This is a genomic window from Microbacterium sp. LWH13-1.2, assembly GCF_038397735.1.
In the GTDB taxonomy this organism is placed as follows: domain Bacteria; phylum Actinomycetota; class Actinomycetes; order Actinomycetales; family Microbacteriaceae; genus Microbacterium.
On sequence record NZ_CP151635.1, the window covers coordinates 1,074,814 to 1,530,512 of the forward strand.

At 67.5% G+C, this 455,699-nt stretch carries 429 protein-coding genes, 13 tRNA genes and 1 other RNA gene (2 of these 443 only partly in view); 229 read left to right on the forward strand and 214 right to left on the reverse strand.

What is annotated here, in order from left to right; genetic code table 11:
- Positions 1-1,847 carry the 3' portion of a DEAD/DEAH box helicase gene (locus tag MRBLWH13_RS04890; protein WP_341957170.1) on the forward strand. It extends 298 nt beyond the left edge of the window, so 1,847 of the gene's 2,145 nt are visible here — the last part of the coding sequence; its start codon lies off the left edge, out of view; the stop codon is at positions 1,845-1,847.
- A gap of 221 nt (positions 1,848-2,068) precedes the next feature.
- Entirely contained in the window at positions 2,069-3,097 is a 1,029-nt protein-coding gene (locus MRBLWH13_RS04895; RefSeq protein ID WP_056308186.1) for an ATP-dependent 6-phosphofructokinase, read from the forward strand.
- A gap of 73 nt (positions 3,098-3,170) precedes the next feature.
- Here MRBLWH13_RS04895 and MRBLWH13_RS04900 read toward each other — a convergent pair whose 3' ends face one another.
- Complete coding sequence (locus tag MRBLWH13_RS04900; protein ID WP_341957171.1) at positions 3,171-5,270, reverse strand: S9 family peptidase; 2,100 nt, start codon at positions 5,268-5,270, stop codon at positions 3,171-3,173.
- 156 nt (positions 5,271-5,426) lie between these two features.
- On the opposite strand from MRBLWH13_RS04900, the gene MRBLWH13_RS04905 reads away from it, so the two are divergent.
- Positions 5,427-6,812, forward strand: a complete 1,386-nt coding sequence (locus tag MRBLWH13_RS04905) for an inorganic phosphate transporter (protein WP_341957172.1) — start codon at positions 5,427-5,429, stop codon at positions 6,810-6,812.
- The gene (locus MRBLWH13_RS04910; RefSeq protein ID WP_341957173.1) at positions 6,809-7,144 is read left to right on the forward strand and encodes a peptidase; all 336 of its coding nucleotides are present in this window, start codon (positions 6,809-6,811) and stop codon (positions 7,142-7,144) included. The genes MRBLWH13_RS04905 and MRBLWH13_RS04910 overlap by 4 nt, the downstream gene beginning before the upstream one ends.
- Before the next feature lie 24 nt (positions 7,145-7,168).
- On the opposite strand, the gene MRBLWH13_RS04915 is transcribed toward MRBLWH13_RS04910, so the two are convergent.
- Positions 7,169-7,735, reverse strand: coding sequence for a TetR/AcrR family transcriptional regulator (locus tag MRBLWH13_RS04915; RefSeq protein ID WP_341957174.1), 567 nt, complete (start codon positions 7,733-7,735; stop codon positions 7,169-7,171).
- A gap of 81 nt (positions 7,736-7,816) precedes the next feature.
- On the opposite strand from MRBLWH13_RS04915, the gene MRBLWH13_RS04920 reads away from it, so the two are divergent.
- Both MRBLWH13_RS04920 and MRBLWH13_RS04925 read left to right on the forward strand, forming a co-directional pair.
- Positions 7,817-8,731 (forward strand): metallophosphoesterase, encoded by a 915-nt coding sequence (locus MRBLWH13_RS04920; protein ID WP_341957175.1) that lies wholly within the window; start codon positions 7,817-7,819, stop codon positions 8,729-8,731.
- A gap of 93 nt (positions 8,732-8,824) precedes the next feature.
- On the forward strand, positions 8,825-10,285 hold the full coding sequence (locus MRBLWH13_RS04925) for an aspartate ammonia-lyase (protein ID WP_341957176.1): 1,461 nt from the start codon (positions 8,825-8,827) through the stop codon (positions 10,283-10,285).
- Positions 10,286-10,352: 67 nt separating this feature from the next.
- Here the strand turns inward: MRBLWH13_RS04925 and MRBLWH13_RS04930 are convergent, their stop codons facing one another.
- Positions 10,353-11,222, reverse strand: coding sequence for a fumarylacetoacetate hydrolase family protein (locus tag MRBLWH13_RS04930; RefSeq protein WP_341957177.1), 870 nt, complete (start codon positions 11,220-11,222; stop codon positions 10,353-10,355).
- An 89-nt stretch (positions 11,223-11,311) separates the two neighbouring features.
- Between MRBLWH13_RS04930 and MRBLWH13_RS04935 the strand changes: the two genes are divergently transcribed.
- The 7 genes from MRBLWH13_RS04935 to MRBLWH13_RS04965 all read left to right on the forward strand — a co-directional run bounded on the left by MRBLWH13_RS04935 (position 11,312) and on the right by MRBLWH13_RS04965 (position 16,291).
- Entirely contained in the window at positions 11,312-12,727 is a 1,416-nt protein-coding gene (locus tag MRBLWH13_RS04935; RefSeq protein WP_341957178.1) for a PrsW family intramembrane metalloprotease, read from the forward strand.
- A gap of 235 nt (positions 12,728-12,962) precedes the next feature.
- Entirely contained in the window at positions 12,963-13,124 is a 162-nt protein-coding gene (locus MRBLWH13_RS04940) for a hypothetical protein (RefSeq protein WP_341957179.1), read from the forward strand.
- Positions 13,125-13,357: 233 nt separating this feature from the next.
- Entirely contained in the window at positions 13,358-13,726 is a 369-nt protein-coding gene (locus tag MRBLWH13_RS04945) for an FKBP-type peptidyl-prolyl cis-trans isomerase (protein WP_341957180.1), read from the forward strand.
- Between the two features lie 182 nt (positions 13,727-13,908).
- Positions 13,909-14,463 (forward strand): YceI family protein, encoded by a 555-nt coding sequence (locus MRBLWH13_RS04950; RefSeq protein WP_341957181.1) that lies wholly within the window; start codon positions 13,909-13,911, stop codon positions 14,461-14,463.
- Positions 14,464-14,684: 221 nt separating this feature from the next.
- A complete protein-coding gene (gene rpsO / locus MRBLWH13_RS04955) occupies positions 14,685-14,954 on the forward strand; it encodes a 30S ribosomal protein S15 (protein ID WP_017203073.1) in 270 nt (89 codons plus the stop codon).
- 154 nt (positions 14,955-15,108) lie between these two features.
- Positions 15,109-15,969 (forward strand): hypothetical protein, encoded by an 861-nt coding sequence (locus MRBLWH13_RS04960; RefSeq protein ID WP_341957182.1) that lies wholly within the window; start codon positions 15,109-15,111, stop codon positions 15,967-15,969.
- Positions 15,962-16,291 carry a transcriptional regulator gene (locus MRBLWH13_RS04965; protein WP_341957183.1) on the forward strand — a complete coding sequence of 110 codons (330 nt, stop codon included), beginning with the start codon at positions 15,962-15,964 and terminating at the stop codon, positions 16,289-16,291. The genes MRBLWH13_RS04960 and MRBLWH13_RS04965 overlap by 8 nt, the downstream gene beginning before the upstream one ends.
- Before the next feature lie 25 nt (positions 16,292-16,316).
- On the opposite strand, the gene MRBLWH13_RS04970 is transcribed toward MRBLWH13_RS04965, so the two are convergent.
- The gene (locus tag MRBLWH13_RS04970; protein ID WP_341957184.1) at positions 16,317-17,321 is read right to left on the reverse strand and encodes a 2-oxoglutarate and iron-dependent oxygenase domain-containing protein; all 1,005 of its coding nucleotides are present in this window, start codon (positions 17,319-17,321) and stop codon (positions 16,317-16,319) included.
- 155 nt (positions 17,322-17,476) lie between these two features.
- On the opposite strand from MRBLWH13_RS04970, the gene efeU reads away from it, so the two are divergent.
- The 3 genes from efeU to efeB are packed head-to-tail and all read left to right on the forward strand — an operon-like array spanning position 17,477 to position 20,992.
- Positions 17,477-18,427, forward strand: coding sequence for an iron uptake transporter permease EfeU (efeU, locus tag MRBLWH13_RS04975; protein ID WP_341957185.1), 951 nt, complete (start codon positions 17,477-17,479; stop codon positions 18,425-18,427).
- A complete protein-coding gene (gene efeO, locus MRBLWH13_RS04980) occupies positions 18,424-19,656 on the forward strand; it encodes an iron uptake system protein EfeO (RefSeq protein WP_341957186.1) in 1,233 nt (410 codons plus the stop codon). The genes efeU and efeO overlap by 4 nt, the downstream gene beginning before the upstream one ends.
- Positions 19,657-19,702: 46 nt before the next feature.
- Positions 19,703-20,992 carry an iron uptake transporter deferrochelatase/peroxidase subunit gene (gene efeB / locus MRBLWH13_RS04985; protein WP_341958221.1) on the forward strand — a complete coding sequence of 430 codons (1,290 nt, stop codon included), beginning with the start codon at positions 19,703-19,705 and terminating at the stop codon, positions 20,990-20,992.
- 13 nt (positions 20,993-21,005) lie between these two features.
- Here the strand turns inward: efeB and MRBLWH13_RS04990 are convergent, their stop codons facing one another.
- Positions 21,006-21,869 (reverse strand): serine hydrolase, encoded by an 864-nt coding sequence (locus MRBLWH13_RS04990; RefSeq protein ID WP_341957187.1) that lies wholly within the window; start codon positions 21,867-21,869, stop codon positions 21,006-21,008.
- Positions 21,866-23,023 carry an acyltransferase family protein gene (locus tag MRBLWH13_RS04995; RefSeq protein ID WP_341957188.1) on the reverse strand — a complete coding sequence of 386 codons (1,158 nt, stop codon included), beginning with the start codon at positions 23,021-23,023 and terminating at the stop codon, positions 21,866-21,868. The genes MRBLWH13_RS04990 and MRBLWH13_RS04995 overlap by 4 nt, the downstream gene beginning before the upstream one ends.
- A gap of 108 nt (positions 23,024-23,131) precedes the next feature.
- Here MRBLWH13_RS04995 and MRBLWH13_RS05000 point away from each other — a divergent pair, with 108 nt between their 5' ends.
- Both MRBLWH13_RS05000 and MRBLWH13_RS05005 read left to right on the forward strand, forming a co-directional pair.
- On the forward strand, positions 23,132-24,355 hold the full coding sequence (locus tag MRBLWH13_RS05000; RefSeq protein ID WP_341957189.1) for an LLM class flavin-dependent oxidoreductase: 1,224 nt from the start codon (positions 23,132-23,134) through the stop codon (positions 24,353-24,355).
- A gap of 1 nt (position 24,356) precedes the next feature.
- Positions 24,357-25,001 (forward strand): FMN reductase, encoded by a 645-nt coding sequence (locus tag MRBLWH13_RS05005; protein WP_341957190.1) that lies wholly within the window; start codon positions 24,357-24,359, stop codon positions 24,999-25,001.
- 284 nt (positions 25,002-25,285) lie between these two features.
- Here MRBLWH13_RS05005 and MRBLWH13_RS05010 read toward each other — a convergent pair whose 3' ends face one another.
- The gene (locus MRBLWH13_RS05010; protein WP_341957192.1) at positions 25,286-25,972 is read right to left on the reverse strand and encodes a response regulator; all 687 of its coding nucleotides are present in this window, start codon (positions 25,970-25,972) and stop codon (positions 25,286-25,288) included.
- On the reverse strand, positions 25,969-27,249 hold the full coding sequence (locus MRBLWH13_RS05015; RefSeq protein ID WP_341957193.1) for an ATP-binding protein: 1,281 nt from the start codon (positions 27,247-27,249) through the stop codon (positions 25,969-25,971). Before MRBLWH13_RS05015 ends, MRBLWH13_RS05010 begins: the two co-directional genes overlap by 4 nt.
- Positions 27,250-27,410: 161 nt before the next feature.
- Between MRBLWH13_RS05015 and MRBLWH13_RS05020 the strand changes: the two genes are divergently transcribed.
- Positions 27,411-28,850, forward strand: a complete 1,440-nt coding sequence (locus MRBLWH13_RS05020) for a cation:dicarboxylase symporter family transporter (protein WP_056311738.1) — start codon at positions 27,411-27,413, stop codon at positions 28,848-28,850.
- Positions 28,851-28,913: 63 nt separating this feature from the next.
- On the opposite strand, the gene MRBLWH13_RS05025 is transcribed toward MRBLWH13_RS05020, so the two are convergent.
- Complete coding sequence (locus MRBLWH13_RS05025; protein WP_091232420.1) at positions 28,914-29,090, reverse strand: DUF5302 domain-containing protein; 177 nt, start codon at positions 29,088-29,090, stop codon at positions 28,914-28,916.
- A 40-nt stretch (positions 29,091-29,130) separates the two neighbouring features.
- Positions 29,131-29,700: a VTT domain-containing protein gene (locus MRBLWH13_RS05030; RefSeq protein ID WP_341957194.1), complete on the reverse strand. Its 570-nt coding sequence runs from the start codon at positions 29,698-29,700 to the stop codon at positions 29,131-29,133.
- Between the two features lie 154 nt (positions 29,701-29,854).
- On the opposite strand from MRBLWH13_RS05030, the gene MRBLWH13_RS05035 reads away from it, so the two are divergent.
- A complete protein-coding gene (locus tag MRBLWH13_RS05035) occupies positions 29,855-31,780 on the forward strand; it encodes a GDSL-type esterase/lipase family protein (RefSeq protein ID WP_341957195.1) in 1,926 nt (641 codons plus the stop codon).
- Positions 31,781-31,849: 69 nt separating this feature from the next.
- Here the strand turns inward: MRBLWH13_RS05035 and MRBLWH13_RS05040 are convergent, their stop codons facing one another.
- Positions 31,850-33,160, reverse strand: coding sequence for a UDP-glucose/GDP-mannose dehydrogenase family protein (locus tag MRBLWH13_RS05040; RefSeq protein WP_341957196.1), 1,311 nt, complete (start codon positions 33,158-33,160; stop codon positions 31,850-31,852).
- Between the two features lie 363 nt (positions 33,161-33,523).
- Between MRBLWH13_RS05040 and MRBLWH13_RS05045 the strand changes: the two genes are divergently transcribed.
- The 5 genes from MRBLWH13_RS05045 (at position 33,524) to MRBLWH13_RS05065 (ending at position 38,964) form a co-directional block, all read left to right on the forward strand.
- On the forward strand, positions 33,524-35,800 hold the full coding sequence (locus tag MRBLWH13_RS05045; protein WP_056308135.1) for a polyribonucleotide nucleotidyltransferase: 2,277 nt from the start codon (positions 33,524-33,526) through the stop codon (positions 35,798-35,800).
- Between the two features lie 218 nt (positions 35,801-36,018).
- A complete protein-coding gene (locus tag MRBLWH13_RS05050; RefSeq protein WP_056509433.1) occupies positions 36,019-37,047 on the forward strand; it encodes an aldo/keto reductase in 1,029 nt (342 codons plus the stop codon).
- 80 nt (positions 37,048-37,127) lie between these two features.
- Complete coding sequence (locus MRBLWH13_RS05055) at positions 37,128-37,730, forward strand: histidine phosphatase family protein (protein WP_341957197.1); 603 nt, start codon at positions 37,128-37,130, stop codon at positions 37,728-37,730.
- 59 nt (positions 37,731-37,789) lie between these two features.
- The gene (dapB, locus tag MRBLWH13_RS05060; protein ID WP_341957198.1) at positions 37,790-38,530 is read left to right on the forward strand and encodes a 4-hydroxy-tetrahydrodipicolinate reductase; all 741 of its coding nucleotides are present in this window, start codon (positions 37,790-37,792) and stop codon (positions 38,528-38,530) included.
- Positions 38,530-38,964, forward strand: a complete 435-nt coding sequence (locus MRBLWH13_RS05065) for a hypothetical protein (protein ID WP_341958223.1) — start codon at positions 38,530-38,532, stop codon at positions 38,962-38,964. Before dapB ends, MRBLWH13_RS05065 begins: the two co-directional genes overlap by 1 nt.
- A gap of 6 nt (positions 38,965-38,970) precedes the next feature.
- On the opposite strand, the gene MRBLWH13_RS05070 is transcribed toward MRBLWH13_RS05065, so the two are convergent.
- From MRBLWH13_RS05070 to MRBLWH13_RS05080, 3 genes are all read right to left on the reverse strand, one after another.
- Positions 38,971-39,396, reverse strand: a complete 426-nt coding sequence (locus MRBLWH13_RS05070) for an OsmC family peroxiredoxin (protein ID WP_341957199.1) — start codon at positions 39,394-39,396, stop codon at positions 38,971-38,973.
- 83 nt (positions 39,397-39,479) lie between these two features.
- The gene (locus MRBLWH13_RS05075) at positions 39,480-40,046 is read right to left on the reverse strand and encodes a DUF4395 domain-containing protein (protein WP_341957200.1); all 567 of its coding nucleotides are present in this window, start codon (positions 40,044-40,046) and stop codon (positions 39,480-39,482) included.
- A gap of 22 nt (positions 40,047-40,068) precedes the next feature.
- Positions 40,069-40,482, reverse strand: coding sequence for a thioredoxin family protein (locus MRBLWH13_RS05080; RefSeq protein ID WP_341957201.1), 414 nt, complete (start codon positions 40,480-40,482; stop codon positions 40,069-40,071).
- Between the two features lie 96 nt (positions 40,483-40,578).
- On the opposite strand from MRBLWH13_RS05080, the gene MRBLWH13_RS05085 reads away from it, so the two are divergent.
- The 3 genes from MRBLWH13_RS05085 to MRBLWH13_RS05095 are packed head-to-tail and all read left to right on the forward strand — an operon-like array spanning position 40,579 to position 42,622.
- Positions 40,579-41,388, forward strand: coding sequence for a thymidylate synthase (locus MRBLWH13_RS05085; RefSeq protein WP_341957202.1), 810 nt, complete (start codon positions 40,579-40,581; stop codon positions 41,386-41,388).
- Entirely contained in the window at positions 41,385-41,861 is a 477-nt protein-coding gene (locus tag MRBLWH13_RS05090) for a dihydrofolate reductase (RefSeq protein WP_341957203.1), read from the forward strand. Before MRBLWH13_RS05085 ends, MRBLWH13_RS05090 begins: the two co-directional genes overlap by 4 nt.
- Positions 41,861-42,622 (forward strand): SDR family NAD(P)-dependent oxidoreductase, encoded by a 762-nt coding sequence (locus MRBLWH13_RS05095; RefSeq protein WP_341957204.1) that lies wholly within the window; start codon positions 41,861-41,863, stop codon positions 42,620-42,622. The genes MRBLWH13_RS05090 and MRBLWH13_RS05095 overlap by 1 nt, the downstream gene beginning before the upstream one ends.
- Positions 42,623-42,679: 57 nt before the next feature.
- Here MRBLWH13_RS05095 and MRBLWH13_RS05100 read toward each other — a convergent pair whose 3' ends face one another.
- Positions 42,680-43,219, reverse strand: a complete 540-nt coding sequence (locus tag MRBLWH13_RS05100; RefSeq protein ID WP_341957205.1) for an NUDIX hydrolase — start codon at positions 43,217-43,219, stop codon at positions 42,680-42,682.
- 36 nt (positions 43,220-43,255) lie between these two features.
- On the opposite strand from MRBLWH13_RS05100, the gene MRBLWH13_RS05105 reads away from it, so the two are divergent.
- From MRBLWH13_RS05105 to MRBLWH13_RS05185, 17 genes are all read left to right on the forward strand, one after another.
- Positions 43,256-43,696, forward strand: coding sequence for an EF-Tu/IF-2/RF-3 family GTPase (locus MRBLWH13_RS05105; RefSeq protein WP_341957206.1), 441 nt, complete (start codon positions 43,256-43,258; stop codon positions 43,694-43,696).
- Positions 43,697-43,724: 28 nt separating this feature from the next.
- A complete protein-coding gene (gene dapA, locus MRBLWH13_RS05110) occupies positions 43,725-44,702 on the forward strand; it encodes a 4-hydroxy-tetrahydrodipicolinate synthase (RefSeq protein ID WP_056308113.1) in 978 nt (325 codons plus the stop codon).
- A gap of 68 nt (positions 44,703-44,770) precedes the next feature.
- Positions 44,771-46,447 (forward strand): ribonuclease J, encoded by a 1,677-nt coding sequence (locus tag MRBLWH13_RS05115; RefSeq protein ID WP_341957207.1) that lies wholly within the window; start codon positions 44,771-44,773, stop codon positions 46,445-46,447.
- 67 nt (positions 46,448-46,514) lie between these two features.
- Positions 46,515-47,009, forward strand: coding sequence for a GNAT family N-acetyltransferase (locus tag MRBLWH13_RS05120; protein ID WP_341957208.1), 495 nt, complete (start codon positions 46,515-46,517; stop codon positions 47,007-47,009).
- 80 nt (positions 47,010-47,089) lie between these two features.
- Positions 47,090-49,834: a DNA translocase FtsK gene (locus tag MRBLWH13_RS05125; RefSeq protein ID WP_341957209.1), complete on the forward strand. Its 2,745-nt coding sequence runs from the start codon at positions 47,090-47,092 to the stop codon at positions 49,832-49,834.
- Positions 49,834-50,409, forward strand: coding sequence for a CDP-diacylglycerol--glycerol-3-phosphate 3-phosphatidyltransferase (gene pgsA / locus MRBLWH13_RS05130; protein WP_341957210.1), 576 nt, complete (start codon positions 49,834-49,836; stop codon positions 50,407-50,409). The genes MRBLWH13_RS05125 and pgsA overlap by 1 nt, the downstream gene beginning before the upstream one ends.
- The gene (locus MRBLWH13_RS05135; RefSeq protein WP_341957211.1) at positions 50,406-50,888 is read left to right on the forward strand and encodes a CinA family protein; all 483 of its coding nucleotides are present in this window, start codon (positions 50,406-50,408) and stop codon (positions 50,886-50,888) included. Before pgsA ends, MRBLWH13_RS05135 begins: the two co-directional genes overlap by 4 nt.
- Positions 50,889-51,029: 141 nt before the next feature.
- Positions 51,030-51,338 carry a helix-turn-helix transcriptional regulator gene (locus MRBLWH13_RS05140; RefSeq protein WP_042541772.1) on the forward strand — a complete coding sequence of 103 codons (309 nt, stop codon included), beginning with the start codon at positions 51,030-51,032 and terminating at the stop codon, positions 51,336-51,338.
- Positions 51,339-51,360: 22 nt separating this feature from the next.
- Positions 51,361-51,585: a DUF3046 domain-containing protein gene (locus MRBLWH13_RS05145; RefSeq protein WP_341957212.1), complete on the forward strand. Its 225-nt coding sequence runs from the start codon at positions 51,361-51,363 to the stop codon at positions 51,583-51,585.
- Between the two features lie 263 nt (positions 51,586-51,848).
- Entirely contained in the window at positions 51,849-52,892 is a 1,044-nt protein-coding gene (gene recA, locus MRBLWH13_RS05150; RefSeq protein ID WP_056509487.1) for a recombinase RecA, read from the forward strand.
- Between the two features lie 39 nt (positions 52,893-52,931).
- Positions 52,932-53,867, forward strand: coding sequence for a RecX family transcriptional regulator (locus MRBLWH13_RS05155; protein ID WP_341957213.1), 936 nt, complete (start codon positions 52,932-52,934; stop codon positions 53,865-53,867).
- Between the two features lie 85 nt (positions 53,868-53,952).
- Positions 53,953-55,500, forward strand: coding sequence for a tRNA (N6-isopentenyl adenosine(37)-C2)-methylthiotransferase MiaB (miaB, locus tag MRBLWH13_RS05160; RefSeq protein ID WP_341957214.1), 1,548 nt, complete (start codon positions 53,953-53,955; stop codon positions 55,498-55,500).
- Between the two features lie 14 nt (positions 55,501-55,514).
- On the forward strand, positions 55,515-56,453 hold the full coding sequence (miaA, locus tag MRBLWH13_RS05165) for a tRNA (adenosine(37)-N6)-dimethylallyltransferase MiaA (RefSeq protein ID WP_341957216.1): 939 nt from the start codon (positions 55,515-55,517) through the stop codon (positions 56,451-56,453).
- Between the two features lie 51 nt (positions 56,454-56,504).
- Complete coding sequence (locus MRBLWH13_RS05170; protein WP_341957217.1) at positions 56,505-57,032, forward strand: dihydrofolate reductase family protein; 528 nt, start codon at positions 56,505-56,507, stop codon at positions 57,030-57,032.
- Positions 57,033-57,059: 27 nt separating this feature from the next.
- Positions 57,060-57,503, forward strand: coding sequence for a GNAT family acetyltransferase (locus tag MRBLWH13_RS05175; protein WP_341957218.1), 444 nt, complete (start codon positions 57,060-57,062; stop codon positions 57,501-57,503).
- Positions 57,504-57,525: 22 nt separating this feature from the next.
- Positions 57,526-58,398 (forward strand): diaminopimelate epimerase, encoded by an 873-nt coding sequence (gene dapF, locus MRBLWH13_RS05180; RefSeq protein WP_341957219.1) that lies wholly within the window; start codon positions 57,526-57,528, stop codon positions 58,396-58,398.
- Positions 58,398-59,051, forward strand: a complete 654-nt coding sequence (locus MRBLWH13_RS05185; RefSeq protein WP_341957220.1) for an HAD family hydrolase — start codon at positions 58,398-58,400, stop codon at positions 59,049-59,051. The genes dapF and MRBLWH13_RS05185 overlap by 1 nt, the downstream gene beginning before the upstream one ends.
- Positions 59,052-59,069: 18 nt before the next feature.
- Here MRBLWH13_RS05185 and MRBLWH13_RS05190 read toward each other — a convergent pair whose 3' ends face one another.
- Complete coding sequence (locus MRBLWH13_RS05190) at positions 59,070-59,711, reverse strand: methyltransferase (protein WP_341957221.1); 642 nt, start codon at positions 59,709-59,711, stop codon at positions 59,070-59,072.
- A 68-nt stretch (positions 59,712-59,779) separates the two neighbouring features.
- On the opposite strand from MRBLWH13_RS05190, the gene hflX reads away from it, so the two are divergent.
- Positions 59,780-61,291, forward strand: coding sequence for a GTPase HflX (hflX, locus tag MRBLWH13_RS05195; protein WP_341957222.1), 1,512 nt, complete (start codon positions 59,780-59,782; stop codon positions 61,289-61,291).
- A gap of 6 nt (positions 61,292-61,297) precedes the next feature.
- Here the strand turns inward: hflX and MRBLWH13_RS05200 are convergent, their stop codons facing one another.
- Positions 61,298-61,966, reverse strand: coding sequence for an SIMPL domain-containing protein (locus MRBLWH13_RS05200; protein ID WP_341957223.1), 669 nt, complete (start codon positions 61,964-61,966; stop codon positions 61,298-61,300).
- Between the two features lie 142 nt (positions 61,967-62,108).
- On the opposite strand from MRBLWH13_RS05200, the gene ssrA reads away from it, so the two are divergent.
- Positions 62,109-62,478: a transfer-messenger RNA gene (ssrA, locus tag MRBLWH13_RS05205) on the forward strand.
- Between the two features lie 90 nt (positions 62,479-62,568).
- Here the strand turns inward: ssrA and MRBLWH13_RS05210 are convergent.
- Positions 62,569-63,423, reverse strand: a complete 855-nt coding sequence (locus MRBLWH13_RS05210) for a transposase (protein ID WP_341957224.1) — start codon at positions 63,421-63,423, stop codon at positions 62,569-62,571.
- 86 nt (positions 63,424-63,509) lie between these two features.
- On the opposite strand from MRBLWH13_RS05210, the gene MRBLWH13_RS05215 reads away from it, so the two are divergent.
- The gene (locus MRBLWH13_RS05215) at positions 63,510-63,824 is read left to right on the forward strand and encodes a hypothetical protein (protein WP_056308076.1); all 315 of its coding nucleotides are present in this window, start codon (positions 63,510-63,512) and stop codon (positions 63,822-63,824) included.
- Positions 63,825-63,874: 50 nt separating this feature from the next.
- Here MRBLWH13_RS05215 and MRBLWH13_RS05220 read toward each other — a convergent pair whose 3' ends face one another.
- Together MRBLWH13_RS05220 and hisN are read right to left on the reverse strand one after the other, a co-directional pair.
- Positions 63,875-64,441 (reverse strand): hypothetical protein, encoded by a 567-nt coding sequence (locus MRBLWH13_RS05220; protein WP_341957226.1) that lies wholly within the window; start codon positions 64,439-64,441, stop codon positions 63,875-63,877.
- 13 nt (positions 64,442-64,454) lie between these two features.
- Positions 64,455-65,252 (reverse strand): histidinol-phosphatase, encoded by a 798-nt coding sequence (gene hisN / locus MRBLWH13_RS05225; RefSeq protein WP_341957227.1) that lies wholly within the window; start codon positions 65,250-65,252, stop codon positions 64,455-64,457.
- Between the two features lie 148 nt (positions 65,253-65,400).
- Between hisN and MRBLWH13_RS05230 the strand changes: the two genes are divergently transcribed.
- Positions 65,401-65,473, forward strand: a tRNA-Lys gene (locus MRBLWH13_RS05230).
- 379 nt (positions 65,474-65,852) lie between these two features.
- Positions 65,853-66,269 (forward strand): hypothetical protein, encoded by a 417-nt coding sequence (locus tag MRBLWH13_RS05235; RefSeq protein WP_341957228.1) that lies wholly within the window; start codon positions 65,853-65,855, stop codon positions 66,267-66,269.
- A 5-nt stretch (positions 66,270-66,274) separates the two neighbouring features.
- On the opposite strand, the gene MRBLWH13_RS05240 is transcribed toward MRBLWH13_RS05235, so the two are convergent.
- From MRBLWH13_RS05240 to MRBLWH13_RS05255, 4 genes are read right to left on the reverse strand one after another with little or no spacing between them, the layout of a single operon-like run.
- Positions 66,275-66,748, reverse strand: coding sequence for a YbaK/EbsC family protein (locus tag MRBLWH13_RS05240; protein ID WP_341957229.1), 474 nt, complete (start codon positions 66,746-66,748; stop codon positions 66,275-66,277).
- Between the two features lie 34 nt (positions 66,749-66,782).
- A complete protein-coding gene (locus tag MRBLWH13_RS05245; RefSeq protein WP_341957230.1) occupies positions 66,783-68,009 on the reverse strand; it encodes an MFS transporter in 1,227 nt (408 codons plus the stop codon).
- Positions 68,006-68,443, reverse strand: coding sequence for a MarR family transcriptional regulator (locus tag MRBLWH13_RS05250; RefSeq protein WP_341957231.1), 438 nt, complete (start codon positions 68,441-68,443; stop codon positions 68,006-68,008). The genes MRBLWH13_RS05245 and MRBLWH13_RS05250 overlap by 4 nt, the downstream gene beginning before the upstream one ends.
- A 43-nt stretch (positions 68,444-68,486) precedes the next feature.
- Positions 68,487-69,275 (reverse strand): IclR family transcriptional regulator, encoded by a 789-nt coding sequence (locus tag MRBLWH13_RS05255; RefSeq protein WP_341957232.1) that lies wholly within the window; start codon positions 69,273-69,275, stop codon positions 68,487-68,489.
- A 105-nt stretch (positions 69,276-69,380) separates the two neighbouring features.
- Here MRBLWH13_RS05255 and MRBLWH13_RS05260 point away from each other — a divergent pair, with 105 nt between their 5' ends.
- From MRBLWH13_RS05260 to MRBLWH13_RS05270, 3 genes are read left to right on the forward strand one after another with little or no spacing between them, the layout of a single operon-like run.
- Complete coding sequence (locus MRBLWH13_RS05260) at positions 69,381-70,148, forward strand: CoA transferase subunit A (protein ID WP_341957233.1); 768 nt, start codon at positions 69,381-69,383, stop codon at positions 70,146-70,148.
- 1 nt (position 70,149) lies between these two features.
- Complete coding sequence (locus MRBLWH13_RS05265) at positions 70,150-70,800, forward strand: CoA transferase subunit B (protein WP_341957234.1); 651 nt, start codon at positions 70,150-70,152, stop codon at positions 70,798-70,800.
- A 56-nt stretch (positions 70,801-70,856) separates the two neighbouring features.
- Entirely contained in the window at positions 70,857-72,041 is a 1,185-nt protein-coding gene (locus MRBLWH13_RS05270) for an acetyl-CoA C-acetyltransferase (RefSeq protein WP_341958224.1), read from the forward strand.
- 14 nt (positions 72,042-72,055) lie between these two features.
- Here MRBLWH13_RS05270 and MRBLWH13_RS05275 read toward each other — a convergent pair whose 3' ends face one another.
- On the reverse strand, positions 72,056-72,334 hold the full coding sequence (locus MRBLWH13_RS05275) for a hypothetical protein (RefSeq protein WP_341957235.1): 279 nt from the start codon (positions 72,332-72,334) through the stop codon (positions 72,056-72,058).
- 276 nt (positions 72,335-72,610) lie between these two features.
- Here MRBLWH13_RS05275 and MRBLWH13_RS05280 point away from each other — a divergent pair, with 276 nt between their 5' ends.
- The 7 genes from MRBLWH13_RS05280 to ilvC are packed head-to-tail and all read left to right on the forward strand — an operon-like array spanning position 72,611 to position 81,368.
- Positions 72,611-73,885: an MFS transporter gene (locus MRBLWH13_RS05280; RefSeq protein ID WP_341957236.1), complete on the forward strand. Its 1,275-nt coding sequence runs from the start codon at positions 72,611-72,613 to the stop codon at positions 73,883-73,885.
- A 51-nt stretch (positions 73,886-73,936) separates the two neighbouring features.
- Positions 73,937-75,346, forward strand: a complete 1,410-nt coding sequence (locus MRBLWH13_RS05285) for a trehalose-6-phosphate synthase (protein ID WP_341957237.1) — start codon at positions 73,937-73,939, stop codon at positions 75,344-75,346.
- A 46-nt stretch (positions 75,347-75,392) separates the two neighbouring features.
- Positions 75,393-76,190 carry a trehalose-phosphatase gene (otsB, locus tag MRBLWH13_RS05290; protein WP_341957238.1) on the forward strand — a complete coding sequence of 266 codons (798 nt, stop codon included), beginning with the start codon at positions 75,393-75,395 and terminating at the stop codon, positions 76,188-76,190.
- A 9-nt stretch (positions 76,191-76,199) separates the two neighbouring features.
- Positions 76,200-77,918, forward strand: coding sequence for a dihydroxy-acid dehydratase (ilvD, locus tag MRBLWH13_RS05295; protein ID WP_053095858.1), 1,719 nt, complete (start codon positions 76,200-76,202; stop codon positions 77,916-77,918).
- 59 nt (positions 77,919-77,977) lie between these two features.
- Positions 77,978-79,780 (forward strand): acetolactate synthase large subunit, encoded by a 1,803-nt coding sequence (locus tag MRBLWH13_RS05300; RefSeq protein WP_056308051.1) that lies wholly within the window; start codon positions 77,978-77,980, stop codon positions 79,778-79,780.
- A 2-nt stretch (positions 79,781-79,782) separates the two neighbouring features.
- The gene (ilvN, locus tag MRBLWH13_RS05305) at positions 79,783-80,292 is read left to right on the forward strand and encodes an acetolactate synthase small subunit (protein WP_210097756.1); all 510 of its coding nucleotides are present in this window, start codon (positions 79,783-79,785) and stop codon (positions 80,290-80,292) included.
- A 47-nt stretch (positions 80,293-80,339) separates the two neighbouring features.
- Positions 80,340-81,368, forward strand: a complete 1,029-nt coding sequence (ilvC, locus tag MRBLWH13_RS05310; RefSeq protein ID WP_056308049.1) for a ketol-acid reductoisomerase — start codon at positions 80,340-80,342, stop codon at positions 81,366-81,368.
- Positions 81,369-81,435: 67 nt separating this feature from the next.
- On the opposite strand, the gene MRBLWH13_RS05315 is transcribed toward ilvC, so the two are convergent.
- Complete coding sequence (locus MRBLWH13_RS05315) at positions 81,436-82,371, reverse strand: hypothetical protein (protein ID WP_341957240.1); 936 nt, start codon at positions 82,369-82,371, stop codon at positions 81,436-81,438.
- Between the two features lie 78 nt (positions 82,372-82,449).
- Between MRBLWH13_RS05315 and MRBLWH13_RS05320 the strand changes: the two genes are divergently transcribed.
- The 3 genes from MRBLWH13_RS05320 to serA all read left to right on the forward strand — a co-directional run bounded on the left by MRBLWH13_RS05320 (position 82,450) and on the right by serA (position 85,034).
- On the forward strand, positions 82,450-82,971 hold the full coding sequence (locus MRBLWH13_RS05320) for a hypothetical protein (protein ID WP_341957242.1): 522 nt from the start codon (positions 82,450-82,452) through the stop codon (positions 82,969-82,971).
- Positions 82,968-83,303 carry a hypothetical protein gene (locus MRBLWH13_RS05325; RefSeq protein ID WP_341957243.1) on the forward strand — a complete coding sequence of 112 codons (336 nt, stop codon included), beginning with the start codon at positions 82,968-82,970 and terminating at the stop codon, positions 83,301-83,303. Before MRBLWH13_RS05320 ends, MRBLWH13_RS05325 begins: the two co-directional genes overlap by 4 nt.
- A 126-nt stretch (positions 83,304-83,429) precedes the next feature.
- A complete protein-coding gene (gene serA / locus MRBLWH13_RS05330) occupies positions 83,430-85,034 on the forward strand; it encodes a phosphoglycerate dehydrogenase (RefSeq protein ID WP_341957244.1) in 1,605 nt (534 codons plus the stop codon).
- A gap of 79 nt (positions 85,035-85,113) precedes the next feature.
- Here the strand turns inward: serA and MRBLWH13_RS05335 are convergent, their stop codons facing one another.
- Complete coding sequence (locus MRBLWH13_RS05335) at positions 85,114-85,659, reverse strand: TetR/AcrR family transcriptional regulator (RefSeq protein ID WP_056308042.1); 546 nt, start codon at positions 85,657-85,659, stop codon at positions 85,114-85,116.
- Between the two features lie 111 nt (positions 85,660-85,770).
- On the opposite strand from MRBLWH13_RS05335, the gene MRBLWH13_RS05340 reads away from it, so the two are divergent.
- The 6 genes from MRBLWH13_RS05340 to MRBLWH13_RS05365 all read left to right on the forward strand — a co-directional run bounded on the left by MRBLWH13_RS05340 (position 85,771) and on the right by MRBLWH13_RS05365 (position 92,460).
- Positions 85,771-87,306 carry an MFS transporter gene (locus MRBLWH13_RS05340; RefSeq protein ID WP_341957245.1) on the forward strand — a complete coding sequence of 512 codons (1,536 nt, stop codon included), beginning with the start codon at positions 85,771-85,773 and terminating at the stop codon, positions 87,304-87,306.
- Between the two features lie 75 nt (positions 87,307-87,381).
- Positions 87,382-88,425, forward strand: a complete 1,044-nt coding sequence (locus tag MRBLWH13_RS05345) for a 3-isopropylmalate dehydrogenase (RefSeq protein ID WP_341957246.1) — start codon at positions 87,382-87,384, stop codon at positions 88,423-88,425.
- Positions 88,426-88,485: 60 nt separating this feature from the next.
- On the forward strand, positions 88,486-89,586 hold the full coding sequence (locus MRBLWH13_RS05350) for a branched-chain amino acid aminotransferase (protein WP_341957247.1): 1,101 nt from the start codon (positions 88,486-88,488) through the stop codon (positions 89,584-89,586).
- Between the two features lie 83 nt (positions 89,587-89,669).
- Positions 89,670-90,443 (forward strand): fumarylacetoacetate hydrolase family protein, encoded by a 774-nt coding sequence (locus tag MRBLWH13_RS05355; RefSeq protein WP_341957248.1) that lies wholly within the window; start codon positions 89,670-89,672, stop codon positions 90,441-90,443.
- Complete coding sequence (locus MRBLWH13_RS05360; RefSeq protein WP_341957249.1) at positions 90,440-91,699, forward strand: MFS transporter; 1,260 nt, start codon at positions 90,440-90,442, stop codon at positions 91,697-91,699. The genes MRBLWH13_RS05355 and MRBLWH13_RS05360 overlap by 4 nt, the downstream gene beginning before the upstream one ends.
- 71 nt (positions 91,700-91,770) lie before the next feature.
- Positions 91,771-92,460 carry a class I SAM-dependent methyltransferase gene (locus MRBLWH13_RS05365; protein ID WP_341957250.1) on the forward strand — a complete coding sequence of 230 codons (690 nt, stop codon included), beginning with the start codon at positions 91,771-91,773 and terminating at the stop codon, positions 92,458-92,460.
- 120 nt (positions 92,461-92,580) lie between these two features.
- Here MRBLWH13_RS05365 and MRBLWH13_RS05370 read toward each other — a convergent pair whose 3' ends face one another.
- Entirely contained in the window at positions 92,581-93,840 is a 1,260-nt protein-coding gene (locus tag MRBLWH13_RS05370; protein WP_341957251.1) for an acyl-CoA dehydrogenase family protein, read from the reverse strand.
- A gap of 196 nt (positions 93,841-94,036) precedes the next feature.
- Here MRBLWH13_RS05370 and gltX point away from each other — a divergent pair, with 196 nt between their 5' ends.
- Together gltX and MRBLWH13_RS05380 are read left to right on the forward strand one after the other, a co-directional pair.
- Complete coding sequence (gltX, locus tag MRBLWH13_RS05375) at positions 94,037-95,542, forward strand: glutamate--tRNA ligase (protein WP_341957252.1); 1,506 nt, start codon at positions 94,037-94,039, stop codon at positions 95,540-95,542.
- 183 nt (positions 95,543-95,725) lie between these two features.
- Positions 95,726-95,797: transfer RNA gene (locus tag MRBLWH13_RS05380), tRNA-Gln, on the forward strand.
- 52 nt (positions 95,798-95,849) lie between these two features.
- Here the strand turns inward: MRBLWH13_RS05380 and MRBLWH13_RS05385 are convergent.
- On the reverse strand, positions 95,850-96,746 hold the full coding sequence (locus tag MRBLWH13_RS05385; protein ID WP_341957253.1) for a hypothetical protein: 897 nt from the start codon (positions 96,744-96,746) through the stop codon (positions 95,850-95,852).
- A gap of 160 nt (positions 96,747-96,906) precedes the next feature.
- On the opposite strand from MRBLWH13_RS05385, the gene MRBLWH13_RS05390 reads away from it, so the two are divergent.
- Complete coding sequence (locus MRBLWH13_RS05390) at positions 96,907-97,866, forward strand: DNA topoisomerase IB (RefSeq protein WP_341957254.1); 960 nt, start codon at positions 96,907-96,909, stop codon at positions 97,864-97,866.
- Between the two features lie 7 nt (positions 97,867-97,873).
- On the opposite strand, the gene MRBLWH13_RS05395 is transcribed toward MRBLWH13_RS05390, so the two are convergent.
- Positions 97,874-98,731: a 3-hydroxyacyl-CoA dehydrogenase gene (locus MRBLWH13_RS05395; RefSeq protein WP_341957255.1), complete on the reverse strand. Its 858-nt coding sequence runs from the start codon at positions 98,729-98,731 to the stop codon at positions 97,874-97,876.
- Positions 98,732-98,766: 35 nt separating this feature from the next.
- The gene (locus MRBLWH13_RS05400; protein ID WP_341957256.1) at positions 98,767-99,213 is read right to left on the reverse strand and encodes a MarR family transcriptional regulator; all 447 of its coding nucleotides are present in this window, start codon (positions 99,211-99,213) and stop codon (positions 98,767-98,769) included.
- Positions 99,214-99,300: 87 nt separating this feature from the next.
- On the opposite strand from MRBLWH13_RS05400, the gene pepN (MRBLWH13_RS05405) reads away from it, so the two are divergent.
- A complete protein-coding gene (pepN, locus tag MRBLWH13_RS05405) occupies positions 99,301-101,814 on the forward strand; it encodes an aminopeptidase N (protein ID WP_341957257.1) in 2,514 nt (837 codons plus the stop codon).
- Here the strand turns inward: pepN (MRBLWH13_RS05405) and MRBLWH13_RS05410 are convergent.
- Both MRBLWH13_RS05410 and MRBLWH13_RS05415 read right to left on the reverse strand, forming a co-directional pair.
- Positions 101,781-102,659 carry an aminoglycoside phosphotransferase family protein gene (locus MRBLWH13_RS05410; RefSeq protein ID WP_341957259.1) on the reverse strand — a complete coding sequence of 293 codons (879 nt, stop codon included), beginning with the start codon at positions 102,657-102,659 and terminating at the stop codon, positions 101,781-101,783. The genes pepN (MRBLWH13_RS05405) and MRBLWH13_RS05410 overlap by 34 nt on opposite strands.
- Before the next feature lie 2 nt (positions 102,660-102,661).
- Positions 102,662-103,300, reverse strand: coding sequence for an MBL fold metallo-hydrolase (locus MRBLWH13_RS05415; RefSeq protein ID WP_341957260.1), 639 nt, complete (start codon positions 103,298-103,300; stop codon positions 102,662-102,664).
- Between the two features lie 153 nt (positions 103,301-103,453).
- On the opposite strand from MRBLWH13_RS05415, the gene MRBLWH13_RS05420 reads away from it, so the two are divergent.
- A tRNA-Glu gene (locus MRBLWH13_RS05420) sits at positions 103,454-103,526 on the forward strand.
- Positions 103,527-103,607: 81 nt separating this feature from the next.
- Here MRBLWH13_RS05420 and MRBLWH13_RS05425 read toward each other — a convergent pair.
- The 5 genes from MRBLWH13_RS05425 to MRBLWH13_RS05445 all read right to left on the reverse strand — a co-directional run bounded on the left by MRBLWH13_RS05425 (position 103,608) and on the right by MRBLWH13_RS05445 (position 108,533).
- Positions 103,608-104,927, reverse strand: coding sequence for an acyltransferase (locus tag MRBLWH13_RS05425; protein ID WP_341957261.1), 1,320 nt, complete (start codon positions 104,925-104,927; stop codon positions 103,608-103,610).
- Positions 104,928-104,984: 57 nt separating this feature from the next.
- Complete coding sequence (locus tag MRBLWH13_RS05430; RefSeq protein WP_341957262.1) at positions 104,985-106,226, reverse strand: MFS transporter; 1,242 nt, start codon at positions 106,224-106,226, stop codon at positions 104,985-104,987.
- Positions 106,223-106,771, reverse strand: a complete 549-nt coding sequence (locus tag MRBLWH13_RS05435) for a helix-turn-helix domain-containing protein (protein ID WP_341957263.1) — start codon at positions 106,769-106,771, stop codon at positions 106,223-106,225. The genes MRBLWH13_RS05430 and MRBLWH13_RS05435 overlap by 4 nt, the downstream gene beginning before the upstream one ends.
- Positions 106,772-106,884: 113 nt before the next feature.
- A complete protein-coding gene (locus MRBLWH13_RS05440) occupies positions 106,885-107,979 on the reverse strand; it encodes a DUF4349 domain-containing protein (RefSeq protein ID WP_341957264.1) in 1,095 nt (364 codons plus the stop codon).
- The gene (locus MRBLWH13_RS05445; RefSeq protein ID WP_341957265.1) at positions 107,976-108,533 is read right to left on the reverse strand and encodes an RNA polymerase sigma factor; all 558 of its coding nucleotides are present in this window, start codon (positions 108,531-108,533) and stop codon (positions 107,976-107,978) included. Before MRBLWH13_RS05445 ends, MRBLWH13_RS05440 begins: the two co-directional genes overlap by 4 nt.
- 259 nt (positions 108,534-108,792) lie before the next feature.
- Between MRBLWH13_RS05445 and MRBLWH13_RS05450 the strand changes: the two genes are divergently transcribed.
- Complete coding sequence (locus MRBLWH13_RS05450; RefSeq protein WP_341957266.1) at positions 108,793-109,797, forward strand: TerC/Alx family metal homeostasis membrane protein; 1,005 nt, start codon at positions 108,793-108,795, stop codon at positions 109,795-109,797.
- A 12-nt stretch (positions 109,798-109,809) separates the two neighbouring features.
- On the opposite strand, the gene MRBLWH13_RS05455 is transcribed toward MRBLWH13_RS05450, so the two are convergent.
- Positions 109,810-110,403: an LON peptidase substrate-binding domain-containing protein gene (locus tag MRBLWH13_RS05455; protein WP_341957267.1), complete on the reverse strand. Its 594-nt coding sequence runs from the start codon at positions 110,401-110,403 to the stop codon at positions 109,810-109,812.
- Between the two features lie 85 nt (positions 110,404-110,488).
- On the opposite strand from MRBLWH13_RS05455, the gene MRBLWH13_RS05460 reads away from it, so the two are divergent.
- Complete coding sequence (locus tag MRBLWH13_RS05460; protein WP_341957268.1) at positions 110,489-110,986, forward strand: DUF427 domain-containing protein; 498 nt, start codon at positions 110,489-110,491, stop codon at positions 110,984-110,986.
- A 37-nt stretch (positions 110,987-111,023) separates the two neighbouring features.
- Here MRBLWH13_RS05460 and MRBLWH13_RS05465 read toward each other — a convergent pair whose 3' ends face one another.
- Together MRBLWH13_RS05465 and MRBLWH13_RS05470 are read right to left on the reverse strand one after the other, a co-directional pair.
- Positions 111,024-112,337 carry an LLM class flavin-dependent oxidoreductase gene (locus MRBLWH13_RS05465; protein WP_341957269.1) on the reverse strand — a complete coding sequence of 438 codons (1,314 nt, stop codon included), beginning with the start codon at positions 112,335-112,337 and terminating at the stop codon, positions 111,024-111,026.
- Complete coding sequence (locus tag MRBLWH13_RS05470; RefSeq protein WP_341957270.1) at positions 112,334-113,629, reverse strand: PLP-dependent transferase; 1,296 nt, start codon at positions 113,627-113,629, stop codon at positions 112,334-112,336. Before MRBLWH13_RS05470 ends, MRBLWH13_RS05465 begins: the two co-directional genes overlap by 4 nt.
- 188 nt (positions 113,630-113,817) lie before the next feature.
- Between MRBLWH13_RS05470 and leuC the strand changes: the two genes are divergently transcribed.
- From leuC to MRBLWH13_RS05500, 6 genes are all read left to right on the forward strand, one after another.
- The gene (gene leuC, locus MRBLWH13_RS05475; RefSeq protein ID WP_341957271.1) at positions 113,818-115,269 is read left to right on the forward strand and encodes a 3-isopropylmalate dehydratase large subunit; all 1,452 of its coding nucleotides are present in this window, start codon (positions 113,818-113,820) and stop codon (positions 115,267-115,269) included.
- 2 nt (positions 115,270-115,271) lie between these two features.
- Positions 115,272-115,871: a 3-isopropylmalate dehydratase small subunit gene (leuD, locus tag MRBLWH13_RS05480; RefSeq protein WP_341957272.1), complete on the forward strand. Its 600-nt coding sequence runs from the start codon at positions 115,272-115,274 to the stop codon at positions 115,869-115,871.
- A gap of 65 nt (positions 115,872-115,936) precedes the next feature.
- Entirely contained in the window at positions 115,937-117,304 is a 1,368-nt protein-coding gene (gene murA, locus MRBLWH13_RS05485) for a UDP-N-acetylglucosamine 1-carboxyvinyltransferase (RefSeq protein ID WP_341957273.1), read from the forward strand.
- Between the two features lie 5 nt (positions 117,305-117,309).
- Entirely contained in the window at positions 117,310-118,065 is a 756-nt protein-coding gene (locus MRBLWH13_RS05490; protein ID WP_341957274.1) for a lysophospholipid acyltransferase family protein, read from the forward strand.
- On the forward strand, positions 118,055-119,188 hold the full coding sequence (locus tag MRBLWH13_RS05495) for an NAD(P)H-dependent glycerol-3-phosphate dehydrogenase (protein ID WP_341957275.1): 1,134 nt from the start codon (positions 118,055-118,057) through the stop codon (positions 119,186-119,188). The genes MRBLWH13_RS05490 and MRBLWH13_RS05495 overlap by 11 nt, the downstream gene beginning before the upstream one ends.
- Positions 119,094-120,176, forward strand: coding sequence for a D-alanine--D-alanine ligase family protein (locus MRBLWH13_RS05500; RefSeq protein WP_341957276.1), 1,083 nt, complete (start codon positions 119,094-119,096; stop codon positions 120,174-120,176). Before MRBLWH13_RS05495 ends, MRBLWH13_RS05500 begins: the two co-directional genes overlap by 95 nt.
- Positions 120,177-120,243: 67 nt before the next feature.
- On the opposite strand, the gene MRBLWH13_RS05505 is transcribed toward MRBLWH13_RS05500, so the two are convergent.
- Together MRBLWH13_RS05505 and MRBLWH13_RS05510 are read right to left on the reverse strand one after the other, a co-directional pair.
- On the reverse strand, positions 120,244-120,882 hold the full coding sequence (locus MRBLWH13_RS05505) for a hypothetical protein (protein WP_341957277.1): 639 nt from the start codon (positions 120,880-120,882) through the stop codon (positions 120,244-120,246).
- A gap of 77 nt (positions 120,883-120,959) precedes the next feature.
- A complete protein-coding gene (locus tag MRBLWH13_RS05510; protein WP_341957278.1) occupies positions 120,960-121,454 on the reverse strand; it encodes a DUF3515 family protein in 495 nt (164 codons plus the stop codon).
- Positions 121,455-121,477: 23 nt separating this feature from the next.
- Here MRBLWH13_RS05510 and thiL point away from each other — a divergent pair, with 23 nt between their 5' ends.
- Positions 121,478-122,473: a thiamine-phosphate kinase gene (gene thiL, locus MRBLWH13_RS05515; RefSeq protein WP_341957279.1), complete on the forward strand. Its 996-nt coding sequence runs from the start codon at positions 121,478-121,480 to the stop codon at positions 122,471-122,473.
- Here thiL and rsmD read toward each other — a convergent pair.
- Positions 122,443-123,045, reverse strand: coding sequence for a 16S rRNA (guanine(966)-N(2))-methyltransferase RsmD (gene rsmD / locus MRBLWH13_RS05520; protein ID WP_341957280.1), 603 nt, complete (start codon positions 123,043-123,045; stop codon positions 122,443-122,445). The genes thiL and rsmD overlap by 31 nt on opposite strands.
- Positions 123,046-123,106: 61 nt before the next feature.
- Here rsmD and MRBLWH13_RS05525 point away from each other — a divergent pair, with 61 nt between their 5' ends.
- From MRBLWH13_RS05525 to mutM, 6 genes are all read left to right on the forward strand, one after another.
- On the forward strand, positions 123,107-125,281 hold the full coding sequence (locus tag MRBLWH13_RS05525; RefSeq protein WP_341957281.1) for an ATP-dependent DNA helicase RecG: 2,175 nt from the start codon (positions 123,107-123,109) through the stop codon (positions 125,279-125,281).
- A gap of 30 nt (positions 125,282-125,311) precedes the next feature.
- Positions 125,312-125,809 carry a pantetheine-phosphate adenylyltransferase gene (gene coaD / locus MRBLWH13_RS05530; protein ID WP_259159297.1) on the forward strand — a complete coding sequence of 166 codons (498 nt, stop codon included), beginning with the start codon at positions 125,312-125,314 and terminating at the stop codon, positions 125,807-125,809.
- A gap of 83 nt (positions 125,810-125,892) precedes the next feature.
- A complete protein-coding gene (locus MRBLWH13_RS05535; RefSeq protein ID WP_341958226.1) occupies positions 125,893-126,441 on the forward strand; it encodes a DUF177 domain-containing protein in 549 nt (182 codons plus the stop codon).
- Positions 126,442-126,443: 2 nt separating this feature from the next.
- Positions 126,444-126,653: a 50S ribosomal protein L32 gene (gene rpmF / locus MRBLWH13_RS05540; protein WP_017830754.1), complete on the forward strand. Its 210-nt coding sequence runs from the start codon at positions 126,444-126,446 to the stop codon at positions 126,651-126,653.
- 17 nt (positions 126,654-126,670) lie between these two features.
- A complete protein-coding gene (gene rnc, locus MRBLWH13_RS05545; RefSeq protein WP_341957282.1) occupies positions 126,671-127,363 on the forward strand; it encodes a ribonuclease III in 693 nt (230 codons plus the stop codon).
- Positions 127,356-128,219, forward strand: coding sequence for a bifunctional DNA-formamidopyrimidine glycosylase/DNA-(apurinic or apyrimidinic site) lyase (mutM, locus tag MRBLWH13_RS05550; RefSeq protein ID WP_341957283.1), 864 nt, complete (start codon positions 127,356-127,358; stop codon positions 128,217-128,219). Before rnc ends, mutM begins: the two co-directional genes overlap by 8 nt.
- Positions 128,220-128,231: 12 nt before the next feature.
- On the opposite strand, the gene MRBLWH13_RS05555 is transcribed toward mutM, so the two are convergent.
- The 5 genes from MRBLWH13_RS05555 to MRBLWH13_RS05575 form a co-directional block, all read right to left on the reverse strand.
- A complete protein-coding gene (locus MRBLWH13_RS05555; RefSeq protein WP_341957284.1) occupies positions 128,232-129,557 on the reverse strand; it encodes a permease in 1,326 nt (441 codons plus the stop codon).
- Positions 129,554-130,249 (reverse strand): ABC transporter ATP-binding protein, encoded by a 696-nt coding sequence (locus MRBLWH13_RS05560; protein WP_341957285.1) that lies wholly within the window; start codon positions 130,247-130,249, stop codon positions 129,554-129,556. The genes MRBLWH13_RS05555 and MRBLWH13_RS05560 overlap by 4 nt, the downstream gene beginning before the upstream one ends.
- 88 nt (positions 130,250-130,337) lie before the next feature.
- A complete protein-coding gene (locus MRBLWH13_RS05565; RefSeq protein WP_341957286.1) occupies positions 130,338-131,417 on the reverse strand; it encodes a GNAT family N-acetyltransferase in 1,080 nt (359 codons plus the stop codon).
- Complete coding sequence (locus MRBLWH13_RS05570; RefSeq protein ID WP_341957287.1) at positions 131,414-132,502, reverse strand: GNAT family N-acetyltransferase; 1,089 nt, start codon at positions 132,500-132,502, stop codon at positions 131,414-131,416. The genes MRBLWH13_RS05565 and MRBLWH13_RS05570 overlap by 4 nt, the downstream gene beginning before the upstream one ends.
- A gap of 13 nt (positions 132,503-132,515) precedes the next feature.
- A complete protein-coding gene (locus tag MRBLWH13_RS05575) occupies positions 132,516-132,797 on the reverse strand; it encodes a hypothetical protein (protein WP_341957288.1) in 282 nt (93 codons plus the stop codon).
- A gap of 541 nt (positions 132,798-133,338) precedes the next feature.
- Between MRBLWH13_RS05575 and smc the strand changes: the two genes are divergently transcribed.
- The 3 genes from smc (at position 133,339) to MRBLWH13_RS05590 (ending at position 138,398) form a co-directional block, all read left to right on the forward strand.
- Entirely contained in the window at positions 133,339-136,884 is a 3,546-nt protein-coding gene (gene smc, locus MRBLWH13_RS05580; RefSeq protein WP_341957290.1) for a chromosome segregation protein SMC, read from the forward strand.
- A 96-nt stretch (positions 136,885-136,980) separates the two neighbouring features.
- The gene (gene ftsY, locus MRBLWH13_RS05585) at positions 136,981-137,853 is read left to right on the forward strand and encodes a signal recognition particle-docking protein FtsY (RefSeq protein ID WP_056509708.1); all 873 of its coding nucleotides are present in this window, start codon (positions 136,981-136,983) and stop codon (positions 137,851-137,853) included.
- 44 nt (positions 137,854-137,897) lie between these two features.
- Positions 137,898-138,398, forward strand: a complete 501-nt coding sequence (locus MRBLWH13_RS05590; RefSeq protein WP_056307950.1) for a DUF2004 domain-containing protein — start codon at positions 137,898-137,900, stop codon at positions 138,396-138,398.
- 22 nt (positions 138,399-138,420) lie between these two features.
- Here MRBLWH13_RS05590 and lipA read toward each other — a convergent pair whose 3' ends face one another.
- Both lipA and lipB read right to left on the reverse strand, forming a co-directional pair.
- On the reverse strand, positions 138,421-139,410 hold the full coding sequence (gene lipA / locus MRBLWH13_RS05595; RefSeq protein WP_056509711.1) for a lipoyl synthase: 990 nt from the start codon (positions 139,408-139,410) through the stop codon (positions 138,421-138,423).
- The gene (gene lipB, locus MRBLWH13_RS05600) at positions 139,407-140,060 is read right to left on the reverse strand and encodes a lipoyl(octanoyl) transferase LipB (protein ID WP_341957291.1); all 654 of its coding nucleotides are present in this window, start codon (positions 140,058-140,060) and stop codon (positions 139,407-139,409) included. Before lipB ends, lipA begins: the two co-directional genes overlap by 4 nt.
- A gap of 96 nt (positions 140,061-140,156) precedes the next feature.
- Here lipB and MRBLWH13_RS05605 point away from each other — a divergent pair, with 96 nt between their 5' ends.
- A complete protein-coding gene (locus MRBLWH13_RS05605; RefSeq protein ID WP_341957292.1) occupies positions 140,157-140,753 on the forward strand; it encodes a TetR/AcrR family transcriptional regulator in 597 nt (198 codons plus the stop codon).
- Positions 140,754-140,832: 79 nt separating this feature from the next.
- On the forward strand, positions 140,833-142,386 hold the full coding sequence (gene ffh, locus MRBLWH13_RS05610; protein ID WP_341957293.1) for a signal recognition particle protein: 1,554 nt from the start codon (positions 140,833-140,835) through the stop codon (positions 142,384-142,386).
- A 12-nt stretch (positions 142,387-142,398) separates the two neighbouring features.
- Here the strand turns inward: ffh and MRBLWH13_RS05615 are convergent, their stop codons facing one another.
- Positions 142,399-143,310 carry an EamA family transporter gene (locus MRBLWH13_RS05615; RefSeq protein ID WP_341957294.1) on the reverse strand — a complete coding sequence of 304 codons (912 nt, stop codon included), beginning with the start codon at positions 143,308-143,310 and terminating at the stop codon, positions 142,399-142,401.
- 78 nt (positions 143,311-143,388) lie between these two features.
- Here MRBLWH13_RS05615 and MRBLWH13_RS05620 point away from each other — a divergent pair, with 78 nt between their 5' ends.
- A complete protein-coding gene (locus tag MRBLWH13_RS05620; RefSeq protein WP_341957295.1) occupies positions 143,389-144,324 on the forward strand; it encodes a LysR substrate-binding domain-containing protein in 936 nt (311 codons plus the stop codon).
- Positions 144,325-144,326: 2 nt separating this feature from the next.
- Here MRBLWH13_RS05620 and glpK read toward each other — a convergent pair whose 3' ends face one another.
- The 3 genes from glpK to MRBLWH13_RS05635 all read right to left on the reverse strand — a co-directional run bounded on the left by glpK (position 144,327) and on the right by MRBLWH13_RS05635 (position 148,428).
- Positions 144,327-145,841 (reverse strand): glycerol kinase GlpK, encoded by a 1,515-nt coding sequence (gene glpK, locus MRBLWH13_RS05625; protein WP_341957296.1) that lies wholly within the window; start codon positions 145,839-145,841, stop codon positions 144,327-144,329.
- A 29-nt stretch (positions 145,842-145,870) separates the two neighbouring features.
- Entirely contained in the window at positions 145,871-146,623 is a 753-nt protein-coding gene (locus tag MRBLWH13_RS05630; protein ID WP_341957298.1) for an MIP/aquaporin family protein, read from the reverse strand.
- A gap of 92 nt (positions 146,624-146,715) precedes the next feature.
- Positions 146,716-148,428: a glycerol-3-phosphate dehydrogenase/oxidase gene (locus MRBLWH13_RS05635; RefSeq protein ID WP_341957299.1), complete on the reverse strand. Its 1,713-nt coding sequence runs from the start codon at positions 148,426-148,428 to the stop codon at positions 146,716-146,718.
- A gap of 172 nt (positions 148,429-148,600) precedes the next feature.
- Here MRBLWH13_RS05635 and MRBLWH13_RS05640 point away from each other — a divergent pair, with 172 nt between their 5' ends.
- Positions 148,601-149,500, forward strand: a complete 900-nt coding sequence (locus MRBLWH13_RS05640) for a sugar-binding domain-containing protein (RefSeq protein WP_235560697.1) — start codon at positions 148,601-148,603, stop codon at positions 149,498-149,500.
- 2 nt (positions 149,501-149,502) lie between these two features.
- Here MRBLWH13_RS05640 and MRBLWH13_RS05645 read toward each other — a convergent pair whose 3' ends face one another.
- Positions 149,503-150,654, reverse strand: a complete 1,152-nt coding sequence (locus tag MRBLWH13_RS05645; protein ID WP_341957300.1) for a glutamate--cysteine ligase — start codon at positions 150,652-150,654, stop codon at positions 149,503-149,505.
- Positions 150,655-150,863: 209 nt separating this feature from the next.
- On the opposite strand from MRBLWH13_RS05645, the gene rpsP reads away from it, so the two are divergent.
- From rpsP to trmD, 4 genes are read left to right on the forward strand one after another with little or no spacing between them, the layout of a single operon-like run.
- On the forward strand, positions 150,864-151,298 hold the full coding sequence (gene rpsP / locus MRBLWH13_RS05650) for a 30S ribosomal protein S16 (protein WP_056307932.1): 435 nt from the start codon (positions 150,864-150,866) through the stop codon (positions 151,296-151,298).
- A 6-nt stretch (positions 151,299-151,304) separates the two neighbouring features.
- The gene (locus MRBLWH13_RS05655; protein ID WP_056307930.1) at positions 151,305-151,535 is read left to right on the forward strand and encodes an RNA-binding protein; all 231 of its coding nucleotides are present in this window, start codon (positions 151,305-151,307) and stop codon (positions 151,533-151,535) included.
- Between the two features lies 1 nt (position 151,536).
- On the forward strand, positions 151,537-152,139 hold the full coding sequence (gene rimM / locus MRBLWH13_RS05660; RefSeq protein WP_341957301.1) for a ribosome maturation factor RimM: 603 nt from the start codon (positions 151,537-151,539) through the stop codon (positions 152,137-152,139).
- A gap of 19 nt (positions 152,140-152,158) precedes the next feature.
- A complete protein-coding gene (trmD, locus tag MRBLWH13_RS05665; protein WP_341957302.1) occupies positions 152,159-152,884 on the forward strand; it encodes a tRNA (guanosine(37)-N1)-methyltransferase TrmD in 726 nt (241 codons plus the stop codon).
- Here the strand turns inward: trmD and MRBLWH13_RS05670 are convergent.
- Positions 152,881-153,474: a histidine phosphatase family protein gene (locus MRBLWH13_RS05670; protein ID WP_341957303.1), complete on the reverse strand. Its 594-nt coding sequence runs from the start codon at positions 153,472-153,474 to the stop codon at positions 152,881-152,883. The two genes, trmD and MRBLWH13_RS05670, sit on opposite strands and share 4 nt — an antisense overlap.
- A 69-nt stretch (positions 153,475-153,543) precedes the next feature.
- Here MRBLWH13_RS05670 and MRBLWH13_RS05675 point away from each other — a divergent pair, with 69 nt between their 5' ends.
- A complete protein-coding gene (locus MRBLWH13_RS05675) occupies positions 153,544-154,281 on the forward strand; it encodes a class I SAM-dependent methyltransferase (RefSeq protein WP_341957304.1) in 738 nt (245 codons plus the stop codon).
- Positions 154,282-154,296: 15 nt separating this feature from the next.
- Here the strand turns inward: MRBLWH13_RS05675 and map are convergent, their stop codons facing one another.
- Complete coding sequence (map, locus tag MRBLWH13_RS05680) at positions 154,297-155,079, reverse strand: type I methionyl aminopeptidase (protein WP_341957305.1); 783 nt, start codon at positions 155,077-155,079, stop codon at positions 154,297-154,299.
- Positions 155,080-155,189: 110 nt separating this feature from the next.
- On the opposite strand from map, the gene MRBLWH13_RS05685 reads away from it, so the two are divergent.
- The 9 genes from MRBLWH13_RS05685 (at position 155,190) to MRBLWH13_RS05725 (ending at position 162,193) form a co-directional block, all read left to right on the forward strand.
- Complete coding sequence (locus MRBLWH13_RS05685; RefSeq protein ID WP_341957307.1) at positions 155,190-155,678, forward strand: MFS transporter permease; 489 nt, start codon at positions 155,190-155,192, stop codon at positions 155,676-155,678.
- 177 nt (positions 155,679-155,855) lie between these two features.
- Positions 155,856-156,203 (forward strand): 50S ribosomal protein L19, encoded by a 348-nt coding sequence (gene rplS / locus MRBLWH13_RS05690; RefSeq protein WP_341957309.1) that lies wholly within the window; start codon positions 155,856-155,858, stop codon positions 156,201-156,203.
- 118 nt (positions 156,204-156,321) lie between these two features.
- A complete protein-coding gene (lepB, locus tag MRBLWH13_RS05695; protein ID WP_341957310.1) occupies positions 156,322-157,056 on the forward strand; it encodes a signal peptidase I in 735 nt (244 codons plus the stop codon).
- Positions 157,053-157,712 carry a ribonuclease HII gene (locus tag MRBLWH13_RS05700; RefSeq protein WP_341957311.1) on the forward strand — a complete coding sequence of 220 codons (660 nt, stop codon included), beginning with the start codon at positions 157,053-157,055 and terminating at the stop codon, positions 157,710-157,712. Before lepB ends, MRBLWH13_RS05700 begins: the two co-directional genes overlap by 4 nt.
- Positions 157,713-157,759: 47 nt before the next feature.
- Positions 157,760-158,086, forward strand: coding sequence for a DUF2469 family protein (locus tag MRBLWH13_RS05705; protein ID WP_017830719.1), 327 nt, complete (start codon positions 157,760-157,762; stop codon positions 158,084-158,086).
- Positions 158,087-158,188: 102 nt separating this feature from the next.
- Positions 158,189-158,551, forward strand: coding sequence for a YraN family protein (locus tag MRBLWH13_RS05710; protein WP_341957313.1), 363 nt, complete (start codon positions 158,189-158,191; stop codon positions 158,549-158,551).
- The gene (locus tag MRBLWH13_RS05715) at positions 158,548-160,077 is read left to right on the forward strand and encodes a YifB family Mg chelatase-like AAA ATPase (RefSeq protein WP_341957314.1); all 1,530 of its coding nucleotides are present in this window, start codon (positions 158,548-158,550) and stop codon (positions 160,075-160,077) included. The genes MRBLWH13_RS05710 and MRBLWH13_RS05715 overlap by 4 nt, the downstream gene beginning before the upstream one ends.
- Positions 160,074-161,255 (forward strand): DNA-processing protein DprA, encoded by a 1,182-nt coding sequence (gene dprA, locus MRBLWH13_RS05720; RefSeq protein WP_341957315.1) that lies wholly within the window; start codon positions 160,074-160,076, stop codon positions 161,253-161,255. Before MRBLWH13_RS05715 ends, dprA begins: the two co-directional genes overlap by 4 nt.
- A gap of 35 nt (positions 161,256-161,290) precedes the next feature.
- Entirely contained in the window at positions 161,291-162,193 is a 903-nt protein-coding gene (locus MRBLWH13_RS05725; RefSeq protein WP_341957316.1) for a tyrosine-type recombinase/integrase, read from the forward strand.
- A gap of 67 nt (positions 162,194-162,260) precedes the next feature.
- On the opposite strand, the gene MRBLWH13_RS05730 is transcribed toward MRBLWH13_RS05725, so the two are convergent.
- Positions 162,261-162,791, reverse strand: a complete 531-nt coding sequence (locus tag MRBLWH13_RS05730) for a M23 family metallopeptidase (RefSeq protein WP_341957317.1) — start codon at positions 162,789-162,791, stop codon at positions 162,261-162,263.
- A gap of 307 nt (positions 162,792-163,098) precedes the next feature.
- Between MRBLWH13_RS05730 and rpsB the strand changes: the two genes are divergently transcribed.
- The 9 genes from rpsB to MRBLWH13_RS05775 all read left to right on the forward strand — a co-directional run bounded on the left by rpsB (position 163,099) and on the right by MRBLWH13_RS05775 (position 169,812).
- Positions 163,099-164,043 carry a 30S ribosomal protein S2 gene (gene rpsB / locus MRBLWH13_RS05735; protein WP_056307906.1) on the forward strand — a complete coding sequence of 315 codons (945 nt, stop codon included), beginning with the start codon at positions 163,099-163,101 and terminating at the stop codon, positions 164,041-164,043.
- Positions 164,044-164,087: 44 nt separating this feature from the next.
- Entirely contained in the window at positions 164,088-164,915 is an 828-nt protein-coding gene (gene tsf, locus MRBLWH13_RS05740) for a translation elongation factor Ts (protein WP_341957318.1), read from the forward strand.
- A 91-nt stretch (positions 164,916-165,006) separates the two neighbouring features.
- On the forward strand, positions 165,007-165,723 hold the full coding sequence (pyrH, locus tag MRBLWH13_RS05745) for a UMP kinase (RefSeq protein ID WP_056307902.1): 717 nt from the start codon (positions 165,007-165,009) through the stop codon (positions 165,721-165,723).
- Positions 165,724-165,789: 66 nt separating this feature from the next.
- A complete protein-coding gene (gene frr, locus MRBLWH13_RS05750) occupies positions 165,790-166,344 on the forward strand; it encodes a ribosome recycling factor (RefSeq protein ID WP_056307900.1) in 555 nt (184 codons plus the stop codon).
- A gap of 5 nt (positions 166,345-166,349) precedes the next feature.
- Positions 166,350-167,489: a phosphatidate cytidylyltransferase gene (locus MRBLWH13_RS05755; RefSeq protein WP_341957319.1), complete on the forward strand. Its 1,140-nt coding sequence runs from the start codon at positions 166,350-166,352 to the stop codon at positions 167,487-167,489.
- 35 nt (positions 167,490-167,524) lie between these two features.
- A complete protein-coding gene (locus MRBLWH13_RS05760; RefSeq protein ID WP_341957321.1) occupies positions 167,525-168,073 on the forward strand; it encodes a DivIVA domain-containing protein in 549 nt (182 codons plus the stop codon).
- A 66-nt stretch (positions 168,074-168,139) separates the two neighbouring features.
- Positions 168,140-168,799 carry a transglycosylase SLT domain-containing protein gene (locus MRBLWH13_RS05765; RefSeq protein WP_341957322.1) on the forward strand — a complete coding sequence of 220 codons (660 nt, stop codon included), beginning with the start codon at positions 168,140-168,142 and terminating at the stop codon, positions 168,797-168,799.
- Positions 168,800-168,808: 9 nt separating this feature from the next.
- The gene (locus tag MRBLWH13_RS05770; protein WP_341957323.1) at positions 168,809-169,096 is read left to right on the forward strand and encodes a hypothetical protein; all 288 of its coding nucleotides are present in this window, start codon (positions 168,809-168,811) and stop codon (positions 169,094-169,096) included.
- Between the two features lie 2 nt (positions 169,097-169,098).
- Positions 169,099-169,812, forward strand: a complete 714-nt coding sequence (locus MRBLWH13_RS05775; protein ID WP_341958227.1) for an alpha/beta hydrolase — start codon at positions 169,099-169,101, stop codon at positions 169,810-169,812.
- Here the strand turns inward: MRBLWH13_RS05775 and MRBLWH13_RS05780 are convergent.
- Positions 169,809-170,870, reverse strand: a complete 1,062-nt coding sequence (locus MRBLWH13_RS05780; RefSeq protein ID WP_341957324.1) for an AI-2E family transporter — start codon at positions 170,868-170,870, stop codon at positions 169,809-169,811. The two genes, MRBLWH13_RS05775 and MRBLWH13_RS05780, sit on opposite strands and share 4 nt — an antisense overlap.
- A 177-nt stretch (positions 170,871-171,047) precedes the next feature.
- On the opposite strand from MRBLWH13_RS05780, the gene MRBLWH13_RS05785 reads away from it, so the two are divergent.
- Together MRBLWH13_RS05785 and MRBLWH13_RS05790 are read left to right on the forward strand one after the other, a co-directional pair.
- Positions 171,048-173,033, forward strand: a complete 1,986-nt coding sequence (locus MRBLWH13_RS05785) for a glycosyl transferase (RefSeq protein WP_341957325.1) — start codon at positions 171,048-171,050, stop codon at positions 173,031-173,033.
- A complete protein-coding gene (locus tag MRBLWH13_RS05790) occupies positions 173,030-173,962 on the forward strand; it encodes a tetratricopeptide repeat protein (RefSeq protein WP_341957326.1) in 933 nt (310 codons plus the stop codon). The genes MRBLWH13_RS05785 and MRBLWH13_RS05790 overlap by 4 nt, the downstream gene beginning before the upstream one ends.
- A 20-nt stretch (positions 173,963-173,982) precedes the next feature.
- Here the strand turns inward: MRBLWH13_RS05790 and glgB are convergent, their stop codons facing one another.
- The 3 genes from glgB to glgX all read right to left on the reverse strand — a co-directional run bounded on the left by glgB (position 173,983) and on the right by glgX (position 180,396).
- Complete coding sequence (gene glgB / locus MRBLWH13_RS05795) at positions 173,983-176,187, reverse strand: 1,4-alpha-glucan branching protein GlgB (protein WP_341957327.1); 2,205 nt, start codon at positions 176,185-176,187, stop codon at positions 173,983-173,985.
- Complete coding sequence (locus MRBLWH13_RS05800) at positions 176,187-178,247, reverse strand: maltotransferase domain-containing protein (protein WP_341957328.1); 2,061 nt, start codon at positions 178,245-178,247, stop codon at positions 176,187-176,189. The genes glgB and MRBLWH13_RS05800 overlap by 1 nt, the downstream gene beginning before the upstream one ends.
- Positions 178,248-178,323: 76 nt before the next feature.
- Positions 178,324-180,396, reverse strand: a complete 2,073-nt coding sequence (gene glgX, locus MRBLWH13_RS05805; protein ID WP_341957330.1) for a glycogen debranching protein GlgX — start codon at positions 180,394-180,396, stop codon at positions 178,324-178,326.
- 94 nt (positions 180,397-180,490) lie between these two features.
- On the opposite strand from glgX, the gene MRBLWH13_RS05810 reads away from it, so the two are divergent.
- Genes MRBLWH13_RS05810 through ligA form a run of 3 tightly spaced genes read left to right on the forward strand, consistent with a single transcriptional unit; the run spans position 180,491 to position 185,131 of the window.
- Complete coding sequence (locus MRBLWH13_RS05810) at positions 180,491-181,666, forward strand: cysteine desulfurase family protein (protein ID WP_341957331.1); 1,176 nt, start codon at positions 180,491-180,493, stop codon at positions 181,664-181,666.
- A 9-nt stretch (positions 181,667-181,675) separates the two neighbouring features.
- Positions 181,676-182,773: a tRNA 2-thiouridine(34) synthase MnmA gene (gene mnmA, locus MRBLWH13_RS05815; protein ID WP_341957333.1), complete on the forward strand. Its 1,098-nt coding sequence runs from the start codon at positions 181,676-181,678 to the stop codon at positions 182,771-182,773.
- A 42-nt stretch (positions 182,774-182,815) separates the two neighbouring features.
- Positions 182,816-185,131 (forward strand): NAD-dependent DNA ligase LigA, encoded by a 2,316-nt coding sequence (gene ligA, locus MRBLWH13_RS05820; protein ID WP_341957334.1) that lies wholly within the window; start codon positions 182,816-182,818, stop codon positions 185,129-185,131.
- Between the two features lie 73 nt (positions 185,132-185,204).
- Here the strand turns inward: ligA and MRBLWH13_RS05825 are convergent, their stop codons facing one another.
- The 3 genes from MRBLWH13_RS05825 to MRBLWH13_RS05835 are packed head-to-tail and all read right to left on the reverse strand — an operon-like array spanning position 185,205 to position 189,264.
- Positions 185,205-185,660 (reverse strand): GNAT family N-acetyltransferase, encoded by a 456-nt coding sequence (locus tag MRBLWH13_RS05825; RefSeq protein WP_341957335.1) that lies wholly within the window; start codon positions 185,658-185,660, stop codon positions 185,205-185,207.
- 11 nt (positions 185,661-185,671) lie between these two features.
- Positions 185,672-187,516 (reverse strand): DEAD/DEAH box helicase, encoded by a 1,845-nt coding sequence (locus tag MRBLWH13_RS05830; protein WP_341957336.1) that lies wholly within the window; start codon positions 187,514-187,516, stop codon positions 185,672-185,674.
- A gap of 47 nt (positions 187,517-187,563) precedes the next feature.
- On the reverse strand, positions 187,564-189,264 hold the full coding sequence (locus MRBLWH13_RS05835) for a long-chain-fatty-acid--CoA ligase (protein WP_341957337.1): 1,701 nt from the start codon (positions 189,262-189,264) through the stop codon (positions 187,564-187,566).
- A 68-nt stretch (positions 189,265-189,332) separates the two neighbouring features.
- On the opposite strand from MRBLWH13_RS05835, the gene gatC reads away from it, so the two are divergent.
- Genes gatC through MRBLWH13_RS05865 form a run of 6 tightly spaced genes read left to right on the forward strand, consistent with a single transcriptional unit; the run spans position 189,333 to position 194,884 of the window.
- Positions 189,333-189,632, forward strand: a complete 300-nt coding sequence (gene gatC / locus MRBLWH13_RS05840; protein WP_042536743.1) for an Asp-tRNA(Asn)/Glu-tRNA(Gln) amidotransferase subunit GatC — start codon at positions 189,333-189,335, stop codon at positions 189,630-189,632.
- Entirely contained in the window at positions 189,629-191,146 is a 1,518-nt protein-coding gene (gatA, locus tag MRBLWH13_RS05845; protein ID WP_341957339.1) for an Asp-tRNA(Asn)/Glu-tRNA(Gln) amidotransferase subunit GatA, read from the forward strand. Before gatC ends, gatA begins: the two co-directional genes overlap by 4 nt.
- Positions 191,146-192,660, forward strand: coding sequence for an Asp-tRNA(Asn)/Glu-tRNA(Gln) amidotransferase subunit GatB (gene gatB, locus MRBLWH13_RS05850; RefSeq protein ID WP_341957340.1), 1,515 nt, complete (start codon positions 191,146-191,148; stop codon positions 192,658-192,660). The genes gatA and gatB overlap by 1 nt, the downstream gene beginning before the upstream one ends.
- 47 nt (positions 192,661-192,707) lie before the next feature.
- Positions 192,708-193,964, forward strand: a complete 1,257-nt coding sequence (gene dinB / locus MRBLWH13_RS05855; protein WP_341957341.1) for a DNA polymerase IV — start codon at positions 192,708-192,710, stop codon at positions 193,962-193,964.
- Positions 193,965-194,001: 37 nt separating this feature from the next.
- Entirely contained in the window at positions 194,002-194,319 is a 318-nt protein-coding gene (locus tag MRBLWH13_RS05860; RefSeq protein WP_341957342.1) for a hypothetical protein, read from the forward strand.
- On the forward strand, positions 194,303-194,884 hold the full coding sequence (locus MRBLWH13_RS05865) for a hypothetical protein (RefSeq protein ID WP_341957343.1): 582 nt from the start codon (positions 194,303-194,305) through the stop codon (positions 194,882-194,884). Before MRBLWH13_RS05860 ends, MRBLWH13_RS05865 begins: the two co-directional genes overlap by 17 nt.
- A 4-nt stretch (positions 194,885-194,888) precedes the next feature.
- Here MRBLWH13_RS05865 and MRBLWH13_RS05870 read toward each other — a convergent pair whose 3' ends face one another.
- From MRBLWH13_RS05870 to orn, 7 genes are all read right to left on the reverse strand, one after another.
- Positions 194,889-195,380, reverse strand: coding sequence for a DUF2017 family protein (locus tag MRBLWH13_RS05870; protein ID WP_341957345.1), 492 nt, complete (start codon positions 195,378-195,380; stop codon positions 194,889-194,891).
- Positions 195,377-195,670: an ATP-dependent Clp protease adapter ClpS gene (gene clpS / locus MRBLWH13_RS05875; RefSeq protein WP_341957347.1), complete on the reverse strand. Its 294-nt coding sequence runs from the start codon at positions 195,668-195,670 to the stop codon at positions 195,377-195,379. The genes MRBLWH13_RS05870 and clpS overlap by 4 nt, the downstream gene beginning before the upstream one ends.
- The gene (locus MRBLWH13_RS05880) at positions 195,667-196,014 is read right to left on the reverse strand and encodes a metallopeptidase family protein (protein ID WP_056509790.1); all 348 of its coding nucleotides are present in this window, start codon (positions 196,012-196,014) and stop codon (positions 195,667-195,669) included. The genes clpS and MRBLWH13_RS05880 overlap by 4 nt, the downstream gene beginning before the upstream one ends.
- A gap of 36 nt (positions 196,015-196,050) precedes the next feature.
- Positions 196,051-196,680 carry a LysE family transporter gene (locus MRBLWH13_RS05885; protein WP_341957348.1) on the reverse strand — a complete coding sequence of 210 codons (630 nt, stop codon included), beginning with the start codon at positions 196,678-196,680 and terminating at the stop codon, positions 196,051-196,053.
- A gap of 35 nt (positions 196,681-196,715) precedes the next feature.
- A complete protein-coding gene (locus MRBLWH13_RS05890; protein ID WP_341957349.1) occupies positions 196,716-198,806 on the reverse strand; it encodes a heavy metal translocating P-type ATPase in 2,091 nt (696 codons plus the stop codon).
- Between the two features lie 117 nt (positions 198,807-198,923).
- A tRNA-His gene (locus tag MRBLWH13_RS05895) sits at positions 198,924-198,999 on the reverse strand.
- Between the two features lie 36 nt (positions 199,000-199,035).
- Positions 199,036-199,662, reverse strand: a complete 627-nt coding sequence (orn, locus tag MRBLWH13_RS05900) for an oligoribonuclease (protein ID WP_341957350.1) — start codon at positions 199,660-199,662, stop codon at positions 199,036-199,038.
- Between the two features lie 59 nt (positions 199,663-199,721).
- Between orn and MRBLWH13_RS05905 the strand changes: the two genes are divergently transcribed.
- Positions 199,722-199,794 (forward strand) — tRNA-Arg (locus MRBLWH13_RS05905).
- Positions 199,795-199,817: 23 nt separating this feature from the next.
- On the opposite strand, the gene MRBLWH13_RS05910 is transcribed toward MRBLWH13_RS05905, so the two are convergent.
- A complete protein-coding gene (locus tag MRBLWH13_RS05910; RefSeq protein WP_341957351.1) occupies positions 199,818-200,087 on the reverse strand; it encodes a hypothetical protein in 270 nt (89 codons plus the stop codon).
- A gap of 207 nt (positions 200,088-200,294) precedes the next feature.
- On the opposite strand from MRBLWH13_RS05910, the gene ssb reads away from it, so the two are divergent.
- The 4 genes from ssb (at position 200,295) to MRBLWH13_RS05930 (ending at position 203,711) form a co-directional block, all read left to right on the forward strand.
- A complete protein-coding gene (ssb, locus tag MRBLWH13_RS05915) occupies positions 200,295-200,831 on the forward strand; it encodes a single-stranded DNA-binding protein (RefSeq protein ID WP_341957352.1) in 537 nt (178 codons plus the stop codon).
- A gap of 83 nt (positions 200,832-200,914) precedes the next feature.
- Entirely contained in the window at positions 200,915-201,412 is a 498-nt protein-coding gene (locus MRBLWH13_RS05920) for a hypothetical protein (RefSeq protein WP_341957353.1), read from the forward strand.
- A gap of 123 nt (positions 201,413-201,535) precedes the next feature.
- Positions 201,536-203,215 carry an energy-dependent translational throttle protein EttA gene (gene ettA / locus MRBLWH13_RS05925; RefSeq protein WP_341957354.1) on the forward strand — a complete coding sequence of 560 codons (1,680 nt, stop codon included), beginning with the start codon at positions 201,536-201,538 and terminating at the stop codon, positions 203,213-203,215.
- A gap of 7 nt (positions 203,216-203,222) precedes the next feature.
- On the forward strand, positions 203,223-203,711 hold the full coding sequence (locus tag MRBLWH13_RS05930; protein WP_341957355.1) for a thioesterase family protein: 489 nt from the start codon (positions 203,223-203,225) through the stop codon (positions 203,709-203,711).
- 114 nt (positions 203,712-203,825) lie between these two features.
- Here MRBLWH13_RS05930 and MRBLWH13_RS05935 read toward each other — a convergent pair whose 3' ends face one another.
- Positions 203,826-204,713 (reverse strand): acyl-CoA thioesterase II, encoded by an 888-nt coding sequence (locus MRBLWH13_RS05935; protein WP_341957356.1) that lies wholly within the window; start codon positions 204,711-204,713, stop codon positions 203,826-203,828.
- Positions 204,714-204,764: 51 nt separating this feature from the next.
- Here MRBLWH13_RS05935 and MRBLWH13_RS05940 point away from each other — a divergent pair, with 51 nt between their 5' ends.
- On the forward strand, positions 204,765-205,430 hold the full coding sequence (locus tag MRBLWH13_RS05940) for a hypothetical protein (RefSeq protein WP_341957357.1): 666 nt from the start codon (positions 204,765-204,767) through the stop codon (positions 205,428-205,430).
- A gap of 27 nt (positions 205,431-205,457) precedes the next feature.
- Here the strand turns inward: MRBLWH13_RS05940 and MRBLWH13_RS05945 are convergent, their stop codons facing one another.
- From MRBLWH13_RS05945 to pepN (MRBLWH13_RS05960), 4 genes are all read right to left on the reverse strand, one after another.
- A complete protein-coding gene (locus MRBLWH13_RS05945; RefSeq protein WP_341957358.1) occupies positions 205,458-207,116 on the reverse strand; it encodes an FAD-binding dehydrogenase in 1,659 nt (552 codons plus the stop codon).
- Positions 207,113-207,562, reverse strand: coding sequence for a globin (locus MRBLWH13_RS05950; RefSeq protein WP_341957359.1), 450 nt, complete (start codon positions 207,560-207,562; stop codon positions 207,113-207,115). The genes MRBLWH13_RS05945 and MRBLWH13_RS05950 overlap by 4 nt, the downstream gene beginning before the upstream one ends.
- Positions 207,559-208,632, reverse strand: coding sequence for a mechanosensitive ion channel domain-containing protein (locus tag MRBLWH13_RS05955; protein WP_341957360.1), 1,074 nt, complete (start codon positions 208,630-208,632; stop codon positions 207,559-207,561). The genes MRBLWH13_RS05950 and MRBLWH13_RS05955 overlap by 4 nt, the downstream gene beginning before the upstream one ends.
- Before the next feature lie 73 nt (positions 208,633-208,705).
- Positions 208,706-211,258, reverse strand: a complete 2,553-nt coding sequence (gene pepN, locus MRBLWH13_RS05960) for an aminopeptidase N (protein ID WP_341957361.1) — start codon at positions 211,256-211,258, stop codon at positions 208,706-208,708.
- Between the two features lie 124 nt (positions 211,259-211,382).
- Here pepN (MRBLWH13_RS05960) and MRBLWH13_RS05965 point away from each other — a divergent pair, with 124 nt between their 5' ends.
- From MRBLWH13_RS05965 to MRBLWH13_RS05985, 5 genes are read left to right on the forward strand one after another with little or no spacing between them, the layout of a single operon-like run.
- The gene (locus tag MRBLWH13_RS05965) at positions 211,383-212,567 is read left to right on the forward strand and encodes a ferrochelatase (protein WP_341957362.1); all 1,185 of its coding nucleotides are present in this window, start codon (positions 211,383-211,385) and stop codon (positions 212,565-212,567) included.
- 37 nt (positions 212,568-212,604) lie between these two features.
- Positions 212,605-213,090 carry a ribose-5-phosphate isomerase gene (locus tag MRBLWH13_RS05970; protein WP_341957363.1) on the forward strand — a complete coding sequence of 162 codons (486 nt, stop codon included), beginning with the start codon at positions 212,605-212,607 and terminating at the stop codon, positions 213,088-213,090.
- A 1-nt stretch (position 213,091) separates the two neighbouring features.
- The gene (locus MRBLWH13_RS05975) at positions 213,092-214,090 is read left to right on the forward strand and encodes a DNA-formamidopyrimidine glycosylase family protein (RefSeq protein WP_341957364.1); all 999 of its coding nucleotides are present in this window, start codon (positions 213,092-213,094) and stop codon (positions 214,088-214,090) included.
- Positions 214,091-214,113: 23 nt separating this feature from the next.
- On the forward strand, positions 214,114-214,755 hold the full coding sequence (locus MRBLWH13_RS05980) for an FMN-binding negative transcriptional regulator (protein WP_341957365.1): 642 nt from the start codon (positions 214,114-214,116) through the stop codon (positions 214,753-214,755).
- A 35-nt stretch (positions 214,756-214,790) separates the two neighbouring features.
- The gene (locus MRBLWH13_RS05985; protein ID WP_341958228.1) at positions 214,791-216,248 is read left to right on the forward strand and encodes an amidohydrolase family protein; all 1,458 of its coding nucleotides are present in this window, start codon (positions 214,791-214,793) and stop codon (positions 216,246-216,248) included.
- Positions 216,249-216,310: 62 nt separating this feature from the next.
- Here MRBLWH13_RS05985 and MRBLWH13_RS05990 read toward each other — a convergent pair whose 3' ends face one another.
- On the reverse strand, positions 216,311-216,796 hold the full coding sequence (locus MRBLWH13_RS05990; RefSeq protein ID WP_341957366.1) for a DNA starvation/stationary phase protection protein: 486 nt from the start codon (positions 216,794-216,796) through the stop codon (positions 216,311-216,313).
- Between the two features lie 141 nt (positions 216,797-216,937).
- Here MRBLWH13_RS05990 and MRBLWH13_RS05995 point away from each other — a divergent pair, with 141 nt between their 5' ends.
- Both MRBLWH13_RS05995 and MRBLWH13_RS06000 read left to right on the forward strand, forming a co-directional pair.
- Positions 216,938-217,474, forward strand: coding sequence for a gamma carbonic anhydrase family protein (locus MRBLWH13_RS05995; protein ID WP_341957367.1), 537 nt, complete (start codon positions 216,938-216,940; stop codon positions 217,472-217,474).
- A gap of 29 nt (positions 217,475-217,503) precedes the next feature.
- Positions 217,504-217,577: transfer RNA gene (locus MRBLWH13_RS06000), tRNA-Ile, on the forward strand.
- Positions 217,578-217,631: 54 nt separating this feature from the next.
- Here MRBLWH13_RS06000 and MRBLWH13_RS06005 read toward each other — a convergent pair.
- The 3 genes from MRBLWH13_RS06005 to MRBLWH13_RS06015 all read right to left on the reverse strand — a co-directional run bounded on the left by MRBLWH13_RS06005 (position 217,632) and on the right by MRBLWH13_RS06015 (position 219,725).
- Positions 217,632-217,964, reverse strand: a complete 333-nt coding sequence (locus MRBLWH13_RS06005; RefSeq protein ID WP_341957368.1) for a hypothetical protein — start codon at positions 217,962-217,964, stop codon at positions 217,632-217,634.
- An 86-nt stretch (positions 217,965-218,050) separates the two neighbouring features.
- A complete protein-coding gene (locus tag MRBLWH13_RS06010; protein ID WP_341957369.1) occupies positions 218,051-218,992 on the reverse strand; it encodes an AraC family transcriptional regulator in 942 nt (313 codons plus the stop codon).
- On the reverse strand, positions 218,973-219,725 hold the full coding sequence (locus tag MRBLWH13_RS06015) for an exonuclease domain-containing protein (RefSeq protein WP_341957370.1): 753 nt from the start codon (positions 219,723-219,725) through the stop codon (positions 218,973-218,975). The genes MRBLWH13_RS06010 and MRBLWH13_RS06015 overlap by 20 nt, the downstream gene beginning before the upstream one ends.
- Before the next feature lie 80 nt (positions 219,726-219,805).
- Here MRBLWH13_RS06015 and MRBLWH13_RS06020 point away from each other — a divergent pair, with 80 nt between their 5' ends.
- Entirely contained in the window at positions 219,806-220,705 is a 900-nt protein-coding gene (locus tag MRBLWH13_RS06020; protein ID WP_341957371.1) for an alpha/beta hydrolase, read from the forward strand.
- Here MRBLWH13_RS06020 and MRBLWH13_RS06025 read toward each other — a convergent pair.
- Entirely contained in the window at positions 220,677-221,150 is a 474-nt protein-coding gene (locus tag MRBLWH13_RS06025) for an Lrp/AsnC family transcriptional regulator (protein WP_056307813.1), read from the reverse strand. The genes MRBLWH13_RS06020 and MRBLWH13_RS06025 overlap by 29 nt on opposite strands.
- Positions 221,151-221,318: 168 nt before the next feature.
- On the opposite strand from MRBLWH13_RS06025, the gene pdhA reads away from it, so the two are divergent.
- The 3 genes from pdhA to MRBLWH13_RS06040 are packed head-to-tail and all read left to right on the forward strand — an operon-like array spanning position 221,319 to position 224,796.
- Positions 221,319-222,434, forward strand: coding sequence for a pyruvate dehydrogenase (acetyl-transferring) E1 component subunit alpha (pdhA, locus tag MRBLWH13_RS06030; RefSeq protein ID WP_341958229.1), 1,116 nt, complete (start codon positions 221,319-221,321; stop codon positions 222,432-222,434).
- Positions 222,435-222,436: 2 nt separating this feature from the next.
- The gene (locus MRBLWH13_RS06035) at positions 222,437-223,447 is read left to right on the forward strand and encodes an alpha-ketoacid dehydrogenase subunit beta (protein WP_341957372.1); all 1,011 of its coding nucleotides are present in this window, start codon (positions 222,437-222,439) and stop codon (positions 223,445-223,447) included.
- Positions 223,444-224,796 carry a dihydrolipoamide acetyltransferase family protein gene (locus MRBLWH13_RS06040; RefSeq protein ID WP_341957373.1) on the forward strand — a complete coding sequence of 451 codons (1,353 nt, stop codon included), beginning with the start codon at positions 223,444-223,446 and terminating at the stop codon, positions 224,794-224,796. Before MRBLWH13_RS06035 ends, MRBLWH13_RS06040 begins: the two co-directional genes overlap by 4 nt.
- On the opposite strand, the gene MRBLWH13_RS06045 is transcribed toward MRBLWH13_RS06040, so the two are convergent.
- On the reverse strand, positions 224,789-225,382 hold the full coding sequence (locus MRBLWH13_RS06045; protein WP_056509836.1) for a TetR/AcrR family transcriptional regulator: 594 nt from the start codon (positions 225,380-225,382) through the stop codon (positions 224,789-224,791). The two genes, MRBLWH13_RS06040 and MRBLWH13_RS06045, sit on opposite strands and share 8 nt — an antisense overlap.
- 113 nt (positions 225,383-225,495) lie before the next feature.
- Between MRBLWH13_RS06045 and MRBLWH13_RS06050 the strand changes: the two genes are divergently transcribed.
- From MRBLWH13_RS06050 to MRBLWH13_RS06070, 5 genes are read left to right on the forward strand one after another with little or no spacing between them, the layout of a single operon-like run.
- Positions 225,496-227,049 (forward strand): carboxyl transferase domain-containing protein, encoded by a 1,554-nt coding sequence (locus MRBLWH13_RS06050; protein ID WP_341957374.1) that lies wholly within the window; start codon positions 225,496-225,498, stop codon positions 227,047-227,049.
- Between the two features lie 5 nt (positions 227,050-227,054).
- Positions 227,055-228,977, forward strand: a complete 1,923-nt coding sequence (locus MRBLWH13_RS06055) for a biotin carboxylase N-terminal domain-containing protein (RefSeq protein ID WP_341957375.1) — start codon at positions 227,055-227,057, stop codon at positions 228,975-228,977.
- Positions 228,974-230,125: an acyl-CoA dehydrogenase family protein gene (locus MRBLWH13_RS06060; RefSeq protein WP_341957376.1), complete on the forward strand. Its 1,152-nt coding sequence runs from the start codon at positions 228,974-228,976 to the stop codon at positions 230,123-230,125. Before MRBLWH13_RS06055 ends, MRBLWH13_RS06060 begins: the two co-directional genes overlap by 4 nt.
- A gap of 9 nt (positions 230,126-230,134) precedes the next feature.
- The gene (locus MRBLWH13_RS06065) at positions 230,135-230,623 is read left to right on the forward strand and encodes a MaoC family dehydratase (protein ID WP_341957377.1); all 489 of its coding nucleotides are present in this window, start codon (positions 230,135-230,137) and stop codon (positions 230,621-230,623) included.
- Entirely contained in the window at positions 230,620-231,426 is an 807-nt protein-coding gene (locus tag MRBLWH13_RS06070; protein WP_341957378.1) for a CoA ester lyase, read from the forward strand. The genes MRBLWH13_RS06065 and MRBLWH13_RS06070 overlap by 4 nt, the downstream gene beginning before the upstream one ends.
- 38 nt (positions 231,427-231,464) lie before the next feature.
- On the opposite strand, the gene MRBLWH13_RS06075 is transcribed toward MRBLWH13_RS06070, so the two are convergent.
- Both MRBLWH13_RS06075 and MRBLWH13_RS06080 read right to left on the reverse strand, forming a co-directional pair.
- A complete protein-coding gene (locus MRBLWH13_RS06075) occupies positions 231,465-232,052 on the reverse strand; it encodes a histidine phosphatase family protein (RefSeq protein ID WP_341957379.1) in 588 nt (195 codons plus the stop codon).
- Complete coding sequence (locus MRBLWH13_RS06080; protein WP_341957380.1) at positions 232,049-232,888, reverse strand: Sir2 family NAD-dependent protein deacetylase; 840 nt, start codon at positions 232,886-232,888, stop codon at positions 232,049-232,051. Before MRBLWH13_RS06080 ends, MRBLWH13_RS06075 begins: the two co-directional genes overlap by 4 nt.
- A gap of 95 nt (positions 232,889-232,983) precedes the next feature.
- Between MRBLWH13_RS06080 and MRBLWH13_RS06085 the strand changes: the two genes are divergently transcribed.
- Entirely contained in the window at positions 232,984-233,787 is an 804-nt protein-coding gene (locus MRBLWH13_RS06085) for an RNA methyltransferase (RefSeq protein WP_341957381.1), read from the forward strand.
- Between the two features lie 16 nt (positions 233,788-233,803).
- Here the strand turns inward: MRBLWH13_RS06085 and MRBLWH13_RS06090 are convergent, their stop codons facing one another.
- Positions 233,804-234,631, reverse strand: a complete 828-nt coding sequence (locus MRBLWH13_RS06090; RefSeq protein WP_056510246.1) for an SGNH/GDSL hydrolase family protein — start codon at positions 234,629-234,631, stop codon at positions 233,804-233,806.
- Between the two features lie 148 nt (positions 234,632-234,779).
- On the opposite strand from MRBLWH13_RS06090, the gene MRBLWH13_RS06095 reads away from it, so the two are divergent.
- A complete protein-coding gene (locus MRBLWH13_RS06095; protein WP_341957382.1) occupies positions 234,780-236,522 on the forward strand; it encodes a DEAD/DEAH box helicase in 1,743 nt (580 codons plus the stop codon).
- Positions 236,523-236,667: 145 nt separating this feature from the next.
- The gene (locus MRBLWH13_RS06100) at positions 236,668-237,780 is read left to right on the forward strand and encodes a VIT1/CCC1 family protein (protein ID WP_341957383.1); all 1,113 of its coding nucleotides are present in this window, start codon (positions 236,668-236,670) and stop codon (positions 237,778-237,780) included.
- 134 nt (positions 237,781-237,914) lie between these two features.
- Here the strand turns inward: MRBLWH13_RS06100 and MRBLWH13_RS06105 are convergent.
- Positions 237,915-237,997 (reverse strand) — tRNA-Leu (locus tag MRBLWH13_RS06105).
- A gap of 112 nt (positions 237,998-238,109) precedes the next feature.
- Here MRBLWH13_RS06105 and MRBLWH13_RS06110 point away from each other — a divergent pair.
- A complete protein-coding gene (locus MRBLWH13_RS06110; RefSeq protein WP_341957384.1) occupies positions 238,110-239,405 on the forward strand; it encodes a M20/M25/M40 family metallo-hydrolase in 1,296 nt (431 codons plus the stop codon).
- Positions 239,406-239,450: 45 nt separating this feature from the next.
- Positions 239,451-240,275, forward strand: a complete 825-nt coding sequence (locus MRBLWH13_RS06115; RefSeq protein ID WP_341957385.1) for an undecaprenyl-diphosphate phosphatase — start codon at positions 239,451-239,453, stop codon at positions 240,273-240,275.
- Between the two features lie 32 nt (positions 240,276-240,307).
- Here MRBLWH13_RS06115 and MRBLWH13_RS06120 read toward each other — a convergent pair whose 3' ends face one another.
- Positions 240,308-241,156: a PAC2 family protein gene (locus tag MRBLWH13_RS06120; RefSeq protein WP_120493361.1), complete on the reverse strand. Its 849-nt coding sequence runs from the start codon at positions 241,154-241,156 to the stop codon at positions 240,308-240,310.
- A gap of 124 nt (positions 241,157-241,280) precedes the next feature.
- Here MRBLWH13_RS06120 and MRBLWH13_RS06125 point away from each other — a divergent pair, with 124 nt between their 5' ends.
- From MRBLWH13_RS06125 to lnt, 9 genes are read left to right on the forward strand one after another with little or no spacing between them, the layout of a single operon-like run.
- A complete protein-coding gene (locus MRBLWH13_RS06125; protein WP_341958230.1) occupies positions 241,281-241,931 on the forward strand; it encodes an HAD family phosphatase in 651 nt (216 codons plus the stop codon).
- Positions 241,928-242,947 carry a tRNA (adenine-N1)-methyltransferase gene (locus tag MRBLWH13_RS06130; protein WP_341957386.1) on the forward strand — a complete coding sequence of 340 codons (1,020 nt, stop codon included), beginning with the start codon at positions 241,928-241,930 and terminating at the stop codon, positions 242,945-242,947. The genes MRBLWH13_RS06125 and MRBLWH13_RS06130 overlap by 4 nt, the downstream gene beginning before the upstream one ends.
- Positions 242,948-242,957: 10 nt before the next feature.
- Positions 242,958-243,872: a hypothetical protein gene (locus tag MRBLWH13_RS06135; RefSeq protein ID WP_341957387.1), complete on the forward strand. Its 915-nt coding sequence runs from the start codon at positions 242,958-242,960 to the stop codon at positions 243,870-243,872.
- On the forward strand, positions 243,872-244,867 hold the full coding sequence (locus MRBLWH13_RS06140) for a WYL domain-containing protein (protein ID WP_341957388.1): 996 nt from the start codon (positions 243,872-243,874) through the stop codon (positions 244,865-244,867). The genes MRBLWH13_RS06135 and MRBLWH13_RS06140 overlap by 1 nt, the downstream gene beginning before the upstream one ends.
- Entirely contained in the window at positions 244,864-245,853 is a 990-nt protein-coding gene (locus tag MRBLWH13_RS06145) for a WYL domain-containing protein (RefSeq protein WP_341957389.1), read from the forward strand. The genes MRBLWH13_RS06140 and MRBLWH13_RS06145 overlap by 4 nt, the downstream gene beginning before the upstream one ends.
- Before the next feature lie 26 nt (positions 245,854-245,879).
- Positions 245,880-246,137 carry a Sec-independent protein translocase subunit TatA gene (gene tatA, locus MRBLWH13_RS06150; protein ID WP_210097900.1) on the forward strand — a complete coding sequence of 86 codons (258 nt, stop codon included), beginning with the start codon at positions 245,880-245,882 and terminating at the stop codon, positions 246,135-246,137.
- A 54-nt stretch (positions 246,138-246,191) separates the two neighbouring features.
- The gene (tatC, locus tag MRBLWH13_RS06155; RefSeq protein WP_341958231.1) at positions 246,192-246,950 is read left to right on the forward strand and encodes a twin-arginine translocase subunit TatC; all 759 of its coding nucleotides are present in this window, start codon (positions 246,192-246,194) and stop codon (positions 246,948-246,950) included.
- A complete protein-coding gene (locus tag MRBLWH13_RS06160; protein ID WP_341957390.1) occupies positions 246,947-249,424 on the forward strand; it encodes a DEAD/DEAH box helicase in 2,478 nt (825 codons plus the stop codon). Before tatC ends, MRBLWH13_RS06160 begins: the two co-directional genes overlap by 4 nt.
- 11 nt (positions 249,425-249,435) lie before the next feature.
- A complete protein-coding gene (lnt, locus tag MRBLWH13_RS06165; protein WP_341957391.1) occupies positions 249,436-250,959 on the forward strand; it encodes an apolipoprotein N-acyltransferase in 1,524 nt (507 codons plus the stop codon).
- On the opposite strand, the gene MRBLWH13_RS06170 is transcribed toward lnt, so the two are convergent.
- The 4 genes from MRBLWH13_RS06170 to MRBLWH13_RS06185 all read right to left on the reverse strand — a co-directional run bounded on the left by MRBLWH13_RS06170 (position 250,956) and on the right by MRBLWH13_RS06185 (position 253,648).
- Positions 250,956-251,339: an RNA polymerase-binding protein RbpA gene (locus tag MRBLWH13_RS06170; protein ID WP_056307766.1), complete on the reverse strand. Its 384-nt coding sequence runs from the start codon at positions 251,337-251,339 to the stop codon at positions 250,956-250,958. The genes lnt and MRBLWH13_RS06170 overlap by 4 nt on opposite strands.
- A 125-nt stretch (positions 251,340-251,464) precedes the next feature.
- Complete coding sequence (locus MRBLWH13_RS06175; protein ID WP_341957393.1) at positions 251,465-252,238, reverse strand: glycerophosphodiester phosphodiesterase family protein; 774 nt, start codon at positions 252,236-252,238, stop codon at positions 251,465-251,467.
- Complete coding sequence (locus tag MRBLWH13_RS06180) at positions 252,235-253,161, reverse strand: SPFH domain-containing protein (RefSeq protein ID WP_341957394.1); 927 nt, start codon at positions 253,159-253,161, stop codon at positions 252,235-252,237. Before MRBLWH13_RS06180 ends, MRBLWH13_RS06175 begins: the two co-directional genes overlap by 4 nt.
- 13 nt (positions 253,162-253,174) lie before the next feature.
- The gene (locus MRBLWH13_RS06185) at positions 253,175-253,648 is read right to left on the reverse strand and encodes an NfeD family protein (protein ID WP_341957395.1); all 474 of its coding nucleotides are present in this window, start codon (positions 253,646-253,648) and stop codon (positions 253,175-253,177) included.
- Positions 253,649-253,768: 120 nt separating this feature from the next.
- On the opposite strand from MRBLWH13_RS06185, the gene MRBLWH13_RS06190 reads away from it, so the two are divergent.
- On the forward strand, positions 253,769-254,533 hold the full coding sequence (locus tag MRBLWH13_RS06190; RefSeq protein WP_341957396.1) for an SDR family oxidoreductase: 765 nt from the start codon (positions 253,769-253,771) through the stop codon (positions 254,531-254,533).
- A gap of 84 nt (positions 254,534-254,617) precedes the next feature.
- Here the strand turns inward: MRBLWH13_RS06190 and MRBLWH13_RS06195 are convergent, their stop codons facing one another.
- Positions 254,618-255,217, reverse strand: coding sequence for a DUF308 domain-containing protein (locus MRBLWH13_RS06195; protein WP_341957397.1), 600 nt, complete (start codon positions 255,215-255,217; stop codon positions 254,618-254,620).
- Positions 255,218-255,398: 181 nt separating this feature from the next.
- Here MRBLWH13_RS06195 and MRBLWH13_RS06200 point away from each other — a divergent pair, with 181 nt between their 5' ends.
- Genes MRBLWH13_RS06200 through MRBLWH13_RS06210 form a run of 3 tightly spaced genes read left to right on the forward strand, consistent with a single transcriptional unit; the run spans position 255,399 to position 258,587 of the window.
- Positions 255,399-255,797 carry a helix-turn-helix transcriptional regulator gene (locus tag MRBLWH13_RS06200; protein WP_341958233.1) on the forward strand — a complete coding sequence of 133 codons (399 nt, stop codon included), beginning with the start codon at positions 255,399-255,401 and terminating at the stop codon, positions 255,795-255,797.
- A gap of 4 nt (positions 255,798-255,801) precedes the next feature.
- Positions 255,802-256,212 (forward strand): VOC family protein, encoded by a 411-nt coding sequence (locus MRBLWH13_RS06205; RefSeq protein ID WP_341957398.1) that lies wholly within the window; start codon positions 255,802-255,804, stop codon positions 256,210-256,212.
- 26 nt (positions 256,213-256,238) lie between these two features.
- Positions 256,239-258,587 carry an excinuclease ABC subunit UvrA gene (locus MRBLWH13_RS06210; RefSeq protein WP_341957399.1) on the forward strand — a complete coding sequence of 783 codons (2,349 nt, stop codon included), beginning with the start codon at positions 256,239-256,241 and terminating at the stop codon, positions 258,585-258,587.
- A 12-nt stretch (positions 258,588-258,599) separates the two neighbouring features.
- Here the strand turns inward: MRBLWH13_RS06210 and MRBLWH13_RS06215 are convergent, their stop codons facing one another.
- From MRBLWH13_RS06215 to MRBLWH13_RS06245, 7 genes are all read right to left on the reverse strand, one after another.
- Entirely contained in the window at positions 258,600-260,021 is a 1,422-nt protein-coding gene (locus tag MRBLWH13_RS06215; RefSeq protein WP_341957400.1) for a serine hydrolase domain-containing protein, read from the reverse strand.
- A 47-nt stretch (positions 260,022-260,068) separates the two neighbouring features.
- Positions 260,069-260,914 carry a class I SAM-dependent methyltransferase gene (locus tag MRBLWH13_RS06220; RefSeq protein WP_341957401.1) on the reverse strand — a complete coding sequence of 282 codons (846 nt, stop codon included), beginning with the start codon at positions 260,912-260,914 and terminating at the stop codon, positions 260,069-260,071.
- Between the two features lie 123 nt (positions 260,915-261,037).
- Positions 261,038-262,222 carry a GNAT family N-acetyltransferase gene (locus tag MRBLWH13_RS06225; RefSeq protein WP_341957402.1) on the reverse strand — a complete coding sequence of 395 codons (1,185 nt, stop codon included), beginning with the start codon at positions 262,220-262,222 and terminating at the stop codon, positions 261,038-261,040.
- On the reverse strand, positions 262,165-262,656 hold the full coding sequence (locus tag MRBLWH13_RS06230; protein ID WP_341957403.1) for an SRPBCC domain-containing protein: 492 nt from the start codon (positions 262,654-262,656) through the stop codon (positions 262,165-262,167). The genes MRBLWH13_RS06225 and MRBLWH13_RS06230 overlap by 58 nt, the downstream gene beginning before the upstream one ends.
- Entirely contained in the window at positions 262,653-262,985 is a 333-nt protein-coding gene (locus tag MRBLWH13_RS06235; protein ID WP_341957404.1) for a metalloregulator ArsR/SmtB family transcription factor, read from the reverse strand. Before MRBLWH13_RS06235 ends, MRBLWH13_RS06230 begins: the two co-directional genes overlap by 4 nt.
- 27 nt (positions 262,986-263,012) lie before the next feature.
- Complete coding sequence (locus MRBLWH13_RS06240; RefSeq protein ID WP_341957405.1) at positions 263,013-263,558, reverse strand: GNAT family N-acetyltransferase; 546 nt, start codon at positions 263,556-263,558, stop codon at positions 263,013-263,015.
- Between the two features lie 15 nt (positions 263,559-263,573).
- Positions 263,574-263,942, reverse strand: a complete 369-nt coding sequence (locus MRBLWH13_RS06245; RefSeq protein WP_341957406.1) for a VOC family protein — start codon at positions 263,940-263,942, stop codon at positions 263,574-263,576.
- Between the two features lie 95 nt (positions 263,943-264,037).
- Between MRBLWH13_RS06245 and MRBLWH13_RS06250 the strand changes: the two genes are divergently transcribed.
- Together MRBLWH13_RS06250 and MRBLWH13_RS06255 are read left to right on the forward strand one after the other, a co-directional pair.
- Positions 264,038-265,363: an MFS transporter gene (locus tag MRBLWH13_RS06250; protein WP_341957407.1), complete on the forward strand. Its 1,326-nt coding sequence runs from the start codon at positions 264,038-264,040 to the stop codon at positions 265,361-265,363.
- Positions 265,364-265,383: 20 nt separating this feature from the next.
- On the forward strand, positions 265,384-265,809 hold the full coding sequence (locus MRBLWH13_RS06255; protein ID WP_341957408.1) for a GNAT family N-acetyltransferase: 426 nt from the start codon (positions 265,384-265,386) through the stop codon (positions 265,807-265,809).
- A gap of 12 nt (positions 265,810-265,821) precedes the next feature.
- On the opposite strand, the gene MRBLWH13_RS06260 is transcribed toward MRBLWH13_RS06255, so the two are convergent.
- The 7 genes from MRBLWH13_RS06260 to polA all read right to left on the reverse strand — a co-directional run bounded on the left by MRBLWH13_RS06260 (position 265,822) and on the right by polA (position 275,134).
- On the reverse strand, positions 265,822-266,634 hold the full coding sequence (locus MRBLWH13_RS06260) for an arginase family protein (protein WP_341957409.1): 813 nt from the start codon (positions 266,632-266,634) through the stop codon (positions 265,822-265,824).
- A 91-nt stretch (positions 266,635-266,725) separates the two neighbouring features.
- Positions 266,726-267,481, reverse strand: coding sequence for an SUMF1/EgtB/PvdO family nonheme iron enzyme (locus MRBLWH13_RS06265; RefSeq protein WP_341957410.1), 756 nt, complete (start codon positions 267,479-267,481; stop codon positions 266,726-266,728).
- Positions 267,478-268,227 (reverse strand): SGNH/GDSL hydrolase family protein, encoded by a 750-nt coding sequence (locus MRBLWH13_RS06270; protein WP_341958235.1) that lies wholly within the window; start codon positions 268,225-268,227, stop codon positions 267,478-267,480. The genes MRBLWH13_RS06265 and MRBLWH13_RS06270 overlap by 4 nt, the downstream gene beginning before the upstream one ends.
- Before the next feature lie 47 nt (positions 268,228-268,274).
- Positions 268,275-269,627 (reverse strand): MFS transporter, encoded by a 1,353-nt coding sequence (locus tag MRBLWH13_RS06275; RefSeq protein WP_341957411.1) that lies wholly within the window; start codon positions 269,625-269,627, stop codon positions 268,275-268,277.
- Between the two features lie 47 nt (positions 269,628-269,674).
- Positions 269,675-270,709, reverse strand: a complete 1,035-nt coding sequence (locus MRBLWH13_RS06280) for an LLM class flavin-dependent oxidoreductase (RefSeq protein WP_341957412.1) — start codon at positions 270,707-270,709, stop codon at positions 269,675-269,677.
- A gap of 53 nt (positions 270,710-270,762) precedes the next feature.
- Positions 270,763-272,439: a DUF885 domain-containing protein gene (locus MRBLWH13_RS06285; protein WP_341957413.1), complete on the reverse strand. Its 1,677-nt coding sequence runs from the start codon at positions 272,437-272,439 to the stop codon at positions 270,763-270,765.
- 61 nt (positions 272,440-272,500) lie between these two features.
- The gene (gene polA / locus MRBLWH13_RS06290; RefSeq protein WP_341957414.1) at positions 272,501-275,134 is read right to left on the reverse strand and encodes a DNA polymerase I; all 2,634 of its coding nucleotides are present in this window, start codon (positions 275,132-275,134) and stop codon (positions 272,501-272,503) included.
- A 45-nt stretch (positions 275,135-275,179) separates the two neighbouring features.
- Between polA and MRBLWH13_RS06295 the strand changes: the two genes are divergently transcribed.
- A complete protein-coding gene (locus MRBLWH13_RS06295) occupies positions 275,180-275,608 on the forward strand; it encodes a hotdog fold thioesterase (RefSeq protein WP_341957415.1) in 429 nt (142 codons plus the stop codon).
- Here MRBLWH13_RS06295 and MRBLWH13_RS06300 read toward each other — a convergent pair.
- Positions 275,583-276,146, reverse strand: coding sequence for a GNAT family N-acetyltransferase (locus MRBLWH13_RS06300; protein ID WP_341957416.1), 564 nt, complete (start codon positions 276,144-276,146; stop codon positions 275,583-275,585). The genes MRBLWH13_RS06295 and MRBLWH13_RS06300 overlap by 26 nt on opposite strands.
- A 3-nt stretch (positions 276,147-276,149) precedes the next feature.
- The gene (locus MRBLWH13_RS06305) at positions 276,150-276,770 is read right to left on the reverse strand and encodes a response regulator (protein ID WP_042536652.1); all 621 of its coding nucleotides are present in this window, start codon (positions 276,768-276,770) and stop codon (positions 276,150-276,152) included.
- 100 nt (positions 276,771-276,870) lie between these two features.
- On the opposite strand from MRBLWH13_RS06305, the gene MRBLWH13_RS06310 reads away from it, so the two are divergent.
- Positions 276,871-276,953: transfer RNA gene (locus tag MRBLWH13_RS06310), tRNA-Leu, on the forward strand.
- A gap of 64 nt (positions 276,954-277,017) precedes the next feature.
- Here MRBLWH13_RS06310 and MRBLWH13_RS06315 read toward each other — a convergent pair.
- Complete coding sequence (locus MRBLWH13_RS06315) at positions 277,018-277,503, reverse strand: hypothetical protein (RefSeq protein ID WP_341957417.1); 486 nt, start codon at positions 277,501-277,503, stop codon at positions 277,018-277,020.
- A gap of 116 nt (positions 277,504-277,619) precedes the next feature.
- On the opposite strand from MRBLWH13_RS06315, the gene MRBLWH13_RS06320 reads away from it, so the two are divergent.
- Positions 277,620-278,873: an alpha/beta fold hydrolase gene (locus MRBLWH13_RS06320; RefSeq protein WP_341957418.1), complete on the forward strand. Its 1,254-nt coding sequence runs from the start codon at positions 277,620-277,622 to the stop codon at positions 278,871-278,873.
- 6 nt (positions 278,874-278,879) lie between these two features.
- On the opposite strand, the gene MRBLWH13_RS06325 is transcribed toward MRBLWH13_RS06320, so the two are convergent.
- The 44 genes from MRBLWH13_RS06325 to MRBLWH13_RS06540 all read right to left on the reverse strand — a co-directional run bounded on the left by MRBLWH13_RS06325 (position 278,880) and on the right by MRBLWH13_RS06540 (position 328,823).
- On the reverse strand, positions 278,880-279,539 hold the full coding sequence (locus MRBLWH13_RS06325) for an alpha/beta hydrolase (RefSeq protein ID WP_341957419.1): 660 nt from the start codon (positions 279,537-279,539) through the stop codon (positions 278,880-278,882).
- Positions 279,540-279,687: 148 nt separating this feature from the next.
- Positions 279,688-281,139, reverse strand: a complete 1,452-nt coding sequence (gene pyk / locus MRBLWH13_RS06330; RefSeq protein WP_056509930.1) for a pyruvate kinase — start codon at positions 281,137-281,139, stop codon at positions 279,688-279,690.
- A gap of 55 nt (positions 281,140-281,194) precedes the next feature.
- The gene (locus tag MRBLWH13_RS06335) at positions 281,195-282,661 is read right to left on the reverse strand and encodes a glutamate synthase subunit beta (RefSeq protein WP_341957420.1); all 1,467 of its coding nucleotides are present in this window, start codon (positions 282,659-282,661) and stop codon (positions 281,195-281,197) included.
- Entirely contained in the window at positions 282,654-287,177 is a 4,524-nt protein-coding gene (gene gltB / locus MRBLWH13_RS06340) for a glutamate synthase large subunit (RefSeq protein ID WP_341958236.1), read from the reverse strand. Before gltB ends, MRBLWH13_RS06335 begins: the two co-directional genes overlap by 8 nt.
- 135 nt (positions 287,178-287,312) lie before the next feature.
- A complete protein-coding gene (gene lgt / locus MRBLWH13_RS06345; RefSeq protein WP_341957421.1) occupies positions 287,313-288,341 on the reverse strand; it encodes a prolipoprotein diacylglyceryl transferase in 1,029 nt (342 codons plus the stop codon).
- Between the two features lie 10 nt (positions 288,342-288,351).
- Positions 288,352-289,155, reverse strand: coding sequence for a tryptophan synthase subunit alpha (trpA, locus tag MRBLWH13_RS06350; protein ID WP_341957422.1), 804 nt, complete (start codon positions 289,153-289,155; stop codon positions 288,352-288,354).
- Positions 289,152-290,420, reverse strand: a complete 1,269-nt coding sequence (gene trpB / locus MRBLWH13_RS06355) for a tryptophan synthase subunit beta (RefSeq protein ID WP_341957423.1) — start codon at positions 290,418-290,420, stop codon at positions 289,152-289,154. The genes trpA and trpB overlap by 4 nt, the downstream gene beginning before the upstream one ends.
- Entirely contained in the window at positions 290,420-291,193 is a 774-nt protein-coding gene (gene trpC, locus MRBLWH13_RS06360; protein WP_341957424.1) for an indole-3-glycerol phosphate synthase TrpC, read from the reverse strand. Before trpC ends, trpB begins: the two co-directional genes overlap by 1 nt.
- On the reverse strand, positions 291,193-291,438 hold the full coding sequence (locus tag MRBLWH13_RS06365; protein ID WP_056307697.1) for an HGxxPAAW family protein: 246 nt from the start codon (positions 291,436-291,438) through the stop codon (positions 291,193-291,195). The genes trpC and MRBLWH13_RS06365 overlap by 1 nt, the downstream gene beginning before the upstream one ends.
- A gap of 48 nt (positions 291,439-291,486) precedes the next feature.
- Positions 291,487-292,077, reverse strand: a complete 591-nt coding sequence (locus MRBLWH13_RS06370; protein ID WP_341957425.1) for a Trp biosynthesis-associated membrane protein — start codon at positions 292,075-292,077, stop codon at positions 291,487-291,489.
- Positions 292,074-292,433 carry a phosphoribosyl-AMP cyclohydrolase gene (gene hisI / locus MRBLWH13_RS06375; protein ID WP_341957426.1) on the reverse strand — a complete coding sequence of 120 codons (360 nt, stop codon included), beginning with the start codon at positions 292,431-292,433 and terminating at the stop codon, positions 292,074-292,076. The genes MRBLWH13_RS06370 and hisI overlap by 4 nt, the downstream gene beginning before the upstream one ends.
- Positions 292,430-293,191, reverse strand: a complete 762-nt coding sequence (hisF, locus tag MRBLWH13_RS06380; protein ID WP_341957427.1) for an imidazole glycerol phosphate synthase subunit HisF — start codon at positions 293,189-293,191, stop codon at positions 292,430-292,432. The genes hisI and hisF overlap by 4 nt, the downstream gene beginning before the upstream one ends.
- Positions 293,191-294,033, reverse strand: coding sequence for an ATP phosphoribosyltransferase (hisG, locus tag MRBLWH13_RS06385; protein ID WP_056509944.1), 843 nt, complete (start codon positions 294,031-294,033; stop codon positions 293,191-293,193). Before hisG ends, hisF begins: the two co-directional genes overlap by 1 nt.
- Positions 294,034-294,071: 38 nt before the next feature.
- Entirely contained in the window at positions 294,072-294,335 is a 264-nt protein-coding gene (locus MRBLWH13_RS06390; RefSeq protein WP_341957428.1) for a phosphoribosyl-ATP diphosphatase, read from the reverse strand.
- On the reverse strand, positions 294,332-294,952 hold the full coding sequence (gene rpe, locus MRBLWH13_RS06395) for a ribulose-phosphate 3-epimerase (protein ID WP_341958238.1): 621 nt from the start codon (positions 294,950-294,952) through the stop codon (positions 294,332-294,334). The genes MRBLWH13_RS06390 and rpe overlap by 4 nt, the downstream gene beginning before the upstream one ends.
- A 64-nt stretch (positions 294,953-295,016) precedes the next feature.
- Positions 295,017-296,579, reverse strand: coding sequence for a transcription antitermination factor NusB (locus MRBLWH13_RS06400; protein ID WP_341957429.1), 1,563 nt, complete (start codon positions 296,577-296,579; stop codon positions 295,017-295,019).
- Positions 296,576-297,496, reverse strand: a complete 921-nt coding sequence (gene fmt, locus MRBLWH13_RS06405) for a methionyl-tRNA formyltransferase (RefSeq protein WP_341957430.1) — start codon at positions 297,494-297,496, stop codon at positions 296,576-296,578. Before fmt ends, MRBLWH13_RS06400 begins: the two co-directional genes overlap by 4 nt.
- Positions 297,497-297,555: 59 nt before the next feature.
- Complete coding sequence (locus tag MRBLWH13_RS06410; protein WP_341957431.1) at positions 297,556-299,514, reverse strand: primosomal protein N'; 1,959 nt, start codon at positions 299,512-299,514, stop codon at positions 297,556-297,558.
- A gap of 176 nt (positions 299,515-299,690) precedes the next feature.
- Positions 299,691-300,884, reverse strand: coding sequence for a methionine adenosyltransferase (metK, locus tag MRBLWH13_RS06415; RefSeq protein ID WP_341957432.1), 1,194 nt, complete (start codon positions 300,882-300,884; stop codon positions 299,691-299,693).
- Between the two features lie 93 nt (positions 300,885-300,977).
- Positions 300,978-301,235 (reverse strand): DNA-directed RNA polymerase subunit omega, encoded by a 258-nt coding sequence (gene rpoZ / locus MRBLWH13_RS06420; protein ID WP_042536631.1) that lies wholly within the window; start codon positions 301,233-301,235, stop codon positions 300,978-300,980.
- Between the two features lie 65 nt (positions 301,236-301,300).
- Positions 301,301-302,209 (reverse strand): guanylate kinase, encoded by a 909-nt coding sequence (gene gmk, locus MRBLWH13_RS06425; protein ID WP_341957433.1) that lies wholly within the window; start codon positions 302,207-302,209, stop codon positions 301,301-301,303.
- Positions 302,202-303,047, reverse strand: a complete 846-nt coding sequence (gene pyrF / locus MRBLWH13_RS06430; protein WP_341957434.1) for an orotidine-5'-phosphate decarboxylase — start codon at positions 303,045-303,047, stop codon at positions 302,202-302,204. Before pyrF ends, gmk begins: the two co-directional genes overlap by 8 nt.
- Complete coding sequence (gene carB / locus MRBLWH13_RS06435; protein WP_341957435.1) at positions 303,044-306,331, reverse strand: carbamoyl-phosphate synthase large subunit; 3,288 nt, start codon at positions 306,329-306,331, stop codon at positions 303,044-303,046. The genes pyrF and carB overlap by 4 nt, the downstream gene beginning before the upstream one ends.
- Positions 306,331-307,476 carry a glutamine-hydrolyzing carbamoyl-phosphate synthase small subunit gene (gene carA / locus MRBLWH13_RS06440; protein ID WP_341957436.1) on the reverse strand — a complete coding sequence of 382 codons (1,146 nt, stop codon included), beginning with the start codon at positions 307,474-307,476 and terminating at the stop codon, positions 306,331-306,333. The genes carB and carA overlap by 1 nt, the downstream gene beginning before the upstream one ends.
- Positions 307,473-308,009: a hypothetical protein gene (locus MRBLWH13_RS06445; RefSeq protein WP_341957437.1), complete on the reverse strand. Its 537-nt coding sequence runs from the start codon at positions 308,007-308,009 to the stop codon at positions 307,473-307,475. The genes carA and MRBLWH13_RS06445 overlap by 4 nt, the downstream gene beginning before the upstream one ends.
- Positions 308,006-309,310, reverse strand: coding sequence for a dihydroorotase (locus MRBLWH13_RS06450; RefSeq protein ID WP_341957438.1), 1,305 nt, complete (start codon positions 309,308-309,310; stop codon positions 308,006-308,008). The genes MRBLWH13_RS06445 and MRBLWH13_RS06450 overlap by 4 nt, the downstream gene beginning before the upstream one ends.
- The gene (locus MRBLWH13_RS06455; RefSeq protein ID WP_341957439.1) at positions 309,307-310,272 is read right to left on the reverse strand and encodes an aspartate carbamoyltransferase catalytic subunit; all 966 of its coding nucleotides are present in this window, start codon (positions 310,270-310,272) and stop codon (positions 309,307-309,309) included. The genes MRBLWH13_RS06450 and MRBLWH13_RS06455 overlap by 4 nt, the downstream gene beginning before the upstream one ends.
- Positions 310,269-310,799, reverse strand: a complete 531-nt coding sequence (gene pyrR, locus MRBLWH13_RS06460) for a bifunctional pyr operon transcriptional regulator/uracil phosphoribosyltransferase PyrR (protein ID WP_056307666.1) — start codon at positions 310,797-310,799, stop codon at positions 310,269-310,271. Before pyrR ends, MRBLWH13_RS06455 begins: the two co-directional genes overlap by 4 nt.
- 69 nt (positions 310,800-310,868) lie before the next feature.
- Entirely contained in the window at positions 310,869-311,453 is a 585-nt protein-coding gene (locus tag MRBLWH13_RS06465) for a hypothetical protein (protein WP_341957440.1), read from the reverse strand.
- A 1-nt stretch (position 311,454) separates the two neighbouring features.
- Positions 311,455-313,032, reverse strand: a complete 1,578-nt coding sequence (locus MRBLWH13_RS06470) for a Rieske 2Fe-2S domain-containing protein (RefSeq protein WP_341957441.1) — start codon at positions 313,030-313,032, stop codon at positions 311,455-311,457.
- A 75-nt stretch (positions 313,033-313,107) separates the two neighbouring features.
- Positions 313,108-316,407: an SNF2-related protein gene (locus MRBLWH13_RS06475; RefSeq protein WP_341957442.1), complete on the reverse strand. Its 3,300-nt coding sequence runs from the start codon at positions 316,405-316,407 to the stop codon at positions 313,108-313,110.
- A gap of 56 nt (positions 316,408-316,463) precedes the next feature.
- A complete protein-coding gene (gene nusB / locus MRBLWH13_RS06480) occupies positions 316,464-316,874 on the reverse strand; it encodes a transcription antitermination factor NusB (RefSeq protein ID WP_311245143.1) in 411 nt (136 codons plus the stop codon).
- A gap of 3 nt (positions 316,875-316,877) precedes the next feature.
- Positions 316,878-317,438 (reverse strand): elongation factor P, encoded by a 561-nt coding sequence (efp, locus tag MRBLWH13_RS06485; protein WP_311245144.1) that lies wholly within the window; start codon positions 317,436-317,438, stop codon positions 316,878-316,880.
- Positions 317,439-317,511: 73 nt separating this feature from the next.
- Complete coding sequence (locus tag MRBLWH13_RS06490) at positions 317,512-317,949, reverse strand: type II 3-dehydroquinate dehydratase (protein ID WP_341957443.1); 438 nt, start codon at positions 317,947-317,949, stop codon at positions 317,512-317,514.
- Complete coding sequence (gene aroB, locus MRBLWH13_RS06495) at positions 317,946-319,034, reverse strand: 3-dehydroquinate synthase (protein ID WP_341957444.1); 1,089 nt, start codon at positions 319,032-319,034, stop codon at positions 317,946-317,948. The genes MRBLWH13_RS06490 and aroB overlap by 4 nt, the downstream gene beginning before the upstream one ends.
- Entirely contained in the window at positions 319,031-319,549 is a 519-nt protein-coding gene (locus MRBLWH13_RS06500; RefSeq protein WP_341957445.1) for a shikimate kinase, read from the reverse strand. The genes aroB and MRBLWH13_RS06500 overlap by 4 nt, the downstream gene beginning before the upstream one ends.
- Positions 319,533-320,762 carry a chorismate synthase gene (gene aroC / locus MRBLWH13_RS06505; RefSeq protein ID WP_341957446.1) on the reverse strand — a complete coding sequence of 410 codons (1,230 nt, stop codon included), beginning with the start codon at positions 320,760-320,762 and terminating at the stop codon, positions 319,533-319,535. The genes MRBLWH13_RS06500 and aroC overlap by 17 nt, the downstream gene beginning before the upstream one ends.
- A gap of 53 nt (positions 320,763-320,815) precedes the next feature.
- Positions 320,816-321,628, reverse strand: coding sequence for a shikimate dehydrogenase (locus MRBLWH13_RS06510; protein ID WP_341957447.1), 813 nt, complete (start codon positions 321,626-321,628; stop codon positions 320,816-320,818).
- Positions 321,625-323,199 (reverse strand): endolytic transglycosylase MltG, encoded by a 1,575-nt coding sequence (gene mltG / locus MRBLWH13_RS06515; RefSeq protein WP_341957448.1) that lies wholly within the window; start codon positions 323,197-323,199, stop codon positions 321,625-321,627. The genes MRBLWH13_RS06510 and mltG overlap by 4 nt, the downstream gene beginning before the upstream one ends.
- A complete protein-coding gene (ruvX, locus tag MRBLWH13_RS06520; RefSeq protein ID WP_056509984.1) occupies positions 323,199-323,675 on the reverse strand; it encodes a Holliday junction resolvase RuvX in 477 nt (158 codons plus the stop codon). Before ruvX ends, mltG begins: the two co-directional genes overlap by 1 nt.
- Entirely contained in the window at positions 323,672-326,332 is a 2,661-nt protein-coding gene (alaS, locus tag MRBLWH13_RS06525) for an alanine--tRNA ligase (protein ID WP_341957449.1), read from the reverse strand. Before alaS ends, ruvX begins: the two co-directional genes overlap by 4 nt.
- A gap of 72 nt (positions 326,333-326,404) precedes the next feature.
- A complete protein-coding gene (locus MRBLWH13_RS06530; RefSeq protein ID WP_341957450.1) occupies positions 326,405-326,593 on the reverse strand; it encodes a hypothetical protein in 189 nt (62 codons plus the stop codon).
- A 106-nt stretch (positions 326,594-326,699) separates the two neighbouring features.
- A complete protein-coding gene (rpsD, locus tag MRBLWH13_RS06535; RefSeq protein WP_052677824.1) occupies positions 326,700-327,329 on the reverse strand; it encodes a 30S ribosomal protein S4 in 630 nt (209 codons plus the stop codon).
- A gap of 162 nt (positions 327,330-327,491) precedes the next feature.
- Positions 327,492-328,823, reverse strand: coding sequence for a replication-associated recombination protein A (locus MRBLWH13_RS06540; protein WP_341957451.1), 1,332 nt, complete (start codon positions 328,821-328,823; stop codon positions 327,492-327,494).
- A gap of 110 nt (positions 328,824-328,933) precedes the next feature.
- Here MRBLWH13_RS06540 and MRBLWH13_RS06545 point away from each other — a divergent pair, with 110 nt between their 5' ends.
- Positions 328,934-329,248: a hypothetical protein gene (locus MRBLWH13_RS06545; protein WP_341957452.1), complete on the forward strand. Its 315-nt coding sequence runs from the start codon at positions 328,934-328,936 to the stop codon at positions 329,246-329,248.
- A gap of 65 nt (positions 329,249-329,313) precedes the next feature.
- Here MRBLWH13_RS06545 and MRBLWH13_RS06550 read toward each other — a convergent pair whose 3' ends face one another.
- Both MRBLWH13_RS06550 and MRBLWH13_RS06555 read right to left on the reverse strand, forming a co-directional pair.
- Positions 329,314-329,994 (reverse strand): winged helix-turn-helix domain-containing protein, encoded by a 681-nt coding sequence (locus tag MRBLWH13_RS06550; RefSeq protein WP_341957453.1) that lies wholly within the window; start codon positions 329,992-329,994, stop codon positions 329,314-329,316.
- An 85-nt stretch (positions 329,995-330,079) separates the two neighbouring features.
- Positions 330,080-331,231, reverse strand: coding sequence for an FAD-dependent oxidoreductase (locus MRBLWH13_RS06555; RefSeq protein ID WP_341957454.1), 1,152 nt, complete (start codon positions 331,229-331,231; stop codon positions 330,080-330,082).
- Positions 331,232-331,446: 215 nt separating this feature from the next.
- Between MRBLWH13_RS06555 and MRBLWH13_RS06560 the strand changes: the two genes are divergently transcribed.
- Positions 331,447-332,811, forward strand: coding sequence for a DUF349 domain-containing protein (locus tag MRBLWH13_RS06560; protein WP_341957455.1), 1,365 nt, complete (start codon positions 331,447-331,449; stop codon positions 332,809-332,811).
- Between the two features lie 61 nt (positions 332,812-332,872).
- Positions 332,873-333,424, forward strand: a complete 552-nt coding sequence (locus MRBLWH13_RS06565; protein WP_341957456.1) for a type IV toxin-antitoxin system AbiEi family antitoxin — start codon at positions 332,873-332,875, stop codon at positions 333,422-333,424.
- Here the strand turns inward: MRBLWH13_RS06565 and MRBLWH13_RS06570 are convergent.
- From MRBLWH13_RS06570 to MRBLWH13_RS06605, 8 genes are all read right to left on the reverse strand, one after another.
- On the reverse strand, positions 333,411-335,660 hold the full coding sequence (locus tag MRBLWH13_RS06570) for a bifunctional (p)ppGpp synthetase/guanosine-3',5'-bis(diphosphate) 3'-pyrophosphohydrolase (RefSeq protein WP_056509999.1): 2,250 nt from the start codon (positions 335,658-335,660) through the stop codon (positions 333,411-333,413). The two genes, MRBLWH13_RS06565 and MRBLWH13_RS06570, sit on opposite strands and share 14 nt — an antisense overlap.
- Positions 335,661-335,728: 68 nt before the next feature.
- On the reverse strand, positions 335,729-336,718 hold the full coding sequence (gene secF, locus MRBLWH13_RS06575; RefSeq protein ID WP_341957457.1) for a protein translocase subunit SecF: 990 nt from the start codon (positions 336,716-336,718) through the stop codon (positions 335,729-335,731).
- Positions 336,718-338,448, reverse strand: a complete 1,731-nt coding sequence (gene secD / locus MRBLWH13_RS06580; RefSeq protein ID WP_341957458.1) for a protein translocase subunit SecD — start codon at positions 338,446-338,448, stop codon at positions 336,718-336,720. The genes secF and secD overlap by 1 nt, the downstream gene beginning before the upstream one ends.
- 53 nt (positions 338,449-338,501) lie before the next feature.
- Positions 338,502-338,906: a preprotein translocase subunit YajC gene (locus tag MRBLWH13_RS06585; protein ID WP_341957459.1), complete on the reverse strand. Its 405-nt coding sequence runs from the start codon at positions 338,904-338,906 to the stop codon at positions 338,502-338,504.
- A 74-nt stretch (positions 338,907-338,980) separates the two neighbouring features.
- Positions 338,981-340,006, reverse strand: a complete 1,026-nt coding sequence (ruvB, locus tag MRBLWH13_RS06590) for a Holliday junction branch migration DNA helicase RuvB (protein WP_341957460.1) — start codon at positions 340,004-340,006, stop codon at positions 338,981-338,983.
- Positions 339,999-340,604 (reverse strand): Holliday junction branch migration protein RuvA, encoded by a 606-nt coding sequence (gene ruvA, locus MRBLWH13_RS06595; protein ID WP_341957461.1) that lies wholly within the window; start codon positions 340,602-340,604, stop codon positions 339,999-340,001. Before ruvA ends, ruvB begins: the two co-directional genes overlap by 8 nt.
- 9 nt (positions 340,605-340,613) lie before the next feature.
- Positions 340,614-341,195, reverse strand: coding sequence for a crossover junction endodeoxyribonuclease RuvC (ruvC, locus tag MRBLWH13_RS06600; protein WP_341957462.1), 582 nt, complete (start codon positions 341,193-341,195; stop codon positions 340,614-340,616).
- A gap of 45 nt (positions 341,196-341,240) precedes the next feature.
- On the reverse strand, positions 341,241-342,002 hold the full coding sequence (locus MRBLWH13_RS06605) for a YebC/PmpR family DNA-binding transcriptional regulator (RefSeq protein ID WP_056510015.1): 762 nt from the start codon (positions 342,000-342,002) through the stop codon (positions 341,241-341,243).
- Between the two features lie 159 nt (positions 342,003-342,161).
- On the opposite strand from MRBLWH13_RS06605, the gene MRBLWH13_RS06610 reads away from it, so the two are divergent.
- On the forward strand, positions 342,162-343,091 hold the full coding sequence (locus tag MRBLWH13_RS06610) for an aminoglycoside phosphotransferase family protein (protein ID WP_341957463.1): 930 nt from the start codon (positions 342,162-342,164) through the stop codon (positions 343,089-343,091).
- 50 nt (positions 343,092-343,141) lie between these two features.
- Entirely contained in the window at positions 343,142-344,521 is a 1,380-nt protein-coding gene (locus MRBLWH13_RS06615) for an aminotransferase class V-fold PLP-dependent enzyme (RefSeq protein ID WP_341957464.1), read from the forward strand.
- Between the two features lie 16 nt (positions 344,522-344,537).
- Here MRBLWH13_RS06615 and MRBLWH13_RS06620 read toward each other — a convergent pair whose 3' ends face one another.
- The 5 genes from MRBLWH13_RS06620 to pdxS form a co-directional block, all read right to left on the reverse strand.
- The gene (locus tag MRBLWH13_RS06620; RefSeq protein ID WP_341958240.1) at positions 344,538-347,897 is read right to left on the reverse strand and encodes an SbcC/MukB-like Walker B domain-containing protein; all 3,360 of its coding nucleotides are present in this window, start codon (positions 347,895-347,897) and stop codon (positions 344,538-344,540) included.
- Positions 347,894-348,553: a DUF4194 domain-containing protein gene (locus MRBLWH13_RS06625; protein WP_056510267.1), complete on the reverse strand. Its 660-nt coding sequence runs from the start codon at positions 348,551-348,553 to the stop codon at positions 347,894-347,896. Before MRBLWH13_RS06625 ends, MRBLWH13_RS06620 begins: the two co-directional genes overlap by 4 nt.
- Positions 348,546-350,009: a DUF3375 domain-containing protein gene (locus MRBLWH13_RS06630; RefSeq protein WP_341957465.1), complete on the reverse strand. Its 1,464-nt coding sequence runs from the start codon at positions 350,007-350,009 to the stop codon at positions 348,546-348,548. The genes MRBLWH13_RS06625 and MRBLWH13_RS06630 overlap by 8 nt, the downstream gene beginning before the upstream one ends.
- A gap of 72 nt (positions 350,010-350,081) precedes the next feature.
- Positions 350,082-350,687: a pyridoxal 5'-phosphate synthase glutaminase subunit PdxT gene (pdxT, locus tag MRBLWH13_RS06635; protein ID WP_341957466.1), complete on the reverse strand. Its 606-nt coding sequence runs from the start codon at positions 350,685-350,687 to the stop codon at positions 350,082-350,084.
- Complete coding sequence (pdxS, locus tag MRBLWH13_RS06640; RefSeq protein ID WP_341957467.1) at positions 350,677-351,570, reverse strand: pyridoxal 5'-phosphate synthase lyase subunit PdxS; 894 nt, start codon at positions 351,568-351,570, stop codon at positions 350,677-350,679. Before pdxS ends, pdxT begins: the two co-directional genes overlap by 11 nt.
- A gap of 114 nt (positions 351,571-351,684) precedes the next feature.
- On the opposite strand from pdxS, the gene MRBLWH13_RS06645 reads away from it, so the two are divergent.
- Together MRBLWH13_RS06645 and pdxY are read left to right on the forward strand one after the other, a co-directional pair.
- A complete protein-coding gene (locus tag MRBLWH13_RS06645; protein WP_341957468.1) occupies positions 351,685-352,992 on the forward strand; it encodes an aminotransferase class I/II-fold pyridoxal phosphate-dependent enzyme in 1,308 nt (435 codons plus the stop codon).
- 46 nt (positions 352,993-353,038) lie between these two features.
- Complete coding sequence (gene pdxY, locus MRBLWH13_RS06650; protein WP_341957469.1) at positions 353,039-353,890, forward strand: pyridoxal kinase PdxY; 852 nt, start codon at positions 353,039-353,041, stop codon at positions 353,888-353,890.
- A gap of 6 nt (positions 353,891-353,896) precedes the next feature.
- Here pdxY and MRBLWH13_RS06655 read toward each other — a convergent pair whose 3' ends face one another.
- From MRBLWH13_RS06655 to MRBLWH13_RS06675, 5 genes are all read right to left on the reverse strand, one after another.
- Positions 353,897-354,445 carry an HIT domain-containing protein gene (locus MRBLWH13_RS06655; RefSeq protein WP_341957470.1) on the reverse strand — a complete coding sequence of 183 codons (549 nt, stop codon included), beginning with the start codon at positions 354,443-354,445 and terminating at the stop codon, positions 353,897-353,899.
- The gene (gene thrS, locus MRBLWH13_RS06660) at positions 354,442-356,367 is read right to left on the reverse strand and encodes a threonine--tRNA ligase (RefSeq protein ID WP_341958241.1); all 1,926 of its coding nucleotides are present in this window, start codon (positions 356,365-356,367) and stop codon (positions 354,442-354,444) included. Before thrS ends, MRBLWH13_RS06655 begins: the two co-directional genes overlap by 4 nt.
- Before the next feature lie 121 nt (positions 356,368-356,488).
- On the reverse strand, positions 356,489-356,848 hold the full coding sequence (locus MRBLWH13_RS06665; RefSeq protein ID WP_341957471.1) for a YnfA family protein: 360 nt from the start codon (positions 356,846-356,848) through the stop codon (positions 356,489-356,491).
- A 33-nt stretch (positions 356,849-356,881) separates the two neighbouring features.
- Positions 356,882-357,571, reverse strand: coding sequence for a response regulator transcription factor (locus MRBLWH13_RS06670; protein ID WP_341957472.1), 690 nt, complete (start codon positions 357,569-357,571; stop codon positions 356,882-356,884).
- Positions 357,568-358,731, reverse strand: a complete 1,164-nt coding sequence (locus tag MRBLWH13_RS06675) for a histidine kinase (protein WP_341957473.1) — start codon at positions 358,729-358,731, stop codon at positions 357,568-357,570. The genes MRBLWH13_RS06670 and MRBLWH13_RS06675 overlap by 4 nt, the downstream gene beginning before the upstream one ends.
- A 180-nt stretch (positions 358,732-358,911) precedes the next feature.
- On the opposite strand from MRBLWH13_RS06675, the gene MRBLWH13_RS06680 reads away from it, so the two are divergent.
- From MRBLWH13_RS06680 to MRBLWH13_RS06690, 3 genes are all read left to right on the forward strand, one after another.
- Entirely contained in the window at positions 358,912-359,862 is a 951-nt protein-coding gene (locus MRBLWH13_RS06680; RefSeq protein ID WP_341957474.1) for an alpha/beta hydrolase, read from the forward strand.
- 62 nt (positions 359,863-359,924) lie between these two features.
- Complete coding sequence (locus MRBLWH13_RS06685; protein ID WP_341957475.1) at positions 359,925-360,344, forward strand: hypothetical protein; 420 nt, start codon at positions 359,925-359,927, stop codon at positions 360,342-360,344.
- 57 nt (positions 360,345-360,401) lie between these two features.
- The gene (locus MRBLWH13_RS06690; protein WP_341957476.1) at positions 360,402-361,751 is read left to right on the forward strand and encodes a deoxyribodipyrimidine photo-lyase; all 1,350 of its coding nucleotides are present in this window, start codon (positions 360,402-360,404) and stop codon (positions 361,749-361,751) included.
- 16 nt (positions 361,752-361,767) lie between these two features.
- On the opposite strand, the gene MRBLWH13_RS06695 is transcribed toward MRBLWH13_RS06690, so the two are convergent.
- Both MRBLWH13_RS06695 and MRBLWH13_RS06700 read right to left on the reverse strand, forming a co-directional pair.
- Positions 361,768-362,250 carry a hypothetical protein gene (locus tag MRBLWH13_RS06695; protein WP_341957477.1) on the reverse strand — a complete coding sequence of 161 codons (483 nt, stop codon included), beginning with the start codon at positions 362,248-362,250 and terminating at the stop codon, positions 361,768-361,770.
- Positions 362,251-362,274: 24 nt separating this feature from the next.
- Positions 362,275-380,397 carry an AraC family transcriptional regulator gene (locus tag MRBLWH13_RS06700; protein WP_341957478.1) on the reverse strand — a complete coding sequence of 6,041 codons (18,123 nt, stop codon included), beginning with the start codon at positions 380,395-380,397 and terminating at the stop codon, positions 362,275-362,277.
- 202 nt (positions 380,398-380,599) lie between these two features.
- On the opposite strand from MRBLWH13_RS06700, the gene MRBLWH13_RS06705 reads away from it, so the two are divergent.
- The 10 genes from MRBLWH13_RS06705 (at position 380,600) to MRBLWH13_RS06750 (ending at position 389,029) form a co-directional block, all read left to right on the forward strand.
- A complete protein-coding gene (locus tag MRBLWH13_RS06705; RefSeq protein ID WP_341957479.1) occupies positions 380,600-381,151 on the forward strand; it encodes a hypothetical protein in 552 nt (183 codons plus the stop codon).
- 28 nt (positions 381,152-381,179) lie between these two features.
- Complete coding sequence (locus MRBLWH13_RS06710; RefSeq protein ID WP_341957480.1) at positions 381,180-382,229, forward strand: 2,3-butanediol dehydrogenase; 1,050 nt, start codon at positions 381,180-381,182, stop codon at positions 382,227-382,229.
- Between the two features lie 482 nt (positions 382,230-382,711).
- Entirely contained in the window at positions 382,712-383,872 is a 1,161-nt protein-coding gene (locus MRBLWH13_RS06715) for a site-specific integrase (RefSeq protein ID WP_341957481.1), read from the forward strand.
- A gap of 91 nt (positions 383,873-383,963) precedes the next feature.
- Entirely contained in the window at positions 383,964-384,341 is a 378-nt protein-coding gene (locus MRBLWH13_RS06720; RefSeq protein WP_341957482.1) for a hypothetical protein, read from the forward strand.
- 384 nt (positions 384,342-384,725) lie between these two features.
- Positions 384,726-385,250 carry a helix-turn-helix transcriptional regulator gene (locus MRBLWH13_RS06725; protein ID WP_341957483.1) on the forward strand — a complete coding sequence of 175 codons (525 nt, stop codon included), beginning with the start codon at positions 384,726-384,728 and terminating at the stop codon, positions 385,248-385,250.
- Positions 385,251-385,288: 38 nt separating this feature from the next.
- Positions 385,289-385,361: transfer RNA gene (locus tag MRBLWH13_RS06730), tRNA-Arg, on the forward strand.
- An 882-nt stretch (positions 385,362-386,243) separates the two neighbouring features.
- Positions 386,244-386,666, forward strand: coding sequence for a hypothetical protein (locus tag MRBLWH13_RS06735; RefSeq protein WP_341957484.1), 423 nt, complete (start codon positions 386,244-386,246; stop codon positions 386,664-386,666).
- Positions 386,663-387,802, forward strand: a complete 1,140-nt coding sequence (locus tag MRBLWH13_RS06740; protein ID WP_341957485.1) for an AAA family ATPase — start codon at positions 386,663-386,665, stop codon at positions 387,800-387,802. Before MRBLWH13_RS06735 ends, MRBLWH13_RS06740 begins: the two co-directional genes overlap by 4 nt.
- A 453-nt stretch (positions 387,803-388,255) precedes the next feature.
- Positions 388,256-388,444, forward strand: a complete 189-nt coding sequence (locus MRBLWH13_RS06745; RefSeq protein WP_341957486.1) for a hypothetical protein — start codon at positions 388,256-388,258, stop codon at positions 388,442-388,444.
- Between the two features lie 18 nt (positions 388,445-388,462).
- On the forward strand, positions 388,463-389,029 hold the full coding sequence (locus tag MRBLWH13_RS06750; RefSeq protein ID WP_341957487.1) for a hypothetical protein: 567 nt from the start codon (positions 388,463-388,465) through the stop codon (positions 389,027-389,029).
- Positions 389,030-389,094: 65 nt separating this feature from the next.
- On the opposite strand, the gene MRBLWH13_RS06755 is transcribed toward MRBLWH13_RS06750, so the two are convergent.
- Positions 389,095-389,316, reverse strand: a complete 222-nt coding sequence (locus MRBLWH13_RS06755) for a hypothetical protein (protein ID WP_341957488.1) — start codon at positions 389,314-389,316, stop codon at positions 389,095-389,097.
- 190 nt (positions 389,317-389,506) lie between these two features.
- Between MRBLWH13_RS06755 and MRBLWH13_RS06760 the strand changes: the two genes are divergently transcribed.
- The 5 genes from MRBLWH13_RS06760 to MRBLWH13_RS06780 all read left to right on the forward strand — a co-directional run bounded on the left by MRBLWH13_RS06760 (position 389,507) and on the right by MRBLWH13_RS06780 (position 393,114).
- Positions 389,507-389,845 carry a terminase gene (locus tag MRBLWH13_RS06760; protein ID WP_341957489.1) on the forward strand — a complete coding sequence of 113 codons (339 nt, stop codon included), beginning with the start codon at positions 389,507-389,509 and terminating at the stop codon, positions 389,843-389,845.
- 138 nt (positions 389,846-389,983) lie between these two features.
- Positions 389,984-390,277: a hypothetical protein gene (locus MRBLWH13_RS06765; protein ID WP_341957490.1), complete on the forward strand. Its 294-nt coding sequence runs from the start codon at positions 389,984-389,986 to the stop codon at positions 390,275-390,277.
- A gap of 95 nt (positions 390,278-390,372) precedes the next feature.
- A complete protein-coding gene (locus MRBLWH13_RS06770) occupies positions 390,373-390,540 on the forward strand; it encodes a hypothetical protein (RefSeq protein WP_341957491.1) in 168 nt (55 codons plus the stop codon).
- Positions 390,533-390,763, forward strand: coding sequence for a hypothetical protein (locus tag MRBLWH13_RS06775; protein ID WP_341957492.1), 231 nt, complete (start codon positions 390,533-390,535; stop codon positions 390,761-390,763). The genes MRBLWH13_RS06770 and MRBLWH13_RS06775 overlap by 8 nt, the downstream gene beginning before the upstream one ends.
- A 125-nt stretch (positions 390,764-390,888) precedes the next feature.
- Entirely contained in the window at positions 390,889-393,114 is a 2,226-nt protein-coding gene (locus MRBLWH13_RS06780) for a tape measure protein (protein WP_341957493.1), read from the forward strand.
- A gap of 47 nt (positions 393,115-393,161) precedes the next feature.
- Here MRBLWH13_RS06780 and MRBLWH13_RS06785 read toward each other — a convergent pair whose 3' ends face one another.
- Entirely contained in the window at positions 393,162-393,638 is a 477-nt protein-coding gene (locus tag MRBLWH13_RS06785; protein WP_341957494.1) for a hypothetical protein, read from the reverse strand.
- Between the two features lie 83 nt (positions 393,639-393,721).
- Positions 393,722-394,972 carry a hypothetical protein gene (locus MRBLWH13_RS06790; RefSeq protein ID WP_341957495.1) on the reverse strand — a complete coding sequence of 417 codons (1,251 nt, stop codon included), beginning with the start codon at positions 394,970-394,972 and terminating at the stop codon, positions 393,722-393,724.
- Positions 394,973-395,406: 434 nt separating this feature from the next.
- Here MRBLWH13_RS06790 and MRBLWH13_RS06795 point away from each other — a divergent pair, with 434 nt between their 5' ends.
- Positions 395,407-395,667 carry a hypothetical protein gene (locus MRBLWH13_RS06795; protein WP_341957496.1) on the forward strand — a complete coding sequence of 87 codons (261 nt, stop codon included), beginning with the start codon at positions 395,407-395,409 and terminating at the stop codon, positions 395,665-395,667.
- A gap of 16 nt (positions 395,668-395,683) precedes the next feature.
- Complete coding sequence (locus MRBLWH13_RS06800) at positions 395,684-396,166, forward strand: hypothetical protein (RefSeq protein WP_341957497.1); 483 nt, start codon at positions 395,684-395,686, stop codon at positions 396,164-396,166.
- Here MRBLWH13_RS06800 and MRBLWH13_RS06805 read toward each other — a convergent pair.
- The 6 genes from MRBLWH13_RS06805 to MRBLWH13_RS06830 all read right to left on the reverse strand — a co-directional run bounded on the left by MRBLWH13_RS06805 (position 396,163) and on the right by MRBLWH13_RS06830 (position 398,833).
- On the reverse strand, positions 396,163-396,483 hold the full coding sequence (locus MRBLWH13_RS06805; RefSeq protein WP_341957498.1) for a hypothetical protein: 321 nt from the start codon (positions 396,481-396,483) through the stop codon (positions 396,163-396,165). The genes MRBLWH13_RS06800 and MRBLWH13_RS06805 overlap by 4 nt on opposite strands.
- Positions 396,484-396,823: 340 nt before the next feature.
- A complete protein-coding gene (locus MRBLWH13_RS06810) occupies positions 396,824-397,264 on the reverse strand; it encodes a hypothetical protein (protein ID WP_341957499.1) in 441 nt (146 codons plus the stop codon).
- Between the two features lie 241 nt (positions 397,265-397,505).
- Positions 397,506-398,282, reverse strand: a complete 777-nt coding sequence (locus MRBLWH13_RS06815) for a hypothetical protein (protein ID WP_341957500.1) — start codon at positions 398,280-398,282, stop codon at positions 397,506-397,508.
- Positions 398,283-398,539: 257 nt separating this feature from the next.
- A tRNA-Val gene (locus MRBLWH13_RS06820) sits at positions 398,540-398,611 on the reverse strand.
- A 25-nt stretch (positions 398,612-398,636) separates the two neighbouring features.
- A tRNA-Cys gene (locus MRBLWH13_RS06825) sits at positions 398,637-398,707 on the reverse strand.
- 53 nt (positions 398,708-398,760) lie between these two features.
- Positions 398,761-398,833, reverse strand: a tRNA-Gly gene (locus MRBLWH13_RS06830).
- Positions 398,834-398,985: 152 nt separating this feature from the next.
- Between MRBLWH13_RS06830 and MRBLWH13_RS06835 the strand changes: the two genes are divergently transcribed.
- From MRBLWH13_RS06835 to MRBLWH13_RS06870, 8 genes are all read left to right on the forward strand, one after another.
- Positions 398,986-399,058: transfer RNA gene (locus MRBLWH13_RS06835), tRNA-Val, on the forward strand.
- 114 nt (positions 399,059-399,172) lie between these two features.
- Complete coding sequence (locus MRBLWH13_RS06840) at positions 399,173-400,174, forward strand: hypothetical protein (protein WP_341957501.1); 1,002 nt, start codon at positions 399,173-399,175, stop codon at positions 400,172-400,174.
- 68 nt (positions 400,175-400,242) lie between these two features.
- Positions 400,243-401,031 (forward strand): AraC family transcriptional regulator, encoded by a 789-nt coding sequence (locus tag MRBLWH13_RS06845; RefSeq protein WP_341957502.1) that lies wholly within the window; start codon positions 400,243-400,245, stop codon positions 401,029-401,031.
- A gap of 110 nt (positions 401,032-401,141) precedes the next feature.
- Positions 401,142-402,107 carry an ABC transporter substrate-binding protein gene (locus MRBLWH13_RS06850; protein ID WP_341957503.1) on the forward strand — a complete coding sequence of 322 codons (966 nt, stop codon included), beginning with the start codon at positions 401,142-401,144 and terminating at the stop codon, positions 402,105-402,107.
- On the forward strand, positions 402,104-402,994 hold the full coding sequence (locus MRBLWH13_RS06855) for a siderophore-interacting protein (RefSeq protein WP_341957504.1): 891 nt from the start codon (positions 402,104-402,106) through the stop codon (positions 402,992-402,994). Before MRBLWH13_RS06850 ends, MRBLWH13_RS06855 begins: the two co-directional genes overlap by 4 nt.
- A 10-nt stretch (positions 402,995-403,004) precedes the next feature.
- The gene (locus MRBLWH13_RS06860) at positions 403,005-404,033 is read left to right on the forward strand and encodes an iron chelate uptake ABC transporter family permease subunit (RefSeq protein WP_341957505.1); all 1,029 of its coding nucleotides are present in this window, start codon (positions 403,005-403,007) and stop codon (positions 404,031-404,033) included.
- Positions 404,030-405,097 (forward strand): iron chelate uptake ABC transporter family permease subunit, encoded by a 1,068-nt coding sequence (locus MRBLWH13_RS06865; RefSeq protein WP_341957506.1) that lies wholly within the window; start codon positions 404,030-404,032, stop codon positions 405,095-405,097. The genes MRBLWH13_RS06860 and MRBLWH13_RS06865 overlap by 4 nt, the downstream gene beginning before the upstream one ends.
- Positions 405,094-405,885: an ABC transporter ATP-binding protein gene (locus MRBLWH13_RS06870; protein WP_341957507.1), complete on the forward strand. Its 792-nt coding sequence runs from the start codon at positions 405,094-405,096 to the stop codon at positions 405,883-405,885. Before MRBLWH13_RS06865 ends, MRBLWH13_RS06870 begins: the two co-directional genes overlap by 4 nt.
- 51 nt (positions 405,886-405,936) lie before the next feature.
- Here the strand turns inward: MRBLWH13_RS06870 and MRBLWH13_RS06875 are convergent, their stop codons facing one another.
- A complete protein-coding gene (locus MRBLWH13_RS06875; protein WP_341957508.1) occupies positions 405,937-406,320 on the reverse strand; it encodes a nuclear transport factor 2 family protein in 384 nt (127 codons plus the stop codon).
- Between the two features lie 88 nt (positions 406,321-406,408).
- On the reverse strand, positions 406,409-406,909 hold the full coding sequence (locus MRBLWH13_RS06880; RefSeq protein ID WP_341957509.1) for a sigma-70 family RNA polymerase sigma factor: 501 nt from the start codon (positions 406,907-406,909) through the stop codon (positions 406,409-406,411).
- 122 nt (positions 406,910-407,031) lie between these two features.
- Between MRBLWH13_RS06880 and MRBLWH13_RS06885 the strand changes: the two genes are divergently transcribed.
- Complete coding sequence (locus MRBLWH13_RS06885; RefSeq protein ID WP_341957510.1) at positions 407,032-407,457, forward strand: GIY-YIG nuclease family protein; 426 nt, start codon at positions 407,032-407,034, stop codon at positions 407,455-407,457.
- 50 nt (positions 407,458-407,507) lie between these two features.
- On the opposite strand, the gene MRBLWH13_RS06890 is transcribed toward MRBLWH13_RS06885, so the two are convergent.
- Complete coding sequence (locus tag MRBLWH13_RS06890; RefSeq protein ID WP_341957511.1) at positions 407,508-407,888, reverse strand: SPW repeat protein; 381 nt, start codon at positions 407,886-407,888, stop codon at positions 407,508-407,510.
- Between MRBLWH13_RS06890 and MRBLWH13_RS06895 the strand changes: the two genes are divergently transcribed.
- Positions 407,887-408,306: a Pr6Pr family membrane protein gene (locus tag MRBLWH13_RS06895; protein ID WP_341957512.1), complete on the forward strand. Its 420-nt coding sequence runs from the start codon at positions 407,887-407,889 to the stop codon at positions 408,304-408,306. The genes MRBLWH13_RS06890 and MRBLWH13_RS06895 overlap by 2 nt on opposite strands.
- Here the strand turns inward: MRBLWH13_RS06895 and MRBLWH13_RS06900 are convergent.
- The 3 genes from MRBLWH13_RS06900 to zapE form a co-directional block, all read right to left on the reverse strand.
- Entirely contained in the window at positions 408,275-408,856 is a 582-nt protein-coding gene (locus tag MRBLWH13_RS06900) for a type II toxin-antitoxin system PemK/MazF family toxin (RefSeq protein WP_341957513.1), read from the reverse strand. The genes MRBLWH13_RS06895 and MRBLWH13_RS06900 overlap by 32 nt on opposite strands.
- Before the next feature lie 20 nt (positions 408,857-408,876).
- On the reverse strand, positions 408,877-410,115 hold the full coding sequence (locus MRBLWH13_RS06905) for an ammonium transporter (RefSeq protein WP_341957514.1): 1,239 nt from the start codon (positions 410,113-410,115) through the stop codon (positions 408,877-408,879).
- Between the two features lie 115 nt (positions 410,116-410,230).
- Positions 410,231-411,280 (reverse strand): cell division protein ZapE, encoded by a 1,050-nt coding sequence (gene zapE / locus MRBLWH13_RS06910; protein ID WP_341957515.1) that lies wholly within the window; start codon positions 411,278-411,280, stop codon positions 410,231-410,233.
- A gap of 147 nt (positions 411,281-411,427) precedes the next feature.
- Here zapE and MRBLWH13_RS06915 point away from each other — a divergent pair, with 147 nt between their 5' ends.
- Entirely contained in the window at positions 411,428-412,321 is an 894-nt protein-coding gene (locus MRBLWH13_RS06915; protein ID WP_341957516.1) for a sulfurtransferase, read from the forward strand.
- Between the two features lie 19 nt (positions 412,322-412,340).
- A complete protein-coding gene (locus tag MRBLWH13_RS06920) occupies positions 412,341-412,772 on the forward strand; it encodes a SufE family protein (RefSeq protein ID WP_341957517.1) in 432 nt (143 codons plus the stop codon).
- Here the strand turns inward: MRBLWH13_RS06920 and MRBLWH13_RS06925 are convergent.
- On the reverse strand, positions 412,756-413,910 hold the full coding sequence (locus tag MRBLWH13_RS06925; protein ID WP_341957518.1) for an alpha/beta fold hydrolase: 1,155 nt from the start codon (positions 413,908-413,910) through the stop codon (positions 412,756-412,758). The two genes, MRBLWH13_RS06920 and MRBLWH13_RS06925, sit on opposite strands and share 17 nt — an antisense overlap.
- Before the next feature lie 25 nt (positions 413,911-413,935).
- Between MRBLWH13_RS06925 and MRBLWH13_RS06930 the strand changes: the two genes are divergently transcribed.
- The 4 genes from MRBLWH13_RS06930 (at position 413,936) to MRBLWH13_RS06945 (ending at position 419,148) form a co-directional block, all read left to right on the forward strand.
- Entirely contained in the window at positions 413,936-414,517 is a 582-nt protein-coding gene (locus MRBLWH13_RS06930; RefSeq protein ID WP_056307547.1) for a DUF3000 domain-containing protein, read from the forward strand.
- Positions 414,510-415,703, forward strand: a complete 1,194-nt coding sequence (locus MRBLWH13_RS06935; RefSeq protein ID WP_056517235.1) for a ribonuclease D — start codon at positions 414,510-414,512, stop codon at positions 415,701-415,703. The genes MRBLWH13_RS06930 and MRBLWH13_RS06935 overlap by 8 nt, the downstream gene beginning before the upstream one ends.
- Before the next feature lie 73 nt (positions 415,704-415,776).
- Complete coding sequence (locus MRBLWH13_RS06940; RefSeq protein WP_341957519.1) at positions 415,777-416,982, forward strand: thiolase family protein; 1,206 nt, start codon at positions 415,777-415,779, stop codon at positions 416,980-416,982.
- Positions 416,983-416,988: 6 nt separating this feature from the next.
- Positions 416,989-419,148 (forward strand): 3-hydroxyacyl-CoA dehydrogenase NAD-binding domain-containing protein, encoded by a 2,160-nt coding sequence (locus MRBLWH13_RS06945; RefSeq protein WP_341957520.1) that lies wholly within the window; start codon positions 416,989-416,991, stop codon positions 419,146-419,148.
- A 43-nt stretch (positions 419,149-419,191) separates the two neighbouring features.
- Here the strand turns inward: MRBLWH13_RS06945 and MRBLWH13_RS06950 are convergent, their stop codons facing one another.
- From MRBLWH13_RS06950 to MRBLWH13_RS06960, 3 genes are read right to left on the reverse strand one after another with little or no spacing between them, the layout of a single operon-like run.
- Positions 419,192-420,850: a GMC family oxidoreductase gene (locus MRBLWH13_RS06950; protein ID WP_341957521.1), complete on the reverse strand. Its 1,659-nt coding sequence runs from the start codon at positions 420,848-420,850 to the stop codon at positions 419,192-419,194.
- Positions 420,843-421,757, reverse strand: a complete 915-nt coding sequence (locus MRBLWH13_RS06955) for a YegS/Rv2252/BmrU family lipid kinase (protein ID WP_341957522.1) — start codon at positions 421,755-421,757, stop codon at positions 420,843-420,845. The genes MRBLWH13_RS06950 and MRBLWH13_RS06955 overlap by 8 nt, the downstream gene beginning before the upstream one ends.
- Position 421,758: 1 nt before the next feature.
- Positions 421,759-423,381 (reverse strand): FAD-binding oxidoreductase, encoded by a 1,623-nt coding sequence (locus MRBLWH13_RS06960; protein ID WP_341957523.1) that lies wholly within the window; start codon positions 423,379-423,381, stop codon positions 421,759-421,761.
- Between the two features lie 35 nt (positions 423,382-423,416).
- Here MRBLWH13_RS06960 and MRBLWH13_RS06965 point away from each other — a divergent pair, with 35 nt between their 5' ends.
- From MRBLWH13_RS06965 to MRBLWH13_RS06975, 3 genes are all read left to right on the forward strand, one after another.
- Positions 423,417-424,010 carry a helix-turn-helix domain-containing protein gene (locus MRBLWH13_RS06965; protein ID WP_341957524.1) on the forward strand — a complete coding sequence of 198 codons (594 nt, stop codon included), beginning with the start codon at positions 423,417-423,419 and terminating at the stop codon, positions 424,008-424,010.
- Complete coding sequence (locus tag MRBLWH13_RS06970; RefSeq protein WP_341957527.1) at positions 424,007-425,458, forward strand: glycerol-3-phosphate dehydrogenase/oxidase; 1,452 nt, start codon at positions 424,007-424,009, stop codon at positions 425,456-425,458. Before MRBLWH13_RS06965 ends, MRBLWH13_RS06970 begins: the two co-directional genes overlap by 4 nt.
- 154 nt (positions 425,459-425,612) lie before the next feature.
- On the forward strand, positions 425,613-426,308 hold the full coding sequence (locus tag MRBLWH13_RS06975) for an SPFH domain-containing protein (RefSeq protein WP_341957529.1): 696 nt from the start codon (positions 425,613-425,615) through the stop codon (positions 426,306-426,308).
- A gap of 20 nt (positions 426,309-426,328) precedes the next feature.
- Here MRBLWH13_RS06975 and dxs read toward each other — a convergent pair whose 3' ends face one another.
- From dxs to dut, 5 genes are all read right to left on the reverse strand, one after another.
- On the reverse strand, positions 426,329-428,269 hold the full coding sequence (gene dxs, locus MRBLWH13_RS06980) for a 1-deoxy-D-xylulose-5-phosphate synthase (RefSeq protein ID WP_341957531.1): 1,941 nt from the start codon (positions 428,267-428,269) through the stop codon (positions 426,329-426,331).
- 169 nt (positions 428,270-428,438) lie between these two features.
- Complete coding sequence (locus MRBLWH13_RS06985; protein ID WP_341957534.1) at positions 428,439-431,276, reverse strand: aconitate hydratase; 2,838 nt, start codon at positions 431,274-431,276, stop codon at positions 428,439-428,441.
- Between the two features lie 153 nt (positions 431,277-431,429).
- Positions 431,430-432,164, reverse strand: coding sequence for a DUF3159 domain-containing protein (locus MRBLWH13_RS06990; RefSeq protein ID WP_341957536.1), 735 nt, complete (start codon positions 432,162-432,164; stop codon positions 431,430-431,432).
- Complete coding sequence (locus MRBLWH13_RS06995; protein WP_056307521.1) at positions 432,161-432,748, reverse strand: DUF3710 domain-containing protein; 588 nt, start codon at positions 432,746-432,748, stop codon at positions 432,161-432,163. Before MRBLWH13_RS06995 ends, MRBLWH13_RS06990 begins: the two co-directional genes overlap by 4 nt.
- A complete protein-coding gene (gene dut, locus MRBLWH13_RS07000; RefSeq protein ID WP_341957539.1) occupies positions 432,741-433,214 on the reverse strand; it encodes a dUTP diphosphatase in 474 nt (157 codons plus the stop codon). Before dut ends, MRBLWH13_RS06995 begins: the two co-directional genes overlap by 8 nt.
- Before the next feature lie 12 nt (positions 433,215-433,226).
- Here dut and MRBLWH13_RS07005 point away from each other — a divergent pair, with 12 nt between their 5' ends.
- Positions 433,227-433,691 (forward strand): DUF3093 domain-containing protein, encoded by a 465-nt coding sequence (locus tag MRBLWH13_RS07005; protein ID WP_341957541.1) that lies wholly within the window; start codon positions 433,227-433,229, stop codon positions 433,689-433,691.
- A gap of 78 nt (positions 433,692-433,769) precedes the next feature.
- Here MRBLWH13_RS07005 and MRBLWH13_RS07010 read toward each other — a convergent pair whose 3' ends face one another.
- Positions 433,770-434,063 carry a DUF4193 domain-containing protein gene (locus MRBLWH13_RS07010; RefSeq protein ID WP_056307515.1) on the reverse strand — a complete coding sequence of 98 codons (294 nt, stop codon included), beginning with the start codon at positions 434,061-434,063 and terminating at the stop codon, positions 433,770-433,772.
- Positions 434,064-434,259: 196 nt separating this feature from the next.
- Between MRBLWH13_RS07010 and sepH the strand changes: the two genes are divergently transcribed.
- On the forward strand, positions 434,260-435,297 hold the full coding sequence (gene sepH / locus MRBLWH13_RS07015) for a septation protein SepH (protein ID WP_341957544.1): 1,038 nt from the start codon (positions 434,260-434,262) through the stop codon (positions 435,295-435,297).
- Between the two features lie 42 nt (positions 435,298-435,339).
- Here sepH and MRBLWH13_RS07020 read toward each other — a convergent pair whose 3' ends face one another.
- Complete coding sequence (locus MRBLWH13_RS07020) at positions 435,340-436,461, reverse strand: nucleotide pyrophosphatase/phosphodiesterase family protein (protein ID WP_341957547.1); 1,122 nt, start codon at positions 436,459-436,461, stop codon at positions 435,340-435,342.
- 60 nt (positions 436,462-436,521) lie between these two features.
- Between MRBLWH13_RS07020 and MRBLWH13_RS07025 the strand changes: the two genes are divergently transcribed.
- Positions 436,522-438,963: a DNA topoisomerase IV subunit A gene (locus MRBLWH13_RS07025; protein ID WP_341957549.1), complete on the forward strand. Its 2,442-nt coding sequence runs from the start codon at positions 436,522-436,524 to the stop codon at positions 438,961-438,963.
- Positions 438,964-439,004: 41 nt separating this feature from the next.
- Here MRBLWH13_RS07025 and MRBLWH13_RS07030 read toward each other — a convergent pair whose 3' ends face one another.
- From MRBLWH13_RS07030 to MRBLWH13_RS07045, 4 genes are read right to left on the reverse strand one after another with little or no spacing between them, the layout of a single operon-like run.
- On the reverse strand, positions 439,005-439,940 hold the full coding sequence (locus tag MRBLWH13_RS07030) for a 3-oxoacyl-[acyl-carrier-protein] synthase III C-terminal domain-containing protein (protein ID WP_341957550.1): 936 nt from the start codon (positions 439,938-439,940) through the stop codon (positions 439,005-439,007).
- On the reverse strand, positions 439,934-441,226 hold the full coding sequence (locus MRBLWH13_RS07035; protein WP_341957551.1) for a F390 synthetase-related protein: 1,293 nt from the start codon (positions 441,224-441,226) through the stop codon (positions 439,934-439,936). The genes MRBLWH13_RS07030 and MRBLWH13_RS07035 overlap by 7 nt, the downstream gene beginning before the upstream one ends.
- Entirely contained in the window at positions 441,226-442,023 is a 798-nt protein-coding gene (locus tag MRBLWH13_RS07040) for an MBL fold metallo-hydrolase (protein WP_341957553.1), read from the reverse strand. Before MRBLWH13_RS07040 ends, MRBLWH13_RS07035 begins: the two co-directional genes overlap by 1 nt.
- Positions 442,020-443,009, reverse strand: a complete 990-nt coding sequence (locus MRBLWH13_RS07045) for an NAD(P)-dependent oxidoreductase (protein WP_341957555.1) — start codon at positions 443,007-443,009, stop codon at positions 442,020-442,022. The genes MRBLWH13_RS07040 and MRBLWH13_RS07045 overlap by 4 nt, the downstream gene beginning before the upstream one ends.
- Positions 443,010-443,041: 32 nt before the next feature.
- Between MRBLWH13_RS07045 and MRBLWH13_RS07050 the strand changes: the two genes are divergently transcribed.
- Positions 443,042-444,259, forward strand: coding sequence for a glycosyltransferase (locus tag MRBLWH13_RS07050; RefSeq protein ID WP_341957556.1), 1,218 nt, complete (start codon positions 443,042-443,044; stop codon positions 444,257-444,259).
- Between the two features lie 3 nt (positions 444,260-444,262).
- Here the strand turns inward: MRBLWH13_RS07050 and MRBLWH13_RS07055 are convergent, their stop codons facing one another.
- On the reverse strand, positions 444,263-446,368 hold the full coding sequence (locus tag MRBLWH13_RS07055; protein ID WP_341958243.1) for a DNA topoisomerase IV subunit B: 2,106 nt from the start codon (positions 446,366-446,368) through the stop codon (positions 444,263-444,265).
- A gap of 181 nt (positions 446,369-446,549) precedes the next feature.
- Here MRBLWH13_RS07055 and MRBLWH13_RS07060 point away from each other — a divergent pair, with 181 nt between their 5' ends.
- Entirely contained in the window at positions 446,550-446,762 is a 213-nt protein-coding gene (locus tag MRBLWH13_RS07060; protein ID WP_341957557.1) for a hypothetical protein, read from the forward strand.
- Between the two features lie 70 nt (positions 446,763-446,832).
- On the opposite strand, the gene MRBLWH13_RS07065 is transcribed toward MRBLWH13_RS07060, so the two are convergent.
- Together MRBLWH13_RS07065 and MRBLWH13_RS07070 are read right to left on the reverse strand one after the other, a co-directional pair.
- Positions 446,833-447,873 (reverse strand): alanine racemase, encoded by a 1,041-nt coding sequence (locus MRBLWH13_RS07065; protein WP_341957558.1) that lies wholly within the window; start codon positions 447,871-447,873, stop codon positions 446,833-446,835.
- Positions 447,870-448,577 carry an alanine racemase C-terminal domain-containing protein gene (locus MRBLWH13_RS07070; protein WP_341957560.1) on the reverse strand — a complete coding sequence of 236 codons (708 nt, stop codon included), beginning with the start codon at positions 448,575-448,577 and terminating at the stop codon, positions 447,870-447,872. The genes MRBLWH13_RS07065 and MRBLWH13_RS07070 overlap by 4 nt, the downstream gene beginning before the upstream one ends.
- A gap of 79 nt (positions 448,578-448,656) precedes the next feature.
- On the opposite strand from MRBLWH13_RS07070, the gene MRBLWH13_RS07075 reads away from it, so the two are divergent.
- On the forward strand, positions 448,657-449,673 hold the full coding sequence (locus tag MRBLWH13_RS07075; RefSeq protein ID WP_341957562.1) for a sugar-transfer associated ATP-grasp domain-containing protein: 1,017 nt from the start codon (positions 448,657-448,659) through the stop codon (positions 449,671-449,673).
- 89 nt (positions 449,674-449,762) lie between these two features.
- On the opposite strand, the gene MRBLWH13_RS07080 is transcribed toward MRBLWH13_RS07075, so the two are convergent.
- The 3 genes from MRBLWH13_RS07080 to MRBLWH13_RS07090 all read right to left on the reverse strand — a co-directional run bounded on the left by MRBLWH13_RS07080 (position 449,763) and on the right by MRBLWH13_RS07090 (position 452,811).
- Positions 449,763-450,455: a coenzyme F420-0:L-glutamate ligase gene (locus MRBLWH13_RS07080; protein WP_341957564.1), complete on the reverse strand. Its 693-nt coding sequence runs from the start codon at positions 450,453-450,455 to the stop codon at positions 449,763-449,765.
- Positions 450,455-451,690 (reverse strand): RNA polymerase sigma factor, encoded by a 1,236-nt coding sequence (locus MRBLWH13_RS07085; RefSeq protein ID WP_056307492.1) that lies wholly within the window; start codon positions 451,688-451,690, stop codon positions 450,455-450,457. The genes MRBLWH13_RS07080 and MRBLWH13_RS07085 overlap by 1 nt, the downstream gene beginning before the upstream one ends.
- 179 nt (positions 451,691-451,869) lie before the next feature.
- Positions 451,870-452,811, reverse strand: coding sequence for a PAC2 family protein (locus MRBLWH13_RS07090; protein WP_056307490.1), 942 nt, complete (start codon positions 452,809-452,811; stop codon positions 451,870-451,872).
- Between the two features lie 104 nt (positions 452,812-452,915).
- Between MRBLWH13_RS07090 and MRBLWH13_RS07095 the strand changes: the two genes are divergently transcribed.
- Both MRBLWH13_RS07095 and lpdA read left to right on the forward strand, forming a co-directional pair.
- Positions 452,916-454,388 (forward strand): leucyl aminopeptidase, encoded by a 1,473-nt coding sequence (locus MRBLWH13_RS07095; RefSeq protein ID WP_341957567.1) that lies wholly within the window; start codon positions 452,916-452,918, stop codon positions 454,386-454,388.
- A gap of 2 nt (positions 454,389-454,390) precedes the next feature.
- On the forward strand, positions 454,391-455,699 hold the 5' portion of the coding sequence (lpdA, locus tag MRBLWH13_RS07100; RefSeq protein WP_341957569.1) for a dihydrolipoyl dehydrogenase. It continues 65 nt past the right edge of the window; 1,309 of the gene's 1,374 nt are visible here — the first part of the coding sequence; the start codon lies at positions 454,391-454,393; its stop codon lies beyond the right edge, outside the window.

The window sequence follows — 455,699 nt, forward strand, 5'->3', positions numbered from 1 at the left end:
TGATCCAGCTGCTCGAAGCCGATCAGGCGACGTCTCCGGTGGCGAAACGCATGCGTCGGGACTGGCTGCTCGAGTCGGGCGCGGAACTCGCGCCCGAAGAGCTCATCATCGCCGACATCGCGCCCGTGCAGACGTCCGTCGTGTCTGCCGCGATCGCCGAACGTCAGGTGACGCCCCCGTCGGTCGAATCGCGCCAGCTCGCGAACCCGTTCCTCGCTCCGGATCTCACTCCGCGAGCACGCACCACTCCCCGTCGTCGCCTCGACGGCTGGGAGCTCATGGGGCCCCTCTACAAGGCGTTCGAGACGGGCGCCGGGGGCGGCGCGGCGAGCATGGATCTCCCGCCCGCACCAGAGTACGATCACCTCTCGCCGAAGGGGCTCGAGGTGATGGTGCACCAGTCGCGCTTCCTCGAATCCGTGCGCGAGGGGCACAGGAGCTTCCTCCTCGCCGACGAGCCCGGCCTCGGCAAGACGGCTCAGTCCGTGCTCGCCGCGTCCGTCGCCGGCGCGTACCCGCTTCTCGTGGTGGTGCCCAACGTCGTGAAGATGAACTGGGCGCGCGAGGTCGAGCGCTGGACGCCGCAGCGCCGAGCGACGGTCATCCAGGGCGATGGTGCCGACATCGACGCGTTCGCCGACATCTTCATCGTGAACTACGAGATCCTCGATCGTCACATGTCGTGGCTCGCGTCGATCGGACTTCGGGGAATGGTCGTCGACGAGGCGCACTTCATCAAGAACCTCAGCTCCCAGCGATCGCAGAACGTGCTCTCGCTCGCCAACCGGGTACGCGAGCGCACACCGGGGGGCAACCCGCTGATGCTCGCACTCACGGGAACGCCTCTGATCAACGATGTCGAGGACTTCGACGCGATCTGGCGCTTCCTCGGCTGGACGACGGGCGAGAAGCCCGGCCCTGAACTGATGGAGAAGCTCGACGCGACGGGGTTCACACCCGCAGACAAGGCTTTCTATCCCGAGGCCCGTGAAGCGGTGATCTCGATGGGCATCGTCCGCCGCAAGAAGAAGGACGTCGCCGCCGACCTCCCAGACAAGCTCATCGCCGATCTGCCCGTCCAGCTCGACGACGACTTCGGGCGCAGCATCCGTCAGGCGGAGCGCGAGCTCGGGGAGCGTCTCGCCGCTCGCTACCGCCGCATCATCGAGGCACGCGGGGATCGCGGACTCGCACCGGGCGAGATCGACGAGGACATCGTGCGCCTTGTCGCTCAGAACGAGCTCGAGGAGTCGAAGGCTGCAGGAACCGGTGGCGACAACGTCTTCACCATGGTGCGTCGCATCGGGCAGGCGAAGGCGCAGCTCGCAGCCGACTACGCGGCGCAGCTGCAGCGATCGGTGGGCAAGGTCGTGTTCTTCGCGAAGCACATCGACGTGATGGATCAGGCCGAGGCGCATTTCGCATCAGTCGGCATCCGTTCGGTGTCCATCCGTGGCGACCAGACCTCGACCGCGCGTCAGCAGGCGATCGACGACTTCAACAGCGATCCGGATGTCGGCATCGCGGTGTGCTCGCTGACCGCAGCCGGCGTGGGCCTCAACCTGCAGGCGGCATCGAACGTCGTCCTCGCAGAGCTCTCGTGGACTGCTGCGGAGCAGACGCAGGCGATCGACCGTGTGCACCGCATCGGTCAGGACGAGCCGGTCACGGCGTGGCGGATCATCGCGGCGCACACCGTCGACGCGAAGATCGCCGAGCTCATCGACCAGAAGCAGGGTCTCGCGGCGCGCGCGCTCGACGGTGAGGCCGTCGATGACGCGGCCGCGGAGCCCGTGCAGCTCGGGGCGCTCATGCACCTTCTGCGGGAGGCCCTCGGGGCGGCCTGACGAGAGGGACTCTCGAGAGATCGGTGTTAAGAATCACGATTCTTGGCGCCGATTTCTCGTTCTCATCGCTGAGTCGAGGCATTTCTTACGAATCGTCCCGAGGTGAGCGCAAGATCCCCGGTTTTCGACGCCTCGAATGGCGCGTGCGCGCATCGGGGCACTAGTGTCGATCGCAGGCAACGTCGCCTTTTCCCCCTTCCCTGAACCCGTCTGAGGCAAGCATGAAGATCGGCATTCTGACGAGCGGTGGCGACTGCCCCGGACTCAACGCGGTGATCCGCGGAATCGTGCTCAAGGGCACCACGACCTACGACCTCGAGTTCGTCGGCATCCGCGACGGCTGGCGAGGCGTCGTCGACGGAGACTTCTTCCCCCTCACTCGGCACGAGGTGAAGGGCCTGTCGAAGGTCGGTGGAACGATCCTCGGCACCAGCCGCACGAACCCCTATGAGGGTGAGCGCGGCGGTGCGGAGAACATCGCCAAGACGCTCTACGGCCACAAGATCGACGGCATCATCGCGATCGGCGGCGAGGGTACCCTTGCAGCGGCCGACCGCCTCGCGAAGGACGGCATCAACGTCATCGGTGTGCCGAAGACCATCGACAACGACCTCCGCGCCACCGACTACTCGTTCGGCTTCGACACGGCCGTCAACATCGCCACCGACGCGATGGACCGTCTGCGCACCACCGGAGACTCGCACCAGCGCTGCATGGTGGCCGAGGTCATGGGTCGCCACGTCGGTTGGATCGCGCTCCACGCCGGGATGGCGGCGGGCGCGCACGCCATCTGCATCCCCGAGGTACCGATGTCGATCGACGACATCACCGAGCTCGTCTCGAGCGCCCACGATCGCGGACGCGCGCCGCTCGTCGTGGTCTCCGAAGGATTCAAGCTGCTCGGCATGGATGAGGCCTACAGCGACAAGGGGCTGGACGCATTCAACCGCCCCCGTCTGGGCGGCATCGGTGACCAGCTCGCGCCGGCGATCGAGCGGATCACCGGAATCGAGACTCGCGCCACGATCCTCGGTCACATCCAGCGCGGCGGATCGCCCTCGGCGTTCGACCGCGTGCTCGCCACGCGACTCGGCCTGCACGCGGCCGACGCCCTGGTCGACGGCGCGTGGGGCCAGATGGTCGCCATGCAGGGGACCGACATCGTGCGTGTGCCGTTCGCCGAGGCCCTGGGCGAGCTGAACACGGTTCCCCGCAGCCGCTACGACGAGGCCGCCGCACTGTTCGGCTGAGCCGTCAGCCGGACACCCCGAACGCGAACGGGCCGATCCTCACCGGATCGGCCCGTTCTCTGCGTAGGCGCGGTCAGCGCGAGGCGAGCCCGACCGTGTCGAGGATCCACGCCAGTTCGAAGGCGCGTTCCTTCCATGAGTTGTACCGTCCGCTGACCCCACCATGACCGGCGACCATCTCGCACTTGAGCAGTGCGTCCGATGCTCCTGCGACTCGCAGCGCCGCGATCCACTTGGCCGGTTCCACATAGAGCACTCTGGTGTCGTTGAGCGAGGTGACCGCCAGGATGCGCGGGTACTCGACGCCCTCACGCACGTTCTCGTATGGTGAGTACGACTTCATGTACTCGTAGACGTCAGCGCCGTGCAGCGGGTCTCCCCACTCGTCCCATTCGATCACCGTCAGAGGGAGCGAGGGGTCGAGGATCGTCGTCAGCGCGTCGACGAACGGCACGGCGGCCAGAACTCCGGCGAAGAGCTCGGGGGCGAGGTTCGTGACGGCACCCATGAGCAGTCCTCCGGCGCTGCCGCCCTCTGCGACGAGAGTCTCGGGCGTCGTGATGCCCTGCTCGATGAGGTGCTCGGCGCACGCGACGAAGTCGGTGAACGTGTTGCGCTTGCTCAGCAGCTTGCCGTCCTCGTACCACTGTCGCCCCATCTCGCCGCCGCCACGCACGTGTGCGACGGCGAAGACGATTCCTCGGTCGAGCTCGGACAGCCGGGCGACCGAGAAACCGGGATCGATCGAGTGCTCGTACGACCCGTAGCCGTAGAGATGCACGGGACGGGTCTCGGAACCCGGATCTCCGAACGAGCGCTTCCAGACGAGCGAGATCGGCACCCTGGTACCGTCGGTTGCCGTGGCCCAGGCGCGCTGCTGGCCGTAATCGAGAGGGTCGTAGCCGCCGAGGACCGCGACCTGCTTGCGGAGTTCGAGCTCGCGCGTCGCGAGGTCGAGCTCGTACACCGTGCCGGGAGTGACGAACGAGGTGTAGCCGAGGCGCAGATACGGCGAGTGCCATTCCGGGTTGCCGCTGACACCCGCCGAGTACAGCGGCTCGTCGAAGACGATGTCCTCCACGGCATCCGTCGAGTAGTCGAGGAGCCCGACGCGCTCGAGACCCTCACGGCGGTACTCGACCGTGGCGAAATCGCGGAAGGCGTCCATGCCGAGCAGTCGACGGCCCGGTTCGTGCGCCAGGACGACCCGACGCTCGCCCTGCGGGGCGGATGCGGCGACCGAGACGAGCTCGAAGTCCAGCGCGCCGTCGTTGTGGAGGATGTACAGGCGATCCTCCCCGTCGACCACCGCGTGCTCGAGCGAGTACTCGACGCCCTCGCGTCGAGGCCAGACGATCTCGGGCGGCGCAGTCAGATCTCCCGAGAGATCGACGAGGTACTCCTCGCTCGTGATGCTGGATCCGACGGCGATCACCAGGTATCTGCGACTGCGGGTGATGCCGGCGCCCAGCCAGTACTTCTCATCGGGTTCGTGGAAGAGCTGCACGTCTTCGGCCACCGGCGTGCCGAGGCGGTGCAGCCAGAGGGTGTCGGGGCGCCAGGCGTCGTCCCTCGTCGTGTACAGGATCCCGGTGCCGTCAGGGGTGAAGAATGCGCCTCCCGTGTCGGGGATCACGTCGGCGAGGGTCTCGCCGGTGACGAGGTCGCGGACATGCACGGTGTAGAGCTCATCACCCTCGAAATCCGTCGCCCAGAGCAGCTTGGTCGCGTCGTCAGAGGTGTCGAAGGCGCCGAGTGAGAAGAACTCGTGGCCCTCGGCCTCGACGTTGCCGTCGAGCAGGACGATCTCGCCCGGCACGGGCACGCCCGGTTCGAGCACCGGGGGAGTCCAGTCGCCCTCGGCTGCGGCGGTGCGGCAGTGGATGCCGTATTGGGATCCCTCCTCGGTGCGGCTGTAGTACCACCAGTCTCCACGTCGAGTCGGCACGGAGAGATCCGTCTCCTGCACTCGACCTTTGATCTCCTGGAAGAGTGTCTCGCGCAGTTCGGCGAGATGCGCGAGCTCGGACTCCGTGTGCGCGTTCTCCGCTTCGAGATGCGCGATCACTTCGGGGGAGTCCTTCTCGCGCAGCCATTCGTACGGGTCGTCGAAAGTGTCTCCGTGATGAGTGCGGAGTGTCGAGCGGCGGTCTGCGATCGGGGCATCAGTCACGCCTCCCACGCTAGCTCAGGTCGAGTTGACCGGCACTCGACAGGGTGGGAGGATTGCCCGGGGCCGGTTAACGGAAGTCAAACCCACGGTGAACTCTTCGTTCGTCACGTCGATCTCGTCGACACCTCCCTCTTCCTCAACGACCGAAAGCGAACGGTGGAAACCGCAGCCCTCATCGTCGTGCTGGTTATCCTGCTGGCACTCTTCTTCGACTTCACCAACGGGTTTCACGACACTGCGAATGCGATGGCCACGCCGATCGCGACGGGTGCGCTCAAGCCCAAGACCGCGGTGCTTCTCGCAGCAGTCCTGAACCTGGTCGGTGCGTTCCTCTCGACAGAGGTCTCCAAGACCGTGTCGCACGGGATCATCCGCGAGGACACCATCCAAGGCGATGTGTTCCTGCCGATGATATTCGCGGGTCTCATCGGCGCGATCACATGGAACATGCTCACCTGGCTGCTCGGCCTGCCCTCGAGCTCTTCTCACGCGCTGTTCGGCGGACTCATCGGGGCCACGCTGGTCGGAGTCGGTGTAGGCGGAATCGACTTCGGGATGGTGCTGTCGAAGATCATCCTCCCGGCGCTCATCGCCCCGCTGACCGCGGGCATCATCGCCTTCGCGGCGACCAAGCTCGCGTACTCGATCACGCGGCGGTACGACGGCAAGCCCGACGGGCGCGACGGCTTCCGTTGGGGGCAGATCTTCACCTCCTCGCTGGTCGCGCTCGCGCACGGCACGAACGACGCCCAGAAGACAATGGGCGTCATCACCCTGGCGCTGATCACGGTCGGGTGGCAGAACAGCGAACAGGCCGATCCGTACCTGTGGGTGATCATCGCGTGTGCGGTCACGATCGCGCTCGGCACCTATCTGGGCGGCTGGCGCATCATCCGTACCCTCGGCAAGGGGCTCACCGACGTCAAGCCCGCTCAGGGCTTCTCGGCGGAGAGCTCGACGGCTGCGACGATCCTCGCATCCAGCGCCTTCGGTTTCGCGCTCTCGACCACGCAGGTCGCATCGGGATCCGTCATCGGCTCCGGTCTCGGCCGTCGCGGTTCGACCGTGCGCTGGCGCACTGCCGGACGCATCGCGATCGGCTGGCTGCTGACCCTTCCGGCCGCCGGCGCCGTAGGAGCTCTCGCGGCGCTCCTGATCACGTGGCTCGGCAACTGGGGCATCGCGATCGACACGGTGCTCGCTCTCGCGGTCATCATCGGCCTCTTCCTGCGTTCGCGCAAGGATGCGGTGACGCACGCCAACGCGATGAGCGATGTGGCGGAATCTGGTCTCGCGATCGAGCAGCCCGACACGACGCCGCTCACCCGCCGTCAGCAGCGAATCGCCGATGCGAAGGCGGAGGCGAAGGCTCGCGCGGAGGCGCGGGAGCAGGTCAAGGTCCAGGCGAAGGCCGAGGCCAAGGCCAAAGCTGAGGCGAAGGCCGACGCGAAGGCGAAGGCCGCCAAGAAGGCAGCGAAGAGCGGGGAGCCCGCGAAGACGATCGAGGATGCCGACACGGCGAGCAGGGAGGAGTCGAAGTGAACGTCGACATCGACTGGATCGCATTCGTCCAGGTGTTCCTCGCAGCGCTCGTCGGCGCCTGCGCCGTGGTGACGTTCTACGCTTTCGGGCTCCGTCTGCTGGTCCGCAGCGGTCGTGCGCCTGTCGTGAGTCCTGCCGAGTTCACCGATGCGATCACCGTGATCACCGAGAAGGAGCTCAAGCGCGCCGCGAAGCAGGCTGCGAAGGCTGCGAAGAAGAGTCCTCTGACAGACGGGCAGCGGCGCATTGCGCTCTTGGGCGCCTACGGATGCTTCGCCCTGTGCGCGGTGGCAGTCGTGGCCGGCATCCTCATCATCGTCGTCGGCCACTGACTCGGAGCCGAGAGCCGGGCGTTCTCAGCTCAGGAGCCCTGCCACGAGGTCGTCGACGATGTCGTCCGTCGAGGTGTCAGGATCGATCGGCGTCGTCAGCCGGTCGAGCAGCAGGCCGTCGATCGCGTAGTGGAACAGTGCGATCTCACGTCGACCGCCCGGCAGGCCCGCAGACGAGTTGAACTCGACGTCTCCGGCGAAACCGGCTCGCTGCCACGCTCCCAGCAGCGCAGCGACCTCGGGGCGCCGACTGCTCTCGAGACGCAACTCGAAGAGTGCGAGCGTGACGTCGCGATCGTCGGTCAGGCGTCGGACGATGTCGCGGATGTAGTCGGCGAACAGTTCTCTGCTCGGAGGCTCCGACGACCGCCGAGCAAGATCTTCCTCACTCGGAGCCAGACGCTCGCCGATGCGCTCGACGAGTCCTTCCACCAGGGCATCGCGGCTCCGGAAGTAGTTCGACGTCGTGCCTACGGGGACGCCGGCGACGAGGTCGACGGCCCGATGCGTGAGTCCGCGTGAACCGTCCGTCGCGAGGACCGTGAGCCCGGCATCCGCGATCAGTCGTCGTCTGGTCTCGTTCTTCGCCATGCAGGAACCCTATCTCGACTACTACACCTGATGTGGTGCCGCTCCTCGTGCTGGTGTCGTCGCCGCGCTTAGGCTGAGATCATGTCAGCGCACTCCGACTCCGAGTTCGTCTTCGGCCGTCACCAGCCCGCGTCCCACGTGATCATCCATGTGAGTGACCCGCACTTCCTCGCCGGCGGTGCGAAGCTCGGTGATCGATACGACGTGGAGTCGAATTTCGCTCGCACGCTCGACGCGATCAGGGCTGTGCATCCGCATCCCGCGGCGATCGTCATCACGGGCGACCTGGCGGATCTCGGGGAGCCCGACGCCTATCGGCGCCTGCGCGATGCCGTCGAGCCGGTGGCCCGGGGACTCGGTGCACCCGTGGTCTGGGTCGCGGGGAACCACGACGAACGTCCGGCGATGCGCGAAGGACTACTCGACCAGGAGCCGACGCAGGAGCCGATCACCGGTGTCTGGGATCTCGACGGACTCCGGCTGGTCGCTCTCGATACCAGCGTGCCCGGCTGGCATCACGGAGACCTCGACGACGGGCAGCTCGCGTGGCTCGCCGACATCCTCCGCGAACCCGCACCGCACGGCACGCTGCTCGCGATGCATCACCCACCCCTCCCGAGCCACGTCCCGCTGTTCGACATCCTGGAGCTGCAGCATCAGGACGAACTCGCCGAGGTCATCCGGGGGAGCGATGTGCGCGGCATCCTCGCCGGACACCTGCACTACTCGGCTCATGGAACCTTCGCCGGGGTTCCGGTGAGCGTCTCGTCGGCGACGTGTTACACGATGAACGTCGCCCGTCCGGCAGCCGACGTGAACGGGATGGACGCGGCTCAGGCGTTCCAGATCGTTCATGTGCGGCCGGGCTCGATCACGCACACCGTGGTTCCGGTGACCGACGCCCCGACGGGCGACCATTTCTCACCCGCATGGCTGGAGCGGATGTCGAGGCTCAGCCCGCAAGAGCGCCTCGAGGCCTTCTCGCGCAAACGCTGACGCGCCGTCGTATCCCTGGCGGCGCATGCGGGCGGGCGTAGAATGGGTGCATCCCCCGCATCACACACTCGCCACTACCCACAAGGATGTGACATGGCTTCTGCCGCGCCTGCCCTCACCCGTACCGAGACCGATTCGCTCGGGAGCATGGAGATTCCCGCCGACGCGTACTGGGGGATCCACACCGCTCGCGCCGACGCGAACTTCCCGATCACCAAGCGTCCGATCTCGGTCTATCCTGACCTGATCGTCGCCCTCGCGATGGTCAAGCAGGCCAGCGCTCGCGCCAATCGCGAGATCGGAGTCCTGGATGCCGAGCGGGCCGACCTGATCGACCGCGCAGCTCAGCGCGTGATCGACGGGGAGTTCCACGACCAGTTCACCGTGGGTGTCATCCAGGGCGGTGCCGGCACCTCGACGAACATGAACGCCAACGAGGTCATCACCAACATCGCCCTCGAGCTCGCCGGGCGTGAGAAGGGCGACTACGGGTTCCTCTCGCCGATCGATCACACGAACCGCAGCCAGTCGACCAACGACGTCTACCCGACTGCCGTGAAGATCGGCCTGTCGCTGACGCTGCGCTCGCTGCTCGAGGAACTCGATCTGCTGCGCGTGTCGTTCCTCAACAAGTCGCATGAGTTCCACGACGTGCTCAAGGTCGGCCGCACGCAGCTGCAGGATGCAGTGCCGATGACGCTCGGCCAGGAGTTCCATGGCTTCGCGTCGACGCTCGGCTTCGACCACACGCGTCTCACGGAGAACGCCTCGCTCATGTTCGAGATCAACATGGGCGCAACGGCGATCGGCACCGGCATCACGACCCACGTCGACTACGCGCCAGCCGTGCTGAAGCACCTGCGCGAGATCACGTCGCTCGACCTTGTCACCTCCGCCGACCTCGTCGAGGCCACCAGCGACACAGGCTCGTTCATGTCGTTCTCGTCGACGCTGAAGCGCAACGCGATGAAGCTCTCGAAGATCTGCAACGACCTGCGTCTGCTGTCGTCGGGGCCGCAGGCCGGTTTCGGCGAGATCAACCTGCCCGCGATGCAGGCCGGCTCGAGCATCATGCCCGGCAAGGTCAACCCGGTGATCCCCGAGGTCGTCAACCAGGTCGCTTTCGCCGTCGCCGGTGCGGACATGACCGTCACGATGGCGGCCGAGGCCGGTCAGCTGCAGCTCAACGCCTTCGAGCCGGTCATCGCGCACTCGATCTTCCAGTCGATCACCTGGATGCGCCAGGCGATGTGGACGCTGCGCGTGAACTGCGTCGACGGCATCACCGCGAATCGCGACCGGCTCGGGGCGATGGTCGGAGCATCGGTCGGCGTCATCACCGCCCTCACCCCGTTCATCGGTTACGCGGCGGCGGCTGCGCTGGCCAAGACCGCGCTTCTCACCAACCGCAACGTGGCCGACCTGGTCGTCGAGGCCGGTCTGATGTCGCGTGACGAGGTCATCAAGCAGCTGTCACCCGCGCGCCTCTCCGGCCTCGAGGCGATCACGGCGGCGATCCCGGTGATCGCCTCCGAGGATCTCATCGAGATCTGACCAGACACACAGAAGGGGCCCCGGCGGATGTCCGCCGGGGCCCCTTCGCTCTGTCTGCGTGCGAGGTTCAGTCCAGGACGCGGCAGTGGGTGGTCAGCTCCCCGATGCCGTCGATGCCGACGGTGACCGTCGACCGATCGCGGAGGAAGATCTGCGGATCACGGGAGTAGCCGGCACCGCCGGGGCTTCCGGTCGAGATCAGCGTGCCCGGCAGCAGCGTCAGCGACTGCGAGAGGTGCGCGATGAGCTTCGCGACCGATCGCACCATCTGATCCGTGCTCGCGTCCTGCACGGTCTGGCCGTCGACGACGGCCCAGATGTGCAGATCCTGCGGGTCGGAGATCTCGTCGGCCGTGACGGCGAAGGGCCCCGTCGGTGTGAATCCGTCGAAGGACTTGCAGCGAGACCACTGCGCTTCGGAGAACTGGACGTTTCTTGCGGTGATGTCGTTGACGACCGTGTAGCCCCAGACATGCGAGAGGGCCTCAGCTTCGGTGACGTCCTTGGCCGGCGTGCCGATCAGGACCCCGAGCTCGGCCTCGTAGTCCACCGCTTCACTCAGCGCGCGCGGCCACGAGGTGGTCTGCTCGTGGCCTGCGAGCGAGTTGGGCCACAGGGTGAAGACGGTCGGCGCCGCGTCGGTCTTCAGACCGAGCTCGCTCGAGTGGGCCGCGTAGTTGAGCCCGACCGCGAGGACTGCGGGGGGAGCGATGACCGCGGAGGCGAATTCCCAGCCGTCGAGCGGATGCCGAGGGGCGTCGCTGCCCGCGACGGCCGACCGCAGCGCGGCGAGCATCTGCTCTCCGCCCTCGATCAGCTGTTGCAGGGAAGCAGGGGGGTCGGGAAGGAGATCGGAGACGAGGATGGCTTCGGCACCCTCCACCACTGCGAGATGCGCAGTAGGGGAGTCGGCACGACGCAGATGAGCGAACCGCATGCTCCTACGGTATCCGGTGGTGCGGGGGATTTGCTGGAGGAAGTCACCAGACCGTGGGGAAGTTGGTTGTTCCCCATATGCTTTTGCCTATGAGTTCCGGAGGACCGTCCCAGCCATCGCCCTACACGCCGCCGCCTGCGCCGCAACAGCCTCCGGCTCAGCACGCGCCGACGCCGGGGCAGCCTCCTGCCGCGCCGCAGCCGCAGGCGTATCCCCCGCAGCAGACGTACCCGCAGCAGCCGGGATACCCGCAGCAGCCGGGATATCAGCCGCCGGCCCCGCAGCAGTATTCCACCCAGCAGTACGCGCAGTCGAACTACATGCCCGCGCAGTTCGCGCAGCGTCCCGCGTATGCGTCGGTACTCGCACAGCCGACTCCGTACTCGCCGCCCGCGCCCTCGGCCCCTTCCCCGGCGCAGGGGCTGCCCGCGCTGCCGTCCGCACGTCGCGGTGGCCGCATAGCCCTTTACTCGCTCTTCGGCTTCCTCGGACTCCTGCTGCTGGCTCTGATCGCCTACTTCGGACTCTTCCTCGGCCCGCTCGCATCGATCATCGGCCTGGTTCTCGCCCTCGTCCCGCTCGCGATCGTCTTCTTCGTCGTCCGGATGATCGACCGGTGGGAACCAGAGCCGAAATCCCTGGTGTTCTTCGCGATCGCATGGGGTGCGATCGCCGCCGTGGGACTCACGCTCCTCGTCGATCTCGGACTGACCGCGGTCTTCGGCTTCCGGGGCGAGGTCGCGGGAGCCGTCGTCCAGGCGCCCATCGTCGAGGAGTTCTGGAAGGGCTTCGGCCTCTTCCTGATCTTCCTCATCGCCCGTCGAGCTTTCGACGGTCCGGTCGACGGGGTCGTATACGGCGCGCTCGTGGGTGCAGGCTTCGCATTCACCGAGAACATCCAGTACTTCGCGATCAGTCTCATCGAGGGCGGCGGGGAGCAGCTGACAGTGACCTTCATCCTGCGCGCGATCATGTCGCCGTTCGCCCATGCCATGTTCACCTCGCTGACGGGCCTCGCGATCGGTCTGGCGGCCCGACGTCACGCGTCCACCGGCGCCGTGCTCGGCTTCGGACTGCTCGGGATGCTGGGGGCGATGTTCCTGCACGGTCTCTGGAACGGCTCCTCGTTCGCCAACTTCTTCCTTCTGTACTTCGTGCTCCAGGTGCCGTTGTTCGTCGGATTCATCCTCGGGATCATCGCTCTCCGGCGCGAGGAGTCTCGCCTCACCAAGGCGCGCCTGGGGGACTACGCCGCCGCCGGGTGGTTCACCCCTGAAGAGGTCACCATGCTGGCGACGCCGGCCGGTCGCAAGACCGGGCTCGGCTGGGCCTCGCAGCTGCGCGGAGATCGGCGCCCGCTCATGCGGGAGTTCATCAAGGATGCGACGACTCTCGCATCCGTCCGCCAGCGCGCCATCACGGGACGCGACCCGATGGCTCCGGCAGACGAGCAGGCTCTCCTCGCCCGCACGCGTGCCACGAGAGCTGCGCTGCTGGCCTACTGAGGCGGTAGATCCGGTTCACGGCACCGATAGTCGCCGACAGGCTGTCGGCTGACGCCCTCGTGGTGCTCGCGGCGATGATCCCGGCGCCGGGGGAGTCGCCCGACGAGTGGTGGGAGAACACCGGATACGGCGCGGCCGCCGAAGAGCAGGCCGCTCGTGACGCGGGCTCACCGGAAACAGTGATCCGTTCGTGGGGTGCCATCACGATGTTGCCCGCGTTCTTGCGGAGGAGGCGATGCGGCGGGAGCGTGCGCATCCGTCCGCAGCGGCGCGGACGCGCCTCGGCATCGTCGCGGATGAGATCAGAGGGAGCCACTGCGTCGCGCTGAGCCGGCCGGAGGCACTCGCGTCGATCCTCATCGGGTATGCGAACGAGGTCGGTCCCACCGGAGTCTGACGAGGCCAGGAGCACCGCCTCGTGACAGACTCAGCGCCCGGTGCTGCGGCGATGCCTGCATGTCTACCGGGCGCTGAGTTGATCTGTAATCAGGGTGCACCCGGCATCCGCGACTGTCAAGACCTTCGGGGAAGCCGCTGGTCGGCTCCGGCTTTCCCGGGGAAGCCTCATGTTCGCTCTGAGCAGTCGTCACCGCGTTGACCGGTGCCCGAAGACTCGGGTTGGATGGAACCATGACTGATCGCACAAAGCCTGAGTTCGACGCCCCCACCGGCCCCGCCCCCGCGGAGCTCGTGATCCGCGACATCATCGAGGGAGACGGCGCCGAGGCGAAGCCCGGCGACACCGTGACCGTGCACTACGCCGGTGTCGAGTTCGAATCCGGCGAGGAGTTCGACTCCTCGTGGGGTCGCGGCGAGACCATCCAGTTCCCGCTGCGCGGCCTGATCCAGGGATGGCAGGACGGCATCCCCGGAATGAAGGTCGGCGGACGCCGCGAGCTCGTCATCCCGCCGCACCTGGCGTACGGGCCCGTCGGTGGCGGACACTTCCTGTCCGGCAAGACCCTCATCTTCATCATCGACCTCGTCGCGGTCGGCTGAGTCGCTCGACACGGGAAGGCGCCGTGCCCCTCGGGGCTCGGCGCCTTCGTCGTGCGTCGGCGAAGAACTTCCGCATTCAGGGGAATACATGCATATGCATGTAAGTTGTAACTCGTGACGCCGTGAACGCGGCCCCTCATCCGTTGCCGCACAGTGCGGCTGATGTCTCCAGAGGAGAAACCATGACCAGCATCGACATTCCCGGCTACCGCGCAGGCACCTGGGTGCTCGACCCGTCGCACAGCGAGGTCACCTTCAGTGTGCGCCACATGATGATCTCCAAGGTGCGCGGCACCTTCGGCGTGAAGAGCGCGACGCTCATCGCCCCCGAGAACCCCCTCGAGGCTCGCGTCGAGGCGAGCGTCGACGTCACCTCGATCGACACGAAGGACGAGGGGCGCGACACGCACCTCCGCTCGGGCGACTTCTTCGACACCGAGAACTTCCCGACTATGGAGTTCGTCTCCACCGGTGCACGTGCCGAGGGCGGCGAGCTCTTCGTCGACGGCGACCTGACCATCCGCGGCATCACCAAGCCGGTCAGCTTCGAGCTGGACTTCGGCGGCTTCGGCTCTGACCCGTGGGGCAACTACAAGGCCGGCGCTTCGGCGAAGACGGTCATCAACCGCGAGGACTTCGGCCTGACGTGGAACGCGGCGCTCGAGACCGGCGGCGTGCTCGTCGGCAAGGACGTCACGATCAGCCTCGACCTGCAGGGCGCGCTGCAGCAGGACTGATGATCGCGTGATCTCGAGAACCCCGGGCCCCAAGGGCTCGGGGTTCTCTGCGTGGAACGGGGGCCGAGCATCACCGCTCGTGAGGAGGCGTCGACGGCGGTCACGCAGGGCAACGGAGTCCTGGTAGACTCTTCAGGTTGCCGTTTGATCGGCCGCGGATAAAGAGAGCTCACGCATCAGGCGTCGGGCACCGCGCAACAAGCAGAGAGGGGATCGAATCTATGGCACTGGAAGCAGACGTCAAGAAGGCGATCATCGAAGAGTACGCGACGCACCCCGGTGACACCGGATCCCCCGAGGTGCAGGCCGCGATGCTGACGCAGCGCATCAAGGACCTCACCGAGCACCTGAAGGAGCACAAGCACGACCACCACTCGCGTCGTGGCCTGTTCCTGCTCGTGGGTCAGCGCCGTCGTCTGCTCGGCTACCTCCAGAGCGTCGACATCGAGCGTTACCGCTCGCTGATCGCACGCCTGGGTCTCCGCCGATAACGCGGAGCGAGCCAGCGTACAATCGCGCAGAACATTCTTGAGAAGGCCGTCCCAGGTGTGGGGCGGCCTTCGTCTTTGCAGGGGTTGACCGCCCGGACGCTTTCCGTTAGGAAAGTAGTGAGCTTTCCAGATGGAAAGCGAAGGGGGTCGTCCGATGGAGCAGAAGCCGGTCCAGGGGCAGGAAGCGCTCGCGCCGCCGAGCGTGGACATCGCCCAGCGCTACCTCGACGAGGCAGATGCTGTCGTGCATCGGCGTGGGCGTGCCGTCGACGGGCGGGCGCTGGCGTGGCTGCAGATCGCCAGTGCGGCCGTCACCGCGGCGTATCTCGTCGCTCTGGCTACCGCGATACGTGGCCACGGCGGTGTGACGCCGCAGGTCTTCGTCTTCAGTTTTCTCGTATGGGGGCAGCTCTCCACAGGCATGGCTCAGCGGAGCGGGATGCAGCTGCGCCTGGTGTGGTCGCGCTGGCCCATACTGCTGGCCGGCGGTGCTCTGGCCGTCGCGGTGCTCGTCGTCTTCGGCTTCGCGGTCTTCGATCCCGGGTTCCCGGCCATCGGCGTCTGGATCCCGGCCGGCCTCATGCTGGTCGGATTCGGTGGCTACGGCGCAGTTCAGCTCGCGCGTGCGTCGGGTGACCCGCGCCCCCCGCGACCCACGCCGAAGCCGCTTCCGCGGGCGATGCGGTGGGGAACCATCGGCGTGGGAGTGGTTCTCGGAGTGATGGCCATGCTCGGCTCTGCACCAGACGGGGTGCTCGCGAGCACCCTCATTCTGCTGGTCATGCTCATGACCTTCGTCTGGCTCGTGGCTGCTCGCAGCGAAATGGGCCTTCCCTCCGTCGGTGCCTCGTGGCGCTGGCCGCACCTCGGCGCCTTCGCCGCCTCGGCCTGCACCCTGTCGCTGGCGGTGCTCGTCGACGGTGTTCCTTGGCTCGTCGGCGTATTCAGCGGCCTGATGATCATCGCGCTGTTCATCGCAGTCTCATTCGTCCGCGGACGTGATCTGCGTGACTGACACCCCATCGGCGCCGCACCCGCGAACCCGCCTCGACGACAACTTCGCGTCGCCGATCCGGTTCTCCCTCATGGCGTCCCTCAGTGACGGCGTCGAGCTCGACTTCGCGGCGCTGCGCGAGATCCTCCAATGCGGTGACTCGCCGCTGAGCAAGGCCATCTCGCATCTTCAGGCCGCGGAATACATCGTCGCGCGCAAGGGAAGTCTCGGCAGTCGCCCTCGCACGTGGGTCCATTCGACTTCTGCCGGCCGCGCAGCCTTCGCCGGACATCTCCAGGCCCTGCGCGAGATCGTCGCGCTCGGGGGCGGTCCCGCGCTGTGACCGCGGTCAGGCGGTGCGACGGGTGTCAGGCTTTCGCTCCGACGAGGTCGGGGTGGTGGATCGCGGCCACGTCGGGGTGAGCGCGCAGCCGTGACTTCATCGCGTTCTCGCCATAGGTCGCATGGATGGGGTTGCTCGGATCCTCGGTGATGCCGGTCGCCTCGGCGGCCAGGTCTGCCGGCAGTTCGAGGAGCGGCAGCTGCTGGTCGAGCGCCGGGTTGAAGAAGAACGGGATCGAGATGCGCTCTTCCGGCGCCCGGGGGGAGATCACGCGGTGATTCGTCGCTTTGAGGTAGCCGCCGGTCGCGTACTCCAGCAGTTCGCCGATGTTGACCACGAACGCACCGGGCACCGGGGGAGCCGACACCCACTCGCCGTTCCGCTCCACCTGCAACCCGCCCTTGCCCGGCTCGACCCAGAGGAGGGTCAGCACGCCGGAATCCTTGTGCGCACCGACGCCCTGCTGGGGTTCCGGCTCATGGGTGCCCGGGTAGCGGACGATCTTGATCAGCGTGGATGGGTCGCGGAACGGCTCGTCGAAGTACGTCTCCTCGGCGCCGAGGGTCGTGGCCCAGGCACGCAGCAGCTTCCGCGCGATCTCGGTCAGCGTGTCGTGCCATTCGGTGACGACCGCCTTGAGCTCGGGCTGCGCTGCCGGCCACAGGTTGGGGCCCACCAGGCGGTTGAATGCCGGTCCGCCGTCGACGGGTTCGCGCTCGGGACCGATGTCGATCTGCTCGCGCCAGTCGACCTTGCCCTGGGTCCGCTCGCCGCCGATGCGGGTGTACCCGCGGAAGTGCGGGCTCTTGACGTTCTCGATCGCGAGCTTGTCCTCGTCCGGCAGGGCGAAGAAATCGAGCGCGGCCCGATGCAGGCGCGCTTCGAGTTCCGGCGAGATCCCCGTGCCGGTGAGGTAGAAGAAGCCCACGTCGTGGGTGGCTGCCCGCAGTTCGTCGCGGAACCGTGCTGCGGCCTCAGGGCCGGCATCGAGCTGGGACAGGTCGAGGATGGGAAGCGAGAGATCAGCCATTCACCGAGCGTAGATCGACTGCGGGGTCGCGCGGTCGAGTGTTGCGTCGGATTACCGTTGATCGTGCGGAGGGTGAAATGCCACCGCTGACGGGGTGCTAATCTCTCTTAGGTAAGGGATGCCTTACCTCATTCTTTCCCAGAGAGTCTCCCTCCGTGCTCGCCACTTTCCTCATCGGTCTCCGCGAAGGCCTTGAAGCCGCGCTCGTCGTCGGCATCCTCGTCGCCTATCTCCGGCGCCTCGGTCGGGGCGATGCGCTGCCCAGGCTCTGGGCAGGTGTCGTGCTCGCGATCGCCCTCGCTCTGGGCATCGGAGCGGTTCTCACCTTCGGCGCGTACTCGCTGACGTTCGAGGCGCAGGAGCTCATCGGAGGATTGCTGTCGCTGCTCGCCGTGGGCATGGTCACCTGGATGATCTTCTGGATGCAGAAGGCCGGCCGCACGATGAAGGCGACGCTCGAGGGCGGGCTCGACCGCGCTCTCACACGGGGCGGAATCTGGGCCCTGATCGCGATCGGCTTCGTCTCGGTCGCGCGGGAGGGGATCGAGACGACGCTGCTGCTGTGGTCGATGGTCCAATCCTTCGGGGACGCTCCGTCGGCGCTGCTCGGTGCCGTGCTGGGTCTTCTCGCCGCCGTCGTGATCGGGGGGCTGATCGCGCGTGGCGCCGTGCGGTTGGATCTGCGTCGCTTCTTCACGTGGACGAGCGGCTTCCTCGTGATCGTCGCGGCGGGAGTGCTCGCCTACGCGGTCATGGACCTGCAGGAGGCCGGCGCGCTGCCAGGGCCCTTCACCGCCGTCGCCCCGATCGATGCCGCGACGGGTGCGGTCGCCCTCGGCTGGGCGGCCTTCCCGTTCGGGTGGGCGTTCGATGTCACGAACGTCATCGCCCCTGACAGCGTCTGGGCGACGATCCTCCAGGCGACCGTCGGGTTCATGCCTCGTATGACGTGGCTCCAGGTCACCGCGTGGGCCCTGTATCTGGCCGTCGTCGGATTCTTCTTCGTTCGGGGGCTCCGCACCCGTCGGGCCGTCACGCCTCGTCCGCCGACCTCCGCAGACGAGGACGCGTCGGCATCCACTCTCACCCAGCAAGGAGCAGCATGACCACCTCTCGACGAATCCTCGGTGCCGTCGCAGCCGCCGGAGCTGCCGCACTCCTCCTGAGCGGCTGCGTCGCCAAGAGCGACGTCGCGGCCGGCGCGGCTTTCGACGTCTCGTCGACCGACTCGGAGTGCGCCGTGTCCGGCGCGACCGCGAAGAGCGGAACTCTGACGTTCGACGTCACGAACGACAGCGGACAGACGTCCGAGTTCTATCTGCTCGCCGACGACGGACTGCGGATCGTCGGAGAGGTCGAGAACATCGCCCCCTCCGCGTCGCGGACCCTGACAGTCGTGGCTCAGCCCGGCACGTACTTCACGCTCTGCAAGCCGGGCATGATCGGTGAAGGCGTCGGCAAGTCGGAGTTCACGGTGACCGGAGACCGCGTCGCGGTCGCAGGCGAGGACGCCGAGCAGAAGCAGCAGGCCGTCGATCTGTACGCCGCGTTCGTGAAGGACCAGGTCGGACAGCTCGTGCCGTCGGTCGACGAACTCGTCGCCGCCTACGAGTCGGGCGATGATGAGACGGCACGCGCCCTCTTCCCGCAGACGCGCGCCTTCTACGAGCGCATCGAGCCCGTCGCCGAGGCTCTCGGCACACTCGACCCGCGAATCGACTACCGCGAGGTGGACGCCGTGGCCGAGGGGCTGGACTGGACGGGCTTCCACCGCATCGAGAAGGACCTCTGGGTACCAGCACAGGACGCGCTCAACGCCGACGGCGAGACCCCTGCCTGGCAGGACTGGGCGCCGTCCACGACCGAGGAGCGGGCCGAGTACGGCGACCAGCTGCTCGCCGACGTGCAGGAGCTGTACGACTACGTGCACTCCGACGACTTCACCACGGCGCTCGACGACCAGGGCATCGGCGGCATCTCGAACGGCGCGATCGCGCTGCTCGACGAGGTCGCCACCGGAAAGATCTCCGGCGAGGAGGACTGGTGGTCCGGCACCGACCTCTACGACTTCGCGGCCAACGTCGAAGGCTCCAAGATGGCGTTCTCGCTCGTGCAGGACTTCGCCGCCGCGCAGGGCGATGACGGCGAGACGCTCGTCACCGAGATCGAGGACGGGTACGCGGCTCTCGAGGCCTCCCTGGCGGCTCACGGTTCGCTGGCCGACGGCTTCGTCGGATACGCCGCGCTGACCGACGCCGACAAGCGCGAGTTCACCGACCTCATCAACGCCCTCGCCGAGCCGCTGTCGCAGCTCACCGGCACGGTCCTCGACTGACAAGACGGGTACGATCTCGCAGGTGGACGAACGCTCGAAGGATGCCGTGGCCGCCGACTCCGTGACGGAGGAGGCGGTCGCGGCGACCCCGCCGACAGGTCTCAGCAGACGAGGACTCCTCGGCCTGGCGCTCGGCGGAGGAGTCGCCTCGCTCGCGGTCGGAGTGGGAGCCGGGCTGACGGGCGGGGTCGCGCTCGGGCGCGCCAGGGCTCACGCCGACGCCGAGCACGCGTACGATTTCTTCGGCGCGCATCAGGCGGGCATCACCACCCCTGTGCAGGAGCATCTGCACTTCGCATCGTTCGACATGATGCCCCGCACCGATCGCGACGACCTGATCACGCTGCTGCAGGACTGGACGTACGCCGCCTCCCGGATGACCCAGGGGCTCGAAGTGAGCGCGACCGGTGCGGTCGGCGGCGATGCCGAGGTTCCGCCCGACGACACGGGGGAGGCGCTCGGGCTGCCCGCGGCAGGTCTGACGATCACGATCGGCTTCGGGCCCGGACTGTTCGAGAACGAGGACGGCGACCGGTACGGCATCGCGGCGAGACGCCCGGCCGCCCTCGAGCGTCTGCCCGCCTTCCTCGGCGACGACCTGGATCCGCAGACGTCCCACGGCGATCTCTGCATCCAGGCCTGCGCGGATGACCCTCAGGTGGCCGTTCACGCGATCCGCAACCTCAGCCGCATCGCCTTCGGGCGTGCGAAGCTGCGCTGGTCGCAGCTCGGCTTCGGCAAGACCTCCCGCACGACTTCGGGCCAGGCGACGCCGCGAAACCTCTTCGGGTTCAAGGACGGCACCGCGAACATCCTCGCCGACGACTCCGCCGCTCTCGACGAGAACGTCTGGGTGGGGTCGTCCGATGATCCCGCATGGATGACGGGCGGCTCGTACCTGGTCGCCCGCAAGATCGCGATGCTGATCGAGACGTGGGATCGGGTGCGACTCTCCGAACAGGATGCGATCATCGGGCGCGACAAGGGCGAGGGCGCCCCGCTGTCGGGAGGTGACGAGTTCGCCGTACCCGACTTCGGGACCTCGGCCATCGACAGCAACGCTCATGTGCGCCTGGCGCACCCGAGTCAGAACGACGGCATCCGCATCCTCCGCCGCGGCTTCAACTACGTCAACGGCAACAACGATCTCGGGCGCCTCGATGCCGGGCTGTTCTTCCTGTCGTATCAGCGCGATCCGGCGCAGTTCATCACCCTGCAGCGACGGTTGTCCACCGACCTCATGAACGAGTACATCAGGCACGTGGGGTCGGGGATCTGGGCGATCCCGGCCGGTGCGACGCCGGGGTCGTACGTCGGCGCCGAGCTCTTCTCCTGACGCGAGATCGCGGTCATACGCTGAGGGCGTCGACCACGAACACGGACATCGCGTCCGCGCCGAAGTGGTCGTCCGCCGTGATGGTGACGACCGCGTCATCGCAGAAGATCAGCAACTGCCCGTAGGCGCCGTGCAGGCGCCACGCGGTGCCTGGACCGTCCCACCCCGACAGCGCGTAGCGCTCGTAGGCGGGGTTCGCGCCCGCCACCACCCAGTCGGAGTGCATCTCATCGATCACTGAAGCAGGGATGAGGCGTCGCCCCTCCCACTCGCCGCGGTCGCGGATGAGTCGTCCGAGGCGTGCGAGCTCCTCGGTGCGCAGGGCGACACCACTCCCGGCGACGATTCGTCCCCGGGGGCAGCGCTCCCACTCGACGTCATCGATTCCGAGCGGTTCGAGCAGTCTCGGGGTCAGGAAGTCGACGATGTCGCCGACCCTCGCGGCGAGCACGGTCATGGCGGTGTAGGTGCTGGCGTTGGAGTACTGGAAGACGCGCCCGCGCGACGGGCGTGAGAGGAATTCGCGCGCGAGATCCGGCCAGTCGGTCATCAGGGTCTCGGACCACGGGAGGTCGATGCCGCTCGACATGGACAGCAGATGTCGGAGCGTGACCTGGTCGACGCCCTCACCGAGCGAGAAGTCCTGCAGGTACTCTGCCACCGGTGCATCGAGCGAGATCGTGCCCTCATCGGCCGCGAGGCCCGCGGCGAGCACGCACACGCCCTTCGCGACGGAGTGGATCTCCTCGCGGACATCGGGGGACCATCGGTGCCCGGCGACCTCGTCGCCGACGCGGACGTGGAGTCCATGGGCGCCGAAACCCGAGGCATCCGCGTGATCCACGATCCGGTCGCGGATCTGCTGGGCTCGGGTCACTCCTTCAGGCTAGCGGCTGCCGTCTGGCGCGGACGACGGGATCCGGTGGGATCGCTGCGGTGCCCCTCGCGGCTCGCGAGCTCCGGATCCCGGAAGAGCCACCGAGGGCGCGGTTCGACGAGAGGACGGAACAGCCAGCGCACGGGCTTGGTGGCGAGCGCCAGGGCGAGCGCCACCGAGAGGAGAGTGACGAGGGGCAGCCAGAGCCAGGTCGGGTCGAGATCGCGCAGTGCACCGGACTCGCGGAAGGGATACAGCACGAACGAGTGCAGCAGGAAGACGTACATCGTGTACTGACCGAAGCGAGTCCACCAGTAGGTTCCGCGCGGGATGAGGGTGAAGAACGCCGCGCTCAGGAGCACCGCCAGGAGCATCAGCGCGATGCGCACGCCGCCGGCCCACCACTGCTCCCCGCCGAGGTCCGCGTATGCGTCTTCGTAGAAGAGCCAGTGACGCAGGTCGAATTCCTTCCACACGTCGATCCAATGCCACGCGGCGAAGCCCGCTGCCGCGAGCACCAGGAAGCTGGCGACGCGGATCCACCAGGGACGGACGTCGAGGAGACGCAGGCGGGCGACGATGTCGCGCTCGCGCAGCCACCAGCCGAATGCGAAGAACGGCAGCAGACCCAGGGTCCTGGACAGCGAGAACGTGCTGTCGACGTTCGGGAGGTATCCCACTCCGATCGAGATGATGACGGTCCACAGCAGAGGCCAGCGCAGCAGTGCCAGGTAGGGGAGGACGAGACGGAAGATGCCGAGGGCCAGCAGGAACCAGAGTGTCCACGACGGCTTGGTGAAGTTCGGGTCGGCCTGTCCCTCGACCAGCCACTTCGTGAGGGTCCAGAGGAACTCGAAGATGACGTAGGGGAGGAGGATGTCCGTGATGACACGGGCCATCTGCACGCGTGTGGGTGAGCCCGACTTCGAGAAGTACCCGGAGATGATCGCGAACGCAGGCATATGGAAGGCGTAGAGCGCCAGGTATGCCGCGAGCGCGATGTCGGAGTCGTACGTGAGTCGCTGGATGGCATGGCCGAGGACGACCAGCACGATGCACGCGTAGCGTGCGTTGTCCCAGAAGGGAACACGCTTACGGGGCTTCGGGACGGATCCGGTGGCGGGGTTCGTCGTGTCGGCTCCGGCGGTGTTCATCCTCTGAGGCTACTCGGGGAATAAAGTTGCTCGCATCGCGTTGACTCAGATACATTCAAATGAATAGAACCAGATGCAAGACATCGGTTCGGAGAAGACGGAGCAATCATGAGTGAGCAGGCAGGCGTCCCGGTGCAGTTCGGCATCATGTCGGTCAGCGACATCACCCGCGACCCCACCACCGGCGTCACGCCGAGTGAGCAGGAGCGGATCAAAGCCACGCTGGCGATCGCCAAGCACAGCGAAGAGGTCGGTCTCGACGTCTTCGCGATCGGCGAGCATCACAACCCTCCGTTCTGGTCCTCGAGCCCCACGACGTTCCTGGCGGCTCTCGCCGCCCAGACCGAGCGACTCATCGTGTCGACCTCGACGACGCTCATCACGACGAACGACCCCGTGCGCATCGCCGAGGAGTACGCGATGCTGCAGCACGTCTCGGACGGTCGCATGGACCTCATGCTCGGCCGCGGCAACACCGGGCCGGTCTACCCCTGGTTCGGACAGGACATCCGTCAGGGTCTCCCGCTCGCGATCGAGAACTACGCCCTGCTGCACAAGCTGTGGCGTGAGGACGTCGTCGACTGGGAGGGCAAGTTCCGCACTCCGCTGCAGGGCTTCACCTCGACTCCCCGCCCGCTCGACGGTGTCGCTCCGTTCGTCTGGCACGGATCCATCCGCACGCCCGAGATCGCCGAGCAGGCCGCCTACTACGGCGACGGCTTCTTCGCGAACAACATCTTCTGGCCCAAGGAGCACTACCAGCGGCTGATCGAGCTGTACCGTCAGCGGTACGCGCACTACGGACACGGCACACCGGAGCAGGCGATCGTCGGTCTCGGCGGACAGGTGTTCATGGCGGCGAAGTCGCAGGATGCCGTGAACGAGTTCAGGCCGTACTTCGACAATGCCCCGGTCTACGGTCACGGTCCGAGCATGGAGGACTTCACCGAGATGACCCCGCTGACCGTGGGATCGCCTCAGCAGGTCATCGACCGCTACGCCGCGATGCGCGAGCACTACGGCGACTACCAGCGTCAGCTGTTCCTGATCGACCACGCCGGCCTTCCCCTTAAGACGGTGCTCGAGCAGCTCGACATCCTGGGCTCCGAGGTCGTGCCCGTGCTCCGCAAGGAGATGGCGAAGGACCGCCCGGCCGGCGTGCCGGATGCCCCGACCCACGCATCGCGGGTGAAGGCCGAGTTCGGCGACGGCCCCACGCGTCAGGCACGCCCCGGCGCGAACCGCGGCGACAACCTGACCGGTGACTCGCCGTACCAGGACACCCCGGCTCCGGCCGGTGCCGCGTTCGGACTCAGCCGGAAGGAGGCCTGAGATGAGCACTCGTCGCATCGCAGTCGTATCCGCCGGGCTCTCGAATCCGTCCTCCACGCGGATGCTCGCGGATCGTCTGGCGGCTGAGACCGTGAAGTCCCTCGCCGGTCACGACATCCAGGCGAGCGTCGACGTGATCGAGCTGCGGGATTACGCGCACGACATCACGAACAACCTCCTCACCGGATTCGCGCCGCCCGCACTCGAGACTGCGATCAACACCGTGGTCTCGGCGGACGCGCTCATCGCCGTCACGCCGATCTTCTCGACGAGCTACAACGGACTGTTCAAGTCGTTCATCGACGTGCTCGACCCCGACGCGCTCACCGGCAAGCCGGTGCTGATCGGCGCCAACGCCGGCACGGCGAGGCACTCGCTGGCCATCGACTATGCGATCCGCCCGCTGTTCGCGTACCTGCACGCCGAGGCCGTCTCCACGGGCGTGTTCGCGGCGTCCAGCGACTGGGGTGGGGCCGGAGACGACGTCGCGCCCCTCGCGAAGCGGGTCGAGAAGGGCGCCCGAGAGCTCGCCGAGGCCATCGCGCGGCGCGAGACGACCGCGGTCGCCGATCCGTACGATCCGGCCACCTACCTCGGTGAAGGGCGTTCGTTCGGTCACATGCTCGGTGGTCTCGCCGGAGAATGAGGGATCCCCGGCTCGACCGGGAACGAAAGCAGGGCCATGAGGCCGCAGACGATGTCCGAAGGGCGTCGTACGGTGACCTCATGGCCCTTGCCCGTCTTCCCCGGGGCGCCGAGCGAACCGGGCGATGCGAGCATGGCGGGCTTCCGTGAGGTGCGGGCGCACGCGATCGCTCCGCACGGTCCCCACGCTTCTCGGGCCGGGCGAGACTGTCGAGCGGTGCGGTGGTCCGGGGGCGATCGATCGTCTGCGGCCATCAGGGCCGCCGCCGACTCGGACTCGCTCATTCATGAGGAGCGGGTCCAGCGATACTCCGTCTCGGGGCGTCCACGTGCGCCGTAGCGGGCGCTGCGTGTGATGACGCCCGAATCGGTCAGATGCTCCAGGTACCTCCGCACGGACACGCGCGACATCCCGAGCCGCACGGCCGCCTCGCTCGCCGACACCGCGGCGCCGGATGAACGCAGCTCTGCCGTCACCTTCTGAAGCGTCGCGGCCGACAGCCCCTTGGGAATCGGGATCGTCCCGGTCGTGCGTCCGAGAAGCGCATCGATCTCCGCCTGGGTCGCCTCTCCTGCCGTCGACCGCGCCTGCTCCCGATGGGTGCGGTAGGCGGTGAGGCGCTCGTGGAACACCCCGAAGGGGAATGGCTTGACGAGGTACTGGTAGACGCCCAGAGCGGCCATCCGACGGACGGTGTCCGCGTCGCGCACGCCGGTGATCGCGATGACGTCCACGGCCGCGCCGCGGGCGCGGAGCCCGCGCAGCACATCGATGCCCGAGCCGTCGGGCATCGTGATGTCGAGAAGCACGAGATCGAACGGCTTGTCATGGGGCTGAGCGAGCACCGCGGCGAGCGCGGCCCGAGCGCCGGTGCACTCCCCGCCCACGACGAACCCGTCGATCCTCTCGAGGTACGAGCGGTGGAGCTCGAGTGTCAGAGCGTCGTCATCGACGATCAGCGTGCGGATCATGGGCTCCTGCGTCCTTTCACCGGCGGAAGGATGACGGTGAAGGTCGTCGGATGAGCGGAGACCTCCACGGTGCCGCCCACACCGGCCACCACAGAGCGGACGAGGGCGAGGCCGACTCCACGCCCCTGCGCACCTGCAGGCTTCGTCGAGAAGCCGTGGGCGAATACGCGCTCGCGCAGCTCGGAGGGTATGCCGTCACCGCCGTCGGAAACCTCGAGCAGGATCCCGCCGTCTTCCGAGGGCTGCAGCGAGACCTGCATCCAGCGCTCGGTGCCGGTCGCGGCGGCGTCCATGGCGTTGTCGATCAGGTTGCCGAGCACGGCGACGCTGTCGACGGGGGAGAGTGGGGAGGCGGGGGTGTCCGGGTCGATGCGGACCCGCCAGTCGATGCCGCGCTCCTTGGCCTGCGATGCCTTGCCGAGGAGCAGGGCACCGACGGCGGGGTCCCCGGCCTGTCGTGCGGTGACCTGATCGACGAGCGACTGACTCTGGCGCGAGGTCTCGGTCAGGATCTCGATCGCCTCCTCGCTGCGTCCGAGCTCGAGAAGCGCGACCGCCGTGTGCATGCGGTTACCGTGCTCGTGCGTCTGAGCGCGCAGCGCATCGCCCAGGGTGCGCAGGGATTCGTATGACGACACGGCGTCCCGCACCTGCCCCGGTGGCAGGTCTCCCGCGATGCCGCGTGTGAACCGACGAGCGATCCACGCGCCGAGAGCGCCGAGACCTACGAGCCCGACGGTGATGCCGATCGAGAGCGGCAGTCGGCGAACGAGGGTCTCGGAGATCGACTCGATGGTCACGCCCGATGACACCCAGCCGAGCAGTTCTCCGCTGGGTGCGACCACCGGCACGATGGTCCTCACCGAAGGCCCCAGGGTACCGGTGAAGACCTCGGTGAGTGCGCGCGGCGAGTCGGGGATGGTGCCGAGGTACACCCCACCGATCTGGTCGACGTCGGGATGCGTGAGGCGCGTGCCCTCGGGCGTCATGATCGTCACGAAATCGAGATCGGCGTTCGCGATGACGTCGAGAGTGTACGGCTCGAGCGTGCGGGTCGCGTCCGTCGGCTCATCTGTCGCGAGAGTCTCGATGACGAGGGGGGACGACGCGAGCGTCACTGCTGTCGCCGCCGTGACCCGCTCCGCCTCCGCATGGGTGGCGCGCTGGGCATCCACGACGAGGAAGACGGCCACCAGTGCACCGACCACCACTGCGGCAGCCAAGAGCACCAGGAAGACCCGGGAGGCGATGCTCCTCGTGTCGCGCGCGTGTCTCATCACGTCCTTCCGATCGTCGGTGATCGCGGAGTCCGGGATATCGGTGGTGACCAATACGACCACAAATGGTGCTGCCAGGGGAAGTCCGCGACGGTGAGCTTACCGAAGGCGAGGACGCCGGCGGGCATGAGACGAAGACGTTCATGATCAAGGAGGAAAACATGGCCATCACGACGGGGTTCTCCCTTCCCGGTTTCCATTGGCGCCGGGGCAAGCAGGCGTGGGACAGGCACACCTGGCTGTATGTCTCGGTGATCATCGCCGTCGTGCTCGGCGCGGCCGTCGGCCTCATCTGGCCCGAGGTGGGTCAGAGTCTCGAGCCGATCGGAAAGGGCTTCGTGTCGCTGATCAAGATGATGATCGCGCCGATCATCTTCTGCACGATCGTCGTCGGGGTCGGGTCCATCGCGAAGGCGGCGACCGTCGGCAAGATCGGCGGCCTGGCGCTGCTCTACTTCATGGTCATGTCCACGTTCGCGCTCGCGATCGGCCTGGTCGTCGGCAACATCATCCACCCGGGTGCAGGCCTCGACATGGCGAACTCGAGCTACGACGCGACAGAGACCGAGGCGAAGACCACGACCGAGTTCATCCTCGGGATCATCCCGACGACGTTCTTCTCGGCCTTCACGGGTGAGAGCGTCCTGCAGGTGCTGTTCATCGCCCTGCTCGTGGGCTTCGCGCTCCAGGGGCTCGGTGAGAAGGGCGCCCCGATCATGGACGCGGTCAAGAACCTCCAGAAGCTGGTGTTCCGCATCCTCGGCATGATCCTGTGGCTCGCCCCTCTCGGCGCATTCGGAGCGATCGCAGCAGTGGTGGGGAAGACGGGCATCGCGGCGATCTGGAGCCTCGGCGTGCTCATGATCGCGTTCTACATCACCTGCTTCCTGTTCATCGTCGTGGTGCTCGGGACGCTGCTCTTCGCCGTCACCAGGGTGAACATCTTCAGCCTCGTCAAGTACCTGGCACGTGAGTACCTGCTCATCGTCGGCACCTCGTCGTCGGAGTCCGCGCTCCCGCGCCTGATCGCGAAGATGGAGCACATCGGAGTCTCGAAGCCGGTCGTCGGCATCACGGTGCCGACGGGGTACTCGTTCAACCTCGACGGCACGGCGATCTACCTGACCATGGCATCGCTGTTCATCGCCACGGGAATGGGGCAGCCGATGTCGATCGGCGAGCAGATCGGGCTGCTGGTCTTCATGATCATCGCGAGCAAGGGAGCCGCCGGCGTGACAGGCGCAGGACTCGCGACGCTCGCCGGTGGCTTGCAGGCATACCGTCCCGATCTGGTCGACGGTGTCGGCGTGATCGTGGGTATCGATCGCTTCATGTCCGAGGGGCGAGCGCTCACCAACTTCACCGGCAACGCGGTCGCCACGCTGCTGATCGGCACGTGGACGCGCCAGATCGATCGTGATCGGGTTCAGCAGGTGCTCAGCGGCGCGCTTCCGTTCGAGGAGTCGCAGCTCGACGGGGTCGACGAGCATGGGATGGTCGATGAGCGGAAGGCCGTCGACGTGCAGGGCCTCAAGGAGTCCGCACTCGACGAGATGGCGGCGAAAGAGGAGCGGGCGCGTCTCCGCGCCGCACAGAACTGAGCCTCGGGCCGGGAAGAAGAAGGATGCGGGAGTCGGCAGTCGCCGGCTCCCGCATCCGTGTGGTCAACCGCTCTTGCGTCGGAACTCGCGCCGCGTCTGCGGGGCGGGTGCGCCGTGGACGGCGGAGTCGCCGTCCAGGTGGGCCTCGCCCTGCCTGTGGTGCGCGTTCTTCTTCTCGAGCGCTTCCTTGAACTTGCGCTTCATTTCCTCGCTGGAGGATGCGCCTTCTTCGGTGCTCATGTTCGCCAGCCTAGAGCACGCCTCGGACGGGCGGGAGGAATCACCGTCGCGCTCTGCGGGAGACGAGGTCGACGACCGCGCCGAGGCCGAGTGCGACCGCGACGGACACCACGACGCCCACGACCGGCCCACCGGGGACCAGAGCGGCGACGATGGCTCCCACGGACGCCTGGTAGGCCGCCCATCCGAACGCCGCCGCACTCACCAGGCACAGATACCGACCGGGATGTATGCGCGAGGCGCCGGCGACGAGATTGATCGCCAGCCGTGCGAACGGCACGAACCGGGCGGTGAACAGCACGGTGGCCGTTCCGCCGTCGAGTCGGCGTCGTGCCCAGGCGAGAGCCAGGCGCACCCGAGGCACCCGCATCCACCGCCATCGTTCCGTCCCGACCGTGCGACCGATCAGATAGCAGGCGGCGTCTCCCGCGGCGGCCGCGACTCCCGCGCAGACGATCACCGCCCACAGGGGTGGCACTCCCGACGACGAGGAGATCGCCCCGAGCGCGGTGACAGCGATCTCCCCTGGCACGACGACGAAGAACGAGTCGCCGAGGACCAGGAGGCTCATGACGGCGAGGGCCCAGGGGCCGGCGAGCAGATCGGGCACACCTCCAGAGTGCTCGGCGCAGGTGAACGGGAACCAACGTCCGGATAGCCGGTGACGCGCGATCCAGCATCCGGTGAACTTCTGGTGCACCGAGGGGTTTCACGCGGTCGGCACCCGTCGTCGACGGCATCCTGGGCATGTGAGAGTCGCGATCGTGACAGAGTCCTTCCTTCCGCACATGAACGGTGTCACCGGATCCGTCCTGCAGATCCTGAGGCACCTCGAGCGCACAGGCCATGAGGCGCACGTGATCGCGCCGGATGCCGTCGGCATGCCCACCGAGATCGACGGTGCCGTCATCGAGCCCATCCCGAGCGTCCCGCTCCCCGGGTACCGCAACGTGCGGGTGGGCACCTCGCCCGCCCACCGCGTCGCGGCATCCCTCCGTCGCTTCCAGCCCGACGTCGTGCACCTCGCCTCGCCCTTCGCATTGGGCTGGCGGGGAGCGCTCGCCGCAGATCGTCTCGATATCGCCGCGGTCGCCGCATACCAGACCGACGTCGCCGCGTACACGGAGCGATACCGGGTGCCCGCGACGACCGGTATCGCGCACACGCACATCGCCCGCCTCCATCGTCGGGCGACACTGTCGCTCGCGCCGTCCGCCGACTCCGCCCAGCGCCTCGCCTCCCTCGGAGTCGATCGGGTGCGTCGGTGGGGGAGAGGAGTGGATGCCGAACGGTTCCAGCCCTCTCGACGCAGCGAGACGCTGCGGGCGGAGTGGGGCGGTGATGTCGTGATCGGATACGTCGGCCGACTCGCGCCCGAGAAGCAGGTCCAGGACCTCGCGGTGCTGCAGAGCATCCCCGGGGCCAGACTCGTGATCGTGGGGGACGGACCCAGCCGGACGAAGCTCGAGGCGGTGTTGCCGCACGCCCTCTTCCTCGGCCATCTCGAGGGTGAAGCCCTCGCAGCCGCCACCGCATCCTTCGACGTCTTCGTGCACCCGGGGGAGAGCGAGACCTTCGGTCAGACCCTGCAGGAGGCGCACGCGAGCGGCGTCCCCGTCGTCGCCACCGGACGTGGCGGCCCCCTCGATCTCGTGCGGATGGGGATCGACGGATGGCTGTACTCTCCCGGAGACCTGGCGGATCTGCGGATGAGGGTCGCCGACCTCGCAGGAGACGGTCGCAAGCGCAGGGCGTTCGGCGAGGCAGGGCACCAGGCCGTCCAGGGGCGCAGCTGGTCGAGCGTGTGCGACCAGCTGCTCGGCCATTTCGATGAAGCACGGACTCTCCGCGCCGTGGACTCGGGGGTCCGCACGCGCCGCCTCACCCGCCCCGACATCGCGGCTCCCGTCGACGCGCGTCGCTGGCACCGGTACGTCGCGATGGGCGACTCCCTCACGGAAGGACTGTGCGACCCGGCGCCGGACGGAGCCCTGCGCGGATGGGCGGACCGCCTCGCCCTGCTGCTCGCTGCGCGCGGTGGACTGCACTACGCGAACCTCGCGATCAGGTCGAAGCGGGTCCGAGACGTCTGCGAGATCCAGCTCCCGCGCGCCCTCGAGCTCGAACCGGACCTCGTATCGATCCTCATCGGTGCGAACGACCTGGTGAAGTCGACCGTCGATGTGCCGGCGCTCGCCGCAGAAGTCGAAGGTGCGGTGCGGCGACTCCGCAGCATCGGAGCGGATGTCGTTCTGGTCACGCCGTTCCTCCCTCGCCGGCGGGCGGCTGCGATCTACTCCCGCCGGTTCGCGGCCTTCGCGACGGCGCTCGCGGGCATCGCCGCCCGCACGGGCGCGATACTGATCGACACCGATCTGCATCCCTCTCTTCCCGACCGACCGAACTGGGGCGAGGATCTCGTGCATCTCAGCAGTCGCGGTCACCGCTTCCTCGCGTACCGAGCGGGCGAGGTGCTGGCGGTCCCGCATGCGGACACGCTCGGCGCTCTCGATGCCGCGCTGCACGAGAACGAGCCGATCGGTGCGGGGCTGTGGTGGCGGAGACATGCGCTGCCGTGGGTATGGCGTCGGATGCACGGCCGCGCCGCCGGCGACGGGCGCAGTGCGAAGCACGACGACTACGTGTACCTCGGGCGGTCGACGTCGCACAGCGGGGTGCGGGTGAGCTGAAGCGACCGCGGTGGATGCACCGCTCGGTTCATCCGGGCCGGGCGGTTCCCGCCGTGCGATGCGGATCGATCAGCGGCGTCCCATGCCGTGGTACGTCCAGCCCGCAGCTCGCCAAGCGGCGGAATCGAGGCAGTTGCGGCCGTCGATGATGACCCGACCTGCGACGAGCGACCCGGCGTGCTCTGGTGTCATCTCGCGACGGTAGAGGTCCCACTCCGTGACGATCACCACGGCGTCCGCGTCGCGGAGGGCGTCGTCACGTTCCGTCGCGTAGCCGAGTTGGGGGTGCGCCGCCGCAGCGTTCTCGAGGGCGGCCGGGTCGGTGACGACCACGTCCGCTCCCAAACCGCGCAACCGCACGGCGACGTCGAGAGCGGGGGAGTCGCGGATGTCGTCGCTGAACGGCTTGAACGCGGCACCGAGCACCGCGATGCGGCGTCCGAACACCAGACCCCCCAGTGCGTCGACGACGAGCTGCACGGCTCTGTCGCGTCGCCGGATGTTGATCGAGTCCACCTCACGGAGGAACCCCACGGCCTCTCCGCGCCCGAGCTCCTCGGCGCGGGCTGCGAAGGCGCGGATGTCCTTCGGGAGACAGCCACCGCCGAACCCGATGCCCGAGCCCAGGTACCGTCGTCCGATGCGGGTGTCGTGCCCGAGCGCGTCCGCGAGGAGCGCGACGTCGGCGCCCGACGCCTCGGCGATCTCGGCCATCGCGTTGATGAAGGAGATCTTGGTGGCGAGGAAGGCGTTGGCCGCGCCCTTCACGAGCTCGGCCGTCGCCAGATCCGTCACGAGGAAAGGCGTGCCGGCATCCACAGCCGGGCGGTAGGCCTCGCGCAGCGCTTCGGCGGCACGCTCGCCGTCGCTTCCGGACGGCACACCCACCACGAGGCGGTCTGGTGAGATCGTGTCGTGCACGGCCCAACCTTCGCGGAGGAACTCGGGATTCCACACGAGGGTCGCGCCGGTGCCCGCGACCGCCGCGCTCAGGCGCTCGGCCGTCCCCACAGGCACCGTCGACTTGCCGGCCACAACGTCGCTCGGGTGCAGGTGGGGGAGCAGCGCGGCCACTGCGGCGTCGACGAACCGCAGATCCGCGGCATGTCCGCCCGCGATCTGCGGCGTGCCGACGGCGATGAAGTGGATCGTCGCTCCACTCGCATCCGACATCTCGGTGCTGAATCTCAGTCGCCCTGAGGTGAGGCCCTCCTGCAGGAGCTCACTGAGCTGCGGTTCGAAGAACGGCGCGGTGCCGTTCGCGAGAGCGGCAACCTTCTGCGCGTCGACGTCGATCCCGACGACGTCGTGTCCGATCGAGGCCATCGCTGCGGCGTGCACGGCACCGAGGTACCCGCATCCGATCACTGACATGCGCATGGTGACAGGACAGCGGATGCTCCTCACCTGCCGGCATCCGGTCGGTGAACGGCGCGTGGACGACGTGTGTCCGAACGACCGGATGGTGCGGTCGCGGGGGTTTTCGGGGTGCCGCTGGTAGGCTGGACGAGGTCGACGTCTGTCGGCTGCACAACTTCATATCGACTCATGGAGCGATCGGCGGAGAGCTGGTCCCCTGTGGTGGGTTCCTCGGCGGGTCGTCGGGTGGCTTTCTACTGGTGGCCAGCGCAGGTGACATTCGCGGGATTGCCCGCGCGCCCGTATCCGGCTGCATCCGCTCCTTCATGAACACGCTCGCGCGTCATACGGATTCGCGAGTCTAAACAAAGAAGGAGAGACCTCTTGGAAGGTCCTGAAATCACCGCCACCGAGGCCGTTCTCGACAACGGCCGCTTCGGCACCCGCACCATCCGCTTCGAGACCGGCCGCCTCGCGCAGCAGGCTCAGGGCGCAGTCGCCGCCTACCTCGACGGCGAGACCATGCTCCTCTCGGCCACCAGCGCAGGCAAGCACCCGCGCGAGGGCTTCGACTTCTTCCCGCTGACGGTCGACGTCGAAGAGCGTTCGTACGCAGCAGGCAAGATCCCCGGATCGTTCTTCCGTCGTGAGGGTCGTCCCTCGACCGAGGCGATCCTCGTCTGCCGTCTGATCGACCGTCCACTGCGCCCGTCGTTCGTCGACGGCCTCCGCAACGAGGTCCAGATCGTCATCACCGTGCTCTCGATCGCTCCGGGCGAGTTCTACGACGCTCTCGCGATCAACGCGGCTTCCGCGTCGACGCAGATCTCGGGTCTTCCGTTCTCGGGCCCCGTCGCCGGTGTGCGCCTCGCGTTCATCCCGGGTCAGGGCGAGCACGCCGACCAGTGGGTCGCGTTCCCGACCGCCGAGCAGGTCAGCGAGGCCGTGTTCGACCTGATCGTCGCCGGTCGTGTCGTCACCAAGTCCGACGGCACCGAAGACGTCGCGATCATGATGGTCGAGGCTGAGGCCACCGAGGGCAGCTGGAACTTGATCAAGGCCGGCGCCACGAAGCCCGACGAGGCCGTCGTCGCGCAGGGTCTCGAAGCGTCGAAGCCCTTCATCGCGCAGCTCGTCAAGGCTCAGGCCGAGCTTGCGGCAACCGCTGCGAAGGAGCCGGGCGTGTACCCGGTCTTCCCGCCGTACTCCAGCGAGGTCTACGACTTCGTGGCCGAGCGCTCCTATGACGACCTGGTGAACGTCTACCAGATCGCCGACAAGCTGGAGCGTCAGGGCAAGGACGACGAGGTCAAGGACCGCGTCAAGGCGCAGCTCATCGAAGCAGTCGAGGCCGGCAACCTGCCGGCTGGAGCACCGCTCGAGTTCTCCGCGGCGTACAAGTCCGTCACGAAGAAGATCGTCCGCGGCCGCATCCTCACGGAGAGCGTGCGCATGGACGGCCGTGGTCTCGCGGACATCCGTCCGCTGGACGCAGAGGTGCAGGTCATCCCGCGCGTTCACGGCTCGGCGATCTTCCAGCGCGGCGAGACCCAGATCATGGGCATCACCACGCTGAACATGCTCAAGATGGAGCAGCAGATCGACTCGCTGTCGCCCACGACGAGCAAGCGCTACATGCACCACTACAACTTCCCGCCCTACTCGACCGGTGAGACCGGCCGGGTCGGTTCGCCGAAGCGTCGCGAGATCGGGCACGGCTTCCTCGCCGAGCGCGCACTCGTGCCGGTGCTGCCGAGCCGCGAGGAGTTCCCCTACGCGATCCGTCAGGTCTCCGAGGCGCTGAGCTCCAACGGCTCGACGTCGATGGGATCCGTCTGCGCCTCGACCCTCTCGCTCCTGAACGCGGGTGTGCCGCTGCGCGCAGCCGTCGCCGGTATCGCGATGGGTCTCGTATCCGACGAGGTCAACGGTGAGACGCGCTACGCCGCCCTCACCGACATCCTCGGCGCCGAGGACGCGCTCGGCGACATGGACTTCAAGGTCGCCGGCACCAGCGAGTTCGTCACGGCGATCCAGCTCGACACGAAGCTCGACGGCATCCCGTCGTCGGTGCTCGCAGGCGCGCTGACCCAGGCCCGCGACGCGCGTCTGACGATCCTCAATGTCCTGAACGCCGCGATCGATGCTCCCGACGAGATGGCGCCGACCGCGCCTCGCGTCATCAGCGTGCAGATCCCGGTCGACAAGATCGGCGAGCTGATCGGCCCGAAGGGCAAGACGATCAACGCGATCCAGGATGAGACCGGCGCTCAGATCTCCATCGAGGAGGACGGCACCGTCTACATCGGCGCGACCGACGGCCCCTCGGCCGAGGCCGCCCGTGCCCAGGTCAACGCGATCGCCAACCCGACCAACCCCGAGGTGGGCGAGCAGTTCCTCGGAACCGTCGTGAAGATCGCGACGTTCGGTGCGTTCGTCTCGCTGCTCCCGGGCAAGGACGGCCTGCTGCACGTCACCGAGGTGCGCAAGCTCGCCGGTGGCAAGCGCGTCGAGAACGTCGACGACGTGCTGTCTGTCGGTCAGAAGATCCTCGTGAAGATCACGAAGATCGACGACCGCGGCAAGCTGTCGCTCGAGCCCGTGCTCGACGACGCTCCCGCGGCGGACGCAGCTCCCGCTGAAGAGGCCGCAGCCGAGTAATCGGAGCGCTTCGATACGAGGCCCGGGTCTGTCCTCAGGGATGGCCCGGGCTTCGTCGTATCCGATGTGATCAAACCGTTATGGGAAGTTCTTGCGCCGTTCCACGGATTGGTCGGGGAGTTCGCGGATGTCGCTTACTCTCGAAGTACGCACCGGGGGGTGCAAATCACAGGCAGTGACGCAGGTCGGTACGCACCGACTGACGCGGGGGTGAGGATATGCGGTTGTTCAGCGTAGGCGCAGGTACGTCGCCCGAACGCGCGCAGCAGGGCGCGGCAGAGCACCCGTCCGCTCCCATCCCGATCGTCGGACCCGGAATAGGGGAGAGCATCCGCGTCCCGCTCGGCGAGACCGGTCTCGACACCTTCCCTCTCATGCTCGGCGCGGCGGAGTTCGGCTGGAACGTCGATCTCGAGACGAGTCACGGGATCCTCGATCGCTACGTGGAGTTCGGCGGTAACGCGATCCACACGGCAGATGGCTTCTCGGGCGGACGCAGCGAGCACATCATCGGCCAGTGGCTGCAGTCGCGCGGACAGCGCGAACGCGCAGTGCTCAGCGTCCGCATCGGCGCGCACGCCGACAATCCCGGTCTCGGCTCCGTCAACCTCGTGCGCGCGGTCGAGGGGTCGCTGACGCGTCTGGGAGTCGATCGCATCGATGTGCTCTACCTCGACGCGACCCTCGACAAGACGACGAACCTCGAAGACACGCTCGCGACCGTCGAGTGGATGGTCGATGCCGGCAAGATCGGTGCTCTCGGTGCGTTCGGATTCGCACCCGAGCGACTCGTCGAGGCGCGCATCCTCGCCTCCGCCGGATACCCGCGCATCGAGGTCATCGACTCCCCGTACAACCTCATCCGTCGGCAGCCGTTCGAGGGCGATCTGAGACTCGTGGCGGGTGCGCAGAGCCTCGCCGTCACTCCGTCGCATGCCCTCGAGCACGGGTTCCTCTCCGGCCGGCATCGCAGCAAGGCGCTGACCTCGAGAGGCGTGCGCGGTGAGCAGCTCCGCGGTCATCTCAACCGTCGGGGGACCAAGATCCTCCGAGCTCTCGACCAGGTGGCCACCGAGCTCGAGGTGCCGGTCGCCGCCGTCTCGATCGCCTGGCTGCTCGCACAGCGCACCATCGCGGCGCCGATCGTCAACACGTTCGCGACCGATCATGTCGATGAACTCATGCAGGGTGCGGGCGTCTCGCTCTCGCGCACACAGGTCGCCGAACTCACTCGCGCCGGCAACTGAACGTCGTAACGCCCCTGTCACAGTCCTGGCATAGGGTGGAGTGAATCCCGGCAAGCGCTGTCGATGAAGCGAGCGAGTTTGTGACGCATTACATATATCTGGTCCGACATGGTGAACATCAGGACGCCGAGCACGGTCTCGCTGACGGACCCCTGTCGCCACGGGGCCAGCGTCAGGCAGAGCTGATCGCGGACCGGCTCTCCGGGCTCCCTCTCGACGCGGTCTGGCATTCGCCGCTGCTGCGTGCGAACGAGACGGCGCGAGCGATCGCCGCAAGGCTCCCGTCCGTCGACCCCGCCCCGACCGCCCTGCTGTTCGACTGCGTGCCCACCGGGATGACCGAGGAGACCCCAGCAGCCTACGAACCGTTCTTCGGCTCGATCACGGAGGCAGAGCTCGATGCGGGTCGCGCCCAGATGTTCGACGCCGTCAACGAGTTCCTCGTGCGCAAGCCGGGTGACGTGCACGAGGTGCTCATCACACACAACTTCGTGATCTCGTGGTTCGTCCGCGAGGTGCTCGGTGCTCCCGAGTGGCGGTGGATGACCCTCAACCAGGCGCACTGCGGTCTGACCGTCATCGCGCAGAAGCAGGGGCGTCCGTGGACCCTGCTCACCCACAACGACACCGGGCACCTCCCGGTCGAGCTCAGAACGGGCATCCCCGACACCATGCCGGTCTGATTGGGCGATAGGCGGCCCGCCGCGAAGGTCGGCGAGCCCCTGCGAAATAGACTGAACGCATGACCACGCAGGTAGCACTCGTCGGCGGCACCGGAAAGCTCGGCTCTATCATCCACGCGGTGATCGATGAGCTCGAGGGTTTCGAGGTGAGTCGCGTGCTCACCTCCAGAAGCGACCTCGCCGAGCTGGATGGGGTGGGGCTGGTGATCGATGCGACCACGCCTCAGGTGAGCGTCGATGTGGTGCGGGCAGCAGTCGAACGGCAGATCAACGTCCTCGTGGCCACCTCCGGCTGGTCATCGGAGCGCATCGCCCTCGTGCGGCCGCTCGTCGAGAATGCCGGCACCGGCATCGTCTTCATCCCGAACTTCTCGCTGGGGTCCGTGCTCGGCTCCGCTCTCGCCGCTGCGGCTGCGCCGTTCTTCGGCTCCGCCGAGATCGTCGAGGCGCACCACGAGGCCAAGGTCGATTCACCGAGCGGCACGGCGGTCCGCACCGCCGAGTTGATCGCGGCTGCACGCACCGAGCAGGGACCGGTCAGTGCCCCGCATGCGGACCAGCGTGCTCGGGGCCAGCAGGTGGGCAGCGTGCCGATCCATTCCCTTCGTCGCCCCGGAGTCATCGCCAAGCAGGAGGTCATCCTCTCCGGGCCCGGAGAATCGCTGACGTTCACGCACGACACCGTGGACCCCGCCCTCGCTTACGCCCCGGGCATCCGTCTCGCCGTCCCTTTCGCAGCGAGTGCCAGAGGCGTCTTCGTCGGTCTCGAGAGCATGATCGACATCGGCGTCCGTTCGTGATGTCGCGAATCGGCGTCGCCCTGATGGGCGCGGCTCTTCTCGTCTATCTGGCCGTCGCGATCTGGTTGGCCGTGATGTTCTTCTCGGTCGGAACCCCCGTATCGATCGGGATGGGGATCGCGCTCATCGTGCTCGCCCCGATCGGGGCGTGGGCCCTCGTGCGCGAGATGCAGTTCGGGTTCGCCGCCGATCGGCTGGGGCGCGAGCTGGATGCCGAGGGCGGCATGCCGGAGGCTGAGACCGAACTCACGCCCAGCGGTCGGATCGCCCGCGCGGACGCCGATCCGATGATCCAGCGGTACACCGCAGCTGCGGATTCAGCGCCGGGGGACTGGCGGGCACGCTACCGCTTGGGTGTCGTGCAGGATGCGGCGGGGCGTCGCAAGGACGCCCGCGCCAGCATCCGTGAGGCGATCCGCCTCGCGCGCGGCTGATCCGACTCAGGCGAGGGTGGCCTCGAGAGTGATCTCGATGCCGGCGAGTGCTTGAGACACAGGGCAGCCGACCTTGGCCTCGGCCGCGATGGTCTGGAACGCCTCGGGGGCGAGACCGGGAACGACCGCGTTGACGTTGAGGTGGCTTCCGGTGATTCCGACGCCCGGCTTGAAGGTGACCGACGCGCTGGTGTTGACGCGCTCCGGCGGGGTGCCGTTCTCTGAGAGAGCGTGCGAGAGGGCCATGCTGAAGCACGAGGCGTGAGCCGCGGCGATCAGCTCCTCCGGGGTGGTGGTGGTGTCGCTGCCCTCGCTGCGGGCCTTCCAGTTGATCGGGAAGGTGCCGAGCTTCGACGAGGAGAATGCGACGGTGCCCGAGCCCTCCGCGAGGGATCCGGTCCAGGTGGTGGTGGCTTCGCTGGTGACGGGCATGATTCCTCCGGTTCTCGCGCCGCGGGATGTGCGCTCGCGTGTGGGGCCAGCCTATCGACCGGGTGCGTCGGACGGAACAGCGCTCAGGCCGCGGAAGGCGTCCGTCCGAGAAGGCCGGCTCGCTGCAGAAGCAGGTAGATCTGACAGCCGAGGCAGAATGAGAACGCGGCGTTGAGGAAGGCGGCGATGAATGCCGCGGCCGTCGCGATCGGCAGCGCCCACGGCACGCCGATCAGATGCAGGGCGAGTCCGATCGTGACGACGAAGAGGCCGACGCCCTGCGCGAAGCGCGGAGGGCGAGGATCCTCCAGCTCGGTGGGCGGGGCGAGTCGTGGCCGGACGAACCGCCGGAATACGACGCCCCAAGGAGCCGTCGCGGGGGAGAGCACGCTCCAGAAGAAGAGCAGGGCGATCACGACTGTGAGCAGGAAGCCTGGATCGAGTGCGCGCTGGGCAGGCGATGCTGAGACGATCGCCCACGTGTCGGAGGCCAAGTCCGCCGCCGCGAGCGGTTGGTAGGCGAACCATCCGAAGGACCGCGCCGTCGAGATGCCGATGAGTCCGAGGAACGTCGCGGCGAGCAGCAGCACCGTCGTGATCGTCGCGGCGAAACGCGGGCCACGGGGGTCGATACCTGCGGGAGTGGTCATCTCTGCTCCAGTCCTTCCCGCCTCAGACGGCGGACAGTGCCTCGGTGAGTGAGTGGCGATGCGGCACGCCATGGAATCGTGCGCGAACGGCGCCGGAGCCGTCCACGATGAACGTCGTCGGGGTCTGCAGGATCTTGTACCGCGCCGACAGGTCGGGTCGATGCGTGAGGTCGACCTCGAGGTGATGCAGGCCGTCGGCGTCTGCGACGTAGCTCGACAGCATCCTGCGCACCTGGGGGCAGCGCGCGCACATCTCGGTGCTGAACTGCACGAGCGTGGCGCGCGAGCCGAGCCGATCGGCGTCCGCATCGGCGGGATCGAAACGGAGGTGACCTCCTCCTCGACGTCGACCGTCGAGGAGTCGCAGCACGATCCCGACGACGGCGGCGATCACGAGGAGCGCTCCGATCACGGCGAGGGCGATTCCGGGGGACATGGATAGAGGATACGGGCCGCTCCCACACGCCTGGGTCGATGTGTCGCATCGTGACGAACGGACTCTCGATCCTCATGGGCGGGTAGTCTGGCAGACATGAGCGCAGCCGTCCCGACGCCGTATGAAGACCTGCTCCGCGACGTCCTGGAGTCAGGCACGCACAAATCGGATCGCACCGGCACGGGGACCACCAGCGTCTTCGGCAGGCAGATCCGCTTCGATCTCTCGCAGGGCTTCCCGCTGATCACGACCAAGCGCGTGCACTTCAAGTCCATCGCCTACGAGCTTCTCTGGTTCCTCAGGGGCGACTCCAACGTCAAGTGGCTCCAGGACAACGGCGTCACGATCTGGGACGAGTGGGCCGATGCCTCGGGCGATCTCGGACCCGTCTACGGCGTGCAGTGGCGGTCCTGGCCGACGCCGGACGGAGAGAGCATCGACCAGCTGAGCGAGGTGATCGATCAGATCCGCAAGGCTCCCGACTCCCGACGCCTGATCGTCTCGGCGTGGAACCCCGCGGACATCCCCGACATGGCACTCGCCCCGTGTCATGCGCTCTTCCAGTTCTACGTCGCAGACGGCAAGCTCTCGTGCCAGCTCTACCAGCGCAGCGCCGATCTGTTCCTCGGCGTCCCGTTCAACATCGCGTCCTATGCCCTCCTGACGCTGATGGTGGCTCAGCAGGTCGGCCTCGAGCCGGGTGACTTCGTGTGGACCGGTGGTGACTGCCACATCTACGACAATCACCTCGATCAGGTGCGCGAGCAGCTCAGCCGCGACGCGTATCCCTACCCGTCGCTGCGTTTCGCGCGGAAGCCGGAATCGGTGTTCGACTACGCCTACGACGACTTCATCGTCGAGGACTACCAGCACCATGCCCCGATCCGGGCGGCGGTGGCGGTGTGACGTGGGTCGGCCTGATCTGGGCCGAAGCGCAGGGCGGGGTCATCGGCGCCGAAGGCGGTATGCCGTGGAATGTCCCTGAAGATCTCGCGCACTTCAAGGAGAAGACGCTCGGTGCGCCGGTGATCATGGGTCGCAAGACCTGGGACTCGCTGCCTGAACGATTCCGCCCGCTCCCCGGACGCGAGAACATCGTCATCACGCGCCAGCAGGACTGGACCGAAGAGGGCGTCAGGCGCGCAGCCACGGTCACCGATGCGGTGCGCGGACACGAGAGGGTCTGGATCATCGGAGGGGCCGAGATCTTCCGGCTCGTGATCGCCGATGCCGACCGTCTCGAGGTCACCGAGCTCGACCTCGACGTCGCGGGCGATGCCTACGCCCCGTCGAAGGCCGGGTGGCGTCTGGTCGATGAGGGGGAGTGGCAGACCTCTCGCTCGGGAGTCCGCTTCCGCTTCCTGGGATACGAGCGCTGATGCCCACCGCACTGATCACCGGCGCGAGCGCAGGGCTCGGCGTCGAGTTCGCCCGCCAGCTCGCCCGTCGCCGCGCCGACCTCGTGCTCGTCGCCCGATCGACGGATGCGCTCGAGAGCGTCGCGGCGGAGCTGCGCAGCGAATACGGCATCGCGGTCGAGATCCTCGTCGCCGATCTCTCCGAGGCCGCCGATGTGCGCCGTGTCGCCGACCGTCTGGGTGACGCCTCCGACCCGGTGGATCTGCTGATCAACAACGCCGGCTTCGGCCTGCCGCTGCAGTTCGCCGACAACGACATCGACGACGAGGTGCGGCACCTCCGCGTCCATGTCGAGGCGTCGATGCGCCTCATGCATGCGGCGCTCGGGTCGATGCGAGGCCGCGGTGGCCGCATCATCAACGTGGCCTCCGTCGCCGGATTCATCTCCCGCTCGACGTACTCGGCCTGTAAGAGCTGGCTCATCGGCTTCAGCCGCTGGGCGAACGTCGAGTACGCCGCCGACAGAGTGAGCGTGACCGCCGTCTGTCCCGGTTTCACCCACACGACCTTCCATGAGCGGATGGGGCTCGCGCCGGGGCACGAGGGCGTCCCGGCGTTCATGTGGCTCGACGCACGTGATGTCGTGCGCGAAGGTCTCCGCGACGCGGCTCGAGGCAAGGCCGTCTCGGTGCCGTCACTGCGCTACAAGGCGATCGTCGCGATAGCGAGCGTGCTGCCGAGCTCGGTGACGTCGGGCATCGCTCGCCGAGGTCGCGTCTGACGTGAGCGCCGACGGCGTTCACTGCGAGCGTGCTGCGCGAATCAGCGCTCTGCGAGATCAGCGGAATCTGCCCAGACGGATGCCGGCGTAAGCGATCGCCGCGACGGTCTCTCCATCGCTGATCCGGCCCTCGGCGATCATGCCGAGGACGTCGGCGAACGGTACCCAGGTGACGGCGTCGATGCCCTCCTCCGCCTGGGTGCGCGTGGAGTCGTCCGACGGAGTCAGGCTCCGAGCGAGGAACACGTGCTCCGGCGCATGGGCGATCCCGTTCAGGGCGTTCATCGTTCCGAGTGCCGTCCAATCCTCGGCGACGAAGCCGGTCTCCTCGAGCAGCTCGCGCTGCGCGGCCACGAGCGGGTCCTCGCCGTCGCTTCCTCCGGCGGGCACCTCGATCGAGACTCCCGTCGTGTAGCGCTCAAGCGTGACCAGGCAGATGCGGTCCTCGTCATCGAGCGCGACCACGAAGACCGCCGGATGCCGCATGGTCACCACCCCGTAGATTCCGTCGCCTCCGGGGCCGGTGACCCGGTCTTCCCGTACCTCGATCCACCGGTTCTCGTACACCGTCGACGACTCGTGTGTGACCCATGCCATGGAGTCGAGCCTATGCGGGTCCCTAGGATCGACGGCATGGGATGGCTGTTCGGCAGGAAGCATGACGCAGAGGACGCCAACGAGGTGCTGCGCCGTTTCAACGAAGCGGAAGCCGCGCGACTCGCAGCGATGACCGCCGGCGTCGCGGGGGAGGCGGGGGACAGGGCACACATTCGCGCATCGACTCCGTTGTCGGTGGCTTCGGGATCGACCGAGTTCCTGGTCGAGGATGTCTTCACGATCACGGGGCGGGGAACCGTCGCGACGGGCGCGCTCAGATCGGGCGTGCTGCGGGTGGACGACGACATCGTGGTGCTGCGCGACGGTGCGCCGCATGCGCAGACGCGGATCACGGGCATCGAGATGTTCCGGAAGCACGTGAACGAGATCACGGTCGGCGAGCTGGCCGGTCTGGTGCTCCGCGAGAAGATCGCGGTCGCGCGTGGAGATGTCATCCACCGTGCCTCGTCTGGGTGAGCGGCACGCGAACCGATACGCTGGGGGCATGACGCACTCGGGCAACCCTTTCGGACAGGTTCTCGTCGCGCTCGTCACTCCGATGACGGCCGACGGTGAAGTCGATTGGCCCGCCGTCGAGAAGCACATCGATGATGTCATCACCGCCGGGGCTGACGGAATCGTCGTGACGGGAACGACCGGCGAGACCTCGACCCTGACGGACCCCGAGAAGCTCAAGCTCGTCGAGATCGGCAAGTCGGTCTCGGCCGGCCGCGCGAAGATCATCACGGGGGGCGGATCCAACGAGACCGCGCACGCGATCGAGCTGTACAAGGCCAGCGAGAAGGCCGGCGCCGACGGCATCATGATCGTCACGCCGTACTACAACAAGCCCACGCAGGCAGGCATCCTGACCCACTTCCGTCTGGTGGCCGACGCTACCGACCTCCCGGTGATCCTCTACGACATCCCGGGTCGGACGGGCGTGCCCATCAAGTACGAGACGATCCTGCGACTCGCGAAGCACCCGAACATCCTCGCCGTGAAGGACGCCAAGGGCGACTTCTCAGAGGTGAGCCGCGTGCTCAACCAGACCGACCTGATGTACTTCTCGGGTGACGACGCGAACGTGCTGCCGCACCTGGCCATCGGGGCGACCGGTCTGATCGGCGTCACCGCGAACATCGCCGCGACTCCGTACCGCACGATCATCGACGCCGTGAACCGCGGTGACCTCACGACCGCGACCGCGGAGCACAAGCGTCTCGAGCCGCTGGTGCGCGCCGTCATGACGCATGTGCCCGGCACCGTCGCGGCGAAGTACATCCTGCACGGACTCGGCCGCATCTCGAGCCCGCGGGTCCGTCTGCCACTCGTCGGTCCCGAAGAGTGGGAGGCCGCTCTCATCGAGGACGAGCTCGATCTCGTGAAGGACGTTCCCGGCGCCGACTTCTCCAACTTCCGCCCCGACCGCAACGCGGCCGCGGGCGGTGCCCTGCCGAAGGTGCACGGCACGACCCGCTGACACCGGGCGCGGTGAGCCGCGTCACCATGAACGAACGGACGCGTGGAGTGTCCGACTGAGGAGACAGCATGTCCATCCCGCTCGCAGAACCCGCAGCCCTCGACGAAGGAACGCTGCGGGTCACTCCGCTCGGCGGCCTCGGAGAGATCGGCCGCAACATGACGATCTTCGAGTTCGATGGCAAGATCCTGATCGTCGACTGCGGGGTTCTCTTCCCGGAGGAGCACCAGCCGGGTGTCGATCTGATCCTGCCCGACTTCGAGCCGATCAAGGGACGTCTCGACGACATCGTCGGCGTCGTGCTCACGCACGGTCATGAAGACCACATCGGCGCGGTTCCGTACCTGCTTCGTCTGAAGAGCGACATCCCGGTGATCGGGTCGGGGCTCACGCTCGCACTCGTCGAGGCGAAGCTCAAGGAGCACCGCATCAAGGCCTTCACCCTCACCGTGAAGGAAGGACAGCGCGAGCAGGTGGGCCCCTTCGATCTCGAGTTCGTGGCGGTCAACCACTCGATCCCGGATGCCCTGGCCGTCGCGATCCGCACGCCCGCTGGGCTCGTTCTCGCGACCGGCGACTTCAAGATGGACCAGCTGCCGCTCGACGGCCGCATCACCGACCTCCGGGCGTTCGCGCGCCTCGGCGAGGAGGGAGTCGATCTGTTCCTCGTCGACTCCACGAACGCGGACGTGCCCGGCTTCACGCCGACCGAGCGCTCGATCGGGCCGGTGCTCGACCAGGTGATCGGCAAGGCTCCGCGCCGTGTCATCGTCGCGAGCTTCTCCAGCCACGTCCATCGCGTTCAGCAGGTCCTCGACGCAGCCCACGCGCACGGACGCCGCGTCGCGCTGCTCGGGCGGAGCATGCTGCGCAACATGACGATCGCCGAGGACCTCGGCTACCTCAAGGTGCCGAGCGGCCTGCTGATCGACTACAAGAAGGCGCGGGATCTTCCCGACGACAAGATCGTCTACATGTCCACGGGCTCGCAGGGCGAGCCGATGGCCGTGCTCAGCCGCATGGCCAACCTCGATCACGCGATCGAGCCGGGCCCGGGCGACACCGTCATCCTGGCCTCGAGTCTGATCCCCGGAAACGAGAACGCCGTCTACCGCGTGATCGACGGACTCACGAAACTCGGCGCGAACGTCGTGCACAAGGCGAACGCCAAGGTCCACGTCTCGGGGCATGCCGCCGCCGGCGAGCTGATCTACTGCTACAACATCCTCAAGCCGAAGAACGTCCTCCCGGTCCACGGCGAGTACCGGCACCTGATCGCCAACGCGAAGCTCGCCCAGGACACGGGGGTCGAGGCCGAGCGCACCATCATCGCCTCGAACGGCACGGTGATCGACCTGAAAGACGGAGACGCCCGTGTGGTCGGCCAGCTCGACCTCGGCTTCGTCTACGTCGACGGCTCCACCGTCGGTGCCATCACCGACGCCGATCTCAAGGACCGCCGCATCCTCGCCGAGGAGGGCTTCGTCTCCATCATCGTCGTCGTCGATGCGCAGACCGGGCGGATCATCTCCGGCCCCGAGATCCACGCACGGGGCATCGCCGAAGACGATTCGGTGTTCGATGACGTGACCCCCAAGATCATCGCGGCGCTCAAGGAGGCCTCAGGCAACGGAGTCCGTGACACCCATGCGCTGTCGCAGGTCATCCGCCGGACGATCGGACGCTGGGTGAACCAGAAGCTCCGCCGTCGTCCGATGATCGTCCCCCTCGTCATCGAGGCCTGAGCACGGCGGTCGCGCGTTCACAGTCGGACGACACGCGGCTGTAACGCGCGCACCGTAGGCTCCGGACATGTCCGACGCCTACTCGATCAGGCCTGCCGCCCAGGCCGACGGGAGCTTCCTCGGCGACATGGTCGTGGAAGCCGCGAACTGGCGCTCTGGCGGAGCGCGGGCTCGTCACGAGATCCTGACCGCCACCGAGCATCGACGATACGTGGCCGGGTGGATGCGACCGGCGGATGCGGGCTTCGTCGCGGTCGACTCCGATGAGAGGCCGATCGGGGCCGCCTGGTACCGGATGCTGTCGCAGGACGACCCGGGGTTCGGTTTCGTCGGGACGGCGGTGCCGGAACTCATCATCGGCGTGCAGCCCATCTGGCGCGCGCACGGTGTCGGTCGCATGCTGCTCCGCCGGCTCGTGACGCACGCTGGCGAGCAGGGGCATCCGCGCCTCAGCCTGAGCGTCGAACGAGACAACTTCGCGCGGACGCTCTATCGCTCGGAGGGGTTCGTGGTCACGGAGATCGGGGAAGTCCGCGACACGATGGTTCATCGGATGTCCTGAGCGCCACCGCGGCCCGCGCGAAGACTCCGGAATGCCGCGTCATTACGGGGAATGTCGGCCTCTGGTCGTAACGTGAGAGCATGGCCAGGAGTACCACGAAGTCAGCGCGCGCGTCCGAGAGCGCCACGCCTCGCCCCAAGAGGCAGGCCGCTCCGAAGGCTCAGGCTGCGCCGAAGAAATACATCGACGAACTCGACAAGCCTCCCGTCGCCGTGCGCGCGTGGGGCGGTCTCGCACACGGCGTCGGCGGACTCTTCCGCGCGTTCGGGCCCGAGACCCTCGAGAAGGACGATCGACGCGACGGCTTCCCGTTCCTGCTCGTGCTGCTCGCGATCGCCGGCGCGGTCAACGAATGGTTCTTCATCGGCAACGAGGTCGCCTCGAACATCAGCGCCTACTCGGTCGGTCTGCTGGTCGGTCGGGTCGCGTTCGTGATGCCCGTGCTGCTCCTGCTGCTCGCGGGGTGGCTGTTCCGGCATCCATCGTCTGTGCACGACAACGGACGTATCGGTATCGGGTTCGGCCTCTTCGTGCTCACGCTCGCGGGCTTCTGCCACATCGCCGCCGGCCGCGCCGATTCGGCAGGACTGCTCGTGCGCGCCCAGCCGAAGGACGGCATGCCTGCTCTGAGCGAGGCCGGCGGACTGTTCGGGTGGATGGTCGGCGAGCCCCTCTCATACCTCACCCCCGTGGGCGCCTACATCGTGCTCGCACTGCTGGCGGGACTCAGCGTGCTGATCCTCACCAAGACGCCGCCGAACCGGATCGGCCAGCGATTGGGCGACCTGTATGCGTGGATGTTCGATGCCGAACGCACTGAGAAGCCGACGAAAAATACCGCGGCGATCGACGAGGCCGACAAGGTCGACGATCCGGATGTGCTGCCCTGGTGGCGTCGTAACAAGACGGGCCGTGAAGAGGACCCCGACGAGGGGACTCTCGGCTCCGACGACATCACCGCTCTGCTCACGACGTCCGAGCCGACGCCCGCCTATGACCAGGCCGTCGTGGTCGAAGACCCCTACGACGCGGCGACCGAGGTGCTCTCCGACGTCCGTTCGGTGACGGAATCGCTCGCCGGACAGCAGACCACCGCGCTCCTCGACGACGAGTCGGACACCGGCGAGGTTCCCGAGCTGCCCGGACTCGACGGCTTCGGAACCGCCGGACCGGGGGAGCGGGGGCCTCAGGCGCCGGTGGCTCCGTACATCCTGCCGTCGCCCGGACTTCTGGTCGAAGGACCGCCGCCTGTCGCCCGGTCCGAGGCCACGGACAAGGTGATCGAGCAGATCACGAGTGTGCTGACGCAGTTCAAGGTCGACGCGAAGGTGACCGGCTTCTCGCGGGGCCCGACGGTCACGCAGTACGAGGTCGAGGTCGGACACGGCGTCAAGGTCGAGAAGATCCTGCAGCTGAGCAACAACTTCGCCTATGCAGTCGCGTCCAACGACGTGCGCATCCTCTCGCCGATCCCCGGCAAGAGCGCCATCGGCATCGAGATCCCCAACGCCGACAAAGAGATGGTCGCGCTCGGCGACGTGCTGCGGTCTCCGGCTGCCCACAAGAGCACCCATCCGATGACGATCGGCGTCGGCAAGGACGTCGGCGGCAACATCGTCATCGCGAACCTCGCCAAGATGCCCCACCTGCTCGTCGCCGGTTCCACCGGCTCCGGAAAGTCGAGTTTCGTGAACTCGATGATCACGAGCCTCCTCATGCGGGCACGCCCGACCGACGTCCGGATGGTCCTCATCGACCCGAAGCGCGTCGAACTCACGAGCTATGCAGGGGTTCCGCACCTGATCACGCCCATCATCACGAACCCGAAGAAGGCGGCAGAGGCGCTGCAATGGGTCGTGAAGGAGATGGACATGCGGTACGACGACCTCGCGTCGTTCGGGTTCCGCCACATCGACGACTTCAACCGAGCAGTACGCGCCGGCGAGGTCGAGCTGCCGGTCGGGAGCGAGCGGGTGCTCAAGCCCTACCCGTACCTCCTCGTGGTCGTCGACGAGCTCGCCGACCTGATGATGGTGGCCCCGCGCGACGTCGAGGATTCGATCGTGCGCATCACGCAACTGGCTCGCGCGTCCGGCATCCATCTGGTGCTCGCCACGCAACGACCGAGCGTCGACGTCGTCACCGGTCTCATCAAGGCCAACGTGCCGTCACGTCTCGCCTTCGCGGTGACCAGCGTCACCGACAGTCGCGTGATCCTCGACAGCCCCGGCGCCGACAAGCTGATCGGTCAGGGTGATGCCCTGTTCTCGCCGATGGGCTCATCGAAGCCGTTCCGTCTGCAGGGGGCATGGGTCGACGAGAAGGAGATCGACGCGGTCGTCAAGCATGTGACCCGCCAAGCGCGCCCCGAGTACCGTGCTGACGTGCAGGAGGCGATGGAGCCGGCGAAGAAGAAGGAGGTCGACGAGGACATCGGAGACGACCTCGAGCTCCTCCTCGCCGCCGCCGAGCTGATCGTGTCGTCGCAGTTCGGGTCGACCTCGATGCTGCAGCGCAAGCTGCGCGTCGGCTTCGCGAAGGCCGGTCGACTGATGGACCTTCTCGAGTCGCGCGAGATCGTCGGTCCTTCTGAGGGATCGAAGGCACGCGATGTGCTGGCGACGGCCGAGCAGCTACCGCAGGTGATGGCGAAACTCCGAGGCGACGACGTCCCGGTAAAGCCTTCGGCGGCCGCAGCTGCTCCGTCGGCCACTGCTGCGGGGGCGCCGCACGATCCGGTCGAAGCCCAGTTCCAGGGACTGCCGGTGGTCGAGGCCGACGACGACGGCGATGAAGATGCCTGGGGACTGACGGGGCGCGACTGATGGCGATTCCCCGGCAGCTTCCCAATGCGATCACCGTCGCGCGCATCCCTCTCGCGGTCGTCTTCTTCGTCCTGCTCCTCATCGGCGGAACATACGGCGCCGACGACCTCGTGATGCGATGGATCGCGGCAGCGCTCTTCATCGTCGCGATCTCGACCGACTGGGTCGACGGCTACCTCGCTCGCCGATACGAGATCGTGAGCGACTTCGGCAAACTCTGGGATCCGATCGCCGACAAGCTGCTCACCGGTGCGGGCTTCGTAGGCCTTGCGGTGCTGGGCGAGCTGAACTGGTGGCTGGTCATCGTGATCCTGATCCGTGAGGTCGGCATCACCGTCCATCGGCTGATCGTCGCGAAGGAGCATGTGGTCGCGGCGGCCTGGATGGGCAAGGTGAAGACGGCGGTGCAGGCAGTCGCGCTCTCCTGGGCGCTTCTCCCGCTGCACGTGCTCATCGGACTCGGCCCCTGGATCATCGTGACGGCGTTCCTGATGATCGTCGTGCTGATCCTGACTGTGGCGAGCGGGATCGACTACATCGTGGCGCAGGTGCGGGGTTCTCGGCAGTCGTCATGACCGGCGCATCGGAGGCTCTGGATGGACTGGTCGCCCGCGGATGGACCCTCGGGGTGGCGGAGTCCCTGACCGGCGGTGCTGTCGCGGCCGAACTCGTCTCCGTGGCGGGGGCGTCAGCGTCGTTGCTCGGTGCGGTGGTCGCCTATGCGACTCCGGTGAAGCACAGCCTGCTCGGAGTCGATTCCGATCTTCTGACCGCGCATGGTCCCGTGCATCCCGAGGTCGCACTGCAGATGGCCGACGGGGTGCGGCATGCGGTGAGCGTCGCGGGACGCCCGGCTGACGTCGGAGTCGCGACCACGGGGATAGCCGGACCGGAGTCGCCTGACGGCCAGCCGGTCGGCACGGTGCACATCGCCGTCGTGACGCCGACCGCATCCGTCACCGAACCCCATGCATTCCCCGGCGATCGTGCAGAGATCCGTGCGCAGGCCGTCGCCGCCGCACTCGCCCTGCTCGTTCGACTCGTCCGGGAATAGGTGGGCGATGAGTTCCGTTGTCATGGATGTGCTCACACCGAAAGCACAGCGTGCGAAGGTAGATTTTGTGAAGGTCGGTAGGACTAGACTGGCGATCTCCTCGGGGGATACCTCGGGAAGACGATCTGGGAGGAGGTTCCGATGATTCTTGTACGACAGGAAATCGGCGATGTGCTGAGGGACTTCCGCCTGCAGAAGGGGCGTACGCTCCGGCAGGTAGCAAGCAAGGCGTCCGTGGCGCTCGGCTACCTCAGCGAGGTGGAGCGGGGCCAGAAAGAGGCATCGAGCGAGATACTCGCTTCTGTGGCTGACGCGCTCGACGTCCCCATCTCGATCATCATGCGTGAGGTCGGAGATCGTATCTCCGTGCTCGAGGGCATCCAGGTGTTCCCTGACGTCGTTCCCGACGACCTCGTAGCCTCGGTCGAGCCCGAGCTCTCGCTCCACTGAACGTCGAGGGTTCCCGCTCTTCATGCGACGCAGTGAATTCCTCCGCGCCGTCGATACGGAGTTCGGCGGGCGGGGTCCGTCTCTGATCAGCGATCTGGTCCTGAGTCAGCTCTCCGGTCGCACTGCCGACGAGGCTCTCGACGCTGGCATCCCGCCGCGCGACATCTGGCTCGCGCTGTGTTCCGAGACGGATGTCCCACCCGAGCGTCGCCATGGCGCCGGGCGCCTCGAGCCTCGCAAGAGGTGACCGTCTGACGCTCTCGACGCGTACGGGATCGACACGCCGATCCGGCGTGTTGTCGAAGATGTGTTCGAAACCGGCGTAGTCTTCTGCACAAGTGGTTCAGAGATCTTGTTCTCCCTGATCCGTGGTGCTGACGACTCAATGTCCGAGGTGCCTCGTACGGTGAAGACAAGCCGAAGAGCCATACGCCTTGTCGGAGAGTTCCGCCCAGCCGGGAGGACCGCGACAGCCTACAGGCGGCACCACGCGAGCATAAGGAGCCCGTCATGCCATCACCCGCTGACCGCGAGAAGTCCCTCGAGACCGCACTCGCCCAGATCGATCGCCAGTTCGGAAAGGGTTCGGTCATGCGACTGGGCAGCGACGAACGCGCCCCTGTCGCGGTCATCCCGACCGGCTCCATCGCCCTCGACGTCGCTCTCGGCGTCGGTGGCCTCCCGCGTGGCCGCATCGTCGAGATCTACGGGCCTGAGTCCTCGGGTAAGACGACTCTCACGCTGCACGCGATCGCCAATGCCCAGCGCGCCGGCGGCATCGCGGCCTTCATCGATGCCGAGCACGCGCTCGACCCCGACTATGCAGCCAAGCTCGGTGTCGACATCGATGCTCTCCTCGTCTCGCAGCCCGACACAGGTGAGCAGGCACTCGAGATCGCCGACATGCTCGTGCGCTCCGGTGCCATCGACCTGATCGTGATCGACTCCGTGGCGGCTCTCGTTCCTCGCGCAGAGATCGAGGGCGAGATGGGTGACTCGCACGTGGGTCTGCAGGCTCGGCTCATGTCGCAGGCTCTGCGAAAGCTGACGGGTGGACTCAACCAGACGAACACCACGATGATCTTCATCAACCAGCTGCGTGAGAAGATCGGCGTCTTCTTCGGATCTCCGGAGACCACGGCCGGTGGAAAGGCGCTGAAGTTCTACGCTTCGGTCCGCATGGACATCCGTCGCATCGAGACGCTGAAAGACGGCACCGACGCAGTCGGAAACCGCACCAGGGTCAAGGTCGTCAAGAACAAGATGGCTCCGCCGTTCAAGCAGGCGGAGTTCGACATTCTGTACGGCGTGGGTATCTCGCGCGAGGGGAGCCTGATCGACTTCGGTGTCGAGCACGGCATCGTGAAGAAGTCCGGCTCCTGGTACACCTACGACGGCGATCAGCTCGGTCAGGGCAAGGAGAACGCGCGAACGTTCCTGCTCAAGAACCCCGACATCGCACTGGCGATCGAGACTCAGATCAAGCAGAAGCTCGGAATCGGCGGCGCCGTCGAGGCTCCCGCTGACGAGCTCGCCGAGCGTCGCCCGGCGTGATCATGACGGTTCGAGGTCGTTCCGCGATCGGAGTGGGCCATGAGTGATGGCGGGGGCGAGCAGGATCAGCTCGCCCCCGTCATTCCGCTGTTCGGCCGGAACGCCTCCCGCGAAGCGCCGACGGGCCACGGTTCGTCGGAGATGAGGGAACGCACGGCTCCCGGATCGCCGGGCGGCGATCCGTCCGAGTGGCATCGCTTCAGCGGGAACGAGGCGATGGGGTCTGCGCGACCGGGTGAGGATGGACCTGATCGAGCAGACGGCGTCCCTGCATGGAACTCGACGTGGGGTCAGGCCGATCCGAAGGCGACTGTGACTCCAGTCGCATCGATCGATTCTCGCGATCCGAGCGAACGGCATCCGGCGCGCGGAGCAGCGACGCGATCTGCGCCGCGGTTGCGGGCACTGCAGCCGCAGGGCGACCCCGACGGCGACGTCGGGGGAGCAGATCCGACACGCGTGCGAGAAGCCGCAGAGGAGCTTCTGGTGCGAAAGCTGCGCTCTCGGTCGCTCTCGATCTCGGAGGCGCGGACGGTCCTCAAAGGCTACGAGCAAGACGGCACCCGGCTCGATTCGGGCGCTGTAGATGACGTTCTCGACGATTTCTGTCGAAGAGGGTATCTCGATGATGCTCTGCTCGCCGGGCAGCTCGTCACGTCGGGCGTCGAACGGAAGGGCCAGGGCCGGGTTGCGCTGTCGAGGGCCCTGGCTCAGCGCGGGATCCCTCGTGACGTGGTCGATGCGGCGCTCGATGAACTCCCCGACGACGACGCGGAGCGTGCGCTCGAGTACGCGCGCACCAAAGCGCGGGGTTTGTCCCGTCTCGACGGCGACACGGCGCTGCGTCGTCTCGTCGGTCAGCTCTCCCGCCGTGGTTACAACGGCTCCGTCGCGATGACCGCAGCGAAGACCGCTCTCGCGGAGGCATCGTTCGGGAGGCCGACGTCAGGTGTGCGCTTCGTGGACTCCGACTGAGGGCCGATCCGCCTGACCATCGATCTCTGCGACACATCGGCGACCCGAGGACGGTGTTCGGATGCGCTCGTAGAATGGTGGCATCATGACTATTCCGCGCAGTGAGCCGACGATCATCCGTTCGTCGTCGGCAGCAATCGACGCCGACGGACGCAGCCGCTCGTACGAGGTGCGCACCTTCGGATGCCAGATGAACGTCCACGACTCTGAGCGACTGTCGGGGTCTCTCGAGAGCGCAGGATACGTCCGCGCCTCCGAGGGCACGGAGGCCGATGTCGTGATCATCAACACGTGTGCGGTGCGTGACAACGCCGCAGGAAAGCTCTACGGCACCCTGGGGCAGCTCGCAGGGGTGAAGCGCCGCAAGGACGGCATGCAGATCGCCGTCGGCGGGTGCCTCGCCCAGATGGACAAGCAGGCCGTGCTCGACAAGGCGCCTTGGGTCGACGTCGTCTTCGGCACTCACAACATGGGTTCGCTCCCGGGGCTCCTCGAGCGCGCGCGTCATAACGGCGATGCGGAGCTCGAGATCCTGGAATCGCTCGAAGTCTTCCCATCGACCCTCCCGACCAAGCGCGACTCCGCCCACAGCGGCTGGGTCTCCATCTCAGTCGGGTGCAACAACACCTGCACCTTCTGCATCGTCCCCAGCCTCCGAGGCAAGGAGAAGGATCGTCGCCCCGGTGACATCCTGAACGAGATCCGCCTGCTCGTCGAAGACGGCGCGATCGAGGTCACGCTGCTCGGACAGAACGTCAACTCCTACGGCGTCGAGTTCGGCGACCGTCAGGCGTTCGGCAAGCTGCTGCGCGCTGCAGGCGAGATCGAGGGACTGGAGCGTGTCCGCTTCACGAGCCCGCACCCCGCGGCCTTCACCGACGACGTGATCGACGCGATGGCTGAGACCTCGAACGTCATGCCTCAGCTGCACATGCCCCTGCAATCCGGCAGCGACAGAATCCTCAAAGCGATGCGCCGTTCCTACCGGAGCGAGAAGTTCCTCGGGATCCTCGACCGGGTGCGCGACCGCATTCCGAACGCCGCCATCACCACGGACATCATCGTCGGGTTCCCCGGCGAGACCGACGAGGACTTCGAGGACACGATGCGCGTCGTCGAGCAGGCGCGCTTCTCGAGCGCATTCACGTTCCAATACTCGATCCGCGAGGGCACACCGGCGGCGACGATGGATGACCAGGTCCCCAAGGCCGTCGTGCAGGAGCGTTACAACCGCCTCATCGCTCTGCAGGAGCGGATCTCCCTCGAAGAGAACCAGAAGCAGGTGGGCCGCGAGGTCGAGGTTCTGGTCTCCACGGGCGAGGGCAAGAAGGATGCCGAGACTCACCGCCTCACCGGTCGCGGCGAGGACAACCGACTGGTCCATTTCGAGATCACTGGCGGCTCGGAGGTGCCGCGCCCGGGCGACGTGGTCTCGGTGACGATCACCCATGCCGCACCCTTCCACCTTCTCGCGGATGATCCGACCGGAGCGCCCCTGCGGATCCGCCGCACTCGAGGAGGAGACGCCTGGGATCGGGCTCAAGCGGACTCGTGCGCCGTTCCCGCCCCGCCCAGCGCAGATGGCCCTCGTGCGGTCTCCCTCGGCCTGCCGACGCTTCGCGTCGGCGTGTGACCGCAGCTCCTGGCATGAGCGCTCCTGAATCTCGCGGAGTGCCACGACCGCCGCGACTGTGGGCAATCGTCGGCGCGACGGGAACGGGCAAGAGCGACCTCGCTCTCGACCTCGCCGAGGCGCTCCGCGAGCGAGGCAATCCCGCGGAGGTCGTGAACGCGGACGCGATGCAGCTCTACCGGGGCATGGACATCGGAACGGCGAAGCTCGCGCCCGGCGACCGCAGGGGGATTCCGCACCACCTCTTCGACGTCCGAGAGGTCGACCAGGACGCCGCGGTGGCCTGGTATCAGCCTCTCGCCCGCGCTGCTGTCACGGACATCCAGGAACGCGGCGGGGATGCGATCCTCGTCGGCGGCTCGGGTCTGTACGTGTCCAGCGTCATCTTCGACTTCAACTTCCCCCCGCGTGACCCGGTCATCCGCGAGCGTCTCGAGCGTGAACTCGAGGTCGACGGAGTCGGTGCGCTGGTCGAGCGGCTCAGCGCCCTCGACCCCGCGGCTGCCTCGAAGGTGGATCCTCGGAACGGTCGGCGCGTCATCCGCGCGCTCGAAGTCCTCGAACAGGGAAGTGCGACACATGGTGCAGCGCTGCCCGAGCAGCCTTCTCTCTGGCAGAGCGACACGCGGCTGATCGGCCTGCACGTGGAGCGCGGCACCCTGGTCGATCGTCTTGATGCCAGAGTCGACGCCATGTGGCAGACGGGGCTCGTCGACGAGGTGCGCACGCTGCGTGAGCATGGGCTCGAGCGGGGATCGACGGCTCCGCGGGCGATCGGCTACGCGCAGGCGCTCGGACAGCTCGACGGGCGACTGACCCGAGCTGAGGCTATCCAGGAGACCCAGGCACTCACGCGCCGATACGCACGTCGCCAGGTCTCGTGGTTCAAGCGATACCCCGGGTTGACCTGGTACGAACCGCCAGTCGAAGCGGCTGGATTCCTCGAGCCGTGACGAGCGACCGGGTCATGGCCCGATGTCAGTGGTCCATGCGAAGGTGAGCGCATGTCCACCCACTTCTATACGGCAAGCAGCCTCGACGGCTTCATCGCGACCGAGCAGCATTCTCTCGACTGGCTTCTGAAACAGGACATCGACCAGGACGGACCGATGGCCTACGGCGCCTTCGAGAAGACGATCGGCGCTCTCGCGATGGGTGCATCGACCTACGAGTGGGTGATGCGACACGAAGACGGGCGTTGGGGGTACACGCAACCCACCTGGGTGTTCACGCACCGAGCTCTCGATGTGCCCGAGGGGGCCGCGATCCGCATCGCACGGGGCGACGTGGCCGAGGTTCACGCCGAGATGCTCGACGCAGCGGGCGGCAAAGACCTCTGGGTCGTCGGAGGGGGAGACCTGGCGGGACAGTTCGCCGACGCGGGCCTGCTCGACGAGGTGTGGGTGCAGTACGCGCCGGTCACACTCGGATCCGGGGCTCCGCTGCTCCCGAGGAGTCTCGATCTCGAGCTCGTCGACGTCGCGCGCAACCGCAATTTCATGTGCGGGCGGTATCGCGTGATGCGTGGCTGATGCGGCATCGATCCTAGACTTGGAGGCATGAATTGGGCGGTACGGGCGTTCGATCGCGCCGATACGGAATCGGTGGTCGCGCTGTGGGACGAGGCGGGTCTGACTCGTCCGTGGAACGACCCGCGACTCGACATCGAGCGCAAGCTCACGGTGCAGCCCGAGCTCTTCCTCGTCGTCGAAGACTCCGCGTCGGTGGAGGACGAGCCGGCGATCGTCGGGTCTGTCATGGCCGGATACGACGGCCATCGCGGGTGGCTCTACTACCTCGCGACCGCGACATCGCACCGGCACCGGGGGATCGCCCGTGCGCTCGTCGGAGAGGCTGAGCGACTTCTTCTCGCGCTGGGGTGCCCGAAGGTGCAGCTCATGGTCCGCGAGGGCAACGACACCGTCCTGGGGCTGTACGACGCTCTGGGATACGAACGGTTCTCGGTATCGAACACGGGAAAGCGTCTGATCGTCGACGCATAGCGGGGATCTCTAGACTGGTCGAATGGTCGCATTCACCAAAGGACACGGCACGGGCAATGATTTCGTCATCATCGCCGATCCCGACGGCGCTCTCGATCTGAGCGCCGAGCAGGTCGCCGTGCTGTGCGACCGACACTTCGGCATCGGGGCAGACGGCATCCTCCGCGTCGTGCGCTCCGCCGCGATCGCCGACGGCCAGGCGGTGCTCGCTGAGGAACCCGACGCCGAATGGTTCATGGACTACCGGAACGCCGACGGGTCGATCGCCGAGATGTGCGGCAACGGGATCCGCGTGTTCGCGCACTATCTCGTGCGCTCCGGTCTCGCCACCATCGAACCCGGATCTACGCTTCCGATCGGCACCCGCGCCGGAGTGCGTGACGTCACGCGCAGTGAGACGGGATACCAGGTCGATCTCGGCCTGTGGAAGCTCTCCGGCGACGACCCCCTGGTCACGGCCGACGGCCTTCCGGTCACGCGCCCTGGGCTGGGCATCGACGTCGGCAACCCACACGTCGTGGTCGCTCTCGCATCCGAAGCCGAACTGGCCTCGCTGGAGCTGCACCGCGCGCCGGCGCTCGAACCGGTGCTTCCTGCAGGAGCCAACGTCGAGTTCGTCGTCCCCGGCGAGCCGCTCGTGCGCGATGGGATCGGTCACGTCAGCATGCGCGTGTCCGAACGCGGTGTCGGAGAGACGCTCAGCTGCGGCACCGGCGTCGCGGCCACGGCCCTCGCCGTGCGCCATTGGGCGGGGGAGAAAGCCCCGAACAACTGGCGCGTCGAGGTTCCCGGCGGCACTCTCGGGGTGCGTATGTTCCCGGCGGAGGACGGCGAGCACGTCGCGCTGTCAGGTCCCGCCCAGCTCGTGTTCAGCGGCGAGGTCGACCTGATCTGATGCGGCCGATCGAACCGATCGATCTGGTCATCTTCGACTGTGACGGAGTCCTCGTCGACAGCGAGAGGCTCTCGGTCGAGGTCGACCGCCGGGTTCTCGCCGATCTCGGGTGGTCGTTGTCGCGCGAGCAGATCCTTCACCGCTTCGTGGGACGCTCGTCCGCGCATTTTCGCGCTGAGGTCGAGGCATACCTCGGCCAACCGCTGCGGGACGACTGGGAGACGCCGTACCAGCCCTGGTATGACGACGCCTTCGAGCGCGATCTGAAGGCGGTGCCGGGAGTCGAGGGCGCGCTCGATGAGGTCCCGGTCGCGACGTGCGTCGCATCGAGCGGGACACATGCGAAGATCCGACGGACGCTGGGATTGACGGGACTCCTCTCGCGTTTCGAAGGTCGGATCTTCAGCGCAGACGACGTCCAGAACGGCAAGCCCGCTCCGGACCTCTTCCTGCACGCGGCCGAGCAGCTCGGTGTCCTACCGGAACGATGCGCTGTGGTCGAGGACAGCCGCTTCGGAGTCCAGGCCGCGTGCGCTGCGGGGATGCGGGTCTTCGGCTACGCCGGCGGGCTCACTCCGGCCGACTGGTTGGAACGAGAGGGAGCGACCGTGTTCACCGACATGCTCCTGCTGCCGGGGCTGATGCGCCGTTGAGCAGTACGCCTCAGCCGCTCAGACGAGCGTGATGGGTTCCGTCGGAGGTGTGCCGTGCTTGCGGACCTTCAGCACCCGGTACCCCTTCGCCGTCGCTGTCCGGTGGACGCTGAAGCCCGGGTGGAACGTCGCGCCGATCCACCGCTGCAACGAATCCGCGCCGAGATTGCGCTGCACGACGAGCCAGGCGTCGCTGCGCTCATCGAGTCGGGGGATCCACTTCTCGAGCAGTCCGTGCAGCTCGTTCTTGCCCACACGGATCGGCGGGTTCGAGCGGATCGAGCGGAACGTCACGTCGGCGGGAACATCCTGAGGCAGGGAGGCGTTGACGTTAGTGAGACCGAGAGCTGAGGCATTGCGGCGAACCAGGTCGAGCGCTCGTTCGTTCACATCCACGGCCCACACCGTCGCATGGGGAGCGGCGAGTGCCATCGACAGCGTGATCGGCCCCCACCCGCTGCCGAGGTCGAGAAGATGACCTCCCGGCGGAACGGGAGGCATGTTTGCGAGAAGGACGGCAGTACCGGCATCCAGCCGATCCGGGCTGAAGACGCCACCAGCGGTGGTGACGTCCAGCTCACGGCCCGCGAGCGTCACATGGATCGATCGCAGGTTCTCGGGGCTTGCCGGGGCCGCGGTGAAGTAATGGTCGGACCCCATACCGTGAGCGTAGCGGACAGCGCGGGCTAAGGTTAAGGCTCGCAACAAAACCCAGAGATTAGGGACGGATGACGGAGACCACCACACACTCCACCGGTGACGAAGCAGTCGATCGCGTGCTCGCGAATGCGGAGAAGCGCACCGAAGCGCGTATCTTCGGTGACGCGCAGGCCCTGCAGGATCGATCGACGGCGTCTCATGCGTCGTCGGACGGTGACCAATGGGACCTCGAGGACCGTCATGCGCTGCGGCGCGTGGGCGGTCTCTCGACCGAACTCGAAGACGTCACCGAGGTCGAGTACCGACAGCTGCGGCTCGAGAACGTGGTGCTCGTCGGCGTGTACCCGCAGGGCGCTCAGGAGGATGCCGAGAACTCGCTCCGGGAGCTCGCCGCTCTCGCCGAGACCGCGGGAGCCTTCGTGCTCGACGGCGTGCTGCAGCGGCGCCCGCACCCGGATGCCGCGACCTACATCGGACGCGGCAAGGCTCAAGAGCTCAAGGACATCGTCGCCGCCACGGGCGCCGACACGGTGATCGCGGACACTGAACTCGCGCCCAGCCAGCGGCGCGCCCTCGAGGACGTCGTCAAGGTCAAGGTCATCGACCGGACGACGGTGATCCTCGACATCTTCAGCCAGCACGCGAAGAGCCGTGAGGGCAAGGCGCAGGTCGAGCTCGCTCAGCTCGAGTACCTGCTGCCCCGACTGCGCGGCTGGGGCGACTCGATGAGCCGTCAGGCCGGTGGCCAGGTCGGTGCCGGCGGAGCCGGTATGGGCTCACGTGGTCCCGGTGAGACGAAGATCGAGCTCGACCGTCGCCGCATCCGCACCAAGATGGCGCTGCTGCGCCGCCAGATCCGCGACTTCGGTCCCGCGCGCGAGGCGAAGCGCGCCGAACGCAAGCGCAACACGATCCCGTCCGTAGCGATCGCCGGTTATACGAACGCGGGCAAGTCGAGCCTGCTCAACGCGCTCACGAGTGCAGGTGTGCTGGTCGAGAATGCTCTGTTCGCGACGCTCGACGCGACGGTACGCCGTTCCGAGACCTCGGACGGTCGCATCTACACCCTCACGGACACGGTCGGGTTCGTGCGCAATCTCCCGCATCAGCTCGTAGAGGCCTTCCGGTCGACGCTCGAAGAGGTCGGTGACGCCGATGTCGTGCTGCACGTGGTCGACGGCGCGCACCCGGATCCCGCCGGCCAGCTGCAGACCGTCCGCGATGTGATGGGCGACGTGGGCGTGCGGGACATGCCCGAACTGGTCGTGTTCAACAAGGCCGACCTCATCGACGACGGCGAACGACTCGTGCTGCGCGGACTCGAGCCGAAGGCGCACTTCGTCTCGTCGCGATCAGGCGAAGGCGTCGAGGAGCTTCGCGCAGCCATCGAGGAGGCTCTTCCGAAACCTGCGGTCGAGGTGCATGCGGTCATCCCTTACGATCGCGGCGATCTCGTCGCCGCCATCCACGAAACAGGGATGCTGCTGTCGGTGGAGCACCAGGAGAACGGCACCGCCGTGCATGCTCGGGTGTCCGAGCGTCTGGCGGCTGACCTCGCTCCGTACGCAGCGGGCGCCTGAGCCGGCTCAGCGGGCGAGGAAGCGTGCCTCGACGGTGGCGGAGATGACGATCTCGTCCGGCTCGTACTCCATCGATGCGCTCCCGGCATCGGCGGAGGCGAGCGCGGAGCCGCGCGCCTTGGCCATGCTTGCGAACGGCGGGGCGGGGGTGGGGGCGATGAGTCCGACATCCGCGATCTCGATCGGCACGACGTCACCGAGTCCGAGGGCGGTCGCGTACGCCTGAGCTCGCGCCACGGCCACCCCGACCGCCTCGGCGGCGACCTCGCGCTCGATCCGGGAGTTCGTCTCAGGGGTGAGGTGCCAGTTCACCCAGCCGACCTCGACACCGTCCCAAGGGGACACGTCCGAGACCCAGATGGAGAGCTCTGATGCCTCGGCGAAAGTCGCGGTCAGGTCGATGCTCGCGTAGTACACCGGGGCGAGCCTCTTGCCCTCGTTGTTCCATGGCCTCTCGGCGCGAACGGAGAGGCGCTTGCTCGTCCACTCGACGACGCTTCCGGCGTCCTTGCGCGTGGTGATGCTGTCGCGGACAGGTTCGGCCAGTCTCATCACCCGGTCGACCACAGAGGCACGCTCCGGCCCCTCGGCGCGGACGCTCACACGGATGGTGGCGCGCTCCGGCGCGACCCGCGCCTCGTGCTCGCCGCGGACGGTCACGGTGACTTCGCTCATGGGGTGACTCTACGCCAGCGCCCGACGCACGAGTGGAATGGCGAAGCCGCGACGAACGTTGTAGTCTGTGATGCTCGGGTACTCCGGTTCCCGGGTTGGAAATTCCACAGAGTGACAGCGGCTCCTTCGAGAGAAGGACCACGGGGCTGATCGGTTTCGACAGCGCCTGTGAATCCACGAGAAGCGGGCCGAGGATGCAGAGTTATCTCGTAAACGCTCTCTGCAAAACAATAGTTGCCGAAACCAAGCGCAACGACTTCGCCCTCGCTGCATAAGCGAGCCCGATAGTCCGTCAGGCCGTATGTGATTCCGATACGGATCCTGGCGTCATCTAGGAATCTTGCTGCGTGATGGCGTCTGGACGTCACGTGGGACTCTTCCCAGGCTGGGCTTGTCGACTTAGGTGTCTGTGACAAAGGTCGGAGCCGAGTAGAACGTCTGCACAGACTGCGCCCGGAGAAGGCGTGGAGACTCAGCGTTGGACGGGGGTTCGATTCCCCCCAGCTCCACCAGGTCGCTGTCACGAGCAGAACCCCGAGGCCGGTACGCAGGTGACGACCTCGGGGTTCTTCTGTGTCCGGACACTGCGATGGCGGCTCGGCTCAGGAGCGGCCGAGGTCATCCAGCGCCGCCTGAGCGGCCTGCAGGGCAGCCTCGGTGTCACCGATCCGCTGAGCGAGCTCCCGCTGCTCCTCGTCGGCGTTCTGGACCTCGGCGCGAGCGCGCTTCGCGTCGTTCCGGACGGTCGTCAACTCCGCCTCCAGGTCGCGCTCGCGTCGCTCCAGCTCTTCGATCCGCAGCGAGGCGACGCGCAGAGTGCGGTCCGCCGCAGCGGCGTCGCGCACAGCGCGCTCATGCGCCCTGTCCGCATCGCGCACGGCTCGTTCCGCATCTCGACGATCACGGCGCGCCTTGACCTCGTCGACAGGTCTCGCCGTGGTCTCGGGCAGGACGGGCGCATCCCCGCCGACGAGGCTGTCCGCGATCTCGGCGAATTCGGCCGAGGGTTCCAGTTCGCGGACGAGTCGCCGAGAGGCGACGGCGGCGGCGGCCGTCGGATCGAAGAACGCGGCCGTGATGGTCTGCCGGACTGCTTCCCGTGTCGAAGTCGTGATCCGCTCGCCGCGTGCTTCGGCGAGCTCGGTGGCTGCAGTCGCGAGCCTGTTCGTCAGCGCACGACGGTCCCGACCGAGCTGGGAGAGCGCCCGAGCGTCCAGATCCTCCTGCGCCTCTCGCAGTTCCTGGGCGAGCTGCAATGCCTCGCCCAGCTGGGCGGCGCGCTCGTGCGCGAACACATTGACCACCCAGGCGGCGACGGAGGGCTTCTTCAGGGCGCGGATCCGGGCCGCCAGGGCGGGGTCTGCGGTCTCGGCTGCGCGGGCGTTGCGTGCGGCCACGAAGTCCGCCGGGGGCCCGACGTAGAGCTCGACAGCGATGTCGGCGAGGGAGGGCTCCATGCGAGAGACGATACACCGCAGGAATCAGGGTCTCAGGCGTGCGATGTCTGCTCGGCGCAGCGCGCGGCAACCAGTATTCTGGGCGGATGGCCACGCTGTTCTATGGAGCATCCGATGTTCCGATCCATATCGAGGACCGCGCCCTCGCGCACCTGAAGATCGTCATCGCGACAAAGCTCCGCAGGCAGGAGAGCTTCACCCTGTCGTGGCGTCATCCCGAGGGTGAGCCCGGCGGTCGATCGACGATCTGGATCCACCCGTCCATCCCGCTCCGCTTCACGTTCGACGAGCCGGAGCAGCCCCAGCTCAATGCACGGTGGATCGAGGATCTCATGCAATCCGTGAACTCGACGGGTGGCATCCTTCTGGTCGACGAGGTCATCGACGCGCCGACGCAGTGATTGCTCGCTGAGCCGACCGAGGACCGTGCGCCCGGGAGGGGTAAGCGGGGTCAGCCCGCCCACTCGATGAGGATGAGCCCCTGACGGGTGTCGGCGAACTTCACCCAGCCGTCGCCGAAGAGGTACGTCATGCCGTAGCCGTCTTCGTCGGTGCCCATCGAGAACTGCGGGTTCTCGGTGATGTAGACGCCGTCGGAGCCGTCCTCGCGCGTCCACCCCTGTGAGAGGAGCGACGACTGCGCCTGCGTCGCGTCGTCGGCGGAGATCTCCGACCATCCGTAGAGCTGACCGTGGTCGGAGGCGACCGTGTAGTCCGCCCAGAAGCAGAGCAGTCCGTCGGAGAGCGTGACGTCGCCGATCACGAACTCCTTCTCTTCGAACGTCCAGCCGGCATCCGTGAGTGCCTGCACGGTGCCGGCGGACACGATCGTGTCGCATGTCGGCTCCGTCGCGGTCTCCGGAGGCTGCGTCGCGACCGGCTCAGTGGTCGCGGTGGGCGACGGCTTCGGAGCCTTCGGAGTCGGGGTCGCCTCGGCGTCAGGTGCGCCGGCGCAGGAGGTGAGCGCCACTGCGAGCAGCAGTGCGCCGAACGCGGCGGAGGTCGTGCGTGTGATCATCGCGGTGCCTTCGTCAATCGTGGAGAAGCTCGAGGAAAGCGTCGTGGAGAACGCCGTTGCTGGCCAGTGTCGACAGGTCCGAGATCGTCTCGGTGCCGTCGAAGCCGGTCATGCGGCCTCCGGCCTCCCGCACGATCGGCACGGCTGCTGCGACGTCGTACTCCTTGACGCCGAACTCGGCGACCATGTCGATTCGTCCCTCCGCCAGCAGCATGTACGCGTAGATGTCTCCGTATGCGCGGTCCCGCCAGACGCGGTCGGCGAGCTTCAGCAGCTGATCGAGGTGTCCGGACTCCGCCCACTGCGCGATGCTCTGGAAGCTCACGCTCGCGTCATCCAGAGACGACACAGAGGATGCGCGGATGCGGCGGGGCTCGGCATCCGTCGCCGTCCATGCGCCGGATCCTGCGGCGGCCCACCAGCGTCTGTCGAGGGCCGGCATGCTGACGACTCCGACCTGCGGGACGCCGTCGACCGCGAGCGCGATCATGGTTCCCCAGAGGGGGACGCCGCGGAGGAAGTTCGCCGTGCCGTCGATCGGATCGATGATCCACTGCCGATGCGTGCTTCCCTGTGCGCCGAACTCCTCCCCGAAGATCCCGTCTTCCGGGCGCTCCGACGCGAGGATCTCGCGGATCGCCCGCTCCGTCGCGAGGTCGGCGTCGGTCACGTGCGAGTGGTCAGCCTTCGTGGAGACCTCGAGGTCGGGGCTGTCGAATCGCGCCAGCGACTGTGCGTCGGCGGCGTCGGCCAGCCGGAGGGCGAGCTCGAGGTCGCGGGAGAGGTCGTCGGCGCTGGGGGAGGCGGTCACCCTCTTAGGATAACCGGCCCGATGGCGGCCTCAGAGAGGGGCGGACTCAGGGCGACACGCGCGGCGGACGCGATGTACCCGCCTCGATTTCGCACGTCGGCCATCGGCTGGTAATGTAATTCCTCGGCCGGGGGATTCACCGGGCCACGCACCTCTAGCTCAATCGGCAGAGCAACTGACTCTTAATCAGTGGGTTCTCGGTTCAAGTCCGAGGGGGTGCACGGATCAGCCTCGATGACTCTCGCCAGTCATCGGGGCTTTTTCGCTTTTCAAGCCCGGTGGGCAACGACGTCACCCGGGCCGCCGTCAGGGTTCCTCTTCCCTGTGATGACGGCGAGCGCGGTGCCACCCAGGAGTACGGCTGCGCCGCCGAGCAGTAGGCCGGTCGCAGCCCACCGCCGACAAACGTTCATGTGCCGCCTCCACCGGTGTCGCCTAGCGCGATTCTCGCACGCACCTCATGAGCGGGGTTGTCGGTTCACGTCCGAGGGGGTGCACGGATCAGCTTCGATGGCTCTCGCCAGTCATCGTGGCTCTTTCCGCGTCCGTGCTACTGCCCGGATCGCGTCCGTGCGCTAGTTTGATGCAAACGCTAAGGGGATGGCGATGCGGATACTGGTGGCGAGGTGCGCCGTCGTGGCTGTCACGGCGGTCGTCGGTCTGGGGCTCAGCGGCTGTTCTGCGGTGATGGAGAAGACCGTCGACCACACGACGTCCTCCGTGACGCTGGCTCCGGGTGAGGCGCTCGTCGTCGATTTCGGCGAGGTGAATCACACCGTCGGCGACGAATGGATCATCACCCAGGAGCCCGACCCTGCGGTGCTCGGGCCCGGAGACGAACGATCCCGCTACCTCGGTGAGGACGGCGAGGCGGGCGCTCCGAGCGAGCTTTCGTATCGTTTCGCGCCGGTCGGCGACGGCACGACGGTGATCCAGTTCGAGTACCAGTTCCGTGGCTCGGTTCCCGAGGATGTGAGCGATCAGGAGACCGCGGAGATCACCGTCACCGTCAAGTGACGCGCTCAGACGACGGCGATGACCTCGCCGTCGGTGAGCATTCTCAGGCTCCCGAAGGTGAGCGGCATGACCGTATGCGGGTGGCCCGCGGCAGCCCAGATCTCAGGGTGGTCACCGAGCGCGTCATCGATGTAGGTTCGCAGCCGAGCAGGGTGCCCCACCGGTGCGACGCCGCCGATCGCCTGCCCCGTCGCCTCGCGGACGACGGATGCCGGTGCCATCCCGATGACGTCTGCACCGATGCTCCGCGCGAGGACCTCGAGGTCCACCCGGTGGCCGCCGCTCGTCATGACGAGCACGGGGGTTCCATCTGCGACGAACACGAGGCTGTTCGCGATCGCTGCGACGTCGCATCCGATGGCCGCTGCGGCTTCGGCGGCGGTGCGGGCGGAGTCCGGGAGGATGCGGATCTCCGACTCGACGCCCGCCTCTGCGAGATGCTGCTGGACGAGTCTGCTGCGTTCGGGGAGGGCGCTCATGGGCCCACGGTACCGAACGCAGCAGACTCGGCGATCAGGCCGCGTCGCCCAGCAGGATCGCCTCGGCGTCCTCGATCGCGGCATCTTCGGGCTCGTCGTCGATGTGCGAGAGGATCTTCCGGCCCAGGAAGACCGTGAGGGCTGCGATGAGGACGGCGATCGCGGCGACCACGTAGGGGATCGTCGCGTTGAACGCGTGCCACAGGGCCGCGGCGAGCGGCGGGGCGATCGCGCCGCCGAGGAACCTCACCGAGGAGTAGGCGGACGATGCGACCGAACGCGGCAGGTCCGTCGCCTCCATCACCGCCTCTGTGAGCACGGTGTTCATGACGCCGAGGAGCAGTCCGCCGATGACGATGCACACGACGAGTGCGGTAGCGGATTCGACCAGGAAACCTGCGACGATCAGGTCGATCGCGAGGAGGGGCAGGACGCTGAGGATCACGCTCGTCCGCGACATCCGGCGCATCAGCAGGGGAGCCACCCACACGCTGGTGATCGCGAGCGCCAGGCCCCAACCGAAGAACGTGAATCCGATTCCCATCGCGCCGAACCCGAGCGGGAACGGAGAGAAGGCCAGGAGGATGAAGAACCCGATGTTGTAGAAGAATGCGGCGATCGCGAGGATCGCCAGTGCAGGGCGACCGAGAGCTTTGAAGGGAGCCGAGAACGGGACGGGTGTGCGCTTCTCGCCGGGACCGCGGAGCAGAAGCAGAACCGCCAGGAAGGCGATCGCCATCAGCACCACGACTCCGAAGAACGGTGCACGCCAGCTCTGCTCGCCCAGAAGCCCGCCGAGGAGCGGTCCGATCGCGATACCGAGGCCGAGGGCGGCTTCGTAGAGGATGATCGCCGCAGAGCTGCCGCCCGATGCCGCGCCCACGATCGTCGCGAGCGCTGTAGAGATGAACAGCGCATTGCCGAGCCCCCAGCCGGCGCGGAAGCCGATGACCGCATCGACGCTGCCGCTGAGCGCGCAGAACAGGGCGAATACGACGATGAGCGCGAGTCCGATCAGGAGCGTCTTCTTCGCTCCGATTCGAGACGAGATCCAGCTGGTCACGAGCATCGCGAGTCCTGTCACCGTGAGGTAGCTCGTGAACAGCAGCTCCGTCTCGAACGGGCTCGCCTGGAGGGAGTCGGCGATGGCCGGCAGGATCGGATCCACCAGACCGATTCCCATGAACGCGACCACGCACGCGAAGGCGACTGCCCATACCTGTGCTGGCTGCTTCCACACTGAGGCGGTGGTGGTGCTCACTCTGTTGCTCCTGTCGAGTCGGTTCCGGTGTGCGCTGCGAGGATCTCCGCGGCGCGGGTGAGGATGCTCCACTCCTCGTCGTCGAGGTCGGCGAAGCGGGGGGTCAGGATGTCGCGGAACTCCGCCCGCCAGGCCGTCAGCGCGTTCGATCCGCTCGAGGTGATCGCCACGGCTATCGCGCGGGAGTCCTCGGCGACGGAGGAGCGGAGCACGAGGCCCTCGCGCTCCAGGGTGCCGATCAGCCGCGTCATTCCCGGCTGGGTCGTGCGCGCCGCGGCCGCGAGCTCTCCAACCCGTCTCGGGCCGGACTGCTCGAGCAGGTTCAGCACCCGCCATTGAGCGGCCGGTGCGTCATTCCCGGCATCCTTGGCGGCTATTCGGCCCAGGGCGTACCCGGAGAGAACGAGGGAGGGGATGACATCCTGACGTTGCATACCATTGAGTATATACCCAATGGTATGCAACGGGTGTATGGGCTCAACGCCGTGAGCCTGCGATCCGCGCCGAGAGCTGGTGCGCGTGAGCGAGCAGTGTGCGCCCCAGGTCGGCGATCCGGTCGGGGCCGAATCGGAAGCCGACACCCGTCAGGCTCAGCGCCCATTCGGGTCGGCCGGACCGGTCGAACACTGCGGCGCCGAGGCCCCAGCTGCCCTCGACGATGAGCCCGGGGTTGACGGCGTATCCGCGTTCCTTCGTCTCGGCGATCCTGGTGCGAAGCGAGCGCTCTCCGTGCGGACGCCCCCAGGTGGTCTCGAGGTCGGGATGTCTCTCCAGGTACGCGTCCACATCGTGGTCAGGAAGGAAAGACAGGATGGCGAGCCCGGCGCTGGCGACGCCCAGAGGGAAGCGCACGCCTTCACTCAGGACGAAGGAGCGGATCGGGAAGGACCCCTCCTCACGCAGCAGGCAGACGGTCTCATCCGCGCGCCGCACCGAGAGGAAGGCGCTCTCCTCCGTCTTGACCGCGAGTGACCGCACGATGTCGCGGGCCAGTGCCGTCACGTCATAGCGCGCTGCGGCGACGGATCCCATGAGGAACAGCTCCGGCCCCGGCATCCACCTCGTGCTCTCGGCATCGCGGTCCACGAGGCCCTCGGCGCGCAGCGCCGACAGGAGTCGATGGGCCGTCGATCGCGTCAGATCCGCAGAGCGGGCGAGGTCCTGCAGTGACGCCCCGTCGGAACCGCTCGCGGTGACCAGTCTCAGGAGCGAGGCGGCCCGTGCGATGGCCTGGGCGCCAGGTACGTTGCGTGAAGCGGATTCCATAATGTGGACGCTACGTCGTGAAGCGTCCACATCGCAAGAATCGTCTTCCGGTGAGCGTGCCCGCGGGCGGATGCTGGACTCAGGCACGTCTTCGAAGGAGCACGCGTGATCGACAAGCAGTGGGCATCGGCCTCAGAGGCCGTCGCGGACATCGAGGACGGCTCGTCGCTCGCGGTGGGCGGCTTCGGGCTCTCCGGCAATCCGATCGCTCTGATCGAAGCCCTGCTCGCCAAGGGCACGAGAGACCTCAGCATCGTGAGCAACAACTGCGGTGTCGACGACTGGGGGCTGGGCGTTCTGCTGGCCGCTCAGCGCATCCGCAAGATGACGTCGTCCTACGTCGGCGAGAACAAGGAGTTCGAACGCCAGTTCCTGTCGGGTGAGCTCGAGCTCGAGCTGACGCCCCAGGGGACGCTTGCCGAGAAGCTCCGAGCGGGAGGATCCGGGATCGCCGCGTTCTACACGCAGACCGGAGTGGGGACCCAGGTAGCCGAGGGCGGGCTGCCCCGACGCTACAATCCGGACGGCACGGTGGCTGTGGCTTCCCCTCCCAAAGACGTGCGCAGCTTCGGGGGAAAACCGAGTGAGTACGTGCTCGAAGAGGCGATCAGCACCGACTTCGCGCTCGTGCACGCCCTCGTCGGCGACAGACACGGCAACCTGATCTTCAACAAGGCTGCACGCAACTTCAACCCGCTCGCCGCGATGGCCGGGCGGATCTGCATCGCTCAGGTCGAGCAGCTGGTCGAACCCGGCGAGCTCGATCCCGATCGCGTGCACCTGCCCGGCGTCTTCGTGCATCGTGTCGTCGAAGTCGGCGGCGACATAGCGAAGCGCATCGAACGGCGCACGGTCGCCGCGGAAGGAGCCTGACATGGCGCTCACGCGTGACGGGATGGCCGCCCGTGCAGCGGCCGAACTGCAGGACGGCTCGTACGTCAACCTCGGCATCGGACTGCCGACTCTCGTGCCGAATCATGTGCCGCAGGGAGTGACCGTGGTGCTGCAGTCTGAGAACGGGATACTGGGCGTCGGGCCGTATCCGCGCGAGGACTCGGTGGACCCCGACCTCATCAACGCGGGCAAGGAGACGGTGACCGTCCTTCCCGGCGCGGCGTTCTTCGACTCGGCGCTGAGCTTCGGGATGATCCGCGGAGGCAAGATCGACGCCGCGATCCTCGGAGCGATGCAGGTGTCGGCGACGGGTGACCTCGCGAACTGGATGATCCCTGGAAAGATGGTGAAGGGCCCGGGCGGAGCGATGGATCTCGTGCACGGCGCGGGCCGCGTGATCGTGCTCATGGAGCATGTCGCGAAGGACGGATCGGCGAAGATCGTCCGGGACTGCTCTCTGCCGCTCACGGGGCGGCGAGTCGTGGACCGGATCATCACCGACATCGCGGTGATCGACGTCACGCAGGAAGGGCTCGTGCTCGTCGAACTGGCGCCGGGAGTCACCGTGGAGCAGGTCGTTGCAGCGACCGAACCGCCGCTCGTCGTCGCCGACGCGCTGCACCGGGCATGAACGACAGGACGCATGAACGACAGGACAGAGGTACAGCGATGACCGCACGCGATCACATCGAGCGGGAGGATGTCGTCATCGTCGCGGCAGCCCGCACTCCGCAGGGGCGACTGAAGGGCCAGCTGGCGAGCTTCACGGCGCCGCAGCTCGGGGCGTTCGCGATCCGCGGCGCTCTCGAGCAGGCGTCCGTCGATCCGTCCGACGTCGACGCGGTGATCGTCGGTCAGGTGCTCGCCGCGGGGTCAGGTCAGAACGCCGCGCGTCAGGCCGCGATCGGTGCGGGTATCGGCTGGGACGTGCCCGCGCACTCGGTGAACAAGGTCTGTCTCTCGGGGCTCACCGCCATCATCGATGCGGCCCGGATGATCCGCACGGGCGACGCGGAGGTCGTCGTCGCGGCGGGGATGGAATCCATGACCCGTGCCCCTCACCTGCTGATGGGCTCTCGCGACGGCTGGACCTACGGCAGCGTGGAGGTGCTCGACCACATGGCATACGACGGTCTCACCGATGCGTACGACCGAGAGAGCATGGGGGCATCCACCGAGCGACACAACTCCCGCTACGAGCTGACGCGCGAGGCGCAGGATGCGGTCGCCGCGCTCTCCCATCAGCGAGCGGCCGCAGCGCAGGAGGCCGGGGTGTTCGGCGATGAGATCATCGAGATCTCGGTGCCCCAGCGTCGGGGCGAGGACATCCGGGTGTCGGCAGACGAGGGCATCCGTCCCGACACGACCGTCGAATCGCTGGGCGGTCTTCGGGCGGCGTTCGCCGAGGGAGGGTCGATCACCGCCGGCAACTCCTCGCAGATCTCCGACGGTGCGTCAGCAGTCGTCGTCACGACCCGCGCGGTGGCGGACGCCAAGGGCTGGCCGGTGCTCGTGACCATCGGTGCGAGCGGGCAGACCGCGGGTCCGGACAACTCGTTGCAGGCGCAGCCGGCGCGAGCCATCGAGAAGGCCTGCGAGAAGCAGGGGATCTCGCCGTCGGACCTCGACCTGGTCGAGATCAACGAGGCTTTCGGCGCTGTCGTGGCTCGGTCGCAGCTCGAGCTGGGGCTGTCGAGCGAGATCGTGAACATCCACGGCGGTGGTATCGCCATCGGACACCCGATCGGGGCGTCCGGCACTCGCCTGGTCGTGCATGTGGCGCACGAGCTCGCGCGACGTGGTTCGGGTACGGCGGCCGTCGGGCTGTGCGGTGGCGGGGGTCAGGGGGAGGCGCTCATCCTCACCCGCTGAGCATCGCTCAGGTGTCAGCGCTTCGTGGGCGTGAAGTCGCGGGGCTTCTTCTTCGCTTCCTTCTCATACGCCCTCTGCTGCTTCGCGTAGACGGGAGAATCGGGCGACACGGGGCGTCCCTGCCTGGCGCGTCGCGTGTCGACGACGGCACCGATGGCGAGGGCGAGGCTGATGCCCCAGCTCACCCACGCGAGGGCGGATCGCCATGTGATCTTCGTCTCGCCGGAGCCGCGGAGCAGGGTGACGCCGGTCATGATCGCGCCGAGGAGTCCGGTACCCGAGAGGTAGTTCATGCCTTCACGCTACCTGGCGTCGGCCATGCCGCGCCCAGCCTTGACAACGCGGCGTCGATTCTGTCAGGGGCGCAGGCGGTGCACGACAGCCGTGGCGCGCGCGTCCGGTCTCGTCAGGCCGACGAGTCACGTGCACCCGGGCGCCGTTTCCGCCGGCACGCTACCATGGACATGTCGCGGTTCGTCCGCGGCCGCAATCCGTGTATCTACCGGCCGCCGGCTTTCCGGCGGACAGCGGCGGCACCCGACCCCGCGTCCCCTGGGCGCGCGAGAGCCATGACGCACGCAACGACTCCCACACCAGAGCATCATTCCCCGACTCCCACCCCGGACGGGCCTGGGCTCCTCCGCATAGCGGGGCTTCCGTATTTCCTCATCGCCTTCATCGCGCGGCTGCCGTTCGCGATGATGGTCGTCGGCGTCCTCACGGTCGTCGTCTCGGCGCGGGGCTCGCTCTCGCTCGGCGGGCTCACCTCCGCCGCCGTCGGCCTCGGGACGGCCTGCTTCGGGCCGTTGCTGGGTGCAGCGGCCGACCGCTTCGGGCAGCGCATGGTCCTCTTGATCCTCGCGCTCGCCAACGGTGCGATGCTCGTGCTGTTCACCGTCGTCGTCTACGCGGGCGCCGCGGATGTGCTCGTCCTCGTCGCCGCCTTCGGCATCGGTGCCACGGCGCCGCAGGTCGCACCTATGTCGCGATCGCGACTCGTGACGATGATCACCGACCGGATGCCCGAGGCCGTGCGGAGCCGCACTCTCTCGGGCACGATGGCCTACGAGTCGGCGGCGGATGAGACCGTGTTCGTCTTCGGGCCCTTCATCGTGGGCATCCTGGCGTCGGCGCTCTCGCCCTGGGCCCCGCTCGTGGGTGCCGCGGTCCTCACCGTGGTCTTCGTCGGGGCGTTCGCCCTGCACCCGAGCGCACGGGCCGTGTCCGTGCACCGAGGCAGCGACGGTCGCGCACCGTCATCCGTCTCCGAGCTGTTCACTCCCAAGATCATCATCGTCGTCATCGGCATCCTCGGTGTGGGCATGTTCTTCGGCACGATGCTCACCTCTCTGACGTCCTTCATGGCCGACCGCGGTGCCCCGGAGCAGGCGGGGCTCCTCTACGGGGTCATGGGAGTGGGTTCGGCGATCCTCGCGCTCGGTGTCGCGTGGCTTCCCGTGCGTTTCTCGCTGCGGGCGAGGTGGCTGGTGTTCTCCGGCATCCTGCTCTCCGGAAGCGTGCTGCTCCTGTTCGTCGACTCTCCGGCGATGATGATGGTGGCGCTGGCCATCATGGGCATCGGCATCGGACCGACGCTGGTCACCCAGTACAGCTTCGGTGCGGCCCGCAGCCCGCTCGGGCGCTCCGCCACCGTCATGACGATGCTCGGCTCCGGCATCGTCGTCGGCCAGTCGCTCGGAGCGGCGGTGGCGGGTGAGCTCGCCGAGAACGTCGGCACCGGGAGCGCGCTGATCCTCCCGATCATCGCCGCGGCGATAGCGTTCGCCGCGGGGCTTGTCAACTGGCGACTGAGCATGCCCGGACGTCGCGTAGCCTCGGACTGAGCCTCAGCAGTCTGAGGAGCACCACCACTGCAGCGTCAGGAGCCCCCACCCATGTCAGACGCAGATTTCGTCGTCGTCGCCAATCGACTCCCCGTCGACCGCGTCGTGGGGCCTGACGGCGAAGAGGAGTGGCGGACCTCGCCCGGCGGACTGGTCGCGGCTCTCGAGCCCATGATGCGCAGCGCGCGCGGTGCCTGGGTGGGGTGGCCCGGTCAGCCGGACGTCGAGCTCGAGCCGTTCGAGATCAACGGCATCGATCTGGTGCCGGTGCCGCTGAGCGCCGACGAGGTCGAGGACTACTACGAGGGCTTCGCCAACGACACGATCTGGCCGCTGTACCACGATGTGATCGCGCCCCCTCAGTATCACCGCGAGTGGTGGGAGGCGTACGTCAAGGTGAACCGGCGCTTCGCCGAGGCGGCTGCGGAGGTCGCTGCCCCGAACGGCACGGTGTGGGTGCACGACTATCAGCTGCAGCTTGTCCCGCAGATGATCCGAGAGCTGCGATCCGACGTGACGATCGGCTACTTCCACCACATCCCGTTCCCTGCCCACGGACTGTACGCGCAGCTGCCCTGGCGTGATCAGGTGCTCCGAGGACTCCTCGGAGCCGACGTCATCGGATTCCAGCGTGCGCAGGACGCCACGTACTTCCTGACTGCCGTGCGCCGTCGCCTGCGTCATGACGTCAAGGGCTCTGCCGTCATGATCCCGACCGACGACGGCGGCACACGCACCGCGGTGGCCCGCGCGTTCCCGATCTCGATCGACACGGCTCCCTACCTCGAACTCGCGGCTCGGCCGGACGTGCGCGCGCGGGCCGCCGAGATCAGGGAGAGCCTGGGCAACCCGAAGAAGATCCTGCTGGGCGTCGACCGACTCGATTACACCAAGGGCATCCGTCATCGCATCAAGGCCTACGGCGAGCTCCTCGAAGACGGCCACCTGAGCGTCGAGGATGTCACGTTCGTGCAGGTCGCGAGTCCGAGTCGCGAGCGCGTGGACGCCTATGTGCACCTCCGCGACGAGATCGAGCTCGCAGTCGGTCGCATCAACGGCGACCACGACACCATGGGCCACACGGCGATCCGGTACCTGCACCAGGGCTACCCGCGCGAGGAGATGGTCGCGCTGTACCTCGCCGCGGACGTCATGCTCGTCACGGCGCTACGAGACGGCATGAACCTCGTCGCGAAGGAGTACGTCGCCACCCGCGCCGACAATCGCGGGGTGCTCGTGCTGAGCGAGTTCACCGGTGCCGCGGACGAGCTGCGCCAGGCCGTACGGGTGAATCCGCACGACATCGCCGGGCTCAAGGACGCGATCATGACGGCCGTCGCGATGCCGCCGGCGGAGCAGGGCAAGCGGATGCGGTCGCTTCGGCGTCGGGTGCTCGAGAATGACGTCAACGCGTGGTCGTCGTCGTTCCTCCGCGCGCTCGACGAGGTCCGCAAGCGCTGATCGGGGCGGTCATACTGGGAGGGAACCCGCCTCGATTGGAGACCCTGTGACCCGCACCTGGACCCCCGGATCCGCTGACGCGGCGCTGAGCGCCATCGCCGCAACCCCGAGACTGGTCGTCGCCCTCGACTTCGACGGCACGGCATCCCCGCTCGTTCCGGATCCCATGGCCGCACGCGCTCTGCCCGAGGTCGCGGTCCAGGTCGCACGGCTCGCAGGCCTCCCGGACACGGTCGTCGCGTACGTCTCCGGACGCAGCATGCACGACCTCCGCGTGATCACCGAGCACACCGATGACTCGCCGATCGCGCTGGCGGGTTCGCACGGCGCCCAGTACTGGTACCCCGGACTCGGGGACTCGGACGCCACCGGGCCCGACACGGCCGAGGGCGACCGCGAAGAGCTGTGGGCGGCGGCGCGACCGATCATCGACCGACACGAGGGTGCGGAGTTCGAGCCCAAGACGTTCGGGATGGGCGTGCACACCCGCACGGCCACGCGCGAGGTCGAGAAGGAGGTCTTCGCCGAGATCGACGCTCTCGTCGCCGAACGCTTCCCGCACTGGCGCCGACGTGCAGGCCACCGTGTGCTCGAGTTCTCGTCGAGGAACGAGGGCAAGGACGCCGCGATGGCGGCGCTTCGTGAGCATTTCGACGCCACCGGCATCCTGTTCGCGGGCGATGACGTCACGGACGAGGACGCGATGCGGGTGCTCACCGACGGCGATCTCGGCGTGCGGGTGGGCCCGGGGGAGAGCGCCGCCGTGCTCCGTGTGGAGAATCCGCAACAGATGGCTCAGCTTCTGGAGGCACTCGCGGACGAGCGCACCTCTCAGCGGGAATAGACTTCCGTCATGTCCTCGCATGATCCCTCCACCAGCGCGCCCATCGACATCAAGCCCCGCAGCCGCGTCGTCACCGACGGCATCGAGGCGACGACCTCCCGAGGCATGCTCCGTGCCGTCGGCATGGGCGACGCCGACTGGGACAAGCCCCAGATCGGCATCGCCTCCAGCTGGAACGAGATCACGCCCTGCAACCTGAGCCTCGACAGGCTCGCGCAGGGCGCGAAGGAGGGCGTGCACTCCGGCGGCGGATACCCGCTGCAGTTCGGCACGATCTCGGTCTCGGACGGCATCTCGATGGGCCACGAGGGAATGCACTTCTCGCTCGTCTCGCGCGAGGTCATCGCCGACTCGGTCGAGACGGTCATGATGGCCGAGCGCCTCGACGGCTCGGTGCTGCTCGCCGGATGCGACAAGTCGATCCCCGGCATGCTGATGGCCAGCGCGCGACTCGACCTTTCGAGCGTGTTCCTCTACGCCGGTTCCATCGCACCGGGATGGGTCAAGCTCTCCGACGGCACCGAGAAGGACGTCACGATCATCGACTCGTTCGAGGCCGTGGGCGCCTGCCGCGCCGGCCTCATGAGCGAGGAGGACCTCAAGCGCATCGAGTGTGCGATCGCCCCGGGCGAGGGCGCTTGCGGTGGCATGTACACCGCCAACACGATGGCATCGGTCGCCGAGGCCCTGGGGCTGAGCCTTCCGGGCTCGGCCGCGCCGCCCGCGGCTGACCGTCGTCGTGACTACTTCGCGCACCGCTCGGGCGAGGCCGTGGTCAACCTGCTCCGTCAGGGCATCACGACCCGCGACATCCTCACCAAGGAGGCGTTCGAGAACGCGATCGCGCTCGCGATGGCCCTCGGCGGCTCGACGAACGTCGTGCTGCACCTCCTCGCCATCGCTCGCGAGGCCGAGGTCGAGCTGAGCCTGCACGACTTCAACCGCATCGGCGACAAGGTTCCGCACGTCGCGGACATGAAGCCGTTCGGCAAGTACGTCATGAACGACGTCGACCGCCACGGTGGCATCCCGGTCATCATGAAGGCGATGCTCGACGAGGGCCTCCTGCACGGCGACGCGCTCACCGTCACGGGCAAGACGCTCGCCGAGAACCTCGCGGACCTCGATCCTCAGCCGATCGACGGCGAGGTCATCCACACGTTCGACAACCCGATCCACGCGACCGGCGGCCTGACGATCCTGCACGGATCGCTCGCTCCGGAGGGTGCTGTCGTCAAGACCGCCGGCTTCGACGCTGCGGTCTTCGAGGGCTCGGCCCGCGTGTTCGAGCGCGAGCGCGCGGCCATGGATGCCGTCGCCAACGGCGAGATCGAGGCCGGCACCGTCATCGTGATCCGCTACGAAGGCCCCAAGGGCGGACCGGGAATGCGCGAGATGCTCGCGATCACCGCGGCCATCAAGGGCGCTGGGCTCGGAAAAGATGTACTACTCTTGACTGACGGACGATTCTCAGGCGGCACAACCGGCCTGTGCATCGGCCACATAGCACCCGAAGCGGTGGACGCAGGTCCTATCGCCTTCGTGCGCGATGGTGATCTGATACGGGTCGATATCGCAGCTCGATCTCTCGACCTACTCGTCGACGAGGCGGAGCTCGCCTCCCGCCGCTCTGGCTGGGAGCCGCTACCCCCGCGCTATACCCGTGGCGTTCTTGCCAAGTACTCGCGTCTCGTGCGGTCCGCCGCCGAGGGCGCGACGACCGGCTGATCCGCGTCGGCTCCGGCATCCGCCTCCGACGTCGCCTACAGACCATCAGAAGGAGTGTCATGACTGCTGACACCGTCTCGGCTGTGCCGAGGCCGCCCGCCCCCAAGTCCGCCGCACCGGAGATCTCCGGAGCCGAGGCCGTGGTCCGCACGCTCGAGCTCCTCGGCGTCAAGGACGTCTTCGGTCTCCCCGGTGGCGCGATCCTGCCCGTCTACGACCCGCTCATGGACGCCTCCGAGCTCCGGCACATCCTGGTGCGTCACGAGCAGGGCGCCGGCCACGCGGCCGAGGGGTACGCCTCCTCGTCCGGCAAGGTCGGCGTGTGCATCGCGACCTCGGGACCCGGTGCGACTAACCTCGTCACCGCGATCGCCGACGCCTACATGGACTCGGTGCCGCTGCTCGCGATCACCGGACAGGTGTTCTCGACGCTGATGGGGACCGACGCGTTCCAGGAGGCCGACATCGTCGGCATCACTATGCCGGTGACGAAGCACTCGTTCCTCGTGAAGGATGCTTCCGAGATCCCCGGCGCCCTGGCTGCCGCCTACGAGATCGCCTCGACCGGTCGCCCCGGCCCCGTGCTCGTCGACATCACCAAGGATGCTCAGCAGGCCATGGCGCCGTTCATCTGGCCGGCGAAGTTCGACCTTCCGGGCTACCGCCCGGTGACCAAGGCGCATGGCAAGCAGATCCAGGCCGCCGCCGCACTGCTCGCCGAAGCCAAGAAGCCGGTGCTGTACGTCGGCGGCGGAGTGATCCGCGGTCGCGCATCGGCCGAGCTGCTCACCCTGGCCGAGACGACCAACGCGCCTGTCGTGACGACTCTAATGGCGCGCGGCGCGTTCCCGGACTCGCACCAGCAGCACCTCGGTATGCCGGGTATGCACGGCACGGTCCCTGCGGTGCTCGCGCTGCAGGAGGCCGACCTCATCGTGTCGCTCGGCGCTCGCTTCGACGACCGTGTGACCGGCAAGGCCGCTCTGTTCGCCCCGAACGCCAAGGTCGTGCACGTCGACATCGACCCCGCGGAGATCTCGAAGATCCGCACGGCCGACGTGCCGATCGTGGGCGACGTCCGCGATGTGCTCGTCGACCTGGAGTCCGCCTTCCGCACGGCGACGACCACGACCACGCCCGACACCGAGGAATGGTGGTCGTACCTCGACGGACTCCGCAACGAGTTCCCTCTCGGCTTCGCGCCGACGACCGACGGTCTGCTCGCGCCGCAGTACGTGATCCAGCGGATCGGTGAGCTGACGGGCCCCGAGGGCATCTACGCCGCAGGCGTGGGACAGCACCAGATGTGGGCCGCGCAGTTCATCAAGTACGAACGTCCCAACGCCTGGCTGAACTCCGGGGGAGCGGGAACGATGGGCTACTCCGTCCCGGCCGCCATGGGGGCGAAGGTCGCGGAGCCCGACCGCGTCGTGTGGGCGATCGACGGTGACGGATGCTTCCAGATGACGAATCAGGAGCTCGCCACCTGCACGATCAACAACATCCCGATCAAGGTCGCGATCATCAACAACTCGTCGCTCGGGATGGTGCGCCAGTGGCAGACGCTGTTCTACGACGGACGCCACTCGAACACCGACCTCAACACGGGGCACGGAACCGTGCGCATCCCCGACTTCGTGAAGCTGGCGGAGGCCTACGGCTGCCTCGCCATCCGCGTGGAGAAGGAAGAGGAGGTGGATGCCGCGATCAAGCTCGCCCTCGAGACGAACGACCGCCCCGTGGTCATCGACTTCGTCGTCAGCGCCGACTCCATGGTCTGGCCGATGGTTCCCCAGGGCGTGAGCAACAGCTACGTCCAATATGCCCGCGAGCACGCGCCCGCATTCGACGAGGAGGACTGACCATGTCGACTCACGTGCTGAGCCTCCTCGTGGAGAACACCCCGGGTCTGCTGACCCGAGTCGCAGGGCTCTTCGCCCGCCGCGGCTTCAACATCGACTCGCTCGCGGTGGGCGTGACCGAGGTGCCGGGCATCTCGCGCATCACGGTCGTCGTCGACCTCGAGGACCTTCCTCTCGAGCAGGTGACCAAGCAGCTCAACAAGCTGATCAACGTGATCAAGATCGTCGAGCTCGACTTCCCGACGTCGGTGCAGCGCGAGCACATGCTCGTCAAGGTGCGCACCGACAACGCCACCCGCTCGAACGTCATCGAGGTCGCGAACCTGTTCCGTGCATCGGTCGTCGACTACGCGTCCGACGCGCTGGTGATCGAGGTCACGGGAGACCGGGGCAAGGTGGACGCCCTGCTGCGCGCCCTCGAGCCCTTCGGCATCAAGGAGATCGCGCAGTCGGGCCTCCTCGCCATCGGTCGCGGCGGCAAGAGCATCACCGAGCGCGTACTGCGCGGCTGAATCCAGACATCACACACGTACACGAACACCAATCAAGGAGAAAACCAGTGAGCACCGAGATCTTCTACGACGCAGACGCCGATCTGTCGATCATCCAGGGCAAGAAGGTCGCCATCGTCGGCTACGGCTCGCAGGGTCACGCGCACGCGCAGAACCTTCGCGACTCGGGTGTCGAGGTCGCGATCGCCCTCAAGGAGGGCTCGAAGTCGGCACCGAAGGCGGAGGAGGCCGGATTCGCGGTCAAGACCGTCGCCGAGGCGACGCAGTGGGCAGATCTGATCATGATCCTGGCGCCGGACCAGCACCAGCGCACCATCTACAGCGAGTCGATCGCTCCGAACCTCACCGAGGGCAAGACGCTCGCCTTCGCGCACGGCTTCAACATCCGCTTCGGCTACATCGACGCACCCGAGGGCGTCGACGTCATCCTGGTCGCTCCGAAGGCACCCGGTCACACCGTTCGTCGTGAGTTCGTGGCAGGCCGTGGCATCCCGGACATCATCGCCGTCGAGCGCGATGCATCGGGCAGCGCCTGGGCGACTGCGCTCTCGTACGCGAAGGCCATCGGCGGCACGCGCGCCGGGGTCATCAAGACCACGTTCACCGAAGAGACCGAGACCGACCTGTTCGGCGAGCAGGCAGTGCTCTGCGGTGGCGTCAGCCACCTCGTGCAGGCCGGCTTCGAGACCCTGACCGAGGCGGGTTACCAGCCGCAGATCGCCTACTTCGAGGTTCTGCACGAGCTCAAGCTCATAGTCGACCTCATGTGGGAGGGCGGCATCGCCAAGCAGCGCTGGTCGGTCTCCGACACCGCCGAGTACGGCGACTACGTCTCGGGCCCCCGCGTCGTCACCCCCGAGGTCAAGGAGTCGATGAAGGCGATCCTCGCCGACATCCAGAACGGCGCCTTCGCGAAGCGCTTCATCGACGACCAGGACAACGGCGCCGAGGAGTTCCTCGCGCTGCGTGCCAAGGAGGAGACGCACCCCATCGAGGCCACCGGCAAGGAGCTGCGTTCGCTATTCGCATGGAAGCAGCAGGACGAGGACTACGTCGACGGCAGCGCTGCGCGCTGACGCTGGTCCGACACGAAGGGCCCGGTGCGATCCGCACCGGGCCCTTCGTCGTGCACTGGGGGAGGGGTCACTCCGAGGCCGGAGCATCCTCCACGACGGCAGGAGCGTCGTCGCCGTTCGCCCACACCGGTGCAGGCAGCACCGTGTCCACCTGGCCGCCCTGGATCTCGCGCAGTGCCGCCTCGATGTCGTCCGCGTTGAGCGGCACAGCGAGACCGCAGGTGTTGAGCTCAGACGCGAACTTGAGGGTCAGTCGACTCTTGCCGGCTTCCACGGCCTCGGCTGTGGTTCCCGTGCGCTTCTCGCTGCCGGTCTGGATATCGGATACCTCGTCGCACACGTGGTAGACGGCGCCGCCGTCGACCCACACGACCTCGTCCTTGCCGAGCAGCTGGATGACCGCGGACTGGTCGGCCGTGTACTGCTCGACCGACGGCGGGGTGAAGTCCACACCGATCACCGTGGCGAGGACGGCGAGGGCGATTCCGACGATGCCGGCGGTCGCCTTCTGCCCCTTGTCCATGTCCTTGTTGAGGAAGATGAGGATGATCAGCGGGAGGAAGGCGATGATCGCGATGATCGCTCCGAGCTGGTTCTGCACGAAGAACCGCAGAGTCTCGGATTTCCGAGCCGGATCCAGGCGGTTGGCCTTCTTCCAGAGGATCGAGCCGGTGATCGCGAGCGCGGCGATGACCACGAGAAGCACGAGAAGGGTGATGAACGCCCACTGCGGGAACTGGGCGGTGACGCCCTGTTCCTCGAGGAGACCCGTGGCGGGGTCGCGCACGAGAGTGCCGTCCTCGCCCACGTACACGCGCTGGCGAAGCAGCCAGAAGATGCCGACGGCCTCAGCGGCGATGGCGATGACCCAGAGGGCGACGGCGATCCAGCGGAAGGTGGTCGCCTTCGACTTCGCGGCGGCGGTCGGCTTCCACCCTGCGGCGGGCTCGTCGACGGAGCCGCCCGCTGTGCTCTTGTCGACGTTCTCGTTCTGCTCTGCCACGGTGGTCCCTCCAGGCCGGGGCCGCTTCTGGCCCAGATGCCCCCGAGCATAGTGGACGCCGTGTCCTACGCTGGTGACATGACTTCCGATTCCGACGACGCCCTGAGCTGGGACGGCGACGAGGGCGGTTCTCCGACGAGGCCTGCTCCGAAGAAGCGCGCGAAGGCGCGCAGCGAGCGGGCTGAGTCTGCACAGACCCAGGGTGAGGTGAAGGACCCCGCATTGCCCGAGGGATGGAGCGCCGTGGGCAAGGGGAGCGCTGCGGTCGGACGCCTCGGCGGCGACGACGATGAGGAACACCAGCCGTTGAGCACCGCGATGCTGCTGATCCTGGGCGTCGTCGGGGGCGTCTATCTCCTGTACAGCGTCGGCTGGGTCGTCGGCGGGCTGCGCCTCAAGCCGCTCGCGAACTTCTTCGTCGCGGACGCGATGTTCCTGCCCTGGTTCGTCCTCGCCGTGGCGGCTCCTCTGCTGTGGTTCCTTGCGAGCTGGGTGCTCACGCGGGGCAAGGCCGGGTGGATCCGGGTTTCCGTGCTGCTCCTCGGAGTCGTGCTCCTCGTGCCCTGGCCCTTCGTGACGGTGGGAGCGATCGGACTATGAGCGAGATGCAGATGTCACCGTCGACCCCGTCGGCATCGCCTCGGTGGCTCACCGGGCTCGTCCTCGGGCTGGCGGGGCTCTTCTACGCCTACGCGATCTGGAACGCCGTGGCGCACCTGATCACCATGGCGCAGGTCGGGCTGAGCGGCGTCGGCTGGGCCACGCTTCTTTTCGGCGTCGTCTTCCCCGCGATCGTGTTCGTCTTCGCCTATCTCATCGGCAGGCGGCGGTCGGCAGGGGAACTCGCGCTCGTGCTCCTGGCGGGCCTCGGCGTCGTAGCGGTGTTCTGGTTGAGCCTGCTCGCGTACAGCCTGACCCTCGCAGCCTCCTAGCGATTCCGCGGTCGCTCGACGTCACACGGCACGGAGCAGCGGAGCCGCTCGGGTACAGTTGAAGTGATCGCGCCCCCACGGTGTGCGGCGCATCGGCCCCCTGTCGCGCTGCCCCGAAGGATCCCTGTGCCGAAGCCCGTCGTGCTCCTCGCCGAAGTTCTCTCACCCGCCACGATCGAGGCCCTCGGCCCCGATTTCGACGTTCGCAACGTCGACGGCACCGACCGCGAGGCGCTCTTCGCGTCGCTCGCGGATGCCGACGCCGTGCTGATCCGGTCGGCGACGCAGATCGACGAGGAGGCGCTGACCCACGCGCCGAAGCTGAAGGTCGTCGCCCGCGCCGGTGTGGGCCTCGACAACGTCGACATCAAGGCGGCCACGACGGCCGGTGTCATGGTCGTCAACGCGCCGACGTCGAACATCGTCTCCGCCGCAGAGCTCACCGTCGGTCACATCCTCAGCCTCGCCCGGCGCATCCCCGCCGCGCACGCGTCGCTGTCTGCAGGTCAGTGGAAGCGCAGCTCCTTCACCGGAGCCGAGCTCTTCGAGAAGACCGTCGGCATCGTCGGCCTCGGCCGCATCGGCGCTCTCGTCGCCGCGCGCCTCGCCGCCTTCGACATGCGCGTCGTCGCCTACGACCCCTACGTCACCTCGGCGCGCGCCCAGCAGCTGGGTGTACAGCTGCTGACGCTCGACGAGCTCGTCGCCGAGTCCGACTTCCTCACGATCCACATGCCCAAGACGCCCGAGACCACAGGGATGATCGGTGCCGAGCAGTTCAAGGCCATGAAGCCGACGGCGTTCGTCGTCAACGTCGCCCGTGGCGGACTGATCGATGAAGAGGCGCTGCATGCAGCCCTCGTCGCCGGTGAGATCGCCGGTGCCGGCCTCGACGTCTTCACCTCCGAGCCCCCGGCCGAGGGTGGCACGGCGCGTCCGCTCCTCGACCTTCCCAACGTCGTCGTCACCCCGCACCTCGGAGCGAGCACCGAGGAAGCGCAGGAGAAGGCCGGCGTCTCCGTGGCCCGTTCGGTGCGCCTGGCTCTCGGCGGCGACCTCGTGCCGGATGCCGTCAACGTGGCGGGTGGCGTGATCGACCCGTACGTCCGCCCCGGTATCTCGCTCGTCGAGAAGCTCGGGCAGATCTTCGCCGCACTCGCGACGTCGCCGCTCACGAGCCTCGACGTCGAGGTGCACGGTGAGCTGAACGACTATGACGTGAGCGTTCTCAAGCTCGCCGCCCTCAAGGGCGTCTTCACGAACATCGTGAGCGAGACGGTCTCGTACGTCAATGCACCGCTGCTCGCAGATCAGCGAGGCATCGCAGTACGACTCCTCAAGGACGACGTCAGCGACGAGTACCGCAACGTCATCACTCTCAGCGGCGCTCTCTCCGACGGTTCGCAGCTCTCGGTGTCCGGCACGCTCACGGGCCCGAAGCAGGCCGAGAAGCTGGTCGCCATCAACGACCACGCGCTCGAGCTGCCGATCGAGAAGCACCACGTCGTGATGCTCTACACCGACCGCCCCGGAATCGTCGCGGTCTACGGTCAGAAGTTCGGTGACGCCGGCATCAACATCGCCGGCATGCAGATCTCGCGCCTCGGCGCCGGAGACCAGGCGCTCAGCGTGCTCACGCTGGACTCGCCGGTGCCGGACGACCTGCTCGACGACCTGCGCGGATCCATCGACGCAGATCTCTTCCGTCAGATCGAGATCACCGAGGTCTGAACAGCGCAGACCCGGATCAGCGAAGCGGGAGGGCAGGCCGAAAGGCGGCCCTCCCGCTTTCTGCATGCGAGGCCGCGTGTCAGGGTGCCGTCGCGCGGAGCACGAGAGCGATCAGGTCCGAGAGCTCGTCGCTGCGGGGAACCAGTCGTTCCGGTCCGTGCACATCCAGCGAGTTGTTGAAATAGAGCCCGTCGCTCAGCAGCATCACGAGGTCGAGGCTCGCGGCATCCCGCACATGGGGTCGGATCGTGTCCTCCCACCGGTCCCGGTTCCTGCGCAGTGCGTCGGCTGCTGACGCCGAGCCGCCCTGGGCGAGTCGCGTCGCAGCGATCAGCACGCGATCCAGTGCATCGTCCTCCATGACAGAGGTGCGCACGTAGTACGCGACGGGCCCCTCTTCGGCTGTCGTCATGCGTTCGAGATCGGCCGTGGTGAGGGCGTCGAGGCGTTCGATCAGACCTGCGGCAAGATCTTCCTTCGATCCGAAGTGGTAGAGCAGCCCGCCCTTCGAGACTCCGGCGGCCTTGGCCGTCGCGTCGAGGGTGGCTGCGCGCTCACCGTCTTCGATGACGATCGCTTCGAAGGCGTCGAGAACGCGTTCTCGGGCCAGGGGAGGTCGGGGCATCGGGGTCCTCTGTTCGTCTTGCATCACAGTAGCGCGGCAGTGTGACGATTCTGTTACTATACCATCTGGACGGTTTAGTAACGATGCCGTCGTGATCCTGAGAGGTGTTCCATGACCCGTACTGCGTCGATCCCGACGACAGCGACGGATGCTCCCCGCGTCGGAGCCCGAGGATGGGCGGCGCTCGTCGTGCTCATGCTGCCGGTGCTCCTGGTATCGGTGGACAACACGGTGCTGAGCTTCGCGCTCCCCGAGATATCCATCGCGCTCGCGCCCACGGGCGCCGAGCAGCTGTGGATCATCGACGTCTACCCGCTCGTGCTGGCCGGGCTCCTTGTGACCATGGGCACCCTCGGCGACCGCTTCGGACGTCGGCGGATGCTGCTGATCGGCGCGACCGGCTTCGCGGCCGTGTCGGCCCTCGCGGCCTTCGCCCCGACTGCCGGCCTGCTGATCGCCGCCCGTGCCCTCCTCGGCTTCTTCGGCGCCATGTTGATGCCGTCGACTCTGTCGCTCCTGCGTTCGATCTTCCAGAACCGGGACCAGCGTCGCCTCGCGATCGCCGTGTGGGCGTCGGCGTTCTCCGCCGGCTCCGCTCTCGGGCCGATCGTGGGCGGTTTCCTGCTCGAGCACTTCGACTGGGGCTCGGTGTTCCTGATCGCCGTCCCCGTGCTCATCCCGCTGCTCGTCGCCGCACCGCTGCTCGTTCCCGAGAGCCGTGACCCGAACCCCGGTCGCATCGACATCGTCAGCATCGTGCTGTCGATGGCCGCGATGATCCCCGTGGTGTATGCGATCAAATCGCTCGCGGTCGAAGGACCGAGCCTCACGGCCGGCGCCTGGGCGCTGCTCGGCATCGTGATGGGCTACCTGTTCGTGCGGCGACAGCTGCACGCCGAGGTGCCGATGCTCGACATGGCGCTGTTCCGCCGGGGCTCCTTCTCTGGTGCGATCCTGGTGAACCTGCTGAGCGTCGTGGCGCTCGTGGGCTTCCTCTACTTCGTGTCGCAGCACCTCCAGCTGGTCCTCGGCCTGTCGCCGATGACGGCCGGCGCAGCACTCGTGCCCGGGATGATCGCGATGATCGTTGCCGGACTCTCGGTGGTGCCTGTCTCGCGTCGGGTGCGTCCGCACATCCTGGTGCCGGCAGGGCTCGTCTTCTCCCTCGCCGGATACCTGCTCGTCGCGTTCACGACCTCCGATCACGGTGTCGCACCGCTGATCATCGCCTTCGTGGTGCTCGGCATCGGCATCGGCGCGGCCGAGACCATCTCGAACGAGCTCATCCTCTCCTCGGCGCCAGCCGAGAAGGCGGGGGCCGCGAGCGCGGTGTCCGAGACGGCCTATGAGCTCGGCGCTGTGCTCGGCACAGCCGTGCTCGGCGGCCTGATCACCGCGTTCTACCGCGGAGCGCTGATCATTCCGCCAGGAATTCCCGCAGATGCGGCGCACGCGGCGAAGGAGACGCTCGCCGGCGCCTACACCGCCGCCCAGGAGCTGCCGTCACAGCTCGGCGACGCGCTCTGGGATGCCGCATCCTCAGCCTTCGGCTCAGGCGTCCTGGTGACCTCGCTCATCGGTGCGGGGCTCGTCGTGCTGGCAGGCCTGATCGCGGCCGTCACACTGCGCAAGACCCCCTCGCACTGACCAGTACGCTGGGAGCACCGGCCCGCTCGGCATCCGTCCGAGGGCGGGCCGGTTCATCCCGATGCAAGGAGTGTCATGTCGCGTGTCGTGAAGCTGGCCGTCATCCCCGGTGATGGAATCGGCCCCGAGGTCGTCGCCGAAGCGGAGAAGGTCCTCGATGCGGTCACCGCAGAGAGCGATGTGACGTTCGACAAGACCCGCTTCTCGCTCGGTGCCGCTCGGTATCTCGAGACGGGCGACACCCTCACCGACGACGACCTCCGGGCGATCTCGGAGCACGACGCGATCCTGCTCGGAGCGGTCGGGGGCACGCCCGGCGACCCCCGGCTCAAGGACGCCAACATCGAGCGCGGGCTGCTGCTCAAGCTCCGTTTCACGCTCGACCACTACGTGAACCTGCGTCCGTCGAAGCTCTTCACCGGGGCCGCGGGACCGCTCGCGAACCCGGGAGACATCGATTTCGTCGTCGTCCGAGAGGGCACTGAGGGCCCCTACGTCGGCAACGGCGGCGCGATCCGCAAGGGCACTCCGCACGAGGTCGCGAACGAGACCTCGGTCAACACCGCCTTCGGCGTCGAGCGGGTCGTGCGATACGCCTTCGACCTCGCCGAGCGGCGCGGCAAGAAGGTCACGCTCGTGCACAAGACCAACGTGCTCGTGCACGCGGGTGCGATCTGGCAGCGCATCGTGAACGAGGTCGCGTCCGAGCACCCCGACGTCGCGGTCGACTACCTGCACGTCGATGCGGCGACCATCTTCCTGGTCACCGATCCCTCTCGTTTCGACGTTATCGTCACGGACAACCTGTTCGGCGACATCCTCACCGACCTCGCGGGAGCGGTCACCGGCGGAATCGGACTCGCGGCCTCGGGGAACATCAACCCCGACGGCGCGTTCCCCTCGATGTTCGAGCCGGTCCACGGATCCGCGCCTGACATCGCGGGCCAGCAGAAGGCCGACCCCACCGCGGCGATCCTCTCGGTCGCGCTGCTGCTCGACCACCTCGGATTCGCCGCAGAGGCCGCTCGCGTGAGCGCCGCCGTCGAGTCCGACATCGCGTCCCGCGCAGGGGCGCGCACCACCGCGGAGGTCGGCTCCGCGATCACCGCTCTGCTCTGAGCGACAGGCGTAGGCTGGAAAGGCGCGAGGACGCGCGCCGCACGAGGAATGGATGACGAGATGACGACCATCGACGCCGAGACCGCCGTGGCTCCGCTGGAGTTCGCGGTGACCAAGAACCTGACCGCCGCGACACCCGGTCGGGTCGCCGAGGTGCACGAGAACCCCGGATTCGGCGTGGTCTTCACCGACCACATGGTGGACATCTGCTGGTCCACGAAGGGCGGATGGCACCGTCCTCGCGTGCAGCCGTACGGACCGATCCCACTCGACCCTGCCGCATCCGTTCTGCACTACGCCCAGGAGATCTTCGAAGGCATCAAGGCCTACCGCCACGCCGACGGCTCGATCCACACCTTCCGTCCCGACCGCAACGCGGCGCGTCTGCAGGCCAGTGCCCGCCGACTCGCACTGCCCGAGCTGCCGACGGAATACTTCATCCAGTCGCTGCGCGAGATCATCGCCGTCGATGGCCGCTGGGTCCCGGCCGGCGAGGACCAGAGCCTGTACCTCCGCCCCTTCATGTTCGCCAAGGAGGCCTTCCTCGGTGTGCGGGCGGCGCAGAAGGTCGCGTACTACGTGATCGCGAGCCCTGCGGGCGCCTACTTCAGCGGTGGCGTGAAGCCCGTGCGGATCTGGCTCTCCGAGGACTACGCGCGTGCGGGCAAGGGCGGCACCGGCAAGGCCAAGACCGGCGGCAACTACGCGTCGAGCCTCTTGGCGCAGAGCGAGGCCTCGTCGAAGGGATGCGACCAGGTCGTGTTCCTCAACGAGGAGCGCAATGTCGAGGAGCTCGGCGGCATGAACGTGGTGTTCGTTTTCAAGGACGGCCGCGTCGTCACGCCCGAGTCCGACAGCATTCTCGAGGGCATCACGCGCGACTCCCTGCTGCAGCTCGCGGAGGACCGGGGCTACACGGTCGAGAAGCGACCGATCTCGATCGACGAGTGGCGCCAGGGTGTGGCATCCGGCGACATCGTCGAGGTGTTCGCCTGCGGCACCGCCGCCGTCGTGACCCCGATCGGTGCCCTCGTCGGTGAGGGCTTCGACGAGGCCCAGCCTCTCGGCGAACTCGCGCTCTCTCTGCGCGAGGAGCTGACGGACATCCAGTACGGCCGTCGCGAAGACAAGCACGGCTGGCTCCTGCGCCTTGACGCCTGATCGTCTCAAGAACTCTCCGAGACCCCGCTGTGCGCGCTGCACAGCGGGGTCTCGTCGTCCTGCACTCTGGCTAGGCTGGTGGCATGAAGATCGCCCGATTCAGCCATGACGACGCCATCCTCTTCGGGATCGTCGATGACACCGACCTCGTCGTCCTCTCGGGCGATCCGCTCTTCGCCGGATACGAGCCGACGGGCGATCGTGTGCCGATCGCGGACGCGGTGATCCTCGCGCCGGTGATCCCGCGCTCGAAGATCGTGTGCGTCGGCAAGAACTACCACGACCACGCGGCCGAGATGGGGGGAGTGGCTCCTGAGGAGCCGCTGCTGTTCCTCAAGCCCAACACCGCCGTGATCGGCCCCGGAGATGCGATCGTGCGCCCGTCGATCTCGGACCAGACCGAGTACGAGGGTGAGCTCGCCGTCGTGATCGGCAAGGTCGCCAAGAACGTCACCCAGGCGGATGCGCTCGACCATGTACTCGGCTACACCATCGCCAACGACGTCACCGCTCGCGACCTCCAGCGCAAGGACGGACAGTGGTCGCGCGCGAAGGGGTTCGACACGTTCTGCCCCCTCGGGCCCACCATCAGCACGGATTTCGATCCGTCGGTCGCGACCATCGAGACCCGCGTGAACGGGGAGGTCCGCCAGAAGGCACCTCTGACCGACATGATCCACTCCGTCGCGGCGATCATCGAGCACGCGTCGGCCGTGTTCACCCTGCTTCCCGGTGACGTCATCCTGACGGGCACCCCGGCGGGGGTCGGCACGTTCGACGCCGGCGACACGGTCGAGGTCGAGATCACCGGACTGGGGATCCTGCGCAACACCGTGCGCGACGCCGTGCGCGCATGACCGTCGTCGCTCTGACGGCGACCCAGCAGGCGGCCGTCCAGCGACGCACGGTGCTGGTGCTGTCGCTCGGACAGGTGCTCGGCGGGATCGCCTTCGGAGCGACGGTGTCACTCGGCGCTCTGCTCGCCGCCGATCTCTCGGGGAGCGACGCGCTCTCGGGCCTTGCCACGGCATCCGTCACCCTCGGTGCGGCGCTGTGTGCGATCCCGCTCGCCCGCCTGGCCGCCAGGGTCGGCAGGCGGCGCGCGCTGACACTCGGCAACCTGTTCGCGCTCGTCGGCATCGCCGTGGTGATCCTGGCCGCGTCGCTGCGCGTGTTCCCTCTGCTGCTGGTGGGGATCCTGATGATCGGCGCGGGCAATGCCGGAAACCTCCAGTCCCGGTTCGCCGCCACGGATCTCGCCGCCCCGCAGCACCGCGGACGCGATCTCTCGATCGTCGTGTGGGCGACGACCATCGGCGGCGTGGCAGGACCGCTGCTGCTGGGTCCGGGAGAGATCGTAGGCGAGGCCCTCGGCATGCCGCCGCAGACCGGCTCCTACGCATTCTCCTTCGTCGCACAGTGCGCCGCGCTCATCCTCTACCTGATCGCTTTGCGGCCCGATCCACTTCTCGCCGCGCAAGGGCTCGCCAGAGCGGCAGCCGCGGTGACCGGGCAGGTGGCGATCGATCGTCCGATCGTGGCTCGGTACGCGATCTTCGCGGTTGCCGGCTCGCACGTCGTGATGGCGTCGGTGATGGCGATGACTCCCGTGCATCTCGCGCACATGGCCCACAGCAGCGAGGGCATGGCGCCCACGCCGGCCGACGTCTCGGCACTGGTCGGCATCACGATCGCTCTGCACGTCGGCGGCATGTACGCTCTCTCGCCGCTCTTCGGCATCCTCGCGGACCGCTGGGGGCGGTTGCGCGTCGTGCTGCTGGGACAGGTGCTCCTGGGCGGCGCGCTCGCCTTCGCCGTCTTCGTGAACGATCAGGAATGGGGCGTGATGGTCGCGCTGATCCTGCTCGGCCTGGGATGGAGTGCGGCCACCGTCGCCGGGGCGGCGCTTCTCACCGAATCGAGCGCGCCCGAGCTGCGCACACGACGACAGGGCCGGAGCGACTCGCTCATGAGCCTGTCGGCTGCGGCGGGCGCTGTGCTCGCCGGAGTGATCCTGTCGAACTTCCAATACGCGGGGCTCGGCATCGCGGCATCTGTGCTGGTGGTCGTGATCGTCGCGCTCTCGCCTCTCGCTCGCTCCCGAGCGCGATGAAGGACTGGGCGGGTACGGGGCGCGCGTACGCAGACTCATACGCTGCGTTGTGCGTCGGGACCGCAGGCTTCGTGCTTGACGAGCTCGGGGATGCGCATGGGCGCACCCTGCTCGATGTGGGTTCGGGCACCGGCTCGCTCTCCGCGGCGTTCGCGAGCGCGGGCTGGAACGTCACCGGATGCGAGCCGGAGCCGACGATGAGAGAGGTCGCAGTGTGTGAGCACGCCGGGATCCCCGTGGTCGACGGTGCGCTGCCGCAGCTGCCGTTTCACGACGGCGTCTTCGACGCGGTCGTCGCCAACTTCGTGCTGAATCACGTCGCTGAACCGCGGAGGGCGGCACGAGAGCTCTCGCGGGTGTCGGCCGACGTCGTGGTGGCGACAGTCTGGACGAACTCGCCGACGTGGCTGTGGCGTCAAGTCTGTGACCGGGCGGGACTCACACCGTCGGTCGGGGAGCGACTGCCCCCGGAGCAGGACTTCAAGCGGACGGTCGACGGCTTCGCACGGATGCTGGACGATGCGGGCTGGACGGGCAGTCGGGTGTCGGAGATCACCTGGACGTGGTCGGCCGGTGTCGAGGCACTGTGGGTGTCCGCAGAAGGCGGTGTCGGGGGAGCCGGCCAGTTCTACCGTGCGCTCGACGAGTCGGACCGCGCCGCGTTCCGAGCGGCGTTCGACGCGGTGTGCTCCGAGCGGACCGTCGATGGTCTCGTCCCGCTGGAGCACTCTGCCGCCATGGCGATCCGCTCGCGCCGCTGAGACCCGCCCGTCGGGATGCGGCCGAGCCTGTGGACCGCTGCGGGGTGCCGTGGCGCAGGCAATCCCCGGTGCCGCGCACGCCTGCGTCGGCGCGACACCGAGGGTGAGAAGTCAGACCGCTCAGGTGTACCAGGTGGGCTCGGGCACCTCGTTCTTCAGCACGAACGTCCCGACCTCGCGCTTCTTGTAGGCGATCGGATCATGAAGGCTGTGCGTGCGCAGGTTGCGCCAGAAGATGTCGAGTCCGACCGCATTCGCCGACGCGCGCGCTCCGGTCAGCTCGTAGACCTTCGTGGCGACCTCCAAGCCGTCGTCGACGATCCGGAGCTTTCCCGCTGCGATCCGGACAGCGATCTCGCCGCGTCGCCGCGCCGTGAGATCCTCGCGGGGCGCATGCAGTACGGCACTGATCTCCGCACCCACAGCGTCCAGCAGTGCCTCGTCGGCCCACAGCTTCGACGCGAGCTCGCCATAGCCCTCGAGCAGGTACCACTCGTCCGTCGCGTGCTGCTTGTCGTCTCCGCCGTAGGGCCAGGGGCGCGTCGTGGTGCGCGTGTAGGCGGACGCCGTCTCGAGCGCGCCCTGTGCGATGCCGAGATAGAAGTTCGCGAACACGAGCTGTATCGCCGGGACGTTCAGGGCGTTGTAGGTGAGCGGCTGGAACTCCTTGTCGACGAATCCCGCAGCGGACGCCCAGGGGACCCGCACGTCGCGGATCTCGACCGAGCCCGACTCCGTGAGCCGCTGCCCCAGGTTGTCCCAGTCATCCGCGAACACGATCCCCTCCTGTGCGGTGGGGACGATCGCGAAGACGTGCGTGTCTGTGCCCTCGAGGATGCCTTCGAGTACGGTGAGGTCCGAGACCTGCCCGCCGGTGGAGAACGACTTGCGTCCGGAGAAGATCAGGTCGTCGCCGTCTTCTCGGATCGCGAGATCGGAATCCCGAGGGTTGACGGCGCCTCCGAAGAGGAAGTCGTTCGTCGTGTACAGCTCTTCGACGGCGGCGATCTGGTCGTCGGTGGCGACGAGCCGCGCGGCCCACGCCCACAGGTAGTGGTAGCCGAGGAGCTGGCCGATCGAGCCGTCGCCTCTGGCGACGGTGCGGATCACCCGGTACGCCGTATCCCAGCTCTCACCGGCTCCGCCGTACGCACGGGGTCCCAACAGTGTCACCAGCCCCGATTCCTTCAACAGTCTGACTTCGGCGCGTGGCGTCGCGTTCGCCCGGTCACGGTCGACGGCGTCCGCTGCGAGGATGTCCGCCACCTCCTGTGCGCGGTCGATCCAGTCGGCGCTGGTCTGTGGTCTTGCTGCGTCCCGCCATCGGCCGTCGAGACCCGTCGTCACAGCATCCGTCGTCGCTGCATCCGTGAATGTCATGTTCTTGCCTTTCCGTGTGGTTCGGTGTTCGCCCGTCCTCCGGCGTTGCGGCAACGATAGGAGCAGGGCGGGACGGAACGCGGGTTGTTTCCCAGGGTGAGGGACTGTTACCCGAAGTGACCCCCGGTCGCGTCTCTCGCCGCCCCCGCCGTGAGCCTCTGTGGAGTGCCTCACCGGCAACTAGAATCGGAGGGATATGGCTACTCCGCACCCCCTCACCACGACCGCCAGTGGCGCCGACGTCCGCGTCCGCTTCTGCCCCTCGCCGACCGGACTGCCGCACGTCGGCATGGTCCGCACCGCGCTCTTCAACTGGGCCTACGCCCGCCACACCGGCGGGAAGATGGTGTTCCGCATCGAGGACACCGATGCCGCCCGCGACAGCGAGGAGAGCTTCCGCCAGCTCGTCGACGCGCTCACCTGGCTCAAGATCGACTGGGACGAGGGCGTCGAGGTCGGTGGCCCGCACGCCCCGTATCGGCAGTCCGAGCGTCACGACATCTACCGCGGCGTCATCGACAAGCTGCTCGCCACCGGTGCGCTCTACGAGAGCTACTCGACGGCCGAGGAGATCGATGCCCGTAACGAGGCCGCCGGCCGCGCGACGCAGCTCGGCTACGACAACTTCGATCGCACTCTGACCGACGAGCAGAAGGCCGCCTTCCGTGCCGAGGGACGTCAGCCTGCGCTGCGCCTCCGCGTGCCCGATGAGGACCTCACGTACGTCGATCTCATCCGCGACGAGGTGACCTTCCCGGCCGGGTCGTTCCCCGACTTCGTGGTCGTACGGCCCAACGGCATCCCGCTGTACACCTTCGTGAACCCGGTCGACGATGCTCTCATGGGCATCACGCACGTGCTCCGCGGGGAAGATCTGATGCCGTCCACGGCGCGTCAGCTCGCGCTCTACGCAGCGCTCATCGAGGCGGGCGTCACCACGTTCGTGCCGCGCTTCGCCCACATGCCGCTGGTGCTGGGGGAGACCGGCAACAAGAAGCTCTCCAAGCGCGACCCGCAGGCGGACCTCTTCCTGCACCGCGATCGCGGCTTCATCCACGAGGGGCTGCTGAACTACCTGGCTCTTCTGGGCTGGTCGATCGGTCCCGACCGCGACGTGTTCTCGCTGCAGGAGTTCACCGACGCGTTCGACATCGTGAACGTCAACCCGAACCCGGCCCGCTTCGACCAGAAGAAGGCCGAGTCCATCAACGGCGACCACATCCGCACGCTGGGGGAGAAGGACTTCGCCGAACGGACGATTCCCTACCTCGCGGCCGCGGGCCTCTTCGACGAGCCCACGCACGAGCAGCTCGTGATGGCGTTCCGCGTCGCACCGCTGGTGCAGGAGCGCGTTCAGCTGCTGGGCGAGGTGCCCGGGATGGTGGGCTTCCTGTTCACCGACGACGTGTCCTATGACGCTGACGCGCTCAAAGGTCTCCCCGCCAACGCGGCAGAGGTGCTCGACGCCTGTGTCGCGGCTCTTGAGCCGGTGACCGACTTCACGCCGGAGAAGGTCCAGGAGGCCCTCTCCGAGGCTCTGGTCGAGAAGCTCGAACTCAAGCCGCGGATCGCCTACGGTCCTCCGCGCGTCGCCATCACCGGCCGTCGGATCTCGCCGCCGCTGTTCGAGTCGATGGAGCTGCTGGGCAAGGACGAGTCGCTGCGACGACTTCGTGCGCTCTCGGAGTTCCTCGCGGACTGAGATCGAGCAGCAGCGAAGAGGGAGAGCACCCGACAGGTGCTCTCCCTCTTCGCGTCACCGGTCGCGTGTGCCGCGCAGCAGCGGCGATCAGGGGCGACGCGCCCGGACGGAGCGCGGCGTTTTGGCATTCGGGCCGAGGCTCGGGTAGGCTTGACTCTCGGTGCGAGGCTCCGGTTTCGCCCTTGGGGTATGGTGTAATTGGCAACACGGCGGTTTCTGGTTCCGTTGTTCTTGGTTCGAGTCCAGGTACCCCAGCAAGACAAAAACCCCCGCGAGAGCGGGGGTTTTGTCGTATCCGGCAGACTCCTTACTCGCACTCTCCGATGAACTCGAGGTAGCACACCGCCTCGTGGGTCACCGCGGGCTCGTAGTCGTCGTTCGAGACCTGGCGCGTGTCCATCTCCGGTGTGCGGGTCAGGCTGCCGTAGGAGCCGAGGGTGGCGACGTAGTATCCGTCGCCGTCCAACGCCTTCATCTCCTCGATCGCGCCGTTGTAGTCGGTGCAGAGCAGTGTGGCCGTCTCGGTGAGCTCGACTCCGACGCACGCGCCCGTGTAGGTCGCGACCATGAGGTTCGTGCAGTCCGTCCAGTCCTGGTTGACCGTGCACGGGTTCACGGCATCCATCGAGACGTCGTAGCGTCCGGTCTCGTACTCCTCGCTGTGGAACGTCTCCGGCTTCTCGGGGACGTCGGTCTTGGTCCAGTGCCGGGCGGTGGTGAAGGCGACGAGGACCACGACGGCAGCGATCAGCAGCAGAGCGCCGAGGATCGAGAGCGTGACCCAGAGTCCGACCCTGCTCTTCTTGCGCGGTTCGGTGTCGGGGGCCGGAGCGTATCCGGGGTAGACCACTGTGGCGCCTGCGGCGCTCTCGTAGCCCGGATACGCAGCGGTCGCGGCGTACGCAGGATCTTGAGCCTGCTCGGCTCCCGGAGCACCTGCGTATGCGGGCGGTGGTGCGTCGTATGCCGGGGCCGGCGCGCTGTACGCGGGAGGCGGTGCGTCGTATGCCGGGGGTGGCGTCTCGCCGGACGACTGCGCAGGCGGCGGGGGAGTCGGGATCGTGGTGAGCCAGTAGGAGTACCAGCTCTGCGTCGACGCGGCGTCGGCTGCGACCTGCTGAGCCTCGACGTCGGTGAGCTGTAACCCGAGGGCGCCGCGTAGATCTGCTCTGGTCAGGGACTCACGGAATTCCTCGAGTGACATCGTCATAGTCAAGAGGATGGCAGACCTTTGTACCGGTCGACAATCCGCGCGGGGTTCGCCTAGCAGGTCGCATCCCCGCAGCGCCATGCCCTTCACGCGCCGGGTCGGTCGCGGCATCGTGGTCGCACACGCGCCCGCACTGCCGACAGGAGTCAGACCGATGGCACTCAGAAGAGTCGTGCCCGGAGAGGAACCCGGTATCCGTCGTCGACGTTCGGGGTCCGGTTTCCGTTACCTCGACGCCGGCGACCAGACGGTGTCGCAGGCTGATCGCGAACGCATCCACGACCTCGCGATCCCACCGGCGTGGACGGATGTCTGGATCGCGGCCGATCCGCTGGCGCACATCCAGGCCGTCGGCACCGACGACGCGGGCAGGCGGCAGTATCTCTACCATCCGCTGTGGCGGACGGGGAGGGATCAGCGCAAGTTTGCTCGCGCGCTGCGGCTGGCCGAGGCGCTGCCTGCGGCGAGGGCGAAGGTGACGCGTGCGATCGGGGAATCCGGTCTCACACGTGGACGCGCCCTCGCGGTGTCTTTCCGGCTCCTGGACGACGCCGCTCTGCGGATCGGCTCGGAGCGGTACCTCGTGAAGCACGGCAGTCGTGGTCTCAGCACGCTTCGACGCCGCGATGTCCGAATCGACGGAAGCATGGTCGCTTTGAGCTTTCCTGCGAAAAGCAAGCAGCTGGCGTCGATCGAGATCTCCGACGCTCCGCTGGCCGAGGCTCTCTCGGAGTTCGCGGTCGGTTCCCCGCGTGCGCCGCTACTGGCATACCGGAAGGGGCGGCGGAGGGTGCGCCTGACGTCGGGCGAGGTCAACGACTATCTGCGCGAGGTGGCGGGAGCCGCCTTCACCGCGAAGGACTTCCGTACGCTGCACGGCACCATCCTCGCCGCGGATGCGCTGGCGCGTATCGGTCGGCTCGAGACCAAGAACGAGCGGCGCCGTGCCGAGCGCCTGGCTGTGCAGGCCACAGCCTCGGCGCTCGGCAACACCCTCGCAGTGGCGCGAGGAAGCTACATCGACCCGCGTGTGTTCCGTCTCTACGCGCGCGGCCGCACCCTCGATCTCACCGTGTCACCCGAGACCGCGATCCGCAGGCTGCTCGGGCGCTGATGACGGCTCAGCTCTCGCGAGGGTAGGTGTAGAAGCCTTCTCCGGTGGCGACGCCGAGCTTGCCCTTGTCGATGTACTGCTCCTTGAGCAGGTCGGCGAAGCGCTGCTGCTTCTCGCCACCCATGCGCGAGATGTTGTACGCCGTGGTCAGACCCACGATGTCGTAGATCTCGAACGGGCCCGCGGGAGCACCGGTGCCGATGCGCCAGGTCGCGTCGATCGCCTGGGGCTCTGCGATCCCGTCGACGAGGAGTTCGGCTCCCGCTTCGAGGAACGGCACGAGGAGGGAGTTCAGCAGGTACCCTGCCTTCTCCTTCTTGATCTGGATGGGGACCATGCCGATCTGCGCGGCGAACTCCACGACCGTCTCATAGACGGCGGGGTCGGTGTCGGGCGTGCCCATCACCTCGGCGGTGTTGTGCGACCAGATCTCGTTCGCGAAGTGCAGTGCGAGGAAGCGATCGGGGCGTCCGGTGGACTCCGACAGAGCGCTGGGCAGGAGAGTCGAGGAGTTCGTCGCGAAGATCGTCGTTGCGGGAGCCGCGTCTGCGAGCGTGCGGTAGATGCCCTGCTTCAGCTCCAGGTTCTCCGGGACGGCCTCGATCACGAGTTCGGCGTTGGCAGCGGCATCCGCGAGGTCGGAGGTGAGGCGGATGCGACCGATGGACGCCTGCGCGCCACCGTCAGCCGCGTTCTCGACGCCGTCTGCGACGTAGCGCGCCGCGAGCGCTTCGAAGCGCTCGGCCGCGCGGTCGAGCGCAGCCTGATCGATGTCATACGCGACGACGTCGAATCCGTGGAAGGCGGTCTGGAACGCGATCTGCGATCCGAGGACGCCGGTGCCGAGAACGGTGATGTTCTTCATTTCTCTTCCTTCTCTGAGGGCCTTGTGGGCCGGGGTCATGATGCGGCGTCGCCGCGGTCGAAGCGCTGCAGGTCGTGCGCGAAGCGCGACACCTCCGCATCCGACCACTGCGCGAGATGTGCGTCGATCACGTGCTGCAGCGTGTCGAGCGTTCCTCGGAAGGCTTCTTCGCCCTCGAGGGTGAGTGCGAGCGGGCGCCCGCGTCCCGCCGCCGCAGGCATCTCCTGCACGAGCCCGAGGGCGATGAGGGACGACAGCTGCCGGGACACCGTCGAGCGGTTGAGCCGGAACATCTGCGCGATGTCCGTCGAGCGGATGCCCGGCTCATCGGCGATGGCCATCACGATCGACTGGTCGGTGATCGAGAGTCGCGTCTCGCCGGACCGGGCATCGACCAGACCCCGGCGGGTGATCGCCAGCAGGGACCGCAGCACCGTCGCGCTGTCCTGATCTCGTGCGTCCGCCTCGTCGATTTGTTGCATAGTGCAACTCTAGACCTGGCTGTTGCATAATGCAACGCGGGCGCGGGGCGGGGCATGAGCTCCGGCGGCGGATGAAAGGATGGAGACATGCACACCGCCAACCTCACGCGAGAGGAGACCGCGGCGCGATCCGCCGCCATCTCCGTTCGCAGCATCCGCGTCGAACTCGATCTGACCGGAGCGCCCGAGCGGGCTCGCAGTGGGTTCCCGACGGTCACGACGCTCGACTTCGCATCGACGACCTCGTCGACCTGGCTCGACTTCATCGGCGAGAGCGTGGAGCGGCTCGTCGTCAACGGCGTCGAGCAGGACGTCGTCTACGACGGGGCCCGGATCGCCGTGCGCGATCTCGCGGAGTCGAACACGATCCGCGTCGAGGCGGTCGGAGCGTACAGCCGGTCGGGTGAGGGGTTGCACCGTTTCCACGATCCTGTCGATGACCGCACCTATCTCTACACGCAGTACGAGCCCGCCGACTCACGGCGTGTCATGGCGTGCTTCGAGCAGCCTGACATCAAGGCTCCCTACACGTTCGTGATCGACGCGCCGGCAGGGTGGGAGGTTCTCTCGAACCAGTCCGCCGCTGCCGTCGACGTCGGTGTCGGGGTGCAGCGCGTCGAGTTCGCCCCGACGCTGCCGATCTCGAGCTACATCACTGCCGTCGCCGCGGGGCCCTATGCCCGCGTCGACGGCGAGTGGCGGCGCGACGAACAGCACATCGCGCTGGGCGTTCTCGCGCGGCAGTCGCTGGCGCAGTATCTGGAGTCGGACGAGATCCTCGAGGTCACGCGTCAGGGCCTGGACTTCTTCACGGATGCTTTCGCGTACCCGTATCCGTGGGGCAAGTACGACCAGATCTTCGTCCCCGAGTACAACCTCGGCGCGATGGAGAATCCGGGGCTCGTCACCTTCACCGAGGCGTACCTCTCGCGGGGTGCAGCGACGGATGCCCAGCGCGCGGCTCGGGCGAACACGATCCTGCATGAGATGGCGCACATGTGGTTCGGCGACCTCGTGACGATGAAGTGGTGGGATGACCTGTGGCTCAAGGAGTCCTTCGCCGACTACATGGGGTCGCACGCGTCCGCCGTCGCGACGCGCTTCCACGACGCCTGGGTGAAGTTCGCCGCCAACCGCAAGGCCTGGGCGTACCAGCAGGATCAATTGCCGACGACCCACCCGATCGTCGCGGACATCACCGACCTCGAAGCGGCCAAACTGAACTTCGACGGGATCACGTATGCCAAGGGCGCCGCAGTGCTCAAGCAGCTGGTCGCCTTCGTCGGCGATGACGCGTTCTTCGACGGTGCGCGCAGGTACTTCGCTCAGAACGCGTTCGGGAACACGACACTCGACGACTTCCTCGTGCAGCTCAGTGCCGTGTCCGGCCGTGACATGTCCGAGTGGTCGCGCGCCTGGCTGGAGACCACAGGAGTCTCGACGCTCTGGGTCGAGAAGGATGCCGACGGAGCATCCGTGCTCGTGCAGACCGATCCGCGCCCTCATCGGCTGCGCATCGGACTGTACGACGACATCGACGGCCGCGTCGTGCGCCGTGACCAGCTCGCGCTCGACATCCACGACGAGCACACTCCGGTGGAGCTGCCCGACGCTGACCTCGTGCTGCTCAACGACGACGACCTCACCTACGCCAAGGTGCGCCTCGATGAGGCATCGCTGACGACCGTGCAGAACTCGCTCTCCGGCGTCGAGGATCCGCTCGCGCGAGCGGTCATCTGGTCGTCCCTCTGGAACGCCACCAGGGACGGAGAGCTCGCGGCGAGCCGCTACACGTCGATCGTGCGCGCGCACGCGCCTCGCGAGTCGAACATCGGTCTCCTGAGTGGAGTGCTCGCGAACGCGCTCTTCGCGATCCGGCACTACGTCGCCGATGAGAACCGGGCGCACGAGCAGAGGCAGTGGGTGGAGGCGGCATGGAGCGCGCTCCAGTCAGCGGATTCCGGCAGCGATGGGCAGCTCTCGTGGGCACGCGCCCTTGCGGCGGCATCCGCCTTCGATGACGCACGCGCCAGCGACATCCGCGCGATCCTCGACGGAGAGACGCTCGACGGGCTCGTCGTCGACCCGGACCTCCGGTGGCAGCTGCTGACCGCTCTCGTGACGACGGGTCATGCCGGGGTGGACGAGATCACGGCGGAGCAGCAGGTCGACGACACCGGGAGCGGCCGTACCGCCGCGCGCCGTGCTCTCGCATCGATCCCGGATATCGCCGTGCGTGCCGAGGCCTGGGAGCAGGCGTGGAACGACGAGTCGCTCAGCAACGATCATCTCGACGCGGTCATCAGCGGATTCCGCGCAGGCGGACGACGCGACCTGATCGCGGGCTTCGATGACGAGTACTTCGCGAGGATCGGCGGTGCCTGGTCTGAGCGGAGCATCGAGCTGGCGCGGCGTCTGGTGGTGGGGCTGTTCCCGGCCGCGCCGAGCCTTGCGCCGGTGGATGCCTGGATCGCCGACAACGCCTCGGCACCTGCCGCTCTGCGACGTCTCGTCGTCGAGCAGCGCGATCACCTCGCACGTGACCTTCGCGTGCGAGCAGCGCAGGCTCAGTCGGCGTCGAGCTCTGCGGCGGTGCTCTGACCCACGGCGAGGTGGTCGGGGCGGTCGTCGCTCTGCGTCAGCAGAACGAGCGCGAGGTAGGCAGCCCATGCTCGCGCGCGCACCCAGGTCGCGTCGTCGTAGCGGGGGCCGGTGGCAGCCCGGAACACCTCGCGCCCTGGGGCATCGAAGAGCATCCATGCCGACGCGAGGTCGTACGCGGGATCGCCGACCGTGACGTCGCCGAAGTCGATGAGTGCCGCGAGCGAGGCCTCGTGAACCAGGATGTTGCCGGGGTGGAGGTCCCCGTGGATCCAGACCCGTTCACAATTCGGCGCTGCCGCCAGGCCTGCGGTCCAGGCATCGCGCAGCGCCGACCGGGGCGGGAGGGCGTCGAGGCGAGGCCGCATGGCGCCATCGCGTGTGGCCAGCTCTCGACCGCGCACGGGATTGAGTGGGGCGTCGTCAGGCGCCGGAGCGTGCAGAGCCCGAAGCGCCTCGGCGAGCCGTGGCGCCCAGGAGGAGTTCTCGACCCGCGACGACGTGAGCGCGTTCGACCCGTCGATCCAGGGGATCACCGACCACGGTCGGGGGAAGACGTCGTTCGGAGCTCCAGCGAACACGGGGATCGGAGTGCGGATTCCGAGTACCGCCAGCGCCGGCCCGATCTCGGGCAGGGCGCGCTGCTCGTTCGCGATGAGCGGCACTGCGAGAGCGCGCCTGGGCAGTCGCACGACGAGATCGGCACCCAGGCACCACATCGCGTTGTCCCATCCTTCGGCGAAGAGTCTGAGCGGAAGATCGGCCAGCTGCGGCGCCGTGGCGCGAAGCAGCGTGCGCAGGCCGTCCTCGTCGAGCGAGTACTCGGCCGAGGGGGAGTCGGCCATGCTCAGATGTCGAGCGACTCGCCCGGCTCGAGCACCGAGAACTCGCCGCCGCCCTGTTCGGTCGCCCACTGCAGTCGCTGACGGTGCATCGTCTTTCCCGCCACGGAGAGAGTCATGTCGTGCGTGCCGAACGCGCGACGCGGCTTCACGGCCAAGACGTAGTCCATCGCCTCGCCGATCTTCAACCACGGAGCGCCGAGCGGAGCGGCGAGGGTGCCGACCTCGATGCCCTCGGGCACGGCGTAGGAGTCACCGGGGTAGTAGAACTCGTCGTTCACCAGCACCCCGACGTTCTCGACGGTCGGGAGAGAGGAGTGGATCACCTCGTGCGTGCCGCCGAAGAAGCGCAGCGAGAATGCTCCGACCTCCGCCGTGTCGCCCGGTGCGACCACCGAGATCTCGTAGCCCTCGGCCGCGCGCGCGACGCCGGCCGGTGCGTAGATCGGTGTGCCGGGAGCCGCACGCAGGATGCGGTCGAGGTGCTCGGGCGTCCAGTGGTCCGGGTGCTCATGGGTGATGACGACGGCGACGAGCCCGGCGAGGTCACTCAGCGGAGCGGTGAACGAACCCGGATCGACGAGAAGGATGTCATCGCCCTGCTGGATGCGAAGAGCGGCATGTTCGAATTTCGTGACGCGCATGGGATGAGTCAACTCCTTCTCGGCCTCCCTGGCAAACCGTCGAGCTGGTGCGCCACGCCCGGGAATCGAGCAGGGTCCGGCTCGATTTGGCGACGCGAGAATCGTCGTGGCATACTTGAACAGTTGTCGCGGCACGGAAACGTTCCGCCAGACGGCCCCATCGTATAGCGGCCTAGTACGCTGCCCTCTCACGGCGGTAACGCGGGTTCGAATCCCGCTGGGGTCACACAACACACGAAAGCCCTCGGTTCTCCGAGGGCTTTCGTCGTTTCCGGGCATGTCACCCAGGGTGCACGGGTCGCGGACGTCACACCGCGTTCCGGCGTGCCCCCGTCAGCCACAGTGCGAGAGCCGTGCACCCGAGCGCGATCGCTGCGAGCGGGAAGTCGAGGCCGTAGGCGGTGATGGCGATGATCGGTGCGATGAACACGAGTACGGCGGCGACGACAGCGACCTTCGACGAGAACCGGGCCGGACCCGCCGCCGGAGCCTTCTCGAACCGGATCAGCCAGAGCGACAGCACCCAGACTGCGGCGAGGACGACGATGAGGAACAGCGGCCGGGTCCACCACCAGACAGCGCTTCCCGGTGCGGGGAGGGGAAACGGGAGTACGAGCTGGATGCCGATCAGCACCATGATCATCGGCAGATGCCACAGGTAGATGGTCATGAGTCGTGAACCGATCAGGAAGACCACGCCCTGGGCCGCTCGATGCCTCATGAGCGCCGTCAGGGGTGCGTGCAGCAGCGTGAGGGCGGCGGCCTGGATGACGGCGAGCATGACCATGGCTGTGGTCGGAGGCCACTGGTTGCCGAGCATGTTCCACGAGTAGCCGCCCATCGATACGAGGCCCCAGAGCGCCGCGTAGCCGGCGCCGATGAGCAGCATCAGCTGCCACCAGCGGCGCGCACCGAACCAGCCGTCGAACAGGAAGAACCCGATCTGCTGCGCGAACAGCCAGACGAACACGATGTTCGGGATGCCGAAGAGCTCCTGGCCGAGACCGTAGCCCGTTCCGGCGACGGGCTGGATGCCGAGGTATCCGCCGATCACGGTGAACCGGAACGTGTCCACCAGCACGGCGCCCGCCAGGAGGCCGAGAAGCACCCAGGCGCCGTATCTCTCGTGCAGTCGCATCATCGCCGGAGCGAGCGCCTGGACGATCATGTATGCGGCGAGGAACCACAGCGGAGAGCCGACGCCGATCGCGACCGTGTCGACGAGGGCGGGGTCGACGCCGATCAACCGAGTGGCGCCGAGAATGACGGTGAAGAAGACGAACAGCGGGAGCGCGGGGCGCGCGAGCCGCAGGAGACGTACGCGCACGAAGTCCTCCGCGGACTGTCCGCGTGCCGACGCCGACCGCCATCCCGCACGGGCCGCGTATCCGCCGACGACGAAGAACAGCGGCATGATGTTCGCGATCCAGGACGCCGCGGTGAACCAGGGCTGCGCCTCGACGGTGCGCTCGATCAGCAGCGTTCCATCCGGTGCTCGCCCGACGCCCGTGAACAGGATGTGCACGAAGACGACAAGGACGACGCAGACGACCCGCGCCAGATCGAGGGTGAGATCGCGGCCCACAGGGACGGTGCGGGGCGTCGAGTCGGTGGCGGCGCTGCTCATGCCGATGACTCTAGCGCTGACGGGAGGCTGCCGACGGGTGCGGCCGCAGGCGCGCGGTCAGGTCGTCGGCAAGAGGGTGAGCTGCCGGAACGTGCGCTTGCTCAGCGGCACAACCATGAGCGCCATCATCGTGCCGCCGAAGAGAGCGAACGGCACCCAGACCGCAGTGATCGAGGCGAGCAGACCGAACCCCGCCATGGCGACGGGCATGAGACAGTCGTCACCGAGACGGGTGATCGAGCCCATCCGGCCGAGGTAGGCGGTGTCGACCGTGGCTGAGAATGTGGCGCTCAGGAGCACCGAGGCGTACCCCGCGGTCGCGCCGATGACGAAGGCCGCTGTCGCGACCGTCCACGCCGGTCCCCAGCCGAGCGCGATGATCGCCGCTCCCTGCACGACGAGCGCCCAGAAGCCTGCGAACGCCTCTCTCCGCGGTCGCCACTTCACGACCGAGACGGCGCCGAGCGCCGCACCCAGTCCGAGCAGCGCCTCGAACAGTCCCACCGCCTGGGCGCCCCATCCCTCGTCGTGCGCGCGCAGCGCGAGCCCGATCCCCACCGCTGGGCCGACAGCGAGGTTGAGTCCTGAGAGCGCGATGACGAGGGTACGGGTCGTCGGGTGGCTGCCGAGATGGGTGAATCCGCGGGCGATGCCGTGCAACGCGGACTCCTTCGCCGCACGGGCGAGCAGGAAGCGCGGCCGGAGCCAGATCGCGATGAAGGCGATCACGAGACTGAACGTGAGGGCGTTGACGGCCGCGCTGCCCACGAGCCCCGTGTAGGCGACGAGTACGCCGCCGATCGCCGCACCGACCATGGTTCCGAGGCGCGATGCGGTCTGCGCGAGCGCACCGTAGGAGGGGAGGTCGCCCGGGCGCACGAGCTGGCGGGCGACAGTTCCGGCCGAAGGCTCGTAGAACGCGTCGCAGATTCCGAAGGCTATCGCCGCGAACAGCAGGACGCCGACGGTCGGTGGGGTCGCGACGACCCAGACGGCCACGGCGACGAGCACGCCGACCCGCAGGGCGTTGAAGAGGATCATCACCTTTCGGGCATCGGAGCGGTCCGCGATCACACCGCCGAAGAGCAGCACGATCGCCCGAGGGATCGTCCCTGCGGCGACGATGAGTCCGGCGATCGCGGGGGAGGCCGTCTGCACGGCAGTCCAGGCGAGCGCGATGGTCCACAGGGCGTCCCCGGCATCCGAGACCGCCTTGACGGCGATCCAGATGTGCACACGGCGGTCGCGTCGGAACGGTGGCGGCGCCGACAGCTGCACGGGTTCGGACGTGGCAGTCATGGCGTCGTCGGGAAGGCGTGCGCGAAGAAGAAGATCGGCGTGCGCTCCTGCCCGTCCTCGAGGTCGACGGACGCCCGCCACTCCTCCATCGTGCGCAGAAGGCGCGCACTCAGATCACGGAGTTCGTCAGGAGACGCCCACGCGATCGACTCGGTGTTCGAGGCGTCGTACGCGTTATAGGCCGGGTCATCATGGCGGCGCTGCCACTGCTGAAGGCGATCGATCTGCATCCGGATGCCCTGGCGCTGCGCCTCCCGTGCGAGCAGGGCGTCTGCGGGGGAGTCGGCGTAGTCCTCCGCCGACCAGGTGAGCCCACGTCGAGCGAGGTTCCACCAACTGGTACGACGGTCGCCTGAGGGGTCTTCGACGCGCTCGACGAGCCCGGCTCGCTCGAGCATCCTCAGGTGATGGCTGATGCTCCCGACCTGACTCCCGAGCGATCGTGCGAGCGTGGTGACCTGCGAGGTTCCGTAGAGCAGCAGGTAGTCGTAGATGCGGCGGCGCAGAGGATGGTGCACCGCCGTGATCACCGAGATGTCTTCCATGGACGCAACGGTAGAACCGGTTCCGAGTTCCCACAAGACTTCTTGTATACCGCGGAAAAACAACGAAAGGGCCACCATTCCTTGGGAGTGGCGGCCCTTTCGGAGGATGCTCGTCAGTCGTCGGCAGGCGGTTCGCCGGCTGCCCGACGAGTGCGCCGTGCGCGCCGGATGAGCCAGATCACCAGCACGACCGCTCCGGCGAGAGCGAGCCACGGCAGGATGAAGCCGACTGCCACGACCAGCGCGTTCAACGACACCACGAGGCCGTTCCAACCGGCGAGGAGGCCGTCGGCGAAGCCGGCCGGATCGGCGGTCGTCGGTGGCGTGGTGCGGGTCAGCTGCACCTGCAGGCTCGACATGGCGACCTGGTCGTCGAGAGAGGCGAGCTGCTGCTCGTAAGACTCGAGCTGGGCCTGGCGATCCGTGAGCGCGACCTCGGCCTCGATGAGCTCCGCGACCGTCCCGGTCTGCGACATCAGCTCGGTGAGTCGCTGCACAGATGCCCTGGTGGCATCCACGCGCGCACGCAGATCGATCGCCGTGGAGGTGACATCCTGCTTCGAGATCGACGAGGAGAGCACTTCGCCCGAGTCGGCGAGGTCGTCGATGACGGCGGCGAGATCGGCCGAGGGCACGCGGATGCTGATCCAGCCGTACCCAGGGTCGGGGGGTGCAGGCTCCGAGGCGCCGTCGACGGTGACGCTCTGCCCGATCTCGGTGCTCTCGACATAACCACCTCGAGACTCGGCGAGTGCGGAGATCGCGGCGGCGGCGTCACCGATGTCCTTCACCTGGACCGTGGCGTTCGCCGTCGCGATGATCTCGCGGTCGGTGGCGTCGACGGCGCCCGGCAGCAGGCTCGATGACTCCGCCGAGTCGGATGCGGCTCCGGGCGCGCTCTGATCGACGGATCCGGACCGCGAGTCCTCCAGGGCAAAGCCGGCGGGCATTCCTCCGCCCTCCGCGGTGCTCATGGCGTTGCCGCCCACGATGCCGAGGATCGGGGGAGTGACGAGGACGCCCACCACGAACGCAGCAGCTATCCCGGTGCCTGTCAGCCAGCGGCGGCGGCGCGCCCGCGAGCGTGCTGCAGTAGGGGTCTCACGAGGACGCTCGGTCGCGATCTCCGCGAACACCGCGCGCTCGATGCGGGTCACCGCAGCATCCGAGAGCTCGGGGAGGTCGTCAGGGGTGTTCTTGTCGTTCATGCGTCGCTCGCTTCCTTCACGGCACCGCGCAGTCGGGTGCGGACTCGGGAGAGACGGTTCCGGACGATCGCGTGGCTCACGCCCAGCTCCTCGGCCGCGGCCTGGTAGGCGTACCCCTCTGCGGCGCAGAGGCGGAAGATCTCGCGGTCCAGATCGCTCAGGGTGCCCACTTCTGCCGCGATCCGCGCCGCCAAGGCTGCGGTGATCACCTGCTCCTCGACGCTGATCGTCGAGGGGACGGTGTCATCGACGGCATCCGTCGTGTTCGCCTGGTCGCGTCTGCGTTGTCGCAGCCGGTTCGCGGCCTGGAATCGGCAGATCGTCGCGAGCCACGGCAGCAGGGACTCGCTCTGCAACTCGAGCCCCGGCAGCTTGCGCCACGCGGTGACGAACGTCTCCTGGGTCACGTCCTCGGCGTCGGCGGGTGAGCCGAGCAGGCCGTGGGCGATCCAGTAGACCGGTCTGACATGTGAGCGGTACAGCTCGCGGAAGGCGCTCTCGTCACCTGTCGCGGCCTGCGCCACCCATTTCTGATCACTCGTCTGCACGGGCATCCTGTTTCCGTTCGGTGTCTCTCACCTGGGAAGTGTCGATGGATGCCCCATCGTCTCAGATCAGTCGTCGCGGTCATCCGCACATGTCACCTCAGGAGCGATACTGGCGCTACAATCGGTGACGCGAGAGGGAGTATCCCGCAAGCGCACCCACCGTCATCACGAGCACCGTCATCGCTGCTCCGGTCGTGCGACGCATTCGTGCGTGGGAGAGACTTTCGGCTGTTTTCCGACCCCTCCCGAAAGGTGCCGAGCACCCGTGGATATTCCTGTCTGGTTCGAGATCACCTCGATGGTCGTACTGTCGATCATCCTGATCGGCGACCTGCTCCTGATCCGACTCCGGCCGCACATCCCCTCGACCAAGGAGTCGACGCTGTGGGTCGTGTTCTACGTCGGTCTCGCGCTGCTCTTCGCAGTGCTGCTCGGGAATGTCGCGGGCTGGCGCAATGCCGGCGACTTCATCACCGGGTGGGCTCTGGAATACAGCCTCTCGATCGACAACCTGTTCGTGTTCGTGCTGATCATGGCCCAGTTCGCGGTGCCGCGACGTCTGCAGCAGCAGGTGCTGATGGTGGGCATCATCATCGCTCTCGTGCTGCGCGGCGCGTTCATCCTCGTCGGCGTGACCGTCATCGAGCACTTCTCGCCGATCTTCTACATCTTCGGAGCCTTCCTCATCTACACCGCCATCAAGCAGGCGATGCCAGAGGGGGAGCACGAGGACGATGTGAAGCGCGAGAACTTCATCGTGCGTCTGCTCCGTCGCAGGATCGACATCAGCGAGGAGTACGACGGGTCGAAGCTGCGCACGACGGTCGACGGCAAGCGCATGTGGACGCCTATGGTCATCGTGTTCATCACGATCGGCGTCACCGACCTGATCTTCGCGATCGACTCGATCCCCGCGATCTTCGAGATCACCACCAACGGATTCCTCGTCTTCGCGGCGAACATCTTCGCTCTGATGGGGCTCCGCCAGCTCTACTTCCTGCTGGGCGACCTGCTCGACCGCCTGCGCTACCTGCACTACGGAATCGCGGTGATCCTGGGCTTCATCGGCATCAAGCTCATCCTGCACGCGCTTCATGAGAACGAGCTGCCGTTCATCAACGGCGGTCAGCACGTCGAGTGGGTGCCCGACATCGACAACCTCGTCTCTCTCGGCGTGATCGTCGTCTCGATGACGGTCGCTACCGTGGCGAGCCTCATCGCGGCGTCGCGCGAGAAGTCATCCGCGAAGAACGCGGCGATCGTCGAGTAGGAGCGGACCTGCTCACTCGGCTGACCAGAGCAACTCGGCCTCGAGCGTGAGGTCGATGACCTGACGCAGCAACGCGCCGACGGTCGTCGACCGCAGGAGCACGTGCCGGTCGTACTCTCCGAGCGGCGCGATGGCGGCGAGCTGCCATGACGCGGCGAGCGGGTCGTCCGACAGCTCTGTCTCGGGATCCCACGGCCCCTCGACACGGGCGAGGACGCGCCTCACGATCGCCTCGGCTTCGGTGCGCAGCGGGGTGAGCGCATCGTTCCAGGTCAGCTCGGGCAGCGTCGAGACCTCTGCACGCGGGTAGGGCTCGTCATCCATCCACCGCTCGACCGTGAAGCGGTCGGTGCCTATGGCGACGATGTGCAGCACGTCGGCATCCGCCGAGACGGTGGCGAGCCTGGCGGTCGCGCCGATGCTGCTTCGGCGATCACCGCCGCCGACTTCGTGACCACGCTCGATGAGCACGACCCCGAACTGCGGATCGTCCTGGTCGAGAAGCTGCCCGATCATCGTCAGATAGCGCGGTTCGAAGACTCGGAGCAGCAGCGGCGTGTGCGGGAAGAGCACCGAGCCGAGCGGGAACATGGGGAGAGCGACCATGGCCCCAGTCAACACCGCACGCCTCCGTGTGAACAGCGTCGAGCAATGAGCGACGCAGAGCGATGGAGCGCCGTACAGTGAGGACATGCGCAGACCCGCCCCGATCACCCCTGCTCCCGGACAGGAATCCGTGTGGGACTACCCTCGGCCGCCGAGGGTCGAGCGGGTCCCGGAGCGCGTCACCATACGCCTGGGCGGTGCGCTCATCGCCGACACCCGTGATGCGGTGCGGGTGCTCGAGACGAGTCATCCGCCCGTGTTCTACCTGCCGATCGCCGACTTCGGCGAAGGAGCGCTCGCGGATGCCCCAGGCTCGTCGTTCTGTGAGTTCAAGGGAGCCGCCCGGTATCTCGACGTGCGCGGCGGATCCCTCGTGGCGGCGGGAGCGGCCTGGAACTATCCGAACCCCACGGCCGGGTTCGAGGTGCTGGCGGATCGGGTCGCAGTCTATGCGGGCCCGATGGATGAGTGCACGGTCGGGGGCGAGACCGTCGTTCCGCAGCCCGGCGGGTTCTACGGAGGATGGGTGACGTCCTCGGTCGTCGGGCCGTTCAAGGGTGTACCCGGCTCCATGGGCTGGTAGCGCTCCATGGGGTGGTGAAACCGCGGGCGTCGTTCGCTCAGAACGCGCGCAGATTCGCCTGAAGCCCTCCGTCGACGTACTCACGTCGAAGGATGCCTCGGCGACGGAGCACCGGCACGAGCTCGTCGAGCGTGCGGTGGAGAGACACGGGATGGAAGTCGCCCCACAGGAGCACGCCGTCGTTGCCCCAGCCGCCGAGTTCCTCGATGAGGTCGGCGAACTCCTCGGCCGTTCCGACGAACCCCGATCGGTCGGCGATCCGACCGGTGCGAGCGAGAGCCGTCAGATGCGCCCGCAACGGGGCATCGTCGCCGCGATCGCCGATCAGGCGCCGGATGCTGCCCTGGGAGACATGCTCTCCGAAGATCGACAGGTCGAGCGGGCGATCGAGGTCGAGCGCCGTCAGATCTGTCTCGAGATCACTCGACTGCTTGCGAGCGATCTGCATCAGGGCCGCGTCGTCCGGGTGGGCGGAGGCGGCGACGAGTCGATCTGCTTCCTCCGGCGACGACGTGATGACCGGCTGGATCGCGAACAGGATGGTGATGTCGGCGGGGGAGCGGCCGGCAGCGATCGCCGCCTCATGGATCTTCGCCCGGTACGCGCGGACGGACGCTTCGTCCAGCGGCGCGAGTGCGAGCTGCACATCGGAGTTCGCACCGGCGAAGCCGAGACCGCGTCCAGAGCCCCCGGGCGAGACGATCGCCGGTTCGCCATCCGTGAAGGGGACCGCGTTCAGGGGGCCGTCGAACGCGAAGTGCTCCCCACGGTGTCTGGTTGGATGCAGCTTCGATCCGTCGGCGAAGACTCCCGTCTCTCGGTCCTGCACCAGCGCGCCCTGGTCCCAGCTCCGCCAGAGTGATCGGATGCCGTCGAGCCACTCCTCGGCGCGGTCGTAGGCGGCGTCGTGGCCGAGCTGGTCCGCTGCGGAGAAGTGGCGAGCGCTCCCGGTGTCCGTGACGACGTTGAGTCCGAGCCGATGGGCGCTGAGGTGCTGCAGCGTCGAGAACTGTCGCGCCGCCGTGTAGGGGAGGTACGCCGCAGGATTGACGGTCGGCACGACACCGAGATGGCGGGTGGCCTGGAAGAGATAGGGAGCGAGGAGGAGAGGATCGTGCTTCGGGCCGCCGAACGCGTGGCGCACCCGCAGATCGATGGTGTCCGCGGATCCGAGAGAGGGCGCATCCTCGATGATCACGAGGTCGAACCCGGCCTGCTCCAGAGTGCGAGCGGCCTCCTGATAGATCTCGGGACGCGTCCAGTCGTAGTCCCAGTCCAGTGACGGGTATCCCCAGCCCTGCGGTCCGAAGCCGCGAGCCAGGAACCAGCCAAAGTGCTGGGGCCTGCTCATGCGACGGCCTCCCGCGCCGGCTCGAGCACGCGGGCGAGGTCCGAGATGAGGTCGGTGACGTCCTCGATGCCGATCGAGAGTCGCAGGGTCCCGGGCCGGACACCCAGCAGGTCCCGCTCCTCCTGCGTGCGGTGCGCATGGCTCGTCGTCCCGGGATGCAGCACGAGCGAGCGCACATCGCCGATATGCGTCATGTGGGTGAAGACGTCGACGCTCTCGACGAAGTCGCGTGCCGCGTCGAGTCCGCCGCGGAGGGTGAACGTGAAGATCGAGCCGTGGCCGCCGTGGAGGTATCTCTGGGCGAGCGCGTGATCGGGGTGCGTCTCGAGGCCCACGTAGTCGACGCTCTCGACCGCGTCCTGAGCGGCGAGCCAGCGCGCCACCTCGAGGGCGTTGCGGGACTGACGCTCGACACGCAGGCCCAGAGTCTCGGCCCCTTGCCCGATCAGGAAGGCGTTGAGCGGAGACGGCGACGCACCGAAGCGGGGTGCCACGGATTCGCGCGCATAGGCGATGCGTGCTTTGCCGCCGTGCCGGGAGGCGACGCTCGGAAAGCCCCCGCGGCCGGGGAGCACGAGGTGCGGGGCGTTGTGGCCGGCCTTCTCGGCGTCGAAGCGACCGTCGTCGACGATGACGCCGCCGAGAACGGAGCCGTGGCCGGCGAGGAACTTCGAGGCGGAGTGCACCACGATCGCGGCGCCGTGCTCCAGAGGACGCACGAGGAAGGGCGTGGCGAGGGTGTTGTCGACGATGAGCGGGATTGCCGCATCGTCGGCGACGGCGCTCACGGCTGCGATGTCGAGGATGTCATTGCGGGCATTCGCGATCGATTCCGCGAACAGGGCCCTGGTGTTGGGGCGGATCGCCTGCCGCCACGCTTCGGGATCCCCGATGTCGTCGATGAACGTGGCGTCGATGCCGAGGCGGGCGAGGTTGTCGAGCAGGAGGCCCCGGGTGCCCTCGTAGATATGCGTGGACGAGACGATGTGGTCGCCTGCCCCTGCCACAGTCAGAAGGGCAGTGACGACGGCCGCCTGGCCGCTGGCCACGAGAACCGCGTCAGCTCCGGACTCGAGCGCGGCGAGCTGGCGCTCGACCGCATGGATCGTGGGATTGCCGGTGCGCGTGTATCCGAAGCCCGCACCCGTGCCGAAGTGGTTCGCCGCGTGATCGAAATCGTCGAACTCGAAGCCCGCGGTCAGATAGATGGGAGTCGCCCTAGATGAGGCGGCACCCTGATTCCTGGCGGCGTGGACGGCCCTGGTGGCGAAGCCGGTGGTGTCGTCGGTCATGCGGGGTGCCTCTCGAAGGTGCGGGTGACAGTAGCGTGTCACGCGGCGACTCGGCTCGCTGAAGCGGTGGTAATCTGACGTCATGCGGATCGTGCTCCTTCTTAGCGGCCGCGACGAGACCTCGTTCTGAGCCCCTCCTCGTCGCGGAGTCCATCGTGGGCCGAACCGCCAGCTTCAGGAGACACGCAATGAACATGCCCGCAGCAGACACTGCTCCCGTCCGTCCGAGGACCCTCGCCGAGAAGGTCTGGGACGACCACCTCGTCGTCAAGGGCGAGAACGGTGAGCCGGACCTCATCTACATCGACCTGCACCTCGTGCACGAAGTGACGAGCCCGCAGGCTTTCGACGGCCTTCGTTCCGAGGATCGCCCTCTTCGCAGGCTCGATCTCACGATCGCCACCGAAGACCACAACACCCCGACGTGGGACATCGACAAGCCCATCGCCGACCTCACCAGCCGCACGCAGATCGAGACGCTGCGCCGCAACGCCGCCGAGTTCGGAGTGCGTCTGCACTCGCTCGGCGACGCGGAGCAGGGCATCGTGCACGTCGTCGGGCCGCAGCTCGGGCTCACGATGCCGGGCATCACCGTGGTCTGCGGCGACTCGCACACGTCCACCCACGGCGCCTTCGGAGCCATGGCATTCGGCATCGGCACCAGCGAGGTCGAGCACGTGATGGCGACCCAGACGCTGCCGCTGAAGCCGTTCAAGACGATGGCGATCAACGTCGACGGCACGCTGCGTCCCGGCGTCACGGCGAAGGACATCATCCTCGCGGTCATCGCGAAGATCACGACCGGTGGCGGTCAGGGGTACGTCCTGGAGTTCCGTGGCAGTGCGATCCGCGCGCTGTCGATGGAGGGCAGGATGACGATCTGCAACATGTCGATCGAGGCCGGCGCCCGCGCGGGTATGGTCGCCCCAGACGAGACGACCTATGAGTACCTGAAGGGGCGCCCGCATGCGCCCAAGGGTCAGGACTGGGACGACGCGGTCGCCTACTGGCGCACGCTCCCCACCGACGAGGGGGCGACGTTCGACGCCGAGGTCTTCATCGACGCCGACGAGCTCGAGCCGTTCGTGACGTGGGGAACGAACCCTGGTCAGGGCAGCTCCCTCTCCGCCGCCGTTCCCGACCCCGCCGAGATCACCGACGCCAATGAGCGCGCCGCAGCCGAGCGTGCCCTCGAATACATGGATCTGACACCGGGCACGCCTCTCAAGGAGGTTCCCGTGGACGCAGTCTTCATGGGCTCGTGCACCAACAGCCGCATCGAGGACCTCCGCGCCTTCGCGTCGATCGTCGAAGGCAAGAAGAAGGCCGACGGCGTCCGCGTCATGGTCGTGCCCGGCTCTGCCCGTGTGCGGTTGGAGGCGGAGGCCGAAGGGCTCGACAAGATCATCAAGGACTTCGGTGCCGAGTGGCGATTCGCCGGATGCTCGATGTGCCTCGGGATGAACCCCGATCAGCTCGCGCCGGGGGAGCGCTGCGCGTCGACCTCCAACCGCAACTTCGAGGGACGACAGGGCAAGGGCGGGCGCACGCACCTGGTGTCCCCGCTGGTCGCCGCGGCGACCGCGATCCGCGGCACGCTCTCGAGCCCCAGCGACCTGAACGAGATGGCGGAGGTCTGACCATGGAGAAGTTCACCACCCACACGGGTATCGCCGCTCCGCTGAAGCGCTCGAACGTCGACACCGACCAGATCATCCCCGCAGTGTTCCTCAAGCGGGTCACGAAGACCGGATTCGAGGACGCGCTGTTCCACGGCTGGCGCCAGGATCCGGAGTTCGTGCTCAATCAGCCCGCCTTCCAGGGCGCATCCGTCCTGGTCGCAGGTCCCGATTTCGGCACCGGATCGAGTCGCGAGCATGCTGTCTGGGCGCTGCGCGACTTCGGCTTCTCGGTGGTCCTGAGCCCGCGTTTCGCGGACATCTTCCGGGGCAATTCGGGCAAGCAGGGACTCCTCGCTGCGACGATCTCGGAAGAGGATCTCGAGCGGATCTGGGCTGAGATCGACCGGAATCCCGGGGCATCCATCACTGTGGACCTCGAGGCGCGAACCGCGTCGATCGGTGAGATCCAGGCTGACCTCGGGATCGACGATTACACTAGATGGCGGCTCCTCGAAGGGCTCGATGACATCGGGCTCACGCTGCGCAATGAAGACAAGATCGCGCAGTTCGAGGCCCGTCGCGAGTCGTGGCGGCCCCGGACCCTTCCCGTTCAGCAGTGAACGGCGGGGTGGGGGAGCCGAGGGCGACCCCGCCCCGAATTCCGTTGAATGAAGTGAGGCTCCGAATGACGACACCTGTGCGCGACGCTCTTCCGGACGGAGTTCCCCCACTCACCGGAGACGTCCTCGCCATTCGCGGAGGGCGCCCGCTGCGCGGTCGCGTCGACGTCAAGGGCGCGAAGAACCTCGCGACCAAGGCGATGGTGGCCTCCCTGCTCGGCGAGACCGTCAGCGTGCTGCGCGACGTCCCGGCCATCAGCGACGTAGCGGTCGTCCGCTCGCTGCTCGAGGTCCACGGCGTACGCGTCTCCGACGGCGATGAGCCCGGTGCACTCGTCTTCGACCCGAGCGACGTCGAGTCCGCTCACTTCGAGGAGATCGACGCCCACGCCGGTGCGTCCCGCATCCCGATCCTCTTCTGCGGACCTCTGCTGCACCGTCTCGGTCAGGCGTTCATCCCCGACCTCGGCGGATGCCGAATCGGCGACCGTCCCATCGACTTCCACCTGGATGCGCTTCGCAAGTTCGGCGCCATCGTCGAGAAGCTGCCCAGCGGCATCCGCCTCTCGACCGGTGGAACCCGCCTGCACGGCGCGAACATCCACCTCCCGTACCCGAGCGTCGGAGCGACCGAGCAGGTGCTGCTCACCGCCGTCCGTGCCGAGGGCACCACGGAGCTGCGGAACGCCGCCATCGAGCCCGAGATCATGGATCTGATCGCGGTGCTGCAGAAGATGGGCGCGATCATCTCGTACGAGCCGAACCGCGTCATCCTCATCGAGGGCGTCGAGACGCTTCGGGGGTACGACCACCGCTCGATCTTCGACCGCAACGAAGCCGCGTCGTGGGCGTCCGCCGCACTCGCCACGGACGGCGAGATCTTCGTCGGCGGGGCGAAGCAGCAGGAGATGCTGACGTTCCTCAACGTGTTCCGCAAGGCCGGCGGCTGGTTCGACATCCAGGAGGACGGAATCCTGTTCCGTCGCGACGGCGAGCTCAAGCCCGTCATCGTCGAGACCGACGTGCACCCCGGGTTCATGACCGACTGGCAGCAGCCTCTCGTCGTGGCGCTCACCCAGGCCAAGGGCCGCTCGGTCGTGCACGAGACGGTCTATGAGAACCGTCTGGGCTTCACCGAGGCTCTCGTCAAGATGGGCGCCGACATCGTCGTGCACCCGCACGGACTGCAGGACGGAGCCCGTCGTGTCCCGCGCCGGGACCTCGAGCAGGCGGCCGTCATCACGGGACCGACACCGCTGCACGCAGCGGACATCGTCGTGCCGGATCTGCGGGGCGGCTACAGCCACGTGATCGCGGCGCTGACGGCCGAGGGCGAGTCGAGGGTGTCCGGAGTCGACATCCTCAGCCGCGGATACGAGAAGTTCCTCGCCAAGCTCGACGCCGTGGGCGCCGACTTCGACGTCATCCGGTGACTCCGATGGGTTCCCGCTCGACGGAGACCACGCGACCGAGCGTTTTCTGGCCCGTCGCAGCGATCGCCGTGCCCTTGATCTCGCTGGTGGCCAAGGTGCGGATCAGGGGGGCGGAGAAGCTCCCGCGTGACGGTGCGTACGTGCTCGCTCCGAACCATTATTCGGAGTTCGATCCACTGATCGTCGCGCTCGCGGTGTGGCGCATCGGTCGTGCGCCGCGATTCATGGCCAAGGAGAGCCTGTTCAAGGTGCCGGTGCTCGGATGGATCCTCCGTCGCACCGGGATGATCCCGGTGGCACGTTCGTCGTCCGCATCCGCGGCGAAGCAGACGCTCAAGCAGTCCGCCGAGCTCGTCGAACACGGACGGGGTGTGATCGTGTACCCGGAGGGCACACTCACGCGCGACCCCGATCTCTGGCCGATGCGGGGCAAGTCCGGAGCAGTCCGTCTCGCTCTCACCGACGGCATCCCGCTGATCCCGATGGCCCATTGGGGCACCCAGGAGATCATGGGGCGCTACCAGAAGGGGTTGAGCCTCTGGCCGCTGCGCAAGCCCGTGGATGTCCTCATCGGTGACCCGGTCGACGTCTCCGACCTCCGAGGTCGTGCGGGCGAGGCGTCGGCACTGAACGAGGCGACGAACCGACTGATGAACGCGATCACGGCGCTTCTCGAAGATCTGCGAGACGAGAAGGCGCCTGCCGAGCGCTGGAACCCCTCGACTCACGGACAGAAGGAGACGGGTCGCCTTGACTCCTAAACGCAACGTCGCCGCGGGCCCGCGGGTCGCCGTCATCGGCGCAGGCAGCTGGGGTACGACATTCGGCAAGATCCTCGCCGATGGTGGGGCGCAGGTCACGATGTGGGCGCGCCGCGCCGAGCTCGCGCACGAGATCGACGAGGCCAAGCGGAACTCCCGCTATCTGCCGGGGATCAATCTGCCTCGGACGATGGCGGCGACGCACGAACTCGCGATCGCGCTGCGCGGAGTCGACCAGGTCTACCTCTCGGTGCCGAGCCAATCGCTGCGAGAGAACCTGAAGGCCCTGCGTCCGTTGCTGGCCGACAACGATGCCAAGATCGTCAGCCTCATGAAGGGCGTCGAGCGCACCACCGGGCTTCGCATGAGCCAGGTGATCGAACAGGAGCTGCGCTGCGATCCCGACCGTATCGCGGTGGCTTCGGGGCCGAACCTCGCCCTCGAGATCGCGCGCGAGCAGCCGACGGCCGCCGTGATCTCGTCGCGCAGCCAGGAGACCGCCGAAGAGGTCGCCAGGGCCGCGCGCAACAGCTACTTCCGCACCTTCGTGAACACCGACGTGATCGGCACGGAGTTCGGAGGGGTGCTGAAGAACCTCATCGCCGTCGCGATCGGGATCGTCGACGGCGTCGGATACGGCGAGAACACCAAGGCGTCGATCATCACGCGCGGTCTCGTCGAGATGACGGATTTCGCCGTCGCGAACGGCGCCCACCCCGAGACCCTGCAGGGTCTCGCGGGCCTCGGCGACCTCATCGCGACCTGCCAGTCGCCGCTCAGCCGAAACAACACCGCCGGGCGCCTGCTCGGCCAGGGATACAGCTTCCAGGACGTCGTCAAGCAGATGCAGCAGACCGCTGAGGGACTCGCGTCCGTCGCACCGGTGCTGCAACTCGCCCGCGAGTCCGAGGTGGACATGCCCATCGTCGAACAGGTGAAGATGGTGCTCGACGGGAAGATGAACCCGCGCGACATCGCCCCGCACCTGACGACGGACGACGACACCCCCCAGGGTGAGAGGACCAACCATGGACAAGCAGACGGTGGTGGTGCTCTTCGGAGGGCGCTCCAGCGAGCATTCGATCAGTTCCGCAACGGCGGGCGGGGTGCTGGGCGCGATTGATCGTGACCGCTATGCGGTGATCCCGGTGGGGATCACCCGAGAGGGCGCGTTCGTCCTCGAAGACGACGACCCCGCGAAGTTCCCTCTGGATGCGGCCCACCTTCCCGAGGTGGCCGACAACGGAACCCGCGTGCTCTGGCCTGAGCCGGGCGGCGACCGGACGCTGCGTGTCGTGCGCCCCGACGGTGGAACGGAGAGCTTCGGCGAGATCGACATCGTGCTGCCCATCCTGCACGGCCCGCATGGCGAGGACGGCACGATCCAGGGATACTTCGACACGCTCGAGGTTCCCTACGCCGGCGGCGGCGTGCTCGACTCGGCCCTGTGCATGGACAAGCACTTCATGAAGATTGCGCTGCGTGCCGCGGGACTCTCCGTGGCTGCCGGGCTGACGGTTCGCGCACGGCAGTGGGCGCAGGACGCTACCGCCGTCCGCGCTGCTGCGGCCGAACTCGGGTTGCCCCTGTTCGTCAAGCCCGCGAGGGCAGGGTCCAGCGTCGGCGTCTCGAAAGTCGAGCAGCCGGACGAGCTCGACGCCGCTCTTGCGGTCGCTTTCGCCGAGGACGACAAGGTCCTCATCGAGACCGGTGTGGTGGGCCGCGAGATCGAGGTCGCTGTGCTCGAGGGCGCCGACGGCGTGCGTGCATCGCTCCCGGGCGAGATCGTGCTCACCTCGCGCGGCTTCTACGACTTCGAGGGCAAGTACCTCGGTGGCGACGGCGTCGACGTGGTGTGCCCCGCCGAGCTCGAGGAGTCCGAGATCGCCGCGATCCAGGATGCCGCGATCCGCGCCTTCGAGGCCGTGGACGGTCGTGGCCTCGCCCGGGTGGACATGTTCCTCACGCCGTCGGGCGGACTCGTCGTCAACGAGCTGAACACCATGCCGGGGTTCACGCCGATCTCGATGTTCCCGAAGTGCTGGGTCGCATCGGGCCTCAGCTACGGTGACCTGATCTCCGAGCTGATCGAGGCGGGGCTCCGCCGCTGACCTGAAGCGCGGCGGCTGTCGGCCGCCGAGCTTCGTGCGCGTGCGCCTCTCACCTTCGTGCGCTCCTCTAACCTGCGTGCGGGGGCTGGGGCGGGTACGTGCCGTTCGTCGGCGCAGCCGGACCCGCTTGCGGAGGGTACGCGTAGGACCCCGTCGCCGCGTGCCCGGTCGCGGCGACCTGGGCGGTCCGGTCCAGCGCTGACGGAGCAGGCACCGCTCGATGGATCAGGGCGACGACGAGTGCTGCCAGCCATCCCCAGGTGAGCCCCCACGACACGCCTGCCGTGGCGATCTGGTAGTACTGCGTCATCGCGTACTCCGCCTGCTCCGTCGGGAGCCTCAGCGCGATGACCACGAGCGGTGCTCGTACGGCCCCGGCGATGGCCGCTGCGACGATCACCGCGCCCCAGGTGCCGAAGAACACGGCGGCGCCCCGGCCCGGCAGCGCAGCACGTGCGACAGCGCGCACGAAGATCCACGTCAGTCCTGTCAGGACGAGGAGTGCGACGAACATCGCGACGAGGGCCATGGGCTGCGCGTTCGGTCGCAGCGCGAAGCCGATGGGATCTTGCAGGATGAACACGCGGGGGACGTTCGGAAGCCCCCACAGCAGGGTGAGATAGGTGATGAAGCCGCTCAGCAGCGCCCCCACCCCGACCAGGATCGCTGCGACGACGGAGGTTCTGCGCGAGGGGTTGGGGTTCATGCGGCGAGTCTAGGGGCCTCTCGGCAGTCCCTGAGCTGCGTGCTCCGCGCGTCGTCGGTTCGCCCGATGGAGTCCGCTCAGCCCTCGTCGGAGGCGTCCTGCGTGGGAACACGGTCCGTGCAGCGCGCGGTGGCGGGCTGGAGACCGGACTGGATGCTGGTGGAGAGGCTCTCGACGACGGTGCGGAAGTCGATCTCCTCACCGCGCCGGATGATCACCTCGACCGCGGGATCGCGACCGTAGGTCACCAGCCGCTGCCGCTCCTCTTCCTGGTCGAGGACGAGCCAGTCGACGCTGCCGATCGTGGTGCACACCTCGGCCGACGGCGCCGGGGGCTCGACGCCGCAGCGGAGCACCACGGTCGGATCTCCCCACGCCCCGGTCGCCTGGGCGTCGGTCCAGACGCGGTCGAGGTCCCCGACGGCATCCGGGAGCAAGACGGAGACCTCAGCGCACGCGGGATCGTTCGCGTCGTCCGCCGGCTCCAGATGGACGGTGGTGGAGCATCCGGAGAGAGCCGCGACGAGGGCCAGCGAGCCCACGAGGACGGCGAGACGGCGAGAACGGGGCATGCTTCCAGGCTACCTTTGACTGCATGCCCTCCCGACCTCGCGATGACGATCCGACCCTCGGCGAACTGTCCGAGGGGGAGATCCTCCGCGCGATCCTCGCGCGGACCGCGAAGGCCACGCACACGCTGATCGGCCCCGGAGACGACGCGGCGGTGATCGCGGCCCCGTCGGGTTCCGTGGTCGCGACGACGGACACGCTCGTGCACGGACCCGACTTCCGACTCGCGTGGTCGTCGGGATACGACCTCGGCTGGAAGGCCGCCGCGGTGAATCTCGCCGACGTCGCAGCGATGGGCGCTCGACCGACGGCTCTGCTCGTGGCGCTGGCCGTTCCCCGCGACCTTCGGCTCTCGTTCGTCGAGCGGCTCGCCGACGGGTTCCGCGACGCGTGCGCCGCTCTCGCTCCTGGGTGCGCGGTCGTCGGAGGCGATCTCACCGTCTCGGACGTGCTCACCGTCGCCGTCACCGCGCTCGGCGACCTCGAAGGACGGCAGCCCGTGACCCGCTCCGGAGCGCGCGTCGGCGATGTCGTGGCGGTCGCTGGCGAGCTCGGCCACGCCGCGCACGGGCTCTCGGTGCTCTTCGGCAGGTTCCGCGACGGAGAGAAGCCGGTGCCGGTGGATGCCGATGCGCTGGCCCCGGGGGAGAGAGCCGCCCTCGATGCGCAGCTGAGGCCGTCACCGCCCATCGGCCTCGGCCCGTTCGCCGCCACGGCGGGCGCCACCGCCATGATGGACATCTCCGACGGCCTCGCTCTCGATGCGCGGCGGATGGCCGCGGCATCCGAGGTCACGATCGCTCTGGACGCCGCTTCGCTCGGCGGAGACCCGCTGCGTGCCCTCGCCGGGGGTGAGGACCACGCCCTGCTCGCGACGTTCCCGCCGGGGGTGCTGCCCCCGGGTTTCCGGATCATCGGCGCGGTCGCTCCGCGGGGCGACCACGATCTGCTGGTCGACGGTGGTCCCGCCGATGTGTCCGGTTGGGATCCCTATCGGGATTGGGACTCGACGTCGGGCTGAGCGCCGTCTGCGGACTGTGCGGGCGCCGCCCACCACAGCGCCGTGTCGCCATATGTCTTCTCACGGATCAGGTCGAGTCCTGCCGCGACGAGATCGGGTGGCGTGGAGCGGCGCGCCCGCTCGATGACCACCAGGGCGTCGGGGGAGAGCAGCGGCGCGAGAGCCACGAGATCGGCGGTCATGGCGTCGTCGTCGACGTCGTAGGGCGGGTCGGAGAACACGAGGTCGTACGGCCCCGTCGCATGCTGCAGAAAGGCTCGCACCGCACTCTGGTGCACTCGGGCGGCGGGCAGCCCGGCTTTGGCGAGCGCTGCCGCGTTGCGGCGCACGACGGCGGCCGCCTCACGGCCCTTCTCGACGAGGTCGGCGCTCAGCGCTCCGCGGCTGAGAGTCTCCAGGCCGAGGGCGCCCGATCCGGCGTAGAGGTCGAGGACGCGCGCTTCGGCGATCGCATCCATCGACTCCAGCGCTCCGAAGAGGGACTCGCGCACGCGGTCGCTGGTCGGTCGTGTGCCCGCGTGCGGCACGTCCAGTCGCGTTCCTCGTGCCTTCCCGGCGATGATCCTCGTCACCCGTTCACGATACGACAGCCGGGGCGCACGCCGTGTCGGTGCAGCCTCCTAGACTCGGAGCATGTCGCTCACGCTCGATTCGTCTCTGGAGGAGGCGCTCGGCGTCACCCCTGCGAAGACCCTCGATCGGGCGTTCCGCATGAAGACGGTCGGCGATCTGCTCTCGCATTATCCGCGGCGGTACGCCGATCCCGGTGAGCTGACCCCGATCCGCGAACTCCCTCTCGGTGAGACGGTGACGATCGTCGCCGAGGTGCTGTCCTCGAGCGCCAGGGCCATGCGCAACCGCCGGGGAGCCATGGTCGACGTCGTGATCGGCGACGGCATCGGCAAGATGTCCCTCACCTTCTTCGCGAAGAACCTGGGAGCCGCCAAATGGCGCTCGGAAGACCTGGCCGTCGGGCGCCGAGGCGTCTTCTCGGGCAAGGTCGGCGAGTTCAACGGAATGACGCAGTTCGCGCACCCGGAGTATGAGCTCTTCGACGACGAGGATGCGGCACGGCGTCGAGCAGATGCTCGGGCGGCCGTGCTGATACCCATCTACCCGGCCACGGCGAGCCTGCAGACGTGGCAGATCGCGAAGTTCATCACGCGCGTGCTCGACGGACTCGGAGAGGTGCCTGAGCCGCTGACCGCGGAGGTCCGTACCAAGGAGGAGCTGTTGACCGCGCGCGAGGCGCTCGAGCAGATCCACCGTCCTCAGACGCGCAACGACATCGATCCGGCCGTCCGCACGCTGCGTATGCACGAGGCGCTCACGCTGCAGACGGCGCTCCTGCAGCAGCGTGATGCCGTCAGAGCGCTCTCGGCGACGGCGCGACCGGCGACGCCCGGCGGGCTGCTCGACCGATTCGACGCCTCGCTGCCCTACGAACTCACCCCGGATCAGCAGACGGTCGGAGCGCAGCTCGCCGAGGACCTCGTCGGATCCTGGCCGATGAACCGGCTCGTGCAGGGTGAGGTCGGCTCGGGAAAGACACTGGTCGCGCTGCGGGCCATGCTGCAGGTCGCCGAGTCCGGGGGACAGGCCGCTCTCATCGCGCCGACCGAGGTGCTCGCGGGGCAGCACCTGCGATCGATCGCGAAGATGCTCGGACCGCAACTGGGCCCGCTGGTGATGCCGACGTTGTTGACCGGACAGATGCCGGCGGCTGAGCGCCGCAAGGCCGCCCTCCGAGTGGCGTCAGGGCAGGCGCTCATCGTCGTCGGCACCCATGCGCTGCTCGGCGAGAAGACGACCTTCGCCGACCTCGGCCTCGTCGTCGTCGACGAGCAGCATCGCTTCGGAGTCGAGCAGCGCGAGGCGCTTCGGGCCAAGGGGTCGAGCCCGCATGCGCTCGTGCTCACCGCGACACCGATCCCGCGCACCGTGGCCATGACCGTCTTCGGCGACCTCGACACCTCGGTCATCCGGACGATGCCGAAGGGCCGAGCGGGAATCGAGTCGTTCGTCGCTCCGTTGGCCGAGCACCCAGGATGGTTCAACCGGGTGTGGGAGCGCGCGGCCGAGGAGATCGCCCAGGGACGCCAGGTGTTCGCGGTGTGCGCCGCGATCGACACGACGAAGAAGACGGCAGAGGCGGGGGAGCAGCCGCTCGTCCAGCCCGAGGGGGCATCCGGACCCCGGTGGGGCGTGGTGCAGCTCGACGAGGCTCTCGAGACGCACCCGAAGCTGGGCACTCTGCGAAGGGCGGTCCTGCACGGACGCATGCCGTCGGATGAGAAGGATGCGATCATGCAGGCGTTCGCCCGCGGCGAGATCGACCTGCTGATCGCGACGACCGTGATCGAGGTCGGAGTCGACGTTCCCAACGCCTCGACGATGATCGTGCTCGACGCCGATCGATTCGGAGTGTCGCAGCTGCACCAGCTGCGCGGCCGTGTCGGTCGAGGAGGAGTCCCCGGCCTGTGTCTGCTGGTGACCGAGGCAGAGGCGGGATCGGTCGCACGAGAGAGGGTCGATGCGGTGTCGGCCACTCTCGACGGCTTCGCACTGGCCGAGGTCGATCTCGATCTGCGTGGTGAAGGCGACGTTCTCGGGTCCGCCCAGGCAGGCGTCCGCTCGTCCCTCAAGCTGCTCCGGGTGGTCAAGGACTCCGGACTGATCGTCCGGGCGCGCGAACTGGCCGAGGGGATCCTCGCCGCAGATCCTGATCTCGACGCGAACCCTGGCCTGCGATCGGCGATCGAGCGGCGGGTGAGCGACGACGACCGTGCAGCCCTGGCGAAGAACTGACCTGCAGAAGGCGTGCCCTAGGCTGGTGGCATGAGCAGCCGGATCGCCGTCGTCCCGGGTTCCTTCGACCCGCCGACCCTTGGTCACCTCGACGTCATCCGTCGCGCGGCCAAGCTGTATGACGAGCTCCATGTGCTCGTCGTGCACAACCCGGGCAAGGAGGCGATGCTGCCGATCGCGCAGCGGATGTCGCTGATCGAGCAGTCGATAGCCGAAGAAGGCATCGGCGACAACGTCGTCGTGGGCTCCTGGAGCATGGGCCTGCTGGTCGACTACGCGCGAGATGTCGGCGCAGGGGTCCTGGTCAAGGGGATCCGTTCGCAGATCGATGTCGCCTATGAATCGCCGATGGCGATCGTCAACCGTCACCTCGCCGACATCGAGACCGTGTTCCTGCTGCCCGATCCGGCGCATGCGCTCGTGTCGAGCTCGCTGGTGCGTCAGGTCGCGGGGCTCGGCGGCGACGTGTCACCGTTCGTCCCGCCTGCGGTCGCGGCGTTCCTCGATACGGGGTCGCGCGGCATCTGACCCGACCGTCCGAGGCAGCGCGCACAGCGCGGAACCAGCCCCGAACGACACAGAGCCGGTACCATTGCGGGGTGCGTTCCCGAATGAGTGGCCCTTTCGTCCTCCCCGTCCGCGACATCGTCCGAAAGCCAGGCGAGATGCGCGAGCATGAGTTCTCCGTCACCCTGCGCGAAGCGTGGGGAGAGGGGATCGTGGCGTATGAAGCAGGATCCGAGCTCGATCTGGATGTGCGTCTCGAGTCGGTCCACGAGGGCATCCTGGTGTCCGGAACGGCCGATGCGGAGTACTCCGGCGTGTGCGGAAGATGCCTCATCGACATCGCTCGGCCCGTCGAAGTCGAGTTCCAGGAGCTTTTCGCGTATCCTGGTGAGGAAGAAACTGACTTCGAGGTTCAAGACGACCACGTGGATCTTGAAACTCTAGTCAGGGATGCGGCCGTGTTGTCGCTTCCATTTCAGCCGGTGTGTCAGCCGGATTGCCCCGGGCTTGACCCGAAGACGGGCGAGAGACTGACCGCGAGCACCGGAACGGAGCAGGACGCTCCCATCGATCCTCGGTGGAGTGCGCTCCAGAACATCACAGACCAAGACGGCACGGAAGAATCTCGTGCCGTCGAGAAAGAAGAGAGCTAGTCATGGCTGGTAACCCCCCGAAGCGCAAGGTATCCCGTTCGAACACCCGCTCGCGCCGTGCGCAGTGGAAGGCGGCGCCCGTCGCGCTCGTCAAGACGATCGAGAACGGCCAGGTCGTCTACAGCCGTCCCCACCAGGCGAAGGTCGTCACCGACTCGCAGGGCACCGAGCTGTTCCTCGAGTACAAGGGCCGCAAGGTCGCTGACGTCTGAGTCGCGACTTCACGACTGTGACTAAGGTCCCTGGGGGGACGAAACCGCTCCCAGAGAAGCTCCGCGTCGAAATCGACGCGGAGCTTCTGGAGTTGGCACTCACCCACCGCTCCTACGCGTACGAGCACGGCGGGATCCCGCACAACGAACGTCTCGAATTCCTCGGAGACTCGGTGCTCGGTCAGGCTGTGACCGTGATGCTCTTCACGACCCATCCGGGGCTCGACGAAGGCGAACTCGCGAAGCGGCGTGCGAGCGTCGTGTCGACCGTCGCTCTCGCGGAGGTCGCTCGAGGCCTCGATCTGGGCAGACATCTGCTCCTCGGACGCGGAGAAGAGCAGACGGGCGGCCGCAACAAGGACTCGATCCTCGCGGACACGATGGAGGCGGTGATCGGGGCGACCTACCTGTCGGCAGGTCCCGATGCCGCCACCGACCTCGTGCTGCGGCTCACCGAGCCGCTGCTCGCCGACCCCGAGCGGTACGGCGCGGCCATGGACCCGAAGACGAGTCTTCAGGAGCTGGCCGCGAAGCTGGGCGCGACACCGCCTGCGTACTCCATCGAGGCGAGCGGCCCCGACCATGATCGCCGTTTCGTCGCCACGGTTTCTGTCGGCGACGTCGCGATGACCGGCAAAGGCAGCAGCAAGAAGACGGCCGAGATGGCGGCGGCGCTCAGCGCATGGCGCTTCCTCAACGAGCGTGCCTGAGCTCCCTGAAGTCGAAGTCGTCCGTGCGGGGCTCGCTCCCGCCGCGATCGGTTCCGTCATCACCGCGGTGACGGTCCTCGACGAGCGCGCGCTGACGCGCCATGCCGCGGGGCCTGCCGACTTCGTCGCCCGGCTCGAAGGTCGCACCTTCACCGATGCCTCCCGTCGAGGCAAGTTCCTCTGGCTCCCGCTCGATTCAGACGACTCGGCTCTGATCGCGCACCTCGGAATGAGCGGTCAGATGCTGCTCCGCTCCCCGGATGCCACCGCAGAGCGGCACGAGCGGATCCGGATGAACATCGAGCATCCTCGTCACGGTGAGCTCGCGATCGTCTTCGCCGACCAGCGCACGTTCGGGTCCCTCGCGGTCGACCGCCTCCTGCTGGACGGGCCGACTCCCGTGCCCACCCAGGTCGCGCACATCGCTCGCGACCCGATGGACCCCCACTTCGACGACACCGGGTTCCTTCTCGCGTTGCGCCGACGCGGGAGCGCGATTAAGCGGGTTCTCCTCGATCAGCAGGTCATCAGCGGGGTCGGCAACATCTACGCTGACGAGTCGCTCTGGGCGGCCCGCATCCATCCCGAGACCCGGGCGAGTTCGCTCTCCAGGCAGGCGGCGATGCGCCTCCTCGCCGAGGTGCGAACCGTCCTCGCCAAAGCCCTCGCTGAGGGCGGCACCAGCTTCGACGCGCAGTACGTGAACGTGAACGGTCAGGCGGGCTACTTCGCGCACTCGCTCAACGCCTACGGTCGTGGCGGGCAGCCGTGCCCTCGGTGCGGTGGACTCATCCGGCGGGAGGCATTCATGAACAGATCGAGTCACTACTGCCCCCGCTGCCAGCGCCGACGCTGACCGACCGTACCGTCAGGCCGCGTGGAAGGACTGCGCGAGCAGCGGCCTGGTCACGCGTGTACTCGTCCAGACGACCGCGATGCCCGCGCTCACGACCACCGCGATCGTCAGCAGGGACTCGGGTGCGGTGATGAGAGCGATACCGAGCAACGGGAAGACCAGGACCGCAGCGCAGAGCGCCGAACCGAGCGCGGTGACCAGCAGAGGTGACATGATCGCCCGTCTCCGCGCGCTGTCGACTGTCTCCAGCGGCATCCCGAGGTGGTGCAGGCTCCGATGCAGGTCACGCTGGTCGAGCACCGATGCCGCCTGATTCACTCCGACCGATGCGGCGACCATCAGGAACGAAGCCACGAGAGTTATGACGAGTCCGGTACGCATGTCAGCCGCGAGAGCGGCATCCGCGCCGTCGAGTCCCTCGCTGCCCATCACGTTCATCAGGGAGACGCCGGTCCCGGCGAACACCGCCATGAAGCTGGCCATCGCGATCCCACTCACCTGGCGCCACGCGGCTTTCGGAGAGTCGAGCACCATCCGCGCTGCGAGCAGCCGATCGGCTCTCTCGGCGGCGCGCCGCAGCTGACGGGATGCGGCGACCTTGAGCACCCACGGGCCGATCACGTTGAGGATCGCCAGTGCCACCGCGAACAGAACCGCCAGCACGACGATCGTGGTGGTGAAGCCCGCGATCGCGGGGAAGATCTTCACGAGGACGAAGACGAGTGCGATCACCGAGACGCCGATGATCGCACGGAACCAGTGCACGGACGAGGTGCTCGTGCGAAGCCGCACGCCGAGGGGTGAGATGATCACCCGCCGGAGGCCGAGAGCAGCGCTGCCGGCGGCGACGAGCAGGATGCCGCCGACGACCGCGACGACACCGACCGGTGGCAGCAGCACCGCGTCGAGGCCGAGCGCCTCTCCACGGAACGGGATGAGTCCGATGAGCGGGGAGATCGCGAGATAGGCGATGATACCGACGAGCGCACCGGCGGCTGCGACGAGGACGGACTCGATCACGGTGGCCACGCTCACGCCCAGCGGAGTGACGCCGAGAAGACGGAGGGTCGACAGCCGCTCGTCCCGTCTCCGCGCGGAGAGCCGGGCCGCAGCACCGCCGAGGTTCGCGAGGGGGACGACGAGGAGCACCAGTGCGATGGCGGCGAGGGCTTGATACAGAGGACCGTAGCCGTCGGTCCACGTCCAGAAGGACTGGGCTCCACCCACGACGGTGAGCACCAGAGCGGTGACGATCGCGAAGGCGATGGCCGGGAGAGCGATCACGGCGTTCTGGCCCTTCGCGGGACGCAGCAGGAGACCGAGCACGGACGGGTTCATGCTTTCACCGCCGATGCCGTGATCTGGCCGTCGCGGACAGAGACGATCCTCGAGCAGCGCGCGGCGACCTCCGGATCATGAGTCACGACGAGCAGCGTCCGTCCCTGTCCGGTGGTCGACCAGAGCAGCGCGTTCATCACCTCCTGCGACGTGCGCGAGTCCAGCGCGCCGGTCGGCTCGTCGGCGAACACGAGGTCGGCGCCGGTGGCCTGGGCACGAGCGATCGCGACGCGCTGCGCCTGCCCGCCCGACAGCTCACCGATCCGTCGGTCCTCCATCCCCGCGAGCCCGAGAGCGGCGAGCCATGACGTCGCGTGCGCCACGGCATCCGCCCGTTTCACTCCGTTGATCATCGAGGCCAGCGCCACGTTCTCCACGGCGGTGAGCTCGGGGATCAGCAGGCCCTGCTGGAAGACGAACCCGAACCGCTCGCGTCGCAGTCGCGACCGTGCCGATTCGCCGAGGCCGGCGAGCTCGACCGGACTGCCGGTAGAGGGCTGGAAGCTCACCGTGCCGGTATCGGGGGTGATGATCCCGGCGAGCACGTGGAGGAGTGTCGTCTTCCCGGATCCGGATGCGCCCATGATCGCCACGGACTCGCCACGATGGATGGCGAGATCCACCCCGGCGAGTGCGCGGGTGGTGCCGTAGGACTTCGTGAGGGATCGGGCTTCGAGGACGGATGCGTTCATGTTTCCAGCCTCGCGACCGGCCCCGATCGGTGCATCGGCCCGGCGGATGATCCGCGTCGAACCGCATACACCGATCGGATGATCTCGGTCAGATCCGCTTCTGCCACGCTCCCGCATAGGAGACCGCGGTGAAACCGATCGCCTCGTTGATGCCGAGCATCGGACGGTTCTCCTCTGCGTTGAATGTGGAGACCACAGGGGAGTGGGGCATCAGCTCGCGCCAGTGCAGCAGATTGGCGCACTTGACGAGCGTGCCGAGGCGGTGTCCCCGGTGCTCGCTAGAGACGAGAGTGCCGAGCTGATGCGTCACGCCCGTGCGGTCCGACGCGATCAGGAGCTCGTTGTAGGCGACGAGGTCACCGGAGGGGATGTGCTGCACCGCGACGACCGACAGCGCCTGACCGGCGCCGGTGAGACGCTTCTCCCGTCGGACGACGCGATCGGCGTCCCAGACTTCGGCGACGAAATCCATCTCGCCGCTCGGCGCATCCGTCGAGAGACGGGCGAGGATCGCCGCGTAGCCCTCGCGGTGCTCGGTCGGCGTCGGAGCGAGCCACTGCAGAACGCGATAGTCGGGCCCTGCCGCGGCCTGCGCCGTCTCCATCGCCTCGCGCAGGGGAGCCGAGTCTGAGCGCAGATCGAACTCGCTGTTGCGCTCGACCTGCTCGAACTCGTAACCACGGGCCTCGAGGGCGTCGGAGAGCGGGATCGCCGGGATGCGGCCCCATCCGGTTCGCGGAACGATCATCCGCTCGGCCTCGACCGGGCGGTGAAGCGTCCAGGTCTGCACGAGTGAGCGACCGTGCGCGCGCGCCTCGGTCTCCGCGAGCGAGAGCAGCGCATCCTCGACGCCGCGTCCCCAGTGGCGCTCCGGCACCAACAGGTCGACCTCCGCCGCATGGGCGTCCTCCTCCTGCGCGTAGTCGATCGTGATCATCCCCACGATCTCGTCTCCGAGGCGGGCGACGAACCCTGTGTGCAGAGTGTCGGTGGTGTCCTGCCACCCGGCGAGCAGCTGCGCGGCGTCAGGCGCGATATCGGGCAGGCCGACCAGTTCATCGCAGATCCGGCGATTGAGGTCTCCGTAGGCGCGGAAGTCGGCGCCGTCGGCATCGTCCAGTGATTTCGGGACGGTCAGCGCAGAGATCGTCAGCGCGATGGTCGTCATGTCAGTTCCTTCTTCCAGGCGCCTTCATAGGCGATGGCGGTGAAGCCCATGGCTTCGTTGATGGAGAGCATGGGGCGGTTCTCCTCGGCGTTGTAGGTGATCACGTCGCCGGACTCCGGAGCGACGTCGGCCCACGCGAGCAGGGCAGCGCACTTGACGAGCTGTCCGAGACGGTGCCCTCGATGCTCGACCAGCACGAGAGTGTCGTGCTGGTGCGTGGTCGCGGTGAGCACCGGGCCGATTCCGAGTTCGGTGAAGGCGGTCAATTCACCGGTGGTGATGTGCTGGGCGACCGTGACCTGCATGGTCTGGCCCATCTCCTCTATGCGCTTCTCGCCGTCGATCAGACGCTGGGCGTCCCAGGCCTCCTCGTCTGTCTCGAGATCGCCGGACGGAGCGTCCGTCGACATGCGCGATTTCAGCCACGCGTAGCCGTCGATGTGCTCGGCCGGGGTGGGAAGGCCCCACTGGACCACGCGGTAGTCCGTCGAGAACGCGCGGGCCTCCTCGTAGAGCGCGCGCGCGCGATCGAGAGTCGAGGGTGTGACATCGAGGCGGCTCACGCGGTACACCTGCTCGAGGGTGAAGCCATGACGTGTGAGGAATCGTGCGACGTGGTCATCCGGCACACTGCCGAAGCCGGTGCGCGCCTCGAGCTGTGGACCATCGCTCGCCGGCTGCTCCGTCCAGTTCTGGATGGCGGTGCGGCCGTGCGCCCTTGCGACGGCCTCGATATGAGGCAGGGTGGCCGTGCCTATCCCGCGCCCCCAGACCCGCGGATGGATCTCGATCGACGCGATCGCCACTCGAGAACCCTCCTCATGGGGGATGTCGACGACGGCGCGGCCGACCATCTCGCCACCGACTCTGACGGCCCACACCACGGTGGTGCGCTCCTTGCGGGAACGCAGCAGAGGCAGCAGCGCCTCGGGCGTGAGGTCCTGCTCGGTGCGGCCGGTGAGTTCGCGGTAGACGGCGTTGCGGACGCGGGCGAGTTCGCGGAACTCGCCCGCATCCGCTGCATCCGCCCGCGCCGGCAGCACGAGCGGATGCAGCGATGCCCCGTCGGTGAGAGCAATGCTCATTGTGATCTCCAGGTCAGCGCAGCTGACGCTGCAGGTCGTACGTGAGCAGTGCCAGCGTCTCGCCGGCCGCGCGCTCTCGTCGCTCGAGAGGCGAGCCGTCCGAATAGACCGGAGCCGACGTGCGGCGCTCCCGGCGAGGACGCTGAGCCCTCTGAAGCAGCCACAGGCCGATCCGGAGGGAGAGACGGTCCGCGAGCGCGAGGCGCCGCAGCTCGTCGGCTGCAGGGATGTGGAGGACCTGTTGGCCCTCGGTATCCGGGGGGTGGGTGATGCTGCGGTACAGCGTGGTGTTCACGATGATCCTTCGAGAAGAGTGGTGTGGATGGGTGATGCGAGCACCTGCGCAGACCACCGAGAGGTGTCCGGACGGGTGCGGAGAGTCGAGAGCCCGGGTCGCGAGAAGGCGATCGCCGGGGTCGGCGGGAACCCGTGATCCGGGAGCGGATCAGAGGGTGGGCGCGGTGACACGCGGCTGAGGGAGGCCCCTCACGGGGCGGCGTCCTGCGGCTGGCGCAGGGCAGAGTCCTCGGGCTGCGGTTCTACGAGAGCGCAGTGGTGCAGACGCCGGCGGTTACCGAGTGCGCAAGACGCGGCGCGAATGGCGCGGCGAGGCCAGTGGCCTGTGCGTTGAATGTGATCATCATCGGTAACCTCCTTTCGTGTGGCGATCCGGAGGTTACGGTAGCGAAACCCGGGCGTGTCCGTCAAGCGCCTTCGGCGTGGATCGGCGTGTCGCGCCCTGTCCCGGTTCGATCGGGACCCGCGCGGGATGCCGGTTCTGAGCCGTCATTCCGGTAGCGTATGGGCGTGATTCACCCCGGAAGCGCGGCACGCGCATGCATCTGAAGAGCCTGACCCTCAAAGGGTTCAAGTCCTTCGCGCAGCCCACGAGTTTCGTGTTCGAACCGGGTGTCACCTGCATCGTCGGACCCAACGGGTCGGGCAAGTCCAACGTCGTCGACGCCCTGGCCTGGGTCATGGGCGAACAGGGCGCCAAGACTCTCCGCGGCGGCAAGATGGAAGACGTCATCTTCGCCGGTACCTCGACCAGAGGACCGCTCGGCCGCGCAGAGGTGCAGCTCACGATCGACAACAGCGACGGGGCGCTGCCCATCGAGTTCGCCGAGGTGACGATCAGCAGGACGCTGTTCCGCAACGGGGCGAGCGAGTATGCGATCAACGGCGAGAACTGTCGACTGCTCGATCTGCAGGAGCTGCTCAGCGACTCAGGACTCGGTCGCGAGATGCACGTCATCGTCGGTCAGGGGCGTCTCGACACCGTGCTCCAGGCATCGCCCGAGGACCGTCGGGGCTTCATCGAGGAGGCGGCCGGAATCCTCAAGCACCGGCGCCGCAAGGAGAAGACCCTCCGCAAGCTCGATGCGATGGAGACGAATCTCACACGTCTGAGCGACCTCGCCGGAGAGATCCGGCGTCAGCTGAAGCCGCTCGGCAGGCAGGCCGAGATCGCGCGTGAGGCGCAGACCATCGCGGCGGTGGTTCGCGATGCCAAGGCGCGAATCTTCGCCGACGACGTCGTCGCGCTTCGCACTGCTCTCGCCGATCACACGCGCACCGAGCATGAACGGCATACCGAGCGCCTGGTGCTGTCGGACCAGGCGGAAGCGGTGCGCGGAAGCATCGCACGCCTCGAGCAGGACCAGAATTCGGTCGCCGTCGACCAGGCGAGGGGAGTGGCCTTCGGCCTCGAGCAGGTGCAGGAGCGGATGCGCGGGCTCTACACCCTCGCGAACCAGCGGCTCGCCCTCCTCGGATCCGAAGAGGACGACGCCGCGGTGACCGCTGTCACGGTGACGCAGAGCACGATCGATGAGGCGAAGGACGAGATCACCGAGATCTCGGCCGGCCTCGGCGACGCCCAGGACGCGGCGTCGGTCGCGAGCCGCGAGGTCGTGAACGCCCGAGCCGAACTCGACACCCTCGACGTGGACATAGCCGAGCAGAGCGCTCTGGTGTCCGAGTACGACATGCGGCTCAGCGCCCTCCGCGGAACGGCCGATGCTGCAGCATCCGCCCTCGCTGCGGTGCGCGGCGCGGTGCTGCGTCAGGAGAACGCTCTCGAAGCCGCGAACGCGCGTCGCCGCGAGGCCGCTGAGGCACTCGAGTCGATCGACGAGGCCGAAGCGCCCGAGGGTACGGCTGCGGAGCACTCGGCCGCATACGAGACCGCGCAGCGGGCGGCGACAGCTGCGGAGACCGAGCGCGAGACGCTTCGGGAGCGACTGCATGCGGCCGAGCGCGAGGTCGACTCGCTCACGGCGAAGTCGGCGGCACTCGGAAGTGCGCTCGCGATCTCGGGCGGCGCGGCCGAGATCGTGAAGACGGGGGGTGCAGGCATCCGGGGACTTGTCGGTGACTCGGTCCAGGTCAGAACGGGGTTCGAAGCAGCGATCGCGGCAGTGCTCGGATCTCTCGCCGAAGGCGTGCTCGTCGACGGGGCATCCGATGCGTTCGCTCTCGCGAACGAGGCTGCGGAGCAGCGCAGGGGCGTCGTCGACTTCGTGGTCGCCGATGCCCTTCGACCCACTGTCGATCTGCCCTCGCTCGACGGAGTGACACCCGCGATCGACACGGTGACCGCTCCGGACGGAGTCCTCGGCATCCTCTCCCACGTCCTGATCGCCGATGATCTGGACGCGGCGCGCACAGCCCGCACGGCACTCGACGCGACAGGCGACACCACGACGACGATCGTCACCACCGGGGGTGACGTGATCACCGCCCAGACGCTGCGCACCGGCTCCGGAGGAGAGCGATCGCGTCTCGAGCTCGCGGCCGAGCGCGATGCGGCGAACGATCGTCTCGCAGAGGTGCAGATCATCGTCGATTCGCTGCGAGAAGCGCGGGAGGATGCGAACGAGACGGTCGAGAGCACCCGCCGCCACGCCAAGGATGCGCTTCGGGCGCTTCGCGAGCACGACGCGGCTCTCGCGACCCACGCCGAGCAGGTCAACCGCATCACGGTGATGCACGAGTCCGCCGTCGCCGAATGCGAGCGACTCGAGGCCGGCCTCGCTCAGGCGCAGTCCGCGGTCGAGGATGCCGAGGCGAAGGCCGAAGCGGCGAAGGCCGAGCTCGAGGCCGCCGTGTCTGCGCCTCGCCCGGTGCTGGACGCATCGGCGCGTGATGGACTGCTCGATGCGCTCGAACTCGCACGCGAGGGGGAGGTCCGAGCACGGCTCGAGATCGAGACGCTGCGCGAGCGGGTGCGCGCTGCTCAGGCGCGTGTCACGAGCCTCGAACGTCGACGGGAGCAGGAGCGCGACGCGGCCGCCGAGGCCGCCCGTCGCGCGGTGATCCGGCGGGCACAGCGAGAAGCGGCATCCGGCGTCGCCGAGGAGCTTCCGCGCATCCTGGACTCGATCGACCGATCGGTGACCGAAGCGCGGGTAGCCCTTGCCGAGGCAGAGGCCGCGCGGTCCGCACAGAACCAGGAACTCACCGCTCTGCGCGCGCAGGAGACCTCCCTTCGTGAAAGGCTCGCCGGGCTCACCGAGAGCGTGCACGGACTCGAACTGCAGATCCACGAGAAGAAGCTCCACCTCAACAGCCTGCTCGAGCGGGTCGCGTCTGAGCTGGCGCTCGACGAAGATATTCTCATTGCGGAATATGGCCCCGATCAGCTGGTTCCCCGCGATCCTGGCGCAGAGCACCCCGAAGATGAGCTCTCAGACGACACCGCGATCCCGTTCGATCGACGCATTCAGCAGCGCCGACTCGCCGATGCCGAGCGCAAGCTCGCACAGCTCGGACGCGTGAACCCGCTGGCGTTGGAGGAGTTCGCGGCGCTCGAACAGCGTCACGCGTTCCTCACCGAGCAGCTCGCCGACCTGACGCAGACCCGGCAGGATCTGCTGACGATCATCGCCGACCTCGACGAGCGCATGCAGACGATCTTCGCGAGCGCGTTCGAGGACACCAGGGTCGCCTTCGGCGAGGTGTTCCCGCTGCTGTTCCCCGGTGGATCGGGAAGCATCTCGCTCACCGATCCCGACAACATGCTCACGACGGGCATCGAGGTCTCGGTCCGTCCCGTCGGCAAGAAGATCGAGCGTCTGTCTCTGCTCTCGGGTGGCGAGCGCTCGCTCGCAGCCGTCGCCCTGCTGGTCGCCATCTTCAAGGCCCGTCCGAGCCCGTTCTACATCCTCGACGAGGTCGAGGCTGCGCTCGACGACGCGAACCTCGGCCGACTGCTCACTGTCTTCGAGCAGCTCCGCGAGAGTTCGCAGCTGCTCGTGATCACGCATCAGAAGCGCACGATGGAGATCGCGGACGCCCTGTACGGTGTCTCGATGCGACAGGACGGCGTATCCGCTGTCGTCGGTCAGCGTGTCGGGGATCGCGCCGCTGCGTCCCGCTGAACCGATAAGCGCGGAATCTCCGCAGAGCGTCGAAGTTGTGCTCAGAGCGTAGGCGTGGGCCGCAAGCGGTCGTGGCGCTACCCGTAGGCTGGAGTCATGGCGGAGAAGTCTTGGTCCCTCACCCGTGCGCTGCGCGGGATGTTCGTCAAGCCCACGATCGACGAGACGACGTGGGAGGACCTCGAGACGGCGCTCATCACCGCCGACTTCGGCCCCGACATCAGCGAGCGCGTCGTCGACGAGCTCCGCGAGAAGGTCGAGCGGTTCCGCACGACCGACCCGCAGGACCTGCAGCGGATGCTTCGCGAGACCCTCGAGGAGCACTTCGCCAAGTTCGACACGACCCTGAAGCTCACCGAACGCCCCGCCGTCGTGCTGGTCGTCGGCGTGAACGGGGTCGGCAAGACCACCACCATCGGCAAGTTCACCAAGTTCCTGCGCGGCTTCCAGCGCAGCGTCGTCGTCGGAGCCGCTGACACGTTCCGTGCGGCCGCCGTCGACCAGCTCGCCACGTGGGCGCAACGCGGGGGAGCGGCCATCGTCCGCCCCCAGCAGGAGGGTCAGGATCCGGCCTCCGTCGCGTATCAGACCATCGAATACGCGCAGCGCGAAGGCATCGAGATCGCGATCATCGACACGGCCGGCCGACTGCACACCAAGGGCGGCCTGATGGACGAGCTCACCAAGATCCGCCGCGTCATCGAGAAGCAGGCACCGATCAGCGAGGTGCTGCTCGTCCTCGACGCCACCACGGGCCAGAACGGCGTGATGCAGGCGGAGGCGTTCCTCGAGCACGCGGGCGTCACCGGCCTCGTCCTGACCAAGCTCGACGGCTCCGCGAAGGGCGGCTTCGTGCTGGCAGTGCAGGAGCGCACCGGCATCCCCGTCAAGCTCCTCGGGCAGGGCGAAGGCATCGACGATCTCACCGGATTCACCCCCCATGTCTTCGTCCAGTCGCTCGTCGGCTGAGCACAGGACTACCGCCGCGAGCACGAGGCTGGTTTCATAGCGTTATGGCGATCGAACACGACTACTTCGGACTCCTGTCCTCGGGACCGGACGGCTCGATCTTCTGGTCTGAGACGGTGGAGCTCGGCGACCAGAGCGTCACCGTCGATCTCACGGCGCCTGACCAGGACGACGTCTCTGCCGACGCGCTCGACATCGCGGCGTCCCTCATCGCCGGGCTCGAGAACGTCGATGCGACGTCACGGCGTGGCATGCTCTCGGAGGTCGACGATCGCACGAGCGAGGTGACCGAGTACATCCTGCAGCAGCAGGAGGCCTACGGAGACGAGCTCGAAGACGTCCTGGTCGATGTGAGCGGCGACGCCGCCGTCGACATCATCCGCTCTCTCCGGCTCATGAGCATGACGATCCTGGCCGATGAGCACGGAGGATCGGAGCCTTTCGCCGTCCTCGAGTACGCGCTCGACGCCGGCACCACCGATGATGTGCTGCTCGTGAACCTCGGTTCCGACGGCAGCGTGCAGTCGGTCATGAGCGCCGACTGACGCCCATGACCGACGGGGCGGTTCAGACCGCCTGAGCGAAGCCGAGGTCGGCGCTGTCCGCGATGTGGGCCAGGTGCGCGGGGATCTCGCGCCCCTTCGACACCATCGACTGCGCCCAGAGCCGTCCTGCGCGGTACGAGGAGCGCACCAGGGGCCCCGCGAGGACGCCGAGGAAGCCGATCCGTTCGGCCTCTTCCTTGAACTCCACGAACTCCGTCGGCTTGACCCATCGGGCGACCGGCAGATGGCGAGGCGACGGCCTCAGGTACTGCGTGATCGTGATGATGTCGCAGCCGGCGTCGTGCAGGTCGTTGAGAGCCTGGACGACCTCCTCGGGCTCTTCGCCCATTCCGAGGATCAGGTTCGACTTGGTGATGAGCCCGGCGTTCCGGCCCTGCGTGATCACGTCGAGCGAGCGCTCGTAGCGGAAGGCCGGACGGATGCGCTTGAAGATGCGCGGCACGGTCTCGACGTTGTGGGCGAACACCTCGGGGCGGGCGTCGAAGATCTGCCCGAGGAAAGCCGGGTCGGCGTTGTGCTCGTTGGCGAGCAGTTCGACGCCGGTGTTCGGGTTGAGCTCGTGGATCTTGCGGACCGTCTCGGCGTTGAGCCACGCGCCCGTGTCCGGCAGGTCGTCCCGCGCGACGCTCGTGACCGTGGCGTAGCGCAGGTTCATGCGCACGACGCTCTCGGCGACACGTCGCGGTTCGTCGGTGTCGTAGGCGTCGGGCTTGCCGGTGTCGATCTGGCAGAAGTCGCAGCGCCGAGTGCATTGCGAGCCGCCGATGAGGAACGTCGCCTCCCGGTCCTCCCAGCACTCGAAGATATTGGGGCACCCCGCCTCCTGGCAGACCGTGTGGAGATCCTCGCTCTTCACGAGAGAGTGCAGAGCCGTGTACTCGGGCCCCATCTTCGCCTTCGTCTTGATCCATTCGGGCTTGCGCTCGATGGGAGTCTCGGCATTGCGGATCTCGAGGCGGAGGAGCTTGCGCCCCTCGGGTGCGGCGGTCATGCGGGTACTCCTGCGTGGTCGACGGGCGAGTATTCGGTGAGGAAGGCGGCGGCGACTGCGTCGACGATGTCCGAGGGGGAGACATCGGCGCCGACGACCTCGCTGACGGTCGTCACTCCGGCGTCGGTGATGCCGCACGGGATGATGCCGCGGAACCCCGACAGGCTGTTGTCGCAGTTGATCGCGAACCCGTGCATCGTGACTCCCTGCTGTACGCGCACCCCGATGGCTGCGACCTTGTCTTCGGAGAGGGGGCGACGTACCCACACGCCGCTTCGGCCATCCACCTGGTACCCGTCGACACCGAGCGGGCGCAGGACATCGATGAGGACGCGCTCGAGCCGGCGGACGTGCGCGACGACGTCCATCGGCTCCGGCAACCGGACGATCGGATACCCGACCAGCTGGCCGGGGCCGTGCCAGGTGATCTTGCCGCCGCGGTCGACGTCGATCACGGGTGTGCCGTCCTGCGGTCTCTCCTGGGGTTCCGTGCGCTTGCCTGCGGTGTACACGGCTTCGTGTTCGAGAAGGATGAGGGTGTCAGGGCGTGTGCCGTCGACGACATCGGCGTGGGTGCGGCGCTGCAGATCCCATCCGTCCGTGTAGGGAACGTAGGCCGGAGCGAGTCCGGGGGTGAGGATGTCGAGCATGATCAGGTCGCTCTCATTCAATAAATGGATTGCGTCTAAGAATACTCCTCCTGGCGATCCCCGGCACGCGGAAGCGACGCGCGGTAGCGTGTGAGCATGAGTAGCACGAGCCGAGCAGGGCGCCCGAAGGCGTCTTCGCGCGAGACCCTCGCCGAGGCTGCCTGCGAGCTGTTCCTCGAGCGCGGCTATGACGCGACATCCGTCGCCGACATCACTCAGCGCGCGGGGGTGAGCCGCTCGAGCTTCTTCAACTACTTCTCGTCCAAGAGCGACGTACTGTGGTCGGGGCTGGATGACCGCATCTCGAGTGCGGTCGAGGACCTCGTCACGGTCCCCGCCGACCGCGATGGGGCGGAGGTCCGACGGATCCTGACCGGCCTGGTCGACGGCTTCGCTCCCGACAGCCTCGCACTGGCGATGACCAACTCGTCGGCGATGGGACTCGACGACGAGCTCGAACAGGATGCCGCGCTGCGCCAGGCGCGACTCGCGGCGGCGCTGGCGGATCTCGCACGGCGATCGGGCGTTGCTGCTCTCCCGGCAGACATCGTTGCAGCGACCTGGTCTGCCGCAGTTCTCGCCGCCGTGCGGGCGTGGGCGGAGGGCGGTGCGGGCCGCGGATCGGTCGGAGACAGGTTCGCCGAGGCCGTGCGCATGATCGACCGGCTGCCCTGGGGTTCCCCACCCGCCTGATCGACAGAGCAGGAGTAAACCGCCTGAGCGCGTCGTGAGCGCGGAGAACGGGTGAGATTCGCGTAAACTCGGTCTCACCATGGCTACCTTTGGCACGCTCTCCGATCGGCTCACCGAGACCTTCCGCAATCTGCGCACGAAGGGAAAGCTCACCGCGGCCGACGTCGACGGCACCGTGCGCGAGATCCGTCGCGCTCTGCTCGACGCCGACGTCGCTCTCGCCGTCGTGAAGGAGTTCACTGCCAAGGTGCGCGAGCGTGCGCTCGGCGACGAGGTCAACAAGGCCCTCAACCCGGCCCAGCAGGTCGTGCAGATCGTCAACGAGGAACTGATCCAGATCCTCGGCGGCGAGCAGCGGCGTCTGCAGTTCGCCAAGACCGCGCCGACCGTGATCATGCTCGCCGGCCTCCAGGGCTCGGGTAAGACCACGTTCGCGGGCAAGCTCGCGAAGCAGCTCGAGGGCGAAGGGCATACGCCCCTCCTCGTCGCTGCCGACCTCCAGCGCCCGAACGCCGTCAATCAGCTCCAGGTCGTGGCCGAGCAGGCCGGTGCCACCATCTACGCTCCCGAGCCGGGCAACGGCGTCGGCGATCCGGTCAAGGTCTCCCGCGACGGCGTGGAGTACGCTCGCCGCCAGCAGCACGACGTGGTCATCATCGACACCGCAGGCCGTCTGGGAGTCGATGCGGAGCTCATGAAGCAGGCGTCCGACATCCGCAAGGCGACCGACCCTGACGAGGTCCTGTTCGTCATCGACGCGATGATCGGTCAGGATGCGGTCAACACCGCCAAGGCGTTCCAGGAGGGTGTCGACTTCACCGGTGTCGTCCTGTCGAAGCTCGACGGTGACGCGCGCGGTGGAGCCGCGCTGTCTGTGGCGTCGGTCACCGGTCGACCCATCATCTTCGCGTCGACCGGAGAGCGCCTCGAAGATCTCGAGCCCTTCCACCCCGACCGCATGGCCAGCCGGATCCTCGACCTCGGCGACATCCTCACCCTCATCGAGCAGGCCCAGCAGGCCTTCGACGAGGACGAGGCCATCAAGATGGCCGAGAAGCTCGCCACAGAGCAGTTCACGCTCGAGGACTTCCTCGACCAGCTTCAGCAGATGAAGAAGATGGGGTCGATGAAGAAGATGCTGGGGATGCTCCCCGGCATGGGCCAGATGAAGCAGCAGCTCGAGGACTTCGACGAGCGGGAGATCGATCGCACCGAGGCGATCATCCGCTCGATGACCCCTGGTGAGCGCCGCAACCCCAAGGTCCTCAACGGATCACGTCGCCTGCGCATCGCGCGTGGTTCCGGCATGACCGTCACCGACGTGAACCAGCTGGTGCAGCGCTTCGATCAGGCCGCCAAGATGATGAAGACGGTCGCCCGTGGCGGCACCCCGAACATCCCGGGTATGGGGTCCATGCCCGGCATGGGCAAGCCCGGAGCCTCGTCGAAGCGCGGCAAGAAGGGCAAGTCGTCCGGCGGATCCCGCTCGGGCAACCCGGCGAAGCGAGCGGCCGAGAACGCGGGGCTCACGACTGCCGCGGCCCCCACGGGGTCAGGATTCGGGTTGGGCGGGGCCAAGGCGCCCAGCGAGGCAGACCTCGCCGAGATCCAGAAGCTCTTCGGCAAGAACTGACGTTGACGTCGCTCACGCTCGGGACGTCGGCAGCGAGTGCTCCCGAGCAGGGGCCGCTGACCGGCGTGGCGTGCTGAGCGCCGTCAGCTGTCCTACGACGAGGGCGACGAGTACCAGAGCGATTCCGAGCGCCTGAAGCGGTGTGAACGACTCGCCGGCTACAAGGGTGCCCAGCAGCGTCGCGACCACGGGGGAGAGCAGAGCGAGCAGCCCTGGCGCGATGACCGGCAGCAGCTGGATGCCGCGGAACCACAGCGTGTAGGCGAGCAGGCCTCCCACCGAGCCCAGCCACACGTATCCGAGCACCGCTGCGCCATCGACGGTGGCAGGAACACCTTCGAGGAGCAGCGTGAGCGGTAGGAGGACGAGACCGCCCGAGGTCAGCTGCCATCCCGCGTATGCGACGGGCCCGACACCTGCAGGACGCCCCCAGCGCTTGGTGAGGATCATTCCGAGAGCGGTTGCGGTCACGCCGCCCAGCGCCGCGAGGATTCCGACGGTGTCGAGCTGCGCGGCCGGACCCAGCACGACGAGAGCGACGCCGCCCGCGCCCACGATGGCAGCGGCGGCGGTGAGGGGGCGGATCCGGTCGCGCAGCACGAGCGCGCTCATGCCGAGGATGATCATCGGCTGTGCTCCCGCGACGGCAGCTGCGACTCCGCCTGGCAGCCGCTCGGCTGCCAGGAAGAGCAGAGGGAAGAACGCCCCGATGTTGAGGCTTCCGAGCAGCAGGGACTTCAGCCACCAGCCGCCGGACGGGAGGGTCCTGCCGATCGCCAGGGCGATGAGCCCCGCGGGGAGCGCACGCAGGAGACCTGCAAGAAGGGGGTGCCCGGCGGGAAGCATTTCCGTCGTCACGAGGTAGGTGGTGCCCCAGGAGAGAGGAGCGAGAGCTGTGAGGAGCAGAACGGACATACGTTTCATATCCCCAGCCTGAACGTTGCCGAAGGATGAGTCCAAGGCATTATTGTCACCTGCTTCATGAAGAGAGATCATTGATGTGTGGATCTCCAGCAGCTGAAGTACGTCGTCGAAGTGGCATCCGCGTCGAGCTTCACTCGAGCGGCCGAACGGTGCTTCGTCACACAGTCCGCCCTCAGTCATCAGATCGCCGCCCTCGAGCGCGAGCTCGGACAGCGTCTCTTCGTCCGGTCGAGCCGCAGCGTGCGGACCACCGAGGCGGGGGACGCCTTCCTGATCCACGCGAAGATGGCGGTGATGGCTGCCGACGACGCCCGTGAGGCCGCGGCTGCGGCTTCCGGTCGTGTCGTGGGCACTCTCCGACTCGGCGTCATCCCCACGGCGAGTGCGGTGTCGGTGCCGCAGGTCATCTCGCGCTTCCGCGAGACGCATCCCGATGCTCGCGTCGAGCTCTCCGTCGGCAACAGCGACACCCTCGCTGACACGGTGCGGCGGGGCGACCTCGATGTCGCGCTGCTGGGCCTCCGCGAGGAAGCCGTGCCGAGGGGCGTCTCCTCGCGGGAACTCGGTCGCGAGCGCCTGGTCGTCGCGATGCACCCGACGCATCGTCTCTCAGGTCGGACACGAGTCCGGCTCGCGGACCTTGCGGACGAGGTCTTCGCGGACTTCCCCGCAGGAACGTCGGGTCGCGCCCAGGGAGACGCGGCGTTCGCGTCATCCGGCATCTCGCGCGATGTGGCATTCGAGGCCGACTCGTCGGAGATGCTCCTCGGGCTCGTCTCGGAGGGCCTCGCCGTCGCCCTGCTCGCGCCGGGCGTGATCGCCGCGTCAGCCGCGGATGCGATCGCCGTCGATCTGGTCGATGGGCCCGTTCGAGTCCAGTACGTCGCGTGGGACGACCGCGCGCCGCGCAGCGTCGCGACTGCCTTCCTGCGCGTCCTCGATTCCGTGACAGGTGTCGAGGGAGACGAGACGGGCCCGGAGGAATCCTCCGGGCCCGTCTCCTCAAGAAGCTGAGGTCACTTCACGTCCTCGTCGACCCAGTCCATCGACTTGCTGACGGCCTTGCGCCACAGGCGCAGCTGGCGGTCGCGCTCGGCGTCCTCCATCGAGGGCTCCCAGCGGCGGTCCTCCTGCCAGTTGGCGGACAGGTCGTCCAGACCGTTCCAGAAACCGACGGCGAGACCGGCGGCGTACGCGGCACCGAGTGCCGTCGTCTCGGCGACGACCGGACGAACGACCGGGACGCCCAGGACGTCAGCCTGGAACTGCATCAGCGCGTCGTTCGCGACCATGCCGCCGTCGACCTTGAGCTCGGTGAGGTCGACGCCTGCATCGGCGTTGACCGCGTCGAGCACATCGCGGGTCTGGAAGGCGACTGCCTCGAGTGCCGCGCGAGCGATGTGGTTCTTGTTCGCGTAGCGGGTGAGACCGACGATCGCGCCGCGTGCGTCAGGACGCCAGTACGGAGCGAACAGACCCGAGAACGCGGGGACGATGTACACGCCGCCGTTGTCGTCGACCTGCTTGGCGAGCTCTTCGACCTCGGGAGCGGATCCGATGATGCCGAGCTGGTCGCGGAGCCACTGGATCAGGGATCCGGTGACGGCGATCGAGCCCTCGAGCGCGTAGTGCGTCGGTCCGTCGCCGAGCTTGTAGCCGACGGTGGTGAGCAGCCCGTTCTTCGAGTGGACGATCTCCTCGCCCGTGTTGAAGATGAGGAAGCAACCGGTGCCGTAGGTGTTCTTGCTCTCACCCGTGTTGAAGGCGGCCTGCCCGAAGGTCGCGGCCTGCTGGTCGCCCAGGATGCCGGCGATCGGCGTCTCGCGCAGCAGCGACGAGTCCTCGGCAGCTCCGTACACCTCGGAGGAGGAACGGATCTCCGGCATCATCGAGCGCGGCACGCCGAAAGCCTCGAGGATGTCGTCGCGCCACTCGAGCGTCTCGAGATCCATGAACATCGTGCGCGAGGCGTTGGTGACGTCGGTCACGTGCACACCGCCGTCGACACCGCCCGTGAGGTTCCACAGCACCCAGCTGTCGGTCGTGCCGAAGACGAGGTCGCCCGCCTCGGCCTTCTCGCGTGCACCCTCGACGTTCTCGAGGATCCACGCGATCTTGGTGCCCGAGAAGTAGGTCGCGAGGGGGAGGCCCACGACGGGCTTGAATCGCTCGACGCCGCCGTCGGAGGCGAGGCGGTCGACGATCTCCTGCGTGCGGGTGTCCTGCCAGACGATGGCGTTGTAGACCGCCTTGCCGGTCGTCTTGTCCCAGACCACAGCGGTCTCACGCTGGTTGGTGATGCCGACGGCGGCGATGTCGTGACGCGTCAGATCGGCGCGGCTCAGGGCGAGTCCGATGACCTCCTGGACGTTGCGCCAGATCTCGGCGGGGTCGTGCTCGACCCAGCCGGCCTTCGGCAGGATCTGCTCGTGCTCCTTCTGACCGGTCGCGACGATGCTGCCCTTCTTGTCGAAGATGATCGCGCGGCTGGAGGTGGTGCCCTGATCGATGGCGATGATGTAGTCGGCCATTGTGTTCTCCTTTGAAGTCAGGTTCGGGTTCAGGCGAGGTTCAGCAGGACGGGTGCGGCGACGGCGGCGAGGACACCACCGATGAGCGGGCCCACGACCGGGACCCACGAGTACGACCAGTCGCTGGAGCCCTTGCCCTTGATCGGCAGGATGGCGTGGGCGATACGCGGTCCGAGGTCACGTGCAGGGTTGATCGCGTAGCCGGTCGGTCCACCGAGGGAAGCACCGATGCCGACGACGACCAGCGCGACCGGGAGCGCGCTGAGCGGTCCGAGGCCTCCGGGGGTTCCGATGTCGGCGACGCCGTAGTCCGCGAACGCGAAGACCGCGAAGACGAGCACGAACGTGCCGATGACCTCGGTGACGAGGTTCCAGCCGTACGAGCGGATCGCGGGGCCGGTCGAGAACACACCGAGCTTGTTCGCCGCCTCCGGCTCCTCGTCGAAGTGCTGCTTGTAGGCGAGCCAGGTGAGGATCGCACCGACGATCGCTCCGAGGAGCTCGGCACCGGTCGCGACGGCGAACTGCGAGAAGTCGATCTTGCCGGCGACCAGGAGGCCGATGCCGACGGCCGGGTTCAGGATCGCGCCGGAGTATGCGGAGGCGAGGACACCCACGAAGACCGCGAGACCCCATCCCCAGTTGACCATCAGGAAGCCGCCGCCGAAGCCCTTGTTCTTCGCGAGGGCGACGTTGGCGACCACACCACATCCGAGGAGGATCAGCATCGCTGTGCCGACGAACTCCGAGAGGAAGTAGAGACCGAGATTCACATCAGTCATGTCTTCATTGACCTTTCTTGAGTGCCAGGGCCCCTTAGCCCTGGCACTTGTTGGGAGTTACACCGCGTGGAGGGCGGTGTTCGGATGTCTCGTCAGCCGCGTGTGCGGGACGAGATCTTCAGTCCATGTCGCTCGTTCAGCAGAGTGCGCGTCTGATCCAGCTCGGCATCGTGTCGCGCACGATCCCAGTCGAGCAGAGGTGCCAGTGCGTCGGCAAGCTCTTCGAGCACATCCGCGTCGGCGTGTCCGGTGAATGCGATGCTGGTGCGGCGCAGGATGACATCCTGCAGGCGCGCGACCATCTCGTTCTCCACCATCCATGCGAGCTCGCGCGTCGAGAGGTCGCCACCGGCGAGGGGAGCGTCGTCGCCCTGTTCGATGTACTCCCACACCTGCGCTGCGCGGGTGCCGTAACGGGCGAGCAGGCGTTCGGCGCGCTCACCGGCTCCGGGCAGGTTCTCCTGGATCCAGATGCGTCGGGCCTTCTCGGTGCGCGGGAAGTCGCGGCCTCCGCCGATCGCGCGCCCGGCCGTCGACACGGTGCGGGTGCGGCCGATCAGCCCGAGCACGACGTCGGAGAGCGACTCGCCGAGGGCGCGGAAGGTCGTCCACTTGCCGCCGACCAGGCTGACGAGGGGTGCTGCGCCCTTCTCGTCGACCTCGATGCGGTAGTCGCGAGAGACGAACCCGGGAGCCGTGTCCTCGTGGCGGGGAAGCGGTCGGATGCCGGAGAAGTTGTAGACGATCTGCTCGCGGGTCACGTCGATCTGCGGGAAGACGTGGTGGATGAGGTCGAAGAAGTAGTCGATCTCCTCCTCCGTGCAGACCGGGACCTCGCGCGGATCCGCGTCGATGTCGGTCGTGCCGACGAGGACGCGTCCCTTGAGTGGGTAGATCAGCACGATGCGGCCGTCGGAGTGCTCGAAGAAGATCTCGCGTCCTCGCGTCGCCTCGAGGAGCTCGGGGTGGTCGAGCACGATGTGCGAGCCCTTGGTGCCGCCCATGAAACGGGTGTCGGTGCCGAGGGCGTCGTTCGTGAGGTCGGTCCAGGGGCCGGAGGCGTTGACGACCACATCGGCGGTGACGGTGAACTCGGTGCCGCTCTCGCGGTCGCGGAGCACGACGTTCGCGCCGTCACGTGCGACGGCCTCGACGTAGTTCAGTGCGATGGCACCGCCCGGATGCGCGGCGCGTCCGTCCTGCAGCACGTCGAGCGCGAGACGCTCGGGGTCGTGCATCGAGGCGTCGTAGTACGTCGCGGTGTACTTGATGTTCGGGTCGAGCGAGGGGAGTTCGGCCAGCGAGCGCTTGCGACCGAGGAACCGGTGACGGGGCACCATTCCACCGTCGCGCGAGAACGTGTCGTAGATCGTGAGGCCGACCTTGATCAGGAACGCGCCGCGCTCCTGGGGCTTGCCGCTCTTGTGCGTCAGGAAGCGCAGGGGAGCGGACAGGATGCCCGAGAAGGTCGAGTAGATCGGGATCGTCGTCTCGAGCGGCTTCACGTAGTGAGGCGCGATCTTGAGCAGACCGTTGCGCTCTTCGACGGACTCGCGGACCAGTCGGAACTCGCCGTTCTCGAGATAGCGGATGCCGCCGTGGATCATGTGGCTCGACGCCGCCGACGCGCCGGAGGCGAAGTCTCCGCGTTCGACGAGCAGGACGTCCACGCCCTGCAGTGCGAGGTCACGGAACGTGGAGATGCCGTTGATCCCCGCTCCGATGACAAGGACGCTCGTGCGTCCCGATTCACGGACCGCGCGGACTTCGGCGCGTTCCGGTGATGAGTGTGTCGACTCGATCATCTTCGACCCTTCTCTGTGCGTGCCCCCAGCTTCGACCCTTCTGGCCAGTGCGCGCAAGCCGGTTGCACATATGTGCAAAGATCGACGCGAGGAGGTCGTCGTGGCACATTCAGATGCAGTATCCCGCGATTCGAAGCTGGTCGCGGCGCTCACCGCCGCCCAGCTCTACTACATGCAGGACAAGACCATGGAGGTCATCGCGCAGGAGCTGAAGACCTCTAGGTCGTCGGTGTCGCGTCTTCTCAGCTTCGCCAGGGAGAGCGGCCTCGTGGACATCCGCATCAACTCCCCGCTGGAACGGCTCGGGATGCTGGAGCAGCACATCAGGGACCGCTACCGCGTCGTCGCGCACGTCGTTCCGATTCCGGAGATCGTCAGCGAGGTGGAGCGACTCGAGCGCGTCGCGCTGACCGCCGGACGGCTGCTGTCGCAGTTCGTCGACTCGAACATGATCGTCGGCGTCGCCTGGGGGTCGACGATCAGTGCCGTCAGCCGCGGGCTGACGCAGAAGGAGACGCACAACACGACATTCGTGCAGCTCAACGGCGCGGGCAACACGCAGACCAGCGGTGTGGAGTACTCGAGTGACATCCTGCAGCGCTTCGGCAGCGCGTTCGGTGCGCAGGTGCAGCAGTTCCCGGTGCCGGCGTTCTTCGATGACCCCTCGACGCGTGAGGCGATGTGGCGGGAACGCAGCACACGCCGTGTGCTGGATCTGCAGTCCAAGATGGACATCGCTGTGTTCAGCCTCGGCTCGCCCGCCGCGGAGGTCCCCAGTCGGGTCTACGTCGGCGGCTACCTCGGCCGCGACGACTACCGCAGCCTGCGTGAGGACCACGCGATCGGCGACGTGGCGACGGTGTTCTTCCGGGCGGACGGGTCGTGGCGGGATATCCGGGTGAACGCGCGGGCGACCGGACCAGGACTAGACAGGCTGCGCCGTGTGCCCAGGCGCGTGTGCGTGGTCTCGGGCGTGCCCAAGCTCGTGAGCCTTCGTGCGGCGATCGCTGCCGAGCTCATCACCGATGTGGTGCTCGATGAGGGCCTGGCGCGGCGACTCGTCGAGGACTGAGGTCAGCCCTCTTCCGTGGACGCCTCGGGGCCGGAGCGGAACTCGCGGATCAGATGCTGCACGACGGCGCCCAGATCTCCACCGGTCGCATTCGCGATGGTCAGCTGACGCTCGTAGCTGGCACCGTCGTGCAGGATGGTCCCGATGCTCCCGAACTCTCGCACGCAGCCGAGTTCCACAGCGACCGGGGCCAGGTCTTCGATCACCTGCGCGAGATGATCGCGCACAGGGCGCTGCGTGCCCGCGGCATCCACGATCACGCGAGCATCGAGGCCGTAGCGCGCTGCACGCCACTTGTTCTCGCGGTGGTACCAGGCCGGCATCTGCGGCAGGGTCCGACCCTCGTCCAGCTCTCGTGAGAGGTGCTCCACGAGCACCTGGACCAGTGCCGCGACGGCGGCGAGCTCCGGCAGGGTCGACAGGCCGTCGCATGCGCGGATCTCGATGGTGCCCCAGCGCGGCGCCGGACGGATGTCCCAACGCACCTCCGTGGCATCGGCCATGACACCGGTGCGGACCATGTCGTCGAGGTAGGCCTCGTACTCCGACCAGTCCTGGAGGGGCCAGGGGAGTCCCGCGGTGGGCAGCTGCTGGAAGACGAGGGCCCGGTTCGAGGCGTATCCGGTGCGCTCTCCGGCCCAGAACGGGCTCGACGCCGCGAGTGCCTGAAGATGAGGGAGGTAGCCCGAGAGGGCATTGATGATCGGGATGACCTTGCGCTGGTCCTCGACCCCGATGTGCACATGGATGCCCCAGATCATCATGTTGCGACCCCACCACTGGGTCCGCTCGATCAGGGTGTGATACCGGGTCTTGTCGGTCACCTCCTGGTCGTACCACTGCGCGAACGGGTGGCTGCCGGCGGAGAGCAGCTCGATACCCGCGGGGTCTGTGGCGGTTCGCACTGCTGCGATCGCATTGGCGATGTCGTCGATCGCGTGCGCGACGGAGTCGCCGATGCCGCTGGTGACCTCGATGGTGTTGGTGAGCAGCTCGCCGGTCACGGTGTGCCGCTCATCCTCACTCTCGGCCTCGAGCGCCGAGAGCAGCTCCGGCGCACGACCGACCAGATCACCGCTCACCGGATCGGCGAGCATGATCTCCCACTCCAGGCCGACGGTGGACCGCGCCGAGGGCGCGAAATCGAGCTTCACGAGCACAGTCTGACACGCGCTGTCGGCGACACGGCAACCGCCGTGTCGCCGCGTTTCGCGCCTGGGCCGCGCATCTGGCAGAATAGAAGGTCGGACGACGTGCTCGACCCTCTATCCAGCATTCGTCCTCCCTCTTTGAGCTTCCGCCGGGTGTGCACCCCACTCTCCAGGCGATCGGTTCGTCAACTTCCACACAATTCAGGAGAATCGTGGCTGTCAAGATTCGTCTCAAGCGCCTGGGCAAGATCCGTGCGCCGTACTACCGCATCGTCGTCGCCGACTCGAAGACCAAGCGCGATGGTCGCGTGATCGAGGAGATCGGCAAGTACCACCCCACCGAGGAGCCCTCGTTCATCGAGATCGACTCCGAGCGTGCGCAGTACTGGCTCTCCGTCGGTGCGCAGCCGACTGAGCAGGTCGCCGCCCTTCTCAAGATCACGGGCGACTGGGGCAAGTTCAAGGGCGACAAGGACGCCAAGTCCACGCTCAAGGTCAAGGAGCCCAAGGTTCCGTTCGAGATCGACGCGTCCAAGAAGTCGGTCGTCAAGCCCAAGGCCGAGAAGAAGGTGGAAGCTCCCGCAGAGGAGGCTCCCGCCAAGGCCGACGCGGAGGCCGCTGAGGCTCCCGCCGCAGACTCGGAGTAGTCCGTCGTGCTCGCCGCCGCGCTCGAACACATCGTCAAGGGGATCGTCGATCACCCGGAGGATGTGCGTATCAACTCGTCCACCTCGCCGCGAGGCGATCTCCTCGAGGTGCGTGTGCACCCCGATGATCGTGGACGCGTGATCGGGCGCGGCGGCCGCACCGCCAAGGCACTGCGTACGCTCATCTCGGCGCTGGCTGATGGGCGTCGCGTCCGCGTCGACGTCGCGGACGACTGACGTGGTGTCGAAAGATCGCAACCAGGGCAAGAACCAGCTGCGCGTAGGGCGTCTCGTCAAGGCCCATGGCCTCAAGGGCGCGCTCAAGCTGGAGCTCTACACCGACAACCCGGAGCGCCGTTTCACTCCGGGAGCCGAGTTCACGTTGCAGGTGCCCGAGGCATCTCCGTGGCATGGCAAGACAGTCGTCGTCCGCGAATACCGCGTGATGAACGGCAACCCGGTCGTGTTCCTCGAGGACGTCGACGATCGTGAGGGTGCCGAGACCCTCGTCCGCGCGATCCTCTGGATCGATCAGGACGATGACGAGGTCGAGGACGACGCATGGTTCGACCACCAGCTCGTCGGTCTCGATGTCGTCCGCGATGAGACCATCGTCGGCAAGGTCGTGCGCGTGGAGCACTTCCCCGCCCAGGATCTGCTCATCGTCCGATCCGGCGATCAGGACATCATGGTGCCGTTCGTCCAGGCGATCGTCCCGACCGTCGACGTGAGGGCGGGACGTGTCACCGTGACTCCGCCTCCCGGCCTCTTCGAAGAGCTTCCGGACACGACAGACACAGCGGATGCGGGAGAGTCTTCGGACTCCGACGCATCGGCGTGACCGCTGATACGGTTCCTCCGTGCGCATCGACGTCCTCTCGATCTTCCCGTCCTACTTCGACGGACTGACGCTCTCCCTCCTCGGGAAGGCGCAGAGTGCAGGCATCCTCGATCTCCGAGTGCGTGATCTGCGCGAGTGGACGTCCGATCGTCACCGCACCGTCGACGACACCCCGTACGGCGGCGGCGCCGGGATGGTCATGAAGCCCGAACCCTGGGGCCTCGCGCTCGACGAGCTCGCGTCATCGAGCGCCGAGGCGACGAGAACCGCGGCGGCGCAGACGCGACCCACGATCATCTTCCCCTCGCCGGCCGGTGAGGTCTTCACTCAGGCCACTGCACGCGACCTGAGCACGCGCGATCACCTGATCTTCGGGTGCGGACGCTACGAGGGCATCGACGAACGGGTCTTCGAGTACGCGGCGTCGCTGGGAGAGGTCCGTCTCGTCAGCCTGGGCGACTACGTCCTCAACGGCGGAGAGGTGGCGACGATGGCGATGATCGAGGCCATCGGCCGCCTCATCCCCGGAGTCGTCGGTAACCCCGAGAGCCTGGTCGAGGAATCCCACGAGGACGGCCTGCTCGAGTACCCGTCGTACACGAAGCCCTCCGTCTGGCGTGATCGCTCGGTACCCGAGGTGCTGCTGAGCGGCAATCACGCGGTAATCGCCTCATGGCGGCGCGAGCAACAGCTCGAGCGGACGCGTCGCCGTCGCCCCGACCTGCTGCCGGAAGACGACGCTTAGACCAGAGTCTCTCTGCCGTGGTCGATCTCGAATACGACATCATGCGGATGCCGGAGCGACAGGGCCGACGCCGCATCCAGGCCTCGGAGGTCGGCCCGGAGCATTCTTCCGAGCATCTCGTGGCTCACGAGGAGTGGGATGCCGGCCGTCGCCCATCCGCACGACGACAACGCCCGGCGCGCTCGCGCCCGCGCCTGCGCGTAGCTCTCGCCGCCGGGGAAGGCCCATCCATAGCGGTTCGCCGCGCGTTCCTCACGCGCGGTGGGAAACCGTCGATCGATCTCCTCCCAGGTCATACCCGCCATGTCGCCGTGGTGTACCTCTGCGAGTTCTGGGACCTCGACGAGATCGGCGCCGAGGCGATCGGCGATGATGACAGCCGTCCTCAGCGCCCGACCGAGAGGGCTGGAACAGACCGTCGTGATCCCGCGGCCGGTGAGGCGCTCGGCGACATTCTTCGCCTGCAGGATGCCGTCCTCTGTCAGCGGCGAGTCCAGCTGCCCCTGCAGACGATGTTCGAGATTCCACCGCGTCTGACCGTGTCGCACCAGGAACAGGTGCTCCGGCACGTGGCGATCCTGGGGAATCATGGACTCAGGATGGCACAGCCGCCTCGATCACGGCGGAGTGATCCCGCCGTCGGCTGATACCGTCTGAGCATGGTCGATGAGGTTCTCGCGAAGTCTTTCGAACGCATCGGAGCGGATTACGACCGCTACCGCCCGGGATTCCCGCAGGCCGCGGCCGACCTGGTGATGCAGACGCCTGTGCGCGCTGCGCTCGACCTCGGGGCCGGCACCGGTAAGTTCACGGAACTGCTCCAGGGACGAGCCGAGCGCGTCATCGCGGTCGAACCGTCGTCGGCGATGCTCGACGTGCTGCGAGTCAAGCTTCCGGCAGTGGAGGCGCTGCAGGGAAGCGCCGAGCGGATTCCGGTGGCTGACGGCAGCGTGGACGTCGTGTCCGTCGCGCAGGCCTTCCACTGGTTCGATCGCGAGCCCGCGTGTGCGGAGATCACTCGGGTACTCGTGTCCGGTGGCGCCCTCGGACTGATCTGGAATCACTCCGACCCCACGAGCGCCTGGGACAGAGCGGCGCATCGCATCGCGCATCCCGCGGTGGCGGATGAGGACGGCACGACGAGCTCAGCCGCGGACGAGCTGCCGGGCTTCGTCCACGTCCGACACGAGCAGATCCACTGGACGGAGCGGATCCGACGGGAGGACTACTTGCGGCGATGGTCGACAGTGAGCAGCTTCCTCGTGGCGGATGACGACGAACGCGCGGGCATGTTCGCCGCGATCGAGGCCGTCCTGGACGCCGACTCCGAAACGCGCGGTCGCGACGACTTCGACCTGCCCATCGTGACGGACGTATTCGTCTACCGACGCGCCTGATCCGAGGGCGAGTGCTCAGTCGACGCCGAGGAACGAGCGGTCGGTGAGGATGATCGGACCGTCGGCTGTGACGGCTACCGTGTGCTCCGAATGAGCACCTCGGGATCCGTCGACACTGCGAAGCGTCCAGCCGTCAGGGTCTGTGATGAGCTCGTCGGTCGTCTCCAGCAGCCAGGGCTCGAGTGCGAACACGAGTCCCTCGCGAAGCGGGAAGCCACGACCTGCGCGCCCGTCGTTGGGGACATGCGGGTCGCCGTGCATGATGCGGCCGACGCCGTGCCCGCCGAAATCGGTGTTGATCGAGTACCCCTCGCCGTGCGACACGGCCGCGATGGCGGCGGAGATGTCACCGATCCGATTGCCCACGACGGCAGCCGTGATCGCGGCGTCGAGGGCGCGCTGGGTCGTGTCGATGAGTCTGAGATCCTCGTCGCGCGGAGTGCCGACGACGAAGGAGACGGCCGAATCCGCGACCCATCCGTCGACGGACACGGCGAAGTCGAGCGAGACCAGATCCCCATCTCGGAGCGTGTAGTCGTGGGGGAGTCCGTGCAGCACGGCATCGTTGATCGACGTGCAGATCACCTTGCCGAACGGGCTCGCGCCGAACGAGGGGTGGTAGTCGATGTAGCACGACTCCGCTCCTGCCTTGCGGATCATGTCGTGCGCTCTGCGATCGATCGACAGCAGGTTGGTGCCGACCTTCGTCTCGTCGCGCAGGGTAGCCAGCGTCTCGGCCACGAAGCGCCCGGCGGCGCGCATCTCGTCGATCTCGGCAGGGGTGCGCAGTTCGATCATCGGGTGTCCTCTCGTCCTCTCCATTCTCGCCGATGCGTGCGCCTCCGGCGTCCGCGCGCTCACAGCGAACACCGGGGCAGCGGCGTGCGGGGCGTCGTACGATCTGTGACATGTGGTTGCGTCAGGCGTTCTTCCGGTGGCTGGTTCCGGCCGCGTTCCTGCTGCCGCTCTGGCTCCTGATCGGCTGGGGCGTCTTCCAGGGCGGGTGGACGATCCTCTGGGTCCTCTTCATCGCGATCCCGTCCGTCTTCGTGGGGCAGCTTCTGCTCACGCTTCTCACGCGGTCCCGCCCCTCCGTGCGCGCCGATCGTGCCGTCTCGTGGTGGGACGTCGGAGGCTTCACCCTCTGGCATGGTCTGACGATCGCGGTCGGATGCTTCATCGACGGTGCATTCGGCTGGCTGCTCGCGGCCGCGATCGTCGTCGGCATCGGCCTCGTGTGGCTGCAGCTGTGGCAGCTGTGGAACGAGGCCAAGGGCAGTGGCGCGCGATTCCGCGAGACCATCGCCTGGTCGACCGTCCCCGGCGTCGACGAGCCGGCGCCCTCGACGCGCGCGCATGAGGTCATCGTGGTCCGGGAGAGCGACGCTCGCGAATGACACCGCAGCACGTGACGTTTTGGCCGCGTGCAGCATCCATGGCAGAATGAGTGTTTGTGCCGTGACCGGTTCTGCCTCAGGGGAACCCGCGGACGCTTCGGCGCCGTTCAGCACACCTCTTCTTATTCCTACTTACATCATGCAACCGACCTGAGGCGAGTGCAGAGAGAGACGATCATGCAGATCCTCGACGCCGTCGACGCAGCATCCCTGCGTTCCGACATTCCCGTCTTCCACCCCGGTGACACGGTCAACGTGCACGTGAACATCACCGAGGGCACCCGCTCGCGTATCCAGGTCTTCAAGGGCGTCGTCATCGGCCGCCAGGGCGATGGCGTGCGCGAGACCTTCACCGTGCGCAAGATCAGCTTCCAGGTCGGCGTCGAGCGTACGTTCCCCGTGCACTCCCCGGTGATCGACCACATCGAGGTCGTCACCCGCGGTGACGTGCGTCGCGCGAAGCTCTACTACCTCCGCCAGCTGCGCGGCAAGAAGGCGAAGATCAAGGAGAAGCGCTTCAACTGACGCGCAGGTTCTCCGCAGCACCCCGGGACACGATGTCCCGGGGTGCTGTGTTTTCCGCCGGGTGTGCGACCCTAGGTAGTGCCGTCTCCGAGCGGTGCGAGACTGTGAAGGAACCTTGATGACGACCGATTCCGCGCCTGCGTCCACACCTCCGACGAAACGTCGTCGTGGATTCCTCGTGTTCCTGCGCGACGTACTCGTGATCATCGTCATCGCGGCGCTCGTCTCCTTCGTGGTCAAGACGTTCGTCGTCCGCTCGTTCTACATCCCGTCGGCCTCGATGGAGCGCACGTTGCTCGTCAACGACAGGATCCTCGTCGATGAGCTCACGCCGCGATGGACCTCGTACGAGCGTGGGGACGTCGTGGTCTTCAAAGACCCGGGGGGTTGGCTCGACGGGCAGGTGCAGACTCCCGCGCAGCCCCCGCTCATCCAGGCGGTCGACTGGGTCCTGAACGTGGTCGGCATCTCCGCGACCGACTCGCAGGATCATCTGGTCAAGCGCGTGATCGGACTTCCCGGCGATCACGTCGTCTGCTGCAACGCGCTCGGCCAGCTCACCATCAACGGGGCCCCGATCGATGAGCTGAGCTACCTCAACCTTCCTGACGGCGACACGGCAGCCTCGAACGAGCCGTTCGACGTCGTCGTGCCCGAAGGATCGATCTGGGTGCTGGGCGACAACCGCGATCGATCGCGCGATTCACGCGCGCATCAGGACCTTCCCAGCGGCGGCTTCGTTCCCCTTGAGAATCTCGTGGGCAAGGCGTTCCTCACGACCTGGCCCTTCGACCGCATGGGCGCCATCGACGGACATCACGACAGCTTCAACGGCGTTCCGGACTCGGAATGACCGTCGTCGCACCCAAGCTCACCCTGGAGCGTCGACTGCTGACCGAGTGCGACCTGGTCATCTCCCTCGACGAGGTCGGGCGTGGGGCGCTGGCCGGTCCCGTGGCAGTCGGAGCCGCGGCGATGGACGCCGCCGGATCACGTCGTCGCGTCCCGGAGGGACTGCGGGACTCGAAGCTCGTCACGGAGAAGCGGCGACCCGATGTCGCCGCCAGAGCAGCCGCCTGGGTCCAGGCGTCCGGTGTCGGCTGGGCGAGTTCTGCAGAGGTCGACGAGGTCGGCATCATGCGTGCTCTGGGACTGGCGGCCTCTCGAGCGGTGCAGAGCATCGTCGACCAGGGAGTCACGATCGAGAGCGCACTGGTGCTGCTGGACGGCAACCACGACTATGTGTCCGCCGTCCACCCCGTGCCGCTTCGCGTCCGTCCGGTGGTCAAGGCGGACAGGGACTGTGCGTCGGTCTCTGCCGCGTCCGTGATCGCGAAGGTCGCCCGCGACACTTATATGGCGGAGCTCCACGAGGGGCACCCGGCCTACCAGTGGGACAGGAACAAGGGCTATGCGAGCGTCGAGCACCGTGATGCGATCCGCGCTCTCGGGCTGTCTCCGCATCATCGTTCGTCATGGGCTATCGCCGATGCTCCGACGCTGTTCTGACGCTCCGTGCGGCGGCGATGCGCCGCCGACTCTAGGATGGAGACATCATGGATGAGGAAGCCTTCGACGACTACGACCGCGAGCTCGAGCTGGCGCTGTTCCGCGAATACCGCGACGTCGTCTCCCAGTTCCAGTATGTCGTCGAGACGGAGCGCCGGTTCTACCTGGCGAACGAGGTCAACGTCGTGCGTCGTGACACCGAGCACGACTTCTACTTCGAGATCTCGATGACCGACGTCTGGGTGTGGGACATCTACCGCGCCGACCGTTTCGTGAAGGCCGTGCGCGTACTCACCTTCAAGGACGTCAACGTCGAAGAACTCCAGCGCCGCGAGTTCGAACTGCCGCAGGAGTTGTCGCTCGACGGGGAGTGACCCTTTCTGCACAGTCCGTGGGTCTGACGGACTGTTCCTGAGTCCCGCGCGAACGACGCATTCGAGACGCGAATCGTCGACCCCGTTCGACAGGCTGTCGTCATGGCAGCGAAAGACGAACTCGGCAGAGCCGGTGAAGAGCAGGCGGTTCGATACCTGAGGACGCTCGGATATGAGATCCTCGACCGCAACTGGCGGTGCACTCAGGGAGAGATCGACATCGTCGCGTCGCACGGCTCGCACCTCGCAGTGGTGGAGGTGAAGACGAGACGGAGCGACTCCTACGGGCACCCGTTCGAAGCGGTTGACGCGCGCAAGCTACGCCGCCTGTGGCAGCTGGCCCATGCCTGGGCGTCTGCCCACACCGACAGCGCGCGAGGGATGACGATTCGGATCGACGCGATCGGGATCGTCGGTGCCGATCCGGCGCGCGGCACTCTCGAGCACCTCGTGGCGTTGTCGTGACGACAGCGCGAACCTGGGCCGTCGCCTTGACCGGGGTCGACGGCCACATGGTCGAGGTCGAGGCAGATCTGTCGAACCAGACCCCTGATTTCAAGATCATCGGGCTTCCCGACAAGTCACTCGGAGAAGCTGTGCAGCGCGTGCACAACGCGTGCAAGAACAGTGCGCTCGATCTCCCGCGCCGGCGGCTGACGGTCAACCTCTCGCCGGCGAGTCTTCCCAAACAGGGCTCGGGGTTCGATCTGAGCATCGCTGTGGCGGCGCTCGCTGCTGGCGGGTCGCTCTCACAGCGTTCCATCGCTCGAACCGTGCACCTCGGCGAGCTGGGCCTCGACGGAAGGCTTCGCCCGGTGCCCGGCGTGCTGCCTGCGGTGTTCGCGGCCGCGCGGGCGGGGTTCGACACCGTGATCGTCCCCTCGGCGAACGAGGCCGAGGCAGCGCTCGTGCCCGATATCGACGTGCGACCGGCCGCGACGCTTTCTCAAGTCGCCGTCTGGCATGGCGCAGAGGTGGATGTGATCGACGGTGACCCGGTCCTGGCTCCTGCCGCCGCTCAGGAAGCGGTCGAATCGCTGGACCTGTCCGAGGTCGTCGGTCAGGAGGACGCCGTACAGGCTCTCATCGTCGCGGCTGCAGGAGGCCACCATCTGCTCTTCAGCGGGCCACCGGGTGCGGGGAAGACGATGCTCGTGCGGCGTCTCCCCGGAATTCTGCCGCGTCTCACCGAAGAGGAGGCACTGGAGGTGGCCTCGATCCGCTCCCTCACAGGTGAGCCCGTGCGACGCCTCGACGTCACTCCGCCGATCGAGGCGCCGCACCACAGCGCGTCGGTGGCTGCTCTCGTGGGTGGGGGTTCGCGAGGGGTTCGACCCGGTGCCATCTCGCGAGCGCATCGCGGGGTGCTGTTCCTCGACGAAGCCGCCGAGTTCTCGCGCGTCGCACTCGACGCTTTGCGACAGCCGCTCGAATCCGGTTCGATCGAGGTGAGCCGGTCAGGGGTCACTGCCCTGTTCCCGGCGCGGTTCCAGCTCGTCCTCGCCATGAATCCATGCCCCTGCGGCAATTACGGTGTCCGGGGTTCCGAATGCGTGTGTCCGTCCCTGGCGATCCGCAGATACGCGACGAGGCTGTCAGGTCCGCTCCGCGACCGCATAGACATCGAGCTGCAGGTGGCGCGCGTCTCCGCCGTCCAGGCGATGACTGCAGACCGGACGTCCGTCACGACCGCACTGGCCGGCGAGCGCGTCGCAGTGGCCAGGGAACGCGCCGTCGCACGGTGGCGAGGCACACCGTGGCGTCGCAACGGCGAAGTGCCGGGTGCACGACTACGTCAACCTGATCTGCGGCTCGCACCATCTGCCCGAGCACCGCTCGACCGCGCGTTGGAACGGGGTGCACTCACCCTCCGGGGCTACGACCGGGTCTTGAGGTTGGCGTGGACCATGTCGGACCTGGAGGGGATCGACAAGCCGGGGCGCGACGAGGTCGGGCGCGCTCTGTTTCTGAAGAGGGGATACACATCATGATCGAATCGTTGATGGAAGCGCCCGACATCCGTGACGCGCTCGAAGGGATGGGGCCTCACGACCATCCGGAGGAAGCGCTCGCGAGGGTCGCATGGTCGGTGCTGGCAGAGCCGGGTGACGGTGTGGCGGGTGCTCTCATCGCAGAGCTCGGTGTTCGCGAGGCCCTGGAGGTCGCACTGGCCGGCCGCGGCCGTGAGCGTTCGGACGCGGGCGGAAGAGCACTCTCCGAGGGAAGAGCGAGGTGGACAGCGCGCGCCGATCCACGGGCCGTGGCGGAGGCGATTCGATGCGCGCGCGATGTGGGTGCACGACTGATCCTCCCCGGCGACGCGGGTTGGCCGGTCGCGCTCTACGACCTCGGTGCGCATGCGCCGACGCTGCTGTGGGTGCGAGGCGACCCTGGTCTTCTCTCCGCGGAGCCACGCGTCGCGATCATCGGGGCTCGTGCGGCGAGCGGCTACGGGGAGATGCTCGCCGCAGAGTTCGCGGGAGATCTGGCCGTCGGCGGCGCGCTCATCGTCTCGGGTGGTGCGTACGGGATCGATGGCGCTGCCCATCGCGCGGCGCTCGGCGTCGACGGGAAGACCGTGGCATTCCTGGCGGGCGGAGTCGATCGCGCCTACCCTCATGGTCACAGAGACCTGCTGCGACGCATCGTCGACACCGGCGCAGTCGTGAGCGAAGTGCCGTGCGGGACTGCGCCGACCAAATGGCGATTCCTGGCACGCAACCGACTCATCGCCGCGGTCAGCCATGCGACGGTCGTCGTAGAGGCGGGATGGCGAAGCGGCTCGCTCAACACCGCAGGTCACGCGGCGCAGCTTGGCCGCCCACTCGGGGCTGTGCCCGGCCCGGTGACGTCTGCGGCATCGGCGGGATGTCATCGCCTTCTGCGTGAATACGACGCCCGATGTGTGACCACTGCTGCGGAGATCCGCGAGCTCTGGGGCGACAGCGTGCACATGCCGGAGGCGGCGCCATCCGATCCCGATCAGCTGCGACTGCTCGATGCGATAACCGGCCGCTCGGCGCTCCCGGTTCTCGAGATCTGTCGGCGATCGGGACTCTCACCCGACCAGGTGAGCGCGATGCTCGGGGTGCTCGAGCTGGACGGCGTGGTCCGGCGGTCAGAGGGCGGGTGGCAGAAGACGACAGGCGACAGCGGACGGCGCGGCTGACGTGATGCCGATACCCGCTCCTGCAAGCTGGATCCATGGAGTTCGCAGCTGCGGCACAGGCCTTCACCGATCACCTCGAGCAGGTGCGCAGGCTGTCGCCCGCGACGGTTCGGGCATACCGGTCCGACCTGCGCGATCTGGCGCAGACGGTCGGAGAGCTCGGTGTGGGAGACGTGTCCCTCGAGACTCTGCGCGACTGGCTCTGGCGGGCGACCCAGCGCGGTGACGCTCGCTCGACGCTCGCGCGCCGAGCAGCCGCGGCCCGGTCGTTCTTCGCCTGGGCGCAGGAGAATGAGCTCGTCCCGCACGATCCGAGCTTGCGCCTGGTCGCACCGAAGCGCGGACGTACTCTGCCGACGATCGCCTCTCAGGATGCGATGACCGCCCTCCTCGACGCGCAACGGACGGCGGCGTCGACGGGGGAGCCGAACCCGCTGCGGGACCACGCGATCCTCGAGCTGCTCTACGGCGCAGGGATCCGCGTCTCCGAGCTCTGCGGACTCGATGTCGACGATCTCGATCTCGACCGTGGCACCGCCCGCGTGCTCGGCAAGGGATCGAAAGAGCGTGTCGTCCCGTTCGGCGCGCCGGCGAGAGACGCCATCGGCGCCTATCTCACCCGTGGTCGTCCCGTGCACGTCGCGCGGGCCGCACGCCCGACGCCCGCCCTGTTCCTCGGCACGCGGGGTGCTCGGGTGGGACCCCGAGCTGTGTACTCACTCGTCGCCGAGGTGCTCGCGCCCTATGTCGGCGCCGACACGGTCGGACCGCACGCCCTCAGACACACTGCGGCGACGCATCTTCTCGATGGGGGCGCCGATCTCCGGGCAGTCCAGGAGATTCTGGGGCACGCGAGCCTCGGCACCACCCAGATCTACACGCACGTCTCCTCTGAGCGGCTCACGGCCACCTACCGCCTGGCACATCCGCGGGCGTGAGCCTTGCGGTGGCGCGCGATCCGTTCCGATGCGCACGAGCGAGCTGAGCGCGACGCGCCGACGCCGCTCACACGGGGTCGCAGCAGGGGAGGAGCACCGCGCGCGGCACCTCTGCGAACAGAAGCATGGGGTTGATGTAGTCGCCGTCGAGTCGCACGCCCAGATGCATCGTGCCCGGCGACGTATGGCCGCCTGACCCGACGGTGCCGATCGCGTCGCCGGCCGTCACGACATCTCCTGGGGACAGAGTGGACATCACCGGCTCGAACGTCGACACGTATCCGTCGGAGTGCTCGATCGTGAGCAGAGGCCGGTCCACGACGGTTCCGCGGAACGCCACGATTCCGTCAGCCGGTGCGCGGACGGCACCGCTCTGTGCCGAGACGATGTCGACTCCGCGGTGACCGGCTCCGTATTCGTGCGCCGGCGCCCGATACGGATTCGCGACCGAGCGGACTCCGTCGACCGGCCAAGTCCAGGGTGCGGCGGCGAGAACTGTGGTGGCGGGCGGCGTGTCCGCGTTCGCAGGGACATGGGGGTCGACGCTCAGCAGAGCGACGAGCAGGATGATGGCGAGGAAGCGTCGACGAGTGGCCATCGGGCCATGATCGGGGAGGCGCGCCTCGCTCCATGCGGACCTGAGTCGAATCATCGCAGGAGGTGCGCAGAACCCGTGGATGCGCTCCGCGGTGCAGGGCGGGTGACGCCCTCGCATCCTGTATGCTGGGGGAGCACCTCGATCTCGAGGTGACTACGCGTGCCCAGAGCGACTCAGGTCGCGGCATCCACTCCCACAGGTCCTGCTTCCGAGCAGGCGGGTGTGCGCCGGGCACCAGGAAGTTCGATCGCCCGATCGACTTGACAACCTCAATGGCGCAGAATCGCGCCGGAACAAGGAGACGACCATGGCTGTGGTCACCATCCGCCAGCTGCTCGACAGCGGCGTGCACTTCGGACACCAGACCCGTCGGTGGAACCCGAAGGTCAAGCGCTTCATCCTCACCGAGCGCAGCGGCATCCACATCATCGACCTCCAGCAGTCGCTCGGCTACATCGACAAGGCCTACGACTTCGTCAAGGAGACCGTCGCCCACGGTGGCACGATCCTCTTCGTCGGCACGAAGAAGCAGGCGCAGGAGATCCTCGCCGAGCAGGCGACCCGCGTGGGTCAGCCCTTCGTCAACCAGCGCTGGCTCGGTGGACTCCTCACCAACTTCCAGACGATCTCCAAGCGTCTCGCACGCATGAAGGAGCTCGAGGAGCTCGACTACGAGACCCCGGCGAACAGCGGCTTCACGAAGAAGGAGCTGCTTCTCAAGAAGCGCGAGCTCGACAAGCTGCACAAGTCGCTCGGCGGGATCCGCAACCTCACCAAGACGCCCTCCGCCATCTGGGTCGTGGACGCCAAGCGTGAGCACCTCGCCATCGACGAGGCCAAGAAGCTCGGCATCCCCGTGATCGGCATCCTCGACACCAACGCCGACCCGGACGACTTCCAGTACCCGATCCCCGGCAACGACGACGCGATCCGCTCGGTCTCGCTGCTGACCCGCATCATCGCGGACGCAGCGGCAGAGGGTCTGCAGCAGAAGCACAACCCCGAGACGGGCGACGCTGAGCCGCTCGCCGACTGGGAGAAGGAGCTCCTCGAAGCTCCCGTCCAGGAGTCCGCTGACGCAGCAGAGGTCGTCGACGCCGCCGCCGATGAGGCTGCCGTCGTCGAGACGCCCGCTGCTGACGAGACCGCTGCCGATGAGGCCGGTGCTGAGGCACACGACGAGGCGATCGCCGCCGCTTCCGGTGAGGAGACCTCTGAGGTCGCCGCCGCCGAAGCAGCAGACGCCAAGTAATTCCGCGACCACCACACACATCACGAAGCAAGGAGCCACCACACATGGCCAACTTCACCATCGCCGACCTCAAGGCGCTGCGTGAGCAGCTCGGCACGGGAATGGTCGACACCAAGAAGGCGCTCGAGGAGGCTGACGGAGACGTCGAGAAGGCCACCGAGATCCTGCGTCTGAAGGGTGCCAAGGGCAACGCGAAGCGTGCCGACCGTTCCACCAGCGAGGGCCTCATCGTCGCTCGCGAGCAGGACGGCGCCGTGACGCTGATCGAGCTCGCCTGCGAGACGGACTTCGTCGCGAAGAACGAGCGCTTCATCGCGCTGGCCGACAAGGTCGCAGACGCCGTCGCAGCTGTCAAGGCTGACTCGGTCGAGGCCGGTCTCGCCGCCCAGGCGGGCGACAAGAGCGTCGAGCAGACCATCTCGGAAGAGGCTGCGATCATCGGCGAGAAGGTCGAACTGCGTCGCGTGCGCACGGTCTCCGGCGACAAGGTCGAGGTCTACCTGCACCGCACCAGCAAGGACCTGCCGCCGCAGATCGGTGTCGTCGTCGCCTACTCGGGTGACGACGCCGAGACCGCTCGCAGCATCGCGCAGCACATCTCGTTCGCGAACCCGTCGTACCTCTCCCGCGAGGACGTACCGTCCGACGCCGTGGAGAAGGAGCGCGAGATCGTCACCGAGATCTCCCGCAACGAGGGCAAGCCGGAAGCGGCTCTGCCCAAGATCGTCGAGGGCCGTGTCTCCGCGTTCATCAAGCAGGTCGCCCTGCTCGAGCAGGACTACGCGAAGGACAACAAGCTCTCTGTCGCCCAGGTGGCGAAGGACGCCGGTATCACCGTGACGGACTTCGCGCGCTTCAAGGTCGGCGCGTAACATCGTCGAAGGGGTTCGGATCAACGCGATCCGGACCCCTTCTTCATGCCCAGAAGGCACTATCTTGAATCGGGACGAGAGGATCACCCCCATGACCGACCGCACAGGACGCCGCCGCGTTCTTCTCAAGCTCTCCGGTGAGGCGTTCGGCGCCGGCCAGCTCGGTGTCAACCCCGATGTCGTCAGCCAGATCGCTCGCGACATCGCCGCAGCGGTCGACCGCGTCGAGATCGCCATCGTCGTCGGTGGTGGCAACTTCTTCCGTGGAGCGGAGCTGAGCCAGCGCGGCATGGACCGCGGTCGCGCCGACTACATGGGCATGCTCGGCACGGTGATGAACGCTCTGGCGCTCCAGGACTTCCTCGAGCAGGCCGGCGCGCCCACACGCGTGCAGTCCGCGATCTCGATGACGCAGGTGGCCGAGCCTTACATTCCGCTCCGCGCGGAGCGTCACATGGAGAAGGGCCGCGTCGTGATCTTCGGCGCCGGCGCCGGTCTGCCGTACTTCTCGACCGACACGGTCGCCGCGCAGCGCGCTCTCGAGATCGGTGCTGAGGAGGTCCTCGTCGCCAAGAACGGCGTCGACGCCATCTACACCGCCGACCCGAACAAGCACGCGGATGCCGAGCGCATCGAGCGCGTCACGTATCGCGACGCCCTCCAGCGCGGACTCAAGGTCGTCGACTCGACGGCGTTCAGCCTCTGCATGGACAACAACATGGACATGCGCGTCTTCGGCATGGAACCGGCGGGCAACGTCACGCGTGCTCTCCTCGGCGAGCACATCGGCACTCTCGTCACGGCCTGAGCGCCTGCCGGTGCTCGAGCGCCCCGCCCGATAGAATTTCAGAACACCCCGACGATAGGAGTCACCGTGATCGCGGATGTCCTCGCTGAAACCACCTCCCGCATGGCACGAGCCGTCGAGGCCGCCAAGGAGGACTTCTCCACGGTGCGCACCGGTCGTGCGAACCCGCAGCTCTTCCAGAAGGTCCTGGTCGACTACTACGGAACGCCGACTCCTCTCGCGCAGCTCGCCTCACTCGCGAACCAGGAAGCACGCACGCTCATCATCACGCCGTACGACAAGTCGGCGCTGAAGGGCATCGAGCAGGCTATTCGCGACATGCCGAACCTCGGCGCCAACCCCACCAACGACGGCAACCTCGTGCGGGTCACGATGCCTGAGCTCACTGCCGAGCGTCGCAAGGAGTACGTGAAGCTCGTCAAGACCAAGGCGGAGGACGCCAAGGTCCACGTCCGAGGCATCCGCCGCAAGGGCAAGGATGAGCTCGACGCCCTGAAGAGCGAGCTCGGCGAAGACGAGATCGCCAGGGGAGAGAAGGAACTCGACGCCCTCACGCGCCAGCACGTCGACCTGATCGACGACGCACTCAAGCGCAAAGAGGCCGAACTCCTCGAGGTGTAGGCGGCATGTCCGACGACTCCAGCGGTGACGGTACCGACAAGCCGCAGACGCGTCGTGAGGCGCGCGACTCGTCGACCCCGGCCGGCGGCACCCCCCTTGTCGACGGTGCATTCCCGACGTTCGACAGCGCGAGCATCCCGCCGCGGCCTCCATTGCCCGCGGAACGGCCCGCGGTCGCGGCGTCGACACTGGACACCGCTGACCACAACGCCATCCGCGAGCAGTGGAGAGCGGCCAGGGATGAGCTGGGAAACCATGTCTCGCACGCTCGCGGCCAGCTCGATCAGGCCAATGAACGGATCAAGGAGCGCACAGGTCGCGACCTGATCCTGGCGACGCTGATCGGTCTCGCGTTCGGTGCAGCGCTGCTCGCTTCGCTTCTGTTCATCAAGGTGCTGTTCGTGCCGTTCGCGCTGGCGGCCGCCCTGTTGGGCGTCTACGAGCTCTCGCTCGCCCTCCGCGCGTCGGGTCGACGGATCGACGTGGTGCCGCAGTTCATCGCGGCCACACTTCTCGTGCTCTCCGCCTTCTTCCTCGATCTCTGGCTCGTCTGGGTCATGCTGTTCCTCGCCGTCGCGTTCGTGATCGTCTGGCGGCTCGTCGCGCAGATGATCGCCACGGACGGTAGAACCTACGGCGACGTGCTCACGGATGCCGTCATCAGCGGTTTCGTGCAGATCTACGTTCCGTTCCTCGCCGCCGTCGCGTTGATCCTCCTCAAGCAGGAAGGGGGTCAGTGGTGGGTGCTCAGCTTCATCGCGATCGCCGTCGTCGCCGACACCGGCGCCTACGCCGCGGGACTCGCGTTCGGTCGGCATCCGATGGCTCCCCGGATCAGTCCCAAGAAGACCTGGGAGGGCTTCGGCGGTGCGGTGCTCGGTTCGATAGCCGCCGGTGTGCTCCTCGCGATCTTCCTTCTCCATGTGCCGTGGTGGATCGGCGTGATCTTCGGCGTCGCGATCCTGCTGTCCGCGACACTCGGTGACCTCGGCGAGTCGATGCTGAAGCGCGACCTCGGCATCAAGGACATGAGCTCCTGGCTTCCCGGGCACGGCGGGCTCCTCGACCGGCTCGACAGCATCCTGCCGTCCACGGTCCCCGCTCTGTGCCTCTATTTCCTCTTCTCCTCCTGGGTGGTGCTGTGATGGTCTCCGACGACGTACAGGTTTCGGGTGACGCTGTGGAGGCGCCGCCTGCCTTCTCGCTGACGAGCGGCCGTGTGCGCGGCTACCACCGCGCGGCGGTCGACACATTCCTCGCGGCTGCGCGGACCGCCTTCGAGGGCGACGCCGACGACCTGAGCGCGGCCGACGTGCGAGTGGCGTCGTTCCCCCTCGTGAAGAACGGCTATGTCGTCGCAGAGGTCGACGCGGCGCTCGGTCGCGTCGAGGATGCTCTGGCCGCCCGCGCTCGCGACCGGGTGGTTCGCTCTCGTGGAGCGGGTGCATGGGTCGAGCAGGCACGTGGCGACGCGCAGGTGATCCTCGATCACCTGGCCAGGCCGAAGCGTCACCGTTTCGCGCGCACGGGTGTGCTCACCTTCGGCTACCGCATCGACGAGGTCGATCACGTGGGCACGCGCATCGCCCGTTACCTGCGGGATGGAGAGCCGCTGACGGCCGAGCAGTTGCGCGCCGCCGCGTTCCGGATGCAGCGCGGTGGGTATCGTGAAGAGCAGGTCGATGCCCTCCTGGACGCGGCCGTAGACGTCATCCTGGCCGTTCGCTGAGCGTTCTGATGGCCGTCTCAGGCCTCAGCGGGTAGACTTCCTCTCATCGTGAACTCCCGAAACGACATGACTCCCCAGCGAAACGATGTGACGCCTGTGCCCGCATCGGCGACTCTCTCGGCGCGCACGGGCAGCCGACGCCGTGGCGTCGTGGGCTTCTTCAGCGCTCTTGCGGTCGTCGGTTTCGCGGCGGCGATGGTCGCCCCTACGGGTGTCGCGCTCGCGGAGCAGCCCGCAGAGGCGAGCCCGGAGTCGGCCTACTCAGTCGCGCTCACCGAGACCCAGAACCTCACCGTCTCGGTGGAAGGCGCAACGATCGCGCCCGTCCAGCGCGGGACGTTCTCCGTCTATGTGACGCCGAAGCCCACACCGACCCCCACACCCACGACGGCGTCCTCCGGCTCGTCCTCGAAGTCGAGCAGCGCCGCGCCTCTCTTCTATACCGGCGGGGGTGCTCCGGCCGAGTGGATGGCCGCTGCCGGAATCGCCGAGTCCGACTGGGGTTACGTCGACTACATCGTCTCGCGTGAGAGCGGATGGAATCCGAACGCGACCAACAAGTCCTCGGGTGCGTGCGGTCTCGTCCAGGCCCTGCCGTGCAGCAAGGTGCCTGGCAACGGATACGACCCGGTCGACAACCTGCGCTGGGCGACGGGCTATGCCACCGGGCGATACGGCAGCTGGGCCGGCGCGCACGCCTTCTGGACGAACAACCACTGGTGGTGAGCGGCCCTCATGGCACGCTCCCGCAGACGCCGTCCGGCGCGCCCTGATCCCGAGGACTCTCTGGACCGCCTTCTGGCGTCCTGGAAGCGCACGGAGGTGCGCCGGGGCTCCGAATGGACCGTGCAGCCGGTATCGGCCGCGCAGGCGCTCAAGGAGTACAGCTGCCCCGGGTGCGGACGCACCGTCGCGCCGGGCACCGCTCATCTCGTGATCTGGCGCGCGGACGGCGTGCTCGGCGACGCCGCAGACCTCGCCGCCCGGCGGCATTGGCACACACACTGTTGGAGGATTGCGTGAGCATCGAGATCCGCGGACCACTCGAGCTTCCTGCTCGACGCGAGGACATCGTTCTGGAGACGGCGGATGAGCTGACGCTCGTGGGGGAACTCGCGGTGCCGGAGTCGGCCGACCCTGTCGCGACGCTCGTGACACTCCACCCGCTGCCCACGGCGGGCGGTTTCATGGACTCGCACATCATCCGGAAGGCCGCCGCACGGCTACCCGCGTTGGCCGACCTCGCCGTGCTGCGATTCAACACGCGCGGCACCACGTCTCCTCGAGGAACGAGCGACGGCACGTTCGACGGGGGAGCGGCGGAGCAGTTCGACGTCGCCGCGGCGATGGACTTCGTCCGTGACCGCGGCCTTCCGCGCCCGTGGCTGCTCGGCTGGTCGTTCGGCACGGAACTCGCCCTCAAGTACGGACGCGAGCACGATGTCGAGGGGATCATCCTCCTGTCGCCGCCGCTGCATCGCGCGACCGAATCGGAGGTCGCCGCATGGGCGGATGAGGACGTCGAGGTCGTCATTCTGGTTCCCGAGCTCGACGACTATCTCCGTCCGGCAGAGGCGAGAGAGCGGTTCGCGGCGATCCCGCACGCGAACCTGATCGCAGTCGAGGGCGGCAAGCACCTCTGGGTGGGAGAGAGCCAGACCCGGCGCGTGCTCACCGAGATCGTGGCGGCGGTGAACCCTGCGGCGCTGCCGCTGCCGAACGAGTGGCCGGCGGCTTAGAGCTCGTTCATCCGGGGGATCAGCACCTGGCGGTAGAGGATCAGGATGCTGGCTGCGACGGGGATCGCGATGAGCGCGCCCAGGAGACCCAGAAGGCTTCCTCCCGCCAAGGCGGCGACCACCACGACGGCGCCGGGCACGGACACTGCGCGGCTCATGATCCTCGGTGAGATCACGTACGCCTCGATCTGCATGTAGATCAGGTAGTAGATCGCCGCCGCGATCGCGGTCGCGGGGGAGCCGAGGCCGGGAATGAGGCAGACGAGCACGATGATCGTCGACCCTGTCAATGTGCCCACGAGCGGGATCAGCGAGAAGAAGAAGGCCACGACCGCGAGCACGGCAGGGAACGGCGCGTCGATGATCGTCAGGAAGATCATGCTCAGGATGCCGTTGATGACGCCCTGCGTCACCTGACCCATGACGTAGTACCCGACCGAGTCCGTGATCTGCTCGGCGAGGTCGATGAAGCGCTCCCGCTTCGACGCGGGCGCGAGCTGGTACACCGCTCGCTTCAGCGACGGCGTGGAGGCCGTCAGGTAGATCGTCAGGATCAGGACGATGAACGCGCCGAAGAGACCGCTGACGACGGCGCCGCTGGCCGCGAGGACGCTCTGCCCGATGGACCCGCCGATCTGGGTGAGGTTCGTCTCGAGCCAGTTCGTCACGTAGGCGAAAACGTCGTCGACTTTGAGATTGGGGAAGGTGTCGACCATCCACTCCCGGAGGTCCACGAGGAAGGTTCCGCGTTGGACGATGGCCGTGATCTGCGCGATGAGCTGGGAGATCTGGTCGACGAGCACCGGGATCACGATCAGGATGATGCCCGCGAAGATGCCGAGGACGGCCAGGATCGTGATCAGCACGGCGAGCCACCGGGGGAGTCTCTTGCGTTCGAGGAACGATACGAGCGGGTCGAGACCGAGACTGAGGAACAGTGCCGTGCCGACGTAGAGCAGCACAGTGGACAGGCTCTCGACGCTTCCGATCAACAGGATTCCCAGGCCCACGCCGAGCGTCGCCACGAGGGCGGTGCGGAACGGGTTGTGGATCTTCATCGGTGCTCCTCGGAGATGGGGATGATGCAAGGGTATCTACCGTGTGATGCCTGATCGTCACGACGTGCCGGGACGATCAGGCATGCCCTCGTGGGCAACACACAGGTGATTTCGCTAGTCTGAAATGTCGAGTGTTGCGACTCGGGCGCTCGTCCGGGTCGTGTGAGGAGACTATTCGTGCGTTTCGTATGGGCCGTCGTGGCCTTCGTGCTGGCTGCGGGACTGATCGCTGCGGGCATCGCGCAGCGAACCGTTTTCATGGGTCCGTCGACCCAGGAGACCTCGGTCGCCGTGGAAGAACCGGCGCCCTACGTGCTCCTGGACGGCGACGTCCTGAGGGAGCACCCCGGCGCTCAGACCCTGCTCGTCCGTGGAGACGGTGACATCTTCGCCGCGTACGGTCGAACGGCCGACATGGAGGCGTGGCTGGCTGACGCCTCGTACAACCACGTCACCGTCGGCAAGGACGGCGAGCTTGATGTCGAGCTCGTGGACGCGGTCGCGACAGGTGAAGACGACGCCGATACGGACGCCCCCGAGGCGACCCCGGCTCCCGCGGAGACGCCCGCAGACGACGGTGCGGCAGCCGAAGCCGGGCGGAGTCCGGTCGGATCGGATCTCTGGCTCGACTCGTTCACCGACACCGATGCGCTGATCGCCGACATGCAGCTGCCCGAAGGCGTCAGCCTTCTCATCGCCCACGACGGCACTGTCGACGCACCTGACGACATCGTCGTCTCCTGGCCGCTCGACACGTCGACGCCTCTGGCGGGTCCGCTGATGGCAGCCGGTGCCGCCGTGCTCGTCGTCGGCCTCGTCCTGTACGTGCTCGGCATCCGCCACCAGCGCCGCGGACGTGGTCCTCGGCGCAAGGGACCAGGGCCTCTTCCCGCGACCGAGCCGATCGATGTGGCCCAGCTGCCGCCGTCGGAGCGGAAGGCGATCGAGGAATCATCGACGACCGAACCCGACAGGGGATCCACTCCAGCCGAGCACGCCGTCGATTCGGAGAGCGTGCACGGCGACGGGCAGGAGGGCTCGGCGAGCGAGGGCGACGCAGCCGGCGATCGCAAGTCCGAGATGCGCGCCACACCGAGCCGCAGACGCCGCATGTTCGCGGTGCCGGCTCTCGCGCTGACCGCGCTCCTGGCCACCGGATGCTCGGCCGACTCGTGGCCCCAGTTCGGTGCGGGGACGCCCAGTCCCTCGCCCAGCGCCACCGTGATCGCTCCCGAGAACCAGAAGCCCCCGGCGGTGACCGAGGCTCAGGCCAAGCGCATCCTTCAGGATGTGTCGGCGACGCTCTCCGACGCGGACGCCGCGATGGACATCGACCTGGCGGGAACCCGCCTCGACGGCCCTGCCCTGACGGCCCGCAAGACCGAGTATGCGCTGCGTACCGCGCTTCCTGATACCGCCGTGCCGGCGGCGATCCCGACCGATGACGTCGAGGTCATGCTGCCAGAGGCGACCGACCGTTGGCCGCGCACCGTCCTCCTGCTCTCGAAGAGCGACGGCGACGACACAGTTCCCCCGGTCGTGCTGACGATGACACAGCAGGACCCCTGGTCCAACTACAAGGTCAACAACATGGCCGAGATGTCGGCTGATGCCGTCTTCCCTGAGGTCGCCGCGCCGTGGCTCGGAACTTCGCTCGTCCCGGACGACTCCGCCTTCCTCAGCATGCCGCCGGGCGAACTCGCCGCGACATTCTCGGACGTCGTCGACGCGGGCGAGCAGAGCGCGTCCTACGGACTGTTCGACGAGATCTCGCAGAACCTCGCGAAGTCGATCCGAGACAGCCGCCAGGCTGTGGTGCAGAACCTCGCGGACAACGGCGCTGCAGCGACGTCCCAGACCGCCTTCGACATCGCACCGGCCGACTCCGCCCCTGTATCGATGACCACTCTGGGCAGCGGCGCCATAGTCGCCGTCTCGCTGGTCGACACCGAGACGGTCACACCGACTTCCGCGGATGCGGTGATCCGTTTCGGCGACAACGCGCAGGCGAAGGCGCTGACCGGGGTCACCGAGTCCGCCAAGGGCGTGACGACCAAGTACGAATTCCAGTTGTTCTTCTCCGTCCCCGCCCAGGGCTCCACGGAGCAGATCCGGCTCCTGGCCGTCCGCCAGGATCTTCTCTCCGTCGAGGTGATCAAGTGACCGATATCTCTCCTGCCGCGCTCCGAGGAGCCGTCGACCTCTCCAGTCTGCGCAATCGACCGGCCGCGCCAGCGACCGGAACGCCTGCTCCCGCACCGGGGGTCGCGGACGTGGTGGTCGACGCGACCGACGAATCGTTCGGTCGGATCCTCGAGCTCTCGCGCACCGTGCCAGTGGTCGTCGACCTGTGGGCCGAGTGGTGCGGACCCTGTAAGCAGCTGAGCCCCATCATCGAGAAGGTGACGCGCGAGCTCGGCGGCAAGGTGCTGCTCGCCAAGGTCGACGTCGATGCCAACCCTCAGCTCGCGCAGGGTTTCCGTGCGCAGTCGATCCCGATGGTGGTCGCTCTCATCGCAGGACAGCCGGTTCCGATGTTCACCGGAGCGGTTCCCGAACAGCAGGTCCGCGAAGTCTTCGCGCAACTGCTCCAGCTTGCCGCGCAGAACGGCGTCACGGGCTCGCTGGATGTGGGCGAGGCCCCGGCTGCGACCGAGGAGGCCGCCGAAGAACCGCCGCTGCCGCCGCTGCACGCGGAGGCCTTCGCCGCGATCGAACTCGGCGACTACGCCGCAGCCGTCATCGCCTACGAGAAGGCCCTCGCCGAGAATCCTCGTGACGAGGATGCGATAGCCGGTCTCGGGCAGGTGCGTCTTCTCGATCGCGTGCAGAAGCTCGACCTGCAGGAGGCACGGGCAGCTGCCGCAGCGGGGCCGCTGGATGTGCAGGCCCAGTTCGATGTTGCGGATCTCGATCTCGCGGGCGGGCACGTCGACGATGCGTTCGGACGTCTGCTCGACCTGTTCGCTCAGCTTCCCTCCGCCGAGCGCACGCCGGTTCGCGAGCGACTCATCGAGCTGTTCGGTCTCATCGGCGCAGCCGACCCGCGTGTCGTCTCGGCACGCAATCGGCTCTCGTCGCTGCTGTTCTGACCGCGCTGCGCGCCCCGCGGTCAGCCGTGGCTGATCGTCGGCACGTGCGGGTCGCTCTGATGGCGGAGCCAGATCGTCGACAGCGCAGGGATCGTCATCGTCGCCGTCGGGGTGCCGCCGTCTGCGGTATCCGCGACGACCACACCGAGGTTGCCTGAGCCTCGTCCGCCGTACTCCGCGGCATCGGTGTTGAGGATCTCCTGCCAGATTCCCGCGCTGGGCAGCGCGAGGCGATACCCGCTGCGCTCGACGCCGGCGAAGTTGCTGATCACGACGAGCCGGCCGCCATGCGCGTCGCGGCGCTCGAACGCGATCACGTTCGGATCCCAGCTGGGCGCACCCAGGCGCGAGAAGGACGAACCATCGTTGTCGCGCTCCCAGAGCGGAGCCTGGGCACGGTATGTGCGGTTGAGCTGCCCGACGAAACTCTGCAGCTGGGCATGGGACGGCTGCTCGAGCAGCCACCAGTCCAGCTCACGGGACTCGGACCACTCTGCGAGCTGGCCGAACTCCTGTCCCATGAACAGCAGCTTCTTGCCCGGGTGCCCCCACATGTACCCCAGGTAGGCGCGCACGTTCGCGAGCTTGTGCCAGTGATCTCCCGGCATCTTCGCGAGCAGACTGCCTTTGCCGTGCACGACCTCGTCATGGCTGATCGGCAACAGGTAGTTCTCGCCGAACGCGTACACGAAGGAGAACGTCATCTCGCCCTCGTGGTGCGAGCGATACATCGGATCGCGCTCGATGTACTGGAGCGAGTCGTTCATCCAGCCCATATTCCACTTGAAACCGAAACCGAGACCGGCATGATCGGTCGGAGCGGTGACACCGGGGAAGCTCGTCGATTCCTCGGCGATCATCAGCACGCCGGGGTGCACACGATAGGCGGTCGCATTGACTTCCTGCAGGAATCGAATCGCCTCGAGATTCTCGCGCCCGCCGTGGATGTTGGGTTCCCACTCGCCGTCGTTACGGGAGTAGTCGAGGTAGAGCATCGAGGCGACGGCGTCGACGCGAAGGCCGTCGACGTGGAACTCGCTCAGCCAGAACAGCGCGTTCGCGACAAGGAATCCGCGCACCTCCGGACGCCCGTAGTCGAAGATGAGCGTGCCCCAGTCCTGGTGCTCGCCTCGTCGGGGATCCGGGTGCTCGTAGAGAGGCTGGCCGTCGAAGCGCGCCAGGGCGAACGCATCCTTCGGGAAATGGCCCGGGACCCAGTCCATGATGACGCCGATGCCCGCCTGGTGCAGGCGGTCGATCAGGTAGCGCAGGTCGTCCGGGCTGCCGAAGCGGCTCGTCGCCGCGTAGTAGCCGCTGACCTGATAGCCCCAGGATCCGCCGAACGGGTGCTCGGCGAGCGGCATGAACTCCACATGGGTGAAGCCGGCCTCCTCGACGTGCGCGATGAGCGGCGCCGCAGCATCCCGATAGCTCAGTCCGCCACGCCACGATCCCAGGTGAACCTCGTACACCGACAGCGGTTGCGCGACGGCATGAGTCGCGGCCCTGCGTGTCATCCAGGCGCCATCCGACCAGGCGTATGTCGACTCGGTGACCACGGATGCGGTCTCCGGCGGGACCTGCGCGGCCTGCGCCATCGGATCCGCCTTGAAGATCCACGCACCGTCGCGCGTCCTGATCTCGTACTTGTAGATCGTGCCGACCGGGAGATCCGGGATGAACAGCTCCCAGATCCCGCTCACACCCATCGAGCGCATGGCATGGGGCTCGCCGTTCCACCCGTTGTGATCACCGACCACGCGAACGGCGGTCGCGTTGGGCGCCCAGACGGCGAAGCCCACTCCGACCTCGCCCTCCACGACCCGTGGATGCGCCCCCAGCACCTCCCAGAGGCGTTCGTGGCGTCCCTCTGCGATCAGATGCACGTCGACGTCGCCCAACGTCGGGAGGTGCCGGTAGGGGTCGCCGACGACGGTCTCGTCATCGGCGCCGTACGCCGTCGCGATCCGGTACGGCACAGGGGGTCCGTCGTGATGACCCTCCCAGATGCCGTGCGCGACGTGGTCCAGTTCGAGGCGGGTGCCGTCGCCGAACACGGCGGCCACGCTCGCTGCGAGCGGACGACGGGCACGGATGACGGTGACCGTGCGGTCGCCCGCATCGGTGAACGGGTGCGCGCCCAGCACCGAGTGCGGGTCGTGATGGGATCCTGCCGCCACCGCGGCCCATTCCGACGACGTCGTCGCATCTTCCAGGTAGCTCATCAACGCTTCCTCACCTTCAGGATGTGCACCGGCTCGGCGAAGGCGTCGAGGCGCACGTAGTTGTGGTCGGTCCACGTCCAGACGGCTCCGGTCAGGAGGTCCTCGACTTCGAACGGCTCGCCCAGAGGAACGCCCCAGATCGTCGTGTCGAGGTGGACCGTGGTCTCGCGCACCGAGTGGGGATCGACGTTGGCGACCACGAGGATCGTGTCCGCAGAACCCGTTCCCGTGAATGCGGCATCGAGATGCTTGCTGTAGACGAGCACCGAGTCGTCGTCGCTCCAATGGACCGAGAGATTGCGCAGCTGGCGAAGAGCCGGGTGCGTGCGACGGATCTCGTTCAGACGACGGAGAAGGGGGGCGAGCGAGTCGCCGGCGGCTTCGGCTCCCTCCCAGTCGCGGAGCTTGTACTCGTACTTCTCGTTGTCTATGTTCTCTTCGGACCCCGGACGCGCGACGTTCTCGAAGAGCTCGTAGCCGGCGTAGACCCCGTAGATGGGGGCAGCGGTCGCACCGATGCAGGCGCGGATGCGGTACGCGGCACGTCCTCCGAACTGCAGGTACTCGGTGAGGATGTCGTGGGTGTTCACGAAGAGGTTCGGCCGCATGTAGTCGCTGGTCTCCTGCGACACGGTCGTGAGGAACTCCTCGAGTTCGGTCTTGGTGTTGCGCCACGTGAAGTAGCTGTAGCTCTGCTGGAAACCGACCGCGGCCAGCGCCCGCATGACCGCGGGGCGGGTGAAGGCCTCGGCGAGGAAGATCACATCGGGGTCGGCAGCGTTGACTGTGGCGATGAGCCACTCCCAGAACTGAAGCGGCTTGGTGTGCGGATTGTCGACCCGGAAGATCTTCACGCCCTCGCGCACCCAGTGCTGCACGATCCGCAGCATCTCCTGGTAGATGCCGGCCGGGTCGTTGTCGAAGTTCAGGGGGTAGATGTCCTGGTACTTCTTCGGCGGATTCTCGGCGTACGCGATCGTTCCGTCGGGAAGAGTCGTGAACCACTCCGGATGCTCGGCGACCCACGGGTGGTCAGGAGATGCCTGCAGAGCGAGATCCAGGGCGACCTCCAGGCCCTCGTTCCGTGCCGCACGCACGAATGCACGGAAATCGGCCGGCTTGCCGAGATCGGGGTGGATGGCGTCATGCCCGCCCTCCGCCGCCCCGATCGCGTAGGGGGAGCCGGGGTCTTCGGGCTCGGTCGTCAGCGTGTTGTTGCGCCCCTTGCGGTTGGTGATCCCGATCGGGTGGATCGGGACCAGGTAGATCACATCGAACCCCATCGCGGCGACGCCCGGAAGCCGCTTCGTCGCGGTGCGGAACGTGCCGCTCTTGATCGTGCCGTCCTTCAGCCGTCTGGCGCCCTCGGACCGGGGGAAGAACTCGTACCAGGCGCCGACCCCCGCCGTGGTCCTCTCGACGAGCAGGGTGTGCGCCGCAGACGTCGAGCGCAGCGTCGTCAGCGGCCGCTCGAGGAAGACCCGAGCGAGCTCAGCGTCGGTCGACAGCGCGATCGTGGTCGCAGCGTCTCCGTCCAGAAGCGCGGTGGAATCAGCGGCGAGGCGCTTGCGCTGCGCGAGAGGGCGGTCCTTCTCCGCGGCGGCGCGGGCAAGGAGCTCGGCGCCGAGTGCGGCCATGACCGGAACGTCCACACCGGCGGCCACCTTCAGCTCGGCGGCATGGGCCCAGGTCGCGAAGTCGTCGGAGAACGCCTCGAAGCGGAACGTCCATCGGCCCTGGACGTCGATCGCGACATCGGCACTCCACCGGTCGGTGCCGTCCAGCAGCGGGGAGAGGCGATGGAGCGACTCCTCGCCGTTCGGCGACGTCAGCCGCAGCTGCACACCGATCAGGTCGTGACCCTCGCGGAACGCGACGACGCTGAAGGGCACGACCTCTCCCACGAAGGCCTTGGGCGAGAATCCGCCGGGAACAGCAGGTCTGCCGTCCAGCAGCGGAATGCGCGTGGCGCGTAGCGACTCGCCGTCCGACACGACGCCCAGCGGACGCAGAGGGATCTGAGCGGGACTCCGGAGAGCCTGAGGACTGGTGCTGCTCATTCGTGCGGCCACCCCCCGAATGTACCGCTACCGACGCACTGCGGGTAGCGAGCGGACGGCTTCGGCGCGCCGCACATCATTCGACGCGGAAGAGCCTCATCGAGGTGCCCGGGATCGGCAGGATGTCGCCGGGCGCGAACGTCTCGCCGTCGGTGCCCGGGCGCTTGTCGGCACTCGACCACAGCGACACGAACCGGGTCGCATCCTCGAGTTCCTCGGGCAGTCGCACGTCGATCGGCGACTCGGTGCCGTGCACGATCAGGAGGATGCGATTGGCCGCTTCACGGTCCGGAGTGGAGGCGGCCACATACTGCAGCGTGCGGTTGCCCGGGTCGGTCCACTGCTCGCTCTCCATCGTCTCGCCGTTCTGGTCGAACCAGTCCATGACGGAGGCGTTCGGGATGTGTTCGCCCAGTCGCGCGTATCGGCTCGGTCGCAGTGCGGGATTCTCGGAGCGCAGCTCGATCAGCCTGCTGACGTGAGCCCGCAGGTCTTCCTGCCACGGCTCTGGGTCCCAGCCGAGCCAGGTCATCGCGGAGTCCTGCGCGTAGGCGTTGTTGTTGCCCCGCTGCGTGCGCCCGACCTCGTCGCCCGCGGTGAGCATCGGGATTCCGGCGGAAAGCAGAAGCGTGCCCAGCAGGTTGCGCATCGCCTTGCGTCGAGCCGCGAGGATGGCCGGGTCGTCCGTCGGACCCTCGATCCCGTGGTTGAACGCACGGTTCATGTCGGCGCCGTCGCGGTTGTGCTCGCCGTTCGCCTCATTGTGCTTGACGTCGTACGACACCAGGTCGTGCAACGTGAAGCCGTCGTGCGCCGTCACGAAGTTGATGCTCGCGAGCGGCCCGCGCTCATCGGCGAAGGTGTTGGAGGACCCGGCGAGACGCGTCGCGAAGCCACCGATGCCGACCGGTGCCGAGGCCCTTCGCGCATAGTCGATGTCGCTCAGCCAGAAGTTGCGCACGCGGTCGCGGTAGCGGTCGTTCCACTCCAGCCAGCCCTTGGGGAAGTTGCCCGTCTGCCACCCGCCCATCCCGACGTCCCACGGCTCGGCGATGAGCTTCGTCTCCTTCAGGATCGGATCGTCGGCGATCGCCATCAGCAGCGGGTGCTCGGGAGTGTATGTGTGCGAGCCGTCGCGTGCGATGGCAGCGGCGAGATCGAACCGGAACCCGTCGATCTGCATCTCCTGGGCCCAATAGCGCAGCGAGTCGAGCACGAGGCGGGCACCGGCATCCGTCGAGGTGTCGAGCGTGTTGCCGCACCCCGTGGTGTCGATGTACGCCCCGGACGCGTCCTGGCGGTAATAGCTCGCGTTGTCGATGCCGCGAAGGCTCGAGCGCGGGCCTCCGAGTCCCTCTTCCGACGTGTGGTTGTACACGACGTCGAGGATGACCTCGAGCCCGGCTTCGTGGAGCAGCCGCACCATCCCCTTGAACTCGGCGAGGACGGCCTCAGGACCGCCCTTCCGCGCGTCCTCCGTCGCATACGCGTTGTGGGGCGTGAAGAAGTTGAGGGTGTTGTACCCCCAGTAGTTGGTGAGTCCGCGCTCGAGCAGACGAGGCTCCGGCACGAACGCATGCACGGGGAGAAGCTCGATCGAGGTGATGCCCAGCTCGTGGAAGTACTCGATCATCGCGGGGTGGGCGAGACCCGCGTAAGTTCCGTGCAGCGCAGGGGGGATGTCAGGCTGTCGCTTGGTGAGGCCCTTCAGATGGCCCTCGTAGATGACCGTGCGATCGAGGGGGATGCGGGGCTTGACCGAATCGCCCCAGTCGAAGCCGTCGACGATCACGACGGATCGCCACTCCTCGTAGCCGTCGCCCTGGGCGAGGCCTCGCGCATACGGATCGAGGAGGAGGGTCTCGGGGTTGAAGGTGTTGCCGGGGCCGTGCGGTCCGCCGACGCGGATCGCGTAGCGGGTGCCGGGCTGCAGCAGCTCGGTCGTGACCTCCCAGACACCGCCGGGGAGTCGTTCGAGGTCGATCTGATCGGTCACCCAGTCCAGGTCTGTGGCATCGAACACGACGAGCTCGATGGACGACGCGTTCTGCGACCAGACGCGGAGGGTTCCGACGCCGTCGTGAAGACGAACGCCGAGGTTGTCGAGTGCAGTACCGCCGGGCACGGTGATGTCTCGGATCGCGGGCATGAATACACCATAGGGGTCTGCGCTCGGGTCTCAGGACACGATGCACTCAGTTCCAGGTGCGCTCCGGCCGACGAAAATGGGGGAGAGTTGAGGGATGCAGCACTATCTCGATCACGCGGCCACGACCCCGCTGCGCCCGGAGGCGCGCGAGGCGTGGGTGGAGGCGAGCGCGATCGTCGGCAACGCGTCGTCGACGCACGGAGCGGGGCAGGACGCCAGGCGCCTGCTCGAGGACTCGCGGGAGCGAGCCGCCGCGGTGCTCGGGTCAGATCCCATCGAGGTCGTCTTCACCTCGGGGGGCACGGAGTCGATCAACCTCGCCCTGCAGGGGCTGTGGCAGGCGCGTCCCGCGGGGACTGAGGCGGTCGTCATGCCGGACGCTGAGCATCACGCGACCATGGACACGGTCGACGCGCTGGTCGGGGCAGGCGCAGTATTGCGCGCTGTTCCGGTATATCGCACGGCGGAGATCGATCTGGGCGCTTTCACCGCTCAGCTTCCGGGGTCGGCGCTGGCCACCGCATTGGTCGCCAACAACGAGTCGGGGACCATCAACGACGCGGCGGCGCTGGCCTCATCGGCCGCGGACGCGCGGGTCCCGCTGCACCTCGATGCCGTGTCTGCGCTCGGTCATGTTCCGCTGTCGTTCCGTGCCCTGCGCGGCGACGCTGCGGACGCCGTCGGACTCGTCGCGATGAGTGTCGCAGGTCACAAGATCGGCGCGCCCGTCGGTGTCGGAGCCCTCGTCACGTCACGCACCGCGCGCCTCGCGGCCATCCTTCGCGGTGGCGCGCAGCAGCGCGGCCTCCGTGCGGGGACTCAGGACGTCGCGGGTGCCGCCGCGTTCGCCGTCGCCCTGGAACTCGCCGAGGCGGAGCGAGAGCGAGAGAACGCCAGGCTGAGCGAGATGCGCGATCGGATGGTCGACGGCATCCTCGCCCGTGTTCCGGCCGCCGAAGTCCTCGGGGATCGCGTCAGGAGGCTTCCGGGCAACGCGCACATCCTGTTCCCCGGCGCAGTGGGGGAGAGCCTGCTCTTCCTGCTCGACATGGCGGGCATCGCGACGTCGACTGGATCGGCATGTCAGGCGGGTGTGGCGGAGCCCTCGCACGTGGTCATGGCCATGGGGCACAGCGAACAGGATGCGCGCAGCGTGCTCCGCTTCTCGCTCGGGCGCACGTCCACCGATGCGGACGTCGATGCGGTCCTCTCGTCGATCGCTGAGGCGTACTCGCGCGCATCCGGCTCCGGCTCAGCCGCACGCTCGTAGACTGGATCCATGAGGATTCTTGCGGCCATGAGTGGCGGGGTGGACTCCGCCGTGGCGGCCGCACGTGCGGTCGATGCCGGTCACGACGTCGTCGGCGTGCACCTCGCGTTGTCCCGCGCCGGGGGAACCCTGCGCACGGGCAGCAGAGGATGCTGCACCATCGAGGACGCACTCGACGCCAGACGCGCAGCCGACCTCCTCGGCATCCCCTTCTACGTCTGGGACTTCTCGGAGCGCTTCCGCGAAGACGTCATCGCCGACTTCGTGTCGGAGTATCAGGCAGGGCGCACACCGAACCCCTGTATGCGGTGCAACGAGAAGATCAAGTTCGCGGCCTTGCTCGAGCGCGCGATCGAGCTCGGCTTCGACGCGGTGTGCACCGGGCACTACGCCACTCTGATCCCGACCGATGCGGGCCTCGAGCTGCACCGCGCTGCCGACAATGCGAAGGACCAGTCCTACGTGCTCGGAGTGCTGACAGCCGAGCAGCTCGCCCACACCTACTTCCCGCTCGGCACGACGCCATCGAAGGCCGTCGTACGGGCAGAGGCCGCGGAGCGCGGATTGACCGTCGCCCAGAAGCCCGACAGCCATGACATCTGCTTCATCCCCGATGGCGACACTCGCGGTTGGCTCGCCGAGAAGGTCGGCACGGCCACCGGTGAGATCGTCGATCGGACGGGCGAAGTCGTGGGTTCGCACGAGGGCGCACATGCGTTCACCGTGGGTCAGCGTCGCGGCCTGAAGCTCGGTGTTCCAGCCGCTGACGGCAAGCCGCGATTCGTGCTCGAAGTGCGCCCCGTCTCGAACACGGTGGTCGTGGGACCGAAGGAGGCACTCGCGATCCGCGAGATCTCGGGCGTTCGATTCAGTTGGGCTGGTGCCGCGCCTGTGGAGTCGGATTTCGCCTGCGAGGTGCAGATCCGCGCTCACGCCGAGCCCGAGGTCGCTCGAGCCTTCGTCACAGCAGAGGGCGTGCGCGTCGTCCCCGAGAAGCCTCTCAACGGTGTAGCTCCCGGCCAGACGGCGGTGCTCTACGTCGGCACTCGCGTACTGGGCCAGTTCACGATAGACCGCACGGTGTCCGCGGTACCGGTCGACGCGTAGCGCCTCCCTCGGGATGTCGGTGGCCGCTCGTAGACTGGCGGAGTGCCGGAGAACATCTCGCTGGAAGACGCCCGTATCGAAGCCGACGAGCTGACCACTCGAATCCTCGAGGCGAAGGACGCCTACTACGGGCGTGACACCTCCGTCGTCGATGACTTCACCTACGACGGGTGGATGCACCGGCTCGAGGAGCTCGAGCGGCTGCATCCCGAGCTGCAGGGCCAGGATTCGCCGACGCAGATGGTGGGCGCGGCCGAGGCTACAGGGCTCGCGACCATCGAGCATGCCGAACGCATGCTGAGTCTCGACAACGTGTTCTCGATCGATGAGCTTCGTGAGTGGGCGGCGAAGACGCGCGCGGCTGCGGGACGAGACGTCGACTGGCTCACCGAGCTCAAGATCGACGGCCTCGCTATCAATCTCCGCTATGAGAACGGACGCCTGACGTCGGCTGCGACGCGGGGCGACGGACGCGTCGGCGAGATCGTCACCGAGAATGCCCTGCGTCTTCCTGAGATCCCGCGGGAGCTCCGAGGCGACGGACATCCTGAGATCGTCGAGGTCCGCGGCGAGGTGTTCATCCCCGTGGCCGCGTTCGAACGGCTCAACGCCGCGCAGGCCTCGTTCCGCGAGCGCGCGTATGCCGACGCGCTGGCCCGCTGGGAGGCGCGGGGAGGCACGAAGAAGCCGTTCGATGAAGAGAAGGCGCGCACCGCGGCGGCGCGACGCTTCCCTTCGTTCGCGAATCCTCGCAACGCCGCCAGCGGCGGACTGCGTCAGCAGATCGACAAGAAGGACGGGCTCGAACTCGAAGCAGGAATGCTGCGGATCGAATCCCTCGCGCTCTACGTGCACGGCATCGGCGCCTGGGAGAACCCACCGGTCGCCGCGCAGAGCCAGGTCTATGAGCAACTGGCCGAGTGGGGGCTGCCCACGAGCCCGCACACCAAGGTCTGCACGAGCATCGACGAGGTCGCGGCGTTCGTCGAGTACTTCGGCGAGCATCGTCACGACATCGAGCACGAGCTCGACGGCATCGTCGTCAAGGTCGACGAGCTCTCCCTGCACGACGAGCTCGGTGCCACGAGTCGCGCGCCTCGCTGGGCGATCGCGTACAAATACCCACCCGAAGAGGTGCAGACGAAGCTCCTCGACATCGTCGTGTCCGTCGGGCGCACGGGACGTGCCACGCCGTTCGCGGTGATGGCGCCTGCACACGTCGCCGGCTCCGTCGTCAGGCAGGCGACCCTGCACAACAAAGACGTCGTGAAGGCGAAGGGCGTGCTGATCGGCGACACCGTCGTGCTGCGCAAAGCGGGTGACGTGATTCCTGAGGTGCTCGGCCCGGTCGTCGAGAAACGCGACGGCACCGAACGAGAGTTCGTGATGCCGGTCGACTGCCCCGAGTGCGGCACGCCGCTTCGCGCGATGAAGGAGGGGGATATCGATCTGCGCTGCCCGAACGCGCGGTCATGCCCCGCCCAGGTGCGCGGGCGTGTCGAGCACATCGGATCCCGCGGGGCGCTCGATGTCGAGGCACTGGGTGAGGTCACGGCCGCTGCCTTGACACAGCCCACTTTGCCGGAGGTCCCCCCGCTCGAGACCGAGGCCGGCTTGTTCGCGCTGACTCTCGAGGAGATCGTCCCGATCGAGCTGGTCGTGCGCGACGCCGAGACCGGCCTGCCCAAGGAAGACGACGACGGTCTCGTCAAGACGCGCGCACCGTTCCGCCGCAATCCCAGCGCGGCGGAGAAGAAGTCGGGCCTCGAGGGCCCTCAGCCGTCGTCGCAGGCGCTCACGCTCCTCGCCGAGCTCGAGAAGGCCAAGACCAAGGATCTCTGGCGCCTCCTCGTCTCGCTGAACATCCGTCACGTCGGGCCTGTCGCCGCCCGAGCGCTCGCGCAGTGGTTCGGCTCGCTCGACGCCATTCGCGCGGCGTCGCGAGAAGAGCTCGCTGCCGTCGAAGGGGTCGGCGGCATCATCGCCGACTCGCTGCTCGCCTGGTTCGACGTGGACTGGCATCAGGAGATCGTGCGGCAGTGGACGCAGGCCGGCGTGCAGTGGGCCACGCCCGGGCACCCTGGTCCCGGCGCCGCGGTCGTGGAGGGCGGTGTGCTCGACGGACTCACCATCGTGGCGACGGGCTCCCTCGACGGGTACACGCGCGACGGAGCGCAGGAGGCCATCATCAAGGCCGGCGGCAAAGCGGCCTCGAGCGTCTCGAAGAAGACCGACTTCGTCGCGGCGGGTCCGGGTGCCGGATCCAAGCTCGGCAAGGCGGAGGAACTCGGCATCCGCATCCTCGACGCGGCGCAGTTCCACATCCTCGTGACCGAAGGGCCGGACGCACTCGGCTGACGCGATACGGAGCGCGGATGGCGGCGAGCCTTGCGCGCAGCGTGGCGACCAGATACTCAGGCCCTGACCACGCCTACGCCTCGGAGATGCGCTGGAGCAGCTTGGGCGAGCCGGTGAACCCGAGCCTCCGATAGACCGGGACGGCGCGTTCGCTCGAGTGCACGGTGATTCTGGAGGCGCCGGCACCGCGTGCGTGGGCTGTCGCCGCGTCGACGAGAGCGGTTCCCACACCTCCACCGCGATGCGCGGGTAGCACGAACACACTCTGGATGTCCGCGGAGAGGCGGTTGCTCGCACCGGGGCTCGGAACTCGGGGTAGCAGTGCGACCCATGCCGCGCCGACGATCTCGTCATCGATCGTCCGCGCGACGAACGCGGCGTGCGTGGCCCGATGGTCGTCCCACCAGGATGCGAGAGCCGTCACGAACGAGTCGAACTCCCCGTCGTCGGCATCGACGGCGGCTCTGTCGATCCACTTCACGCGCGCCAGGCCCCGAACATCGTCGGAGCCTGCGCGCTCGATGTGCACGTACGTGCCTGTCAGTCCTTGTGGCGTGGCTTGCGGAACGGCCTCTCGCCTCGCTCGTCATTGCGAGCCGGACGTTCGTCGCGGTCGTATCGCGGGCGGTCGTCGCGGCGGTCGAACCCACCGCGCGCGCCGTCACGAGGACCGTCGTTGCGACGGGCTCCCGGTCCGCGATCGGGCTTGATCTCGATCAGGCGACCCGAGATGCGGGTGTCCTTCAGCTTGTCGAGCACCGACGAGTCGAGGTTCGCGGGCAACTCGACGACGGTGAAGTCCGGGCGGATGTTGATTGCGCCGAAGTCGTCACGGCCGAGTCCGCCCTCGTTCGCGAGTGCGCCGACGATCTGACGGGGCTCGACACGGTGACGGCGGCCGACCTCGATGCGGTACGGCTTGTAGTCGCCACGCCCACGACGCTCGCGAGGTTCGCGCGTCTCGCGACGATCGCCCTTGCTGTTCTCACGCGGCGGTCGGTTGTCGTACTCGACCGCCTTCGACAGCGGGTCATCTGCCGGGTCGAGCAGCAGCGGCGTGTCGCCCTGCGCGACGACCGCGAGAGCAGCGGCCACGTCGGCCTCGGGCACGTCGTGATTGCGCACGTAATGATCGATGACGTCGCGGAACTTCTCGATCCGTGCGGCATCGCCGAGAGCCGCCGTGATCGCGTCGTCGAACCTGGTGAGACGTGTGGTGTTCACGTCGTCCAGGGTCGGCAGCTGCATCTGCGTGGGCTGCTGACGCGTGGCCTTCTCGATGGACTTCAGAAGGTAACGCTCGCGCGGCGTGATGAAGCTGATCGCATCGCCGCTGCGGCCGGCACGACCCGTGCGACCGATGCGATGCACGTAGGACTCTGTGTCGGTGGGGATGTCGAAGTTGACGACGTGGCTGATGCGCTCGACGTCGAGCCCACGAGCCGCGACGTCGGTCGCCACGAGGATGTCGAGCTTGCTCGCCTTGAGCTGGTTGACGCTGCGCTCGCGCTGCACCTGGGGGACATCGCCGTTGATCGCCGCGGCGGAGTATCCGCGGGCACGCAGCTTCTCGGCGAGCGTCTCGGTCTCGTTCTTCGTACGGACGAAAACGATCATGCCGTCGAAGTTCTCGACCTCGAGGATCCGGGTGAGTGCGTCGACCTTCTGCGCATACGACACCACGAGGTAGCGCTGGGTGATGTTCGTGCCGGTCGCGGTCTTCGACTTGATGCTGATCTCTTCGGGCTCGCGCAGGTACTTCTGCGCCAGACGACGGATCTGCGGGGGCATGGTGGCCGAGAACAGGGCGACCTGCTTCTCTTCGGGCGTCTGCGCGAGGATCTGCTCGACGTCCTCGGCGAAGCCCATCTTCAGCATCTCGTCGGCCTCGTCGAGCACCAGGTACTGCAGCTCGGACAGGTCGAGGGTGCCCTTGGCGAGGTGGTCCATGATGCGGCCGGGGGTTCCGACGATCACGTGCACGCCGCGGCGGAGTGCCGACAGCTGCACGCCGTAGCCCTGTCCGCCGTAGACGGGGAGGACGTGTACGCCCTTCATCTTCGAGGCGTAGGACTCGAATGCCTCGCAGACTTGAAGAGCGAGTTCACGGGTCGGTGCGAGCACGAGGGCCTGCGGGGTCTTCTGCGATACGTCGAGGCGCTCCAGCACGGGCAGCGCGAAGGCCGCGGTCTTTCCCGTTCCGGTCTGCGCCATGCCGACGACATCGCGACCCGAGAGCAGGGTCGGGATCGTCGCGGCTTGGATGGGGGAGGGGGTCTCGTAGCCGAGGTCCTTGATGGCCTTGAGGACGGGGCCGGTGATGCCGAGCTCCTCGAATCCAGGGGTCTCGGGGGCGTCGGTGGGCACAGCGTCTTCAGGAGTCACTGACCAAGGGTAGCGCTTCGCGCGATTCGATGCCTGTGAGGGCGCCCTCAGGAGCCGGAGGTGAGTGACAGGAGCCTCTCCTTGACCTGGCGACGAAGCACCTTTCCGATCAGCGACTTGGGCAGCTCATCGACGACGAAGACGCGGCGGGGCACCTTGTAGGGCGTGAGGATGCTGCGCGCGTACTCGCGGATCGCCTCGACGTCGACATCCGAACCGCCGTCGACGACGATCGCCGCAACGACTTCTTCACCTGAGTGATCGCTCGGGAGTCCGACGACGGCAGCATCGGAAACCTGAGGATGCTGCCGCAGTGCGTTCTCGACCTCGGTGGGCGCCACGTTGAAGCCGCCCGTGATGATGAGCTCCTTGATGCGGTCGACGATGCGGATGAAACCTGCGTCGTCGACCGTGACGATGTCGCCGGTGCGGAACCACCCGTCGACGAAGACGGCCTCGGTCTCCTCCGGCTTGCCGTAGTAGCCGGAGAACACCTGGGGGCCTCGCACCAGGAGCTCGCCGGCGGCGCCCGCGGGGACATCGACGGTCGGGTTCTCGGGATCGACGACGCGGCATTCCGTACCGGGCAGCGGGAGTCCGACGGTTCCCGGCACGCGGTTGTCCGCGACGGGGTTCGCCATCAGCACCGGGGAGCACTCGCTGAGTCCGTAGCCCTCTACGAGGAATCCGTGGGTAGCAGCCTCGAATGGGACGACGAGCTCGTGCGGCAGCGCCATCGCGCCGGAGATCGCCACCTCGATGCCGTCGAGCGAGACACCCTTGGCGTTGGCGGCCGCCAGCAGGCGGTCGGCGATCGGAGGGACCAGAGGCAGGAAGGTCGCGGGGTGCTTCTTCATCACATCGAGCACGAGAGCGGGGTCGAACTTCGGGAAGAGCACGAGCCGCGCTCCCATGGACATCGCGAAGGTCAGGCAGAGCGTCAGACCGTAGGCGTGGAACATCGGCAGCACTGCGTAGACGACGCATCCCTTGCCGCGCTGGATCGACGGCACCCATGCCTGCGACTGCGCGGCATTCGCCAGCAGGTTGTGGTGTGTCAGAGCTGCGCCCTTCGGCGTGCCCGTGGTGCCGGAGGTGTACTGGATGATGGCGAGGTCGTCGGTGGCCGGCTTCGGGTGCGCGGCAGGCAGAGGCGCGGACTGGACCAGCGAATCCCAGGTGACCGTTCCCCGCACCTTCTCTGTGAGGGCCGCGCGCGACTCTCGGGCCTTCGCGACCGGAAGTCGCAGGGCCACTCGCGTCAGGAGCGGCATCGCGCGAGTGACGTCCACGGAGATCAGGTTCGCCACCGAGAGGTCAGCCGGGAACTCCTGCACCGTGGAGACGACCTTGTTCCACACGATCGCGTGCTTCGCACCATGGTCCTCGAACTGCTTGCGCAGCTCCCGCGGTGTGTAGAGCGGGTTGTGCTCGACGACGACGGCGCCGAGGCGGAGCACGGCGTAGAACGCCACGATGTGCTGCGGGCAGTTCGGAAGGACGATCGCGACGGGGTCGCCCGCCCGCACGCCGAGGTCGCGGAGGCCTGCGGCAGCACGGTCGATCGCCTCCTGCAGCTCCGAGTACGTCGTCTCGCGACCGAAGAACTGTAACGCCGGGGCATCCGGGTAGTCGCGAGCGGATGCGGCGACGATGTCGACCAGGGATCCGGTCACGGGGGAGAGGTCTTCCGGGACGCCTTCGGCGTAACTGGCGATCCACGGACGAGGAGGCTGATACGAGCTCACCCGCCCAGCATAGGGCGGGCATCGCGGGACTGCAGGGACTCGGCGGGCACGGCAACTAGACTCGGGGTGTGTCTGAAATCACCCCTGATCTTGTGCGCCATCTCGGCGTGCTCGCGCGCATCCAGCTCAACGACGACGAGGTGACGAGGCTCACGGGCCAACTCGACGCCATCGTCGACAACATCGCCAAGGTGTCGGAGGTGGCGAGCCCCGACGTCGCCGCGACGAGTCATCCGATCCCGCTGAGCAACGTCTATCGCCCCGATGTGGTGGGCGAGACCCTCACACACGAGCAGGTGCTCCAGAACGCTCCGGACCAGGCCGACGGCCGGTTCCGCGTCACCGCGATCCTGGGAGAAGAGCAGTGAGCGACATCATCCGCATGACCGCGGCGGAGCTTGCGGACAAGCTCGCCAGCCGTGAGATCTCGAGCGTCGAGGCGACGCGCGCTCATCTCGACCGCATCGCAGCCGTCGACGGCGACGTCCATGCGTTCCTCCACATCAACGAGGGCGCGCTCGACGCCGCTGCGGCCGTCGACGCGCGACGTGCGGCGGGCGAGCAGCTCGGACCGATCGCCGGTGTGCCGCTGGCGATCAAGGACGTGCTCGTCACGACCGACCAGCCGACCACGAGCGGTTCGCGCATCCTCGAGGGCTACCGTTCGCCGTACGACGCGACCGTCGTCGCCCGCTCGCGTGCCGCGGGTCTGATCCCGCTCGGCAAGACCAACATGGACGAGTTCGCGATGGGGTCGTCCACCGAGCACTCCGCCTACGGTCCCACCCGAAACCCGTGGGACCTCGACCGGATCCCCGGTGGTTCGGGCGGTGGCTCCGCAGCCGCGGTGGCCGCATTCGAGGCGCCCCTGGCTCTCGGCTCCGACACGGGGGGTTCGATCCGCCAGCCCGCGCACGTGACCGGCACGGTGGGCGTGAAGCCGACCTACGGCGGTGTGAGCCGCTACGGAGCGATCGCGCTGGCCTCGAGCCTCGATCAGGTCGGGCCCGTGACCCGTACGGTGCTCGACGCCGGTCTGCTGCACGACGCGATCGGCGGCCACGACCCGAAGGACTCGACGTCGCTGCGCGACGAGTGGCCCTCGTTCGCGGATGCCGCGCGTGAGGGCGCCCGCGGCGACGTGCTCAGGGGGCTGAAGGTCGGCGTGATCCGCGAACTTCCCGACAGCGGCTTCCAGACAGGCGTGGCGGAGTCGTTCCGCAGCGCGCTCGCGCTGATGGAGGCGCAGGGAGCGGAGATCGTCGAGATCGGCGCACCGCACTTCGAGTACGGTGTGGCCGCGTACTACCTGATCCTCCCCGCCGAGGCATCCAGCAACCTCGCGAAGTTCGACTCGGTGCGCTTCGGCCTCCGCGTCACCCCGGACGGCAACCCCACCGTCGAGGACGTCATGTCCGCGACGCGTGACGCCGGCTTCGGCGACGAGGTCAAGCGCCGTATCATCCTCGGCACCTACGCGCTGTCCGCCGGGTACTACGACGCCTACTACGGCAGCGCCCAGAAGGTTCGCACACTGATCCAGCAGGACTTCGCGAACGCGTTCGCCGAGGTCGACGTCATCGCGACACCGTCGGCTCCGACGACCGCGTTCAAGATCGGCGAGAAGATCGACGACCCGCTGCAGATGTACCTCAACGACATCACGACGATCCCGGTGAACCTCGCCGGCGTCCCCGGCATCTCGATCCCGAGCGGGCTGGCTGCGGAAGACGGCCTCCCCGTCGGGATCCAGTTCATCGCCCCGGCGCGTGAGGACGCGCGTCTCTACAAGGTCGGCGCGGCCGTGGAGACGCTGCTCGTCGATTCGTGGGGCGCACCGCTCCTCACTCGTGCACCCCAGCTCGTAGGAGGGACCCGCTGATGGCCACCGCCAAGCTCATGGACTTCGACAAGGCTCTCGAGATGTTCGAGCCCGTGCTCGGGTTCGAGGTGCATGTCGAGCTCAACACGAACACGAAGATGTTCTCGGACGCGCCGAACCCGGCCAACGAGCTGTATCACGCGGCCGAGCCGAACACGCTGATCGCACCCGTCGATCTCGGGCTTCCGGGTTCGCTCCCCGTCGTCAACGAGACGGCGATCCGGTCGTCGATCAGCCTGGGCCTTGCGCTCGGCTGCTCGATCGCTCCGTCGAGCCGATTCGCGCGAAAGAACTACTTCTACCCGGACCTCGGCAAGAACTACCAGATCTCGCAGTACGACGAGCCGATCGCTTTCGAGGGAGAGGTGGAGGTCGAGCTCGAAGACGGCACGATCGTGCAGATCCCGATCGAGCGCGCGCACATGGAGGAGGACGCGGGCAAGCTCACCCACATGGGTGGGGCCACCGGTCGTATCCAGGGTGCCGAGTACTCGCTCGTCGACTACAACCGTGCGGGTGTACCGCTCGTCGAGATCGTGACGAAGGTGATCTTCGGCACCGAGCACCGCGCTCCAGAGGTCGCCAAGGCCTATGTCGCGACGATCCGTGACATCGTGCGCAGCCTGGGGATCTCCGAGGCGCGCCTGGAGCGAGGCAACCTCCGCTGCGATGCCAACATCTCGCTGCGCCCGCGCGGCCAGGAGAAGCTGGGGACGCGCACCGAGACGAAGAACGTCAACTCCATGCGTTCGGTCGAGCGCGCGGTGCGATACGAGATCCAGCGTCAGGCGCAGATCCTCGCCGACGGCGGGACGATCACGCAGGAGACGCGGCACTGGCACGAGGACACCGGAACGACCTCGCCCGGTCGTCCGAAGTCGGATGCCGACGACTACCGGTACTTCCCCGAGCCCGACCTGGTTCCGGTGGAGCCTGCGGCCGAGCTGATCGAGGAGCTCCGAGCGCAACTGCCCGAACAGCCCGTGGCGCGTCGGCGCCGCCTGATGGGCGAGTGGGGGTTCACCGACCTGGAGTTCCAGGACGTGCGGAACGGCGGCCTGCTGGAGGTCGTCGAGGCGACGATCTCGGCCGGAGCGACTCCTGCCACGGCCCGCAAGTGGTGGACGGGCGAGATCAGCCGTCTCGCGAACACGCAGGAGAAGGATGCCACGGAGCTGATCTCTCCTGAGAACGTCGTGGCGCTGCAGAAGCTCGTCGACGCCGGGACCCTCACCGACAAGCTGGCTCGCCAGGTGCTCGAGGGAGTCATCGCCGGTGAGGGGACGCCGCAGGAGGTCGTCGATGGCCGCGGACTCGCCGTCGTCTCCGATGACGGCGCGCTGATCGCCGCGATCGACGAGGCCCTGGCAGCTCAGCCCGACGTTCTCGCGAAGATCAAAGACGGCAAGGTCCAGGCAGCCGGCGCCGTCATCGGTGCTGTGATGAAGGCGATGAAGGGCCAGGCGGATGCCGCCAGGGTCCGCGAACTCGTCCTCGAGCGCGCTGCGCAGTAACCGCATCCCCCGGGCCTCATGTCGGAGGTCCGGGGGAGAATGGTCTCATGGGACACGGTGACGGCAGAGGGCGCATCGTGTCGTACGCGGATGCCGACGATACCGGCACGAGCATCCTGCACGTCGACATGGACGCGTTCTACGCGGCGGTCGAGGTGCTCGACGATCCCAGTCTTCGCGGGCTCCCGTTGATCATCGGGGCGCCCGATGGCCGCTCCGTCGTGTCGAGCGCCTCCTACGAAGCCCGTCGATACGGGGTCCGTGCGGCGATGCCGGTGTCCCAGGCGATCCGCCTGTGCCCGTCGGCGAGAATCGTGCCGCCGCACTTCCACCGCTACCAGGCCGTATCGCGCCAGGTGATGTCGATCTTCGAGTCGATCACTCCGTTGGTCGAGCCGCTGTCGGTCGATGAGGCGTTCCTCGACGTCCGTGGGGTCAGACGGTTGTGGGGGAGTCCCGCGCAGATCGCCCAGCTCGTGCGCGAGCGGGTGAGCGACCAGGTAGGCATCACGTGCAGCGTCGGAGTCGCCGCGACCAAGCACGTCGCGAAGATGGCGTCGACGATCTCCAAGCCGGACGGCATGCTCGTCATCGCCGCATCCGACACTCAGGCGTTCCTCGATCCCCGACCGGTTCGGGCGATGTGGGGCGTGGGTCCGAAGGCGGCCGAGGCTCTGGAAGGGCGCGGCATCCGCACGATCCGCGACATCCGCACGTCGACGACCGAGATGCTCGACCGCGCGGTAGGACCGGCGCTGAGTGCGCGCCTCGCGCAGCTGTCTCGGGGCGAGGACGCGCGGGCGGTCGAGACCGAGCGCATCGAGAAGAGCATCGGCCATGAGGAGACCTTCGATACGGACATCTCCGATCGCGCTTACTTGCGTGCAGAGCTCCTGAGGCTGGCCGATCGCGTTGCCGCACGCCTGCGGAAGGCAGAGTGGGAGACCTCGACAGTCGCGATCAAGATCCGGTTCGACGACTTCCGCACCCTGAGCCGGTCGCAGACGCTCGCCGAGCCGACCGCCGTCGGCCAGAGGATCGGCGAAGCGGCGCAGGCGCTGTTCGAGCAGATCGAGCGCCGCGACCCTGTGCGGCTCGTCGGTGTGCGTGCCGAGAAGCTCCGCCCCGCCGGCGGTGGAGGCATCGGTCTGTGGGACGACGACGAGGACTGGCGGCGCGTGGAGGGTGCCGTCGACGATGCGGTCGCGCGTTTCGGCTCAGCCATGATCGGTCGGGCGAGGCACATCGGGCGAGGTGCAGGACGCGGTGCAGCGCAGCATCCGAAGGCGCACGGCCTGGATTGACCTCTCCGCATCGTCTTTCCTGGGCTAGCGTGGAGCCATGCCCAACATTGCACTGGAACTCGGAAAGCAGGCCGCGTCGTTCGGCGTGAAGAGCGCGTACGGAGAGCCGCAGGACGTCGACGGCGTCAGCATCACTCCGGTGGCCTTCACCTACTCGGGATTCGGCGGCGGAAGCGGCGACGGTGCTGAAGGCGGCGGCGGTGGCGGGATCTCCGTGCCGGTCGGCGTCTACGTGCGTCGCGAAGAGGGGCTTCGGTTCGAGCCCAACATCGTGACCCTGCTGGTCGTCGCTGTGCCGTGCGTCTGCGTCGCCGGACGAGCATTCTCTCGTATCATCCGTGCCCTCAAGAAATGACGACCCCGTCGGGGCCGCGCTCGCGCGCGCCTCGACGCTGATCGTCGACGACATCCGGGCCCTCTCGGCCGCTAACCCTGTCGTCATCATCGACGGACGAAGCGGAGCGGGCAAGACGACGCTCGCACGCATGCTGGTCGAGCGGTGGCCGATCGTGGGGCGGGTGCAGCTGGTCGCCCTCGACTCGATCTATCCCGGGTGGGACGGCCTCCAGAGCGGAGTCGAGCGTGCTCTCGACGGCATCCTCCGCCCGCACGGCCGCGGATACCTCGGGGAGTGGCGCCGCTGGGATTGGGAACGCGAAGCCGAGGCCGAGAGCCACGCGGTGGACCCGGCGCTGGGTGTGCTGATCGAGGGCAGCGGTATTCTCACACCCGCGACAGCGGCGATCGCCGATGTGCGCGTCTGGATCGAGTCCGCGGAACCTGGCCGCAAGGCACGGGCGCTGAATCGCGACGGCGAGACCTACCGCCCGCACTGGGATCGGTGGGCCGCGCAGGAGAATGCGCACATCGCGAGGGATGATCCTCGAGCCCTCGCGACGCGCGTCGTCGAGATCCCCTGACGCCTCACAGCAGCTCGTCTGCCGCCTCGATGGTGAGCTCGAGGCGGTAACCGAGCCAGTCGTAGACGCCGAACCGCGCGTCGTCAGGGTCATGGTCGTCGTCGCTCTCGATGCCGAGACGCTCCGCGATCACCAGACGCAACGCGGTGAGCGTGCGCAGCCAGGCGTCGACATCGGACTGCCGGATCGCCAGGTCGTGCTCTGTGAGCGCCTCGCCCTGAGACATGGAGTCCAGATCGCCGCGGAGATCGGCGAGAGCTGCCCTGACCACATCGGCATCGAGGGCGCGCCGATCGAGCAGATCCTCGCGTGTCGCGTCGCTGAAGGAGCGCGACGCTTCCTCGTCGTCGGGGTAGGGATCGGGAGCGAGACGCCCGATGGCCGGATCGGTGGCATCGCGGTCGGACCCCACCAGCTCACGGAAGTCGTCGACGAGCTGTGCGAGCTGTGCGCCCTCCACTCTCGCCATCCGGACGTGCACCGTCAGCTCGGTCATCGTGCAGCCTTTCGCACCGTCGCCCAGAGGCCGTAGTCGTGCATCGCCTGGGCGTGCACCTCCATGGTCTCGCGGGGGCCCGTGGCGACGATGGCCTGGCCTTCGTGATGGACTGCGCGCATGAGCTGCGTCGCCCGCTCCAGCGAGTACCCGAAGTAGGTGCGGAAGACTCGCACGACGTAGCTCATCAGATTGACGGGATCGTTCCACACGACGACCTCCCAGGGTTCGAGGGGCGCGGCCGTAAGTTCGACGATCTCTTCGACGTCAGGCGCGGCGAGGGGAGTCATGCCCACCCCAGCTCGTGCAGCTGCGCGTCATCGATGCCGTAGAAGTGGGCGATCTCGTGGACGAGGGTGGTGTGGACCTCGTCGCGGAGTTCGTCTTCGTCCTCGCAGGCTGCGAGATGCGGCTCGCGGTAGACGACGATCCGGTCGGGCAGCTCTCCGGAGCCGTACTGCGTGCGCTCGGTCAGCGCCAGGCCGTCGTACAGTCCGAGGAGGTCGAGGCTCCCGTCCTCAGGGCGGTCCTCGACGACGAAGACGACGTTCTCGAGTCCGTCGACCATCTCATCGGGTAGCCGGTCGAGCTCGTCGATCACGAGTTCCTCGAAGGGCGCAGCATCCATCTCCATCGGTTCCAGCCTATTGCCGCGAGCGCGGGCGCAGCGTCAGTGGAGGAACACCAGGAGCGCGGCGACCGCGATGAAGAGCGCACCGAAGACACCGTTCAGGATCCGCTGCCCTTTGACCGACTGCGTCAGACGGCGGAACGGACGGGCCGCGGTTGCGAAGAATCCCCACATCACCAGGACGTCGACCACGATGACCGTGACGATGAGGGTGAGGTACTGGGGCAGCTGGGGCTGGTCGAGGCGGATGAACTGAGGGATGAACGCGAGGAAGAAGACGATCGCCTTCGGGTTGAGGAGATTCACCCAGAAGCCCCGTCGGATCATGGACCAGTGGCCTTCGCGCGGATCGACTCCGGTCTCGTCCTCGAGCTCTGCGGAAGCGGGCTTCGACAGGATCAGTCGGATTCCGAGGAAGACGAGGTAGGCGGCTCCGGCGTATCGGATGACGTTGAACAGCACTTCGGATTGCGACACCACGAGGCCGAGTCCGGCCGCCACGATCACGACGTGGACGATCAACGCGAGCTGCTGGCCCACGATGCCCCAGATCGATCGGCGCCACCCTTGGCTGAGCGCGTTCGACATCGTGTTGATCGCACCGGCGCCCGGCGTGAAGCTGATCACCGCACAGGCGGTCAGGAGTGAGAACCACACGGCGAGTGACACCTCGCAATACTAGGGCTCTCGCTCCATCCCGGCGTTCAGTCGGTCGCGGCGATGCTCGGAATGCGCAGATCGAGCCGGCGGAGCAGCTGCGCGTTCAGCGCTACGACGATCGTCGACAGAGACATCAGGACTGCGCCGACGGACATCGGGAGCACGAACCCGACCGGTGCGAGGATGCCGGCGGCGAGAGGCACGGACAGCAGATTGTAGCCGGCCGCCCACCACAGGTTCTGAGTCATCTTGCGGTACCCCGCCTTCGAGAGTTCGATGACCGAGATGACCGCGCGCGGGTCGTCTCCGGCGAGGATCACACCGGCGGACGCGATCGCCACGTCGGTTCCGGCGCCGATCGCCAGGCCTACATCGGCCTGTGCGAGTGCTGGTGCATCATTCACGCCGTCGCCCACCATCGCGACCTTCCGTCCCTCTGCCTGGAGCGCGCGGACTCTGGCTGCCTTGTCTTCCGGGCGCACACCGGCGAACACCCGGTCGATCCCGATCCGCGCAGCGACGCTCTCCGCGACCGCCGATGCGTCTCCCGTGATCATCACGACGTCGATCCCGCGTGCGCGCAGCGCCGCGACAGCCGAGATCGATTCGGCGCGGATGTCGTCGGCGAGCTTCAGGGCACCGACCACGCGATCATCGACGAGGACATGCAGGATGATCGCGCCCTCGGTCCGCCACGCCCCGGCGATCGGAAGCTCGGTGGCGTCGGTCTCCGTGAGCAGGTGCGGGCCACCGACCTGCACCCGTCGGCCGTCGATGCGTGCGCTCACTCCGACAGCCGGAGATGATCGGAAGTCCTCGGCAGCGTGTATCTCGAGACGTCGATCCCCGGCGGCGTCCACGATCGCCTTCGCCAGCGGGTGCTCGGAGTCCTGCTCCGCCGCTGCCGCGAGCGAGATGATGTCGTCGGTTGTGAAGGGGGCGACGGGCTCGACGGCGGTGACCGCGGGAGCCCCCTTCGTGAGCGTTCCCGTCTTGTCGAAGAGAACGGTGTCGATCGTGCGCATGGTCTCCAGAGCCAAGCGGTCCTTCACGAGGATGCCGGCACGCGCCGCACGCTCGGTTGCGATCGAGACGACAAGGGGGATCGCGAGGCCCAATGCGTGCGGGCACGCGATGACCAACACGGTGATAGTGCGAATCACGGCTTCATCGGGCGACCCCACGGCCGACCATACGACGGCCGTGATGGCAGCGGCCCCGAGCGCGAACCAGAAGAGCCATGCAGCGGCGCGGTCGGCGATCCGCTGCGCACGAGATGAGGACGCCTGGGCGTCGGCGACCAGTCTCTGGATGCCGGCGAGCGCTGTGTCCGCGCCGACGGCGGTGACCTCGACGCGGAGTCCCGAGTCGGTGGCCACGGTCCCTGCGACGACGGGGTCGCCGGCGGTGCGAGCCACGGCCCGGGACTCGCCGGTGATCATGGACTCGTCAACGCTCGCTGCGCCCTGGAGGATGCGCCCGTCGGCGGGCAGACGTGCGCCCGGTCGGATGACGATGACATCACCGATTCTGAGTTCGGCAGGGGAGACCCGCACGGTCTCACCGTTCTCGATGCGCTCGGCTTCGTCGGGAAGAAGAGCTGCGAGGGAGTCGAGCGCCGAGGTGGTCTGTGCCAGGGAGCGCATCTCGATCCAATGGCCCAAGAGCATGATGACGATCAGCAGAGCCAGCTCCCACCAGAACTCCAGTTGATGGTGCAGCACGCCCAGACTCGCTCCCCACGACGCGAGGAAGGCGACGGTGATCGCGAGGCCTATCAGCAGCATCATCCCTGGCTTGCGAGTGCGAAGCTCACTCACTGCGCCGGTGAGGAAAGGTGATCCACCCCATACGTACATCAGGGTGCCGAGTGCGGGCGCCAGCCACCGCGCCCACTCCGGTATGTCGTACCCGATGATCATGCCGAACATCGGCGATGCGACGGTCACGGGGATCGACACGACGAGCATGATCCAGAACAGTCGCCGGAATCCGGAGACGTGGTCTGCGTGCCCGGCGTGGGCGTCGTGCCCGGCGTGCCCTGGGTGAGCATCGTGCCCGGCGTGAGCCGCGGCCTCCGATGTGAAGTCGTGAGAAGAGTGATCGATCGGTGTCGATCCATCCGAGTGAATCATCTGCTTGTCCCTTCGGTGAGGTCACTGAAGTCAACCAGATACCCCCGGGGGGTATTCCGAGAAATCTACCGGGGAAACAGAAGAGGCCCGAGTCTAGCGACTCGGACCTCTTCTGGATGGGGTGAGTAACGGGACTCGAACCCGCGACATCCGGCACCACAAGCCAGCGCTCTACCAGCTGAGCTATACCCACCATGCGCCAACCGGAGTTGGCGACCAGATGAGTCTATTACATGTTCGGAGCGAACTCTGACACGGTGCGCGTCGCGATGTCGCGAGCGTCGTCGCTCGACGGGCCCGGCTCGTCGACGAAGACGGCCTCGCGGTAGTAGCGCAGCTCACGGATCGATTCGAGGATGTCGGCCAGGGCTCGGTGGCCGCCGTCTTTCGCGGGCGCCTGGAAGAACACCCGCGGATACCACCGGCGGGAGAGCTCCTTGATGCTCGAGACATCGACGTTGCGGTAATGGAGCCACTGGTCGACCTGCGGCATGTACTTGGCGAGGAACATCCGATCGGTGCCGATCGTGTTGCCGGCGAGCGGCGCCTTGCGCTCCAGAGGAGCGAATCGCTTGATGTACTCGAGTGTCTGCTCTTCGGCCTCGGCGAGCGAGACGCCGTCAGGGATCTCGGTGATGAGTCCCGAGGTCTCATGCATCTTGGTGACGAAGTCGTTCATGTTCTCGAGCGCCGCGTCGCTCGGGCGAATGACGACCTGGAAGCCCGCATCGACGGGGTTCAACTCGAAATCGGTGATGACGACTGCGATCTCGACGAGCTCATCGACTGAGAGATCCAGCCCGGTCATCTCGCAATCGATCCAGACGAGGCGGTCGTTCTCTGACGCAGATACCATGGGGCCATACTATCGACGGCACCGACATCGGAGCTCGGCGCGGTACGGTAGAACTGCCCGCCTCCGTAGCTCAGGGGATAGAGCAGGAGCCTTCTAATCTCTTGGTCGCAGGTTCGAATCCTGCCGGGGGCACCGCAATCGGACGATGTCCGCCATCAGCCGTTCCGCAGGGCGGCGACGGCGTCGTCGGCCCTCCAGAAGTCGCCGACCAGTCTGAATGATGCCGTGGCGAGGTGCAGTCTCTCTGCGCGGTATCGCATGCCGAGAGGATCGGGGAGAAGGCGGAGGTGGCCGAGGACGCGGCCTGTGGCGTCCTGCACCCGCCACAGGTGGGCTGAGGCGCGCACGAGATGCTCCTTCGGCGACGACAGACGAGGCGTGGCATACGGGACCTCGGGCAGGGACGTGATCAGGTTGTCGGACATCGGTGGCTCCTTTCGTGGGTCGAACATATGACCGACCACCGACATTGTGGTCCCCGGTTCACCGGCTTCCCGTCGTCCACTTTTTCTGCACGGTGGCTCAGGAGGTGGTGTTTTGCACGATCACTGCGCTGCGGGTGTGGGCAGCGAGGTCGCAGGCTCCACTCTGGAGCGACCCGGGCATGTGTCCCGGTGCACAGAGGAGAGAACATGCACGACACAGTGACCATCGTCGGCAACGTCGCCACCGACCCCACGCAGGGTCGGACCGCCAGTGGTGTCACCGTCACGAACTTCCGATTGGCGAGCACTCATCGCCGCTTCGATGACGCGACCCAGACATGGGTCGACGTCGCGACGAACTGGTATTCAGTCGCTGCGTTTCGCCAGCTCGGGGAGCACGCGAAAGCATCGTTGCGTTCAGGAGACAGCGTGATCGTGACGGGGAGGATGAAGATCCGCGCCTGGGAGAGCAACGGAAAGCAGGGTACGAGCGTCGACATCGATGCGGATGCGATCGGCCATGATCTCCGCTGGGGCACCACCGCCTATCGCCGCAGCACACGTTCGACGCCGGAGTCGCCCTCCAGGAGCAACGGCGGGGGTGCCGTCCACGATGATCCGTCCGCAGCGTCCCCCGTCGAGACGTCGGACATCGAGACGGCGTGGGCCGATAAGGATGCACAGCCGACGTCTGACGGGGCGCATGCACAGCAGCCGGTCGATTCAGCGAGCTTCACGTACTGACACGGTGACGCGATCGCCATCGCGGGCAGAGCGTCCATGCCGACGTGCACCTGCGCGGGGGAGTCCGACCGTAGACTCGGGGCGTGCTTCGACGACCGGACTCCTCTGCATCGCGTGCGGCGATCGCGACAGGCGCGGCGGCCTCGCTGATCCTGCTGCTGACCTCGTGCGGTCCCACTGCATCCCCGACGCCCGCACCGACGGATGCCGGGGTGTCGCCGAGGCCGACGGAAACCCCCGCGGCGCCCGCGTTCGTCGCGGACGGCACGGCGGAGGACAACCTTCCGCTGTTCGCGGCTGTGACGGAACAGGTGTGGGGCTCAGGGCAGAACGTGTCGGGCCGCGCCTACATCGATGCGCTCATCGCCGCAGGATTCGATCGGGCGGCGATGCAGGTGACTCAGGACGTGACGACGGTCGGCAACCCGGCCGAGAGCATTCAGTTCTCGGTGCGATGGGGTGACGCCGATTGTCTCGTGGGGCAGGTCGGGCCGTCGACGGGCGCACCCGTCACGGCGGTCCTGCCGCAGCTGGCGGAGGGGCGCTGTCTGATCGGTGCGACGCGCGCGATCGACTGGTGATCACCGGGTGTCCGCTCGGGTTCCGACGGTTCGCGATACGTCGACTCGTCTCGACAGCGACGGGCACAGAGGCCGGTAGGCTGGAGTGTCGATCTTCGACGCCAACAGAAGGAGCGTTTTTCGGTGGCTGAGTACATCTACTCGATGGTTCGTGCGCGCAAGGCGGTGGGTGACAAGCTCATCCTCGACGATGTCACGATGGCGTTCCTTCCCGGTGCCAAGATCGGCATGGTGGGCCCGAACGGTGCCGGTAAGTCGACGATCCTCAAGATCATGGCGGGCATGGACACGCCGTCGAACGGTGAGGCGAAGCTCTCCCCGGGATTCTCGGTCGGAATCCTCATGCAGGAGCCCGAGCTCGATGAGACCAAGACGGTCATCGAGAACATCCAGGACGGCATCGCGATCAAGGCGAAGGTCGACCGCTTCAACGAGATCTCCATGTTGATGGCCGACCCGGACGCGGACTTCGATTCGCTGCTCGCCGAGATGGGCACTCTGCAGGAGGAGATCGACGCCGCAGACGGCTGGGACCTCGACTCGCAGCTGGAGCAGGCCATGGATGCTCTGCGCACCCCGCCGGGAGACGCCGCGATCGCGCCGCTCTCCGGCGGAGAGAAGCGTCGTGTCGCGCTGGCGAAGCTGCTGCTCCAGAAGCCCGACCTGCTTCTGCTCGACGAGCCGACCAACCACCTCGACGCCGAGAGCGTGCTCTGGCTCGAGCAGCACCTGCAGGCCTACAAGGGCGCCGTCATCGCCATCACCCACGACCGGTACTTCCTCGACCACGTCGCCGAGTGGATCGCCGAGGTCGACCGTGGCCGCCTGATCGGCTACGAGGGCAACTACTCGACGTACCTGGAGAAGAAGGGCGAACGCCTCGAGATCCAGGGCAAGAAGGACGCCAAGCTCGCCAAGCGCCTCAAAGAGGAGCTGGAGTGGGTCCGGTCCAGCGCGAAGGGTCGTCAGACCAAGTCCAAGGCTCGTCTCGCGCGCTACGAAGAGATGGCGACCGAGGCCGAGCGGACCAGGAAGCTCGACTTCGAAGAGATCCAGATCCCCGCGGGTCCGCGTCTGGGAAGCATCGTGATCGATGCCAAGAAGCTGCAGAAGGGCTTCGACGGGCGTTCACTCATCGACGGTCTCAGCTTCAGCCTTCCGCCGAACGGCATCGTCGGCGTGATCGGCCCGAACGGTGTCGGTAAGACCACGCTCTTCAAGACGATCGTCGGCCTCGAGCCGCTCGACGGCGGTGACCTCAAGATCGGCGAGACCGTCAAGATCAGCTACGTCGACCAGTCGCGCTCGAACATCGACCCCGACAAGACGTTGTGGGAGGTCGTGTCAGACGGGCTCGACTTCATCACCGTCGGCAAGACCGAGATCCCGTCGCGGGCATACGTCTCCAAGTTCGGCTTCAAGGGTCCGGATCAGCAGAAGAAGGCGGGTGTGCTCTCCGGTGGTGAGCGCAACCGTCTGAACCTCGCTCTCACCCTCAAGGAGGGCGGCAACCTCCTCCTCCTCGACGAGCCCACCAACGACCTCGACGTCGAGACCCTGAGCTCGCTCGAGAATGCACTCCTCGAGTTCCCCGGCTGTGCTGTGGTCATCACTCACGACCGGTGGTTCCTCGACCGCATCGCGACGCACATCCTCGCGTACGAAGGCACCGACGAGAAGCCCGACCAGTGGTACTGGTTCGAGGGCAACTTCGAGGCGTACGAGGAGAACAAGATCCAGCGCCTCGGTGCTGACGCCGCCAAGCCGCATCGTTCCACGCACCGCAAGCTCACGCGCGACTGAGTCGAGAATGTCCGACCTGATGCCGGGGCCCCGCCTGCACATCCCGATCCACCTGCGTTGGGGCGATCTGGATGCGTTCAACCACGTCAACAACACCTCGATGCTCAAGCTCCTCGAGGAAGCGCGCGTGCGCGCGTTCTGGCGTGCGGGCCCCGGTGAACAGGCACCGTCGACCGCTGTTCTCGACTCGGGGCTCGACGAGGGGATCCTCACTCTCATCGCGCGTCAGGAGATCGAGTACCTCGCTCCGGTGCCCTATCAGCGCCGGCCGCTCGAGGTGCAGATGTGGTTCGGCAAGCTCGGTGGCTCGAGCGTCGAGGTCTGCTACGAAGTGCACAACGATCCCGAGGCCGCGCCTCGCACGATCTACGCACGATCCACGGCGATCATCGTCCTCGTCGATGCGGCCACGGGCCGACCTACGCGTCTGACACAGGAGATGCGTGATGCGTGGGAGCCGTTCGTCGGCGCCTCGATCGAGTACGCGCACCGCTGAGCGGCTCAGGAGACGTGGGGCCGACTCGGATCGACGGTCAGACACGACCGAGCACACCATCTGAATCGCCGGTCTCAGCAGGCTCGGGCGGTCGCTCCGTTCGAAACCTCGGCGTCAGTCCCGCGACGGAACCCTGACCATGATCTCCTGTGCGACGGAGGCGACCAGCTCGCCGGCCTGCGTGTAGATCCGGCCCTGTGCGAGGCCGCGTCCTCCCCGCGCGTTGGGCGACTCCTGAAGGTACAGGAGCCACTCGTCCACGCGAGCCGGTCGATGCCACCACATCGCGTGATCGAGGCTCGCGACCTTCAGACCTGGGAGCGCCCAGTACACGCCATGCGCGCGCAGGATCGACTCCTGAATGGTCATGTCACTCAGGTATGCCAGCGCCGCCCGATGGATGCGCTGATCGTCGGGCAGCGGAGCGCGCAGCCGCATCCACACGGCCTGCTGCGGGACGCGTGCGTCATCGCTCGGCAGGAAGAGCGGCGAATCGACGTGACGCACGTCGGCGGCTCGATCGCTCAGCATTCGGGCGGTTCCTGGAGGCAGCCCCTCGACACGCTGCTCGTCGGGCAGCAGGGAATCCGGAGACGGGACGCCTTCGGGCATCGCCACCGCATGCTCGACGCCGGGATCGTCGTCCTGGAACGACGCGATCATCGAGAAGATCGGCACTCCGTTCTGATACGCCTGCGAGCGACGGGTCGAGAACGACCGACCGTCGTGGATGCGGTCGACAGCGATGGTGATGCCCTGACCCGCGTCGCCGGGGCGCAGGAAGTACCCGTGCATCGAATGCACCGCTCGGTCTTCGGGAAGAGTCCTCTCGGCCGCGAGCAGGCTCTGTGCGAGCACCTGACCCCCGTAGATGCGACCGGACGGCATCGCGTGCGACGACCCGGTGAAGATGTCCTCGGTCGTGCGGGCCTGCGTCGAATCGAGATCCAGCACCTCCAGGAGCTGCTCGACAGTGCGGATCGCGTGTGCGTCGGCGGTCATGACTTCCTTCCCGCGACTGCGGATGCCGCTGGCGTTGCTAGTTTAGAGGGTGTGCCGCACCAGCTCCTTCTCGCCGATTCCGCCACGTCGAAAGACGTCCTGACCTTCCTCGGACGAGCGACGCGCATCTCCGACGAAGGCGTGCGGCTTCAGGCGGCGAACGGGGTTCTCGCGCTGACGGGAGCGGCTCTCGCGCCCCACGGGCTGTTCGATCAGACCCCGACCGTGCTCGCTATGCGCATAGTCGAGGTCGATCCCGAGCTCGAGTGCGACGTCGTGGTGGCATCGCTCAGCCCGACCGCCGATGAGCGCGCGCTCACCTTCCCCGAGACCGGCCTCTCGCCCGCGTGGGCAGGAGTCGCGCCGCCGCGTGGCCAGTGGCAGGCGACATCGAGCCTCGCGGCATCCGTGATCGCCCAGCGAGCGCAGTGGGGCATCAGCGCGGTCGCGCGAGGAGCGACACCGGGATCAGGAGAGGAAGCCGTCCGTGCTCTGCGCGCGGCGATCTGGGGTGCGCCCGATGAGGATCTCGGTGGACTGCCGCGGGGAGTGGCGTTCGCCGCGGATGCCTTCGGCTTCATCTCCGGCGAAGAGGATGTGCCCGTCATGACGTCAGGGCGATGGACTCGTCTCGCCTTCCGCCGTGGTCACGTTCTCGCCCGCGGGCCCGTGGCCATCGGCCTCACGGCCGTGCGCGGCACCGGCACGGCGGAGTAGCACCGACCCGGGGACCCGTCGACCGGATCAGCGCGCTGCGGCGCGGCCGGCCTGCCGACCCGAGAACAGGCATCCGCCGAGGAACGTGCCCTCGAGCGCTCGATACCCGTGGACGCCGCCGCCTCCGAAGCCGCTCGCCTCACCAGCGGCGAAGAGCCCGGAGATGGGCTCACCGTCGGCGCCGAGCGCACGCCCGTCGAGATCGGTGTTGATCCCGCCGAGGGACTTCCTCGTGAGGACGTGCAGCTTGACGGCGACGAGAGGGCCTGCGGCCGGATCCTGCAGCCGGTGCGGCGCGGCGGTGCGGATCAGCTTGTCGCCCCGGTAACCGCGCATCGAGCGCAGCATCCCGATCTGCGCGTCCTTGGTGAACTCGTTGTCCATCTCCCTGTCGCGAGCCACGACCTCACGGCGGACGTGATCGATGTCGAGCGACTCTCCGCCCGGGTGTCGGCTCATCTGCTCCAGCAGTGACTCGAGGTCGTTCTCGACGATGAAGTCTTCGCCCTCGTCGAGGAACGCCTGCACCGGCCCCGTCGGTCCCTTGGCGAGTCGCGACTTGAGCAGCAGCGCGACGTCCTTGCCCGTCAGGTCGGGATTCTGCTCGCTGCCCGAGAGCGCGAACTCCTTCTCGATGATCTGGCGGGATGTCACGAACCACGAATGATCGTGCCCCGTCGTGCGCAGGTGGGCCAGTGTGCCCAGCGTGTCGAACCCGGGGAACAGCGGGACAGGCAGCCGCTTTCCCGTCGCATCGAGCCACAGAGAGGACGGCCCGGGGAGGATCCGGATGCCGTGGGACGGCCATACCGGATCCCAGTTCTTGATGCCCTCGACGTAGTGCCACATGCGGTCGCCATTTATGAGACGGGCTCCGGCGGCCGCAGAGACGGCGTGCATGGATCCGTCGACATAGGCGGGCACCCCCGTCAGCATCTGCTCGGGCGGGATGCCCAGACTCGTCGGCCAGGCCGCACGTACGAGGTCGTGGTTACCGCCGATTCCGCCGGATGACACGATCGTCGCACCCGCGCTGATCTCGAAATCGCCGATGACCGCGCGAGAGGACTCGACGCCCCGAGCCGCCGGGGTGGATTCGAGGACGGTCCCGCGCGCACCGGTCACGGCCCCATCCGTCATGATGAGTTCGGTCACCCGGTGGCGGGGGAGGATCGTGACACGGCCCTCGCGCTCGCCCTGCTCGACGGCGGCGACGAACGGGGCGACGACTCCTGGTCCCGTGCCCCAGGTGATGTGGAAGCGGGGAACGGAGTTCCCGGGCCCCAGAGCGCCGTATCCGCCGCGTTCGGCCCAGCCGACCACCGGGAAGAAGCTGACGCCCCGTTCGCGCAGCCAGGCGCGCTTCTCGCCGGCTGCGAACTGCAGATACGCCTCGGCCCACCGTCGCGGCCAATCGTCTTCGGGGCGGTCGAAGGCCGCGGTGCCGAACCAATCCTGCGTGGCGAGCGCGAGCGAGTCGCGGATGCCCATGCGACGCTGCTCGGGTGAATCGATGAAGAACAGGCCGCCGAACGACCACCACGCCTGGCCGCCGAGGTTCGTGCGCGGCTCTTGATCGATCAGGATCACACGACGCCCGGCATCGAGCGCCTCACCGGCGGCGACGAGCCCGGCGAGCCCCCATCCGATGACCAGGACGTCTGCAGACAGGGGCGTGTTCGTCATGTGCTCTCCGTTGATTCCTGACGTGATCGCGTCTCGAGCGTGGGGCGCCCGGCTGCGGAGGTGCCGATGCCTGACGGCTCGAATGTGTTCACCATGGCATACGCGGCGCGCTCGAGATAGTCCCACAGAGTGGATTCGTGGAGCGGCGACAACTGCGCCTCGTCCACAGCGGTCCGCATGTGACGAAGCCACCGATCGCGGGCGTCGGTATCGACGTGGAACGGCATATGGCGCATCCGCAGACGAGGATGGCCGCGCGTCTCGCCGTAGGTCGTCGGGCCGCCCCAGTACTGCTCGAGGAACATCAGGAGGCGCTCTTCGGCAGGGCCGAGGTCCTCCTCGGGATACATCGGCTTCAGGACCGGGTCGAGGGCCACCTCGCGGTAGAACACCGACACGATCTTCGCGAACGTCTCGCGACCGCCGACCTCGTCGTAGAAGGTCACTTCTGGGGGCTCCCGTCGTCGTTGGTCTTCTTGCGCCGCCAGATTCCGCGGTCCGGGATGACCGGCACGCCCGTGACGGCATTCGGACGCGTCTTGGGCGGGTTCGCGCCGCGCACGCGACGAGCGCCGTCGAGCCCGGTGGGGATCACGGTGGTCATGCTCGGGAAGGAGATCTCGTTCTCGAGGAGGGCCGCGCGCAGACGCTTGCGCAGCTCCTGCGCGACGTCATCCTTCGCGTTGGCTCGCGCCTTGATGACGAGTCGGACGACCAGGGCGTCGCCGTCGATCGACTCGAGGCCCCACAGCTCCGGCTTCTCGATGATGCGCGTGCGCCACTTCGGGTCCTTCGAGAGGCTCAGTGCGGTGTCGAGCATGATCTTCTCGACGTTCTCGAGATCGGAATCCACCGGGACGCCGAGATCGATGATCGCACGCGCCCAGCCCTGCGACATGTTGCCGATGCGGGTCACCTCGCCGTTGCGCACGTACCAGAGCGTGCCGTTGACGTCGCGGACCTGGGTGATGCGCACGCTGACGTACTCGACCACACCAGAGGCGAGGCCGAGATCGACGACGTCGCCGATGCCGATCTGATCCTCCGCGACGATGAACATGCCGTTGAGGACGTCCTTGACGATGTTCTGCGCACCGAAACCGAGGCCGGCGCCGACTGCTGCCGTCAGCAGTGTGAGGGAACCGAGGAGGGTGTTGTCGAGAACGTTGACGATCAGCACCACGGCGATCACGACGAGCATCACGTTGACGATGTTCTGCAGGATCGTCCCGAGGGTTCGCGTGCGCTGCACCAGACGCATGTCGGCCAGAGGCGAGCGTTCGAGAGCCTGTGTGTCGTCGACGGCGGCCTTGTTCTTGGCGCTGTCGACGATGCGGTGCACGACTCGTCTGATGACCACACGCAGGACGAGCGCGATCACGACACACGCCGCGATGATGAGCGCGACCTGGAGCGCCTTCCCGCCGACGACCCCGAGCACGGTCAATGTGTCAGCCCACCATTTGGGGAGCTCTGTGGGTACGGTATCGGGGTCTATTTCGAATGGCTGCATCATCCCCTCCAGAGTAGCGATCAGGCCTCTGCGCGGGCTGGACGCACCGCACAGAGGCCTGATCGGGAGACGGGTGTCAGTCCTCCGCGTCGCGAGACTGCGCCGCGAGAGCACGCTCGACGTCGGCGAGGTTCTCGAGCACGAGGCGACGCAGCGCGGGGGCGGCATCCTGGTGGGCCGAGAGCCACGCTCGCGTGGAGTCGCGGAGCTCGACGTCGGCGATCGCGGTCGGGAAAAGGCCCACGATCAAGTACTGGGCGATCTGGTACGTGCGGGACTCCCAGATCGGGATCAGCATGTCGAAGTACGCGGGGACGAATGCGCGCAGCGACTCGGCGCCTGCGGGGTGCACGAATCCGAGGGCCGCCGAACGCACGATCGTGTTCGGAGCGTCATCGCGCTCGATCAGCGACGCCCAGGCGGCCTTCTTCGATGCGGCATCCGGCAGGGCCGCGCGGGCCTGAGCAGCGAACTCGCCGCCCTTCGCGGTGTTGTCAGCCGAGAGCGCCGCGTCGATGGACGCAGCGTCGGTGGCGCCGATGGTGGCGAGGCCGACGAGGAGCTGCCAGCTGAGGTCAGCGTCGATCTCGAGCCCGGGGAGGGTCTCCTCACCCGACCGCAGTCGACCGATGATGCCGGCGTGCTCGGGGGTGACCAGCGCGTTCGCGAAGGCCGTGACGAACTGCAGCTGGCTGTCGCTGCCTGACTCGGCGGACTCGGCGAGTGCCCAGAGACCGTCCGCGACCTTCTGACGCGCCGCGAGACGCGTCTCGGGCGTGACGTAGAGGGTCGCGGCCGTGCGGAGCTGAGCGAGCGTCGTGCGCACCGTGGTCGACTCGGACTCACGACCGATGTTGCCGAGCACGAGATCGATGTAGTCGGTTGCGGCGGTCTCGGCGTCGCGGGTCTGATCCCAGGCGGCGCCCCAGACAAGGGAGCGGGCGAGGGGGTCGCTGATGTCGGCGAGGTGGGCGATCGCGGTGGCGAGTGAGCGCTCGTCGAGGCGGATCTTGGCGTAGGCGAGGTCGTTGTCGTTGAGGAGCACGAGGTCGGGGCGCTTGATCCCGTGCAGCTCGGGGACCTCGGTGCGGTCGCCGTCGACGTCGACCTCGGCGTAGTGGGTGCGCACCAGGGCGCCGTCGGTCAGGGTGTAGAAGCCGATGCCGAGGCGGTGCGGACGGATCGTCGGGTAGTCGGCCGGTGCGGTCTGGGTGACGGCGAAGCGCGAGATCGTGCCGTCGGAGTCTTCAGCGATGACCGGCTCCAGCGTGTTGACGCCTGCGGTCTCGAGCCACTTCTTCGACCAGGTGCTGAGGTCGCGGCCGCTGGTCGCTTCGAGCTCGACGAGCAGGTCGCTGAGCTCGGTGTTGCCCCAGGAGTGCTTCTTGAAGTACTGCGAGACACCTGCGAAGAACTCCTCGATGCCCACCCATGCGGCGAGCTGCTTGAGCACCGAGCCGCCCTTCGCGTAGGTGATGCCGTCGAAGTTGACCTGCACGTCCTCGAGGTCGTTGATCACCGCGGTGATCGGGTGCGTCGACGGCAGCTGATCCTGGCGGTACGCCCAGGTCTTCTCCATCGCGTTGAACGTCGTCCACGCCTCGGTCCACTCGGTGGCCTCGGCGGTGGCGATCGTGGACGCCCACTCGGCGAAAGACTCGTTCAGCCAGAGGTCGTTCCACCACTTCATCGTGACCAGGTCGCCGAACCACATGTGGGCGAGCTCGTGCAGGATCGTGACGACGCGACGCTCCTTGACGGCGTCGGTCACCTTGCTGCGGAACACGTACGTCTCGGTGAAGGTCACGGCGCCCGCGTTCTCCATCGCGCCGGCGTTGAACTCGGGGACGAAGAGCTGATCGTACTTGGCGAACGGGTAGGGAACGTCGAACTTGGACTCGTAATAGGCGAAGCCCTCACGGGTCTTGTCGAAGATGTAGTCGGCATCGAGGTGCTGCCACAGGCTCTTGCGACCGTAGACGCCAAGGGGGATCACGCGGCCGGACGCGCTGGTGAGCTCCGAGAACGTGGACTCGTAGGGACCTGCGACGAGCGCCGTGATGTACGAGGAGATGCGCGGAGTGGGCTCGAAACCCCATGTGGCGACCGTGTCGTCGTCGTGCACGATCGGTTCCGGGGTGGGGGAGTTCGAGACGACCTTCCAGGATGCCGGTGCCGTCACCGTGAACTGGAACGTGGCCTTGAGGTCGGGCTGCTCGAACACTGCGAAGACGCGACGCGAGTCGGGAACCTCGAACTGCGAGTAGAGGTAGACCTCGCCGTCGACCGGGTCGACGAACCGGTGCAGGCCCTCTCCGGTGTTCGTGTACTCGCAGTCGGCGTCGACCACGAGGACGTTCTCCGCCTGCAGGCCGGACAGGGCGATGCGCGAGTCGGCGAAGACCTCGTCGGGATCGAGCTGCTCGCCGTTCAGCGAGATCTCGCGGACCTCGCGGGCGATCAGATCGATGAAGGTGAAGCTCTCCGGCGTCGCGGTGAAGCGCACGACGCTGCGGGAGCCGAAGACCTCGGCACCCTTCGTCAGGTCGAGCGAGACCTCGTACGACTGGGTGTCGACGACGTCGCGGCGCTCCTGCGCTTCGATGCGGGTGAGATTCTCTCCAGGCACAGCGGTACTCCCAGGGGTGAGGGGATGCTGCCGCAACCCAGCGCAGTTGGCGCCCACGGCAACCATGACAGCCTACGCCAGCACGGCGACCAGTCTCACTCCCGGAAGGTGAAAGAATGGGGAGGTGACCGCGATCGAGCCGAACACCGTCCTCTTTGCCTCTGCTGCCGCCGCTTCCGGTGCGCCTTACATCACGACGCCCGTCGCCTATGACGGCATCCTCCTCGCCGGATTCGGAGGACCGGAGGGGCAGGACGACGTGATCCCCTTCCTCCGCAACGTGACGAGAGGTCGGGGAATCCCCGACGAGCGTCTCGAGGAGGTCGCGCACCACTACCGTCACTTCGGGGGAGTGAGTCCGATCAACGGCCAGAACCGCATCCTCAAGGAAGCGCTCGAAGGGGAGCTCGCACGCCGCGGCATCGACCTGCCGGTGTACTGGGGCAATCGCAACTGGAGTCCCTACCTCGAAGAGGTCGTGACGGAAGCCGCGGCCGACGGCAAGACGACGCTCCTCGCCTTCGCCACCAGCGCCTACAGCTCGTTCTCGAGCTGTCGCCAGTACCGGGAGGACTTCGCGCGCGTCCTGGCGGACACGAACCTCGGCGATACCGTGACGATCGACAAGATCCGTCCCTTCTACGACCATCCCGGCTTCGTGGAGTCGTTCGAGACCGGTGTTCGCGAGGCGGTCGAGGCTTTCCTCGGTCAGGGCATCGCTCCCGCCGAGATCCAGATCCTGTTCTCCACTCACAGCATTCCGACTGCGGATGCGGAGCGCTCCGGCGCTCGGGACATCGATTGGGGAGCGGGAGGCGCATACGCCGCCCAGCATCTCGCCGTCGCCGCCTGGGTCATGGATCGGGTGCGCGCGAGCATCCCCGAAGCCGCGGACGTCGCGTGGGAGCTCGTGTACCAGTCCCGCTCCGGCCCGGCGTCGCAGCCGTGGCTCGAGCCCGATGTCTGCGACGTGATCGGCGAGCTGCCCGAGCGTGGCCGCAAGGCCGTCGCCGTGGTTCCCGTCGGATTCATGAGCGATCACATGGAGGTTCTCTGGGACCTCGACACCGAGGCCGCCGAGGCTGCGGAAGAGGCGGGGCTCGCGTTCACGCGGACGCCGACCCCGGGCGTCGCCCCGTCGTTCGTGTCCGGCATCGTCGATCTGATCGTCGAGCGTCTCGAGGGCCGGCCGAACGAGGAGCGACCGCACGTCACCGCGCTGCCCGGCGCCTTCGACGTGTGCCGCCCCGGTTGCTGCGAGAACGTGCGAGCGGGGTTCAAGCCTGCTGCGTCCGGTGTCGCCCCGTGATCAGCCGCTGACCCTCGACACTTCTAGGATGGTTGCCATGCGCATCCATATCGCCACCGATCACGCCGGTCTCGACTTCTCCACCCAGCTGCAGGACCACCTGCGCGGCGCCGGTCATGAGGTCGTGGATCACGGGCCGGTGGAATACGACGCCGTCGACGACTACCCCGCCTTCTGCATCCGCGCGGCGCAGGCTGTGGTCGCCGATCAGGCGTCCGGGATCGAGACGCTCGGCGTCGTCTTCGGAGGGTCGGGCAATGGCGAGCAGATCGCTGCGAACAAAGTCGAGGGCGTCCGAGCCGCTCTGGTGTGGAACACCTCGACGGCGGAACTCGCCCGCGAGCACAACGATGCCAACGTGATCTCGATCGGGGCGCGTCAGCACACGTTCGACGAGGTCACCTCGTTCATCGACACCTTCATCTCGACGCCGTTCTCACACGACGAGCGCCACGTCCGCCGCATCAGTCAGATCGCGGACTTCGAGCGAGACGGCTCCCTCCTTCCGGACCCGCGAGCCTGACATGCCCGAGGGGCATTCGGTCCACCGCATCGCGCGCCAGTTCCAGCGCAACTTCGTCGGCAAGGCGATGAGCGCATCGAGCCCTCAGGGACGCTTCGCCGAAGGTGCGGCCCTGCTCGACGGACGTGAGGCGCTCAGCGTCCAGGCCGTCGGCAAGCAGATGTTCCTCGAGGCGGAGGGCGACCTCTGGCTGCGTGTGCATCTCGGGCTGTATGGGGCGTGGGACTTCGCCGGGGAGATCCTGGTCGACCCCACCATCGCGTCCGCGAACGGGCGCATGGGACAGACCAACCAGCGGGGCACCGTCGTCGACGAGGAGATCCTCGACGACGCCGGTGAGAACTCTCTCGCATCGATCGGCGCGCCACGGCGCACCCGAGTGCACGTGCGAATGTCCGAGCAGACGAAAGGTCTCGCCGACGAGGGGCTGGAATGGCCGCCTCCCGTCGTGGGTCAGGTGCGGCTGCGCCTGATGACCGACATCACGGCCGCCGACCTGCGCGGGCCGACCGCGTGCGTGCTGCAGACTCCGGAGGAGATGCTCGCCAGTGTCGCCAAGCTGGGTCCGGATCCCCTCGTGGGCGATCCCGCGCAGAATGAGGAGCGTTTCGTTCAGGCCGTGCGCAAGAAGCAGACCGTGATCGCGCTGCTGCTCATGGACCAGGCCGTGGTGAGCGGCATCGGCAACGTGTACCGCGCCGAGATGCTCTTCCGTCAGCGGCTGTACCCCCACACGCCGGGGCGCGATGTACCGGAGGACGTCGTGCGCGCGCTGTGGCACGACTGGGTGAACCTGCTCGCGATCGGAGTCGAGACCGGGCAGATGATGACCATGGACGATCTCTCGCCCGATCAGTATCGCGCGGCGATGGCGAGCCGCGATGACCGTCATTGGGTCTATCACCGGGCAGGTCTCCCGTGCCGTGTCTGCGGCACGGAGATCGCCCTCGAGGAGATCGGTGCGCGCAAGCTGTACTGGTGTCCGCGCTGCCAGGCGTGAGCCGTCGGCCATAGGCTGGGACGATGCGTCAGAACCCCAGCTTCACGCTCGCGGATGTCGCCGAGATCCGGCGGGTCATCGATGCGAACCCATGGACGACGATCGTGAGCAACGGTCCGGATGGACTCGTGTCGTCGCACTACGTGGCTCTGCTCGACGATGATCGCGACGACCTGACGATCGTCGGACATGTCGGCCGGCCGGACGACCTGATCCACGGGATGGGGGAGCGAGAGCTCCTGGTCGTCTTCCAGGGGCCGCACGGTTATATCTCGCCGGGCTGGTACGGCGACGTCCAGGCCGTGCCGACCTGGAACTACACCGCGGTGCATCTGGCCGGAGTCCCCGAGATCCTCACGGACGAGGAGAACCTCGCAGTGCTCGATCGACTCGTCGACCGGTTCGAGGGTCGGATGCCCGAGCCCCGCGGCATGTGGGAACGTCCGAACGACCCGGCTTTCGTCTCACGACTCGCTGCGGGGACGGTCGGTTTCCGGCTCACCCCGACCCGCGTGGTCGCGAAGCGCAAGCTCAGCCAGAACAAGCCGGCAGAGACCGTCGAGACCGTGATCGCGGCGCTCGAGGGTGACGGCCCGTTCGCACAGCCCGAACTCGCCGCTGAGATGAGGCGTGCCCAGGCAGCCCGTGCAGGAGGAAGCAGGTGAGCGGTATCGATGCCCGCATCGGGACGATCACGGGCGTGCGGATCGCCGGCCCCGGTCGAGAGTTCCTGGTCGACGACGAACCGGTCGACATCTTCATAGAGAGCGGCCGCATCAGTGACATCGCTCCCGCCGGCGTGATCGCCCCACGGGGAGAGGTGCTCGACGGGCACGGAGCCTGGGCGGTGCCTGGCCTGTGGGACAACCACGTGCACACCGTGCAGTGGGCCCTCGCGACCGAGCGCGTCGCTCTGGGCGGAGCGGCGTCGGCGGCGGAGGCAGCGGCGATCATGTCGGCATCCGCGCCGTTGCCGGACGGCCGCAAGGTCGGCAGCGGATTCCGAGACGCGATGTGGGCGGACGTGCCGACGCTCGCCCTCCTCGACGCGGCAACCGGATCGATACCGACGTATCTGATCAACGCCGACGTGCACAGCACATGGCTCAATTCCGCCGCGCTCTCACTCGAAGGGTTCACGAGCTCGGACGGAATGCTGCGCGAGCAGGATGCATTCGAGATCTCGCGCAGGCTCAACGCGGTCGACCCCGATCGTGGCGACGTCGCTGTGCGGGCTGCAGGGGAGCGGGCAGCTTCCCGAGGCGTCACCGGCCTGGTCGACTTCGACATGGGCTGGAATGCCGATGCCTGGCCCCGGCGGGTGGCGGCAGGCTTCGCCTCTCATCGCGTCGAGTTCGCCGTCTACCCGTTCGACCTGACCCGCGCCATCGCGGCGGGTCTGCGGACCGGAGAACTTCACGAGGAGTCTGACGCACCGACGGCCGGACGCGGTTTGGTGCACGTCGGGCCGCTGAAGATCATCAGCGACGGATCGCTGGGAACGCGGACCGCGGCGTGCTCGCACTCCTACCCGGGCGACCCCGAGAACTTCGGCGCGCTCACGGTGCCGCCTGCAGAACTCACCGAGATGCTCACCGTCGCCACGGGTGCCGGTCTCTCGGTCGCCGTCCACGCGATCGGGGATCGTGCGGTGACAGGCGCTCTCGATGCCTTCACCGTGTCGGGCGCCGTGGGAACGATCGAACATGCCCAGCTCGTCAGGCACGCGGATCTCGCCCGGTTCAGTCGGCTCGGTGTGATCGCCAGCGTCCAGCCGCAGCATGCGCTCGACGACCGCGACCTCGTCGGGAAGCACTGGGCGGGGCAGACATCCATCGGATACCCGTTGGCGGCCCTGTGCGACGCGGGGGTGGAGCTGAGGTTCGGTTCCGATGCCCCCGTCGCGCCCCTCGATCCGTGGCAGGCGATCGCCGCCGCCGTCACGCGCACGGATGACGACCGTGATCCGTGGCATCCCGAAGAGAGGCTGACACGGGAGCAGGCACTCCAGGCGAGTGTCCGCACAGCTCTGCGGCCGGGGGAAGTCGCTGACATCGCGCTGTGCGGTTTCGACCCATTGACCTCGTCGGGGAGCGACCTGCGGGGTATGCCGATCGTCGCGACGATGGTCGCCGGTCGCGTCACACACGGCGCCTGACGTCGAGCACAGATGAAAGTGGGCACCGGGAGAACCCGGTGCCCGCTCTCATGAGGTGCTGCTTACGCGGCGATGTGCGAGACGAGGAACCAACGGTCCTTCTCGAGTCCGCGCATCACCTCGATGGCGACGTCCTGGCTGGTGAGGTCGACCTCGTCGAGACCGTCGATCGCGGCCTTCACGTCGACGAGGATCGCATCGATGTCTGAGATGACGGCGCGGACGAGGTCGTCGGACTGTGTGAAGCCTGCGGGGACCGAGGTCGCGCCGCCCTTCGCTGCCACGGCGGTGATTCGCGCGTCGATCGGGAGGCCCAGGGCGACGATGCGCTCTGCTGCGGTGTCGGCGAAGTCGCCGGCATGGGCGACGATGGTGTCGAGCAGCTCGTGGACACCGACGAAGTTCGCACCACGCACGTGCCAGTGCGCCTGCTTGCCGTTGACCGTGAGGGCCTGAAGTCCGAGGACGACGGGCGAAAGGAACTGTGCCGCTGCAGCTGCCACGGTCGGGTCGCTGGCGGTGGTGGAAACGGTCTGTACCTTGCTCATCTTCGGCTCCTCTGAAGTGCTCTTCTCGTACCTGATGAAGACAACGCTACTCACTTGAAAACATTCCGCAAGCAAGCGAAGGCTCGGCTTAGTGCCGCGGAATCACGCGGAAATCGGGGGAGGTGAGGGTAGTCTCGCCTCATGAGCATCGCCGCCGGAGCCTCCGTTCTCGCACTCCCCGGGAAGACTCCGTCGATCGACGGAGGGGCCTTCGTCGCCGAGGGAGCTCGCATCGTCGGCGACGTCTCGCTGGCCGCCGGATCGAGTGTCTGGTACAACGCGGTGCTGCGTGGCGATTCGGCCCGCATCGTCATCGGAGCCGGGAGCAACGTGCAGGACAACGTGTCTGTTCACGTCGACTCCGGTCACCCGGTCGTCGTCGGCGCGAAGGTCTCTATCGGCCACAACGCCGTGGTCCACGGATGCACGATCGGAGACGGATCGCTCGTCGGCATGGGAGCCGTGATCCTCAGCGGTGCGGTCGTCGGTGCGGGATGCCTCATCGCAGGCGGCGCTGTCGTGCTCGGGGGAACCGAGGTGCCCGACGGCTCGCTGGTGGCTGGGGTGCCTGCGAAAGTGCGGCGGACACTCAGCGACGAAGAACGGGCAGGATTGATCGCGAACGCGGACATCTACCTGGGGCACCTGCAGAGTCACGCCGAGGCGACGCCGATCTGACCGAGGTCGACCGGTAGGCTGGTGCTCACGGGGCGGTGGCCAAGCTGGTTAAGGCAGTGGGCTCATAACCCAACGATCGCGGGTTCAAGTCCCGCCCGCCCTACTCTCCGTGCGTGCACCGAGGCGTCGCCACACTCCGGCGCCTGGTCGTGGAGCGTCAGCGGGTGGTGGAGCCTTCGAGGTGTTCCGATGGCTCGAGGAGCTCGTCGACGAGCGTGATACCACCGCTCGAGTTCGCCGAGCGCGCCAGATCCTCGATCCACCGACGGCTCAGCGCGGGAGCCTCGGTCTCGTCGAAGACGAAACGGAGTGGGATCGACGGATGCAGCCAGACGGTCGAGCGTCCGTCGGAATCGCCGTCCTGGTGCTTCCACGTGAGAGTGAAGCTCTCGTTGCGGCGCAACTTGGTGGCGACGACGACCTTGAGGTGGGCGAGCGCTCGATCTTCGATCCGGATCGGCTCTGAGCCGCCGTAATAGAGGGAACCCATACCTCGGAATCTACGGTGCCCGGAGAAACGAAGGAGACAGGATCGAGCCGACGCGCGAACGATGCGAACACTCTGTTCGCGTCGTGTCATCGACGGTGAGTCGCCGCCGTCACGGAAGGAAGCACGCCGAAGCTCTCGCGGTATGCGACCGCGAAGCGGGACGGATGAGAGAACCCCCACTTGCGGGCGACGGCTGCGACGGTGCTCGGGGCTCCGGAACGGAGATCACGGTGGGCGCCGTCGAGGCGGGCCCGCTTCAGGCACTCCGCCGGGGTCGTGTCGAGCGCACGCCGGAACGCGTATTGCAGCCCGCGGGTCGAGATGTGGACGGCCGACGCGATGTCGTCGACAGTGATCGGGCGATGCGCGTTCTCGGCGATGAAGTCCAGGGCCCGACGCACGGTCGCGGGTGCGGGGGTCGTCTGGGTCGGTCGGTGCCTGTGCAACTGACCAGTGGTCGAGAACGTCGCGAGCGTCGTCGCTGCGGCATGCCGAGCAAGCTCGCTCCTGAGCAGCTCGGTGTCACCGTCATCGTCATCGTCGAGACACTCGGCGCTCTGCTCGAGGTACGCGAACATGCGAGACCACGCGTCGGCCGCGCGATCCGAACGCGGGGCGAGATCGGCCACGTGCAGCGCCACGGTGTCGTCTCCGCTGATCTGCTGGGCGAGGCTCTGCAGAGAGGCGCGCTCGAAGATGAGCGCGGCGACCCTGGCCCCACGCTCCCACTGCGCGTGCACTCGAGGACCGTCGGACAGCCAGGGGCGACTCGCGACGAGCTCGGACCGGTCGGAGCGCAACTGAGCATCGGGGCCCTCGACGCGGCACGCGATGAACTGATCCTCGGGTTCGGCTGTGGTGCGGACCTTGGCCGCGAGATCGTATCGGACCAGAGTCAACTCGCCGAGTTCGACGGACTTCCAGTCGAAGTAGAGGCGGTGGGGATCAACATCGTGCAGGACCGCCGAGGGCACGAACTGCTTCCAGGTGCTCTCGACGCGCGCGACATCAGCCGTTCGGAATCGCATCCGCGTCCACCCCCTCGGCGGTGCGGCGGGCACGAACCGGCCACGTGCCGTCGAGGCGGTCTTCCGGATCGAGCCGACCGATGCGGATGAAGTACTCCGTCAGGCTTGCCGCCTGCGAGCGCGCCCAGCCGATCTGGCGCGTATGGAGTTCGTCCAGCGTGTCCGGCAACACGAACTGGCGCGCCAGCGCCTGAGCCACGCGGCCTGCCGCGACCGCGTCGGCGGCGGCCTCATGCGCGTCCTCGAGCTGCACCGCGTAGAGCGCCGCGACGACCTGGAGCGTGCGCTTGCCCGGACGGTAGCGGTCATAGGCCTTGTCGATGACGAGGGGATCGATGATCGGGGACGGATTCTCGAGAGGGGTGATCGCGTGTCTGTGGGCCTCATGCGCCAGAAGGGAGAAGTCGTACGCGGCGTTGTACGCGACGACCGGTACACCCTGCGAGAGCAGGGAACGGAGCGCCGCCGTCACCTCCGCGACGACCTCGCCGGCGGGACGCCCGAGTCGGCGAGCATGCTCCGTCGTCACGCCGTGCACCGCGGTCGCACCCTCGGGGATCGGGATCCCGGGATCGGCTAGCCAGTCGCGCGCTGCGATCTCACGGCCGTCCGCATTCAGCACGCCCACGTGCGCCGTCACGACGCGATCGTTCTCGACATCGATGCCGGTCGTCTCGAGATCGAACACCCCCACGCGAGTGATCCAGTGCGGGAGCGGAGGAGCCGTGGGCATGTATTCACCGTAGATCCGGGTACGGACATCGGCGTGGAGGCACACGGACAGTGTCGAGGAGCCGCCCATAGACTTGGTCCATGACCGTCCCCTCCCCGTACTCCGATCGCCTTCGACGCCTCCCGGTCGAGCGCCACGAGGTGGAGGTGCGCGAGGGCACGACGGTCTACTGGGAGTACGGCCCCGCGGATGCCGAGGTGACCGTGATCGCCGTGCACGGCTTCCGCGGCGATCACCACGGCCTCGAGTCAGTCCTCGCCTTCCTGCCGGAAGCGCGCGTCATCGCTCCCGATCTTCCGGGGTTCGGCGAGACGGCTCCGGTGCCGGCCCGTGCGTACGACCTGGCGGAGTACGTCGCGTGGCTCACGGAGTTCGCGGCTGCCGTCGCCCCCGGCGCGGTGATCCTCGGACACTCCTTCGGCTCGATCGTCACGTCCGCCGCAGTCGCGGGCGGCCTCGAGACCCCGCGTCTCATCCTGATCAACCCCATCGGTGCGCCGGCGCTCGAGGGGCCGAAGGGCATCATGACCCGTCTCGCGGTCATGTACTACGCCCTGGGTGCGCGGCTGCCCGAGAAGCTCGGCACCGCGCTGCTGCGCAACCGTCTCATCGTCCGGGTCATGAGCATCACGATGGCCAAGACCTCGGATCGTGAGCTCCGCCGATTCATCCATGACCAGCACGACACCTACTTCTCGCGTTTCGCCGACCGTGATGTGCTCCGCGACGCGTTCGTGGCGAGCGTCTCACACGATGTGAGTGAGTTCGCCTCGGCGATCGATGTGCCCACGCTGCTGATCGCCGCGCAGCGCGACGACATCACGCCGATCGAAGTGGAACGCGAATTGGTGACGCGCTTCGATGACGGGATCCTGGTCGAGATCGCGCACGTCGGACACCTGATCCACTACGAGACGCCCGCCGAGGCGGCAGGCGCCATCCGCCGCTTCCTCAGGATTCCCGCCGCGCGAGGCCGATGAGGCCTGCGACCCGGAACGGGATGACCTCGCCCATGGCCAGTGACGTCTCGGTGCGTTCGACACCGTCGATCGACAGGATCCGGGCATCCGTGTCGAACAGATGCCGTGCATCGCGGCACGCGACTCGAGCGAGCAGGTCGATGGAGCCGCTGAGCCCGTGGGCCTGGACGACCTCGGGGATGCGTGCGAGCTCGTTGATGATGCGGGGCAGTTCGGTCTGACGGACCCCGATACTGACGAACGCCTGCAGCGGGAATCCGAGGACATCGGTGGAGAACGAGCGCTCGTACGACATGAACACGCCCGTCTGCTCCAGTCGTGCCATACGAGCCTGGATCGTGTTGCGTGACAGTCCGAGATTCTCGGCCAGCGCGACGATCGTGACCCGAGGATCATCGGCGAGCGCTGCGAGAAGTTCCAGATCGATGCGGTCAAGTCCAGCCATAGTGCCAAACGATAGCAGGGGTGCACGAGCTCGAATTGGGCAACATGCTCAAGGCGATTGCGGTTGCTTGAGCGAGGTGATGAGCGGACGTACCCTCAAGTGAACCGGCGAAGAAGCCGGGGCCGCGCGTAGAACCCGTGACGACGGCCACTGATGAGGAGGACGATGATGTCACCGCAGATCACCCCGATCGCCGACACCGCACAGGATCTCGAACTCGCAGAGCGCATCCTCACACCGGACGGCTCGCGCATCGCGAACCCCCAGCTCGACGCGTTCATCACCGACGTCGACGCGGCATCGCTGCGAGCGCTCCACAGGGACATGGTCATCCTCCGACGGATCGATGCCGAGGGTGTCGCCCTTCAGCGACAGGGACAACTGGGACTGTGGGCGCCGTGCCAGGGGCAGGAGGCGACGCAGATCGGCACCGCCAGGGCGCTCGCACCCCGGGACTACGTCTTTCCGAGCTACCGGGAGACCGGTGTGATCTACGCGCGCGGTGCGAAGCCCGGCGACTACGTGCGCATGTGGCGAGGCGAGGAGGGCGCAGGGCACGACCCGGCCGCACTGCGGGTCGCACCGCTGCAGATCATCATCGGCGCACAGACTCTGCACGCCGTGGGCTACGCGCTCGGCATCCGCCACGACGGAGCCGACGAGGTCGCCGTCACGTACTTCGGGGACGGAGCGACCAGCCAAGGAGACGTCAACGAGGCGATGATCTTCGCATCGTCCTATCAGGCGCCCGTCGTCTTCGTGTGCCAGAACAACCACTGGGCCATCTCGGAGCCCGTGTCGGTGCAGTCGCAGTACCCGATCGCCGGCCGAGCTCCCGGTTTCGGGATTCCGAGTCTCCGGGTCGACGGCAACGACGTCCTCGCCTGCATGGCCGCGATGCGCTGGGCGCTCGCGCACGCACGCTCGGGAAAGGGGCCCGCGTACATCGAGGCCGTGACATACCGGATGGGGCCGCACACGACGGCCGACGACCCGACTCGCTATCGCAACCAGGATGAGCTCGATGAGTGGCGGCGCCGCGATCCGATCACTCGACTCGAAGCGCACCTGCGTGCGATCGGCGAACTGAGCGATGAGCAGGTCGCGGAGACGCAGGCAGCCGCCGACGTGGTCGCCAGGGAGATGCGTGCGGAGTGCCTCGGCATGGTCACTCGCCCTCCGCTCGCCGTGTTCGACGGCGTCTACGCCGAGCCGCACACCGGGCTCGAGCGGCAGCGCGGCGAGTACGCCGCATATCTCGCGTCCTTCGAAGGCGAGGCGTGATCATGACGGAGCTCACTCTCGGAAAGGCCCTGGGCGCCGGTCTCCGCCAGGCGATGCGCGACGACGAGAAGGTCGTCCTCCTCGGCGAGGACATCGGAAAGCTCGGAGGCGTCTTCCGCATCACCGATGGGCTGCTCGACGAGTTCGGTGCCTCGCGCGTCATCGACACGCCTCTCGCCGAGTCCGGCATCGTCGGCACCGCCGTCGGACTGGCGTTCCGCGGCTACCGTCCGGTCGTGGAGATCCAGTTCGACGGCTTCGTCTATCCCGCCTTCGACCAGATCGTCGCGCAGGTCGCGAAGCTCCACTACCGCACTCAGGGGCGCGTGAAGATGCCGATCACCATCCGCATCCCGTGGGCGGGCGGCATCGGCGCGGCAGAGCATCACTCCGAGTCGCCCGAGGTGTATTTCGTGCACACAGCGGGTCTCCGCGTGATCGCGGTGTCGAATCCTGAAGACGCCTATCGCAGCCTGCGTCAGGCGATCGCCTCCGACGACCCGGTGATCTTCTTCGAGCCGAAGCGGCTGTATCACCACAAGGGCGACGTCGACCTCGACGCACCGCTGGCGGATGCCGCGCCGATGGGCCTCGCGCGCGTGGTCCGCTCCGGCACGGATGCCACCCTGATCACGTACGGAGCCATGGTCTCCACGGCTCTGCAAGCTGCCGAGGCCGCCGAGGACGAGGGGATATCGCTAGAGGTCATCGACCTGCGATCCCTCTCGCCCGTCGACTACGACACGGTCGCCGCCTCCGTCCGCAAGACGGGACGCGTGGTGGTCGCTCACGAGGCGTCGCGCGAGGCCGGGGTGGCGGCAGAGGTCATCGCGAGCATCACGGAGCTCTGCTTCGAGTACCTCGAATCCGCACCTCTCCGGGTGACGGGACACGACGTGCCGTACCCGCCCGCCAAGCTCGAGAAGTATCACCTGCCGGATCTCGATCGTCTGCTCGACGCGGTCGATCGCGTGCTCGATCGCCCGAACAGCCTGACGGGAGCGGACGCATGATCGCCGAGTTCCGGCTGCCCGACCTGGGGGAAGGCCTGACCGAGGCCGAGGTCGTCCAGTGGCTGGTCGCTCCGGGCGACACCGTCTCGTTGAATCAGACGCTCGCCGAGGTCGAGACCGCCAAAGCCGTGGTCGAGCTGCCCTCGCCGTACGCGGGTGTCGTCTCGACACTGCACGCGGACGCGGGGGAGACCGTCGCCGTCGGTTCGCCCCTGATCGCCTTCGACGTCGAGGGAGCGGAGGAGCCGCCCGTCGTGACTTCGGGCGGAGAGGAGAAGGCTCAGCCCAACCTCGTCGGGTACGGCGCTGCGCCGTCGGCATCCGGACGCCCGGCTCGGCGGGCTCGGCGTACGGGAGGCGCGACTCCGGTCGCGGACACCGCGGTGCTCGAAGCTGCGCCGCACGACGCATCGCCGACCGTGAGCGTGGAGACGGTCGTCGAACGCCCCCGCTCCACTCCGCCCGTCCGGGCCTACGCGAAGCGTCTGGGGATCGATCTCGTCCTGGTCGCGGCATCGGTGGGGGACCGCGTCATCACGCGCGACGACATCGACGAGCATGCGGCGCGTGTCGGCATCCGTGCCGAAGAGAAGAGGGCACCGCGCGGCATGCCGCTCCCCGACACCGCGGCTGCGCTGCACGAGGGCGTTCGCGAGACCCGGATCCCGATCCGCGGGGTGCGCAAGCACACCGCGGCCGCGATGGTCGAGAGCGCATTCACGGCGCCGCATGTGACGGTGTTCCACACTGTGGATGTCACCGCGACGATGGACCTCCTCGCATCGTTCAAGGAGGATCGCGGTCTGTCGGCGCACAGGATCGGCCCCCTCGCGGTGGTCGCGAAGGCCGTGTGCCTGGCGCTGACACGGACGCCGGGGCTGAATGCTCGGTGGGATGAGCCCGCGGGAGAGATCGTCCAGTACCACTACGTCGATCTCGGAATCGCCGCGGCCACCGAACGCGGGCTCATCGTGCCGAACATCCGCGACGCCGAGGCGCTCACCCTCGTCGACCTCGCAGACGCGCTGAAAGCCCTTGCCGAGACCGCGCGGTCGGGGAAGACCTCGCCGGCCGAACTGTCGGGAGGCACGTTCTCGATCTCGAACATCGGGGTGTTCGGAATCGACGCCGGGACGCCGATCCTGCCGCCCGGGCAGTCCGGCATCCTCGCGGTCGGCGCGGTCAGGCGTCAGCCTTGGGAGTACCGGGGAGAGATCGCGCTGCGCGAGATGATGACGCTCAGTCTGTCGTTCGACCACCGTCTCGTCGACGGCGCGGAAGGAGCTCGGTTCCTCAAAGACGTCGCAGACGTGCTGGAAGAACCGGGGCGGGCGATGCTGCTCAGGTAGTGGCGCGCAGCGCCGACTCCGCCATCGCGGCGAGCACTGTCGCGGTGGCGGATCGCTGACGGGCGGCGGCGCGCGTACTGTGCGGGGTCGAGTTGATGAGGCCGAAGCACGCCTGCACTCGCAGACGCAGCTCGTCGGCGTCGGCATCGACGAGGGGGGCCAGCGTGCTGATCCACAGCTCGATGTAGGCACGCTGCAGACGCCGTACCTCGGCGTGATCACGCGCATCGAGTTGCGCGACGTCCCTGTCGTGCACGCGGATCACGTCGGCGTGACCGAGCGCGAAGTCCACGTGAAAGGCGACGAGCGCGCGCATCCGCTCTTCAGGCGTCGCACCCTCGGCGGCCACGCGGGTTCCGCCGGCGACGAGGTCGTCGCTCACCTTGACGAGAACCGCCCCGAGCAGCGCCTGCTTTCCCGCGAAGTGGCGGTACACGGCGGGGCCGGACACACCCACGGCTGCTCCGATGTCCTCGAGGCTCACACCGTTGTACCCGCTGTCGGCGAAGAGTCGCGCGGCCTCGCGAAGGATCGCGTCGGAGCGCTCTGCCTTGGCGCGATCTCGCGCGGTGACGGGGCTTGTCATCTCAGTTAATCCTCGCTAACCTGATGCGATCGGTTAGTGAACACTAACCGAGAACGCATCGAGTGCGCCAGAGCGAAGTGGCCGGCGCCACGTGGGTCGAGGAGGACAACACGATGCCCGTAACCCAGCAGTCCCTCGCCGCCGAGCTGCACCACCGGCTGACGGTGGTCGCGCAGGGTGGGCCGGAGGCATCTCGTGAGCGGCACGTCGCACGAGGGAAGCTCCTGCCCCGCGAGCGCGTGACGCGTCTTCTCGACGAGGGGAGCCCCTTCATCGAAGTCGCGCCCCTGGCAGCCCATGGCCTGTACGGGGGAGAAGCACCCGCAGCGGGGGTGATCGCCGGCATCGGTCTCGTGCACGGACGGCATGTGATGGTCGTCTGCAACGATGCGACGGTCAAGGGCGGCACCTACTACCCGCTGACGGTGAAGAAGCACCTGCGTGCGCAGGAGATCGCCCTGGAGAATCGCCTGCCGTGCCTGTACCTGGTGGACTCTGGTGGGGCCTTCCTCCCCAAGCAGGATGAGGTGTTCCCCGATCGCGAGCACTTCGGTCGGATCTTCTTCAACCAGGCGCGGATGTCGGCAGAGCGCATCCCGCAGCTCGCAGCCGTCCTCGGCTCGTGCACGGCCGGTGGAGCGTACGTCCCGGCGATGAGCGACGAGACGGTGATCGTCCGCGGCCAGGGCACGATCTTCCTCGGCGGCCCGCCCCTCGTGAAGGCCGCCATCGGCGAGGTCGTGTCCGCAGAGGAGCTCGGGGGCGGCGAGCTCCATGCCCGCCGCAGCGGCGTCGTCGATCACCTTGCGGAGGACGACGAGCATGCCCTCGAGATCCTGCGGGACATCGTCGCCACGCTCCCTGCTCCGGATCAGCCCGCCTGGGAGGTGCACGACAGCCGCCCTCCTGCCGAGCTCGGATCCCTGTACGACGTCGTCCCGGTCGACGTCAACGCGGCATACGACGTGCACGTGGTCATCGATCGACTCATCGACGCCGACACCTTCCGCGAGTTCAAGGCGGAGTACGGGAAGACCCTTGTCACGGGGTTCGCCAGGCTCCACGGCCACCCGGTCGGGATCGTCGCGAACAACGGCGTCCTCTTCAGCGAATCGGCGCTCAAGGGCGCGCACTTCATCGAGCTCTGCGACCAGCGCGGCATACCGCTGCTGTTCCTGCAGAACATCACGGGATTCATGGTCGGCTCGGATGCCGAGGCCGGCGGGATCGCCAAGGACGGCGCGAAGATGGTGACGGCTGTGGCGAGCACCCGAGTGCCCAAGCTCACCGTGATCATCGGCGGCTCCTTCGGCGCGGGCAACTACTCGATGTGCGGCAGGGCCTACTCCCCGAGATTCCTCTGGACGTGGCCGGCCAGCCGCATCTCCGTGATGGGTGGGGCGCAAGCCGCGTCCGTGCTCTCCACCGTCAAGTCCGACCAGCTCGCCGCTCGGGGGGAGGAGTGGAGCGCCGACGAACGAGACTCCTTCGAGTCGCCGATCCGCGAGCAGTATGAGACGCAGGGCGAGCCCTATTACGCGACAGCGCGCCTCTGGGACGACGGCATCATCGACCCCGCTGAGACCCGCGACCTTCTCGGCCTCGCCCTCGACGTGGTCGCCCGCAGCCCACTGCCCGAACCCCGCTTCGGCCTCTTCCGGATGTGATGGCCATGACGCTCCAGAACACTCACACGTTCGACGCGGTCCTGGTCGCGAACAGAGGCGAGATCGCACGCCGGATCATCAGGACGCTCCGAGAACTCGGCATTCGCAGCATCGCCGTCTACAGCGACGCCGATGCCGACGCGCCCCATGTGCGGGAGGCCGACGACGCCGTGTGGATCGGCGCCGCTCCCGCAGCGGAGTCCTACCTCGACATCGATGCGGTGGTCGGCGCGGCCCGGGCCACGGGCGCTCAGGCCATCCATCCCGGGTACGGCTTCCTCTCGGAGAGCGTCGGGCTCGCCGAAGCGTGCGCGGAGAGCGGCATCGTCTTCATCGGCCCGTCGGTCGATGCGCTCCAGATCATGGGCGACAAGGCGACAGCGCGCGATCACGTGGTGCGTTCCGGCGTGCCGGTCGTTCCCGGATTCGATGCCCGCGGTCTGTCGGACGCGGAGATCGCCGAAGAGGCGATCGCTGTCGGATTCCCGCTGCTGGTCAAGCCGAGCGCAGGAGGAGGCGGCAAGGGAATGGAGATCGTCGCCGATGAGGCAGGGCTCGGGTCGGCGCTGGCTTCGGCGAGGCGGGTCGCAGCGTCGGCGTTCGGCGACGACGCGCTGATCCTCGAGCGACTCATCCGGCGCCCTCGTCACATCGAGGTCCAGGTCTTCGGAGACGTCCACGGGACGGTCATCGCGCTCGGCGAGCGCGAGTGCACTCTCCAGCGTCGTCATCAGAAGGTCATCGAGGAGGCGCCGTCGGCGGGCATCCCGGATGAGACCAGGGCTCGACTTCTGACCGCGGCGATCCAGGCGGCGGAGAGCGTGTCGTACGTGGGGGCCGGCACGGTGGAGTTCCTCATCGACGCGGATGCACCGGATCAGGTGTTCTTCATCGAGATGAACACGCGTCTGCAGGTCGAGCACCCCGTCACCGAGGAGGTGACCGGTCTCGACCTCGTGGCGCTCCAGCTCCGGGTCGCCGAAGGAGGGCGGCTCGACCAGGCTCCTCCCGTGCGGGGGCACGCGGTCGAGGCGCGTGTCTACGCCGAGTCGCCGGAGCGCGGATTCCTGCCGTCCACCGGCCGGGTGCTGCTGTTCGATCCGCCTCAGGGCGTGCGGGTGGATGCCGCGGTGGAGACGGGCTCCGAGGTCACGGGCTTCTACGACCCGATGATCGCGAAGGTGATCGCCGTCGCCTCCGACAGGGAGACAGCCCTTCGCCGTCTGGATGAGGCGCTGGCGCGCACGGTCGTCCTCGGTGTGGACACGAACATCGACTTCCTGCGCACGCTGTGCCGCGACTCGCGGGTGATGGCCGGGGATCTCGACACGGGGCTGATCGACACTCTGCTGCCGCTGCTGATCGCGCAGCCGACGATGTCGATGCTGGCCGCTGCGAGGGGCTGTGTGCTGCGCGACGGCGTCTCAGGTTCAGACGACAGAACCTCCCACCGTGCCGGCGCCGTATGGGCTGCGCGCAGCGGTGTCGCGACGCGCGAAACCGCGTTCCTCACCGATCAGGACGAGGTCCTCTTCGCATCCGAAGCGCCCGACGGCCACCGTCAGGAGGTCGCCGTCGCCATCGACGGCGACGGCGCGGTCTGGGTGAGCGAGGACGGGCGCACCGCACGACTCCGGCCGATCGACCGCCGCCAGCGCATGCAGCGACGCCTGCAGGCACGTGATGAACGCGACGAGTCGACCGGCCCAGATGCCCGTGCGCCGATGCCGGGGAGCGTCGTCGCCGTGCACGTGGTCGACGGTGACTCGGTGACGGCGGGCACGCCGATCGTCTCGATCGAGGCGATGAAGATGGAGCACCCGGTGCGCGCCCCGCATGACGGGGTCGTGCGCCTGCTGGTCGCCGTGGGCGATCAGGTGCGGCGCGACCAGCCGGTCGCCCGAGTGATGACGGAGGAGAACCGATGAGGGAAGATCTGACCGACGAGGAGCGCGAGCTCGCCGCGATGGTGCGCGACTTCGCCGACAGCGTCGTCGCGCCGCAGTCGTATGAGGCCGATCGCACCCACACGCTCTCGATGGACGTGGTCGGGCAGATGGGCGACCTCGGGCTGTTCGGGTTGCCGTTCCCCGAAGAGTACGGCGGACAGGGCGGCGACTACATGGCCCTGGGCGTCGCGATCGAGGCTCTCGGTCGCGTCGATCAGTCGATCGCGATCACTCTCGAGGCGGGAGTGAGTCTCGGGGCGATGCCGGTGTTCCGATTCGGAACCGAGGAGCAGAAACAGGAGCTGCTTCCTGATCTGCTCGCCGGTCGCGCTCTCGCAGGATTCGGTCTGACCGAGCCCGAGGCCGGCAGCGATGCGGGGGCGACTCGCACCACGGCCCGCCTCGACGGTGACGAGTGGGTGATCGACGGGTCGAAGCAGTTCATCACCAACTCCGGGACGCCGATCACCCGATTCGTCACAGTCACCGCCGTGACAGGGAACGAGAACGGACGCAAGGAGATCTCCACGATCATCGTCCCGAACGGCACCCAGGGCTTCACGGTGGAAGCGCCGTACGACAAGGTGGGATGGAACGCCTCCGACACGCATCCGCTGACCTTCGACGGTGCGCGCGTACCGGCGGGGAACCTCCTCGGCGAGCGGGGGAGCGGCTTCCGCAACTTCCTGAGCATCCTGGACGAGGGGCGTATCGCGATCGCGGCGCTCTCGACCGGCGCGGCAGAAGGATGCCTCGAGGCAGCCGTCGACTATGCGAAGAGCCGCACGATCTTCGGAAGTGCGCTGAGCACCCGTCAGAATGCGCAGTTCACCCTGGCCCGGATGCGTGCCCGGGTGCACACGGCCCGGCTCGCCTGGCATCACGCGGCGCGGTTGCGAGACGGAGGACGGCCGTTCGCCGAGCAGGCGGCGATCGCCAAGCTCGTCGCGGGCGAGGCCGCCATGGACAACGCCAGGGATGCGACGCAGATCTTCGGCGGAAACGGGTTCATGAATGAGTTTCCGGTCGCACGTCACTACCGCGACTCCAAGATCCTCGAGATCGGTGAGGGCACCACCGAGGTCCAGCTCCTGGTGATCGCGCGGGCGCTCGGACTCGCCGGGTAGCGTGGCAGCATGAGCGCACACGACATCGTCCAGCGGGGGCTCTTCTTCGAAGAGTTCGATCTGGATGCCCGGTATCTCCATCGACCGGGGCGTACCGCCACTGAGGCCGACAACGTGCTCTTCACGACGCTCACCATGAACACGCAGGCGCTTCATCTCGATGCGGCGTTCGCGGACGCGCAGGAGCCCTTCGGCGCTCGCCTGATCAACTCGATGTGGACGCTGTCGACGATGGTCGGCGCATCGGTAGCCCAGCTCACACAGGGGACGCTCGTCGCGCAGCTCGGCTTCGGCGACGTCGCATTCCCGCACCCGCTGTTCGCAGGCGACACCCTCTACACCGAGAGCGTGATCACCGAGAAGCGCCTCTCGGCCTCGCGCCCCGGACAGGGGATCGTCACCATCGCGCACACCGGACGCAACCAGAGCGGAACGGTCGTCTCCACGGCCACGCGTTCGGTGCTCGTGCGGTGCCTGCCCGAAGGGGGAGCTCGATGACCTTCGAACTCGGCCCGGCATTGCTGTTCTGTCCGGCTGATCGCCCCGAGCGATTCCGCGGGGCGCTGGAGAAGGCGGATGCCGTCATCCTCGATCTCGAGGACGCGGTGCTCCCGGATGCGAAGGCAACTGCCCGGGGTAATCTCATCGATGCCGACCTCGATCCCGACCGGGTGATCGTTCGGGTCAACCCGCCGGGGTCAGAGGCGTTCGCGTCAGATCTGTCGACGCTCTCACAGACGGACTTCCGCACCGTCATGGTCGCCAAGACCGAGAATGCCGACAGCCTCAGTGCCTTCGATGAGAGGTTCTCTCTGATCGCGCTGTGCGAGACGGCGCGGGGCGTGCACGCCGCCGATCGGATCGCGGCGCATCCGCAGATCGTCGCGGTGATGTGGGGAGCGGAAGATCTGGTGGCGTCCCTCGGGGGCACGTCGAGCCGTCGTCCGACCGGCGGCTATCGCGATGTCGCCCGCTATGCGCGATCTCGGGTGCTTCTGGAAGCCGGCGCCCACGGCAAGGGTGCGATCGATGCGGTGCACATCGACATCGACGACATCGCCGGGCAGCGCGCTGAGGCCGAGGATGCAGCGGCATCGGGATTCGCGGCGACCGCCTGCATCCACCCGAGTCAGATCGCGGCGATCCGAGACGCCTACGCACCCGCAGCGGATGCTCTCGAGTGGGCGCGGGCCGTGCTCGACGCGGCCGAGTCCGAGCGCGGCGTCTTCCGCTTCCACGGACGGATGATCGATGAACCGGTCCTTCGGCATGCTCGTTCGCTGCTCTCCCGAGCGCGCTGAGGCGGCTCGGGGCGACGCGCGGCCCCTCGGCCAGCCAGTCAGATGAGGACGGACTGATCCAGCAGTCGCAGCATCCCCGGCGCCGCCTCGAAGCGGTAGGCGGATCCGTTGACGATCGGTTCACCGTCACGGGGAAGAGTGCCACCGGACACGTGCGAGATGAGCGAGCGGATCACGCCGCCATGGGCGACGACGATCACGGATTCGGCGACGGGCGTCGAGCGCCGACGAGAATCACGGGCGATCGCGTCCAGAGCACCCATCGCCCGCGCGGCCACCTCATCGAGCGTCTCCGCTCCGGGTACCGGTGCCAGCCAGTCGCCGTAAGTCCTCATGTACTCGGAGACGAGCATCCCCTCTCCTTCGCCGAACTCGCGTTCCCGGATGTCCGGCACCAGCACGGGTGCGCTGAGGCCGAGCTGCGCCGCGATGATCTCGGCGGTCTCACGCGCGCGCAGAAGTGGACTGCTGTAGATCGCATGATGCGTGGTCCCCTCGAGACGCTCTGCGGCTGTCCGCGCATCGGCGCGGCCCGTCTCGTTCAGCGGGATGTCGGTCGAGCCCTGGATCCGGCGAGCGAGGTTCCAGTCGGTCTGGCCATGGCGGACGAGGGTGAGCAGGGTCATTCGAGAAGCTCCTGGATGGCGGGGAGCACGTCGCTGGTGCCCGCGGCGATGGTGACATCGGCCCAGACATCCGCGCGCGTCGGCTCGCGATTGATGATGATGAGGGGGATGCTGCGGCGGCGCGCGCGTTCGACGAGCCGGACCCCGGAGTTCACGACCAGCGAGGATCCGGCGACGATCATCGCGTCACTCGCACGGAGCAGCGATTCCGCGGCCTTGAAGCGATCCTGGGGGACGTACTCGCCGAAGAACACCACATCAGGCTTCAACATCCCCGCGCACACCGTGCAGACCGGGACGATGAAGCCGTCAGTGCTCTCGGGCAGCACGTCGCCGTCGGGGGCCAACGCGACGTTCTCGGGAACGGTGATCCAGGGATTGCGCTCTTCGATCTGCACCGCGATGTCGCGGCGGTCGAACACCTGGCCGCACTTGAGGCACAGCACCCTGCGCATCGTGCCGTGCACCTCGATGACGTGCGAGCTGCCTGCGCGCAGATGCAGGCCGTCGACGTTCTGCGTGATGACGCCGCTGACCTGGCCGGACGACTCCATCGCCGCGAGCGAGAGATGCCCGGGATTCGGTTCCGCTCTGGCGAAGGCGCGCCATCCGAGGTGCCCACCGACCCAGTAGCGACGCCGAGCGGCTTCGTCCGCCAGATACCGCTGGATGGTCATCGGGTCGGACCGGTTGCGAGAGCCCTCGCCGCGATAGGCGGGGATCCCGGAATCCGTCGAGATGCCCGCTCCGGTGAGCAGTGCGATCTTCCGTCCTCGAAGGAGTTCGGCGGTGCGAGCGATGGTGGCCGACAGCTCGACCGGACTCGATGCGCTCACAGGACCTCCTCCTGCGAGTCTACGGCGTGACGGATGACCGAGGCTTCGCCGCCGATCGCGAGGAGGGCGGAGCGGGCGATGGCAGACTGGGGCGCGTGGAACTTGTGCGCGTGACGAATCCGGACGATCGACGACTCGACGACTACCGCGCGCTCACAGACACGGCGCTCCGCGCTGTGAGCGACCCCGCCGGCGGGCTGTACATCGCTGAGTCGACCAAGGTGATCGCCCGCGCCGTCGCCGCAGGTCATCGTCCGCGCTCCGTCCTCGTTCAAGAGCGTCGAGTGGACGACATCAGAGCGATCGTCGGCGATCTCGATGTGCCGGTGTACGTGGTCCCCGACGAGGTGGCCGAAGCGGTCACCGGTTTTGCCGTGCATCGCGGCACGATCGCCTCGATGCATCGCCCGGAGCTGCCGACCGTGCGTGAGGTGATCGACGGCGCGACCCTGGTGCTGATCCTCGAGAACGTCGGAGACCACACCAACGTCGGCGCAGCCTTCCGGGCGGCGGCCGGGCTGGGCGCGGATGCGGTGCTGGTGTCGCCCGGGGGAGCGGACCCGCTGTACCGGCGCAGCGTGCGCGTCAGCATGGGGACGGTGTTCCAGGTGCCGTGGACCCGCATCACGGACTGGGAGTCGGCGGTCGCGGACCTTCATGCGGAGGGTTTCGACGTCGCAGCTCTCGCTCTGCGCGATGATGCCGTGACGCTCGACGCCTATGTCGCCGACCGCCCGGAACGCGTCGCGGTCGTGATGGGAGCGGAAGGCGACGGGCTCTCCCGCACTGCCCTCGAGATCGCTGACACGGTCGTGACCATCCCCATGTCCGGCGGCGTGGATTCGTTGAACGTCGCGTCGGCCGCGGCGGTGGCGCTGTGGGCGCTCACCTCGCGCTGACCCTCGAGGACGGCGGTCAGTCGAGGCCGGGGAACACGACCGGCGACGGCTCCGGACGCTTCGCCACGATGTGATCGCCTGAGGACTCGTGCCGCAGACGCCGCAGGACCCATGGCACGAGGTGCTCGCGCGCCCAACCCAGATCCTCGGAGCGTGCCTCCCGCCAGGTGCGGACCGGCAACGGCTCCGGCTGCATCGATTCGAGTTCGTTGGGAACGTTGAGTGCGCGGAGCGCCATCCTTGCGATCTCGTGATGCCCGAGCGGGTTGTAGTGCAGGCGATCATCGTCGAAGAAGCGCATGTCCTGTACGACCTTGAGCGCCCACTGGTCCGCGACGATGCAATCGTGGCGCTCGGCGATCGCGCGGATGTTCTCGTTGTAGATCGCGACCTTGCCGCGGAAAGCTCGGAAGACGGGGGTGAAGGCCGTGTCGACGCCGGTGAAGAGCAGCACGGCAGCACCGGTGGAGGAGAGCCGCGCGACGGCATCCTCGAGCTGGACCGCGATGGCGTCCGGATCGGTGCCGGGGCGGATCACGTCGTTTCCGCCGGCGCAGATCGAGATGAGGTCGGGATGCAGCTCGATCGCCGGTTCGATCTGGTCGCGCACGATCTGGGAGATGAGCTTGCCGCGCACCGCGAGGTTCGCGTAGGCGAAGTCGTCGACCTGCTGCGACAGCACCTCGGCGACGCGGTCTGCCCAGCCCCGATGATTACCGGGGTGGGAGGGATCGGGGTCCCCGATGCCCTCGGTGAACGAATCGCCGATCGCGACGAAACGTCGCCACGGGTGCGCGCTCTCATTGTCGAGATGCGGGGTCCGGGTCGAATCCTGGTCTGTCATCCAGCTCTCCTTCGCGAACAGACGCAGCACATCGATGGCGGCTGCGCAGTGATCGAGCCTACTCGGGTGCGAGCATCCTCGGCGAGGACGCGCGCGGGGGAGACCGTCAGCGTGCCGAGTGTCCGTGCCAGCGATTATCGTTGTCTCGATGCTCTCTCCGTCCTTCCCACAGCGCGCCCCGTGGGGCACCGCCAACAAGCTGCGCGCCTGGCAGCAGGAGGCCCTCGAGCAGTACTTCCAGGCCGACCAGCGGGACTTCCTCGTGGCCGCGACGCCCGGCGCCGGAAAGACGACGTTCGCCCTCACCCTCGCTGTCGAGCTCATGCGCATGGGAGAGGTGAACCGCATCATCGTCGTGGCCCCCACCGAGCACCTCAAGACGCAATGGGCCGATGCCGCGGCACGCGTGCACATCCGACTCGATCCCCGGTTCCGCAACAGCGACTGGGCTCCGGCGCGGCACTATCACGGCGCGGTGGTGACGTACGCTCAGGTCGCCGCCAAATCGTCGGTCCACCGGCATCTCACCGAGGATGCGAAGACGCTCGTGGTCCTCGACGAGGTGCACCACGGCGGCGACGCGCTCAGCTGGGGCGACGCCATCCGCGACGCCTACGGGCCGGCGAAACGCCGTCTGCTTCTCTCGGGAACTCCGTTCCGAAGCGACACCGCACCCATCCCGTTCGTCGAGTACCACCCTGACGAATCCGGTGCGCGGATCTCCCGCACCGACTACAACTACGGCTACGGGCGCGCTCTCGCCGACGGTGTCGTCCGCCCCGTGCTGTTCCACATGTACGCGGGCAAGATGCGCTGGCGCACGAGCACCGGCGATGAGCTCGAGACCCACCTCGGGCAGGACAACACCAAAGACGTCACGTCGCAGGCCTGGCGAACCGCGCTCGACCCCGAGGGGGAGTGGATGCCGGCGGTGCTGTCCGCCGCCGACCGCCGCCTCACCGAGATCCGCAATCATGTGCCGGATGCCGGCGGACTCGTGCTGGCCACGGATCAGACCGTCGCCCGCGCGTACGCCAAGATCCTCCACAGCATCACAGGTCAGCGGCCCACCGTGGTGCTCTCCGACGATGCGACCGCATCGGAGCGCATCGAGAAGTTCAGTGCCAGCGACGATCGCTGGATGGTCGCGGTGCGAATGGTGTCCGAGGGCGTCGATGTCCCTCGCCTCGCGGTGGGCGTATACGCGACCTCGTCCTCGACTCCGCTGTTCTTCGCCCAGGCGATCGGTCGCTTTGTCCGCGCCCGGCGCCGCGGCGAGGCGGCGAGCGTGTTCCTGCCCCAGGTCCCGGTGCTCATGGGGCTCGCGAACGAGATGGACAAGCAGCGCGAGCACGCTCTCGACCGGCAGTCGAAGGACGACGACGGCCTCGAGGACTCCTTGCTCGAAGCCGCGAACCGCGAGGAAGAGACGTCAGACGCGCTGACCCAGGAGTTCAGCTATCAGGCGCTGTCTTCGGTGGCCCACTTCGACCGCGTCGTGTTCGAGGGGCAGGAGTTCGGCCAGCTCGCCGAACCCGGAACGCCCGAGGAGGAGGAGTTCATCGGCTTCCCCGGACTCCTCGAACCCGAGCACGTGCATGAGCTGCTCATGCAGCGACAGGCGCGGCAGTCCCGCCTGCGTGAAGTGCGCGAGGCCGAGGCGGGGCCTGCCGAGACGACGACGCTTCCCCCGCCGCTGCACCGCACCCTGCGCGAGCAGCGGCAGCTCCTGAACAGCCTTGTGGGGCTTTACGCCAGGCAGAAGGGCGAGCCGCACGGGTCGGTCCACGCAGAGCTGCGGCGCATCTGCGGCGGCCCCGCCGTCGCGCAGGCGACGGTCACGCAGCTGCAGTCGCGCATCGAAGTACTGCGCAAGCGCGTCCGCACCTGACGCCGGACCGTTTCGGCACCGGGAAAACGCCCGGTTCGGATTCCCGAAAAGCTGGCAATCACGGCCTCCGTGACGATGCTGAGGCCGCCCGAAGCTAGCGTTGAACGGTTGCCCCGTTCGGGGGCTCCATCGATCAGGAGACGTCATGACAGCCCCCGCTGCCGCCGAGCCCGCCGCTGCAGAACCCACCCCCGCAGACCGCCGCCGCTGGGCCCGCTACCTCGTCGAGGAGCGTGCCGAGGGCATGATCTACCAGAACCTCGCGAATCGACGCACTGGCGAGGAACGTGAGATCCTCCTCAGCCTCGCCGACGCCGAACGTCGGCATGAGCAGCACTGGCTCGACCTGCTCGGCACTGAGCCTTCGAGGCTTCCCCGAGCCGGTATCCGCTCCCGCCTCCTCGGCTGGATGGCCGGTCGCTTCGGTTCGATCTTCGTGCTGGCTCTCGCTCAGAACGCCGAGGCGCGCTCTCCCTACGACTCGGAGCAGTACGCGACACCCGCGATGCGCGCCGACGAGAAAGTCCACTACGAGGTCGTGCGCGGCCTCGCCGCACGAGGCAGGCGGCGGCTGTCCGGGTCGTTCCGTGCGGCCGTGTTCGGCGCGAACGACGGTCTGGTCAGCAACCTCGCCCTCGTGCTCGGCATCGGGGCCACCGGCGTGAGCTCCGGGTTCGTGCTCTTCAGCGGGATTGCCGGTCTGCTCGCGGGCGCACTGTCGATGGGAGCGGGGGAGTTCGTGTCGGTGCGGTCGCAGCGGGAGCTTCTGGCGGCCACCGAGGCCAACGAGAATGCGGCTGCATCCGCGGCTGACCTCGACATCGACGAGAACGAGCTGGCACTCGTGTATCGCGCTCGGGGGATAGGCCAGGAAGAGGCTCTCGCCCGCGCGGGACGCATCGTCGCTGCAGCCCGAGCGGGCGTCGAACGCACCACGACCGGTCCCGTCAGCATCCACGCGGGCGATGATCACGAGATCGTCGGCAGCGACTGGACGGCGGCGATCTCGAGCTTCCTGCTGTTCGCCTCCGGAGCGATCATCCCTGTGCTGCCCTGGATCTTCGGTCTGGACGGCGCCACGGCCGTCATCGTCGCGCTGGTTCTCGTCGGAGTCGCCTTGCTGACCACCGGCGCCATGGTCGGAATCCTGTCGGGCGGACCGCCCCTGCGTCGGGCCCTGCGGCAGCTCGCGATCGGCTTCGGAGCCGCGGCGATCACGTACGTGCTCGGCCTGGTGTTCGGAGTGGGAGCGGCCTGAATCGAGCAGGCATCCGAGACATCAGGATGCGGGGCGGGCTCCGGGCGGAGTTCCGCCCCGAGCAGCCTGGAGGCGTATGGTTCTCCGGGAATGAAGAAGGCCCCGGATATCGTGAGATACCCGGGGCCTGTCTGTGCGCGGAGGGGGACTTGAACCCCCACGCCCTTACGGGCACTACGACCTCAACGTAGCGCGTCTACCATTCCGCCACCCGCGCAGGTGTTGGATGTTCGTTGCCGAACGAAGATTTACATTAGCACGAGCTTCGAGGCTCCCTGAAACCGACGGCGACGCCCGGGCGCGCCACGGCGTTTCGATAGCCTGGGCACATGACCGATCCGTCCCTTCCCGAGGTCGTTCGCATCGCGAGCGACCTGATCCGCTTCGACACCTCCAACTTCGGGGGAGGCAATGCGAAGGGCGAGCGCGAAGCCGCCGAGTACGTGGGCGCGTATCTGGAGGAGCTGGGCCTCGAGGTCGAGTACTACGAACCGATCCCGCGGCGCACGAATGTGATGGCGCGGGTCCCCGGCCGGGATCCGAGCAGACCGGCTCTGGTCGTCCACGGGCACCTCGACGTCGTTCCGGCGATGGCCGAGGACTGGACCGTCGATCCGTTCGCCGGGATCGTCAAGGACGGGATGCTGTGGGGTCGCGGAGCTGTCGACATGAAGAACATGAACGCGATGATCCTCACTGCCGTCGCCGACATCCTCCGAGCGGGGGAGCAGCCCGAGCGAGACCTCGTTCTGGCGTTCTTCGCCGACGAGGAGAACGGCGGGGTCGAGGGTTCGGCTTTGGTCGTGCAGAACAAGCCCGAGTGGTTCGACGGCGCCACTGAGGCGATCAGCGAGGTCGGCGGGTACTCGATCACCGTCGATGACCGCCGCGCCTATCTGCTGCAGGTGGGCGAGAAGGCGCTGATCTGGATCCGTCTCGTCGCGAAGGGGCGTGCCGGTCACGGAAGCCGCCTGCACGACGACAACGCCGTCACGAAGCTCGCGGAGGCCGTCGCGGCCATCGGACGGACCCGGTGGCCGCTCCGGCTCACGGCGACCACCGAAGCTCTGCTGCAGGGTCTCAGTGACCTCACCGGACGCTCGGTGGACGACCCGGATGCACTGGCTTCCGCAGCAGGCCCTGCGGAGGCGTTCCTGCGTTCGTCGTTCCGCACCACCACGAACCCCACGGCTCTCACCGCCGGTTACAAGCACAACGTGATCCCCGAGCGCGCGGAGGCACTGATCGACGTGCGCGTCATCCCCGGGACAGAGGACGACGTGCTCGCCGAACTGCAGCAGATCGTCGGAGACGAGATCGAGATCGAGATCGTCGTGCGTGACATCGGCATGGAGACGCCTTTCGCGGGAGAACTGGTCGATGCGATGGTCGCGAGCCTCGGTCGTCACGACCCCGGGGTGCCGGTGATCCCGTATCTGCTGGGAGCGGGCACGGACAACAAGGCGCTCGCGTACCTGGACATCACCGGATACGGTTTCGCTCCGCTGCAGCTTCCTGCAGACCTCGACTTCACGGGCATGTTCCACGGAGTCGATGAGCGCGTACCCGTAGAATCGCTTGTCTTCGGTCAGCGGGTGCTGGCCGATCTGCTGCGCACGTACTGAGCCTTCGGCTCGACGTCCGCGCACCACGATTCAGAAAGCTCCTCCATGCACCTGCTCGAAGCGCTCATCCTCGGCATCGTCCAGGGACTCACCGAGTTCCTCCCGATCTCCTCCAGCGCCCATCTGCGCATCCTCGGCACGTTCCTGCCCTCGGGTGAGGACCCGGGAGCTGCGTTCACTGCGATCACCCAGATCGGCACCGAGGCGGCGGTCGTGGTGTTCTTCTGGCGCGACATCGTGCGCATCATCGCGCAGTGGTTCCGCTCTCTGACCGGACGGGTTCCGCGCAGCGATCCCGATGCCCGCATGGGGTGGATGATCATCATCGGCAGCATCCCGATCGTGGTGCTCGGGCTGCTCTTCCAGGACCAGATCGAGACCGTCTTCCGGTCGCTGTGGATCGTCGCGATCATGCTGATCCTCTTCGGCATCCTGCTCGGGGTCGCCGACCACGTCGGCGCCAAGCGCCGCAAGCTCGACCAGCTGACGTACCCGCACGGCATCGCCTACGGGTTCGCGCAGGCGCTCGCGCTGATCCCCGGTGTCTCCCGCTCGGGCGGAACGATCACGATGGGGCTGTTCCTCGGCTATGAGCGCGCCGCTGCCGCTCGCTACGCGTTCCTGCTCGCGATCCCCGCGGTCTTCGGAAGCGGCTTCTACCAGGTGTTCAAGAGCTGGGACGAGCCGTCGTTCTTCTCGTTCGGCGACACGCTGGCAGCGACCGGCATCGCGTTCGTCGTGGCGCTCGGAGTCATCGCCTTCTTCATGAACTACATCTCGAAGCGCAGCTTCCTGCCGTTCGTGATCTACCGCATCCTGCTCGGAACCGTCCTCCTGGTGCTGCTCGGCACGGGCGTCATCGCCGCCTGAGCGGGGATCGCGTGCGGACGAACGTCCAGGGACTAGCGCTTGTGGTCTCCGGGGCCGTCGCCGCGGCGCTTGAGGTAGCGCTCGAAGGCCTGGGCGATCGCGTCGCCTGAGGCATCGGGGGAGTCCCACGTGTCCCTGGTGCGCTCGAGCTGCTGGATGTACTCCGTCATGTCCTCGTCGTCCGCGGCTGCGGCATCGATCGAAGCCTCCCACGCCGCGGCCTCGGTGCGCAGGTGATCGCGCGGCACGTCGACTCCGGTCAGTTCCTCGAGCCGGTCGAGCAGCGCGAGGGTCACCTTGGGTGACGGCGTGGCCGAGGCGACGTAGTGCGGCACGCTCGCCCACAGGCTCGCGGTCGGGATACCGGCGCTCTCGGCGAAGTGCTCGATGACGCTCAGGATCCCGACGGGGCCCTCGTAAAGGGACCGTTCGAGCCCGTGGGCTTCGCGGACCTGCTCGTTCTGGCTCGAGGCGAAGATCGAGATCGGCCGAGTGTGGGGGACGTCCGACAGCATCGCACCGAGCGTCACGAAACCGGTGATGTCGTCGCGGAGCGCGATGTCGATGAACTCCGAGGCGAACGACTGCCACGTGCGTGCCGGCTCGACACCGGTCAGCACCCAGAACTCCGGACCTGGACCGGGGTCGCGTGGACGCCACAGGCCGGCCTCCGGCCAGGTGAGCTGACGACGCCCCTCGGCATCCATCTTCGTCGCCGGGCGCGTGTACTGGTAGTCGAAGTACAGCTCGGGATCGATCGAGTGCACGAGGTCGTAGTCGGTGGTCTCGCGCAATGCGGCGATCGCGCCGCTCGCAGCCTCACCCGCGTCGTTCCAGCCGTCGAAGGCGACGATGACGATGCGTGAACCGAGGACATCCATCATGGGCTCCCTTCGCGATATCCGGATCGGTATCCCTCCAGGCTAGTCCGACTGCGCGGGGAGGGCGCGGAGCCACGGCTAACATGGTTCAGTGAGCAGACAGCCCCGCGCGATCCTCTGGGACATGGACGGAACACTCGTCGACACCGAACCGTATTGGATGGCTGCAGAGACGGCGCTGGTCGAGTCCTTCGGGGGCTCGTGGAGCCACGAGGACGCACTCCAGCTCGTCGGCAACGGTCTGATCGACAGTGCGATCATCCTCCAGAACGCCGGCGTCGACATGGATGCCGAGGCCATCGTCGCGCTTCTCACCGACGGGGTGCAGGAGGCACTGCGCACTCAGGGCGTGCCGTTCCGTCCGGGGGCGCGCGAGCTGCTGCAGGACCTGCGATCGGCGGGGATCCCGACCGGGCTCGTGACCATGTCCCTCCGCCGGATGGCTCTCAGCGTCGTCGACCTGATCGAGTTCGACGCGTTCGACATCGTCGTGGCCGGGGACGACGTGACCAACCCCAAACCGCATCCGGAGCCGTACCTGCACGCGGCAGGACTCCTCGAGATCGACATCGCCGACGCCGTCGTCATCGAGGACTCGCCGACGGGGCTCCGTGCCGGAATCGCCTCCGGCGCCGTGGCGCTCGGGGTCCCGCACATCGTGCCGCTCGATCATGTCGGAGCACACGAGCTCTGGTCCACTCTCGAGGGCCGCACTGCCGTAGACCTGATCGACCTGTTCGATCGCAAGAACTCCATGACGGGAGCCACCCGATGACCACCACCACCTCACCGCGGCCGAGTGGGCCGTTCCGAGAGGGCGACCGGGTGCAGCTGACCGGGCCCAAGGGTCGTCTGCACACCGTGACCCTCCGCGAGGACGGCGAACTCCACACCCACCAGGGCGTCCTGAAGCACCGCGACCTCATCGGCCTTCCCGACGGCTCCGTCGTGGCGAACAGCTCGGGGCACGATTACCTCGCGCTGCGTCCGCTGCTGCGCGACTTCGCGATGTCCATGCCCCGCGGTGCGGCGATCGTCTACCCGAAGGATGCGGCGCAGATCGTCATGCAGGCCGACATCTTCCCGGGCGCCGTCGTCGTCGAAGCCGGAGTGGGCTCAGGAGCGCTGTCGCTGTCGCTGCTCCGCGCGATCGGACCCGCCGGACGTCTGGTGTCGTTCGAGCGACGTGAGGACTTCGCGCAGGTCGCGCGCGGCAACGTCGAGACGTTCTTCGGCGCGACCCCCGACACCTGGGACGTCGTCGTCGGAGATCTGGCCGAAGCTCTGCCCGGCGAGTTCCCGGCGGGCTCGGTCGATCGGGTCGTGCTCGACATGCTGGCTCCGTGGGAGTGCATGGACGTCGTCGCCGACGCACTGACGCCCGGCGGGGTCGTGCTCTGCTACGTCGCCACCGCCACCCAGCTGTCGCGCGTCGCGGAGTACATCCGCAGCACGGGGCTGTTCACCGACCCTGAAGCCTCCGAGACGATGGTGCGCGGCTGGCACGTCGAAGGTCTGGCCGTGCGACCGGACCACCGCATGGTGGCGCATACGGGCTTCCTGCTCACCGCGCGCCGACTCGCTCCCGGTGCTGTCGCGCCCCAGGTCAAGCGTCGGGCGTCGAAGAGCAGCTACGGCGACGCCGATGTAGAGCAGTGGACCCCCGGCGCCGTCGGGGATCGCGAGATCAACGACAAGAACCTCCGAAAGCGTGCCCGTGAGGCTGCCAAGGCAGCCGAGGGCGCGCGTCTTGCATCCGGTTCGCGCGAATCCGAGTCGTCTACGGAATAGACTGGAGCGCGTGCGTAAAACGTCCGCCGTTCTGGCCACTCTCAGCCTCGCCGTCCTCACCCTGACCGGATGCGCCGCGGGTCCGACGTTCGCGGGCGAGGTCTGCGACAGGGCCGCCCACGCAGGCTCCGTCGCGGACTCCGTGACCGTCGAGGGCGACCTCGGTGAAGCACCGGATGTCACGGTGTACACCCCGGTCAAGACCGATGAGACCGCGTTCGCGGACATCATCACGGGCGAGGGCGAGACGCTGACCTCGACAGTGCAGCCGATGGTGCTCGACATCGCCTTCTACGGCGGCGAGAGCGGCGAGAAACTCTACGAGTCGGAGTACAACGGCGACACGAGCCGCGTGCACAACATCTCATACTGGGCCCAGCGCTCTCCGGGCCTCGAGTCCGTGCTCAAGTGCGCCACCGGAGGCAGCCGCGTCGTGGCGGTGCTCACCCCCGAGGACTTCGGCGAGGCGAACGTCGAGGCCTTCGGCCTCGCCAAGGACGAGAACATCGTCGCCGTCGTCGACGTCCTCGACGTCTACCTCGCACACGCCGAAGGCGCATCGCAGTTCAACGACGCGCGCGGCCTGCCGACCGTCGTACGCGCACCCGACGGCACGCCGGGTGTCATCATTCCCGACAGTGCAGCTCCCGAGTCCGCCGTGACCCAGACCCTCATCAAGGGCGACGGCGCGAAGGTCGAGAAGGAATCGACCATCGTGACCAACATCATGGCGCTCGGCTGGGACGACAAGACCGTCACCTCGAGCACATGGGGCGCTGAGCCGAACATCGGCCCCGCCGCGAAGGAGCTCGTGGGTGCGACCGTCGGTTCTCAGCTGCTGGTCGTCGTGCCCGCGGCGGACGGCAACCCGGCGACGGTGATCGTCGTCGACATCCTGGGCATCGTTCCGGCGCCGGAGAACTGATGGCGGCCCGTATTCCCGCGGAGGAGCGTCTGACGAATCTCGTCGTGGCGCTCATGGCGACGGAGATCGGGCTCACCAAGCAGCAGATCCTCGACAATGTGTCGGGGTACCGTCAGCGAGCCGATGCCGGTGTGCGCTCGGATGCTCTCGAGAAGATGTTCGAGCGCGACAAGGACGAGCTGCGCACGCTCGGGGTCCCGGTCGAGACGATCGGCGATCAGGCCGACCCCAATGATCTCCGCGAGGCGCGATATCGCATTCCGCAGGCGGAATACGACCTGCCGAGCGACATCGAGTTCACCGCCGCCGAGCTCGCCGTGCTCCAGCTGGCCGGCAGTGTCTGGAGCGCGGAGTCCGCGTCGGGCGACGCCAAGGCAGGGGTGCGCAAGATCCGCGCGCTCGGGATCGACGGCGACGAGCCGATCATCGGCTTCGCGCCGCGCATCACGGCCCGCGATGCGGCTTTCCCGCAGTTGCAGGAAGCCATCGAGAAGAGCCGCGTCGTGCTGTTCGACTACCTCAAGCCGGGAGAGGACTCGCCGCGCCGCCGCAGCATCCGTCCCCTGGCACTCGTCGACTACGAGGCGCGCTGGCACGTGTTCGGCGTCGACGTCGACATCGAGGCAGACCGGATGTTCCTGCTGAGCAGGATCGTCGGCGACGTGAAGATCACAGCGAAGACCTTCGACCCAGATCTGAGGGAAGGAGCGGGGGAGCGCGCCCTGGCAGGTCTCCAGAGCGTCGCTGCGCAGAACTCCGCTCTGCTCGAAGTCACGCCGGGAACCGAGGCGTCGCTCCGCCTCGGTCGTCGTGCGACGCCCGCCACACCCCAGGGGATCCTCGTGCCGTTCGTCGACCTGCACATCCTCGCCGACGAGCTCGCCTCGTACGGGCCGGAGGTGCGAGTGGTCGAACCGGCCGCCCTCCGGGATGCCGTGGTCGATCGGCTGATGGCGGTCGTGGCGACACACTCGGACGTGAGGAAGTCATCGTGAGTGCTCAGCCGAAGCCGTTGCTCGCCGCCGACCGGGTGCGCGTCTATCTCACCCTGGTGCCGTATCTGCTCGAGCACGGACAGGTGTCGCTTGCCGAGGCGTCCGAGGAATTCGGGGTGACCCCGGCCGAGATGCGTCAGATGGTCGAGAAGCTCACGGTGATCGGCCTTCCCGGTGACTCGGGATTCTGGCAGCAGCCGCAGGAGATGTTCGACATCAACTGGGATCTGCTCGACGATGAAGACGTCATCGAGATCACGAACGACGTCGCCCTCCGGCGGGTGCCGCGCTTCACCGCACGAGAGGCTGCAGCTCTGCTGGCCGGCCTGCAGATGGTCGCCGCGGTGCCTGCCGTGTCGGATTCCGGCCTGGTCAGCGGTCTCATCTCCAAGCTCTCGCGTGGAGCGGCCGACGCGCCCGCAGAGGTGGTGGTGGCACCCAGCACCGTCGACGAGGTCCGCCAGGTGGTGTCGCGCGGAGTCCAGGACGGTGTGGCCGTCGCATTCACCTACCAGGCGCCGGATGCGGCTCCGACTACTCGCACCGTCGACCCCGTCCAGGTGATCATCACCAACGCGCAGTGGTATCTCCAGGGGTGGTGCCACACGAGGCAGGCGATGCGCACCTTCCACCTCGACAGGGTGAGCGATGCCCGCCTGACCGACATCCCGATCACGCATGCGGGCGACCATGTGCCGGAGGCCTTTTCGGCCGTCGACGACGAGGGCGAGGTGCAGGTGCGGGTCCCTGAGCGGGTGGCACCGCTTCTGGGCGACTTCCTGACCGCCGACAACGTCGAGGTCGAGGGCGGAATCGTCAGCGCGCGTCTGCATCTGGCCGACCCGCGCGGCATCAAGAGACTGGCCGCGCGTTTCGGCGGGGCGCTCGAGGTCGTCGACCCCGGCGTCGCTCGAACGGCGGCTCGTGAATGGGCCGAGGCCGGACTCGCCCTGTATCGCCACCCGGACAGCTCCAACGCCGGTTAGACTTCTACAAACGACGAAGGAGAATCATGGGCGCTTTCGGTTGGCCACATCTGCTGATCATCCTCGCCGTCATCCTGCTGCTCTTCGGTGCGGCGAAGCTGCCGGCACTGGCGAAGAGCCTCGGACAGTCCGCCCGCGTGTTCAAGGGCGAGATGAAGGCGATGAAGAACGAGGACGCGAGTGACGCCACGGAGCCCGGTGCGCCGACGCCCACCGCATCCGTCGCGGACACCACGGTGACGGCTCGCGACACGGATCCGGGTCAGCCTCCTCGATCCGCGTAGTCCGTGTCCGCTCTCGAATCCGCCGGCCAGGAGGCTTCCGGTCGCGACAGGCGGATGTCTCTCGGTGCCCATCTGGTGGAGCTTCGCAAGCGGCTTTTCATTGCTGCGGGCGCACTCGTGGTCGGGATGATCATCGCGTTCATCGTGACGGAGCCGATCATCGAGCTCCTCTCCGTTCCGATCCGCACGATCGCAGCCGAAGCCGGGCGCGAGTACACGGGCCTCAACTTCACGACCGTGACCAGCGGCTTCGATCTCCGCATGCGCATCGCCTTCGCGATCGGACTGCTCATCTCAGCGCCCGTGTGGCTCTGGCAGGTCTGGGCGTTCGTGATGCCCGGGCTCACGAAGAAGGAGACGCAGTACACCTGGGGTTTCCTCGGCGCGGCCATTCCGCTGTTCTTCGCAGGCTGCACCGTCGCGTTCTTCGTGCTCCCGCATGTCATCGAGATCATGGCGGGCTTCGTGCCGAAGGGCATGGCGCAGTTCTTCGACTATTCGACCTACTACGACTTCGTCTTCAAGTTCCTTCTCGTGCTCGGCATCGCCTTCGTGCTCCCCGTCTTCCTCGTCGCGTTGAACGTCGCGGGAATCGTCTCGGGGCGCGACATCCTCAAAGGATGGCGGGTCGCGATCCTAGTCTGCACGATCTTCGCGGCGGTCACGACACCGCCCGCTGACGTCTTCTCGATGCTGCTGCTGATGGGATCCATGATCGTGCTGTACTTTGCCGCGACCTTCATCTCGATGCTCTTCGACAGACGCAAGCGCAAGCGCGATGCGGCAGCGGGCATCGAGCCCGTGACCGCATGACCTCGCCGTCTGAGCGGTACGCCGCAGCGCGCCAGGCGGCGGGACATCCGGCGACGGTCGCCTTCGCCGCGAACCAGAAGTTCGCGCTCGATCCCTTCCAGATCGAAGGGTGTCACGCGCTCGAAGACGGGAGCAGCGTGCTCGTCGCCGCTCCCACCGGTGCGGGAAAGACGATCGTCGGCGAGTTCGCGATCAACCTCGCGATGCAGACCCCCAGTGACAAGGCGTTCTACACGACGCCGATGAAGGCGCTGTCGAACCAGAAGTTCCGCGAGCTGGTCGACGTGTACGGTCCGGACGACGTGGGCCTGCTCACCGGTGACACGAACATCAACGGCAATGCGCGGATCGTCGTCATGACGACCGAGGTGCTGCGCAACATGATCTACGCGGACTCGGCCGCGCTGCGTGACCTCCGTTACGTGGTGATGGACGAGGTGCACTACCTCGCGGATCGGTTCCGCGGCGCGGTGTGGGAAGAGGTCATCATCCACCTCCCGCAGCATGTGCGGCTGGTATCGCTGAGCGCCACGGTCTCGAACGCCGAGGAGTTCGGTGACTGGCTCGACACCGTGCGGGGTGATACCGAGGTGATCGTCTCGGAGATCCGCCCCGTGCCGCTGGAGCAGCATGTGCTGGTGCGCGACGACCTGCTGCCGCTGTTCGACGACCGCGCGGGCATTGCCACGGCGCAGGTCAACCAGGAGCTGATGCGCATCCGCTCGTTCACGGGCTCGAACTACGAGAACAATCGTGACGCGCAGTCGTACCGCAGCAATCGCCATGCCGGAAGGCAGGCTCAGCGCCCGCCGCGGGGCGGGCGGCGCCCTGTACGGGCATCGAACGTGCGGCGGATCGAGCGCATGGATCGACCGGACGTCATCCGGTTGCTCGAACGCTCCAACCTTCTGCCGGCGATCTTCTTCATCTTCAGCCGCGTCGGCTGCGATGCGGCCGTCCAGCAGGTGCGGCGGTCGGGTGTGCGGCTGACCACGACGGAGGAGAAGGCGGAGATCCGCGCGATCGTCGAGGATCGCACGCGGTCGCTGCAGGACGAGGACCTGGGCGTGCTCGGCTACTGGGACTGGTTGGAGAACCTCGAGCGGGGCGTCGCCGCCCACCATGCGGGACTCCTGCCGGCATTCAAGGAGGTCGTCGAGGAGCTCTACAAGCGCAAGCTCGTCAAAGTCGTGTTCGCGACCGAGACCCTCGCTCTCGGCATCAACATGCCAGCGCGCACGGTCGTGCTCGAGAAGATGGAGAAGTTCAACGGCGAAGCCCGTGTCGCCATCACCTCCGGCGAGTACACCCAGCTGACCGGCCGCGCGGGCCGCCGCGGCATCGACGTCGAAGGCCACGCCGTGGTGCAGTGGACCGAGGGGATGGATCCGCAGGCGGTCGCCGCACTCGCCTCACGACGCACCTATCCGCTGAACTCGAGCTTCCGGCCCACGTACAACATGGCCGTGAACCTGATCGATCTGTTCGGCAAGGCGCGCGCCCGAGAGGTGCTCGAGTCGTCGTTCGCGCAGTTCCAGGCAGACCGTGCCGTCGTGGGACTCGCACGCCAGGTCCGAGAGGCCGAGGAGTCCCTCGAGGGCTACAAGGCCGCCATGGTCTGCGATCACGGTGACTTCCTCGACTATGCGGCGATCCGCCGAGAGCTCAGCGACCTCGAGAAGAAGAACCGTCAGGATTCGAACGCGCCCCGTGCCTCGCGGGACAAGCGGATGAAGCAGATCCACAGTCTGCGCACCCGCATGCAGCGGCACGGATGCCATAGGTGCCCCGATCGCGAGGCGCATGCGCGCTGGGCAGAGCGGTACTGGAAGCTCAAGCGTCAGAATGACCGCGTCCGCCGTCAGATCGAGACCAGGACAGGAACGGTCGCGCGGGTCTTCGACCGCGTGGTCGAGGTTCTCGAGACGCTCGACTATCTCCACCGCGACGCCGACGACGTCACCACGCTCACGGATGCAGGACGCACGATGCGACGGATCTACGGGGAACGCGACCTGCTCGTGGCGGAGTCGCTGCGACAGGGACTCTGGAACGGTCTGGATGCGCCGTCGCTCGCGGCGATGGCCTGCTGCCTCGTCTACGAACCGCGCAGAGACGAAGCGAACTCCGGAGAGCGGGACCTGCCGCGAGGCGCGTTCCGAGCCGCCTACGAGAAGACGACGACGCTGTGGGCGGAGCTCGACGACCTCGAGAAGGATCATCATCTGCCCGGCAGCGAGCCTCTCGCGGCGGGCCTCGCAGGTGCCATGCATTCGTGGGCGCGGGGTGGGATGCTCGATCGCGTCCTGATCGACGCCGACATGGCGGCGGGTGACTTCGTCCGCTGGGCGAAGCAGACCATCGATCTGCTCGACCAGCTGTCGATCGTCGCAGAAGACGGCGCGCTCGCTCGCAACGCGCGAGTCGCGCTCGACGGCGTGCGCCGTGGCATCGTCGCCTATTCGTCGATGTGAGAATGGGACGGATGTCTGAACCCCGCGCGCGACAGCGCCCTCTTCTACCGCTCTCGCTCGCCCTCCCCGCCGCGGCGATGGCGGCGCTCCTGATGGATCTCTCGTATCCGGACGCGGCGGTATGGGCTCTCGCCTTTCCCTCGACCGCGCTGCTGCTCGTCGCTCTGATCGGCCGGCGCGCCGGGGGAGCGCTGCTGGTGGGCGCTGTCTACGGCATCGTCTTCTTCGCTCTTCTCGTGTCATGGACTTCGCGCTACCTCGGCCCGGTGCCGTGGGCGGCCCTGAGCATCCTCGAAGGTGCACTCACGGCGCTGGCGCTGATCCTCGTCACTCTCGCGTACCGATGGATCCCGACGGCGTTCTCCGGGCGCTGGGCGCGTCTTCTGCTGCTCCCCGCGGTGGTCGCCGCCCTCTGGGTCGGGCGCGAGCTCTTCGTGGGCTCGTGGCCCTACGGCGGCTTCCCCTGGGCGCGCCTCGGAATGACCCAGGCGGAGAGCCCTCTGGCGCCCGTCACCTCCTGGATCGGCGTGAGCGGACTCAGCTTCCTGATGGTGTTCCTCGTCGCTTCGGCGATCGAAGTCGTGCGCACGCGGGAGTGGAGACGCCCGACCGCACTGGTCACCCCGGTGCTGGTGACGATCGTGCTCCTCGTCACGCCGCTCTTCCCGACGACCGTCAGCGGGGAGATGCGCATCGCCGCAGTGCAGGGCAACGGCCCGAGCGGCTACTTCGACGAGCGCGAGCAGTACTCCATCGTCCAGGCGCAGACCGATGCGACAGCGCCGCTGTACGGAGAGGATGCGGATCTCGTGGTGTGGCCGGAAGGATCACTCGACTACGACCCGTTCCAGTCCGATGCACTCGCTCGGCGCATGACCCTGGTCGCGACGCGTATGGGTGCTCCTCTGCTCGCGAACGCCGCGACGGAGCGCGACGGGCTGTACTACAACACGTCCCTGCTCTGGACAGAAGAGGGAACCTCCGAGCAGATCCACGACAAGAGGCACCCCGTCCCCTTCGGAGAGTATGTGCCCGACCGAGCCTTCTTCAACGCGCTCGCCCCTGATCTGATCGGTCTCATTCAGCGCGAGTACACCCCGGGATCGAACTCCCCGGTGGTCGATGTCGATGGCGTGAAGGTCGGACTCGCCATCTGCTTCGACGTCATCTACGACGACGTGATCAATGAGGGGCTCGGCGCCGGGGCCGAGGTGCTCGTGCTCCAGACGAACAACGCCGACTTCCGCGGCACCGACGAGAACCTTCAGCAGCTCTCATTCGCTCGCATGCGTGCGATCGAGACGGGCCGCAGTGTGGTCAACATCTCGACCGTGGGCACCAGCCAGATCATCCGACCGGACGGTTCCACCGTCTCGAGCCTGGATGCGGGAGAGGCCGGAGCGCTGCTCGAGGATGTCGAGCTGCGTTCCGGCCTCACAGCGGGAGTGGTTCTCGGCCCCTGGATCCAGCAGATTCTGCTGTGGGGCGGACTGGGCGCGCTGGCCTTCGGGTGGCTGCGTGCCAGGCGGCGCTAAGCGCCGATCTTCTCGCGGGTCGGGTCTTCTCCGGCGCCGCGGCGGGCGCGGATGAACGCGAGACGCTCTTCGAGGAGCTCCTCGAGCTCGGCGCGCGTGCGGCGCTCCATCAGCATGTCCCAGTGCGTGCGTGCGGCCTTCTCGTCGCTCGCGTCGAGCGTGACGGCCTGGCCGTCGACGTTCAGACGGGCGTCAGCGCCGCAGGCGCGGCATTCCCAGGTCTGAGGCGGCTCGGCATCCGCCGCGAACATCAGGTTCGTGACATGGCCGCAGGCGTCACAGGTATAGGTGGTTTCACGGCGCTCCATGAAAACGACGCCCTCTTCGCTCTGTAGGCTCTGGGCGCCGAGTCGGATGCCGCGTAGGCTGCGATCTGCCATTGTGTGGTCCTCTCGTCGCTGTCAGGTATAACGCTCCAGCCTGTGCGCTTCATCCACGCAGCCGGGTTCTCGGTGCTATTCACAGCGGAATCCCAGCGCGAGAGCGTATGGGCGGCGTGGCGAGCTCAGCGCGCGAGAGTGGCCAGAGCGAGGTCTGCGTGGTCCGACACGACCCCGTCCACGCCGAAGGCGACCAGACGACGCATGTCGTCGGCATCGTTCACCGTCCAGACGTGCACCTCGACGTCGTGGCGGTGCGCTGCGCGGAGCAACGCGGGCGTGAGGATCCTGAGCCCCGAGTGCCGCTCCGGGATCTGCAGCGCGTCGATGTCGCGCAGCAGGCGGGCGGGGGAGAGGCGGAGCGCGGAGAGGGAGCGGAGAGCGGCGATCGTCCGGCTGCCCCCGGATGTGGCCGGGCGCAGAGCGGTGCCGGCGCGCAGCACCGCGGCGATCGCGGCACGACGGTTCGCGTCCGAGAAGCTGGTCACGAGGACGCGGTGCGTGTGGTCGACGAGCAGCGGACCGAGGAGATTGGGGGCCTCCGCGGTCTTGACGTCGATGTTGAAGCGGGAGGTCGGAAAGGACGAAAGCGCGTCCGGGACCGTGAGCAACCCGCCATGGTCGGCGAAGATCCGCGAGAGTTCGCGAGTGCGCACCTCGCGGATCGCTCGAGTGTCCCCGGTCAGTCGCTCCAGCGTCTCGTCGTGGAACAGCACGACGTCGCCGTCGGCCGTGACCTGGCAGTCCGTCTCGATGTACTCGGCACCGGCCGCGTGCGCGGCGGCGAAGGCGGCCGCCGAGTTCTCCCACACACCGGAGTCCTCGCCCGCTGCGGTGACCAGACCACGGTGAGCGAGGACTCGGGGGTGTCGCGCCTTCTCGAAGTACGGGTGCGTCACGCGCCCGGATGGTTCGTCGGAGGCTGCCCGGGCTTCGGCGTGAACGCACTGCCGATTCCCTTGAGGGCCTCGGTCAGCTCGCTCGGGATGATCCAGAGCTTGTTCGACTGGCCCTCGCTGATCTTCGGCAGCATCTGGAGGTACTGGTACGCGAGCAGCTTGTCGTCCGGCTCACCCTGATGGATCGCGGTGAAGACGTTCTGGATAGCCTCGGCCTCACCCTGTGCTCGAAGCACCGCGGCCTGCTTGTCGCCCTCTGCACGCAGGATCTCGGCCTGTCGTGCGCCCTCGGCTTCGAGGATCGCGGACTGCTTCGTACCCTCTGCCGTGAGGATCGCGGCACGACGGTCACGCTCTGCGCGCATCTGCTTCTCCATCGAGTCCTGGATGGAGATGGGCGGATCGATCGCCTTCAGCTCGACTCGGCCCACGCGGATGCCCCACTTGCCGGTGGCCTCGTCGAGCACGACACGCAGCTGCCCGTTGATGTTGTCACGACTGGTCAGAGCCTCTTCGAGGTTCAGACCACCGACGACGTTGCGGAGCGTGGTCGTGGTGAGCTGCTCGACGGCACCGAGGTAGTTCGCGATCTCGTACGTCGCGGCGCGGGCATCGGTCACCTGGAAGTACACCACGGTGTCGATCGAGACGACGAGGTTGTCCTCGGTGATGACCGGCTGCGGCGGGAAGGAGACGACCTGCTCACGCATGTCGATGAGCGGACGGAGCCGATCGATGAACGGCACGAGGATGTTGAGACCGGGCATGAGGGTCTTGTGATAGCGGCCGAGCCGCTCGACCACGCCGGCGGTCGCCTGCGGGATGATGCGGATGGCTCGCGCCAGTGTGACCACCACGAAGATGATGATCGCGATCACGAGGATCCACAGGATCGCGGTCGGGATGAACGAGGAATCGTTCACGGGACTCTCCTACCTAGTCGTTGACGGGACGGACGATGGCGGTGGCTCCGTTGATCGCTGTGATCGCGACGGGGGAGCCCTGGGGGATGGCGACGACCGAGCCCGATCGTGCGGTCCAGGTGTCGCCGTTGCTGAGCTTCACCTGGCCGGAGATCTGGGTGACGTCCTGCAGGGCGATGCCCCGGAGATCGAGCAGAGCGTCGACGTTCGACTTGGTGGGGTCTTCGCCGCGCCGCAGGCGCCTCAGCAGAGGAGGACGGAGGAAGAGGATGAAAGCCGCCGCGGCCACTGCGGCGATGATCACCTGCGCCCAGACCGGGAGGCCCACGAGATCCGTCACGAGCCCGACGGTGCTGCCGAAGCTGAGCATCAGGAACGTGAAATCGAGGGTGAGCATCTCGATCACGAGGAACAGAGCGATGAGGACCAGCCAGCCGATCCATGCCCAGTTCTCGACCAGATCGATGAAAACGGGGAAGTTGTCCATGCGGCCTCCTTTGCGGTCAACCTATCACGCGGCCCCGTCGCGCTTGGGGTGCCGCAGTGCCCGCTTGGTAGTCTGGAACGGCCGTGCGATCACGGCGATCCGCGCATTCAAGGAGTCACCGTGACCGACGTTCTTCCCGCAGGTTCCCTCGACGGCAAGGTCGCCCTTGTCACAGGCTCGTCCCGGGGCATCGGCGCCGACACGGTCCGCTACCTCGCCGAGGCCGGCGCGGACGTCGTCATCAACTTCCGGAACAAGGCGCCGCGTGCCGAGAAGCTCGCCACGCAGCTGCGCGAACTCGGACGTCGTGTGCTCGTCGTCGGTGCGGACCTGACCGACCCGGCGTCGGTCGGCGAGATGTTCGACGCGGTGAAGGCCGAGTTCGGTCGTCTGGACGTTCTGGTGCTCAACGCCTCCGGCGGCATGGAGTCGGGAATGGCCGAGGACTACGCGCTCCTTCTGAACCGCGACGCGCAGCTCAGCGTGCTCGATGCGGCCACGCCTCTGCTCAGCGACGACGCGCGCGTCGTCTTCGTCACCAGCCACCAGGCGCACTTCATCCGTACGACGCCCACGATGCCCGAGTACGAGCCGGTGGCGCTGTCCAAGCGCGCGGGCGAGGATGCCCTCCGAGAGCGCATCCCCGGCCTCGCCGAGAAGGGGATCGGCTTCACCGTCGTCTCCGGCGACATGATCGAGGGAACCATCACCGCCACGCTGCTCGAGCGCGCGAACCCCGGTGCTATCGCGGAACGCCGCGAGTCGGCAGGCAAGCTCTACAACGTGTCGGAGTTCGCCGCCGAGGTCGCTCGTGCCGCGGTCGACGCCGTGCCGGCTGACAACACGCGTCTCGTGGGTGACGTGAGCGCGTTCGCCACCGAATGATCTGCGTCGCCACCGAGTGATCGGAGCGAACGAGAAGAGGGCCCCGTCCGAGTGGACGGGGCCCTCTTCTCGTTCTCGGAGGCGTCAGCGGACGCCGTCGGACTCGACCGAGGCCACGAAGCCCTTCGCGTCCTTGCCGAGCGTGATCGCGCGAACGATCTGCACGATGCCGAGCACGACGAGCGAGATGCCGAGCACCAGCCACAGCACGGCGGCCGCGTACAGCGGCGAGAAGAGCACCACGATTCCGGCGACGATGCTGAGCAGTGCGTAGAGGAGCGTCCAGACGCGCGAGCCGTCCTGTCCGAGCAGTGACAGGGCGACCACTCCGTCGACGATCCAGCTGATGCCGATGAAGATCACGACGACGAGGGCGAGCGTCGCCGCGGCGACCCCGAGGTTCGCGAACGCGATGACACCTGCGACGATGTAGACCAGGCCGAGGACGATATGTCCCACGCGGGCCCAGCCGCCCTTCACCCGGGAGAAGATGCCGAGCCCGATGTAGACGAGGCCGGCGACCACGAGGTAGGACGCGAAGATGCCCGTGACGATGACCGCGGACTTGACCGGCCACACGAGGAGGACGATGCCCGCGATCAGCGCGATGACGCCGGAGACCGCGAGCACGATGCGGATGGACTTGAACAATGACTTCGCTTCGGTAGCGAGTGGATCAGACATGGTTGGGGACCCTTTCTGAGAAATCCCTGTGAGGGATGCTGCCAGGGTAGCGCTGTCCGAGCCTGAAGTGGGGGAGGGCAGTATCGATATGTCGCACGTTTTCACAGTGCGACGCCGGGCGTCATGGCAAAATCTAGGCGTGACCCCTGACGATGACGCCCGGCTGCGTGAACTCGTCGTCATGCGCAAGGTGCGCGACAGGATCGATCGCGAGTACGCGAAGCCGCTCGACGTCGAAGCCCTCGCGAAGGGCGTGCACATGAGCGCCGGTCATCTGAGCCGGCGCTTCCGCGACGCATACGGCGAGTCTCCTTACTCGTATCTGATGACCCGTCGGATCGAACGGGCTATGGCGCTGCTGCGTCGGGGCGACCTCTCGGTGACGGAGGTGTGCTTCGAGGTCGGGAGCTCGTCGCTCGGCACCTTCAGCACGAGGTTCACCGAGCTCGTCGGTGTCTCACCCCGCGTGTACCGTGAACGCGCGACCCACGTCGAAGGCATTCCGACCATCCACGCGAAGCACGTCATCCGACCGATCAGGAATCAAGAAGCACCGCGCACGGACGCACACCTAACCTGAACCCATGAACATCAGCATCCACTACGCATTCCTTCCGCACACGGATGCCGAGGCAGCCCTCGGCTTCTACCGCGACGCCCTCGGATTCGAGGTGCGCAACGACGTCGGCTACGACGGTCTCCGATGGCTCACGGTCGGCCCTGAGGGCCAACCCGAAACCTCGATCGTGCTGCATCCGCCGGCGACGGACCCTGGGATCACGGATGCCGAACGGCAGACGATCCTCGAACTCATCGCGAAGGGCAGCTACACCGCTCTCACGCTCGCGAGCGACGACCTCGACGGACTGTTCGAGAGACTGGTCGAGCAGGGCGCCGATGTCGTGCAGGAGCCCATGGACCAGCCGTACGGCGTGCGCGACTGCGCCTTCCGCGATCCCGCGGGCAATCTTCTCCGTATCAACCAGGCCGGCTGAGCAGGCCGAGAAACCCGAGGACGACCATGACACACGCTGCAGACGGCCACGACCTGATCCGCGTTCAGGGTGCCCGCGAGAACAACCTCAAAGAGGTCAGCGTCGACATCCCGAAGCGTCGGCTGACGGTGTTCACGGGCGTCTCGGGATCCGGCAAGAGCTCTCTCGTGTTCGACACGATCGCCGCCGAATCGAGGCGCATGATCGACGAGACCTACAGCGCCTTCGTGCAGGGATTCATGCCGTCAGTGCCCCGGCCGGACGTCGACGTCCTCGAGGGGCTCACGACCTCGATCATCGTCGATCAGGAGCGCCTCGGGGCGAACCCCCGATCGACAGTCGGCACGGTGACCGACGCGAACGCGATGCTGCGCATCCTGTTCAGCAAGCTGGGCCAGCCCTACATCGGCGGACCGACCGCCTTCTCGTTCAACATCCCCACCCAGAAGGCCAGCGGCGTGATGACGGGGCCGGGCGGCGAGAAGAAGATCGTCAAGGACGCGATCTACCTCGGCGGCATGTGCCCCAGATGCGAGGGCAGGGGAGCGGTCTCCGACCTCGACCTCGCTCAGATCGTCGACGAGTCGAAGTCGCTCGACGAGGGCGCGATCATGGTGCCGGGGTACACGGCGGACGGGTGGATGGTGAAGGGCTTCTCGGCCTCCGGCTTCTACCCGGCCGACAAGCCGGTCGCCGAGTTCACGGAGAAGCAGCGGCAGCTGTTCCTCTATGGCGAGGTCACAAAGGTCAAGATCTCGGGCATCAACATGACCTACGAGGGACTGATCCCGAAGATCACGAAGTCGATGCTCTCGAAGGATCTCGACGCGCTGCAGCCCCACATCCGCGCGTTCGTCGAGCGCGTCGCGACCTTTGCGACCTGCCCCGAGTGCGACGGCACCCGACTCACCGAGGGCGCTCGCTCGTCGAAGATCGACGGGATCAGCATCGCTGACGCGTGCCGCATGCAGGTCACCGACCTCGCGGCGTGGGTGCGCGGTCTCGAGCTTCCCGGTGCCGCGCCGCTCCTTGAGGCGCTGAGCGCGAACCTCGACGCGTTCGTCACGCTCGGCCTCGGCTATCTGAGTCTCGAACGCCCGTCGGGCACGCTGTCCGGGGGAGAGGCGCAGCGCATCAAGATGCTCCGTCACCTCGGCTCGTCGCTGACGGATGTGACCTATGTGTTCGACGAGCCCACGATCGGGCTGCACCCGCACGACATCCAGCGCATGAACACGCTGCTGCTGCGGCTGCGCGACAAGGGCAACACCGTTCTCGTGGTCGAGCACAAGCCCGAGACCATCGCCATCGGAGACCATGTGATCGACCTCGGTCCTGGCGCGGGGAGCGCAGGCGGCGAGATCTGCTTCGAGGGCACGGTCGAAGCGCTCAAGGCCAGCGGCACCCGCACGGGAAAGCACCTCGACGACCGAGCAGCGCTCAAGCCCTCTGTGCGCACGAGCAACGGGGCGATCGAGGTGCGCGGCGCCACGGCGAACAACCTGCAGGATGTCGATGTCGACATCCCCACGGGCGTGCTCACCGTCGTCACCGGCGTCGCAGGTTCGGGCAAGAGCTCGCTCATCCACGGCTCGGTGTCGAAGCTCGAGGGCGTCGTCGCGATCGATCAGGGAGCGATCAAGGGCTCACGCCGCAGCAACCCTGCGACCTACACCGGACTGCTCGAGCCCATCCGCAAGGCGTTCGCGAAGGCCAACGGGGTGAAGCCCGCCCTCTTCAGCGCGAACTCCGAGGGCGCCTGTCCGACATGCAAGGGCGCGGGCGTCATCATCACCGAGCTCGGGTTCATGGACACGATCGAGACGCCGTGCGAGGACTGCGGCGGCAAGCGCTTCCAGGCCGCCGTGCTCGAGTACAAGCTCGCAGGCAAGGACATCACCCAGGTGCTGGATCTGCCGGTCTCCGAGGCGCGGATCTTCTTCTCCGAGGGCGATGCGAAGCTGCCGGCGGCGGCTGCCATTCTCGGGCGCCTCGAAGACGTCGGGCTCGGCTACCTCTCGCTCGGCCAGCCGCTGTCGACGCTGTCGGGCGGTGAGCGGCAGCGCATCAAGCTGGCGATCCAGATGGGGGAGAAGGGCGACACCTACGTCCTCGACGAGCCCACCACCGGTCTGCACCTCGCCGACGTCCAGAACATCCTGGGGCTGCTCGACAGGCTCGTGGAATCGGGCAAGACGGTGATCGTCATCGAACACCACCAGGCGGTGATGGCCCACGCCGACTGGATCATCGACATCGGTCCGGGCGCCGGGCACGACGGCGGACGAGTGGTCTTCGAAGGAAGCCCCGCAGATCTCGTGGCGGCGAAGTCGACGGTGACGGGGGAGCACCTCGCCGCGTACGTCGGGGCATAGGGCACAGCCTGGTCACGCGACGTCGGGACGGGTCATCAACGGTGATGTCGCATGGGTGACCAGGTCCGTTCCGGTCAGAGGAACGGTCACCCACCTGAGCTCCGCCCTCGCACCGCGGACGGTCAACCGGACACGGTGGGGCGTGTTCACGACGTGGAGCTCCGCCACGAAGGCGTCTCCCTGCCATGCGCCGGCCGCAGCGAGCGGCCGCCCGAGCGGAGCACTCCGCGCCCAGTGTCCGAAGCCGACGGGAAGTGCGAAGAGCTCCCCGAATCGTAGGAGCCAGCCGCCCGATTGTGGATGAAGGACCACCGGAGTGCCGCTCGGGAGCCCGGAGTCCGGGTGCGAGGCATCGACGATCGCCCGGGAGTCGGTCGAGGCGGGTCCCGGGTCGCCGTGGACCATAGGAAGAGCAAGGTGTCGAAGCCTGCGCATGAGCATGAGATCACCACCGACATCACCTGACGTATCGATCCCAGGCAGCAGAGAGTCCCGGATCGCATCCAGCGCATCCTGCGCGTGACCTATCTCCGTGTGCGCTGCGGTGAGGACGACGACCACGTCGAGATCAGGCACGACGATGCACTGCTGGCCGTATGCTCCGTTGCCGTGGAAGCCGTGCGCGGACATCCAGATCTGATAGCCGTAACCGGAGTGGAAGTCCGCACCCGGGGCGCCTGGTGAGAAGTGCCTGCTGTCGATATGCTTGCGCGTCGCCGAAGCGACCCACTCGCGAGACAGCAGCTGACGCCCCTGCCATTCGCCGCCGCGCAGCATCAGCTCGCCGAAGGCTGCGACGGCCTCGGTCGTGAGGTGCAATCCATGGAACCCGAAGACCGCGCCGCTGCCGACTCGATCCCATTCGGCCCCGGTGATGCCCATCGGTCCGAACAGTCGGTCGTCCAGCAACCGGGGGAGCGTCTGCCCGGAGACATGCTCGATCATCCGCGCCAGAATGAAGGTCGTCGCGTTGTCGTAGGTGTGCCGCGTCCCAGGCGCTGCTTCGATCGGCATCCGCAGGTATCCGCGCACGAGATCGCTCGGTTCGAGCGCCCATGCGCTCTCGAGCGTGTCTTCGGCATGGCCGGCGGTCATCGTCAGGAGATGCTGAACGGTGAGAACGCGCGCTTCGGCGGGAATGTCGTCGGGAACATGATGCGGCAGTACGTCGACGATTCGATCATCGAGGGTCAGCAGTCCGTCGTCCACGACGAGGCCTACTCCCATCGCCGTGAAGGACTTCGTCAGCGAGTAGAGCAGATGCGGTTCGTCAGCGGAGTAGGGAGCCCACCAGCCTTCTGCGACGACGTGGCCGCGGCGAACGATCATGAGCGAATGGCACTCGATCCCCCTCCGCTCGAGACGATCCAGGAGCGCACCGATGGCCGAGGACGAGACGTCGACGGATGCGGGGGAGGTACGCGGCAAGGACACGACGTCATCGTACGGGCCCCGTACCGATATGGCAGGGCTCGCTGCAGTCAGTCCTTGTACGCCACGATCGTGAAGGTGCACGGGATGAGGTTGCGCTCCGCCTCCGGCCAGGCATAGCCGCGCGGGACCTCGACCATCCGAGGGCTGAACCGCCAGGGGAGTGTGCGACCCTCGTCGAAGTGGACGAGGCGGAGACCGGCGCGGAGCAGCGAACCGAGGATCTCGGACAGCGGATGCGGCCATTCATAGGTCCGGGCATGCGCGACCGTCCCATCTCCGGCGTACGTGGTCTCGTCATCCCACTGTTGTGCGCGGCCGTCCCCGAAATAGGAATAGCGCGTGACGAAGCCCTCTGCATCCTCGTCGAGGGCGAGGAGCGCCGGATGACCGTCTCTGATGAAGAAAGTCCCGCCCGGACGCAGCAGGGCGACGATCTGAGCGGCCCAGCGATCGAGATCCTGCAGCCAGCAGATGGTGCCGATGCTCGTGTACACGACATCGAAGTCACCCGACACCGCGTTCCTGGCTTCGAGGACGTCGGTCTGGACCCAGGTCGCCGCGGTTCCGGTGCGTTCCGCGAGAGAGGCGGCCACCCGCAGCGCAGGCTCCGAGAAGTCCACGCCCGTCACGCGGGCACCGGAACGAGCCAGCGAGATCGTATCGGTGCCGATGTGGCATTGCAGGTGGCAGACATCGAGTCCTGAGAGGTTTCCACCACGCACGAAACGATCGAGCACCGGCAGATCGTCGCTCACGACATCGCTGATATGGCTCGGATCGTCATAGGCATCCAATCCGTATGCCTCTTCGTGCAGCGGCACGCGATCATCCCAGTTCCGCAGGTTCGCGCTGCGTGCGGCATCCCAGCCGATCTCGACACTGTCTCCGTTCACGGCTCGAGCTTAGTGAGAGCAGCTGTCACCCCGCTCGCGGTATCGCCGATAATGCACATTATGTCAGCTCACGTTCGAAGACGCCTCCCCGAAGTACTTGATCGAGGGTCATGCGCGCGAGGATCACCAGGGCGTGCCGTTGAGGTCGATGTCGCCCTGCGGCCACTGCTCTGCCCCAGCGCGCAGGTTCGGGCAGGCGTAGACGAGGATCGGCGCACCGCCAGACGTCACGGTCGCCTTCGCACCGCTCATCGACACATGGCGCTCCACAGCGTTCACCCGTGTCCAGCCGGTGCGCTCGTAGAACGACGTGACCTCCTCTCGGCAGCCGAGATAGCCGAATTCGACACGATCGTCGTCGCGCATCGCCTGCTGGGCGTGGGTCATCACCCGACGTCCGGCCCCGCGGGAGCGCCAGTCCGGATGGACCAGGACTCCCCCGGTCCCGGCGACTGTGACCATGCGCTCCCCAACCCGTATGACGCGTCGCTGGAAGCCGACGTGGGCAACGGCCGCGTTCCCATGGAAGATCATCGTGTGCACGTCCGCGGGAGAATAACCGTACGGACGGTCAGGGTCCCACTCGCCGTGCGTCTCTCGGTACTCGGAATCGAAGAGGTCGCGCAGCGCAGCCGTCTGGGACTCTGACAGCGCTCCGTGTTCTACGGTGATGACATGCTCGGCAACGGGCGCTGGCTTGAGTCTCGGCGCCCGCACTGTCAGGATCGTCCGTCCATGTTCGCCGGTCGGAAGATCGTCGCCCGAATTCTCGAAGCCGAGCTTCTCGAGAACACGACGCGAGGCGACATTCCAGTCCCATACGCTCGCCCAGAGTCGCTCGTATCCCTCGGCGTCGGACCACGCGAGGACCGCTCGGGCGGCTTCCGTCGCGTAGCCGTGATTGTGGACCCTGCTCAGAAGTTCGAAGGCGATCTCCGGCTCGTCCGCTGATCCCTTGCCTGCGAAGATGAGCCCGCAGTATCCATACACCTCGCCGGTCGTCGCGTCTTGGACGGACAGCAGGTCGGAGCGCCGGTCTCGCTCCTCGGCGATGTGAGCCGCTATGTCGGAGACCGTCGGGTGGCCAGTCGCGTCGGGTCTGCGGTGCGGCGGCACGCGTTCGTCTCGTTCGCTCCACAGCCGATGGAATACCTCGGCGTCCGCCACCACCTGCGGCCGGAGAGTCAGCCGATCCGTCCGCAAGGTCGTTTCCCCCAGCGCTCCTCGTGCGGGAGCCGAAGCGGTCGAGTTCACGTCGTCGACCCGGATTCGGCGAGGTCGGCCAGAGCCGCCGTCACCGAGCACCACCCCTCGAAGAATCCGAGGTCCTCGTGCAGATCTCGCGCAGCGGGATCTCCGTGTCGAACGACCACGCGGTAAGCCGTGCCCTCGGGATGCTCGTCGAGCGTGATCTCCGCCGTCATCGATACTGGTTCGGGCTTCGCAGGGCGCCAGGCGCTGTCGACCACATTCGCGAAGAGCAGCCGTCGTCCTGGCTCGACGACGAGGAAGATGCCATCCGTGTGCGGGAAGTACTCCCCCGCGGGCTCCCGCATGCTGGTGACGAAGCCGCCGCCCGGATGCACGTCGAGGTGGTCGACGCGCGCCTGCATGGGGGCCGGAATCCACCACTGTGCGAGAAGCTGCGGGTCTGTCCATGCGCGCCACACCGCCGACGGTGACGCCCGGATCGTCCTCTCCAGAGTCAGATCGAGACGCGGGTCGAGGGCTGTGCTGGTCATACTGTCTCCTCCAGGTCGGTCACCAGGGACTCGAGTCGGTCCGTTCGCTCATGCCAGAGCCGGCGTTGCTCGTCAAGCCAATCGCCGATGACGGCGAGACGCTCGGGATCGAGTGTGCAGGTGCGCACACGTCCGCTTTTCGAGGTGCGGATGAGTCCGCTCTCCTCCAGCGCGCGGATGTGCTTCAGGAACGACGGCAGTGTGATCGCGAAGGGCTGGGCGAGCTCCCCCACGCTCGCGGGTCCACGCCCGAGCGATCGGATGACCTCGCGCCGCGTCGGGTCGGCGAGAGCGAGAAAGACCTCGTTCACACCGTCATGGTTTGCCATGAGGGTAAGTATTGCGCGCGTGGAAGGTTAGCGCAAGGGCACAGTATGTGCGGGCCTCGTCATGCAGACGAGTCCCTCCCGGTCATCCCACGACTCGACACGGACGAACCCACGGGATTCGTACAACCCGATCGCCGGAGCCCGCCAGTCCCAGACGGACAGGCGGACGTTGCCAGAGGTCAGCGCCAGCGCCGCATCCAGCAATGCGGATCCGAGTCCGCGCCCGCGAAGATCCGGATCCGCCCAGAGGCGCTTGATCTCGGTCTCTCCCCCGGCGATCCGAATGATCACGACCCCGACAGGCTGCTGCCCGATGACGGCGACAAGTGTCGTGCAGTCGGCATACGAGACGCGCGGGTCCGCCACCTCGCGCTCGTATCGTGGCGGCAACCCCGTGATCGGCACAGCCGACTCGGCCCGACCGCGCTCATGCTTCTCCGCTTCGGTCTGCAGGAGGTAGGTGCGGACGAGCGTACTCACCGCAGCCGTATCGGCTTCGTCCCACCGCGATTCCCTGACCCGGATCGACAGCCCGGGTCGGTCAGGCGACGAGTGCAGACGGGACGAGGTCACACACCCATTCTGCCCTCACTGTGCTGCCCAGACTCCGAGCTCGTTGCCGCTCGGGTCCACGAAATGCAGTCGTCGACCGCCCGGGAAGTCGTACGGCCCCTGAGTCACTGCGCCGCCGGCTTCCGTTATCGCGGCGTGCGTGGCATCGAGGTCGTCGGAGTACAGGAGCACGAGCGGACCGCCGGCGGGACGCGCCTGGTCGGACAGCAGAAGACCGCCCACCTCGGTCCCGTCGCCGGTGGGCGAGGCGATGCCCGCATAGGCGGGACCGTAGTCGACGAAGACCCATCCGAAGGTGTCGCGGTAGAAGCGCTTCGCGGTCTCGAGGTCGTTCACGACGAGCTCGACGTAGTTGATGGAGTGGTGCACGGGGTCAGGTGTCATGCGGCCACGGTAGCGACAGCATCTGACATGCGGAAGAGGCCGTCGCGGTGCTTCGCGCGCCCGGCGAGGCCGCGCACCAGGAGTAGCGTGGAAGGGTGCAACAGGTTCCCAGCTCCCCCGTGACTTCGCCGGGGTGGAGAGCCTGGCTCATCTGGGGTGTGGGTGTCGCCGCCTACGTTCTGGCGATCACCAACCGCACCTCGTTGGGAGCGGTCGGCGTCGAAGCGGCGGACCGGTTCCAGGCCGATGCCTCCACGCTCGCGCTGTTCGCCGTGGTGCAGCTCGCGGTATACGGCGGCATGCAGATCCCGATCGGAATCCTCCTCGATCGTTTCGGATCCCGCCCGATCATGACGGTCGGCATGCTGCTCATGGCTGCGGGCCAACTCACCATGGCGCTCTCCCCCAGCATCGGCATCGCGGTGTTCGCACGCATCCTGCTCGGCGCGGGTGATGCAGCGATCTTTCCTGCGGTGCTGCGTCTCGTCGCCACCTGGTTCCCCGCGCAGCGAGGGCCGATCATGGTGCAGTTCACCGGCATCATCGGGCAGGGCGGCCAGCTCATCGCGCTCGTCCCATTGGCCGCGCTCCTGCACGCGACGACCTGGACGGTCACGTTCGGCAGCGTCGCAGGACTCGGTGTGCTCTTCACGATCCTCGTCGCGCTCCTCATCCGCAACCACCCGGTCGAGCGCGGCGCAGACGTCTCGGTCGACACCGACACCGGCGTGATCCGGGTCGTCACCTCGGCGATCGACACGGGCGTCGGCATCCGCGCGGCATGGGCCCACCCGGGCACGCGACTCGCCTTCTGGTCTCACTTCACGGCGCCGTTCGCCGGCACCGCCTTCATCCTGCTGTGGGGAATGCCGTTCCTCACGGCGGCCCAGGGGCTCGACACCGCCCACGCGGCGGGAATCATCTCGGTCTATGTGGTCGCGGGCATGGCACTCGGGCCGATCATCGGCGACCTCTCGAGACGCCTCCCCAATCAGCGCTCCGTCGCGCTCGTGCTCCCGGCGGTCGGTGTGCAGTTCGTCGCGTGGGTCGCGATCCTCGCCATGCCGGAGCCCGCGCCGATCTGGCTCCTCTACGTTCTCGCGGTGGCTCTCGCCACGGGTGGTCCCGCAAGCATGATCGCCTTCGACCATGCCCGTACGCACAACCCTTCGCATCGTCTGAGCACGGCCACAGGGGTGACCAACGCCGGCGGCTTCATCGCCGCGCTCATCGCGATCTGGCTGATCGGCCTCGCGCTCGACATCCAGGGTGCCGGGACACCCGAGACCTACTCGTTCGACGCATTCCGCATCGCGTTCCTCATGCCGATCCCGCTCTGGATCCTCGGCGTGACGTTCATCGTGATCGAGCGCAAGCGCACCCGGATCCGGATGGGCCTGGATCCGGAGAAGCGACACTGACAGCTCTTAGGATGAGGCTCATGCCCGCAGCATTCACCTTCTCCGCCGACCCGTCTCTCATCGACCGCGACCTGGTGCACCAGTGGCTCAGCGTCGAGTCCTATTGGGCTCAGGGGCGGACCAGAGAGACCCAGGATGCTGCGATCGACGCGTCGAGGAACTACTCGGTTCGCGATTCCGACGGCCAGCAGGTCGCATACGCCCGAGTCGTCACCGACGGGGTGACGTTCGCGTGGCTGTGCGACGTGTTCGTGGATGCATCGTCTCGGGGCAAGGGCCTCGGGCGGATGATCGTCGAGGGTGTCATCCAGAACCTGCAGGACACGTCGACGGTGAAGCGTATCGTTCTCGCCACGAGCACGGCCGACGGCCTGTACGCGCAGTACGGGTTCGCCGAGTCTCCGGGACCGAACCGATACATGATCAAGCAGATGCCGCGCGACTGAGGCCGCTCCGCCTCAACGCGCGAGGTGCTGGAAGGTCTCGAGGATGAGCTCGATGCTCACTCGCTCCGGGACCTCGGGATCGCCGGCTTCGAATTCGGCGAACTCCACTCCCCTCACGGAGTCGGTGGGCAGGGCAGCGAAGATCGACGCGATCTGGTGCGGCAGCAGACCCTCGGAGACGCGATAGGCAGCCGGCACGTAGCCGGGTTCGAGAACGTCCCAGTCCACATGGATCCAGACGGGGCGACCGGCGACGAGCTCCGCCACCCGATCAGGCGTGCTCTCCGACGGGGCGAGCACGGTGACGCCTGCGGCGGCGAGCAGCTCGCCCTCTGCGATGTCGATGTCGCGGCCTCCGACTACGATGACCTGTGCAGGATCGAGTCCTGCGCCGTGCCCGCTCTCCCACAGCCCACATGCCGCGGCGACCACCATGCCACCGAGGTAGCCGGAGTCGGTCGTCGCCGGTGTGTTGAAGTCGCCGTGCGCGTCGATCCAGAGCACGACGGCATCCGGATGCCGTTCGGCCACCGTCGGGAGTGTGCCGAGGCTTGCGGCGCACGTGTTGGTCGCGAGGAGAGGGATCGAACCGGCATCGAGTGCGTCCCGCACAGCATCTCGCAGCCCGAGCAGCGTGCTCTCAGCCTGGGGCAGAGCGACCGACCAATCGTCCGTGATCGCCGGGGACGGCGATCCGACGAGTTTCTGCTCTACACCGAGAAGAGCCGAAAGCGCGGCGCCGACACGTCGGGCTCCGACGAGCGCACCGTCCGTGCGGTCGGCCACGCGGCCCTGGGAGACGATGAGAGAGAAGCGGGAGGTCATGCTCTCAGCTTTCCACCCGCGCAGAGCCCCGGCAAAACAAGGCCATACGCGCGCGTCGAGTTCGCGACGCGTTCAGCTCGCCGCGGTCGAATCAGCGCCCTGCACGTCGCAACGGTGTCCAGCCGAACGGCACCGGGCCATCGAACGCGGCTCGTTCACGGTCGGCGCGATCTGACCACCCCTGCGCCTGTCCAGGGGTGTCGAAGGCGCCGCGGGCCACGCGGAGTCCGACGTCCTCGTGATGCATTCGCGGGGCTCCCCCGCGTCGCACGGATGCACGGACGCTCCATGAGTCGTCAGCGAAACCTCCTCCGCGGAACACGCGGTAGTCGTCGTAACGCGCGGGATCGAGCAGATCCCAGCACCACTCCCACACGTTGCCGAGAGTGTCGAACAGCCCATGGAGGTTGGGCAGCTTGCCACCCACGTCCTGCGGTGTCGAGACCCCGTCTGCGTTCGTCCATGCCGAGTCTGCCAGCGGAGCATAGTGCGGCCCGCTCGAACCGGCCCGGCAGGCGTACTCCCATTCCGACTCGGTGGGAAGCCGATAGCCATCACCTGTGACATCCCAGGAGACGTCTTCGCCGTCAAAGCGATATACCGGATCGAGCCCCTCCCATTCCGATGCCGCGTTGCAGAAATGCACCGCGCGAAGCCAGCTCAGATCTGCGGCCGGTCGACGGGGATGTCTCGAAGGGATCGGCAGCACCTCGGCGAACTGCTCTTCGGTGATCGGGAACACGCCGATCTCGAAATCCTCGACATCCACGGTGCGCTCGACCTTGCGACGCGCGTCGTGCAGCGTCACCGTCCCACCGCTGATGCGGCGCATCTCGATGTCGGTCACTTCTGAGGTGCTCTCTCGACCCATTCCGGGTATTTCGCGGCTCGGCCGTCACCGGACGACGTACGAGTGACGCGTCGCCTGACCCAGGGGCCGACGAACTCCCGGTAGTAGGCGAGACCCGCGGGTCCGCCCGCGGTGAGCGACGTCGGCGACCACCAGGTCGACGGCGGTTCGAAGCCCAGGCCGTGCAGAACGCGAGCGGCGACTCGATGATGGCCGGCCGCGTTCATATGCAGGCGGTCTTCCGACCAGTACTTCGCGCCGGCGAGCTCCCTGTCGGGCCAGTTGAGCGCTCGCACCACGTCATCGCGCCCCTCGACCCTGCGGAGCACGGCATCGGAGAGCTGGTCGCCGCGGCGCTGCACGAGCGACCCCATCGGCAGCTGACCGCTCGGATTCGCACCCGACAGCAGGATCAGCGTCACGCCTTCCTCGTCACAGCGTCGGAGCACTCGGCTGAACGCGTCCGCGATGTGCTCGAGGTCGGTGCGCGGACGCAGCATGTCGTTGCCGCCGCCGTTGAAGGAGAGGTGTGTGGGCCGCAGCGCCAGTGCCGGCTCGAGCTGCTGCTCGACGATGGGCCACGCGAGCTTTCCGCGGATAGCGAGGTTCGCGTAGCTGATCGGGTGTCCTGCCGCGTCAGCCCACCCCTGGGCGACCAGGTCGGCCCAGCCGCGCTCTCGCCCGTCCGGCAGCACATCACCCACTCCCTCGGTGAAGGAATCGCCGATGGCCACGTAGCGCACGTCTGTCACCTCGACAGCCTATTCCCGTCCACCGACAGGCGGCCTCATCAGCGGTCGTCGAGTGCGACTCCCCCGCGGTCGACCAGACCCCACGCGGCGGCGGCCGCGGCCACGAAACAGGCACTGAACACCACGAAGAGCACGGGCGCCCCTCCGGCGACGAGGATGACGGGGACGGCGAGAGGAGCGACGATCGATGCGATACGGCCCACACCCGCCGCCCAGCCCGCACCCGTGCCGCGGAGCGACGTCGGGTAGACCTCAGGGGTCACGGCATACAGTGCGCCCCACGCGCCGAGGTTGAAGAACGAGAGCGCCATGCCAGAGGCGATGATCGCGGCCTCGGTGGTCGATGTGCCGAAGAAGACGGCCGAGACGGCGGACCCGACGAGGAACACCGAGAGGGTCGTGCGGCGTCCCCACACCTCGATCAGCCAGGCGGCCACGGCGTAACCGGGCAGTTGCGCGAGCGTGATGATGAGCGTGAATCCGAATGAACGGACGAGATCGAATCCTGCGTCGACCAGGATGCTGGGAATCCAGATGAACGCGCCGTAGTACGCGAAGTTCACACAGAGCCAGACGATCCACAGGCACAGCGTGCGGATGCGGAACTCCGCATTCCAGAGCGTCATGAGGCGTGCTCTCGTCGTGATCGCGATCGCACGCGAGACCGGCTCTCGTCTGATGGCGGGTCCCGGTTCGACGCCCGCATCCGCCTCGAACGTCGAGACGATGCGGTCGGCCTCGGCGATGCGCCCGCGGGATGCGAGCCATCGCGGGGACTCCGGCAGACCCCAGCGAACGACCAGCGCATAGACGGCGGGGATCGCGCCGAGCGCGAAGGCCCAGCGCCATCCGTCGACGGATGCGGGGATCACGAAGAAGCCGATCAGCGCCGCTGCTGTCCACCCCAGGGCCCAGAACGCCTCGAGGATCACGATGAGTCGACCGCGGATCCGCGCCGGAGCGAACTCGCTCACGTATGTCGAGGCCACGGGGAGCTCCGCGCCGAGTCCGAGACCGACGAGGAATCGCAGCGCGAGGAGAGCGGCCAGTCCGCCGACGAGGGCACTCGCGCCCGTGGCGATTCCGTAGATCAGGAGCGTGAGCGCGAAGACCTGGCGTCGCCCCAGCCGGTCGGCGAGGAGGCCGCCGAGGGTCGCACCGAGCGCCATGCCGATGAACCCGACGGATGCGATCCATCCGGCATCCGTCTTCGTGAGTCCCCACTGCTGGGTGAGGGCGGCGAGGATGAACGAGATGAGGCCGACATCCATCGCGTCCAGCGCCCAGCCGACACCGGATCCGGTGAGGAGTCGCAGATGGCGACGCGTGAACGGGAGGTCGTCGAGGCGACCGGCGATCGATGCCCGGCTCGGCAGCGCGGTGTTGGCCATGCCTACATCGTAGGGGCGCGCACCAGGCCGCCGAGCCCGTGGGTCAGTCAGTCGCGGTCGGCGAGCAATCTGCGCACGCGCGGGATGACCTCGGAGCCGTAGAGCTCGATGCTGCGCATCATCGACTCGTGCGACAGCGTTCCCGTGGCGTACTTCATGTCGAAACGGCCGAGGCCCAGTGTCGTGACCGTGTCGGCGATCTTCGCGGCGACGCGATCAGGCGAGCCGACGTACAGCGCGCCGGCCGGCCCGATGTCGTTCTGGAACCGTGCTCGGCTGTAGGGAGGCCACCCGCGCTCGCGTCCGATGGTGTTGTTCATCGCTTCGAAGCCGGAGTACGCGGCTTCCCATGCCTCGTCGTCCGAGTCGGCGATGTGCCCCGGCGAGTGCACGGCGATCGGGTGAGAGGCCGTGCCGAACGACGCCACGGACCGATGGTAGAGGTCGACGAACTGCCGGAACCGACCCGCGGGACCTCCGATGATCGCGAGCATCAGACCGAGTCCGTGCCTGGCGACGCGCACGACAGACTCCGGGCTGCCGCCCACGCCGACCCAGGTGCGCAGACCGTTCTCGCTCTTGGGGAACACGTTCGCATTCTCGAGTGAGGCGCGCATGGTTCCCGACCACGTCACCGGCTCCTCCTTGAGCAGCTCGACGAACAACTCGAGCTTCTGCTCGAACAGAGCATCGTAGTCGCGGAGGTCGTAGCCGAACAGGGGGAACGACTCGATGAACGATCCACGCCCGAGAACCACCTCGGCCCGTCCGTTCGAGAGCGCGTCGAGGGTCGAGAAGCGCTCGAAAACGCGCACCGGATCGTCGGACGACAGCACGGTCACCGCGGTACCGAGACGGATGTCCTTCGTGCGGCCGGCGATGGTGGCCAGAACCATCTCGGGAGCCGAGACGGCGAACTCGGTGCGGTGGTGCTCCCCCACTCCGAAGAAGTCGACGCCGACGCTGTCGGCCATCTCCGCCTGCTCGACGATGTTGCGGATCGTCTGTGCTCCTGTGAGGAGCTCGCCGTCCGCGCCCCTCGTGATATCCCCGAAGGTGTCCAGCCCGAACTCGATGCTCATGTCAGCCCTTTCTATTCAACTGAATGAACACCGGTCGGGTTGGGCACATTCCCTCACCGTGCGAGAAGAGCTGTGCGAAGCGTGTCGAGGCCGACACCGCCCATGTCGAGAGCCCGCTTGTGGAACTCCTTCACGTCGAAGTCCGCTCCGCGTTCCGTCTGATAGGCATCGCGCACCTGCTCCCAGATGCGCTGTCCGACCTTGTACGACGGCGCCTGTCCTGGCCAGCCGAGGTAGCGGTTCACCTCGAACTGCACGAACTGGTCGGACATGTTCACGTTCTTGCGCATGAAGTCGAGCGCGTAGTCCGCATCCCAGGCGCCCTCACCGTCGAGACGGGGCTTGCCGAGGTGCACACCGATGTCGAGCACGACGCGTGCCGCGCGCATCCGCTGCCCGTCGAGCATGCCGAGTCGATCCGCCGGATCGTCGAGATAGCCCAGCTGCTGCATCAGACGCTCGGCGTACAGGGCCCAGCCCTCGGCGTGGCCGGAGGTGCCGGCGAGCAGGCGGCGCCACGAGTTGAGTTCGGCGCGGTTGTAGACCGCCTGGGCGATCTGCAGGTGATGGCCCGGAACGCCCTCGTGATAGACGGTCGTGAGCTCGCGCCATGTGTCGAACTCGGTGACACCCTCCGGGACGGACCACCACATGCGGCCGGGGCGCGAGAAGTCGTCTGTCGGTCCCGTGTAGTAAATGCCACCCTCCTGGGTCGGGGCGATCATGCACTCGAGCGTTCGGATGGCCTCGGGGATGTCGAAGTGCGTGGCGCCGAGCTCGGCGACCGCCCGGTCGCTCGTCTCCTGCATCCAGCGCTGCAGCGCTTCTGTGCCCACGAGCTTGCGGGCAGGATCTGCCTCGAGGTGGGCGACGGCCTCCTCGACCGTGGACCCGGGAAGGATCTCGTTCGCGATCGCGGTCTGTTCCGCGACCATGCGCGCGAGTTCCTCGCGTCCCCACTCGTAGGTCTCGTCGAGATCGATCGTCGCGCCGAGGAAGCGGCGCGAGTTCAGGGCGTAGAGCTCGCGGCCCACGGCGTCGACCTCGGTCGCGGCAGGAGCGAGCTCCTCCGCGAGGAAACTCCGCAGCTCGTCGTAGGCCACGCGCGCCGCTGCCGAGTTGTCGGCCAGGGTGCGGGCGAGGGATGCCGGGAGGTTGCCCTCCTGTGGGGCGGCGTCCGCGACGAAGGCGGCGAAGAATCCGTCGTCGGCCGTGTAGCGATCGATCTGAGTGGCGACCTCGACGACCTGACGACGCGCGGGCGTGACGCCGGCGGCGATACCGGCCCGCAGCGTCTCGGTGTAGCCGCGGAGCGCATCGGGCACCGCAGCGAGTCGCGTGGCGATGACCGACCAGTCATCTGCGGTCGCGGTGGGCATCAGGTCGAACGCCGAGCGGACGTCCTGCGCCGCCGAGGCGATCACATTGAGGTCTCGCAGGTGCCACTTCGCGTCATGCAGCTCGAGATCGAGGCTGAGTTCAGCCGAGAGGTCGGTCTTGGTCACCTCGTCGATCGCGTCGACCGGTTCGAGGGCGTCGAGCTTCGCGAGCGTCGCACGGGTGACTGAAGCGATCTCTTCGTGACCGGCGGGGCTCAAGTCGCCGAAGCGATCGTTGACCTCGTCCCGACCGATGTAGGTGCCGAGCGTCGGAGCGAGCACCGCGATGGTGTCGACCCACTCATCGGCGACTTTGTCGATGGCAGACGGGATGCGGGGTGATGAGGTCATCCCTCCAGCGTAGCCCTGCACCCTCGACGCAGGATATCGGTCTGGTGCGCGTCGCCGAGGGTCAGTGCGCGGCCTCGTTCCAGTCGTGTCCTCGTCCTACCTGCACGTCGAGCGGCACTGTGAGATCGGCCGCATCGCCCATGCGGGCGCGGACGATCCGCTCGGTCGCATCCCACTCCCCCGGAGCCACCTCGACCACGAGCTCGTCGTGGATCTGCAGAAGGGCGCGTGAGCTGAGGCCCTCGGTGCGCAGATCCTCATGGATGTGCAGGAGGGCGATCTTCATGATGTCCGCGGCGCTTCCCTGAATCGGTGCGTTGAGCGCTGCTCGCTCGGCGTTCTCCCGCAGCACGCGGTTCGGGCTCGCGAGGTCGGGGAACGGACGGCGGCGTCCGAAGATCGTCTCGGTGTACCCGACCTCCTTGGCCTTCAACACCGACGCACGGAGGTAGTCGCGCACCGCACCGAACCGCGCGAAGTACTCGACCATCAGCTGCTTCGCCTCGGACTGCTCGATGCGGAGCTGCTTCGACAGGCCGAATGCCGAGAGGCCGTAGACGAGCCCGTACGACATCGCCTTGACCTTGGTGCGCATGGCCGCGGTCACATCGCCGGGTTCTACACCGAACACGCGCGCCCCGACGAACCGGTGCAGGTCCTCGCCGCTGTTGAACGCCTCGATGAGGCCTTCGTCTCCGGAGAGGTGCGCCATGATGCGCATCTCGATCTGCGAGTAGTCCGCGGTGAGCAGCGACTCGTAGCCTTCCCCGACCTGGAACGCACTGCGGATGCGGCGCGATTCCTCCGTGCGCACAGGGATGTTCTGGAGGTTCGGATCGGTGCTCGAGAGTCGGCCGGTCTGGCTGCCCGTCTGCACGTAGGTGGTGTGCACGCGGTCGTCGGCGCCGATCGCCGTGTCGAGTGACTCGATGATCTGCCGCAGCTTCGTGGCCTCGCGGTGCTGGAGCAGGAGTCCCAGGAACGGATGCGGGTGCGACTCCTGCAGATCGGCCAGCACCGCGGCATCCGTCGAGTACCCCGTCTTCGTCTTGCGGGTCTTCGGAAGCTGCAGGTCATCGAAGAGCACCTCCTGCAGCTGCTTCGGCGAGCCGAGATTGAACTCGCGGCCGACGATTCCGAACGCCTCCTGCGCGAGCCCCTCGGCGCGCGTGGCGAGTTCGCCCGAGAACGTGGAGAGCACCTCGTGCGACACGGCGACGCCGGCCACCTCCATGTCGGCGAGAGTCAGCAGCGTGGGAAGCTCGATGTCGGTCAGCACGGTGGCCACGGACTCGGGGATGTCCTCACGCAGCGCGGTGGCGACACGCAGAGCGAACCAGGCCTCCTGCGAGGGAGTGGCGCCTTCGGTCTCGGGCACCAGCTGGGACGGGTCCGCCTCGGGGAGCTTCTCGCCGAGGTACCTCTCGACGAGGTCGCCGAGCGTCTTGTCGGGGAAGCTCGGGCGCAGCAGCCAGCCGGCGAGGCTGGTGTCATACGCGAGTCCGTGCACGCGGACTCCCTGTCGCAGCAGCGCCTTGACCTGGGGCTTGGCGTCGTGGAGCACCTTCGGGCTCGTCGACTCGAACCACGGGCGCAGCACCTCGACGGCGTCATCTGTCCAGTCGAGTTCCCGGAGCTCCTTCTCGGTCGCGGCCCCCAATCGCGTCGGAACCCCGCCCTGCACCAGGAACCGCACCGAGACATCGCCTGTCTGGGCGTCCGCCCACGTGACGAACTCGGCGGGAGTGACCTGAGCGGGCTCCGGCAGTACGACTGCGGCGGCCGGATCGTCGGCGACCTCGCCGGCTCCGACGGCCTCGAAGACGCGTGGCAGGAGCGTGCGGAACTCGAGACGGGCGAAGATGTCGCGGACCGCTTGAGCGTCGATAGGCGCCACCGCCAGGTCGTCGGGAGCGACGGGCAACTCGACATCCGTCAGCAGTCGGTTGAGCCGACGGTTGCGTCGCACGTCGTCGATGTGGTCGCGGAGGTTTCCTCCCACCACGCCCTTGATCTCCTCGGCTCGCTCGAGCAGATCGTCGAGGGAACCGAACTGCGTGAGCCACTTGACGGCGGTCTTCTCGCCGACCTTGGGCACCCCGGGCAGGTTGTCGCTGGTCTCGCCCACGAGGGCGGCGATGTCGGGGTACTGCTCGGGGCGCACTCCGTAGCGCTCCTGCACGGTCACCGGGTCGTAGCGCTTGAGCTGCGAGACTCCCTGCACCGAGGGGTAGAGCAGCGTCACATCATCGGTGACGAGCTGGATCGTGTCCCGGTCTCCGGAGACGACGAGGACGTCGTAGCCCTGCTCAGCACCCTGGGTCGACAGGGTGGCGAGGATGTCGTCGGCCTCGAAGCCCTCTTTCGTGAGCACCGGGATCGACATCGCGGCGAGGCAGTCCTGCAGCAGGGGGATCTGGCCACGGAATTCCTGGGGCGACTCCGACCGGGTCGCCTTGTATTCGGGGTACTGATCGGTGCGGAAGGAATGGCGCGAGGTGTCGAATGCGATCGCCATGTGGGTCGGCTGCTCCGCCTTGATGAGGTTCACCAGCATCGACAGGAAGCCGTAGATGGCGTTCGTGTGCTGGTTGTCCTTCGTGGTGAAGTTCTCCACCGGAAGAGCGAAGAAGGCACGATAGGCGAGCGAATGGCCGTCGACGACCATGAGGGTAGGCTTTGCGGAGTCCGTCACCCTGTCAGCCTAACGAGGACGACAGACACCCGCTGAGGAGGATCCATGACCGAGACCGCGACGAGTGCAGGACTCGACTGGGCGACCGCCCGCGGGATGGGCGCGCTCGCCCAGAAGATGGGCATGGAGTTCCTCGAATTCACCACCGAGCGCTGTGTCGCGACACTCCCTGTCGAGGGCAACACGCAGCCCGTGGGCCTCATGCACGGCGGTGCCTACGTGGTTCTCGGCGAGTCGCTCGGCTCGATGGCCGCGAACCTGCACGCGGGCCCCGGCCGGCTCGCGGTCGGAGTGGACATCAACGCCACCCACACGCGCTCCGCCAGGTCCGGCATCGTGACGGGGGTCTGCACACCCGTGCATCTGGGACGCAGCATCACGGTGCACGAGATCGTCGTCTCCGACGATCAGGGGCGCCGGTGCTCGACGATCCGCATCACCAACATGATCAAGGACGCTCCCGGGGCGCACTGAGCGGCTCATCGAGCAGCAGCTGGAACAGCAGGTGGTCCTGCCACTCCCCCGCGATGCGCAGGTACTGGGGTGCGATGCCGATGCGCTTGAAGCCGGTGTCCGCGAGGACATGCTGCGATCCGGTGTTGTGCAGCAGCGTCGCCGCCTGCAGTCGGTGCAGCCGAACCTCGTCCCTCGCATAGGCCGCGACGTGTCGAACGCCACGGGAGGCGAGTCCGCGACGAAGTCGCGTCCTGTCGATCCAGTAGCCCAGATCCGCGCTCCAGAATGCACCGCGGACGATGTTGTTGACGTTGATCCGTCCACGGATCTCGCCGTCGGAAGACTCGATCACGAAGCGGATGTTCCGACCGGCGTCGGCCTCGATCACGCACTGCTCGGCGTGGAACTCCTGCCATTCCGGCGTGAAGAATTCCGGCTCCCTGAGCGGTTCCCAGGGTGCGAGATGCTCCTGATTGGCGGAGTATGCCCGCGCCAGCGCAGAGCCGTCGCCAGTCTTGACCGGCCGCAGAACGTGCTCCGCGTCGAGCGGAAACACAGACTACTTCTTCGGCGCGAGCTGCTCGATGATCGCCTTCGCGACGTCCTGCATCGTGAGACGGCGGTCCATCGACGCCTTCTGGATCCAGCGGAACGCCTCGGGCTCAGAAAGGCCCATCTTCTCGTTGAGCAGACCCTTCGCCCGGTCGACGAGCTTGCGGGTCTCGAAGCGCTCGACCATGTCGGCGACCTCGGCCTCGAGCGTGATGATCTGCTCGTGGCGTGCGAGAGCGATCTCGATCGCCGGCAGCAGGTCGTTCGGGGTGAAGGGCTTGACGACGTAGGCCAGTGCTCCGGCTTCGCTCGCGCGCTCGACGAGCTCTTTCTGGCTGAAGGCCGTGAGGAGCACGACGGGGGCGATGTTGCCCTTGTGCAGCTTCTCGGCGGCACTGATGCCATCGAGCTGCGGCATCTTGACATCCATGATGACGAGGTCGGGGCGCAGCTCGGTCGCGAGTGCGACGGCGGTCTCACCGTCACCGGCCTCTCCGACCACATCGAAGCCGTTGTCGCGGAGGATCTCGACGATGTCGAGACGGATCAGCGACTCGTCCTCGGCGACGACGACGCGTCGGGGTGCGGATGACGTGGGCTGCTCAGCTGCCTGTTCTTGCTCGGTCACAGGTCCATCCTAGTGGAGTCGGTCTCCGAGGTCCCGATGGGCGCGGCGCGCGCCCGTGATCGTGCGCGCTCTGCGCTACAGTCGAAGACGCGATACACGAGCCGGCGTGGCGGAATGGCAGACGCGGAGCACTCAAAATGCTTTGTCCGAAAGGGCGTGTGGGTTCGAGTCCCACCGCCGGCACATACGACGTGATCGAACCTCTACGCGGCACCGACCCCTCGGTCCGGTCCGCATGTCGGGTCGTTCACTCCCCCGATGCGGATGCGACTCGGATCCAGATCTCTCCGTCGATGAGCAGGTACCGTTCCAGAGAAGGACGCATCGCCCGGAGCAGTTCGTGCTCCGCGGATGCAGGGCTGTCGGCCTGGATGACATCGGCGGGGACGAGGCTCTGGATGAGCGCGTCGAGGTTCTCGTTCGACGCCTCGACCGCAGCGCCGTCGATCAGCACGGGGCCGTACGCGCGTCCGCCGTGGATGCGCTCACCGTCCGCGCCGAGCACGGTGTCGCCTCTCCGCGTCTGCGCAAGGTACGTCGGCACGCAGGCGAACGCATCGCAGGAACGGAACCGGCGCTTGAGGCGATAGCGGACGCCGATGCTTCCCGGCTTCATGGCCGGGAGTGGTTCGACGTCCGAATCAGCGGATGCGATCGCGAGATCGCTTTCGGGGACCCCGAGGGTGAGCCGGGCGCTGTCGGGGCGCTCGTGCGTGTCGGGTTCGAGAGTCACGTCATCCATAGGTCGGGCGACGACGTGTCGGCCACGGCAGCACCTCGACCAGAGTAGCCGCCCGGGCGCCGATCCTGCACCTGTCGCACGCCGGAATGATGCGCTAGACAGATCCCATGCTCTCGCGCCGATCCACCGACATCTGGAACCGCACGAGGAATCGGCGCCGTGGGTTCCTCATCGCTCTGCTCGTCGTCGCCCTGATCGCCGGCGTCTTCGCCGTCGACGCCATCCGGCGACACGTCGAGGGCGAGGCCGATCTACAGACCGATCCCGCGTTCTACCGTGTTCCGGATCCACTTCCCGCCGGTGATCCCGGAGAGATCATCCGCGTCGAGCCGATCGCCAGCGCTCCGCTCGGCTCGACCGCCTGGCGCATGATCTATCACTCCCGTGACCTGTCCGGAACGGATATCCCGGTGTCCGCTGTCGTGATCGTCCCCGATACGCCGGCTCCTGCGCAGGGACGGACCGTCGTCTCCTGGGGACACCCCACGACAGGGGCAGCGCAGAAGTGCGCGCCGTCGCTCGGCATCGATCCTTTCCAGTTGATCGAGGGCGTCCACGAGCTCCTTCTCGAGGGATACGCGGTGGTCGCCACCGATTATCCCGGTCTCGGCGTGCAGAGCGCATCGTCCTATCTGCTCGGCATCCCCGAGTCGAACAGCGTCCTCGATGCGGTGCGCGCCGCACGGACGATCGAGGATGCGCAGATCGGCGCGCAGTTCCTGCTCTGGGGACACTCGCAGGGCGGGCAGGCGGTGCTGTTCGCAGCCGAGCGTGCTGCGGACTACGCGCCGGAGCTGACGCTCCTCGGAGTGGCCGTCGCCGCTCCCGCCGCCGACCTCACCGAGCTGATGAGCGATGACATCGTGGACGTCTCCGGTGTCACGATCGCCTCCTACGCGATCCCCGCTTACCAGGCGGCGTACTCGGACAGGTACTCCGCCGACGAGCTCGCGGAGATCCTCACCCCGGCGGGGGCCGCAGCAACCCCCGACATGGCGGCGCTCTGCCTGCTCTCCGAGAACAAGGAGATCCACGCGATAGCCGATCCGCTCGTCGGCGGCTACGTGACGAGCGACCCGTCCACGACCGAACCCTGGAAGGCTCTGCTCGAGGAGAACAGCGCGGGCTCCACACCCATCACGGTTCCCGTGTTCGTCGGGCAGGGGCTGGCAGACGAACTCGTGAAGCCGGCGGCGACGGCTGACTACGTGACGCTCCTCTGCTCGCAGGAGGTCGATGTCAGTTTTCATCGGTATCCGGACGTCGACCACGGCCTCGCCGCATACGCGGCGCTGCCCGAGATGCTGATCTGGCTCTCAGAGGTGACGTCGGGCGCCGCTCCGACGAGCGACTGCCCCTAGTCCGGATCAGCCCTCGGAGAGGGCGGCGACCTCGGCGAGGACGCGGGGATCCGCGAGGATGCGGAAGTGCCCTCCGGTCTCGATGCGCACGTTCTTGCGTGCACCGACCAGCTCGCTCCCCTCGGGGATGTGCGGGTCGAAGGCGGCGTACACCGACACGATCCTCTCGTTCACCTCGAGATGTTTCGCGAGCTCCACGATCGACGGGTCCGAGGGCGAGAACGCCCACAGCGAGCGGACCGGGAGGAGCCGCGCATAGCGGGATCCGCCGAACGGCGTCGCGACCGCGAGCATCGCGCGGATGCGGCCTCCGGAGACACCGGCCATCGCGAGCTTTCCCGCAAGCCCGCCCTTGCTGTGCGCGACCAGGATCACATCGGTCATCCGGTTCGTCTCGAGGAACTCCTCCACGACCCGCGCGGCGTCGTGCACGGGCCGCTGATTGCGTTCGAGACCGTCGAGGACGTGGACGGGATGACCGCGGTCATGCAGTGCAGTGATCAGCGGCTGCATGAACCTCCAGGTCTCGTAGACCCCCGGAAGGATGAGAAGCGGTGCAGCGTCACCGCTCGCGAAGTCGTCTGCATCCTGTCGATCGAACGCCGCCCGGAACTGCCAATAGACGGCATAGGCGTAATCGGCGATCCACCAGCCAGCCCTCTTCACGAGAAAGATGATCCACTCCCCTGCCACTCTCGCCGACGCGGGTGCGTCCCGCTCGACGATACGCCCGAGGCGACGCTCGGTGCGGTGCCGCCCCGGGGTACGAGGAAGGGGCGGAACAATCGTTCCGCCCCTTCGCTGCGATATCCGGTCAGACCGTGGCTTCCTTGTAGATCGGAGCCGCGCCGTTCACGGCGTCTCCGACCTTGTGCACGCGGATGTCATTGGTCGAACCCACGATTCCGGGAGGGGAACCGGAGATGACGACGACCTTGTCTCCCTCGACGGCGAGACCGCTCGAGAGCAGGTAGTCATCGACCTGCAGGTACATCAGGTCGGTGTGCTGGACCATGTCGACGAGGTTCGACTGGATGCCCCACGTCAGCGCCATGCGGCGACGGATGTTCGGCTCGGGAGTGAACGCGATCATCGGGATGCGCGAACGCAGACGCGAGAGGCGACGCGCCGAATCTCCCGACTGGGTGAAGACGCAGAGGTACTTGGCCTCCACGAACTCGGCGACCTCGAGGGCTGCGAGGGTGATCGCTCCACCCTGCGTGCGGGGCTTGGTCGTCAGAGGCGCGATGCGCTCCAGTCCGTGCTCCTCGGTCGACTCGATGATGCGGGCCATGGTCTCGACGACGACGACAGGATAATCGCCCACGCTGGTCTCGCCCGAGAGCATCACGGCATCGGCGCCGTCGAGCACCGCGTTCGCGACGTCCGAGGTCTCGGCGCGGGTGGGCACGGGGCTGTTGATCATCGACTCGAGCATCTGCGTCGCCACGATGACCGGCTTCGCCATGCGACGTGCCAGCTCGACGGCGCGCTTCTGCACGATCGGCACGGCCTCGAGCGGGAGCTCGACACCGAGGTCGCCTCGGGCGACCATGATCGCGTCGAACGCGTCGACGATCTCTTCGAGCGCATCGACGGCCTGCGGCTTCTCGACCTTGGCGATGACAGGGACCTTGACGCCCTCCTCGGCCATGATCTCGTGCACGCGGCTGACGTCTTCCGCGTTGCGGACGAACGACAGGGCGATGAGGTCGGCGCCGATGCGCAGGCCCCAGCGGAGGTCGTCCTCGTCCTTCTCGCTCAGCGCGGGAACATTGACGGCGACACCGGGAAGGTTGATGCCCTTGTTGTTGGACACGGCTCCGGCGACGATGACGCGCGTGGTGACGGTGACGCCGTCGGTCTCGACGACCTCGACGCGGACCTTGCCGTCGTCGATCAGCAGGAAGTCGCCCGGCTTGACGTCCTGGGGCAGGCCCTTGAAGGTCGTGCCGCAGATGTCCTTGTTGCCGATGATGTCTTCGGTCGTGATCTTGAAGATGTCGCCCTTGGCGAGCTCGTAGGGGCCTGCCTCGAACTTACCGAGGCGGATCTTCGGTCCCTGCAGGTCGACGAGGATGGCGACAGCGCGGCCCGCGTCGTCGGCTGCCCGACGCACGTTGGCGTAGTTGTTCTCGTGCACGGAGTAGTCACCGTGGCTGAGGTTCAGACGGGCGACGTCCACGCCGGCGTCGATGAGTGCACGTACGGTCTCATACGTGGATGTGGCGGGGCCCAGGGTGGCGACGATTTTCGCGCGTCTCAAAGATTGCTCCAGGGTAGTGGGGGATGGAAATCAGGCGACGGTGCCGCGGCTCAGCCTACGCGGGCTGGAGGCCGATAGCGACTTCATGCGGACGCACCGGCTCGGGCAGCACGGTGGTTCCCATGAGGAACCGGTCGACGTTCGCGGCGGCCGCACGGCCTTCGGCGATCGCCCAGACGATGAGCGACTGCCCGCGGCCCGCGTCACCGGCCACGAAGACGCCGGGAACAGTGGACTCGTAGCTGTCGTCGCGGCGGAAGGCGCCGCGATCGGTCAGCTGCGGAAGCGTGTCCTCGGTGTAGCCGTCCTGCTCCGGGCCGGTGAAGCCCATCGCGATGAGCACGAGGTCAGCGGGGATCTCGCGCTCGGTGCCGCTCTTGGGCACACGCCGGCCGTCGATGTACTCGGTCTCGGCGACGCGCAGAGCACGGACCTCGCCGACGTCGTTCGAGAGGAACTCGACCGTGGACGCGAGGAAGACCCGCTCACCGCCCTCTTCATGGGCCGATCCGACTTCGAAGAGGGTCGGCATCATCGGCCAGGGCTGGTGTCCCGGACGCTCGGTTCCCGGCTGCTTGCCGATCGCGAGGTTGGTCACGCTCAGTGCACCCTGCCGGTGCGCGGTGCCGATGCAGTCGGCTCCGGTGTCGCCGCCGCCGATGACGATGACGTGCTTGCCCTCGGCCGTGATCTGCTCGGGAACCTTGTCACCGGCCACCGCGTGGTTGGACTCGACGAGGTACTCCATCGCGAAGTGCACGCCGTCGAGGTCGCGTCCGGGGATGGACAGATCCCGCGGGACAGTCGATCCGGTGGCGATCACGATCGCGTCGTAGCGCGCCCGCAGATCGGCCCAGGAGATGTCCTTGCCGATCTCGACACCCGCGCGGAAGCGCGTGCCTTCCTCCTGCATCTGGCGAAGGCGCGATTCCAGCTGCCCCTTCTCCATCTTGAAGTCCGGGATCCCGTAGCGCAGCAGCCCGCCGATGCGGTCGTCGCGCTCGAAGACCGCGACCGTGTGGCCCGCACGGGTCAGCTGCTGAGCGGCTGCGAGACCTGCGGGCCCTGAGCCGACGACGGCGACCGTCTTGCCGGTCAGTCGAGCAGGAGGTTGCGGCTCGACCCAGCCCTTGGCGAAGGCCTCGTCGATGATCGAGACCTCGATCTGCTTGATCGTGACCGCGGGCTGGTTGATGCCGAGCACGCACGAGCTCTCGCACGGGGCGGGGCACAGACGGCCGGTGAACTCCGGGAAGTTGTTCGTGGCGTGCAGACGATCGATCGCCGCTCGTCCCTCTCCGCGCCAGGTCAGGTCGTTCCACTCGGGGATCAGATTGCCGAGCGGGCAGCCCTGGTGGCAGAACGGCACACCGCAGTCCATGCATCGACCGGCCTGGCGCTTGAGCACCGCCTGATCGCCCGCTTCGTAGACCTCTTTCCAGTCCATGATGCGCACCGGCACGGGGCGACGCTTGGGGAGCTCACGCTCCGTGGTCTTCAGAAAGCCTTTGGGGTCAGCCACCGGTCACCTCCAGGATGCGGTTCCAGACGATGTCGCCGTCGGGGTCGATGCCCTCGGCGACTGCTTCCTCGCGCATGCTGCGCACTGCGGCGTAGTCCCGCGGAAGCACCTTCGTGAACTGGCCGGCGGTCTCATCGAACCGCGCCAGGATGTCGGATCCGAGCGGCGATGCCGTCTTCTCCACGTGTGCGACGATCAGGCTGCGCAGCACCTCGAGATCGGCGCGGTCGAGCGGCTCGAGCCGGAGCTCGCCGCTGCCGAGCGACTGTGCGTTCACCTTGCCCGTGTCGAGCGAGTGGATGTAGGCCACTCCCCCCGACATGCCGGCTCCGAGGTTGCGACCCGTCGAGCCGAGGATCACCGCGACGCCGCCGGTCATGTACTCGAGCGCGTGATCTCCCACGCCCTCGACGACCGCGGTCGCGCCCGAGTTCCTCACGAGGAACCGCTCGCCGACGACACCTGACAGGAACATCGTTCCCGCTGTCGCGCCGTAGCCGATCACATTGCCGGCGATCACGTTCTCGTGCGGCTCGATGGCGGAGCCCCGTGCGGGACGGATCGTGATGTCACCACCGGAGAGTCCCTTGCCGACGTAGTCGTTGGCATCGCCCTCGAGGCGCAGCACGATGCCCGAGGGCAGGAACGCGCCGAGCGACTGACCGGCGGTGCCGTGCAGGGTGACGTCGATAGTGCCGCTGGGAAGCCCCGCCGCACCGTGACGCGAGGTGACCTGGTGGCCCAGCATCGTTCCCACCGCACGCTCGGTGTTGGCGATCGGCAGTTCGACGACCACGGGTTCGCCGTTGAGAAGAGCGGACTTCGCGATGTCGATCAGCTGCACGTCGAAGTGCTTCTCGAGCTCGTGGTCCTGAGCACGGCGGTTGCGACGCGGCTCGCTCGCGGGGAACGCCGGTCCCTCGAGCACCGGGCTCAGGTCGAGACCCTCGGCCTTCCAGTGCTCCAGTGCGGCGTTCGCCTCGATCAGCTCTGCGCGTCCGACGATCTCGTCGATCGAGCGGAACCCGAGCTCTGCGAGCAGCTCGCGCACCTCTTCAGCGATGAACTCCATGAAGTTCACCACGAACTCCGGCTTACCCGTGAAGCGCTCACGAAGAACCGGGTTCTGGGTGGCGACGCCCACGGGGCACGTGTCGAGGTGGCAGACGCGCATCATGATGCAGCCGCTGACGACGAGCGGTGCCGTCGCGAAACCGAACTCCTCCGCGCCGAGCAGCGCGCCGATGATCACGTCGCGGCCCGTCTTCAACTGACCGTCGACCTGCACCACCACGCGGTCGCGCATGCCGTTGAGCATGAGTGTCTGCTGCGTCTCGGCGAGGCCGAGCTCCCACGGGGTTCCCGCGTGCTTGAGCGAGTTCATCGGGCTCGCACCCGTGCCTCCGTCGTGACCCGAGACGAGGATGACGTCGCTGAGCGCCTTGGCGACACCCGCGGAGACTGCTCCGATGCCCGACTGGCTGACGAGCTTGGTGTGGATGCGCGCCTCGGGGTTCGCCCGCTTCAGGTCGAAGATGAGCTGCTTCAGGTCTTCGATCGAGTAGATGTCGTGATGCGGCGGCGGTGAGATGAGGCCGACGCCCGGCGTTCCGCCGCGCGTGCGGGCGACCCAGGGGTAGACCTTCTGCGGAGGCAGCTGACCGCCCTCGCCGGGCTTGGCGCCCTGGGCGAGCTTGATCTGGATGTCGTCGGCCTCGGTGAGGTACAGGCTCGTGACACCGAAGCGTCCTGAGGCGACCTGCTTGATCGCGCTGCGACGTTCGGGGTCGAGCAGACGGTCGGTGTCTTCGCCGCCCTCACCGGTGTTCGACTTGCCGCCGAGCCGGTTCATCGCGATCGCGAGAGTCTCGTGAGCCTCTTTCGAGATCGAGCCGTAGCTCATGGCCCCGGTGGAGAAGCGCTTGACGATCGCGGACACGGGCTCGACCTCGTCGAGCGGCACCGGCTTGCGGGTCCCGGTACGCAGCGTGAACAGTCCTCGCAGCGTCTTGAGCTCGGCGGCCTGGTCGTCGACGAGCTTCGTGTACTCGCGGAAGATGTCGAAGCGGCGCTCACGCGTGGCGTGCTGCAGCTTGAACACCGTCTCGGGGTTGAAGAGGTGCGGCGAGCCGTCACGACGCCACTGGTACTCGCCACCGGTCCAGAGACGCTCGTGGGCACGAGCAGCCTCGTCTTCGGGATAGGCGTAGTCATGACGCGCCTGGTTCTCGATGAAGATCTCTTGGATGCCGATTCCGCCGAGCTTCGACTCCGTGCGAGTGAAGTAGCGGTCGATGAACTCCTCGCTCAGACCGACGGCTTCGAACACCTGAGCACCGGCGTAGGAAGACACCGTGGAGATGCCCATCTTCGACATGATCTTGAGCACGCCCTTGCCGAGCGCGTAGATCAGGTTGCGCACGGCCTTCTCGGGGCTGATACCCGTGATGTAGCCGGTGCGCACGAGGTGCTCGACCGTCTCCATCGCGAGATACGGGTTGACCGCCGATGCGCCGTAGCCGATGAGCGTCGCGACGTGGTGGACCTCGCGGACGTCGCCGGCCTCGACGATCAGACCGACCTTCATGCGGTTCTCACGACGGATCAGGTGGTGATGCACTGCCGAAACCATGAGCAGCGACGGGATCGGGGTCAGATCCTTGTTCGAGTCGCGGTCGGACAGGATGATGAACTCGGCGCCCTGCTCGATGGCCTCGTCGACCTCGTCGCACATCTCGGTCAGACGCTTCTCGAGCGTGTTGGACCCCGCGTCGAAGTGATAGAGGCCCCTGATCGTCACGCTCGAGCGATCCGGCAGCGCCTTGTCGATATGGCGGATCTTCGCCAGCTCGTCGTTGTCGATCACCGGGAAATCGAGTGACACTGTGCGGGTGTGGTCCGGTCCCCAGCTGAGCAGGTTGCTCTCGGGGCCGAGGCCGAGCTTCAGACTGGTGACGACCTCTTCGCGGATCGAGTCCAGCGGCGGGTTGGTGACCTGCGCGAACTGCTGAGTGAAGTAGTCGAAGAGCAGGCGCGGGCGCTTGCTCAGAACCGCGATCGGGGTGTCCGATCCCATGGCACCCAGGGGCTCTACTCCGGTCTGCCCCATCGGAGTCAGGAGGATCCGCACCTCTTCCTCGGTGTAGCCGAAGGTGCGCTGACGACGGGTGATCGATGCTGGCGGGTGCACGATGTGCTCTCGCTCAGGGAGATCGGCGAGACGCACGGATCCGGCATCCAGCCACTCCTGCCAGGGGTGCATGGTCGCGAGATCGTGCTTGATCTCCTCGTCCTCGATGATGCGCTTCTGCGACGTGTCGACGAGGAACATCTTGCCGGGCTGCAGACGCCCGCGGCGCTTGATGCGCTCGGGCTCGAACGTGAGAACACCGGTCTCGGAGCCGATCACGATCAGTCCGTCGGTCGTCTCGGTCCAGCGCCCCGGGCGCAGACCGTTGCGGTCGAGGGTAGCCCCGACGACCGTGCCGTCGGTGAAGATGAGGGCTGCGGGGCCGTCCCACGGCTCCATCTGGTTCGAGTGGTACTCGTAGAACGAGCGCAGCTCCGGCGAGATGTCGGACTGCTTCTCGTAGGCCTCGGGGACCATCATCATGATGGCGTGCGGCAGGCTGCGTCCTGTGAGGGTCAGCAGCTCGAGCACCTCGTCGAAGGACGCCGAGTCGCTGGCTCCATCGGTGCAGATCGGCAGCAGGGGCGCGACATCGCCGAGCAGCTCGGACTCGAGCTGAGACTGGCGTGCGCGCATCCAGTTGCGGTTCCCGCCGACCGTGTTGATCTCGCCGTTGTGCGCGAGCATGCGCAGCGGCTGCGCGAGCGGCCACGACGGGAACGTGTTGGTCGAGTAGCGCGAGTGCACGACCGCGAGCTCGGACATGAAGCGCTCGTCCTGCAGGTCGGGGTAGAACGGCTCGAGCTGCAGGGTCGTGACCATGCCCTTATACCCGAGGGTGCGGGCCGACAGCGATACGAAATAGGCGCCGAGCTCGTGCCCTGCGCGCTTGCGCAGACGGTAGGCGACGCGGTCGAGGGCGATCCCCGTCAGAGGGGCCTGCGAGTGCGTCGCTCCCCCAGCGCTCACGAAGAGCTGCTCGAACGCGGGGCGCGCCTCGTCGGCGAGCTTTCCGAGGTTGTCGTTGACCGTGGGCACCTCGCGCCAGCCGAGGACGCGCAGGCCCTCGGCGCGGGCGATCTTCTCGATGCCGGCCTTCTGCTGGCGGCGTTCGCTGGAGTCACGCGGGAGGAATGCCAGACCCGCGGCGTATTCGCCGACCGGGGGCAGCTCGAAATCAGTGACTGCTCGCAGGAATGCGTCGGGCATCTGCGTCAGGATGCCCGCACCGTCTCCGGTGCCGGCGTCGGAGCCGATCGCACCGCGGTGCTCGAGGTTGCGCAGCGCTTCGAGCGCCAGCGCGATGATGTCGTGGCCCGCTTCGCCACGCAGGGTCGCGACCATGGCCAGGCCGCAGGCGTCCTTCTCGAACGCCGGGTTGTACATGCCCTGCTTCGGCGGGTAAGCGCCGGAGGCGCCGTAGGGAGGCTGAAAATACACCAGTACCGTCCTCAGAACTTCAGATGACCCGGGGACGTCATTGGCCGGGTGGATGCGATGGGGTCCGCACGGACCGGTCGGCTATCGAGCGCCTTCCGTGTCCGTGGGAGCGGTGCTTGTGGCGCTGGCTCCTGCGGCGACTTCTTCGGACGGAGGCTCACTCACGTCCACGAAATCGGAGGTATTGTCCTGCGATTCTACATCAGCGTCCAGGTCCTTCCGGCCGCGACCGGGCTGGTACGGCGAAGGCTCGAGTCCGGGGTGACGGCGGGACTGCACCACCAGGATCGCGAGACCCACCACGATGCCGATGATCGCAGCCCAGACGTTGCTGCGGAGCCCCAGGATGATCTCGCTCGGATCGATGCGGATCGACTCCCACACGACACGGCCGGCGCTGTACCAGATGAGGTAGATCGCGAAGAGCTTTCCCCACTGGAACGCGGTCGCCTTGCGGCTGAGCCAGAGGAGCACGATGACGCCGAGGACGTTCCAGATCACTTCGTAGAGGAAGGTCGGGTGGAACAGCGTGCCCTCGGGAAGGCCCGGGGGGAACGCCGAGTTGTCGGCGGGGATCTCAAGACCCCATGGCAGGTCGGTCGGAAGGCCGTAGAGCTCGTTGTTGAACCAGTTGCCGAACCGACCCATGGCCTGTGCGAGCAGGAGGCCGGGTGCGAGTGCGTCGGCGAAGGTCCAGAAGCGGATGCCGGTCCAGCGGCAGCCCAGGTACGCGCCGATGGCGCCGCCGATGAGGGCGCCGAAGATGGCGATGCCACCCTCCCAGATGGCCCAGACGGAGCCCGGCTCGAACGGGTTCCAGGTGTTCTTGCCCTCGCCGAAGTAGAAGTTCGGGTGAGTGAGCACGTGGAAGATGCGGGCGCCGATGATCGCGATCGGAACGGCGAGGATCGAGATGTCGATCACGACCCACGGCTCTGCCCCGCGCTTGGTGAGGCGGTGATTGGTCAGCAGCACGGCGGCGATGATGCCGGCGATGATGCAGAGCGCGTAGAAATGGATCCGGAGCGGGCCGAGGTCGATGTAGGAGACCGAGGGACTCGGGATGCTGGCGAGCACGCCGCTGAAGGTGCTGTGGAGCGCGAGGGACATGAGTGCGATTCTAGTTCTCGTGTGCGGGGCGCGACGACGACGTGCCGACGGCCAGGTTTCGGGTGACCTCGGCGAGGGCGGGGATGCCGCCGTCACGAAGGGCGCGGACGAGTGCGGTGCCGACGATGGCGCCGTCCGCATACTCGGAGACACCGGCGATCTGCTCGGCGGTCGAGATGCCGATGCCGACGCAGGCGCGGATGCTGCCGTGTGCGCGCAGGCGACCGACCAGGGTGCGCGCCGCTCGATCGAGCTCGGTGCGCTCCCCCGTGATGCCCATGGTCGACACGGTGTAGACGAAGCCCGTCGACGACTTCACGACGAGTTCGAGACGCTCGTCGGTCGATGTGGGGGCGGCGAGGAAGATGCGGTCGAGGCCCGTCCTCTCGCTCGCGGCGATCCAGTCGCCTGCGACGTCGGGAGTGATGTCGGGGGTGATGAGCCCTGCCCCGCCGGCCGCCAGAAGATCGTCGGCGTAGCGGTCGACGCCGTACTGGAACACCGGATTCCAGTACGTCATGACCAGCACAGGGACATCGGTGGCGGCGGCGATCGCCCGGACCGCCGTGAAGAGGTCCTTCATCTTGAACCCGTTCGCGAGCGCTGCGGTGGTGGCCTCTTGGATCACGGCGCCGTCCATCACAGGGTCGCTGTAGGGCGGGCCGAGCTCGATGATGTCCACGCCGTTCTCGGCGAGGGCGATCGCGGCCTCGATGCTCGTCTCGAGATCGGGGAATCCCACCGGGAGATACCCGACGAACGCGCTGCGCCCCGCGTCGTGTGCGGCGGCGATCGCCTGTTCTACGCGGCTCACAGCTCCGGCTCCCCCTTCGAGGCCGACTGCTCTGCAGCGCTCTCCTCGTCGACGTCGTGCGCGAGCGCTGCGGCGTCGTAGAGGTCGAAATAGCGAGCAGCGGTGTCCATGTCCTTGTCGCCGCGACCCGAGAGGCAGATCGCGATCACGGCATCCGGCCCGAGCTCACGCCCGATGCGCAGTGCTCCGGCCAGCGCGTGCGCCGACTCGATCGCGGGGATGATGCCTTCGGTGCGGCTCAGCAGTCGCAGCGACTGCATGGCCTCGTCGTCGGTGGCGGGGATGTACTCGGCTCGTCCGATGTCGGCGAGCCAGGAGTGCTCCGGACCCACGCCCGGGTAGTCGAGCCCGGCCGAGATCGAGTGCGACTCGACGGTCTGTCCGTCTTCGTCCTGCAGCACGTACGTCTTCGCGCCGTGGAGGATGCCCGGTCGTCCGCGCTCGATGGACGCCGCGTGACGGGGCGTGTCGACGCCGTCACCTGCGGCCTCGACGCCGTAGAGCTTGACGCCATCGTCGTCGAGGAAGGCATCGAACATGCCGATGGCGTTCGACCCTCCGCCGACGCACGCGACGACGGCGTCGGGCAGGCGTCCCACCTCGTCGAGCAGCTGCTGACGCGCTTCCTCGCCGATGATCTTCTGGAAGTCGCGCACCATCGCGGGGAACGGGTGCGGTCCCGCGGCGGTGCCGAAGATGTAGTTGGTGGTCTCGACGGTCGCGACCCAGTCGCGGTACGCGTCGTTGATGGCGTCCTTCAGCGTGCGGGATCCTGACGTGACGGCGACGACCTCGGCGCCCAGGAGGCGCATCCGCGCGACGTTGAGCGCCTGACGCTCGGTGTCGACCTCGCCCATGTAGATCGTGCACTCGAGCCCGAAGAGCGCGGCCGCGGTGGCCGTGGCGACACCGTGCTGCCCTGCGCCCGTCTCGGCGATCACGCGCGTCTTGCCGAGACGCTTGGTCAGCAGCGCCTGACCCAGCACATTGTTGATCTTGTGCGAGCCGGTGTGGTTCAGATCTTCACGCTTGAGGAAGACCCTCGCGCCGCCGGCGTGCTCGGCGAACCGCGCGACCTCGGTCAGCGGCGACGGGCGTCCCGCGTACGAGCTGAGCAGAGACGCCAGCTCGGAGCGGAAGGCCGGGTCGGCGATCGCGTCGGCGTAGGCCGCGGAGAGCTCGTCGATCGCGGCGATCAGCGATTCGGGCATGTACCGTCCGCCGTAGTCGCCAAACAGTGGACCATGCTGATCACGCAGGCTCATCACGCCTCCAGGAAGCTCTTGAGAGTGGAGACCGGGTCGCCCGTGACGAGCGCCTCACCGATCAGGACGACGTCTGCCCCCGCCGAGCGGTAGTGCGCGACGTCTGCAGGGGTGAGCACAGCGGATTCGGCGATCTTGACGGCGGAGTCCGGAATGCGCTCGACCAGGCGGCCGAACAGGTCGCGGTCGAGCTCGAGCGTCTTCAGGTCACGAGCGTTGACCCCGATCAGCGGGGCACCGAGGTCGATCGCGACCTCGAGCTCATCAGCCGAATGAGTCTCGACCAGAGGCGTCATGCCGAGTTCCGTGATGAACCCGAAGAGGTCGTCGAGCACCGCGCGCTCGAGTCCGGCGACGATCAGCAGCACGAGGTCGGCGCCCGCGGCACGCGCCTCGAGCACCTGGTACCGGTTCGCGATGAAGTCCTTGCGGAGCACCGGCAGCGACACACGGGCGGTGACCGCCTCGAGGTCGGCAAGGCTGCCGCCGAAGCGGCGCTCCTCGGTGAGCACGCTGATGGCCGAGGCTCCCCCGGTCTCGTACAGCGAAGCCTGGAGCGCCGGGTCGGGGATCTCGGCGAGGGCCCCTCGAGACGGGCTCGCTCGCTTGACCTCGGCGATGATCTTGACCTGCTCGGAAGGAGCGAGGAAGGCGAGGGCGTCTTTCGCGGCGGGGCGCGCCAGAGCGTCGCGCTCGACCTCGGCCAGCGGCCGGGTGAGTGCGCGACGCTCTGCGTCAGCGACTGCGCCGGCCGTGAGGTCGGCGAGGACCATTAGTGCGCCTTCGGCGAGTACTTGGGGCCCTTCACGCCGTAACCGGCCTTCGCGAGCAGCCAGCCCACGAGCGCGCCGATCGGGACGATGGCGGCGCCGACCCAGATCAGGGCGACCCACACGGGGCTGAACTCGGCGAGGCAGAACGCCAGCGTGCCGATCGTGAAGCCCGCGAGCATGATGATCACGGCGGTCCATGCTGCCGGCGAGTGTCCGTGGCCGGGGTCAGCGATCGGGTTGGTCATGGTCTCCTCCGGGGGACGACGTGGTGGGTCGGTTCAAGTCTATCGGGGTCATCGTGTGGGGTCGGTTCCGCGTGACAGGTCGTCCCACGAGTCGATCGCGTCGACAGGGCCTGCGGCGGCCTCGACGTGCGCGGCGTCGGTGCGATAGCGGCGGCCGCCCTTCTTCCAGCGTCGCCAGGTGACCAGCACCACGAGCGAAGCGACCAGCAGCAGGGCCCACCCGATCAGCGTCATGACCGGCCAGGCGGAGAGCTCGATGCCCGCGACGACGTCGGCGATCGCCGATTCTCCCGCGAGTCCCGTGGTCTCGGTCACGGTCGGTCCGACCGCGCTCAACGGCTCGGAGAGCAGCAGCTGGAAGGTCGTCCACCCGAGGAACACGGCGCTGGCGGCACCGAGCACACCGAAGACGAGACGGACCACCGGGCCGACGATCGACAGCGCGATGCCGAGCGCGAGCACGGCCAGGCTCAGCGGCGCGAGAAGCGGCAGCGCAGAGGCTCCCGGAACCAGGATCGCCTCACCGGCGTCCGTGCGCTCGACGGTCAGCCAGGTCTGGGTCGACGAGATGATCCCGATCGCGCCGGACAGCAGGAAGCCGGAGACGGCGATGGAGCGGCCTCGACGGGCGATCGTCATGCGGATGCGCCCCCTTCGACGGCCTCGAGGTCGTTCGAGTCGAAGCAGGTGCGCGTGCCGGTGTGGCAGGCAGGTCCGGTCTGGTCGACGCGGAGCAGGATCGCGTCGCCGTCGCAGTCGAGGCGGGCCTCATGCACGACCTGGATGTGGCCGGAGGTGTCGCCCTTGCGCCAGTACTCCTGCCGCGACCTCGACCAGTAGACGGCGCGACCCGATGTGAGGGTCCTGCGCAGCGCCTCGGCATCGACCCACGCGAGCATGAGGACCTCTGCGGTGTCCCACTGCTGCACGATGACAGGGGCGAGCCCGTCGGTGTTGAAGGCGACCTGGGCGATCCGATCCTCGATGTCGGTCATCGGACGATCACTCCTTCGGCGCGCAGCGCGTCCTTCACGTCTCCGACGGTGAGAGCACCGGTGTGGAACACGCTGGCTGCGAGCACGGCATCCGCCCCCGCCTTGATGGCAGGAGCGAAGTCGGAGACCTTGCCGGCGCCGCCCGAGGCGATGACCGGCACGGATGCCGCTTCGCGCATGAGTTTCACGAGTTCGAGGTCGAAGCCGTCGCGAGTGCCGTCGGCGTCGATCGAGTTGACCAGGAGCTCTCCGGCACCGCGCTCGGCGGCCTCTCGCGCCCAGTCGAGGGCGTCGAGAGTCGTCTGCGTGCGTCCGCCGTGCGTGGTGACCACGAACCCGGAGTGGGTCGTGTTCGCGCGCTTGACGTCCAGCGAGAGCACGAGCACCTGCGCGCCGAAGCGATCGGCGATCTCGCCGATGAGCTCCGGTCGCGCGATCGCGGCGGAATTGACGCCGACTTTGTCGGCTCCGACCGAGAGAAGACGCGCCACGTCGTCGACGCTGCGCACTCCTCCGCCGACCGTCAGCGGGACGAAGACCTGCTCCGCCGTGCGCTGCACCACGTCATACGTCGTCGCGCGGGCATCGACGGTCGCGGTGACGTCGAGAAAGGTGATCTCGTCAGCGCCCTGCGCCGCATAGTGCCGCGCGAGCTCGACGGGGTCGCCCATGTCCCGGAGGTTCTCGAAGTTGACGCCCTTGACCACGCGCCCGTCGGCGACATCCAGACACGGGATGACTCGGCTCGCGAGCGTCATCAGAGCCTCGCGTTGTGGATCGCCGTGACGAGGATCGCGCGGGCGCCGAGCGCATAAAGCGCGTCCATCACGGGGTTCACCCGTGCCCGCGCCACCATCACGCGCACCGCGACCCACTCCGGGTCGCGCAGCGGAGAGACGGTCGGCGACTCGATGCCCCCGGCGATCTTCACCGCGTCATCGAGCAGCGCCAGAGGCAGGTCGTAGTCGATCATCACGAATCGGCGGGCGACCATCACTCCGCGCAGGCGACGCAGCAGCGTCTCGGAGCCCTCTGCGTCCTGCGGCCCGGCGATCAGGACGGCTTCGGACTGCAGGATGACAGGCCCGAAGACGTCGAGCCCCGCCTGACGCAGTGTCGTGCCGGTCTCGACGACATCCGCGACCGCGTCGGCGACGCCGAGGCGTACGGCGGACTCGACCGCACCGTCGAGCGGCACGAGGTCGACCGCGATGCCGCGCTCATCGAGGAACGCATCGACCAGCCCCGGGTACGAGGTGGCGATGCGGAGCCCGTCGAGCTCGGAGACGTCGGTGTAACGGCCGGAGGGCGCAGCGAAGCGGAACGTGGAGCCGGCGAAGCCGAGCGCCTCGATCTCACGCGCACCCGGCATCCGGGCGTCGAGCAGGAGATCGCGACCCGTGATGCCGACGTCGATGGCTCCCGAGCCGACGTAGGTGGCGATGTCCTTGGGACGGAGGTAGAAGAACTCGACGTCGTTGTCGGTGTCGACGACGTGGAGGGTCTTGGGGTCACGACGACCGGCGTAACCGGCCTCCGCGAGCATGTCGGCGGCGGTCTCGGAGAGAGAGCCCTTGTTGGGAACAGCAATACGCAGCATGGGATGCCTTCAGATCGAAGCGAGTGTGGCGGAGCGCTTCACAGATGTCGGTAGACGTCCTGAAGGCTCAGGCCCTTCGCGATCATCATCACCTGCACGTGGTAGAGCAGCTGGGAGATCTCCTCGGCGGCGTCCTCGTCGGATTCGTACTCGGAGGCCATCCATACCTCGGCGGCCTCTTCGACGATCTTCTTGCCGATGGTGTGTACACCGCCGTCGAGCTCTGCGACCGTCCCCGATCCCTCGGGTCGGGTCTCGGCCTTGAGGCTGAGCTCGGCGAACAGCTCGTCGAAAGTCTTCACGATTCCAGGCTAGCGGCTCTGGCGCGGTCCCTGAGCCGAGTGACGGCCGCTTCGACGTCCTCAGCGCCGTACACGGCGGACCCGGCGACGAAAGTGTCGGCTCCGGCAGCTGCAGCGGCCTCGATCGTCGCATCCGAGATGCCGCCGTCGACCTGCAACCAGACGTTCGAGCCCCGACGCTTCGCCTCATCCGCGAGGGCCCGGAGCTTCGGCATCGTCTCGGGCATGAATCCCTGACCTCCGAATCCGGGCTCGACGGTCATGACGAGGATCTGATCGAACTCCTCGAGAACGCTGTAGAGGCCCTCTGCGGGAGTGTCGGGCTTGATCGCGACCCCTGCGCGAGCGCCCATGCTGCGAAGCGTACGGGCGAGCGAGATCGGGTCGGCGGCCGCTTCGAGGTGGAACGTGACACTCGCCGCTCCCAGCTCGGCATAGCCGGGTGCCCATCGCTCGGGGTCGGTGATCATCAGGTGCACGTCGAGAGGGATCGGGCTGGTCGCCTGGATCCTCTCGACCATCTGCGGCCCGAAGGTGAGGTTCGGAACGAAGTGGTTGTCCATGACGTCGACATGCGCGAAGTCGGCCGTGGCGATCCTCGCGAGATCACGCTGCATGTTCACGAAGTCGGCGGCGAGGATGCTGGGGTTGATGCGCGGTGCGCGAGGAAGATCCACGTCTCTAGTCTCCTTCTTCGGCGTTCGCGCCGCTCGACGGTGTCACTGTGCGCTGAAGAAGCGCGAGGAACATGGCGTCTGTGCCGTGACGGTGCGGCCACAGCTGCATGCGACCCGACCCGTCGCTTCCGAGGTCGATCGGCGATTCGGACACGCCCGCGACCACGGCCCGCGCGTCGAGTTCAGTGATGTCGCTGCGCCCTCGCAGCACCTCCTGCACCACGCCGGTGGTCTCGGCGAGATGCGGAGAGCAGGTCGCGTAGGCGACGATGCCACCGGGGGCGAGCGCATCGAGCGCAGAGCTCAGGAGCTCGACCTGCAGCGGCACCAGCTCGGCGACGTCGGCCGGGCTCTTGCGCCACCGTGCCTCAGGGCGCCTTCTCAAGGCCCCGAGACCGGTGCAGGGGGCATCGACGAGGATGCGATCGAACACGCCGCTGTGCGAGGCGCCGAAGGATCGGCCGTCCTCTTCGTGCACCACGACGTCGCCGGGCACCGCCTTCAGCGCATTGCGCACGAGCCGGGCGCGCGTGGGAACGACCTCGTTGGCTTCGAGCGTCACATCGTGCTCTCGGGCGATCGACGCGAGCAGCGCGGTCTTGCCTCCCGGGCCCGCGCAGAGGTCGAGCCATCGCTCCCCCGGCGCGATCGGCGCGGCCTCGACCAGTGCGAGAGCGACCAGCTGGGACCCCTCGTCCTGCACGCGCACGGTGCCCCCTGACTCGGAGATCACCCGATGCGGGTCTCCGCCCGGCGAACCGTACGCCGTCGGCGCATAGGGCCGACGCGGCTCTCCCGGCTCGGCGAGGCCGGGGAGCGCCACGAGCGTCACTTCGGGCGAGGCGTTGTCTGCATCGAGGAGGTCATCGAGCTCATCGGCCCTGCCCTCGGCCGCCAGCGCGCGGCGCAGAGCGCGGATGACCCATACCGGATGGGCCGATCGCAGAGCGAGCCGCTCATCGTCAGAGCGGGCGGAGCCCTCGATTCGTTGCTCCCACTCCCCCGGTGTCTCGCGTGAGATCCGACGGAGGACGGCGTTCGCGAAGCTCGAGGCTCCTCGGCCTTGCGTCGCTGCGACCAGGTTCACGGACTCGTTCACGGCGGCGTGCGAGGCGACCCGCGTCGCGAGCAGCTGATGCGTCGCCAACCGGAGAGCATCCAGCACGGCCGGATCGATCTCCTCGGCAGGACGGTCGGCGGCGGACGAGATGATCGCGTCGTAGGTGCCGCGACGCCGGAGCGTGCCGTAGGCGAGTTCGGTGGCCAGCGCCGCATCCTGCGGGTTCAGACCCGCTTCGGCGATCGCCGGGGGCAGGATCAGATTCGCGTACGCATCCGACTCCGACACCGCACGGAGCACGTCATATGCGACTCGGCGGGCCGGCTGAACCGTGCGTTGCGGGCCCGTGCGCTGGGGGCCGCGCTGCTGGGCATCGCGCGGCTGCGGGGCACCGGAGGAGGACTGAGCGCGCTGGCCCTGCGACGAACCGCGGCGTCCCTGCGAACGAGCTCGGGGGTCTCCGGTGCGGCCGGGGCGACGCGGACGGTCGCTCTGCTCGCCGCTCATGCTCCGGCCCGCGCGTTCTCGGTGTCCCGCTGACCACGCCACCAATCGACCGCGTTCATGGCGCCCTTTCCTGCGGGCTGCACCCGCGTCACCGACAGGGGTGCTGTCGCGGTTCCGATGAGCAGCGCCGTCTTGGTCGCGACGATCTCGCCCGGCTCCAGCGCCGACCCGTCGGCTGCAGGCACGGCCTCGAGGATCTTCAGCCGCGTGCCGTCGACGGTCGTGTGGGCACCGGGTTCGGGAGTGACTCCGCGGAAGCGCGCGAAGACACGGGCGAGCGGATCACTCCACTCGAGCTGTCCGTCGTCGAAGGTGAGCTTCGGCGCCACCGTCGGCTCGCCCTCCTGCGGCACCGAGCGGGCCGTGCCGTCGGCTATCGCGGCGACGACCTCGGACGTCAGCTTCGCGCCGTCGATCGCGAGGGTCTCGAGCGCGGCATCGGCCGTGGCCTCGGAGGGGACGTCGACGACGCGGGTGGCGAAGAGGTCACCCGCATCGAGCGCGGGGACCAGCTGGAAGACGCTGGCGCCGAGCTGTTGGTCGCCGGCGATCAGGGCTCGCTGCACCGGGGCCGCTCCCCGCCACTGCGGCAGGAGCGAGAAGTGCAGATTGATCCAGCCCTTCGCGGGGGTCGAGAGCAGCGGCTCGCGGACGAGTCCGCCATAGGCGACGATGACGCCGAGGTCGACGGCGAGGGCGGCGATGGCATCCGTGGCCTCGGCGTCCAGCCGCGCAGCCTTGATGATCGGCAGACCGAGCTCGGCGGCGACCTGGGCGACCGGCGACGGCGTCAGCACCCGCTTGCGACCCAGCGGCGCGTCGGGCCGCGTGACGACCGCGGCGATGTCGTGCTCCGTCGCGAGGCGACGGAGGGTGGGGACGGCTGCCGACGGTGTGCCGGCGAAGACGAGACGCATGAAGGTGCTCCGGAGGGATGCGGGGGTGGATCGGGTGAGGACTGACGGCGTGTTCGCGATCAGAGCTCTGGGTCGAGGATATCGAGCCGAACCGAGAGCGCGCTCCGAGTCGACTTGCCCTTGCCCCGACGGGCGCTCACGGCTTCGGCGACGACCGAGGCGCGAAGCGTCGTCGCGACCTTCGCACCTGCGCCGTATTCGAAGCGCACGAGCGCGCGGACCCGGGGCGGATGGTCGTCGGACTCGATCGGCACGGGGCCGAGAACCGCATCTCCCGGGAGCTTGAGTTCCTGCAGCGATGCCAGTGCGCGGGCGACGGCTGCCGTAGTGCCTTCGACGAGCGCCACGCGAGTGGCCGGCGGCATATGCAGGGGTGCGCGTTCGGCGAGCTCGGACCGCGCATAACCGGACTGGTTCCAGGTGGCGAGTGCCCGAGCGATCGAGCCGTCGACTCCGACGAGGTGGATCGGGGCACCGGGAGCCGCGAGAGCTGCGGCATTGGACCACCAGCGCAGGCACGCCTCTCCGATGCGGAGATCGGGTGCCTGCAGCATCCGCGGACCGTCGAGCAGGACGACCGCCCGGTAGCCGCCGTCGGCCAGCGGTTCCGCTCCACGCGTCGCGACCACGAGCGACGGCTTGTCTGCGACATGCTCCACGGGGTGCGCGCTGTCGGCCACGATCACGCGAATGCCGGGGAACGCCTTGCCCAGCTCGTCGGCCGTGCGCTCACTGCCCGACGAGGCGAGACGGAGCTTCGTCGACGAGCACGCAGGGCAGGCCCACGCCCGTGCACCGCGCCCGCACCAGGCGCAGACGGGGACCGCACCGCGATGCTTCGCGCCGAGAGGACCGCCGCAGTGGGCGCAGCGGGCAGGAGCCCGGCACTCGGCGCAGACCAGCGACGGCGCGAACCCGGGTCGGGAGACCTGCACCAGCACTGGCCCCTCTGCCGCGGCGTTGCGTGCCGAGAGGAACGCGGACGACGGCATCCGCTGCGCTGTGGGGGCGTCCATCTCCTGAGGTGTGCTCAGCACCACTCTCGGGAGGACCCGCCGCGCCGCCCTGACATCCTGCAGCCAGCCGTGGGCGACCAGACGTTCGACGTCTGTGGTGCGCGTGTGCCCGACGAACAGGAGCGCTGACTCCTCCTGTTCCTGACGGAGAAGCGCCGTGTCCCTGGCGTTGATGTAGGGCGCGAGCGGCTCTCCGAGCAGCGGATCCCCGTCGTCCCATACGGCGACGAGCCCGGCGCGCACGGGGGCGTACACGGCGGAGCGGTTGCCGACGACGATGCTCGGCGCGTCTTCGAGCGAGCGGAGGAAAGAGCGATAGCGATCGGGGTTGGTCTGCCGCGAGTCGTAGCGGGCGACGGCTTCGGCCGGGACGGTCGTGGCGAGAACGGCGAGGAGCTGATCGAGATCGCGGTGATCCGGAACGACCAGGATGCTCGATTTGCCGGCAGCGAGCATGCGTGCTGCAGATGACGCGAGCAGCGCCGCCCAGCCAGGCGCGCCGTCGTGGTGCACCGGGATCGCCTCGACGGCGGCGCGCCCGCCCGATTCAAGCACCTCCTCGAGCCCGTCGTATGACGTGATGAGTCCGACCGCCCCCGTGAGCGCCTCGTCGGTGGGAACGAGCGGCGGCGAGTCCGCCTTCCAGGCCTTCTCGACGCGCACCTGTCTCTTCGGGATGACGAGTCGGAGCACGTCGGACGCCGAACCCGCCGCTCGGTCTGCGGCACGGCGCGCGAGACGGTAAAGGCGGTCGGGCAGCACCGGCACCTGCGACACGATGCCGTCGACTTCGGACAGCGGTCGATCGGCGTCGTCTTCGGTGTCGACCTCGATCACGTAGCCGTCTATCACCCGACCTGCCGTGCGGAGAGGCACGCGCACCCGGACTCCCGGCGCGACGTCGCCGAGCTCGTCCGGCAGCGCGTAGTCGAAGAGTCTGTCGAGCTGCGGGAGCGGCGAATCCAGCAGCACCCGCGCGATGCGTCGGCTCTGCGTCGTCATCGGAGCGATGTCATCGGTGACCTGCCCGTCGGAAGACGCCGGATCCGGCCGACCGGCAGATGTCGGTTCCTGCCCGTCGGAACGCGGCGGCTCCGGCCGGTCGGAGAGCTCACGCCCACCGGAAGACAGAGGCTCCTCAGATGGCATCGGCCCGTCGGATGGCATCAGGCCACCTGTCAGAGGCCGGCGGCGCGTCGCAGCTCTTCAGCGCGGTCGGTGCGCTCCCACGTGAACTCCGGCAGCTCGCGCCCGAAGTGTCCGTAGGCGGCGGTCTGCGCGTAGATCGGGCGGAGCAGGTCGAGCTGCTCGATGATCGCCTGCGGGCGCAGATCGAAGACCTCGCTGATCGCACGCGTGATGACCTCGTCTGAGACCTTGCCCGTGCCGAAGGTCTCGACGTAGAGGCCGACGGGGCGTGCCACGCCGATCGCATACGCGACCTGCACCTCGAGGCGGTCGGCGAGACCAGCGGCAACCGCGTTCTTCGCGACCCACCGGGTCGCGTAGGCACCCGATCGGTCGACCTTGGACGGGTCCTTGCCGCTGAACGCGCCACCACCGTGACGAGCTGCGCCGCCGTACGTGTCGATGATGATCTTGCGCCCGGTGAGACCGGCGTCGCCCTTGGGGCCACCGGTGACGAACGGGCCTGCGGGGTTGATGTAGTACGTGATGTCGTCGAGATCGAGCCCCGTCGACTCGAGGACAGGGGCGATCACGTGCTGGCGCACCTGCGCCTTGAGCTCGTCCTGCGAGATGTCGGGGTGGTGCTGCGTCGAGAGGACGACGGCGTCGACGGTCTTCGGCGTGAAGCCGTCGTACCCGAGCGTGACCTGCGTCTTGCCGTCGGGCCGCAGGAACGGCAGAGCGCCGGAGCGGCGGACCTCGGTCAGCCGCTCCGCGATGCGGTGCGCCGTCCACGCGGCCATCGGCATCAGCTGCGGCGTCTCGTTCGTGGCGAACCCGAACATGATGCCCTGATCGCCCGCTCCGAGCCCGTCGAGGGGATCGATCGATCCGCCGTCCCGGTGCTCCTGGGCACTGTCGACGCCGTGCGCGATGTCCGTCGACTGCTCGCCGACCGAGATGCTGACGCCGCAGGAGTCGCCGTCGAAGCCCGTCTCGCTCGAGGTGTACCCGATGCGGTTCACGACCTGGCGGACGATGGTCGGGATGTCGACGTAGGCCTCGGTGCGGATCTCGCCGGCGACGTGCACGAGACCCGTGGTGACGAGGGTCTCGACCGCGACGCGGGAATCCCGGTCCTTCGCGATGAGCCCGTCGAGGATGCTGTCCGAGATCTGGTCGCAGATCTTGTCCGGGTGCCCCTCGGTGACGGACTCGGACGTGAACAGACGCAGGGCGCTCATCAGGGCTCCAGAACGGGGTCGGACGGAAAGAAGGGGGTGGCTCCCATGATGGACCGCACCGCCGACATCAGCCGGCGGTGCGGTCATCGGACGTCACTCGGCGTGACGGAGACGGAGCTTGTCCTCGTTGATCTCGTGCAGAGCGATGGTCAGCGGCTTGTCCTCGACAGAGGAGTCGACCAGCGGACCGACGTTGTCGAAGAGGTTTCCCTCGTGCAGGTCGGAGTAGTAGTCGTTGATCTGGCGCGCGCGCTTGGCGGCGTAGATCACGAGCTCGTACTTCGAGTCGACACGGTCGAGCAGGTTGTCGATGGGGGGATCGATGATTCCGTTGGTGTGGTGTCCGGCCATGGTGGGACCTCCTGATCAGGCGACGGGATCGTCGCGAAGACGGTGCAGCGGGCGCGCGAAGACGCTCAGCGCGCAGAGCTCGAAGACAATTCTACGACCTCCGCGGCAGCGGTGGCGACGTCCTCGTTCACGATCAGGTGGTCGAACTCGTTCTGCGCGGCCAGTTCGACCTTCGCGGTGCGAAGGCGACGAGCCCGTTCCTCGGCGCCTTCGGTGCCTCGTCCGACCAGTCGCTGGACGAGTTCGTCCCACGTCGGCGGCAGGAGGAAGATCAGGGTCGCGGCGGGCTCGGCCTTGCGCACCTGACGCGCGCCCTGCAGATCGATCTCGAGCAGAACCGTCTTGCCCTCGGCCAGCGCGGCATCGATCGGTGCCCGGGGCGTGCCGTATCGCGAGCGGTTGTGCACGACGGCGTATTCGAGCAGCTCGTCCTCGGCGATCAACCGGTCGAACTCGGCGTCGTCGACGAAGTAGTAGTGCACTCCGTCGACCTCGCCGGGGCGAGCGGGTCGGGTGGTCGCCGAGACCGACAGGTGGATCTCGGGATTGTTCTCGCGGATGTGGGCGGCGACCGTTCCCTTGCCCACCGCGGTGGGACCCGCCAGGACGAGCAGACGGCTGCGGGCTCCGCGCGGCTCGAGCACGGGGAAGCGCGAGTCGAGCCACTGCGAAAGGGCGACGCGCTGACGGACGCCCAGGCCCCCCAGGCGCTTGACCGGCGAGATGTGCAGCTCGTCGAGGATACGGTCGCGCTTTCCCGCGCCGATCGCCGGGAGGGCGAGCAGGAAGTCGGTGATCCGCATCGAGCCCTCGACCGAGTCCGGGTCGGCCGTCGCGCGGTCGAGGACGGTCTGCGGGGTCACGACGCGCATGGTCAGATCGCGCTTGAGCGAGGCACGTGCACGTCGTCGCTCGACGGCCTTGCGGGCGGCGGCGGCACGATCGACCTCGGGAACCGGACGAGACTCAGCCACGGCCGGCCTCCCTGTACTCTGCGACGCGAGCGTCGATGGCGGCGGCGAGGCCGGCGGGCCCTGCCGAGAGGATGCTGCGGCTCTCACTGGCGATGACCGCTCCGCTCATCGCGCCGAATCGTCGGTGGAGGTCTGCGGGGGTCGCACCCTGCGTCCCGAACCCGGGCGCGAGGATGGGCGCCGTCGGCGCGAAAGCGGCGATGCCGGCGTCGGCCCAGTCGACCGTGGCGCCGATGACGAAGCCGAAGCTCCCCCACTCCCCCGTGTTCGACTGCTCCGCGTTGCGGGACGAGACCACGGCGATGATGTCGGCCGACACCGCGCGCCCCGTCTCCGAGACCGCGCGCTGCAGGCCCTCTGCTTCGGGGTTGCTGGTCGCCGCGAGGACGAACAGCCCTTTGTCGTGCTGTTGCGCGAGGGCGAAGGCGCCGTCCAGCGCCCCCACACCGAGGAACGGGTTGACCGTGAGCGCATCGGCCTCGAGTGGAGACCCTGGCGTGAGCCAGGCTTCGGCGTACGCATCCATCGTGGATCCGATGTCGCCGCGCTTCGCGTCGGCGATCACGATCAGACCGGCGGCCCGTGCCGCGGACAGGACGTCTTCGAGCGCGGCGATCCCCGCGGAACCGAAGCGTTCGAAGAACGACACCTGCGGCTTCACGACGCCGACCCGGCCTGCGGCGGCCTCGACCGTCCGCAGCCCGAAGTCACGGACCCCGCGAGCGTCATCCGTGAGTCCCCAGGACTGCAGGAGCGACGCATGCGGGTCGATGCCCACGCAGAGCGGGCCGTGCGCCGATACGGCGGCACGGACCCGCTCACCGAAGCGTGCGCTCACAAAGCGGCCTTCCGGTCGAGGGCGTACTCCTGCAGACTCTTGACCTGGAAGCCCTCGTGGGCCGCATCCATGCCGCTCACCGCAGCGCCGAGGACGGCCATCGTGGTGAACAGCGCCTTGTCGGCCGCGACCGCTGCTGCGCGGATCTCGTACCCGTCGGCACGGGCCGCTCCACCCGATGGGGTGTTCACGACGATGTCGATCGCACCCTCGTTGATCAGGTCGACGATGTTCGTGGCACCCGACTCCTGGGTCTCGCTGTACTTCTCGACGACGGTCACGGCGATGCCGTTGCGCGACAGGATCTCGGCCGTGCCCTCGGTGGCCACGATGGTGAAACCGAGCTGCTGCAGGCGGTGCGCCGGAAGGATGACCGCGCGCTTGTCGGAGTCGGCGACCGAGATGAACACCGTGCCGGAAGTCGGCATCCCGCCGTACGCGGCAGCCTGGCTCTTCGCGAACGCCGTCGGGAAGTCGCGGTCGATGCCCATGACCTCACCGGTCGAGCGCATCTCCGGTCCGAGGATCGAGTCGACCGTCTTGCCGTCTGCGGTGCGGAACCGCTTGAAGGGCAGCACGGCCTCCTTGACCGACACGGGGGCGTCGAGGGGCACGCGAGAACCGTCCTGCTCGGGCAGCATGCCCTCGGCGCGCAGCTCCGCGATCGTCGATCCCACCATCACGCGGCTCGCTGCCTTGGCCATCGGGATGCCCAGCGCCTTGGAGACGAAGGGCACCGTGCGGCTCGCGCGCGGGTTCGCCTCGATCACGTAGAGCACGCCGGCGCTGATCGCGAACTGCACGTTCAGCAGGCCGCGGACGCCCACGCCCTTCGCGATCGCCAGCGTCGCCTCGCGGACGCGATCGATATCGGTGCGCCCGAGCGAGACGGGAGGAAGGGTGCAGCTCGAGTCGCCGGAGTGGATGCCGGCCTCTTCGAGGTGCTCCATCACGCCACCGATGAACAGCTCGGTGCCGTCGTAGAGGGCGTCGACATCGAGCTCGATCGCGTCATCGAGGAACCGGTCGACGAGCAGGGGCTTGCCCTCCTCGATGATGACCTCGCCCGCCGTGCGCACGAAGTACTCGCGCAGCGACTCCGAGCTGTAGACGATCTCCATCCCGCGTCCGCCGAGCACGAAGCTCGGACGCACGAGCACCGGGTATCCGATCTCCTCGGCGACGGCCACCGCGCCATCCGCGTCCACAGCGGTGCCGTGGCGGGGGGCGATGAGGCCTGCGGCGTCGAGGAGCTGCGAGAACAGCTCGCGCTCTTCCGCGATGTCGATCGCCTCAGGACTGGTGCCCAGCACCTGGTAGCCGGCCGCCTCGATGCCCTTCGCGAGCCCCAGCGGAGTCTGTCCGCCGAGCTGGCAGACGACGCCGAGGATGGTGCCGCTGGCGGCTTCCGCATCGAGGACCTCCAGCACGTCTTCGAGCGTGAGCGGCTCGAAGTAGAGCCGGTCCGACGTGTCGTAGTCGGTGGACACCGTCTCGGGGTTGCAGTTGACCATGATGGTCTCGAAGCCGGCATCCGAGAGTGCGAACGACGCGTGGACGCACGAGTAGTCGAACTCGACCCCCTGGCCGATGCGGTTCGGACCCGATCCGATGATGACGACCTTGGTGCGATCCGAGGGCGTGACCTCCGTCTCGAAGTCGTAGCTCGAGTAGTGGTAGGGCGTGAGAGCCGGGAACTCGCCGGCGCAGGTGTCGACGGTCTTGAACACCGGGCGGATGCCGAGCCCGTGGCGCACGCCGCGGATCTCCGCCTCCTTCTCGCCACGCAGCTCGGCGATCTGCGCGTCGGAGAAGCCGTGCTCCTTCGCGTATCGGAGCGTCGCTGCATCGAGTTCCGGCGCTGCGGCCACGATCTCGGCGACCTCGTTGATCAGCACGATCTGGTCGATGAACCACGGGTCGATCGCCGTGGCGTCGAAGGCCTGCTCGACGGTCGCGCCCTTGCGGAGCGCCTGCTGCAGCGTGACGATTCGTCCGTCGGTCGGCACCTTCGAGGTCTCGAGCAGCTCTTCGACCGAGCGCTCCTCGGTGCCCCAGTGGAAGCTGGAGCCGCGCTTCTCGAGCGAGCGGAGCGCCTTCTGCAGGGCGGTCGCGTAGTTGCGTCCGATCGCCATGGCCTCGCCGACGGACTTCATGGTCGTGGTGAGCGTGGCGTCAGCGGCCGGGAACTTCTCGAACGCGAACCGCGGCACCTTGACGACGACGTAGTCGAGCGTGGGCTCGAAGCTCGCAGGCGTCACACCCGTGATGTCGTTCGGGATCTCGTCGAGGCGGTAACCGAGCGCGAGCTTGGCGGCGAGCTTGGCGATCGGGAACCCGGTCGCCTTCGAGGCAAGGGCGCTCGAACGCGAGACGCGCGGGTTCATCTCGATCACGATGATGCGGCCGTTGCTGGGGTCGACGGCGAACTGGATGTTGCATCCGCCGGTGTCGACGCCGACGGCGCGGATGATGTCGATGCCGATGTCACGGAGCTTCTGGTACTCGCGGTCGGTCAGCGTCAGTGCCGGGGCGACCGTGATCGAGTCGCCCGTGTGCACGCCGACCGGGTCGACGTTCTCGATCGAGCAGACGACCACCGTGTTGTCGGCGGTGTCCCGCATGAGCTCGAGCTCGTATTCCTTCCAGCCGAGGATGGACTCCTCCAGGAGCACCTCGGTGGTCGGCGAGTCCCGGAGCCCGGCGCCACCGATGCGGCGGAGGTCCTCCTCGTCGTAGGCGAAGCCGGAGCCGAGGCCGCCCATGGTGAACGACGGACGGACGACGAGCGGGTAGCCGAGCTCGGCGGCGCCCTCGAGCAGATCGTCCATGGTGTGCGCGATGATGCTGCGCGCCACGTCTGCGCCGGCATCCAGCACCAGCTGCTTGAAGATCTGACGGTCTTCGCCCTTGTTGATCGCCTCGAAGCTCGCACCGATCAGCTCGACGTCGTACTTCTCGAGGATGCCGTGGTTGTGCAGCTCGATCGCGGCGTTCAGCGCCGTCTGACCGCCGAGGGTCGGCAGGATCGCGTCGGGGCGTTCCTTGGCGATGATGGTCTCGATGACCTGCCAGGTGATCGGCTCGATGTACGTCGCATCGGCGAAGTCGGGGTCGGTCATGATCGTCGCCGGGTTCGAGTTGACCAGGATGACCCGCACGCCCTCCTCGCGGAGGACGCGGCACGCCTGGGTGCCGGAGTAGTCGAACTCACAGGCCTGACCGATGACGATCGGGCCGGAGCCGATGACGAGAACGGAGTTGATGTCGTCGCGCTTGGGCATTACTTGGCGTCCTTCTTGCTGGCGATGACCATGTCGCGGAACCGGTCGAAGAGGTAGTTGGCGTCGTGGGGGCCTGCGGCCGCCTCGGGGTGGTACTGCACCGAGAACGCGGGGATGTCGAGGGCGCGGAGGCCCTCCACCACGTTGTCGTTCAGACCGACGTGGCTGACCTCGACCTTGCCGTAGCCGTTCGGGCTGTCGAAGGAGCCCTCGAGCGGTGCGTCGACCGCGAAGCCGTGGTTGTGCGCGGTGATCTCGACCCGACCGGTCGATTTGTCGAGCACGGGCTGGTTGATGCCGCGGTGACCGAACGGCAGCTTGTAGGTGCCGAGGCCCAGCGCGCGACCGAGCAGCTGGTTGCCGAAGCAGATGCCGAAGAACGGGAGGCCGTCGTCGAGGACTGCGCGCAGCAGTTCGACGTGGTCGCCGGATGCCGCGGGATCGCCGGGGCCGTTCGAGTAGAAGACCGCGACCGGATCGATCGATCGGATGTCATCGATCGTGACGTTCTGCGGCAGGACGTGCACCTCGAACCCGCGGGCTGCGAGGTTGTCGATCGTGGCCTGCTTGACGCCGAGGTCGAGGACTGCGAGGTTGCCGACCCTCTCCCCCATCGCCGTCGTCACCGTCGCGACGTCGACGGAGACCTGAGCCGAGAGGTTCTGACCGGCCATCTCCGGGGCCTCGCGTACGAGGCGCAGCTGCTCCCCCTCGTCGAGCCGCGCGGCCTCACCCGAGAAGATGCCGCCGCGCATGGAGCCGGCCGACCGGATGTGGCGCGTGATCGAGCGGGTGTCGATGCCGCTGATGCCGACGATGCCGTCCTGCACCAGCACCTCGTCGAGCGAGGCGTTCGCGCGCCAGTTCGAGACGACGCGTGAGGGGTCCCGCACGATGTAGCCGGCCACCCAGATGCGACGCGACTCGGGGTCCTCGTCGTTCATGCCGGTGTTGCCGATGTGCGGCGCCGTCTGCAGCACGATCTGTCCGGCGTACGACGGGTCGGTGAGCGTCTCCTGGTAGCCGGACATGCCGGTGGCGAAGACGACCTCGCCGATGGTGGTTCCCAGCGCGCCATAGGCGCGGCCGGTGTGACGGGTCCCGTCTTCGAGGACGAGGACGGCGGGTTCGGGGAGGGCTGTCATGACGTTGCTCCTGTGTCGGGGGCGGCTTCGTCGTCCGAGGCGCCGGAGGCGGGGACGAGTCGCTGCAGTTCTGAGATGAAGTTCTGGGGGTCTCCGTCGGTGAGACGGAGGTAGGAGTCGACGATCGTGTCGTCGTCGGCGCTCCAGGCCACGCGGACGAGCCCGCCGGGCTCGACGACGCGATCGATCGTGACCGTCGCGCGGTCGACGCTCGCCAGGCGAGCCGAGGCCAGGAACACCGTCGGTGCTCCGTCGAGGCACAGCGCGAGTCCCCGGTCGGTGACCGCGACCTCGCCCCGGGCGCGGTACGCGAGCGGCGACAGCGTCAGGCGCTCGAGCGGCTGATCGTGCCTGGTCGTCGACACGTACAGCACCTCGTGCCGGTCGAGCACCTGCGCGTGCTCGGGAACACCGAGGGGCGCCGTGAGTCCGGAATCGCGTCGGAGTCGTCGTCGCCAGGCGAACAGCATCGTGAGCAGCACGAGGACCGCCAGCGCGATCATCAGCGCGATCGCGAGATCCCTGGGGATCATGCCCGGAGCTCCGGGACCACGGCGCCGGCGTCGACGGTGAGGACGCCGCCGTGCACGGTGTACTCGACGCGTCCGGGCAGGTCGCGTCCGAGGTAGGGAGAGTTCACGCTGCGGCCGTGCAGGTCGGCCTCGGTGAAGACCCCTGCGACCGACGCGTCGTAGAGCGCGATCTGCGCCGGCGCACCGACCTCGAGAGGCGTGCCGTGGCCTGACAGGCGACCGATCCGCGCGGGAGCCGCACTCATCACGCGTGCCACGTCCTCCCAGCCGATCAGGCCCGTCTGCACCATCGACTGGTGCACGACGCGCAGTGCGCTCTCGAGCCCGACCATTCCGTTCGCGGCGGCCTGCCACTCGCACGCCTTGTGCTCGCTCGGGTGCGGGGCGTGGTCGGTCGCGACGATGTCGATCGTCCCGTCCGCGAGGCCCTCGCGCACGGCGAGGACATCCTCTTCGCGGCGCAGGGGCGGGTTGACCTTGAACCGGGCGTCGTAGCCGCGCACGAGCTCATCGGTCAGCAGCAGATGGTGAGGGGTGACCTCGGCGGTCACCTTGATGCCTCGCTTCTTGGCCCAGCGGATGATGTCGACGGAACCGGCGGTCGAGAGGTGGCAGACGTGCAGGCGCGAGCCCACGTGCTCGGCGAGGAGCACATCGCGGGCGATGATCGACTCCTCCGCGACCGCCGGCCACCCGGCGAGTCCGAGCTCGGCCGAGACGGTGCCCTCGTTCATCTGGGCGCCTTCGGTGAGACGGGGATCCTGCGCGTGCTGGGCGATGACGCCGTCGAAGGACTTCACGTACTCGAGCGCACGGCGCATGATCAGCGGATCGAAGACGCAGAAGCCGTCGTCGCTGAAGACGCGCACCTGGGCGCGCGATGTCGCCATCGCGCCCAGCTCGGCGAGCCGCTCGCCCTTCTGCCCGACAGTGACCGCGCCGATCGGCTGGACCGTGGCGTAGCCTGCGGCCTCCCCGAGCGCGAGCTCCTGCTCGACGACTCCGGCCGTGTCTGCGACCGGCGACGTGTTCGGCATCGCGAAGACGGCGGTGAAGCCACCGGCCGCCGCCGCTCGGGTCCCGGTGAGGATCGTCTCGGAGGCCTCGTAGCCCGGTTCGCGAAGATGGGTGTGCAGATCGACGAGACCGGGAAGCGCGACGAGGCCCGCCGCGTCGATGACACGGGCCCCCGTGCGCGAGAGACCGGTTCCGATCTCGGCGATCACCCCGTTCTCCACGATGATGTCGGCGCTCTCCGCACCGAGAAGCTGTGCGCCGGTGATGACGAGGGTCTCGCTCACTGGTCTCCCCCTCGTTCGTCGTCTCGTTCTCCTGCAAGAAGCAGGTACAGCACTGCCATCCGGATGGACACTCCGTTCGTCACCTGTTCCAGCACGGTGGAGCGCGGGGAATCGGCGGCTTCGGAGGAGATCTCCAGACCCCGGTTCATGGGTCCGGGGTGCATCACAATGCTACCGTCCGGAAGACCTGCGACTCGCAGAGCGTCAAGACCCCATCGTCTGGAATACTCCCGCTCAGTCGGGAAATACGCGGCGTTCATCCGCTCGAGCTGGATGCGCAGCATCATCACCGCATCCGGGCCTTCCGCCAGCGCCTGATCGAGGTCGTAGACGACCCTCGCCGGCCAGAGCGAGACGTTCTGCGGCACCAGCGTCGGCGGGGACACCAGCGTGACCTCGGCCCCGAGCGTCGCGAGCAGCCAGACGTTCGAGCGCGCGACCCGCGAGTGCAGAACGTCGCCGACGATGACGACCGTCACGCCCGAGAGGTCGCGACCGCGGCTGTCCGCGCCGAAGCGTCGTTTGCGGATCGTGAACGCGTCGAGCAGCGCCTGCGTCGGATGCTCGTGCGTGCCGTCCCCGGCGTTGACGACGCCTGCGGAGATCCAGCCGCTCGTGGCGAGAGTCTGCGGGGCGCCGGAGGCGGGATGGCGGATGACGACGGCATCCGCCCCCATCGCCTGCAGCGTCTGCGCGGTGTCTTTGAGGCTTTCGCCCTTGGACACGCTGGAGCCCTTGGCTGCGAAGTTGATCACGTCGGCCGACAGGCGCTTCGCGGCGGCCTCGAAGGAGATACGGGTTCGTGTCGAGTCCTCGAAGAAGAGGTTCACGACGGTCTTGCCGCGCAGAGTCGGGAGTTTCTTGACCTCGCGCGACTGAGTGGCGGACATGTCCTCGGCGACGTCGAGGATGCGCAGAGCGGTCTCGCGGTCGAGGGTGCGGGTGTCGAGGAGATGCCTCATGCTTCGATCGTCACCTCTTCGGCGCCGTCGTCTTCGGTGAGGCGCACGTTCACGCGCTCCTGCCGGGACGAGGGGATGTTCTTGCCGACGAAATCAGGGCGGATCGGCAGCTCGCGGTGGCCGCGGTCGACGAGGATCGCCAGGCGCACGACTGCCGGGCGGCCGATCGACTGCAGCGCGTCGAGGGCTGCGCGGATGCTGCGACCCGAGAAGAGCACGTCGTCGACGAGGACCACGGTGCGTCCATCGATCCCACCGACGGGGATGTCCGTCGGACGCGGCGACCTCGTCGGGTGCTTGGCGAGATCGTCGCGGAACATCGTGACGTCGAGCGCTCCCACCGGCACAGAGGTCTGTGCGATCTCGCCGATGACAGCGGCGAGGCGACGGGCGAGAGTGACGCCGCGGGTCGGAATGCCCAGCAGGACGAGGTTCTCAGCCCCTCGGTTGGATTCGAGGATCTCGTGTGCGATGCGGGTGAGTGCCCGCGAGATATCGGCTTCGTGCAGAACGGTGCGTGCACTCATCAGCCGCTCCCTTCTCCGCCTCACAGGACGGTGTTAAAGGTTGCTTGATGCGTCCAGTCTAGCGCGCGGTCAGCGCCAGCCGAGAACGTCGCGGACGACCGCCTGGGAGGCGGGCGAGCCGTCGTTCGCGATGCCGCGCAGCGATTCGTGCGAGAGCATCGCGCCCTCAGCTCCCGCCGCCGCGGTGATCTGCTCGAGCGCGGCGGCGACCCGCGGCGCCGCAGCTCGCGCATGGGTGGCGTCGCCGCGCGCGGACGTGTGGGGGAAGACGACGAGCTCGGCGACTCCCGCCGCGACGGGGCGCGCGGCGGCGACGACCAGGGTCGGCGGAAGCACATGCTGGAGTGCATGCGGCATCGGAAACGGCAGCTCGTCGGTCAGAAGGCCGCGCCACCAGCTGCGATGCGAACGCTTCTCATCGCCGATCTCGAGGGCTGTCGCCGTCCACTCCGAGCCGCGCTCGCGCAGCCTGTCGGCGAATCCATCGGATCGCGCCTCGAATCCCGCCTCGGTGAGAAACTCGGCGGCGATGCGCACGAGGCGCTCGGAATCCGAGCGCACGATCCAGCGAGCACCCCGCCATGGTCCCTTGTACTCGAGGCGCGACGTACGTGCGTCACGACCGGAACCCTGCGGGTGCGGGGAACGCGGCACGTCAGCCGGCCTCGCTGAGCACGGCGTCGGTGACCTCGTCGATCTTGGTCGAGCGGATCGGGTGACCGCTGGTCGAGAGACAGCGACCGGTCTTCAGGTCCCACTTCCAGTCGTGCATGCTGCACGTCAGGATGCCGTCCTCGTCGACCTTTCCGGTCTTCGTGAGGTCTGCGCGCAGATGCGGGCAGCGACGCTGCACGACCCAGTCGCCGACTTCGGCGTCCTCGGTCTGGTCGGTCTGCTCCTGATACCAGTTCTCCACGTACTCGATGCGGTCGACCGAGAGGCACTTGAGGAAGGTCGTGAGGAACTCGTTGAACTTGCCGCTGCGTCCGACGTGGAACTGCATCGACAGGAAGATCGAGTTCGACCAGTCGATCTCACGGTCGCGGATGTTCGTCGAGACGAGATCGGCGGGGATCGTGTACCAGTAGATGCACTCCTCGCCCGCGTACTCGCGCACCTTGGCGCGGGGGAAGTCGACGACCATGTCGAGGTCGCCGATCTTGAACCGGACGCATCCGCCGACGCCGAGACGGATGGTGCGCGACTTCTTCAGCAGTGGCTCCCACCAGCCCTTGAGGGCCTCGAGGATCTCGGCGGCGGGAAGGACCTCGGCGCGCGATGCCTCCTCGTCCGCGATCTCCTGCTGCCGCGACGCCCGCTGCTCCTCGAGGTAGTCCCACTTCTCGTCGAAGATGTGGGCGAGTTCAGCCTCGGTGTAGAGCGACTGCTCCGTGGCCACGTCTCCCCCGTCGACCGTGACGACCGTGCCGGGAACGAACAGGTGACCGTCGTACTGCGGCGACAGCTCGTTCATGTGCGCGAGGAACTGCTTCTGATCCGTGAAGATCGACTCGCCGCTACGGCCGATCCCGTTGAAGTCGAAGAGCTCGTCGCGCAGGAACATCGGCGGTCCTGCCATCGGGAACACGTGCGGGGCGTCCACCTTGTCGATGTAGTACATCGCACGCTTGTTCTGGGCATCGCGCTTGAGCTTCGCGAAGTTCTGCTTGGCGTCCATCGGCAGGTCGTAGACCATGGGCCACCAGATGGCCCCCGACACCTGCGTGAAGTACGCGTCGGGCTTCCCGAAGTGCAGGAGCGTGTCGAGATCGAGCGGATGCGAGTCGTTCTGGTTGAGGATCGACGCGGTGCCGTCGTCGACGCTCAGCGACGAATCGCCGATCGGACCGTCGCTCGGGGCACGCAGCGGCGTGATCATGATCTTCAGGTCGCCGCGTTCGATGATCTCCCCGGCGGGCGCGTAGGTGATGTTCGTGTAGCCGAGCGCCCTGATGTCCTGTTCGAGGTCATCGATCGGATACTCGGGCAGGAGCACCTCGATGTCCTTGCGGATGTACCGCTCGAGCAGTTTCGGGTCGAAGTGGTCGCGGTGGCGGTGAGAGATGTAGAGGAAGTCCGCCTCACGACCGAATCGCTCCCAGTCGAGGCCCCGGTTGTCGGGGAACGGGAACCACGAGCCGAAGAAGGAGGGCCCGAGAACGGGGTCGCAGATGATGTTCCCGCCGACCGTCTCGATGAACATCCCGGCGTGGCCGAGTCCCGTTATCCGCATGCATTCCTCCTGAAGTGAACCGTTCGATTCTATCGATGGGCCCCTGAGCGGTCGCGGTGACCGGGCCGGAACAAATCAGCGGTCCTCGAACAGACCCTTGATGTCATCGGCCGTGATGGACTGCGCGAACAGCTCGTCGTCGTCCATGACCGCGGTGAAGAGGCGCGCCTTGCGCTGCTGCAGCTGCAGGACCTTCTCCTCGATCGTGCCGGTCGAGATCATCCGGTAGACGAACACCTGACTCGTCTGCCCGATCCGGTGGGTGCGGTCGATCGCCTGCTCTTCAGCGGCCGGGTTCCACCACGGATCGAGCAGGAAGACGTAGTCGGCCTCCGTGAGCGTCAGACCGAAGCCTCCGGCCTTCAGGCTGATCAGGAAGACCGGCTGCTCCCCGGCCTTGAACGCGTCGATGACCTGCTCCCTGTGCCGCGTCGAGCCGTCGAGGTGCGCGTACGGAATGCCCGCAGCCTCGAGGCGCGCGGCCGCGAGATCGAGGAACGAGGTGAACTGGCTGAAGACGAGTGCCCGGTGGCCCTCCGCCTGCAGCTCGATCACCCTCTCGAGCAGCGTGTCGAGCTTGCTCGAGCCGATCTCCGCGTCCGCCTCGTCTACCAGACCGGGAGCGAGGCTCAGCATCCTCAGAAGAGTCAGCGAACGGAAGACGATGAACCTGTTGCGGTCGAGGTCGTCGAGCAGGCCCAGCACCTTCTGACGCTCTCGTTGCAGCACCACGTCGTAGAGCGCGCGATGCTCGGGGCTCAGCTCCACTTCGAGCAGCTGTTCCTGCTTCGCCGGCAGATCCGAGGCGACGAGCTCCTTGGTGCGCCGCAGCATGAGAGGCCGGACACGACGACGGAGCTGGGCGAGTCGCCGGGCGCGGTAGTCGCCGCCCTCCTCGTTCTCGGGGACCTTGCCCTTCTCGATCGGCTGGATGTACCTGTCGCGGAACTTCCGCGCAGACGGGAAGAGTCCGGGAGCCGCGAGAGAGAGCAGCGACCAGAGCTCCGACAGGCTGTTCTCCATGGGGGTGCCGGTCACCGCGTACGTCACGTCGGATCGGAACGTCGCGATGGCCCGGTGCAGACGCGTCTTCGGGTTCTTGACGAACTGGGCCTCGTCGAGGATCAGCGCTGCCCACTCGACAGAGCGGAACTCCTCCTCGTCGAGCCGGGCGACGGTGTAGGAGCTCACGACGAGGTCGGCCGACTCCGCGGCGTGGCGGAGAGCGTCTGCGCGCCTGCCGCTGGTGCTGTCGACGATCGACACCCGCAGTCCCGGGGTGAACCGCGCTGCCTCCGACCGCCACGTGCTCAGCACCGACGTGGGAGCGAGCACCAGGAACGGACGCGTCTCACCCTGGTCTTTCGCATGCTGGATGAAGGTCAGCAGCTGCAGCGTCTTGCCGAGGCCCATGTCGTCGGCGAGGATGCCGCCCATCCGGTGCCGCCAGAGGAAGGCGAGCCAGTCGAATCCGGCCTTCTGATAGGGCCGCAGCTCGGCCTGCACGCCCGCGGGCACCGGCGTCTCGGGCACCCCGGTCGCCTGACGGAGTCCTTCGGCCGTGGCGCGCCAGTTGACCGCTGGCTCCGACTCGTCTGCGAGGTCTTCGAACTCCTCCCAGAGGTCGGTCTGATACCGGCTGATCCGGGGCCCGGTCTCCCATTCCTGCAGCTCACCGGCCTCTTCGATCAGGTCGCGGAGACGATCCAGAGCCGGGTGATTGAGCGAGAAGTACCCGCCGTCGGCGAGCAGCAGCTTCTTGCGGCCCTTGCTCAGCGCGGTGAACAGCGGACCGAACGGGATCCGTCTGCCGTCGATCGTCACGAGGATGCCGAGGTCGAACCAGTCCGAGTCGGTCGTCTCGACTGTCGTGACCTTCACCTCAGGGGCGCCGGTCAGCTCGCGGTATTCCTTGGGGGCGCCGACCGATTCGACGGTCACGCCCACCGCCTCGAGGGCGGGGACGCCTTCGGCGACGAACGCCGCGGCGTCGATGTCGTGGAACGAGCCGGCAGGCCGGAATCTCGTCGCCCTGAACTCCTGCCACGCCTCCTCGATCCGTGCTCGCACGGTGGTCTCGGCGACGGCGTCGCGCACGGCGGCGTCGGTCCAGGCGAACGGCACCCGTCCGAATCGGCCGTAGGACCATTCGAACGAGTAGCTGACGACGTCACCGCGCTCGTAGGTGATCGTCAGGACGGGCTCCGGATCGGGAACCTCCGGCAGCGAGACGGCGCCGACCGTGTGGACCACGCCGCGTCTCGCGAGCAGCGGGTAGGCGTCGGAGATGAACGCCTGCTCGTCCGACGCCGGGACGAGGATCTCGTCGGGGGCGGCGAGCAGTGCGCGGATCTGCTCGCTCAGTGGCGCCTCCGCGAGCACGATCTCGATGCGCACGCCGACCAGTCCCGCCGAGTACACGCCGGTGCGGCCGATCGGATGAACCGCGGATGCGGCGACAGGGACACCGTCGATCTGCACTTCTGCTGCCACGGACAGCGAACCGTCGTCGACCCGAGTGATGCGCGCCGACACCCCGGACGACGTGGCGAGGCGCACGGATGCGTTCTTCTGGCTCGCGACGAGCGGTATGCCGAGCTCCGCACCCGAGCGGAGCTGGCCCCACAGCAGCGGCGACTCGACCTGATCGAGCACGAGCCAGTCGCCGGCGTTGCCGGAGAGCAATGAATCGCGGGAGATGCTCAGCAGGTCGCCGAACCAGCGATTCTGCATGCGTCCGAACTGAGCGGCGTCCCGACGCACGGCATCCCACCCCGCACCGCCCTGGATCCAGGACCCCGTCTGCGCGCTGCGCATCAGCGGACGGATGGCGAGCAGCAGCTCCCCGGTCGGCCGGGCGAGATCCCGAGCGGTCGCCGCACGCACCGGGCGCGGACCCCAGTGGTTCTCGGATCTGGACTCCCGGTGACGCAGCTCGACTCCGAGCGCCAGCGGCTGCGGATGCCGGGAGACGGCCGGGTCGAGCAGGCTGCGCCACGAAGGCGTCGCCGTGGTCGGGGCCGGCGAGGGCGTGTCGACCGGCTCGGCCGGCCTCTTCAGCGCCGCGGCCTGCTCGGTGTACTCATGGACGTTCGATGCGAGCAGCGTCGCGACGACGTGCTTGCACCCGCTGCGCACCGGGCACGAGCAGCGCGTCGTGCGGACCCGCCGCGTGCCGTTCGACGACAAGAAGACGATCTCGGTCTGGTACTGGGCGTCGCCGCTGCCGCTGACGTGACCTTCGAGCTCGAGGAGATCCTCATGCCAGACCACGTCGAGCACGTTGCCCTCGCGGAAGTAGGCCAGACCGCGCTGGTATCCGCCCACATCCGTGATCTGCATGAGGTCGCGGAGGTCGACGTGCGGCGCGGGCATGGCCCCATCCTTCCCGCGGCCCCGGACATCGAGGTCGCCGCCGCCTGATGCCTCGCTCAGGCTGCGCGAGAGACGCGTGCGAGCACGCCGTGCACGAACGCACCCGAATCGTCGGTCGAGAACTCCTTGGCGAGTTCGACCGCCTCATCGATGGCGACCGCGGTGGGGACCGCGTCGTTGAAGAGGATCTCCCAGACGCCGATGCGCAGCAGAGCCCGGTCGACGGCGGGCATGCGCTCGATCTTCCAGTCACGGCTGTGCGTGGTGATCTGCTCGTCGATCTCGTCGCGGTGATCGATGATGCCGTCGACGACCTCGCGGGCATACAGCCAGGAGGCCTCGCGGGCAGGCTCGCTCGCTGCGCGCTGCGCCTCGGCGGCCAGAGTCACCGCGACCTCGTCGCCACGGACGTCAGCTGAGAACAGGATGTCGAGTGCGCGCTTGCGCGCCTTCGTTCGGGCGCTCACGCCTTACTTCTCGCGACCGAGGTAGTCGCCCGTGCGCGTGTCGACCTTGACCTTGGTGTTGGTCTCGACGAACAGCGGGACCTGGATCTCGTAGCCGGTCTCGAGCGTCGCCGGCTTCGTGCCCGCCGACGAGCGGTCGCCCTGCAGACCCGGCTCGGTGTACGTGATCTCGAGGATCACGGACGCCGGCAGGTCGATGTAGAGCGGGTTGCCGTTGTTGAGCGCGATCGTGACCTGCTGGTTCTCGAGCAGGAAGTTCTTCGCGTCACCGACCGTCGCCGCGCTCACGGTGATCTGATCGAAGTCGGTCTGGTCCATGAACACGTAGCCGTCACCGTCGGTGTACAGGTAGGTGTAATCACGACGGTCGACGTTCTCGATCTCGATCTTCGCACCGGCGTTGAACGTCTTGTCGACGACCTTGCCGCTCATCACGTTCTTGAGCTTGGTGCGGACGAATGCGCCGCCCTTGCCGGGCTTGACGTGCTGGAACTCGACGACGCTCCAGAGCTGGCGCTCGATGTTGAGGACGACGCCGTTCTTGATGTCTGCGGTAGATGCCATGCGCTGGACTTTCCGTTTCTAGAGTCTGGGGGCCGTTCTCGTCCCGGTGGACTGGGTGGGCCGACAGTCGATTCTACGGGATGAGCGCTGCGAGCTGCCGCACAGCGTTCGCATACCCGTCGACTCCCTCGCCGATCACACGGACTGCGGCGACGTCGTGGAGGTAGGAATGATGCCGGAACTCCTCGCGGGAGTACACGTCGGAGATGTGAACCTCGGCGAAAGGCAGTGCGACGCCGGTGAGTGCGTCCCGCAGCGACACAGAGGTATGGGTGAGGCCCCCGGGATTGATGATGATCGCCGCGCAGTCCGCCCGGGCGGCATGGATGGCGTCGATCAGCACACCCTCGTGGTTGCTCTGGACGGCGCGCACCTCGAAGCCCACGGCTGCGGCGGCCTCGGCGGTCAGGCGCTCCACATCAGCGAGCGTCGCCGTGCCGTAGACATCGGGTTCACGGCTGCCGAGCAGGTTGAGGTTCGGACCGTTGACGAGGAGTATGCGGCGCGTCATTCGCCGATCTCCTGGTACGCAGCGAAGAGCAGCGATTCGTCGGGGGCCTGCAGGACCGTGGGCTTCGCGATGTCGTCGAGCAGGATGAATCGCAGCATGCCGCCGCGGCTCTTCTTGTCGCGCTGCATCGTGGCCAGCAGCTGCGGCCACGCACCGGCGCGGTATCCGGTCGGAAGGCCCAGCGACTCGAGGATCGTGCGGTGGCGCTCTGCGGCTTCGTCCGAGAGGCGTCCGGCGAGTCGCGACAGCTCTGCCGCGTACAGCATCCCGATGGAGACAGCCGCGCCGTGGCGCCAGCGGTAGCGCTCCGCATGCTCGATCGCATGGCCGAGGGTGTGACCGTAGTTGAGGATCTCGCGCTGCCCCGCCTCGCGGAAGTCGTCGGAGACGACCTTCGCCTTCATGTCGATCGCGAGCTCGACCGCGCGCCGGAATTCCGGGGTCGTGGTGTCGACGGCCCGAGCGGGGTCGGCTTCGATGATGTCGAGGATCTCGGGCGCCCAGATGAAACCGGCCTTCGCGACCTCGGCGAATCCGGCCGTCGCCTCGTTCGGGCTGAGGCTCGAGAGTTCGTCGAGGTCTCCGATCACCGCGCGCGGAGCCCAGAACGCACCGACGAGGTTCTTGCCCTCCGCGGTGTTGATCCCCGTCTTCCCGCCGACCGACGCGTCGACCAGTCCGAGCACGGTCGTCGGCACCTGGACGACCTGCACGCCGCGCAACCAGGTCGCCGCGACGAACCCTGCGAGGTCGGTGACCGCGCCGCCGCCGTATCCCACGACGGCATCCGTGCGTGTGAAGTCGGCCTGGCCCATGACCTGCCAGCAGAACGCCGCGACCTCGATGCGCTTGCCCTGCTCGGCATCCGGCACTTCGGCCAGAAGCACCTCACGCGGTCCGTTCTCGACGTCCGCGAGCAGTCGATCGCGCAGCTCCGCGGCACGGGCCGCGAGCGTCGGCGGATGCACGACGAGGATCTTCCGCACGCCCGGATCCAGGGCGGCAGAGACCTGATCGAGGATCCCGCGTCCGATGCTGATCTCGTAGGGGGTCTCCCCCGTCACACTGATGGTGGTGGTGCTCATGCTCGTTCTCTCCTCCATGCCACGATGTCGTCGGCGATGCGCTGCATGGGGCGTCGCGACGTGTCGAACGTCACGGATGCCACCTCGTCATACCAGCCTCGACGTTCTTCGAAGATCTGCGTCCAGCGCCCGACCGGATCGTCCCCCGCGAGCAGCGGTCGGCCACCCGCATTGATGCGGTGCACGACCGCCTCCGGCGACACGGTCAGGAAGACGACGGGATGCTCGCGCAGCAGCGCCCGCGTCCCGGGATCCGTCACCGCGCCGCCTCCGAGCGAGATCACCCCGCCCGCCCTCAGCGCGTCGGCGACCTCCGCCCGTTCGAGCGAGCGGAAATGTGCCTCGCCGTGGTCGGCGAAGATCCCGGGGATCGGGCCGTGGGCGGCGACGACGCGCTTGTCGGTGTCGATGAACGGCACGCCGAGCTTCTTGGCGACGCGGCGACCGACGCTGGTCTTCCCGGCCGCCATCGGACCGACCAGCACCAGCGTCAGCTGCTCAGCTTCGCTCGTCATGCGCGATGAGCGCCGCCTCGGACGCCGGGGTCGTCCGCAGCTCGGCCGGAATGCCGGCCAGATACCCGTCGAGGTTGCGACGCGTCTCGCGGATGCTGTCGCCACCGAACTTCTCGAGCACGGCGTTCGCCAGTTCGACGGCGACCATGGCCTCGGCCACGACACCGGCAGCGGGCACAGCGCACACGTCCGAGCGCTGGTGGTGGGCCGTGGCATCCTCGCCGGAGGCGATGTCGATCGTCCGGAGGGCGTGCGGGACGGTCGCGATGGGCTTCATTCCGGCGCGAACGCGCAGCACAGTGCCGGTGGACATCCCGCCCTCGGTGCCTCCCGCACGGTCAGAGCCGCGCGAGATGCCGTCGGCAGTGGCGAACAGCTCGTCGTGAGCTGCGGAACCCCGGCGACGGGTCGTCTCGAAGCCGTCACCGACCTCGACGCCCTTGATCGCCTGGATGCTCATGAGCGCCTGCGCGAGACGCGCGTCGAGGCGGCGGTCCCAGTGCACGTGCGAGCCCAGCCCGGGAGGCAGGCCGTAGGCGAGGACCTCGACGATCCCGCCGAGGGTGTCGCCGTCCTTCTTGGCGTCGTCGACCTCGGCCACCATGAGGGCGGACGTGGCCGGATCGAAGCAGCGCAGCGGGTCGGCGTCGAGCGTCTCCACGTCATCGGGAGTCGGAAGCGGGGAACCTGGCGGCACCTGCACGGGACCGATCGACAGCGTGTGGCTCACGAGACGGATGCCGAGTTCGCCGAGGAACGACCGGGCGATCGCACCGAGCGCGACACGGGCGGCGGTCTCGCGGGCGCTGGCACGCTCGAGGATCGGGCGCGCCTCGTCGAAGTCGTACTTCTGCATGCCCACGAGATCGGCATGGCCGGGGCGCGGTCGGGTGAGCGGCGCGCTGCGACCCCTCGACTTGTCGGTGAGCTCGACGGGTTCGGGGTTCATGACCTCGATCCACTTCGGCCACTCGGTATTCCCGATGCGCAGGGCGATCGGGCTGCCGAGCGTCCTGCCGTGACGGACACCGCCGGAGATGGTGAGCTCGTCCTGCTCGAACTTCATACGCGAGCCGCGGCCGTAGCCGAGCTTGCGACGTGCGAGATCGGCCTGGATCGCCTCTGAGGACACGGGGACGCCCGAGGGCAGACCCTCCATGACGGCAATGAGTTCTGGGCCGTGCGATTCGCCGGCCGTGAGCACGCGGAGCATTGCTCTAGTCTCCCACGCGTTTCGACCTGACTCGTGCCGCGTGTCGTCGGCGGTTACAGAACTGCTCTCATCGCGGCGACCACGCCATCTTCGCCGGGCAATGCGATGGTCTGATCCCCGTGTCGGAAGATCCGGATCTGCCGTACGGCCTGCCAGAGCAGCATCCCTTCGCCCGAGATCGCCTGGCCGCCCGTCCAGGCGGTGGCGAGTGCGGAGGGCCATGGCGAGTAGGCGACGTCGAACAACGCTCCGCCTCGCTCGGCGAGACGCACAGCGGTCGCGTCGTCGAGGGCCGAACCGCTCGGAAGGGTCGCCACGGTGAGATCGACCTGGTCTGCGTCCGCGGCGAACGCGTCTGCGGTCACATCGACTCCGAGTCGCGCGCCGAGCGCGATGAGCGTCGCGGCGCGCTCGGGGCGACGTGCGCGCACCTCGATCGACCGGGCGCCGAGTTCGACGCACGCGACGACTGCGGATGCCGCAGTCGCACCGGCGCCGAGGACGCGGACGCGGCCCACTTCGCCGAGGCCGTGCTCGCCGAGGGCGTCGATGATTCCGCCGACATCGGTGTTGAAGCCCTGCGCGACGTCCGTCAGGAGCAGTGTGTTGACTGCGCCCGTGAGCTCGGCGTGCGTGTCGCGTGTCGCTGCGGCCCGATGGGCCCGCTCTTTCAGCGGCATCGTGAGCGACAGACCGAGCCAGGAGTCATCGAGCGACGCGAGGGCATCGTCGAAAACGCTCTCGTCGACCTGCCGACTCGAGTACTCCCAGTCGAGGCCGAGCACGCCGTACGCGGCCGCATGCAGCCGCGGCGACTTCGAATGTGCGATCGGGTCGCCCCACACCGCGAGATGCCGAGGCGTCATCCGGCCGAGCATCCCCCGTCGGGGTTCTCCTGGCACCACTTCTCCCACTTCTCGACGCCCTGGAGGTGCTCCTCGTAGGTCACCGAGAACTGGGTCTCTCCCGTGGCGAGGTTGACGGTGACGAAGTACAGCCACGGACCGTCAGCCGGGTGCATGGCCGCATCGATGGCGGCATCGCTCGGGCTGGCGATCGGCGTGATCGGCAACCCCGTGTGCACGTAGGTGTTCCAGTCGTTGGGATCCTCGAGCGCCTCGGCCGAGCTCGAGACGACGCCCTCGTGCAGCGAGCCGTAGCCGTACTGCGCGGTCGAGTCCATCTGGAGCTTCATGTCGATGTCCAGGCGGTTCTGGATCACGCGCGACACCTTCGGGAAGTCCGCCGTGAGTCCCTCGCGCTGGATGATCGACGCGATCGTCAGCACACGCTGCGCGTCTTCGGCGGGAACGCCGGCGGCATCCAGCGACTCCTTGGTGCGGTCGACCATGCGCTGGATCACCTGCGTCGCGGTGACGCCGGGATCGAACGTGTAGACGGCGGGGAAGAGCCAGCCCTCGAGAGTCTGCGCGGTCACACCGTAGGTCGCGGGATCCGCGTCCACAGCGGCCTGGAGGTCTTCGATCGGCATCCCGAGAGACTCCGCCATGCCGGGAAGCGACGACTCGATCGTCGCGCCCTCGCCGACGCTCGCCGAGTTCTCGAGCTTGTTCGCGGGGTCCTGAAGCGCCTCGAGCGCGGCCGCGGCCGTCATCTTCTCCTGAAGCCGGTAGATGCCGGGGTAGAACGTGATGGCAATGTTCTCCTTGACGAGGTAATCGTAGAAGACCTCGTCGGTACGGGTGACACCCGCTTCGTACAGTGCAGTCGACACGGGTGAGCCGGTGTCGCCCTCCTGGACGGTGACGAGCACTTCGCCGGACGCGATGCCGGGCTCCCAGTCGGCCGGCTCACCCCATCCGAGTGCGTCGCTGATCTTGTCGCCGTACGTGTTCCAGGCCCAGATTCCGGTGCCGACGATGCCTCCGATCACGGCGAGCACGATGATCAGCGCCACGAGGCAGCCGGTGCGGCGCTTCTTCTTCTTCGGAGGGCGACTCCCGGAGTCCTCATCGGTGTGCGCGTGGAAGAGATCTTCGAGGCGTCCACCGGAACCCGCAGCGCCTGAGGCTGCGGCGGTCGCGGGCACGGCTGCATCTGCGACGACGGGCGCGGATGGTCCGTCACGATCTGCGTCGGATGTGAGGACGCCGTCGCGAGCTGCGGAGACGTGGTCACCGCCGCGTGTCGCGGAGTCGTCGGCGCGGATGTCGGGCGACTGGGCGGGACCGGTCACGGGAAGTGCGCGGGTCGAGGCGTCGTCGTCCGAACGGGGCTCCTGCGGTTCAGGCACAGGCGCCTGACCGCCGGGCGCCTGCGCCGCAGCCGCCTCGCGGGCGGCTCGGCGCGACCCGGGAGCCGGTGGCGTGTTGTCGACCGTCGGGCTCTGCTGCGACGGATCGGGAAGATTCTCGAACAGGTCGCCGAGGCGGGCGTCCGGATCGTGCTGAGGTGAAGAACTCTCACGTTCGGGCATTAGCGTGGGGACTCCTCGTCGAGCGGAATCGTGTCACCGGGCGGGTTTCCGGTGCTCTTCTCCGTGTCGATCGCCTGCTGCAGCAGAACCACCGCGGCGATCTGATCCACAATGCTACGAGACTTCTTCTGAGATCTGCCCGAAGAGCGCAATGCGGCGTGTGCGGTGACCGTGCTCAGACGCTCGTCCACGAGACGGACGGGCGTGCCCGTCCGCGACTGCAGCGCCGCCGCGAACTCCCGCGCATCGGTCGTGGATGCCGTGTCGGCACCCTGCAGATTCACCGGAAGGCCGACCACGAACTCGAGCAGGTCGAAGTCCTGTGCGATCTCCGCGATCCGGTCGATCGCCGAGTCGTTGCGCTGGACCGTCTCCACTGGGACGGCGAGCATGCCGTCGGGGTCGCAGCGAGCGACCCCGACACGTGCACGTCCGACGTCGATACCGAGCCGCACACCGCGACGGAATCCGCTCACGCTGACTGCAGCTCCTGCGACACGGCCTCGAGAGCAGCGGGAAGAGCCGCGGCGTCCGTGCCGCCGCCCTGGGCGACGTCGTCACGACCGCCGCCTCCGCCGCCGAGCACGGAAGCGGCGCGCTTTGCCAGCGCACCGGCCTTCGCGCCTGCCGCGCGGGCGGCATCGTTCGTCGCGACGACGACCACCGGGCGACCGTTCACCACGGCGCCGAGAGCGACGACCGCAGCGTCCGATCCGAGACGGTCGCGCACCCCGAGCACCAGCTCACGCACGTCGTCGGCCGAGGCGACCTCACCGAGAGACCGTGCCGCGACACGGAAGGCTCCGACACGATCCGCGGACTCCGCGATGGCCGGGACCTGACCTGCGCGCTCCTTGGACTCGAACTGCGCGATGCGCTTCTCCGCCGCTTTCAGGCTCGCGGAGAGGTCCGCGATGCGCTCGGCGAGCTGATCGCGCGGGGTCTTGAGCGAGGTGGTCAGCTGCGAGACGAGAGCGCGCTCGGCGGCCAGCTCGCGGAATGCGTCCTGTCCGACCAGAGCCTCGATGCGACGGTTCGACGCGCCGACCGAAGACTCGCCGACGACGCTGACGAGACCGATCTCGGCGCTCGAGCTCACATGGGTTCCTGCGCAGAGCTCACGCGACCAGGGACCACCGATGTCGACCATGCGCACGACGTCGCCGTACTTCTCGCCGAACAGTGCCATGGCGCCCGCCTCCTTCGCCTCATCGAGGGTCAGGATGCGGGTCGAGACCTCAAGGGCGTCGTTGACCGCGCGATTGGTGATCTCCTCGATCTCGGTGCGCGTGTCTGCCGACAGCGCCTGCGACCACGAGAAGTCGAAGCGCATGTAACCGGCGCGGTTGAGCGAGCCCGCCTGCGTGGCGGTCGGGCCGAGCGTGTCGCGCAGCGCGGCATGCACGAGATGCGTCGCGGAGTGCGCCTGCCGGGCGGCGCGGCGGTTGGCCGCGTCGACCACCGTCGTGGCAGCATCATCGACCGTGACGACGCCACGCGTGACCTCGACTGTGTGGCTGATGAGCCCCGGAACCGGGCGCTGAACATCGAGCACGTCGAGTTCGAACCCGGGGCCCACGATCACGCCCTTGTCGGCGACCTGTCCACCCGACTCCGCGTAGAGCGTCGTCTCGGCGAGCACGACCTCGGCGATCTGCCCCTCCGCGGCGCTGCGCGCCGGCTGGCCGTCGACGAGAATCCCGAGGATGCGCGAGTCGACCTCGAGCTCGGAGTAACCGTCGAAGCCGGTCTCGCCCAGCGCGCGCAGGTCACGGTAGACCGAGACATCGGCGAGCTGACGCTTGCGGTTGCGTGCATCGGCCTTGGCGCGGGAGCGCTGCTCCTGCATCAGGGTGTCGAAAGCCGCACGGTCGACGTCGAGACCTGCCTCCTCCGCGACCTCGAGGGTGAGGTCGATCGGGAAGCCGTAGGTGTCGTGCAGGAGGAACGCCTCAGGACCGCTGAGGGTCGTCGCTCCGCCCTTCTTCGTCTCGTCGAGCGCGAGGTCGAGGATCGTCGACCCGGAAGCGAGCGTGCGCCGGAAGGTCTCCTCCTCGGCGAAGGCAGCGGCCGACAGCGTCGACCAGTCCTTCTCGAGCTCGGGGTACGCCGACTTCATGGCGTCACGCGAGGTGGCGAAGAGCTCGGGGAACACCGCCTCGTCGACGCCGAGCAGACGCATCGAGCGCACCGTGCGTCGCATCAGGCGGCGCAGGATGTATCCGCGACCCTCGTTGGACGGCCGGACTCCATCGGACAGCAGCATCAGTGAGGAGCGGACATGGTCGGCGACGACGCGGAAGCGGACGTCGTCTTCGTGCACCGCCCCGTAGCGGCGACCCGAGAGCTCGACGGCCCGGTCGAGCACCGGGCGCACCTGATCCGTCTCGTACATGTTCTCGACGCCCTGCTTGAGGAACGCGACGCGCTCGAGTCCCATGCCCGTGTCGATGTTCTTCTGGGGCAGCTCCCCCACGATGTCGAATTCCGTCTTGCCGCGGATGTTCTCGATGAAGTCCTGCATGAACACGAGGTTCCAGATCTCCAGGAACCTCGAGTCGTCTGCCGCAGGACCGCCGTCCTTGCCGTATGCGGGGCCGCGGTCGAAGAAGATCTCGGAGTCCGGGCCGCCGGGGCCGGGCTGCCCGGTGTTCCAGTAGTTGTCGGCGCGCCCGAGGCGCTGGATGCGCTCGGGTTTCAGGCCGATGATGTCGCGCCAGATGGATTCGGCCTCGTCATCCGTCTCGTAGACGGTGACCCAGAGGTCCTTCTCGTCGAACCCCATGCCGCCGTCGGCCTCGGAGCTCGTCAGCAGCTCCCACGCGTAGCGGATGGCGCCCTCTTTGAAGTAGTCGCCGAACGACCAGTTGCCCATCATCTGGAAGAAGGTGCCGTGACGCGCGGTCTTGCCGACCTCTTCGATGTCGTTGGTGCGGATGCACTTCTGCAGATCCGCGATGCGCGGATGCGGTGCGGGGACGACGCCCGTGAGGTACGGGATCATCGGCACCATTCCGGCGACCGTGAACAGCAGGGACGGGTCGTCGCTGACCAGGGAGGCCGAGGGGACGATGACGTGGTCGTTCTTCTCGAAGTAATCGAGGTAGCGCTGCGCGATCTCCGCAGTTTTCATAGGGGTGCCAGGTGTCCTTGCGTGCTGAGTGGGAAACAGATGACGAGAACCGTGTGCGCTGAGGCGCGCCGGTCAGTCGTCATCGGGGTCGGTGAGACGTGCCTTCTCGTCGCGGTAGGAGTCGCCGATGATCGCCGTGAACTCGTTGATCCGCGCGTCGACCTCGGCGAGGATGTCGTGACCGCGCGGGTCCTTGTTCATGAAATGAGCCGCGACGAAGCCGCCGATCACTCCGATCAGGAACCACAGCACGTTCTTCATGTCGCCATCCTTGCCCTTGACCCGCGAAGGCGCGGTGCCTCCATCGTATGCGGAAACGACAGAAGGCGTCGGGTGAACCCCGACGCCTTCTGCGGAAAAGCTGAACTCAGCGAGCTGCGTAGTACTCGACGACGAGCTGCACTTCACAGGTCACGGGGACCTCGGCACGCTTCGGACGACGAACCAGGCGAGCCTGGAGCTTGTCGAGCTCGACCTCGAGGTAGCCGGGAACGGGAGGCAGGACCTCGGCGTGACCGCCGGCCGCTGCGACCTGGAAGGGCTCGGTGCCCTCGCTCTTGGCCTTGACGTGGATGAGCTGACCCGGCTTCACGCGGAAGGACGGGCGGTCGACGAGCTGGCCGTCGACGAGGATGTGACGGTGCACGACGAGCTGACGAGCCTGTGCGGTGGTGCGGGCGAAGCCCGAACGCACGACGAGAGCGTCGAGACGCATCTCGAGCAGCTCGACCAGGTTCTCACCGGTCAGGCCGTCCTGACGACGAGCCTCGTTGAACGTGTTGCGCATCTGCTTCTCGCGGATGCCGTACTGCTCGCGCAGACGCTGCTTCTCACGCAGACGGACGGCGTAGTCGCTGTCAGCCTTGCGCTTGGTGCGGCCGTGCTCACCCGGAGCGTAGGGACGCTTCTCGAGGTAGCGGGCGGCCTTCGGGGTGAGCGGGATGCCGAGGGCACGGCTCAGACGAACCTTGCGGCGGTCCTGGGACTTCGTGGTCACGAAGTTTTCCTTCCGATGACGTGGTCGCGTCTTTCACGACTCACGGACGTATCGTCCGCGTTCTGCCTTGGAGCGCACGCCGGGGCGCCAGCAAGGTGTGGTGTGAACGAGGAGATGCCCGAAAACTCGGTTTCGAGCCGATCCAGTCTAACAGATTCCGGCTCAGCGGCCGTCGAGGATGCGGCGGATGCGCTCGAGGCGCGCCGAGATGTCCCGCTCCGCCCCGAGGTTCTTCGGTTCGTAGTAGCGCCTGCCCTGCAGTTCGTCCGGCAGATACTGCTGCGGGAGGATGCCGAACTCGCTGTCGTGCGGATAGACGTAACCGCGACCGTGACCGAGTCGCTTGGCCCCCGGATAGTGGGCGTCGCGCAGATGCAGCGGGACCCGACCGAACCCGCCCGAGCGGATGTCCGCGATCGCCGCGTCGATTCCGGTGTACGCGGCGTTCGACTTCGCGGTGGTCGCCAGATAGACCGTGGCCTCGGCGAGCGGGATCCTTCCCTCGGGCATGCCGATGAAAGCGACCGCATCGGCGGCCGCGACCGCGATCGTGAGCGCCTGCGGGTCGGCGAGCCCCACATCCTCGGAGGCCGAGATCACCAGACGCCTCGCGATGAAGCGCGGATCCTCCCCCGCCTCGATCATGCGAGCGAGATAGTGCAGCGCCGCGTCGGGGTCGGATCCCCTGATCGACTTGATGAACGCGCTGATCACGTCGTAGTGCTCGTCGCCCTGGCGGTCGTAACGCAGCAGCGCCTTGTCGACGGCCTGTGCCACGTCGTCGGCGGTCGCAGCCGGCACCGCGCCGTCTTCGCCATTGGACAGGGCGACCGCGGCCGCGGCTTCGAGGCCCGTGAGCGCCCGTCGGGCGTCACCGGAGGCGAGCCTGATCAGCGCGGCGCGTGCGTCGTCTGCGAGGCTGACCGCACCGTTGAGCCCGCGTGCGTCGCTGACGGCCCGGTCTACGAGGACCCCGATGTCGTCGTCGGTAAGCGGCTGCAGCGTCAGCAGCAGAGATCGGGAGAGCAGAGGTGAGATCACCGAGAACGAGGGGTTCTCGGTGGTCGCCGCGATCAGCAGCACCCAGCCGTTCTCGACCCCCGGCAGCAGCGCGTCCTGCTGCGCCTTGGTGAAGCGGTGGATCTCGTCGAGGAACAGGATCGTCGTCTGCCCGTACAGGTCGCGCTGCGTGATCGCCTCCTGCATCACCTCGCGCACGTCCTTCACGCCGGCGGTGATCGCGGAGAGCTCGACGAACCGCCGCCCGGACGACCGTGCGATGGCCTGGGCGAGCGTGGTCTTGCCGGTGCCCGGTGGACCCCAGAGGATGATCGACACAGCCCCGGGCGACGTCGCCGCCGGATCCGCGAGGGCCACGATCGGCGAACCCGCCCGCAGCAGATGCTTCTGTCCGGCCACCTCGTCGAGGGAGACGGGGCGCATGCGCACCGCGAGGGGCGTCTGCCCGGAGAGCAGTGCAGCGGCGGAGGTCATCCGTCCAGGCTAACGCGGCGCGCTGACACTGCGGGCAGGATCAGTACGCCGGCCGCGACGGTAGGCTCTCAGGCGACGGTGCACATTCACGTCCAGTAAGGGAGCACGCAATGGCCGGACGCGGGTCCAAGAGCGCGCAGTCGCGCATGGAAGCGGAGCGCGCGCGTCTCCACAACGCCCGCAGGGCTTGGCACGACGGGCAGATCCGCCGCCGTGTCCGAGACAACACGATCGCGAGCATCGTCGGGTCCCTGATCGTCGTGGCCGCCATCGGCAGCCAGGTCGCCTACGCGCAGGCGAATCCGCCGGCACCCGAACCCACTCCCAGCGTCGAGCCGACCGAGGCTCCGCTCCCGACGGACACGACCGTCCCCGAGCCCGTTCCCACCGACGCACCCGTCCCCACCGACGCGCCCGTCGAGTAGCAGAGTCGGGTCGATCCCGCATCCGTGCGGCTGCCCGCTCTCGATGCCTGCCGCTCTCCGACCGATCAGACGTCGATGACGGCGAGCCGATACCCGCGCTTCACGACCGTGTGCACGAGAGCCTTGTCTCCCAGAGCCTCGCGCAGGCGTGCGACCGCGACCTCCACCGCGTGAGCGGTGCGCTCCGCCCCGGGGAGGACGTCGCCGAGTTCCGAGCGCGAGAGAACGCTCCCGCCTGCCGCTGCCAGTGCGTCCATCAGCGCGGTGGCGGATCGTGAGAGCGGGATGAATCCGTCGTCGACCACGACTCCCCTGCTTCTGACCTGCATCCGCCCCGAGTCGGTCGGCAGCGACGGAGCGCCACCGCCCTCGAAATGCTCGACGACGTGGCGTGCGAACGTTCCGGCCTGATCGGCGTTCGCGATCGCGGTGCGGACCTGCATCCGGTTCATCGCCGCCGCGCCGCTCGCCCCGCCGACCACCACGAGCAGTCGGCCCGAGTCGATGCGGCGCCGGATACGGCCGAGTGAGCCTGTCTGCTCGGCGACCGCTGCCCACGACGTCGCTGCCGCGGGCGACAAGAACAGCACGGCATCGGCTTCGCCGCGTTCGGCGCCTGAGACCGTGCCGATGAGCCGCTCCTTCTCGCCCGTTCGTGCGGCTCCTTCTGAGACCCGGACACCGCGGACGACGGCGCCCCCGCCCGTGAGCATCGCAGCGATGTCTGCGCTATGCTCGTCGCCCACCAAGATGACAGTGCAGCCGATCAGGGGCGAGTCCGGCGATGTCACCGAAGCGGCCCGCGCTCGGCGCGCACGAAGGCCGTCCACATCAGATCGCCTGGAGCGCGCGCACTCGCGGCGTCCGACCTGCGGTGATGCCGCTGCCACCGGCGCGGGACGACGAGATGTTCCATTCCTGTGCCTCGGGATCGGCCGTCCCCGACTCGCCGATGTCCGCGATGCGAACGCTGCGAAGACCGAGCATCGACGGGTCCGCCTGGCTGCGGAGGATGGCGTCTCCTCCGAGGACCCTGGTCGTCGCCACCTCGGCCATCGCGAGGCCCGGCGCAAGGCGACCGACGCAGCGCCCCTCGAACCACGCGACCTCGCCGATCGCCAGGATGTGCGGCTCGGAGGTGCGGCAGCGCTCATCGATCACGATGCCGCCTGCCGGCGCGACCTCGATCGATGCGTTGCGCGCGAGCTCGTCGCGCGGCCGCACTCCCACGGCGAACAGGACGACGTCGACCGGTTCGATCGACCCGTCATCGAGTTCCAGCGCACTCACGCCGACGGACGGCTCCGCGGTGATGCGGGTGGGGCGCACGCCCGAACGCACCTCGATGCCCCTCGCCTCCATCAACGCGGTGATCTCGCTCTCGTCGGACGGACCCAGCTGCGGGGAGGTGTGGTGTTCGGCGTGCGGGAAGACGCTCGGCTCGATGCCCATCGCGACCAGCGCATCAGCGGCGTCGAGCCCGAGCAGACCGCCTCCGATGATCGCGCCGCGAAGAGGCCGGCCGGCCACGCGCCCACGCGCGGCGGCATAGCGACCGAGTCGCTCCAGGTCGTCGAGTGTGCGATACGCGAAGCACCCGACGAGATCCGTGCCGTCGATCTCCTCGGGGGTGACCGCGTATGAACCCGTCGCGAGCACCAGGGTGTCGTAGCGGATCACCCGACGGGATCGCGTCGTCACCGTGCGTCCCGCGGTGTCGATGCGGAGGACGCGGTCGTCGGCGAGAAACCGCACCCGGAAGTCGTCGAAGACCGAACGGTCGAGCTCCAGCCCCTTCGACGTCCCACCGCGGACGAAGCCGGTCAGCTCCGTGCGGTCGTACGGGAGGGTTCCCTCATCGCCGATCACCGTGACGTGCATCGGCTTCTCAGCCCTGCCGATGAGGCTCTCGACGAATCGGTGCGCCACCATGCCCGCTCCGACGACCACGATCTCCTCGGTGGTGAGGATGGCCTCGTACATGCTGCTCCATTCGCCGGGGGACGTCGTGAAGGCGACGATAGGAGCACGGTGTTTCCCCCATGTGACGTGCAATGTCTCCTGCGTCGAACGTTCTGCTCACAGATCGGTAACGATCATTGCGAGAAGCGGCCACCACATCGGATGCCCCCTGGCGTACTAGGCTGAAGCTCGTCCTTTCCGCCTCCCGCGGGCCCTACCGCGCAAGGAGAATCACCGTGTCTGCCACAGAGCCGTCGAAGCCGACTCCCCCCGTTCCCACCCGACCCGCCGCGCCGCTGCCGCGGAAGCTGCCCAAGCCCGCCGCTGCCGCTCCGGCTGCCACCGCCGCGCCCGTCAGCGCGTCGTCTGCCGCAGACGCCGCCAAGTGGGGTCGTGTGTCCGAAGACGGCACGGTCGAGGTCCGCGAGGGCGAAGACTGGCGCGTCGTCGGGCAGTACCCCGACGGCACTCCCGACGAGGCACTCGCCTACTTCGTGCGCAAGTACGACGACATCGCTTTCAAGGTCCACGCCCTCGAGCAGCGCCATCAGTCCGGTGGCGCGTCCGCAGCCGATCTAGTGAAGCAGGCCGGTCATCTGCTCGACGAGGCGACGGGCGCCGCAGCGGTCGGTGATCTCGCCGGACTCCGCGAGCGGCTGAACACGCTGACCGCGTCGCTGTCGGAGGCGACCGCGCAGGAGGCCCAGCAGGCCAAGGAGCTCGTCGACCAGGCCGTCGCCGAGCGCACGGCACTGGTCGAGCGCGCCGAGGCGATCGCTGCGCGCGATCTGTCGAAGGTGCAGTGGAAGCAGGTCACGGCCGAGCTCGGCGAGCTCTTCGACGCCTGGCAGGCACATCAGCAGAACGGTCCTCGCCTGTCGAAGAGCGTGTCGCAGCAGCTCTGGAAGCGATTCCGTGACGCGCGCGGCACCGTCGACAAGGCACGCCGTGCCTTCTACTCCGAGCTGGACGACACGCACAAGATCGCCCGCGACGCCAAGACCCGTCTGGTCGAACGAGCCGAGGCCCTCGCCCCGCGCGGCGTCGACGGCATCCCGTCGTACCGGAATCTCCTCGACGAGTGGAAGGCCGCAGGCCGCGCTGGCCGCAAGGCGGACGACGCTCTCTGGGCACGGTTCAAGGCTGCCGGTGACGCGCTGTACGCGGCGCGCGCCGAGCAGTCCGCCGCGGAGGAAGCCGAGTCCGGTCCGAAGATCGAGGCGCGCCAGGCACTCCTCGAAGAGGCCAAAGCGGTTGCCGACGAGCCGAACATCAAGCGCGCCCGCGCGCTGCTCACGGGTATCCAGCGCCAGTGGGATGAACTCGGCCGCATCTTCCCCCGTGAGAAGGAGCGTGCACTCGACGATCGCCTGCGCACGATCGAACAGGCGCTCAAGGCTCGCGAAGAGGTCGACTGGAAGAAGAACAACCCCGAGACCAAGGCGCGCGCCAACGACATGAGCTCGCAGCTGCTCGAGGCCATCGAGAAGCTCGAGGCCGAGCTCGCCGCGGCAGAGAAGTCGGGCGACAAGAAGGCAGCCAAGACCGCAGCGGATGCTCTCGAAGCACGCCGCACCTGGCTCAGCGCGCTCGGAGGCTGACCCTCTCCACAGATCCACGGATCGACCCGGAACGCGGGATGCAACGCGCCAGACTGGCGGGATGCATCCCGCGTTCCTGTATCTGCCGGGTGGCCGGCTGACCGCCCCCGAACTCAGCGCTGCACGGCTCGACGGTCATCTCATCGAACTCGGTGAGGGGTACATCCCGGCCGATCTGGTCGAGAGTGCGAGTGCGCGAGCAGCTGCGGTCGCGACTCTCATCCCGGCGGACACCGCGGCGTCGGGACCGACGGCCGCGTGGATCCACGGTGCCGGTGACGCTCCCCCGGCCCGTCACCACGTCAGACGGGCGGTGCAGAGGCGGATCCGCCCCGCCGTTCCCGCGCGTGTCACCCTGCACGACACCGCGCTGCCCGCATCCGATCTCGTCTGGATCGGTGGAGTGCCGGTCATGACGCCCGCTCGCACGATGACCGACCTCGCACTCGGTCTCTACCGCGACGAGTCACTGCGACGTTGGATGGTGCTGCTGTCCCTCGTCGACCCGCAGCTGGTCTCCGAAGCCATCGCACATCTGGACGCACTGTCGCGAGTACCGGGAAAGCGCGCCGGCCGCGGAGCGCTCGAGAGGCTGCTCGTCAGGACGACGTGACGCGGTACACGTCGTAGACCGCGTCGATGCGTCGCACGGCGTTCAGTACCCGATCGAGGTGCACGGCGTCACCCATCTCGAACACGAAACGGCTGATCGCGAGGCGCTCGTCGGTCGTGCTGACCGTCGCCGAGAGGATGTTGACGTGGTGCTCGCTGAGCACGCGGGTGACGTCTGAGAGCAGGCCCGACCTGTCCAGCGCTTCGACCTGGATCTGCACGCGGAAGACGCTCTTCGTCGTCGGCGCCCAGGACACCTCGACGAAGCGATCTTCCTCGCCGGCGAGGGCCTTCACGTTCGGGCAGTCCGTGCGGTGCACCGAGACGCCGCTTCCGCGCGTCACGAACCCCACGATCTCGTCACCGGGAACGGGCGTGCAGCACTTGGCGACCTTGACGAGGATGTCGGAAGCCCCTCGCACCAGCACGCCCGAGTCACCGGCACGCGGCTCTCGCGACGGCATGCTGCCCGGGAGATCGATCGGACCGGTGGCCGGGTCTGTCGCGGCGACGAGTGCAGTGACCTTCTCGAGCACCGACTGCGTCGAGACATGGCCTTCTCCGACCGCCGCGTAGAGCGCCGAGACGTCTTCATAGCGGAGCTGGTGGGCGACCTCGGCGAACGAATCCTGGCTCATCAGACGTTGCAAGGGCATGTTCTGTCGGCGCATCGCGCGCGCGATCGCTTCCTTGCCCTGCTCGATCGCCTCTTCGCGGCGCTCCTTCGTGAACCACCCGCGGATCTTGTTCCTGGCGCGGGTGCTCTTGACGAAGCCGAGCCAGTCCTGACTCGGACCGGCGTCAGGGTTCTTCGAGGTGAATACCTCGACGACATCACCGCTCTTGAGTTCGGACTCCAGCGGCACGAGGCGCCCATTGACCTTGGAACCCATCGTGCGGTGGCCGATCTCGGTGTGCACGGCGTAGGCGAAGTCGACGGGAGTCGCGCCGGCGGGGAGCCCGACCACGCGTCCCTTCGGTGTGAAGACGTAGACCTCCTTCGCCCCGATCTCGAAGCGGAGGGAGTCCAGGAACTCACCGGGATCGGCGGTCTCGGCCTGCCAGTCCGAGATGTGCGCGAGCCAGGCCATGTCGCTGTCCGACGCGCGAACCTCGGCCTTGCCGCCGTTCATGCGCTCTTTGTACATCCAGTGGGCCGCGACGCCGTACTCAGCCTGCTGGTGCATCTCGTGCGTGCGGATCTGGATCTCGACCGTGCGCCCCGACGGACCGATCACGGTCGTGTGCAGGGACTGGTAGAGGTTGAACTTCGGGGTCGCGATGTAATCCTTGAAACGACCGGGGAGCGGTGTCCAGCGGGCGTGGATAGCACCGAGAACGGCATAGCAGTCGCGCACGGACGCGACCAGCACGCGGATGCCGATCAGGTCGTAGATGTCGTCGAACTCGCGGCCGCGGACCACCATCTTCTGGTAGACGGAGTACAGCTGCTTCGGACGCCCGACGACCTTGCCGCGGATGCGCAGATCCCTCAGGTCCTCGTCGATCTCCTCGACGACCTGAGCGAGGTACTTCTCGCGCTGCGGAGTGCGCTGAGCGATCAGATTGTGGATCTCGTTGTAGATCTTCGGATGCAGCACGGCGAAGGACAGATCTTCGAGCTCCGACTTGATCGCCTGGATGCCGAGGCGATTGGCCAGCGGCGCGTAGATCTCGAGCGTCTCCTTGGCCTTCTTCGCCGCCTTCTCGGGCGGCACGAAGCCCCAGGTCCGCGCGTTGTGCAGCCGGTCGGCGAGCTTGATGAGCAGCACGCGGATGTCCTTCGACATCGCGACGATCATCTTGCGAACGGTCTCGGCCTGCGCGCTCTCGCCGTACTTGACCTTGTCGAGCTTGGTCACGCCGTCGACGAGCATGGCGACCTCGTCGCCGAACTCGGCGGTGAGGTCGGTGAGCGCGTAGCCGGTGTCCTCCACGGTGTCGTGCAGGAGTGCCGCCGCGATGGCTCGAGGACCGAGGCCCATCTCTGCGAGGATCTGGGCGACGGCGAGCGGGTGCGTGATGTACGGCTCACCGCTCTGGCGCTGCTGACCCGTGTGCTTGTCCTTCGCCACGGTGTAGGCACGCTCGATGACCGCGAGATCACCCCGTGGATGGTTCGCACGCACGGTGCGGATCAGGTTGTCGAGGTCGTTGACCCTGGGCGCGCGGGAGAAGATGCGGGGAACCAGTCGTCTCAGGCTGGATCCCTGCGACGCCGTCTGCGGTTCCGCCATCCGCTCACCTCCGAATCACAACAGCTTACGCGTGCTCTGCGGGGTGCGGCCCCGTAGAACGGGAACGATCAGGCCTCTGCAGTTGCCTTCTCGCGGGACTCGCGCACCTTCTCGTCACGGGCCTTGATCTGCGGCTCGTTCTCGCGGAAGAGCGAGTAGAGCGGGGCGGCGACGAAGAGGGTCGAGTACGTGGCCACCAGGATGCCGACGAAGATCGACAGCGAGATGTCGGTCAGCGACTCGGCACCGAGCCAGAAGGCTCCGATGAAGAGCACAGCGCCCACCGGCAGCGCGGCCACCACCGAGGTGTTGATCGATCGCACGAGTGTCTGGTTGACCGCCAGGTTGACCGATTCGCCGAAGGTCCGAGAGGAATTCTCGCCGTCTTCCGTGGTGTTCTCGCGGATCTTGTCGAACACGACGGTGGTGTCGTACAGCGAGTACGCGAGGATCGTCAGGAAGCCGATGACGGCGGCGGGCGAGATCTCGAAGCCGGCCAGCGCGTACACGCCCACCGTGATCACGAGCACGTCGAGCAGGCCGATGATCGCGGCAGCCGACATCTTCCAGGTGCGGAAGTAGATCGCGAGAATCAGGAATGTCAAAGCGAGGAAGATCGCGAGCCCCCACAACGACTGCTTCGTGACGTTCTCCCCCCAGGCCGGGCCGATGAACGACGATGTGACGCTCTCGGGCTCGACGCCATAGGCCTCCGCCAGCGCTTCGGAGACCTGCTGGGTCTCCTCCGCGCTCATCTGGTCGGTCTGCACGCGGATGTCGCTGCCGCTGATGACGACCACCTTGGTCGCAGCACCCGGCACGACGGACTGCACGGCATCCGTCGCGGTCTGCTGCTCGGTGGAGTCCGGCGCCTGGACCGTGAACTGCGATCCTCCGGTGAATTCGATCGAGAACTGGATCGGCCGGATCAGCGGCACGAGAGCAGAGCCCACGACGAGGATGATCGCGATGATGAACCACAGTCGGCGCTTCGCGACGAACGGGAAGGACGTCTTGCCCGTGTAGAGATTGTTTCCGAATTCGTTCATGGAAGCCATCACGCGTCCCCCTCACTTCCGGTGCTGGTGGATCTCTCACCGGCGAGTGCTTCGGCGCGCTTGCGCTCTGCGATGGTCTGGCGGCGATCTGCCTCGCCCCGTGAACGGGCGTTCTTCGCTCCCCGACCGGCCGTGGCCGTCGAGACCTGGCGGAACTGCGAGCGGCTGCGGTATACGGCCCCGAGCGACTCAGGATCGAGGCCCGAGAGCTTGTGGCCACCGCCGAAGAACTTCGTCCTCGCGAGCAGCTGCATCACGGGGTGCGTGAAGATCACGAAGATGAACACGTCGATGAGGGTGGTGAGACCCAGCGTGAACGCGAAGCCCTTCACTGTGGCGTCCGCGAGGATGTACAGCACCACGGCCGCAAGGATGTTGATCGATTTCGAGATGTAGATCGTGCGCTTGGCTCTGCCCCAGCCGTCTTCGACCGCCGAGGTGATCGATTTGCCGTCACGGAGCTCGTCTCGGATTCGCTCGAAGTACACGATGAACGAGTCGGCCGTGAATCCGATCGAGACGATCAGACCCGCGACACCGGCGAGCGAGAGGCGGAAGCCGAGTCGCCACGCCAGGATGCAGATGATGACGTACGTGAGCACGGCCATCACCGCGATCGATGCGATGATCACCGAACCGAGCGCTCGATAGACGATGAGCGAGTAGATCGCGACGAGCGCCAGACCGATGAGACCGGCGATGAGACCGATCTGCAGCTGCTGGGTGCCGAGGGTCGCCGAGATCGTGTCCGAGCTCTGCACCGTGAAGCTCAACGGCAGAGCACCGAACTTCAGCTGATCGGCGAGAGTGGTCGCCGTCTCCTGCGTGAAGTCGCCCGAGATGCTGGGGCGACCGTCGAGGATCTGCCCGTTCATCCGCGGTGCGCTGATCACGGAGCCGTCGAGGACGAAGGCGAACTGGTCGCGAGGCGACAGGCCGTCGAGACGGTTCTGGTTGAGACGCGTGCTGACCTTGCCGAATGCCTCGGTGCCGTCACCGTTCATGGTGAGCTGCACGAGCCAGGCACCGGACTTCGGGTCGCGCCCCGCCGTGGCGTCCGTGATCGCCGTTCCGGTGAGCTCCGTCGGGCCGAGCAGGTACTTCGCCTGTCCGGTCGGATCGCACGCGATCAGCGGCTTGTCCTGCGGGGCACGGGAAGGGTCGTTCTCGGGATTCGTGCAGTCGTAGGCCTGGAACTCGGCGGCGAGCTTGTCAGTGACCCAGGACAGGTCGCTCGCGTCTGTCGGCTCGGCCGTCGGAGTATCGCTGAGCGAGTCGTCCGGCGTCGGGAACGCGGTCTCGTTGCCGTCTTCGCCCACGAAGGTGTTCGCCCCTGCGGTCGTGGCGAGCACGGGGCGGAACTCGAGCTGGGCGCTCGACTGGATGCGCTCACGGGTCTGCTGGTCGGCGACGCCCGGGATCTGGACGACGATGTTGCGCCCGCCCTCGGTCGTGATGTCGGCCTCGGCCACGCCAGAGGCGTCGACGCGCTGACGGATGATCGCCGCCGCCTGGTCGAGCTGCTCCGACGAGGGCGCCGCTCCGTCCTCGGTCTCGGCGCTGAGTACGATCTGCGTTCCGCCCTGGAGATCCAGCGCGAGCTCAGGCGCCCAGGAACTCTGCTTGAAGACGTAGACGCCCAGTGCGTTGATGCCGAAGAGGAGGCCCGTCACCAGGACGAGACCGAGAAGGACTCGCCAGGCGTGACGGACCGGGGAAGAAGTGGCCACGTGTGATCAGCTTTCTTAGATGCCGGAGTGCCGAGGTGGTGCAGCGGTGAAGACTACTTGTCGTCGGCGTCGCGCTCGAGACGACGACGGGTCTCCTCGGTGGTCTCGATCGCCGGAGCGTCGTCGAGAGGTGCGTCGTCGACCACGACGACCGAGTCGTCGACCTCGTCGATGACGGCGTCCTTGGGCTCCACGATGCGGAGGATGGCCTGGCTGTGCACCTCGATGACCGTGCCGGGAGCGATCTCGACGAGCGCGGGCGAGTCGAGGTCATCGTGGTCGTAGGCCACGATCGTGCCGTAGATGCCGCCCTGGAGCAGCACCTTCACACCGGGGACCGTCTTGGTCGCCTTCTCTTCCTGCTCCGCCTTCATCTGCTTCTGGCGCTTGCGTCCGTTGACGAACATGAAGACGACGAGCACGGCGAGAAGGCCGAAGAGGAGGATTTCCATGGGCATGGTGGCAGGGGGCCTTTCTCAGGTGCGCACACCGGAAGAGGGCGCGCAGTTCTATCGGGGGAAGTCTTCAGTGATTATAGGTCATCGAGGCGAAGGGCCCCGTCCGGGTGCGCCACGCCGAGGTGTGCGTAGGCCTCCGGCATCGCGACGCGCCCTCGGGGCGTACGCCCGAGGAAACCGATCCGCACGAGGTACGGCTCGACGACGCTCTCGACAGTCTCGGCCTCCTCGCCGACCGCGACCGCGAGCGTGCTCAGGCCCACGGGGCCTCCGCGGAATCGTCGCACGAGGGCCTCGAGAACGGCTCTGTCGAGCCGATCGAGACCGATGGGATCGACGTCGTAGAGTTCCAAGGCCGCCTGCACGCCCTCGAGCGTCGCCGCTCCTCCCCCGTGCACGAGGGCGTAGTCCCGCACGCGCCGCAGCAGCCGGTTCGCGATACGGGGCGTCCCTCGCGACCGACGGGCTATCTCGGAGAGCGAGTCACGGGGGACGTCTACCCCGAGCACCTGCGCCGAGCGATCGATGACCCGCTCGAGATCGGACTCGTCGTAGAACTCGAGGTGGCCCGTGAAGCCGAAGCGGTCGCGCAGCGGATTGGGCAGCAGGCCCGAGCGGGTCGTCGCTCCGACCAGGGTGAACGGCGCGAGCTCCAGCGGGATGCTCGTCGCCCCCGCCCCCTTGCCCACCATTATGTCGATGCGGAAGTCCTCCATCGCGAGGTACAGCATCTCTTCCGCAGAGCGCGCCATGCGGTGGATCTCGTCGATGAACAGCACCTCGCCGGGCACCAGGCTCGACAGCAGCGCCGCGAGATCGCCGGCGTGCTGGATCGCGGGACCGCTCGAGAGCCGGAGAGGGCGCTCACTCTCATGAGCGACGATCATCGCGAGCGTGGTCTTGCCGAGTCCGGGAGGACCCGCGAGCAGGATGTGGTCGGGAGGCCGGTTCTGGATGCGCGCTGCGTCGAGCAGCAGCTGCAGCTGACCGCGCACCTTCTGCTGGCCGACGAACTCGCCGAGACTCGTCGGGCGCAGTGCGCCTTCGATCGCAAGCTCCGTGTCGTCGGAGGGCTCCGTGGCGTCGAGGGCGTCAGACACGCGCAGGCCCCAGAAGCGCCAGGGTCCGACGGAGCAGCGGCGCGACGGTCGCGCGCTCGGCGTCGGTGGCCTCTGCAGCGGTCTGCGCGGCGGCCTCTGCAGCGACCTTCTCGGACCACCCGAGGCCGACCAGAGCGGCGGTCACCTGGTCCACCACGTCGACGGGTCCGCTCGTCGTCTGCTTCGTCGGCGAGCTCACCGGGTGCACCTTGCCCGCGAGCTGCAGGACGATGAGCTTGGCCGTCTTCGGTCCGATGCCGGAGACGCGTCGGAACGGTGCGTCGTCCTCGGCCGTCACGGCATCGGCGATCTGGTCCACGGTGAGATGCGACAGCACACCGAGCGCGGACTTCGGCCCGACCCCCGTCACGCTGATCAGCAGACCGAAGATCTCGAGTTCGCTGCGGTCGGCGAAGCCGAAGAGCGACAGCGAGTCCTCTCGCACGATCAGACTCGTGTGCAGCAGCAGCTTCTCGCCGACGGTCGCCGTGTGAGCGACGTCTGCGGGGACGGCGACCGAGAACCCGACGCCTCCGACGTCGATGATGACCTGATCGGCGGTCGAGTGGAGGACGGCGCCGTGCAGCGAGGAGATCATCCCCTCAGCCTACGCACCCGGTCGTATATATGTTCGAGCGACACGCTCCGCATCGGCCCAGGCGCGCTGGGCGGGCGTGAGAGCCCCCTGCCCCGGCGCACCGGCGGCTCCTCGACGCCAGGCATGGCACAGCGCGATCGCGAGGGCATCCGCGGCGTCGGCGGGCTGAGGAGGAGCATCCAGACGCAGGATGCGCGCGATCATCGACTGCACCTGCCGTTTGTCCGCCGAGCCATAACCGGTGACCGCGGCCTTCACCTCGCTCGGAGTGTGCGTGGCAGCAGGAAGACCCGCCTCGGCCGCGAGCAGCAGCGCCACACCGCTCGCCTGAGCCGTGCCCATCACTGTATGCGTGTTCTGCTGAGCGAACACGCGTTCCACGGCCACGGCATCCGGGTTGTGCGCCGCGATGACGTCGCGGATGCCGGCGGCGACGAGGGCGAGCCTCTCGCCGATCGGCAGGTCGGGCGCCGACCGGATGACGCCGACGTGCACGAGTGTGCCGCGGCGCGACCCGTCGACGTCGACGACGCCGACGCCGCAGCGGGTGAGGCCGGGGTCGATGCCGAGCACGCGAAGCGAGGAGGTCACTCCCCCAGGCTATTCGTCGTCATCGACTCCCGACGCTCGCCGCGCCTACGCGTCGTCGTTCTCGAGCTCTGCCTGCACGTCGGCGGTGAGGTCGAAGTTGGTGAAGACGTTCTGCACGTCCTCGCTGTCTTCGAGCGCGTCGATGAGGCGGAAGATCTTGCGCGCCGTGTCGGCGTCGATCTCGACCTTGAGGTTCGGCACGAACTCCACATCGGCCGACTCGTAGTCGATGCCGGCCTCCTGCAGAGCGCTGCGGACGGTCACGAGATCGGTCGCCTCGGTGATGATCTCGAAGCCCTCGGCGTGGGGCTCGATCTCTTCGGCGCCCGCTTCGAGGGCTGCCATCATGACGTCGTCCTCGGTCGTCCCCTCGGAGCCGACGACGATGACACCCTTGCGGCTGAAGTTGTACGCCACGCTGCCGGGATCGGCGAGAGTGCCGCCGTTGCGGCTGAGCGCAGTGCGCACCTCCGCGGCTGCTCGGTTCTTGTTGTCGGTCAGACACTCGATCATCATCGCGACGCCGTTGGGTCCGTAGCCTTCGTACATGATCGAGGTGTACTCGACCGCTTCGCCGCCGATGCCTGCTCCGCGCTTCACCGCGCGGTCGATGTTGTCCTTCGGGACAGACGTCTTCTTCGCCTTCTGCACGGCGTCGAACAGCGTCGGGTTTCCCTGCAGGTCGGCTCCGCCGAGCTTGGCGGCGACCTCGATGTTTTTGATGAGCTTGGCCCAGGACTTGGCGCGCCTGGAGTCGATGATGGCCTTCTTGTGCTTCGTGGTGGCCCACTTGGAATGCCCGGACATAAGTCTCCGCTCGTCGTATCCGCCCGTGGGCTCGGCCCAGGGCATCGTCCATTCTATCGAACCATGCCCGCGCCATGCGGCTGCACACGTGTAGAGGTACTGCTGTCGACCGCTGATAGCGTCGATCGGATCAACCGACCGCAGAGGACGCACCCGATCATGATCTCAGGCGCCGACCGCCTCCGCCCGGAGTGGACGTCCCTTCCCCCTGGTATCCGATCGGGGGTCATGGGAGCGATCGGCGGCCGGTTCGTCTCCGACTCCCCCGCACACGGCGGTTTCAGCGCCTCGTACGCCGGCGTCGTGGTGACGACGGTCGGGCGCGCCTTCGTCAAGGCATGCGGTGCCGCCTGGCACGCGGACTCCCTGCGTTTCCTCCGTGAGGAGATCCGCGCCGTCTCGATGCTCCCACCGCATCTCGGTCCGTCGGTGCGGGCGACGATCGATACGGATGACGGTGTCGCGCTCGTGCTGGAAGCGATCGACGGCAGGCATCCTGGTGCGCCCTGGAGCACGGACGATCTCGTCATCATCGCTGCGAGCATGGCTCGACTGTCGGCCACGTCTGCGCCTGAGGGGATGGAGAGGGCGGAAGACAGGATGATCCCGGGCTTCACACGATGGGCGCAGATCGCAGAGGATCCGCTCCTGCTCGCCGGCCTGCCGATGTCCCTGCGCGCACGGATGCCGGAGTTGAAGGAGGTCGAGAAGGAGTTCCGCGACGCTCTGCACGGCGATGCCATCGTCCACGACGATCTGCGAGCCGACAACATCCTGATCAGCGACGGCGAGGCGCGTCTTCTCGACTGGCCGCACGCGCGCCGCGGCGCGGCGTGGGTCGATCTTCCCTGCTTCCTCCCCAGCGTCGAAGCATCGGGCGGCCCCCGATGTGAGGATGCCTGGCGGATCTTCGAGGCCCACGGCGCACCGACGCAGCACGCGCTGCTCCCCGTCATCTCGGGGTTCGCGTCATTCCTCTGGTTCAACCAGGCCCAACCCGAGATCCCCCAGTTGCCGGGGCTGCGCGCGTTCCAGCGACAGCAGGCCGTACCCGCTCTCCGGTGGTTGGCGAGCGTGACCGAAGGCTGACGGACAGCATCCCCCTGGTGTGACGCGGGTCACGGGTGTAGTCCTGACTCATGGACCACAGCGCCGACGACGACAGGATCCGAGGGTTGGACGCCGCCCACCGCGCGGCACTCGAGTTCCTCAGATCGCTCGACGACAGACCTGTATGGCCGCGTGCGACTCTCGCCGAGATGCTCGACGCGTTCGGTGGACCGCTGCCGGCCGAGGGACTGGATGCCGAGGACGTCATCGAGCAGATCGTGTCTCGGGCAGACCCCGGCCTCGTCGCCATCCCCGGCGGACGCTTCTTCGGATTCGTGATCGGTGGCACGCATCCTGCCGCTCTCGCTGCCGACTGGCTCGTCTCTGCCTGGGACCAGAATTCGGGGTCGGCGCTGCTCACGCCGACGACCGTGGCGTTGGAGCGAGTTGCTGGGCGATGGATGCTCGACATCCTCGGTCTACCCGATTCCGCGAGCGTCGGGTTCGTCACGGGAGGCCAGATGGCGAACTTCACCTGCCTCGCTACGGCCCGCAACGCCGTGCTCGCCCGGATCGGATGGAACCTCAGCGAACAGGGGCTGCGGGAGTCTCCGCCGATCCGCTTCGTCGTGGGCGCGGATCGTCACGGATCGATCGACCGAGCGGCCCGTTTTCTCGGGATCGGCCGCACCGAGATCACGGTCGTCGAATCCGACGACGAGGGACGCATGCGCCCCGACGCATTGAGCCGCGTGCTCGACGCCGGCTCAGGACCGGCCATCGTCTGTCTTCAGGCCGGCGAAGTGCACACCGGGGCGTTCGACGACTTCACTGCCCTCGTGCCGATCGCCCACGAGCACGGCGCCTGGGTGCATGTCGACGGGGCGTTCGGCCTGTGGGCCGGGGCATCCGAGTCGCTCCGACCCCTCACAGCGGGCATGTCCGACGCCGACTCCTGGGCCACCGACGCGCACAAGACCCTCAATGTGCCCTACGACTGCGGGATGGCCATCGTCCGGGACCCCGCCGACTCGATCGCCGCGTTCCGCACCGGCGGCGACTACCTGATCTACACGAGCCTGGATCCCTGGGACGTCACCCCCGAGCTCTCGCGCCGCGCGCGCGGCGTCCCCGTCTGGGCGGCGATGCGCAGTCTGGGGAAGGTCGGCATCGCTCACCTGATCGACAGGCTGCATGAGAACGCGGTCGCGATGGCCGCGGGACTCGCCACGATCGACGGCATCCGCATCCTCAACGAGGTCGGCTACACGCAGGTCATGTTCCGGCTCGATGACGACGACGCGACCCGCGCCCTCGGCGAGGCCGTTCTCCTCGAGGGAACCGCCGCGCTGACCGGCGCCGAATGGCGAGGTCGCGCGGCGTTGCGCTGCTCGATGTCGTCCTGGGCGACGACCGGAGATGACATCGCTCGCACGGTCGACGCGATCCGGGACCTCGTGGCCGGGTGAGCCGCGTCGAGTGCGATCACTCGGTTCCGGCGGGCAGACCGACCTTGGGCCGAGCCCACGAGCGACCACGGGTGTCCTTCAGGATGTCGTACTCGACGTCGACATGCGGTTCGATCGCACTGTACTTGTCGTTCGGCGCGCCGATCACGAGCTGGAAGCCGAGACCCCGCCACGCACCGATCGCACGCTTCGTGAAGTGCGCGTCTGCCTTGATGAGTGCCTCGTCCATGAACACCGGCGCGTATCGCGGACGCTCAGCCCCCGCGTCGCCGAGCTGATATCGGAGCGCCGCCCCGACGATGAACGCGACGAGCTCCTGCGACTCTCCCCCGGACTTCTCGCCGATGTGGTCGTAGAGGGCCACGTGCTCGCGTGTGGTGGCATGGATCCGTTCGGCACTCACCCTGACGTGGTTGCGCACATCGATGAGCTCCGCGAAATCAGGCGCGGTCCGCCGCATCCGGCCGATCAGGCGACTCATCCTCCGGTAGACGCTCTCGCGATCCGCATCCGTCGCCGCTGCATCGATGAGGCCGCGCACCTCGCGCAGCTCCCGACGGAATCGCCTGCGCGCTTCGGACTGATTCTCGCGCGGCGTGATCTGCAGGCGATGCTCGTCGTCGTAGAACGGCAGTTCCTCCATGATCCTGTTGATCGGGTCGATGCGGTTCTTGATCTCGCGCAGCGAGCGACCGAGCGTCGAATCGAGGCTGGTCAGATCGTTGCCGGAGAGCTTGAGCAGACTGTCTCGCCACTCGGACTCCAGCTCGTGCAAGCCGTTGGTCTCGAGCGCCTCGAGAATGCCCTCGAACTCGGCGACCGACTCATCGGGGTCGGCCAGGATCGTCAGGGTGTCCCAACGCTCGAGGAACCCCGTCATCAGGCGTCGCATCTGCTCGCGCTGGTCGGCGTGCGCCGCAGCAGCCGACGTGCGATCCTCGAGCAGCCTGGTCGCCGCTGTACGCAGCGCGGAATCGAGGTGGGCGAGCCGCTCCGACGCGGTGACGCTGACGGCCGAGTCGGCACCGAGGAAGCGCGCGTCGAGGAAGGAACGGTGCCGCTTCTCGAGAGCGATATCGGCTGCCTCTGCCGCGTCGACGATCCGCTGACAGGCGTCGACCTGGTCGGTCACCTCCACCCATCGATCCTGAGCGACCGTGAGGTCACCGCCCAGGCGGGAGTTCTCATCCCGCAGACGGCTTGCCCGCCTGCGGAGCTCCTCGGCCTGAGAACGCAGCTCGGCGATCTCGGGGTTCTCGTCGGTGACCTCCGCTTCGACCGCGAGCCAGCGCGCGCGCTGCGCCGCGACGGCCTCGACGTCGATCTGATCCCACGTGAGGTCCTCGATCTTCGCGTGCGCTTTCGCTGTGGCCTCGATCCGGTCGAGGCCAGCCTCCGCCTCGGCGGCCGCCGAGGCGGCAGCATCCCGTCGACTCTCGAGTTCGGCGATCTGCTCGTCGAGTTCACGCAGGCGGCGCGCATTCGAGAATCCGAGCAGGTTCGCGCGTCCGTGACCGCCATGCGACCCCCGGTCGCCCTGAGACACCTGTCCCGCGAGCGTGAGCGCACGAGGATGCTCAGCGAGCTCGGACGAGGAGTCGACGCACACGTACTCGAACCGCTCGCGGAGTCTCTGCTGGAGCCACCCGGTGAAGGGGGTGGACCGATGGTCGAGACGGCCGGGAAGCGTTCGCGGGTCAGCGGTGCTCGACTCGGGGAGACCGGTGTGCACGCCTTCGTAGGTGATCCGCTCTGCGGTGCGGACGGAGTCGATGGCGGCACGGAAGCGTCCGAGGTTCGCGACGTCGATCAGCAGCGTCCGTGCGAATCCGCCGAGCGCGAGGTTGAACGCGTCCCGCCAGGGCTCGAACTCTGTGCGCACCTCGATCAGCTCTCCGACGAACGGCAGATCCGTCGGAGCGAGTCCGGCAGCCCGGGCGAGGATGGCTCTCGACTCGTCCAGATGCGCAGGAATGCTCCCGCGCAGTTCTCGGGCGCGCTCCCGTTCGGCCTGCACCCGGGCGAGCTCGCTCGCAGCAGTTCTGCGCGCAGACTCGGCATCGGCGAATGCGGTACGCGCAGCACGGAGACCGGCCTGCGGGAGGTCTCGACCGAGACGGGCGAGCAGGTCCTCGAATCCGGCCGCGTCATGCACGTCGGCGCCGAGCTCGGCTGCGACGGCGTCGAAACGGGACCGCTCGCGCTGGATGTCCTCGAGCCGGCGTTCGACGCCGCGCAGCTCACGCTGAGCAGTCTCCAGGCGATCGCCTCCCGACTGCCGCAGCACGTCCAGAAGCCCTTCACGCTCGACCTCAGCAGCGGCGATGAGGGCGTTCTTCTCTCGCACTGCCAGCTGGAGGGCCTGGGTCCGGTCGCGCAGGTCGGTCTCCACCTCGCGCAGGAGGTCGAGACGACGTTCAGCGCTCCACAGTGCCGCGAGCGAGGTCGGCTCGGAGAAGACTCCGACCTCGTCCACGACCCGCATCCGCTCAGACGCTGCCTCGATGCGCTCGGAGATCCCCCGAATCGGCTCGAGAGCCGCCACCTGCTGCTTCGCGACCAGCATCCTCGTACGCGTGCTCTCGAGCTCGTCGAAGTGAGCGACCACCGCGTCCGCGGTCGCCATCGTCTCGGGTTCCTCGAGCACGAGCTTCTTGTACAGGTCGTCGACCGTGGTGATCTGCTGGCCGGCCTGGATCCGGGCGAGGAGGCTGATCGCCTTGGCACCGGATCCTGCGGCACCGATTCCGAGCACCGCGTGCAGGCGCGCCGAGAACTCGCGATCGGTCGCGACCGGATCGAGCCCGACGGCCCGCACCGACGCGTCGTTCAGACGCTGAGCCACGGCCCGCTCGAGGTGCGTGAGATCGAAGGCGCCGTCGATCGTGGCGCGAAGCCTCGTGGTGTCCTCGAGCGTCCGGGCATCCGCCGGGATGTACCAGCCGCGCACCGCCGTGAAGCGCGACCCGTCGTGATCCAGCCAGGTCATCGAGACGGCGCTCCAGGTGTCCTCGCCGTCACCGCGCAGCACGCGGAGCCTGGTTCCCTCGTCGGTGCGGGACTCGTCGATCTTGCCCCGACCGTACGACAGGATGTTGCGCTGCTCCTCACCGCGCGGGCGCCCCGTCACCCCGCCGTTGGAGGCACCGTTGAACGGTGTCGTGTGCGGCATCATCAGCGCGATGTAGCCGTCCATGAGCGTGGACTTGCCCGACCCCGAACCGCCGCACAGCAGGGTCGCATCCGGTGAGAACCGCACCCGGTGCGGCCCACCGTCGTAGCCGCCCCAGTTGATGAGCTGCAGCTCTTCGGCGACCCACTGCTGGCCTCGGGAGCTCGCGGGGATCATCCCGAAGAGCGTGTCCATCATCGTCATCGTGCCACCACCGCCTGGGCTCGCAGCCACTCCCGCAGCTCTTTGAGCGTCTCGGCGCTGAGCACCACCTCGACGAGAGCGGTGATCCGATACCGCCCGCTGGTCTCCTCCTGCACGATTCCCTCTCGGTCCAACCGGTCCAGCGCGCTGCGGATCGCCCGCTGCTGCTTCGCTGTTCCACCGTCGACATCGGCGAAGTAGCTGAGGACCGTCTGCTCGACATCTTCGATGTCGATCCGCACGGAGCCCTCGCCGGATGCGGACTCGCGCTGATAGACGGTTCGCAGATGCACGAGGACGAGCGTCTCCGCTCGCGAATACGGAGAATCCTTCAGCAGCACGGGCATCTCGACTTCATCGGAACGCAACTGCTGCTTGTACGCGAATCCTCGTGCGTGATCGATGATCAGCCGCAGGTAGATGTCATTGAGTCGCGACTCGATCACCTGCTGGTGCTCGAGCAGCAGCGTCCACTCGCGACGGTTGCGCTCCATCGAGAGGAAACGGCGCTGGAGCAGGTGCACGAGCACGCGCCTGATCTCGGGATCGAGCGTGCCGCGGTCACCCGGGAAGTGCGCCTCGAGGTCGTCCTCCATCGCCGTGGGGGCGATGAAGCCCTCGTCCACGACGGCTGTGGTGAGGTCGTCGTCACTCATCTGCATCCTCTTTCGTGCTGCGGGCAATCACGGTGCCGAAGGCGAATCGGCGAGTCGTCCCGTCGGGTCGCAGCGCTTCGACCGTCGAGATCCCCTCTCCGTCGGTGAGACCGTTCCGATGGGCGATCTCGAGAAGACCGAGGAGGTCGACAGGGCGTCGAGCCGATTCAGGCACCTCGCGGAAGGCCTCGGCGAGGTCGAAGTCCGGTCCGAGCCCGGCGACATACGCCTCGAGCTCGGCATACCTCGGTCCGCCCCACGCGCGCGTGTCGTGATCGAGGAAGTCGACATCATCCGCGTCGGCGAGGGGCGCCGGAGCGCGCGGAGGACGGATGTCGCTCGTGGTCTGGCGCAGATGACCGAGGTCGATCAGCGGCATGCTGCGCACCGGGTCGACGGCCGTCGCCGGCCCGACCCACCCGTGGAGCCCTGCGATGACGTCTCGGAGGAGGTCGTCGATCTGGCGATCACGCAGCGGATCGTGGGTCTTCACCTGGCCGGTGATCACATGCGAGGCGCGACGCTGCGCGGCCAGAACCTCTTCCACCCCCAGCTCCACGCGTCGCGCGATCGCATCGAGCTCCGCGCGCTGCGTGCCGTCGAGCATGCGCGCGAACGGCTGGTCGAGGAGGCCTCTGAGCTGCTCGGTGAGGGCGTCGATGCGGTCGGGGTCGCCGATCAGGCGCAGAGCTCCCGCGAAGGCGCGTCCCTCCGGGGTCGACTGCATCACATCCTGCGCGCGCTGAAGGTACTCGCGAAGCACCTCGCTCGTCGGCCTCTCGTCCCTCCGGAGGTGGGCGACGACGTCACGCTGCATGGACCGGAGCGACTCGGCGACTCGAGTGAAGTCGGCAGGCAGCTCACGGGCCAGATGCAGCACGTTCTCCGCCTCTTCGAGAAGCTCTTCGTCGTCTGCAGGCTCTGCATGTCCGGATTCCTCGATGCGAGCGATCTCGGCATCGAGCAGATCGCGCTCCGCGTGCAGTCGCGACAGGCGGCGAACCGGGTCGACCTCGGCGCTGACCGAGAGGTGCTCGACGGCGTCGAGCAGAGTGCGCACACGGGAGTTCGACACGCGAGTGCGCCCACCGCCGGTGCGGCCCGAGATCTCGAGCGCGGCGACGGCGTGGGCCGACAGGCGATAGACCTCGACGTCGTCGTCGATCTGCTGGATCAGCCAGCCGAGACGCACCCAGTTCCGACATACGTCGCGGGCGCTTCCGGACGGCAGCTTCCTGTCGTCCTCGTCATGGCCCGCCGCGCGGAGCTCGTCGAGCACTTCGCCCAGTTCGGCATGGGCGTCCGCGACCGCGACCGACGCCCGGTCCGCGTGGAACAGGAGAGTGAGCGACGCCACCACGAACGGGGCGAACCGACCGTGCAGGAGATCGAGGGTCGGGGTGCTGAATGCGGTGACGGCACGCGCGTACGCGGCCTCAGCCCTGGATCCAGTCACTCGAAAGAGATTAGTCCGACTTCGGGCTCCGGCCTGTCACCCCTGGTGCGTGGCGGGTCGCCCGCGAGCGTGTCATCGACGAGCGGCGCGATCCCTGACGTTCTCGAGGAGAACCTCGTGGAATCGGGTCTCTCCGTCGACCTCGGGGTGGAAGCTGGTGCCGAGAAGCGCCCCCTGACGCACCGCGACGATCCCGCCGTCCGGCAGCGAGACGAGCACCTCGACCCCGTCGCCTGCGCGCTCGACGATCGGCGCACGGATGAATGTCGCGTGCACCGGCACGTCGCCCAGCAGCGGCACGTCGAGGCCGATCTCGAACGACTCGGTCTGACGACCGAAGGCATTGCGGCGAACGCTCACGTCCATGCCGCCGAACGACTGCTGCCCCTCGATACCGTCGAGCACCTCGTCCGCGAGCAGGATCAGCCCGGCGCACGTGCCGTACACCGGAAGACCCGTCGCGATCGCGGCGCGGATCGGCTCCTGCATCCCGAAGATGCGCGACAGCTTGTCGATCACGCTCGACTCGCCGCCGGGGATGACGAGGCCGTCGACGACCGCCAGCTCCTCCGGGCGACGCACCAGCGTGACCTCAGCGCCGAGGCCCGCGAGCACGGCGGCGTGCTCGCGGACGTCGCCCTGCAGAGCGAGGACGCCGACCCGTGGACTACCAGCCACGCTCGGCCAGGCGGTGCGGGGCGGGGAGATCGGACACGTTGATGCCAACCATCGCCTCTCCGAGTCCGCGCGAGACCTCGGCGATCACCTTCGCGTCGTCGAAGAACGTCGTCGCCTTGACGATCGCCTTGGCGCGCTCCGCGGGGTTTCCCGACTTGAAGATGCCGGATCCCACGAACACGCCGTCGGCGCCGAGCTGCATCATCATCGCGGCGTCCGCCGGAGTCGCCACGCCACCCGCGACGAAGAGCACGACCGGGAGCTTTCCGGTGTCGGCGATCTCGGCGACGAGCTCGTAGGGCGCCTGCAGCTCCTTCGCCGCGACGAACAGCTCGTCCTTCGGAAGGGCCGTGAGAGCGGCGATCTCGCCACGGATCTTGCGGATGTGCTTCATCGCCTCGGAGACATCCCCCGTGCCGGCCTCACCCTTGGAGCGGATCATCGCGGCGCCCTCGTTGATGCGGCGGAGAGCCTCGCCGAGGTTGGTGGCTCCGCAGACGAAGGGCACCGTGAATCCGTACTTGTCGATGTGGTTCACGTAGTCGGCGGGCGAGAGCACCTCGGACTCGTCGATGTAGTCGACGCCGAGCTCCTGCAGCACCTGCGCTTCGACGAAGTGGCCGATGCGCGCTTTGGCCATCACAGGGATCGACACGGACGCGATGATGCTGTCGATCATGTCGGGATCGCTCATGCGCGAGACACCGCCCTGCGCACGGATGTCGGCGGGAACCCGCTCGAGCGCCATGACTGCGACGGCGCCCGCGTCTTCGGCGATCTTCGCCTGGTCGGCGGTGACCACGTCCATGATCACGCCACCCTTGAGCATCTCGGCGAGACCGCGCTTGACGCGCGAGGATCCGGTGGTGGTCTGTTCGGTCATGAGAGCTCCTGTCGGGGAAGCACGATGTGCATGAGTGTGTCGAACGATGTCTCGTTTGATCTAGGCCAAACAGTAGCACTGTCCGGAACGACCTAGAATCGGTGGTGAGGAGACATGAGCGACCAGATCACCGGAACGACCGCAGCGGACATCGCCGACAGCGTGCGCAGCCTGCGCGACCGCGGTGTGCTTCGCGCCGGCAGTCCCCTGCCTCCCGTGCGCGAACTCGCCACCACACTCGGCGTCAACCGCAACACCGCGGTCGCCGCGTACCGGCAGCTCGCCCAGGCCGGGCTCGTGATCTCGCGAGGGCGTGCCGGCACGGTCGTCGCCGGTCTCGAATCGGTCGCCCAGGAGGGCTACGCCTCCGACACCGTGCTGCGCGACGTCGGGACGGGCAACCCCGACCCCCGTCTGATCCCCGATCCGTCGGCCGCGCTGGCGACGGTGGCCGGCCGGCCGGTGCTCTACGGCGAGCCCGTGATCGACCGCGGACTCGATGACTGGGCGCGCGGATGGATCGCGCAGGATCTCGGTCACCTCGACTTCGGCATCACCATCACGAGCGGCGCCGTCGACGCCGTCGAGCGCCTGCTCGCCCAGGCGCTGATGCGCGACGACGCCGTCGCGCTCGAGGATCCCTGCTTCCTGGCGAGCATCCACACGGTCCGGCTCGGCGGGTATCGGGCCGTACCCGTGCCGGTCGACGAGCAGGGGATGACGGTCGAGGGACTGCGCTCCGCCCTGGACGCCGGCGTACGCGCCGTGATCTGCACGCCGCGCGCTCAGAATCCGACCGGGGCGAGCCTCACCGCCGGCCGAGCTGCCGAGCTGCGTGCCGTGCTCGCCGAGCATCCGTACGTGCTGATCATCGAGGACGACCATTTCTCGCTGCTGTCGCAGCGCCCCTACGAGTCGCTGATCGGCCCCGATCACCGCCGGTTCGCACTGGTGCGCTCGGTGTCGAAGTTCCTGGGCCCCGACATGTGCCTCGCGATCGCAGCGACGGATGCCACCACTGCCGAGCGCCTCGCCATGCGCCTGAGCCCCGGGACCACCTGGGTCAGCCACCTGCTGCAGCGTCTCACGCTCACACAGCTGACCGACGACTCGGTGCTCGCGCGCATCGCCGACGCCCGCGAGCACTACGCGGCACGCAACGCTGAATTCGCCTCGCGCCTGCGCGAGCACGGCCTCGACTCCCCCACCACCGACGGCCTGAGTCTGTGGATCGAGTTGCCGAAGCCTGCGCGCCTCGTCGCCGAGCGGCTCATGCGCCGAGGCTGGCTCGCACGCACCGGCGACGACTTCGCCCTCGATGAGCGCGCCGACCCATCGCGCCACCTGCGCCTCACGGTGCACGACCTGTCCGAAGACGACACCGCGACGCTCGTCGCCGACCTGGTCTCGGCCGCACGATGATCCACCGCCGCGGGAGCACTCCCGCCCTCACTGAAAGGATCGGGGAATGAAGGTCCTCTCCATCCAGTCCGCCGTCGCGTACGGTCATGTCGGAAACTCCGCCGCGGTCTTCCCACTGCAGCGCATCGGCGTCGAGGTTCTCCCGGTCTACACGGTGAACTTCTCGAACCACACCGGATACGGCGCTTGGCGCGGCCCGCTGATCGATCCGAACGACGTGCGTGAGGTCATCACGGGCATCGAGGAGCGCGGTGTGTTCGGCGAGATCGATGCGGTGCTCAGCGGCTATCAGGGCGGCGAGGGCATCGGAGACGTGATCATCGACGCCGTCGCCCGCGTCAAGTCGGCGAACCCCGACGCGGTGTACGCGTGCGACCCGGTGATGGGCAACGCGAAGTCCGGATGCTTCGTCGCACCGGCGATCCCGATCCTCCTGCGCGAGAAGGTCGTGCCCGTCGCCGACATCATCACTCCGAACCAGTTCGAGCTCGGCTTCCTCACTGACACCGAGCCTGACACGCTGGAGTCCACTCTGGCCTCGGTCGATCTGGCGATGGCGATGGGACCGCGCACGGTGCTCGTGACGAGCGTCGAGCGCCCCGACCGCGAAGAGGGCACAATCGAGATGCTCGTCGCCGACCAGACCGGAGCCTGGATCGTTCAGACGCCACGCCTGCCGATGAAGGCCAACGGCTCGGGTGACGTGACCGCGGCTCTGTTCACGGCGCACTATGTCGCGACGGGCGACGCCAAGACGGCGCTCGAGCGCACGGCGTCCAGCGTCTTCGACCTGCTCGCCGCCACCCTCGAGTCCGGTGCGCGCGAGCTGCAGCTCGTCGAGGCGCAGGAGTTCTACGCGAACCCGCGGATGCAGTTCACCGCACGCCAGGTGCGCTGACCCGAGCTAGGCCTTCGGCCAGGCGTTGGCCACGGCTTCTCGCACTTCGCCGAGGAGCTGGGGCAGCGCCTTGGTCTTGGCGATGATCGGGAAGAAGTTGGCGTCCGACGTCCACCGCGGCACGATGTGCTGGTGCAGGTGGCCGTCGACGCCGGCGCCCGCGACGGCGCCCTGGTTCATCCCGAGGTTGAAGCCGTCGCAGCGCGACACCTCACGAAGAACGCGCATTCCGATCTGGGTCAGCGCACCGATCTCGGCGACCTCTTCGGGCGTGGCCTGGTCGTAGGTGCCGATGTGGCGATACGGGCAGACCAGGAGGTGCCCCGAGTTGTACGGGAACAGGTTGAGCAGCACGTAGGCCGTCTCACCCCGGGCGACGATCAGCCGCTCGGCATCCGGGAACTTCGGAGCCTCGCAGAACGGGCATTCCTCGCGCAACGGCTCGGGGCCCGCCTGGATGTATGCCATCCGGTGCGGGGTCCACAGCCGCTGGAACTCGTCGGGGACGCCGGCGAACTCGCCGGCGTCCTCCCACGGTGGAGGCTCCGTGGTCACGCCAGGTCCCCTGCTGTCTGCACGAGCGTGTGCGCATCGATCGCGGCACGGATGCGAGACACGGCATCGGCGATCGGCACGCCGTTCTCCTGCGTGCCGTCGCGGTAGCGGAACGAGACGGTGCCCGCATCGCGATCCTTCTCGCCCGCGATCAGCAGCAGCGGGACCTTGCCGGTCGTGTGCGTGCGGATCTTCTTCTGCATCCGGTCGTCGGAGGCGTCGAGCTCGGCGCGCACGCCCTGTGTGCGGAGTGTGTCGATGACCTCGCTGAGGTAGTCGGCGAACTCGTCGGCCACGGGGATGCCCACGACCTGCACGGGAGACAGCCACACGGGGAAGTCGCCCGCGTAGTGCTCGAGCAGAATGGCGAAGAACCGCTCGATCGAGCCGAACAGAGCGCGGTGGATCATGATCGGCCGCTTCTTCTGGCCGTCCTTGTCCATGTACTCGAGCTCGAAGCGCTCAGGAAGGTTCGGGTCGACCTGCACGGTCGACAGCTGCCAGGTGCGGCCGATCGCGTCGCGCGTCTTCAGGTCGATCTTCGGACCGTAGAACGCCGCCTCGCCGGGAACCTCGGTGAGCTTCAGACCGGATGCCACAGCGACGCGACGCAGCGCGTCGGTCGACGACTCCCAGAACTCGTCGGAGCCGATCCACTTGGACTTCTCGTCGTCCTTCATCGACAGCTCGAGCTCGAAGTCGGTGAGACCGAAATCGCGCAGCATCGACAGGATGAACTCGAGGACCTTCGAGACCTCGGCCTCGAGCTGATCGGGCGTGACGAAGAGGTGCGAGTCGTCCTGGGTGAATCCGCGCACGCGGGTGAGGCCGTGCAGCGCGCCCGACAGCTCGTTGCGGTAGACGGTGCCGTTCTCGGCGAAACGCAGCGGCAGGTCGCGGTAGCTGCGCGCACGCTCCTTGTAGATCAGGATGTGCATCGGGCAGTTCATGGGCTTCAGGTAGTAGTCCTGGCCCTGTCTGGTGATGTTGCCCTCGTCGTCGCGCTCCTCGTCCATGACGATCGGCGGGTACATGCCCTCCTTGTATGTGACGAGGTGGTTCGAGGTGAGGAAGAGGTCTTCCTTCGAGATGTGCGGCGTGTACACGTAGGTGTAGCCGCCCTCGATGTGGCGCTTGCGCGCGTGCTGCTCCATCTCGCCGCGGACGACACCGCCGCGAGGGTGCCAGACAGAGAGACCAGAGCCGATCTCCTCGGGGAACGAGAACAGATCGAGCTCCTTGCCGAGGCGACGGTGGTCGCGCTTGGCGGCCTCCTCGAGACGGTGCTGGTACTCGCGCAGCTCGTCCTTCGACGGCCACGCCGTGCCGTAGATGCGCTGCAGCTGCGGGTTCTTCTCGCTTCCGCGCCAGTAGGCGGCGGCGATCCGGGTGAGGTCCCAGCCGTTGCCGATCATGCGGGTGTTGGGCAGGTGCGGCCCACGGCAGAGGTCCTTCCAGACCACCTCGCCGTCACGGGTCGTGTTGTCGTAGATAGTCAGCTCGCCCTCGCCGACCTCGACGGATGCACCCTCTGCCGCCTCTTTGCCGCCCTTGAGACCGATGAGCTCGAGCTTGAACGGCTCGTCTGCGAGCTCCGCCCGTGCCTCGTCGTCGGTGACGACACGGCGCACGAAGCGCTGGCCCTCACGGACGATGCGCTGCATCTCTTTCGTGATGGCCTTGATGTCCTCGGGCGTGAACGGCGTCTCGACGCCGAAGTCGTAGTAGAAGCCGTCGGTGATGGGCGGGCCGATGCCGAGGTTCGCCTGCGGGTTGATCCGCTGCACCGCCTGCGCGAGCACGTGCGCCGCCGAGTGACGGAGGATGTCGAGCCCGTCGGGGCTGTCGATCGTGATCGGCTCGACCTCGTCGGCATCCGTCACTGTCGTGGCGAGGTCCTTGAGGGCTCCGTTGACGCGCATCGCGACGACTGAACGGTCAGAGAACAGGGCGAAGCCGTCTTTCGGCTGAGCATTTTCAGGCACTGCACACTCCATCTGGGTCTGGATCTAGGCTACTCGCATGCCCGGGGGCTGCTGACCGCTACGACACCGCCTCGGTCGCGGTGTTCGCGGCTGTCGGCGCCAGGATGATGATCGCCGCACCGACCAGCGCGATCGCCGAGCCGACCCAGTCCCAGATCGTGGGTCTGAAGCCGTCGACGATGATCCCCCATGCCAGGGATCCCGCGATGAACACGCCGCCGTACGAGGCGAGCACGCGCCCGAAGTTCGCGTCGGGCTGGAGCGCCGCGATGAAGCCGTACGCGCCGAGCGCCATGACCCCGAGCACCGCGAACAGCCACCCGCGGTTCTCCTTGACCGCCTGCCAGATCAGCCAGGCCCCGCCGATCTCGGCGACAGCGGCGAGCAGGAAGAGGATGCTGATGCGCAGGACGGTCATGCATTCAGTGTGGCAAAGACCAGTGACCCGAGATCACCCTCCGATTGTCACCAGCCCCGACTCGTAGGCGAGGATCACGAGTTGCGCCCTGTCGCTCGCCGAGACCTTCGCCATGATCCGATTCACGTGGGTCTTCGCGGTGTGCGGCGAGATCGTCAGCCGGGTGGCGATCTCGTGATTCGTGAGTCCCTCGGCGACGAGCTCCAGAACCTCGCGCTCCCGTGGCGTCAGCGGGGCGAGCACGGACACCCACCGCTCCGAACGCGGCGCTCCGCCACGGCGCACCGCACGCTCGATCAGCGCCCGGGTCGCGGAGGAGGAGAGCAGTGCCTCACCCTGATGCACGGTGCGCACTGCGCGGACGATCTCGTCGGGCTCGGCGCCCTTGCCGATGAATCCGCTCGCGCCCGCGCGCAGCGCTGCGACGACGTTCTCGTCGTCCTCGAAGGTCGTCAGGATCAGCACCCGCGGCCGGCTCGAGGAATCCCCGTCTGCAAAGGCGGGTGCATCCGTGCAGATGAGTGCCGTGGCGGCGATCCCGTCGAGCTCGGGCATGCGGATGTCCATCAGCACGACGTCCGGCGCGGTGTCGATCACCGCACTCACCGCATCACGGCCATTGGACGCCTCTCCGACCACGAGAAGACCGCCGTCGCTGAGGATGTCCCGCACGGCATGCCGCACCAGAGGCTGGTCGTCGACCACGAGCACCGAGATCGTCATGGCGTCGCTGTCGCGTCCGTCGGGATCCAGGCCTCGAGTGAGAAGACTCCGCCCTCGCTGCCGAAGTGCACGGCACCGCCGACGGCGACGATGCGCTCCTGCAGTCCGCGCAGCCCGTGGCCCGCACGGGGAGGATCCGATGACTCGTGGGCGGTCGGGTTCACGACCGCCAGGTGCACCGCGGCGCCTTCCGTGCGGAGGGCGACGGTCGCGGTGCCGCCTCGGCCGTGTTTGTGCGCGTTGGTGAGGGCCTCCTGGAGCACCAGATACGCCACGTGATCGCCGGCCGGCGACAGAGCCAGACCGTGCTGAGGACTCCGCAGATCGATGCGGAGTCCGGCACCACGGAAACCGGTGAGGAGCGCATCCAGGTCGGCCAGCCCGCGCTGCGGGCTCAGCTCACCCTCGCGTCCGTCGGTGTCGGTGTCGGCGCGCAGGAGCGTCAAGAGTCCGCCGATGTCGGCCAGGACCGTCCGCGACGCACTGCGTACCGTCGTCAGTGCCTCACGTGCACGCTCGGGTCTGGTCTCGAGGGACGAGGAGGCGACTCCGGCGTTCAGACTGATCACGGCGATCTGATGCGCGACCACGTCATGCAGGTCGCGAGCGATCCGCACTCTGTCCTCGGCGACTCGCCTCCGCGCCTCGTCGTCGCGGCTCCGCTCGGCCCGCTCTGCGCGCTCGGTCATCGCCGCGGCGAACTCCCGTCGTGACCGGGCCGTGTCTCCCAGCGCTCCGCCCAGGAGGATGATCAGGATGAACTGCAGGGCAGTCGAATCGAAGAGATCGCCGCCGAGCGCCCATCCCTCGGCGAAGAAGGCGACCGCGACCGACGCGCCGAGGGCGAGCAGTCCGATGTGCCGCCCGAGACGATCGAGCACCGCGAAGCTGGCGATCGCGACGGCGAGGAGCGCGCTCGGCGAAATCGACCCGGTCACGGCGACGGCGACCACGCACGCCAGGCTGACGCTCAGAGCGGCGAGCGGCCATCGGCGCCGGAACGGCATGATCGCGGCCGGCGCGAGCGCCGGGATGAGGAGCATCCCGCGGGTCCGGAAGGTCTCGTCAGGGAAAGGCAGAACGGCGAAGATCACGATCAGCGCGACCACGAGGACATCGCTCATCCGGAACCCGTCTCGGGCGGCACGGGTGGTCGGCATGCATCCAGTATTTCGCGCCCGCGACCTCTGCGGATCCGCCCACCGGATGACTCCCGCGTACAGCGAACGCGGTACAGAGGTGTCCGCGGTGGGCTGATGCGTCCGTGGGCCTCACGATCCAGGCTGGGAGGACAGGCGCGCGCCCCCTTCCCGACACCCGTGCGCGCCGGGAAGGCCATCGTGCGCAAGTCCCTCAGAAGAGCCCTGATCGTCGCGGGGGCCATCGGCACCGTCTTGGCGGTCGGGCTGACGACCACCACCGTGGTGAATGCCGTGTCGACCGAGGCGGAGCGGAGCAGGATCGAGACATACGGTCAGACGGTGAGCGTCGACGGTCGGTCGATGAACGTGGTCATCACCGGCGAGGGCGACCAGGACGTCGTGCTGCTCCCCGGCTTCGGCACGGCCTCGCCCGCCCTCGATTTCGAGCCGTTGGTCACAGATCTCTCGAACGATCACCGGGTCATCGTCGTCGAGCCGTTCGGCTACGGCCTGAGCGATGGCACCGACAGCCCACGGACGACCGACAACATCGTGGACGAGATCCATCAGGCGCTGCAGGCACTCGACGTCGACCGCTATGTGCTGATGGGGCACTCGATCGCGGGCCTGTACGCGATCGAGTACACGAACAGGTACGCCGATGAGGTGACGGCGTTCGTCGGGATCGACACCAGCGTGCCGGGGCAGCCGAACATGGACACGGTCTTCCCCACCGGTCTGCTGGCCGCGGCGAAGAACCTCGGCCTGATCCGCCTCGTCGCGGGCGCGACCGGCGACGGCCTCGACGGACTCGAATACGACGACCACACGCGTGAGCAGATGTCGCTCCTCAGCAACCGGAACTCCCTCACCCCCACCTACCTCGACGAGATGACGCACATCAGGACCAACTTCGCGGATGCCATGGGCACCGGCTTCTCCACGGGACTCCCGCTCCTGCTGTTCGTGGTGGCCGACAACGCCGGCAATCCGGACTGGATCGACCTGCACGAGCGTCAGGCGGCGGAGATCGACGACGGGACCGTCATTCCCCTCGACGGCGAGCACTATCTGCATCACACGCATGCCCTCGAGATAGCCGACGGGTTCCGGCAGTGGGAGGCTGATCGCCTGCTCGCCGCCGACTGACCCGGCGCGACGCGCCCCGGCGAACAGCGAACCCTCGGATACCGTCGGGGTAGCGTGAGCGGATGATCAGAGCACTGGCGCGTTGGATCCTCGCACTCGCCCTGGGTGCGATCGGCATCGTCCACTTCGTGAGCACCCGCGGCTTCCGGGTCGTCGTTCCGGACTGGGCCACGAAGGCCACCCGTCTCGACAAGGACGCGATCGTGATCGCCTCCGGTGCCGCGGAGGTCGCGCTCGCGGTCGGGCTCGTCGCGCTGCCGAAGGAGAGACGCCGCATCGGCATCGCGACCGCCGCGTTCTTCATCGCGGTTCTGCCGGGGAACGTGCACCAGTGGCGCACCCACCGCTCCACCCCAGGTCTCGACACCGAGGCGAGGCGATTCGGGCGGCTGTTCCTCCAGCCGCTGCTCGTGCTGTGGGCCCTGTGGGCGACTGTTCCCGATCCTGCCCTCGCGACTCGCGCCCGGCGTCGTAGCCGCTGAAGCAGGCGGCCCGCAACCCCCGCCCGCCGATTCCGTCGCACGGGTGAGAATGGAGCCATGCCCTCCCCCTCGATCGTGTGGCTCCGTGACGACCTCCGCCTCGCCGACAACCCGGCGCTGCGGGCGGCCATCGATCGCGACGAGCCGATCGTCGTGCTCTACGTGCTCGACGAGGAGTCACCCGGCATCCGCCCGCTCGGTGGCGCCGCACGCTGGTGGCTGCACCATTCGCTCGCCTCGCTGAGCGGACGACTGCGGGAGCACGGAGCGACGTTGACGCTGCGCCGCGGACCCGCCGAGCGTGTCGTCCACGAGGCTGTGGCGGATACCGGAGCGAGCGCCGTGTTCTGGAATCGGAGGTACGGAGGAGCGGAGCGCGACATCGACGCGGCGCTGAAGGCGTCGCTCCGCGATGACGGGATCGAGGTCGCATCCTTCGCCGGCTCCCTGCTGCACGAGCCATGGACGGTGAAGACCGGGAGCGGCACCCACTTCTCTGTGTTCACCCCGTTCTGGCGCGCCTGCCTCGCCCTGCCCGCGCCCCGCGCGCCACTCCCCGCACCGCGAAGCCTCGACGGGCCCTCGCACCGCCCGACCTCTGACGACCTCGACGACTGGAACCTCCTGCCGACGCGACCGGACTGGGCCGGCGGCCTGCGCGAGACGTGGGAGCCCGGCGAGCCCGCCGCTCGGGCCCGGCTGAGAACGTTCCTGCACGACGACATCGACCTGTACGACCGCGCGAGGGATGAGCCGTCCGCCGGCGCCACCTCACTGCTCTCGCCCCGACTCCGCTGGGGCGAGCTGAGTCCGTTCACCGTCTGGCACGAAGCGGTCGACGCCCACGGTGCCGCAGGCTTTCTCTCGGAGCTGGGGTGGCGCGAGTTCGCGTGGCACACCGTGTTCCACTCCCCCGATCTGGCGATCGTCAACCTGCGCCGTCAGTTCGACGCGTTCCCCTGGCCGCGACTCGACCCCTCTCAGCTCGAGGCATGGCAGCGCGGCGACACCGGAGTGCCGCTGGTGGATGCCGGGATGCGCGAGCTGTGGCACACCGGCTTCATGCACAACCGCGTGCGCATGGTCACCGCGTCATTCCTCGTCAAGAACCTCCTGATCGACTGGCGGCGCGGCGAGGAATGGTTCTGGGACACGCTCGTCGACGCCGACGGCGCGAGCAACCCGTTCAACTGGCAATGGGTCGCCGGATCAGGTGCCGATGCGGCTCCGTACTTCCGGGTGTTCAACCCCGAGCTCCAGGCCAAGAAGTTCGACCCGCACAGCCTGTACATCTCGGAGTGGGCTTCGGATGCGCCCACCGAGCCGATCGTCGATCTGGCTGCCACACGCAAGGCGGCTCTCGCCGCCTACGAGGTCGTCAAGCGATCGTCTCAGCCGGCGTCGTGACCGCGCTTCCGTCCGCTCAGGAGGCGTAGCGCTCGACGCGGAGCACGCAGTCGAGGGCTTCATCCTCGACGGCGACCGACGTCTCCCAGTCGGCGCTCGCGCCGGCGTCGATCGGCTCGACGTCGACCTGCGTGAGCGACCGCGTGTCACCGCCTTCGGTGAGCAGCGAGACGTAGATCCGGTACGACGCCGCAGCCTCGCTCGAGTTCGTCACGGATCCCGCGATCTCCCAGTGGTCTCCTGCGAGCTCGCACGTCTTGACCTCGGCATCCGAGAGCGCGCCCACGAGCCCTTCTCCAGAGCCGGGCGTGTCTGTGATGTCCGTCACGCCCGCTTCGGCCTGCTCCGTCGCGGTGGGCGTGGGCGTGGGCTCGGGGGCGGAGTCCGTGCAACCGGCGAGGACAAGGCCGAGAGCCACGGCGATGCCGGCCACGACCACCCCCTTGGTCGCCGTGCGGCGTCCTGCGGTGGTCGGTGCGGTTGAGCTCAGGTTCAGCATCGTGTGGCCTTTCGGTGCGAATTGCTAGGAGGAGAGGTTCTGGGGTCGCATCGAGCGACGACGGCGGGCGGCGAGCATCAGGACGAGTCCGGCGAGCAGCAGCAGCGCTGAGCCGCCGACCAACGGCAGCGGGTCGCCGCCGCCCGTGAAGGGGAGCAGGCCCGTCGGGGTCGGCTGCGGGAGGTTCACCGCGTCGGAGGCGACGTCGAGCACCTGCACCCCGGAGTCCGCCTCGACGCTCGTCACCACGGCGCGCGAGTTCACCACAGTACCTTCCATCGCCGGGGTGATGATCACGGTGGCGGTCGCTGTGACCCTCTGGCCGGGGAGCAGCACGCCGGGCTCGCCGGGCCACACGTACGTGATCGCCGAGAGTCCCGGGTACGGGTCGGTGATGCGCACGCCGGTGAGAGTCGTGGTCCCGGTGTTGGTCGCGGTGTAACGGAAGACCAGGGTGTCGCCCGCGAAGCCCTGCTGGCCGTCCTTGACCGCGATGCTCATGCCGAGACTGATGCTCGGAGCGCCGGGCACCTCCACCCGCACCGAGTCGGACGCCTCGGCGGTCGAGCCGTCCGGCGCGGTGCCCACCACGGAGGCGGTGTTCTCGACGTGCTGGCGCACGACGTCCGCCGCCGTGATGACGTAGTCGGCGGTCACGGTCGCGCTCTGGCCCGCTGCCAGCACACCCGGCGTACCGGGCCAGGTCACGGTCGGAGCACCGAGTCCGGCGAGGTCATCCGTGACCGCGACATCGGACAGCGTGACGTTGCCGGTGTTGGTGACCGTCACCAGGTACCGGATGCCGCCGCCCTGCTGCGCCGCACCGGTGAGCTCGGCCGTCTTGTCGAGGGTGAGGGCGGGTGCCGCGGTGATGACGGTCTCGCCCGAGGCCTCGTCGCGGACTATCGTGCCGCCGCCGTCTCCCGTGGCGACCGCGACCGAGGTGATGACACCCGCGTCGACATCCGCCTGGGTCAGGGCGTAGGTCGCGGTCGCGGTCGCCGACTGCCCGGGAGCCAGCACACCGATCTCACCCGGCCATGCGATGCCGAGCCCGGTGAGACCCGCCTGACCGTCGGACAGCGTGATGCCGCGAAGCGTGGTGTTCCCGGTGTTCGTGAACGTGAAGGTGTACTCGACGAGGTCGCCGGGGCGACCGTTGGCTCCCTGCGCGAGCACCTGGGACTTCTCGACGTCGATCGCCGGGGCCGCGGCGATGGTCGTGACGACCGACTCCGGGGAGTCCGATGTCACCGAGTCACCGCCGGGCGTCAGCGCACTCGCCGAGGCGGTGTTGCGCACTTCTCCCGCGTCGATGTCCGACTGCTGCAGCGTGTAGGTCGCAGCCGCGGTGACGGATCCTCCCGGCGCGAGAGTTCCGACCGCGTCGGGCCATGCCCCATACGAGATGTCGGACAGCCCGTCGAGCGAGTCGGTGAGCGCGACCGAGGAGAGCGAGAAGGTGCCGGTGTTCGTGATCACGAAGTCGTACCTGATCTGCGTGCCGACGCTGCCGTCGCCCAGGCGCGTACCCGTCTTGGACACGTCGATCGACCCCGTCCCGCCCGCCAGCGGCACGATCGTCATCGGCGTGCGACTGCTCACGTCAGCGCCCGTCGGCGGCGTGCCGGATCCCGTGGCCGTGTTGCGGACGGTGCCCGCATCGACATCCGCCTGAGTGATCAGATGCGACGCCGTGATCGTCACGGTCTGCCCGGGCAGCAGACGCCCCGGGTTCGCCGCGTCCGGCCATGTGTAGACGAAGCCGGTGAGTCCCGAGACCGTGTTGCTGAGGGTCACCCCGTTCAGGGTCGTGTTGCCGGTGTTCTGAATCGTGAAGGTGTAGTCGATCGAGTCTCCGAGGACTCCGACGTCTCCGGCAGCGAGTTCGGCGGACTGGGTCGCGCGGATCGCCTGCCCGGGGCTGGTCGGTGCGTCCGTCGCGATCGTGAACGGGGCGGAGCTGTCTGAGACGACGACCCCACGCGGAGAGGTTCCGAACGACGTGGCGACGTTCGTGATCGATCCGGCATCGACGTCGTCCTGAGTCACCGTGTACCGGGCGACGCCGGTCGCGGTTCCGCCGGGCGGAAGGATGCCGGTGGCCGACGGGAACTCGATCTGCGGGGTGCCCAGACCCTCCAGGTCGTCCTGGAGTCGGATCAGTCGCAGGGTCACGTTTCCGGTGTTCGTGATGTCGAACGTGTACTCGATGATGCTGCCCACACCGCCGGTGCCGCTGATGTACGCGCCGCCCTTGACCGTCTGGATCGACGGAGCGTGCTCGGCGGTCGGGATGGGCTCGATGGTCGAGCGGGTCGAGAGGACCTCGCCGGCCGGTGTCGTGGCGCGGACGGATGCCGTGTTCTGCACGGATCCCCGATCGACGTCCTCCTGGCTGATGTCATAGGGGGCCGTGCCGCGTGCGATCTGGCCCGGTGCGAGCACGCCTGCGGCAGCTGGCCAGTCGACGGTGATCGTTCCGATGCCGACGAGCTCATCCGTGATCGCCACGCCCGAGAGCGTCACGGTCCCGGTGTTCTCGATGCGGAAATCGAAGGTCACGCCGTCACCGGCCTCGTTCGCATCTGCGGCATCCAGGTTGCCCGTCTTCTCGAAAACGAGGCCGGGAGCCGCGACGAGCGACACCGTGGCGGGCGTCGTGGCCGCGGCCGGAGCACCCATCGGGGGTTGTCCGGTTCCGGTGACGAGGCTGGTGACGCTGCCCGCGTCGACATCGGCCTGGGTCAGCACGTAGGTCGCTGTCGCGCGCACCGACTCCCCGGGCACGAGCACACCCTCCGACCCCGGCCACACGTAGACGGGAGCCGACGCACCGGGCAGGGCGTCAGCGAGGGCGGCGCCGGTCAGAGTCACGTTGCCGTCGTTGGTGAGGACATACGTCCACGTCACCACATCGCCGGCCCGTCCGGTCGCTCCCGGAGCCAACGCACCACTGTCGGACACACTCACCGCCGGAGCCGCAGCCACCGTCGCCACCACACTCTCCGGCGACACCACCGTGATCGGCTCACTCCGCGCCGGCACACCAGACGCCGACGCCGTGTTCACCACACGACCCGCATCCGCATCCGCCTGCACGATCACATACGACCCCGTAGCCGTCGCCGTCTCCCCCGGAGCGATCACCCCCGGCGCACCCGCATCCGGCCACACCACACCCGACAACACCACACCAGGAACCGCATCAGTCAGCACCACACCCGACACCGTGACATTGCCCGTATTCGTCACCCCGAACTCATACGACACCACATCACCCACAGCACCAGAACCCGACGCCACACCCGACTTCGACACCGACAACCCCGCCGCAGGCAACACCGTGTTCACCCGCACCGTGTTCGTATCCGCAGACACCCGCACCCCACCCGGAGCAGACGCCGCCACCGACGCCGTGTTCTCCACGAACCCCGCATCCACATCCGCCTGCGTCAGGTCGTACTTACCCCGACCGACAGCCTGCTCCCCCACACCCACGCGGCCAGGCGCGGCGGGGTTCGGCCACACGATCGACACATCGTAGAGCCCCTCCATCGGGTCCACCAGCACGCCACCGGTGACCGTCACGTTGCCCGTGTTCGTCACCACCACCGCATACTCCACCGTGTCACCGACCGCGCCGATGTCACCCGCAGCGAGCACACCCGTCTTCACCGCAGACAACGCGGGAGTCCGAGGAATCGTGACCGTGGCGGCATCCGCGGCGTCGACCGGGGCGCCGGCCGGTGTGGTCGCGAAGACCTCGACCGCGTTCGCGACCGACCCGGCGTCGATATCCGCTTGGGTGAGCGCGTAGGTCGCGGTACCGCGAGCGGTGGAGCCGACAGGGAGGACACCCGCCGCTGCGGGGTCGTCGCTCGGCCAGACCACATCGATGACGCTGAGTCCGGGCAGCGCGTCGGAGAGGTCGACATCGCTCAGTGTCTGGTTGCCGATGTTGGCGATCGTGAAGCCGAACTGCACGACGTCGCCCACCTGTCCGGTGGAGCCCGGCGCCAGTGCTCCGGACTTGTCGATCATGATCCCGGCATCCGCAGCGACCGTCGGGGTGCTGATCCGGTCGGAGGCATCCTGCACGGCAGCTCCGCTCGGAGCGGATCCGGCGGCGGTCGCGATGTTGACCACCTCACCGGCATCCACATCGGCCTGCACGATCGCATAGCTGGCGATCGCCGTCGCGATCTCCCCCGGAGCGAGGACTCCGGGATCGCCGGGCCAGCGCACGTTCGGGACGGAGAGCCCCGCCAGCGGGTCGGTCAGCGTGATCGCCGACACGGTGACGTTTCCGGTGTTCTCGATCGTGAAGGAGTAGTCGATGATGTCGCCGACCGCTCCCTCCCCGCGAACACTGGCCGTCTTGCCGGTGAGCAGCTCGGGGGCAGCCGCCGCGACACTCGTGTTCGTCGGCGGCGTGCTCGCCGTGATCGTGTCCCCCACCGGCGGCTTACCGCTCGCCGTGGCGATGTTCGTGACCGAGCCGCGATCCACATCTGCCTGGGTGATCGTGTACTCGGCTGCGGCGTCGACCGTTTCACCCGGGAGCAGGATGCCGGGCTCACCCGGCCAGTCGAAGGTGGGCGAGCTCACGCCGACCAACGCGTCGACGAGGTCGACGAGCGTGAGCGTGACGTTGCCTGTGTTCGTGATGCCGAAGGTGTAGTCGATCCGGTCGCCGACGTCGCCCGCACCATCGACCAGTCCGGACTTCGTCGCCGCGATGCCAGGACGCGCGGCGATCTCGACCGAGGCCGTGGAGGTGCCGTTGACGTCAGCGCCACGCGGCGGGGTGCCGACGCCGTCGACAGCGCTCGCGACGCCTCCACGATCGATGTCGGCCTGGGTGAGTGCGTACGTCGAGACAGCCGTCACGGTCTGGCCCGGGAGCAGCACTCCCGGGCGAGCCGGGTCTGGCCAGGTGTACTCGGGGGCGGTGGAACCGGTGACGCGATCGGCCAGCGCCACCCCCGTGAGCGTGACGTTGCTGGTGTTCCGCAGGGAGTAGCTCCACGTCACGATATCGCCCGCGATACCGGTGGCGTCGGGTGCGAGCGCCGCGGTCTTGTCCACGACGATCGAGGCCTGGATGCCCTGAGTGTCGACCGTCTCGATACCCGCGGGGCTCGTGACAGGGCCACCGCGCGAGCTGCCGCTCGCCGTCGCCGCGTTGGCGATCGATCCGGCATCCACATCCGTCTGGGTGATCGTATAGCGGGCTGTCGCGATCGCCGTCTGTCCCGGCGCGAGCACTCCCTCAGCCCCGGGCCAGCTGACCTGGGGCACGCTGAGGCCCGGCATCGGATCGGCGAGAGCGATCGCGCTGACGGTCACGTTTCCGGTGTTCGTGATGCGGAAGGTGTAGTCGACAGAGCCACCCGCACCCCCATCGCCGTCGACGACGCCGTCCTTCACGACTGTGAGCGCAGCCGCGGGCTGCACGGTGTTGATCACGACCGGGTTGGAGTCGGCGACGACGATCGACCCCTGCTCCGTGACCGCTTCGACACCGGCGACGTTCCGCACGAAACCGCGATCGATGTCCGCCTGGGTCAGTGTGTACCGCGCGATACCGACCACGGTGTCGCCGACCAGCAGCTCGCCCTCAGGACCCGGCCACTCGATCTCGGGCAGCGAGAGACCGGCGAGACGATCGATCAGCCGACCGTCCTGCACCGTCACGTTGCCCGTGTTGGTCACCACCAGCCGGTACTCGATGACATCGCCGACCGCTCCGATCCCCGGCTCGAGCAGCTGCCCGCTCTTCACGGTCGTGAGCTCCGCCGCCTCGGCGATCGGCACTGTCGCCGTCGCCGTGCGCTCGACCGGAGCGCCACCCGGAGCGGATGCCGTCAGAGCGACCGTGTTGTCGACACGCCCTCGGTCGACATCGGCTTGCGTGAGCGCGTACTCGGCCGTGGCATCGGCGGTCGCACCGGGAGCGAGAAGGCCGTCCGCTCCGGGCCAGGTGACCTGGATGTCAGACAGACCGTCCAGCGGATCGTCGATGGTCACGCTCGACAGCGTGACGTTGCCGGTGTTCACGATGCGGAACGAGAACTGCACCGTGTCGCCTGCTCGGCCGGTCGCTCCCGGCGCAAGCACGCCGCTCTTCGTGACGGTCGCGTCGGCGCTCGCCGTGACCGCGGGCACCACGATCTGGTCCGAGGGATCCTCGACGGTGGTTCCGGTGGGATCGGTGCCAGAACCCACCGCGATGTTCGACACAGATCCACGGTCGACGTCGGCCTGCGTGATGACGTATCGAGCGGTGCCGACGAGGGTCTGCTCCGGCGCGAGAACGCCTTCGACGCCTGGCCAGACGACCGAGATGTCGGAGAGGTCGTCGAGCTCGTCGACGATGCCCACCCCGTCGAGCGTCACGTTTCCGGAGTTGCGGACGGTGACGGTGTACTCGATGACATCGCCGACCGCTCCGCCTGCTGCGTTGGCGATGACCGCCGACTTGGTCGTGACCACCGCGGGGGCCGGAACGTCGAGCGGCGTTTCGACCGCGTCGGAGGATGCCGAGATCGATGCACCACCGGGAACGGATGCGTTCGCCGTAGCGGTGTTCGTGACGCTGCCGGCGTCGACATCGCTCTGGGTGATGACGTAGGTCGCTGTGGCCGTGGCGACCTCGCCCGGTGCGAGCACGCGGTTCGTCGTCGGCCAGGTGATGTCCGGCGTGCTGAGCCCCGCGAGTGTGTCGGACAGCACGACACCGGAGAGCGTGACGTTTCCGCGGTTCTCGATCGTGAAGGAGTAGTCGATCGTGTCGCCGACACTGCCGCCGGTCGCCGCATCGTCCTTCGTGACGACGAGCTGCGGAGCGCTCGCGATCGGCACGGTCGCCGGGGTCGTCGCCGAGACCGCGGCTCCACCGTTGGAGGGCGTTCCGGTTCCGGTGACGAGGCTGGTGACGCTGCCCGCGTCGACATCGGCCTGGGTCAGCACGTAGGTCGCTGTCGCGCGCACCGACTCACCGGGGCCGAGGATTCCGACCGGGGTCGTCCAGGTGTACGTCGGCGGAGTCGTGCCGGCGAGGGCGTCAGCGAGGGCGGCGCCGGTCAGAGTCACGTTGCCGTCGTTGGTGAGGACATACGTCCACGTCACCACATCGCCGGCCCGTCCGGTCGCTCCCGGAGCCGACGCACCACTGTCGGACACACTCACCGCCGGAGCCGCAGCCACCGTCGCCACCACACTCTCCGGCGACACCACCGTGATCGGCTCACTCCGCGCCGGCACACCAGACGCCGACGCCGTGTTCACCACACGACCCGCATCCACATCCGCCTGCACGATCACATACGACCCCGTAGCCGTCGCCGTCTCCCCCGGAGCGATCACCCCCGGCGCACCCGCATCCGGCCACACCACACCCGACAACACCACACCAGGAACCGCATCAGTCAGCACCACACCCGACACCGTGACATTGCCCGTATTCGTCACCCCGAACTCATACGACACCACATCACCCACAGCACCAGAACCCGACGCCACACCCGACTTCGACACCGACAACCCCGCCGCAGGCAACACCGTGTTCACCCGCACCGTGTTCGTATCCGCAGACACCCGCACCCCACCCGGAGCAGACGCCGCCACCGACGCCGTGTTCTCCACGAACCCCGCATCCACATCCGCCTGCGTCAGGTCGTACTTACCCCGACCGACAGCCTGCTCCCCCACACCCACGCGGCCAGGCGCGGCGGGGTTCGGCCACACGATCGACACATCGTAGAGCCCCTCCATCGGGTCCACCAGCACGCCACCGGTGACCGTCACGTTGCCCGTGTTCGTCACCACCACCGCATACTCCACCGTGTCACCGACCGCGCCGATGTCACCCGCAGCGAGCACACCCGTCTTCACCGCAGACAACGCGGCTCCCGGGGTGATGGGAACGGTCGCGGCAGCCGGCACGGGCGCGAGAGTCCCTCGCACAGGCGTACCCGTGACCGTGACGGCGTTCGACACCGCGCCGGCGTCCACATCGGACTGCAGGAGCACGTAGGTCGCGGTCGCCGTCGCTTCGGCGCCGGGAACGAGGACGCCCGGGCGTGCCGCATCGGGCCAGGTAATCGCCAGAGGACTCAGCCCGGTGAGGGCGTCCTCGAAAGCGACTTCGCTGACCGTCACGTCACCCGTGTTGACGACCGAGAAGCGGAATTCGACGGTGTCTCCCGCGCGCCCCGTCGACCCGGCTGCGAGGGTGCCGCGCTTGGTCGCCGTCAGCTCGGGACCCGCCGCCGCGAGCTCGGTCGTCACCTCGGCTTCGATCGACGACACATCGACCTCGGTCGGGGCGGTTCCTGTCGCGGTGGCGGTGTTGACGACCTCACCGGCATCGACGTCTGCCTGACCGATGGTGTACTGCGCGGTGGCCGTCACCTCCTGCCCGGGAGCGAGACGTCCCGTCTCCCCGCTCGGCCATGCTCCGAACACGATGCCCGAGATTCCCTCGAGCTCATCGTCGATCGCGATGTCGGCGACGGTCGTGTTCCCGGCGTTGCGCACGGTGAACGAGTATCCGATCGAGTCTCCGAGCACGCCGTCGCCGGAGAGTTCATCCGCCTTCACCAATTCGAGCGCGGGTGCCCTCGTCTCGGTGGCGAGCGTCACGGTGTCGGATGCGGACACCGCGGCGTCGGACGGGGTGAGGCCCGTGACCGTCGCGGTGTTGCGGACGCCCCCGGCATCCACGTCCGCCTGAGTCACGGTGTACTGCGCCGACGCGCTCACGGTCGTCATCGGTGCGAGAGTTCCCGTCGCCGCGGGCCAGGGACCGAACGTGATCGCCGACAGTCCGGGCAGCGGGTCGCTCAGCGCGATGGCGTCGATCGTCGCCGTGCCCGAATTCGTGACGTCGAACGTGAACGTGACGATGTCGCCGACAGCCAGGTCCTCGGTCTGAGTTGCGGACTTCTCCAGGGTCAGCCCCGCAGTCGAGACGATGGTGACGGTGGCCGGCGCGGTCGCGGTGACGACGGCGCCGGAGGGCGCAGATCCTCGCCCGGTGACGAGGCTGATGATCGAGCCGGCATCGACGTCGGCTTGGGTCAGCACTGTCGTGGCCGTCGCGGCGACCGTCTCCCCCGGGGCAAGAATGCCTGCCTGGCCGTTCCACTGGTAGGCGGGCGCGGTCGTGCCCGCGAGAGCGTCAGACAGCGCAGAACCGCTCAGGGTCACGTTGCCGGTGTTCTTGAGCGTATAGGTCCAGGTCACCGTCGACCCGGCCGCGGACCCGGGCGGGAGCGAGCCGCTGTTCGTGACCGCGACAGACGGCGCTGCAGCCTCCACCGGCACGATGCTCTGCGGCGACGTCGTCGAGACCGCGCCTGCGGGTGCAGTCCCCGAGGCGGTCGCGATGTTCAGCACACGCCCGGCGTCGACGTGTTCCTGGGTGATCTCGAGCGACGCGGTGGCAGTCACGCTCTGCCCCGGATCGAGCACGCCGTCAGCACCCGGCCAGTCCGCAACGATGTCGGACAGGCCGACCAGCGGATCCGAGATGACGATCCCGGTGACGGTGACGTTTCCGGTGTTGCTGAGCACGAAGGTGTAGGTGATGTCGTCGCCGAGTCCTGCCTCATTCGGCAGGGTCGTGCCCGATTTGCTGAGCCTGAGCTCGGAACGCTGCGCGCCCGTGGACACCTCGACGGAGGCGGAGTCCGTCACGTCGGCCCCGGTCGGCGGCGCACCCGACGCGGTCACGGAGTTCGGCACGGATCCGCTGTTCACGTCGGCCTGGGTGATCTCGTAGACCGCCGCGGCTGTGGCCGTGGCGCCCGGCGCGAGCACGCCCGCCGCCTCGGCGTTCGGCCACGTGACGGTCAGGATGAGACCGGGGATGCTGTCGGCGAGCTCGACATCCGTGAGCGTGACGTTTCCGGTGTTCACGACGACGAAGTCGAACCGGATCTGGTCGCCCGCTTCGCCGTCTCCCACTCCGTCGCCGAGCACTGTTCCGGTCTTCGAGACGTCGATGGATGCCGACGGAGCGATCGGGACCGTGACGTCGTCGTTCTCGGTGATCGACGCGCCACCTGGAGCGGTACCTGAACCGCTCACGACGTTGTCGACGGCACCCGCGTCGATGTCAGCCTGCGTGAGCGCGTACGTCGCGGTCGCCGTGACGACCTGGTTGGGAGCGAGGACCCCCTCCGCGCCCGGCCACGAGTAGACCAGCGGAGAGACGCCCGGCTCGAGATCGGCGAGTGCGACGCCGGTGAGCGTGACATTGCCGGTGTTGCGCAGCGAGAACGAGTAGGCGACCGCATCGCCCGCGCGAGCCGTCGCTCCGCCGGCGAGCGTCCCCGTCTTCGTCACCTCGATGTCGGGGGTCTGGGGCGCCGTCGCGGTCACGATCGTGTCGGACGGATCCGTAACGGCCGGCCCCGTCGGGGGCGCGCCCGTCGAGGTCGCCGTGTTCGACACGGAACCTGCATCCAGGTCTGCCTGGGTGATGCGGTGAGTAGCCGTCGCGGTTACGGACTCCCCCGGCTGAAGGGTGCCGCTGGCGCCCGGCCACGGCCCGTAGGCGAGCGGGCTCAGCCCCGCAGCGGGATCGGACAGCGCGACGCCGGTGAGGGTGACGTTGCCTGAGTTCGTCGCGCGGAGCGTGTAGGTGATGAGGTCGCCGAGCTGTCCGGGGCCCGCGACCGACGCGGTCTTCGTCGTCAGGATCGCCGGAGCAGGCGTGGCGGTGCCGAGCACCACGGTCTGCGAGGTCGCGGACACGGCCGCGCCCGTGGGCGGACGCCCCGACGCGGTGGCCACATCGGTGATGGAGCCCGCGTTCACATCGCTCTGGCGCACCTGGTAGGTCGCCGTCGCGGTGATCGTCTGATTAGGAGCGAGAGTCCCTGCCGTGCCGGATGCCCAGGTGCCGTAGGTGATCGTGGAGAGTCCGCTGTGCGGATCGCTCACGGCGACGCCGGTGAGCGTCACGTTGCCGGCGTTGCGCACGGTGTACGAGTAGGTGATCGTGTCGCCGACCGACCCCGTACCCGCGGTGTAGGCGCCCGATTTCTGGATCGTGAGCGCCGGTGCCGAGGTCAGCGGAACCGTTGCCGAGCCCACCGCCGAGGTGGCCTGACCCCGCGCGGGAGTGCCGGCCGCCGTCGCCGCATTCGACACCGCACCTGCATCGACGTCGGTCTGACGAACGGTCGAGGTCGCGGTCGCTGTCACCACGTCGCCCGGTGCAAGCACGCCCGCGGTGCCTGACGGCCAGGCGCCGTAGGTGAGTTCGCTGATCCCGGGAAGCGAGTCGGCGGCGGTGACGCCCGAGAGCGTCACGTTCCCGGTGTTGCGGATCGACACGGTCCAGGTGATGGTCTCCCCAGCTACGCCGGTGGCCCCCGCGGGCAGCGTGCCGGACTTGACGACCTGGAGCCGCGGATCTCCTGCGACCGTCGGCGTGGTGACGGTGCCGGAAGCCGCGCTCACGGGGGTGCCGTTCGGCGACAGCCCGCTTCCGGTCGCGACGTTGACGATCGAGCCCGCATCCACGTCCGCCTGAGTGATCGTGTGGCTCGCCCGAGCGACGACCTGAGCTCCGGGCGCGAGCACTCCAGCGTCACCGGGCCAGGTGTATGCGAACGGCGTAAGGCCCACCATCGGGTCGTTCACCACGACGCCGCGGAGTGTCACGTTGCCGGTGTTGGTCACCCGCACCGTGTAGTCGACGACGTCGCCCACGGCTCCGCTGCCGCGGACGGCCGCCGACTTCGTGGTCGCCACCGCGGGGCCGGCGGCGACGGTCGCCAGCGAGACGGTCTGCGAGTCGGCGCCGACCGCAGGACCGCTGGGAGGGGTGCCGGTCACTCGTGCGGTGTTGCGCACGGTGCCCGCGTCGACGTCGGCCTGCGTGACCGTGTATGTCGCGGTGCCGACGACCTGCGCTCCCGGTGCGAGCGTTCCAGCGGTTCCGGGCCAGGTGAGGTCGATCGCGCTGAGGCCCGCGTGCGGGTCTGCGATCGCGACGTCGGTGAGCGTGACGTTTCCGGCGTTGCTGGCCGTGAACGTGTACGAGATGACGCTGCCCACCGCGCCGTTCCCCTGCGTGTACACCCCGGCTTTGCCGAGTGTGAGGAGCGGACCGGCGATCAGCGGGAGTGTCGCCGAGGCTGTCGCCTGCACGGCGTCACCGCTGGGCGGCGTGCCTGTGGCGGTCGCGGTATTGGCGACGGAGCCGGCATCGACGTCCGACTGCGTGAGCGCCCTCGTCGCGGTCGCCGTCACGCTCTGCCCTGGCTGCAGAGTGCCTGTCGCCCCTGGCCAGGCCGTGTAGGCGATCGCCGAGAGTCCTGGCATCGCATCGGCGATGCCGACACCGGTCAGGGTGACATTGCCGGCGTTTCGCACGGTGAAGCTGTACGTGACGAGGTCTCCCGCACGACCTGTCGCGCCGGGCGCCAGGCTCGCGGTCTTGTCGAGCGTCAACCTGGGCGCAGCCGTCACCGTCGACGTCACCACGTCTGCGGACGACGCATTGACCGATGCGCCGCCAGGCGCCGTGGCCGTTGCGGATGCGCGGTTGCGGATCGATCCGGAGTTCACGTCGGTCTGGGTGATGACGTACGTGGCCCGAGCGGTCGCCGTCTGCCCCGGTGCCAGCACGCCGTTCGCGCCCGGCCAGGTCACCGCGAGCGCGGAGAGGCCGGAAAGCGGATCACTCAGCGTCACACCGGTCAGCGTCTGGTTGCCGCTGTTGGTCGCCGTGATCGTGTAGGTGATGACATCGCCCACGCGGGTCCCAGCCGCGGTGTCAGCGCTCTTGGCCACGGTCAGCCCCGGTGCGGCGACGCTCGTGGGCACCACGGCCTCGGTCGACGTCGCGCTCACCACGGCACCCGTCGGCGGTCGACCGCTGACGCTCGCCGTGTTGCGCACGGATCCGGCATCGACGTCGGCCTGCCGCACGGTGTACGTCGCCGTTCCGGTAGCCGTCTGTCCCGGGGTCAGGGTGTTCGGCGAACCGGGCCAGGTGATCGACGGAGCGCTGAGCCCTGCGAGAGTGTCGGTGAGCGTGACGCCGCTGAGCGTGACATTGCCGGAGTTGCGGATCGTGAACGCGAACGTCACGGTGCTGCCGACCTCGCCTGACCCGGTCGTGACCGAACCGGTCTTCTGCACGGCGATCGATGGGACCGCGGCGATCCGCACGGTGGAGGGAGCGGTTCCGGTCACCGCTGCACCCCGCGGCGGTGTGCCCGTCGCCGTCGCGGTGTTCGCCACCGCGCCCGCGTCGACGTCGGTCTGCTTCACCGTGTAGGTGGCGGTGCCGGAGACGCTCTGGCCCGGCTGCAGGGTGCCCGGGGCTCCGGGCCAACCGGACAGAGGCACCGGTGCCTGACCGATCAGCGGGTCGACGAGAGACACCCCGGTGAGGGTGACGTTGCCGGAGTTGCGCACGGTGAAGGCATACGTGATGGTGTCGCCTGCGGCACCGGTTCCTGCGAGCGTTCCGGTCTTGGTGACCGAGACGGCGGGTGTGCTCGTGGCCGTCGGGGTCGTCACGGCTCCGGATGCCGCGGTCGCGGTCGCTCCACCGCCGGTGCCCGTGGCGGTCGCCGTGTTCGTGACGGATCCGGCGTTCACGTCTGCCTGCGTCACGGTGTACGGCGCCGTGGCGACGACGGTCTGCCCCGGAGCGAGCGTGCCCGCAGCACCCGGCCACTGGTACTGCAACGCTCCGAGGCCTGCCAGCGGATCGGCGATGCCGACCCCGGTGAGCGTGACGTTTCCGGTGTTGCTCGCGCGGAAGGTGTAGGTGATGACGCTGCCCACGCCTCCGCCGCCGCCCGAGGCGGTCTTGATGATCGCGATGCCGGGCGCCGCGGCGATCGTCGCGACGGTCACCTCGCCGGAGGATGCGGTGATCGCGGCCCCCGTCGGCGGGGTGCCGCTCGCGCTCGCGGTGTTCCTGGCCGACCCGGCATCCACATCCGACTGTCGCACCGTGTACGTGGCGGTCGCGGTGACCGTCTGGTTGGGCTGGAGAGTGCCCGCCGTTCCGGGCCAGGTGTAGGCGATGGTCGAGAGCCCCGCGTGGGGGTCGGTGATCGCGACGCCCGTGAGTGTGACGTTTCCGGTGTTGCGCGCCGAGAAAGAATAGGTGATCGTGCTGCCGACAGAGCCGTTGCCGGTGGTGATCGCGCCGGTCTTGGTGAGGACGAGACCGGGGGCCGAGGCGAGGGACACGGTCGCCGGAGCCGTGCTCGTCACCGCGGCTCCGGTGGGCGGGACGCCGGAACCCGTGGCAGTGTTGCTCACGGCACCGGAGTTCACGTCGGTCTGCGAGATGACGGATGTCGCGGTGGCAGTGACGGTCTGTCCGGGTTGCAGGACGCCTGCCGTGCCGCTCGGCCACGTGCCGTAGGTCGGTGCGGAGATTCCGGGAAGAGAATCGGCGACCGAGACTCCGGTCAGAGTGACGTTGCCGGAGTTCCGCAGCGTGATCGACCAGACGACCGTGTCGCCCGCCCGGCCGGAGGAACCGCTCTGCAGGGCGCCCGACTTCGTCGTCACGATTCCGGCTGATGCCGCCACGGTGTTCGTCGTGACGGTGCCGGAGGTGCTCGTCACGGGTGTCGCACCGTACAGGGCTGTGGATGACGCGACGTTGCGCACCGAGCCCGCGTTCACGTCGGCCTGTTTGATCGTGTAGGTGGCGACCGCCGTCACCGTCTGTCCGGGTGCCAGCCTCCCCGAGGTCCCGGGCCACGTGTAGGTGAAGGCCGACAGGCCCGCGAGCGTGTCTGTGATGGCGACGTCCGTGAGCGTGACGTTCCCGGAGTTCGTGGTGCGCACGGTGTAGGTGATGACATCCCCGACCGCGGCAGTGCCCGACACAGCGGCAGTCTTCGTCGTCGTGCTCGCGGGCGCAGCCGCCACCGTGCCCACGCGGGTCGTCGGCGACGTTCCCGTGACCGATGCTCCGCCGGGGGTGCGTGCGGACGCGGTCGCCGTGTTGGTCACGGTGCCGGCATCGACGTCCGCCTGACGCACCGTGTACGTCGCGCGGCCCTGCACCGTCTGACCCAGCGCGAGGGTTCCTGCCGTGCCGGGCCAGGTGTACGTGATGGCCGAGAGACCCGGAAGGGGATCCGCGATCGCGACCTGCGTCAGAGTGACGTTGCCGTTGTTGGTCGCCGAGAAGTCGTAGGTGACGGTGCTGCCGACTCCCCCCGTCCCCGCCGTGACGGATCCCGACTTCAGCACGGTCAGGGCGCCGGTCGGGGTGACCGGAAGCGTGAACGACCTCGTCTGCGACAGACGCGCGCCGCTCGGCGGCAAGGCCGACGCCGTCGCCGCGTTCGCGACGGACCCCGCGTCGACGTCGGACTGCTTCAACGTGTACGTCGCGGTCGCGGTGACGGCCTGCCCCGGCGCCAGCGTTCCCGCGGCTCCCGGCCAGGTGTAGGTCAGGGCGGAGAGTCCTGCCAACGGGTCGGCGATCGCGACCTCGGTGAGCGTGACGTTTCCACTGTTCGCGAGGCGGAACGAGTAGGTGACGACGTCACCCGCCTTACCCGTGCTGCCGGGCGCGAGAGCACCGGACTTCGTGAGGGTCACCGCAGGCGCAGAGGCAGCGGTCGAGACGACCGACTGGCTGCTGGGAACCGTGAGCACTGCCCCTGCGGGTGTACGCGCCGTGCCGGTGGCGGTGTTGCGCACCGCTCCGGCATCCACGTCGGCCTGGGTCACGGTGTACGTCGCGGTCGCCGTCACGGACTGGGCCGGGGCGAGAGTTCCTGCGACTCCGGGCCACGAGTACGTGAGCGCCGAGAGCCCGGCGAGCGGATCGCTGATCGCGACGTTCGTGAGCGTCGTGTTGCCGGAGTTGCGGGCGGTGAATGTGTAGGTGATCGTGCTGCCCACTCCGCCGTTGCCCTGGGTGAGGGATCCCGACTTCGTCGTCGTGAGTCCTGGCGCTGAGGCGATCGTGGGGACGGTGACCTGCGGGGAGGAGCCGGAGACTGTGGTGCCGGCTGGTGTACGAGCTGTGGCGGTGGCGGTGTTGCGGACGCTGCCTGCGTCGACATCGGCCTGAGTGATCGTATAGAAGGCTGTCGCGGTGGCTGTCTGACCGACGGGGATGACGCCGGCCGTCGCTGTGGGCCAGGTGATGGCCGGTGGCGAGAGACCCGGCAGCGGGTCGACGAGCGACGCATTCGCGAGAGTCACGTTGCCGGTGTTGCGGACGATGAAGGTGTAGTTGATGCGATCGCCGACTCGGCCGGTCGTCCCACTCGCGAGCGCCCCGGTCTTGGTGACCGTGACGGCGCCGGCCGCGGCGATCGGCGTCACCCGGTTCGCTGAACCCGATGGGCGGATGCCGCCGTCGTCATCTGCCGCACTGACCGTCGCCGTGTTCGCCACGGAACCGGCATCCACATCGCTCTGCTTCAGCGTGTAGTTGGCTGTGGCGGTGACGGACTGCCCCGGCGTCAGCGTTCCCACGGTTCCCGGCCAGGTGCCGAACGTGATCGCCGACAGTCCGGACAACGGGTCGCTGATCACGATGTCGGTGAGCGTCGACTGACCCGTGTTCGTCACGGTGAACGTGTAGATCACGACGTCTCCGGCGCGACCCGTGCCGCCGGGAGCGAGCGCGCTGGTCTTGGTGAGGCCGATCGCACTGAGGAGCACCGTGGTGCTGTCGTTGTCCTGGGCGAGGAAGTCTCCCACCACCGTCCTGGCTGTCGCCTCGGCCGTCGAGACGTATCCCGTCGCCGATGGGGCCGTCGCAGTACATGTATACGTGGTCGTCTGGAGCGGTGCGAGGGTGAGCGCGCCGAGGTTGCGGGCGCAGTTCGCCTGGTCGTCTGTCACCACGATGTTGCGCAGGGTTCCCGCGCCCGTGTTCGTGATGCGTATCGTGAACGTCGCCAGTTCGCCAGAGGTTCGCGACTGGGTGTCCGCCGTGCCGTCGAAGGTCTTCACGATCTGCAGCCCGGCTGTGGGAACCGAGAGCATCGCGTTGCGGAGAAGGTAGGAGTCGCCGGATGTGCCCAGACGCAGGTTCACGGTCGAATCGCCCGCGACGACGTTGGTCAGCGGAACGGTCGCGACGTCCACGTTCTGGTTGGTGAACGCCGTGCCGGCGGTACCTGTGTATCTGACTGATCCCACCGCCCGCGAGATGCCGACGTTGCCCGTCGCCCCCGCAGCATTCGCGATCTCCGTGTATGGTGTGGAGCCGCCGCGCGAGTACGACGCTGTGTCGCCCGTGATGTTCCGATCGCCCTCGAAGAGCGTGAATCCGGCGCGGGTTCCCGCCGCCACCGCCGTGAAGCCGTTGAAGGCGACGGTGAGGTCGGCGTCGTTCGCGCCCTGCCGCACGTGGCCCTCGTAGTAGATGATGTTGTGCGGCACGGATGCGGGGTTGTCGGCGATGAACGTGCCGTAGTCGTAGACGACGTTGATCGACCAGCCCGCGTAGCAGCCGGCACCGGTGGGAGTCCAGATGTTCCCGGCCGAGATCGTGACCTCGGATCCTGTGGGTACCGACGCAAAGGCAGACGTCACATCGGCACTCGCCGAGTAGTACAGCGCCGTCGCCTGCGAAGCGGGGTCGGCGAGCATGCTCTGCGGCGAGACGTTGATGACCGAGCTGCCCGCGACCTTGAGCTGGATGGCTCGCGAGGTGTAGCCGGTGGCACTGCCGGAGGGCATCGTGGCCACACCGCGCGCGGCGGAGTACTGGGCGCAGAGACGACGTGTGTCCCCCGTGTAGACGCCGGTGTTCGCGCTCCACGTGAGGAACGCCTTCACGACCGTGGCGCCGGCGGGGATCGTCATCGTCGCGCTGCTCGAATTCGCGGTGAAACCCGCGACCGAGTTGTTCTGGGTCATCACGAAGTTGTCGTTGACGTTGTTCGCGTTCGTGCTGGAAGCGGCGTGCAGATCTGCGCAGGTGCCGTTCGTCGTGGCCGTCGTCGCCGAGCACGCGAGCACGCCGTTTCCGGCCATGATGAAGTCGCCGTTGACGTTGGCCTGGTAGTTCGGTGCCGTGCCGGAGTTGGTTCCCCACTGCACGACGGCAGCCTCCGCGGCCTGCGGGGCGCCGAGGGTGAAGCCTGCGGCGATCACAGCGATGGCGGTGATCATGGCGACGGCGGATCTGCGCCAGCCACGACGAACACCTCCCCCTGTCACCGTGACCCCCCTCAGAGTCCGTCGAGACCCGTTGTGGGTATACGACGTCTTTTCACCCTATGCGAGATATTGCTTTGTTGACAATGGTGCAGTTGTGACAGATGCGAAGTGTGTGATCGGACTCTATCTGACAGTTGTCTTATAAAGTAGGACTATGGACGCACGGTCGCGACGGTCGCGCGAGAGCCTTCGCGCAGCAGTCCTCACCCTGGCGGGGGACACCCCGATCTCGGAGGTGACGGCATCCGCGATCTGTCTGCAGGCGGGCGTCACGCGCGACACTTTCTACCGCCACGCCGACAGCCCGGCAAGTCTGCTCGCCGACGCACTGTCCGCCGAGATCGACGAGGCGATGGAGGTTCTCCCCCAGGCCGACGCGATCGGCGACGCGGAGCGCGCACTGCTCGAGCACGTGCACCGGCGAGCGGACGTGTACCGGGGCGCGATGCATCCGCTGCTCGCAGCTCCCGTGCGCAGCAATCTCGAGCGATCGATCAGCGCGGGTCTCGTGCTGTGGGTCGAGCTGCACCCCGAGATCGTCCCGTCCGAGTTCGCCGCCGATGCGGCCGCGATGCGGATCGCCATCGCCTACGCCGCGGCGGGCACCATCGGAGCCGTCGAGGAGTGGCTGCGCAGCGAGGACGACGACATCGAACGTGCCGTGAGGCTGATCCTCGCGGCGTCACCGGAGTGGTGGCTGCGCTGACAGCCGCCCGGAGAAGGAGAAGAAGAGGATGAAGGCCGCACAGTTTCACGCGAAAGAGGACCTCAGGGTCGAGGAGGTGCCCGAGCCCACGCCCGGCCCCGGGCAGGTGAAGCTGCGGAACGCCTTCGCCGGCATCTGCGGGTCCGACCTGCACGTGTATTACAGCCCCGAGGCCGCAGGGCTCGACTTCGATCACCCGCACCCCGTCACCGGTTCGACGCTCCCCCAGATCCTCGGTCACGAGTTCTCCGGCACGATCGTCGAGCTCGGCGAGGGCGTCGACGACGTCGCAGTGGGTGATCGCGTCGCCGTCTGGCCCATCTACTACTGCGGCGAATGCCCGGCCTGCCGTCGGGGAATGTTCAACGCCTGCCAGAAGATCGGCTTCCATGGGCTGAGCTCGCACGGCGGCGGAATGGCAGAGTTCACGACGGTGGATGCCACGAAGCTGCATGTTCTTCCCGAGAACGTCGACCTGCGCATGGGCGCACTCGTCGAGCCGATGTCGGTCGCCTGGCACGCCGTCTCCCGCAGCGGTGTCGACGCCGGAGGCACCGCATTGATCGCCGGCGCCGGCCCCATCGGCATCGGCGTCTGGTTCGCTCTCAAGGCGCGCGGTGTCGAGAAGGTGCTCGTCTCAGAGCCGAGCGCAGAACGTCGTGCCATCATCGCCGGGCTCGGCGCGACGGTCGTCGATCCGGTGAACGAGGATCTCCCCGCCGCCGTCGCGACGCTGAGCGACGGAAACGGTGTGGATGTCGCGTTCGACGCCGCCGGCGCGGGACCAGCCGTCACCTCGTCACTGGCCAGCCTCGTGCCCGGCGGACGGGTCATCGTCGTGGCGATCCACGAGCGCCCCATGGAGTTCCTGCCCACGCAGCTCGTCATGGCCGAGACAGAGATCGCGGGCGCGCTGGCCTACCTTCCCGAGGACTTCGACGCCGTGATCGAGGCCATGTCCCGCGGCGTCTACGACACCACAGGCTGGGTACAGGAGGTCGCGCTCGAGCAGGTCGTCGACGCCATCCACTCGCTGCGCGGTGGTGCTGGCGCGAAGATCCTCGTGCAGGCCGACTGACCGTCGCATGCAGACGGAGGGCCGAGCGGATGCTTCCGCTCGACCCTCCGTCTACGGTGCTTCCGATGCGATCACGGATTCAGCGCCCCGAACAGAGAAGCGCCCCGGCGAATCTGGGGAATTCGCGGGGGCGCTGTGCCGGCGCTGGGGATCAGCCGGCAAGTGACCGAAGTCGTGGCCACGCTCCCAATATACCAGTGTGTCTAGCCAAGCGAAAGACTAGCTTGGCTACGGAGTAATTCCAGCAGCCATGATCTGACGCCCACTGGGTACGAAAAAACCCCCGGATGACCGGGGGTTTTCTTCTGTGCGCGATACTGGGATCGAAACAGTATTTGTGATACTGGGCCACCCCGCATGGTTGCAGCGATCTGCGCCGTCCTGGTGCGAATTTTGCCTGGTTGTGTTAAGGTCACTGGGACGCATGAGGTAGCAATACACCGCACAAGATATTGCCCGTTATTGCCCAGGAGAGACAGGCCATGGTTCCCAAGAAGCGCAAGCGGCGAGAGTCGTTCGGTGCGATCCGGCAACGCTCGTCGGGCCGCTACCAGGCTTCGTACGTGGGGCCAGATGGAGAGCGTCACAACGCGCCGCAGACGTTCGATGGCATCACTGATGCCCGCGGTTGGCTCGCGGTGCAGCAGGCGCGCATCCTCGACGGCACTTGGTCAGAGTTCGACACTGCTCGCGCGGAGTCATCCGGCAAAGGTAAAGCGCTCACTTTCGGGTCATACGCCGAGGACTGGGTCAGCACCCGCACCAACCGCCACGGGGAGCATCTTCGCCCGCGTACGGCTGCTGAGTATCGGCGCCTCCTTGCGGGTTCGCTTCGCCCGTTCGCGGACTCGCGGCTGACAGCCATTACGCCGGACCAAGTTCGTTCGTGGTACTCAACGCTCATCGCTGCCGGGACGAAGACCCAGGCCGCTCGAGCATATGAGCTCCTGAAATCAATACTTACAACCGCGGTCGCGGACGGACGCATCAAGGTCAACCCCTGCCAGATTCGGGGCGCCGCCTCCGCGTCGACAGGAAAGAAGACTGAGCCCCCAACTCCGTCAGAGCTGCAAGCGATCCTCAACGCGATCACGCCTCGCTTCCGAGCTGCAGTGGTCTTGGCCGCATGGACCGGCGTGCGCTACGGCGAGTTGACGGAGCTCCGCCGCAGAGACATTGAGATCGTCAGCGACGATGAGTCTCAGTCGATCGTGGTCAACGTTTCCCGCGGGGTAACGCACGTAACCGGGCAGGGCTTCATCGTCGGTCGAACGAAATCGGAGGCCGGAGTCCGTGCCATCGTTCTCCCTCCTCATGTCAACGACATCGTGACAGAACACCTGAGCGAGTTTGTAGGAAGGTCCGCCGACTCGCTGCTGTTCCCGTCAGCGGACGGAAGTGGGCATCTGGCTCAATCAGCGTTCTGGAAGCACTGGAACCCGGCTCGGATCGCGGCGGGTCGTCAAGACATGCCCTGGCACGCGCTCCGTCACTACGGCGCAACCCGTGCGGCATTGGCCGGAGCCACACTCAAGGAGCTGCAGTCGCGCCTCGGACACTCTACGGTCGCGGCAGCGATGAGGTACCAGCACACCGCTGGCCGCGACGAAGAACTCGCGAGGCGCATGAGCGAACTCGCATGAGAAGGGTGTCCGTGCCTGCGGACACCCCAACGAAGAGACCCCCACCGAGGTGCAACTCAGCGGGGGTCGGGTCACACAACTGGGAGTCGAAATGACCACTGTTACTGTATCCGCAATTACAGACACGCCACGATCCTGCACCGTGTACGCATGGTGCGAGCTCGATCACACTGACCCGGAGATCATTCGGTTCGCGCCTCACTCGCATGAGCAGCAAATCACGCTGACGGCCGGCGATGTCACCCAGGGTTTCCTTCTCGAGGTGGTGAAGGGTGTTCCACGAATCGAGTGCTCCCTCGATCTCGACGAGATCTGGCGAGAGCCCGGCGAGACTACGGACTCTTTCAAGAGTCTCAGCGACGTCTTCGCCACGGCGTCGACCCTTTACGCGAGGTTCGTGCGCGAGTTGACTCCGACTCTCAAGCGGGCTCACGACGTCACTCACGAACTCTCTAGTCGGGACGTCTGATGGGCGTGCACGAGCAATTCATCGTTCTTGAGCGGTCCGGGCTGTCTGCTCGCGAGATCGCTCAGTTTTGCGGCGTCTCGAGCCGCACGGTGGTCCGGTGGCGGCACTCGACCCGACAGAGCCACCGCCCGGCGACAACCCCGCTTCCAACCGCACAGCTAGAGCAGGCCTTGCGCTTGCTCGAAGACGGAGCGTCCATAAGTGAAGCCGCTCGGAGTGTCGGCTGCGCGAACAAAACCCTTTCCAGGCGCTGGCCGCAGTATGCCTGGGACCCGTCGCAAGCGGGACGCTTTGCCGCTATGGTCGCTCGAGTGAACCGCGGATGGGAGCCAAGCGATGCCCGCTAAGAGGTCGCGATCGCAAGTTGACGATGAGATTGTGGACATGATTCGCGAGGCAATGCGATTGCGAGGAATGTTGCAGAAGGATCTTGCCGCCGCGACGGGAATGACACAGCCCCAGATCAGCGTGCGGCTCTCGAAGTCTGGCGCTTCCATACCTGTCCACCAGGTCTTGCTGATGTGCGCCGCAGTGGGATTGGACGCTACAAGGGTCTTCGGTGAAGCGTCAGAACGGGCGGAGAAGTCACCACTCAAGGCGCAAGCGGGTGACGTGGAAGCGGTCGCATACAAGCGCCCGCCGAGCTTGGACGATACGGGGCAGGTCGAAGCTGTCGGCCGTCAGATCGCAGCATCTCTGTGGGCCGGATGCGATGATCGCGACTTCATTGAGCTCGCGATCGACCAGATCATGTTTCGGGAAAACAATTCCTTTTGGAGCCCGCGCCGCAAGCAGCTCGCGCTGATGTTTGCTCTCAGCGACCTCGCCTACACGATCGGCCGGCGCTATCCAATCCGGGATCAGTTCACTCTGAAGCCCGTGCTCGACCCCGAGAGGATCATTCGCTAAACGAACAAGGTGGCGCTCGTGTGGGCGACCCCTTGGCACCTGCTGCAGCTCAGTGGACAGAGCATCGAGCTTCTACCTCGATAGTCGCTGGTTCGAATCCAGCCAGCAGGACGCATCCCCAGGCTGGCGTATCGCCCAAAACGCGAGACGAGCGCCGGCACAACAGGCCTCGACGCGCCATCCCATCCGGGTCAATTCATGCCAATAGCAGGCGTAGTTTTGCACACATTCTATAAAGCGCCTCAAGACTAATACGGGCCGAGAATCAGCGGAATTTCGCCAAATCGTCGTCCATCAGATCTGTCCGACGCTCCGAGAAACCTCTCTTATCCACAGATTTATGCACAGAGCAAGTGGCAGAGTTCACAGAGATCCATTTACATAGTTATGCGGCCAAGTGCTGCGCAGTACATGGAAATTCGTGGGCTATCGAACGCGCCCGCTTAACGCTCTGACCTGTTAAGCGGGCGCTACCACGGAGACGGTTGAGGTGTCAGGGTGGGTCCCTTCAGGCTACCCACTCCGGCTTCGAATGAGGAATCGGGGTACAAGAAATGTCGGAAACTACTTGGGGAAGCATTGCAGAGGTAGCCGTTGTGATGGGCGTGAGCACAGACACAGTGCGCAGACGCTGCGCAGACGGGTCGATTCGCGCTGTCAAATTCGGGCCACGACTCATTCGCATTGACATGACGAGTTTGGAGAAGTCGGTGCGCCCCCTGGCCGGATATGCAGCATGACCAGCGGGCCTATCGAGCGTCTAATCCGCTACGCGTACGCGGGAGACGGCGTCGTCATCCCACCCGCCCGGATGACACGCATCATCCGCAAGTCAGTCCGCTTGCTGGGGTACACCCGAACGATTCAGCTCATTAATTCAGTTCGGACGGGCGCCATCAGTGAACAGCGCCTCCGCGTGATGACTTCGACGGGAGTGGCTGACCCTACGGGAGAACTGGCCGCGCAACGCGTCGACTTCGCGCGGGCAGTGAGTTGAACGCGGCACCCTCACCGAGCGGAGCCGATCATCCACGCACAACAATCAGCGCACAAGCATCGATCGCTATCGACGCATGGGCGTGGGGGCTCGCGGACGGCTCGCTGCGGCTCTGGCAACTCCCCGACGCAATCAACACCCTATGGGGAGTCGCCTACGAGCAAGGACGGCGCTCGCGAGACACGGAAGTGCAACTCCTGAAGCTCGACGCCGACCGTCTGTGGCTTCGCGCGTTCGTTGACAACGACCGGCAGCAGTACCTTCTGGAGCGGCTCGACCAGGCCGCGGATCTCGCGAACCGACCAGATGTTGATGACGTCCTTGATGAGGCGTGGCAGATCTACCTCGCCAGCCTCGACAACATCCGTGAGCCAATACGGTTCACCTCAACTCAAGACACCCGAAAGGAGGTCGCGTGAACAGCTCAAACCGCATCTCAATGCTGGACCTCATGTCTCGGAGGTTCGCCCCAATTCAGTACGTGATCCCCGGCATCATCCCCGAAGGTCTGACAATCCTTGCCGCACCACCGAAGATCGGTAAGTCCTGGCTCGTGCTCGACCTGGCGTACCAGCTCGCTACTGGCGGTGAAGCTCTCGGAGCAGTGCCAGTGGACCGAGCGAGACCCGTGTTGTACCTCGCTCTAGAAGATACGCAACGGCGACTTCAGGATCGCCTCAAACACCTTGATGTGGTTGTCGCACCTGAGGAGCTCTACTTCCAGACCGAGGCTGACCCCGGGTCCGTTCTCGAGCAGGCGAGAGAGTTCATGGGCGAACATCACGACGAGGCTCCGGTCATCATCATCGACACGCTTGGAAAGGTGGCAACGCCGGCAAACACTGGCGAGTCGGACTACCAGAAGGACTATCGGATCGGTGGCGGTCTCAAGGCTGTCGCTGACAGCGTCTCGGGCGGTTCGGTGATCGTGGTTCATCACACTCGCAAAGCAGCGGGTGACGACTTCCTCGATTCCGTGTCAGGAACGCAGGGGCTCGCAGGATCTGCAGACTCGATCCTGGTCCTTCGCCGCGATCGCAACGAGAACAATGGCAGCTTGTCTGTCACGTCACGCGACGCCGTTGAAGGCGAGTACGCCGTTCACCGAGACGGCGTGAGATGGGTGCTCGTTGGCGGCGCTCTTACCGAGGCTGCGGTCGCCCTGGCGAATCAGCGAGTGACCGAGGGACTAGGTGGAACATCGACCGCTGTTGTCGCGTACGTCACACAGCATCCAGAAGGAGTCCGCGCCGCCGACGTCGCCTCAGAGCTCATCATCACAGAAAAGGACGCAGGTACTTATCTGCTGCGCGCATACCGAGCGGCTCGAATCGGCAGAGCGGACCGCGGACTCTATATCCCCGTAGGAAACACCCCTGTAGGAAGCGTAGGAAGTGTAGGAACGGCACCTGAGCTTCCTACACAAACGACACTTCCTACACACCTACACACGGCCTACCTGTCGGAAACCGACCCCGGAACGTGCGTGCACGGAGTAACAGTCGGAGCTAAGTGCTCACGGTCAGGATGCGGCGGCAAGGCGGTGACGGCATGACCGCTCAAATCCAGTTCATACGCGAACGGCGCAACTTCACGAAGGTCGTGATCGACAGGTCATTCGACGAACCAGCCACGAACGCGCAACTCGCGGCACTCCACGATCTCACGATCGCGGAATGGATCGAGTTTGCTCACCCGAAGAATGGCCCGAGACCAACACTCGGGTTCATCAACTCCCCCACACTCACGCAGCTTTGGACGACCCGTGCGCGAGAGGAGCACGTACGAGCCGAGATCAACCGCATCCACGGCGTGAAACGCGCTCGCTCACGGAGGCGGAGGGGACGCGGATGAATCGACCAATCAACATCTCCCCAGCAACATGCACGACGTGTTGGCCGTGGGTCCGATGGTTCCGCACAGGCTCAGGCGCGTGGGTCAGACAGGAACAACATGAACCACACTGCACCGTCTACCCGCGCGTCCAACGATCGGAGATGAGAGACGCATGACTGAGGACTTGATCAGCCGAGCACACGCCGGCATCCGCAACTGCCCGGACCACTCCCACTGGAACGGCGAACGATACGACGCACTGCTCGAGCGAGTTGTGCGCGACATGACCAAGGTCGCCCGTCGACCACACCACAAACTTCCCCCTGAAATCGCAGCCCTCTTCGGCCGCGACTCCAACTAACGAAAGGCATCCAGAACCATGGCACTCGACGCACTCAAGACCGAGATCGACGGCTACCGAAACAAAGCGATCGGCGAGATCACCCAATATCGGGAGCTTCACGAAAAGCTCAAGAACGACCAGTCCCTGACTCCGCTCGGCAAGCAGGAAGTCCTCGCCGATGCGCACCGACTCGTCACAGAGTCCGTGGCGAAGATTCAGAAGCAGGAAGAGACCGCGATCGCCACGAAGGCCGAGTCTCTTCAGCGCTCACTCGTGGCCAGGATCGGAACAAGCGGTGGCGACCTCGTTGCAATGCGAGACGCAGAGGAACGAGCCGACCGCCTCGAGGACGACAAGGACGCAATGCGAACCATCGAACGAGCGATCCGCTCCGATGATCGTTCCCTCGCGCACGCCGTGATCCGCAAAGCAAACGAGTCGGGCTGGGCTGACGTGGTCGACAAGGCAGCTCAGGCGTACCCGTCAGCAGGCGAAGCGATCCGAGATGCGGCAGCACTCCACCGCTACACCAACGACATCCGCGAGGGGTTCGTCCGGGCGGCCACCTACTCAGTCGGAGACGCACCCCGCTTCCGCGGATGACGCCCCCGACCTTTTAGGGGGCCATCTGACCGGGGCGAGGCCGACCTAATTGTGCTTCGCCCCGGTCACCGCACCCGGGTACGCAGTTCGGCCACCTCGCGCTCGAGCTTCTCCACCACCTTGATGAGCTCCTCGATCGCATTACCGGCATGAGCCAGGCCAACCGCGAGCATTTTCTCCGGATGAGGGTCAGACCCAATGTTGCCCAGCGTGGTCATCGCCGAGCTGTTGCCCTTGATCGCTCCCGCAACTCCACTGACTTGGCTCTTCGCCGATGCAATGCTCATCAATCGTCCTCTCATAGGGCGCGCGAGTTGCGCGTTGCGGAGACCGTAGCGGCAACCACAGACAACCCGGGCCGCACCCTCCTCCCCTCCCCATCAACGGCCCTCCCATAGGTAAAGGGCCGATATCTCCCCGAACGCCCAAACGATGGGCCTCTTTGCGGGGGCTGTGACAGCAGAAAGTAGGTGATTCATGGCACGTATGCCGAGTGGTCTGGGTAAACCGGGCCAGAAGCTTTGGAAGTCGATTGATCAGCAGTTCGATCTCGCTGAACATGAGCGCACGCAGCTCGAGCAGGCTTGTCGAGTCCGCGACACGATCGAGCTCCTTCGGGAGCAGGTGATCAAGGACGGTGTGATGATCCGATCGTCTCAGGGCGACCGGCTCCACCCGGCGATTGTTGAGGTTCGACAGCAGCAGCTCGCACTCGCGCGGCTCTTGGCGACCTTGAAAGTCCCGGGCCTTGAGGAAGATGACCTTCCGTCGAGTCGCCCGGCGCGGGGTGTCTATGCGCTGCGAAGCGCATCGTGAGGCGCAAGAAGGCTCCACATGCCGCGGAGACCCCGGTCGACGTTCTCTTGCGAGCGGTGGCTGCGAGCCGCCGTGCACAGGGTTTGCCTTGGCCTCCGCTGCGCCGGGACGGTCATTCGCGGACGGAGGTGGTCGGGCGTGCGTCGGAAGAAGCTCGTTGACCGCGATCCGATCATCGCGGAGTCGCTTTCGGCGTCGGCGCTGACGCCGGCTCCGACCGATGACGTGCTTATGCCGTATCCGCTGAGGAAGAAGGCTTTCGAGCGGTGGCTGGAGAAGCGTTCCTCGTGGGTGGGACTGCGTGAGGCGTACGCGCTCGAGTACGGGTGGCCAGGTGGCGATTATGCCCGTCACGTGGAGGAGGACGAGTCGCATCCGATTCCGGCTGCGCCGTTCGATCCGGAGTGGGAGATCCGAAACGGGGATCTATAAAACTCCGTGTGTGAAAAGGCCCTTTACCTATGGGAGGGCCTCGCCAGGGGGCGGGAGGGTCCCCACGCCCGTCGTTGTAGAGAGAAGAGAGAGCTATGAATCCGTGGGAAATCGTGTCCTGGATTGGAGCGATCGCAGTTGCGGTCGTGATCCTCGTGATGCTGTTTGTGTTCGTGAAGGGCGTGATCAAGCCTTCGAAGAAGCCTGAGCATCCGGTTGACCGGCTTGCTCGCAGGCTGGGTGGCGGTGGTGCGAATGAGTGATGAGGATCTCGCACTGCAGGTCGCGGCGAAGATGCTCTTGGCCAAGCCGGGTCAACGTGAAGACGTGATGCGGGCAGAGATCCCGCTCGACCGCTTCGCTCGAGTGTTGCCGCTGCTCCCGGTGATGATGGCCCGGTTCTTCGACGGGTTCACCGAGAACAAGCAACTCCGGCTGGGTATGCAGGGAATCCTGCGCACCTACCTGCAGCAAAGTACGAAGTAGAGCAGAAGAAACACAGCACTACCTAGGGTGCCCTGGTCCACGTGGCCGGGGCACCTTGTCGTTTTCAAACGGGGGGATGTCGCCTACCTCCGCGAAGGCCCGATCGGGTCGTTTGGGGGTGCCGGATGGCACAGGAAATTGGTGTGGCGTACGTGAGCCTGCTCCCGTCTGGGACCGGGTTCTCGAAAGCAGTAGACAAGGAAGCAACCTCGGCGTTCGGGAACGCGGAGAAGCGGTCAAAGGGATTCTTCTCGTCGCTCGCGAGTGGCATCGGGAAGGTGGTCGGCGGCGTTGGGGTGCTCGCCGGCACAGTGGGGGCCATCGCTCTCACGGGCGGTATTTCGCGTGCTTTGAATATTGAGGATGCGACGGCGAAGCTGAAGGGTTTGGGTCACGATACCCAGACCGTTCAGGCGATCATGCAGGATGCTCTCGCGTCGGTGAAGGGTACGGCGTTTGGTTTGGATGCTGCGGCTACGACTGCGGCTTCTGCGGTGGCTGCGGGTATCAAGCCGGGTCAGGAGCTTGAGCGGTATCTGCGGTTGACGGCTGATGCGGCGACGATCGCTGGCACGTCGATGGGTGAGATGGGCGACATCATCAACCAGGTGACCTCTAAGGGTTACGCGGGGATGGAGAACCTGAATCGTCTGACTGAGCGTGGTATTCCGATCATGCAGTGGCTGCAGAAGGAGTATGGCGTCACTGCGGATGAGTTGCAGAAGATGGTGTCTCGTGGCGAGGTGGATGCGGAGACGTTCCGCCGCGCGATTGAGAACAACATTGGTGGTGCGGCTCTCGAGTCCGGTAACACAACACGTGGCGCGTTCTCGAACATGGGCGCAGCTCTGTCTCGGCTCGGTGAAGCCTTCGCCGGTCCCGGCCTGGGACTCGCGCGGGACTTCTTCAACGAGCTGACGACGATCGCGGACGGAATCACCGCCCGCGTGCAGCCCGTCGTCGAAAAGCTGCAATGGACGATCGACGGGATCGACTTTCAATTCGCGGAAGGAGCGCTGAACGGTCTCGACCGACTCGTCTCAGGCTTCGGTGACCTCAAGGACACGTTCAAGGGCTTCGACGGGCTCACGCCCGTCTTTACAGCTCTCGCGGGTGCCATGGCGCCTCTGCTGGCCACGCTCCCGATCATTGGACGGTTCCTGCCGGTGATCTCCGGACCCGTGGGTGCAGTGATCGGCCTGCTCGTCGGCATGTTCATCGAGTCGGAAGCACTGCAGAGCTCGGTGATGGGGCTGGGTGAGACCTTCAAACCGCTTCTCCAAGTGCTTCAGGAGCTCGGAGCGAAGATCGGCCCCGTGCTGTCAGACGTCCTCGCAGAGATGGGCGACCAGCTCGCGGAAATCGTCCCACTCCTTGCAGAAGCTCTTGTTGATGCCCTCGTCGAGTTGGCGCCCCCGCTGACGGATCTGGTGCTGGCTCTCCTGCCACTCATCCCGCCACTGATCCAGCTAGTGGTCGACATCCTGCCGCTTCTCACCGATGCGCTGAAGTTCCTGATCCCGATCCTCGTTCCGATCGTCCAGGGCATCGCGGAGCTGTACAACGTGTTCGTGCAGCTCGTCAGCTTCTTGTCTGGAAACAAGACCTTCGACGAGATGACCAGCTCCCTGGAAGCGACAGGCGGGCCGATCATGGACATGGCGCGAGCGGTCACCGATTGGCTGATGCCTGCGCTCAACTGGCTCACCGAGACGGTCTCGCAGGTAGTCGCGTCTTGGAACTCCGGCTGGTCACAGATCGGCGCGTTCTTCTCCGGTGCAGTGCAGAACATCCTCAACATCGGACAGATGATCTGGACTGCGCTGCCGGACGGAATCCGCACGGGTATCGAATCAGCAGTGACGATCTTCGCTTCGCTCCCAAACCGCATTCAGGCGATCCTGTCTGGGGCGGGCGCGTGGCTCGTCAGCTCCGGTCGTGCGCTCATGCAGGGCTTCATTGACGGCATCAAAAGCATGGTGGGCAGTGTCGGATCCGCCATCAACGGTGTCCTCGACTGGGCGTCCGGGTTCTTCCCGCACTCGCCCGCCAAGCGGGGAACATTCGCTGGTTCTGGGTGGACCGCCGTGGAGGATGGCGGCGCCTCCCTGATGGAGCAGTTCGCGTTCGGTGCCGAGTCCTACCGACCCGAGATCTCGTTCACCAACATGAGCAGTCTGATCGGGGCCGCTTCGACGTCACCATCCGGCCTTGCGGCTGGTGACAGTATGCGACTGGTCGTGGACGGGTACGAGTTCAACGCCTATGTCGATGACCGTGCGGAAGGGCGCGTGCAGAACTACTCGCGGGACTTCTCGCAGACCATTCGCCGCGGCGTGCGGACGGTCTGACAGGAAAGGCCCCGTCTCAGATTCAGCTAGACGGGGCCTTTCGGCAATCAGAACAGATTCAACCAAGCAGAGAAGATCGTTCCAATGCCGAAGATCCACAAGTACAAGCTGCCCGCGTCGGCGACGTCTCCAGCGAGACGCTCGGATGCTCGAAGCTCCTTGATTCCAGCGGCTTTCGGATTGATCGACAGGCCATCGGTGTAAACCCGGATCTGACGCTCCCGAATCCTCGCGATCTCCTTAAGCCCTCCCATCAAGATCGCGAGAACTCCCAGCCCCACGGCGTAGGTCTTCGCTTCAACGCTGCCCTTCTCGGGTCCGAACACGAGCAACGCGGTGAGCCCGAGGAACACAACGGCGATGATGACGACCACCAACGTCGTCTTCTTGATCTGCTTCTTGACCGCGTCCGTCAAGTTTGTATTCGCATGCATGCGCACGAGCATATCTAACTGAATCCGCTGATAAACGTGGAAGGAAGCATGAAGCCCAGTTGATCGTGGCCCACCATCCAGAGAAGCCATTCCACAGTTCTTCCATCACGTCTCGGAGCAGAGCGAGAGATCGCTCGCAGTCGGCGATGATGCGGCGAACGGACCGCGAGGGGCTACAAACTAAGATCCTTGACCGCTTTAGCCGTGTCAGCGACAGTCTTGATGTCAGCCAAGTCAATGCGGAACGTCGTCACCTTCTCATCTGATCGTCTGCCCTGCGGTTCAGGAGAAGACGCAAAGATTCGTTCGCCGAGCATCCTCCGGAACGCGGTGGCTTCGGTCTCAGACATACCTTCCGTGAACGGTTCGAGCGCGAGAAGATCGAGAGCGCGGTAGTTCGCTTCGATTGCGTTGCGCTGCCGCTTCCCTGCTTCTCGGAAACAGAACCCGGAGAATGCGATAGCCGTGACCGAGAGACCAGTTTTGAGAAGCGTGACCGTCAGGTCCGGCGCCTCGTTAAGCCGGGCGATCTCTCGGAGCTCGAGTCCGAGGTAGGCGAGGGTAGCGATGACTGCAAGGCTCCCGGCTGCAATCCAAAGCCGGTAAGCGAAACGTTCTCGCCGGGCAAACTTGTCGTACCCACCAGCTCGCGCCTGGTCGCCAACGCGTTGAACTAGCTGCTGGCCAAGTTCAGCGTCCTTCGCCAGAGAGGTGATGGACTTCTCAGCCCGAGCCTCCAGTTCGTCTCGTTGACTCTGAGCAAGCGAAGATACCTGTTCTCGTTGCTTGCCGGCGTCGATCTCAATCTTGCGGAGAGTGTCACTGTGCGTCGCGTTCCACTCATCGGTGATCACTGTCTGTTCGGAAACAAACCTGTCGATCGTCGACTGCGCCTCGGCTGCGATGCTCTGCGCCATCTGGGTCGCCGCGGAGGATGCTTGAAGAGCAGCTTGCGCCTCACTGTGCGCCAACTCGGCGTCTGCCTGAAGAGCTTGCAGCGATGACTCTGCTGTCTCGACATAGTTGCGCGCCGCGTCGATGACCTGAACCGAGCGAGACGGGTTAGGGAGAGCCGGCCAGAATCCTCTGCTGAGCTCCCCCAGAATCTGATCGCAGAGTGCGTCGATTTGAGTAACCGTGTTCGGAGCCATAGCCCCCGACTGATCCCACCCCTGCACCTGACTTTCTAGCGCCTGAACGAGGTTGTGGAACATGGCGGCCTGATTAAGTCGTTGGCTCGGAAACAAGTCGGGCGAGACGTTACCAAACGCGCTCAGGTACTGCATGACGTTCTTGGCTCGAGCGGTAGTCGCTCGATCGATGTCACTCAGCGGACGAGTTCGGCGTAGTTCGTTCTTCACATCGTCGACGGCATCCCAAAGAGGGTGGCGCTTGAAGGCATCGATGTCTTCGGGCGAGGTCATAACCTCAGACCCTAGCGGCCTCAGGCCCGGCACAAAGAGTTTCGCACCAATCGTCTTGGGACGAGACTGCGTTGCCCCATACCCAGCAGCGAAACACCCGGTCGCCGGCCTTGAACTCAATTCCTGCTGCAAGCGTCGTCGACCGCACGACTTTCGCGTCTACACAGATGGGCTCTGGGCCGAACCTCACCCATGCGCGCACCCTACGTTGGGCGGCATGCGGATAGACCGTGACTGGCGTATCGCGTAGAGCCAACTCGCGGTCAGACAGCGATTGCAGCGGCCCAGACCTCGCCGCCGAGAGGATCGCCTGGTGTTGTGCCTGCATGTCGTAGTACGGGGCCAACCGCTTACTCGTCCCCATGCCGGCATCCCTTCCTCCGGCCTCAACCCAGGGTAGCAAGACTCGAACCTCTGTTCTAGAGTCTTTACCCATGGAAGCCGTAACTGTCGAACACCCCACAACCCTATGGATGGTCAACGACATCCCCACGAGGATGGTCTACGCGGGCCAACGATGGCGCATCACGGACACGCCCACACGGTTGCGCCACTCAGTGTGGACCGCGCCCCTCGAGCCCCACACGGGTCTCTACGGCTGGCGATTCCAAGGAACCAACGAGGACGGCCTATCACTCGTTTTCGACGTCTACAAGGGCCAGAACGGCTGGCACGTACACCGCACCTACGACTAGGCGGTACGGTCACAGCATGAGTGTCATCGGGCTGATCGCCATCATCTTGTACGTGCTGGGTCTCGCTCTGACCGGGTGGGGACTCTTTAGCGCCGTCGTGACCACGCAGCGCGACATCATTCGGTCGAAGGATCGTCTCGCCACTCTCAAGAACCTGGAAGCACGTCAACATGCCGAATCCCGCGAGCTCAGCGAGCAGCAGGCTCAGGACTGGCGCGACATCGTCTCAGCCGCCACGACCCCCGTTCCAGACCAGGCTCGGAAGGATTGGGATGACAGGTGGTCTGCAAGATTCGCCGTTATGCATGCGCGTCAGGACCAAGAGTTTGCCGAACTCGACTCAACGAGAGCGACTCTCGACAACCTGCCGCACCTCGCTCAGTTCGAGAGCCAATGGCTTCTTCAGAGGATCTTGGACTCCAACCGGGGAAACCTCGTCCTACTTGGTAGCGGTCTCGTCGTCACTACGATCGGGAGTATCGCGTCCGTCTTTGCCTAGTCGCTGAAGACGGTTACGGCGACGTCGAACGAGTCCGTAGTCACATCGAGAGCGATGGCAATGTAGTCGCGTGCCATCGCTGGGATCTCCTCACGCGTACGTGCCTGAGTTGCGCCGTCGATTTGTGGGATACGGATAAACCACAACTGACCGTCGCGCTTTGCTGTCACCTCGTAGACGTACTTCGCGGTCATCAGAATCTCGAAGTTCGCGTCGCCGCCTGACCCCGACCCGGTTCCTTGAGACCGATATCCGTCCGGCAGTTCCTCTACTACTTCATCGGCCCGCGGACCGCCGACTAGCCTGTACTTCACCATGGTGCGAGCATACGTTGAGGTGGCCGGTGCGGGTGAGACTCTGTTTCAACCTCGACTAGCTCGGTGTCAACCTCTTCTTCGAAACCGGCAGCGCCGCCGGTTTTTCCGGTCGACGTCTAGAAAGCTAGTCGGTACGTCTACCTGCTACGACTGATGGGCTGTTAGCCAGCAACCATCAAATCGTCGCGGCGCACAGGAGCGACAACGCTTTCGGCCGAGCCGTTATCTATCTCCACAAGAATCCTCCCGCGTCGATCGACCTTCGGCGACACGAGACGGGCCGTTACGGTCCCGCGACCGACTCGTACCCGCACCGGATCACCAGCATGATAGTCGGTCATCACCATGGCTCCGCTCCAGTCAAGTCTTTGATTGCTGCTCCTACCACACTATCCAACTTGTGAGCAAGATCGTCCATATTTCCACGCCACCTTTTTGCCTCACTCATAGCTAGGGGCGTTTTGAGGCGAACCTGAGCAAGCTTCACTGGATCTTGGTGAGCGATCGCGTTACGGGCGTCGTTGAGCAGTTCCAGGGAATCTTGTAGCTGTTGACCTCGAGCCGGCCACCTCGTCTTGATCGTGTCCCAAAGCTTGAAATTGAACCTATTGAAGTCCGCACCAAGTGACGAGGGCTGGGCGTTCACCTTGTTTAGTTGCAGACCAGTGTTCATCTGGATACTGAGAAGGTTCGACATGCCGGGATCAGTCAGGGTGCTGGCTACAGCTGAGACACCTTCGATATAGAGATCTCGACAGAAGGCCTGGAACTCTGAAGCCACGCGCACGATCATCGAGTGGTTCACTTCCTCTGTGAACCACTTTCGCCCTGGCGTTCCACCAGTTACCGCCCGATGAACGTTCTCTAGGTTGCGGAGCCCCCTCATGCGTCGATCGGACCAAGTTGCGAGGGCATCTGACGGCACGGACCTGACGATAGCAGCTTGAGAGAGCAAGCGATCATCAGCGTCCTTCTATAGTCGACGCTCAGTGAGCAGACGCGCCGCCACATGGAATCCCAGTTCATTTCGGCGTCGGAATCGGCGTGAAGCCAGCCTGGGGCGAGCCGACCTGCAGCTTCACAAGGGCTTCGCGCTCCCGAAAAGCGTTCCAGGTACGGAACAGGTAGAAGAGCGCCTGACCAGGGAGGATGCGCCGTGACGCGCCTGATTGCAGGTCGTTGGATACACGCCGGGTGAGCGTCAGAAACGGGTCGCCAGGACCGTTCTGGACTCCGTCCCGTATTCGGTTGAAGAACTCAGCCGTGTCATCTACGTCGAGCTTTGAGAACTCGAGGTAGGCGACACCGAGCGCACTCACCGGCAGGCGCAGATAGCGGTACATGCCTCGGGCGTGACGTGCTGCAAACTCGATGTTCGGGATCGAAAGGACTGCGTCGGCCATCTCGGACTTCGTGAGTCCTGAGCTCCCTCCGATGTGAGATGCGGCGTGCTTCACATCGCCGGCCTGGAACGCGGAGTAGAGACGTGCGATGGCGCCGACGTCTTTGGCGTCTGCTCGGTCAGCCAAACCGGTGATCACGAGCATGTCCCCGGTGTTGCGCGCTGAGCCCGAATCGAGGACCACAAGCGCGTCCTCGCTGATACCGCGAACGACGAGCACCCAAGCGCCCTTCGCCGCTGCGACGATCGCCTGACAACGGTTCTGACCATCGATCAGATGGCCCGCGGTGTCGAACTTGATCGCCTCCCCCGTGATCACCCAACGATCACTCTGGATGTCACGGACGTACCCGTTGATGCGGCTCTTTCGCATGTTCCGGTTGCGGTCGATGTTCACCGCCAACCACTCGACTGCCATCTCTGGCGTCACGAAGACGTACTCAGCCGTCTCCCCCGCTGGACCGTGCGCGACGGTCGCTGCCTGAGCTTTCATGGTCACCCCTTGTCGGAGCGGGCGTTCACTTGATCCCGCTGCTGAGATCAAGTTGTAACCAAGAAGTTCTCGGGGCGCACTATTGCCGGATCGTATTGCCCAGATGTTGCCCGAGCTTCCCCAGACAACAAAAAACCCCCGGATTTCCGGGGGTTTTGCTGTGCGCGATACTGGGATCGAACCAGTGACCTCTTCCGTGTCAGGGAAGCGCGCTACCGCTGCGCCAATCGCGCCCAAGTGGGCTATTCAGTTTGTGAGAGGTGGCGACGGGATTCGAACCCGTGTAAACGGCTTTGCAGGCCGGTGCCTAGCCGCTCGGCCACGCCACCGTGTGGATTGACCCCACGTGCCGAAGGCCTTCCGAAGAAGGCCCCTGCACTTGAGCGGATGACGAGACTCGAACTCGCGACCCCAACCTTGGCAAGGTTGTGCGCTACCAACTGCGCTACATCCGCGTTGTTCCCGGTTGTTGTCCCGGGCACTTATGAAACATTAGCCGATGATCTCCGACTGTCCAAACCGGAAGCGAATCTCGCGCGTGTCTCTCAGGGTGGTCAGCAGCGCCTCCGACCGTCCGGTAGTATCGGTTGACGTACCCCACGGGTATGGGCGATTGGCGCAGTTGGTAGCGCGCTTCCTTCACACGGAAGAGGTCATCGGTTCGAGTCCGGTATCGCCCACAGACACAAGCCCCGCACAACTAGAGTTGTGCGGGGCTTTCTCGTATCCACGAGCCGCTCCACGGGTCCGCATGTGGCCGCCGTCCGCCTTCCCCGCGAAGAAAGAGAGCTCCCATGACCGACTCCCCGCACGTCTCCACCAGAGACACACGATCCAGCACCTTGTCGATCGTGGCGCTCGCTCTCGCGTTCATCCTCCCGCTTGCAGGCGTCGTCCTGGGTCTCGTCGCACGAGTGAAGTCGAAGGCCGCAGGGTTGCCGACGATGGTGGCGACCACTGCCGTCACCATCGGCGCGGTCCTCAGCGCCGTCTGGGCGGTCGCGATCGTGCTCCTTCTCGGTTTCGGAGGCGCCCTCTCGGGCGAGTCCGAGCCCACGACGCCCGACAGCCCCGCGCCGTCGGAGTCGATGCCGCCGTCGGGATCAGAATCCGGCGACCAGCTCGTCATCCAGGTCACGGCGGAGCGCGACCCGGACTCGGCGACTCTCGCCGCCGCCCGCACCGCGCTCGCCTTCTACGGCGAGAACGCCGGCGTCGAGGTGATCGACATCGCCGAGACGGATGCCGGCGATCTCATCGTGACCTTCGGCGCAGGTGTCACCGACACCGACGTCGACGCTTTCGCTCGCGCCATCTCGGCACCTGCAGCCGAGGGCTTCTACGCGGTCGACGCCGTGCATCCCGCGACCGGGGGCGCAGACCTCGGCGACGGCTCGGCGACTCCCCCGTGCGACGCACTGCGGTTCGGTCCGATCGCCGTCGAGGGGCACGTCCTCGCCTGCGATGAGGCGATGCAGACCCAGCTGCTCCTTCCCCCCTCCGCGCGCCTGGTCGGGAACGCCATCGCGGAGGTCGAAGTGAGCGGCGACGTCGTGGCCGTGACCCTGTCCGACCCTGCTGCCGAGGATTTCGCAACGTGGACCAGGGATGCGTCCACCGCGTCCGCGCCCGGCAATCAGATCGCGCTCGTCGACTTCATCGGCGTCATCAGCGCTCCTGTGGTCTCCGGTGAGCTCGCTGGCGAGTTCCAGATCTCCGGCGCGGCTCTCGACGTCGATCTCCTCGCTGCCCGCCTTCAGCTGCTCAGCGCCGGGGTGTCGTTCACCACGCGCTGAGCGGGCCCGCACGTCGTGCTAGCTTAGGGTGACCTAACCAGGACTGCGAGACGACAGGCGGGGAGACGATGTCGCTGATCGGACAGCACCCCGACGAGTCCGCCGTCTGGCGCATCGGCACTCACGCCTTCGAACTCACGGATCACGTCGAGTGGGATGCGCACTCCCACGACGAGCAGCACGAGCTTCTCTGGGGCACACGGGGGGCATTGACCGCTGAGACGGACGACGGCTACTTCGCCATTCCCGGGTCCCTCGGGCTCTGGATCCCCGCAGGCGTCACGCACCGGGTGGTGGCGGCGGCAGGCACCGCGTTCCGCTGCACATTCGTCGATGCCGACATCCACCCGATCGCCACCCGCACGACAGCCGTCGCGATTCCCCAGGTGGTCCGTGCGGTGCTCGACAGACTCGAAGCACCCCCGTATCTCTCAGCCTCCCCGCGCGTGCACGCCGAGGAGCTGGCGCTGAGCCTGCTCGAGCCGGTCGAAGTCTCGACGATCGACCTCCCACTCCCCCTCGACATGAGGACCCGCCTCATCGCGGAAGCGCTCCTCTCGGACCCCGCCGATGATCGCTCCATCGAGGACTGGGGCCGTCAGGTGGGCGCCAGCGCCCGCAACCTCTCGCGACTCTTCGTCGCCGAGACCGGACTCAGCTTCTCCACCTGGCGCACGCGCGCTCGCATGCGCCGCGCCATCGAATGGCTGGCCGCAGACCATACCGTCGCATATGTCAGCCGTCGCTCCGGATACGCGACGCCGAGTGCGTTCGTGCAGGCGTTCCGGCGCGAGCTCGGTCGCACCCCCGGGGAGTTCGCCTCCGTGCGCAGCGAAGCCTCCAAGAAGTCGGCCTGAGCGCGACACCGGCTGGCACCTGTGCGACACGGAGCCGGTTCATACTAGGTAAGCCAAGCCTTAGCTAACTTTCTTGGCGCCCTCCTGAACTCTCTCCTGGAAGACGATCCATGCGCTCCTCGCCTCTCTCGCTCATCGCGCTCGCCGCGACCGGCCTCCTGCTCACCTCGTGCGCCGGCTCCACCGCGGCCGGCTCCTCCGGCGACGCTGCGAGTGTCGAACTCACCACTCCCGTCGGCGTCGACATCGAGATCCCCGCCGAGCCTCACTCCGCTCTCGGCTTCTACACGACCGATCTCGACATCCTCATCACCCTCGGGTTCGATCTCGCCGGAACTCAGCCGATCCGCGATGACTTCACCGCATTCCCCGAGTTCTTCCCCCAGGAGAAGCTCGAGGGGCTGAAGACCTTCGGCAACTTCCCCGAGTTCAACCTCGAGGCGGTGCTCGAAGCCGAACCGGACTTCATCCTCAACGGGCTGGGATACGAGGAGGATCTCGACGGCAAGCTGCAGAAGATCGCACCGACCTACACCTACAACGCCTTCGACGGCGGAGACTGGCGCGATGTCGTCTCACAGGCAGCCTCCGATCTCGGACGCGAAGACCAGTGGCAGGCCTGGCTCGACCAGTACGAGGAGCGCGTCGCCGACATCAGAGCACGCCTCGACGCTGCCGAGATCCACCCCGTCGTCGCCGATGTCGGCTATTTCGAGGGTCAGGTCACCACCTCCTGCTACGGCGTGCCGTGTCTGGTGTTCGCCGACCTCGGCCTCGAGATGCACGAGCTCATGAACGCCACCGACGAGGGGCTCCCCGCGAGTGAGGACTACACCGAGCTCAGCGCCGAGCAGGTCGGTCAGCTCGAGGGCATCGACGTCGTCTTCACCGGAGCCGACGAGGACGGCACGGTCTGGATCGAGGACGACGCCGCGCTGCAGCAGAACCAGCTCTGGCAGAACCTGTCGTTCGTCCAGGACGGTGCGTATTTCCCGTACAACTACGAGATGATCTACGGCTCGCCCAGCGGCATGCGCGGCTTCCTCACCGTGGTCGAGAAGGCGCTGCTCGGATGAGCGTCAACCTGATCCACCGCATCGTCGTCCAGCGCGTCGAGCGCCTGAGCCCCGGCATGGTCCGCATAGTGTTCGGCGGAGAAGGACTCGACGGATTCGTGTCGACCGGCGTCGGCGACGAGTACTTCCGCGTGTTCTTCCCCGCCGAGGGCCAGCACGAGCCGAACCTCCCCTTCCCCACGGATGACGGGTACTGGGACTTCCCCGAGGGTGTCGAGCCGGCACCGATGCGCACCTACACGGTGCGGGATTGGGATGCCGCGGCCGGCGAGCTCACGATCGACTTCGTCGTGCACGACGGCGGTGTCGCCGCAGCCTGGGCGCTCCACGCGAAGCAGGGCGACGTGGTCGGCGTCAACACCCCGAAGGGGCTCTACGACCCGCCCGCCGATATCGAGTGGCAGCTGTTGATCGCCGACGCGACCGGGCTCCCCGCTGCCGCGCGCCTTGCCGAGAACGCCCCGTCGGGCATCCGCACGCGCGTAGTGCTCGAGGTCTCCACCCCCGAGGACGAGCTGGACCTCACCCCGGCAGAGGGCGTCGAGCTGCACTGGGTGCACGGCGGCAACGGTCATGCCCCCACCCGCATCGAGGAGATCCTCCGCGCCTCCGAGCTTCCCCGCGGCTCCGGATACGTCTGGGTCGCCGGAGAGACCAAGGCGACCCGTGGCGTGCGCAAGCACCTGCGGCACGAGCTCAAGCTCCCCGCGTCCGCGTACAAGGTGATCGGCTACTGGACCGAGAACGCCGAAGCCTGGCGTGAGCGGTACGAGTCGCTCGACGAGTCCACTCACGCACGACTGATGGCGATGTGGGACGACGAGACCCGCCCCGCAGAGGACATCGAGGAAGCCTACGAGGCCGAGCTCGAGAAGCTGGGTCTGTGATCACCGACTCATGACCGCCGTTCTCTCCGAGGACCAGGCGACCCCGGTCACGGCCACGCACCGGGGCCTGGTCGTCTTCGTCCTCGCCATCGCACTGGTGATCGCCTCTGTCGCCAGCATCTTCCTCGGCTCCCAGCGCATCAGCGTCGACGAGGTCTGGCGCGGACTGACGACAGGCGCAGGCGACCCCGGCGCGATCGTCCAGGGCATGCGCGTCCCCCGCACCCTGATCGGTCTGGCGGTCGGTGCGGCTCTCGGCATCGCCGGAGCGCTCATCCAGGGCTTCACCCGCAATCCGCTCGCAGACCCCGGGATCCTCGGAGTCAACGCGGGCGCCAGCCTCGGGGTCACGATCGGTGTGGCGTTCTTCGGACTCACCGCCGCCAGCGGGTACATCTGGTTCGCCTTCGCGGGTGCGATCGTCGCGACCGTGCTTGTCTATCTGATCGGCTCCGCGGGCCGGACCGCGCCTGATCCGATGCGCATGACGCTCTCCGGCGTCGCGCTCGGTGCCGTCATGGGAGGCGTCGTCGCGGCGATCGGGCTGCTGAATCCGAAGGCATTCGACTCGATCCGCTCGTGGAACGCGGGATCACTGTCGGCGCTCACCCCGGACGTCTACACGGTGCTCCCCTTCCTCCTGATCGGACTCGTGCTCGCATTCTGCCTCGCGCCCTCGCTCAACGCCTTGGCGCTGGGTGATGACCTGGCTACCGCTCTCGGCTCCCGCGTCGTGCTCACGCGGGTGCTGTCGATCCTGGCCGTCACGCTGCTCTGCGGAGCCGCCACCGCCGCGGCCGGGCCCATCGCCTTCGTCGGCCTGATGGTGCCGCACGCCGTCCGCTGGTTCGTCGGGCCGCATCAGGGCTGGATCCTTCTGGGCACCGTGTTCGCCGCTCCGCTGCTGCTGCTGACCGCAGACGTCCTGGGCCGGATGGTCCTTCGCACCGGAGAGCTCCCCGTCTCCGTCGTCACCGCGTTGATCGGTGCCCCCGTGCTCATCGCCCTCGTCCGCAGGAAGAAGGTGAGCGGACTGTGACCGCTCTGCTCCCTCGGTCGACCGAGGTCGATGCCGGTCGCCGGGTCTTCGAACCCCGGACCGATGTCTTCTCCCGTCGCATCGGGGTCCGCGCCACCGTCGTGACGGTGGCCGCGCTGCTCGCCGCCCTCGCCGTCGGCGTCTTCGCCCTGACTCTCGGCGACGCCCCGATCTCTCCGGGAGAGGTGCTCATGACGCTCCTCGGATTCGGCGAGCCGCGCGCGGAACTCGTGATCATCGAGTGGCGGCTGCCGCGGGTCCTCGCCGCGCTGTTGTTCGGTGTGGCGCTCGGCATCGGCGGAGCCATCTTCCAGTCGCTGACCCGCAATCCACTGGGCAGCCCCGACGTCATCGGCTTCGACGCGGGAGCGTACACCGGTGCGCTCATCGTGATCACCACCATGGGAATCAGCGTCGCCTCGACCGCCGCCGCCGCGTTGACGGGCGGCGCGGTGACGGCGCTGCTCGTCTACCTGCTCGCGTTCCGTCGCGGATTCACAGGCTTCCGGCTCATCATCGTCGGCATCGGCGTCGCCTCGATGCTGGCGTCGGTGAACACGTGGATCATCCTCAACGCCGACCTGCGGATCGCGATGCTCGCCAGCGCATGGGGCGCGGGGTCACTGAACCTCATCACCGCCGAACAGGTCGCCGTCGCCGCATGCGTCATCGTTCCGATCGGCATCGCCGTGGCCACGCTCGCCGATCGGATGCATCTGCTCGAACTCGGAGACGACACGGCCTCGGCACTCGGCGTCCGAACCGGTGGGACACGGCTGACCCTCATCATCCTCGGCGTCTGCCTGACGGCAGCCGTGACGGCGATGGCCGGTCCCATCGCGTTCATCTCCCTCACCGCTCCGCAGATCGCCCGCCGTCTGACCGGGTCCGCGAGCGTGACCCTCACGGCGTCCGCCGCGGTCGGCGCCGTGCTGCTGGTAACCAGCGACGTTCTGGCACAACGGCTGTTCGCGCCCACCCAGATCCCCGTCGGAATCGTCACCGTGTGCCTCGGCGGCGTCTATCTGGTGTGGCTGCTCATTCAGGAAGCGAGAAGACGATGACTCTCACCGAGACCACCACAGCGCGATTGCGCGCCGAAGATCTCACGATCGGCTACGACGGCCGTGTGGTGTCCGAGCATCTCGGCGTCGACATCCCCGCAGGCGCTTTCACCGTCATCGTCGGGCCGAATGCCTGCGGCAAGTCGACTCTGCTGCGAGCCTTCGCCCGACTGCTGAAGCCCAGGAGCGGCCAGGTGCTGCTGGACGGTCGGGCGATCGCCGAAGTCCCCACCAAAGAGATCGCGCGACGCCTCGGCCTGCTTCCGCAGACGTCCATCGCCCCCGACGGCATCCGCGTCTCCGATCTCGTGGCGCGCGGACGCCATCCGCACCAGACGATCCTTCGGCAGTGGTCCCGTGACGACCAGTCGGCCGTCGCCGCGGCACTCGCCGCGACCGGGACGACGGACCTCGCCGGCCGGCTCGTGGACGAGCTCTCCGGAGGACAGCGTCAGCGTGTGTGGGTCGCGATGCTGCTCGCGCAGGAGTCTCCGACCATGCTGCTCGACGAGCCGACCACCTTCCTCGACATCGCGCACCAGTACGACCTGCTGCGGCTCTTCCACGGTCTGCATCAGCAAGGACGCACGATCGTCGCCGTGCTGCACGATCTCAACCAGGCGGCGCGGTTCGCGGACCACATGATCATGATGCGCGACGGCCGGATCGTCACCTCCGGCGACCCCGCGTCGATCGTGACGTCCGAGCGCGTCCAGGAGGTGTTCGGGCTGGAATGCTCGATCATCCCCGACCCGCAGACGGGCACCCCGCTCGTCGTTCCGCGCTGACGCCCGTCGTGGGCGGCGCCTCTCTTCAGGAGCGCCGCCCAAAGGCGGTCCTCAGGCGGTGCCGAAGGGGTTGTCGATCGCGTAGCGCCAGCCGTGCTCGTCGTCGTGCACGGCGACGTCGGCCGTGCTGCCGCCGAGCTTCACCTCCGAGCCGTCGGGTCCCGTGCCCTCGAGCGTCCAATCGGCGATGGCGAGGCCGACCGAACCCGCCTCGAACACGTGCCGCACGTTCATGGTGATCGGCAGACCGAGCGCGAGGAACTGCTCGAGCGCGCCGCGGATCGAGTCCTCACCCTCGACGGGGTGCCCCGGCGCCGGCGCGAACACCGCGTTCGGCAGGTTCAGTGCCAGCAGGCCCTCGACGTCGCGGGCGTTGAAGCGCTCGGCGAATGCGATGTTGAGCTGGTCGAGCGAGGTGACCGGGGTCGTGGGCATGATGTGCTCCTTCGTCGTGTGCGAGACCGCGGAGAGCGGCCCCACCGAGAAGGACGTACAGGAGCGACGGATGTGACAGACCCGCGAATCAGCTCCGCAGCGCCCTGCGTGCACGGGACACACGCTGACGTGCCGCGGCAGACGTGATCGAGAGTCGCTGTGCGATCTCCTGCGCCGTGAGACCGTCGACGACGCTCATGAGGAGAGGACGGCGAAGATCATCCGGGAGCGCGTCGATCGCACGGAACGCAGCCTCGAGACGTTCCCGCAGCTCCGCCTCGGCCTCGACGTCCTGCGCAGACGCGAGGCGCTCGCACAGCACCTCGCCGAGATCGTCCTTGCGCGCTCGGTTCATGTCGATGGCGGTCGTCCGCACGATCGTGTCCAGCCAGGCGCACATCGGGCCGGCATCGGCAGAACGGAGCGCTGCGAGCGAGCGCCAAGCGCGGAGGGCCGCATTCTGCGCCGCATCCTCGGCATCCGCCAGCGGCACACCGAGCGAGATGCTGCGTCTGCGCAGCCGGTCGGGCTCCGTGCGCAGCATGCTGTCGAGACGCGCGGAGGCGACGGCGATGGCTTCGGCGTTCACACGGATCCCCTCGTGAGTTCAGGCAGTCGGCCTCATGCTAGCCGAGCGGTGGAACCCGACGCTTCGCGGCGGAAGCGGCGCCGCGCAGAGGTCTGACGTCTGTGGCCGCCGGTAGCGTGCCGATGGTGAAGACGACCCCGCTGCCGAGCCCCTGTGCCCTCTGCGGGCGCCGCGATGCGGTGCGCGTGGCGGCGGCTCTGATGTGCGCCTGGTGCGGGTGGCGCTACGGCGACTCCCCCGACCCCGACCTCCCGCGCCCCGTGATCGAGGTCGTCTACTACATCCGTTACGACCGTCGGGTGAAGATCGGCACGAGCGGACGCCCGCGCCAGCGACTTGCGAGCATCCGTCACGACGAGCTGCTGGCGTTCGAGCAGGGAGGGCGTGCGGTGGAGCAGGCGCGGCATCGGGAGTTCGCCGACATCCGCGAGGGCGGCGAGTGGTTCACTCTCACCCCGCAGCTCGAGTCCCATATCGCCGGGCTCCGCACCGTGGCCGACCCCTGGCAGCTCTACGCGCGCTGGGTGAGTGCGGCATTGCAGAACTGAAGCCCCGCACGGGGCCGACGTTCCGTGCGGGGCTTCAGAGTTCAGCGGGATCAGGCGCGTGCGGCCTTGACCTTCGCGGGCTGCGGCTGCGAGAACAGCACGACGATGATCACCGCGACGCCGACGACGACGTGCGGCACCCAGACGTTCGGCGCCTCGGTCGAGAACCCGAAGATCCACGGCGACAGCGCCAGGAACAGGCTCGCGACGATGTCGAAGACGAGGTGGACGGGCATCGGGATGAAGCCGAAGGGACCCCATTCGTACTTCGTGAACAGGCTGTAGACGATGAGCCCGACGCCGAGCACGATCGGGATGATCACGGCGGGGCCGCCGATGCTCGCGAAGCCGAACAGCCACGGAGCAGCGATCAGCGCCACTCCGACGATGTAGTCGAGAATTCCGTGGACCTTGGTGGGGATGAAACGCATGATTCCTCCTGTGGTGTCGTCGCGTGCCGCGACTCACAGATGGTTCGCAGCCCGCGGCGAAACGGATTGGCCACGGTCCTGGGCGAGCGAGGCACTGCACACGATCTTCCCGATCCTTCTCGTCCTCGACTGGATCTTCGTCGACGATCGCTCCCCTCTGCCCTGGCGCCGCCTCTGGGCGGTGCTCCCCTATCCGGTGCTGTGGCTCGGAGTCGTCCTCGTGCGCGGGGCGACCGACGGATGGGTTCCGTACGGCTTCCTGCTCCCGGAGCGAGGCGCGGTATCGCTTGCGACCCATGCCGCCGGGCTGCTCCTTGCTCTGCTCGTGTCCGGCGCGCTCGTGTGGGCGCTCAGCCGGACCCGGGCCCGGAGACGCGTCCCGGCGGTCAGGCGTTCGCCCACCCGTATCGGCGCGTGAGTGCGGACGCGACCCGACCGTAGCGTGACCGGTCGAGCACCGCGGCCTCACGGCGGAGCCCGGTCTCGTGCACGCTGTAGAGCTGCTCGATGTCGACCCACGACTCGCGCCCCTGCGAGTCCCAGGCGCCCGAGCCGATCGACAGGTAGTCGCGGTCGCCGTCGTGCGCCTTGCTCGTCATCCGCACCGCGAAGACGCGGTCTGCGGATTCCCGTCCGATCACCAGCACCGGCCGGTCCTTGCCCCGGCCGTCGTTCTCCTCGTACGGAACCCAGGTCCAGATGATCTCGCCCGCATCGGGCGCGCCGTCGCGGTCGGGGGCGTACCCGATGCGGAGGTCGTCGATGCGGTCGGGGTCGATGCGCACCGTCTCGACCCCACGCCCCCGCCCTTGCTCGGTTCGAGAAACCCACTCATGGACCTCGTCGGAAGTACGCAGACGCGAGACCGGGCGTCTCGGACGAGTCTTCGTCCGAGACGCCCGGTCAGATCCCAGTGCTGTGAAGAGGATCTCCGCGAGTCGTGCCAGGATGCCGTTGCTGTTGCTCACACGGTCACCCTAACCGCAGTTCAGGCGTCGGCCAGCGCGTAGCCCTCCTCGCCGTGGACGACCTGGTCGACACCGGCGATCTCGTCTTCGCTCGTGATGCGGAAGCCGATCGTCTTCTCGATCGCGAAGCCGATGATGAAGGCCACCACGAACGAGTAGATCAGCACGCCGAGTGCGGCGATCGCCTGGACGGCGAGCTGACGGAAGTCACCGCCGACGAACAGCCCGGTGCCGGTCGCGAAGAAGCCGAGGTAGAGGGTTCCGATGAGGCCACCGACGAGGTGGATGCCGACGACGTCGAGCGAGTCGTCGAAACCGAGACGGAACTTCATCTCGACCGCGAGTGCGCAGACGATACCGGCGACGGCACCGAGCAGAAGCGACCAGCCGGGCGTGAGGTTGGCGCACGCCGGGGTGATGGCGACGAGACCCGCGACCGCTCCGGATGCCGCACCCACCGAGGTGGCCTTGCCGTCCTTGATGCGCTCGATCAGGATCCAGCCGAGGATCGCGGCCGCCGTGGCGCCGAGGGTGTTCAGACCGATGAGTCCGACGCCGCCCATGTCCTCCGCGAGCCACTCCGCACCGGCGTTGAAGCCGAACCAGCCGAACCACAGGAGCGCTGCGCCGAGGAGGGTCAGCGGCACGTTGTGCGGCTTGAGAATGCCCTTCTGGAAGCCGATGCGCTTGCCGAGGACGATCGCGAGAGCGAGCGCCGCAGCACCCGCGTTGATGTGCACCGCGGTACCACCGGCGTAGTCGATCACGCCGATTCCGCTGTCCTCGCCGAACAGCGTGGCGCCGAGGTTCATGATCCAACCGCCGCCCCAGACCCATGCGGCGACCGGGAAGTACCCGACGGTCGCGAACACACCGGCGAAGATCAGCCAGCTGCCGAACTTGGCGCGATCGGCGATAGCACCCGAGATCAGGGCGACCGTGATGATCGCGAAGGTGGCGCCGTAGGCGACACCGAGGAGAGCGACGTTCGAGCCCTCACCGGCCGTGAGGCTCGAGAGGCCGAAGTCGGCGAAGGGGTTGCCTGCGAAGGCGGTGGGGCTGTCGACCGCGCTCATCGAGAATCCGAAGAGGATCCAGAGCACTGCGACGAGACCGATCGAGCCGAAGCTCATCATCATCATGCTGACGACGCTCTTGGCCTTGACGAGGCCGCCGTAGAAGAAGGCGACGCCGGGCGTCATGAGCAGTACGAGGGCGGTCGCGGTGATCGCCCAGGAGATGTTGCCTGGAGCATCCATAGTCAAACCTCACATTCGGGAAACTGAGAGCTTCAGTGTGACGAGGCCCGATTTCCGGAATGGGTGAGGTTTGTTGCGCTGACGTTACAGAGCGGCTCTGTGTGTGAACATCGCGTTACGCGACACTGCGATCCGCGTGTGTAAGTGCATTGAGTCTGGAGATAGCGCGCAGGTACTTCTTGCGGTATCCCCCGCCGAGCATCTCCTCGGCGAACACCTGATCGAGGCTCACACCCGTCGCGACGATCGGGATCTGCGCATCGTAGACGCGGTCGACGAAGGCGACGAACCGCAGCGCCTCCGACTGATCGGTCAGGACGTGCACGTCCCGGAGGCCGACGAGATCGAGGCCTGCGATGACACGCAGGTATCGCGAGGGGTGAACCCGCGCGAGGTGGCGGATGACCTCGCCGAACGAATCGTCGGATGCCGTTCCCGCGGCGGCGCCCGTCTCGACGGCCTTCTCGTACTCCGCCGCCTCGCTGACCACGGCGTGCCCGTCGAGCGCGCGTTGCCGGAAGTCGACCCCGTCGATGCGGATCGTCTGGAAGCTGTCGGACATGGCATGGATCTCACGCAGGAAGTCCTGCGCCGCGAAGCGCCCCTCGCCGAGCGCGTTGGGCGGCGTGTTCGAGGTCGCGGCGAGCTTGGTGCCGGTCGGCACGAGCTCACCGATGAGACGGGTCATCACCATCGTGTCGCCCGGATCGTCGAGTTCGAACTCGTCGATGCAGAGCAGATCCGCGCCCTTCAGAAGGTCGACGGTGTTCTTGTAGCCGAGTGCGCCCACGAGAGCCGTGTACTCGATGAAGGATCCGAAGTACTTCCTCCGAGCCGGCATCGCGTGATAGATCGATGCGAGCAGGTGCGTCTTGCCGACGCCGAAGCCGCCGTCGAGGTAGACGCCCGGCTTGATCTCGGGCTCCTTCTTCGCACGGCTGAAGAAGCCACCGCGCTTGACCGGAGCGCCCCGTCCGGCGAAGCGGATGAGCGTCTCCTTCGCCTCCTCCTGCGAGGGATACGCCTCGTCCGCCCGATAGCTGTCGAATGTCGCTCCATCGAACTGCGGCGGCGGAACGAGGCTGGCGAGCATCTCGGGACCGGTGACGGTCGGTTGGCGATCGGTCAGGTGCACGATGCCCGTGCGGCTGGGCGTGTCGGTCATCACGGTCCTGTATCGGGGGCGCACCTGTGTCGAAGTCTTACGAATCGGGTGCAGGGCGCACGGCGTGGATCTATCGTCGAAGTATCGGCTCCACATTACGCCGTCAACACCCTGCATGATCGCCGCTCACCGTCTGAGGAGATCCCTGTGGCCATCGAGTTCGACACCACCTCGCCCAAGTTCGCCGAGTACGCCGAACCCGGCCGCCTCGTCACCACCGAATGGCTCGCGGAGCGGCTCGGGAACCCGGGTCTGGTGGTGGTCGAGTCCGACGAGGACGTGCTCCTGTATGAGACGGGTCATATTCCTGGTGCGGTGAAGGTCGATTGGCACACCGAACTCAACGACCCGGTCGTGCGCGACTACGTCGACGGCGAGGGCTTCGCGAAGCTGCTGAGCGGCAAGGGCATCTCGCGCGACGACACGGTGGTCATCTACGGCGACAAGAACAACTGGTGGGCGGCCTACGCGCTCTGGGTCTTCTCGCTCTTCGGCCACGAGGACGTGCGTCTGCTCGACGGCGGCCGCGACCGCTGGATCTCTGAGGGGCGTGAGATCACCCGCGATGCGCCGACGCCCACGCCGACCGAGTATCCGATCGTGGAGCGCGACGACTCCGTCATCCGCGCCTACAAGGACGACGTGCTCGCCCACATCGGCAGCCCTCTGATCGACGTCCGCTCCCCCGAGGAGTACAGCGGGGAGCGCACCACGGCACCGGCCTACCCCGAAGAGGGCACGCTGCGCGCCGGCCACATCCCGACCGCGCAGAGCGTGCCGTGGGCGAAGGCCGTCGCCGAGGACGGCGGCTTCAAGTCACGTGCCGAGCTCGATGCGATCTATCGCGACGGCGCGGGACTCGCTGACGGCGACGACGTCGTCGCATACTGCCGCATCGGCGAGCGTTCCAGCCACACCTGGTTCGTGCTCAAGCATCTGCTGGGCTTCGAGAACGTGCGCAACTACGACGGATCATGGACAGAGTGGGGCAGCGCCGTGCGCGTTCCGATCGTGACCGGCACCGAGCCCGGTTCCCTCTGACCGTGTGACAATGACAGGGATGAGCACCAGCGAAGTTCCCGACACCCTGGCCGAGATCCGCGACGGATTCCTCGAGACCCCTGAGGCAGATCGTCTGCTGCTCCTGCTGGAGTACTCGGAGGAGCTTCCCGAGGTCTCCGCGGAGGTCGCGAGCCACCCCGAGATGTGCGAGCGCGTGGCCGAGTGCCAGTCGCCCGTCTACATCTACGTCGAGGTGAACGACGGAATCGTCACGATGCACGCCACTGCTCCGCCGGAGGCACCGACGACCCGTGGTTTCGCGAGCATCCTCGTGCAGGGCATCTCGGGCCTCACGGCAGACGAAGTGCTGGCGATCCCCGACGACTACCCGCAGTCGATCGGACTCACGAGAGCTGTCTCACCGCTGCGGATCGGCGGCATGACCGGGATGCTGATGCGGGCGAAGAATCAGGTCAGGCAGAAGCGCTGAACCCCTGAGCGCGGAGCCAACCGACGATCGCGTCGCTCCACCCGACCTGGTCGTAGTTCCACAGCTTGGTGTGGCGTGCCACCGTGAACCGGGGCATCGTCACGAGATCGGGTCTGGCCTGCTGAAGCGCATGCGAGGCGTCGGCAGGGACGAATCCGTCGTCGTCGCTGTGCAGGATCAGGATCGGCACCGCAAGCTCCTCGGCGCGGGCGACCATGTCGAGACGATCGAACGGGATCGCATCCTCCGCTCCGCTCAGCCGCGCCGTGAGCGGTACCGAGAGGGCGGTCATCGCGAGGTCCGGCAGCGGAGCGCGCATGCCGGCCTCTCGCGCCTGGAAACGCAGCACCGTGCGCCAGTCGACGACAGGCGATTCGAGGATGAGGCCCGCGATTCGGTCGCGGTTGCCCGAGGAGACGGCGGTCTGCAGCGCGACCGCCCCGCCCATCGACCAGCCCATCAGGATCACGCGGTCAGCGCCGTGGCGCAGCGCGTACGAGATGGCGGCATCGACATCACGCCATTCGGATGCTCCGAGGGCGTACGCTCCGCTGCGACTGCGGGGCGCCTCACCGTCGTTCCGGTAGGACACGACGAGGTTCGGGAAGCCGGCCGCGTGCAGCACAGGCACCGCACGAAGGCATTCGGCGCGTGTGACACCTCGGCCGTGCACCTGGATGACCCAGGTCGACGACTCGGCCGGAAAGAACCATGCCGGACACGGTCCGGCGGGCGATCCGATGAGCACGTTCTCCCACCGGAGGTGCAGCTCGCTCGGGGTGGCGTAGTACCAGCCGCTGAACGCGGCATCGCGGTCGACTCGAGCCCCTGGTTCGATCTGCGTCAACAGCTTGCGACGCACGGTCGTGGCGTCGGCGCTCAGCACCGCCCCCAGCTTGACGTAGCCGTAGGTGCCCGACGTGAACAGCCCGTAGCGGCCCGGCAGCTCGGTGTCGCGCGTGCGGGTGAGTTCGATCGTCTGGGCGCCCGTGTCCACGGCGAGGATCTCGGCATCCGCGGGGCGTTTCGCCGGGATCACCACGCGCCTGGCGATGCTGAGCACGAGCAGAGCCATCGCCGCCCCGAGCGCGAGCAGTGCAGGGACAAGGAGCGCAACGGCGTGCCTGAGACTCTTCATCGCTTCCTGACTCTAGCCTGTTGCCGTGACCGCACACCCCGATGCCGGGACGATCTTCGACGCCGCAGTGGCCGAGCTGCGTGATATCGCGTTCCGCGCGGACATCACGATCCGTGAGATCCCCACCCCTCAAGGCCTCGCCCCGCACGCCCTCGCGCTCGCCGCCGACGTCCGTCCGGACGACGAGGGAGAGTCCGCCTACGGAACCGGCCGGTTCGTGCTGCTGCACGATCCGGACACGCCTTCCGCATGGGACGGAGCGTGGCGGATCGTGATCTTCGCCCAGGCGCCGCTCGAGACCGAGATCGGAACCGACCCGCTTCTCGCGGACGTGACATGGTCGTGGCTGGTCGACGCGCTGGACTCCCGAGGCGCCGGATACCACTCCGCATCCGGCACGTCGACCAAGACGCTCTCGAAGGGCTTCGGCGGCCTCGCGGACGAAGGCGACGGCGCCCAGATAGAATTGAGGGCGTCCTGGACACCCGAAGGCCCCTTCACACCCCACGTCGAAGCATGGGTCGAACTGGTCGGAATGCTGGCGGGTCTTCCGCCCGGTTCCGAGGGCATCGCCGTGATCGGCGCGCGAAAGGCAGCACGTGACTGAATACTCCGTGATCTCCGACGTCTCGGAGTTCCGTGCGGCATGCGCCGCGCTGGCCGCAGGCACAGGCCCTGTCGCCGTCGACGTCGAGCGGGCATCCGGATTCCGATACTCGCAGCGCGCGTACCTCGTGCAGGTGTTCCGCAGGGATGCGGGGGTCTTCCTCTTCGACCCGCCGCCGCTCGGCGACTTCAGCCCGCTTCAGGAGGCGATCGGCGACGTGCAGTGGATCTTCCACGCCGCGAGTCAAGATCTCCCGTCGCTGCGCGAACTCGATCTGCTTCCTCGCTCGATCTTCGACACCGAGCTCGCCTCGCGTCTGCTCGGACACGAACGCGTCGGTCTCGCCGCCGTGGTCGAGAACACCCTGGGCATCACTCTCAAGAAGGAGCACTCGGCCGCGGACTGGTCGACGAGGCCGCTCCCCGCAGCCTGGCTCGAATACGCGGCACTCGATGTGCTGCATCTGATCGACGTGTACGAGGCGCTCCAGGCCGAGCTCGAGGAGCAGGGCAAGACCGAGTACGCGGCAGAGGAGTTCGCCGCGACGCTCACGCGCCTCCCCAAGCCGCCGCGCGAAGACCCCTGGCGCCGACTGAGCGGGCTCCACCAGGTTCGCGGCGCCCGCAACCTCGCCGTCGCCCGATCGCTCTGGCAGGCACGGGAGGCCTTCGCGCAGGATCAGGATGTCTCCCCCGGTCGCCTGGTCCCCGATCGCTCGTTGATCGCCGCGGTCCTCGCGAACCCGCAGAGCAAGCAGGCGCTCGCGGGAGTCAAGGACTTCCAGGGTCGAGCCAGCCGCACGCAGCTCGACCGGTGGTGGCAGGCGTTCGTCGATGGGCGCGCGACCGAGGAGCTTCCACGCGAACGCGTCCCCAGCGATGCGCTGCCACCCCCTCGTGCGTGGTCGGACCGCAACCCCGAGGCCGATGCGCGGCTTAAGGCCGCACGCCCCGTGATCGAGGCGACGGCAGAGGAACTGGGGATGCCGACCGAGAACCTGCTGACCCCCGACTACCTCCGTCGCGTGGCCTGGGATGTGCCGGGCACGACCCCCGAGGCCATCGGAGATGCCCTCGCGGCGCTCGGCGCACGCCCGTGGCAGATTGCACAGACCGCACAGAAGATCGCCGACGCCTTTGTAGAAGCAGCGCAAACGCCCGACGAGACGCCGCCGCCCGCTTCGTAGGTTCGACCCAACCGATTCCTCCCGGTTTCCGGCCCTCCCTAAACTGAGGCCACCGCACAAACTTGGAGGCAGAGTGGCCGAGATCTCGGACGTCTTCTTCGTCGATGGAGTGCGCACCCCCTTCGGGCGCGCCGGCGAAAAGGGCATGTACTGGAACACCCGCGCAGATGACCTCGCCGTGAAGGCGACCATCGGCCTGATGGAGCGGAACGCAGCCGTCCCTGCTGATCGCATCGACGACGTCGCCATCGCCGCGACGAGCCAGACGGGAGACCAGGGCCTCACCCTCGGCCGCTCGGTGGCGATCCTCGCCGGGCTTCCGCAGACGGTTCCCGGCCTCGCCGTGGAGCGCATGTGCGCGGGAGCGATGACCAGCGTCACGACGATGGGAGCATCGATCGGTGTGGGTATGTACGACTTCGCCCTCGCCGGCGGCGTCGAGCACATGGGCCACCACCCGATCGGCGGCAACGCCGACCCCAACCCCCGGTTCGTCGCGGAGCGCATGGTCGACCCCGGCGCCCTGAACATGGGTGTCACGGCCGAGCGCATCTTCGACCGCTTCCCACACCTGACGAAGGAGCGCTCCGACCGGTTCGGCATGCTGAGCCAGCACAAGGTGCAGGCGGCGTACGACGCCGGCAAGATCCAGCCCGATCTCGTCTCCGTCGCGATCAAGAGCGCCGACGGAGCGTGGGGCCTGGCCACCGAGGATGAGGGCCGACGACCGCAGACGACGATGGAAGACCTCGCGGCGCTCAAGACCCCGTTCCGACCGCACGGTCGTGTGACCGCAGGCACATCGTCGCCCCTCACCGACGGCGCGACGATGTCGCTGCTCGCTGGTGGCGGTGCGGTGAAGGAATTCGGCCTCGCCCCGAAGATGCGCATGGTGTCGTTCGCCTTCGCGGGCGTCCAGCCCGAGATCATGGGCATCGGCCCGATCCCCTCGACCGAGAAGGCACTGAAGAAGGCCGGGCTCACGATCGCCGACATCGGCCTGTTCGAGCTCAACGAGGCCTTCGCGATCCAGGTCATCTCGCTGCTCGACCACTTCGGTATCGCTGATGACGACCCCCGGGTCAACCAGTGGGGCGGCGCCATCGCACTCGGACACCCGCTCGCGGCATCCGGTGTGCGTCTGATGATCCAGCTCGCGGCGCAGTTCGCCGAGCGTCCCGACGTGCGCTACGGCCTGACCGCGATGTGCGTCGGTCTCGGCCAGGGCGGCTCCGTCATCTGGGAGAACCCGCACTTCGACGGCAAGAAGAGGAAGTAAGCGCCGATGGCACACTCGATTTCCGAACAGTACGCGAACGTCGACTTCTCCCCCATCCAAGCTCTCACCGACGACGAGGTGATCACGCACTCTCCTGTGCGCGACATCCGTCTCGCCTCGGGCAAGGTCCTCGCCCTGATCACGCTCGACAACGGACGCGACCACACTCGTCCGAACACCCTCGGCCCGGCGACCCTCACCGCTCTCGGCGACACGCTCGACGGCCTCGCCGCTCGCGCGGCCGTCGGAGAGATCCAGGCCGTCGGCATCACCGGCAAGCAGTACATCCTGGCCGCCGGGGCCGATCTCTCGGACATCAGCAAGGTCGGCTCGCGTGACAACGCGCGCCTGATCGCGCAGCTCGGCCACAAGGTGCTGGGCAAGTTCGGCGAGCTCGGCGTTCCGTCCTTCGCGTTCGTGAACGGGCTGGCGCTCGGCGGCGGCCTCGAAATCGCGCTCAACTCCAGCTACCGCACGGTCGACGCGTCCGCCGCGGCGATCGCGCTTCCCGAGGTCTTCCTGGGCATCATCCCCGGCTGGGGCGGCGCCTACCTGCTGCCGAACCTGATCGGAATCGAGAACGCCCTCGAAGTCGTCATCTCGAACCCGCTCAAGCAGAACCGGATGCTGAAGCCGCAGCAGGCCTTCGATCTGGGCATCGTCGACGCGATCTTCCCCGCAGCGAACTACCTCGAGAACTCGCTGGCCTGGGCCGACGCCGTGCTCGGCGGCAAGAAGGTCGAGCGCAAGAACGAGCCGGGCAAGATCGAGCGACTCACCAAGTGGCCGATCGCCATCAAGATGGCGCGCGGCATGCTCGAGTCGAAGATCGGCACCGTTCCGAAGTCGCCGTACGCCGCGCTCGAGCTGCTCGACAGGGCGAAGAGCGGCACCAAGGCCGAAGGCTTCGCGCGCGAGGATGAAACACTCGCCGAACTCGTGACGGGCGACCAGTTCGCGGCATCCATGTACGCGTTCGATCTCGTGCAGAAGCGTGCGAAGCGGCCCGTCGGCGCACCCGACAAGGCCCTCGCCAAGAAGGTCACCAAGGTCGGCATCATCGGCGCGGGGCTCATGGCGAGCCAGTTCGCGCTGCTGTTCGTGCGCAAGCTGCAGGTGCCGGTGCTGATCACCGACCTCGACCAGGCGCGAGTCGACAAAGGCGTGGCCTACATCCACGAGGAGATCGGCAAGCTCGAGAGCAAGGGTCGCCTGGATGCGGACTCCGCGAACAAGCTTCGAGCGCTCGTCACCGGCACGACCGACAAGAGCCTGTACGCAGACTGCGACTTCGTCATCGAGGCCGTGTTCGAAGAGGTCGGCGTCAAGCAGCAGGTGTTCGGCGAGATCGAGAAGATCATCGCCGAAGACGCGATCCTGGCGACCAACACCTCATCGCTCTCGGTCGAGGAGATCGGCGCGGAGCTCGCTCACCCCGAGCGTCTCGTCGGCTTCCACTTCTTCAACCCGGTCGCGGTGATGCCGCTGATCGAGATCGTGAAGACGCCCGTCACCTCCGAGGGGGCGCTCTCGACCGCGTTCGTCGTCGCGAAGAATCTGGGCAAGAACGCGGTGCTCACCGCGGATGCTCCCGGGTTCGTGGTGAATCGCCTGCTGGCCAAGGTCATGGGCGAGGCAGCTCGCGCGGTGTACGAAGGCACTCCGATCACCGATGTCGAGAAGGCCTTCGCACCGCTCGGACTGCCGATGGGACCCTTCCAGCTGATCGACCTGGTCGGGTGGAAGGTCGCAGCCCACGTGCAGGACACTATGGCGCACGCGTTCCCGGAGCGCTTCTACGCGAACGAGAACTTCCACGCTCTCGCGGAGCTCGACGCCGTGATCGAGAAGGACAAGGGCGGTCGGGTCACAGGCTGGACGAAGCAGGCCGAGAAGCTGCTGAAGCCTGCCGTCGGCAAGACGCCCGCGTCGGCCGAGACGATCCTGCAGCGGGTGCAGGACGGTCTCGCGAGCGAGATCAAGCTCATGCTCGATGAGGGGGTAGTGCCCGAGGTCGAGGACATCGACCTGTGCCTCATCCTCGGCGCCGGCTGGCCCTTCATCGACGGTGGGGCCTCGCCCTACCTCGACCGCGAGGGCGCCTCGGAGCGCGCCTTCGGCGGAGAGTTCCACACCCCGCAGATCCGAGGTATCGAGAACCGCTGATCGGAAGCATCGAAGGGGGTCGCGCTCGGCGCGACCCCCTTCGTCATGTCTGCTGAACGGGACGCTCGTCGTCGTCGCCGGAGCGCGGCCAGAACGACATCGCACGCTCCGCGAGCGCCGTGATCGTGAGCGACGGGTTCACGCCCGGATTCGCGGGCACAGCCGCCCCATCGACGACGTGCAGCCCCGGATGCCCCCAGACACGGTGGTACAGATCGACGACACCGGTCGCGGGGGACTCCGAGATCACCGCGCCGCCGAGGAAATGCGCGGTGAGAGGGATCCCGAAGACCTCGGGCCATGAGCCCCGAGCCTCGGCGGGCACGCCACCGTCCTTCTGCATGCGCGCGGCGATCGCCACAGCCGCACGGTGCGCCTGCGGCAGATAGCTCGGGTTCGGCTCACCGTGCCCCTGCCTGCTCGTCATCACCAGTCGGCCGAATCGGCGCCGCAGCGTCAGTGTGAGCGAGTTGTCGACGGTCTGCATGACGAGAGCGATGATGCCGCGTTCGCTCCAGCGCCGGAGAGACCCCATACGCAGCTGACGAATCGGCGCCCGAAGGAATCGCCCGACGAGACCGCCCAGTCGGCGGCCGAGCGGCACATCTCCGGGTACCAGGATCGACGCCAGCGCGCCCATCAGATTCGAGCCCGGCCCGTAGCGCACGTTCTCGACATGGGTGCGCTCGTCGACGTGGAAGGAGGTCGTGATGGCGACGCCCTTCGCGAGGTCGAGAGAAGTCGGAACCCGGGCCGAGATCGCGCCGTCGAGAGCCTCGGAATTGGTCCTCGTGAGTCGCCCGACAGCGTCCGACACACGGGGAAGAACGCCCGAGTGCTTCATCCGATGCAGCAGCTGCTGCGTGCCCCAGGTGCCCGCAGCCAGCACGACCTGACCGGCGCGCACGGTGCGGCGATCACGACGCAGCCAGGCACCGCTGCGCACGCTCGTCACGGCGAACCCGCCGCCCGCCAGCTCGCGCACCTCGGTGACGGTGCGAAGGGGCTCGATCACCGCGCCGCGGCGCTCCGCGAGTGCGAGGTAGTTCTTCATCAGCGTGTTCTTCGCGCCGACACGGCATCCGACCATGCAGTTGCCGCAGAGCGTGCAGCCCGTGCGATCCGGGCCCTCTCCCTCGAAGAACGGATCGGGAGTGCGCTCCCCCGGCGTGCCGAACCACACCCCCACGGGAGCACGCCGGAACGTGCTGCCGACACCGAGATCCTCTGCGGCACCGGCCATGATGCGCTCGACGGGACCGGAATGGGGGTACCGCTCGACCACGCCGAGCATCCGCTTGGCCGTCGCGTAGTGCGGCGAGAGCTCGGCGTCCCAGTTCGCGAGTGCGCTCCACTGGGAGTCGGTGAAGAACGCTCGCCCGGGCTGATAGAGGGTGTTGGCGTAGTTCAGCGATCCACCGCCGACGCCCGCCCCCGCGAGGATCATCACGTGCGGCAGACGGTGGATGCGCTGGATGCCGTAGCAGCCGAACGCGGGCGCCCACAGGTAGCGGCGCACGTCCCAGCTGGTCTTCGCGAAGTCCTCGTCTTCGAAGCGGCGTCCGGCCTCGTAGACCCGCACGCGATATCCCTTCTCGACGAGCCGCAGCGCGGAGACGGATCCCCCGAAGCCCGAGCCGATCACGATCACGTCCTCGTCGAACGCTGCGCTCTCGCGTGCTTTCCCTCCGCTGTCAGCCACGACCCGTGTCCTTCGCTGCAGGCACCAGGACGGTGAGCGCGGCCGGGCGGACGCTGACCGTGCACTCGTCCTCGCCGATCCGCTCTCCGTCGGCGTACACGACGAGTCCCGGTGCACTCACCGTCACAGAACGGGCACGTCTGTGCGCCACTTCGCGGCGCGTCAGGTGGGCGCCTCGGAGCAGCAGCGGAAACAGCCGCAGCAGACGAAGGCGGCTCAGCGGCGCCACCTGTACGAGGTCGAGGAGACCGTCGTCGGCTTCCGCGCCGACACACACAGGCATGCCGCCTCCATAGCTCTCGGTGTTGCCGACGGCCACGAGTGTGCCAGGAGCTGCCACGGCGTCGGAGCCGTCCACGGACACCGTGAACTCCATCGGGCTCAGGCGCAGGAGCTCGATCGCGAGGGCGAGGTAGTAGCGCAGCACGCCGTGAGGCCAGCGCAGTCGGTTGGTGAGATCGCTGACCTTCGCGTCGAAGCCGAGAGCGGCGATCGTGAGGAAGAGCGCGACTCTGCCTCCGCTGCGCATCTCTCCGACGTCGATCGCTCTGGTGACTCCGGAGAGCGCGAGCTCCGCCGCGGCGACCGGGTCGTGGCGAGGAAGGCCCAGGGCCCGTGCGAGGTCGTTCCCCGTGCCGGCCGGCACGAGCGCGACGGGTACGGAGGCGCCGCAGACCAGGTCGAGGATGCCGGACAGCGTGCCGTCTCCTCCGACGACCACCAGGACTCGAGGCGCTTCATCGAGAGCCTGCGCCGCGAGCACGAGGCTCGATGCGGCGGAGTGCCCGGTGAACACATGCACGTCCGCGCCGCGAGCCCGCAGATGGGCGAGAGCTGCGGCTGCCTCGCGCCCGGCGCGTCCCTTGCCAGCGGAGGGATTCGACAGCATGGCGATGTGGTCGCCCACGTCAGCGCGTCCGATCAGCGGAGATCACGGCACCGGGATTGAGGATCCCCGTGGGGTCGAGCTCTCGCTTGATCGCGGTCAGGATCCTCACGCCGGTCTCGCCGATCTCCTGCTCCAGCCACGGCGCGTGATCGCGACCCACGGCATGGTGGTGGCTGATCGTGCCGCCGTTCGCGATGATCGCGTCGTTGACACGCGCCTTCACCTGCCCCCAGACCTCCAGCCGGTCGGACCGGATGCCTGCCAGCACGGTGAAGTACAGCGATGCTCCCGTCGGATAGATGTGGGACACGTGGCACATCACGTAGGGCTTGGCCCCGACATCCGTGAGTCCGTCGCGGAGTGCCGCCGTGATCGCGGCATTCAGTATGCCGATGTTCGCCCAGGTGGTCGCCGTCTCGAGCGTCTCGCAGAAGACTCCGGCATCGAGCAGCGCGTCGCGCAGATACGGCCCGTCGAAGCGTCCGTCGAGCCAGTCCTCAGCCGCTCCTTCACCGGAGGAGAATCCGCCAGCAGTAGCCAGCAGCGCGGACGTGCGCGCCCGGCGCTCGGCGATGCCGTCGCCCTCGTACACGGTGACGACCGCTGCACCCTTCGAGAGCGCCTTGCCGATCCGCCCGACCTGAGCCAGACTGACCGCGGTCTCCGCCTCATCGGACAGGCGGATGACCGTCGGCCCGCCGCCGTGCTGCGCCACCGCTCTGAGGGCATCGGCCCCCGAAGCGAAATCCGGGAAGGTCCAGGACTCGAGAACGCGCTCACGCGGAATCGGATGGATGCGGACGCGGACCTCGGTGATCACCCCGAAGATGCCTTCGGAACCCAGGAACACGCGGACCAGGTCGGGCCCCGCGGCAGACCCCGGCGACCGCCCGAGATCGACGTCACCTGTCGGCGTCGCCACCCGGATGCCCGTGACCATGGTGTCGAAGCGCCCGTGGCCCGCAGAGTTCTGCCCCGACGACCGCGCGGCCGCGAACCCGCCGATCGTCGCGTAGCGGAAGCTCTGCGGGTAGTGGCCGAGCTCGTATCCATGCGCGCCGAGCAGCGCCTCTGCATCGGGCCCGGTGGTTCCTGCGGCGAGGACGGCTTCGCCACTGACCGCATCCAGGCGGAGAAGACCGGTGAGTCGGCGCAGATCCAGGCTGATCACGGCATGGTGACGACCGCGTTGCGGATCGAGAGCCCCGACCACGCTTGTCCCGCCGCCGAAAGGGATCACCGCGACGCCGCGATCGGCGGCGACGGCGAGCACGGCAACGACCTCGTCGTGATCGGCAGGAAGCACCACGGCGTCCGGGGCGACCTGATGCGGCAGTCGTCTTCGCAGCAGGTCGGGCGTGGAGCGGCCCCCTGCATGGCGGATCCGAGCCTCGTCAGAGACATCGACTCGATCGTCGCCCACGACGACGGTGAACGCCGTGATGTCGTCGGGAGTCAGCGCAGAGGCATCGAGGAGCACGTCCCCGAGCTCGACGGGCGCGGCGGGCTTGCGGATGCGCCCGAGCAGCAACGGGAGCAGCGCCCGCACGGCACGGGGCAGATCAGCGGCTTTCGCGGGATCACCCCAGCCGTTCCACCGCATCTCCGAGCGTGCGGCGACTCTGCCGTTCTCCTGACCCATGCGTTACAGTGTGACAGATCATGGAAGAACGTCAAGTGACTGCAGAAGCGCGGCTCGCACAGCATCTGCTCTGGGACGCCACCCAGGCGCGCATCCTCGACGCGGCCGACGAGCTGATCAGCCGCAGGGGGGTGCACGGAGTCACCATCGCAGAACTCGCGCGTCGCGCAGGTCACAGCCGTCCGACGATCTACCGCAGCTGGAACGACGCCGACGACGTCGTGCGCTCATCCCTGCTCCGCCGGGTCGCCCGCATCGTCTCGCAGTTCCCGACAGAGCCCCTCACCCGCCACGACCTCGTCGACGACGTGCTCCGTTTCTCGGCGTCCTTCCGCTCCGACGAGGTCTATGGGCGCCTGCTCGCGGACGAGCCCGAGGTCTTCACGCGCTACACGCTGCAGCGCGTCGGATCGAGCCAGCGGTTGATCCTGCAATGGCTCGCCGCAGCTATCCGGACCGCGCAGCAAGGGGGGAGCGTCAGAGCGGGAGAACCGAGCGAGATCGCGGTGATGCTGCTGCTCATCGCGCAATCGGCGGTGCTCTCGCACGGCACCGTCTCGGAGCTCATCTCCGAGCGTTCGTGGGAACGCGAGCTGCGTGCCGCGCTCGACGGGCTGCTCCGGCCGTGACCGCTCACTCCCCCGACCTCAACGTCGCGCGTCGGGCCTCAGACCTCGCTCGGGCCGCCGACGAGACCGTCGACGTGCTCGTGATCGGCGGCGGGATCACCGGCACGGGAGTCGCTCTCGACGCCGCCTCTCGAGGGCTGACCGTCACGCTGCTCGAAGCGGATGACCTCGCATTCGGCACGAGCCGGTTCAGCTCGAAGCTCGTGCACGGCGGCCTTCGCTATCTCGCCACCGGTGACGTCGCGACCGCGAAGGAGAGCGCCCTCGAGCGGCACCTGCTGATGACGGTCATCGCACCGCATCTCATCCGGCCATTGGGCCAGCTGATGCCCTTCGCCGTCGGCGTGACCGCCGCACAGCGCGCCGCCGGCGTCGCAGGCATGGCCATGGGCGATCTGCTGCGGATGCGGGCTCACACGCCACGAACAGTGCTGCCCGGGCCGCGATTGGTTTCGGCGCGCGCCGCCCATGATCTGGTTCCCGCGCTCGACCGCCGAGGACTTCGGGGCGGCATGCTCTCGTACGACGGACAGCTCGTCGACGACGCGCGATTGGTCGTGACGGTCGCCCGCACGGCCGCGGCTCTCGGCGCACGCATCCTCACGCGGGTCCGCGCGCGCCGGCTCCGCAGCGATGGGGCGATCGCCGAAGACGCGCTGACCGGCGAGGCCCTGGACATCCGGGCCCGCTCGGTGATCAACGCAACCGGGGTATGGGCCGGGACCCTCGACGAGTCGATCACCATGCGCCCCAGCCGCGGAACCCACATCGTCTTGGACGCCGCCGACCTCGGACACCCGTCGGCGGCCCTGACCATCCCGCACGAAGGGTCTATCAGCCGTTACGTGTTCGCTCTGCCGCAGCAGAGCGGACGGGTGATCGTCGGTCTGACGGACGAGGATGCTCCGGGCGCTGTGCCGCGGATCGCCACGCCGACAGAGGGCGAGATCCGCTTCCTTCTCACGACCCTGAACCGGGTGCTGGCCGAGCCGATCGGCCGGGAACGCGTGCGCGGGGCGTTCGCGGGCCTCCGCCCACTGGTCGACACGGGCGCGAATTCGACCGCGGACATCTCTCGCCGTCATCTGGTCGCCGCCTCCGACGCGGGGTTCGTCAACGTCCTCGGCGGCAAGCTGACGACGTACCGGCGGATGGCGGAGGACGCCGTCGACCTCGCGGCACGCGTGAGCGGTCTGAACGCCGCGCCGAGTCGGACGGCGTCCCTCCGGCTCACCGACACCGCGCCGAGCTGGTCTCACACCGGTTCAGACACCGACGGCGCGGTGCCCCGCGTGCAGGTCGAGTTCGCGGTGCGCGCCGAGGGCGCGATGACCGTCGACGACATCCTCGACCGGCGCACCAGGGTCGGCCTCGTCGAGGCCGACCGCGAGCGCGTGAGAGTCACGACCGAAGCACTGCTCGCCGAGGTGCTCGCGGACCTCGGCTGAGGAGCCTCGCCTGAGGCGCGCCGAGCCTCGCCCGCGCCCGCGGCGTATCCACCTCGCGGCGTCGTGGGTAACACCGACGGAACAGCGTGTGAACACCGGCATCCGAGAGCGGAGAATGGCCGTGCACAGAAGCAGCAGGCGGCACAGTGGAGTCATGGACATGCTCCTCTCGATGCTCGGTGGTAAGGGAATGTCGGGTCTGTTCAAGACCGGCACGGCGATCCTCACGATCCTGCTGGTCGTGCCGGCCCTGTTGAAGATCTTCGTCGTCACGGTGGATGAGGGGTGGGCGGCGATCCGCACGCGGAACGGCAAGCCGATCATCCGCAACCGGCCGCAGCGGCGGCCCACCTCACGCGGGGGCGCGGTCGGCGAAGTCGTCGTGCTCGACCCCGGTTCACACGGCGCCTTCCCGCTGTTCTACTGGTACAAGCTCATCGACGTCCGCTGTCGCGCGACCGACCTGCCCGCCCGCGAGATGACCGGTGCCAGCGGGCATCAGCACCGGGTGCACGCGTCCTTCGAATGGCGACCATTGGCCACCGGCAGAGATCTGCGAGTATTCGAGCTCGACGTGGTGAACGTGAACGAACGCGCGTCGAACATCGTCGGCGCGGCGCTGCGAGACGTCATCCGGAGCCTCGACGGAGCCGAGCTGCCGCACAATGACGAGATCAACACCCGCGTCATCGCCGCCAGCGCTGACGAGGTCCGACGTGCCTGCGGCGTCGAGCTCGTTCGAGTCATGGTCACAGGCGACGCCCTGACCGACGGCTATCTGCTCTCCACCGCGCTCCGCGACACGGGCCGCGGTGCCGAAGCCGTCGCGGCGCTGCACGCCCTCAACTGACCGGGCGAGCACTCCCGGGATCAGCTCCGCTCGTGCAGCGGAAGATCGACAGTGCCGGTCTCCCCCGACTGGCGAGCGACCGGAATACGAGTCCCGAGAACCTGCGCGACGACGTCCTGCGCGATCTTCGACGCGGTGAGGCCTGCATCCGCGAGGATCTGATCGCGCGAGGCGTGATCGATGAACTCGTCCGGCAGGCCCAGCTCGTCGACCGCCGTGTCGATGCCCGCCTCGCGGAGCACCTGACGCACGCGCGTGCCGATGCCTCCGACGCGGATTCCGTCTTCGAGCGTGATGACCAGGCGATGACGCGCGGCCATGCTGACGATCGAGGGCTGAACAGGGATCGCCCAGCGGGGGTCGATGACCGTCGCGCCGATCCCCTGAGCGCGCAGTCGCTCGGCGACATCCATCGCCAGCGCCGCGAACGGCCCGATCGCGACGAGCAGCACATCCTCGGACTCGCCACGGGCGAGCACGTCGACACCGTCGTGCAGGCGCTCGAGGGCGGGAAGCTCAGGCGCGACGTCACCCTTGGGGAAGCGGATCACGGTCGGGGCGTCTTCGACGAGTACGGCTTCGTCGAGCGCTTCCTGCAGGCGCACCCCGTCGCGCGGGGCGGCGATGCGGATGTGCGGGACGATCTGCAGCATCGCCAGGTCCCACATGCCGTGATGACTCGGACCGTCGGGACCGGTGACACCCGCGCGGTCGAGAACGAACGTGACGCCCGCACGGTGGAGTGCCACGTCCATGAGCACCTGATCGAACGCGCGTCCCATGAAGGTCGCGTACAGCGCCACGACCGGGTGCAGGCCTCCGAAGGCGAGACCGGCGGCCGATGCCACCGCATGCTGCTCGGCGATTCCCACGTCGTAGACGCGGTCGGGGAATCGCTCGGCGAACGGGGCGAGACCCGTCGGGCGCAGCATCGCCGCAGTCATCGCGATCACGTCCGAGCGGCGCTCGCCCACGGACACGAGAGCGTCGGAGAAGACATCGGTCCAGCCGGTCCCTCCCGACGAGAGCGTCTCACCGGTCGTCGGGTCTATGCGCCCGACAGCATGGAACTGGTCGGCCTCGTCATCTCGAGCGGGCTGGTAGCCGCGCCCCTTCTCCGTGATGGTGTGCACGATGACGGGCGCGCCGAACGACTTCGCGAGCTCGAGGGTCTCCATGAGCGCGGGAAGATCATGTCCGTCGACCGGGCCGAGGTACTTGATGTCGAGATTGGAATACAGCGCCTCGTTGTTCGTGAACCTCGAGAGGAACCCGTGGGTCCCGCCCCGCACACCGCGGAACACGGCACGGCCGACGGGCCCGAAGGCGCGGAAGAGGCGGTCCGATTTGTGGTGCAGCTCCTTGTACGCCGCGGCCGTGCGCACTCGGTTGAGGTAACGGGACATCCCGCCGATGGTCGGCGCGTACGAACGCCCGTTGTCGTTCACCACGATGACCAGGTTGCGGTCGTTGTCGTCGGAGATGTTGTTGAGCGCCTCCCACGTCATGCCGCCGGTCAGCGCGCCGTCCCCGACGACCGCGACCACGTGGCGGTCTGCACGCCCGGTCGCGGTCAGTGCGCGCGAGACGCCGTCGGCCCAGCTCAGCGAGCTGGACGCGTGCGACGACTCGACGACGTCGTGCGGGCTCTCGGAGCGCTGCGGGTAACCGGCGAGCCCTCCGCGCACACGGAGCGATGAGAAGTCCTGACGTCCGGTGAGCAGCTTGTGCACGTACGACTGGTGGCCCGTGTCGAAGATGAACGGGTCGTCGGGAGAGGAAAAGACGCGATGCAGGGCGATCGTCAGCTCGACCACTCCGAGATTCGGTCCCAGATGCCCGCCGGTGCGCGACACGTTCTCGACGAGGAATTCACGGATCTCCCCCGCGAGCTCGATGAGCTGATCCTCAGACAGCGAGTCGAGGTCACGGGGTCCTGAGATGCTCGGAAGAATCGGCATCTGCACCTCCTCATAGGCACCGTTCGCGGCATCCGATTCCGGTACGGACGCCTGCTCGATCCTACCCCGGGCATCCGGGAAAGCTCGGAGAGCGACTCCCCCTTGACACAGGCGCTGACACGCGGAAAGGGCCCGGTTCCGAAGAACCGAGCCCTTTCCGACTGTGCGATCAGACCAGCGAACGCAGCACGTACTGCAGGATGCCGCCGTTGCGGTAGTAGTCCGCCTCACCGGGGGTGTCGATGCGGACGACCGCGTCGAACTCGACGACCTGCTTGCCCTCGGGCGAGTCATCGGTCGGGGCGGCGGTCACACGGACCGTCTTCGGGGTGGTGCCGTTGTTGAGCTCCTCGAGACCCGTGATCGAGACGACCTCGGTTCCGTCGAGACCCAGCGACTCCCAGCTCTCGCCGGCCGGGAACTGCAGCGGGACGACGCCCATGCCGATCAGGTTCGAGCGGTGGATGCGCTCGAAGCTCTCGGTGATGACCGCCTTGACGCCCAGCAGGCTCGTGCCCTTGGCCGCCCAGTCACGCGACGAGCCGGAGCCGTACTCCTTGCCACCGAAGATGACGAGCGGGGTGCCCTGCTCCTGGTAGTTCATGCTCGCGTCGTAGATGTACGACTGCGGGCCGCCCGCCTGGGTGAAGTCGCGGGTGTATCCACCCTCGACGACCTGACCGTCGTTGACGGCCGAGACCATCATGTTCTTCAGACGGATGTTGGCGAACGTTCCGCGGATCATGACCTCGTGGTTGCCTCGACGCGAACCGAAGGAGTTGAAGTCCTTGCGGTCCACACCGTGCTCGGTGAGGTACTGAGCGGCGGGCGTGCCTGCCTTGATGTTTCCGGCGGGCGAGATGTGGTCGGTGGTGACCGAGTCGCCGAGGGTCGCCATGACGCGCGCGCCCTCGATGTCGCGCACCGGGGTGAGCTCCATCGTCATGCCGTCGAAGTAGGGCGCCTTGCGCACGTAGGTCGAGTTCTCGTCCCACTGGAAGATGTCGTCGTCCGGGGTGGGCAGGCTGCGCCAGCGCTCGTCGCCGTCGAAGACGGTGGCGTACTGCTTGATGAACTGCTCACGCGAGATCGACGAGTCGACCAGCTCCTGGACCTCGGCCGGGGTGGGCCAGATGTCCTTCAGGAACACGTCCTCGCCGTCCGTACCCTTGCCGAGCGCGTCGTTCTCGAAGTCGAAGTGCATCGACCCTGCCAGTGCATACGCGATGACCAGCGGCGGGCTGGCGAGGTAGTTCATCTTCACGTCGGGGCTGATGCGACCCTCGAAGTTGCGGTTTCCCGAGAGCACGGCGGTCACCGCGAGGTCGTGGTCGTTGATGGCCGCGGAGACCTCTTCGATCAGCGGACCCGAGTTGCCGATGCAGATCGTGCAGCCGTAGCCGACGGTGTAGAAGCCCAGGCCCTCGAGGTCCTTGTCGAGTCCGGACTTCTCGTAGTAGTCCGTGACGACCTTCGAGCCGGGGCCGAGCGTCGTCTTGACCCACGGCTTCTGCTTGAGGCCCTTCTCGAGCGCCTTGCGGGCGACGAGACCTGCAGCGATCATGACGGACGGGTTGGAGGTGTTCGTGCACGACGTGATGGCCGCGAGCGTCACCGCACCGTTGTCGAGGATGTACTTCTCACCCGAGGGCGTGGTGACCGGCACGGGCTTGGACGCATTGGCCGGTGCGCCGCTGTTGATGTGCACCGGTCGGGTCGTCGTGGGCTCCTCTTCACCGGGGACGGAACCCGGGTCGGACGCCGGGAACGAGTGCTTCGACTCGAGGTCGACCACGGAGTCCGAGGTCGATGCGGAGGCGTAGGAGAGGATGTCGTGCTCGAACTGCGTCTTCGCCTCGGAGAGGAGGATGCGATCCTGCGGGCGCTTCGGGCCGGCGATCGACGGCACGACGGTGCCGAGGTCGAGCTCGAGGTACTCGCTGAAGGTGGGCTCGTGGGAGGCATCGTGCCAGAGCTTCTGCTCCTTGGCATACGCCTCGACGAGCGCGACGGCCTCGTCGCTGCGACCGGTCAGACGCAGGTAGTCGAGCGTGACGTCGTCGATCGGGAAGATCGCGGCCGTAGAGCCGAACTCGGGCGACATGTTGCCGATCGTGGCGCGGTTCGCAAGCGGCACGGATGCCACGCCCTCGCCGTAGAATTCGACGAACTTGCCGACGACGCCGTGCTTGCGCAGCAGGTCGGTGATGGTGAGGACGACGTCTGTCGCCGTGACACCGGCCGGGATCTCGCCGGACAGCTTGAAGCCGACGACGCGCGGGATCAGCATCGACACGGGCTGGCCGAGCATCGCGGCCTCGGCCTCGATGCCGCCGACGCCCCAGCCGAGCACGCCCAGGCCGTTGACCATCGTGGTGTGCGAGTCGGTGCCGACGCAGGTGTCGGGGTACGCACGCAGCACGCCGTTCACGTCACGGTCGTAGATGACCTTGGCCAGGTGCTCGATGTTCACCTGGTGCACGATGCCGGTTCCGGGCGGGACGACCTTGAAGTCGCTGAAGGCGGTCTGACCCCAGCGGAGGAACTGGTAGCGCTCGCCGTTGCGCTCGTACTCGATCTCGACGTTGCGCTCGAGCGCGTTCTCGGAACCGAAGAGATCGGCGATCACCGAGTGGTCGATGACCATCTCGGCGGGCGAGAGCGGGTTGATCTTGTTCGCGTCGCCGCCGAGGGCGGTCACGGCCTCGCGCATGGTCGCGAGGTCGACGATGCAGGGAACACCGGTGAAGTCCTGCATGACCACGCGGGCGGGCGTGAACTGGATCTCGGTGCTCGGCTCTGCCGCGGCATCCCATGAACCCAGGGCTTCGATCTGCGCCTTCGTCACGTTCGCGCCGTCCTCGGTGCGAAGCAGGTTCTCAAGGAGAACCTTGAGGCTGAAGGGGAGCTTGTCGAAACCGGGCACCGTGTCGATGCGGAAGATCTCGTAGTCGGTGCTGCCGACCGTCAGGGTGCTCTTGGCACCGAAGCTGTTCACCGTGGACACGAATCCGTCTCCTTCTATTCGGATGGGAGCGACAGGCGCCTCCATCTTGCTCGCCAGCGAGCCCCTGCGGCTAGCAAGGCAGACCTAACCAGTCTGCTCCGCTCAGCCTCCGGGCGAAAGCCTGCAATTTATCTTGATGTCAAGATAAATCTATCACGACTGGACAGGTGCCTCGGCATCCGACGCGCGCGGGTAGAGCGCGCGCACGACGAGCCACGTGACCGCGATCAGCGGTGCGAACAGCGGAAGACCCATGATGAGCTTGAGCGTGCCGAGCGCCGTGACATCGCCGGCGAGGTACAGCGGGAGCTGCACCGCCAGTCGCGCGAAGAACAATGCGGCCCAGGAGACTCCGAGCCAGAAGAAGGCCCGGCGCTTGCGGCGGTCACCGCGCCAGGCGGTGCCCTCCCCCATCAGGAACCCGACAGCGAGGCCGATGAGCGACCATCCGATCAGCGCGGAGACGAGCATCGCCGTGCCGTACACGGCGTTCGTGATCAGGCCGGGGACGAAGTTGTCCTCACCTCGCCCCGTCCAGAGCGCCAATGCCGCAGCGGCCGCAGCGGCCACCAGACCGCCGATGGCCGCGGACGGCGGGGACTTCTGCACCAGCCGCACGAGGGTGAACACGGCGGCGAGCCCGACGGACACTCCCAGAGGGAGGATCAGCGGCTCGGGGCGAATCGTGAAGAGGACGACGAACGCGAGGCTCGGGAGGACGGACTCGAGGATGCCGCGCCACCCGCCGATCGCGGACCAGACCACCTTGTGGGTCGCACCGCTCTCGGTCGGGTCGAGCCCTGCGCGCCGAGCGGCGCCGCCGAGCGCCGCGCCGACGATGTCGGAAGCGGTCTGCTCGCGCTCGGGCTCCGGGGCCGGGGTGGTCACGCGGAGCCGGGAGTCGCGGGCATCTTCAGCGGGATCAGGTCGCGCGGAGGCATCGGAGCCCCACCGCGGACGACCACGATAGACCGGAAGAGGTCCTCGACCTTCGCCGCGGCTTCGAGATCGGAGGCGGCAGCGCCGCCGATCACGCCGCGAAGGAACCAGCGAGGACCGTCGATGCCGATGAACCGGGCGAGCCGCAGCTCCGAGCCCTCGTTCGCGGCCGCCGGCACTTCGGCGAGCAGTTCTTTGCCGAGAGGACCGTCCCGCTCCTCCACGCGACCGCCCTGGCCGCGCACCTGGTCGCGCAGCTGCACTCGCGTCTCATCCCACAGCCCGCCGGAGCGCGGTGCGGCGAAGGGCTGCACCTGCAGCGAGGAGTCGGCGTAGTCGAGACCGACAGCGACGATGCGCTTGGACTGCTCCTCGACCTCCAGGCGGAGATTCAGTCCTTCGCGCGGAAGGATCTTGATTCCGCCGAGGTCGATGTACGGGCGCACGGGGTTCGCCTCGGAGTCGTCGAAGGGACCCTGCGTCGCCCGGTCGTCCGGGGCCGACTTCGAGGGAGTCGCGTTGTTGTCAGTCATTGGCCTGTCCTGCCGAAGGGGAATGGGATCCTGCCTGGTAGCCGGTCGAACCGAAGCCACCCTCGCCGCGGACGCTGTCGGGCAGCTCCTCGACCGGGATGAACGTGGCTCGCGTCACGGGCATGACGATCAGCTGCGCGATGCGGTCGCCGACGGCCACATCGTACGCGCTGCGGCTGTCGGTGTTGATCAGGCTCACCTTGATCTCGCCGCGGTATCCGGCATCCACCGTGCCGGGCGAGTTGACGATCGAGATGCCGTGCTTGGCGGCGAGACCGCTGCGTGGCACCACGAATGCCGCGTATCCCTCGGGCAGCGCGATGCGCACGCCCGTCGCTACGAGGGCTCGCTCCCCCGGGGCGAGGTGAACGGCCTCCGCCGCCACCAGATCGGCTCCGGCGTCGCCGGGGTGCGCGTAACCGGGCACCACAGAGGCGATAATGGGGACATCAACGGAATCAGTCACCCCACGAGGCTAATGCAGAACATCGCTCCTGACGCGCGGACCCGCTACCGCGAGAGACTGTCGCCCAGCCTGTGGCTGCTGGTGACGGTCGCACTCGCGGGCCCGATGGTCGCCCTCATCTTCGTCCCGGTCGGCTCCACGATCGCTCTGATCGTCGGCGCCGTCGTCTCGACACTGCTCGTGATCGCGTTCATCGCCCTCACGCCCGTGGTGTCGGTCGAGGGCGACGTCCTGCGCGCGGGACGGGCGCACATCGAGACTCGGCACCTCGGCACCCCGACTGCGCTGACCGGCGAGGAGGCGCGCCACGCGCGCGGCCCCGGACTGCCTGCCCACGGGTGGCACCTCATCCGCGGCGGCGTGGACGGCGTGGTCGTGGTCCCCAACATCGACCCGGATGACCCGGTCGACGCCTGGACCGTCTCGACCAGGACGCCGGACCGCCTCGCGGCGGCGATCCTCGCCTCCCGGGCCTGACGACAGCCGAGCCACGGACAAAGACGACGCGCCCCTGACCGGAAGGTCGGGGGCGCGTGGAATCTCGTTCGAGTGCGCTCAGGCGGCGCACTCCTTGCAGATGGGGCCGGAGGAGCCCTCGTGATCGAGCTGAGAACGGTGCTTCACCAGGAAGCAGTTCATGCAGGTGAATTCGTCCTGCTGCGCGGGCAGCACGACGACATCGAGCTCGAGGTCGGAAAGATCGGCTCCGGGAAGATCGAAGCTGGACGGGTTGTCCGCATCCTCGTCTCCCGAAGAGCCGGAGCTCTTGTCCGGCACACGCTCCTTGAGGGCTTCGATCGACTCGGAGTCGTCTTCACTCTTGCGGGGAGCGTCGTAGTCGGTTGCCATGTGGTGAATCTCCACTTTCATGCGAGTGGGTGGTGCGCCGTCGGGGTAATCGGCGGCCATAGTTTGCACGACTGCGAGGCAATAAGCAAATGCCCGAGCTTGCGACAGACCAAACTCACGGCACGCCCAGAGTATTCCCGGCTGAGAGGCGCACCGCGTGACACCATGAACGCACACCCATCAGAGGGGCATTCGCATGGAAAACGTCACCATCGTCGGCACAGAAGCAGGTCTGCTCGTACTCGCGACCGAGTCGGGCGAGCGCTTCGCGCTGCCCATCGACGACGTCCTTCACCGCGAGATCCGGCGTGCGACGCGACAGAGCGAGCCGACTGCTCAGCGCCTCGCCGCGAGCCCGCGCGACATCCAGGCGCAGATCCGCGCCGGGCTCACGGCCCCCGAGGTGGCTGAGCTCCTCGGCATCAGCGTCGACGACGTCATCCGCTTCGAGGGCCCCGTGCTGGCTGAGCGCGAGCACGTGATCGGCCAGGCTCTCGCCGTTCCCGTTCTGATCGGGAGCGACGTCGAACCCGACGCGCAGCCGACGTTCGGCACCGCCATCCGCGCCAAGCTCTCCGAGCTCGAGGCCACCGCCGAACGCTGGGCGAGCTGGAAGGACGAGAGCGGCTGGATCATCAAACTCGAGTTCGCTGCCAACGAGGTCGATCACGATGCTCGCTGGAGCTTCGATCCGCGTCGCAGTGCCCTGGCGCCGCTCAACGCCGATGCGACGCAGCTCTCGCGTCAGGGCTCTCTCCCGGAGGGACTCATCCCGCGGCTGCGCGCCGTCGAAGCCGAACGCCAGGCATCGCCCTACAAGGACGACAGCCGCTTCGACTCCGGCGCCTTCGGACCGCGCCTGATCCCTGCCCCCGAGGCCGATATCGAGGACGTGGCCGCGCCCGAGCGCTCCACCGCAGCAGTGCAGGATGCCGCGATCAATCGTGCACCGGAATCGGCCACGACGAGCCCCGAGACCGCCGACCTGCTCGAGGCCCTCCGCCGCCGCCGGGGACAGCGGGAGACCGCACCGGTCCTCGAGACGTCCGAGGACGACCAGGACGACCGCGATCCGATCGCCCTCTTCGACGCCTTCGAGAGCTCCGTTCCCGAAGAGGAGGGCCGGCCGGAAGTCACCCCCGAGCCGGCGAACGACAACTCCGGCCGACGTAAGCGGCGAAACGCCATGCCCTCGTGGGACGAGATCGTCTTCGGAGCACGCACCGACGAGTAGAGTCCGCGGGCCGAGCGCTCCACGGCTCGATGCAGAGGCCGCTCAGCGGGCGAACGCACCGAAACGGAGCAGGGGCACCTGGCGCTCCTCCGGAGTGAGGCCGCCGTGTTGACCGATCATGCCCCGGCTGCGCTGATCCTGCGCGGTCCCGTCATACACCGCGCCATTGCCGCGCGCGACGACGAGCACGTCGCCGATCCGCGACGCGGCTGCGGCAGTGACCTCCGGGCCGAACAGCCCCGCCGCGATCGCTTCCTGACGTGTGCCGACGTCGGCGCGGCCGTCGAGGTCGCGCGTCCATCGATCGGCGACGGCCGCAGCCTCGACGTCGGGATCGACGTAGACGTGCAGCATCCGCGGTTCCCCGCCGATGTGACGCACATCGGCCAGATGCTCGGCTTCGAGCACGATCTGCCGATGCGCGGGTACATCGACCATGCCGTGGTCCGAGGTGACGAGCACTCCGACTCCCGGCGGCACCCGCCAGGACATCGCGGCGTCGATCTCCTCGAGCGCCGACACCCACTGCGCAGAATCGAGGCCGTAGCGGTGGCCCGCCTTGTCCACCTCCGGCAGGTAGCAGTACACCAGCGAACCGGGATGCCGTTCGGCCAGGTCGTACGCGACCTGGACCCGCTCTGCCGGCGTCTGCGCGGCGACGAAGTCGGCACCGCGGAGCGTCGCTCGTGTGAACCCGCTTCCGGCGTATGCGGCGACGCCGACCGCGAAGGTCGGTCGTCCCTCGGCACGGGCGCGCTCGAAGATCGTCGGCGCTGCCTGCCAGGTCGCGGGGTCGATCCCTACGGACTCCCAGCCGGTGAGCTGATTGACCAGAGCATCCTGCGCGGGGTCGAGCACGCTGTAGCCGACGAGACCGTGCTCGCCGGGCCACACGCCCGTGAGGATGCTCGTGAGGGCCGCCGCGGTGGTCGACGGGAAGACCGAATGTGCCACATCCTTCTTCGCCATGCCCGCCGTCAGCGTACGGGCATGCCCGGCATGGGCGCGCAGGCTGATCGCGCCGAGGCCGTCGATCAGCACGAGCACGACGGATGCGGCCCGCGGCAGGGTCGCGAATTCGCCGCGCAGAGCGGCGAACACGTCGTCCGCCACCCCGACGACGCTCCGGACTGCGAGCGACTCGGACGGTAGAATGATGGGCATCCGAGCCAGTCTGACACAGGCTCCCGTACGCCCTCAGCCTCGCACCCATTCAGGATGGCCATGCCGAAGACCCCGCCTCCCGAGCTCGCCCCGGAGAGAATCCAGGACATCGATCTCGAAACCGAGATGCAGGGTTCCTTCCTCGAATACGCCTACTCGGTGATCTACTCGCGAGCGCTGCCCGATGCTCGAGACGGTCTCAAGCCCGTTCAGCGACGCATCCTCTATCAGATGGCGGAGATGGGACTCCGCCCCGACCGCGGCCATGTGAAGAGCGCTCGTGTCGTCGGCGAGGTCATGGGAAAGCTGCACCCGCACGGCGACACGGCGATCTACGACGCCCTGGTGCGGCTCGCGCAGGAATGGGCGCTTCGTGTCCCCCTCGTCGACGGCCACGGAAACTTCGGCTCGCTCGACGACGGTCCCGCGGCGGCTCGTTACACCGAGGCGCGTCTGGCCTCGCCGGCGATGGCGCTCACCGAGAACCTCGACGAGGATGTCGTCGACTTCATCCCCAACTACGACGGCCAGTTCCAGCAGCCCTCCGTGCTCCCGGCCGCCTTCCCCAACCTCCTCGTCAACGGCGCGAGCGGTATCGCGGTCGGCATGGCCACCAACATGGCGCCGCACAACCTGATCGAGGTCGTCGCCGCCGCCACGCACCTGCTCGAGAACCCTGAAGCCACGACCGAAGAGCTCATGGAGTTCGTGCCGGGGCCAGACTTCCCCTCGGGCGGCATCCTGATGGGGCTCGATGGCGTCAAGGACGCGTACACGAACGGGCGCGGCGCGCTCAAGGTGCGAGGCAAGGTCTCCGTCGAGCCCCTCGGACCGCGCCGAACCGGCATCATCGTCTCGGAGCTGCCGTACATGGTCGGCCCCGAACGGCTGATCGAGAAGATCCGCGATGCGGTGCAGGCGAAGAAGCTGCAGGGCATCAGCGATGTGACGGACCTCACGGACCGCAACCACGGACTTCGCGTCGCGATCGGCATCAAGACCGGGTTCGATCCCCACGCGGTGCTCGAGCAGCTGTACCGCCTGACGCCCCTCGAGGATTCCTTCAGCATCAACAACGTCGCACTCGTCGACGGGCAGCCCCGCACGCTGGGGCTCAAGGAGATGCTCCGGGTCTACGTGGCGCACCGTCTCGAGGTGATCACGCGACGCAGCCGGTATCGGCTCGCGCGGCGCGAAGAGCGGCTGCACCTCGTCGAGGGTCTGCTCATCGCGATCCTCGACATCGACGAGGTCATCCAGGTCATCCGGTCGTCCGACGACTCCGAGCAGGCGCGTGCGCGGCTGCGCTCCGTGTTCGACCTCAGCGAGCTGCAGGCCGAGTACATCCTCGAACTGCGCCTGCGCCGATTGACGAAGTTCTCGCGCATCGAACTCGAGACGGAGCGCGACGCCTTGCTCGCCGAGATCGCCGCGCTGCGCGAGCTCCTCGGCAGCGACGTGCTGCTCCGGGCTGCGGTCGCGAAGGAACTGGATGCCGCAGCAGACGCCTACGGCACTCCTCGCCGCACGCTCCTGATGAACGCCGCTCCCCCGAAGCCCCGTGCGACGAAGGGAGCGGTCGATCTGCAGATCGCGGACGCGCCGACCGTGCTCGTCCTCTCGACGACCGGTCGAGCGGTGCGGGTGGATCTCGGCGAAGGCCAAGAGCTCTCGCTGCCACCTCGCCGCAGCAAGCACGACGCGATCCTGACGACGATCGAGACGACGGTCCGTGCCGAGATCGGCGCGCTGACGACCGAGGGTCGCGTGCTGCGGTTCTCGCCAGTCGACCTGCCGTCGGTGCCGTCGTCGTCCGTTCAGCTGGCCGCAGGAGCGCCGCTGCGCGACTACCTCGGGATCACCACCCGAGGAGAGCGCATCCTGGGCTTCGTCCGTTTCGACAGCGAGGTGCCGATCGCGCTCGGCACGGCACAGGGCACCGTGAAGCGGATCGTCCCGTCGACGCTTCCCGTGCGACCCGATCTCGAGGTCATCGGCATGAAGCCCGGTGACACGGTGGTCGGTGCGGTGGCTGCGCGAGACGATGACGACCTCGTCTTCGTGACGACCGACGCCCAGCTGCTCCGGTTCTCCGCGTCCGCCGTGCGACCACAGGGTGCACCGGCGGGTGGCATGGCCGGCATCAAGCTCGGCGCAGGTGCCTCGGTGCTCTTCTTCGGTGCGGTGACCCCCGAGTCCGACGCCGTGGTCGCCACTGTGTCCGGAGGCGACAGCAGCCTTCCGGGAACCGAACCGGGCCGCGCCAAGGTCTCGTCGTTCTCCGAGTACCCCGCGAAGGGCCGGGCGACCGGTGGCGTGCGCGCGCATGCCTTCCTGAAAGGCGAGGACCGTCTGACGGTCGCCTGGGTGGGACCGAGTCCGGCGCAGGCCGTCGACCCGACCGGTGCCGTGCGCAAGCTCCCCGACGCGGGTGCACGTCGCGACGCCTCGGGGCAGCCGATCGACGGTGTGATCGGCAGCATCGGTCGCACCCTGGTGTGAGGGCAGGTGGGCCGGGCGTCAGTCCCCGCCCGGACCGCCTCTCAGAGTCGGAGCGCGAGGATGTTGGCAGTGAGGCCCGCTGCCGTGCCGCAGAGGATCACGGTGTCACCGGTGCCGACCCGACCGCTCTCGAGCGCGCGGGCCAGCATGAACGGCACCGATGACGACACCATGTTGCCGAACTCTCTGACCTCGTCGATGCGGCGTTCGACCGGGATGCCGAGGCGATCGAGCATCGGTCCGAGCGCGGCCGATGCCTGATGGGGCACCCAGAGCGCGACATCGTCGTAGGAGATCCCCGAGCTCCGGTGGAACGCGTCGAAGAACTCAGGCAGCACGCGCATCATCCCGAGCAGCGCTCGGCGTCCGTCCATGTCGAACAGGTAGTCGGCGGGGTCGGCCGTGGCATACGCCTGCGCGGGCGAGCCGGACAGCCCTCCCCTGATCTCGGTGTCGTGCGCGTAGGCGGGCCAGGTGCGCTGAGCGCTCGCGATCACGCCCCGGTCGGCGTCTGCGGAGCGGCGGAGCACGACGGCTGCACCGGCATCGCTGAAGAGCTCGAAGCTCTCGCGCTGCTCGGGATTCAGGAAGCGTGTTCCCACATCGCCCGCGAACACGAGGATCGTCTCGTGGTCGCCGGCGTCCAGGTACCGAGACGCGACGTCGAAAGCCGTGATGAAGCTCGTGCAGGTCGAGTTGACGTCGAAGGCGGCCGCATGACCGGTGAGCGTCAACCTCTCGAGCACGAGCGCGGCCGTGCACGGGATGGGCTGGATGCCCGCTGCCGAGGCACCCACGACGAGGTCGATCTGATCCGCCGTGACGCCCGCGTGCGAGAGCGCCCGTTCGCACGCCTCGGTCAGCATGTCGAGATGCGACACGTCGTCCTCGATGCGATACCGCGTCTCATCGCCGAATCGCACCGTCCGAGCGGGAAGCGACGTGCCCCACCCGACGATCTCGCAGTTCCTCACCATCTCCGGTCCCCCCATTCCTGCACCACCCGGCGCAGCTTCACCGAACCGTCTCTCACATAGTCCACGAACGTGAGCTCGGGCCGCTCACAGCCGAGTCTGTCGGCCAGCGTGCCCACCTCGTCCTCGACGCGGCGCCGAGACCGATCATCGACCGTGTCCAGGGCGATCTGCAGCCGCGACGCGCCGATCTGAGTGATGCGGTACTCGTCGAAGCCGTCCGCGTAGAGAAGCGCACGGGTGATCACATCGGCGAAGACCGGGACGTCACGCCCGTCGAGGCCTCGGAAGACCAGCGTGTCGCCCTCTCTGCCCTCGATGCGCTCGATCGCCGTGAGCGCGCTGCCGCAGGGGCAGGGTCGATCCCGCTCACGGAGGACGTCGCCGAGCCGATACCGCACGATCGGCTGCGCGCGTCGGCGGAGGTCAGTGATGATCGGCGTGAACCGCTCGGCATCCAGCGCCTCGCGCTCGACGAGGATGTTGTCCTCGTTCAGGTGGATGACCCCGCGCTCGCAGGTGTGCGCGAGGAAGCCCTCCGTGCACTGGTAGAGCTGGTGCAGGAGAGGCTGTCCGAGCGACTCCCTGATGCGCTGCTCGTCGGCGATCTCGAGCACTTCGGCCACCGAGTACACCCGCTGGGGCACGACGTCGAAGGCGCCCGCATCGGCCGCTCGCGCGATCAGTCTCAGGACAGACGGCGGGGCGACGAGGATGGTCGGGCGGTACTCCTGCAACCGGGCGATGTTCTCGTCCATATCGGAGTACACGTCGAAGTACCGGAACGACACCGCGCGCGAGGCGACCGACTCGTAGAGGCTGTTGTCCGCCCGGAGGAACAGCGCGATCCGATGCCCGAGCAGCCTGCCTCGAGGGAGGGTGCGGGCGAGCACCGTCCCCACCCAGGCATCGCGTTCGGGGCTGCTGACCACGAACAGGCCGCGGTGACCGCTCGTCCCACTCGAGAGCCCGACAGAGTTCGAACCCAGATCCGCCTCGAAGTCTCGGGAGCGCTCGTTCTCGATCGCGAGGGCGAGCGCCTCGTCGCGTCCGGCGCCCACGGTGTTGATGTCGTCGAAGCGGCTCATCATGACGCTCTTGTCCATCAAGGGAAGCTCGGAGAAGTGACGGCTCGCCAGCTGCTCGCGGAAGTACGCTGATCGCTGCCGCAGGAACCTCAGGTGAGACCGCAGCAGGCGTCGCTGCCGCCGCTCGACCGCCGCCCTCGTGTGCAGCGGCCGCAGCCACCGCACCGCGACGAACTCTCGCAGGATCGCGAACTTCGACATCAGTCCAGCAGCTCTTTCGCGCCGAGCGGGTCATGGCTGCATACGATCCGGATGCCGGCGGACGCCAGGTCGCCGAGAACACGGGTTGTCGCGGCGTACCGATCCGCATCGTGCTGGACGAGCCGGGGCAGCGTCTTCAAACCCGCGGATGCGTCGACCAGGTCTCTTCCCCAGGCCGCATCCCCCGCCAGCAGCACTCGGCGCTCGATCAGCGCACCCAGGTGCCCGTCGGCATGGCCTGGAAGGTCGACCACCAGGTATGAGCCGTCTCCGAAGAGGTCGTGAGCGCGCAGTGCGACACCTCGGATCTCGACCGTCGAGAATGCGTCGGCATCGAGCACCACGCCGTCTGTGCCCGGAAACCACTCGGGGAACAGCCCAGGGAGCACCCCCGTGCGGAGCCGAGGCGCGGCGAGGGTCCGCACGTGCCCGGCGCTCAGCACGAAGGTGGCGCGCGGAAACCGACGGACTCCCCCGACATGGTCCGGATGCAGGTGAGACAGCACGACGTGCGTGACGGATGCCGGGTCGACGCCGTCCGCTCGCAGACGTGCGCCCACGTCATCCTCGTCATCGACGGTCGGCGGGAGCAGACGCCGGTAGACGGCACCGCGCCAGCCCGTGCGCCACTCACCCGTCGCGTAACCCGTGTCGAACAGCACGCGCCGCCCGTACGAGTCGTCGTACAGGAACACTCCGGACGGGAATTCACGGACTCCGTGCGGCGCGTCGTGGAACATCGCACCGACATCGTGCGAGGTGCTCCCGCACACGTAGTGGCGGAGTCGGGCGGTCACGCGCTCGCCCTCAGGTGGGCGGCGACAGCGGCGAGGGCATCATCCAGCGTCACCTCGGGTCGGTATCCGAGCTCCTCCTGCGCACGCGAGATGTCGAGGGTCTGCGAGTAGGCGATGGTGCTGAGCGTGTAGCGGGTGAGCGGAGGTTCGGGCCGCCCGGGCAGCACCGCGCACACGCCCTCCAGAGCAGAAGCGATCGCCCAGGCGACACGTCTGCTCATCGGCCGGAACCGAGGCGTCTGCCCCATGAGATCGAGCAGTGTCGTCAGCAGCTCGCGGAATCGCCGAGGGTCTCCGTTCGAGATGTTGTACACCCCTCCGGCACCGTTTCCTTCGGTCACCGCCAGTCGCAGCGCCACAGCGACGTTCTCGACCGCGGTCACGTCGATGAGGTTGTCGCCGTCGTCGAAGAGCGGCACGCCGATCCGCGTGTGCACATCGAGCAGCCTCGGCACGAGGCTCGGATCCCCCACTCCGATGAGCCCTCGAGGGCGAAGGATCACGACCTCGGGGATCGTCCCGGCATCCATCGCCTCGAGCAGGAGGTCCTCGGCGGCGATCTTCGACCGGATATAGCCGTTGAGGCGATTGCTGCGATCGACATCGGGCTCCCGGATCGCGACGCGGTCGTGGGCCGCCGCGTACACACTCGGAGACGACACGTGCACGATCCTTCGCACGCCGTTGCGGCGGGCGAATTCGACGACATGCCCTGTGCCCTCGATGTTCGCCTCGCGGAAGTCCCTCCACGGACCCCACGGCGTCGACAGCGCCGCACAGTGGATCACGGCATCCATCGGGAGATCGCGGGTGCGGAGCGAGACGAGATCGCCGGGAACGCAGTGATCGCCGTCCGCGACCCGGGTGAGGGCCGCGGTGTCGCGCCCCGCCGCGAAGACCTCGTACCCCTGGCTCTGCAGCTCGGGCACCACGTAGCCGCCGAGGAACCCACTCGCCCCCGTCACCAGCACACGGGCTCCGGACATGCACATCACCCTAGCCGCCCTATTGTGGTCGAGTGCGCATCGCCATGGTCACCGACTACTACCTGCCGACTCTGGGCGGCGTGCAGACCGTGATCAAGGCGCACAGGGAGGCTCTGGAGCACGCCGGGCACGAGGTCTTCGTGTTCGCTCCTCTGGCTGAGCCCAGTGCCGATCCGCACGTCGTGCGGCTGCCCACGGCCCGTGGCTTCGCGCCGGACGGCTATCCGTTCACGTGGACGCCGGCAGCGGCGGCGGCGGCTCTTCGCGACGGTCTGAGCATGCACCGGATCGAGATCGTCCACGTGCACACCGAGATGTTCGCGGCGCTGGCCGGCTTCGAGGCCGCGCGGGCCCTCGGCATCCCGATCGTGCAGACCATGCACGGGCGCATCGACGTCTACACGCGATCCGTGCTTCCCCTTCCCTCGGTCACGACGGCGTTGCTCGCGGCGATGCATCGACGACGTCTGAGCCACGACCGGGCGCGCATCGACTCGACCGCCGCGTATGCGAAGACGCGCATGGCCCAGCGGATGTGGCGGCTCATGGTGAGTCAGGCGAACCACGCCGACCAGGTGATCGTGCCATCGGCGCATTTCGCGGCGAAGCTGGTCGCCCAGGGCGTGCGGACGCCGCTCACCGTGCTGTCCAACGGGCTCGAGTCGAGTGTGCTCGACCGGGTCGGCGCGCCGACGCCGCGGATCGTCGCGCCGGACGAAGAGCTCCGCGTCGTGTGGTGCGGCCGACTGTCGCCCGAGAAGCGGCCTCAGGTCTTCGTCGACGCCCTGCGGCAGTCGCCCGGAGTCCGAGCCGAGATGTTCGGTGACGGTGTCGCGCGTCGCACTGTCGCGGATGCCGCGGCGGATCTGCCGTCGGGGCGCCTCACGGTGCACGGCGGAGTCCCCCAGTCCCGGGTGCTCGACGGCATGCGTCAGGCTCACGTGCTGGTGTCTACCTCGCTCGACTTCGACAACCAGCCGATGGTCATCCTCGAGGCGATCGCGTCGGGGCTGCCGGTGATCGTCACCGACCCTGACCTCGCCGAGATGCTCCCGGACGGCGGCGGAATCGTGACCGACACCCCGGATGCGTCGGGGCTCGCGCATGCTCTCCGCGCGCTGCGCGACGACCCGGCCGCTGTCCGGTCGATGAGCACGGCTGCGATCTCCCACCGCGATCAGGTCGCGCAGGACACCCACCGCGATGCTCTGATCGCTGTGTACCGCGCGGCACTGTCGCTCGCGCGGTGACGCTCAGGCGTCGATCGACTCCCGCGACAGACGGTCGGAGGAGTCGATGATGAACTCGCGGCGTGGAGCGACCTCGTTGCCCATCAGCAGCTCGAAGACGCGACCCGCCGCCTCGGCGTCCTCCATGCGCACCCGGCGCAGAAGCCGTCCGCCTCGATCCATCGTGGTGTTCGCGAGCTGCTCGGCGTCCATCTCGCCCAGACCCTTGTAGCGCTGGATCGGCTCGTGCCAGCGCTTGCCGGCCTTGCGGAGCTTGGCCAGGAGCGTGTGCATCTCCTGCTCGCTGTAGGTGTAGATCGTCTCGTTCGGCTTGGAGCCGGGGTTCATCACGATCACCCTGTGCAGCGGCGGCACCGCGGCGAACACGCGTCCGTGCTCGATGAGCGGACGCATGTACCGGTAGAAGAGCGTGAGGAGCAACGTGCGGATGTGCGCGCCGTCGACATCGGCGTCGCTCATCAGGATCACCTTGCCGTAGCGCGCGGCGTCGATGTCGAAGCTCCGACCGGACCCCGCACCGATGACCTGGATGATCGAGGCGCACTCCGTGTTCGACAGCATGTCGCCGACGGACGCCTTCTGCACGTTCAGGATCTTGCCGCGAATGGGCAGCAGCGCCTGGAACTCGCTGTTGCGCGCGTTCTTGGCCGTACCGAGAGCGGAGTCGCCCTCGACGATGAACAGCTCGCTGCGCTCGACCTCGTTGGTGCGGCAGTCGACCAGCTTGGTCGGCAGGGTCGACGACTCCAGGGCGTTCTTGCGACGCTGGGTCTCCTTGTGCGCGCGAGCCGAGACGCGGGCCTTCATCTCGGCGACGATCTTGTCGAGCAGCTGCGTCGCCTGGCTCTTGTCGTCACGCTTCGTCGAGCTGAACCGCGCCGCGAGATCCTTGCGGATCACCTGGGCCACGATCTGGCGCACGGCCGGTGTGCCGAGGATCTCCTTCGTCTGCCCCTCGAACTGAGGCTCCGGCACGTTCACCGTGAGCACCGCGGTGAGCCCCGCGAGGACATCGTCCTTCTCGAGCTTGTCGTTGCTGCCGACCTTCAGACGGCGTGCGTTCTGATCGACCTGCGACCGCAGCACCTTGAGCAGCTCCTGCTCGAACCCCTGCTGGTGCGTGCCGCCCTTGGGTGTGGCGATGATGTTGACGAACGACCGCGTGGTCGTGTCGTAGCCCGTTCCCCAGCGCATCGCGATATCGACGGCGCAGACGCGCTCGACCTCTGTCGCGATCATGTGACCGTCGGCCTGCAGAACCGGAACGGTCTCCTTGAAGGTGCCTTCACCCTGGATGCGCCATGTGTCGGTGACGGGAGCGTCGTTCGCGAGGTACTCGACGAACTCCGAGATGCCGCCGTCGTACCGGTAGGAGGTCTCAATCGCCTGGCCCTCGACCTCGGCTCCGTTCGCCGCGCGCTCATCGCGGATGACGAGCTCGAGGCCGGGGACGAGGAATGCCGTCTGACGCGCGCGGGTCACCAGCTCGTTGAGCTGGAACGCGGCATCCTTCGTGAAGATCTGGTGATCCGCCCAGTAGCGGATGCGCGTTCCGCTGGTGCCGCGCGGCGCCTTGCCGACGACCCGCAGCTCGCTCTTGTCCTGGAACGGCGTGAACTTCGCGTCCGGTCGCTTCTCGCCGGAGTCGGCGAAGAGCCCAGGCTCGCCGCGATGGAAGGACATCGCATACGTCTTGCCGCCGCGGTCGACCTCGACGTCGAGGCGCTCGGACAGCGCGTTGACCACAGAAGCACCGACTCCGTGCAGACCACCGGATGCGGCGTACGACCCACCGCCGAACTTGCCGCCGGCATGCAGCTTCGTGAACACGACCTCGACGCCGGTGAGACCGGTGCGGGGCTCGACGTCGACGGGGATTCCGCGGCCGCGGTCATGGACCTCGACGCTGCCGTCATCGTGCAGGATGATGTCGATCTTCGAGCCGTTGCCCGCGACGGCCTCGTCGACGGCGTTGTCGATGATCTCCCAGAGGCAGTGCATAAGGCCCGGGGATCCGTTCGAACCGATGTACATACCGGGACGCTTGCGGACGGCCTCGAGCCCTTCGAGCACCTGGAGATGATGGGCGGAATACTCGGCGGTCACAATCTCCGAGTCTATTCGCGATGCCTCCCCCCGGCCCGCAGACACTCCCCGTGGGCGACCACTGCGAGCGCTGCGCGTACGCGCTGAGCGAAACACGCCGCAAACCGGGCATTACTGCAGCCACAGCGTGGTTACATTGAGCACGCCCAACCAGCGAACCCGACACTCTCAAGGAGGCACCGAGATGAACGCAACGACTGAACGTGAGACCTCCGCCGTCGAGTTCCGCCTGACCGCCATGGATCGCTGTGATTCGTGTGGCGCTCAGGCCTACATCGCGGCCGAGGTCAACGGCTCCGAGCTGCTCTTCTGCGCCCACCACGGACGCAAGTACGAAGAGAAGCTGCGCAGCGTCGCCACGAGCTGGCACGATGAGACCGCTCGTCTGATCGACTGAGCCATTCGGTCTGATCCGCCTCGGAGCCCGTCATGTGACGGGCTCCGCTTTCGTGTAGTCGCCCTCGTCGTCACTCGATGACGACGCGCCGCACGCGGGGTGTCAGTCGGGTGAGGATCTCCTCCCCGACCGTGTCGATGCTCTCGGCGAGCGTGGTCGCGCTGCATTCCCCGTGCTCCCCCGCCCCGAACACCCGAACGGCGTCGCCCACCTGCATGCCCGGCCACGCGGCGACCACGGACGTCGTCATGTCGATGCGGACCAGTTCGCGCGGTCCGTCCGGTGTGCCGACAGTCGCTCCCACGAGCGTGGACGGGATCCCGTCGAAAGAGCCGATCGCGATCACCGCATCGTGATCGCGGACCTCGACGACCGGGGCCACGAGCTCGGCCACGGGCAGGATCCCCTCGAGGTGCGGGCCGTCGGCCGAGCGGACCCCGTAGCAGAACGCACCGATGCGGGAGACGGAACCGCGCAGCTCCGGGCGCCACCAGGAAGCAGCGGATGCGGTCAGGTGCAGCGCCTCGGGGGTGCCCCCGGATTCCTCGACCACGCGGACGGCCTCGAGGAATGCCGCCTGGGCCTCGTCGTCCTCGGCGTCGCTGGCCTCGGCGAGATGACTCCAGACTCCGACGAGCTCGAGCTGCCCCGCGGCCTCACCTGCTCTGACGTCCGCGATCGTCTGCGCCCACTCCTGCGGAAGCAGTCCGTTGCGATGCAGCCCCGTGTCGATCTTGAGATGGATCCGGGCGCGAAGTCCGAGATCATGTGCCCGCGCGATGATCCGCTCGAGATACTCGGCGCTGCCGACACCGAGGTCGATGCCCTGCCGCAGCGCCTCGTCGATCTCGGGATCGGTCGATGTGACCCAGGCGAGCACGCGCCCGCTCTCGCCCAGTACGCGCCGTGCCTCGACACCGCTGTCGACGTCATAAGAGCCGAACCATTCGACGCCGGCGCTCTGGGCTGCCTCCACCGCCCAGCGGAGCCCGTGTCCGTACGCGTCGTCTTTGAGGACCACCATCAGCGCCGACGGAGCGATGCGCTCGCGCACGGCGGCGATGTTCGACACGAACCGATCGGTGCGGATGCGGAGTTCCGGGCGGCTCATGCCTCCCACCCCCGCTCCGCGTGCGACCCGGCCACGGCGATGAGCTCGGCGATGGTGAGTCCGGTCACAGCGCTCCAGCGCGCGAGCCCCGGGCCGGCAGGTCCCGTCCCGCCGAAGTAGGTGGCGTCGACACCCGGCTGGGGATCGGTCGCATCCTGCAGATCGACCACACAGACATCCATCGCGACGCGCCCGACGATCGGCCGTTGCACACCGTCGATCTCGACGTGGGCCGCATTGCCAAGTGCCCGAACGATCCCCTGCGCGTATCCGCCGGTGATGAGTGCCGCTGTGGTGTCGCGAGTTGCCCGATGCGTGTAGCCGTACGAGACCGCGTCTCCGGCCTTCAGCGGCTTCGTCGACAGAATCCGTCCGACGAGGCGCATCACGGGGATCGTCTGCAGCGTCCCCTCGGCATCCGGCAGTCCGTAGAGCAGGAAAGGGTCGATGTCGGCCACGCCCTCGGTGACAGCCTCGATGCCCTCGAGTCGCAGCATCTCGGCCTCTTCCGCGTAGTCCACGAGCACGGCCGCGGCGCCGGCACCCGTCACGGCGTGCGCGATCGCGAGCACTCCATGGCCCCAGGCATCCTTGCGGAGATCCGCGATCCGGCCTCCCGCGTCGACGGCTGCGGACGCGGACGCGGCCAGAGCCGACCGCGAGATCATCGCCCGCGGACGGGAGCTGGAAGTCTTCTCACACACGGTTCCAGCCTAGCTCCGCCTTCTCAGGATGCCCTGCGTGCCCCCCGTAGACTGGATGGGACCCCGACCTTGGAGATCCATGTCACGCTTTTCCCTCGTGCCCCGCGTCCGCTATCTGCTGACGCGCGCCCGCCGCATCGACGTCGCCTCGGTGATCGAGAGGGCCAAGGAGTCATCCGCCCAGCACGGCAAGGCCGTGCCCCTCGTGGTGGTCGACATGCTGTGGTCGGCGGGTCGACACAACGTCGGATTCCAGGACTACATCGACTACGACTTCGCGATCCTCACCAAGGCCGAGCGCGACACCTTCATGACGCACCCGGTCTCCAACGAAATCTCGCAGAAGTACGACCACCCCGATTACCGGCACCTCTTCCACGACAAGGCCGAGTTCAACGCCGTCTTCGACGCGTTCCTCAAACGCGAGTGGATGCTCATCACCGAGGGCAATGCCGAGGAGCTGCGCGCCTTCACGGAGCGCCAGGGCACGATCGTCGTCAAGGAGACGCACGGTCAGGCCGGCACCGGCGTGCACCGCTACCACGCGGCCGACGTGACCGACTGGGACGCCTTCCATGCGGAACTGCTGTCGAAGAAGCAGGTGCTGGTCGAAGAGGTCATCCGTCAGCACGCCGACCTCGCCGCCGTCTGCCCCGGCACGGTGAACACCACCCGCATCACCGCGTTCTTCGACGGCGAGAAGACGCACATCCTCGCGATGGCGCAGAAGTTCGGCCGCGGAGCCGTCAGCGACCAGATGAGCTTCGGCGGTTTCTACACCATGCTCGACGAGGACGGACATTCGGTGGGCTCGGGCTACGACTCGCACGGGCACGTCCACGTCACGCACCCCGACTCGGGCTTCCCGATCGCCGATTTCCAGCTGCCGATGATGGATGAGGTGCGCGAGTTCGTCGACCGGGTCGCCCGCGTCGTGCCTCAGGTCCAGTACGTCGGCTGGGACGTCGTGGTCACCGCCGAGGGACCTGTCCTGGTCGAGGGCAACTGGGGAGCCGGCGTGTACGAGAACAAGCCGAGCGTCACGGGCATCCGCACGGGCCACAAGCCTCGCTACCAGGCCGCCATCGGGTTCTGACCCGACCGGGTGCTGACCCGACTCGGGCACGAAGAAGGCCCGGATGCTGAGCATCCGGGCCTTCTTGCTGTCAGCGCGACTCGCGAGGATCAGGCCTCGCGCACGATTCCCATCGGCGTCGACTGCGTCGCCTGGCCGAGGGGGTTGTCACCGAGGATCTGAACGAGCCGGCGCTCACCGGCCTTGTCGAGAGTCGATCCCAGGATGTTGCCGCCGATGTCGTTGATGTCGACGACCGCCACATCAACCTGTCCGCCGACCAGCTTCTGGATGCGGAGAGCGACCTCGCGCGGGTTCTTCGGTCCGAGCACGACCGCCTGGTTGTAGGGCGGGATCGTGTTCTTCGTGGGGCCGTCGATCGCGCGGGCCTTGTCGCCCGCGATGCGATAGAAGTCACCGCGACGGCCGAAGGCCTTCGTGATCACCGAGACGCCCGCTGCGAAGAGGATGCGCAGGGTGCCGCACTCGCGCAGCGCCATCTCCATCGTCTCCGGCATGCCGAGGCCGATGCCGTAGGAGGTGCGTACGACATACCGCGAGAGGAAGCGCGCGAGCGGACGTGGAGTGATCTCGTCGAGACGGTACGAGCGTCCCTGCGTGATCGCCACGATCTTCTCGGTCACGAACAGCAGGTCTCCCGGCTGCACGGCATCCTTCGCGTACTCCGTGATGACGGAGTCGAGGTCGTCGTCAGGCATGACGACCCGGGTTCGCAGCGGAATACGTGCGTAGCTCTTGCCGTCGACGCTCGTCTCGAGCGCCTTGCCCTCGTTCGCCTGCATCACTCGAGGTAGTCCCGCAGCGACTGCGAGCGGCTCGGGTGGCGCAGCTTCGCCATCGTCTTCGACTCGATCTGACGGATGCGCTCACGCGTCACGCCGAACGTGTCACCGATCTGGTCGAGCGTCTTGGGCTGGCCGTCGCCGAGCCCGAAGCGCATCCGGATGACGCCGGCTTCACGCTCGGAGAGCGAGTCGAGCAGCTGCTCGAGCTGACGCTGCAGCATCGTGAACCCGACCGCGTCCGCGGGGACGACGGCCTCGGTGTCCTCGATGAGGTCACCGAACTCGCTGTCGCCGTCCTCACCGAGAGGCGTGTGCAGCGAGATGGGCTCGCGGCCGTACTTCTGGACCTCGACGACCTTCTCAGGGGTCATGTCCAGCTCGCGGCTGAGCTCTTCCGGCGTGGGCTCGCGGCCCAGGTCCTGCAGCATCTGGCGCTGCACGCGGGCCAGCTTGTTGATGACCTCGACCATGTGCACCGGGATGCGGATGGTGCGGGCCTGGTCGGCCATGGCACGGGTGATCGCCTGACGGATCCACCAGGTGGCGTACGTCGAGAACTTGAAGCCCTTGGTGTAGTCGAACTTCTCGACCGCGCGGATGAGACCGAGGTTGCCCTCCTGGATCAGATCCAGGAACTGCATGCCGCGGCCGGTGTAGCGCTTGGCGAGCGAGACGACGAGTCGCAGGTTGGCGCCGAGCAGGTGGCTCTTGGCGCGCTGACCGTCGCGGGCGACCCACTGCAGGTCGAGTCCGAGCTGACCGGCCTTCTCCGCGGCGGTCATCGTCGAGAGCTTCTCTTCGGCGAACAGACCGGCCTCGATGCGCATCGCGAGCTCGACCTCTTCGGCCGCGTTCAGCAGTGCGACCTTTCCGATCTGCTTCAGGTAGTCCTTGACCGGGTCGGCCGTCGCACCGGTGATCTGCGTGGAATAGACCGGCACGTCCTCGTCGTCGTTCGACGAGATGACGATGGCGCCGGTCGGCAGAGGTTCCGTGAACTTGGGCTTCGAGTCCTCGTCGTCCTCGTCCGGTTCTGCGGGCGGAGGAGTCTCGTCGTCTTCGACGATGTCATCGGCCTTCTTCTTCTTGGCGGGCGCGCGCTTGGCAGCGGCCCGCTGCGCTGCGGTCTTGGGAACCGGCTTCTCAGCGGCCTCCTCGACCGGGGCGTCGACCTCGGGAGCGTCGGCGGTCTTCTTCGTCGTCCGGGTCTTCTTCGTCGTGGCAGGAGTCACGTTTCGCCTTTCACGGGGCCGCTCGCAGGCCCCGGAGCATTTCGGACACTAGTAAGACCCTTGTCAAGTCAGATCTCCGGAAAGATCGATTGACAACGGGTCAGAGTCCTAGTATCGCACACGTGTGGGCATGCAGGTGCATTCGGCTGAAGTTCACGAGCCGGATGGCAACCCCGGGCTCACCCTCGGCCGGGCTTGTCCTCGTCGCCGCTGGGACGTGAGGCGAGGTAGCGCTCGAGCTCGGCGGCCAGTTCGTCGGCGCTAGGAAGATCGCGCTCGTTGAATCCGCCCTCGTCGTACGAGCCGTCCTCGGGGTCGCGGCCGGCCATGTAGGCGTCGTAGCGGCGCTCGAGACCCTGCACCATCTGCTGCAGCTCGTCATTGCCGAGCACCTGCTCGTCGACCCGGGTCAGGTAGTCCTGACGGCGCTCCTGCACCTCGTCGAGCAGGATCACGAGGCCGGTGGCGGCCATGAGCTTCTCGGCGGCCGCGATCACGGCTTCCGGATTCTCGGTCTCTGCGAGGTAGTGCGGCACGAGCAGGACGAAGCCGACGACGCGGGCGCCATGCTCGGCGAACCGGAACTCGAGCAGATGCCCTGCGGTCGCCGGCACCTGCGTACGCGGACGCCACACGGAGTGCGCGACCGTGAGCTCGCGGCGGTTGCCGCTGACCGTTGTGCCGATCGGACGGGTGTGGGGCACGGGCATCGCGATGGAGTGGACCCAGTTGAGGCCGGAGACCTCGAACTCGTCGGCGAGGTCGAGCACCGTGCGCGCGAACTCGTTCCAGGCGAAGTCGGGCTCGTAGCCCGCGAGGAGCAGGAACTTCTGGCCGAGGGCGTCGGTCGCGAGTGAGAGCTCGAGTCGCGCAGGGCGGAACTCCGTGAGGTGATCCTGATCGAACGAGATCACGGGGCGACGCGCGCGGTAGTCGAGGAGCACGTCGTTGTCGAAGACCGCGATCGGCTCGGGCGAGGTCGTCTCGCGGAGGTGCTCGATGAGCCCTGAGACAGCGTTGCCCGCGTCGGTGAAACCCGTCAGGAGCAGGACAAGGGGCAGCCCGCGCGGCACCGCCGGCGCGTTCGCTACACGTTCATGGATCTCTCCGGAGAAGGGCATGAGTCCATGCTACGAGCAGGTTCCGACGGGCGGGCGGTGGCCGTCATGCTGAGAGCGAACACTCGCTCCGCGTCTCCCCCTGCAGGCTTCCCTAGGATGGAGGCATGACGCTTCCCGCGCTCTCGCGCACCTCAGATCAGTTCCCCGGAAGCGCTGCAGACGCCGCAGTGCTCGTCATCCCCGACATCTCCGACTCCACAGAGTCGTTGTCGGACCACCCGGGACTCGCCGCCTCTCTGAAGGGCATCGGCTTCACGGGCTCGCCGTCGGCGTTCACCCGCGTGTACGCCCCGGAGGTCACGGAGCTGCCGTTCGCCGTCGTCGGGGTCGGACGCACACCCGATGCCGCAGCCGTGCGCAACGCGGTCGGCGCGGCTCTTCGCTCCCTCACCGGTTTCGAGAACGTGTCACTCGGACTCGCCCCCGGACTCGAGGAGTTCGCCTCCGCTGCTGCGGAGGGCGCCGTCCTCGGCGGGTACCGTTTCGAGAGCTACAAGAGAGACGCCGGGAAGAGCCGCGCCACATCGGTCGTGCTGCATGCGGATCTCGACGACCATGAGCTCGCTCGGGCCGTCGCAGTCGGCGAGGCTGTCGCTCTCGTGAAGGATCTCGTCTTCGTGCCTGCCGAGTGGCAGAGCCCCACTCAGCTCGCGCAGAGCGCCGCTGACAGCGTCGAGGACCTCGACGTCACCGTCGAGATCCTCGATGAGACGGCCCTCGCAGAGCAGGGCTTCGGCGGAATCCTCGGCGTCGCCCAGGGCTCCGACCGCCCTCCGCGTCTCGTGCGCCTCGACTACGCGCCCGAGAACGCCACCCGGCACATCGCCCTGGTCGGCAAGGGGATCACGTTCGACACCGGCGGGCTCTCGCTCAAGCCCGCGGCATCGATGGTGGGCATGAAGTTCGACATGGCCGGAGCCGCGACGAGCGTCGCCGCGCTGCGTGCGATCGCCACGCTCGGTCTTCCGGTGCGGGTCACGGCCTGGCTCTGCATCACCGACAACATGCCTTCCGGTCGGGCGCTGCGCCCCGGCGACGTCATCCGGATGCTCGACGGCACCACCGTCGAGGTCCCGAACACCGATGCGGAGGGTCGACTGGTCATGGCGGACGGACTTGTCGCCGCCAGCCGGGAGAACCCCGACGTGATCATCGACGTCGCGACGCTCACCGGCGCGATCGTCATGGCGTTGGGTCACCGCCACACGGGTGTCTTCGGCGCCGACGAGGCGGTCGCCGAGTTCCTGAGCGCCACGAAGCGCGCGGACGAGCTCGCCTGGCACATGCCGCTCCCCGAGCACATGGAGGACTCGCTGGACTCCCCCATCGCCGACATGCAGAACGCGAACATGAGCGACCGCATGGGCGGTGCGTCTTACGCAGGACTCTTCCTGCGCCGCTTCGTCGGACGCGTCTCCGACGAGAAGGACGCCCCTCGCATCCCCTGGGTGCACCTCGACATCGCCGGATCCGGCGAGCACAACGGTGCGCCGTACGGCTTCACCGACAAGGGCCCCACGGGCGCGATGGTCCGATCGATCATCGCGTTCGCCGACGCATCCCACACGGAGGCATGACCATGACCACGCACACCTTCGACATCGTCGTCCTGGGCGGCGGAAGCGGTGGATACGCCGCAGCACTGCGAGCGAGCGAACTCGGCAAATCCGTCGCCCTCATCGAGAAGGACAAGGTCGGCGGCACGTGCCTGCACCGGGGGTGCATCCCCACGAAGGCTCTCCTGCACGCTGCAGAGGTCGCGGAGCACGTACGCGACGCCGCGCACGTCGGCATCTCCGCCACGCTCGAGGGAATCGACCCCGCCGGCGTGCGTGCATACCGCGAGGGCATCGTCGCGAAGAAGTACAAGGGCCTCGAGGGTCTCGTCAAGGCCCGCGGCATCACGACCGTCGCCGGTACCGGCCGCCTCACCGCCGACCGCTCCGTCAGCGTGGGCGACGACCTCTACGTCGGCACGGACGTGATCCTCGCCACAGGGTCGTACAGCCGCACCCTTCCCGGCCTCGAGATCGGCGGGCGGATCCTGACGAGCGAGCAGGCACTGGCGCTGGATGTCATCCCCGAGCGCGTGCTGATCCTCGGCGGCGGTGTGATCGGCGTCGAGTTCGCAAGCGTGTGGCGCTCGTTCGGCTCCGAGGTCACGATCATCGAAGCCCTCCCGCATCTCGTCCCGAACGAGGACATCGCGATGAGCAAGGGGCTCGAGCGCGCCTTCCGTCGTCGCGGCATCCAGTACTCGCTCGGCATCCGATTCCAGACCGCCACGCAGGACGACGGATCGGTCACGGTCACGCTCGAAGACGGCAAGGAATTCTCCGGCGACTACCTCCTCGTCGCGGTCGGACGCGGTCCTGTGACGGCCGACCTGGGCTTCGAGGAGGCGGGTGTCAGCCTCGACCGCGGTTTCGTCATGGTCGATCAGGACCTCCGCACCGGCGTCCCCGGTGTGTGGGCCGTGGGCGACATCACCCCTGGACTGCAGCTCGCACATCGCGGCTTCCAGCAGGGAATCGCCGTCGCTGAGCGGATCGCCGGCCTCTCCCCCGCGAACATCCCCGATATCCAGATCCCGAAGGTCACCTACTCGAGCCCTGAGGTCGCGTCGGTCGGCGTCACCGAGGAAGCGGCCGTCGCCGAGCACGGTGCAGATGCCGTCGTCGCCTACGAGTACAACCTCGCCGGCAACGGCAAGAGCGAGATCATCGGCACGAGCGGTCTGGTCAAGGTCGTACGCCTCAAGGACGGCCCCGTCGTCGGCGTCCACCTTCTCGGCGATCGTGTGGGCGAGCTCATCACCGAAGGCCAGCTGGCCGTCGCGTGGGAAGCCCACCCCGAGGACATCGCGCCCCTGATCCACGCTCACCCCA

Coding starts and splice junctions, on each gene's coding strand:
- MRBLWH13_RS06745 (WP_341957486.1), top strand. CDS start 388,256: ATGACTGAGGACTTGATCAGCCGAGCACACGCCGGCATCCGCAACTGC.
- MRBLWH13_RS04930 (WP_341957177.1), bottom strand. CDS start 11,222: ATGCGGTTCGCTCATCTGCGTCGTGCCGACTCCCCTACTGCGCATCTC.
- MRBLWH13_RS07030 (WP_341957550.1), bottom strand. CDS start 439,940: ATGGTGAGGAACTGCGAGATCGTCGGGTGGGGCACGTCGCTTCCCGCT.
- glpK (WP_341957296.1), bottom strand. CDS start 145,841: ATGGCCGACTACATCATCGCCATCGATCAGGGCACCACCTCCAGCCGC.
- MRBLWH13_RS06790 (WP_341957495.1), bottom strand. CDS start 394,972: ATGACCTCGCCCGAAGACATCGATGCCTTCAAGCGCCACCCTCTTTGG.
- MRBLWH13_RS06540 (WP_341957451.1), bottom strand. CDS start 328,823: ATGACCTCCGCCGCTGCACTGCTCTCCGGGCAGACGCCCCTCGCGGTG.
- MRBLWH13_RS05360 (WP_341957249.1), top strand. CDS start 90,440: ATGACCGTCGTCGCTCTGACGGCGACCCAGCAGGCGGCCGTCCAGCGA.
- gltB (WP_341958236.1), bottom strand. CDS start 287,177: ATGTACAACCCGGCGTTCGAGAAGGACGCCTGCGGCCTGGCCATGGTC.
- MRBLWH13_RS05990 (WP_341957366.1), bottom strand. CDS start 216,796: ATGAGCAAGGTACAGACCGTTTCCACCACCGCCAGCGACCCGACCGTG.
- MRBLWH13_RS06255 (WP_341957408.1), top strand. CDS start 265,384: ATGCCCGCAGCATTCACCTTCTCCGCCGACCCGTCTCTCATCGACCGC.
- MRBLWH13_RS05265 (WP_341957234.1), top strand. CDS start 70,150: ATGGCGCTCACGCGTGACGGGATGGCCGCCCGTGCAGCGGCCGAACTG.
- MRBLWH13_RS07060 (WP_341957557.1), top strand. CDS start 446,550: ATGAACGCAACGACTGAACGTGAGACCTCCGCCGTCGAGTTCCGCCTG.
- MRBLWH13_RS05730 (WP_341957317.1), bottom strand. CDS start 162,791: ATGGCCACTCGTCGACGCTTCCTCGCCATCATCCTGCTCGTCGCTCTG.
- MRBLWH13_RS06615 (WP_341957464.1), top strand. CDS start 343,142: ATGGACCACAGCGCCGACGACGACAGGATCCGAGGGTTGGACGCCGCC.
- ilvD (WP_053095858.1), top strand. CDS start 76,200: ATGTCCTCGCATGATCCCTCCACCAGCGCGCCCATCGACATCAAGCCC.
- MRBLWH13_RS05780 (WP_341957324.1), bottom strand. CDS start 170,870: ATGAAGATCCACAACCCGTTCCGCACCGCCCTCGTGGCGACGCTCGGC.
- MRBLWH13_RS05430 (WP_341957262.1), bottom strand. CDS start 106,226: ATGACTGCCACGTCCGAACCCGTGCAGCTGTCGGCGCCGCCACCGTTC.
- MRBLWH13_RS06185 (WP_341957395.1), bottom strand. CDS start 253,648: ATGGACAACTTCCCCGTTTTCATCGATCTGGTCGAGAACTGGGCATGG.
- rpoZ (WP_042536631.1), bottom strand. CDS start 301,235: ATGGCCGGACACCACACCAACGGAATCATCGATCCCCCCATCGACAAC.
- MRBLWH13_RS06280 (WP_341957412.1), bottom strand. CDS start 270,709: ATGAGCATCGAGTTCGGGCTGGACACCTTCGGGGATATCACGAGGGGC.
- ftsY (WP_056509708.1), top strand. CDS start 136,981: ATGGCGGAGAAGTCTTGGTCCCTCACCCGTGCGCTGCGCGGGATGTTC.
- MRBLWH13_RS06690 (WP_341957476.1), top strand. CDS start 360,402: ATGCCCTCCCCCTCGATCGTGTGGCTCCGTGACGACCTCCGCCTCGCC.
- MRBLWH13_RS05175 (WP_341957218.1), top strand. CDS start 57,060: ATGAATTGGGCGGTACGGGCGTTCGATCGCGCCGATACGGAATCGGTG.
- MRBLWH13_RS06275 (WP_341957411.1), bottom strand. CDS start 269,627: ATGGCCAACACCGCGCTGCCGAGCCGGGCATCGATCGCCGGTCGCCTC.
- MRBLWH13_RS05250 (WP_341957231.1), bottom strand. CDS start 68,443: ATGCAACGTCAGGATGTCATCCCCTCCCTCGTTCTCTCCGGGTACGCC.
- MRBLWH13_RS06785 (WP_341957494.1), bottom strand. CDS start 393,638: ATGGCTTCTCTGGATGGTGGGCCACGATCAACTGGGCTTCATGCTTCC.
- trpB (WP_341957423.1), bottom strand. CDS start 290,420: ATGAGCCTGCGTGATCAGCATGGTCCACTGTTTGGCGACTACGGCGGA.
- MRBLWH13_RS06140 (WP_341957388.1), top strand. CDS start 243,872: ATGGCGGCCCGTATTCCCGCGGAGGAGCGTCTGACGAATCTCGTCGTG.
- MRBLWH13_RS05970 (WP_341957363.1), top strand. CDS start 212,605: ATGCGCATCCATATCGCCACCGATCACGCCGGTCTCGACTTCTCCACC.
- MRBLWH13_RS05070 (WP_341957199.1), bottom strand. CDS start 39,396: ATGCCCGTCACCAGCGAAGCCACCACCACCTGGACCGGATCCCTCGCG.
- MRBLWH13_RS06715 (WP_341957481.1), top strand. CDS start 382,712: ATGGTTCCCAAGAAGCGCAAGCGGCGAGAGTCGTTCGGTGCGATCCGG.
- MRBLWH13_RS05935 (WP_341957356.1), bottom strand. CDS start 204,713: ATGACCGCCGACGCACACGCGATCCGCACTGTCGAGCAGCTCCTGGAG.
- rpmF (WP_017830754.1), top strand. CDS start 126,444: ATGGCTGGTAACCCCCCGAAGCGCAAGGTATCCCGTTCGAACACCCGC.
- MRBLWH13_RS05085 (WP_341957202.1), top strand. CDS start 40,579: ATGAGCGCAGCCGTCCCGACGCCGTATGAAGACCTGCTCCGCGACGTC.
- glgB (WP_341957327.1), bottom strand. CDS start 176,187: ATGAGCTACCTGGAAGATGCGACGACGTCGTCGGAATGGGCCGCGGTG.
- MRBLWH13_RS05455 (WP_341957267.1), bottom strand. CDS start 110,403: ATGGTCGCTCTCCCCATGTTCCCGCTCGGCTCGGTGCTCTTCCCGCAC.
- MRBLWH13_RS05945 (WP_341957358.1), bottom strand. CDS start 207,116: ATGACGAACACGCCCCTGTCTGCAGACGTCCTGGTCATCGGATGGGGG.
- miaB (WP_341957214.1), top strand. CDS start 53,953: ATGACTATTCCGCGCAGTGAGCCGACGATCATCCGTTCGTCGTCGGCA.
- MRBLWH13_RS05000 (WP_341957189.1), top strand. CDS start 23,132: ATGAGTGAGCAGGCAGGCGTCCCGGTGCAGTTCGGCATCATGTCGGTC.
- MRBLWH13_RS04935 (WP_341957178.1), top strand. CDS start 11,312: ATGAGTTCCGGAGGACCGTCCCAGCCATCGCCCTACACGCCGCCGCCT.
- MRBLWH13_RS05370 (WP_341957251.1), bottom strand. CDS start 93,840: ATGACATTCACGGATGCAGCGACGACGGATGCTGTGACGACGGGTCTC.
- MRBLWH13_RS06045 (WP_056509836.1), bottom strand. CDS start 225,382: ATGACAAGCCCCGTCACCGCGCGAGATCGCGCCAAGGCAGAGCGCTCC.
- MRBLWH13_RS05190 (WP_341957221.1), bottom strand. CDS start 59,711: ATGGGGTCCGACCATTACTTCACCGCGGCCCCGGCAAGCCCCGAGAAC.
- MRBLWH13_RS06130 (WP_341957386.1), top strand. CDS start 241,928: ATGACCACCACCACCTCACCGCGGCCGAGTGGGCCGTTCCGAGAGGGC.
- MRBLWH13_RS04970 (WP_341957184.1), bottom strand. CDS start 17,321: ATGGCTGATCTCTCGCTTCCCATCCTCGACCTGTCCCAGCTCGATGCC.
- lepB (WP_341957310.1), top strand. CDS start 156,322: ATGACGACCGATTCCGCGCCTGCGTCCACACCTCCGACGAAACGTCGT.
- dapF (WP_341957219.1), top strand. CDS start 57,526: ATGGTCGCATTCACCAAAGGACACGGCACGGGCAATGATTTCGTCATC.
- MRBLWH13_RS05510 (WP_341957278.1), bottom strand. CDS start 121,454: ATGCCCCGTTCTCGCCGTCTCGCCGTCCTCGTGGGCTCGCTGGCCCTC.
- MRBLWH13_RS06850 (WP_341957503.1), top strand. CDS start 401,142: ATGCGCTCCTCGCCTCTCTCGCTCATCGCGCTCGCCGCGACCGGCCTC.
- MRBLWH13_RS06760 (WP_341957489.1), top strand. CDS start 389,507: ATGGCACGTATGCCGAGTGGTCTGGGTAAACCGGGCCAGAAGCTTTGG.
- MRBLWH13_RS06210 (WP_341957399.1), top strand. CDS start 256,239: ATGACACACGCTGCAGACGGCCACGACCTGATCCGCGTTCAGGGTGCC.
- MRBLWH13_RS06530 (WP_341957450.1), bottom strand. CDS start 326,593: ATGAAGAACGTGCTGTGGTTCCTGATCGGAGTGATCGGCGGCTTCGTC.
- MRBLWH13_RS06370 (WP_341957425.1), bottom strand. CDS start 292,077: ATGACGATCGCCCGTCGAGGCCGCTCCATCGCCGTCTCCGGCTTCCTG.
- pdhA (WP_341958229.1), top strand. CDS start 221,319: ATGTCACCGCAGATCACCCCGATCGCCGACACCGCACAGGATCTCGAA.
- rpsO (WP_017203073.1), top strand. CDS start 14,685: ATGGCACTGGAAGCAGACGTCAAGAAGGCGATCATCGAAGAGTACGCG.
- MRBLWH13_RS06620 (WP_341958240.1), bottom strand. CDS start 347,897: ATGACGATGATGGACACGCTCTTCGGGATGATCCCCGCGAGCTCCCGA.
- MRBLWH13_RS05355 (WP_341957248.1), top strand. CDS start 89,670: ATGAAGATCGCCCGATTCAGCCATGACGACGCCATCCTCTTCGGGATC.
- MRBLWH13_RS06075 (WP_341957379.1), bottom strand. CDS start 232,052: ATGACCCTGCTCACCCTCGTCCGCCATGGCCAGACCGACTGGAACCTC.
- MRBLWH13_RS05615 (WP_341957294.1), bottom strand. CDS start 143,310: ATGAAACGTATGTCCGTTCTGCTCCTCACAGCTCTCGCTCCTCTCTCC.
- MRBLWH13_RS04950 (WP_341957181.1), top strand. CDS start 13,909: ATGACCAGCATCGACATTCCCGGCTACCGCGCAGGCACCTGGGTGCTC.
- tatA (WP_210097900.1), top strand. CDS start 245,880: ATGGGCGCTTTCGGTTGGCCACATCTGCTGATCATCCTCGCCGTCATC.
- metK (WP_341957432.1), bottom strand. CDS start 300,884: ATGAGCGCCCTGCGTCTGTTCACGTCCGAGTCCGTCACCGAGGGGCAC.
- dapB (WP_341957198.1), top strand. CDS start 37,790: ATGACCACGCAGGTAGCACTCGTCGGCGGCACCGGAAAGCTCGGCTCT.
- MRBLWH13_RS06065 (WP_341957377.1), top strand. CDS start 230,135: ATGAGCGCACACGACATCGTCCAGCGGGGGCTCTTCTTCGAAGAGTTC.
- MRBLWH13_RS04960 (WP_341957182.1), top strand. CDS start 15,109: ATGGAGCAGAAGCCGGTCCAGGGGCAGGAAGCGCTCGCGCCGCCGAGC.
- MRBLWH13_RS06285 (WP_341957413.1), bottom strand. CDS start 272,439: ATGACCTCATCACCCCGCATCCCGTCTGCCATCGACAAAGTCGCCGAT.
- gltX (WP_341957252.1), top strand. CDS start 94,037: ATGGCTACTCCGCACCCCCTCACCACGACCGCCAGTGGCGCCGACGTC.
- MRBLWH13_RS05140 (WP_042541772.1), top strand. CDS start 51,030: ATGATTCTTGTACGACAGGAAATCGGCGATGTGCTGAGGGACTTCCGC.
- MRBLWH13_RS05115 (WP_341957207.1), top strand. CDS start 44,771: ATGTCCATCCCGCTCGCAGAACCCGCAGCCCTCGACGAAGGAACGCTG.
- MRBLWH13_RS06005 (WP_341957368.1), bottom strand. CDS start 217,964: ATGGGTTCCCTCTATTACGGCGGCTCAGAGCCGATCCGGATCGAAGAT.
- miaA (WP_341957216.1), top strand. CDS start 55,515: ATGAGCGCTCCTGAATCTCGCGGAGTGCCACGACCGCCGCGACTGTGG.
- MRBLWH13_RS06675 (WP_341957473.1), bottom strand. CDS start 358,731: ATGCCGACCACCCGTGCCGCCCGAGACGGGTTCCGGATGAGCGATGTC.
- pdxS (WP_341957467.1), bottom strand. CDS start 351,570: ATGACCGAACAGACCACCACCGGATCCTCGCGCGTCAAGCGCGGTCTC.
- MRBLWH13_RS05770 (WP_341957323.1), top strand. CDS start 168,809: ATGGCACGCTCCCGCAGACGCCGTCCGGCGCGCCCTGATCCCGAGGAC.
- MRBLWH13_RS05565 (WP_341957286.1), bottom strand. CDS start 131,417: ATGACGACCATCGCGCTGACGATCTCTGCGCTGACCGTCCCGAAATCA.
- MRBLWH13_RS06770 (WP_341957491.1), top strand. CDS start 390,373: ATGAATCCGTGGGAAATCGTGTCCTGGATTGGAGCGATCGCAGTTGCG.
- MRBLWH13_RS05415 (WP_341957260.1), bottom strand. CDS start 103,300: ATGCGCGTCACGAAATTCGAACATGCCGCTCTTCGCATCCAGCAGGGC.
- MRBLWH13_RS06755 (WP_341957488.1), bottom strand. CDS start 389,316: ATGAGCATTGCATCGGCGAAGAGCCAAGTCAGTGGAGTTGCGGGAGCG.
- lipA (WP_056509711.1), bottom strand. CDS start 139,410: ATGACCGCCGCACCCGAGGGGCGCAAGCTCCTCCGCCTCGAGATCCGC.
- MRBLWH13_RS05465 (WP_341957269.1), bottom strand. CDS start 112,337: ATGAGCAGGCCCCAGCACTTTGGCTGGTTCCTGGCTCGCGGCTTCGGA.
- MRBLWH13_RS06115 (WP_341957385.1), top strand. CDS start 239,451: ATGCACCTGCTCGAAGCGCTCATCCTCGGCATCGTCCAGGGACTCACC.
- MRBLWH13_RS05725 (WP_341957316.1), top strand. CDS start 161,291: ATGGAGTTCGCAGCTGCGGCACAGGCCTTCACCGATCACCTCGAGCAG.
- MRBLWH13_RS05525 (WP_341957281.1), top strand. CDS start 123,107: ATGTCGCTCACGCTCGATTCGTCTCTGGAGGAGGCGCTCGGCGTCACC.
- MRBLWH13_RS06695 (WP_341957477.1), bottom strand. CDS start 362,250: ATGCTGAACCTGAGCTCAACCGCACCGACCACCGCAGGACGCCGCACG.
- pdxY (WP_341957469.1), top strand. CDS start 353,039: ATGAAGGTCCTCTCCATCCAGTCCGCCGTCGCGTACGGTCATGTCGGA.
- MRBLWH13_RS06905 (WP_341957514.1), bottom strand. CDS start 410,115: ATGGATGCTCCAGGCAACATCTCCTGGGCGATCACCGCGACCGCCCTC.
- recA (WP_056509487.1), top strand. CDS start 51,849: ATGCCATCACCCGCTGACCGCGAGAAGTCCCTCGAGACCGCACTCGCC.
- MRBLWH13_RS06625 (WP_056510267.1), bottom strand. CDS start 348,553: ATGAGTGACGACGACCTCACCACAGCCGTCGTGGACGAGGGCTTCATC.
- MRBLWH13_RS06800 (WP_341957497.1), top strand. CDS start 395,684: ATGAGTGTCATCGGGCTGATCGCCATCATCTTGTACGTGCTGGGTCTC.
- MRBLWH13_RS04925 (WP_341957176.1), top strand. CDS start 8,825: ATGGCTTCTGCCGCGCCTGCCCTCACCCGTACCGAGACCGATTCGCTC.
- MRBLWH13_RS05240 (WP_341957229.1), bottom strand. CDS start 66,748: ATGAGCGCCCTCCCCGAACGCAGCAGACTCGTCCAGCAGCATCTCGCA.
- MRBLWH13_RS05640 (WP_235560697.1), top strand. CDS start 148,601: ATGCAGGACAAGACCATGGAGGTCATCGCGCAGGAGCTGAAGACCTCT.
- MRBLWH13_RS05065 (WP_341958223.1), top strand. CDS start 38,530: ATGTCGCGAATCGGCGTCGCCCTGATGGGCGCGGCTCTTCTCGTCTAT.
- MRBLWH13_RS06010 (WP_341957369.1), bottom strand. CDS start 218,992: ATGCGATTCCGAACGGCTGATGTCGCGCGCGTCGAGAGCACCTGGAAG.
- MRBLWH13_RS06040 (WP_341957373.1), top strand. CDS start 223,444: ATGATCGCCGAGTTCCGGCTGCCCGACCTGGGGGAAGGCCTGACCGAG.
- MRBLWH13_RS07025 (WP_341957549.1), top strand. CDS start 436,522: ATGCCGAAGACCCCGCCTCCCGAGCTCGCCCCGGAGAGAATCCAGGAC.
- MRBLWH13_RS05050 (WP_056509433.1), top strand. CDS start 36,019: ATGCGGTTGTTCAGCGTAGGCGCAGGTACGTCGCCCGAACGCGCGCAG.
- MRBLWH13_RS05145 (WP_341957212.1), top strand. CDS start 51,361: ATGCGACGCAGTGAATTCCTCCGCGCCGTCGATACGGAGTTCGGCGGG.
- ssb (WP_341957352.1), top strand. CDS start 200,295: ATGCACGACACAGTGACCATCGTCGGCAACGTCGCCACCGACCCCACG.
- rplS (WP_341957309.1), top strand. CDS start 155,856: ATGCAGATCCTCGACGCCGTCGACGCAGCATCCCTGCGTTCCGACATT.
- MRBLWH13_RS05710 (WP_341957313.1), top strand. CDS start 158,189: ATGGCAGCGAAAGACGAACTCGGCAGAGCCGGTGAAGAGCAGGCGGTT.
- MRBLWH13_RS06890 (WP_341957511.1), bottom strand. CDS start 407,888: ATGCGTTTCATCCCCACCAAGGTCCACGGAATTCTCGACTACATCGTC.
- dprA (WP_341957315.1), top strand. CDS start 160,074: ATGATCGAATCGTTGATGGAAGCGCCCGACATCCGTGACGCGCTCGAA.
- MRBLWH13_RS05560 (WP_341957285.1), bottom strand. CDS start 130,249: ATGAACGCATCCGTCCTCGAAGCCCGATCCCTCACGAAGTCCTACGGC.
- MRBLWH13_RS07080 (WP_341957564.1), bottom strand. CDS start 450,455: ATGCAGGCGAACGAGGGCAAGGCGCTCGAGACGAGCGTCGACGGCAAG.
- MRBLWH13_RS05505 (WP_341957277.1), bottom strand. CDS start 120,882: ATGAACCCCAACCCCTCGCGCAGAACCTCCGTCGTCGCAGCGATCCTG.
- MRBLWH13_RS05470 (WP_341957270.1), bottom strand. CDS start 113,629: ATGACCGACGACACCACCGGCTTCGCCACCAGGGCCGTCCACGCCGCC.
- MRBLWH13_RS05460 (WP_341957268.1), top strand. CDS start 110,489: ATGCGCAGACCCGCCCCGATCACCCCTGCTCCCGGACAGGAATCCGTG.
- MRBLWH13_RS05670 (WP_341957303.1), bottom strand. CDS start 153,474: ATGATTCCCCAGGATCGCCACGTGCCGGAGCACCTGTTCCTGGTGCGA.
- MRBLWH13_RS05700 (WP_341957311.1), top strand. CDS start 157,053: ATGACCGTCGTCGCACCCAAGCTCACCCTGGAGCGTCGACTGCTGACC.
- dxs (WP_341957531.1), bottom strand. CDS start 428,269: ATGCCGATTCTTCCGAGCATCTCAGGACCCCGTGACCTCGACTCGCTG.
- MRBLWH13_RS05425 (WP_341957261.1), bottom strand. CDS start 104,927: ATGAGCAGCGCCGCCACCGACTCGACGCCCCGCACCGTCCCTGTGGGC.
- MRBLWH13_RS05755 (WP_341957319.1), top strand. CDS start 166,350: ATGTCCGACGACTCCAGCGGTGACGGTACCGACAAGCCGCAGACGCGT.
- MRBLWH13_RS05185 (WP_341957220.1), top strand. CDS start 58,398: ATGCGGCCGATCGAACCGATCGATCTGGTCATCTTCGACTGTGACGGA.
- rpe (WP_341958238.1), bottom strand. CDS start 294,952: ATGCAGCGTGATCTCGCGAGGATCGCCACGGCCGACTTCGCGCATGTC.
- dapA (WP_056308113.1), top strand. CDS start 43,725: ATGACGCACTCGGGCAACCCTTTCGGACAGGTTCTCGTCGCGCTCGTC.
- smc (WP_341957290.1), top strand. CDS start 133,339: ATGCATCTGAAGAGCCTGACCCTCAAAGGGTTCAAGTCCTTCGCGCAG.
- MRBLWH13_RS06445 (WP_341957437.1), bottom strand. CDS start 308,009: ATGATCCCCAGGGATCTCGCGATCGCGCTGATGATCGCGCTGGCGGTC.
- MRBLWH13_RS05555 (WP_341957284.1), bottom strand. CDS start 129,557: ATGAACCCGTCCGTGCTCGGTCTCCTGCTGCGTCCCGCGAAGGGCCAG.
- MRBLWH13_RS05590 (WP_056307950.1), top strand. CDS start 137,898: ATGGCGATCGAACACGACTACTTCGGACTCCTGTCCTCGGGACCGGAC.
- MRBLWH13_RS05210 (WP_341957224.1), bottom strand. CDS start 63,423: ATGGAGCCCTCCCTCGCCGACATCGCTGTCGAGCTCTACGTCGGGCCC.
- MRBLWH13_RS05570 (WP_341957287.1), bottom strand. CDS start 132,502: ATGAGCATTGCTCTCACCGACGGGGCATCGCTGCATCCGCTCGTGCTG.
- MRBLWH13_RS06500 (WP_341957445.1), bottom strand. CDS start 319,549: ATGACGAGCGAAGCTGAGCAGCTGACGCTGGTGCTGGTCGGTCCGATG.
- pgsA (WP_341957210.1), top strand. CDS start 49,834: ATGGCGATTCCCCGGCAGCTTCCCAATGCGATCACCGTCGCGCGCATC.
- MRBLWH13_RS06925 (WP_341957518.1), bottom strand. CDS start 413,910: ATGAAGAGTCTCAGGCACGCCGTTGCGCTCCTTGTCCCTGCACTGCTC.
- ffh (WP_341957293.1), top strand. CDS start 140,833: ATGGCTACCTTTGGCACGCTCTCCGATCGGCTCACCGAGACCTTCCGC.
- MRBLWH13_RS05025 (WP_091232420.1), bottom strand. CDS start 29,090: ATGAGCACCGAAGAAGGCGCATCCTCCAGCGAGGAAATGAAGCGCAAG.
- MRBLWH13_RS05125 (WP_341957209.1), top strand. CDS start 47,090: ATGGCCAGGAGTACCACGAAGTCAGCGCGCGCGTCCGAGAGCGCCACG.
- MRBLWH13_RS06070 (WP_341957378.1), top strand. CDS start 230,620: ATGACCTTCGAACTCGGCCCGGCATTGCTGTTCTGTCCGGCTGATCGC.
- ruvA (WP_341957461.1), bottom strand. CDS start 340,604: ATGATCTCCTCGCTGCACGGCGCCGTCCTCCACTCGACCGCCGATCAG.
- hisI (WP_341957426.1), bottom strand. CDS start 292,433: ATGACCGACATCGAGGATCGGATCGCCCAGGTCGCCTTCAACACCGAC.
- lipB (WP_341957291.1), bottom strand. CDS start 140,060: ATGCTCGACATCCTCACCCCCGGACTCGCTCCGGCCTACGTTCCCTAC.
- MRBLWH13_RS06055 (WP_341957375.1), top strand. CDS start 227,055: ATGACGCTCCAGAACACTCACACGTTCGACGCGGTCCTGGTCGCGAAC.
- murA (WP_341957273.1), top strand. CDS start 115,937: ATGACGACACCTGTGCGCGACGCTCTTCCGGACGGAGTTCCCCCACTC.
- MRBLWH13_RS06610 (WP_341957463.1), top strand. CDS start 342,162: ATGATCTCAGGCGCCGACCGCCTCCGCCCGGAGTGGACGTCCCTTCCC.
- MRBLWH13_RS05100 (WP_341957205.1), bottom strand. CDS start 43,219: ATGGCATGGGTCACACACGAGTCGTCGACGGTGTACGAGAACCGGTGG.
- MRBLWH13_RS05705 (WP_017830719.1), top strand. CDS start 157,760: ATGGATGAGGAAGCCTTCGACGACTACGACCGCGAGCTCGAGCTGGCG.
- MRBLWH13_RS06895 (WP_341957512.1), top strand. CDS start 407,887: ATGATTCCTCCTGTGGTGTCGTCGCGTGCCGCGACTCACAGATGGTTC.
- MRBLWH13_RS05445 (WP_341957265.1), bottom strand. CDS start 108,533: ATGCCCGTGCAGACGAGTGATCAGAAATGGGTGGCGCAGGCCGCGACA.
- MRBLWH13_RS05910 (WP_341957351.1), bottom strand. CDS start 200,087: ATGTCCGACAACCTGATCACGTCCCTGCCCGAGGTCCCGTATGCCACG.
- MRBLWH13_RS06025 (WP_056307813.1), bottom strand. CDS start 221,150: ATGGCTGGACTTGACCGCATCGATCTGGAACTTCTCGCAGCGCTCGCC.
- MRBLWH13_RS06160 (WP_341957390.1), top strand. CDS start 246,947: ATGACCTCGCCGTCTGAGCGGTACGCCGCAGCGCGCCAGGCGGCGGGA.
- MRBLWH13_RS05095 (WP_341957204.1), top strand. CDS start 41,861: ATGCCCACCGCACTGATCACCGGCGCGAGCGCAGGGCTCGGCGTCGAG.
- orn (WP_341957350.1), bottom strand. CDS start 199,662: ATGGTATCTGCGTCAGAGAACGACCGCCTCGTCTGGATCGATTGCGAG.
- MRBLWH13_RS07010 (WP_056307515.1), bottom strand. CDS start 434,063: ATGGCAACCGACTACGACGCTCCCCGCAAGAGTGAAGACGACTCCGAG.
- ilvN (WP_210097756.1), top strand. CDS start 79,783: ATGTCGACTCACGTGCTGAGCCTCCTCGTGGAGAACACCCCGGGTCTG.
- MRBLWH13_RS06545 (WP_341957452.1), top strand. CDS start 328,934: ATGGCCGGACGCGGGTCCAAGAGCGCGCAGTCGCGCATGGAAGCGGAG.
- MRBLWH13_RS06095 (WP_341957382.1), top strand. CDS start 234,780: ATGCTCTCTCCGTCCTTCCCACAGCGCGCCCCGTGGGGCACCGCCAAC.
- MRBLWH13_RS05170 (WP_341957217.1), top strand. CDS start 56,505: ATGTCCACCCACTTCTATACGGCAAGCAGCCTCGACGGCTTCATCGCG.
- MRBLWH13_RS05395 (WP_341957255.1), bottom strand. CDS start 98,731: ATGAAGAACATCACCGTTCTCGGCACCGGCGTCCTCGGATCGCAGATC.
- MRBLWH13_RS05040 (WP_341957196.1), bottom strand. CDS start 33,160: ATGCGCATGTCAGTGATCGGATGCGGGTACCTCGGTGCCGTGCACGCC.
- MRBLWH13_RS07045 (WP_341957555.1), bottom strand. CDS start 443,009: ATGTCCGGAGCCCGTGTGCTGGTGACGGGGGCGAGTGGGTTCCTCGGC.
- MRBLWH13_RS06605 (WP_056510015.1), bottom strand. CDS start 342,002: ATGTCCGGGCATTCCAAGTGGGCCACCACGAAGCACAAGAAGGCCATC.
- MRBLWH13_RS05335 (WP_056308042.1), bottom strand. CDS start 85,659: ATGCCCCGACCTCCCCTGGCCCGAGAACGCGTTCTCGACGCCTTCGAA.
- MRBLWH13_RS06120 (WP_120493361.1), bottom strand. CDS start 241,156: ATGGATGTCCTCGGTTCACGCATCGTCATCGTCGCCTTCGACGGCTGG.
- MRBLWH13_RS05675 (WP_341957304.1), top strand. CDS start 153,544: ATGGTCGATGAGGTTCTCGCGAAGTCTTTCGAACGCATCGGAGCGGAT.
- MRBLWH13_RS05015 (WP_341957193.1), bottom strand. CDS start 27,249: ATGAGACACGCGCGCGACACGAGGAGCATCGCCTCCCGGGTCTTCCTG.
- zapE (WP_341957515.1), bottom strand. CDS start 411,280: ATGACCGACACGCCCAGCCGCACGGGCATCGTGCACCTGACCGATCGC.
- MRBLWH13_RS06670 (WP_341957472.1), bottom strand. CDS start 357,571: ATGACGATCTCGGTGCTCGTGGTCGACGACCAGCCTCTGGTGCGGCAT.
- MRBLWH13_RS06945 (WP_341957520.1), top strand. CDS start 416,989: ATGGCACACTCGATTTCCGAACAGTACGCGAACGTCGACTTCTCCCCC.
- MRBLWH13_RS06720 (WP_341957482.1), top strand. CDS start 383,964: ATGACCACTGTTACTGTATCCGCAATTACAGACACGCCACGATCCTGC.
- MRBLWH13_RS06685 (WP_341957475.1), top strand. CDS start 359,925: ATGATCAGAGCACTGGCGCGTTGGATCCTCGCACTCGCCCTGGGTGCG.
- MRBLWH13_RS06795 (WP_341957496.1), top strand. CDS start 395,407: ATGGAAGCCGTAACTGTCGAACACCCCACAACCCTATGGATGGTCAAC.
- MRBLWH13_RS05075 (WP_341957200.1), bottom strand. CDS start 40,046: ATGACCACTCCCGCAGGTATCGACCCCCGTGGCCCGCGTTTCGCCGCG.
- MRBLWH13_RS06975 (WP_341957529.1), top strand. CDS start 425,613: ATGGACATGCTCCTCTCGATGCTCGGTGGTAAGGGAATGTCGGGTCTG.
- MRBLWH13_RS06245 (WP_341957406.1), bottom strand. CDS start 263,942: ATGACACCTGACCCCGTGCACCACTCCATCAACTACGTCGAGCTCGTC.
- MRBLWH13_RS06235 (WP_341957404.1), bottom strand. CDS start 262,985: ATGGCAAACCATGACGGTGTGAACGAGGTCTTTCTCGCTCTCGCCGAC.
- MRBLWH13_RS06570 (WP_056509999.1), bottom strand. CDS start 335,660: ATGGCGGAACCGCAGACGGCGTCGCAGGGATCCAGCCTGAGACGACTG.
- MRBLWH13_RS07075 (WP_341957562.1), top strand. CDS start 448,657: ATGTCACGCTTTTCCCTCGTGCCCCGCGTCCGCTATCTGCTGACGCGC.
- MRBLWH13_RS06400 (WP_341957429.1), bottom strand. CDS start 296,579: ATGAGCGGCGAGCAGAGCGACCGTCCGCGTCGCCCCGGCCGCACCGGA.
- MRBLWH13_RS05120 (WP_341957208.1), top strand. CDS start 46,515: ATGTCCGACGCCTACTCGATCAGGCCTGCCGCCCAGGCCGACGGGAGC.
- MRBLWH13_RS04995 (WP_341957188.1), bottom strand. CDS start 23,023: ATGAACACCGCCGGAGCCGACACGACGAACCCCGCCACCGGATCCGTC.
- MRBLWH13_RS06875 (WP_341957508.1), bottom strand. CDS start 406,320: ATGCCCACGACCCCGGTCACCTCGCTCGACCAGCTCAACATCGCATTC.
- MRBLWH13_RS04915 (WP_341957174.1), bottom strand. CDS start 7,735: ATGGCGAAGAACGAGACCAGACGACGACTGATCGCGGATGCCGGGCTC.
- MRBLWH13_RS05220 (WP_341957226.1), bottom strand. CDS start 64,441: ATGATCACACGCACGACCTCCGCCGCGTTCGGCGCACTGCTGCTCGCA.
- MRBLWH13_RS06230 (WP_341957403.1), bottom strand. CDS start 262,656: ATGACCAGCACAGCCCTCGACCCGCGTCTCGATCTGACTCTGGAGAGG.
- MRBLWH13_RS05105 (WP_341957206.1), top strand. CDS start 43,256: ATGGGATGGCTGTTCGGCAGGAAGCATGACGCAGAGGACGCCAACGAG.
- MRBLWH13_RS05535 (WP_341958226.1), top strand. CDS start 125,893: ATGAGTGGCCCTTTCGTCCTCCCCGTCCGCGACATCGTCCGAAAGCCA.
- MRBLWH13_RS05410 (WP_341957259.1), bottom strand. CDS start 102,659: ATGGCCGACTCCCCCTCGGCCGAGTACTCGCTCGACGAGGACGGCCTG.
- hisF (WP_341957427.1), bottom strand. CDS start 293,191: ATGACGCTCGCGAGCCGAGTCATCCCGTGTCTGGATGTCGCCGACGGG.
- MRBLWH13_RS05200 (WP_341957223.1), bottom strand. CDS start 61,966: ATGAGCGAAGTCACCGTGACCGTCCGCGGCGAGCACGAGGCGCGGGTC.
- MRBLWH13_RS06855 (WP_341957504.1), top strand. CDS start 402,104: ATGAGCGTCAACCTGATCCACCGCATCGTCGTCCAGCGCGTCGAGCGC.
- MRBLWH13_RS05800 (WP_341957328.1), bottom strand. CDS start 178,247: ATGAGCAGCACCAGTCCTCAGGCTCTCCGGAGTCCCGCTCAGATCCCT.
- pyrR (WP_056307666.1), bottom strand. CDS start 310,799: ATGAGTGCACGCACCGTTCTGCACGAAGCCGATATCTCGCGGGCACTC.
- MRBLWH13_RS07090 (WP_056307490.1), bottom strand. CDS start 452,811: ATGCCCTTCTCCGGAGAGATCCATGAACGTGTAGCGAACGCGCCGGCG.
- MRBLWH13_RS06960 (WP_341957523.1), bottom strand. CDS start 423,381: ATGGGTCAGGAGAACGGCAGAGTCGCCGCACGCTCGGAGATGCGGTGG.
- MRBLWH13_RS05975 (WP_341957364.1), top strand. CDS start 213,092: ATGCCCGAGGGGCATTCGGTCCACCGCATCGCGCGCCAGTTCCAGCGC.
- MRBLWH13_RS05285 (WP_341957237.1), top strand. CDS start 73,937: ATGTCAGACGCAGATTTCGTCGTCGTCGCCAATCGACTCCCCGTCGAC.
- MRBLWH13_RS06410 (WP_341957431.1), bottom strand. CDS start 299,514: ATGACGACGCAGAGCCGACGCATCGCGCGGGTGCTGCTGGATTCGCCG.
- MRBLWH13_RS06295 (WP_341957415.1), top strand. CDS start 275,180: ATGACCGAGACCGCGACGAGTGCAGGACTCGACTGGGCGACCGCCCGC.
- MRBLWH13_RS06125 (WP_341958230.1), top strand. CDS start 241,281: ATGGACGGAACACTCGTCGACACCGAACCGTATTGGATGGCTGCAGAG.
- MRBLWH13_RS06885 (WP_341957510.1), top strand. CDS start 407,032: ATGGTGAAGACGACCCCGCTGCCGAGCCCCTGTGCCCTCTGCGGGCGC.
- aroC (WP_341957446.1), bottom strand. CDS start 320,762: ATGCTCCGCGTGCTCACGGCCGGCGAATCGCACGGCCCAGAACTCATT.
- MRBLWH13_RS05605 (WP_341957292.1), top strand. CDS start 140,157: ATGAGTAGCACGAGCCGAGCAGGGCGCCCGAAGGCGTCTTCGCGCGAG.
- MRBLWH13_RS06920 (WP_341957517.1), top strand. CDS start 412,341: ATGAGCACCAGCGAAGTTCCCGACACCCTGGCCGAGATCCGCGACGGA.
- thrS (WP_341958241.1), bottom strand. CDS start 356,367: ATGCGCGTCAACGGAGCCCTCAAGGACCTCGCCACGACAGTGACGGAT.
- clpS (WP_341957347.1), bottom strand. CDS start 195,670: ATGACTCCCCTCGCCGCGCCTGACGTCGAAGAGATCGTCGAACTTACG.
- MRBLWH13_RS05890 (WP_341957349.1), bottom strand. CDS start 198,806: ATGATTCACTCGGATGGATCGACACCGATCGATCACTCTTCTCACGAC.
- MRBLWH13_RS06510 (WP_341957447.1), bottom strand. CDS start 321,628: ATGACGCCTCGGCATCTCGCGGTGTGGGGCGACCCGATCGCACATTCG.
- MRBLWH13_RS06200 (WP_341958233.1), top strand. CDS start 255,399: ATGCGCAAGGTGCGCGACAGGATCGATCGCGAGTACGCGAAGCCGCTC.
- MRBLWH13_RS05080 (WP_341957201.1), bottom strand. CDS start 40,482: ATGTCCCCCGGAATCGCCCTCGCCGTGATCGGAGCGCTCCTCGTGATC.
- thiL (WP_341957279.1), top strand. CDS start 121,478: ATGCCCTCCCGACCTCGCGATGACGATCCGACCCTCGGCGAACTGTCC.
- MRBLWH13_RS06320 (WP_341957418.1), top strand. CDS start 277,620: ATGCTCTCGCGCCGATCCACCGACATCTGGAACCGCACGAGGAATCGG.
- MRBLWH13_RS07005 (WP_341957541.1), top strand. CDS start 433,227: ATGCAGAACATCGCTCCTGACGCGCGGACCCGCTACCGCGAGAGACTG.
- pyrH (WP_056307902.1), top strand. CDS start 165,007: ATGACCGACCGCACAGGACGCCGCCGCGTTCTTCTCAAGCTCTCCGGT.
- MRBLWH13_RS07065 (WP_341957558.1), bottom strand. CDS start 447,873: ATGAGCCGCCCGGAACTCCGCATCCGCACCGATCGGTTCGTGTCGAAC.
- MRBLWH13_RS05020 (WP_056311738.1), top strand. CDS start 27,411: ATGGCCATCACGACGGGGTTCTCCCTTCCCGGTTTCCATTGGCGCCGG.
- MRBLWH13_RS06470 (WP_341957441.1), bottom strand. CDS start 313,032: ATGCGGATAACGGGACTCGGCCACGCCGGGATGTTCATCGAGACGGTC.
- MRBLWH13_RS05930 (WP_341957355.1), top strand. CDS start 203,223: ATGTCCGACCTGATGCCGGGGCCCCGCCTGCACATCCCGATCCACCTG.
- MRBLWH13_RS06710 (WP_341957480.1), top strand. CDS start 381,180: ATGAAGGCCGCACAGTTTCACGCGAAAGAGGACCTCAGGGTCGAGGAG.
- MRBLWH13_RS05275 (WP_341957235.1), bottom strand. CDS start 72,334: ATGAACTACCTCTCGGGTACCGGACTCCTCGGCGCGATCATGACCGGC.
- MRBLWH13_RS06665 (WP_341957471.1), bottom strand. CDS start 356,848: ATGACCGTCCTGCGCATCAGCATCCTCTTCCTGCTCGCCGCTGTCGCC.
- MRBLWH13_RS06780 (WP_341957493.1), top strand. CDS start 390,889: ATGGCACAGGAAATTGGTGTGGCGTACGTGAGCCTGCTCCCGTCTGGG.
- MRBLWH13_RS06260 (WP_341957409.1), bottom strand. CDS start 266,634: ATGACCTCCCGCTTCTCTCTCATCGTCTCCCAGGGCCGCGTGGCCGAC.
- MRBLWH13_RS05980 (WP_341957365.1), top strand. CDS start 214,114: ATGCGTCAGAACCCCAGCTTCACGCTCGCGGATGTCGCCGAGATCCGG.
- gatB (WP_341957340.1), top strand. CDS start 191,146: ATGGCCACCGCCAAGCTCATGGACTTCGACAAGGCTCTCGAGATGTTC.
- MRBLWH13_RS07095 (WP_341957567.1), top strand. CDS start 452,916: ATGACGCTTCCCGCGCTCTCGCGCACCTCAGATCAGTTCCCCGGAAGC.
- MRBLWH13_RS05440 (WP_341957264.1), bottom strand. CDS start 107,979: ATGAACGACAAGAACACCCCTGACGACCTCCCCGAGCTCTCGGATGCT.
- hisG (WP_056509944.1), bottom strand. CDS start 294,033: ATGCTGCGTATTGCTGTTCCCAACAAGGGCTCTCTCTCCGAGACCGCC.
- hflX (WP_341957222.1), top strand. CDS start 59,780: ATGACGGAGACCACCACACACTCCACCGGTGACGAAGCAGTCGATCGC.
- aroB (WP_341957444.1), bottom strand. CDS start 319,034: ATGAGCACCACCACCATCAGTGTGACGGGGGAGACCCCCTACGAGATC.
- rpsB (WP_056307906.1), top strand. CDS start 163,099: ATGGCTGTGGTCACCATCCGCCAGCTGCTCGACAGCGGCGTGCACTTC.
- MRBLWH13_RS05135 (WP_341957211.1), top strand. CDS start 50,406: ATGACCGGCGCATCGGAGGCTCTGGATGGACTGGTCGCCCGCGGATGG.
- MRBLWH13_RS06775 (WP_341957492.1), top strand. CDS start 390,533: ATGAGTGATGAGGATCTCGCACTGCAGGTCGCGGCGAAGATGCTCTTG.
- MRBLWH13_RS05215 (WP_056308076.1), top strand. CDS start 63,510: ATGGCCACGCTGTTCTATGGAGCATCCGATGTTCCGATCCATATCGAG.
- MRBLWH13_RS06050 (WP_341957374.1), top strand. CDS start 225,496: ATGCCCGTAACCCAGCAGTCCCTCGCCGCCGAGCTGCACCACCGGCTG.
- MRBLWH13_RS06100 (WP_341957383.1), top strand. CDS start 236,668: ATGACAGCCCCCGCTGCCGCCGAGCCCGCCGCTGCAGAACCCACCCCC.
- MRBLWH13_RS05685 (WP_341957307.1), top strand. CDS start 155,190: ATGTGGTTGCGTCAGGCGTTCTTCCGGTGGCTGGTTCCGGCCGCGTTC.
- MRBLWH13_RS06805 (WP_341957498.1), bottom strand. CDS start 396,483: ATGGTGAAGTACAGGCTAGTCGGCGGTCCGCGGGCCGATGAAGTAGTA.
- carB (WP_341957435.1), bottom strand. CDS start 306,331: ATGCCCAAGCGCGACGACATCAACTCCGTTCTCGTCATCGGCTCCGGC.
- MRBLWH13_RS06840 (WP_341957501.1), top strand. CDS start 399,173: ATGACCGACTCCCCGCACGTCTCCACCAGAGACACACGATCCAGCACC.
- MRBLWH13_RS06860 (WP_341957505.1), top strand. CDS start 403,005: ATGACCGCCGTTCTCTCCGAGGACCAGGCGACCCCGGTCACGGCCACG.
- MRBLWH13_RS07035 (WP_341957551.1), bottom strand. CDS start 441,226: ATGTCGAAGTTCGCGATCCTGCGAGAGTTCGTCGCGGTGCGGTGGCTG.
- MRBLWH13_RS05320 (WP_341957242.1), top strand. CDS start 82,450: ATGACTTCCGATTCCGACGACGCCCTGAGCTGGGACGGCGACGAGGGC.
- MRBLWH13_RS05635 (WP_341957299.1), bottom strand. CDS start 148,428: ATGATCGAGTCGACACACTCATCACCGGAACGCGCCGAAGTCCGCGCG.
- sepH (WP_341957544.1), top strand. CDS start 434,260: ATGGAAAACGTCACCATCGTCGGCACAGAAGCAGGTCTGCTCGTACTC.
- MRBLWH13_RS05255 (WP_341957232.1), bottom strand. CDS start 69,275: ATGGAATCCGCTTCACGCAACGTACCTGGCGCCCAGGCCATCGCACGG.
- MRBLWH13_RS06035 (WP_341957372.1), top strand. CDS start 222,437: ATGACGGAGCTCACTCTCGGAAAGGCCCTGGGCGCCGGTCTCCGCCAG.
- MRBLWH13_RS05385 (WP_341957253.1), bottom strand. CDS start 96,746: ATGTCACTCGAGGAATTCCGTGAGTCCCTGACCAGAGCAGATCTACGC.
- MRBLWH13_RS05340 (WP_341957245.1), top strand. CDS start 85,771: ATGACCCGTACTGCGTCGATCCCGACGACAGCGACGGATGCTCCCCGC.
- lnt (WP_341957391.1), top strand. CDS start 249,436: ATGTCTGAACCCCGCGCGCGACAGCGCCCTCTTCTACCGCTCTCGCTC.
- MRBLWH13_RS05870 (WP_341957345.1), bottom strand. CDS start 195,380: ATGACCGAGCTGACGGTGCACGTCCGGATGGCGAGAGTGGAGGGCGCA.
- MRBLWH13_RS06555 (WP_341957454.1), bottom strand. CDS start 331,231: ATGTACGAGGCCATCCTCACCACCGAGGAGATCGTGGTCGTCGGAGCG.
- tsf (WP_341957318.1), top strand. CDS start 164,088: ATGGCCAACTTCACCATCGCCGACCTCAAGGCGCTGCGTGAGCAGCTC.
- map (WP_341957305.1), bottom strand. CDS start 155,079: ATGATCGAACTGCGCACCCCTGCCGAGATCGACGAGATGCGCGCCGCC.
- trpC (WP_341957424.1), bottom strand. CDS start 291,193: ATGGTCCTCGCCGACCTCACGGCCGGCGCAGTCGCTGACGCAGAGCGT.
- MRBLWH13_RS05435 (WP_341957263.1), bottom strand. CDS start 106,771: ATGGAAGACATCTCGGTGATCACGGCGGTGCACCATCCTCTGCGCCGC.
- MRBLWH13_RS06725 (WP_341957483.1), top strand. CDS start 384,726: ATGATTCGCGAGGCAATGCGATTGCGAGGAATGTTGCAGAAGGATCTT.
- MRBLWH13_RS05400 (WP_341957256.1), bottom strand. CDS start 99,213: ATGCAACAAATCGACGAGGCGGACGCACGAGATCAGGACAGCGCGACG.
- MRBLWH13_RS05350 (WP_341957247.1), top strand. CDS start 88,486: ATGACGACCATCGACGCCGAGACCGCCGTGGCTCCGCTGGAGTTCGCG.
- leuC (WP_341957271.1), top strand. CDS start 113,818: ATGAACATGCCCGCAGCAGACACTGCTCCCGTCCGTCCGAGGACCCTC.
- leuD (WP_341957272.1), top strand. CDS start 115,272: ATGGAGAAGTTCACCACCCACACGGGTATCGCCGCTCCGCTGAAGCGC.
- MRBLWH13_RS06090 (WP_056510246.1), bottom strand. CDS start 234,631: ATGACAGACCAGGATTCGACCCGGACCCCGCATCTCGACAATGAGAGC.
- carA (WP_341957436.1), bottom strand. CDS start 307,476: ATGACAGCCCTCCCCGAACCCGCCGTCCTCGTCCTCGAAGACGGGACC.
- MRBLWH13_RS06170 (WP_056307766.1), bottom strand. CDS start 251,339: ATGGCAGATCGCAGCCTACGCGGCATCCGACTCGGCGCCCAGAGCCTA.
- MRBLWH13_RS05630 (WP_341957298.1), bottom strand. CDS start 146,623: ATGACTGATGTGAATCTCGGTCTCTACTTCCTCTCGGAGTTCGTCGGC.
- MRBLWH13_RS06475 (WP_341957442.1), bottom strand. CDS start 316,407: ATGCCCGCGCCGCACGTCGACCTCCGCGACCTCATGCAGATCACGGAT.
- MRBLWH13_RS04895 (WP_056308186.1), top strand. CDS start 2,069: ATGAAGATCGGCATTCTGACGAGCGGTGGCGACTGCCCCGGACTCAAC.
- secF (WP_341957457.1), bottom strand. CDS start 336,718: ATGGCTTCCATGAACGAATTCGGAAACAATCTCTACACGGGCAAGACG.
- MRBLWH13_RS05995 (WP_341957367.1), top strand. CDS start 216,938: ATGAGCATCGCCGCCGGAGCCTCCGTTCTCGCACTCCCCGGGAAGACT.
- MRBLWH13_RS05500 (WP_341957276.1), top strand. CDS start 119,094: ATGGACAAGCAGACGGTGGTGGTGCTCTTCGGAGGGCGCTCCAGCGAG.
- MRBLWH13_RS05155 (WP_341957213.1), top strand. CDS start 52,932: ATGAGTGATGGCGGGGGCGAGCAGGATCAGCTCGCCCCCGTCATTCCG.
- MRBLWH13_RS05860 (WP_341957342.1), top strand. CDS start 194,002: ATGCCCAACATTGCACTGGAACTCGGAAAGCAGGCCGCGTCGTTCGGC.
- MRBLWH13_RS05810 (WP_341957331.1), top strand. CDS start 180,491: ATGCAGCACTATCTCGATCACGCGGCCACGACCCCGCTGCGCCCGGAG.
- MRBLWH13_RS06110 (WP_341957384.1), top strand. CDS start 238,110: ATGACCGATCCGTCCCTTCCCGAGGTCGTTCGCATCGCGAGCGACCTG.
- MRBLWH13_RS05880 (WP_056509790.1), bottom strand. CDS start 196,014: ATGGAGATGGATGCTGCGCCCTTCGAGGAACTCGTGATCGACGAGCTC.
- dinB (WP_341957341.1), top strand. CDS start 192,708: ATGGGACACGGTGACGGCAGAGGGCGCATCGTGTCGTACGCGGATGCC.
- MRBLWH13_RS06365 (WP_056307697.1), bottom strand. CDS start 291,438: ATGACCAACCCGATCGCTGACCCCGGCCACGGACACTCGCCGGCAGCA.
- MRBLWH13_RS05765 (WP_341957322.1), top strand. CDS start 168,140: ATGACTCCCCAGCGAAACGATGTGACGCCTGTGCCCGCATCGGCGACT.
- tatC (WP_341958231.1), top strand. CDS start 246,192: ATGTCTCTCGGTGCCCATCTGGTGGAGCTTCGCAAGCGGCTTTTCATT.
- fmt (WP_341957430.1), bottom strand. CDS start 297,496: ATGCGTCTCGTCTTCGCCGGCACACCGTCGGCAGCCGTCCCCACCCTC.
- MRBLWH13_RS05300 (WP_056308051.1), top strand. CDS start 77,978: ATGACTGCTGACACCGTCTCGGCTGTGCCGAGGCCGCCCGCCCCCAAG.
- MRBLWH13_RS05955 (WP_341957360.1), bottom strand. CDS start 208,632: ATGATGCAGCCATTCGAAATAGACCCCGATACCGTACCCACAGAGCTC.
- mltG (WP_341957448.1), bottom strand. CDS start 323,199: ATGCCCGAACGTGAGAGTTCTTCACCTCAGCACGATCCGGACGCCCGC.
- MRBLWH13_RS06870 (WP_341957507.1), top strand. CDS start 405,094: ATGACTCTCACCGAGACCACCACAGCGCGATTGCGCGCCGAAGATCTC.
- MRBLWH13_RS06845 (WP_341957502.1), top strand. CDS start 400,243: ATGTCGCTGATCGGACAGCACCCCGACGAGTCCGCCGTCTGGCGCATC.
- MRBLWH13_RS04945 (WP_341957180.1), top strand. CDS start 13,358: ATGACTGATCGCACAAAGCCTGAGTTCGACGCCCCCACCGGCCCCGCC.
- alaS (WP_341957449.1), bottom strand. CDS start 326,332: ATGAAAACTGCGGAGATCGCGCAGCGCTACCTCGATTACTTCGAGAAG.
- MRBLWH13_RS06020 (WP_341957371.1), top strand. CDS start 219,806: ATGACCGTCCCCTCCCCGTACTCCGATCGCCTTCGACGCCTCCCGGTC.
- MRBLWH13_RS06060 (WP_341957376.1), top strand. CDS start 228,974: ATGAGGGAAGATCTGACCGACGAGGAGCGCGAGCTCGCCGCGATGGTG.
- pepN (WP_341957257.1), top strand. CDS start 99,301: ATGCACACCGCCAACCTCACGCGAGAGGAGACCGCGGCGCGATCCGCC.
- MRBLWH13_RS06750 (WP_341957487.1), top strand. CDS start 388,463: ATGGCACTCGACGCACTCAAGACCGAGATCGACGGCTACCGAAACAAA.
- MRBLWH13_RS06705 (WP_341957479.1), top strand. CDS start 380,600: ATGGACGCACGGTCGCGACGGTCGCGCGAGAGCCTTCGCGCAGCAGTC.
- MRBLWH13_RS05390 (WP_341957254.1), top strand. CDS start 96,907: ATGGCACTCAGAAGAGTCGTGCCCGGAGAGGAACCCGGTATCCGTCGT.
- MRBLWH13_RS06455 (WP_341957439.1), bottom strand. CDS start 310,272: ATGAGGCATCTCCTCGACACCCGCACCCTCGACCGCGAGACCGCTCTG.
- coaD (WP_259159297.1), top strand. CDS start 125,312: ATGAGCAGCCGGATCGCCGTCGTCCCGGGTTCCTTCGACCCGCCGACC.
- MRBLWH13_RS06700 (WP_341957478.1), bottom strand. CDS start 380,397: ATGATCACCGCCATCGCTGTGATCGCCGCAGGCTTCACCCTCGGCGCC.
- MRBLWH13_RS06645 (WP_341957468.1), top strand. CDS start 351,685: ATGAGCGACCAGATCACCGGAACGACCGCAGCGGACATCGCCGACAGC.
- efeO (WP_341957186.1), top strand. CDS start 18,424: ATGACCACCTCTCGACGAATCCTCGGTGCCGTCGCAGCCGCCGGAGCT.
- lgt (WP_341957421.1), bottom strand. CDS start 288,341: ATGTCCCTCGCGCTCCACAGCACCTTCAGCGGCGTGCTCGCCAGCATC.
- MRBLWH13_RS06195 (WP_341957397.1), bottom strand. CDS start 255,217: ATGTCTGATCCACTCGCTACCGAAGCGAAGTCATTGTTCAAGTCCATC.
- efp (WP_311245144.1), bottom strand. CDS start 317,438: ATGGCATCTACCGCAGACATCAAGAACGGCGTCGTCCTCAACATCGAG.
- MRBLWH13_RS05010 (WP_341957192.1), bottom strand. CDS start 25,972: ATGATCCGCACGCTGATCGTCGATGACGACGCTCTGACACTCGAGCTC.
- MRBLWH13_RS05280 (WP_341957236.1), top strand. CDS start 72,611: ATGACGCACGCAACGACTCCCACACCAGAGCATCATTCCCCGACTCCC.
- mnmA (WP_341957333.1), top strand. CDS start 181,676: ATGAGGATTCTTGCGGCCATGAGTGGCGGGGTGGACTCCGCCGTGGCG.
- MRBLWH13_RS06205 (WP_341957398.1), top strand. CDS start 255,802: ATGAACATCAGCATCCACTACGCATTCCTTCCGCACACGGATGCCGAG.
- MRBLWH13_RS06490 (WP_341957443.1), bottom strand. CDS start 317,949: ATGACGCGCCGCATACTCCTCGTCAACGGTCCGAACCTCAACCTGCTC.
- MRBLWH13_RS06995 (WP_056307521.1), bottom strand. CDS start 432,748: ATGACTGACAACAACGCGACTCCCTCGAAGTCGGCCCCGGACGACCGG.
- MRBLWH13_RS04940 (WP_341957179.1), top strand. CDS start 12,963: ATGCGGCGGGAGCGTGCGCATCCGTCCGCAGCGGCGCGGACGCGCCTC.
- MRBLWH13_RS05005 (WP_341957190.1), top strand. CDS start 24,357: ATGAGCACTCGTCGCATCGCAGTCGTATCCGCCGGGCTCTCGAATCCG.
- MRBLWH13_RS05490 (WP_341957274.1), top strand. CDS start 117,310: ATGGGTTCCCGCTCGACGGAGACCACGCGACCGAGCGTTTTCTGGCCC.
- MRBLWH13_RS06015 (WP_341957370.1), bottom strand. CDS start 219,725: ATGCCCACGGCTCCTCCGCTCCCGCACTGGATCACTCGCGTGGGGGTG.
- MRBLWH13_RS05325 (WP_341957243.1), top strand. CDS start 82,968: ATGAGCGAGATGCAGATGTCACCGTCGACCCCGTCGGCATCGCCTCGG.
- MRBLWH13_RS04920 (WP_341957175.1), top strand. CDS start 7,817: ATGTCAGCGCACTCCGACTCCGAGTTCGTCTTCGGCCGTCACCAGCCC.
- glgX (WP_341957330.1), bottom strand. CDS start 180,396: ATGCCCGCGATCCGAGACATCACCGTGCCCGGCGGTACTGCACTCGAC.
- MRBLWH13_RS05235 (WP_341957228.1), top strand. CDS start 65,853: ATGGCGATGCGGATACTGGTGGCGAGGTGCGCCGTCGTGGCTGTCACG.
- MRBLWH13_RS06585 (WP_341957459.1), bottom strand. CDS start 338,906: ATGCCCATGGAAATCCTCCTCTTCGGCCTTCTCGCCGTGCTCGTCGTC.
- MRBLWH13_RS06565 (WP_341957456.1), top strand. CDS start 332,873: ATGCATCCCGCGTTCCTGTATCTGCCGGGTGGCCGGCTGACCGCCCCC.
- MRBLWH13_RS05345 (WP_341957246.1), top strand. CDS start 87,382: ATGTCGCGTGTCGTGAAGCTGGCCGTCATCCCCGGTGATGGAATCGGC.
- MRBLWH13_RS07020 (WP_341957547.1), bottom strand. CDS start 436,461: ATGCCCATCATTCTACCGTCCGAGTCGCTCGCAGTCCGGAGCGTCGTC.